Annotated in this window: 403 protein-coding genes, 7 tRNA genes and 1 pseudogene (1 of these 411 running past the window's edge); 156 read left to right on the top strand and 255 right to left on the bottom strand. The window is 58.6% G+C overall.

From position 1 onward, the window contains the following. Nucleotides 1–291: 291 nt before the first annotated feature. On the bottom strand, nt 292–1,221 hold the full coding sequence (gene imuA, locus HPT27_RS11755) for a translesion DNA synthesis-associated protein ImuA (RefSeq protein ID WP_172243440.1): 930 nt from the start codon (nt 1,219–1,221) through the stop codon (nt 292–294). Between the two features lie 94 nt (nt 1,222–1,315). Then, entirely contained in the window at nt 1,316–1,897 is a 582-nt protein-coding gene (locus HPT27_RS11750; protein ID WP_172243437.1) for a LexA family protein, read from the bottom strand. A 310-nt stretch (nt 1,898–2,207) separates the two neighbouring features. Between HPT27_RS11750 and HPT27_RS11745 the strand changes: the two genes are divergently transcribed. Further along, nucleotides 2,208–2,762, top strand: coding sequence for a GspH/FimT family pseudopilin (locus HPT27_RS11745; protein ID WP_172245315.1), 555 nt, complete (start codon nt 2,208–2,210; stop codon nt 2,760–2,762). A 195-nt stretch (nt 2,763–2,957) separates the two neighbouring features. Here the strand turns inward: HPT27_RS11745 and HPT27_RS11740 are convergent, their stop codons facing one another. The 12 genes from HPT27_RS11740 to murJ form a co-directional block, all read right to left on the bottom strand. Continuing rightward, a complete protein-coding gene (locus tag HPT27_RS11740) occupies nt 2,958–3,482 on the bottom strand; it encodes a type IV pilin protein (RefSeq protein ID WP_235950870.1) in 525 nt (174 codons plus the stop codon). Between the two features lie 15 nt (nt 3,483–3,497). After that, complete coding sequence (locus HPT27_RS11735) at nt 3,498–7,580, bottom strand: PilC/PilY family type IV pilus protein (RefSeq protein ID WP_172243431.1); 4,083 nt, start codon at nt 7,578–7,580, stop codon at nt 3,498–3,500. A 50-nt stretch (nt 7,581–7,630) separates the two neighbouring features. Next, nucleotides 7,631–8,191: a pilus assembly PilX family protein gene (locus HPT27_RS11730; RefSeq protein ID WP_172243428.1), complete on the bottom strand. Its 561-nt coding sequence runs from the start codon at nt 8,189–8,191 to the stop codon at nt 7,631–7,633. Between the two features lie 23 nt (nt 8,192–8,214). Further along, nucleotides 8,215–9,066 (bottom strand): PilW family protein, encoded by an 852-nt coding sequence (locus tag HPT27_RS11725; protein WP_172243425.1) that lies wholly within the window; start codon nt 9,064–9,066, stop codon nt 8,215–8,217. After that, a complete protein-coding gene (pilV, locus tag HPT27_RS11720) occupies nt 9,063–9,686 on the bottom strand; it encodes a type IV pilus modification protein PilV (RefSeq protein ID WP_172243422.1) in 624 nt (207 codons plus the stop codon). Before pilV ends, HPT27_RS11725 begins: the two co-directional genes overlap by 4 nt. Beyond that, nucleotides 9,686–10,171, bottom strand: a complete 486-nt coding sequence (locus tag HPT27_RS11715) for a GspH/FimT family pseudopilin (RefSeq protein ID WP_328820714.1) — start codon at nt 10,169–10,171, stop codon at nt 9,686–9,688. Before HPT27_RS11715 ends, pilV begins: the two co-directional genes overlap by 1 nt. Before the next feature lie 153 nt (nt 10,172–10,324). After that, nucleotides 10,325–11,254: a 4-hydroxy-3-methylbut-2-enyl diphosphate reductase gene (ispH, locus tag HPT27_RS11710; protein ID WP_172243419.1), complete on the bottom strand. Its 930-nt coding sequence runs from the start codon at nt 11,252–11,254 to the stop codon at nt 10,325–10,327. Nucleotides 11,255–11,304: 50 nt separating this feature from the next. Next, the gene (fkpB, locus tag HPT27_RS11705) at nt 11,305–11,742 is read right to left on the bottom strand and encodes an FKBP-type peptidyl-prolyl cis-trans isomerase (protein WP_172243416.1); all 438 of its coding nucleotides are present in this window, start codon (nt 11,740–11,742) and stop codon (nt 11,305–11,307) included. Beyond that, nucleotides 11,739–12,236 (bottom strand): signal peptidase II, encoded by a 498-nt coding sequence (lspA, locus tag HPT27_RS11700; protein WP_172243413.1) that lies wholly within the window; start codon nt 12,234–12,236, stop codon nt 11,739–11,741. Before lspA ends, fkpB begins: the two co-directional genes overlap by 4 nt. Beyond that, nucleotides 12,237–15,059: an isoleucine--tRNA ligase gene (ileS, locus tag HPT27_RS11695; protein WP_172243410.1), complete on the bottom strand. Its 2,823-nt coding sequence runs from the start codon at nt 15,057–15,059 to the stop codon at nt 12,237–12,239. A 52-nt stretch (nt 15,060–15,111) separates the two neighbouring features. Further along, nucleotides 15,112–16,038, bottom strand: coding sequence for a bifunctional riboflavin kinase/FAD synthetase (gene ribF, locus HPT27_RS11690; RefSeq protein WP_172243407.1), 927 nt, complete (start codon nt 16,036–16,038; stop codon nt 15,112–15,114). A 125-nt stretch (nt 16,039–16,163) separates the two neighbouring features. Continuing rightward, nucleotides 16,164–17,702: a murein biosynthesis integral membrane protein MurJ gene (gene murJ / locus HPT27_RS11685; RefSeq protein ID WP_172243404.1), complete on the bottom strand. Its 1,539-nt coding sequence runs from the start codon at nt 17,700–17,702 to the stop codon at nt 16,164–16,166. 206 nt (nt 17,703–17,908) lie between these two features. Between murJ and rpsT the strand changes: the two genes are divergently transcribed. After that, the gene (gene rpsT, locus HPT27_RS11680; protein WP_172243401.1) at nt 17,909–18,172 is read left to right on the top strand and encodes a 30S ribosomal protein S20; all 264 of its coding nucleotides are present in this window, start codon (nt 17,909–17,911) and stop codon (nt 18,170–18,172) included. Nucleotides 18,173–18,382: 210 nt separating this feature from the next. On the opposite strand, the gene cgtA is transcribed toward rpsT, so the two are convergent. The 3 genes from cgtA to rplU form a co-directional block, all read right to left on the bottom strand. Then, nucleotides 18,383–19,594 carry an Obg family GTPase CgtA gene (cgtA, locus tag HPT27_RS11675; protein WP_172243398.1) on the bottom strand — a complete coding sequence of 404 codons (1,212 nt, stop codon included), beginning with the start codon at nt 19,592–19,594 and terminating at the stop codon, nt 18,383–18,385. A 160-nt stretch (nt 19,595–19,754) separates the two neighbouring features. Further along, nucleotides 19,755–20,012, bottom strand: a complete 258-nt coding sequence (rpmA, locus tag HPT27_RS11670) for a 50S ribosomal protein L27 (protein ID WP_172243395.1) — start codon at nt 20,010–20,012, stop codon at nt 19,755–19,757. Nucleotides 20,013–20,031: 19 nt separating this feature from the next. Continuing rightward, nucleotides 20,032–20,343: a 50S ribosomal protein L21 gene (gene rplU, locus HPT27_RS11665; protein WP_172243392.1), complete on the bottom strand. Its 312-nt coding sequence runs from the start codon at nt 20,341–20,343 to the stop codon at nt 20,032–20,034. Nucleotides 20,344–20,602: 259 nt separating this feature from the next. Here rplU and ispB point away from each other — a divergent pair, with 259 nt between their 5' ends. The 5 genes from ispB (at nt 20,603) to HPT27_RS11640 (ending at nt 24,940) form a co-directional block, all read left to right on the top strand. Continuing rightward, the gene (gene ispB, locus HPT27_RS11660; protein WP_172243389.1) at nt 20,603–21,571 is read left to right on the top strand and encodes an octaprenyl diphosphate synthase; all 969 of its coding nucleotides are present in this window, start codon (nt 20,603–20,605) and stop codon (nt 21,569–21,571) included. Between the two features lie 54 nt (nt 21,572–21,625). Further along, a tRNA-Pro gene (locus HPT27_RS11655) sits at nt 21,626–21,702 on the top strand. 277 nt (nt 21,703–21,979) lie between these two features. Further along, entirely contained in the window at nt 21,980–22,405 is a 426-nt protein-coding gene (locus HPT27_RS11650) for a DUF3293 domain-containing protein (protein WP_172243386.1), read from the top strand. Between the two features lie 421 nt (nt 22,406–22,826). After that, complete coding sequence (locus tag HPT27_RS11645; protein WP_172243383.1) at nt 22,827–23,513, top strand: response regulator; 687 nt, start codon at nt 22,827–22,829, stop codon at nt 23,511–23,513. Continuing rightward, nucleotides 23,510–24,940, top strand: a complete 1,431-nt coding sequence (locus tag HPT27_RS11640) for an ATP-binding protein (protein ID WP_172243380.1) — start codon at nt 23,510–23,512, stop codon at nt 24,938–24,940. Before HPT27_RS11645 ends, HPT27_RS11640 begins: the two co-directional genes overlap by 4 nt. Before the next feature lie 64 nt (nt 24,941–25,004). On the opposite strand, the gene HPT27_RS11635 is transcribed toward HPT27_RS11640, so the two are convergent. Then, nucleotides 25,005–25,778 (bottom strand): DUF3025 domain-containing protein, encoded by a 774-nt coding sequence (locus tag HPT27_RS11635; RefSeq protein ID WP_172243377.1) that lies wholly within the window; start codon nt 25,776–25,778, stop codon nt 25,005–25,007. A gap of 215 nt (nt 25,779–25,993) precedes the next feature. On the opposite strand from HPT27_RS11635, the gene HPT27_RS11630 reads away from it, so the two are divergent. The 4 genes from HPT27_RS11630 to HPT27_RS11615 all read left to right on the top strand — a co-directional run bounded on the left by HPT27_RS11630 (nt 25,994) and on the right by HPT27_RS11615 (nt 29,506). Then, nucleotides 25,994–26,881 carry a sulfurtransferase gene (locus tag HPT27_RS11630; protein WP_172243374.1) on the top strand — a complete coding sequence of 296 codons (888 nt, stop codon included), beginning with the start codon at nt 25,994–25,996 and terminating at the stop codon, nt 26,879–26,881. A 118-nt stretch (nt 26,882–26,999) separates the two neighbouring features. Further along, complete coding sequence (locus HPT27_RS11625; protein WP_172243371.1) at nt 27,000–27,902, top strand: DMT family transporter; 903 nt, start codon at nt 27,000–27,002, stop codon at nt 27,900–27,902. A gap of 111 nt (nt 27,903–28,013) precedes the next feature. Then, the gene (locus HPT27_RS11620; protein WP_172243368.1) at nt 28,014–28,187 is read left to right on the top strand and encodes a hypothetical protein; all 174 of its coding nucleotides are present in this window, start codon (nt 28,014–28,016) and stop codon (nt 28,185–28,187) included. Between the two features lie 98 nt (nt 28,188–28,285). Beyond that, nucleotides 28,286–29,506 (top strand): methyl-accepting chemotaxis protein, encoded by a 1,221-nt coding sequence (locus tag HPT27_RS11615; RefSeq protein ID WP_172243365.1) that lies wholly within the window; start codon nt 28,286–28,288, stop codon nt 29,504–29,506. 98 nt (nt 29,507–29,604) lie between these two features. Here HPT27_RS11615 and HPT27_RS11610 read toward each other — a convergent pair whose 3' ends face one another. Next, nucleotides 29,605–30,831, bottom strand: coding sequence for a cysteine desulfurase-like protein (locus HPT27_RS11610; protein ID WP_172243363.1), 1,227 nt, complete (start codon nt 30,829–30,831; stop codon nt 29,605–29,607). 243 nt (nt 30,832–31,074) lie between these two features. Here HPT27_RS11610 and HPT27_RS11605 point away from each other — a divergent pair, with 243 nt between their 5' ends. Then, nucleotides 31,075–32,961, top strand: a complete 1,887-nt coding sequence (locus tag HPT27_RS11605) for a sulfatase-like hydrolase/transferase (protein WP_172243361.1) — start codon at nt 31,075–31,077, stop codon at nt 32,959–32,961. 59 nt (nt 32,962–33,020) lie between these two features. Here HPT27_RS11605 and HPT27_RS11600 read toward each other — a convergent pair whose 3' ends face one another. The 3 genes from HPT27_RS11600 to HPT27_RS11590 form a co-directional block, all read right to left on the bottom strand. Beyond that, a complete protein-coding gene (locus tag HPT27_RS11600) occupies nt 33,021–33,716 on the bottom strand; it encodes a pseudouridine synthase (RefSeq protein ID WP_172243359.1) in 696 nt (231 codons plus the stop codon). Further along, the gene (locus HPT27_RS11595) at nt 33,713–34,606 is read right to left on the bottom strand and encodes a TIGR01777 family oxidoreductase (protein WP_172243357.1); all 894 of its coding nucleotides are present in this window, start codon (nt 34,604–34,606) and stop codon (nt 33,713–33,715) included. The genes HPT27_RS11600 and HPT27_RS11595 overlap by 4 nt, the downstream gene beginning before the upstream one ends. Nucleotides 34,607–34,712: 106 nt before the next feature. Continuing rightward, entirely contained in the window at nt 34,713–35,243 is a 531-nt protein-coding gene (locus HPT27_RS11590; protein WP_172243355.1) for an O-acetyl-ADP-ribose deacetylase, read from the bottom strand. 109 nt (nt 35,244–35,352) lie between these two features. Here HPT27_RS11590 and HPT27_RS11585 point away from each other — a divergent pair, with 109 nt between their 5' ends. Then, a complete protein-coding gene (locus HPT27_RS11585) occupies nt 35,353–36,795 on the top strand; it encodes an aldehyde dehydrogenase family protein (protein WP_172243353.1) in 1,443 nt (480 codons plus the stop codon). A 101-nt stretch (nt 36,796–36,896) separates the two neighbouring features. Here HPT27_RS11585 and HPT27_RS11580 read toward each other — a convergent pair whose 3' ends face one another. Continuing rightward, on the bottom strand, nt 36,897–37,268 hold the full coding sequence (locus HPT27_RS11580; RefSeq protein ID WP_172243351.1) for a DUF4870 domain-containing protein: 372 nt from the start codon (nt 37,266–37,268) through the stop codon (nt 36,897–36,899). A 213-nt stretch (nt 37,269–37,481) separates the two neighbouring features. Beyond that, nucleotides 37,482–37,952 (bottom strand): hypothetical protein, encoded by a 471-nt coding sequence (locus HPT27_RS11575; RefSeq protein ID WP_172243349.1) that lies wholly within the window; start codon nt 37,950–37,952, stop codon nt 37,482–37,484. A gap of 296 nt (nt 37,953–38,248) precedes the next feature. On the opposite strand from HPT27_RS11575, the gene HPT27_RS11570 reads away from it, so the two are divergent. The 3 genes from HPT27_RS11570 to HPT27_RS11560 all read left to right on the top strand — a co-directional run bounded on the left by HPT27_RS11570 (nt 38,249) and on the right by HPT27_RS11560 (nt 41,007). After that, a complete protein-coding gene (locus HPT27_RS11570; protein ID WP_172243347.1) occupies nt 38,249–39,802 on the top strand; it encodes a phosphoenolpyruvate carboxykinase in 1,554 nt (517 codons plus the stop codon). A 218-nt stretch (nt 39,803–40,020) separates the two neighbouring features. Next, complete coding sequence (locus HPT27_RS11565) at nt 40,021–40,254, top strand: hypothetical protein (protein WP_172243345.1); 234 nt, start codon at nt 40,021–40,023, stop codon at nt 40,252–40,254. A 57-nt stretch (nt 40,255–40,311) separates the two neighbouring features. After that, nucleotides 40,312–41,007 (top strand): class I SAM-dependent methyltransferase, encoded by a 696-nt coding sequence (locus HPT27_RS11560; protein WP_328820686.1) that lies wholly within the window; start codon nt 40,312–40,314, stop codon nt 41,005–41,007. A gap of 74 nt (nt 41,008–41,081) precedes the next feature. Here the strand turns inward: HPT27_RS11560 and HPT27_RS11555 are convergent, their stop codons facing one another. The 4 genes from HPT27_RS11555 to HPT27_RS11540 form a co-directional block, all read right to left on the bottom strand. After that, a complete protein-coding gene (locus HPT27_RS11555; RefSeq protein ID WP_172243340.1) occupies nt 41,082–41,744 on the bottom strand; it encodes an HAD-IA family hydrolase in 663 nt (220 codons plus the stop codon). A 76-nt stretch (nt 41,745–41,820) separates the two neighbouring features. Continuing rightward, nucleotides 41,821–42,231, bottom strand: a complete 411-nt coding sequence (locus tag HPT27_RS11550; RefSeq protein WP_172243338.1) for a hypothetical protein — start codon at nt 42,229–42,231, stop codon at nt 41,821–41,823. 5 nt (nt 42,232–42,236) lie between these two features. Next, nucleotides 42,237–43,196, bottom strand: coding sequence for a 23S rRNA pseudouridine(955/2504/2580) synthase RluC (gene rluC / locus HPT27_RS11545; RefSeq protein ID WP_172243336.1), 960 nt, complete (start codon nt 43,194–43,196; stop codon nt 42,237–42,239). 249 nt (nt 43,197–43,445) lie between these two features. Continuing rightward, nucleotides 43,446–43,772 carry a hypothetical protein gene (locus HPT27_RS11540; protein ID WP_172243334.1) on the bottom strand — a complete coding sequence of 109 codons (327 nt, stop codon included), beginning with the start codon at nt 43,770–43,772 and terminating at the stop codon, nt 43,446–43,448. Between the two features lie 23 nt (nt 43,773–43,795). Here HPT27_RS11540 and rne point away from each other — a divergent pair, with 23 nt between their 5' ends. Then, on the top strand, nt 43,796–46,966 hold the full coding sequence (gene rne, locus HPT27_RS11535) for a ribonuclease E (protein ID WP_172243332.1): 3,171 nt from the start codon (nt 43,796–43,798) through the stop codon (nt 46,964–46,966). 89 nt (nt 46,967–47,055) lie between these two features. Continuing rightward, the gene (locus tag HPT27_RS11530) at nt 47,056–47,610 is read left to right on the top strand and encodes a hypothetical protein (RefSeq protein WP_172243330.1); all 555 of its coding nucleotides are present in this window, start codon (nt 47,056–47,058) and stop codon (nt 47,608–47,610) included. Here HPT27_RS11530 and HPT27_RS11525 read toward each other — a convergent pair. Both HPT27_RS11525 and HPT27_RS11520 read right to left on the bottom strand, forming a co-directional pair. After that, nucleotides 47,596–48,741 (bottom strand): IS1595 family transposase, encoded by a 1,146-nt coding sequence (locus tag HPT27_RS11525; RefSeq protein ID WP_172243328.1) that lies wholly within the window; start codon nt 48,739–48,741, stop codon nt 47,596–47,598. The genes HPT27_RS11530 and HPT27_RS11525 overlap by 15 nt on opposite strands. 304 nt (nt 48,742–49,045) lie before the next feature. After that, nucleotides 49,046–49,309 carry a hypothetical protein gene (locus tag HPT27_RS11520; protein ID WP_172243326.1) on the bottom strand — a complete coding sequence of 88 codons (264 nt, stop codon included), beginning with the start codon at nt 49,307–49,309 and terminating at the stop codon, nt 49,046–49,048. A gap of 99 nt (nt 49,310–49,408) precedes the next feature. Here HPT27_RS11520 and HPT27_RS11515 point away from each other — a divergent pair, with 99 nt between their 5' ends. Both HPT27_RS11515 and HPT27_RS11510 read left to right on the top strand, forming a co-directional pair. Next, the gene (locus HPT27_RS11515; protein WP_172243324.1) at nt 49,409–50,140 is read left to right on the top strand and encodes a hypothetical protein; all 732 of its coding nucleotides are present in this window, start codon (nt 49,409–49,411) and stop codon (nt 50,138–50,140) included. Between the two features lie 102 nt (nt 50,141–50,242). Beyond that, nucleotides 50,243–50,968, top strand: a complete 726-nt coding sequence (locus HPT27_RS11510; RefSeq protein WP_172243322.1) for a hypothetical protein — start codon at nt 50,243–50,245, stop codon at nt 50,966–50,968. Between the two features lie 85 nt (nt 50,969–51,053). Here the strand turns inward: HPT27_RS11510 and HPT27_RS11505 are convergent, their stop codons facing one another. Further along, nucleotides 51,054–51,677, bottom strand: coding sequence for a hypothetical protein (locus HPT27_RS11505; RefSeq protein ID WP_172243320.1), 624 nt, complete (start codon nt 51,675–51,677; stop codon nt 51,054–51,056). A gap of 6 nt (nt 51,678–51,683) precedes the next feature. Further along, entirely contained in the window at nt 51,684–52,724 is a 1,041-nt protein-coding gene (locus HPT27_RS11500) for an ImmA/IrrE family metallo-endopeptidase (protein WP_172243318.1), read from the bottom strand. 462 nt (nt 52,725–53,186) lie between these two features. On the opposite strand from HPT27_RS11500, the gene HPT27_RS11495 reads away from it, so the two are divergent. Beyond that, complete coding sequence (locus HPT27_RS11495; protein ID WP_172243315.1) at nt 53,187–53,750, top strand: sce7726 family protein; 564 nt, start codon at nt 53,187–53,189, stop codon at nt 53,748–53,750. On the opposite strand, the gene HPT27_RS11490 is transcribed toward HPT27_RS11495, so the two are convergent. Together HPT27_RS11490 and cadR are read right to left on the bottom strand one after the other, a co-directional pair. Continuing rightward, on the bottom strand, nt 53,683–54,729 hold the full coding sequence (locus tag HPT27_RS11490; protein ID WP_172243312.1) for a beta family protein: 1,047 nt from the start codon (nt 54,727–54,729) through the stop codon (nt 53,683–53,685). The two genes, HPT27_RS11495 and HPT27_RS11490, sit on opposite strands and share 68 nt — an antisense overlap. 63 nt (nt 54,730–54,792) lie before the next feature. Beyond that, on the bottom strand, nt 54,793–55,245 hold the full coding sequence (cadR, locus tag HPT27_RS11485) for a Cd(II)/Pb(II)-responsive transcriptional regulator (RefSeq protein WP_172243309.1): 453 nt from the start codon (nt 55,243–55,245) through the stop codon (nt 54,793–54,795). 81 nt (nt 55,246–55,326) lie between these two features. Between cadR and HPT27_RS11480 the strand changes: the two genes are divergently transcribed. From HPT27_RS11480 to HPT27_RS11455, 6 genes are all read left to right on the top strand, one after another. Continuing rightward, entirely contained in the window at nt 55,327–55,968 is a 642-nt protein-coding gene (locus HPT27_RS11480; RefSeq protein WP_172243306.1) for a cation diffusion facilitator family transporter, read from the top strand. A gap of 46 nt (nt 55,969–56,014) precedes the next feature. Further along, nucleotides 56,015–56,464, top strand: a complete 450-nt coding sequence (locus tag HPT27_RS11475; RefSeq protein WP_172243303.1) for a hypothetical protein — start codon at nt 56,015–56,017, stop codon at nt 56,462–56,464. A gap of 101 nt (nt 56,465–56,565) precedes the next feature. After that, nucleotides 56,566–57,882: a TolC family protein gene (locus tag HPT27_RS11470; RefSeq protein WP_172243300.1), complete on the top strand. Its 1,317-nt coding sequence runs from the start codon at nt 56,566–56,568 to the stop codon at nt 57,880–57,882. A gap of 31 nt (nt 57,883–57,913) precedes the next feature. Beyond that, nucleotides 57,914–59,056 (top strand): efflux RND transporter periplasmic adaptor subunit, encoded by a 1,143-nt coding sequence (locus HPT27_RS11465; protein ID WP_211197935.1) that lies wholly within the window; start codon nt 57,914–57,916, stop codon nt 59,054–59,056. A gap of 36 nt (nt 59,057–59,092) precedes the next feature. Then, entirely contained in the window at nt 59,093–62,203 is a 3,111-nt protein-coding gene (locus HPT27_RS11460) for an efflux RND transporter permease subunit (protein WP_172243297.1), read from the top strand. Beyond that, the gene (locus HPT27_RS11455; protein WP_172243294.1) at nt 62,200–62,523 is read left to right on the top strand and encodes a P-II family nitrogen regulator; all 324 of its coding nucleotides are present in this window, start codon (nt 62,200–62,202) and stop codon (nt 62,521–62,523) included. The genes HPT27_RS11460 and HPT27_RS11455 overlap by 4 nt, the downstream gene beginning before the upstream one ends. 107 nt (nt 62,524–62,630) lie before the next feature. On the opposite strand, the gene HPT27_RS11450 is transcribed toward HPT27_RS11455, so the two are convergent. The 18 genes from HPT27_RS11450 to HPT27_RS11365 all read right to left on the bottom strand — a co-directional run bounded on the left by HPT27_RS11450 (nt 62,631) and on the right by HPT27_RS11365 (nt 84,004). Next, nucleotides 62,631–63,164: a hypothetical protein gene (locus tag HPT27_RS11450; RefSeq protein ID WP_172243291.1), complete on the bottom strand. Its 534-nt coding sequence runs from the start codon at nt 63,162–63,164 to the stop codon at nt 62,631–62,633. A gap of 173 nt (nt 63,165–63,337) precedes the next feature. Further along, nucleotides 63,338–65,281: a cytochrome c/FTR1 family iron permease gene (locus HPT27_RS11445; protein ID WP_172243288.1), complete on the bottom strand. Its 1,944-nt coding sequence runs from the start codon at nt 65,279–65,281 to the stop codon at nt 63,338–63,340. 372 nt (nt 65,282–65,653) lie between these two features. Beyond that, a complete protein-coding gene (locus tag HPT27_RS19325; RefSeq protein WP_235950869.1) occupies nt 65,654–66,055 on the bottom strand; it encodes an HvfA family oxazolone/thioamide-modified RiPP metallophore in 402 nt (133 codons plus the stop codon). A gap of 176 nt (nt 66,056–66,231) precedes the next feature. Further along, nucleotides 66,232–69,348, bottom strand: coding sequence for an efflux RND transporter permease subunit (locus HPT27_RS11435; protein WP_172243285.1), 3,117 nt, complete (start codon nt 69,346–69,348; stop codon nt 66,232–66,234). Beyond that, nucleotides 69,345–70,883, bottom strand: a complete 1,539-nt coding sequence (locus tag HPT27_RS11430) for an efflux RND transporter periplasmic adaptor subunit (RefSeq protein ID WP_172243283.1) — start codon at nt 70,881–70,883, stop codon at nt 69,345–69,347. Before HPT27_RS11430 ends, HPT27_RS11435 begins: the two co-directional genes overlap by 4 nt. Further along, the gene (locus tag HPT27_RS11425; RefSeq protein ID WP_172243281.1) at nt 70,880–72,187 is read right to left on the bottom strand and encodes a TolC family protein; all 1,308 of its coding nucleotides are present in this window, start codon (nt 72,185–72,187) and stop codon (nt 70,880–70,882) included. The genes HPT27_RS11430 and HPT27_RS11425 overlap by 4 nt, the downstream gene beginning before the upstream one ends. Before the next feature lie 104 nt (nt 72,188–72,291). Further along, on the bottom strand, nt 72,292–72,552 hold the full coding sequence (locus HPT27_RS11420) for a hypothetical protein (protein WP_172243279.1): 261 nt from the start codon (nt 72,550–72,552) through the stop codon (nt 72,292–72,294). 389 nt (nt 72,553–72,941) lie between these two features. Further along, nucleotides 72,942–73,430 (bottom strand): low molecular weight protein-tyrosine-phosphatase, encoded by a 489-nt coding sequence (locus HPT27_RS11415; RefSeq protein WP_172243277.1) that lies wholly within the window; start codon nt 73,428–73,430, stop codon nt 72,942–72,944. An 89-nt stretch (nt 73,431–73,519) separates the two neighbouring features. Beyond that, on the bottom strand, nt 73,520–74,266 hold the full coding sequence (gene kdsB, locus HPT27_RS11410; protein WP_172243275.1) for a 3-deoxy-manno-octulosonate cytidylyltransferase: 747 nt from the start codon (nt 74,264–74,266) through the stop codon (nt 73,520–73,522). 3 nt (nt 74,267–74,269) lie between these two features. Next, on the bottom strand, nt 74,270–74,446 hold the full coding sequence (locus HPT27_RS11405; RefSeq protein ID WP_172243273.1) for a Trm112 family protein: 177 nt from the start codon (nt 74,444–74,446) through the stop codon (nt 74,270–74,272). Further along, nucleotides 74,439–75,473: a tetraacyldisaccharide 4'-kinase gene (lpxK, locus tag HPT27_RS11400; RefSeq protein ID WP_172243271.1), complete on the bottom strand. Its 1,035-nt coding sequence runs from the start codon at nt 75,471–75,473 to the stop codon at nt 74,439–74,441. Before lpxK ends, HPT27_RS11405 begins: the two co-directional genes overlap by 8 nt. Continuing rightward, nucleotides 75,470–77,251: a lipid A export permease/ATP-binding protein MsbA gene (gene msbA, locus HPT27_RS11395; RefSeq protein ID WP_172243269.1), complete on the bottom strand. Its 1,782-nt coding sequence runs from the start codon at nt 77,249–77,251 to the stop codon at nt 75,470–75,472. Before msbA ends, lpxK begins: the two co-directional genes overlap by 4 nt. 1 nt (nt 77,252) lies before the next feature. Then, on the bottom strand, nt 77,253–77,684 hold the full coding sequence (locus HPT27_RS11390) for an ExbD/TolR family protein (protein WP_172243266.1): 432 nt from the start codon (nt 77,682–77,684) through the stop codon (nt 77,253–77,255). Continuing rightward, entirely contained in the window at nt 77,684–78,361 is a 678-nt protein-coding gene (locus HPT27_RS11385) for a MotA/TolQ/ExbB proton channel family protein (protein ID WP_172243263.1), read from the bottom strand. The genes HPT27_RS11390 and HPT27_RS11385 overlap by 1 nt, the downstream gene beginning before the upstream one ends. Before the next feature lie 108 nt (nt 78,362–78,469). After that, complete coding sequence (locus HPT27_RS11380) at nt 78,470–80,752, bottom strand: DNA internalization-related competence protein ComEC/Rec2 (RefSeq protein ID WP_172243260.1); 2,283 nt, start codon at nt 80,750–80,752, stop codon at nt 78,470–78,472. A 903-nt stretch (nt 80,753–81,655) separates the two neighbouring features. After that, complete coding sequence (locus HPT27_RS11375; RefSeq protein WP_172243257.1) at nt 81,656–82,012, bottom strand: hypothetical protein; 357 nt, start codon at nt 82,010–82,012, stop codon at nt 81,656–81,658. 14 nt (nt 82,013–82,026) lie between these two features. Next, nucleotides 82,027–82,764, bottom strand: a complete 738-nt coding sequence (gene lolD / locus HPT27_RS11370; RefSeq protein ID WP_172243254.1) for a lipoprotein-releasing ABC transporter ATP-binding protein LolD — start codon at nt 82,762–82,764, stop codon at nt 82,027–82,029. Then, the gene (locus HPT27_RS11365; protein WP_172243251.1) at nt 82,757–84,004 is read right to left on the bottom strand and encodes a lipoprotein-releasing ABC transporter permease subunit; all 1,248 of its coding nucleotides are present in this window, start codon (nt 84,002–84,004) and stop codon (nt 82,757–82,759) included. Before HPT27_RS11365 ends, lolD begins: the two co-directional genes overlap by 8 nt. A 129-nt stretch (nt 84,005–84,133) precedes the next feature. On the opposite strand from HPT27_RS11365, the gene HPT27_RS11360 reads away from it, so the two are divergent. The 3 genes from HPT27_RS11360 to HPT27_RS11350 all read left to right on the top strand — a co-directional run bounded on the left by HPT27_RS11360 (nt 84,134) and on the right by HPT27_RS11350 (nt 85,510). Continuing rightward, a complete protein-coding gene (locus tag HPT27_RS11360) occupies nt 84,134–84,718 on the top strand; it encodes a PilZ domain-containing protein (RefSeq protein WP_172243248.1) in 585 nt (194 codons plus the stop codon). A gap of 123 nt (nt 84,719–84,841) precedes the next feature. After that, nucleotides 84,842–85,207, top strand: a complete 366-nt coding sequence (locus HPT27_RS11355) for a phosphodiesterase (protein ID WP_211197934.1) — start codon at nt 84,842–84,844, stop codon at nt 85,205–85,207. 36 nt (nt 85,208–85,243) lie between these two features. Beyond that, entirely contained in the window at nt 85,244–85,510 is a 267-nt protein-coding gene (locus HPT27_RS11350) for a hypothetical protein (protein WP_172243245.1), read from the top strand. Between the two features lie 56 nt (nt 85,511–85,566). Here the strand turns inward: HPT27_RS11350 and HPT27_RS11345 are convergent, their stop codons facing one another. From HPT27_RS11345 to nagZ, 3 genes are all read right to left on the bottom strand, one after another. Continuing rightward, nucleotides 85,567–87,000, bottom strand: coding sequence for a homospermidine synthase (locus HPT27_RS11345; RefSeq protein ID WP_172243241.1), 1,434 nt, complete (start codon nt 86,998–87,000; stop codon nt 85,567–85,569). Nucleotides 87,001–87,129: 129 nt separating this feature from the next. Next, nucleotides 87,130–88,236, bottom strand: coding sequence for a mechanosensitive ion channel family protein (locus tag HPT27_RS11340; RefSeq protein ID WP_172243238.1), 1,107 nt, complete (start codon nt 88,234–88,236; stop codon nt 87,130–87,132). Nucleotides 88,237–88,333: 97 nt separating this feature from the next. Continuing rightward, nucleotides 88,334–89,332 (bottom strand): beta-N-acetylhexosaminidase, encoded by a 999-nt coding sequence (nagZ, locus tag HPT27_RS11335; RefSeq protein ID WP_172243235.1) that lies wholly within the window; start codon nt 89,330–89,332, stop codon nt 88,334–88,336. Nucleotides 89,333–89,487: 155 nt separating this feature from the next. Between nagZ and HPT27_RS11330 the strand changes: the two genes are divergently transcribed. The 5 genes from HPT27_RS11330 (at nt 89,488) to HPT27_RS11310 (ending at nt 95,367) form a co-directional block, all read left to right on the top strand. Then, nucleotides 89,488–91,437, top strand: a complete 1,950-nt coding sequence (locus HPT27_RS11330) for a M2 family metallopeptidase (RefSeq protein ID WP_172243232.1) — start codon at nt 89,488–89,490, stop codon at nt 91,435–91,437. Between the two features lie 234 nt (nt 91,438–91,671). Further along, complete coding sequence (locus HPT27_RS11325; RefSeq protein WP_172243229.1) at nt 91,672–92,049, top strand: hypothetical protein; 378 nt, start codon at nt 91,672–91,674, stop codon at nt 92,047–92,049. A 582-nt stretch (nt 92,050–92,631) separates the two neighbouring features. After that, nucleotides 92,632–92,982 carry a hypothetical protein gene (locus tag HPT27_RS11320; RefSeq protein WP_172243226.1) on the top strand — a complete coding sequence of 117 codons (351 nt, stop codon included), beginning with the start codon at nt 92,632–92,634 and terminating at the stop codon, nt 92,980–92,982. Nucleotides 92,983–93,189: 207 nt separating this feature from the next. Continuing rightward, the gene (locus HPT27_RS11315; protein ID WP_172243223.1) at nt 93,190–93,594 is read left to right on the top strand and encodes a hypothetical protein; all 405 of its coding nucleotides are present in this window, start codon (nt 93,190–93,192) and stop codon (nt 93,592–93,594) included. A gap of 921 nt (nt 93,595–94,515) precedes the next feature. Further along, complete coding sequence (locus HPT27_RS11310; RefSeq protein WP_328820712.1) at nt 94,516–95,367, top strand: pirin family protein; 852 nt, start codon at nt 94,516–94,518, stop codon at nt 95,365–95,367. Nucleotides 95,368–95,380: 13 nt separating this feature from the next. Here HPT27_RS11310 and HPT27_RS11305 read toward each other — a convergent pair whose 3' ends face one another. The 3 genes from HPT27_RS11305 to HPT27_RS11295 all read right to left on the bottom strand — a co-directional run bounded on the left by HPT27_RS11305 (nt 95,381) and on the right by HPT27_RS11295 (nt 96,474). Further along, nucleotides 95,381–95,575, bottom strand: a complete 195-nt coding sequence (locus HPT27_RS11305) for a hypothetical protein (RefSeq protein ID WP_172243218.1) — start codon at nt 95,573–95,575, stop codon at nt 95,381–95,383. Between the two features lie 158 nt (nt 95,576–95,733). Then, the gene (locus HPT27_RS11300; protein ID WP_172243216.1) at nt 95,734–96,144 is read right to left on the bottom strand and encodes a DoxX family protein; all 411 of its coding nucleotides are present in this window, start codon (nt 96,142–96,144) and stop codon (nt 95,734–95,736) included. 3 nt (nt 96,145–96,147) lie between these two features. Next, a complete protein-coding gene (locus HPT27_RS11295; protein ID WP_172243214.1) occupies nt 96,148–96,474 on the bottom strand; it encodes a rhodanese-like domain-containing protein in 327 nt (108 codons plus the stop codon). Nucleotides 96,475–96,692: 218 nt separating this feature from the next. Between HPT27_RS11295 and HPT27_RS11290 the strand changes: the two genes are divergently transcribed. From HPT27_RS11290 to HPT27_RS11265, 7 genes are all read left to right on the top strand, one after another. Continuing rightward, nucleotides 96,693–97,142 (top strand): MarR family winged helix-turn-helix transcriptional regulator, encoded by a 450-nt coding sequence (locus HPT27_RS11290; RefSeq protein WP_172243212.1) that lies wholly within the window; start codon nt 96,693–96,695, stop codon nt 97,140–97,142. 266 nt (nt 97,143–97,408) lie between these two features. Further along, the gene (locus HPT27_RS11285) at nt 97,409–98,737 is read left to right on the top strand and encodes a M16 family metallopeptidase (protein WP_172243210.1); all 1,329 of its coding nucleotides are present in this window, start codon (nt 97,409–97,411) and stop codon (nt 98,735–98,737) included. A 2-nt stretch (nt 98,738–98,739) separates the two neighbouring features. Then, entirely contained in the window at nt 98,740–100,143 is a 1,404-nt protein-coding gene (locus HPT27_RS11280) for a M16 family metallopeptidase (protein ID WP_172243208.1), read from the top strand. Nucleotides 100,144–100,239: 96 nt separating this feature from the next. Next, a complete protein-coding gene (locus HPT27_RS19480) occupies nt 100,240–100,374 on the top strand; it encodes a hypothetical protein (protein WP_268935742.1) in 135 nt (44 codons plus the stop codon). Next, nucleotides 100,371–102,221 carry an adenylate/guanylate cyclase domain-containing protein gene (locus HPT27_RS11275; RefSeq protein WP_172243206.1) on the top strand — a complete coding sequence of 617 codons (1,851 nt, stop codon included), beginning with the start codon at nt 100,371–100,373 and terminating at the stop codon, nt 102,219–102,221. Before HPT27_RS19480 ends, HPT27_RS11275 begins: the two co-directional genes overlap by 4 nt. 31 nt (nt 102,222–102,252) lie before the next feature. Beyond that, the gene (locus tag HPT27_RS11270) at nt 102,253–102,738 is read left to right on the top strand and encodes an SH3 domain-containing protein (RefSeq protein WP_172243204.1); all 486 of its coding nucleotides are present in this window, start codon (nt 102,253–102,255) and stop codon (nt 102,736–102,738) included. 3 nt (nt 102,739–102,741) lie between these two features. Continuing rightward, complete coding sequence (locus HPT27_RS11265) at nt 102,742–103,608, top strand: M48 family metalloprotease (RefSeq protein WP_172243202.1); 867 nt, start codon at nt 102,742–102,744, stop codon at nt 103,606–103,608. Nucleotides 103,609–103,785: 177 nt separating this feature from the next. On the opposite strand, the gene HPT27_RS11260 is transcribed toward HPT27_RS11265, so the two are convergent. Further along, the gene (locus HPT27_RS11260) at nt 103,786–104,640 is read right to left on the bottom strand and encodes a DUF2797 domain-containing protein (protein WP_407951127.1); all 855 of its coding nucleotides are present in this window, start codon (nt 104,638–104,640) and stop codon (nt 103,786–103,788) included. A 219-nt stretch (nt 104,641–104,859) separates the two neighbouring features. Here HPT27_RS11260 and HPT27_RS11255 point away from each other — a divergent pair, with 219 nt between their 5' ends. Continuing rightward, nucleotides 104,860–107,376, top strand: coding sequence for an NHL repeat-containing protein (locus HPT27_RS11255; RefSeq protein ID WP_172243200.1), 2,517 nt, complete (start codon nt 104,860–104,862; stop codon nt 107,374–107,376). Beyond that, complete coding sequence (locus HPT27_RS19080) at nt 107,373–107,948, top strand: hypothetical protein (protein WP_211197933.1); 576 nt, start codon at nt 107,373–107,375, stop codon at nt 107,946–107,948. Before HPT27_RS11255 ends, HPT27_RS19080 begins: the two co-directional genes overlap by 4 nt. A 123-nt stretch (nt 107,949–108,071) precedes the next feature. Here HPT27_RS19080 and HPT27_RS11245 read toward each other — a convergent pair whose 3' ends face one another. Then, a complete protein-coding gene (locus HPT27_RS11245; protein ID WP_172243196.1) occupies nt 108,072–110,102 on the bottom strand; it encodes an FAD-dependent oxidoreductase in 2,031 nt (676 codons plus the stop codon). A 282-nt stretch (nt 110,103–110,384) separates the two neighbouring features. Between HPT27_RS11245 and sppA the strand changes: the two genes are divergently transcribed. Further along, nucleotides 110,385–112,244, top strand: a complete 1,860-nt coding sequence (gene sppA / locus HPT27_RS11240) for a signal peptide peptidase SppA (RefSeq protein WP_172243193.1) — start codon at nt 110,385–110,387, stop codon at nt 112,242–112,244. A gap of 829 nt (nt 112,245–113,073) precedes the next feature. On the opposite strand, the gene HPT27_RS11235 is transcribed toward sppA, so the two are convergent. Beyond that, nucleotides 113,074–114,918: a DEAD/DEAH box helicase gene (locus HPT27_RS11235; protein WP_172243190.1), complete on the bottom strand. Its 1,845-nt coding sequence runs from the start codon at nt 114,916–114,918 to the stop codon at nt 113,074–113,076. A gap of 598 nt (nt 114,919–115,516) precedes the next feature. Here HPT27_RS11235 and ansA point away from each other — a divergent pair. Then, nucleotides 115,517–116,533 (top strand): asparaginase, encoded by a 1,017-nt coding sequence (gene ansA, locus HPT27_RS11230; RefSeq protein WP_172243187.1) that lies wholly within the window; start codon nt 115,517–115,519, stop codon nt 116,531–116,533. 55 nt (nt 116,534–116,588) lie between these two features. After that, a complete protein-coding gene (locus HPT27_RS11225) occupies nt 116,589–116,876 on the top strand; it encodes a hypothetical protein (protein ID WP_172243184.1) in 288 nt (95 codons plus the stop codon). A gap of 244 nt (nt 116,877–117,120) precedes the next feature. On the opposite strand, the gene HPT27_RS11220 is transcribed toward HPT27_RS11225, so the two are convergent. Continuing rightward, nucleotides 117,121–117,396, bottom strand: a complete 276-nt coding sequence (locus HPT27_RS11220) for a YeaC family protein (RefSeq protein ID WP_172243181.1) — start codon at nt 117,394–117,396, stop codon at nt 117,121–117,123. Between the two features lie 129 nt (nt 117,397–117,525). On the opposite strand from HPT27_RS11220, the gene HPT27_RS11215 reads away from it, so the two are divergent. Next, the gene (locus HPT27_RS11215) at nt 117,526–118,347 is read left to right on the top strand and encodes a substrate-binding periplasmic protein (protein WP_172243178.1); all 822 of its coding nucleotides are present in this window, start codon (nt 117,526–117,528) and stop codon (nt 118,345–118,347) included. A gap of 55 nt (nt 118,348–118,402) precedes the next feature. On the opposite strand, the gene HPT27_RS11210 is transcribed toward HPT27_RS11215, so the two are convergent. The 5 genes from HPT27_RS11210 to HPT27_RS11190 all read right to left on the bottom strand — a co-directional run bounded on the left by HPT27_RS11210 (nt 118,403) and on the right by HPT27_RS11190 (nt 123,827). Further along, entirely contained in the window at nt 118,403–119,722 is a 1,320-nt protein-coding gene (locus HPT27_RS11210; protein WP_172243175.1) for a hypothetical protein, read from the bottom strand. 101 nt (nt 119,723–119,823) lie between these two features. Continuing rightward, nucleotides 119,824–119,900: transfer RNA gene (locus tag HPT27_RS11205), tRNA-Arg, on the bottom strand. Between the two features lie 48 nt (nt 119,901–119,948). Further along, complete coding sequence (locus HPT27_RS11200) at nt 119,949–121,343, bottom strand: pyridoxal phosphate-dependent decarboxylase family protein (protein ID WP_172243172.1); 1,395 nt, start codon at nt 121,341–121,343, stop codon at nt 119,949–119,951. 161 nt (nt 121,344–121,504) lie between these two features. Further along, entirely contained in the window at nt 121,505–123,265 is a 1,761-nt protein-coding gene (locus HPT27_RS11195) for an acyl-CoA dehydrogenase family protein (RefSeq protein ID WP_172243169.1), read from the bottom strand. A gap of 49 nt (nt 123,266–123,314) precedes the next feature. Continuing rightward, entirely contained in the window at nt 123,315–123,827 is a 513-nt protein-coding gene (locus HPT27_RS11190; RefSeq protein WP_328820685.1) for a CinA family protein, read from the bottom strand. 86 nt (nt 123,828–123,913) lie between these two features. Here HPT27_RS11190 and mutS point away from each other — a divergent pair, with 86 nt between their 5' ends. From mutS to HPT27_RS11175, 3 genes are all read left to right on the top strand, one after another. Further along, nucleotides 123,914–126,532 (top strand): DNA mismatch repair protein MutS, encoded by a 2,619-nt coding sequence (mutS, locus tag HPT27_RS11185; RefSeq protein ID WP_172243166.1) that lies wholly within the window; start codon nt 123,914–123,916, stop codon nt 126,530–126,532. Nucleotides 126,533–126,638: 106 nt separating this feature from the next. Continuing rightward, on the top strand, nt 126,639–126,962 hold the full coding sequence (gene fdxA / locus HPT27_RS11180; protein ID WP_172243163.1) for a ferredoxin FdxA: 324 nt from the start codon (nt 126,639–126,641) through the stop codon (nt 126,960–126,962). Nucleotides 126,963–127,175: 213 nt separating this feature from the next. Further along, on the top strand, nt 127,176–129,347 hold the full coding sequence (locus HPT27_RS11175) for a S46 family peptidase (protein WP_172243161.1): 2,172 nt from the start codon (nt 127,176–127,178) through the stop codon (nt 129,345–129,347). Between the two features lie 75 nt (nt 129,348–129,422). Here HPT27_RS11175 and HPT27_RS11170 read toward each other — a convergent pair whose 3' ends face one another. From HPT27_RS11170 to HPT27_RS11140, 7 genes are all read right to left on the bottom strand, one after another. Continuing rightward, on the bottom strand, nt 129,423–129,860 hold the full coding sequence (locus tag HPT27_RS11170; protein ID WP_172243158.1) for a GNAT family N-acetyltransferase: 438 nt from the start codon (nt 129,858–129,860) through the stop codon (nt 129,423–129,425). Nucleotides 129,861–129,981: 121 nt separating this feature from the next. Continuing rightward, the gene (locus HPT27_RS11165) at nt 129,982–130,671 is read right to left on the bottom strand and encodes a tRNA-uridine aminocarboxypropyltransferase (protein ID WP_172243156.1); all 690 of its coding nucleotides are present in this window, start codon (nt 130,669–130,671) and stop codon (nt 129,982–129,984) included. A 140-nt stretch (nt 130,672–130,811) separates the two neighbouring features. Beyond that, nucleotides 130,812–131,618, bottom strand: a complete 807-nt coding sequence (locus HPT27_RS11160; RefSeq protein ID WP_172243153.1) for a DUF2189 domain-containing protein — start codon at nt 131,616–131,618, stop codon at nt 130,812–130,814. 501 nt (nt 131,619–132,119) lie between these two features. Continuing rightward, nucleotides 132,120–133,769, bottom strand: coding sequence for an NAD(P)/FAD-dependent oxidoreductase (locus HPT27_RS11155; RefSeq protein ID WP_172243150.1), 1,650 nt, complete (start codon nt 133,767–133,769; stop codon nt 132,120–132,122). Nucleotides 133,770–134,650: 881 nt separating this feature from the next. Next, nucleotides 134,651–135,127 carry a VOC family protein gene (locus HPT27_RS11150; protein WP_172243147.1) on the bottom strand — a complete coding sequence of 159 codons (477 nt, stop codon included), beginning with the start codon at nt 135,125–135,127 and terminating at the stop codon, nt 134,651–134,653. A 118-nt stretch (nt 135,128–135,245) separates the two neighbouring features. Then, entirely contained in the window at nt 135,246–135,743 is a 498-nt protein-coding gene (locus HPT27_RS11145; protein ID WP_172243144.1) for a GNAT family N-acetyltransferase, read from the bottom strand. 133 nt (nt 135,744–135,876) lie between these two features. After that, nucleotides 135,877–136,923, bottom strand: coding sequence for an MBL fold metallo-hydrolase (locus HPT27_RS11140; RefSeq protein ID WP_172243142.1), 1,047 nt, complete (start codon nt 136,921–136,923; stop codon nt 135,877–135,879). 209 nt (nt 136,924–137,132) lie between these two features. On the opposite strand from HPT27_RS11140, the gene HPT27_RS11135 reads away from it, so the two are divergent. Together HPT27_RS11135 and HPT27_RS11130 are read left to right on the top strand one after the other, a co-directional pair. After that, nucleotides 137,133–138,461 (top strand): S41 family peptidase, encoded by a 1,329-nt coding sequence (locus tag HPT27_RS11135; RefSeq protein ID WP_172243139.1) that lies wholly within the window; start codon nt 137,133–137,135, stop codon nt 138,459–138,461. Between the two features lie 53 nt (nt 138,462–138,514). Beyond that, the gene (locus HPT27_RS11130; RefSeq protein ID WP_172243136.1) at nt 138,515–139,147 is read left to right on the top strand and encodes a DUF4386 family protein; all 633 of its coding nucleotides are present in this window, start codon (nt 138,515–138,517) and stop codon (nt 139,145–139,147) included. 36 nt (nt 139,148–139,183) lie between these two features. Here the strand turns inward: HPT27_RS11130 and HPT27_RS11125 are convergent, their stop codons facing one another. The 5 genes from HPT27_RS11125 to HPT27_RS11105 all read right to left on the bottom strand — a co-directional run bounded on the left by HPT27_RS11125 (nt 139,184) and on the right by HPT27_RS11105 (nt 147,213). Next, nucleotides 139,184–139,669 (bottom strand): DUF3465 domain-containing protein, encoded by a 486-nt coding sequence (locus HPT27_RS11125; protein ID WP_172243132.1) that lies wholly within the window; start codon nt 139,667–139,669, stop codon nt 139,184–139,186. A 111-nt stretch (nt 139,670–139,780) separates the two neighbouring features. After that, nucleotides 139,781–140,959: a beta-aspartyl-peptidase gene (gene iadA, locus HPT27_RS11120; RefSeq protein ID WP_172243129.1), complete on the bottom strand. Its 1,179-nt coding sequence runs from the start codon at nt 140,957–140,959 to the stop codon at nt 139,781–139,783. A gap of 17 nt (nt 140,960–140,976) precedes the next feature. After that, nucleotides 140,977–142,428 (bottom strand): putative basic amino acid antiporter YfcC, encoded by a 1,452-nt coding sequence (yfcC, locus tag HPT27_RS11115; RefSeq protein WP_172243126.1) that lies wholly within the window; start codon nt 142,426–142,428, stop codon nt 140,977–140,979. Next, entirely contained in the window at nt 142,425–144,176 is a 1,752-nt protein-coding gene (locus HPT27_RS11110; protein WP_172243123.1) for a cyanophycinase, read from the bottom strand. Before HPT27_RS11110 ends, yfcC begins: the two co-directional genes overlap by 4 nt. 94 nt (nt 144,177–144,270) lie before the next feature. Beyond that, nucleotides 144,271–147,213 carry a TonB-dependent receptor gene (locus tag HPT27_RS11105; protein ID WP_172243120.1) on the bottom strand — a complete coding sequence of 981 codons (2,943 nt, stop codon included), beginning with the start codon at nt 147,211–147,213 and terminating at the stop codon, nt 144,271–144,273. 253 nt (nt 147,214–147,466) lie between these two features. On the opposite strand from HPT27_RS11105, the gene HPT27_RS11100 reads away from it, so the two are divergent. Beyond that, nucleotides 147,467–148,489, top strand: coding sequence for a DUF1611 domain-containing protein (locus HPT27_RS11100; protein WP_172243117.1), 1,023 nt, complete (start codon nt 147,467–147,469; stop codon nt 148,487–148,489). Further along, a complete protein-coding gene (gene dgcA / locus HPT27_RS11095; protein WP_172243114.1) occupies nt 148,486–149,469 on the top strand; it encodes an N-acetyl-D-Glu racemase DgcA in 984 nt (327 codons plus the stop codon). Before HPT27_RS11100 ends, dgcA begins: the two co-directional genes overlap by 4 nt. A 21-nt stretch (nt 149,470–149,490) precedes the next feature. Here dgcA and HPT27_RS19630 read toward each other — a convergent pair whose 3' ends face one another. The 9 genes from HPT27_RS19630 to sdhC all read right to left on the bottom strand — a co-directional run bounded on the left by HPT27_RS19630 (nt 149,491) and on the right by sdhC (nt 160,224). Continuing rightward, nucleotides 149,491–150,387: a response regulator transcription factor gene (locus tag HPT27_RS19630; protein ID WP_172243111.1), complete on the bottom strand. Its 897-nt coding sequence runs from the start codon at nt 150,385–150,387 to the stop codon at nt 149,491–149,493. Nucleotides 150,388–150,558: 171 nt separating this feature from the next. Continuing rightward, complete coding sequence (gene sucD, locus HPT27_RS11085) at nt 150,559–151,434, bottom strand: succinate--CoA ligase subunit alpha (protein ID WP_172243108.1); 876 nt, start codon at nt 151,432–151,434, stop codon at nt 150,559–150,561. Then, the gene (gene sucC / locus HPT27_RS11080) at nt 151,434–152,600 is read right to left on the bottom strand and encodes an ADP-forming succinate--CoA ligase subunit beta (protein WP_172243105.1); all 1,167 of its coding nucleotides are present in this window, start codon (nt 152,598–152,600) and stop codon (nt 151,434–151,436) included. The genes sucD and sucC overlap by 1 nt, the downstream gene beginning before the upstream one ends. 15 nt (nt 152,601–152,615) lie before the next feature. Further along, entirely contained in the window at nt 152,616–153,866 is a 1,251-nt protein-coding gene (gene odhB / locus HPT27_RS11075; RefSeq protein ID WP_172243102.1) for a 2-oxoglutarate dehydrogenase complex dihydrolipoyllysine-residue succinyltransferase, read from the bottom strand. Between the two features lie 71 nt (nt 153,867–153,937). Further along, a complete protein-coding gene (locus HPT27_RS11070; RefSeq protein WP_172243100.1) occupies nt 153,938–156,748 on the bottom strand; it encodes a 2-oxoglutarate dehydrogenase E1 component in 2,811 nt (936 codons plus the stop codon). A gap of 219 nt (nt 156,749–156,967) precedes the next feature. Beyond that, a complete protein-coding gene (locus tag HPT27_RS11065) occupies nt 156,968–157,666 on the bottom strand; it encodes a succinate dehydrogenase iron-sulfur subunit (protein WP_172243098.1) in 699 nt (232 codons plus the stop codon). A gap of 51 nt (nt 157,667–157,717) precedes the next feature. Beyond that, entirely contained in the window at nt 157,718–159,487 is a 1,770-nt protein-coding gene (gene sdhA, locus HPT27_RS11060; RefSeq protein ID WP_172243096.1) for a succinate dehydrogenase flavoprotein subunit, read from the bottom strand. Then, nucleotides 159,488–159,847: a succinate dehydrogenase, hydrophobic membrane anchor protein gene (gene sdhD / locus HPT27_RS11055; protein WP_172243094.1), complete on the bottom strand. Its 360-nt coding sequence runs from the start codon at nt 159,845–159,847 to the stop codon at nt 159,488–159,490. After that, nucleotides 159,841–160,224, bottom strand: a complete 384-nt coding sequence (gene sdhC / locus HPT27_RS11050; RefSeq protein WP_328820684.1) for a succinate dehydrogenase, cytochrome b556 subunit — start codon at nt 160,222–160,224, stop codon at nt 159,841–159,843. The genes sdhD and sdhC overlap by 7 nt, the downstream gene beginning before the upstream one ends. Nucleotides 160,225–160,576: 352 nt before the next feature. On the opposite strand from sdhC, the gene gltA reads away from it, so the two are divergent. The 4 genes from gltA (at nt 160,577) to HPT27_RS11030 (ending at nt 164,297) form a co-directional block, all read left to right on the top strand. Next, on the top strand, nt 160,577–161,872 hold the full coding sequence (gene gltA, locus HPT27_RS11045; protein WP_172243092.1) for a citrate synthase: 1,296 nt from the start codon (nt 160,577–160,579) through the stop codon (nt 161,870–161,872). Then, a complete protein-coding gene (locus HPT27_RS11040) occupies nt 161,847–162,500 on the top strand; it encodes a hypothetical protein (RefSeq protein ID WP_172243090.1) in 654 nt (217 codons plus the stop codon). Before gltA ends, HPT27_RS11040 begins: the two co-directional genes overlap by 26 nt. Next, nucleotides 162,497–163,474: a UDP-glucose 4-epimerase GalE gene (gene galE, locus HPT27_RS11035; protein ID WP_172243088.1), complete on the top strand. Its 978-nt coding sequence runs from the start codon at nt 162,497–162,499 to the stop codon at nt 163,472–163,474. The genes HPT27_RS11040 and galE overlap by 4 nt, the downstream gene beginning before the upstream one ends. A 262-nt stretch (nt 163,475–163,736) precedes the next feature. Then, a complete protein-coding gene (locus tag HPT27_RS11030) occupies nt 163,737–164,297 on the top strand; it encodes a hypothetical protein (protein ID WP_172243086.1) in 561 nt (186 codons plus the stop codon). 47 nt (nt 164,298–164,344) lie between these two features. Here the strand turns inward: HPT27_RS11030 and HPT27_RS11025 are convergent, their stop codons facing one another. After that, the gene (locus tag HPT27_RS11025; RefSeq protein ID WP_172243083.1) at nt 164,345–165,424 is read right to left on the bottom strand and encodes an XrtA/PEP-CTERM system-associated ATPase; all 1,080 of its coding nucleotides are present in this window, start codon (nt 165,422–165,424) and stop codon (nt 164,345–164,347) included. Nucleotides 165,425–165,520: 96 nt separating this feature from the next. Beyond that, the gene (locus HPT27_RS11020) at nt 165,521–166,918 is read right to left on the bottom strand and encodes a TIGR03013 family XrtA/PEP-CTERM system glycosyltransferase (protein WP_172243080.1); all 1,398 of its coding nucleotides are present in this window, start codon (nt 166,916–166,918) and stop codon (nt 165,521–165,523) included. Here HPT27_RS11020 and HPT27_RS11015 point away from each other — a divergent pair. Together HPT27_RS11015 and HPT27_RS11010 are read left to right on the top strand one after the other, a co-directional pair. Beyond that, on the top strand, nt 166,908–167,597 hold the full coding sequence (locus HPT27_RS11015) for a SixA phosphatase family protein (RefSeq protein ID WP_172243077.1): 690 nt from the start codon (nt 166,908–166,910) through the stop codon (nt 167,595–167,597). The genes HPT27_RS11020 and HPT27_RS11015 overlap by 11 nt on opposite strands. 258 nt (nt 167,598–167,855) lie before the next feature. After that, nucleotides 167,856–168,950 (top strand): tryptophan 2,3-dioxygenase family protein, encoded by a 1,095-nt coding sequence (locus tag HPT27_RS11010; RefSeq protein ID WP_172243074.1) that lies wholly within the window; start codon nt 167,856–167,858, stop codon nt 168,948–168,950. 122 nt (nt 168,951–169,072) lie between these two features. Here the strand turns inward: HPT27_RS11010 and HPT27_RS11005 are convergent, their stop codons facing one another. Beyond that, on the bottom strand, nt 169,073–169,585 hold the full coding sequence (locus HPT27_RS11005; protein WP_407951126.1) for a GAF domain-containing protein: 513 nt from the start codon (nt 169,583–169,585) through the stop codon (nt 169,073–169,075). 202 nt (nt 169,586–169,787) lie between these two features. Here HPT27_RS11005 and HPT27_RS11000 point away from each other — a divergent pair, with 202 nt between their 5' ends. The 3 genes from HPT27_RS11000 (at nt 169,788) to HPT27_RS10990 (ending at nt 177,533) form a co-directional block, all read left to right on the top strand. Further along, entirely contained in the window at nt 169,788–170,891 is a 1,104-nt protein-coding gene (locus HPT27_RS11000; protein WP_172243071.1) for an efflux RND transporter periplasmic adaptor subunit, read from the top strand. A gap of 141 nt (nt 170,892–171,032) precedes the next feature. Next, complete coding sequence (locus tag HPT27_RS10995) at nt 171,033–174,389, top strand: efflux RND transporter permease subunit (RefSeq protein WP_172243068.1); 3,357 nt, start codon at nt 171,033–171,035, stop codon at nt 174,387–174,389. 12 nt (nt 174,390–174,401) lie between these two features. Next, the gene (locus HPT27_RS10990; protein WP_172243065.1) at nt 174,402–177,533 is read left to right on the top strand and encodes an efflux RND transporter permease subunit; all 3,132 of its coding nucleotides are present in this window, start codon (nt 174,402–174,404) and stop codon (nt 177,531–177,533) included. A gap of 133 nt (nt 177,534–177,666) precedes the next feature. Here the strand turns inward: HPT27_RS10990 and HPT27_RS10985 are convergent, their stop codons facing one another. Further along, nucleotides 177,667–179,337 carry a putative bifunctional diguanylate cyclase/phosphodiesterase gene (locus HPT27_RS10985; RefSeq protein ID WP_172243062.1) on the bottom strand — a complete coding sequence of 557 codons (1,671 nt, stop codon included), beginning with the start codon at nt 179,335–179,337 and terminating at the stop codon, nt 177,667–177,669. A gap of 170 nt (nt 179,338–179,507) precedes the next feature. Between HPT27_RS10985 and HPT27_RS19075 the strand changes: the two genes are divergently transcribed. The 4 genes from HPT27_RS19075 (at nt 179,508) to HPT27_RS10965 (ending at nt 182,174) form a co-directional block, all read left to right on the top strand. Further along, the gene (locus HPT27_RS19075) at nt 179,508–179,891 is read left to right on the top strand and encodes a DUF1289 domain-containing protein (protein ID WP_211197932.1); all 384 of its coding nucleotides are present in this window, start codon (nt 179,508–179,510) and stop codon (nt 179,889–179,891) included. A 176-nt stretch (nt 179,892–180,067) separates the two neighbouring features. Next, nucleotides 180,068–181,468, top strand: a complete 1,401-nt coding sequence (gene asnS / locus HPT27_RS10975; protein ID WP_172243058.1) for an asparagine--tRNA ligase — start codon at nt 180,068–180,070, stop codon at nt 181,466–181,468. A gap of 49 nt (nt 181,469–181,517) precedes the next feature. Continuing rightward, nucleotides 181,518–181,703 carry a CBU_0585 family protein gene (locus tag HPT27_RS10970; protein WP_172243055.1) on the top strand — a complete coding sequence of 62 codons (186 nt, stop codon included), beginning with the start codon at nt 181,518–181,520 and terminating at the stop codon, nt 181,701–181,703. 90 nt (nt 181,704–181,793) lie between these two features. Further along, the gene (locus tag HPT27_RS10965) at nt 181,794–182,174 is read left to right on the top strand and encodes a zf-TFIIB domain-containing protein (protein ID WP_172245297.1); all 381 of its coding nucleotides are present in this window, start codon (nt 181,794–181,796) and stop codon (nt 182,172–182,174) included. A gap of 121 nt (nt 182,175–182,295) precedes the next feature. Here the strand turns inward: HPT27_RS10965 and HPT27_RS10960 are convergent, their stop codons facing one another. The 4 genes from HPT27_RS10960 to gltX form a co-directional block, all read right to left on the bottom strand. Further along, complete coding sequence (locus tag HPT27_RS10960) at nt 182,296–182,850, bottom strand: nitroreductase family protein (RefSeq protein ID WP_172243052.1); 555 nt, start codon at nt 182,848–182,850, stop codon at nt 182,296–182,298. A 349-nt stretch (nt 182,851–183,199) separates the two neighbouring features. Next, a tRNA-Glu gene (locus tag HPT27_RS10955) sits at nt 183,200–183,275 on the bottom strand. Nucleotides 183,276–183,381: 106 nt separating this feature from the next. Then, nucleotides 183,382–183,457: transfer RNA gene (locus HPT27_RS10950), tRNA-Ala, on the bottom strand. 48 nt (nt 183,458–183,505) lie between these two features. Then, nucleotides 183,506–184,912, bottom strand: coding sequence for a glutamate--tRNA ligase (gene gltX / locus HPT27_RS10945; RefSeq protein ID WP_172243049.1), 1,407 nt, complete (start codon nt 184,910–184,912; stop codon nt 183,506–183,508). A 185-nt stretch (nt 184,913–185,097) separates the two neighbouring features. Between gltX and HPT27_RS10940 the strand changes: the two genes are divergently transcribed. The 5 genes from HPT27_RS10940 to HPT27_RS10920 all read left to right on the top strand — a co-directional run bounded on the left by HPT27_RS10940 (nt 185,098) and on the right by HPT27_RS10920 (nt 189,686). Beyond that, a tRNA-Val gene (locus HPT27_RS10940) sits at nt 185,098–185,173 on the top strand. A 383-nt stretch (nt 185,174–185,556) separates the two neighbouring features. Continuing rightward, nucleotides 185,557–185,898, top strand: coding sequence for a hypothetical protein (locus HPT27_RS10935; RefSeq protein WP_172243046.1), 342 nt, complete (start codon nt 185,557–185,559; stop codon nt 185,896–185,898). A 211-nt stretch (nt 185,899–186,109) separates the two neighbouring features. Continuing rightward, entirely contained in the window at nt 186,110–187,363 is a 1,254-nt protein-coding gene (locus HPT27_RS10930) for a HAMP domain-containing sensor histidine kinase (RefSeq protein WP_172243043.1), read from the top strand. Beyond that, nucleotides 187,360–188,733, top strand: a complete 1,374-nt coding sequence (locus HPT27_RS10925) for a sigma-54-dependent transcriptional regulator (RefSeq protein WP_172243040.1) — start codon at nt 187,360–187,362, stop codon at nt 188,731–188,733. Before HPT27_RS10930 ends, HPT27_RS10925 begins: the two co-directional genes overlap by 4 nt. Before the next feature lie 224 nt (nt 188,734–188,957). Further along, entirely contained in the window at nt 188,958–189,686 is a 729-nt protein-coding gene (locus HPT27_RS10920; protein WP_172243036.1) for a hypothetical protein, read from the top strand. Between the two features lie 60 nt (nt 189,687–189,746). Here HPT27_RS10920 and HPT27_RS10915 read toward each other — a convergent pair whose 3' ends face one another. The 7 genes from HPT27_RS10915 to accD all read right to left on the bottom strand — a co-directional run bounded on the left by HPT27_RS10915 (nt 189,747) and on the right by accD (nt 199,151). Then, on the bottom strand, nt 189,747–192,995 hold the full coding sequence (locus HPT27_RS10915) for a ligand-binding sensor domain-containing diguanylate cyclase (RefSeq protein WP_172243033.1): 3,249 nt from the start codon (nt 192,993–192,995) through the stop codon (nt 189,747–189,749). Nucleotides 192,996–193,079: 84 nt separating this feature from the next. After that, entirely contained in the window at nt 193,080–193,643 is a 564-nt protein-coding gene (locus tag HPT27_RS10910) for a lysophospholipid acyltransferase family protein (protein WP_172243030.1), read from the bottom strand. Between the two features lie 196 nt (nt 193,644–193,839). Next, nucleotides 193,840–195,357 carry an amidophosphoribosyltransferase gene (gene purF / locus HPT27_RS10905; RefSeq protein WP_172243027.1) on the bottom strand — a complete coding sequence of 506 codons (1,518 nt, stop codon included), beginning with the start codon at nt 195,355–195,357 and terminating at the stop codon, nt 193,840–193,842. A 259-nt stretch (nt 195,358–195,616) separates the two neighbouring features. Then, nucleotides 195,617–196,117 (bottom strand): CvpA family protein, encoded by a 501-nt coding sequence (locus HPT27_RS10900; RefSeq protein ID WP_172243024.1) that lies wholly within the window; start codon nt 196,115–196,117, stop codon nt 195,617–195,619. Between the two features lie 87 nt (nt 196,118–196,204). Further along, a complete protein-coding gene (locus tag HPT27_RS19625) occupies nt 196,205–196,852 on the bottom strand; it encodes an SPOR domain-containing protein (protein WP_172243021.1) in 648 nt (215 codons plus the stop codon). 4 nt (nt 196,853–196,856) lie between these two features. Further along, nucleotides 196,857–198,152, bottom strand: coding sequence for a bifunctional tetrahydrofolate synthase/dihydrofolate synthase (folC, locus tag HPT27_RS10890; protein WP_172243018.1), 1,296 nt, complete (start codon nt 198,150–198,152; stop codon nt 196,857–196,859). Between the two features lie 132 nt (nt 198,153–198,284). After that, complete coding sequence (gene accD / locus HPT27_RS10885) at nt 198,285–199,151, bottom strand: acetyl-CoA carboxylase, carboxyltransferase subunit beta (RefSeq protein WP_172243015.1); 867 nt, start codon at nt 199,149–199,151, stop codon at nt 198,285–198,287. Between the two features lie 615 nt (nt 199,152–199,766). On the opposite strand from accD, the gene HPT27_RS10880 reads away from it, so the two are divergent. Then, nucleotides 199,767–200,975: a type III PLP-dependent enzyme gene (locus tag HPT27_RS10880; protein ID WP_172243012.1), complete on the top strand. Its 1,209-nt coding sequence runs from the start codon at nt 199,767–199,769 to the stop codon at nt 200,973–200,975. A gap of 977 nt (nt 200,976–201,952) precedes the next feature. Here HPT27_RS10880 and HPT27_RS10875 read toward each other — a convergent pair. The 6 genes from HPT27_RS10875 to HPT27_RS10850 all read right to left on the bottom strand — a co-directional run bounded on the left by HPT27_RS10875 (nt 201,953) and on the right by HPT27_RS10850 (nt 211,013). Continuing rightward, nucleotides 201,953–202,783, bottom strand: coding sequence for a tetratricopeptide repeat protein (locus HPT27_RS10875; RefSeq protein ID WP_172243009.1), 831 nt, complete (start codon nt 202,781–202,783; stop codon nt 201,953–201,955). 73 nt (nt 202,784–202,856) lie between these two features. Further along, nucleotides 202,857–203,651 carry a tRNA pseudouridine(38-40) synthase TruA gene (gene truA / locus HPT27_RS10870; protein WP_172243006.1) on the bottom strand — a complete coding sequence of 265 codons (795 nt, stop codon included), beginning with the start codon at nt 203,649–203,651 and terminating at the stop codon, nt 202,857–202,859. Between the two features lie 125 nt (nt 203,652–203,776). Continuing rightward, complete coding sequence (locus HPT27_RS19620; protein ID WP_172243003.1) at nt 203,777–206,143, bottom strand: FimV family protein; 2,367 nt, start codon at nt 206,141–206,143, stop codon at nt 203,777–203,779. Nucleotides 206,144–206,365: 222 nt separating this feature from the next. Continuing rightward, on the bottom strand, nt 206,366–207,388 hold the full coding sequence (locus tag HPT27_RS10860) for an aspartate-semialdehyde dehydrogenase (protein WP_172243000.1): 1,023 nt from the start codon (nt 207,386–207,388) through the stop codon (nt 206,366–206,368). A 219-nt stretch (nt 207,389–207,607) separates the two neighbouring features. Then, entirely contained in the window at nt 207,608–208,336 is a 729-nt protein-coding gene (locus tag HPT27_RS10855; protein WP_172242997.1) for a 2OG-Fe(II) oxygenase, read from the bottom strand. Between the two features lie 94 nt (nt 208,337–208,430). Next, on the bottom strand, nt 208,431–211,013 hold the full coding sequence (locus tag HPT27_RS10850) for a bifunctional aspartate kinase/diaminopimelate decarboxylase (RefSeq protein ID WP_172242994.1): 2,583 nt from the start codon (nt 211,011–211,013) through the stop codon (nt 208,431–208,433). A gap of 304 nt (nt 211,014–211,317) precedes the next feature. On the opposite strand from HPT27_RS10850, the gene HPT27_RS10845 reads away from it, so the two are divergent. After that, the gene (locus HPT27_RS10845; RefSeq protein ID WP_172242991.1) at nt 211,318–211,683 is read left to right on the top strand and encodes a carboxymuconolactone decarboxylase family protein; all 366 of its coding nucleotides are present in this window, start codon (nt 211,318–211,320) and stop codon (nt 211,681–211,683) included. 98 nt (nt 211,684–211,781) lie between these two features. On the opposite strand, the gene hda is transcribed toward HPT27_RS10845, so the two are convergent. From hda to HPT27_RS10825, 4 genes are read right to left on the bottom strand one after another with little or no spacing between them, the layout of a single operon-like run. After that, nucleotides 211,782–212,471 (bottom strand): DnaA regulatory inactivator Hda, encoded by a 690-nt coding sequence (hda, locus tag HPT27_RS10840; protein WP_172242988.1) that lies wholly within the window; start codon nt 212,469–212,471, stop codon nt 211,782–211,784. A gap of 38 nt (nt 212,472–212,509) precedes the next feature. Next, nucleotides 212,510–213,583, bottom strand: a complete 1,074-nt coding sequence (locus tag HPT27_RS10835) for an AI-2E family transporter (RefSeq protein ID WP_172242985.1) — start codon at nt 213,581–213,583, stop codon at nt 212,510–212,512. After that, a complete protein-coding gene (locus HPT27_RS10830) occupies nt 213,580–214,152 on the bottom strand; it encodes a CDP-alcohol phosphatidyltransferase family protein (protein ID WP_172242982.1) in 573 nt (190 codons plus the stop codon). The genes HPT27_RS10835 and HPT27_RS10830 overlap by 4 nt, the downstream gene beginning before the upstream one ends. A gap of 39 nt (nt 214,153–214,191) precedes the next feature. Continuing rightward, nucleotides 214,192–215,346 carry a DUF2066 domain-containing protein gene (locus HPT27_RS10825; protein WP_172242979.1) on the bottom strand — a complete coding sequence of 385 codons (1,155 nt, stop codon included), beginning with the start codon at nt 215,344–215,346 and terminating at the stop codon, nt 214,192–214,194. A gap of 368 nt (nt 215,347–215,714) precedes the next feature. Here HPT27_RS10825 and HPT27_RS10820 point away from each other — a divergent pair, with 368 nt between their 5' ends. From HPT27_RS10820 to HPT27_RS10805, 4 genes are all read left to right on the top strand, one after another. Further along, nucleotides 215,715–216,806, top strand: a complete 1,092-nt coding sequence (locus HPT27_RS10820; protein WP_172242976.1) for an alpha/beta fold hydrolase — start codon at nt 215,715–215,717, stop codon at nt 216,804–216,806. 181 nt (nt 216,807–216,987) lie between these two features. Next, nucleotides 216,988–218,028 (top strand): phosphoribosylformylglycinamidine cyclo-ligase, encoded by a 1,041-nt coding sequence (gene purM / locus HPT27_RS10815; protein WP_172242973.1) that lies wholly within the window; start codon nt 216,988–216,990, stop codon nt 218,026–218,028. Between the two features lie 114 nt (nt 218,029–218,142). Next, nucleotides 218,143–218,778 carry a phosphoribosylglycinamide formyltransferase gene (purN, locus tag HPT27_RS10810; RefSeq protein ID WP_172242970.1) on the top strand — a complete coding sequence of 212 codons (636 nt, stop codon included), beginning with the start codon at nt 218,143–218,145 and terminating at the stop codon, nt 218,776–218,778. 122 nt (nt 218,779–218,900) lie between these two features. Next, nucleotides 218,901–219,599, top strand: a complete 699-nt coding sequence (locus tag HPT27_RS10805; protein WP_235951019.1) for a DUF3108 domain-containing protein — start codon at nt 218,901–218,903, stop codon at nt 219,597–219,599. Between the two features lie 61 nt (nt 219,600–219,660). Here the strand turns inward: HPT27_RS10805 and yidD are convergent, their stop codons facing one another. Beyond that, complete coding sequence (yidD, locus tag HPT27_RS10800) at nt 219,661–219,867, bottom strand: membrane protein insertion efficiency factor YidD (RefSeq protein WP_407951141.1); 207 nt, start codon at nt 219,865–219,867, stop codon at nt 219,661–219,663. 80 nt (nt 219,868–219,947) lie between these two features. Next, nucleotides 219,948–220,808, bottom strand: a complete 861-nt coding sequence (locus HPT27_RS10795; RefSeq protein ID WP_172242961.1) for a 6-pyruvoyl trahydropterin synthase family protein — start codon at nt 220,806–220,808, stop codon at nt 219,948–219,950. 307 nt (nt 220,809–221,115) lie between these two features. On the opposite strand from HPT27_RS10795, the gene HPT27_RS10790 reads away from it, so the two are divergent. The 3 genes from HPT27_RS10790 to HPT27_RS10780 all read left to right on the top strand — a co-directional run bounded on the left by HPT27_RS10790 (nt 221,116) and on the right by HPT27_RS10780 (nt 225,172). Then, nucleotides 221,116–223,158, top strand: a complete 2,043-nt coding sequence (locus HPT27_RS10790; protein ID WP_172242958.1) for a S9 family peptidase — start codon at nt 221,116–221,118, stop codon at nt 223,156–223,158. A 102-nt stretch (nt 223,159–223,260) separates the two neighbouring features. Then, a complete protein-coding gene (locus HPT27_RS10785; protein WP_172242955.1) occupies nt 223,261–223,974 on the top strand; it encodes a ZIP family metal transporter in 714 nt (237 codons plus the stop codon). Between the two features lie 163 nt (nt 223,975–224,137). After that, on the top strand, nt 224,138–225,172 hold the full coding sequence (locus HPT27_RS10780; protein ID WP_211197931.1) for a LacI family DNA-binding transcriptional regulator: 1,035 nt from the start codon (nt 224,138–224,140) through the stop codon (nt 225,170–225,172). A gap of 92 nt (nt 225,173–225,264) precedes the next feature. On the opposite strand, the gene HPT27_RS10775 is transcribed toward HPT27_RS10780, so the two are convergent. Next, nucleotides 225,265–226,935 carry an alpha-amylase family glycosyl hydrolase gene (locus HPT27_RS10775; RefSeq protein ID WP_172242952.1) on the bottom strand — a complete coding sequence of 557 codons (1,671 nt, stop codon included), beginning with the start codon at nt 226,933–226,935 and terminating at the stop codon, nt 225,265–225,267. Between the two features lie 137 nt (nt 226,936–227,072). Next, complete coding sequence (locus HPT27_RS10770) at nt 227,073–228,572, bottom strand: MFS transporter (protein ID WP_172242949.1); 1,500 nt, start codon at nt 228,570–228,572, stop codon at nt 227,073–227,075. Between the two features lie 303 nt (nt 228,573–228,875). Here HPT27_RS10770 and HPT27_RS10765 point away from each other — a divergent pair, with 303 nt between their 5' ends. Further along, complete coding sequence (locus HPT27_RS10765; protein ID WP_172242946.1) at nt 228,876–230,111, top strand: cation:proton antiporter; 1,236 nt, start codon at nt 228,876–228,878, stop codon at nt 230,109–230,111. A gap of 73 nt (nt 230,112–230,184) precedes the next feature. On the opposite strand, the gene HPT27_RS10760 is transcribed toward HPT27_RS10765, so the two are convergent. The 5 genes from HPT27_RS10760 to HPT27_RS10740 form a co-directional block, all read right to left on the bottom strand. Then, nucleotides 230,185–231,690 carry a tryptophan halogenase family protein gene (locus HPT27_RS10760; protein WP_172242943.1) on the bottom strand — a complete coding sequence of 502 codons (1,506 nt, stop codon included), beginning with the start codon at nt 231,688–231,690 and terminating at the stop codon, nt 230,185–230,187. A 169-nt stretch (nt 231,691–231,859) separates the two neighbouring features. Beyond that, nucleotides 231,860–234,817: a TonB-dependent receptor gene (locus tag HPT27_RS10755; RefSeq protein ID WP_172242940.1), complete on the bottom strand. Its 2,958-nt coding sequence runs from the start codon at nt 234,815–234,817 to the stop codon at nt 231,860–231,862. 489 nt (nt 234,818–235,306) lie between these two features. Beyond that, nucleotides 235,307–236,296, bottom strand: coding sequence for an alpha/beta hydrolase (locus HPT27_RS10750; protein WP_172242937.1), 990 nt, complete (start codon nt 236,294–236,296; stop codon nt 235,307–235,309). A gap of 14 nt (nt 236,297–236,310) precedes the next feature. Then, nucleotides 236,311–238,848, bottom strand: coding sequence for a glycoside hydrolase family 31 protein (locus HPT27_RS10745; RefSeq protein WP_172242934.1), 2,538 nt, complete (start codon nt 238,846–238,848; stop codon nt 236,311–236,313). Further along, nucleotides 238,845–241,262: an amylo-alpha-1,6-glucosidase gene (locus tag HPT27_RS10740; protein WP_172242931.1), complete on the bottom strand. Its 2,418-nt coding sequence runs from the start codon at nt 241,260–241,262 to the stop codon at nt 238,845–238,847. The genes HPT27_RS10745 and HPT27_RS10740 overlap by 4 nt, the downstream gene beginning before the upstream one ends. A gap of 687 nt (nt 241,263–241,949) precedes the next feature. Here HPT27_RS10740 and HPT27_RS10735 point away from each other — a divergent pair. Next, on the top strand, nt 241,950–243,566 hold the full coding sequence (locus HPT27_RS10735) for an alpha-glucosidase family protein (RefSeq protein ID WP_172242928.1): 1,617 nt from the start codon (nt 241,950–241,952) through the stop codon (nt 243,564–243,566). Nucleotides 243,567–243,753: 187 nt separating this feature from the next. Continuing rightward, nucleotides 243,754–245,208 carry a D-xylose transporter XylE gene (gene xylE / locus HPT27_RS10730; protein WP_172242925.1) on the top strand — a complete coding sequence of 485 codons (1,455 nt, stop codon included), beginning with the start codon at nt 243,754–243,756 and terminating at the stop codon, nt 245,206–245,208. 150 nt (nt 245,209–245,358) lie between these two features. Here xylE and malQ read toward each other — a convergent pair whose 3' ends face one another. The 8 genes from malQ to zwf form a co-directional block, all read right to left on the bottom strand. After that, entirely contained in the window at nt 245,359–247,419 is a 2,061-nt protein-coding gene (gene malQ, locus HPT27_RS10725) for a 4-alpha-glucanotransferase (protein WP_172242922.1), read from the bottom strand. Nucleotides 247,420–247,873: 454 nt separating this feature from the next. Further along, a complete protein-coding gene (gene glgX, locus HPT27_RS10720; RefSeq protein WP_172242919.1) occupies nt 247,874–250,015 on the bottom strand; it encodes a glycogen debranching protein GlgX in 2,142 nt (713 codons plus the stop codon). Nucleotides 250,016–250,035: 20 nt separating this feature from the next. Beyond that, nucleotides 250,036–250,944 (bottom strand): aldo/keto reductase, encoded by a 909-nt coding sequence (locus HPT27_RS10715; RefSeq protein ID WP_172242916.1) that lies wholly within the window; start codon nt 250,942–250,944, stop codon nt 250,036–250,038. A 25-nt stretch (nt 250,945–250,969) separates the two neighbouring features. Beyond that, nucleotides 250,970–253,159, bottom strand: coding sequence for a 1,4-alpha-glucan branching protein GlgB (gene glgB / locus HPT27_RS10710; RefSeq protein WP_211197930.1), 2,190 nt, complete (start codon nt 253,157–253,159; stop codon nt 250,970–250,972). An 8-nt stretch (nt 253,160–253,167) separates the two neighbouring features. Continuing rightward, entirely contained in the window at nt 253,168–256,419 is a 3,252-nt protein-coding gene (locus HPT27_RS10705; protein ID WP_172242913.1) for a glycoside hydrolase family 15 protein, read from the bottom strand. Between the two features lie 56 nt (nt 256,420–256,475). Then, entirely contained in the window at nt 256,476–257,435 is a 960-nt protein-coding gene (glk, locus tag HPT27_RS10700) for a glucokinase (protein WP_172242910.1), read from the bottom strand. Between the two features lie 93 nt (nt 257,436–257,528). After that, nucleotides 257,529–258,245 carry a 6-phosphogluconolactonase gene (pgl, locus tag HPT27_RS10695; RefSeq protein ID WP_172242907.1) on the bottom strand — a complete coding sequence of 239 codons (717 nt, stop codon included), beginning with the start codon at nt 258,243–258,245 and terminating at the stop codon, nt 257,529–257,531. Continuing rightward, nucleotides 258,245–259,702: a glucose-6-phosphate dehydrogenase gene (gene zwf, locus HPT27_RS10690; RefSeq protein WP_172242904.1), complete on the bottom strand. Its 1,458-nt coding sequence runs from the start codon at nt 259,700–259,702 to the stop codon at nt 258,245–258,247. The genes pgl and zwf overlap by 1 nt, the downstream gene beginning before the upstream one ends. 312 nt (nt 259,703–260,014) lie before the next feature. On the opposite strand from zwf, the gene edd reads away from it, so the two are divergent. The 3 genes from edd to pgi all read left to right on the top strand — a co-directional run bounded on the left by edd (nt 260,015) and on the right by pgi (nt 264,377). After that, entirely contained in the window at nt 260,015–261,823 is a 1,809-nt protein-coding gene (edd, locus tag HPT27_RS10685) for a phosphogluconate dehydratase (protein WP_211198035.1), read from the top strand. A 124-nt stretch (nt 261,824–261,947) separates the two neighbouring features. Further along, complete coding sequence (locus HPT27_RS10680) at nt 261,948–262,577, top strand: bifunctional 4-hydroxy-2-oxoglutarate aldolase/2-dehydro-3-deoxy-phosphogluconate aldolase (protein ID WP_172242898.1); 630 nt, start codon at nt 261,948–261,950, stop codon at nt 262,575–262,577. Between the two features lie 144 nt (nt 262,578–262,721). Further along, nucleotides 262,722–264,377, top strand: a complete 1,656-nt coding sequence (pgi, locus tag HPT27_RS10675; protein WP_172242895.1) for a glucose-6-phosphate isomerase — start codon at nt 262,722–262,724, stop codon at nt 264,375–264,377. 118 nt (nt 264,378–264,495) lie between these two features. Here pgi and HPT27_RS10670 read toward each other — a convergent pair whose 3' ends face one another. Together HPT27_RS10670 and HPT27_RS10665 are read right to left on the bottom strand one after the other, a co-directional pair. After that, entirely contained in the window at nt 264,496–265,917 is a 1,422-nt protein-coding gene (locus HPT27_RS10670; RefSeq protein WP_172242892.1) for a sigma 54-interacting transcriptional regulator, read from the bottom strand. A gap of 111 nt (nt 265,918–266,028) precedes the next feature. After that, nucleotides 266,029–266,961 carry an isocitrate lyase/PEP mutase family protein gene (locus HPT27_RS10665; RefSeq protein ID WP_211197929.1) on the bottom strand — a complete coding sequence of 311 codons (933 nt, stop codon included), beginning with the start codon at nt 266,959–266,961 and terminating at the stop codon, nt 266,029–266,031. A gap of 160 nt (nt 266,962–267,121) precedes the next feature. Between HPT27_RS10665 and HPT27_RS10660 the strand changes: the two genes are divergently transcribed. The 3 genes from HPT27_RS10660 (at nt 267,122) to HPT27_RS10650 (ending at nt 268,571) form a co-directional block, all read left to right on the top strand. Beyond that, entirely contained in the window at nt 267,122–267,340 is a 219-nt protein-coding gene (locus HPT27_RS10660; RefSeq protein WP_172242889.1) for a hypothetical protein, read from the top strand. A 275-nt stretch (nt 267,341–267,615) separates the two neighbouring features. Next, nucleotides 267,616–267,930, top strand: coding sequence for a hypothetical protein (locus HPT27_RS10655; protein ID WP_172242886.1), 315 nt, complete (start codon nt 267,616–267,618; stop codon nt 267,928–267,930). Beyond that, nucleotides 267,918–268,571, top strand: a complete 654-nt coding sequence (locus HPT27_RS10650) for an SOS response-associated peptidase (RefSeq protein ID WP_172242883.1) — start codon at nt 267,918–267,920, stop codon at nt 268,569–268,571. Before HPT27_RS10655 ends, HPT27_RS10650 begins: the two co-directional genes overlap by 13 nt. Before the next feature lie 3 nt (nt 268,572–268,574). Here the strand turns inward: HPT27_RS10650 and HPT27_RS10645 are convergent, their stop codons facing one another. The 28 genes from HPT27_RS10645 to HPT27_RS19070 form a co-directional block, all read right to left on the bottom strand. Then, nucleotides 268,575–270,422: a hypothetical protein gene (locus tag HPT27_RS10645; protein WP_172242880.1), complete on the bottom strand. Its 1,848-nt coding sequence runs from the start codon at nt 270,420–270,422 to the stop codon at nt 268,575–268,577. A gap of 12 nt (nt 270,423–270,434) precedes the next feature. Then, on the bottom strand, nt 270,435–270,950 hold the full coding sequence (locus HPT27_RS10640) for a hypothetical protein (RefSeq protein WP_172242877.1): 516 nt from the start codon (nt 270,948–270,950) through the stop codon (nt 270,435–270,437). Further along, on the bottom strand, nt 270,947–271,213 hold the full coding sequence (locus HPT27_RS10635) for a hypothetical protein (RefSeq protein WP_172242874.1): 267 nt from the start codon (nt 271,211–271,213) through the stop codon (nt 270,947–270,949). Before HPT27_RS10635 ends, HPT27_RS10640 begins: the two co-directional genes overlap by 4 nt. Then, nucleotides 271,210–271,683 carry a glycoside hydrolase family 108 protein gene (locus tag HPT27_RS10630; protein ID WP_172242871.1) on the bottom strand — a complete coding sequence of 158 codons (474 nt, stop codon included), beginning with the start codon at nt 271,681–271,683 and terminating at the stop codon, nt 271,210–271,212. Before HPT27_RS10630 ends, HPT27_RS10635 begins: the two co-directional genes overlap by 4 nt. Next, a complete protein-coding gene (locus tag HPT27_RS10625; RefSeq protein WP_172242868.1) occupies nt 271,676–272,140 on the bottom strand; it encodes a hypothetical protein in 465 nt (154 codons plus the stop codon). The genes HPT27_RS10630 and HPT27_RS10625 overlap by 8 nt, the downstream gene beginning before the upstream one ends. A gap of 2 nt (nt 272,141–272,142) precedes the next feature. Continuing rightward, nucleotides 272,143–276,243: a hypothetical protein gene (locus HPT27_RS10620; RefSeq protein ID WP_172242865.1), complete on the bottom strand. Its 4,101-nt coding sequence runs from the start codon at nt 276,241–276,243 to the stop codon at nt 272,143–272,145. Further along, a complete protein-coding gene (locus HPT27_RS10615; protein ID WP_172242862.1) occupies nt 276,243–277,874 on the bottom strand; it encodes a phage head spike fiber domain-containing protein in 1,632 nt (543 codons plus the stop codon). The genes HPT27_RS10620 and HPT27_RS10615 overlap by 1 nt, the downstream gene beginning before the upstream one ends. A 3-nt stretch (nt 277,875–277,877) precedes the next feature. Next, a complete protein-coding gene (locus tag HPT27_RS10610) occupies nt 277,878–281,075 on the bottom strand; it encodes a tape measure protein (RefSeq protein ID WP_172242859.1) in 3,198 nt (1,065 codons plus the stop codon). Between the two features lie 23 nt (nt 281,076–281,098). Then, nucleotides 281,099–281,380 carry a DUF1799 domain-containing protein gene (locus HPT27_RS10605; protein ID WP_172242856.1) on the bottom strand — a complete coding sequence of 94 codons (282 nt, stop codon included), beginning with the start codon at nt 281,378–281,380 and terminating at the stop codon, nt 281,099–281,101. A gap of 95 nt (nt 281,381–281,475) precedes the next feature. Next, a complete protein-coding gene (locus HPT27_RS10600; RefSeq protein ID WP_172242853.1) occupies nt 281,476–281,799 on the bottom strand; it encodes a hypothetical protein in 324 nt (107 codons plus the stop codon). Next, nucleotides 281,799–282,710, bottom strand: a complete 912-nt coding sequence (locus HPT27_RS10595) for a phage tail tube protein (RefSeq protein WP_172242850.1) — start codon at nt 282,708–282,710, stop codon at nt 281,799–281,801. Before HPT27_RS10595 ends, HPT27_RS10600 begins: the two co-directional genes overlap by 1 nt. Nucleotides 282,711–282,712: 2 nt before the next feature. Continuing rightward, nucleotides 282,713–282,907: a hypothetical protein gene (locus tag HPT27_RS10590; protein ID WP_172242847.1), complete on the bottom strand. Its 195-nt coding sequence runs from the start codon at nt 282,905–282,907 to the stop codon at nt 282,713–282,715. Between the two features lie 13 nt (nt 282,908–282,920). Beyond that, complete coding sequence (locus HPT27_RS10585) at nt 282,921–283,358, bottom strand: hypothetical protein (RefSeq protein WP_172242844.1); 438 nt, start codon at nt 283,356–283,358, stop codon at nt 282,921–282,923. Further along, complete coding sequence (locus HPT27_RS10580) at nt 283,355–283,657, bottom strand: head-tail joining protein (RefSeq protein ID WP_172242841.1); 303 nt, start codon at nt 283,655–283,657, stop codon at nt 283,355–283,357. Before HPT27_RS10580 ends, HPT27_RS10585 begins: the two co-directional genes overlap by 4 nt. 5 nt (nt 283,658–283,662) lie before the next feature. Then, nucleotides 283,663–283,992: a DUF2190 family protein gene (locus HPT27_RS10575; protein WP_172242838.1), complete on the bottom strand. Its 330-nt coding sequence runs from the start codon at nt 283,990–283,992 to the stop codon at nt 283,663–283,665. A 118-nt stretch (nt 283,993–284,110) separates the two neighbouring features. Next, a complete protein-coding gene (locus HPT27_RS10570) occupies nt 284,111–286,285 on the bottom strand; it encodes a ClpP-like prohead protease/major capsid protein fusion protein (protein WP_172242835.1) in 2,175 nt (724 codons plus the stop codon). A gap of 59 nt (nt 286,286–286,344) precedes the next feature. Next, a complete protein-coding gene (locus tag HPT27_RS10565) occupies nt 286,345–286,659 on the bottom strand; it encodes a phage fiber-tail adaptor protein (RefSeq protein ID WP_172242832.1) in 315 nt (104 codons plus the stop codon). 9 nt (nt 286,660–286,668) lie between these two features. Then, nucleotides 286,669–289,083: a M14 family zinc carboxypeptidase gene (locus tag HPT27_RS10560; RefSeq protein WP_172242829.1), complete on the bottom strand. Its 2,415-nt coding sequence runs from the start codon at nt 289,081–289,083 to the stop codon at nt 286,669–286,671. A 12-nt stretch (nt 289,084–289,095) separates the two neighbouring features. Then, nucleotides 289,096–289,575, bottom strand: a complete 480-nt coding sequence (locus HPT27_RS10555) for a hypothetical protein (protein ID WP_172242826.1) — start codon at nt 289,573–289,575, stop codon at nt 289,096–289,098. 29 nt (nt 289,576–289,604) lie between these two features. After that, on the bottom strand, nt 289,605–291,140 hold the full coding sequence (locus HPT27_RS10550; protein WP_172242823.1) for a phage portal protein: 1,536 nt from the start codon (nt 291,138–291,140) through the stop codon (nt 289,605–289,607). After that, complete coding sequence (locus tag HPT27_RS10545) at nt 291,140–291,343, bottom strand: primosomal replication protein PriB/PriC domain protein (protein WP_172242820.1); 204 nt, start codon at nt 291,341–291,343, stop codon at nt 291,140–291,142. Before HPT27_RS10545 ends, HPT27_RS10550 begins: the two co-directional genes overlap by 1 nt. 2 nt (nt 291,344–291,345) lie before the next feature. Further along, nucleotides 291,346–293,328, bottom strand: a complete 1,983-nt coding sequence (locus HPT27_RS10540) for a phage terminase large subunit family protein (RefSeq protein ID WP_172242817.1) — start codon at nt 293,326–293,328, stop codon at nt 291,346–291,348. Next, on the bottom strand, nt 293,325–293,936 hold the full coding sequence (locus tag HPT27_RS10535; RefSeq protein WP_172242815.1) for a hypothetical protein: 612 nt from the start codon (nt 293,934–293,936) through the stop codon (nt 293,325–293,327). The genes HPT27_RS10540 and HPT27_RS10535 overlap by 4 nt, the downstream gene beginning before the upstream one ends. A gap of 244 nt (nt 293,937–294,180) precedes the next feature. Beyond that, complete coding sequence (locus HPT27_RS10530) at nt 294,181–294,840, bottom strand: DUF6441 family protein (RefSeq protein ID WP_172242812.1); 660 nt, start codon at nt 294,838–294,840, stop codon at nt 294,181–294,183. A gap of 18 nt (nt 294,841–294,858) precedes the next feature. After that, nucleotides 294,859–295,164 (bottom strand): hypothetical protein, encoded by a 306-nt coding sequence (locus tag HPT27_RS10525; RefSeq protein ID WP_172242809.1) that lies wholly within the window; start codon nt 295,162–295,164, stop codon nt 294,859–294,861. A 242-nt stretch (nt 295,165–295,406) separates the two neighbouring features. Continuing rightward, the gene (locus tag HPT27_RS10520; RefSeq protein ID WP_172242806.1) at nt 295,407–296,003 is read right to left on the bottom strand and encodes a bacteriophage antitermination protein Q; all 597 of its coding nucleotides are present in this window, start codon (nt 296,001–296,003) and stop codon (nt 295,407–295,409) included. A 40-nt stretch (nt 296,004–296,043) separates the two neighbouring features. Continuing rightward, nucleotides 296,044–296,616, bottom strand: coding sequence for an ATP-binding protein (locus tag HPT27_RS10515; protein WP_172242803.1), 573 nt, complete (start codon nt 296,614–296,616; stop codon nt 296,044–296,046). Nucleotides 296,617–296,837: 221 nt separating this feature from the next. Then, entirely contained in the window at nt 296,838–297,989 is a 1,152-nt protein-coding gene (locus HPT27_RS19070; protein ID WP_328820683.1) for a DUF1376 domain-containing protein, read from the bottom strand. A gap of 337 nt (nt 297,990–298,326) precedes the next feature. Between HPT27_RS19070 and HPT27_RS10505 the strand changes: the two genes are divergently transcribed. Beyond that, entirely contained in the window at nt 298,327–298,815 is a 489-nt protein-coding gene (locus HPT27_RS10505) for a hypothetical protein (protein WP_172242800.1), read from the top strand. 6 nt (nt 298,816–298,821) lie between these two features. Here the strand turns inward: HPT27_RS10505 and HPT27_RS10500 are convergent, their stop codons facing one another. Further along, nucleotides 298,822–299,382 carry a hypothetical protein gene (locus HPT27_RS10500; RefSeq protein WP_172242797.1) on the bottom strand — a complete coding sequence of 187 codons (561 nt, stop codon included), beginning with the start codon at nt 299,380–299,382 and terminating at the stop codon, nt 298,822–298,824. 589 nt (nt 299,383–299,971) lie between these two features. On the opposite strand from HPT27_RS10500, the gene HPT27_RS10495 reads away from it, so the two are divergent. From HPT27_RS10495 to HPT27_RS10380, 24 genes are all read left to right on the top strand, one after another. Further along, nucleotides 299,972–300,763: a hypothetical protein gene (locus HPT27_RS10495; RefSeq protein WP_172242794.1), complete on the top strand. Its 792-nt coding sequence runs from the start codon at nt 299,972–299,974 to the stop codon at nt 300,761–300,763. A gap of 61 nt (nt 300,764–300,824) precedes the next feature. After that, entirely contained in the window at nt 300,825–301,232 is a 408-nt protein-coding gene (locus HPT27_RS10490; protein ID WP_172242791.1) for a hypothetical protein, read from the top strand. A gap of 49 nt (nt 301,233–301,281) precedes the next feature. Further along, the gene (locus tag HPT27_RS10485; RefSeq protein WP_235951013.1) at nt 301,282–301,659 is read left to right on the top strand and encodes a helix-turn-helix transcriptional regulator; all 378 of its coding nucleotides are present in this window, start codon (nt 301,282–301,284) and stop codon (nt 301,657–301,659) included. Next, nucleotides 301,656–302,108 (top strand): DUF6941 family protein, encoded by a 453-nt coding sequence (locus HPT27_RS10480; RefSeq protein WP_172242785.1) that lies wholly within the window; start codon nt 301,656–301,658, stop codon nt 302,106–302,108. The genes HPT27_RS10485 and HPT27_RS10480 overlap by 4 nt, the downstream gene beginning before the upstream one ends. A gap of 764 nt (nt 302,109–302,872) precedes the next feature. Further along, on the top strand, nt 302,873–303,145 hold the full coding sequence (locus HPT27_RS10475) for a hypothetical protein (protein ID WP_172242782.1): 273 nt from the start codon (nt 302,873–302,875) through the stop codon (nt 303,143–303,145). Continuing rightward, nucleotides 303,132–303,620, top strand: a complete 489-nt coding sequence (locus tag HPT27_RS10470) for a hypothetical protein (protein ID WP_172242779.1) — start codon at nt 303,132–303,134, stop codon at nt 303,618–303,620. Before HPT27_RS10475 ends, HPT27_RS10470 begins: the two co-directional genes overlap by 14 nt. A gap of 208 nt (nt 303,621–303,828) precedes the next feature. Continuing rightward, nucleotides 303,829–303,975 (top strand): hypothetical protein, encoded by a 147-nt coding sequence (locus HPT27_RS10465; RefSeq protein ID WP_172242776.1) that lies wholly within the window; start codon nt 303,829–303,831, stop codon nt 303,973–303,975. Then, nucleotides 303,972–304,133 carry a hypothetical protein gene (locus HPT27_RS10460; protein WP_172242773.1) on the top strand — a complete coding sequence of 54 codons (162 nt, stop codon included), beginning with the start codon at nt 303,972–303,974 and terminating at the stop codon, nt 304,131–304,133. The genes HPT27_RS10465 and HPT27_RS10460 overlap by 4 nt, the downstream gene beginning before the upstream one ends. Before the next feature lie 15 nt (nt 304,134–304,148). Then, nucleotides 304,149–304,547 carry a DUF6378 domain-containing protein gene (locus HPT27_RS10455; RefSeq protein ID WP_211197928.1) on the top strand — a complete coding sequence of 133 codons (399 nt, stop codon included), beginning with the start codon at nt 304,149–304,151 and terminating at the stop codon, nt 304,545–304,547. Nucleotides 304,548–304,592: 45 nt separating this feature from the next. Continuing rightward, nucleotides 304,593–304,904, top strand: a complete 312-nt coding sequence (locus HPT27_RS10450) for a hypothetical protein (RefSeq protein WP_172242770.1) — start codon at nt 304,593–304,595, stop codon at nt 304,902–304,904. Continuing rightward, entirely contained in the window at nt 304,901–305,170 is a 270-nt protein-coding gene (locus HPT27_RS10445; RefSeq protein WP_172242767.1) for a hypothetical protein, read from the top strand. The genes HPT27_RS10450 and HPT27_RS10445 overlap by 4 nt, the downstream gene beginning before the upstream one ends. After that, nucleotides 305,163–305,402: a hypothetical protein gene (locus tag HPT27_RS10440; protein ID WP_172242764.1), complete on the top strand. Its 240-nt coding sequence runs from the start codon at nt 305,163–305,165 to the stop codon at nt 305,400–305,402. Before HPT27_RS10445 ends, HPT27_RS10440 begins: the two co-directional genes overlap by 8 nt. Then, nucleotides 305,402–305,665 (top strand): hypothetical protein, encoded by a 264-nt coding sequence (locus tag HPT27_RS10435; RefSeq protein WP_172242761.1) that lies wholly within the window; start codon nt 305,402–305,404, stop codon nt 305,663–305,665. Before HPT27_RS10440 ends, HPT27_RS10435 begins: the two co-directional genes overlap by 1 nt. 32 nt (nt 305,666–305,697) lie before the next feature. After that, on the top strand, nt 305,698–307,623 hold the full coding sequence (locus tag HPT27_RS10430; RefSeq protein WP_172242758.1) for a ParB/RepB/Spo0J family partition protein: 1,926 nt from the start codon (nt 305,698–305,700) through the stop codon (nt 307,621–307,623). Beyond that, on the top strand, nt 307,620–308,174 hold the full coding sequence (locus HPT27_RS10425; protein ID WP_172242755.1) for a hypothetical protein: 555 nt from the start codon (nt 307,620–307,622) through the stop codon (nt 308,172–308,174). Before HPT27_RS10430 ends, HPT27_RS10425 begins: the two co-directional genes overlap by 4 nt. After that, entirely contained in the window at nt 308,171–308,518 is a 348-nt protein-coding gene (locus HPT27_RS10420) for a hypothetical protein (RefSeq protein WP_172242752.1), read from the top strand. Before HPT27_RS10425 ends, HPT27_RS10420 begins: the two co-directional genes overlap by 4 nt. Next, nucleotides 308,508–308,978: a hypothetical protein gene (locus HPT27_RS10415; RefSeq protein WP_172242749.1), complete on the top strand. Its 471-nt coding sequence runs from the start codon at nt 308,508–308,510 to the stop codon at nt 308,976–308,978. Before HPT27_RS10420 ends, HPT27_RS10415 begins: the two co-directional genes overlap by 11 nt. A gap of 2 nt (nt 308,979–308,980) precedes the next feature. Then, the gene (locus tag HPT27_RS10410) at nt 308,981–309,250 is read left to right on the top strand and encodes a hypothetical protein (protein WP_172242746.1); all 270 of its coding nucleotides are present in this window, start codon (nt 308,981–308,983) and stop codon (nt 309,248–309,250) included. 125 nt (nt 309,251–309,375) lie between these two features. Continuing rightward, nucleotides 309,376–309,774, top strand: coding sequence for a hypothetical protein (locus HPT27_RS10405; RefSeq protein ID WP_172242743.1), 399 nt, complete (start codon nt 309,376–309,378; stop codon nt 309,772–309,774). 31 nt (nt 309,775–309,805) lie between these two features. Beyond that, entirely contained in the window at nt 309,806–310,018 is a 213-nt protein-coding gene (locus HPT27_RS10400) for a hypothetical protein (RefSeq protein ID WP_172242740.1), read from the top strand. 57 nt (nt 310,019–310,075) lie between these two features. Continuing rightward, a complete protein-coding gene (locus HPT27_RS10395; protein WP_172242737.1) occupies nt 310,076–310,318 on the top strand; it encodes a hypothetical protein in 243 nt (80 codons plus the stop codon). 67 nt (nt 310,319–310,385) lie between these two features. Then, on the top strand, nt 310,386–311,078 hold the full coding sequence (locus tag HPT27_RS10390) for a hypothetical protein (protein WP_172242734.1): 693 nt from the start codon (nt 310,386–310,388) through the stop codon (nt 311,076–311,078). 46 nt (nt 311,079–311,124) lie between these two features. Next, a complete protein-coding gene (locus HPT27_RS10385) occupies nt 311,125–311,322 on the top strand; it encodes a helix-turn-helix domain-containing protein (RefSeq protein ID WP_172242731.1) in 198 nt (65 codons plus the stop codon). Continuing rightward, on the top strand, nt 311,322–312,404 hold the full coding sequence (locus tag HPT27_RS10380) for a phage integrase Arm DNA-binding domain-containing protein (protein ID WP_172242728.1): 1,083 nt from the start codon (nt 311,322–311,324) through the stop codon (nt 312,402–312,404). The genes HPT27_RS10385 and HPT27_RS10380 overlap by 1 nt, the downstream gene beginning before the upstream one ends. Before the next feature lie 88 nt (nt 312,405–312,492). Here HPT27_RS10380 and HPT27_RS10375 read toward each other — a convergent pair. The 7 genes from HPT27_RS10375 to HPT27_RS10345 form a co-directional block, all read right to left on the bottom strand. Beyond that, nucleotides 312,493–312,569: transfer RNA gene (locus tag HPT27_RS10375), tRNA-Val, on the bottom strand. A 121-nt stretch (nt 312,570–312,690) separates the two neighbouring features. Continuing rightward, nucleotides 312,691–314,553, bottom strand: a complete 1,863-nt coding sequence (gene argH, locus HPT27_RS10370) for an argininosuccinate lyase (RefSeq protein WP_172242725.1) — start codon at nt 314,551–314,553, stop codon at nt 312,691–312,693. Between the two features lie 260 nt (nt 314,554–314,813). Further along, nucleotides 314,814–316,034, bottom strand: coding sequence for an argininosuccinate synthase (locus HPT27_RS10365; protein WP_172245289.1), 1,221 nt, complete (start codon nt 316,032–316,034; stop codon nt 314,814–314,816). Between the two features lie 115 nt (nt 316,035–316,149). Next, complete coding sequence (argF, locus tag HPT27_RS10360) at nt 316,150–317,064, bottom strand: ornithine carbamoyltransferase (protein WP_172242722.1); 915 nt, start codon at nt 317,062–317,064, stop codon at nt 316,150–316,152. 79 nt (nt 317,065–317,143) lie between these two features. Beyond that, nucleotides 317,144–317,956 (bottom strand): acetylglutamate kinase, encoded by an 813-nt coding sequence (gene argB / locus HPT27_RS10355; protein ID WP_211197927.1) that lies wholly within the window; start codon nt 317,954–317,956, stop codon nt 317,144–317,146. Beyond that, nucleotides 317,953–319,011, bottom strand: coding sequence for an N-acetyl-gamma-glutamyl-phosphate reductase (gene argC, locus HPT27_RS10350; RefSeq protein WP_172242719.1), 1,059 nt, complete (start codon nt 319,009–319,011; stop codon nt 317,953–317,955). Before argC ends, argB begins: the two co-directional genes overlap by 4 nt. 53 nt (nt 319,012–319,064) lie before the next feature. Further along, nucleotides 319,065–319,547, bottom strand: coding sequence for an arginine repressor (locus tag HPT27_RS10345; protein ID WP_172242716.1), 483 nt, complete (start codon nt 319,545–319,547; stop codon nt 319,065–319,067). Nucleotides 319,548–319,693: 146 nt separating this feature from the next. On the opposite strand from HPT27_RS10345, the gene argE reads away from it, so the two are divergent. The 4 genes from argE to HPT27_RS10325 all read left to right on the top strand — a co-directional run bounded on the left by argE (nt 319,694) and on the right by HPT27_RS10325 (nt 324,571). Further along, nucleotides 319,694–320,869: an acetylornithine deacetylase gene (gene argE / locus HPT27_RS10340; protein ID WP_172242713.1), complete on the top strand. Its 1,176-nt coding sequence runs from the start codon at nt 319,694–319,696 to the stop codon at nt 320,867–320,869. Between the two features lie 110 nt (nt 320,870–320,979). Next, a complete protein-coding gene (gene cysD / locus HPT27_RS10335; RefSeq protein ID WP_172242710.1) occupies nt 320,980–321,879 on the top strand; it encodes a sulfate adenylyltransferase subunit CysD in 900 nt (299 codons plus the stop codon). Further along, on the top strand, nt 321,879–323,780 hold the full coding sequence (cysN, locus tag HPT27_RS10330; RefSeq protein ID WP_172242707.1) for a sulfate adenylyltransferase subunit CysN: 1,902 nt from the start codon (nt 321,879–321,881) through the stop codon (nt 323,778–323,780). The genes cysD and cysN overlap by 1 nt, the downstream gene beginning before the upstream one ends. Next, the gene (locus HPT27_RS10325; protein ID WP_172242704.1) at nt 323,777–324,571 is read left to right on the top strand and encodes a sulfite exporter TauE/SafE family protein; all 795 of its coding nucleotides are present in this window, start codon (nt 323,777–323,779) and stop codon (nt 324,569–324,571) included. The genes cysN and HPT27_RS10325 overlap by 4 nt, the downstream gene beginning before the upstream one ends. A 114-nt stretch (nt 324,572–324,685) precedes the next feature. On the opposite strand, the gene rfbA is transcribed toward HPT27_RS10325, so the two are convergent. The 3 genes from rfbA to uvrB all read right to left on the bottom strand — a co-directional run bounded on the left by rfbA (nt 324,686) and on the right by uvrB (nt 329,245). Continuing rightward, the gene (gene rfbA, locus HPT27_RS10320; RefSeq protein WP_328820682.1) at nt 324,686–325,570 is read right to left on the bottom strand and encodes a glucose-1-phosphate thymidylyltransferase RfbA; all 885 of its coding nucleotides are present in this window, start codon (nt 325,568–325,570) and stop codon (nt 324,686–324,688) included. Between the two features lie 334 nt (nt 325,571–325,904). Beyond that, on the bottom strand, nt 325,905–326,966 hold the full coding sequence (rfbB, locus tag HPT27_RS10315; RefSeq protein WP_172242697.1) for a dTDP-glucose 4,6-dehydratase: 1,062 nt from the start codon (nt 326,964–326,966) through the stop codon (nt 325,905–325,907). Nucleotides 326,967–327,238: 272 nt separating this feature from the next. Further along, nucleotides 327,239–329,245, bottom strand: a complete 2,007-nt coding sequence (gene uvrB / locus HPT27_RS10310; protein WP_172242694.1) for an excinuclease ABC subunit UvrB — start codon at nt 329,243–329,245, stop codon at nt 327,239–327,241. A gap of 78 nt (nt 329,246–329,323) precedes the next feature. Here uvrB and HPT27_RS10305 point away from each other — a divergent pair, with 78 nt between their 5' ends. Together HPT27_RS10305 and HPT27_RS10300 are read left to right on the top strand one after the other, a co-directional pair. Next, the gene (locus HPT27_RS10305) at nt 329,324–330,523 is read left to right on the top strand and encodes a pyridoxal phosphate-dependent aminotransferase (RefSeq protein ID WP_328820681.1); all 1,200 of its coding nucleotides are present in this window, start codon (nt 329,324–329,326) and stop codon (nt 330,521–330,523) included. Between the two features lie 213 nt (nt 330,524–330,736). Beyond that, a tRNA-Asn gene (locus tag HPT27_RS10300) sits at nt 330,737–330,812 on the top strand. 90 nt (nt 330,813–330,902) lie between these two features. Here HPT27_RS10300 and HPT27_RS10295 read toward each other — a convergent pair. Further along, nucleotides 330,903–332,864, bottom strand: coding sequence for a nucleoside-diphosphate sugar epimerase/dehydratase (locus tag HPT27_RS10295; RefSeq protein WP_172242691.1), 1,962 nt, complete (start codon nt 332,862–332,864; stop codon nt 330,903–330,905). 366 nt (nt 332,865–333,230) lie between these two features. Here HPT27_RS10295 and HPT27_RS10290 point away from each other — a divergent pair, with 366 nt between their 5' ends. Together HPT27_RS10290 and HPT27_RS10285 are read left to right on the top strand one after the other, a co-directional pair. Continuing rightward, nucleotides 333,231–334,670, top strand: a complete 1,440-nt coding sequence (locus tag HPT27_RS10290; protein WP_172242688.1) for a capsule assembly Wzi family protein — start codon at nt 333,231–333,233, stop codon at nt 334,668–334,670. 14 nt (nt 334,671–334,684) lie between these two features. Continuing rightward, on the top strand, nt 334,685–335,206 hold the full coding sequence (locus HPT27_RS10285; RefSeq protein WP_172242685.1) for a hypothetical protein: 522 nt from the start codon (nt 334,685–334,687) through the stop codon (nt 335,204–335,206). 221 nt (nt 335,207–335,427) lie between these two features. Here the strand turns inward: HPT27_RS10285 and HPT27_RS10280 are convergent, their stop codons facing one another. The 10 genes from HPT27_RS10280 to HPT27_RS10235 are packed head-to-tail and all read right to left on the bottom strand — an operon-like array spanning nt 335,428 to nt 345,555. After that, nucleotides 335,428–336,894, bottom strand: coding sequence for an aminotransferase class I/II-fold pyridoxal phosphate-dependent enzyme (locus HPT27_RS10280; RefSeq protein WP_328820680.1), 1,467 nt, complete (start codon nt 336,892–336,894; stop codon nt 335,428–335,430). After that, a complete protein-coding gene (locus HPT27_RS10275) occupies nt 336,891–337,523 on the bottom strand; it encodes an acetyltransferase (protein WP_172242682.1) in 633 nt (210 codons plus the stop codon). Before HPT27_RS10275 ends, HPT27_RS10280 begins: the two co-directional genes overlap by 4 nt. Beyond that, complete coding sequence (gene neuC, locus HPT27_RS10270) at nt 337,513–338,646, bottom strand: UDP-N-acetylglucosamine 2-epimerase (protein ID WP_172242679.1); 1,134 nt, start codon at nt 338,644–338,646, stop codon at nt 337,513–337,515. Before neuC ends, HPT27_RS10275 begins: the two co-directional genes overlap by 11 nt. A 1-nt stretch (nt 338,647) precedes the next feature. Further along, the gene (neuB, locus tag HPT27_RS10265; protein WP_172242676.1) at nt 338,648–339,682 is read right to left on the bottom strand and encodes an N-acetylneuraminate synthase; all 1,035 of its coding nucleotides are present in this window, start codon (nt 339,680–339,682) and stop codon (nt 338,648–338,650) included. 20 nt (nt 339,683–339,702) lie between these two features. Beyond that, on the bottom strand, nt 339,703–340,299 hold the full coding sequence (locus HPT27_RS10260) for a sugar transferase (protein ID WP_172242673.1): 597 nt from the start codon (nt 340,297–340,299) through the stop codon (nt 339,703–339,705). Nucleotides 340,300–340,311: 12 nt separating this feature from the next. Further along, on the bottom strand, nt 340,312–341,466 hold the full coding sequence (locus tag HPT27_RS10255) for a DegT/DnrJ/EryC1/StrS family aminotransferase (RefSeq protein ID WP_172242670.1): 1,155 nt from the start codon (nt 341,464–341,466) through the stop codon (nt 340,312–340,314). A gap of 9 nt (nt 341,467–341,475) precedes the next feature. Next, a complete protein-coding gene (locus HPT27_RS10250) occupies nt 341,476–342,516 on the bottom strand; it encodes a glycosyltransferase family 2 protein (RefSeq protein WP_172242667.1) in 1,041 nt (346 codons plus the stop codon). Then, nucleotides 342,516–343,814 carry an O-antigen ligase family protein gene (locus tag HPT27_RS10245; protein ID WP_172242664.1) on the bottom strand — a complete coding sequence of 433 codons (1,299 nt, stop codon included), beginning with the start codon at nt 343,812–343,814 and terminating at the stop codon, nt 342,516–342,518. Before HPT27_RS10245 ends, HPT27_RS10250 begins: the two co-directional genes overlap by 1 nt. Beyond that, entirely contained in the window at nt 343,814–344,320 is a 507-nt protein-coding gene (locus HPT27_RS10240; RefSeq protein ID WP_172242661.1) for an acyltransferase, read from the bottom strand. Before HPT27_RS10240 ends, HPT27_RS10245 begins: the two co-directional genes overlap by 1 nt. Continuing rightward, nucleotides 344,314–345,555, bottom strand: coding sequence for a lipopolysaccharide biosynthesis protein (locus HPT27_RS10235; RefSeq protein ID WP_172242658.1), 1,242 nt, complete (start codon nt 345,553–345,555; stop codon nt 344,314–344,316). The genes HPT27_RS10240 and HPT27_RS10235 overlap by 7 nt, the downstream gene beginning before the upstream one ends. A 610-nt stretch (nt 345,556–346,165) precedes the next feature. Between HPT27_RS10235 and HPT27_RS10230 the strand changes: the two genes are divergently transcribed. Then, nucleotides 346,166–346,492: a hypothetical protein gene (locus tag HPT27_RS10230; RefSeq protein ID WP_172242655.1), complete on the top strand. Its 327-nt coding sequence runs from the start codon at nt 346,166–346,168 to the stop codon at nt 346,490–346,492. A gap of 118 nt (nt 346,493–346,610) precedes the next feature. Here the strand turns inward: HPT27_RS10230 and HPT27_RS10225 are convergent, their stop codons facing one another. The 20 genes and pseudogenes from HPT27_RS10225 to gyrA form a co-directional block, all read right to left on the bottom strand. Then, the gene (locus HPT27_RS10225; RefSeq protein WP_172242652.1) at nt 346,611–347,555 is read right to left on the bottom strand and encodes a Gfo/Idh/MocA family protein; all 945 of its coding nucleotides are present in this window, start codon (nt 347,553–347,555) and stop codon (nt 346,611–346,613) included. 13 nt (nt 347,556–347,568) lie between these two features. Further along, nucleotides 347,569–348,549: a Rossmann-fold NAD(P)-binding domain-containing protein gene (locus HPT27_RS10220; protein WP_172242649.1), complete on the bottom strand. Its 981-nt coding sequence runs from the start codon at nt 348,547–348,549 to the stop codon at nt 347,569–347,571. 7 nt (nt 348,550–348,556) lie between these two features. Then, a complete protein-coding gene (locus tag HPT27_RS10215) occupies nt 348,557–349,258 on the bottom strand; it encodes an acylneuraminate cytidylyltransferase family protein (protein WP_172242646.1) in 702 nt (233 codons plus the stop codon). Nucleotides 349,259–349,269: 11 nt separating this feature from the next. Further along, nucleotides 349,270–350,211 (bottom strand): Wzz/FepE/Etk N-terminal domain-containing protein, encoded by a 942-nt coding sequence (locus HPT27_RS10210; protein WP_172242643.1) that lies wholly within the window; start codon nt 350,209–350,211, stop codon nt 349,270–349,272. Nucleotides 350,212–350,238: 27 nt separating this feature from the next. After that, nucleotides 350,239–352,515, bottom strand: coding sequence for a polysaccharide biosynthesis/export family protein (locus tag HPT27_RS10205; protein ID WP_235950868.1), 2,277 nt, complete (start codon nt 352,513–352,515; stop codon nt 350,239–350,241). A gap of 36 nt (nt 352,516–352,551) precedes the next feature. After that, nucleotides 352,552–352,836, bottom strand: a pseudogene (locus HPT27_RS19710) (polysaccharide biosynthesis/export family protein); the annotation flags it as partial. A 358-nt stretch (nt 352,837–353,194) separates the two neighbouring features. Continuing rightward, entirely contained in the window at nt 353,195–353,917 is a 723-nt protein-coding gene (locus HPT27_RS10200; protein WP_172242637.1) for a Tgt2/MlaC family protein, read from the bottom strand. 38 nt (nt 353,918–353,955) lie between these two features. Beyond that, nucleotides 353,956–355,041: a non-hydrolyzing UDP-N-acetylglucosamine 2-epimerase gene (gene wecB / locus HPT27_RS10195; protein WP_268935785.1), complete on the bottom strand. Its 1,086-nt coding sequence runs from the start codon at nt 355,039–355,041 to the stop codon at nt 353,956–353,958. A gap of 75 nt (nt 355,042–355,116) precedes the next feature. After that, a complete protein-coding gene (locus tag HPT27_RS10190; protein WP_172245280.1) occupies nt 355,117–356,427 on the bottom strand; it encodes a nucleotide sugar dehydrogenase in 1,311 nt (436 codons plus the stop codon). Between the two features lie 135 nt (nt 356,428–356,562). After that, on the bottom strand, nt 356,563–358,011 hold the full coding sequence (locus HPT27_RS10185; RefSeq protein ID WP_172242631.1) for a mannose-1-phosphate guanylyltransferase/mannose-6-phosphate isomerase: 1,449 nt from the start codon (nt 358,009–358,011) through the stop codon (nt 356,563–356,565). Between the two features lie 143 nt (nt 358,012–358,154). Beyond that, entirely contained in the window at nt 358,155–358,484 is a 330-nt protein-coding gene (locus HPT27_RS19615) for a ComEA family DNA-binding protein (protein WP_172242628.1), read from the bottom strand. A gap of 140 nt (nt 358,485–358,624) precedes the next feature. Beyond that, on the bottom strand, nt 358,625–359,317 hold the full coding sequence (gene pyrF / locus HPT27_RS10175) for an orotidine-5'-phosphate decarboxylase (protein ID WP_172242625.1): 693 nt from the start codon (nt 359,315–359,317) through the stop codon (nt 358,625–358,627). 92 nt (nt 359,318–359,409) lie between these two features. Further along, nucleotides 359,410–360,570: a lipopolysaccharide assembly protein LapB gene (lapB, locus tag HPT27_RS10170; RefSeq protein ID WP_172242622.1), complete on the bottom strand. Its 1,161-nt coding sequence runs from the start codon at nt 360,568–360,570 to the stop codon at nt 359,410–359,412. A 28-nt stretch (nt 360,571–360,598) separates the two neighbouring features. Beyond that, the gene (locus HPT27_RS10165; RefSeq protein WP_172242619.1) at nt 360,599–360,892 is read right to left on the bottom strand and encodes a LapA family protein; all 294 of its coding nucleotides are present in this window, start codon (nt 360,890–360,892) and stop codon (nt 360,599–360,601) included. A 4-nt stretch (nt 360,893–360,896) separates the two neighbouring features. Next, a complete protein-coding gene (ihfB, locus tag HPT27_RS10160) occupies nt 360,897–361,229 on the bottom strand; it encodes an integration host factor subunit beta (protein WP_172242616.1) in 333 nt (110 codons plus the stop codon). A 364-nt stretch (nt 361,230–361,593) separates the two neighbouring features. Beyond that, nucleotides 361,594–363,270: a 30S ribosomal protein S1 gene (gene rpsA / locus HPT27_RS10155; RefSeq protein ID WP_172242613.1), complete on the bottom strand. Its 1,677-nt coding sequence runs from the start codon at nt 363,268–363,270 to the stop codon at nt 361,594–361,596. 364 nt (nt 363,271–363,634) lie between these two features. Beyond that, on the bottom strand, nt 363,635–364,339 hold the full coding sequence (gene cmk, locus HPT27_RS10150; RefSeq protein WP_172242610.1) for a (d)CMP kinase: 705 nt from the start codon (nt 364,337–364,339) through the stop codon (nt 363,635–363,637). 406 nt (nt 364,340–364,745) lie between these two features. Further along, complete coding sequence (hisC, locus tag HPT27_RS10145; protein ID WP_172242607.1) at nt 364,746–365,855, bottom strand: histidinol-phosphate transaminase; 1,110 nt, start codon at nt 365,853–365,855, stop codon at nt 364,746–364,748. A gap of 128 nt (nt 365,856–365,983) precedes the next feature. Then, a complete protein-coding gene (gene serC, locus HPT27_RS10140) occupies nt 365,984–367,063 on the bottom strand; it encodes a 3-phosphoserine/phosphohydroxythreonine transaminase (protein WP_172242604.1) in 1,080 nt (359 codons plus the stop codon). 295 nt (nt 367,064–367,358) lie between these two features. Next, on the bottom strand, nt 367,359–369,938 hold the full coding sequence (gene gyrA, locus HPT27_RS10135; RefSeq protein ID WP_172242601.1) for a DNA gyrase subunit A: 2,580 nt from the start codon (nt 369,936–369,938) through the stop codon (nt 367,359–367,361). 161 nt (nt 369,939–370,099) lie between these two features. Here gyrA and HPT27_RS10130 point away from each other — a divergent pair, with 161 nt between their 5' ends. From HPT27_RS10130 to HPT27_RS10090, 9 genes are all read left to right on the top strand, one after another. Further along, nucleotides 370,100–370,759: a hypothetical protein gene (locus HPT27_RS10130; RefSeq protein ID WP_172242598.1), complete on the top strand. Its 660-nt coding sequence runs from the start codon at nt 370,100–370,102 to the stop codon at nt 370,757–370,759. A gap of 99 nt (nt 370,760–370,858) precedes the next feature. Continuing rightward, on the top strand, nt 370,859–372,193 hold the full coding sequence (locus HPT27_RS10125; protein ID WP_172242595.1) for a TRZ/ATZ family hydrolase: 1,335 nt from the start codon (nt 370,859–370,861) through the stop codon (nt 372,191–372,193). A gap of 94 nt (nt 372,194–372,287) precedes the next feature. Then, nucleotides 372,288–372,995, top strand: a complete 708-nt coding sequence (ubiG, locus tag HPT27_RS10120; RefSeq protein ID WP_172242592.1) for a bifunctional 2-polyprenyl-6-hydroxyphenol methylase/3-demethylubiquinol 3-O-methyltransferase UbiG — start codon at nt 372,288–372,290, stop codon at nt 372,993–372,995. A gap of 28 nt (nt 372,996–373,023) precedes the next feature. After that, entirely contained in the window at nt 373,024–373,740 is a 717-nt protein-coding gene (locus tag HPT27_RS10115) for an HAD family hydrolase (RefSeq protein ID WP_172242589.1), read from the top strand. Continuing rightward, nucleotides 373,737–374,699 carry a D-hexose-6-phosphate mutarotase gene (locus HPT27_RS10110; protein ID WP_172242586.1) on the top strand — a complete coding sequence of 321 codons (963 nt, stop codon included), beginning with the start codon at nt 373,737–373,739 and terminating at the stop codon, nt 374,697–374,699. The genes HPT27_RS10115 and HPT27_RS10110 overlap by 4 nt, the downstream gene beginning before the upstream one ends. Then, entirely contained in the window at nt 374,686–375,525 is an 840-nt protein-coding gene (locus HPT27_RS10105) for a squalene/phytoene synthase family protein (protein WP_172242583.1), read from the top strand. The genes HPT27_RS10110 and HPT27_RS10105 overlap by 14 nt, the downstream gene beginning before the upstream one ends. A 175-nt stretch (nt 375,526–375,700) precedes the next feature. Continuing rightward, on the top strand, nt 375,701–376,447 hold the full coding sequence (locus HPT27_RS10100) for a YciK family oxidoreductase (RefSeq protein ID WP_172242580.1): 747 nt from the start codon (nt 375,701–375,703) through the stop codon (nt 376,445–376,447). 251 nt (nt 376,448–376,698) lie between these two features. Continuing rightward, nucleotides 376,699–377,607, top strand: coding sequence for a GGDEF domain-containing protein (locus HPT27_RS10095; RefSeq protein ID WP_172242577.1), 909 nt, complete (start codon nt 376,699–376,701; stop codon nt 377,605–377,607). A 40-nt stretch (nt 377,608–377,647) separates the two neighbouring features. Next, a complete protein-coding gene (locus tag HPT27_RS10090; RefSeq protein WP_172242574.1) occupies nt 377,648–378,112 on the top strand; it encodes a hypothetical protein in 465 nt (154 codons plus the stop codon). A 357-nt stretch (nt 378,113–378,469) separates the two neighbouring features. Here the strand turns inward: HPT27_RS10090 and HPT27_RS10085 are convergent, their stop codons facing one another. After that, the gene (locus HPT27_RS10085; protein WP_172242571.1) at nt 378,470–379,243 is read right to left on the bottom strand and encodes an enoyl-CoA hydratase; all 774 of its coding nucleotides are present in this window, start codon (nt 379,241–379,243) and stop codon (nt 378,470–378,472) included. Nucleotides 379,244–379,351: 108 nt separating this feature from the next. Further along, complete coding sequence (locus HPT27_RS10080) at nt 379,352–380,791, bottom strand: M20/M25/M40 family metallo-hydrolase (protein WP_172242568.1); 1,440 nt, start codon at nt 380,789–380,791, stop codon at nt 379,352–379,354. Nucleotides 380,792–380,976: 185 nt separating this feature from the next. Between HPT27_RS10080 and HPT27_RS10075 the strand changes: the two genes are divergently transcribed. From HPT27_RS10075 to HPT27_RS10060, 4 genes are all read left to right on the top strand, one after another. Continuing rightward, nucleotides 380,977–381,468: a glutathione peroxidase gene (locus tag HPT27_RS10075; RefSeq protein ID WP_172242565.1), complete on the top strand. Its 492-nt coding sequence runs from the start codon at nt 380,977–380,979 to the stop codon at nt 381,466–381,468. Then, nucleotides 381,465–381,677: a SlyX family protein gene (locus HPT27_RS10070; protein ID WP_172242562.1), complete on the top strand. Its 213-nt coding sequence runs from the start codon at nt 381,465–381,467 to the stop codon at nt 381,675–381,677. The genes HPT27_RS10075 and HPT27_RS10070 overlap by 4 nt, the downstream gene beginning before the upstream one ends. Before the next feature lie 159 nt (nt 381,678–381,836). After that, nucleotides 381,837–382,682 carry an SDR family oxidoreductase gene (locus HPT27_RS10065; protein WP_172242559.1) on the top strand — a complete coding sequence of 282 codons (846 nt, stop codon included), beginning with the start codon at nt 381,837–381,839 and terminating at the stop codon, nt 382,680–382,682. A 171-nt stretch (nt 382,683–382,853) separates the two neighbouring features. Continuing rightward, the gene (locus HPT27_RS10060) at nt 382,854–383,162 is read left to right on the top strand and encodes a tetratricopeptide repeat protein (protein ID WP_172242556.1); all 309 of its coding nucleotides are present in this window, start codon (nt 382,854–382,856) and stop codon (nt 383,160–383,162) included. 73 nt (nt 383,163–383,235) lie between these two features. Here HPT27_RS10060 and arfB read toward each other — a convergent pair whose 3' ends face one another. The 3 genes from arfB to HPT27_RS10045 all read right to left on the bottom strand — a co-directional run bounded on the left by arfB (nt 383,236) and on the right by HPT27_RS10045 (nt 385,735). Further along, nucleotides 383,236–383,682, bottom strand: coding sequence for an alternative ribosome rescue aminoacyl-tRNA hydrolase ArfB (gene arfB, locus HPT27_RS10055; RefSeq protein ID WP_172242553.1), 447 nt, complete (start codon nt 383,680–383,682; stop codon nt 383,236–383,238). Further along, entirely contained in the window at nt 383,679–384,029 is a 351-nt protein-coding gene (locus tag HPT27_RS10050) for a DUF1304 domain-containing protein (protein ID WP_172242550.1), read from the bottom strand. The genes arfB and HPT27_RS10050 overlap by 4 nt, the downstream gene beginning before the upstream one ends. A gap of 293 nt (nt 384,030–384,322) precedes the next feature. After that, nucleotides 384,323–385,735, bottom strand: a complete 1,413-nt coding sequence (locus HPT27_RS10045; RefSeq protein ID WP_211197925.1) for an MBL fold metallo-hydrolase RNA specificity domain-containing protein — start codon at nt 385,733–385,735, stop codon at nt 384,323–384,325. A 27-nt stretch (nt 385,736–385,762) separates the two neighbouring features. On the opposite strand from HPT27_RS10045, the gene HPT27_RS10040 reads away from it, so the two are divergent. Together HPT27_RS10040 and HPT27_RS10035 are read left to right on the top strand one after the other, a co-directional pair. Beyond that, nucleotides 385,763–385,918 carry a hypothetical protein gene (locus HPT27_RS10040; protein WP_172242547.1) on the top strand — a complete coding sequence of 52 codons (156 nt, stop codon included), beginning with the start codon at nt 385,763–385,765 and terminating at the stop codon, nt 385,916–385,918. Nucleotides 385,919–385,953: 35 nt separating this feature from the next. Next, the gene (locus HPT27_RS10035) at nt 385,954–386,400 is read left to right on the top strand and encodes an Hsp20/alpha crystallin family protein (protein ID WP_211197924.1); all 447 of its coding nucleotides are present in this window, start codon (nt 385,954–385,956) and stop codon (nt 386,398–386,400) included. 60 nt (nt 386,401–386,460) lie between these two features. Here HPT27_RS10035 and fabB read toward each other — a convergent pair whose 3' ends face one another. Next, complete coding sequence (gene fabB, locus HPT27_RS10030) at nt 386,461–387,678, bottom strand: beta-ketoacyl-ACP synthase I (protein ID WP_172242544.1); 1,218 nt, start codon at nt 387,676–387,678, stop codon at nt 386,461–386,463. Further along, nucleotides 387,679–388,197, bottom strand: a complete 519-nt coding sequence (fabA, locus tag HPT27_RS10025) for a bifunctional 3-hydroxydecanoyl-ACP dehydratase/trans-2-decenoyl-ACP isomerase (RefSeq protein WP_172242541.1) — start codon at nt 388,195–388,197, stop codon at nt 387,679–387,681. A 228-nt stretch (nt 388,198–388,425) separates the two neighbouring features. Between fabA and HPT27_RS10020 the strand changes: the two genes are divergently transcribed. Next, nucleotides 388,426–389,829: a M20/M25/M40 family metallo-hydrolase gene (locus tag HPT27_RS10020; protein WP_172242538.1), complete on the top strand. Its 1,404-nt coding sequence runs from the start codon at nt 388,426–388,428 to the stop codon at nt 389,827–389,829. 96 nt (nt 389,830–389,925) lie between these two features. Further along, nucleotides 389,926–392,757, top strand: a complete 2,832-nt coding sequence (locus HPT27_RS10015) for a M36 family metallopeptidase (protein WP_172242535.1) — start codon at nt 389,926–389,928, stop codon at nt 392,755–392,757. A gap of 69 nt (nt 392,758–392,826) precedes the next feature. Here HPT27_RS10015 and acpS read toward each other — a convergent pair whose 3' ends face one another. The 13 genes from acpS to rpoE form a co-directional block, all read right to left on the bottom strand. Then, nucleotides 392,827–393,210, bottom strand: coding sequence for a holo-ACP synthase (gene acpS, locus HPT27_RS10010; protein ID WP_172242532.1), 384 nt, complete (start codon nt 393,208–393,210; stop codon nt 392,827–392,829). Continuing rightward, nucleotides 393,174–393,956, bottom strand: coding sequence for a pyridoxine 5'-phosphate synthase (gene pdxJ, locus HPT27_RS10005; protein ID WP_172242529.1), 783 nt, complete (start codon nt 393,954–393,956; stop codon nt 393,174–393,176). Before pdxJ ends, acpS begins: the two co-directional genes overlap by 37 nt. Before the next feature lie 169 nt (nt 393,957–394,125). Then, nucleotides 394,126–394,854 carry a DNA repair protein RecO gene (gene recO / locus HPT27_RS10000; RefSeq protein WP_172242526.1) on the bottom strand — a complete coding sequence of 243 codons (729 nt, stop codon included), beginning with the start codon at nt 394,852–394,854 and terminating at the stop codon, nt 394,126–394,128. Nucleotides 394,855–394,874: 20 nt separating this feature from the next. After that, nucleotides 394,875–395,768 (bottom strand): GTPase Era, encoded by an 894-nt coding sequence (era, locus tag HPT27_RS09995; protein WP_172242523.1) that lies wholly within the window; start codon nt 395,766–395,768, stop codon nt 394,875–394,877. Between the two features lie 66 nt (nt 395,769–395,834). After that, nucleotides 395,835–396,512, bottom strand: a complete 678-nt coding sequence (rnc, locus tag HPT27_RS09990; protein ID WP_172242520.1) for a ribonuclease III — start codon at nt 396,510–396,512, stop codon at nt 395,835–395,837. Continuing rightward, nucleotides 396,509–396,907 carry a DUF4845 domain-containing protein gene (locus HPT27_RS09985; protein WP_172242517.1) on the bottom strand — a complete coding sequence of 133 codons (399 nt, stop codon included), beginning with the start codon at nt 396,905–396,907 and terminating at the stop codon, nt 396,509–396,511. The genes rnc and HPT27_RS09985 overlap by 4 nt, the downstream gene beginning before the upstream one ends. A 56-nt stretch (nt 396,908–396,963) precedes the next feature. Further along, nucleotides 396,964–397,863, bottom strand: a complete 900-nt coding sequence (gene lepB / locus HPT27_RS09980; RefSeq protein WP_235950866.1) for a signal peptidase I — start codon at nt 397,861–397,863, stop codon at nt 396,964–396,966. Between the two features lie 140 nt (nt 397,864–398,003). Further along, a complete protein-coding gene (lepA, locus tag HPT27_RS09975; RefSeq protein WP_211197923.1) occupies nt 398,004–399,809 on the bottom strand; it encodes a translation elongation factor 4 in 1,806 nt (601 codons plus the stop codon). Nucleotides 399,810–399,994: 185 nt separating this feature from the next. Continuing rightward, nucleotides 399,995–401,179: a Do family serine endopeptidase gene (locus HPT27_RS09970; protein ID WP_328820678.1), complete on the bottom strand. Its 1,185-nt coding sequence runs from the start codon at nt 401,177–401,179 to the stop codon at nt 399,995–399,997. Between the two features lie 330 nt (nt 401,180–401,509). After that, on the bottom strand, nt 401,510–401,953 hold the full coding sequence (locus HPT27_RS19705) for a SoxR reducing system RseC family protein (protein ID WP_172242508.1): 444 nt from the start codon (nt 401,951–401,953) through the stop codon (nt 401,510–401,512). A 66-nt stretch (nt 401,954–402,019) separates the two neighbouring features. Continuing rightward, nucleotides 402,020–403,099: a MucB/RseB C-terminal domain-containing protein gene (locus HPT27_RS09960; protein ID WP_172242505.1), complete on the bottom strand. Its 1,080-nt coding sequence runs from the start codon at nt 403,097–403,099 to the stop codon at nt 402,020–402,022. Beyond that, entirely contained in the window at nt 403,099–403,716 is a 618-nt protein-coding gene (locus HPT27_RS09955; protein ID WP_172242502.1) for a sigma-E factor negative regulatory protein, read from the bottom strand. The genes HPT27_RS09960 and HPT27_RS09955 overlap by 1 nt, the downstream gene beginning before the upstream one ends. A gap of 256 nt (nt 403,717–403,972) precedes the next feature. Then, a complete protein-coding gene (gene rpoE, locus HPT27_RS09950; protein WP_172242499.1) occupies nt 403,973–404,563 on the bottom strand; it encodes an RNA polymerase sigma factor RpoE in 591 nt (196 codons plus the stop codon). Between the two features lie 368 nt (nt 404,564–404,931). Between rpoE and nadB the strand changes: the two genes are divergently transcribed. Then, on the top strand, nt 404,932–406,533 hold the full coding sequence (gene nadB, locus HPT27_RS09945) for an L-aspartate oxidase (protein WP_172242496.1): 1,602 nt from the start codon (nt 404,932–404,934) through the stop codon (nt 406,531–406,533). A 62-nt stretch (nt 406,534–406,595) separates the two neighbouring features. Here nadB and HPT27_RS09940 read toward each other — a convergent pair whose 3' ends face one another. From HPT27_RS09940 to HPT27_RS09930, 3 genes are read right to left on the bottom strand one after another with little or no spacing between them, the layout of a single operon-like run. Then, nucleotides 406,596–407,336 (bottom strand): tetratricopeptide repeat protein, encoded by a 741-nt coding sequence (locus HPT27_RS09940; protein ID WP_172242493.1) that lies wholly within the window; start codon nt 407,334–407,336, stop codon nt 406,596–406,598. Between the two features lie 41 nt (nt 407,337–407,377). After that, nucleotides 407,378–407,884 carry a protein YgfX gene (locus HPT27_RS09935; RefSeq protein WP_172242490.1) on the bottom strand — a complete coding sequence of 169 codons (507 nt, stop codon included), beginning with the start codon at nt 407,882–407,884 and terminating at the stop codon, nt 407,378–407,380. Nucleotides 407,885–407,898: 14 nt separating this feature from the next. Continuing rightward, nucleotides 407,899–408,177, bottom strand: coding sequence for an FAD assembly factor SdhE (locus HPT27_RS09930; protein WP_268935740.1), 279 nt, complete (start codon nt 408,175–408,177; stop codon nt 407,899–407,901). A gap of 198 nt (nt 408,178–408,375) precedes the next feature. Here HPT27_RS09930 and ygfZ point away from each other — a divergent pair, with 198 nt between their 5' ends. Beyond that, nucleotides 408,376–409,296, top strand: a complete 921-nt coding sequence (gene ygfZ, locus HPT27_RS09925) for a CAF17-like 4Fe-4S cluster assembly/insertion protein YgfZ (protein ID WP_172242484.1) — start codon at nt 408,376–408,378, stop codon at nt 409,294–409,296. A 56-nt stretch (nt 409,297–409,352) separates the two neighbouring features. After that, complete coding sequence (locus HPT27_RS09920) at nt 409,353–410,186, top strand: HDOD domain-containing protein (protein ID WP_172242481.1); 834 nt, start codon at nt 409,353–409,355, stop codon at nt 410,184–410,186. Nucleotides 410,187–410,305: 119 nt separating this feature from the next. Here HPT27_RS09920 and lysS read toward each other — a convergent pair whose 3' ends face one another. From lysS to HPT27_RS19470, 5 genes are all read right to left on the bottom strand, one after another. Beyond that, complete coding sequence (gene lysS, locus HPT27_RS09915) at nt 410,306–411,820, bottom strand: lysine--tRNA ligase (protein ID WP_172242478.1); 1,515 nt, start codon at nt 411,818–411,820, stop codon at nt 410,306–410,308. A 76-nt stretch (nt 411,821–411,896) separates the two neighbouring features. Beyond that, nucleotides 411,897–412,935 (bottom strand): peptide chain release factor 2 gene (prfB, locus tag HPT27_RS09910; RefSeq protein ID WP_407951140.1). Its coding sequence is split into 2 segments (ribosomal slippage): nt 411,897–412,919 and nt 412,921–412,935, totalling 1,038 coding nucleotides; the frame shifts between segments, so codons are not numbered across the junction. 180 nt (nt 412,936–413,115) lie between these two features. After that, complete coding sequence (gene recJ, locus HPT27_RS09905; RefSeq protein ID WP_407951139.1) at nt 413,116–414,807, bottom strand: single-stranded-DNA-specific exonuclease RecJ; 1,692 nt, start codon at nt 414,805–414,807, stop codon at nt 413,116–413,118. 17 nt (nt 414,808–414,824) lie between these two features. Further along, nucleotides 414,825–415,826, bottom strand: a complete 1,002-nt coding sequence (locus HPT27_RS09900) for a hypothetical protein (protein ID WP_172242472.1) — start codon at nt 415,824–415,826, stop codon at nt 414,825–414,827. Between the two features lie 4 nt (nt 415,827–415,830). Then, on the bottom strand, nt 415,831–415,956 hold the full coding sequence (locus HPT27_RS19470) for a hypothetical protein (protein WP_268935739.1): 126 nt from the start codon (nt 415,954–415,956) through the stop codon (nt 415,831–415,833). A gap of 101 nt (nt 415,957–416,057) precedes the next feature. On the opposite strand from HPT27_RS19470, the gene HPT27_RS09895 reads away from it, so the two are divergent. Then, entirely contained in the window at nt 416,058–416,564 is a 507-nt protein-coding gene (locus tag HPT27_RS09895; RefSeq protein ID WP_172242469.1) for an Mth938-like domain-containing protein, read from the top strand. A gap of 149 nt (nt 416,565–416,713) precedes the next feature. On the opposite strand, the gene HPT27_RS09890 is transcribed toward HPT27_RS09895, so the two are convergent. The 8 genes from HPT27_RS09890 to rpsP all read right to left on the bottom strand — a co-directional run bounded on the left by HPT27_RS09890 (nt 416,714) and on the right by rpsP (nt 422,001). Continuing rightward, nucleotides 416,714–417,541 (bottom strand): DsbC family protein, encoded by an 828-nt coding sequence (locus tag HPT27_RS09890; protein WP_172242466.1) that lies wholly within the window; start codon nt 417,539–417,541, stop codon nt 416,714–416,716. 110 nt (nt 417,542–417,651) lie between these two features. Beyond that, nucleotides 417,652–418,575, bottom strand: a complete 924-nt coding sequence (xerD, locus tag HPT27_RS09885) for a site-specific tyrosine recombinase XerD (protein ID WP_328820711.1) — start codon at nt 418,573–418,575, stop codon at nt 417,652–417,654. 59 nt (nt 418,576–418,634) lie between these two features. Next, the gene (locus HPT27_RS09880; protein ID WP_172242460.1) at nt 418,635–419,147 is read right to left on the bottom strand and encodes a methylated-DNA--[protein]-cysteine S-methyltransferase; all 513 of its coding nucleotides are present in this window, start codon (nt 419,145–419,147) and stop codon (nt 418,635–418,637) included. Nucleotides 419,148–419,280: 133 nt separating this feature from the next. Beyond that, nucleotides 419,281–419,670, bottom strand: a complete 390-nt coding sequence (gene gloA2 / locus HPT27_RS09875) for an SMU1112c/YaeR family gloxylase I-like metalloprotein (RefSeq protein WP_172242457.1) — start codon at nt 419,668–419,670, stop codon at nt 419,281–419,283. A gap of 198 nt (nt 419,671–419,868) precedes the next feature. Beyond that, the gene (gene rplS / locus HPT27_RS09870) at nt 419,869–420,216 is read right to left on the bottom strand and encodes a 50S ribosomal protein L19 (protein WP_172242454.1); all 348 of its coding nucleotides are present in this window, start codon (nt 420,214–420,216) and stop codon (nt 419,869–419,871) included. A gap of 167 nt (nt 420,217–420,383) precedes the next feature. Then, a complete protein-coding gene (gene trmD / locus HPT27_RS09865) occupies nt 420,384–421,154 on the bottom strand; it encodes a tRNA (guanosine(37)-N1)-methyltransferase TrmD (RefSeq protein WP_172245269.1) in 771 nt (256 codons plus the stop codon). Between the two features lie 47 nt (nt 421,155–421,201). Beyond that, nucleotides 421,202–421,714 carry a ribosome maturation factor RimM gene (rimM, locus tag HPT27_RS09860; RefSeq protein WP_172242451.1) on the bottom strand — a complete coding sequence of 171 codons (513 nt, stop codon included), beginning with the start codon at nt 421,712–421,714 and terminating at the stop codon, nt 421,202–421,204. Between the two features lie 44 nt (nt 421,715–421,758). Then, nucleotides 421,759–422,001, bottom strand: coding sequence for a 30S ribosomal protein S16 (rpsP, locus tag HPT27_RS09855; RefSeq protein WP_172242448.1), 243 nt, complete (start codon nt 421,999–422,001; stop codon nt 421,759–421,761). 290 nt (nt 422,002–422,291) lie between these two features. Between rpsP and HPT27_RS09850 the strand changes: the two genes are divergently transcribed. From HPT27_RS09850 to HPT27_RS09840, 3 genes are all read left to right on the top strand, one after another. Continuing rightward, nucleotides 422,292–423,488: a dipeptidase gene (locus tag HPT27_RS09850; RefSeq protein WP_172242445.1), complete on the top strand. Its 1,197-nt coding sequence runs from the start codon at nt 422,292–422,294 to the stop codon at nt 423,486–423,488. A gap of 506 nt (nt 423,489–423,994) precedes the next feature. After that, entirely contained in the window at nt 423,995–426,601 is a 2,607-nt protein-coding gene (locus HPT27_RS09845) for a glycoside hydrolase family 3 protein (protein ID WP_172242442.1), read from the top strand. A gap of 111 nt (nt 426,602–426,712) precedes the next feature. Continuing rightward, entirely contained in the window at nt 426,713–427,834 is a 1,122-nt protein-coding gene (locus HPT27_RS09840) for a LacI family DNA-binding transcriptional regulator (protein ID WP_172242439.1), read from the top strand. A 122-nt stretch (nt 427,835–427,956) separates the two neighbouring features. Here HPT27_RS09840 and HPT27_RS09835 read toward each other — a convergent pair whose 3' ends face one another. The 3 genes from HPT27_RS09835 to HPT27_RS09825 all read right to left on the bottom strand — a co-directional run bounded on the left by HPT27_RS09835 (nt 427,957) and on the right by HPT27_RS09825 (nt 434,464). Next, nucleotides 427,957–431,064 (bottom strand): TonB-dependent receptor, encoded by a 3,108-nt coding sequence (locus HPT27_RS09835; protein WP_211197922.1) that lies wholly within the window; start codon nt 431,062–431,064, stop codon nt 427,957–427,959. 88 nt (nt 431,065–431,152) lie between these two features. Beyond that, nucleotides 431,153–433,813: a glycoside hydrolase family 16 protein gene (locus tag HPT27_RS09830; RefSeq protein ID WP_172242436.1), complete on the bottom strand. Its 2,661-nt coding sequence runs from the start codon at nt 433,811–433,813 to the stop codon at nt 431,153–431,155. A gap of 393 nt (nt 433,814–434,206) precedes the next feature. Further along, nucleotides 434,207–434,464 (bottom strand): hypothetical protein, encoded by a 258-nt coding sequence (locus HPT27_RS09825; protein WP_172242433.1) that lies wholly within the window; start codon nt 434,462–434,464, stop codon nt 434,207–434,209. A gap of 103 nt (nt 434,465–434,567) precedes the next feature. On the opposite strand from HPT27_RS09825, the gene HPT27_RS09820 reads away from it, so the two are divergent. Further along, on the top strand, nt 434,568–435,740 hold the full coding sequence (locus tag HPT27_RS09820) for a helix-turn-helix domain-containing protein (protein WP_211197921.1): 1,173 nt from the start codon (nt 434,568–434,570) through the stop codon (nt 435,738–435,740). A 1,064-nt stretch (nt 435,741–436,804) separates the two neighbouring features. On the opposite strand, the gene HPT27_RS09815 is transcribed toward HPT27_RS09820, so the two are convergent. The 3 genes from HPT27_RS09815 to HPT27_RS09805 form a co-directional block, all read right to left on the bottom strand. Then, nucleotides 436,805–437,257 carry a hypothetical protein gene (locus tag HPT27_RS09815; RefSeq protein ID WP_172242430.1) on the bottom strand — a complete coding sequence of 151 codons (453 nt, stop codon included), beginning with the start codon at nt 437,255–437,257 and terminating at the stop codon, nt 436,805–436,807. 12 nt (nt 437,258–437,269) lie between these two features. Next, a complete protein-coding gene (gene ffh, locus HPT27_RS09810; RefSeq protein ID WP_172242427.1) occupies nt 437,270–438,637 on the bottom strand; it encodes a signal recognition particle protein in 1,368 nt (455 codons plus the stop codon). 405 nt (nt 438,638–439,042) lie between these two features. Then, complete coding sequence (locus HPT27_RS09805; RefSeq protein ID WP_172242424.1) at nt 439,043–439,450, bottom strand: secondary thiamine-phosphate synthase enzyme YjbQ; 408 nt, start codon at nt 439,448–439,450, stop codon at nt 439,043–439,045. Nucleotides 439,451–439,499: 49 nt separating this feature from the next. Here HPT27_RS09805 and pepE point away from each other — a divergent pair, with 49 nt between their 5' ends. Beyond that, entirely contained in the window at nt 439,500–440,207 is a 708-nt protein-coding gene (gene pepE, locus HPT27_RS09800; RefSeq protein ID WP_172242421.1) for a dipeptidase PepE, read from the top strand. 75 nt (nt 440,208–440,282) lie between these two features. Here the strand turns inward: pepE and HPT27_RS09795 are convergent, their stop codons facing one another. After that, the gene (locus HPT27_RS09795; protein WP_172242418.1) at nt 440,283–441,920 is read right to left on the bottom strand and encodes an MFS transporter; all 1,638 of its coding nucleotides are present in this window, start codon (nt 441,918–441,920) and stop codon (nt 440,283–440,285) included. Nucleotides 441,921–442,105: 185 nt separating this feature from the next. On the opposite strand from HPT27_RS09795, the gene HPT27_RS09790 reads away from it, so the two are divergent. Beyond that, the gene (locus HPT27_RS09790) at nt 442,106–443,191 is read left to right on the top strand and encodes a PA0069 family radical SAM protein (protein WP_172242415.1); all 1,086 of its coding nucleotides are present in this window, start codon (nt 442,106–442,108) and stop codon (nt 443,189–443,191) included. A gap of 169 nt (nt 443,192–443,360) precedes the next feature. Here the strand turns inward: HPT27_RS09790 and HPT27_RS09785 are convergent, their stop codons facing one another. Beyond that, entirely contained in the window at nt 443,361–444,260 is a 900-nt protein-coding gene (locus tag HPT27_RS09785) for a sensor domain-containing protein (RefSeq protein ID WP_172242412.1), read from the bottom strand. 1 nt (nt 444,261) lies between these two features. Beyond that, entirely contained in the window at nt 444,262–444,621 is a 360-nt protein-coding gene (locus HPT27_RS09780; protein WP_172242409.1) for a PadR family transcriptional regulator, read from the bottom strand. Between the two features lie 261 nt (nt 444,622–444,882). On the opposite strand from HPT27_RS09780, the gene HPT27_RS09775 reads away from it, so the two are divergent. Together HPT27_RS09775 and HPT27_RS09770 are read left to right on the top strand one after the other, a co-directional pair. Next, nucleotides 444,883–445,626: a phytanoyl-CoA dioxygenase family protein gene (locus HPT27_RS09775; protein WP_172242406.1), complete on the top strand. Its 744-nt coding sequence runs from the start codon at nt 444,883–444,885 to the stop codon at nt 445,624–445,626. 40 nt (nt 445,627–445,666) lie between these two features. Further along, nucleotides 445,667–446,179, top strand: a complete 513-nt coding sequence (locus HPT27_RS09770; RefSeq protein WP_172242403.1) for a hypothetical protein — start codon at nt 445,667–445,669, stop codon at nt 446,177–446,179. A gap of 18 nt (nt 446,180–446,197) precedes the next feature. Here the strand turns inward: HPT27_RS09770 and HPT27_RS09765 are convergent, their stop codons facing one another. The 7 genes from HPT27_RS09765 to HPT27_RS09735 are packed head-to-tail and all read right to left on the bottom strand — an operon-like array spanning nt 446,198 to nt 458,317. Next, the gene (locus HPT27_RS09765) at nt 446,198–447,214 is read right to left on the bottom strand and encodes a TPM domain-containing protein (protein ID WP_172242400.1); all 1,017 of its coding nucleotides are present in this window, start codon (nt 447,212–447,214) and stop codon (nt 446,198–446,200) included. Between the two features lie 8 nt (nt 447,215–447,222). Beyond that, nucleotides 447,223–448,593 carry an exopolysaccharide Pel transporter PelG gene (pelG, locus tag HPT27_RS09760; protein WP_172242397.1) on the bottom strand — a complete coding sequence of 457 codons (1,371 nt, stop codon included), beginning with the start codon at nt 448,591–448,593 and terminating at the stop codon, nt 447,223–447,225. A gap of 3 nt (nt 448,594–448,596) precedes the next feature. Further along, nucleotides 448,597–450,228, bottom strand: coding sequence for a GT4 family glycosyltransferase PelF (gene pelF, locus HPT27_RS09755; RefSeq protein WP_172242394.1), 1,632 nt, complete (start codon nt 450,226–450,228; stop codon nt 448,597–448,599). Continuing rightward, nucleotides 450,225–451,247 carry a protein PelE gene (locus tag HPT27_RS09750; protein WP_172242391.1) on the bottom strand — a complete coding sequence of 341 codons (1,023 nt, stop codon included), beginning with the start codon at nt 451,245–451,247 and terminating at the stop codon, nt 450,225–450,227. The genes pelF and HPT27_RS09750 overlap by 4 nt, the downstream gene beginning before the upstream one ends. Next, the gene (locus HPT27_RS09745) at nt 451,247–452,521 is read right to left on the bottom strand and encodes a PelD GGDEF domain-containing protein (RefSeq protein ID WP_172242388.1); all 1,275 of its coding nucleotides are present in this window, start codon (nt 452,519–452,521) and stop codon (nt 451,247–451,249) included. Before HPT27_RS09745 ends, HPT27_RS09750 begins: the two co-directional genes overlap by 1 nt. Beyond that, nucleotides 452,518–455,475 (bottom strand): tetratricopeptide repeat protein, encoded by a 2,958-nt coding sequence (locus tag HPT27_RS09740; RefSeq protein WP_172242385.1) that lies wholly within the window; start codon nt 455,473–455,475, stop codon nt 452,518–452,520. The genes HPT27_RS09745 and HPT27_RS09740 overlap by 4 nt, the downstream gene beginning before the upstream one ends. Continuing rightward, a complete protein-coding gene (locus HPT27_RS09735; protein ID WP_172242382.1) occupies nt 455,459–458,317 on the bottom strand; it encodes an endo alpha-1,4 polygalactosaminidase in 2,859 nt (952 codons plus the stop codon). The genes HPT27_RS09740 and HPT27_RS09735 overlap by 17 nt, the downstream gene beginning before the upstream one ends. A 306-nt stretch (nt 458,318–458,623) precedes the next feature. Here HPT27_RS09735 and HPT27_RS09730 point away from each other — a divergent pair, with 306 nt between their 5' ends. Both HPT27_RS09730 and HPT27_RS09725 read left to right on the top strand, forming a co-directional pair. Continuing rightward, on the top strand, nt 458,624–459,421 hold the full coding sequence (locus tag HPT27_RS09730) for a cytochrome C assembly family protein (protein ID WP_172242378.1): 798 nt from the start codon (nt 458,624–458,626) through the stop codon (nt 459,419–459,421). Between the two features lie 71 nt (nt 459,422–459,492). Beyond that, nucleotides 459,493–460,779 (top strand): HlyC/CorC family transporter, encoded by a 1,287-nt coding sequence (locus HPT27_RS09725; RefSeq protein ID WP_172242375.1) that lies wholly within the window; start codon nt 459,493–459,495, stop codon nt 460,777–460,779. Between the two features lie 106 nt (nt 460,780–460,885). Here HPT27_RS09725 and HPT27_RS09720 read toward each other — a convergent pair whose 3' ends face one another. After that, nucleotides 460,886–461,373 carry the 3' portion of a response regulator gene (locus HPT27_RS09720; RefSeq protein ID WP_172242372.1) on the bottom strand. It continues 307 nt past the right edge of the window, so the window shows 488 of its 795 coding nt (coding positions 308–795); its start codon lies off the right edge, out of view; the stop codon is at nt 460,886–460,888.

The raw sequence follows: 461,373 nt of genomic DNA, 5'->3' as shown, positions 1-461,373 counted from the left end.
AGCCCTGAATAAATCATGAAATCAAAATCAAGCTATCACCCCGGCGAAAGCGACCGCAGGACGTGCCCTTGGGGTAGCTAGGTCCATTTTTTCGATAAAAATGGATTCCGGCTTTCGCCGGAATGACAGCACCATAACTTATTCAGAGCACTCTTCATTTAATCTCAATGCAATAGCAGATCTGAAACACAGATTTAGGCTAGATAGTCCTCGACAAAAAAAGACGCTGCCATCCATGGCAGCAAGGTGACTGAAGCCTGTCGAGTCTTAAATCATCTGAGCACACGCCACTTACCGCTCGGCTTGCTCACGGGTATGCGCGACTGCCATCACTGCCGACGCGGCGGTCGAGACATTGTGCTTTGCCCCGGCGGCATTTGCAGAACCATCGCGAACCGACCGCTCGCGGGTGCCGTTCGCAAACAAGTGCAACGATCCGGCATCGCTTACCCGATTTTCCGCGTTATCTTTTTGGCTATCCTTTTCGCTGCCTCTTGCACTGCTGCTTGCGCTATTTCCTGCACCATCCATTACGCGTTTTATCGCGCTGGTTATTACGCCATTTATTGAACGGTTTCTCGCAAAACCAGGCGCAACCACTGCCCGCGGTGCCGGCGAGGTTGGCACAGTGAATGTCGTTGTCGCCGCCCCACCCCGCCGTTTCAATACCTGCACCTGAACGCCACCCGGCGCCGCCTGCAACTGCATTCGCAAGCTGGCTGGCGTCGTCTGTCGCTGCGCAGCCGGTGGCCGTAGCAGAAAGGCATAACTGCCACCGCTTTGTGCCGCCAACTGCAGGCGGCGCAAGCGCTCGGTATTCAGTGCTTTCGATTGCAGCAGCACCGCGCCACCCTGTGCCAAGCGCAGGGCCTGCTCTGCTGCCCACGGCGCCTCATCTTCCGATGCCCGCACCAACAAGCAACGCGACAAGCACAAACCGGCTTTCTGCCAAGCCGGCGCATACGGTGGTTGCTCGTGGCCAATCCAGATCAACAGGCGCTGCTGCTGACTCAACTGCACCAAGGCCGGCAGCAATAATTGCCAAGCCAGCACCGGTTCACGACACAGCAATTCACTCAGGCTGGCCATCGGCCAACCGGCACCGTACAGCTCACGATCCAACTGCGGCCAACCGGTCGGCAAAACGGCCGTCGCCTCACCGGTATCACGTCCGCGCCAGAGTTGGCGCTGATCCAGCAATTGCTGCAGTGAGGACGGCATCGTGACCTCCGCTCCGCCCGCTACCCGGCCAGCGACAACAAGACCGCTCGCCGCCCTGAGCGCCTTGCGGCGACTCGTTGGCGGCTACCTACTCTCAGCGTCCGTATTTGCGCGCCAGACCGACCAACACGCCATAAATCTCCAGCGTGCGTTCCGGCTTGATCACCGGGTACATCTTGTTGCACGGGATCAGTACATATTCACCGCTGATCCGGGCCAATTTTTTCAGGGTCAGCCGACCATCAACGTAAGCCGCGACGATGTCACCCTCCTTGGCCTGACTGCTCAGCTCCAGCACCGCGACATCGCCATCCTGAATACCGGCATCGATCATCGAATCGCCGCGAACGGTGTACAGCACCGTCCGGGACGGGTGCTCAACCAAGAAGCTATCGATGGCAAAACCATCGCTGCCATCGTCCTGCATTTGCTCGTTCGGTACGCCGGCGGGCAGATAGGACGGCGCCATGGGCCGGGCGAAAAAGCTCTCATCCGGCAACCAGCGGTTGCCTTCTTTCTGCAGATACCCGTGCTCATGCAGGCGGTCGATGACCTTCCAGACCGCGGTCGATGACACGCCCCAGTCTTTGGCCAGCTCGCGGCAAGACGGAATGCGGCCGAGCTTGCGGTAGCGATCGCGCAGCCAGGCCAGCCGGTCATGGAAGCTTTGACTCATATCGCATCCCATTGAATTAAAAGCGGTTAATGCCATTGCGTTAGCGTCGTTAACCTTTTGTTAACCATAGCTTAGCGCGGGCATTCTTGGCCGGCAAGCGGTTTTTGCAACAGAAGATCCAGACAGCTGAGCCCGCCACGGGAATTGTGCCGGCAAGCGTTATGGGCAAGTTCGCACAACAGTGCGCGAGTGCTGCGGGCGACGCGATCCCGGCAGATTTCTACAATGCGCCTCGACCTGCAGGATGCAGGACATGCGCAAGTCGCCAAATAAAAAGGCGAAGCGCCGCGACCAAGAACCGGAGGGAACCATGAAAAAAGCGCAGGGATTTACCCTAGTGGAAATGCTGATGGCATTGGCAATCGGCAGCGTCACTTTGACCGTCGGCGTCAACAGCATGCAGGACCTGGTCACCCGCCAACGGGTCGATGCCTATACCGGCAACATCCTGCAATCGATTCACAGCGCTCGCCAGCACGCCATTCTCAAACACCAACCGGTCACCGTTTGCGCCAGCGAAGATGGCCAAACCTGCAACGACAACTGGTCAACCGGCCACCTGCTCTTCATCGACCACAATGGCAATCGTGAGCTCGATGAAAACGACGAAATCCTGAATCACATCAACGGCAGCAGCCCGAAAGATCCGGTGCATTGGCGCTCATTTCGGGTCGCAGACACGCTGCAGTTTCTGCCAACGGGAATGACCAGCCACCAAAACGGCACATTCACCGTCTGCGGCCTCGGCAAAGCCGATCATGCGCGTGCAGTAATCATTACCAAGATGGGCCGGCCGCGCATGTCAACGGACAGCAATGGTGATGGCATTGATGAAGGTGCGGATGGCCGGCCATTGCGCTGCTGAATAGCGCCTGACTCGGCAGCAGCTCCCCTCCCGTATGCCGCTACCTTGAAAGAGACAGACGCAGAACAAGAATCAACTTTCGTGCTGAGCACGTCGAAGCCTGAACGAGCCGCAAAGAAAAACAGCTGATGCTCAACAATCAGGCAATAAAAAAGCCCCTCGGTGGGGGCTTTTTTATTGCTCAGTAACAGAACGTCAAGGCTCCGGATCCAATTCGGCGGCGCCATCGGAACACGGTGCCGAGCTCCCTTGCGGCCAGCAGCCCCATATCTCACCGCCCTTGTCCGTCCAACGCTTGGCGCCTGCGCTATCAAGCTGCAAGCCACCATCACGTGAAGACCACTCTGCCGTTGCTGTCGCGGTCAAGACGAAACGCCGGCCATCGGCTGAGAGTGCTGATGTCAGGCTATATAACGGGCCGGCACCGTCATCAGGCACTGAGCCACTAACAATCTCATTGGCACAGCCCTCGCCGGTGAAACAAGCATCGGTATAAGAGAAATCTGGTCGGCCAGCTTTGTAGCGCGAAAACGCCTCAGCCGCCGACTGCAATGCAGACATCGCCTGAGCACGCCGAGTTTTGGTGATATGTTCCTGATAAAAGGGATAGGCCATCGCGGCCAGAATACCGACGATCGCAATCGCAATAATCAGCTCGATCAAGGTAAACCCCCGGGGGGGAGCCAATCCCGCCCGGGTCATATCAGCTTGCAATGCCATACTGCGCCTCATCAATTATTGCGCCTGCCACTTGACTCGTTTTACCCGTTCTTTGGCATTGGCGAAATCAAAGCCAGAAATCACCGACGTACCCAACAGGCCAACGATATCACGTTCACCGACCAGCAACTGCAATGGAACGAAGCCGCAGGTCGCGCAGTTGGCAATGTTGATGTAACGGTCACTACCATCGACCAAATTGTTGCCATCGACATCCTTGATGGGGTTGCCATCAGTCAGCGAGAAAGCATAGAGCCGCGAACTGCCGGTACCGCCACTGCAATCAACCGAACCGGACGAAGAGTCAGGCGGCAGATAGGTACCAACATAAACGATACCGTTCAGGATGGTCGCCTGCGCGAGCACCTTCTCGCCGTCTGTACCGAAATCATAATACCAACCCTTCTTATCAGCCGTGTCAATGGCCTCAAGTGCATCAAGATTGTCACCATCACCATCAGCATCACCAACAATATCGGTGATATCAACCAGATCGCTCATCGTGACATCGGTCGGAATCGTGCTGGTGAAGGCGCCAAAATCACGAATCGCGTAAAAGTAGTCATTGATCGTGACATCCAATGGACGCTCACGGAAACCGGAACCAACAGTGACAGCAAGGTAATCATCACCAGGACGCTCAACCAAGGCAACATCCACCCGCGCAAAGAAGCGGCGGTTGCTGGCCTGATCCACACCCGTCTGCAAATGCGCCATACGGCCACCAGTGATGGTGCCAGAGGTCGACAGATCAAAGCGGAAGACCTGAGCCCGGGTGTCGGTTGCGTAAACATGGTCAATAAAACCATCGTTGTTCAGATCGATGGCTGCCACATCAGCCGGGATGCTGTTGGTCATGGTCGTGAGTCCAAGCGCATCCGAGCTCCACAGCTGCTCACCAGTTGCCGCATCGGCGATATACACCGCATTACCGACACCATCATCAAGCGGCGCACCATTGACATCCTGGGTGACGTCATAGCCGGCACCGAAAATCATCACCAGCTTCGACACACCACCCCACTTGATCTTGCCAATCACCGGTGCGGACCACGTCTGCGCAAGCTTCGGATAACTGCCTACTGACGGCAGATCGCGACCCATGATGTATTTCAACCGCGGGGCAGCCGGGTTACTGATATCAAGCACATAATAGTGATCGCCGCCGCGGCGCATGCCGACAACCAGATAGGCACTTTCAGTACCAACATTGATCACACCATCCCCGTTCAAATCTTCAAAGAACGGGACAATGCTGCCATCGACGCCATAGGGCTTCTGCTGGCCTTCAACATTGTCACGCAGAGTCTTGATGTGACCCAGCAACTCCTTCGGCATAAATGCCCAGGTCTCAGCACCAGTATCCGGGTTCAGCGCACTCAAGGTTCCCGTGTTGGTTCCGACAAAGACGCGCAGGAACTCGGTGCCGCCAGAAGTCTTGTAACGCAGCAAAGTCGGCCGCGAATGCAGCGGGTCACCAAACAGATGATGAGCATCTGTAGTTGAAGTATCGCCATCGACATCGTCGACATCGGTACCACGAGCCCACTTCAGCAAGGCGGTCCGCTCAGTCGACGACGAAGCACCCAGCATCGCTTGGGTAATTGAGGAATTGCCATCGGCGACCGAGTTACCAGATTGAATCAACAGCACATTGGAATCACCGACAATATTGCTGTAAATCGTCCGGCTATTGCTCAACTGCGAGGCAGCACCGCCTTCGCCTGGCTTGTTACCATCGATACCCGGCGACCACCAGCTTTGTGCCGTATCCAGGAACTGATCGCTGAGCGAGTTGATTGCCGAATTTCCATTGACATCGCGCAATTCGTCGCCAACCAACTGGTAACGTTTAACGTTGCCCGGCCAGCGAGGCTTCAGGGTCGGACCAAACACCGAGAAATACAGCTGGTCTTCGTGGCGCAGCCGGTTCGACTGTGAGGTCGTCACACCAGCCGACACAAATGACCCGTTCGACTGCAGAATGTTGTTCACAATCTGACGGAAAGCATCCAACACCAAGTCAGCATTGCTGGCTTGATAGTAGCCCCCGCCGCCTGCGTCCGCAGCGGTCTCCAAAAACGGGGCATCCACATCGAAGCCGATGAAATGCGAGTTAACAGTTTGCGTCGCCGGCAAACCACTTTGATCGCGGTTATGCAGATACCCTGCAATCTTGACGGTGCAATCGTCGCCATTACGGCCAGTTTGGGTTTCGCCCGCTTGACCGGTACCCGCAATGCAGGTGCCTGCGCTCGGCCATGATGCAAACGTCGTGCTGGTCGTCGGCGCATGCCACGTTGGCAAACCGTCCGTCAGGAAGACAATATGACTCTTCTGGCAGCTGTCGGTAATCGGGCTACGATAGACTGGAGTGCCGTTGATTTTTTCGTCTTTGCACAGGGTATTGAACGGGTCGAGCACCGGATCGCAACCGGTCGGCACAGAGTGGGTACCACCAGTATAGGAATCCGGATGCGAAATAAGATTCTTTGCACTGCCGTTACGAGTTTTACCGTACAGCACATTATTGCCACGGTAATACAAGCCCGCCTCAAGCAATGTATCGGAAATCGGCGTGTAGCCGTTTGCAACGAGTTCATTGACTGAACGCTTCATCTCATCACGGACGGTATAGTCTCCCGTTGAAAATACGGTCTTGTAACGAACATACAAGCGTGGCCCGCTAGAGCTTGAGTACGCTTTGGCGTGCTTGCGATCTCCCGATACGTAGGTCAACACCATACCCAAAGCATTACCGGATACCCAACCGGCACGACTGGTAATTTCCTTTACGATATTTTTGAGATTTTCCGGATGCTGCGGCGTCACCTGCCCATTCACCCAGTTGCGGAACGTCACGTTCTGGGTTGCCGTAGTCTTGGGTACGCCCGGCGGAATGGTCGTCGTGGTAAGTGAGTTATTGGCCGTCCCGAACGCGACAAAATTGTCCTGAGCAACGCCCTCGACCTTGGCAACAGTATCCGTTGTTGTTGAGTTGGAAGCGGCGGTGAATTCAACATAAGCTTCGGTCACATCCGCGTCCTTCGGAACGGCAAGCCCCGGGAAACGAATGCCAATCGCACGATCATTACTGGTCCGCAGACTCAGTGTGGAACTGTTGCTCGACACCACACCCGACCAGTTTTGGCCAACATCATCGGTATCGACCAACACCTTCGATGTTGCCAGCTTGGTGTAGCAGCCATTGGCACCAGACGGCAATGTACCGTCGTATTGCACCCGAAGCATTGGCGCTTGGGTGGCATCACCATCGTAGCTATAACCAGCACGCAGATTGGTACCGGAGCCCTCGCGCCGGATCATCAGTACAATAGAATTGCCACCACACCAAGTGGACTGATTCACAATTTCTTGAATAATGGACGAAATGTCAGTGGTAACATACTGGTCACCAACTGTTGCGAAATTTACCGGCGACCACGTCACCGAGGCAGTGGTCATAGCCCGACTGCTGATATTATTGGCCGTGGCGGCAAATGCTGGCGCACTGGCGACTTTCTGACCGTAAACCCGAACCGTCATGGTTCCGCTATTGGTCTGTGACGCCTCCATCCCGAGTGATGCACCAACAATCTGGGCACCTTGTGGAATATCCAGCATATTGAAACGCACGCCGATCCATTTGGCGGACCCCGTATCTTCCATCATGTCCAAATCAGCATCGCTGATATTCACAGCGCCAGAGCTCGCCTCTTCCGCATCATCAGCACTGGCAGATACACGAACAGAAACGCGAGGGTCAGCCGGAGCATCGATATCGGTGACTGGATAGACAATCGGACCGCCTGGTACGGTATAACGAGCCAAGCCAACGTTGACATCCTGCACTTCAGACAAAAGCTGATTCATTGCGTTTTTGACAATAACCAGTTTTGACAGCGACCCGCCACTCGATGGCGCATCGCCCATCGACCCCGACGTATCGATCACAAACAAGATATTCGGCTGCGTTTCAACGTTGTACGCGGCATTGAAGAAAATCTCGGTATCCTCAGCGAGCGCAGCGGTCGAGGCCAGCATGTAGGCCATGCTCAGGGACGCCACTGCGGCCTGTTTGAAACATTTCGCGTACATATCTGTTCTCCTACGCAAAACCTGCCGATAATCAATCTGAATTGGAAATATCAGGGGATTGCTGCACTGTTGGATGCAGAAATCGAAACCAGCCAGCCAGAAACAGTGCTGTTCACATCACCAACTGTCCCCGTACCGTTGACACGGAAGCCATGACATTCGGCAGATGTTGCTGACGTGTTCACCGTCATTGAATAACCAGAACACATCGCCGTCGCAGGTCCGACATGGGAGACAACAACCTGCGATGTCAACACGGGCGTATCACGGTCGCTATCTATCATAGTTTCGTTAGCACTAAGGTTGCCGGTATTGTCAACAAAATAGGTGGCACCGCCAGGGGTCTCCGATGCGGTATTCAACACCCCGCCGTCCTGCAACAGTTCCTCTGTTGTCAGCGCCCAGGTTGCCGACACCCCGGCATCGGCAACGCTCGTGGCAACCTCAACTTGCTGAGTGTTGGATGCCATGAGCGATTGCAGCAAGCCTCCCCGCATAGCACTGATGCCGATAATCGAGAGCACCAATAAAATGACCAAACTGACAAACAAGGCAGCGCCCTGCTGTTGCGTCATTGGCTGCTGGCGAAATTTTCTGGTAACGGGCGTCATTGTCATCTACTCAATCGTTGTCATCACTGGAACGGACATTCAGAGACGGTCTGATTCACCCTCATGACCCGGTTGTAAATGGGCACAGTCAAGGAAAATACTCGACGCGGAATGCGATCATTGAACGACAGCTCTCGGTCACCGACCTGATAGCTACGATCAACGCTGGGCAAGGCATTGTTTTCCTCACCACGAATCAGCAAGGAAAACCGCACGGCAACAACGCTGCGCGTCTCACCGAGACCCACGCCAAAATCGGCGAGGTCGGTCGCGGTCACGTACTGATCAACGGCGCGATCCCGACATGATGGTGATGCAGGGGCCGGTGCCGTGGTATCAATTCCGTACAGCACTTGAAAACTGTCAACACCGTCAACCAGCGGCTGCGGCGTACCACCACCATTGCCGACACAAAGCAGCTGTTGGTTATCGACACCGCCAATGTAGTAATAATTCTGGACAACAGGTCCGGCAACCGCTACGCCCGTGCAGTCAGTCGTGCCTTCGAAGCGAACAGCGAAACTATCATTGGCATCACCCCCGCCGTCGGCCGTGCAGTTGCCGCCACCACAATTTAACGTGTCAGAAAATGCATCCGGCAACTGAAAAATCGGCCCTTCCTCCAAAGGAGAAGTCGGCTCAGCGCCATCATTGGCCCAACCCGCGCGCTGCAAATCATCCTTGAGATACCACAAAGCGAACCGGCCGCTGTCCTGAATATTGGCAAGCTGCCGTTGCATCCGATAGGTCTGACTCGAACCCACAAACAACTGTGAAATGCCGCCAAGCAAGATCAAACCAAGGGTGCCGGCGATAAGTAACTCGACTACCGAATAACCACGCTGAAAATACGCAAACTGAGGAGCATGCTTCATGGAATCATCTCCACTATCACGCAATCCTGAGTAGGATCAATGCCAAACAGGTCACTGCACAGCGGATTGCGAATATCCTGAGTCTGACCAGAGTCTTCGCGCCGCTCTGCTGCCTGCCAAGCCACTGCAATCGTAACTCGCATGGAATTTGTCGCTGCGTATACAGTGCCACCAGGCAACAAGCGCTGCGCCTGATTGCAGGTTTCCCAAATTTCGAATGCCGTCTGTTCGGCTGAACTGCAAACCTGACCGGCCTCCCCCGCCAACTCATCCGGTCGGCACCAGACATCCGGGACAGTCGGGGCGTCGAACGTGCCACATTGATAGGGGGAATTGGCAGAATACTGCGCGACATATTCTTGCAGTGCGGTCCGTGCGGTTATTCCGTTTGTGCCCCAATTTGCCAGACTGGCAGCCTGCTGGCGTCCGGCCCGAACCCGCGAAGCCAAATCTTCAGCAATCGCCGTTGCCTGACTGCGGGCATAGCCTTCCTGGCTACCGTTCATGCTGGCCAGCTGCAAAGCTGCAACGCCCAGCAAACCAATCGCCAGCACCAGCACCGCGATCAAAATCTCGATCATGCTGAAGCCGGTCTGGCGAAGCGTGGAATGTTTTTGCATTACTCGCATCCCGACTCAATCTGCTCAACAGTGGTGCTACCGGAAAGGGCAAGCGAGACCTTTCGGCCGTGGCCGCCACGTTCCGGTAAACCGCACACATTCAAATCGACCTGAGGCTGTCCTGCCAGGCGCGCACCGTTCCGACCAAATCCCACGCTGGCAATGTTCACCGATGCCGACAACGTCAAGCCCGCTGGCACGGCATCGAATTGCCGAATAAGGGTATTGGTCGCCACATCTTCGATACGCCAGCCTTGCGACCAATCAGAGCCATCAACTGGGACAATCTGGATATCTCGCCCCTGCTTGATGGCCTCGGACCGCGCAATGGCCATTGTTTCGACAATGTCGTTGGCAACGGAGCTCAGCCGAGAGCTTTCAATCAACGAAGTGATAAGCGGTGTCGCCAGTGTCGCGCCAATGGCCATGATGGCCAGCGCAATCAACAGCTCAATCATGGTGAAACCGCGATTTGCGTTCTTCACAGAAACGCCTCCCTTTTTCGGATGTGGTAGTGATAGCACTGGGAAAGGCCAGTACCTAGCGAAGGCCGACAGGTTAGCGCCCGCTGCCGACCAACGGCGACGGGCGCTTGGGGGATGTGGCGCGGTTCACATTCCCGCGCCAGCGATGAAGGTTTAGCGCAGCTCGAGCGGCAGCGCGAAGGTGATGTCTTCGATTTTTCCGGATTGTTCGCTAACCGCACGACCGCCCAGTGCGGTCAGCCGGTCGACGACCTGCCGGACCAAGAGTTCGGGGGCTGATGCGCCGGCGGTGACGCCAACTCGGGCAACCCCATCCAGCCAGGCAGCGTCGATGTCATCGGCACCGTCGATCAGGTACGAACGCACCCCATCTTTCTCAGCCAGTTCGCGCAGGCGATTGGAGTTGGAGCTGTTTCTGGAACCTACCACCAGTACCAGATCAGCCTGAGCGGCCAGCTCGCGGACGGCATCCTGACGGTTCTGGGTGGCATAGCAGATGTCGTCTTTGCGCGGCCCTTCGATGGCCGGAAAGCGCTCCCGCAACGCCGCCATGATGTCGCGGGTTTCGTCGACTGACAGCGTGGTCTGGGTCGAATAATGCAACCGCTCGGGATTTTTGACCTGCAGGGTCTGGACGTCATCAACCGACTCGACCAGATAGATGCCGCCGGCCGGATTGTCATACTGACCCATGGTGCCTTCGACTTCCGGATGGCCCTTGTGGCCGATCAGCACGCACTCGTCGCCTTTCCGGGCAATGCGGGCAACCTCCATGTGCACCTTGGTCACCAGCGGACAGGTCGCATCGAACACCTGGAAGCCACGCGCTTTCGCTTCATCGCGCACCGCCTGAGAAACACCGTGGGCACTGAAAATGACGGTGGCGCCGGCCGGCACTTCATGCAACTCTTCGACAAAAATCGCGCCACGCTGACGCAGATCTTCGACAACAAAGCGGTTGTGCACGACTTCATGTCGGACATAAATCGGCGCGCCGAAAATTTCGATGGCACGTTTGACAATCTCGATGGCGCGGTCAACGCCGGCGCAAAAACCGCGCGGATTGGCCAATAAAATATCCATTCCCAAACCTCTGCTGTTACCGGGTGAACGGAGTGAGCCGCTCGCCAAACTTACGGATTGATGGCAACCACTTCCAGATCAAACGTCAGCGCCTTGCCGGCGAGCGGATGATTGAAATCGACCGTGACGGAGTCGCCATTCAGCTCTCGCACCACACCCGGCATCTCGGCACCATTCGGTAGCGTGAACACGATGATGACGCCCTCAGCGATTTCCATATCAGACGGAAATTCATGGCGCTGACGAAACTGAATCAAGCCGGTCTGGCGCTCGCCAAACCCCTCTTCGGCCGCAACGGTGAATTTCTTTTTGTCACCGACAGCGAGTCCCAGCAACTGGTGTTCAATGGCTTCACTCAAACTGCCATCACCCAGCTGGAACTTGGCCGGCTTGCCATTGGCGCGCGAGCTTTCCGCTACCGAGCCATCGGCCAACAACAAATTGACATGCACCAGTACGGCATCACCCGGTTGCACTTGCATAGTCATTTACCCTGCTCTTTCGGCTTGAAAAAACTGTCCAGTATCAACAAGGCCGCGCCGACACATATGGCCGAATCGGCAATGTTGAACGCCGGCCAATGATGATCGCCCACGTACCAATCGATGAAGTCGATGACATAGCCGTACATCATCCGGTCATAAACGTTGCCGATGGCACCACCGAGCACCAGCACCAAGGCAATCGGCAACAGCTTTTGCGGGCGCGGCAGCCGATACAACCAACTGAGCAGCACCACACTGATGACCGTGGTCAGCGCGACAAAAAACCAGCGCTGCCAGCCGCCGGCGTCAGCCAGAAAGCTGAACGCAGCGCCGGTATTGTGGGCCAACATCAGATTGAAGTACGGCATCAGCGGCACCGGTTCGTACATCACCAGATTGGCGACCGCCAAATGCTTGGTCCACTGATCCAGCACCAGTACCAGCAATGCAACCAACAACCAGCGAAAATTGGCCAAACCACCTGCACTATTCTTCATTTATGCAACCTGCCGGGTTTCGCCATTGCCGTCGACGTTTTCAACGCAGCGACCACAAAGTTCAGGATGCGCAGGATGACTGCCGACATCCGGACGGCGATGCCAGCAGCGTGCACACTTGGCGTGCACCGACTTGTGCAGCACCAGCTTGATGCCGGCGACGTCAGTTGCCTGCGCAGTCGCCGGTGCACCTGACATCACATGAATGTCAGCCCGCGACGTGATCAGGACAAAACGCAGATCGGCACCGAGGCTCTTCAGAATCGGGAACAGCGTGTCGTCGGCATAGACATCCACTTCGGCTTCCAGCGAGCCGCCCATATCGGTGCTCTTGCGCGCTTCCTCAATGGCTTTGTTGACCGCATCCTTGACCTTCAGCACTTCTGCCCAGTCGGCGCGACTGATGGCATCCTGCTCCGCGCTGAACAAACCGCTGTACCAGTCGGCGGCCAATACTTCGCCTTTCTGGCCGGGAATCGCTTGCCAGATTTCGTCTGCGGTAAACGACAACACCGGCGCAATCCAACGCACCATGGCCTGAACAATGTGGAACAACGCGGTCTGGCAGGAACGCTGCGCCCGCGAGCCCGCCTTGGCGGTGTACTGCCGGTCTTTGATGATATCGAGATAGAACGCGCCCATATCCACTGCGCAGAAGTGATGCACGGCCTGCGAGACGTTCCAGAACTCGTAACGGTCGTAGGCTGTTTGAATGTCTTGCTGGTAGCGGTAAGCGCAATCAACGGCCCAACGATCCAGCGGCAGCATTTGCTCGGCCGGCAGCAAATCGGTTTGCGGATTGAAACCATGCAAGTTGGCCAGGAAGAATCGCGCGGTGTTGCGGATCCGTCGATAACTGTCGGCGGTGCGATTCAGAATTTCTTTCGAAACCGCAATCTCGCCACGATAATCGGTTGATGCCACCCACAGTCGCAGAACATCAGCGCCCATTTGATCGATGACTTCCTGCGGCGCGACGACGTTGCCTTTCGACTTCGACATCTTCTCGCCCTTGCCATCGACGGTGAAGCCGTGAGTCAGCACCGCCTTGTACGGTGCTTTGTTATTCAGCGCAACGCCGGTCAGCAGTGAGCTATGGAACCAACCGCGGTGTTGATCCGAACCTTCCAGATACAGATCAGCCGTGCCACCCAGATCAGGACGGGTTGCCACCACACACGCATGGGTCACGCCGGAGTCAAACCAGACGTCGAGCGTATCGCTCAACTTCAAATAATGCTCGGCGTCGCTGCCAAGCAGTTCTTCTACTGGCAAATCAAACCAGGCCTGAATGCCACCCTGCTCGACTTTCTTGGCGACCTGCTCCAACAGCTCCAGCCAGCGCGGATGAATTTCCTGGCTCTCTTTGTGCACAAACAGCGGCAACGGAATGCCCCAGGTGCGCTGACGCGAGATACACCAGTCCGGGCGATTTTCGATCATCGCCGAGATGCGCTGCTCGCCCCACTCCGGCACCCATTGCACCTGCTTGATTTCACTCAGCGCTTGCTTGCGCAAACCTTTCTGATCCATCGAGATGAACCACTGCGGTGTCGCCCGGAAAATCACCGGCGTCTTGTGGCGCCAGCAATGGGGATAGCTGTGCCGCAACGCAAAATGCTTCAGCAAGCGGCCTTCGAGTTTCAGATGCTCAATGATGGCGTCATTGGCCTTGCTGACATGCTGGCCGCCGAACAGCGGCAAGTCAGCGGCAAACACACCATTGGCACCCACTTTGTGTTCGACCGACAAGCCATATTTCAAACCGACCGCATAGTCTTCCTGACCGTGACCCGGCGCGGTGTGCACACAGCCGGTACCGGCATCCAGCGACACGTGGTCACCGACAATCACCGGCACTTCGCGCGGATAAAACGGATGCTGAAGCTTCAGTCCTTCCAGCGCTTCGCCTTTGCCATAACCGAGCACGTGGTAATGCTCGATGCCATAACGATCCATGCAATCTTTCAGCAGGCCATCGGCAAGCACCAGCCGCTCTTTGCGGCCATCGCGCTCTACTTGCACGACGACGTATTCCAGTGCAGCGTTCAACGCCACAGCCTGGTTGGCCGGCAAGGTCCACGGCGTGGTGGTCCAGATCACAACGGACAGCACGCCTTCGCCGTGATGACCCGGCACGCTGTGCAAACGGGCGAACAGCACATCCGGATCGAGCACCGGGAATGCCACATCGATGGCGGGCGAGGTTTTGTCTTCGTATTCGACTTCCGCTTCGGCCAGGGCCGAGCCGCAATCAAAACACCAGTGCACGGGCTTGTAGCCTTTGTGCAAATGGCCGTTACTGATGATCTTGCCCAGCGTGCGGATGGCGTTCGCTTCAAAATCAAACGCCATGGTTTTGTAAGGGTTGAACCAGTCGCCGAGCACACCCAAGCGGATGAAATCCTTGCGCTGGGCGTCGATTTGGCTTTCCGCGTAATCGCGGCATTGCTGACGGAATTCACCGGTGGTGACTTTTACGCCGGCTTTGCCGACTTTCTTTTCCACGTTCAGTTCAATCGGCAGACCATGGCAATCCCAGCCCGGCACATAGGGCGCATCAAAGCCACTCAGCGTTTTGCTTTTGACCACGATGTCTTTCAGGACTTTGTTGACTGCATGACCGATATGAATGTTGCCATTGGCGTAGGGCGGGCCGTCGTGCAGAATGAATTTCGGCTTGCCTTTGCGGGCCGTCCGAATCTGCTCATACAGCTTTTGCTCATGCCAGCGTTGCAGCATGCCCGGTTCCCGTTTGGCCAGATCGGCCTTCATCGGGAAATCCGTGGTCGGCAGGTTTAATGTGTGTTTGTAATCCGCCATCGTCTGCTAGTCCTGAAAGAAATACCGCAACAATATGACCGCCGACACCTGTTCAGGCGCCAGCAAAAAACTGTCTGGCCTGCTCGGCATCGCGGGCAATCTGTGCCCGCAGCGCATCGAGACCATCAAAGCGCTGCTCGCCGCGCAATTTGCGCAGCGGCTCTACCGAAATCTGGCGACCGTAGAGATCACCGGAAAAATCCAAAAGGTGTGTTTCGCAGCGCGGTTCGGTGCCACCGACCGTCGGCCGATTGCCAATGTTTGCAACGCCCGGCAGCGGTTTGGGCCCCAGACCATGCACATGCACCGCGAACACGCCGTGCAGCGGCAATACGCGCCGGTGCAAACGCAAGTTGGCCGTCGGGAAACCGAGCAATCGGCCACGGGCATCGCCATGCGCCACCTTGCCGGAAAACGTGTAAGGCCGGCCGAGCAAGCGCGCGGCACGAGCAAACTGCTCGCTCGCCAATGCCTGCCGCACTGCGGTGCTGCTGACCCGCTCACCGTCACTGACTACTGTGGCACTGGCCTCGCAACTGAACGAGGTCGCCGCTTGCAGCATGGCGAAATCACCACGACGCTGATGACCGAAACGAAAATCATCGCCAATCACCAGATGCTGTACGTTTAACCGTTGCTGCAGATAAACCGAAATGAAATCTTCCGCCGCCAGCGATGCCAGCGCCGAATTGAAGCGCAGCAATTGCACGGCGGTGATCCCCTGCTCGCGCAAGCACGCCAGTTTTTCGCGCAGGGTCAGCAAACGTGCCGGTGCCGGTCGTTCGGTACTGCAGAAAAATTCCTGCGGATGCGGCTCGAACAGCACCACCAGTGTCGGCAACTGCCGGCGGGTCCCTTCCTGCTGCAGGCGTTGCAGCAGAGCCTGGTGACCGAGGTGCACACCGTCAAAATTGCCGATGGTGGCGACACAGCCTGACCAATTGGCAGGCGGTCGCGAATGACCGCGCAACAACAACATCGGCGACGCCTGTTCCACCCCTGCCCGTTCCACCGCTGTTTATCCCGTCAAAAGCCCCGTCAAATCAAGGGGATGGAGTATACCCGAGTCGGCGTTGCCGCGGGTTGTCAGAGATAGCCGGCGACTCAGGCGTGGCCCTTCAGATGCCGCAAGCGAACCCCGAGGCCCAGCAAGGTCAACAAATAACCGGCACCGCCCACGGTGACCAGCATCACCAGCCAACCGATTCGCGCCAAGCTGCCACTGGCCAGCCAGCGCTCGGTACCGGGATGCAGCGCCAGCAGCAGCGCCGACATGACGGCGCAGGCCAGCAAGACCTTCAGCCACCAGCGCGCCCAGCCCGGCTGCGGTTGATAGCCGCCGGAGCGGCGCAGACCGCGGTACAAAAGAAAGGCATTGAGACTGCTGGATACGGTGGTGGCGAGCGCCAGACCAACGAATTCAAATGGCCAGATCAGGATGGCATTGCAGATCATGTTGAACACCACAGAGATGATGGCAATGCGCACCGGCGTCCGGGAGTTCTGCCGGGCAAAGAAGCCGGTCGCCAAGACCTTGACCGACATGAAGCTCAGCAAACCGATGGAATAGGCAATCAGCGCCCAGCGGACCTGGTAGACATCTGCCGGCGTAAAAGCGCCGCGCTGATAAATGGTGGTGACCAGACCATCCGACAGCAGGATGAGGCCCAGCGTTGCCGGCAGGCCAATGAAGACCAGCAGACGCAGCCCCCAATCCATGGTCTTGTTGAAGTCGGCGGCATCTTCGGCGGCGTGCTGGCGCGACAGGCTCGGCAACACCACGGTCGCTATGGCGATACCAAAAATGCCGAGCGGAAACTCCAGCAGGCGATCGGCGTAATACAGCCAGGACACGCTCTTTTCCTGCAGGAAGCTGACGAACACGACGTCGAGCAGCAGGCTGGTCTGGGTGACCGACACCGCAAACATCGCCGGTACCATCAGCTTCAAAATGCGCTGCACACCCTCGTCTTTCCAGCCCCATTGCGGCCGTGGCAACAAGCCCTCTTTCCACAGGAACGGCAGGTTGAACGCCAGCTGGACCAGACCGGCGACGAAGATCGACCAGGCCAGTGCCATCGACTGGGCTTCAAGGCCCGGCGCTACCGCCAGCGCGGCAATGATTTGGCAAATGCTGAGGAAGACCGGCGTGATCGCCGGCACGGCAAATTTGCCGATGCTGTTCAGCACCGAGCCGGCAAACGCGGTCAGCGAAATGAACAACAGATAAGGAAAGGTAATCCGCAGCAGCGTGGTGGCCAGCTCAAACTTGCCCGGCTCGTTGCGAAAGCCCGGTGCATAGACCGTCATCACCGCCGGCGCGGCCACAACCACGACCACAGTCAACGCCAGCAGGATCAACCCGAGCGTGCCGGAGACCTTGTTGAGCAGCATCAGCACATCTGCCCGCGAGCGTTTTGTTTCGTATTCCGACAGCACCGGAATAAAGGCTTGCGAGAACGCCCCTTCGGCGAACAAGCGGCGCAGGAAGTTGGGGATTTTCTGAGCGACAAAGAACAAATCGGCCGCCATGCCGGCGCCCATCAGATTGGCGACCACGACTTCCCGAGCCAGACCCAGCACACGCGAAATCAGCGTCATGGCGCTGACGATGGAACCGGATCGGAGCAGATGGCCAGCCATCGATATGCCTTCCTTGCGACAAAGGCGCGCATGTTAGCGCCCGGCCCGGTCAGCGGCTACGGGCATGACCGGGGAATTGCAGGGAAATATCGCTGCTAAGCCTTTGTAGTATTTGACTTGGGCTCGGTTTTTGGGCATATTTCGCGCCCTTCCACGAGTGGAACCGATTTTCCGGTCGCTTTACCGAGTTTTCAGGAGTCAGGACCTTGGCCAACATCAAGTCTGCCAAAAAGCGCGCACGCCAGGCCGAGAACGCCCGTCAGCGCAACACTGCCCAGCGTTCCATGCTGCGCACGTACATCAAGAAAGTGATCAAGGCGATTGAAGCCGGTGACAAAGTTGCTGCCCAAGCCGCTTTCACCAGTGCTCAGCCGATCATCGACAGCGCTGCTGGCAAGGGTCTGATCCACGCCAACAAGGCCGCTCGTCACAAGAGCCGTCTGGCTGGTCATATCAAGGCCATGGCCTAATCGGTCTGGCTGGGTCCGCTAGCGGACCTGCAATAAAAAACCCGGCGCTGCCGGGTTTTTTATTTGCTGAGTTTTTTATTGGCTGGGCTTTTATCAGCTGAACCTGGGCGCTGCAGGCGCTTTCTCTGAACGACCGGCTGACTCAGGCCCGCGAACGTTCAGCTGCCCGCCTTCCGCCAGCAGCTGAATGTCCCCGGACAGGCCAGTGAGTCAGGCCTTCTGCTCGGGTTCGTCGTCCTCGTCGTCGAAATCATCTGCGTCGCCTTCGTCCAGATCAGCCTCGTCGGCCCACTCGGCGTCAGCCCATTCCGGGTCATCCCATTCCTCGATCTCGTCCGGGGTCGGCTCCGGTCGCTGCTTGAGCTCCCAGGGAATCTCTTCGGCGGCAATGGCAGCCGACGGCGCTTCTTTCGGCAGGCTGTCGAGGTAATCCATGATCTTGAAGCACAGCTCTTCGGTACCGGTTTTGTTGATGCCGGCAATCTTGAACACCGGCCCGGTCCACCCCAGTCGGTCGATGATGTCCTGGCAGCGGGCCTCGGCCTCTTCCGGCGTCGGCAGCAGATCCAGTTTGTTCAGCACCAACCAGCGCGGCTTTTCCGCCAGTTGCGGGCTGAACTTGCCGAGCTCCTGAACGATGGCGTTGGCGTGATAGACCGGATCCGACTCATCCAGCGGCGCGATATCAACCAGATGCAGCAAGATGCGGCAGCGGCTCAAATGCTTGAGGAACTTGATGCCGAGGCCGGCACCTTCGGCCGCGCCTTCAATGACGCCTGGGATGTCGGCGACGACAAAGCTCTTCTCGCCTCGGACCCGGACGACGCCCAGATTCGGGATCAAGGTGGTGAACGGATAGTCGGCGACTTTCGGCTTGGCGGCCGAGACGGCGCGGATCAGCGTGGACTTGCCGGCGTTTGGCAAACCGAGCAAGCCAACATCAGCCAACACCTGAATTTCCATGCGTAACTCTCTGAGTTCGCCGGGTTTTCCTTTGGTGGTCTGACGCGGAGCGCGGTTAATGGAAGACTTGAAGCGGGTGTTGCCGAGGCCATGCCAGCCGCCCTTGGCGACCAGCAGCCGCTGACCGGGTTTGGTCAGGTCGCCAATCAGCTCGCCGGTGGTGTCATCCATGACCCGGGTACCGACCGGCACCCGCAGGGTCACGTCTTCGCCCTTGTGGCCGGTGCAATCCCGCGAGCCGCCGTTTTCGCCACGGATGGCGTCATAGCGGCGGACATAACGGTAGTCGACCAGGGTGTTGACCGAGTCGGTCGCCTCCAGCCAGACGTTGCCGCCGTCGCCACCGTCACCGCCGTCCGGGCCGCCCCAGCGAACAAACTTTTCCTTGCGGAACGAGGCAACACCGTTGCCACCGTCGCCGGCTTTAACGGTGATGGTGACCTCATCGACAAACTTCATGACTCGTTCCCTTAACCCATTTGGTGGCGCTACCGGCGCCGCGCTCGAATTCTAGTACTGGAACCAGCTCGCTGAGTCAGCGCCCGTACTTTCACTTGTCAATCTTTCAACAAAAACAAAGCCCCGCATTGCGGGGCCTTGTTCACTGCTGCAGGCCGTCTCAGGCCGACAGCACGGTGACGTAACGACGAGTCGGCTTGCCTTTCTCAACGAAGGCAACCTTGCCGTTGGTCAGCGCGAACAACGTGTGGTCACGGCCCATACCGACGTTTTCGCCGGCGTGGAATTCGGTACCGCGTTGACGAATGATGATGTTACCGGCAACGACTTCCTGGCCGCCGAACACCTTCACACCCAGACGCTTGGAATGGGACTCACGACCGTTGCGGGAACTGGATACACCCTTCTTATGTGCCATTTGGTTCTACTCCTGCAACTTAAGCCTTGATGCCCGTGATTTTGACTTCAGTGAACCACTGACGGTGGCCCTGACGCTTCATGTGGTGCTTGCGGCGACGGAATTTCAGGATGCGCACTTTGTCGTGACGACCGTGATCCAGGATTTCCGCGGTGACCTTAGCGCCGGCAACCAGCGGCTGGCCGATTTTCAGATCGCCGTCTTTGGCGACCATCAGCACTTGGTCAAACTCGATTTTGGTGCCAGTGGCGCCTTCGAGCAGTTCCAGGCGAAGCACTTCGCCTTCTTGCACGCGGTGTTGCTTACCACCGCTGATGATTACTGCGTACATGACTAACTCCAGTCTTTTTGTATCTGGGAGACTCGGTCAGGCGGCTTGGACCGGATGGTCGTCGCACTTGGAGCCCGCGAGGGGCGCGAATTCTAGCCGCAAGGCCACCCTGCCCGCAAGTCAATTGGCGCTTTTGCAGCCAGAAAAGCCTCAATTCCAGCGATGCGGCGGACTGAAACCAGCCCTGCTTGCAGGTCGACGCGCCGGTCACTAGCATGACGCCACCTTTTTACCCGACCGCGCCGACAAGGCTCTTCGCATGGATATCAATGAAGTACGCGCGCTGGTCAAGGACGACATGGCCGCCACCGACGCCCTGATTCTGCGCCGGCTGCAATCCGAAGTTGTACTCGTAAACCAGATTGGCCACTACATCATCAATAGCGGTGGCAAACGGCTACGGCCCATGCTGCTGCTGCTGGCGGCCCGGGCCATTGGCTATCAAGGCCAGCACCATCACACGCTGGCTGCCGTCATCGAGTTCATCCATACCGCCACCCTGCTCCATGACGACGTCGTCGATGCCTCCGATATGCGCCGCGGCCGCCAGACCGCCAACGCCATGTTCGGCAACGAAGCGGCGGTGCTGGTCGGCGATTACCTGTATTCGCGCGCCTTCCAGATGATGGTTGACGTCGGCCTGATGCGGGTGATGGACATCCTGTCGACCACCACCAACCTGATCGCCGAAGGTGAAGTGCTGCAGTTGATGAACTGCAACGACCCGGACGTGACCAGCGAGCGTTACTACCAGGTCATTCACGCCAAGACCGCGATTCTGTTCGAAGCCGCCACCCGTTTGGCGGCCGTGCTGGCCGGCGCCAGCCAGGACGAAGAAGAAGCGCTGGCGACCTATGGCCTGCAACTGGGTATTGCCTTCCAGCTGGTTGACGACGCGCTGGATTACGCCGGCGACAGTGGCGAACTTGGCAAAAACGTCGGTGATGATCTGGCCGAAGGCAAACCGACGCTGCCACTTCTGCACGCCATGGCGCATGGCACGCCAGCACAGGTGCAACTGATCCGCGACGCAATCGAACACGGTGGTACCGAGCAGCTTGCAGCGATTCAGCAAGCACTGAAAGAAACCGGTGCAATTGAACACACTTTCGCCGCCGCGCAAAAAGCCGTTGCAAAAGCGAAGGAGGTTTTGCAGAATATGCGGCCTTCGCCCTGGCGCGAAGCGCTGTTGACGGTAGCCGATTACGCAGTAAGCCGTCGCAGCTGAGGTTTTTTCCCGGAAAACCTTGAAGTTGTCGATCTTCAATGGAATGAAGACAGTCGGAGTGTAGCTCAGCTTGGTAGAGCACCACGTTCGGGACGTGGGGGTCGTAGGTTCGAATCCTGTCACTCCGACCATTTTTCTTCACTGCACAGTCGCATCAGCGCCTTGGCAGTTTTCGCAAGAATCCTTCTCTGTGAAACGATGGCCACCTCCCCGGTGGCCGTTTTGTTTTTGGTCAAAAAAAGGCAATTCTTGCCACACTGTTTGCCCGGTCAGGCGGTCGATACCGGGTTTTGGCGAACCCAACCGTTTTCGTTATCAAAGCGGTTTATTCGACCTACACCGGTGCATCCACGGCAAACTTCGTCAGCCACGACCGCACCACGTTTCACCTTCGCAACGATTGTCACCATGCTCGCACCAGAACTGCTGCAAGCCTATCTCGACAGCCATTACCGCATTGCCATGCCGGGCGATGCCTGCGTGCTGCAAATTGGCAAACATTCACCAGCAATGGATGCCTTGCTCCACGCCGAGCACAGCACAAGCGCCGCGTTTATCAGCGCCTGCAACCCCTGCTCCAGGCAACTGCCTGCGGCCATCAACCGCAGCCGCAATGCCGCGCTGGAACAGCTTCTGCTCGCCCGCAAACTGCGTTATTTCCCCGGCGTCGGCTACAGCACGCCAACCATGCCGGCATGGCCACCGGAGCCGGGCTTCCTCATCCTGACAATCACGCGACAACAGGCTCGCCAGCTCGGCGCGCAGTTTGATCAACATGCCCTGCTGTTTGTCGAGCCGGGCCTGCCGGTCGAATTGCTCTTCTGCCAGCGCTGAAAAAGGGTCGGGCCGTAGCCAGCACGCAGCACATTAATCCGTGCTTAAGGTCCTGTCCGCAAACTGCGCCGGCCTTTGCTGCGTTTTCATAACCGGCCGCGCGTGTGCTGGGCACCACGCCATTGCTGTTGATACCCCGGACCAAGCGCCCGAGCGCCTATACTGTCCGTGACGCCGCTGTCGCCAAGGCCATGACAAGAAAACAAAGCCGGCCCGGCACACAGCGCTGATGTCAGTCTGGTTTCATCACCCGACTCAGGCGGTCGCTACCTGAAGCAAGGTATTGCCTGAAGCAAGGTATTGCCTGAAACAAGGTATTGCCTGAAACGAGGCATCGTCGTCCGGGGCCAATGCGATCCGAATCACGAATGGTCCGAATCACGAATGACCCGATTCACGAATAAAAATGAAGAGCGAATCCATGCGCCTATTGCTTGCTGAAGATGACAGTCTGCTCGGTGAAGGCATCGTCACCGCGCTGCGCCGCGCCGGCTACAGCGTCGATTGGTTTCGCGACGGCAGCACGGTCGGGCCGGCGCTGCAAAACGAACACTTTGATCTGGTGGTCCTCGATCTCGGTCTGCCGAAAATGGACGGCATGGATGTGTTGCGGCAAATCCGCAAACGTGGCGACCTGACTCCGGTGCTGATTTTGACTGCCCGTGACGATCTCGACGATCGGGTCGCTGGCCTTGATGCCGGCGCCGACGATTATCTCGGCAAGCCATTCAGTGTTGATGAATTGCTGGCACGGCTGCGAGCGCTGCAGCGCCGGCGCGGCGGTCGCGCCGACAACCTGTTGCAGCATGGTGATCTGACCGTGGATCCGGCCAGTCATCGGGTTGAACTCGCCGGCACCCCCATTGTGTTGCCGCGGCGCGAATTCGCCTTGCTGCATGCCCTGCTCGAGCATCGCGGCAATGTCCTGAGCCGTGAGCAACTGGAGCAAACCCTGTACAGTTGGGAAGATGAAGTCGGCAGCAACACCATCGAAGTCCATGTCCACCATCTGCGGAAAAAACTCGGCAACGATTTGATTCGAACCGTGCGCGGTATTGGCTATACCATTGACAGCACCACTTCCCCCCAGCGGGACCTTGGCGAATGAGCCTGCGCCGCTACCTGCTCAGTACCCTGCTGGGCCTGATCACGCTGCTTTTTCTCGCGTCGGCTTTGGCCGGCTATCTCGAAAGCCGGCATGAACTGGAAGAAGTCTTCGATGCGCAGCTGGCGCAGCACGCCAAAGTGCTACGTGCCGCGTTGATGCCGGCGGTCGGCCGCAACGGTTTGCTGGCAGTCGAAGGCTGGCATGGCGAAATCAGTGAAGCCACCGAAGAAGCAAAGGAAGCCGGCGACGAAGACGATGACTGGGAGCGCGATACCTCCGGCCACGCCTACGAAAACAAAATTGCGTTTCAGCTCTGGAGCGTCGACAAAAAATTGTTGGCCCGCTCGAATTCGGCACCGACTGAAGCTTTGGCCGAGCCTCTTGCCGGCTACAGCCAACAGGTGCATGGCAATCACAGCTGGCGGGTATTCACCCTCGCAACAGCGTCAGGCGGCTGGATACAAGTGGCCCATCGCGACGATGTCCGGGGTGAGCTGTCAGCAGAAATCGCCATGCAAACCATCTGGCCGGCACTGCTGCTGATGCCTGTCATTGCCTTGGTGATCGTGCTGTTGCTGCGTCAGGCGTTTCGGCCGTTGCAGATCCTGATTCAAACCATCGGCTCCCGCTCGCCCGGGCAACTGGAGCCGTTGCCGGTGAATCTGGCACCTGACGAGATCAAACCGCTGGTCCGCAGCTTCAATGCTCTGATGACCCGGCTCGCGACCGCGTTTCAACAACAGAAGCGGTTCATTGCCGATGCCGCACACGAATTGCGCACGCCACTCGCTGCACTGCAGGTGCATACCGACAATGCGCTCGCCGCCGAAGGCGACGAACGGACCCACGCCTTGTTGCAGGTAAAAGCCGGCATCGCCCGCACCAACCGACTGGTCGAACAGCTGCTGCTGCTCAGCAAGCTCGAATATCTGCAAGCGCCGGAAAACGGGAACGCGAGTGCGAATGTGGCGGAACTGAACATCGAAAGCATTACCCGGCAACTGTTCGACGAGCTACAGGTGCTGGCACACAAACGCCATCAACATCTGCATCTGGACGTGCAAAGCGCGTTCAACGTAGCCGGATTGGAATTGCCACTGCGGGCCATGCTGCGCAACCTGCTCGACAATGCCTTGCGCTATTCGCCAGTCGGTAGTGACGTCACAGTCAGCATCCGGACTGATGCAAGCAGCCGATACTGGATGGTATGCGACAACGGTCCAGGCATTGCCAAGGCGAATCGGGAACGGGTCTTCGAACCTTTTTTTCGGGAGCTGGTGGTTCGTGAACAGGGCAGCGATGTCGCCGGCACCGGACTTGGCCTTGCCATTGCCCAAGAAGCGGCCAAGCAGATGGGCGCCAGCATTGCGTTGACCGACAACCAGCCCACCGGTCTGTGTGTCACGGTGCGCTGGCCACCGTGCTGAAAACGCATCGCCGCGTAAAAGCTTGTCGCGACACATTCACCGACAACACGTCAGCCGTTGACGTTCAGCTTTTTTGTTGCCGGCTGCGTTCGCGGCGAAAGTAATCGCGATTCTGATAAAACGCCGGCTGTTCATTGTCCGGCCACCAACCGGGAATGCCGAGTATGGGCAACGGCGCCAGTGTCGCCGGTGTCCAGTGATTCGCAAGGCTGTCGATGTGCTCTGCCAACACCGCATCCAGGCCATCGGCGGTCGCTGCTGACGGCAGCAGCAGCGCATGTGCCGTCAGACCGAGAAAAGGTGTCTGCAATTTTTCCAGCAGACCGTGACCAAACAGCCGGACATGCAGCGTGCGACCAAACGCCGCGCGATGCTGCAGGAATAGCGTCGGCCAATCCATGTCCCGGATCAGCTTCAGCAGGTTCGGATCGTCGCTCCAGACCACCGCGCCATTTTCGTCGAACAGTGTTGCCGCATCTCGCCGACGACCGCGCTGACCGCTTTCGCTGCTGTGCAATTTGGCGGCCCGATGCAAGCGATTCAACGCCAGCTTGGCCTGCGGATAACAGTGCCAGACCAAGGCATTGAGCAAATCGTGCCAGCAGGCATAACGAGTCGGCACCTGACCGGTTTCGGCAATGTGATCTTCATAAGCCAGCACTTCGGCGTTGATGAATTCAACGGCACCGTCGGCCGACAATTGCGAGTAGTAACTCGCCGGCTCCGGCCATTGCTGCCAGCTGCAGAGCCGCTGTGCCGGTTCGGCGATACTGGCAAAGCCGGGATGCAGGCGCCAGAATTCCGGCCGCCACGGCTCAGCCGACGGTTTGCGCAACATCAGCGGGCGCCTGCAGTGCGCATGCGAGGGGATGTCCTTGTCATGTTTTAACGATGTCGGCTTGTCATGAGCTCGACTTGACACAAGGTCAACTTGCCACGAGCTCGACTTGCCACAATCTCAACTCGTCACGATGAACGCGATCATGGCCAGCGCCATGATCGCAGCAGATTGGCTATGATACCCCTCCCTGCCGCTGCCGCTAGCATTTGCCCATGTCGCCACTGCTGATCACCGTCACTGAACTTGCCAACCAAATAAAGCACCAGCCTGACACGCTTTGTCTGGTCGATTGCCGCGCCAAATTGCAGTTTCCGGATTGGGGCCGCGAACAATACTTGCACGGCCATATTCCGGGGGCGCAGTTTGCCGATTTGGAGCGCGATCTGTCCGGCCCGATTATCGCGGGTAAAACCGGCCGTCACCCGTTGCCGACACCGGCGGCGCTGGCCAGCTTTTTTGCCGATATCGGCATTTCACCGACCACGCAGGTGGTGGCTTACGATGATGCCGGCGGCGCCTATGCCTGCCATCTGTGGTGGCAGCTGCGCTGGCTTGGCCATGATCAGTGCCGGATTCTCGATGGTGGTTTGCCCGCATGGGTCGCGGCCGGTCAGCCATTGGAGAGCGGTCCGGTTGCACGTCAGCGCGCGCCATTCATTGGCGCCTTGCGCGCCGGCCTGACGGTCACCGCCGACGAGCTTTTACAAGTCGATGGACTCTTGCAAACAGAAACCAAGCGCATCGTTATCGATGCCCGCGGTCCGGCCCGTTATGCCGGCAAGGAAGAACCCATTGATCCGGTCGCCGGACATATCCCCGGCGCGCTCAATCTCCCGTTCAGCGGCAATCTGACAGCCGACGGGCACTTCCTGCCCGCTACGGCTTTGCGCCAGCGCTTTGCCGACGCCGGCGTTACCGGAACCGGTTCATCCGCAACCGGATCGAGCGAAAACGTCGTGGCCTACTGCGGTTCCGGCGTCACCGCCTGCCATAACATTTTTGCCATGGCGCTGGCCGGCTTGCCGCCCGCCAAGCTGTATCCGGGTTCATGGAGCGAGTGGATCACCGACCCGAGCCGTCCCATCGCCCGAACGAACTGAGCCGGTCAAAACCGCCATGCGCCGGCAACCGACTTATTGCCATTGCCGGCACGCAGGCGAGCCGCGCCGCAAGCACGTATAATTCGGCCACGGCCTCTGCCGTTCTGCCGGTTCCATCATGTCCCCTGTGACTCAACCGGGCGCCTCCTTGATCGCCCGGGGCACCATGCTGCTGCTGCTGTCCGAAATGGTCTTCACCCTGCTCGGCGCACTGGTCAAGTATCTGGCGCCGCATTACAGCAATTCGCAGATCGTTTTCTTCCGCAATTTTTTTGCCTTGCTGTTCCTGCTGCCCTACCTGCTCGCACGCGGCAAACTGGTGTTCAAGGCCGACAAGTTGCGCTTTCATTTTCTGCGCTCGACCACCGGCATCAGCTCGATGTATCTGTACTTCTATTGCCTCGGCGTGTTGCCGCTCGGCGAAGTCACCTTGCTGGCGCAAACGGCGCCGATCTGGATCCCGGTCATTGCCTATTTCTGGCTCGGCGATGAGTTCAAGAAACGTTATCTGTTTTCCGGCTTGATTGGCATCACCGGCGTCGTGCTCGTGATCCGGCCGGATGCCGACACCTTTTCTCCGGCGTTTTTGCTCGGCCTGCTCGGCGCGATGCTGGCGGCCGGCTCCAAGGTCACCATCCGGCGAATGTCGGACAGTGAAACCGCGCACATGATCGTGTTTTATTTCAGCCTGATCAGCACTGTCATCACGGCCGTGCCCGCGTTCATTCAGTGGCGGCCGATTGTCCACAGTGACTGGCTCGCCATGCTCGGGTTGGGCATCACCGCCGCACTTGGCCAGATGCTGATGACACGCGCATTCATGCTGGCGCCACCGAGTCGCATCGGTGCCTGGAGTTACACCCAGGTGGTGTTTGCCTTCGCGTTTGGCTGGCTGCTCTGGCGAGAACCCATCCAGCTGTTATCACTGTTCGGCGCGCTGCTGATCATCATGGCCGGCCTGACCGCCACCGGCATCTTGCTGGGCTGGTGGCAGCGCTGGCGGCAAGCCATGGCCAAATGAAATCAGCCACAGCCTGTTACGGATTGCGGCTTGCCAGGCGCCACGTCTGGTCGCAGAATCGCGCCCCGATGTCGACCGTGTTGGCGACATCATTGATAAGCGAGACAGGCCATGAAACCACGCAACCGCCACGCCTGTGCGCCCATCCTGCGTAAGGGCGGCGCCCATGGAGCCAGCCAGAAGGCTGAACGGACCCGCGACCGGGTCCAGTTGAAAACCGAATTGCGACAAATCAAGGCGACCGATGGTCGCCTTGATTCATTCTGGCGGCTGCTAAAGGCCTGAGCTGGCCGCAGCGCCGGTGAAACACGCTTGCGCTGGCAGCTTGGGCAATTTCTTCTACGCTTCGTAGACCGCCTTTCTTCTGCCCGCCCAAGCTGCTCATGCGTGATTTACCGCTCAAGTACAAATTCTGGCTGGTCAATATCGTCGCCTTTGTCGGCATGGCGCTGTTGACCCTGTTCGCCATCAATCGCACGCATTCCGCCGTGCTTGAGGCCGGCAAGACGGTCGATTTCGGCACCGTGTTCTGGTCGGAAGCGCCCGCCTACGCTGGTGTGGTCTTTCTTTTGATGCTGGCAGTGCTGGCGGGCTCGCAGGCGCTCATCGTGTTTGTCGAACGCCATGTCGATACCCTGCTCCAGGCCATGCTGAAAGTGCAGCACCAACGCGATCTCGGCGTTCGGGTCGCCAGCGAAAGCCGCGACGAGGTCGGCGAAATGGGCCGCGCATTCAACGCCATGCAGGAAGCGCTGCTGACCGTGATCCGGCAGGTCGAAGTGGCCAGCCGCGATGTCCGCGGTGCCGTCGATGGCATGCGCGATGCCGCGCAGCACACCCGCACCGGCATGCAGGCCCAGCAGCAAAGTGCCGGCCAGATTGAACAACGGGTGCGCGAAATGTTGACCGGCGCGCAAACCGTATTGCAACAAGCCACGCAGGCGCAGTCGCTGTCACGGCAAACACAAGAGCTGGCGCAAACCGGCAGCAGCGTGGTGCGCGATCTGACCGCCGCGTTTCGGGCACTGGCCGCCGATGTGCAGCAGTCATCGGTGCTGATCACCAAACTGGCGGAAGACAGCAACCGCATCGGCAGTGTGCTGAACGTGATTCGGGAAATCGCCGAACAGACCAACCTGCTGGCGCTGAATGCGGCGATCGAAGCGGCGCGTGCCGGCGAAAGCGGTCGCGGCTTTGCCGTGGTTGCCGACGAAGTGCGCAAGCTGGCCCGGCGCGCTGGCGAGTCGACCGAAGAAATTCGCAACATAGTCGAAGCCCTGCAACAAACCACCCGCAGCTCGGTCGAGTTGATGACCGTCGGCGCCGAGCGCGCCAATGCCAGTCAGGCCCAAGCCGAACGTGCCGCCGAAGCGCTGACCGCCATCAATGATTCGGTTCGCAGCATCACCGACGGCAATCACGCCATCACCCAGGTCACCGAGCAGCAGGCCAGTCTGGCCGAGCAGGTGTATCAGGACGTCAATGCCATTCAGCACATCACCGATGAAACCCGGCAAACCACCCTGACCTTTGTCCAGAGCAGCGAACAGCTGACCGAGCTGGCCGGTCGCTTGCAGCAGACGGTGGGTCAATTCCGGTTTTAAGCCGAGACATGTACCGAATACATCAGCCGCTGACAGAACAAAAAAACGGGTGCCAGTGGCTCCCGTTTTCCTTTCCGTCAGTCAACTATTCGTGACGATCAATCCGCCAGCACCGGGCGCAGCGCGGCAATCAGCCGCTCCACTTCCTCGACACTGTTGTAATGACCAAACGATGCCCGCACAACACCACCCGAGTCAAACACGCCCCAGTCCTGCAGCAGTTGCACGGTATGAAAGTGACCATGACGGATACCGACGTTGTGCGGATCGACGGCCAGACAAATTGATTCCGGTGTCGCGCCTTGCACCACGAAACTGACCGTGCCGACCCGATCAGCACCAACCTCGCGCGGACCGATGATGCGCACCCGCTCGCAGCGCCGCAGAAACGCCAGCAGTTGTTCAGTGAGCTGATTTTCGTGGCCATGAAACGCGCGCAAGGCCGCCGCAATAGCGGCATGGCTGTCGAGCTCGCCACCGAGCTGACGGCCCACCTGCTCCAGATAATCAACCAGCCCGGCCGCACCGACCACCAGCTCGTAGCAGACACCACCCGGCTGCAGGCGATACGGCATGACCTCATGCGGAATATGGCCGTGGTTGACATTTGGCAGCGTCTGCATCAGTTCGTGACGCAAATACATCAAGCCGATATGCGGGCCAAAAATTTTGTACAGACTGACGACATAAGCGTCGCAACCGAGCGCCTGAACATCGACCGCAGCGTGCGCCGCAAACGCCACACCATCGACGACCGTGATGATGCCGCGCGGCTTGGCCAGCTGCACCATCGCAGCAACCGGATTGATCACGCCCAGAATATTGGAGACTTGGCACATCGCGATCAGCTTGGTGCGCGGCGTTAGCAGCGCTTCCAGATCGGCAACGTCCAGCCGGCAGGCTTCGGGATTGACGCGCCAGTACTTGACGCTCGCGCCAGCCTGCTCCGCCAACCGCTTCCACGGCCCGGCATTCGCCTCATGCTCACTGTTGGTCAGAATGATTTCATCGCCAGCGCTGATCTTGCTGCGCAGTGCCAACGCCAGATTGGCCAGCAGTTGCGTGCAGGACGCGCCGAACATCAACTCATCGGCGCGGCGGGCGTTGCACCAGACGCGAAAGCGTTCGGTCGCGGCCAGCACCTTGGCCTTGGCCTGCGCCGACACGGCATAGCTAGCGCCCAATTGCACATTGGTCGTCAGCAGATAATCACGGACCGCGTCGGCAACGCGACCCAGCGTCTGTGAGCCGCCGGCATTGTCGAACAAGGCGTAATCGTTGGTCAGCGCCGGAAACGCGGCCCGGACACGCGGCAAATCGAACATCGAAAGACTCCGTTAAGTCAGCCCGGGCTATGCTGGCTCCGGAACTGTATTGAGCCGGAACTGTATTGAGCCGGAATAGTGTTGCCCCGGAATTGTTTTGACCCTAGACCCGCGACAGTTTAGCGCAGCCGTACCACGGCTTCTGCCCCTACCTGCGCGCCGCCCGACCCTGATTCGGTCCGGTGCTTGTTTCTTGAGCACTGACTGACTATCCTGCCGCCCGACTTTCCCAGGTAGCCCCCCATGTCGACGCCTCTCACTGATCGCCTGTTGCCGCTGCGCCATTACTTCTTGCTGCTGTGGCTGCTGAACCTGCTGCTGACGCTGCCGTTTCTGCTCAGCCATGCCAGCTACACCGCGCTGTCGCTCGGCTTCGCCCTGCTGATCTGGTTGACCTATGGCTTTCTTTACACGCTGCCGGCGCTGTTGCCGACCTGGGCGCTCGGCAAGCTCGCCGGCCGGCGACTCGGTCAGACCGGCATGCGGATCTTGCTGGCGCTGGCCGCTCTGCTCGGTGCCGGTATCAACATCGCGCTGTTTGCCGATTTCACCATTTTCAAAATTTTTGCGTTCCACCTGAATGGCTTTGTCTGGAACCTGATGACCACGCCCGGTGGCATCACGTCGATGGGCGCCGACGCCGCCACGATGTACAGCTTCGCGGCATTGATCGCGCTGCTGCTGCTCGGGCATCAGTTGCTCGCCTGGTATCTGCAACGTGACAACCGGTTTCGCCGCTGGCTCGATGGCCGCTTCGCCGGTCGCTACCGCCGGTTGCTGTATGTGTTCGCTGTACTGACGCTAACCGAGCGGGTCAGCTATGCCATCGCTCATGTTCGCGGCAGTTCGCCGGTACTCAGCGTTGCCAACAATTTTCCGTTCCACAACCCGACCACTGCCACCCATTTGCTCAAGCGCTTTGGCATCAATGTCAAACGGCAGGCCGAATTCAAGATGGACGACCATGCGGCGCTGAATTATCCGAAAGCGCCGTTGCAGAAAGTCACCCCGGAAAAGCCACTGAACATTGTCTGGCTGGTCGCCGAAAGCTGGCGCAGTGACACCCTGAATGCCGAGATCATGCCGCAGATGCAGGCATTCGCCGATCGCGCCCAGCTGTTCACCCAGCATTACAGCGGCAGCAACGGCACGCGTTGGGGCATCTTCACCCAGTTCTACGGGCTCTATGGCACCTACTGGTTCACGGTGCTGGAAAACCGGCGCAGCCCGGTGCTGGTTGATCGGTTGCAGGAGTTGAATTACCAACTGCACATTTCCACCAGTTCGGCTTTCAGTTACCCCGAGTTCGATCAAACGGTCTGGGTCAACGTGCCAGCCGCCAATATGCACCTGCCGGAAGGCGAAGGCCCGGGCTGGAATTTTGATCGCAAAGGCGTCGATCGTATCGAGCACTTCCTCGACACCCGGCCAACCGACAAGCCGTTCTTCCTGTTTCATTTCTTCGAATCGGCGCATGCCCGTTATTACTTCCCGGATGACAGCATCATCAAGAAACCGTATCTGGAAGATTTGAATTACGCCACGATGGATCTGGAAAAAGACATCGGCCTCATCAAGAACCGCTATCTGAACTCAGTCCATCATCTGGACAGCCAGCTTGGCCGGGTGATCAAGGATTTGGAGCAGCGCAATCTGCTCGACAGCACGATGATCATCATCACCGGCGATCATGGCGAAGAGTTCATGGAAAAAGGCCACTGGGGCCACAACTCGCAATTTCATGAAGAGCAGACCCGGGTTCCGCTAATTGTCTACCTGCCGGGCCTGGCACCGGAACGCCACGATGGTCTCAGCAGCCACCTCGACATTCCGGCCACGGTGCTGCCACAACTCGGCATCAAAAACGATCCTCGCGATTACTCGTTTGGCTGCAATCTGCTGAGCCACTGCGAGCGCAAAGAACTGGTTTTCGGCGACTGGGATCGAATCGGCTACGTCGACAGCCAGTACAAATTGATCTTCCCGCTGAAATCATCCGGCTATACCGCCAACGCGGTCACTGATCGCAACGACCAGCCGGTGGCCGATGAAGATGCCATTCAGGCGCAGTATCAACCGGTCATGATCCGGTTGATGAAGGAAATGACCGAGTTCAGCCAAAAACGCTGAACGATTGGCAGCACAAATAAAAACGGCAGCTCATGGCTGCCGTTTTTATTTTCAGATGCTCAAGAACCCGCTGCCGGCAGCGGCAACGCCCGCCACTGGCCTTCCGGCAAATCCCCGAGTTCGATATCGCCAAAACGCTGCCGATGCAGCGCTTCGACCTGATAGCCACAGGCGGCAAACATGCGCCGGACCTGATGGTAACGGCCCTCGCTGAGCGTCACTTCTGCAAGCTTGGCGTCGATAATCGTCAATGCCGCCGGCAAACAGACCTTGGCTTCGCCGCGCAAGGCGATGCCGGCAGCAAACTGACCGATCACGCCCGGATCGAGCTCCCGATCCAGGGTGGCGCGGTAAACTTTTTCGACATGATGTTTCGGTGAGGTCCAGCGCTGCACCAATGCCGATTGATCGGTCAACAGCAGCAAACCGCTGGTGTCTTTATCCAGGCGGCCGATGCTGACCACTTTCGGTTCCCGATCCTGCCAGCGTGGCGGCAGCAGATCATAAACCCGCGGACCTTCGCCACTCTCGTGGCTGCAGACATAACCCAGCGGCTTGTTCAGCAGAATCAGCATACCGTCCGGAAACGCGATGGGCTCGCCATCGATCAACAATTCGCGCGGTTCCACTTTGCTGGAAAAATCGGTCAGCACGACACCGTTGTGGCTGATGCGTCCTTCGTTGATCCAGCGCCGGGCCTGCCAGCGCGAGCAATAACCAAAATTGCCGAGGATTTGATCAATACGCCGCTTCATGAACCGCGCACATCCGCCAGGGCATGAGCCAAATCCGGCCGGGAAAAAACAAAACCATTTTCCAGCAAGCGGTTGGGCATGACGTTTTGACCATTGAGCAGCAGTTCAGCGCCCTCACCCGCCATCATTTTCACAACAAACGCCGGCACTCGCAGCGCACAAGGTTTGCCCAGCGCGGTGGCCAGTGCCTGACTGAAGTCCGCATTGCGCTGCGGCTGCGGCGCAGTCAGATTGAATACGCCAGACAAGTCGTTTTTGCTGAGCAAAAACAGCACGGCGCTGAGCCAGTCATGCAGATGGATCCAAGAGAACCATTGCTGACCACTGGCGATGGGGCCGCCGAGGCCGAGTTTGAACGCCGGCAACATCCGCTTCAGCGCGCCGCCACTGCGATGCAACACCACGCCGGTACGCACGATGCAGACCCGGACATTGAGTGCTTCGGCGGCGCGGGCACTGGTTTCCCAGTCGGCACACAGGCGCGCACCGAAATCGCTACCGGCAGCATCATGCTCATTGAAAACCTGATCGCTGCTGTAGCCGTAGTAACCGACGGCCGAACCGGAAATCAGCACATCCGGCCGCAATTGCATCCGGCTCATCCATTGCACTAATCCATGCGTGGTGCCGATTCGGCTGGCACGCATCCGATCCTTTTTTCGGGCCGTCCAGCGACCGCCAATCAATGGTTCACCGGCCAGATTGATCACGGCATCGGCCTGGGTCGGAGCATCGTGCCAGGCCGAAAACGCGGCCACCTGACCACCAAGCTTGCGCCGCGCTTTTGCCGGGTCACGGCTGTACACGCTGAGCTCACAGCCCTGCTCCAGCAGCGCCATTGCCAATGCCCGGCCCAAGAATCCGGTAGCGCCCGTCATGACTACATGCATTGTGTTCGTTCCTGATTGTTTGCCCGTCACTCACGCCGCGTTTGCGTGTTGTCTGCGCCTGTCTGTTCGTCACAGATATGCGGCAGCGAGTAGCGGCAATTTTTTATCAATTCACGTTTTTATCGGTCGCCAGCGCCGTTTGATACAGCGCCAGCATTTCTGCGTTGAAGCAGCAAAAAATAATCTCGTCCGGCGGCGTCGCGGCGGCGAGTCCGGCCAAGGCCGCGCGGACGCTGGCAACAGCCACCGGCACCGCTTGCGCGGGGGGATAGCCATAAACACCGCAGCTGATGGCCGGAAACGCCAAGCGGCGCAAACCATGATCCGCCGCCAATTGAATGCAGCGGCGATAACAGGCCGCCAGCAGCGCCGGTTCTCCGTGATTGCCGCCCTGCCAGACCGGACCCACAGTATGGATGACATGGCGCGCCGGCAGCCGGTAGCCCTTGGTCAACCGGGCGTCGCCGACCGGGCAGCCGCCAAGGGTGCGGCATTCTGCCAGAAGGCCGGGGCCGGCGGCGCGATGAATGGCGCCGTCAACTCCGCCGCCGCCCAACAGACTGGTGTTGGCGGCATTGACGATGGCATCGACGGCCAGGGTGGTCAGATCGGCCTGAATGGCACGCAGAACTGTCATGCCGGGCCTCCGGTCGGGCGCAGGATACGGTTTACAGCGTCGACCAAAACCGCTAGCCTGTTCAATATATTAAACATCACCGTTTTATCCCCTCCCGGAGACCGACCCCGTGCTCAAGTCTGCCTACCCCTATTACTTGGCCAACGAACCTGTGTACGCCAACCAGGATCTGCCGGTCATCGACAAGTACAGCGGCGAAGTGGCGACCCGGGTCGCGCTGGCCGACGCCAAGGCCATCGACGCCGGCATTGCCGCTGCCGACGCCGCCAGCGACGCCATGCGCAAGTTGCCGGCCTACAAGCGCCAGCAAATCCTGCAGCACTGTGTCCAGCGCTTTACCGAACGACTGGAAGAACTGGCTCAGGCGCTTACCATCGAGAACGGCAAGCCAATCAACGATGCCCGTGGCGAAGCCATCCGGCTGGTCGATACCTTCCGCATTGCCGCCGAAGAATCGGTGCGCATCTACGGTGAAGTGATGCCGCTGGATATCTCGGCTCGCGCGGTCGGCTACACCGGCATGTGGAAACGGGTGCCGGTGGGTCCCTGCTCGTTCATTTCGCCGTTCAATTTTCCGCTCAATCTGGCCGCACATAAAGTGGCGCCGGCGATCGCGGCAGGCTGCCCGTTTGTGCTCAAGCCGGCCTCGATGACGCCAATCGGCGCGCTCATCATCGGCGAAGTGCTGGCCGAAACCGATCTGCCGAAAGGCGCATTCTCGATTCTGCCCTGCTCGCGCGATGGCGCCGATCTGTTCACCACCGACCCGCGACTGAAGCTGCTGTCATTCACCGGCTCACCGCAAGTCGGTTGGGAGCTGAAAGCCAAAGCCGGCAAGAAAAAAGTGGTGCTGGAACTCGGCGGCAACGCCGCCTGCATCATCGACCATGACAGCGACATCGAAGATGCGGTCAAACGGGTGGTGTTCGGCGCGTTTTATCAAAGCGGCCAGAGCTGCATCAGTGTGCAACGCATTCTGGTCCATGAAGCCATTTACAAAACCTTCCGTGATCAACTGGTCGCCGCGACCAAGGCGCTGAAAATGGGCGACCCGAAAGATCCGGCCACCTTCATCGGCCCGATGATTTCCAGCAAGGAAGCCGAGCGGCTCGAAGGCTGGGTCAAAGAAGCCGTCGCCGCCGGCGCCACGCTGCTGTGCGGTGGCAAACGCAATGGCGCCATGCTGGAAGCGACCCTGCTGGAAAATGTCAAAAGCAGCGCCAACATTTCCTGCCAGGAAGCGTTTGGCCCGGTCGCCATCCTCAGCCCGTTTACCGACTTTGATGCCGCACTGAAAGAGGTCAACAACAGCGATTTCGGCCTGCAGGCCGGGGTCTTCACCCGCGATATCTACAAGATTCAGCGGGCTTGGGACGAGTTGGAAGTCGGCGGCGTGGTCATTGGTGACATCCCGAGCTGGCGCGTTGACCATATGCCCTATGGCGGCGTCAAAGATTCCGGTCTCGGCCGCGAAGGCATCCGCTATGCCATCGAGGACATGACCGAATTGCGCATGCTGATTGTCAGGACCCCGCCGAAAGAGCAGCGTTAATCGCCGGTTCTCTTCGACAACAAAAAAGCCCCGCAGTGCGGGGCTTTTTGTCTCTCACCGAATCGCTAACAGCGTCGCTGACTGAATGGCTATGACCTTGCTCACTTCAAAAAGCGAATGGTGAACGGATAGGCCCAGACTTCACCGTTGTTGGCTTTCAGCGCGCCGACAATGGCAAAAATGACATTCAGGATGCACAGCACCCAGAGGAACAGCAGGCCGATCAGAATCAGGGCCAGTATCCAGCAAACAAAGCCATACAACAGGAACGATAGCAACCAGTTGACCACATTCTTGCCATGCGCATCGATCAGCGGGTGTTCATGCTTCTTCATCTGCCACATGACAATCGGCACGATGAAGCCCGCCAGCGGAATCAGATAACCGGCGAGAATCGACAAATGGATGAACATGCCCCATTGCCGGGCTTTGATTTCGTCTTGTGACAGCGGCGTTTGTGGCCAGTCGGACATGAAAACAGCTCCTTGCGCATCGAACGGAAACAACCCAGCCCGCTACGGTACTGGGTGACGTCGACTTTGTCAGCAGCCCTCTCGCCTTTACCGCAAGCATGGCGCCGTAACCGTAACCAACGCGCATCGCATGCCAACCCACAGAAACAACAACGCCGGCATCGTGGCCGGCGTTGGCAAAAAATGTGTTGGCAGGAAGTAAGGCTGCTCCGCTTAACGGCTGGCATAGCCTGCCATGGGCGCTTCCCGGCTGACGATGGCAACCCATTGGTCAGTCCGATTGCCGTCCAGTTTGGCGGCAACGCTGTAACGCATGCCTTCCTTGACCTCGATCGTCACCACGCTGCGCTCGGAATTGCGCCCACCCGGTACCGACATGGCACCTGCACCGTAAAGATTGTCCAGCTTTGCCCCCAGCTTGATCTCATGCTTGCCGGGTTTCAGCAGCAACTGCTTGCGATCCGGCACCAGATTCTGGCCATCGACCTGCTGGAAAAACGCCTCGTACTGATTGGCGGCCTGGCGCGGAATATCCAAATCGACAATGCCATGCGGCTCGCTGGAACTGACCAGCGGCCCAGCCGAACTGGCGCAGGCCATCAGCAGTGCGGCAGCCAGCCCGGTCGCCATCAGCTTTGCTGACGCCTTGTTTATGGACCTGATCTTGTTCCTGAGTAGGGTCATGGTCTTGCTCCTTGGCTTGTCCTGCAAAGAACGGATACGAGTATGAAACCGGCCTGGCCGGATACGCCACGCCATTTTGTAGCATCGTGCCAGCACCGCCGTTTCCCTTGGTCAGGCCTTCTCCATGTTTGGTTCCGGAACCGACCGGTTCTTGCGCCGCGTCATCATTGAAGCCGCCACGCACCAGCATTGTGCACGGCGCAAATCCAGCGCCGGCGTAGCGTGCCCCATGGCGGATCGGTGATAATACGCGCCGTTTTTCCTGACTCTCGACCCCACCAGACGAGGACCGACTCATGACCGCTACTGCCGCGGCCCCGCAGCGCCATTCCAATTTAAACGCCGATGCCCTGATCAAGAAGGCCCTCGAGCGCCATGAAGGTCGTATCGCCAGCAACGGCGCCCTCGTCGTCGAGACCGGCAAGCGCACCGGCCGCAGCCCGGCGGATCGGTTCATTGTCCAGGAACCGAGCACCCAGAACGAGATCGACTGGGGCAAGGTCAACAAGCCGTTCCCGGCCGACAAGTTCGACGCCCTGTGGGCGCGGGTCGAAGCCCATTACAACAGCCTGCCGGAAGCCTTCATCAGCCAGCTGCACGTCGGCGCTGATCCGAAGCACTACCTGCCCATCGAAATGCGCACCGAAACCGCCTGGCAACAGCTGTTCGGCCGCAACCTGTTTATCCGCCCAGCTCAGTTCAATCCGTCCAACAAACCGGCCTGGCAAGTGCTGAATGTCCCTGGCTTTGTCTGCGACCCGGCCCGTGATGGCACCAACAGCGATGGCTGCGTCATCCTGAACTTTGCCCAGCGCAAAGTACTGTTGGCTGGCATGCGTTACGCCGGTGAAATGAAGAAAGCGATGTTCTCGGTGCAGAACTTCCTGTTGCCGGCCGAAGACACCCTGCCGATGCACTGTGGCGCCAACCAGGCCAAAGATGGCAAAGTCACGCTGTTCTTCGGCCTGTCCGGTACCGGCAAGACCACGCTGTCGACCGATCCGGCCTGCTTCATCATCGGTGATGACGAGCACGGCTGGGGCCCGGGCAGCGTGTTCAATATCGAAGGCGGCTGCTATGCCAAGTGCATCGACCTGAACCAGAAGCACGAGCCGGTCATCTGGGATGCCATCCGTCACGGCACCATCCTGGAAAACGTCGTGCTGAACGAAGACGGCACGCCGGATTACACCGACCACACCCTGACCCAGAACAGCCGCGCCGCCTACCCGCTCGACTTCGTTGAAAAGCGCGTGCTGGAAAACCGTGGCCCGGAACCGGAAGCGTTGATTTTCCTGACCTGCGACATGACCGGCGTGCTGCCACCGGTGTCCATCCTGAACCGTGAACAAGCCGCTTATCACTTCCTGTCCGGCTACACCGCCAAAGTCGGTTCGACCGAAATGGGCTCAACCTCGTCGATCGAACCAACTTTTTCGACCTGCTTCGGCGCACCGTTCTTCCCGCGCCCGGCCGGCGAATACGCCAAGCTGCTGATGAAGCGCTTGGATGCCTCGGGCGCCAAAGTCTATCTGGTCAACACCGGCTGGACCGGTGGCCCGGCGGGCGACGGCGGTCATCGCTTCCCGATCCCGGTCACCCGTGCCGTGGTTGCTGCAATTCAGAGCGGCGCGCTGAAAACCGCCAAGACCCAGCACCTGCCGGTGATCAATCTGGATGTGCCGGTCGAACTGGCTGGCGTCGACAGCAAACTGCTGAACCCGCGCGAAACCTGGGAAGACCAAGCCAAGTACGATGCCGAGGCCAAGAAACTGGCCGCGCTGTTCGTCGAGAACTTCAAGAAGTTCAAGGTCGATGCCAGCGTTGTCGCGGCTGGTCCGCAGCTGTAAGTCAGACTGCCAGTGACAAAAGGGCCGCGAAGCGGCCCTTTTGTTTTGTTGCCGCCACCCACGGACATTGGCAGTGTTGATGGCAATGCCGGCTGACACGGTGGTTCAATAAGCGCGGCGGCGCCCAAACGACGCAACAAACTCGGCAAGCATCGCCACAAAATTCCGTTTACCATGCCGGCCCAAATCCTTGTCACCTTGCATTGCCGGAGCCACAAATGGACGCCGATTGGGTTCTCACCACCTTGAATGACGCGCTGAGCGCGCTGGAAGATGTCATCACCGAACTGGAATCGGATCCGGAGTCGATTGATGAACTCTTGCCGGAATTGATGCCGGCCATTTACGCCAAGCTCAATTACGCCTGGAACAGCCGCGAGCTGGGCCCGGAAGCGATCGACAAGCTGGATCACAATGAATTGATTGGTTTTCCCAAAGATTTGCCACTGTAAGGGTCGGCATGTGCCGGATCGAACCTGATCCGAGGTAGCAAAATGGAGTCAGCAGCAGTGGATGGGCGTATCGCGTTTGTTGAAGAAACCCGCTTTGGTGTCTGGTTTCTGGGTACCGAAACCTGGCGTGTGCACGTGCTGCAACGCGCCCTGAATGATCTGCAACAATTACTGGGGCCCGTGCCGGCCGTAGGCAGTGTTCTGGATATCGGCTTTGGTCATGGCAAGGCCTTGCTGGAATTGGCCAAACGTTTCCAGCCAGAGCAGCTGGTGGGCATTGATGCCGACCCTGCCGCCAAAACCCGCGCCGAGCAGACACTTGCCAGTGCCGGCGTGCTCGCTGAGTTGCATACCTGCAACGCCGCCGCAACGCGCTTGCCTGACAACAGCTTCGACATCGTGTTTTGCCATCAGACCCTGCACCATATTGTTGCGCAGGAAACCGCACTGGCCGAGATTTTCCGGGTGCTGAAACCGGGTGGCAAATTGCTGCTGGCCGAATCCACCAAAAAATACATCCACTCACTGCCCATCCGAATTCTGTTCCGGCACCCGATGCACGTTCAGAAAACGGCGGAAGAGTATTTGGCCTTGGTGCGCGCGGCCGGGTTTACCGTCCAGCCAGAGCAGATTTCCTACCCGTACCTGTGGTGGAGCCGTTCGGATATCGGTTTCTTCGAATGGCTAGGTTTCAAACCAAGACCGAATCATGAAGAGACCCTGATCAACTTGGTCGCCGTCAAACCCGGCTAACACATGGCCGGGTAATAGGTAGCGCCAAAGAAACAGTTAACAACAGAAAAAAGACACAACAGAAAAAACGCGACTCAAGGTCGCGTTTTTAGCCACTGCGGCAGATGCTGGATATCGTGCAATTGATCCAGCGGCTCGTGTGCCAGCAGATCCGCCAAATCATGTGCACCATACGTTGCCGCCAGCCGATCGACGTTTGCCCGCTTCGCCATCTCCATATCAAATCCGGTGTCACCCACTACCAAGGCCCGCTGCGCTGGCGTGTCGGTTTCCTTCAGGATATCAAGCACCATCTGCGGATGCGGTTTGCCTTCGGCTTCGTCGGAGCAGCGCGACGTGTGGAAAAACTGATCCAGCGCCACTTCTTTCCACGCCCGCTCCAGACCATAGCGTGCCTTGCCGGTGGCAACGGCCAGGACAAAACCGGAATCCTTCAACCAATCCAGCGTTTCGCGGGCACCATCGAACAGCGGCGTCGGTGTTGGATCGGTTTCGACAAACGCGGTCCGGTATTGCTGCTTCAAGGCGTCCAGCTGCTCCGGATGCGCGCCCGGAAAGAGAATCTCGTACACCGCTGGTAACGACAAACCAATGATGCCCTTGACGGCATCCTCGCTCGGCACCGGCAGCTCCGCCAGCTCAGCGGCCGCACGCATTGACGAGACAATGCGGCCGACCGAGTCGATCAGCGTGCCATCCCAGTCGAAAATAATTAGATCGTAAGGTTTATTGGTCATGTATCACTACTGCGAATAGAGACTGAAATTAACTGTGGATAATTGCTAGCAACTCAACCGTGCTTTAAGCGCAGCATTAGATGCCATTTGCTACCATCATTCTTTTATTAAGCCAAACTAGATGCGCGAAACATGCTAATGGCAGGATCGCAATTACTGGCGATGACAACCTGAAAACAAAAATAAAATAGAGCAAGGCCATAACGCCCAGAGCACCACAAGCTATTGGCTCTAGCAATTTACCAAATGCCTTGTAGCCAAACACCGCATTGAAGTAGAGCAAAAGAGCTCCCCACACGCCGGCCGCACCGAACATAACAGGGATACCAAAGTGGGTCAGTGACGTGAACTCTACTGGCTCAGATGAGAACAGAACCGAATACAGTCCAAGTAGAAACATGGCCAGTCCGATGATCCACAGATAGACTGGCACGCCAAAACTAACGATAAACTCTATCGATATCAGAGCTCTATGGAGCTTGCGCATGGCACTTAACCGTTCGTTTGAGTCCGTGCTGAAGCCAGTACCACGTCCAGCTCCTCCGGCAACGGCGCATTGACCGTCACCTCTTTGCCAGAAGCCGGATCAACGAAACTCAGCGACGCCGCGTGCAAGAACAACCGCTTCAGGCCGAGCTTGCCGGCTAGCGCGACGGTTTCGTCATTGCCGTATTTGTCGTCGCCCAACAGCGGATGGCCGGCATGAGCGGCATGGACCCGGATCTGGTGGGTACGGCCGGTCAACGGGCTGGCCTCCACCAAAGTACAGCTCGGGAAATTTTCCAGCACGGCAAAACGGGTCTGCGATTCCTTACCTTCCGCATGGACCCGCACCACACGCTCGCCCGATTGCAGTTCGTTTTTCAGCAACGGCGCATTGATCAGTTGCTTGCGGGCCGACCATTTGCCAATGACCAAGGCCTGATAAACCTTGTCCATGTCCTTTTCCCGCAGCGCTTCGTGGAACGCACGTAAGGCTGAACGTTTTTTCGCCACCAGCAGGCAGCCGGAGGTGTCACGGTCGAGGCGGTGCACCAGTTCCAGAAACGGCGCGTCGGGGCGCAGCGCCCGCAAGCCCTCAATCACCCCATACGAAACACCCGAACCACCGTGCACGGCCATACCAGCCGGTTTGTTGATCACGATGTAGCCGTCGGTCTCCAGCAACACGGCGTCATCAAGCGCCTGAATTTTGCGTAAGCCGGGATTGGGTCCCGGCTCCGCCTCACTGACCCGAACCGGTGGAATTCTGACCAGATCGCCGAGTTCGAGCCGGTATTCGGCTTTTATGCGGCCTTTATTGACCCGGACTTCACCGGTGCGCAGCAATTTATAGATGCGACTCTTCGGCACGCCCTTCAGCAAGGTCAGCAGAAAGTTGTCGATGCGCTGGCCGGCACGGCCGTCATCGATGGTCACAAACCGAACAGCAGGCGCGTCTGATGCGCTCATCTGAGCCTCGGTCAAATCGGCATTTTGGGGAATTTTGCTTTTAATTTGCTGCACTTACGGCGACCTGCTATAGTCTTTTGGCCAATCCGCATGGTCGTGATCCAGGCCAGCCGTTGACCAAGACTGTTATCAGTTTGGTCTCCTGAAGCCCCTCGATCCCCACCATTGCCGATGGTGCTCATTATGAGTGAATCGGCGTCGCCGCAATTCGGACGACGCCTTGACTATTGTACGTCATGACGATTGCCGTCATGCCGTCATTGCCAGTAAGGCAGCGAGTTTTTTGCCGTCCCGCCCCAGCACGTTCATGCCGCCAATCGGTGTGACCCTGCGACGTAAAGGCGCGACAGATGTTGTTCGGTCCGGCCGCACCAGCCGCCATTTGGCGCTAACGTAGCCCCACCGCCGACATCGCTTTGAAACTGTGTTTTGGCGCGTTTCACGCGCGTGGTTCGACGCTTTCGTCAGCTTGTTTTTTGACGTGCCGTTACGAGCCTGAGGAGTTCCGGGGCCCTGCCCCGATCCTGCGTGATTGCCCTGCCGCTTGGCGTTGATGGCATGTTCGCAATCGGTCATTTGACTGACCGACGAGAACTACCATGAAACGGATGCTGATTAACGCAACCCAGCAAGAAGAGCTGCGGGTTGCCCTTGTAGACGGGCAACGCCTGTACGACCTCGATATCGAGGTGCCCGGCAAAGAACAGAAAAAGGCCAACATCTATAAAGGCCGCATTTCCCGCGTTGAACCTTCCCTCGAAGCTGCCTTTGTCGATTACGGCGCAGAACGCCATGGCTTTCTGCCGCTGAAAGAAATCTCCCCGACTTACTACACCGACCCGAGCAAGACCCGCGGCAACATTCGCGAGCTGCTGAAGGAAGGTCAGGAAGTCATCGTCCAGATTGAGAAGGAAGAGCGCGGCCAGAAAGGCGCGGCCCTGACCACCTATATCAGCATGGCCGGTTGCTATGTCGTGCTGATGCCGAACAACCCGCGTGCCGGCGGCATCTCGCGCCGCATCGAAGGCGATGACCGCTCGGATCTGCGTGAAGCCCTGCAAAGCCTGGATGTGCCGGATGGCATGGGCATCATCATCCGCACCGCCGGCGTCGGTCGGTCGGAAGAAGAGCTCAAGTGGGACCTCGGCATGCTGCAGCGCCAGTGGGAGCTCATCACCGAAGCGGCCGCCAAGCGCCCGGCACCGTTCCTGATTTATGCCGAGAGCGATGTCATCATCCGCTCGATTCGCGATTACCTGAAAGCCGATATCGGCGAAATCATTGTCGATACCCAGGATGCCTATAACCGGATTCGCCAGCACATCGAGCTGTCGCGACCGGACTTTGTCAGCAAGGTAAAGCTGTACAAGGACGACATTCCGCTGTTCAACCGTTATCAGGTTGAAAGCCAGATCGAAAGCGCCTACCAGCGCGAAGTGCGTTTGCCGTCGGGCGGTTCGATTGTCATTGACCGCACCGAAGCCATGGTCTGCATCGACGTCAACTCGTCGAAAGCCACCAAAGGTGGCGACATCGAAGAAACCGCGCTGCAAACCAACGTCGAAGCGGCGCAGGAAGTCGCTCGTCAGCTGCGCCTGCGTGACTTGGGCGGTCTGGTCGTTATCGACTTCATCGACATGACCCCGGCCAAAAACCAGCGCATGCTCGAAGATGCGCTGCGTGACGCTGTCGAGATGGACCGCGCCCGCATCCAATTGGGCCGGCTGTCGAAGTTCGGTCTGATGGAAATGTCGCGTCAACGCCTGCGTCCGGCACTGGCCGAATCAACCACCGAGTTGTGCCCGCGCTGTAACGGCGTTGGCCACATCCGCAACGTCGAATCGATGTCGCTGTCGGTGCTGCGTCTGATCGAAGAAGAAGCCATGAAGGATTCGACTTCGCAGGTGCAAGCGCTGCTGCCGGTCGAAGCCGCAACCTATTTGCTCAACGAAAAGCGCAAAGACATTTCCGATATCGAGAAGCGTCACGACGTGCATGTGGTTGTCGTGCCGAATCCGCATCTGGAAACACCGAATTACGAAGTGCGTCGCCTGCGTCAGCAGGAAGTGGTCGAAACGGTCTCCTACTCGCTGGCCGAACAGCCGGTGGTCGAGGCCATCGAAATCACTACGGCCAACAAACCGCGTAGCGAAGCGCCGGCCGTGCAATTCACTCAGGTTGCCGCCCCTGCACCAATCGCTCCGGCCCCCGCACCGATCACGCAAGCCGCAAAAGCGGCACCAGCCGCCATCGCCGTGGCCAAGCCAGGCATCCTGCGTCGCATTTGGGATTCACTGTTTGGCAGTGGCGAGCCGGTCAAGGCCGAGCAACCGCGCAATCGCAATGATCGTGACCGCAACAAACGGGGTGGTCGTGATGGTCGTCCGGACAATCGTGGCGAGCGTCGCGACAATCGCGGCCAACGTTCGGAACAGCGCCGTGATGGCCGCCCGGACAATCGTGGCGAAGGTCGTTCTGAAGGTCGTTCAGAACAACAACGCCCAGGCCGCGATCAGAATCGCGAACCGCAGGCCGCTCGTCAGCAAACCGCAAAAACCGAAGGTCAGGCACGTGATGCCCGGCCGCCGCGTGAAGAGCGGCAACCACGTGCCGATCGTCCGGCCCGGGAAGAGCGCGCTCCGCGCGAAGAACGAGCTCCACGCGAAGAACGCCAACCGCGCGAAGCGCAAAACCGTGACGTTGTTGCCCGTGAAGAACGCGCACCTCGCGAAGAACGCCCGGCCCGTGAACCGCGTGAAGATCGCGGTCCGCGCCAGACGCGTGCCGAGCGGATGGCCATGCGTCAGCAGCAAGGTGGTGACAGCAATGTTGCCGTTAATACTGCCGTTGTCGCAGGAGCCACAGTTGCAGCGACTGAGCCCGTGAGCAAACCACAGGCTCCGATCGAAGTTGCCACTCCGGTTGTTGACGGCAACGTCGAGGCAGCCGCCGTCGATGTGATCGCCCGCGACAATATCGAAGCCAACGAACAGCGTCGTGATCGCGCTGACCGTGGCGATCGCGGTGACAATCGCCGCCGTCGCCTGCCGCGTCACCTCGGTGGTGGTCGTCGTCGTGACCGCGAAGGCGGTGAAGGCGAAAACGCCGCTGCAGAAGGCGCCAACGGCGCAGAGCTGCCGCTCGGCGACACCTTTGTCGCACCGCAAATTGATGTGGCACAGCAAAGCGCTGCTGCACCAGCAGACGCCGTGGTGATAAACACTGCGCCGGCAACAGTAGCGGCTCCGGTTGTTGTTGCTGAAGTCGTCAAAGCAGAACCGGTCACAAAACCAGTCTCAGAACCCGTCAGCGCCGATGTTCGTGCCCCGGTTGCAAATGTCGCCGCCAGCTCGGCGTCGGCACCTGCCGCCAAGCCGGCACCGGTCGCGCCGTTCAGTGCCGCACCGGTACCGTCTGCGCCAGTTGCGGCTACTGTCGCCACCGAATCGGTTAGCAATGCAGCCAGCAGCGAAGCGGCACGTCCGCGCGTGGTGGCATCCGCTCCGGCAGCCAAGCCGAAGCCGATCGAACCAGCGCCGAAGCAGGAAGTGTCGGAAGAAGAAGCGCTGAAAAATGTTGCCGCGCTGTTGGCGAGCCTGATAGAACCGAGCCAGAGCCAGAGCACGGTGTTGCACCGTTCCAGCTCCAGCAGTTCACCGATGGCCAAGCCACGGGCAACCCCGGCAGCAGCGCCTGCGACAACGCCAGCACCGCTGTCGTCGATTGAGCGCGCGCAACAACAGATCGACAATCACGACGACAAAGCCTGATTGTTCAAAGCCTGAACGTTGAAGGCATCCGTTAGTGCCGTAGTTGATGTTGCAGTATCAACAGCAACGCCATTAGGTAGCTGTTGCACATGATGTTTGGGGAGGGTTTGGTTAACCTCCCCAGCATTATGAAAATTCGAACTCCCACTACACTCTGTTGGCTGCTGGATAAGCGGGCCAGGCTTGCCGGGAAAATCACCTATATAGAAGAAAAACTACAGAATTTTGCCTCGCTGTCAGAAAAAGTGGATAGGTTGAGGCAGGATCTGCTCGCCATAGACCACACGATCTCTCTCTATGAGATACCTGTCGATCCGACGCAAGTGCCCTCCATTAAGCCGCTTCCCAATGCCCGCGCCTTGCCGTGGGGTAGGATGACCCGAGCAATCTACAGGTGTCTGGCAACAGACAAAACTAGAGCGTTCTCCGCGCTAGAAATAGCCACCTTTGTCATGCGGAATGAGGACGTCACATTTTCAGCAGAAGGCTTCATCCATTTTAGGATGGCCATTCGACGTAGGTTGAAAAGCTTGCTTTACGCAGGGAAAGTCACGCGTTTACAAACTGCGAATGGTAGGCGGAGCGCCTATTGGCAGTTCAAGGACATTGATCAATGTGATAAACCTGAACTAGACCATGATTAGCTCTTCGGGCAATTTGCATCCTTGCCAATAGCCGCGCCACCACTTTGAATAACCAGCCTGTAGTGCGCGCCCGAGCAAGTCGCTAAATCGCGCTCCAACGCTTTGGCGACGATAGTCCTCTCGCCAAGCCATTTCATTGGCGTAAAGCATCAAATATCGAGCTCGCAACTGGTGGCCGACCCCGTACTCGTAGCGACGTATCCGCGAAAAGTACGATTCCGCTTGGTTCTGATGGATGCCATCCTCAGTTGCATATTCCTTGGAGTGCTCGACCGTGTGGTGCTGATACAGCCCATCGAAGCGAAAATACGCCGGATTCTCATCCGAATGTACTGTGCTCCCAGGGGCAATGTAACGCTTGGCAAGAGCCATGGCGTTCGCTTCATTTTCGCTATGACCAACTGCAACTCGGGTAAGGAATGCCCCAAGCCCCGGTTCCTGATGCACCTGTCGTAACGTAAAAATAATCCGTCGGTTCCTTTTCTTCCGTTGATTCAACTTGCTCAGGCTTATGCGTTTATTGGCCCTCCCTTCCTTCTCGGATAGCTCATGGGGGTTGGGCAAATCAGAAATACCGGGGGGCTTAGCTTTTCCTTTGCGCCGGCGCTCCAGAATGTGAGTCTGAAGTTCCTCTGTAGTAGGCTTCTTGTTACGGACTCGTGGTCGTCTCGGCTTGCCACAAAAGTGACCGCCATCAATATGGATTAGCCCGCTCAGCGGTGTGGTGTCTCGAGAATGGTAGAGCGCTTCGCGCAACTTATGGGCCAACACCATCGCAGTCTTGTAAGCCACACCCATTTGCGTGGCCAACGCGACATGCGAGATCCCTTTTGCTGATGAGACGTAAATGAAGATCGCACGAAGAATATCTTTGAAGCTGAGCTTACGGTCCGCGAACACCGTGCTGGATGTAACGCTGAAAGTACGCGTGCAATGCTTGCAACGCCATTGCTTACGGGTGCGAATGGCGTAATGGCGGTCAAAGGCACCGCATCCTGGGCACCCTTGTTGATCACGTCCACCCCAGCGGATCTCGACGAACCGCCACCACGCATCGTCTTCGCTCATCTTGTCGATATCGCGAAGCGAAAAATCCCGTGCCTTGGCAGACAGCAGAAAATGCTGTGCCATCCCGTTCCCGTACGTGTGCCACGGTCAATGTCTGCGTCACTCCAGATAGTGACTCAGACTATCCTGCCGGCAGAGGCCGCCGGCGGGTGCACAGGAACAGCAGCCTGCCGTGAGGCGTGGCAACATGGCTCAGGCCTTGACAAGCTGTCTGTTCACACGGAAACTACGGATCGATAGCTTTTCCCGCAGTTCGCGCCCGTCCTCTTTGGCGAGAGGTCGGGCGTTGTGCTTTCTGGCACCCCACAATTTCGGATGCTAGCTGCTGTCCATGGTTCGCCTCGCTTCTTTCATAACGAAATCTCTCTCAGTCACGCTTGGTCACACGGGTTTCATTCCGAACCTGGATCAACCAATTCACCAAATCACGCACCCACGCATAGCGGCCTCGGCGATTCGGCAATGTGAACACGGGGATGGGTACCACGCCACGACAGATGGCCTGCCGGAATGCGGCCGGACTCGCATAACCCAGATGTTTGCGCAGATCGTCGCCGCTGATGAGCTCGCCATAGCGCCTTACCAGGTCTCGCTTTAGTACGTCGATGTCTTGCAGGGTATCGTCTGTCACGGACGTTTCTCCTTCATGCAGATATCGGGATAGTCGTACAGCACCGGGATCTGATACAACCGGTAAAGAAATTCGGAATTTCTTTACCGCGAGGGTGGGATGACCAAGAAGAACCGTGGCCGGCCAGCTCGGTTACCGCTGGAAGCGCTACGAGCAAAGATCTGGTATCGCGCGGTATCACTAGCCACCGGACTGGATGACCGGGGTTTGCAGGCTAGGTTTGATGGTGAGCAGATATATCGGCATGACTCCAAAACCGATTGGAGCCGCAAGTGGAAGAACTACAAGGAAGGGCTAAACAACCCAAGGCTCGAAAAAGTGCTTCGGATCGAGGCCGAGGTACCAGGGACGGCGCAATGGCACGAGCATTTCTTGTGGCACGTCATTCGCACCAAGCCAAACAGCCAAGCGGAAATCAATGATCTGCTGTTGGCACAGCCACAGTTGCGGGATTTGTTGTTCGTGCCTTGCTCATTGAATGCGGGTAAATGGCAACGTGCGGATGTGACGAACGTGTTGATCCATCAGCTGGCGGCACTGGGCAATTTCGATGGCTTAGCCACGCTATTGCTGTTCGTCTGGGAGTCCGAGCTGATTAGCTCTTTAGAGCTGCGTAGCATGGCGTTGCGTGGCTATCGCATGATACAGGAAGGCTTGCGTCAGCTTCCGGTGCTACAGTCCGATTTGCCGGAGCTGCTGATGCTGATCGACTCAACGTTTCCGGAATGGGTACATCTCTCGCCGGATAAGGTGTTGCGAGTCGTGATTTTCTCACAGGAGCTGCCTGCCGGGTACCCCGGGGTCAGTACCGAGGCCGACACAGACGGCTGAATTGATGCGAATATCTGTATAGGACAAATTCGCTTGACGCTTTTGGCCCGATAGCGACACTAACCTGAGTAAGCGGAGTCGTGGTCACCGAGGGTATCTGCCATGCCTAGTGGTAAGTACCAAATTTCAGATGACGACAGTCTTGGATTATTTCCATCGTCACTCGTGCTGGATGATGCCGATGTCTATGCTGTTTTGCAGCAAGAGGCAGCCTGTTTTATCGGCCAAGAGGGCTACCTCGCAGATTGCGAACGGTGGATGCTCGAATTGAATGCGAGCCAAGATGGTAGTTCAATGGTATCCAAACTCCCGGCGTTGAGCGCGGCACTGCGAGTTCTCCGTGCAACGACTCGTTCTTTGGCAGAGTCGCGGGAGCGAGTTATCGCCGACTTGGTTGCCAATCCCGGACTATTGCAGGGCGGTACTGCAAGACAACTCCTGCTCGGCGCGGAGCGCCGCTACCGTATTCTCTCCAGCATTGAGCATTTGGACTGCCAAGGTGTTGCCATACGGATGGGGTTTTCTGCTTCACTAGCCGGCGAAGTGATTGCAGATCGGACTGGAAAAAATGAACTGTTTTCCGTCAGCGTTGGCGCGACGGAAATGTTTCCCGGCTATCAGTTTGATCCCGTCACTGGCTCTATCCGTACTGAGGTGAAGCAGATCATCGAATCATTCCCGAAAGGGACAACGGGCTGGGCGATCTCATTCTGGTTCTATGCACCAAATGTTTACTTGAATGGTGCGCGTCCTCACGAACTCCTGGTCGCCGACCCCAAAGCGGTGGTTAGGGCCGCACAAGTGGCTAATGAATTACTGGATTATTGAGCCTGTGCCCGCACTGCTCGTCCTGTCCGATCACCTCGTCACGCGTTCCCAGTCTCGGGCGGCATTTTCACCGGTGCGCGCACGGTCAGAGGTCGGGGCGCAACAAACCGCTCGCTGAAGCGCGAAGCGCCGCGATATAGCTGTTCATGCAATCGAGAAAACTCGCTGGTTGTCGAGCACAAATCGCAACGGCTCGGTCGGCCGCTGAATCGCCCTGCAGCTTGTGGCATATCACCGCGGTAGTGCTGTGCTGGGCAATCGCTTTCAAGGCTTGTTCCAAACAAACGATGCGACCTTGGCAACGGGCGATGGCTGGATGCTGGGTATGCCGCGCCAGCGCCTGAATGGCATTTTTGTCACCGGTGATCAGCATGCTGTCGGGATGCGTGGCGAGATAGGCGAACAACACCTGTTCCCCGGCATCAATGCCAGGATCATCGATGGTGTGCAGCAAGGTCATGGTCTCAGCGACAGCGGCCGTTGGCGGACTGAGCGGTTGCGTCTGCGCAACCAATTGCTGCACTCGCTGCACTGCCCCCAGGGAGCCGAGCAGACGCTCCGCACGCACGGCGTCTGTCAAATGAAAGCGGTATTTCAGCGAGTCGAGGTGATGTATGTCGGCCCAGCCGATATGGAAAGCGGTGAGCAGCTCGGCGAGCAGATCGTACCGAGCCAATTTGGTTGCCGCATCGTTATCCAGCAACAGCATCGCGCCTTAGTCCTTGGCGAAGGAGAACCCTTGCATCGTGAGCAAATAATTCAACTCTTCTGGCGGTAGCGCCGCCTGCTGCATCGCTTCACGTTGAATCGTTTCAAGTACTTCAAACGCTGTGGTTTTACGCATGGGCAAAAAGTCGACCGCCATGTTGGCGCGTACCCAATCCTTGCTGGTGTAGGCATACGACCAGAGCAGATGGCCGGCATCAACACCATGGTGTTTTTCCAACTGCAGGGCCGTTAAGGTGAGTGCACTGGCAGTACCGGTTGCGGGCAATTGCGCAACGAGATCGGCAGCGGCACCGCGAAGCAGCTCGAACGCATAGGCGTCGGCAGCGACTTCGTCTTTGTCGTTCTCGCCGTCGCGCAATGAGGCCTCGATTTGGTCCATGCGTTCATCCAGCAACAACTGATCGTCGGCGACATGGCCGCGCTGCAGGTGGCCGAGCTCATGCGCCAGGACAAAGAGCTGCTTGGAGGGATTGGCGTCCTGATAACCGAGCACAACAACGGGGCGTTGCTGAACCCGTAAGGCGACCCCCGCCATTCGGCGGCGATTGGCGGGTAGGTGTTTGAGGAACAGCACCGGCACACCGTTTTGCCAGCAATAGGAAACGAGCCCCGCAAAATCCAACGCGGGTCGTTTAGAACTGGCGAGCGCAGCGTTGCGTAAGGCAATGGCGTCAGTGGGCAATGGCTGATAACGGGGCGCCGCGGTGACGGCAATTCGCGCGATGGCCAACGCCAATTGACTGGCCACATGCAGATCGTGCTCACCGGTCGTGCTGCGCTTTTTGAATCGCATCGGTTGCCCGGGCGGGGCCAAGGTGACCCGGCCGTCCACACCAATCTGCAATTCGGCGGCGGTGCGACGACGCAATATGACGGCCAGCTCCAGCAATCCGCTCGAGGTTTTCAGCAGGCCGTCGTCCCACCACTCGGGCAGCAGGCGCTCGACAAAGCTGCGGGGAAAGCCTTGTTTCTGCAGCTGCTGATAGAGCTGCGTGGGCGTCAGGGACGGAACGGTGGTGGCTGTCATGGGGCCGCTCCGGATCGAGGTCTGGGATTGGGACGGGATTGTGGCAGCGCGGCGTTGCTAGCCGCAATCAGCAAGCGGGCCAGAGATCTCGCATGTTGCTCACTGCCGTCCCAGACTTGCTCGAGAGCCTCCATCAATGTGGCATTGCCGGCGGCAGCGGGCTTATCAACTTCAGGGGTTATTTTCGCATAAATGCATAAAGCAAGAAGCGTCTTGCCCACCCGCTTGGGCTGCCCTCGCAGACAACGGTGTACATTGGACTGAGTTAGCGCTGTTTCCTTAGCAATACGCAAGGTATTGAGCGGCCCTTTAGCCGCTAGGGCTTGTCGTATTTCCGCCACCAAGACGGCCGCTGGTCGGTATGCGCTCATAAATACGCTTCCGCATAATTGCATACTGCGTATAGTAGGAGTAACCTGCTTTCAAGTAAAGTGCCGGCCCGTTCAACGAGGGAAACGCGACATGCGAGAGCAAGCCATCCGCACGGTCTTGTGCCAGCAGCTGCAAGGCAGCGTGCGCCCCTCACCGGTGGTGCTGGAAGAGCTGCGGCTAGGCCGCGGAGTGGTTCGCGCCGATGTGGTGGCGGTCTACGGTCACCTGGATTGCTACGAGATCAAGAGCTCACGCGACACGCTACAGCGCCTGGTCAAGCAAGGCTGGCAGTACGGGCGCGTCTTTGACCACGTCACCTTGGTGACGGCCGTTCGGCATCTGGATGCTGCACTGGACCTGATCCCCGACTGGTGGGGCGTGATGATCGTGGACGAAACCCATGAGCGCCTGACTTGGCAACGCTCCCCACACGCCAATCCCGGCTTTTCGCCGCTGGCCTTGGCCCAGCTGCTCGAGCGCGAGGAGATTCAGCCGAGCTTGCTGGCGCTGGAAGATGCACGCGCCACCCGTCTGCCGCTGTACCGCCTGCACGAACTGTTGGCAGAAAAACTGCTGATAGCAGACCTCAAAGCGCTGGTGCGCCGCTGCCTGTTGAACCGGACGTCGGTAAAAGCTGATCCACTACCTGCGTGAGGTGGTGATTCATTCCTTCGGCAATATGCTGCGTTTTGTTGCCGCAGCCCAACTTGAATTTTCCGCTCGTATTGTCCGCTCGCTGCGCGATTCGGTCGTCGCCCCAACTGAAGGCGGCGCCACGAAAATCGCTCTCCAGCGTCAGCAGCTGGGCCAATTCATTGCCAGCCGTCCCACCATCCGCATCGCTGCGGTAGACGATCCAGTGTTTTGATGTGGCATAGCGGTAATTGATTTTCCCGCGTCGTATCGCATCCTCTTCATCCCACTTCGGCGACACGATACCGTAGTCACCGTAGTGCACGTTCGTGAGTCCCTGCGTTTGAACGAAGGTTTGCCATAACTGCCAGTCCGTTCGCATCACCTCATTGCGACCGACGCGCATCTGCCGGGAGTCGATGGGATAGGCGCCGGACAGCAGATACACCTGTTGCCACCCCTGTTGTTGCAGGCGCTGGAGGGCCGCAACAAGTGCTTTTTGTTCGGTATCCGTCAGTTGGGGCGTCTCACACATATCGACGACCAGCGTCATGACCGCCGGGACGCGATTTAATCCTGCACAGGCCGAAAAAGCCGCCTCTTCTTGCTGACTGGTCAACATCGCTTTGATGCGCAACCGGACTGCCATCGGCCCTTGGTGCGCTCGCAGCAACGCCAGCAAAGGGGCTGGCAAATGCTTGATGCGTTCCGGATTGACGACCGGCCCCAGCAATGCGGTGTGCGGCCCAATATTTTGCATGACGTGCAGCAAGGCAGCCTCACGGACTTCCGTCAATTCGCCTTCGACCGTGGCGCAATCGAACAATGCAGGCCGCTGCCAATACCTCTGCCACTCTGTCAGAAAATTCGGTACCCGCTCCGATTTGCGCAGCTCCAGCAAAGGCAAAAGATTGGCTTTGACTGAGCCCGCCAGATTGAGCAGCGTATCCTTCTCCGCTTGCATCCATTTCAGCGTGGGCAGGTAAATGGCAGAGGCCATGTAGGAGTCCTTTTTGTTGATGATCAATCCCTGTTTCAACGTGTCGGCATTTCGCTACGGCATTCAACGGGACACCGTGTTCTTGCCGTTCATTTCTTCGTGACAGGCACAGTTTGAACCTTCGGCAGCCGCAGTAAGTGATTGCAAAATGCCGCACTCCGCTGCGGTTCGTTGCTCCCCACAACGCTGCTGCAAGGCTTTTAGCTGTTGCTCAAGTTGTTGCATCTGGGTGATGCGCTGATGCAGCTGCTCAATGTGTCTCGCGATTAGCTGATCGACATCCGCGCACGTGCGTTCCGGATGGTCACGAAAATCTAGCAAGGTGCGCACTTCCGCCAGCGACATATCCAGCGATCGGCAGTGGCGAATGAACTGCAAGGTGTCCAGTTGCTCACTCCGGTACTGTCGATACCCGCTGTCCGCGCGATGCGGCTCAGCCATCAAGCCTTCTTTTTCGTAATAGCGGATGGTCTGGACATCCACACCGGCCTGCGCCGCCAGTTCGCCAATTCGCATAGCAGCCTCTCAAAAAGAGCTTGAGTCTATAGTCACTATAGGGTTTTAAATGCCGCCATGCCAGTCCGACGGGAGCCCACGATGGCCGGTTGCTGTGAACATGACCTCTGTGAAACCAAGACCCTGGAGCGCCAGCAGCGCCGCATGCTGTGGGTTGTGCTGGCTCTGAATGCCGGGATGTTTTTCGCCGAGTTCATCACCGGCTGGCTCGCCGACTCGACTGCTTTGATGGCCGACTCGCTGGACATGTTTGCTGATGCTGCCGTTTATGGGGTCAGCCTCTATGCGATAGGCCGCAGCCTGCAGCTCAAGGCCAAGGCCGCCGTGCTGAATGGCAGTCTGCAGCTGGTGCTGGGGCTGCTGATTTTGGCTGAGGTGGCCCGGCGTAGCGTGTTTGGCAGCACACCCGAACCTATCGCCATGACGGTGATGGGCGTGCTGGCCTTGCTCGTCAACACGGTCTGTTTTGTCTTGCTGAGCCGGTTTCGCGGCGGCGATATCAACCTGCGCGCAACCTGGATCTGCTCGCGCAATGACATGCTGGGCAACGTCAGCGTGTTGGTCGCGGCGGGGTTGGTCGGCTGGACTGGCAGCCCGTGGCCGGATCGGCTGGTGGGTCTGGCGATGGCAGTGATTATCCTGCGTTCAGCGATCAAGATTCTGCGTGAAGCCCTTCCGCTGGCGCGCGGCCCGCGCTTGACGCCACCGGCATCGGCTACCTAGCATGACGGCTGCTTCTGCCGTCCCTTACGAGCGTTCTGGCCGATTCATGCGCCGTTACCGTCACTACTTGCTGTTCGCGTTGCTAACCTACCTGTGGTGCGCCACCGGTTTGGATCGGCTCGCCTCGTTGCAGAGCGTGATGAGCAACGAGCCGGCCGATGCTGTCGTGGTGGCCACCGAACAGGCCCGCCAGCTGGTAGTGCATCACGTTGGTCATCAGGATGTGCATGAGCCGGGCACACTGGACCTGGCTGATGCCGATGCTGACTCCTCACATGGTCATGGCGATCACGTCGTGCCTTATTGTGATGACGATGCCAACCAGGCGACGCCGGCTAAAGAAACCAAGTTCAACAAACTCAGTCCGCTTGCCTTACCCGCGCCAGTTGCATTGGCGTTCGCCCACCTCTCATCGTTTACCTCATCACCTTCGCCGGAACCGGTACAACGGCGCGCGTCGGCCGAATTTACCCGCACGGTTCGCCTGCTTATTTAATTCGCTTCATTCCATCGATTGAACGCTCACCACCGGTGAGCTGATGCCTGACCGTATGCATTGCATTTGGTCATGTCATTCCCTCTTGGAAGGAAGTCGTCATGCATTTTTTTACCGGAGCGGCGGCATCGCTGCTGATGCTCGCATCCGTTTTCACGCTACCGACCGTACTTGCGGCGGAGCCTGATGGTCATCAGGCCAATCAACTGCTGTCCAGCCCGCATTTACCCGCCGAATTGCGGTCCGGCTTGCAACAACTCTGGCGTAACAATCCCGCCATACGCGCGACCCGTGCCCGGCTCAACGCGGCGGTTGCCCGCGTCGCGGCCGCGGATCAGGGTATCTACAACCCAGAGCTGTCTTTAGGCGGCGAAAACGGCGCCGAAGATCGCCGCGAAGTCGGTATCGCCATGGCCATCGATTGGTCCGGTAAACGCTCAGCGCGGGAAGATGTCGCGCAGGCGGAATACCGAACGGCGCTGGCGCAGTGGCATGCCTCGTTGCAGCAGGTCGGTGCGGATTGGTTGCGTGAGGTCGTGGCTTTTCAGGCCGCGCAGGAGCAAGCCTCGCTGGGTCACGAACGGGCCGATTTGATGACTCGTTTTGCCGAATTGGCTGGTCGGCGCCTGCGGGCCGGCGACATCAATCAGATCGAACGTGATCTGGCTGAGTTGGCGTTACAGGAATCGCTTGCGCAACTTGCCGAACTCGAAGCCGAACAGGCGCGTTCCGAGCAATCGCTACGCGCACTGGGTGCCGATACCGTCGCACTGCCCGCGTTGATGGACACCTTGCCCTCGCTCACCACGGTACAGGTTGACGATGACAAGTTGGCGCGTCACGTGCTGCTGCGGCAAGCCAATCAGGTCGCCAAGGCCGCGACCGCGCGAATCACCGTGGCAGAGCGTGAGCGCCGTCCCGATCCGGTATTTTCACTGAGTTCGGGCACCGTGGAGACCGACGGCATCCGCGATGACGTCGTCGCTTTCAACGTCAGTATCCCGCTGCCCATTGTGAACAGCTATCGCGCCGAAGTGACGGCGGCACGTGCGGACGCCGATGAGGCGCAAGCACAGCTGGATGAAATGCGGCGCCGGGTGCGCGCCGAAGCCTATCAAGCAACTGTCCGCTACAACGCCCTGCTGACAGCGTGGCAACGTTGGCAGCAAAGCCCCGCGAGCCGCGTTACTGCCCGTGCCGATCTGCTGCAGCGCATGTGGGAGGCGGGTGAATTATCCAGCGCCGACTATCTGGTGCAACTCAACCAAACCCTCGATACCAGCGCGCGCGGCCGCCAGCTCAATGCGCAAGTGTGGCAGGCCTGGCTCAATTGGCTGCAAACCACCGGCGAATTTCTCAGCTGGGCTGGCTTGCCGGAAACCAACCCGGCCGATTTCGATGATCGCAGCGCGGACTGACCCCGACACTGAATGGATGGATTTTCTGACAATGAAAACGACGCAAAAAGCACTATGCCGTAAACATTATTGGCCGACCGCATTGGCCATGCTGGCCATGACGTCGCTGCTGGCACCGCTGAGTTACGGTGAAGAGCACGAAGAAGGCGAACACACCGAAGGCAAGCCGCTGACCGATGCTGAAATCAACAAACTCGGCATCGTCACCGAGACCTTGCAAGCCAAACGCTTGAGTGACGAAATCCGCGCCCCGGGCGAAGTCAAGCCGAATGCCTACGCGACTACCTTGGTTAGTCCCCGGGTACCGGCCTTGGTGCAGCAACGCCACGCCAAACTCGGTGATTCGGTAAAAAAAGCGCAGCCGTTGGTGACGCTGACCAGTATCGAACTGGCCGAGGCGCAGGGCACGCTGTTGGTGGTCGACCGCGAGTGGCAACGGGTGAAATCGCTCGGCAGTGAAGCCGTGTCCGGCCGCCGCTATCTGGAGGCACAAATCGCGCGCGATCAAGCGCTCGCCAAGGTGCGTGCCTTTGGCATGAGTGATAACGCCATCGAAAAATTGTTGGCCGGCAAGTCGGCCAATGCCAATGGCGAACTGACCTTGCTCGCACCACATGCAGGTCGGTTGACATCCGATGATTTCCTGATCGGCGAACGTGCCGAACCCGGCCGTACCCTGTTCACGTTGGTCAATGAGGACAGTGTCTGGATTATCGCGCAGTTGCCACCGTCCACCGCCGAGCGCATTGCGGTTGGCGCGGCGGTGCGGGTCATCGCACACGACAAGACCGAACTGCCAGGCAAAGTGATCCAGCTGTCCCATCGCGCCGAGGAAGGCACACGGACCACGCCGGTGCGCATCGAAGTGCGCAATGACAAAGACCAGCTGCATCCCGGAGAGTTTACCGAGGTTTGGATCAGCACCCAGGGCGTCAGCGAGCAACTGGCGGTACCCAAGGATGCATTGGTGCAACTGGCCGGTCAGATGGTGTTGTTCCGTGTCGCAGGCCCCGGCGATTTCGACCCCATACCGGTACAAACCGGCGCCAGCCGCGGTGGTCTGGTGGTGATCGAGAGCGGCGCGAAGGCCGGTGATGTGATTGTTGTCAAAGGCGCCTATGCGCTGAAGGCCCGGCAACTGAAATCGCAAATGGGAGAAGGCCATGCGCACTAACTCCTGTTGCGGCATCTGTGTTCGGAGGACCGGCTCATGCTGAATCGGCTGGTCGAACTCGCTCTGCGTTATAAGTTTCTGGTGTTGATCGCGTTCTTGGTGCTGGCCTTTCTGGGCTTGCGCGCCGTCAACTCGGTACCGATTGATGCTTTTCCGGATGTGACCCCGAATCAGGTCAACATCTATACCGAATCCCCCGGCCTGGCTGCCGAAGATGTCGAACAACTGCTGACCTTCCCGATCGAATCTGCCTTGGCAGGCTTGCCGAAAGTGCAGGAAATTCGGTCGGTCAGTTTGTTTGGCTTGTCGTATGTGTCGGTCTATTTCGATGACGAAATCGATATTTACTTTGCCAGACAATTGGTCAATGAACGATTGCAGGAAGTTGGCGATCGCATTCCGGAAGGTTATGGCCGGCCCGAAATGGGGCCGAATGCATCCGGTCTTGGTCAGGTGCTGTGGTACACCTTGGAGCGCGCTGACGAAAAGCTGAACGCCAGCATTTCCGATATGGACCTGCGCACCTTGCAAGACTGGAATGTGCGGCTGATGCTGCGCACAGCGCCGGGCGTCGACGACGTCACGTCCTGGGGTGGTGGCGAACGGCAATTCCAAGTGCGCATTGACCCACTCAAACTGATCAAACACGGCATCGGTTTCACCGAGGTCATGACGGCACTGCAAGTCAACAATGGTCAGGTCGGCGGTCAGTATGTCGATTTGGGCCAAGAGCAGTATCTGGTGCGCGGCCTCGGTCTGGTCGCCAATGCCGACGACATCGGCCGCATCGTCTTGAAAACAGACGACGGCACACCGGTCTACATCCGTGATGTCGCCGAAATCAGCGAAGCCGCCGCAACGCGCTTCGGTGCAGTAACCCGCGACGGCAAAGAGGTGGTGCTGGGGATGGCGCTGGCCCGCATTGGCGAGAATGCCAAAGGCGTGGTCGAGGCAGTCAAAAGCAAGCTGGATATCGTCAAAGACGCACTACCCGATGGGGTGGTGATGAAGCCCATCTATGATCGCACCGAGTTGGTCGACAAGGCGGTTAACACCGCCGTGCGAGCGCTGATCGAAGGCTCGATTCTGGTGGCGGTCGTCCTGTTCCTGTTTCTCGGTGAGCTGCGTTCCGCCATCGTCGTAATTGTTGCCCTGCCGATGGCGATGCTAATTGCGTTTATCTGCATGGGGCAGGCCAATCTGTCGGCCAACCTGATGTCGCTGGCCGGCCTCGCCATCGGCATCGGCATGATGGTCGACGGCGCCGTCGTGATGGTTGAGAACGCGTTCCGGATCATGGCGGAACGAAAAGCCCACGGCGAAAACGTCGACCGAACGTCCGCGGTATTGGCGGCCGCGCGGGAAGTCGCCAACCCCATCTCGTTCGCCATCTTGATCATCATCGTGGTGTTTCTGCCGCTGTTCAGTTTGCAGGGACTGGAAGGCAAGCTGTTCAAACCGATGGCGTTGAACATCAGCTTTGCGATGGCGGGCTCGTTGCTGCTGACGTTGACCCTGATCCCGGTACTCGCCGCGATCATTCTGCGTGCCAAAGAGGAACGTGATACCAAAATGGTGGCGTGGCTGAAGGCAGGGTATCGCCCGCTAATCGCCTGGGCACTGGCGAAGAAGAAGGTCGTTGTCACCGGTTCAATTGCCGCACTGGTGGCCAGCCTGGCGTTGTTTCCTTTGCTCGGCAAGGAGTTCATGCCGCAGCTGGAAGAAGGCTCGATCATGTGGCGAGTGACCTCGATCCCGTCCACGTCCCTCGATGAATCGATTCGGTTGTCCGAGCGCATTGAAGAAGCGTTCAAACAGTTTCCGGAAGTGGAGTCGACCCTGGCGATGATCGGCCGCGCTGAAAAAGGTGAAACCGCCGACGTCAACTACATGGAGATCTACACCGCGCTGCATCCGCAGCGGGAATGGACCAGTGGCCGTGACATCGGTGAGTTGGAAGAGGCCATGGCCGAGCTGTTGGAGGACGTGGCCCCCAACTCGGTTGCCGGGTTCACCCAGCCGATCCAAATGCGGGTGGAAGAACTGATCTCTGGCGTGCGAGCCACTCTGGCATTGAAACTTTACGGCGAGGACTTGGGTGAGTTGGACAGCCTCAGTGCCAAACTGAAAGACGTGCTGACGAAAGTCCCTGGGGTGGCGGATCTGTCGCTGGAGGCCAACGTTGGTAAGCCGCAGATCCGGATCAAGGTCAACCGGGAAGCGATTGCTCGATACGGCCTTAATGCCGAAGACGTTCTAACCATTGTCAAGAATGGTATTGGCGGCGAGCCGGTGACCACACTGCTCGATGGCGTCAAGCGCTTTGAAATTGCGGTCCGTCTGGAGGAGTCGCACAAGTCATCGCTGGAGGCGATTCGGCAGTTGCCGCTGTCAGCTCCCGGTGGCGTGATCGTGCCGCTGGCGCAAGTGGCCGATGTTGATGTTGCCGAAGGTTACTCCTTCGTCCGCCGCGAGCAGTTGCAGCGCTACGCGGTGATCCAGATGGATGTGCGCGGTCGAGATGTCGACAGCTTCGTGCAGGAGGCCAACGCAGCGATCAAGCAGTCGGTTGAATTGCCGGCCGGCTATTGGGTGGAATGGGGCGGTGCGTTTGAGAATCAGCAGCGGGCATTGACACGGCTCGCGATCATTGTGCCGATCACCATCTTTTTCATCTTCGTGCTGCTGTACACCGCGTTTAACTCCATGCGCTACGCCGCGCTGATCATTGCCAACGTGCCGTTCGCGACCATTGGTGGCCTGCTGGGCTTGGCCATTACTGGCCAATACCTGTCCGTACCGTCAGCCATCGGATTCATTGCGGTATTCGGTGTGGCCATGCTGAACGGCATCGTCTTGGTCAGTTTCTTGAATGAGCTGCGCGAGCGCGGCCTGTCAGTGCGGGAAGCGGTGCTACAAGGCACCTTACTGCGGCTGCGGCCGGTGCTGATGACGGCCAGTGTCGCCATCCTCGGACTGGTGCCGATGCTGTTGTCTACCGGCGTAGGTGCTGAGACGCAGCGGCCCTTGGCAACGGTGGTTGTCGGCGGCCTCATTACCTCGACCTTGCTGACTTTGGTACTGCTGCCGGTCATTTATGAATGGCTGGAAACCCGGCCTCACTCTGCTACGGAGAAGCTGTCATGAAAGTCGTTACTGCCTTTGTTCACCGCGGCCGCATCTCTGACATCGTGCATGCGCTCGAGGCCGCCGGCTTTCGCTACCTGACGGTGATAGACGTCAAAGGGTTATTGAATGCAATCAGTGCCCATGAAGAGCACTATTCCATAGAACTCGGCGAGAAAGTTACCGACGAAATCAAGTTGGAGCTGATCTGCAACGACGACAAGACCACCGAAGCGGTCGAGCTCATTCACCGCCATGCCCGCACCGGGCAACCGATTGCAGGGCTGGTTTACGTCACGCCGGTGGAGGCCTACCAAGTGATTAACGGTACAAACACCTAACGCCTTGTCCCCAGTCGTGCCATAGCGGGCCGGTGCCCGCATTGGCACGAGTCTCCTCGACTCAGTACGTGGACACCGCCGCGGTCAACATTGTCGCGGCGGTTCTTTTAGTTGTGGACCACCGGGCGCATCGCACTGTCTTGCTTTGCCATGAAATTCTCGATCATCCACTCATGCGCGTGCTGCTCATGCTGAGCCAGCATCTTGAGTTGCCAGCCTTTCAACAGGTCCTCAGGTGCTTGCCCCGACAATGCCAGTCCCTCGCGACTGTCCGGTTGCAGGCGCACGGTTTCGCTTAAGCCGTTGTTGCTGAATTCCAGACGCAGCTGCACTACGGTCGGCGGTAGCGGTCGTTGATCATCACTGAACGCATAGGCATATAACCACTGCCCGGTTTGGTGCTCGTGTCGAACCAGCTCGATTGCCAAATCACGGTCTTCCAGCAACATGCCACCATGCGGTCCGTGCGGTAGCAGCCCTTCTTCGACATGCTCCTCCGCCCCGTGCGGACCATGATAGTGGCCCGCATCTGCCACGGATGAGGGTTGCGACTCACCGCCTCGATAGAGATGCCAACTGAGCATTGATAACGCCGCAAAAGCCAGCAGACCTAACCCATAGTAAACATTGTCTCTGTCCATCGCGAGGCTCCGGCCGATGACCGTGCGCAAAGTGTAGTGCGGAAATGCAGCGAGCCTATATTTGCCGATTCGATTAGCGCATATCCGACTTTCCCTTCTGCCACTTACAGCTATTCGCTACTTTCCCAAGACCGGTGCCGGGCGGCTCTGGACCTCTCGCTTTCACACTGACCTCAGTGGCTTTTGTTGGAAAGTCGTTGCACCGATAACAAATTCAAGCCGAAGCCGAGCGCGGCAATCAGCAAAACGATGACCTGGGCTGACACCGTTTCCACTGACGGATACATGCCCAGCACTTCGAGCCGCGGCCCCGGCAGCGGATTCGCACTCAACCAACCGGCCTCTTGCAAGCCAGCAACACCTTTGCCAGCAAGGACAACAGCCAAGATCGCCACCAACACAGAACTGAGCGAGAAAAACTTTCCAATCGGCATCCGGGCGCTGGTGCGCAACAGCAACCATGCAACAATTGCCAGCAGCGCAATACCCGCAAGTAAGCCGGCCAGCAATGCGCTGCCATTGCCATCAACGGCTAGCGCCGAATAAAACAGTATGGTTTCAAATACCTCGCGGTAAACCGCGATAAACGCCAACGCAAACAGCGCCCATGCCGAGCGATGCGATACGGCTGTCGATAGTTTTTCTTTGAGATAGGCCTGCCAATGACCGGCGGCGCTCTTCTGGTGCATCCAGATACCAACACCGAGTAGCACGACGGCGGCTAGCAGCGAGGACAGTCCTTCAGTGACTTCCCGACTGGCGCCACTGATGTCAACCAGATACGTCGCCGCAAACCATGTCAGCCCACCAGCGAGCAAGGCACTGACCCAACCGAAATGCACCTGCCGGATTGCGGTGTTGCGTTCTGCTTTTTTCAGGAACGCCAGTATGCCGATCACGATCAGCAACGCTTCCAGCCCCTCACGTAGCAGGATCGTTAGTGCTCCAATGAAAGTTGTCATGGGATCTGCGGTGCCAGCAACCAACTCGGCTTCGACCTGATCGAACAATTTGCTCAACTGCTGAGCGATGGCCGCCGCTTGCTCGCGGTCATCATCGGCAATGGTGTGGCGATACTGCAGCATGGCACTCTCGACCTGTTGCAGCAGGGCGGGATTGCGAGCACTGAGCAATGGCTCGGTTGGCTCGAAACCATCCAGATACGCCGACAGTGCCAGCCGCGTGGCTGCTACCGCGTCGCCCGCTTGCGCCGCCGACAAACTCTCTCGTATGCACTGACGCGCTAGAGCGAGGCCGTTATCTGCTGATTTGGCTAGCGCCTCGGGGTGAGTGCGAAGAAAGGCCATGACATCTCGGGCGCTATCGCCTGGCATTGCTGGCACCAAGGACGCTTCGGTCGCAGTTGTCAGTGCGGCAAGGTCGCCAAGCTGTGTTTGCAGCGAAGTATTTTGGCGCCAAAGTTCGGCACCGCGCTCTCGCATTCCATCGTCATGCGACAAGGTTCCGACATAGAACGCGAGAGCCCAGCGATCGGCATCGGGTAATCCTGCGTAGCTGACCATCGCCGTGCCACTGAGACCTTGCGACACAACCAGATATAAGGCCAGCAGGCTACGGGAGCGGGCACGCTCCGGTTCCGAGAAAGCGACAGGTTTCGGATCTAGTTGGGCCGCCAACGGGCCATCGGCATGGCCAGACATACCGTGGCAGCCGGCGCAATGGGCAGCATACAGAGTCGCCCCTTTCTTCAGATCGGGTGGAGTATTCGGCGCGAGTGGAATTGGGTAGCCATCCAACAGTTTTCGGCTCGCCTGCTGCGCCAGTCGCGCGACTTCTGCAGGTGCCTGCTTCTCCTGCACGGAGGACTCCAGTTGTGCTATCGCGGCCAGCACAGCAGGCTTACCTTGCCCCTGTGGCAAGCGCTCAGCTTGTTGGCGCGCACGCATCGCGAACTCCAGCATCTCTTGGTATTCGCCTGCGCTGAGAACAACACCATTCGTGACAGCGCCAGGGTAATCAACCGCAATGTAATCGAGCAGCTGCCACAGTTGGCGAGCTTCTGCGTCGGTTGCTGGCGCGGAAGGCGTGGCGACATCGGCTATGACGCCGGTGGCAAATAGCAGGCCGGCGATCAGGGAAAGGAGCCGTTGTTTCATAGTAGACGTCCGAGAATGCGACTGATTGATATTCCCGATAATCTAAACCCTGTAGTGGCTATAGAGTCAAATGGGGGTTTTAGCCTAGCTTTAGTCAATGCCTGGCACGAAGCTTCCCCAGTGCAGTCGCAGTCAGCGCAACTCCCCGAAGCCCCTGTCTGGCACCTGAATGCGACAACGCCAGATAGGGCGACTTGTACTCATCACACCCTCAGGTTGAAAAGCTGGCTATGGCATTGGTTAGCAGCGTGACTGTACTCGCCGCCTCCGAGGTTGGTTACAGAGGCAATGAGAAAAATGGGTGGGGCTTGCGCCCCACCCGAAGTAACCGGCTGAAGAGGAGACTGTCGCCGGTTCCAAGCCAATTACAGATTATTTCTTTTCGCCGCCTGCATCGTCCTGCTTCATCGTGCCGCCACACTTTCCTTCACCACATTTCCCTTCATGCATCTTGTCGGCGCCGCAGCGACCTTCGCCGCACTTGCCTTCGCCGCACTTGCCTTCCCCGCATTTGCCTTCCATTGTGTGCTTGTGCGGGGTGCCCTGCTTGGGATTGGCGGACTTGATATGCTTGGTAGTGCCACAGCGACCTTCGCCGCATTTCCCTTCCATCTCTTTTGTCTTGTCAGTGGCTTGCTCAGCGGCGCCATCCGGCACGCTGTTTTGATAGCCCTGAGCCAGGTCAGCGTAGCTGAACAATGGCGCACCAATTGCTGCACCGCTTAAACCTAGCGTCACCGCACTCACTGATAACAGCTTCATCTTGGCGTTCATACACTTTCTCCTGCAGCGTGAACGAGGGGCGTTCACTACCCGTGCTCTTCTTTAAATTCAACTCTGCATACGGCATTTCGACACGCCGCTGGCCACCAATCCGCTTTTCCTTGTCATTGTGTTGGAATCGCGGAATCACCTAGGCCCTCACGTGTCGACGGTAATGCCGTTGCCAATCATTCACGACGACGCATCAATCGATACGCTGCCGGAATGACAAACAACGACAGCATTGGCGCGGTCACCATGCCGCCGATCATCGGTGCCGCAATGCGGCTCATCACTTCGCTGCCCGTGCCACTGCCCCAGAAAATGGGTAGCAAACCGGCGACGATCACGGCGACGGTCATCGCCTTAGGCCGCACACGCTGTACCGCACCTTCCCGAATGGCCTCCAGCAGATCGGTCTCACCGGTTCGGTTGCTCACCGCTCGCTCGATCCACGCATTTTTTAAATACAGCAGCATGATCACGCCAAACTCGGCTGCCACGCCGGCAAGCGCAATAAAGCCGACCCCGGTCGCCACCGAGAGATTGAAGTCCAGCCAATACAGAAACCAGACGCCACCGGTCAGCGCGAACGGCAGCGTGGCCATGATGAGTGCAGCTTCATCGATGCGTCGAAAGGTTAGGTACAACAGCACGAAGATAATCAGCAACGTACCGGGAACAACTAGCTGCAGCCTGGCATTGGCGCGCTCCATAAACTCGAACTGACCGGAGTAGCTAAGGCTCATGCCGGTTTCGAGTGTCACCTCACGAGTAACGGCCACACGCAATTCCGCGACCACCGATGCCAAATCGCGACCGCGCACATCGATGTAGACCCAGCCGCTCGGCCGAGCGTTTTCGCTCTTGAGCATCGGCGGGCCATCCGATACCCGAATCTTCGCCACCGTGCCGAGCGTGATCTGCTGACCATCGGCAGTCAGGATTGGGAGCGCACTCAGACGGTCGAGGGTGTCACGCCATTCGCGTGGATAGCGCAGATTGATCGGAAAGCGCGCCAGCCCTTCCACTGTCTCACCGATGTTCTCACCACCGATCAAGCCTGATACGACCGCTTGCACGTCACTGATATTGAGCCCGTAGCGAGCGGCTGCTATGCGGTCGATATCGACGTCGATATAGCGACCGCCGGTCAGCCGTTCGGCCAAGGCCGATGACACCCCCGGTACTGTTTTGGCGACACGCTCTACGTCTTGGGCAATTCGATCGATTACCGTGAGATCGCTGCCGGCAATCTTGATTCCGATCGGGCTCTTGATCCCGGTTGCCAGCATGTCGATGCGGTTTCGGATCGGTGGTATCCAGATATTGGTCAGGCCCGGGACTTTTACGACACGATCCAATTCTCCAACCAGTTTCTCTGGCGTCATACCAGGTCGCCACTCGTCGCGTGGCTTGAACTGCACTGTGGTTTCGAACATCTCCAAAGGCGCGGGATCGGTCGCGGTTTCGGCGCGGCCGGCTTTGCCAAACACATGCGCCACTTCCGGTACGGTTTTGATCAAGCGGTCAGTGAGTTGCAGCAGCTCGCTGGCTTTTTGTGCCGAAAGGCCTGGCAGCGCACTCGGCATATACAGCACATCGCCTTCATCCAATGGCGGAAGGAATTCGCCACCGAGTTGACTAATGGGCCACGCAGAGCTCAGTAATACGAACACGGCAGCCAACAAGGTCAGTTTGGGGTGGACTAACACCGCATCCAGCAACGGCCGATAGAGCCGAATCAGCCAGCGATTGAGGGGATTTTGGTCCTCACGTGGCAACTGACCGCGGATCCAATAGCCCATCAAGACCGGGATCAGCGTGACTGATAAACCTGCCGCGGCTGCCATCGCATAAGTTTTGGTGAATGCCAGCGGCCCAAACAGCCGGCCCTCCTGTGCTTCCAAGGTAAACACCGGAATGAATGACAGCGTGATGATCAACAGTGAGAAAAACAACGCCGGTCCCACTTCAATGGCCGCCTCCGTCATCACTTGCCAATGGGCTTCGCCGTGGAGCTGCTGGCCAGGATGGGCGTGTTGCCATGCCTCGACCTTCTTGTGGGCGTTTTCGATCATCACGACGGCGGCATCGACCATCGCGCCAATCGCGATAGCAATACCACCCAGCGACATGATGTTGGCATTGATGCCCTGATAACGCATGACGATAAACGCTATCAAGATGCCGAGCGGCAGCGACACGATGGCAACCAGACTCGACCGCAGATGCCAGAGGAAGGCGGCACAAACGAGAGCAACCACGATGAACTCTTCCAGGAGTTTGTGACTCAGGTTGCTTACCGCCCGGTCGATCAGCTGGCTACGGTCATAGGTGGTGACGATCTCCACACCGGTCGGCAAGCTGGCTTTTAGTTGGGCCAGCTTGGCGTGCACGGCTGCCAAGGTCTCGCGGGCATTTTTTCCCGAACGCAGCACCACAACGCCGCCAACCGATTCACCTTCGCCGTCGAGCTCGGCAATGCCGCGGCGCATTTCCGGTCCAAGCTGAATATGGGCGACGTCGTTCAGCGTGATCGGTACGCCGTTCACGAGTCGCAGCGGTATGGCCCGGAAATCGTCCAACGATTTTAGATAACCACTGGCGCGCACCATCATTTCGGCTTCACCGAGTTCCAGCACCGCACCGCCGGTTTCTTGATTGGCTTGGCTGATGGCTTCGCGCACCGTTGTGTGGCTAATGCCGAAGCTGGCCAACTTCATTGGGTCGAGTACAACTTGATATTGTTTGACCATGCCACCGACGGTGGCGACTTCGGCGACATTCGGCAGGGTCTTCAATTCAAACTTCAGAAACCAGTCTTGCAGTGCGCGCAGCTGCGCCAGATCGTGATGGCCAGACCGATCAACCAAAGCATATTGGTAAATCCAGCCGACACCGGTCGCATCTGGGCCGAGCGCTGTCTTTGCCGTTGTTGGCAACCGGTTCTGTACCTGATTCAGGTATTCGAGAACCCGCGATCGAGCCCAGTACAGATCGGTGCCATCGTCAAACAGGACGTAAACGAAGCTGTCGCCGAAGAATGAAAAGCCGCGCACCGTTTTTGCACCGGGCACCGACAACATGGTCGTTGCCAGCGGATAGGTCACTTGATTTTCGACCAGTTGCGGCGCCTGCCCGGGATAACTGGTGCGGATAATGACTTGGACATCGGACAGATCCGGCAGCGCATCAATGGGCGTGGTCTTGACAGCCCACACCCCCGATGCAATCGCGGCAACGCTTGCCAGCAATACCAGAAAGCGGTTGCTGACCGACCAGCGGATGAGTGCGGCGATCATGGCTGCACTCCCGTCGTTTGCTGCGGATCAAGCGGTATGATTTGCTCTATCGTCAGACCGTCGTCCGTCTCACGCACGCCAACCCGTACCTTGTCGCCAACGTGAAACGCGCGAATGAGTTCGGGGTGGGCTACTGGGAACGTCATCGTCATGCCGGGCATGCCGAGCGTTTTGAACGGGCCGTGCTTGAGCGTTAATCGATTGCCTTCGATGGCCTCGATCATGCCGTCAGCCTGATGCAGCGCCATCGTCGGGTCATCTTGCTCGATGATGCTGGTGCTGGTGCTGGCCTCGGCCAATCGCGTTACCACATTGCGCAAGTTCGCTTCCGAATCGATCAGGAACTGCCCGCTGACCACGACCTGCTGCTGAGCTTCCAATCCAGACACGATAACCGTGCGGTCGCCGATTTCGCGGCCCGGTATCACCTCGACCGGCGTAAAGCGGTTGTCAGCGTCTGCGACAATGACCAGTGCACGTTTGCCGGTCCGAATGATCGCTTCGGTCGCGATAGCCAGACCGGTTTCGCCATTGCTGCCCTGCAGTTTCACTCGGGCGGACATGCCGGGCCGTAGCAGGTAGTCTCGATTTGGCAGTTCAATCCGCAGGCGCAGGCTGCGGCTATTTTCATTGAGTGCTGGCAAGATCGCACTGACGTGGCCGGTAAATCGCTTGCCCGGAAAGGCCGGCAGCATTGCCTCTATCGCATCGCCTTCCCGAATACCGTCCGCTTGTGCTTCCGGAAGCGCAGCTTCGAGCCAGACTGTTGTTAAGCCATTAATGCGGGCCACGGTTTGCCCAGCACTCAGGCTCATGCCGGCGCGCGTCTCCAGTGACTGGAGCACGCCGCTTTTGTTGGCTTTGAGCACGAACGTCGCCGCTGGTTTGCCGGTTTGCTCCAACTGCTGGATATGCTCAGCTGACATCCCCAGCTGTTGCAGGCGCTCGTGCGCCGCGCGCAGCAACACAGCATCGCCACTGTCACGCACGCCAAGCCATTCGTGCTGTGCAGCAGTCCATTCCGGTACGCGTAGTGCCAGCAGCGACTGCCCGACCGTGATGAGATCGCCAGCCGCCAGCGGCCACACCCGTTCGACAAATCCGGCCGCACGCACTTGCTCTATGGTTAGGTTGCGCTCATTGAACTCCACCATGCCGGTTACCTCAACCACGGTATCAAGTGAAATCTGTTCGACGCTCGCCACACGGATGCCTAGGTTCTGGCGGATTTGGGGATCGATCTGAACAGAAGATGTGTCTGCATCATCGGCGTACTTCGGCACCAGCTCCATGTCCATAAATGGCGATTTGCCCGGTTTGTCGAAATGCTGTTGCGGTGCCATCGGGTCATACCAATACAGCACCCGCGCGGTAGCACTCTCTGCACCGACCTTCGACGCATCTTCTGTGGGAATTGACTCCATGCGGGTGCGGTCGGCCCACCACCAACCGCCGGCAGCGCCCAGTGCCAGCAGAACGAGTCCAGTAGCAAGCAACGCCACGGCGTGACGCGATATTTTCGAATCTGTTTTCATGGAAGCACTCCGGCAAATTCGCCGCTGAGATCGTCGTACGTGAAATGCAAGCGCGCCGCCAGTTGCTCACGCTCGCTGGTGGCGACGATGGCACTCAATCGGGTTTCGAGACGCTCGCGTCGCGCGGCAATGACGTCGCTGAGCGCGCCGGCGCCGGCGCGCCAACCGGCTAGGGCCAGCGTCACTTTCTCGTCAGCTAGCGGAAGAAGGGTTTCGGTAAAGCGCGTTTCGGATTGCTGCAGTCGCTGATACTCCGCCAGTTCACTTTCCAGCATGGCGAGGTGTTCTCGCGTGAACGCTTCGGACTCAGCGTTCAGCGCGATCTGCTCTGCCTGCTTGGCGGCAATCAGCGGTTCCTGGCGACTGCTGGCAAAAAACGGCAAATCAAAACTGACTTGCACCATCACCATATCGCCAAAATCCGGGCCACGCTTTTGGTAAGCCAATTCCAGCGCCCAATCCGGGCGTTTGGCGGCATTCGCTTCCGCGATTTCGGCATCAAGAATTTGTGCTTTTGGCCTGAACACGGCCAGCTCTGGATGCTGGTGTACTCGCCGAATCAGTTGCTCGCGACTGATGGACCAATCGGGCATGTCGCCTGCGAGCGGTTCGTCTGCGGCGGCGCCAAGCCAGCGTCGCAGTTGGGCGATGGCTGCAGCCCGTTTGGCCATCAATTCGTCGCGGCGCTGGGCCAGCATGGCGGCTTCTTGCCGCGGCATCACCACGTCCGTCGCGGCCGCTTTGCCACCCGCGTGCTGCGCCCGTATTGCTGTATCGAACAGGCGATTCTCGACAACTAGTTCATCAAGAACGGACAACTGTTGTTCGACTGCGTGTCGGACTAGCCATGCTTGCGCGGTTTCCCGCAGCACCGTCTGCTGGGCCACTTGCTCGTAGGCTTTGCTCAGCGCAATGCGTGCGCTGGCGGCATCCATGCGAGCATTTCGCTTGGCGGCATTGGGGAATTCCTGCATCAGCCCAATGCGTTGCATGGTCATGAAATCAGCGGTCAGGCTGTAACGGTCGGGGCCTTCGATCGGCAGGTTTTCAATCCCCAGCGCCAACTTTGGATCAGGCAATTCACCCGCAGGCAGTGCCGCCTGCCGGGCTGCGCTCGTTTGTGCCTCACTGGCACGCACAAGCGGGGCGTCTTGCAATGCCAGACGCAGCGCATCGTGAAAGGGCAACGACTCAGCCTGTCCGAGCGAAGCGACCCCGATCAAAATTGAGGCGATGGCGAATCGGCCCCAGCTGCGCAGGACCAGCGACTGCCGACGACGCAGTCGCAAAAAGAACAGAAACATGGACTAACTCCACTGAGGAGCACATGCAGTGGCAACGGCCAACGCATGCAAACCGTCACGCCCCGTGCATCAGCACAGGCGGGCATGGACCAGAACGGTGGGAGTTAGGCTAGTGCTGGCGGTCGCCAGACACTGGAGGGATCAAAGGTATGAATGAACAGCGGGGTGACTGAAAAGGCAAGTGCGGTAATACGCGGTGATACGTCCACCGCAGGTTGAATCAGGATGCCAAGGCTGCCGGTCGGGCATTCTTGCCCGGCTTTGCACAGCTGGCCGGTTTTGGCGACGGCCTCTGCATCATTGCAGCAATCGTCGCCGGAGTCGTCATCGGCCATCACCATGGTGTGGCTACTTTGCACCTTCATCCCTGTTTCCATCGGGCAAGGCACTTTGAATGCATGCGCGACCGCAACACCTTGTGCAGGTATCGTCAGACAGAGCAGTAACCACAGAAATGCACGCATGCCGTGAGCGTAGTGGATGCGATGGCACCTTGGCAAGGCTGGCGGGTGGCCACACCACGTCGAACTGGCAGTGCCACCATGCCCTGGTCGAAGTGAGGTCTATTTGTGTCTGACAAAGACGAAACGTCTACGGTGCGGGTGTTGGAGGGGGATGAGAAGAGAAAACCCCACACAAAAGTGTGGGGTTCAGGTTTGTGCATCAGCTACCTAATGGCGAACAGCAACAAAAAAGCCCCGCAGGTCGGGGCTTTTTTGCTGCCAGCATTTTATCGCCGGAAATCAGATCGCAATCAAAGACGGTGGCGCTGCTTCAACTCAAGCAACAGACCACGGCAACCGGCATCGACAATATCGAATACCCGTTGAAAGCCATTCAGCGGCCCGTAATAGGGATCCGGCACATCGGTCAGTGCCAGCGCGGGTGCAAACTCCAGCAAGCGGTGCAAGGTTGCTCTGACCTCGTCATCTTCCGGTCGCATGCTGAGCAACTGCTCATGGTGTCCCTCATCCATCGCAATCAGATAATCAAACTGCCGAAAATCATCCAGCTTTATCTTGCGCGCACGTTGCTTTGACAAATCGATACCGCGTGCCTTGGCCGCCTGCTGCGTCCGCGGGTCCGGCGCCTGACCGGCATGACTGCCACTGACCCCCGCCGAATCCACCAAAAAATGGCGCGCCAACCCTTGCTCGCGCAGCAACTGCTCAAATACGCCTTGGGCAGTAGGCGAGCGGCAGATGTTACCGGTACAAACAAACAATACCCCGATGCGTTCCATGCGCTGCCCTGCTCTATCGTTCTGGTTTCACGTGTTTGTGTTTCAAGGATCTTTCATCATGACAGGCATCACCATGTCGGCGATGCCTGTCAGCGCAGCAATTCGCGCAACCGCGCCAGGTCTTCCGGTGTATCGACGCCGGCCGGTGGCACTTCGCGTGCGGGCTCGACGTGAATCGCCGCGCCATTCCACAGCGCGCGCAACTGTTCCAGTGATTCCAGTTGCTCAATCGGCGCCGGCGCCCAACTGACAAACTGCTGCAGAAACCGCACCCGATACGCGTAAATGCCGATGTGGCGCTGCCAGGGGGTCAAATCGCTTGGCGTTGCCGGAAAATGTTTGCGTGAATACGGAATGCTGGCGCGCGAGAAATACAGCGCGCGGCCGGTCTTGTCGGCCACTACCTTGACCACGCTCGGTTCGAACAGCTGTGCCGCGCCATCCAACGGGCAACTCAAGGTCGCCATGCCATAATCCGGATGAGCAGCCAGATTGCCCGCGACCTGATCGATAATCGTCGGCGGGATCAAGGGCTCGTCACCCTGAACATTGACGATGATGGTTTCCGGCGCCAGACCGAGTTTGCTCGCCGCCTCGTTCAGCCGGTCGCTGCCCGACTCGTGCGTCGCCGCCGTCATCACCACCTCGGCACCGAAGCTGGCAGCCGCGTCGGCAATCCGGCTGTCATCTGTGGCTATTGCCACCCGGCTGGCCGCGCTCAGTTTCGCCCGTTCATAAACGTGCTGAATCATCGGTTTGCCGGCAATATCAGCGAGCGGTTTGGCTGGCAAGCGGGTCGACGCGTAACGCGCCGGAATGATCACCACGAACGCCATGATTCAATTCTCTTCCGCGCCAAGCGGGCGCGCTTCATCTTCCAGCATCACCGGAATGCCGTCCTTGACCGGAAAGGCAAGCCGGTCAAATTTGCAAACCAGTTCCTGACTGGCTTTCCGGTATTCCAGTTTGCCCTTGCAGATCGGGCAGGCCAGAATCTCAAGCAGATGTTTATCCATGATCGATTCCGTGTTGGCTGACGACACCGGCATTGCCGGCATCGCGATAATCCTGTTTCAGTTTTTGCAAACGCTGGTCGAGCTTGCTGACAAAGCGCTCATCCAGTTCCGCGCGCACCCGCACGAACCACATTCCTGAATGAGCAAAAGCGCGGCACTTGACCGCGTCTTTTTCGGTCATCAGCACTGGCGCATCGCGCCATGGCAAGTCCGTGGCCTGATAGCCATGATGATCGGGAAAGGGATGCGGCAGCACCGATAAACCGGCGGTGCGCAAACTGGTAAAGAAACGGGCCGGATTGCCAATCCCGGCGACTGCGTGCACGGTCTGGCCGCGAAAATCGGCGAGCGTTCGCGCTTGCGCATCCGGTAAGAGCGGCAGACAACGATCCGTTTGCAATCGCATCACATGTTCGGCCAATCCCGGAATCTCGGCGCCATTGCCTACCCGAAAATCCGCTTGTTGCAGCCGCGCCGGTAATTCCCGCAATGGCCCGGCCGGCAGCAACCAACCATTGCCAAGTTGGCGAACGGCATCGATGACCACAATTTCGATATCACGGCGCAGTGCGTAGTGCTGCAGGCCATCATCGCTGATCACGATATTGCAGCCCAACCGACGCAGTTCCGCTGCGGCTCTGGCCCGTTTTGGATCCACCACTACCGGAACTTGGCTTGCACGTTGCAGCAGCAATGGCTCGTCACCGACTTCAGCAGCAGCGCTGTCCGGCGTCACGATGCAGGGATAACGCTCCGCCTTGCCACCGTAACCACGGCTGACAATGCCGGGTTGCCAACCCTGCGCACGCAAATGCTCGGCCAGCCACAACACCAGCGGCGTTTTGCCGGTGCCGCCCACGCTGATATTGCCCACCACAATGACCGGAATACCGGGATGCTCACTGCGCAGCCAGCCCCAGCGAAACAGCCGGCGTCGGATCGCGACCAACAGTCGCATGAGCACATGCAAAGGCCACAACCCGCACAGCCGCCAGCGCGGACCATACCAGGCCTGAGCCAGACTCATGCCTCGGCGCCATCTCGAAACTGCATCGCGTGCAGCTTGGCATATTCGCCATTTTGCGCCAGCAATTCGCGATGACTGCCCTGCTCGACAATTACGCCTTGATCCAGCACCAGAATCTGATCGGCTTGCTCGATGGTCGACAAGCGATGCGCGATCACGATCGTGGTCCGGTTCTGCATCAGTTTTTCCAGCGCATTCTGAATCTGACGCTCGGATTCGTTATCGAGTGCTGATGTCGCCTCATCCAGCACCAGCACTGGCGCGTCCTTTAACAGCGCGCGAGCAATCGCCAAACGTTGGCGCTGGCCGCCAGACAGATTGATGCCGTTGTCACCCACCTTGGTGTCCAGACCTTCCGGCAACGCCGAAATGAACTCCCAGGCATTGGCCAGCTTGGCCGCATTGATGATGGCCTCGTCGCTGGCGCCTTTCATGTCGCCATACGCGATGTTGTTGCGCACGCTGTCGTTGAACAGCGTGACCTGTTGCGAGACAAAGGCAAACTGTCGACGATAATCGGCCAGCTGGTAGCGCTCGATATCGATGCCATCCAACTGAATCTGACCCGCCTGCGGGTGATACAGGCGCAACAGCAAACTGGCCAGCGTCGATTTGCCACTGCCGGAACGACCAACCAGCGCAACGGTTTTGCCAGCCGGCACTGTGAAAGAAATCTCGCGCAGCACCTGCTGTGTTTTACCCGGATAGCAGAACACCACACTCGACACATCGAGCCGACCCTTGGCCCGGTCAAGTTTCTCAACGCCATTATCGACTTCGTCCGGCATGTCGAGAAATTCAAAAATACTGTTCGCCGCGGCAATACCCTGCTGCAAGGTAGCGTTGACCGAACTGAGCGTACGCAATGGTTTCTGGATGGTCACCATCGCCATGAACGCCGCCACAAACGCACCGGGGGTCAATTCATTGCGCGCGATCAAACCGGCCGCGACATACAACACACCGGCCAGCGCCACGCCCGCGATCAGATAGATCAAGGTCACGCTGAGCGCTTTGGTGACAATCATCTTCAGTTGTTGGCGACGGTTACCATCAGCAGCCTTGTAAAACGCATTGCGCTCATGCTCTTCACCACCAAAGGTCTTGATGGTGCGATAACCTTGCACTGACTGGGTGGCGACGTTTGTGACCATACCCATCGCGGCCTGCATGTTTTTGGAAATGCGGCGAAACCGTTTTGACGCCTCGCGCAAGACCCAGACAATCAGCGGACCGCCGATAAAGAACAAGGCACCCAATTGCCAGCTGTTATAGAACACGATACCGGCGTAGATGAAAACGCCAGCGCCTTCCCGAACAATATCCTTGATGGCTTCGGTTGCTGCCGTGCCGATGCGGTCGACATTGAAGGTCAGCGTCGAGATCAGATCGCCGGTGGTGCGGGCATCGAAAAACGCGGCTGGCATGCGCATGTATTTATCGAACAATTGCTGGCGCAAATCCTGGACGATGCCGCGACCGACATAGCCCATGCAGTATTCCGAAGCAAAGCTGAAAAAAGCACGCAAGATGCCGTAGAGCAAGACGTAGATCGGCAACAGCGTCAGGAATTCGGCATCTTTTTTGACAAAGCCGTCATCAACCACTTTCTTCATGCCGTTCATCAGCGTGCCATCAACTGCTGAAAACAGCGCGTTGGCGATAATGCCGGCGATGAAAATCCACAGATAGGGCTTCAGATACGTCAGCAGGCGCTTATAGACCTGCCACGGCGTCATGCTGGTGCTCGACACGGGCATCTTGGGATTCACAGACATCTTAGGGTTCCGACGGCGATTGCGCCGCCATGGTCAGTTTGTGAAAGCCCAGCTGGCCCGCTGCGTCCATCGCCGTCGCTACGGCCTGATAAGGCGCTTTGCCGTCGGCACTGATCACCATCGGCAATTCGGCATTGCCGTTGGACACTTCCTGCAGGGCGGACTTCAGCGTGTTCAACTGACTGTTGACCAGCGGTTTGGCATTGACGAAAAAATTGCCAGCCGCATCGACTGTCACTTCGATGATCTCGGCCGGTAACGCCGCTTCGGTCGGTGCCGCACCGGCGGTCGGCAGGTTGACCTGCATCTGGGTATCGCGATTGAACCGGGTCGAGACCATGAAGAAAATGATCAAGGTCAGGATCACGTCGATCAATGGCGTCAGGTTGATATTGAGATCTTCGCGGCCGTGCCGGCGCCGTTCGAGCAGCATCAGCGTTTTCCGTTCTGATTATGTCCAACACCGGCATTGCCAGTGGCGTTGTCGCTCGCACCCGGTTCCGGGAACGAGGACGGGAACAGGGCTTCCACCATCTTGGTCGCCTCTGCCTCCATTTGGCAGATCAGCTCGTCAATGCGGCGATGCAGCCAGCGGTACAGAAACGTTGCCGGAATGGCCACAAACAAGCCCATTGCGGTGGTAATCAGCGCTTCGGCAATACCACCGGCGAGCGCCGCCGGATCGCCCATGCCGCTGGCATTGGCAGCGAAGAACATCTTGATCATGCCAAGCACGGTACCAAGCAGACCGAGCAGCGGCGCGACCATGGCAATGGTGCCGAGCGTGTTCATGAACCGCTCCATTTCGATGACGGTACGGCGACCGGCTTCGGAAATGTTTTGCTTGACCACATCACGACCCTGGCTATGCACGGCATAACCGGCCGCCAGCAATTCACCGAGCGGTGAATGCGCGCGCAATTCTTTCATCCGCTCTTTGGTCAACTCGCCTTTGCGGATCCAGGTCCAGACCTGACTGACCAGATTTTTCGGGACAACGCGAGACGCACGCAGCGCCCAAAAACGTTCAATGCTGATGCCGAGCGCGGCAATCGAGCAGAACAACAGCGGGTACATGACCCAGCCACCGGCGGTAAACAGCTGTAACACGCGAAATTCCTCTGTCTTTCAAGCTCTTACAAGGCGGCGACACTCTAACACAACCGCCTGCGCCGGTGGCATCGGACAGGGGCCGGAAGCGGGTCAGGCAGCGGCCAATTATTCAGGCAGTGAACCGCGCCACAAACGTGTGGCCTGGCGTGCGAACACCGGCGCCGGCAGCGCCGGCCCGGACAGATCAAAGCGTATCGCGCCGAGTTCGGTCGTATTCAGCACCACCGCGCCGGCAGCCTGATAGCGGGCGACAATTTCCGGACGTGGATGCCGGTGCGGATTCCGGTAACCGGCGCTGACCAGCGCATAACGCGGCTGCACGGCGGCCACCAGCGCCGGCGACGACGAGCCGGCGCTGCCATGGTGCGGCACCAGCAACAGTTCGGCCGCCACATTCGGCTCACGCGCCAACAGCGTGGCCTCCGCGTCCGCCGAAATGTCGCCAGTCAGCAGCAGCGTATGCGCGCCGGCCTGAATGCGCAGCACGCAGGAACGGTCGTTGGCGGCCGACGCCGTTGCCGCGTCTTCGGCCGTCGGGTGCAACACTGTTACCGTCAGCTGACCGAGCGCGTACTGCTGGCCGCGCAAACAGGCTAGGCTCGTCACACCGTCAACCGGTTCGCCGGACCAAACCTGACGTGCCGGCAACGCGGCCAGCACGGCGCCGGCACCACCGGCATGATCGGTGTCAGCATGACTGAGCCAGAACTGATCAATCTGCGACCAACCCAGCGCGCGCAGCGCCGGCACCACCACCTGATCGCCGGCATCAAAACGTTCGCCACGCGGACCGCTGTCGTACAGCAGTACCCCGCTATCGGTTTCCAGAATCACGGCCGTGCCTTGGCCGACATCGAGCAACGTCAGCTGCGGCAGTGGCCGATCCGGCCAGCGCCATTCCAGCATCGGCACCAGCAACAAAAGCGGCAGCAACCGTCGCCACGGTGTCCACGGTGCAACCAGCAGCAAGCTCGCCAGCAGGAGCGCGCTCAAGCCAATCAGCGACAATTCCGGCGGCTGAATGCTGGCCAGTTGCCAGCCCGCCAACCACTCAAGCCAACGGAAAAATACCGACAGACTCCAGTCACTGGCGTGCAGCAGCAGCGTCGCCACCGATGGCAGCCAATCGAGCAACAAACACCCCAGCAAGGCCAATGGCGTGCTGACAAAACTGACCCACGGCACCGCCAGCAGATTCGCCAATGGCGACACCAGCGAAGCTTGACCAAACCAGAGCAAGGTCAGCGGCAACAAGGCCAGTGAGAGCAGCATTTGCACGCGGACCGCCGCCCACCACCACGAGCTGGCGATCGGCCGGCCGGCACCGAGCAAAAACAGCAAACCGACCGCGCCAAATGACAGCCAGAACCCCGGCTCCAGCAGTGCGCACGGATCCAGCAGCAAAGTCAGGATAAGCGCCAGTGACAAAGTCGATGACAACGGCCATTGCCGACGGCGCACCCAACCGAAGGCAATCACCGCCAACATCAGCACCGAACGCAGCGTCGGCGTTGAAAATCCGGCCAGCGCGCTGTACGCCAGCGCGACCACAAGGCCGGCAACAATGCCGGCCAGCGGTGCCGGCCAGAACAGGCAAAGCCGCGGAAACAAGCGCCAGCATCCGGCGAACAGAAAACCGGCGACAGCGGCAATCAAGGTGATGTGCAAACCGGAAATCGCGACCAGATGGGTCGTGCCGGTATCGCGAAACAAGCGCCAGTCGGCCGGGCTGATCGCATCATCGGCGCCAAAACTCAGACCCGCGATCACGGCGCCGTGCTCAAGCGGCAAGGCCAGCAACTGCTCACGCAAATTCTGCCGGACACCTTGCAAGGAAACCGGCGCTGCCGCCGTGAGCAGCACGGCGGCCGGCTTTTCACGCACGTAACCGGTCGCTCGAACATGCTGGGCAAACAGCCAGCGCTCGTAATCAAAACCCTGAAAATTCAAACTGCCGCGCGGTGGCTTCAAGCGCACTGTGAACTGCCAGCGCTCGCCCACTTGTGGTGTTTGTGCCGGCTCATACCAGGACAAACGCAGCGTCGCTGGCTGCCAGGCGGGCACCGCTTGTTCGCCATAACGCTCCAGCGCAAAGACAAAACGCTGGCTGCGATCACCCGCCTCCGGCAACGACACAATCCGGCCTTCGACCCGGATGTCTTTCTGGATATCAGCGGTCGGCAGTTGCCAGGAAAAGAGCCAATTGAAATGCGCGGTGCTGACGCTCAACGCCAGCAGGGAAATGCCGAGCCAACGGAGTGGCCAGCGTTTTTGCAGTAACAGGATCAAAGCGGGCAAAGCCAGCCACAGAGTGGCCAACGGCAACGGCGTGGGCAGCAGAAATAGGCTTGCTGTAGTTAGCAGGACTAGTAGCGCGGCCATGCGCATTGGGTTTGCCTCCTTGCCGATTTATCTGGCAACTTTTCGATCAAAGTGTAAAGAGCGGCTTCGACCATTGCCGGGTCTCGGCAATTGCTCCTGCATTGCTCTACCTCCGACATCCCTGTCGTCGTCGCCCCGGCGGGCGACGTACTTTCTTGGCGCAAGAAAGTACGCAAAGAACATTGCCCGGCTCCGAGCCGCTAAAACGATAAAACCGTTTTAGCGGTTCCCTGTGCTGCTCATTACGTCTGGGGCTTTTCAGACAGCACATCCATGTGCAGTCTGAAAAGGCTTCGGCTTCCTGCCTCGCCCCTACGTTTCACTACGGGCTGTTAACCCAGACTCCATTCCGCTGCTCGGCTCGTCGAACGGGCGGAGACTTCAACGGCACGCTACGCGCAAAGCCAAAGCCAAAGCCAAAGCCAAAGCCAAAGCCAAAGCCAAATCCGTCATTCCAGCGAAAGCCGGAATCCATTGTCCTTTTTTAATTCAACGTCAAATTGGATTCCGGCTTTCGCCGGAATGACAGACTTTGTTGCATAGCCGAAGCGAGATCACGCTCTAGAAAACGGGGCCCCATCGCGCCAGCCGGTGGGCGCGTGCCAGCGGTCGGGTGCGCTGACAGGGATGTCAGCGCAGCACTGATAAGGCAGGACGCCGCATCAGTGCGTGCCCGAAGCCGATGGCACGTGCACAACGGGCGGAACAGCCGAAGCAACCAAACCAATACTGGCGCGTCTGGGGCGTGTTTCTTTGCCTTCTTTCTTTGCACGAGCAAAGAAAGAAGGTCGCCCGCCGGGGCGAGACCCGGCAAACCAGCAGGCCAAAGCTGTTCAGTCTTCTGGTGTTTTAGTGCATCATCTCAGGAAGCCAGATTCGCAACAAGTTCGCGAAACAAAGCAGTTCAGCTCATGCAGTGGCACGCATCTTGAAGCCCAATCTGGTTGTTGCTAAATGCAAAAACAAGAACGCGAGCAAACCAAACATATTCCCCAAAAACACACCAACAAGTACTGAGCACAAACCAAACGCAGCTAAATTTGATGACCAACCAAACAAAACATCCTTACCGCCAAGAGATGCCTCATCCCACCACAAGATATTCCACCAGAAAGCTGATGCGGCAATGTAGTCCAGAACTATCCGACGAATACCTACGATGTTTCTTCGTGACAGTTCTGCATCCACAGACCGAAGGAGCGTGGCCTCATGTTCCGTGTCCAGATATCTGATTCCGATAAGCTCAAACGCGGATAGATGTTTCATCTGTGATCTAAACCTCAGTTGAGGTCACTCAACTGACCGTCACGCAGTCGCAGCGTCCGATCCATCCGCGCTGCCAAACTCGCATCATGGGTCACGATCACAAAACTGGTGCCGTGTTTTTCATTGAGCGCCAGCATCAGATCGTAAACCGCGCCGGCAGTTTTCGAATCCAGATTGCCGGTGGGTTCATCGGCGAGTACGCAGCGTGGTTCGGTGACCAAGGCGCGAGCCAGTGCTATGCGTTGCCGTTCGCCGCCGGAGAGTTCGCCGGGTTTGTGTTTTTCGCGGGCGGCGAGGCCGACATCGGCGATGGCTTGTGCCGCCGCCGCGCGGGCCGCTTTGACATTGTCGCCGCGGATCAGCAGCGGCATGGCCACGTTTTCGAGCGCGGTGAATTCCGGCAGCAGGTGGTGGAACTGGTAAACAAAACCGAGATTACGGTTGCGCCAATCGCCCTGGGCTTTTGGATTCAACTCGTGAATGGCTTTGCCGCAGACCTGGACCGTGCCTTTGCTTGGCTCATCAAGCGCGCCGAGCAAATGCAGCAGCGTGCTTTTGCCGGAACCGGAGGCGCCAACAATGGCAACCCGCTCGCCTTTGCCGATTTGCAGATCAATGCTCTTCAGCACTTCCACTTTCAGCGGACCTTCGGCAAAGGTCTTGCCGAGATCACGCGCTTCGATCACCCATTCGGACGGGCTGGCGGTATTTTGTTGGCGGTTCTGTTGATTGCTGGTCACGGCATTACTCATAGCGGAGCGCCTCCGCCGGTTTCACCCGCGAGGCACGCCACGCCGGATAGATGGTGGAAATCAGGCACATCAGGAACGCGGTCAGGCCGACGTTGAACACATCTCCCCACTCCAGCTGACTGGGCAGAAAGCCGATGAAATAGACATCGCCCGGCACCAGGGCAACGCCAAACTGATGTTCAATCCAGGCGACGATGCCCGGCAGGTTCAAACTCAAGGTCACGCCACCGGTGAGGCCAATCAAGGTGCCGAACAGGCCGTTGACCAAACCCTGCACCATAAACACCGACATGATGTGACCGGGGCTGGCGCCCAGCGTGCGCAAAATGGCGATGTCGCTTTGCTTGTCGGTGACCACCATCACCAGCGTTGAGATGATGTTGAATGCCGCGACCGCGATGATGAACGTCAGCAGCACGAACATCATGGTCTTTTCCATTTTCACGGCATGGAACAGCGGACCGTAGCTGCGGGTCCAGTCAGAGGTGTATTGCTCCAGCGGCAGATTGAGTCGCAGTTGATCAGCGAGTTGCGGCGCATGCAGCACATCCGTGACTTTCAAACGCAAACCATGCACGCCCTCGCCGAGTCGCATCAAGGCCTGCGCGTCAGCGATATTGACGTAAGCCATGCTGGCATCCATTTCGGCGCGCACTTCAAAGGTGCCGACCACGGTGAAGCGACGTTGCCGTGGCACCACACCGGCCGCGCCAATGGTGGTTGCCTCCGGAATGATCACGCTGACCTTGTCGCCAATCCGCACGGCGAGGTTATCCGCCAGCACCTGACCCAGCACAATGCCAAACTCGCCGGGCTTCAATGCCGACAGCGAACCAAACACCATGTGCTCGCCGACAATCGACACCTGCTGTTCCAGCGTCGGGTCGATGCCCTGAACCAGACCAAAGCGGTTATAACCGGCATAGCGGAACATGGACTGGGCGCTGACAAAGGGCGCGCTCGCCTCGATGCCCGGGTGATGCTTGAATTTCTCGGCCAGCGCCGGCCAGTCATTGAGCGCGCCGCGGCTATCGGCAATGACCACGTGCGGGGCCATGCCGAGAATACGGGTCTGCAACTCGCGCTCGAAACCGTTCATCACGGACAGCACGGTGATCAGCACCGTCACACCGAGGGCAATGCCGCCGATGGAGACCAGCGAAATGAAGGAAATGAAGTGGTTGCGGCGCTTGGCGCGGGTATAACGCAGACCGACAAAAACGGAGAACGGTCGAAACATGGCAGATCCGGAAAATGGGCAGCCAGACTGGCCGCCAAGCAGGCCGGCATCATCCCATTCGTGCTAGGCTAAGGCAAGAAATCCGGCCCCTGATCCGGGCCCGCTGCCAGCCTGCTGAGGTCGCCTGCCATGTCTGCCTCCGATACGCCGCTTGCTGCCACGGCTGATGCCGATCGGCGAGACTATTTCCGCATCAACGATACTGTTGCCCTGCGCGTCAACGTGGTCACCGATGCCAGCAGTCCGGTCATGGCGCCCGTCGAGCTGGCGGCCGGCCACCAGCTGTTGCGCGAACTGCAGCTGATCGACAGCGACAGCAACGCCCTGCTGCGCAATATCCAGGACAAATCCCGCGACATCGGCCAGTACTTCAAACTCATCAACCGCAAGATTGAACTGACCGCGCGTTTCTATGTGCTGCAGCAAGCCGCCAGCCATTACCAGACCCAGGACGTGATCCTGAGCGGCAGCGGCCTTGGCTTTCCCTTTACCCAGGCTCTGGCGCTCGACAGTCTGGTCGATCTGCATTTCATTTTGCTGCACACCGCCACCGCCGTCAGCTGCCGGGCCAAGATAGTCCGCTGCGATGCCTTTGACGGCGGACGCTTTTATCTCGGCAGCGAATTCACCGAGATTGCTGACAGCGACCGCGACGCCATTGTCCGCCATGCCTTGCATGTCGAAGCAGCGCGGCGGCGCGAAGCCAATAGCTGACACGGTATTTCATCCAACAGGTTGGCCGGCAGATTTTGTGCAGTCGATACAATTATCGAAGCCCGCACACCGATAGACTGCCGCACAAACCCGCGACCCTTAACCGGAATCAGGAATCACACCATGCGAACCCTGCCGCTGCTTGCCGCCGCTCTGGCATTTGCCTTCGTCGTCGTATCAACGGCCCGGGCCGAAGTGATTCAGATCCCCTTGAGTCAGCAAGGCGACAGTCAGCTGGCGCGTCCGAGCAAAGGCATGAGCAAAGCCGACGTCGAGAAAAAATTTGGCGCCCCGGAAAGCAGTCAGGGCCCGGTTGGCGAACCGCCGATCACCCGCTGGGTCTACCCGGATTTTGTCGTGATGTTTGAATACGACCATGTCGTGCATTCGGTGCTCAAGCACAAACCGAAAGCGCCGATTGATGAGAGCGAAGCTACGCAGAACGAGCCATCAACCGAGCAAGATCAAGCTGCGCCCGTAGAACAATAGGCCCGCCATGACGCCAGAAGCGGATCATCAGACGAAATGATGAGCGAACATGAAATAGTCCAAACCTTTGAGATTACCGGGCGTGGAGCGGTAGTAGTAATTCCGGACATTACTGCCCAACGCGTTGGCAAGTCTATCAAAGTCGAGATATTAACTCCAAATGGAGCAACTCTTTGCGCTGAAGCATTTAAGGAGTGGCTGCTTCGCCACCAACCAGAAGCGGTTGAAAATGAAGCATATCACTTAATCGGTTTGCACAAAAAAGATATTCCCGAAGGTTCACGATTGAGATTTCTTGATTAACACGCGCAAAAAAAACGGCTGGCGCGATGCCAGCCGTTTTTTTATAAACAAAAACCTTACAGCACCCGCACATTCTTGAATTGCCACGGGTCACTGCCATCAACGTCCTCGGCAAACACTTCATTGCGATGCTGCAACGGTGTCCAGTCGGTGTATTGGCCGAGCAGCTTGCCGAGATACGGTTTCTGCACCTCCAGCGTGCGCTGAAAATCCATGTCCTCCGCTTCGACGATGCCGGCCTGCGGATTCTCAATGGCCCAGACCATGCCCGCCAACACCGCGCTGGTCACCTGCAGCGTGGTCGCGCTGTTGTGCGGCGCCAGCGTCTTGGCTTCTTTTGCCGTCAGCTGCGAACCGAACCAATACGCACCTTTGGCGTGACCCGCCAGCAACACCCCGAGCTCGTCCATGCCGTCGGTGATTTCGTCACGCAAAATTCGCTGCTTCGGTTGCAGCTTGAAATTACGGCCATTGAATTCGTGCAGCGAAACTACGGCACTGTCACAGGGGTGATAGGAGTAATGGCAGGTCGGACGGTAGGCAATCTTGTCGCCTTCACGAACCGTCAGGTAATCGGAAATCGAAATCGCTTCATTGTGGGTGATGAGAAAACCATGAAACGGACCGTAATCCGGCGTCCAGGTTCGCACCCGCACGGTCGCACCGGGCCGTTTCAGGAAAATGGCGGCGCCGCAGCCAAACTCGTGGCGACTGCCATCGCTCGGAAAATGCCGTTCGTGGCTGCCCCAACCCAGTTCCGCTGGCTGACAACCTTCGCCGACAAACCCGTCGACCGACCAGGTGTTGACGAACTCGTTCATCTGCTTGGGCCGATCGGTGATTTGGGTGTCGCGCTCGGCCACGTGAATCGTCTTGATGTTGAGCTTCTGCGCCAATTTCGCCCAGCCGTTGCGATCCGTCGGCGTAGTCACTTCACCCTGAGTATCTTCACCATGAATGTCGTGATGCAGATTCAGCAAGGCCTGCTTCAGCAAATGCGACACCATGCCCGGATTGGCGCCGTTGGCAAAAATGGCGGTGCGACCATTCGGGTATTTCTGGCGCAACGCCAAGGCCTGTTCCCGAAAGGCGTAATTCGACCGTTCCGACAGGCTTTTGTGCGGGTCGGTATAACCACCGGCCCAGGGCTCGATGCAGGTATCGATATACAGCGTCTGATGTTGCTGACACAGCTCCACCAAGGCGATCGATGAGACGTCCACCGACAGGTTGACCATGAACGTGCCGGGGGTCAGCAAGGGGGTCAGCACTTCCCGATAATTGTCACGGGTCAGGGCATGATTGACGAAACGAATACCGTACTCCCGCGCTTCATCGTGACCGCGTTCATCGGCAGTGACGATGGTGATGTCATCGGTGGTAACTCCCAGATGACGCAAGATCAATGGCAGTACACCCTGGCCAATTGCACCAAAGCCCACCATCACAATCTTGCCCGGCGCACGGGCGTGAATGACGTATTCGTTCATCTCGATAAGACCTCCTGCGGGATTCGTCATCCCATGCTTGCCAGCACCCACCGTGAGTGTTGGCCATCGGATGGTTGCCTCATTGCAACCGACATCAGCCACTGACGGGCTGAATTTTTTGCACCAAACTCAGCGCGAGGCCGGTGCAGAACCAGATTCAATATAGACGGTGCGGCTGGGAAACGCGAAATCGGCGCCGTGCTTGGCGACCAACTGCTGAATACCAAACAACACGTTTTCCTTGATGCGATAAAACTCAACCAGCTCGATCGCGCGGGTATGGGCGTCAACGAGAATGTTCAGGCTGGAGTCGCCAAACTGATGGAACCAGACCCCAAACGTCTGATCTTCAACAATGTCAGGATGCGCCAACAGATACGCCCGCAAATCGGTGATCAAGGCCGGTAACCGATCGGCATCCTGATAGCGCAAACCAATGGTTTCCCGAATCCGGCGATTGCTCATCCGGGTCACGTTTTCAACGGCGATATTGGCGAAAATAGAATTCGGAATATACAGCGGCCGCTTTTCACCGGTCCGGATGCGGGTCTGACGCCAGCCAATGTATTCGACCGTGCCTTCGATTTCCCGATCCGGCGAACGAATGCTGTCGCCAACGGCAAACGGCCGGTCCAGATACAGCATCAAACCGCCGAAAAAGTTGGCCAACAGATCTTTTGCAGCAAATGACACCGCCAAGCCACCGATACCACCAAAAGCCAGCACACCGGAGATGGAAAAACCCATCGTCTGCAGGCCGATCAGCGTCATCACGATGAACACCGAAATGCGGCCAAGCTTGGCGATGGCTTCGATGGTGGTCGGGTCGAGCCGGCCCTCCTCCGTGCTGGTCCGGGCAATTTCAATCAGCCGCACTTCACCGCTGCGCACCAACCGGATCAGGAACCAGCAAATCAGCACGATGATGCCGAGCGTGCGGGCATTGTGGATGACCTTCAGCATCACGCTGGCGCGTTCGGTAAAAATGTATTCGAACGCGAACATCAGGCCAATCAACCAAATCGCCAACGTGGCCGGGCGCGCCAGCGCTTCCCAGAAAGCGTCATCCCATACGGTCTTGGTTTGCTCCAGTTTGGCGTGCACGCGCTTGTGCAGCTTGCGCCACAACCAATGCACGAGCGCCGTCAAACCGAGTATCACCAGCACACCGGTGATCCAGCCGGCGACATCGGTCAACTCCAGCAACCACTTCCAGATTTTGGCGAATGACAACATGCTGACTTACCTGCTCCTGCTGTTAATTGGACAGCGACTTATTGGACAGTGACAAAACCAAACGGCAACGCGGACTGCACTGCTAACACCGGCACACTCAGGCCAGCAGCGCCTGCGCCCGCTGCCAGCGCGGATCCTGCTGCAGCGATGCCACTTGCACCGAGGCTTGCCGCTGGCACAAAGCCGCGATGCGATCACTCTGTTCGCGCGGAATACGCTGCGGCAGCGCCTGCAGCGTTTCGATGGCGCCGGCGCGATCGTTGCAGACCAGCACCATGTCGCAACCGGCATCAAGTGCGGCGTGCGCGCGGGCGTGATAGTCACCGACGACATGCGCGCCGGCCATGGCCAGATCGTCGCTGAAAATACAGCCGGCAAACTGCAGCTGACCACGCAGCACCGTTTGCAGCCAGTAACGGGAAAAACCGGCCGGCAACGCATCGAGCGCCGGATAAATCACGTGCGCCGGCATGATGCCGCCAAGCTCGGCGGCCAGCGCTTTGAATACCGACAGGCAGCGTCCGATCTCTTCTGCAGAGCGTTCGTCGACCGGCACCTCAGTATGCGAGTCGGCGGCGACAAAACCATGACCGGGAAAGTGCTTGCCGGTGCCGAGCATGCCGGCGTCGCGCATGCCATTGAGATAAGCCCGCGCCAGCGGCACGACTTGGGCCGGGTCCGGCCCGAAGCTGCGGTCGCCAATGACCACACTGGTGCCGTAATCGAGATCCAGCACCGGAGCAAAACTGATGTCGCATCCAACTGCACGCACTTCGCTGGCCATCAGCCAGCCCAGCTCGCGGGCCCGGCGCTGGGCTTCGGCATCGGCCTCGGGACCGAGCGTGCGCAGCGGCGGCAGCCGGCTGAAACCCTCGCGCAGGCGCTGGACGCGGCCGCCTTCCTGATCCACCGCAATGAGCAAATGACGACCCGACTCGGCCCGAATGGCGTCGGTCAGTGCGCGGACCTGTTCGGCAGTGGCGATGTTGCGGGCAAACAGGATGACCCCGCCGACAGCCGGGTGGCGAATCAGCTCGCGCTCTTCCGCATCCAGGGAATAGCCTTTCAAATCAAGCATTAACGGGCCAAGCGCCATTCTTCTTTATCCATTCTCAGAGCCGGGAAAACCGGCGCGCATTCTACTCGACCGGGCCCGGCGCCACAGCAATTTTCCCCGCTGGCCGCAGCGAACCGGGCCGGTATAATCCGCCGTCGCCCGCGCCAAGCGGGACCGCTTTGGAGATGGACCGCATGACTGCTCACACGACTGCCCTGACAAGAAAAACCCACACGTTCTGGCGCCCGGCGCTGCTGGTCACCAGCATTGCCCTTGGTCTGGCCGGCTGCAGCCAGCCCGAATCACCGCAACAATCGGTGCAAGCCAATGGCACCACCGTCGCCGACGCGGAAAAGTTCGTCGCCACTGCTGAAGCCGAGCTGCTTCGCCTGAATCTGGAAGCCCAGCGCGCGGCCTGGGTATCCGAGACCTTTATTACCCCGGACACCGAAGCGCTGGTCGCCAAGGCCAACGAAGTGGCCACCGCCAAATCGGTCGAGTTTGCCAACCAGAGCAAGCAATTCATTGGCATGGAATTGCCGCCGGAGCTGAACCGCAAGCTGGAAAAAATCCGTCTGGCGCTGGTCCTGCCGGCACCGAGCGACGCCGCCAAAACCGAAGAGCTGGCGAAAATTTCCTCATCGCTGAATGCCCAGTACGGTTCGGGCAAATACTGCAAGAACGGCAGTGACGGCAAGCAGGTCTGCCTGAGCCTCGGCGAGCTGGAAGACATCATCGCCAACAAAAACAGCAAACCGGCCGAGCGGCTGGAAGCCTGGACTGGTTGGCACAGCATTTCGCCGGCCATGCGCCCGGAATACACCCGCATGGTTGAAATCGCTAACGAAGGCGCGAAAGAACTCGGCTATGTCGACACCGGTGCCATGTGGCGCGCCAAGTACGACATGTCGTCCGATGATTTCGCGAAAGAACTGGATCGGCTCTGGGGTCAGGTGCAGCCGCTGTACAACGCCCTGCACTGCCATGTTCGCGCCAAGCTGAATGAACGCTTCGGTGATGATGTGGTCAGCAAAACCGGCCCGATCCCAGCGCACATGCTCGGCAATATGTGGGCGCAAACCTGGGACAACGTTTACGATTTCGTTGCGCCGCCGACCACCGGCAGCAGCTACAACCTCGATGATCTGGTCGTCAAAGCCTACGGCAAAGCAACCGATCTGAAAGCCAGCGATGTCGACAATGTCAACAACGCCAACATCTTCAACTTGAAGCAATCGCCGGAAGGCAAAATGGTGCAGGCCGGCGAAGGCTTCTTCAGCTCGCTCGGTTTTGCGCCGCTGCCGGACAGCTTCTGGAGCAATTCGCAATTCCTGAAACCGCGTGACCGCGATGTGGTCTGCCACGCCAGCGCCTGGGATCTGGACAACCAGGACGACGTTCGCATCAAGATGTGCATCAAGATGAACGGTGAAGACTTCGTCACCATCCATCACGAGCTCGGCCACAACTACTACCAGCGCGCCTACAAGAACCAGCCGTTCCTGTTCATGGACAGCGCCAACGACGGTTTCCACGAAGCGATTGGCGACACCATTGCGCTGGGCATCACCCCGGCCTACCTGAAGCAAATCGGCATGATCGACAAAGAGCCGGATGCCAGCCAGGACGTCAACATCCTGATGCGCAAAGCGCTGGAAAAAGTCGCCTTCCTGCCGTTTGGTCTGATGGTTGATCAGTGGCGCTGGCGCGTATTCTCCGGCGAGATCCCGGCAGACAAATACAACGAAGGCTGGTGGCAACTGCGCGAAAAATATCAGGGCGTGAAAGCTCCGGTCGCGCGCAGCGAAAAAGACTTCGACGCCGGCGCCAAGTACCACGTCCCGGGCGGCGTGCCGTACTCTCGCTACTTCCTCGCTGATGTGCTGCAATTCCAGTTCTACCGCGAAATGTGCAAGATGGCCGGCCACCAAGGCCCGCTGCACCGCTGCACGTTCTACGGCAACAAGGAAGTCGGCGAGCGCCTGAACAAGATGCTCGAAATGGGCGCCAGCAAGCCGTGGCAAGACGCGCTCGAAGCAATGACTGGCCAGCGCGAAATGGACGCCAGCGCCATCCAGGAATACTTTGCACCGCTGAAAGCCTGGCTGGATGAACAGAACGTTGGCCGGACTTGCGGTTGGTAAGCTCTGCTGTTCTGCAACAAACAAAGCCCGCCGATTGGCGGGCTTTGTTTTTGGGTGACAGGCGCGCGAGAATCGCCTCGCCCCACTCCAACTGTCGCCTCAATCCGACTCCGGTTTTGGGTGAATTTACAGGACTATCCTGCTTATAATTCAGCAAGATTGATAAGGCGAAAAGGTGTTAGGCGACGGGGCCAGTGCATCTTTGCTTCGGAAAGTCACTACAACGGAGGATCTATGGGGGTTGCCTACTACGTATCGTTCGAGAACGGCGATGAGGCTGTTTGCACGGAGGTTGACGGCAAGGCATTGGCTCGTGCCGAGAAGACTCTAAATAAGATTGCAAAGGCGCTCGGCCTAAAGAAGCTGGAAGATTACTTTGGCCTGAGCGAGGATATTGCTGAAGAGTTCGAAGTCGACACAGACCAAGACGGGCCATGGTTCGAGCCCGACGAAGGAATACACTGGTTTGATACAGTCGCCTCACATCTCATTCAGAACCCATCTGCAGTAAAAGGCTCCGAGCAGTTGCTCGGAGAACTTAACGACTTCAAGAGCGTTCTTGTCAAAGCAAAAAAATTAGGCACAAAATGGAACCTTGGCATAGACTTTTAGCGCGGTAGATACCGTCTTGCCGCTCTGGCGGTTCGATAATTTCAGCGGTATCGCAACCGTCAGGTTTGCCGGGTCCCGCCCCGGCGGGCGGGTTTCTTTCTTTGGCGCAAAGAAAGAAACCAAAGAAACATGGCCGATTCCTCGCCGCTAAAACGAAGAACCGTTTTAGCGGTCCCCTGCGCTTCTCCGCTCCAGCTGGGGCTTTTGTGACAGGACATCCCTGTACAGTCACAAAAGGCTTCGGCCTCCTGCATCGCCCCTTCGCTACGCTCCGGGCTGTTAACCCAGCCTCCACTCCGTTGCTCGGCTCGTCAGACGGGCAAATATGGTGCCAAATTTCGCTTCGAAAAAAACAAGGCGGCCAATTGGCGGGCTTTGTTTTGGGTGACAATCCCACCAGATTTACCTAGCCTAGCTTCGCTTGAACAGCCCCCAAATTCGACCAAGGGTTTGGGGTGAATAAACAGGTCTAACCCGGCTATAAGTCGACGAGTTATATCTGGCAAAAAAAAGTGTTATGCACCTTTTTGGGTGTAGAAAAACGCCACATTTATGGGACCTACTTCACGTAAGGCATCGCAAATGAACGAACTACTCGAAGTTCTAAACTCTCGCTGCGGGTGGGAGTGCGTGGTAAAGTCATACGACGGTTGGAGCTTGATTCTTTCGAGCGGCACCTCAATCGAGTATGCAAAGCCAGTGGCTGCATTTGCCGGCGTCTCGTACTTATCTCTTCCTTTTCAGTTCAGCCACCCAAAATTCCGAATGGCGAGTCATATTGAGCGAGAGCAAGTCGGGAAAATTGTACCTATTGAATCCGAAGATGCAGTACTTTCAATCGAGGCTGAAACAATGGCATCGCCTGATCGGCAAACATTCTTTCTTGTCGCATCGGCTATCGAAATCGAAGGCCCGATGGAAGCATCTCGGTGAGTCGCCTCAAATCCGAGCGCGAGGCACCCGCGATGCCCAACATCTGAGCCGCCTTCCTGAAATCACAGGTTGGGCGTTCCACCCCAACCAACGAACTGACAGCCATCAAAGCTCAACGTTCCGAGTCAGCCAGCTCGGACGGTATTGGACTTGACAGCACTACCTACAAACCGCGATGTGCGGCACCAGTGCATATGGGAGATTGCAGTGAAATTGAAGGCAACAGTAGCTTTTTGCCTGACATTGATCAGTTCAGCGTTTGCCGAAGAGGGCCTTGTCGTGCACCTCACAATAAAGAAGTCGGCGGGCGAAAGAGCCAGCACGTACACCAATGGTGTGCTCATGCGACAAACCGAAGCAGTTACCATGACATTCCCGAATGAATATGAAATGCGACTGGAGTCGGAGGCGATAGGTAAAGACGAAGTGAATATCGTCGTCACGCTTAAGGACATTACGAGCGACAAACCCATCTACGCAGGAAGCGGCGCTGTCACGCTAAAGGTTGGCTCGTCCGCCACGGTGCCATTTCATCAGCTTGAGGCTGCGTCAGCCAGTTACGAGATCTTCCTGGATACTTCTTATGGACAACTCCCGGAGACTGCCAACTGAGCCACAGTAGGTCCGAACCGCGCAGCGTTTCGGACGCATGTTTTTTCATTCGTGCGAAGCCGCTACGCGGATTCGCACCTCCTCCGCGTGCGCTGAAGTAGTCGGTGAACAGCAAGACTCAAAGTACTGCTCATGCCGATAAAGCATCAGGATTCCCGCTTCGGCAACTGCTCCTGCATTGCTCTACCTCCTGCATCCATGCAGTCGTTCGCGAGAATGACGGTTTGTTCTGGCATTGCGCGTAGCGTGCCTTTGACTTACTCGCCCGTTCGACGAGCCGACGACCGCAGGAAGTGCAGAGCTCAGCGGAATGCAGTCTGGGTTAATAGCCTGTAGTGAAACGAAGGGGCGAGGCAGGAAGCCGACGCCTTTTCAGACTGTGCAGGGGTGCACTGTCTGAAAAGCCCCAGACGGAATGACAAAACGGCAGGATTGCCGTTTTGCACGGCGCAGCCGCCCGAAGGGTGAGGTGCATGGATGCACCGAATGACATGCACAGGGAACCGCTAAAACAGCTTCATCGTTTTAGCGGCTCGGAGTCGGGCATGTTGCACCAAGGCCATCCATGGCCTTGGCCTGGCGGCGCCTTCGGCGTGCAAATTCGCTCCCGGCGAATTTGTCTTTGGTAACTTTCTTTGCGCCAAAGAAAGTTACCCGCCCGCCGGGGCGGGACCCGGCAATGGTGGCAATCGCCCCACCCTCCTCGACTGATTAAACAGCAACCAGCCAATCATTCAAGATTTCACAACAACTCGGTCAAATCCATCAGCTGGTTCGAATAAGCGGTCGGGCGTAAGCTGACCTACATCAGCGGTAGGAAACCGATACCGCCAAGCAAATAACCGGAGGTACACCATGTCCACTGCTATTCAGCCCACAACGACATCGCCCACCCCGATTCGCCCAAGCGTTGAACCGCGCATCGAAACCAGCCGCGAGCTGGAGCAAGTCGTGGTTGGTCGGCCGACCAGTGATGGCGCTGGCGTCAAGCTGACCCGGGTGCTGACGCAAAACCTGCAGAAGCGGCTCGACCCGTTTCTGATGCTGGATGAGTTCGGTTCGGATCAGGCGGGTGATTACATTGCCGGGTTTCCGGATCACCCGCATCGCGGTTTTGAAACGGTGACCTATATGCTCAATGGCCGCATGCGTCACCGCGACAGCGTCGGCAATTCCGGTTTGCTGACCAACGGCGGCGTGCAGTGGATGACAGCCGGGCGCGGCATCATCCATTCGGAAATGCCGGAGCAGGAAGACGGTTTGATGCGCGGCTTTCAGCTGTGGGTGAACCTGCCGGCCAAGAACAAGCTGACGGCACCGGGCTATCAGGATTTGCCGGCGACCGCGATTCCGGAAGTCACGTTGGGAAATGGCAGTCTGGTGCGCGTGATTGCCGGTGCTTTTGCCGGTGTCAACGGCGCGGTGCAACGGCCGGATACCGAGCCGCTGTATCTTGATGTGCATGCGCCGGCAGGCAGCACGTTGCAGATCCCGATTCAGGATGGCCACAACGCCTTTCTGTATCCGTATGAAGGCGAGCTGACGATTGGTGCACTGACGCGGCCGCTGCGCCGACAGCAGATGGGCATACTGACGTCGACAAGCGGCAGCAGTGGTGTCCGGGTGACGGCAACCGCCGACAGCCGCTTCATTCTGGTGGCAGGCAAACCGCTGCGCGAACCGATTGTTCAGTACGGCCCGTTTGTGATGAACACGCCGCTGGAAATCGAACAGGCCATTCGCGATTACCAAGCCGGAAAATTGGCCAGTTGATTGATGCGTTGATTCATGAGTTGTTTGATGCAATGAAAAGAAAAAGAGCCGGCTTTGCCGGCTCTTTTTCTTTCTGGGTCACAATTATTCGGTTGGTGATTGCCGCTACTTCAGCGCGAGCAGGATCACTCCCCTCCTTGTCAAGGAGGGGTTGGGGGTGGTTGAGCGCCGAACGATTGGAAATCTGAAAATCGGCAACTGTTGGCATGTTCTCAACCTGCAGGGTCGTTTTCTGCCTCCTGCAACCACCCCTAGCCCCTCCTTGACAAGGAGGGGGATCGAAAACACATTGCAGATCCTCTGCCAGCGGATACTTGGCTGGCCCACCCCAATGTAACAGCCATTACTTCATTGACTGCAGTCCACTCAGCGCGACTTCAGCGCCCAAATGCCATCACCGTGCAACGCGTGCACCAGCGATGCGACAATCAAGAACGCCGGAAACTCCCAGCCGCCACCGCTGTTAGTAAAGAGCCAACCATTCGGCAAATGGGTCCACAGGGCGACGGCCAATACCGGCACCATCGCCAGCGACACCCAGCGACCATACAGGCCCAACAAGATGGCGATACCACCGAGAATTTCGGCAACGATCACCGGTCCGGCCATGAAACCCGGCAAACCCAGATTGTCGAGCCAACCGGCGAAGCCGCTGACGGTGAAGACCGTCAGTTTCATCGTGCCGTGCGCAATCCACATCTGGCCGAGTGCGAACCGCAGTAACAGCGCGCCGTAGCTGTGAGGCCTCGCAATCGGATTCATCGTCAACGTCGTCATGGCTTATGCCCCCACCAGTGCCAGACCGGCCTCTTGCCAGTCCTGCTTGCCGCCCCTGAATACCGCAACCTTCCGATAACCAAGCGCGCTCAGCTGCACCGCTGCCATGTCGGAGTTCTGGCAGGCCGCGTTGGCGCAGTAAACGACGATCTCGGCATCCTTGTCCGGCAGCGCACTGGCGGCGGTGGCCTTGATGGCGTCGTGGTTGATGTTCAGCGCGCCGGGCAGATGGCCGGCGCGGTAGTAACGCTCGGGCAGCGCCTCGATAAGGATCGGGCGTGGCCCCTGCAGCAGTTTGTTCAGCAACTCGGTACGAGACAGGGTTTGCATGGCATGGCTCCTAAAACCGGCAATTTGGTACCGGTGTCACAGCGTGATTCGGACGGGACTGCGCCGCCTGAACGTGGCCAGCGTCAGCTCGGGCAGTCGATATAGTTGCATTTGCAACTACAAGTACAGCCTAGATCGATTTATTTGCAAATGCAACTATCGCGATGGTAACTTTTCCGCAACCCGCCCTGCCCCTGCTACCTGACCGGAGACCCGCCATGCCCGCCGACCTGCTGGCCGACCCGACCATTCGCGCCTGGGCGCGGCTGCTCAAAGCCCAGAAACTCCTATTGGAAGGCGTGCAAGCCGCGCTCAGCGAGGCCGGCCTGCCGCCGCTGGAGTGGTATGACGTATTGATCGAGCTGAAAACTGCGCCGGATCAGCGGCTGCGGTTGTTTGACTTAGGTGAACGCATCGTGCTGTCGCGCTCCAATCTGACCCGGCTGCTGGATCGGCTGGAAAAAGAGGGCCTTGTCACCCGCGACAACTGCAGCGAAGACCGGCGCGGCCTCTATGCCGTGCTGACCCCGGCCGGCCTTGCCATGCAGAAGCGAATGTGGCCGGTTTACCAGACCGCTATCCAGAACCTGTTTGGCCGGCACTACGACGCGCGCGATGCCGCGCAGCTGGCCGATTTGCTGGAACGTCCGATCAGCGCACCGGCCTGAGTCGCGGTTCGGGCTCCATAACGTCGGTTTCCTTCATCCGGATTGCGCGTTTCAGCCGGTTTCATTCCATCAGCTCCGTTCAAACCGTCAAGCCGCGTTTTGCCGAATGAGTCCTCAACAGAATGCCGCCCGCACCGGCATTGCCGCCGGGCAGGATGCGAACCGCGCCCCAGCCAGACAATTTTCTACACATCTCTCATGGAGCGGCCCGCGCCGGCTGTGGCAAGCTGCGCGCGGTTCATTCCCCCTACCTCACGGACGTCAACATGGAACGACATTTCAAGAGACGCGTATTGCTGGCCGCCAGCCTGTTCGGGCTGATGTCATCGGCGCAGGCCGTCACCACCGCTAAAGACGTGCAGACCTTAACGCTGGCCAACGGCATGAAATTTCTGGTGCTGGAAGATCACTCGATTCCCAACGCCAACTTTTACGTGTTCTGGAAAGTCGGCTCGCGCAATGAGCACCCCGGCATCACCGGCTTGTCGCATTTTTTTGAACACATGATGTTCAACGGCGCCAAAAAATACGGCCCGAAACAATTTGACCGGGTGATGGAAGCCAATGGCGGCGCCAACAACGCCTACACCACCAACGATGTGACCGTATACACCGACTGGTTTCCGGCCTCGGCACTGGCAACGATTTTTGATCTCGAAGCCGACCGCATTGCGGATCTGAATCTCGACGATGCCATGGTCGCCAGCGAGCGCGGCGTGGTCGCCAGCGAACGCACCACTGGTCTGGAAAATTCACCGTGGCGCACGCTCGGCGAAGAAGTCGATGGCGCTGCGTTCCGGGCCCATCCGTATTCCTGGCCGGTGATTGGTCACGAGTCCGATATCAAAAACTGGAAAAAAAGTGATCTGCAATCCTACTTTGACACCTACTACGCGCCGAACAACGCCGTCGCGGTGGTGGTTGGTGACGTCGAAGTTGCCGAAGTAAAAAAACTGGCCGAGCAATATTTTGCCCCGATTCCGGCAGCCGAACCGCCGCGACCGATTCACACCGTGGAGCCGGAGCAAAAAGGCGAAAAACGGCTGTTCGTGCAAAAAGACTCGGTCAGCACGCCGCATCTGCTGATTGGCTACAAAACCCCGGCCGCCAGCCATCCGGATTACTACGCGCTCAGTTTGCTGACCTCGATTCTCGCCGAGGGCAATTCCTCGCGGCTGTATCAGGCACTGGTCGACAGCGGTCTTGCCACCATGGTCGGCGCCGACTACGAAGAGCATTTTGATCCTTACCTGCTCGGCATTTATGCCATCGCCAGTGGCGATACCAAAGCCGCGCAGATTGAGTCTGTGCTGTACGCCGAAATCGACAAACTGATCAAGAATGGCGTCAGCAAGGAAGAACTGCAAAAAGCCCGCAGCCAGAAACTGATGCGTTTTTACAAACAACTGGAAACCATCAACGGCAAAGCCAACACGCTCGGCACCTATGAAGTCTATTTCGGCAGCTACGACAAGATGTTCAACGCACCGAAAGCCTATGAGCAAGTCAGCGCCGCCGACATCCAGCGCGTTGCCCGTGATTACCTGAGCAAATCTCGCCGCACCGTCGGCATCCTCGCGGCCAAGGAAGACTGAACATGAACAAGCTGACAACCCTGCTGGCCGCAGCGTTCGGCGTTTTCGCCGGCACGCTTTCTGGCGCTGCCAACGCTGACTTTGAGCTGCCGGCATTCGAGCGCTACCAACTCGACAACGGCCTGACGGTCTATCTGATGCCGCAAAAGGAAGTGCCGCTGGTGCATGTCCGGCTGGATCTGCCGGCCGGCGCCATCGCCGATGGCGACGCCTACGGCATCGCCCTGCTGACCGCAGAAAGCCTGCTGCTCGGCAGCAAACGCTACAGCAAGGAACAACTGGAAAAAGCCTTCGATTTGCGGGGCGCCAGCGTGACCGCCAACGCTGATCTGGAAACGGCCGGCATCACCGCAGAGTTCGTCAATCAGGATACCGATACGCTGCTGCCGATGCTGGTCGATGCGCTACTGCAACCGAGCTTTCCGGCCGACGAGTTCAACAAGAAACGCGATCGCCGTCTGCAGGAACTGGAGCTGATGCGGCAAAGCCCGCGCCAGGTCATCGGCAATTATTTTCAGCAACTGATGTATCGCGATTCGGTCTACGCAAATCCGGTATCCGGCTTGCAATCGAGCGTCAAGGCACTCGACCGCGATGCCATCGAGCGCTTCTATCGCCAGCATTATGTGCCGCAAGGCAGCGCCTTGATCGTCGTCGGCGATTACGATGCCAAGGCCATGAAAAAGCGCATCGCGCAGGCGTTTTCCAGCTGGCGCGGCAACGCGGCCGGCAAAACCGAAGAACCGGCTGCGGTGCCGGTCGCGGTCGACAAAGCCCGCGTGGTGCTGGTCAACAAACCCGATGCGATTGAAACGACGCTTTATATCGGTGGTGCCGGTGTGGCCCGCAATCATCCGGATTACAACGCGCTGACGGTCGTCAACACCATCCTCGGTGGCCGCTTCACCTCCTGGCTCAACGATGAGCTGCGGGTGAACTCCGGCTTGACCTATGGTGCCCGCAGCCAGCTGCAAGCGCTGCGCGGTGGCGGCCTGTTCAACATCACCACCTTTACCGCCAAGGCGAATACCGAGAAGGCCATCGATCTGGCGCTGAAAACTTATCAGCGTCTGTGGACCCAGGGCATCGACGATGCCACGCTGGCCTCGGCCAAGGCCTATGTCAAAGGTCTGTATCCGCCGAAATTTGAAACCGCCGCCGATCTGGCGGAAGCCCTGACCGTGCTGCATCACAACCACATGAGCAAAGCCCAGTTCGACCGCTTCCTGGCCGATGTCGAAGGCCTGACCGTCGAGCGAGCCAACCAGCTCGCCCGCCAGCATTTGCCGCAGGACAAACTGCAATTCGTCCTGATTGGCAACGCCGCCGACATCGGCGGTATTGCCGGCAAATACGGTGAAGTCAAACAAGTGGATATCAGCACCGACAGTTATCAAGCGTTCTGATATCCGGCATTCTGATATCAGCATACCGGCCGGTTGCGCTTTCGCCACCGGCCGGTATGCTGTCAGTACCTCTCCGACGACGGTCCGTCGTGCCTCATGGATGATTTGCTGCTTGCTGCGCTGACCTTCGGTCACGGCTTCGATCACGAACCCGGCCACAGCCTCGGTCGCTACCTCGGCCACTACTTCGGCCACCAGCCCGATCACCTCATCGCCCCGGTGCGCACATGATCACGCGCCGCAATCGCCTGCAAAATCGCAGCCTGCTGCTGGCACTCGCGCTGACACTGTTGCTGCTGTTGCTGGGCAGCGTTGCCGTGCCGCTGCAACGGCTGGATTTTCTCTGGCTGGATGCGCTGACCCGCCTGCGTGCCGAGCAGCAATTGCCGGATCCGTCGATTGTGGTCATCGATATCGATGATTACAGCATGACCGCAATGGAGCCGGACAACGGTTCCTGGCCATGGGCACGCGGCGTCCACGCGGAATTGGTCAACTGGCTGACTGATCAGGGCGCGAAGAAAATCGTGTTCGACATCTGGTTCAGCGAGCGCGACAAATTCCGTGGCGAACTCGATGATTATTTCGCGGAAACGCTGGCCAGCCACGACAACGTTTACATGCCGACGCTGTTGCAGAACAGCCTGACCCCGCAGCTTGATCGGCGGCTGGACAGTTATCCGCCACTGGCCGCCATCGAGCGCACAGCACAGGCCGACCCGAATGCAAAAGCTCAACTCATTCTGCCGGCCATTGGCAAACCGGAACACTGGCGGCTCGGCCTGATCAATTTTGTTCCTGATGCCGACGGTGTTGCCCGCCGCTATTCGCTGTATCGCGACATCAATGGCTGGCGGTTCTATTCGCTGCCGGCCGTAGTTGCCCGCGATTTGGGCTATGCCTTGCCGGGTCAGGCAACGCTGCGGCTGGATTGGCGTGCGCGCAAACCGCCCTACCCGACCTATTCCTACGCCGATGTATTCGCCAAGGCGCTCAACGCGGATGCCGATGATCGCTTTCGCGACAAGGTCGTCTTCATTGGTTCGACGGCGTCCGGCAATCACGATCTGCGGCCGACCGCGGTCAGTGCCCAGTACCCGGCGCTCTACATGCTGGCGATTACCCTGGACAACATCAAGAATCACCAGGAGCTCGCCTACTCGGCCTGGTGGCAACTCGGTTACGGCAGCGTGTTGTTGCTCTGGCTGTTTTGGCGCATCCGCAGCAACACCTCGTTGTCCAGCACGACCATGCAAGCCGTGGCCGCCGCCGCACTGCTGATACTGCTGAGTGTGCTGGCCATTCGCAGTGGCGTTTTAATTGCCGTCGTCACTCCGCTGCTGGCGGCGTTATTGCTGCTGATGTCGGGCGCGTTGATGCGCTATTTGCGTGAGCGCGATGCCCGCACCGAGGCACTGGATCTGTTCGGCCGTTTTCTTGATCCCAATGTGGTCGAGCAATTGGCTCGTGATGGACTGACCGATGCCAGTCTGGCCGCGCGCCACTGCGATATCACGGTGCTGTTCTCTGACATCCGCGGCTTCACCACCTTGTCGGAGAAACAGCCGGCGCCAGTCATCATGTCCTTGCTGAACGATTATTTCAGTCAGCAGGTCGCCTGCATTTTTCGGCATCAGGGCACGCTCGACAAATTCATCGGCGACGCCATCATGGCGTTCTGGGGTGCTCCGCTCGATGACGAGCGCCATGCTTACCATGCGGTCGCGGCAGCGCTCGACATGTGCGATGAACTGCAACGCTTCGTCAGTGAAAAAGGCCTGACCGATTTTGACATCGGCATCGGCGTGCACACCGGCCCGGCAGTGGTGGGCATGCTCGGTTCGGAACAACGGTACGAATACACCGCCATAGGCGATACCGTGAATCTGGCCAGCCGCATGGAAGGCCTGACCAAAGGCGTCGCCCGCGTGCTGGTTTCACAATCGACACGCGATGCCTGTGTGGCGCAAACCCGCGCGACCGGTGAAGCTTTTGACTTCATTGCGTGTGGCGAATATAAGGTGAAGGGCCGGGCTGAACCGGTTGTCGTATATGAACCAAGGAGACGGTCGACATGAGAGGCTGCGTATGAACAAGGCTGGAGCTGGAATGGCGCTGAAGGCAGCGCTGATAGCCGCGTTGTCATGTTGTCTGCCCGCAGTGGTCAACGCCGCGCAACAGGCGCAAACCGTGACCACTACCGATCTGAAAACCAAGCCCGAACCCAAAGCGGAAACCGTGGCGAGTTTGCCAGCCGGCAGCATGCTGCAGATCAATGACCGCCAAGGCGGTTGGTACGCCGCCGAAACCAGCCAGGGCAAAGGCTGGGTCCGGCTGCTGCATGTCCGGCTAGCCGGTGGCAGCAGCAAACCGGGCAAGAATGGCGTCGATACCTTGGTCAAATTGGGCAGCACCAGCCGCACCGACACCACGGTCGCGACCGGCATTCGCGGTCTGACCGCTGAAGATCTGAAACAGGCAAAAGAAAATCCGCGCGAACTGGCCAAGCTGGATCAGTTCGCCGTCAGCGATGCGGACGCCCGCCAATTTGCCGCCCAAGGCGGTGTCAGCAGCCGCACCGTTGGCAAGGAGTAAGCGATGAATCTGCGTCTTGTCATCCTCACGGCGGCGGCGATCACGCTGACCGGCTGCGGCGCGCTCAAAGGCATGCAAATCGGCGATGTCAAACTCGACCCGTTTGTCTCAGCAGCGGAAAAACTGTCGAACTCCGGCGAAATGAATGAGCTTGATGAAATTGCTCTCGGTGGCCACATGGCCGGCACCCTGCTCGGCGCCTCGGCACTCGACCCGGATGTGAATTTGCAGCGTTACGTCAATCAGGTCGGCCGCTGGGTCAGCCTGCAAAGTCCGCGTCCGGGCTTGCCGTGGAAATTTGGCGTGCTGAAAGATGAAACCGTCAATGCTTTTGCCGCACCGGGTGGTTATGTTTTTGTCACCCGCGGCCTGCTGCGCAAACTGGACAGTGAAGCCGAACTCGCCGGTGTGTTAGCGCATGAAGTGCAGCACGTCAATCACCGGCATCATCTGAAAGCCGTGCAAAAAAACAACCAGCTCGGTGCCGCCACCGATGTGCTCGGTTATCTCGGTGAACGGCAAATCAACAAGAGTGGCGGCCAGCATGCCGACGCCAAAGGCGCGGTTGCCGACAAGCTGCTCGGCGCCACCAAGGCCTTGTACGCACGGGGGCTGGACAAAGACGACGAATACGAAGCGGACAAAGACGGCATTGTGCTGATGGCGCAGGCCGGCTACGACCCGTATGCGTTTGTCTCGGTGCTGCAGAAACTGGAAGCGCTCGGCAGTGAAGATTCGTCGCTGGCGCTGCTGCTGCAAACCCATCCTCGGCCCGCTGATCGGCTGAAGGCCATTGCCAACGCCAAAGTGCTGAACAATGCCGGCCCGTTCGCGGAAAACGAAGCCCGCTTCAGCAAGGCGGTTCGCTAACGCACTGACTATTGCCGCGGTGGTCGATCATCGGTTCGACCACCGCGGCAAGAACGCCTGTGAATGCCAGCGATTATGGCTGCCGTTTCAAGCAAGCCATTCACACGATCTTCTTACCCAACGGCCTTACTCAACGGCCTTACTCAACAAGCTTCGCAGTCACCTTGCGCACCGCTTTCAGGCAACAACCCGCAACTCATAGCCGCCAAATTTGCGCAGATTGATGACACCGGTATCGAAGATCAGATACTGGCCCTTGATCCCTTGCAGCAGGCCTGTCACTTCCGGCGTCTTGTCAAAATCAAACGAACTGACTTTGGTCGGGTATTGCTGCACCGGATAGCTGATGCTGATCGGCTCGCGCGTCAACTCGACCACCGCGTCACTGCCAAAGCGCTCGCGCAGGCTGGCCAATCCTGACTGGACTTTGCCGAGCAGCTCGTCACGGCGAGCGGGCAAATCCATTGGTGTCGCTTCAGCTTTCAGCATGGCCCGCCAATCGGTTTTGTCGGCGACAAAATCCTTGAATATCACTTCCGCCAAACCGCTTTGGTAGCGCGACTGTACGGAGAGAATCGGCAACGCCTGCGTCGCGCCCTGATCCAGCCAGCGGGTAGGCACCTGATTGTGGCGGGTGATACCCACCTTCAAACCGGAAGAGTTGGCCAGATAGACCACGTGCGGAATCATGCAGTGCAACATGCCCCACTCCGGTTCCCGGCAGGTACCGGCAGCAAAATGGCAAAGCTCCGGTTTGACGATGCAGCTGTCACATTGCGCCAGCCGGGTGAAACAGGGATAGCAATAGCCCTGATTGAAGCTCTTCTTGGTCAAGCGGCCGCAGGCCACGCAGTAAATGCGGCCGGTATGCACCAGCGTCAGGCGCTGGCCAATCAACTCATTCATCGGCAAATGAAAATCGCCGATTGGCAAGGCGTATTGCACGGGCGCCGCCAGTGTGGCCCGCATTTTTTCGATATTGCCCAGGTATTCCGGCATGGTGGTGGCCGTCAGGTCAGCGAAGGCGCTCATTCTAAGCGAGTCGCTGCACGGCGACGACCATCAGGCCTTTGTATAAAAGTGTACGAGGCCACGTTTGGCAGACCGGCGGTTCTTTACCCTGTGGGGGCAGTTTGTTAACGTCATTGCAGTTTGCTGCGGCTGCCGCCGCATATACCGGCCGGCCATAAGCCGCCAACCCGAATCTGCCCAGCAAGAAAGCTGTCGTATCCAGCTGAAGGAGTAGCTGTCATGACCCGCCTGCCCTCGATCCGTCCGGTTCTGCCGACGCTGTTTGCGCTCAGTGCGCTGGCGTTTTCCGGCCACAGCCACGCTGCCAGTGCCGATCTGGACACCAGCTTTGATGGCGATGGCGTGGTCGTCCATTCCGCAACTTTTTTTGATGACAGTGGCACGGACTACTTCGTCATTATCAATTCAATCACCACTCAGGCCGACGGCAAAATTGTTGTGACGGGTGATCGTGAAGGCGGTACGCCGGTGGATGGCACGACTCCGTTTCAAACCTTCGTTGCCCGTTTCAACGAGAACGGCGCGCTCGACCCCACCTTCAACGGCACCGGTTACCTCATTGATGATGTGGTACCCGGTATCTTCGACGCTGGCTGGAAAGTGTTGGTGCAGGCAGATGGCAAGATCGTGGTGTCTGGTTTCACCTACAATCCCTCGACCTCAAACCTCGGTGAGATATTTGTTGTTCGTTACAATGCCGACGGAACCCGCGATACCGATTTTGGTGGCGGTGACGGTTTGGCTGTCATCGCAAAATCCGGCTCCAGCGAAAGAGTGTTTGGCATGGTGTTGCGGCCCGATGGCCGCATTGTGGTGGCGGGCGACAGCAATCAAAGTAGCGCCATTGACAGCTTTTTCGCACAATTGACTGCCACCGGTGAGCTCGATACCAGCTTCGGCAACAACGGCACACGTCTGTATGCTTTTTCCAGCAGTGCCAACGACAGCATCAGTGGCATTGATCTTTACCCCAACGGCAAACTCGCCTTTACCGGCAGCGTCGGTGCCAGCACCACCATGCAGGTACTCGCGGGGCGGCTCAATGCCGATGGCTCGCTCGATACCAGCTTCGACACGGATGGCGTGCGTGGCATTGATCTGCGCACCGGTCTGCGCGACTTCGGCGACGAGATTTTGATTCAGCCAGACAACAGCTTGCTGATCGCCACTACCGTCGATGACAGCACCGACAATATCGCCTCGCTCGGCGTGCTCAAGCTGAACAACAATGGCAGCACCGACACCAGCTTCGGCAGCAGCGGGATGACGCTGATCGCACCGGAGGCGGGTTCCAATCGCAGCATTTTCAACGCCAGTGAGCTGGCCCGGTTGCCCGACGGCCGCATTCTGGTCGCCGGCTCGCAAGCACAAGTCACCTTGCCGAGCGGCAACATCAACGTGATTACCACCAAAGCCGTCGTTGCCCGCCTCGACAGCGCCGGCGCACTCGACACCACCTTCGACAGCGGCGCGACCGGCATCAGTCGGCAAACGTTTGGCTTGATCGCCGCGCGACCCAATACCATTGCCTTGCAGGGCGATGGCAAATTGCTGCTCGCGGGTCGGGCGCTGAACGATGCCGGTGGTGGCAACGCGTTCAACTCTTATATGCTGGCTCGGCTATCGGTGGCACCGGCCGATGTGCTGGATACCGAACCCGATGCCATCAGCTTTGGTGCGCAACTGGATGTCGTGCCCAACACGCTGCTGACCTCGAACAGTCAAACCATCACCGGACTCAGCGCCGGCGTGCAAGTGCCGGTGCGGGTCAGCAATGGCAGCTATAGCCTGAATGGCGGCGCCTTCACCACCGATGCTGGTTGGGCAGTAAACGATGACACCATTCGCTTGCAGCACAACGCCAGCGGCCTCGGTGATACCGACCAGACAACGACCTTGACTGTCGGTGGTGTTAGCACCCAATTCAATGGCGATATCGTGCAGGGCATGCCGGTTGTCGCGACATTTGTCAGCCACACCGAAGTGGTCGATACCATTCCGGATGCTTTCACGCTGACCGATCAGGTCGAGGTGGCGGTCAACAGCTGGATCACGTCCAATACCGTGACCATCAACGGCATCGACATTGCGACACCGATCAGCACCAGCAATGGCGAGTACTCGATCGGTTGCAATGGCACCTTCACCGCAACTGCAGGCAGCATCAGCAACGGCCAGACCGTCTGCATCCGGCAGCTCAGCGCCAATGCCCTGAATACCAGCAAGACCAGCACACTGACCGTTGGAAATGTTTCCGATGACTTCACCACCACCACGGCGGCAGCGGCGGACGCCGTACCGGATGCATTCAGCTTCACCGATCAAACCGGGCTCTCTCGCAATGCCACGGTGCGCTCCAACACCATCACCATCAGCGGCTTGACGGTACCTGCCGCCATCACCGTGTCGGGCAGCGGCGGCTACTCCATTGGCTGCACCAATACCTTCATCAATACCGCCAGCACTATCAGCAATGGCGATACGGTTTGCCTGAGTCATATCGCGTCAAGCGCCTACAGCACCACGATCAGCACCACCCTGACCATCGGCGGCGTTTCCGATACGTTCACCAGTACCACCGCGGCGAAGTCATCCGGCGGTGGTGGTGGCGGTGGTGGCGGTAGCACCACTGAATTGAGCCTGCTGGCACTGCTGGGTCTGCTGGCGCTGCGTGGCCAACGCCAGTCGGCACAAGCCAATCGGATGCCACTGCGCGTATTGAATGTGCCGAAATGAAATGGCGATTTAGCGCGGCATTGCTTGGCGTGATGCTGATCGGTTTTGCCGTTGCCGGCATTGTGACGGACGGTTTTGCGGCTGACCCGATTGCCGCTAACCGTCCAGCCTCCGGCAGTGAACCGAACGCGGCCGAGCTGAGTCCCTTTTCCACCGATGGTTGCAGCGCGTTTCCAAATGGTTCATTGAAAAATCAGCAATTGTGGCGCGACTGCTGTGTTGCCCACGATCTGGCGTATTGGGCCGGCGGCACCTACGAGGACCGTAGCGCAGCCGACGAAGCGTTGGCCGAATGCGTGGCCGACGTCGGCGAACCGGCCATTGCCAAACTGATGTTGGCCGGTGTGCGCACCGGCGGATCACCATTCTGGCCAACCACCTTCCGCTGGGGCTATGGCTGGCATTATCTGCGTGGCTATCAACCGCTGACCGATGCCGAAAAAGAGCTGATACTGCAGAGCATTGATGCGGCGCCCGCCGAAGCGTTTGTGCCCAAAACTGCTTACTGGTATTTGGCGCCACTACCGAAAACCACAATCAACGCCAGCGCGCTGGATCGGATAAACAAGTAAACCGAATCAACAAGTAAGTCGGGGCAACAAGAACCCGGATTAACAAGCAAAGAAAAAGCCCGGCATGACCGGGCTTTTTCTTTGCACCAAGAACGCCGCAAAACGTTCCGGCAGCGGCGCTACTCAAATACTGGCGGCGAGCTCGGCGCCCTGGCGAATCGCCCGCTTCGCATCCAGCTCCGACGCCACATCGGCACCACCGATCACATGCACGATAACGCCATGCGCACGCAGCGGCTCGACCAACTCCCGTTGCGATAACTGGCCGGTGCAATTGATGATGTGATCCACCGCCAGACAGCGAACCGGCCCCTGCTCGCCTTCGCGTATCCACAGACCTTGATCATCAATACGTTCGTAACTGACGCCGGACAACATCTGCACCTGATTCATTTTCAAACTGGCGCGATGAATCCAGCCGGTGGTTTTGCCAAGGCCGGCACCGGGCTTGCTCGCTTTGCGCTGGCACATGACCACTTGCCGTGCCGGTTTCAGCGGCTCCGGTTTTGGCAGCACCGCACCGCGATGTTGGTAACCCGCATCGACGCCCCACTCTTTCAGAAAATGCTCGGTATCCGGCGATTTGCCCTCATCCGCAACCAGATACTCGGCCATATCAAAGCCGATACCGCCGGCTCCGATAATCGCCACGTTCTGCCCAACCGGTTTCTTGTGCAGCAGCACATCCGGATAACTCAGCACTTTCGGATGATCAATGCCCGGAATATCCGGTTTGCGTGGCAGCACGCCAGTGGCGAGTACGACTTCATCAAATCCGTTGGCGATCAATTGTTCCGCACTGGCGCGCTGACCGAGGCAAACGGCCACGCCGGTCAATTCCAGCCGGCGTTTGAAATAGCGCAGCGTTTCGTAAAACTCTTCCTTGCCCGGCACCTGCTTGGCGATATTGAGCTGGCCGCCGAGCTCCTGCGCCGCTTCAATCAGCGTGACATCGTGGCCACGTTCGGCGGCATAGGTCGCAAAGCTCATGCCGGCCGCGCCACCACCGACAACCGCCAGTTTCTTTTTCTTTTGCGCGCGACCAAAGTTCAGTTCGGTTTCATAGGCGGCGCGCGGATTGACCAGACAGCTGGCGCGCTTGTGTGAGAACACATGATCAAGGCAAGCCTGGTTGCAACCGATGCAGGTGTTGATTTCATCGCTCTTGCCCTGACTCGCCTTGCGGACAAAATCGGCATCGGCGAGCAACGGCCGCGCCATTGACACCATGTCGGCATCGCCGCGCGCCAAAATCTCTTCGGCCACTTCCGGGGTATTGATCCGGTTGGTGGTGACGAGCGGCAGCTTGACCTCGCCTTTCAGCTTTTTGGTGACCCAGGTAAACGCACCTCGCGGCACCATGGTGGCGATGGTCGGTACCCGCGCTTCATGCCAGCCGATACCGGTGTTGATGATCGTCGCACCCGCTTTTTCGATGGCTTTGGCCAGTTGCACGACCTCGTCCCAGCTCTGGCCATCCGGCACCAGATCGAGCATCGACAAGCGATAAATGATGATGAAGTTCGGGCCAACTTTCTCGCGCATCCGGCGGACAATCTCGACCGGGAACCGCATCCGGTTTTCAAACGGGCCGCCCCACTCGTCGGTGCGTTTGTTCGTCCGCGAACAGAGAAATTGATTGATGAGATAACCTTCCGAGCCCATCACTTCGACACCGTCATAACCGGCGCGCTGCGCCAGCGCGGCGCAATTGACGTAATCCTTGATGGTCTTCTCGACCCCACGGCGTGACAGCGCCCACGGCTTGAACGGCGTAATCGGCGACTGGATTTTGCTCGGCGCGACTTGCAGCGGGTGATAGCTGTAACGGCCGCCGTGGAGTATCTGCAGCGCAATGCGACCACCGGCCTTATGCACGGCCTCGGTGACGATGCGGTGCTTGCCGACCTGCCAGGGCCAGCTCAGCTGGGCACCAAATGGCGCCAAACGGCCGGCCAGATTCGGCGCGATGCCGCCGGTGACGATCAGGCTGACCCCGCCACGCGCCCGCTCGGCGTAGAAAGCGGCCATTTTCTCGAAGCCGCCCTTCTCTTCTTCCAGACCGGTATGCATCGAACCCATCAGAACCCGGTTCGGCAACGTACAAAAGCCAAGATTCAGTGGCGCCAGCAGGTGGTTGTAAGCAGCAGTCATGACTCGTCGGACCATTTGAAAGGTTCCGGCAAGTGTAGGGAGCCGGCCGGCTGGCAGCAAGCCTTCCGCGCCACCGGCAGGGCAATAGCTGCTTACAAATGCTGGGCGGCTTGGCCGCGCCGAAAAAATCGATATGCCTCAGTGACTTGTAAGACAGTCTTCAGTCCGTTTGGCCGGTTTGCCGCTGGCCTGCTGGCCGGGCCAGCCAGATGTCCTTAAACTTGGCCGCCTTGCGGCTGGCCATGATGGCCAGCCCCGGTTCGTACCTGCCTTGAGAGTGTCATGGAAAAACGTCGTAGCTTCCCGGTGCGTGTGCTGATCGCCAGCTGGCGCTTTATCAACAATGCCCGCCGGGCGTTCGTGAATCTGCTGTTCCTCGTGTTCATGCTGATTCTGTTGTCTGCCCTGTTCTCCGACAAAGGCCCGCACGTGGAAGCTGGCAGTGCTCTGGTATTGAAACCGGAAGGCTTTGTGGTCGAACAGGCCGATAATCCGAGCCCGTTTGAAGCGGTGATGAAAGATCTCTCCGACGACAAGCCGCCGCAAACCGAATTGCGCGATCTGCTGACCGCCATCCAGCAGGGCGCGAAAGATGACCGCATCAAGATCATGGTCATCGATACCAGCCATCTGATGGGCATCGGCCCGTCCAAATTGGTGGAACTGCGTGATGCCATTGCCGAATTCAAAAAGACCGGCAAGAAAGTGCTGGCCCGTGGCGATTGGTACAGTCAGGCCGGCTATTACCTGGCCGCACAAGCCGATGAAGTCTATCTCGACAGCTATGGCGCCATTGATATCGATGGCTTCAATCACACCCGCACCTTCTTCAAGAGCGCGCTCGAGCGCTTTGGCGTCAAGATGCACGTGTTCAAGGTCGGCACCTACAAGTCGGCGGTGGAACCTTACCTGCGTGACGACATGTCGCCAGAAGCCAAAGCCAACGCCGAGAAATGGCTGAACGTGCTGTGGAACGGTTACAAAACCGACGTCGCAGCAGCGCGCAAACTGCAACCGGAACAGATTCAGGCTTACGCCGACAACATGGCCACGCTGCTGCAAGCCGAACAAGGCGATACGGCGAAAGTGGCGCAGACAGCCGGCTTGGTCAACGGCTTCAAGAGCCGCATCGAGTGGGAAGATTACCTGCGCGAATTGGTCGGTGAAGATCGCAAGGGCGAGAGCTTCAAGCAAGTTGATGCCATTGCCTATGCCAGCCTGTTTGATCGGCCGTCACTGCCGGGCGAAACCAGCGTCGGCGTGATTGTCGCGCAAGGCGAAATTGTCGATGGTGAAGCACCGGCAGGGATGAGCGGCGGTGACAGCATTGCGCAACTCATTCGCGACGCCCGTGAAGACGACTCCATCAAGGCTGTCGTACTGCGTGTTGACAGCCCCGGCGGGTCGGCGTTTGCATCGGAAGTGATCCGACGCGAACTGGAAGCCACCCAAAAAGCTGGCAAGCCGGTTGTGGTCAGCATGAGCTCGGTTGCCGCGTCCGGTGGTTATTGGATCAGTGCGACTGCAGATGAAATCGTCGCCAGCCCGTGGACCATCACCGGTTCGATCGGCATCTTTGGCATGTTCCCGACCGTTGAATCACTGGCCAATGAATACGGTGTGCACCGCGATGGCGTTGGCACCACCAAACTCGCTGGTGCCTTTGATTTGGCCCGACCGCTAAACCCGGAGCTCGGCACCATCATTCAGCAAGCGATCAACAACGGTTACGAACGCTTCCTGACGCTGGTCGCCAACGGCCGCAAGAAGACCCGCGAGGAAATTGATCTGATTGGCCAGGGTCAAGTCTGGGCCGGCGTCGATGCCCATGAACGCGGTCTCGTCGACAAACTCGGCACCTTCAATGACGCAGTCAAAGCCGCCGCCGAACGCGCCAAGCTGGGTGACAATTACACCGTGCGCTACGTTGAAAAAGCACTGACCCCGGGCCAGGCCCTGCTGAAGGGCTTCACCTCACATGCGCAGGTATTGTTGCCGGAAAGCTGGCTGACGCAATCACACAGCGCGCTGCCAAGCCCGCTGCTGATGCAGGCCAAACTCGCCGCCAAACAAGCCAAGAGCATTCTGGAAATGAATGACCCGAACCACGCCTATGTCCACTGCCTGTGTGAAGTGCAGTAAACATTCCGAAACGGCCCGCGCGAGTTCGGGCCAAATAAAAACGGCAGCCAATGGCTGCCGTTTTTATTTGCATTCGATTTCGCACGGCAACTCAATTCAGTGCCTACTAATTGAAGAAACCTTGTTTGATCCCACTCTCGTTGCTGGACGCTGCGTGATCCCCTCCCCTTTACGGGGAGGGTTAGGGAGAGAGTGAACCTCGACGTCAAGTTTGCTGCCGAATACGAGCTTACTGCTGGGTCACCCTCTCCCCGGCCCTCTCCCATCAAGGGAGAGGGGAAAAACAGAGCAGCCGTCATTGTTTGGTGTTTAGTTACCGCGCGCCGTCATCGCTGAATTGTGAGAATGCGTTTTACTGTGTGCAAACGCGTTTGAAAGGTGAAGTGGTTTGATCCTCTCCCCCTCGACGGGGGAGGGTTAGAGAGAGGGTGAACCTCGGCGTCAAGTTTGCTACCGAATACGAACCTACTACTGGGTCACCCTCTCCCCGTCCCTCTCCCATCAAGGGAGAGGGGGGAAAACAGAGCAGCCGTCATTGTTTGGTGTTTAGTTACCGCGCGCCGTCATCGCTGAATTGTGAGAATGCGTTTTACTGTGTGCAAACGCGTTTGAAAGGTGAAGTGGTTTGATCCCCTCCCCCTCGACGGGGGAGGGTTAGGGAGAGGGTGAACCTCGACGTCGAGTTTGCTGCCGAATACGAGCTTACTGCTGGTTCACCCTCTCCCCGGCCCTCTCCCATCAAGGGAGAGGGGGAAACAAAAAAGCAGCCATTGGCTGCCTTTTTTTTGCTTGGCCTGCGCAGATTAATGCGTAAGCCAATAGCACATCATCAGTCGTTCGAGAATCGACGGCTGCGGCGTTCGCCTTGCGGCGCGGCACCGGCCGGGCGCTCGCTGCGCACCGACAGACGCTCGCCTTGGGCGAACGAACGGGCCGGACGATCTGCGCGATCAAAACGGGCGCCTTCGCTCGGACGATCCGAACGCGGGCGATCGCTGCGCGGACGATCGTTGTGATCAAACCGGCTCGGGCCACGGCTGTCACGCGCCGGCGCCGCATCACGGCTGAACCGATCCGAACGCGGACGGTCATCGCGACGCAGCGTGTGGCTGGTCAGTTCGGTGTATTCGCGGCGCGGCTCATGGCTGTTGCCACGATTCTCATACGACCGCTCGCTGCGCGGACGGTCAGCGTAGGAACGCTCGCCTTGCGGGCGGTCGCCATACGGACGGTCACTGCGCGGACGATCACCATACGGACGATCGCTCTGTGGGCGATCGCCACGCGGACGGTCACCGAAAGCGCGTTCAGTGCGATCGCGGGCAAACCGGTCATCGCCACCGAAATCGCTGCGGCTCGGGCCACGCGAACCTTGCGAGCGACCACCACCAAAACTGCGGCCGCTGCGCTCACCGCCACGCGACGGGCCACCACGACCGGTGCCGCCACTGCGACCACCACCACGTGACGGCCGACCGCTGCGCGGCTCCAGACCTTCAATGATGAGCTCTTCCAGTTTGGTGCCCAGCATTTGTTCAATACGGAACAGCTTGTGCCATTCGCGCGGGCTGACCAGCGTTACCGCTTCGCCCGTCGAACCACCGCGGCCGGTACGGCCAATACGGTGAACATAATCTTCCGAGACCATCGGCAAATCGAAGTTGATGACGTGGCTGATACCTTTGACATCGAGACCGCGGGCGGCCACATCGGTTGCCACCAGCACTTTCAGTTGGCCCACATGCATGCGATCCAGCACGCGACGGCGGAAGCCTTGCTTCATGTCACCGTGCAGCGCATCGGCGCTGATGCCTTGACCCTTCAGTACATCCGCCAGTTCTTCGGTACCGCTCTTCGTCGCCACGAAAACAATCGCTTGCTTGACATCCGAACGTTCCAGCAACGAGGTCAGCAGCGAATTTTTGTGGCCGAAATCATCTGCAGCCAGCACCGATTGGGTAATCGACTCGTGCTTTTCTTTGACGCTCGAAGTCTGAATACGGACCGGCGATTTCAGCAGTTGCCGGGCAACGCGCTCGATCTCGCCTTCCAGCGTCGCCGAGAACAACAGCGTTTGCCGTTCGGCTGGCATTTTGCCGGCGATCATCTCGACATCGTCAACAAAACCCATGTCCAGCATGCGGTCGGCTTCGTCGAGAATCAGCAGTTCGATACGCGAGAAATCGATACGGCCTTTGTCCATGTGGTCCATCAGACGGCCGGGTGTTGCCACCAGAATGTCGAACGGACGCGACAGCAATTTCTCTTGGTTGAAATACGAGACGCCACCGACGATGGTGCCGACCCGCAGCTTGGTGTGTTTGCCGAAATCACGAACGGCATCGTTGATTTGCTGAGCCAGTTCGCGGGTCGGTGACAGCACCAGCACGCGCGGGCCTTTGCCCGTGCCTTTGGCCGGCTCGCTCAGCAATTTGTGCAGCGTCGGCAGCATGAAGGCAGCGGTTTTGCCGGTGCCGGTCTGGGCCGAGGCCATGACATCCTGATTCTGCAGAATGACCGGAATGGCTTCCTGCTGGATCGGGGTCGGGTTGACGAAATTCAGTTCTTCCAGCGCGCGGTTCAGCCGCGCGTCCAGATTCAAGTCAGCGAAAGTCAGCGCGGCATTGCCGGTCGAATTGGCAATAGGGGTTTCGTTAACGTCGAAATTAGACAAGATCATTTTCCTGCCCCCAATCGCATATAGGACTAGGGAGCGCAATCGGCAGCTCAGGCCGTGCAAGCGGACGCTGATTTCAGCGCACAAACGCTCGCCATGCCGCGAATATGCGGTGGCCACTGCCTTACTTGAGTCAATGTGTCAGCCGGAACCGGAGGCGATCCGAGGAGATCATCCGCAACTTGGCGAAAACACGTCATGCCGCCAAGCCGGATACCTGCGTCATTCAAGGTTCTGGCAGGCCGCGGGGGCTGGCTGGAACCTGGCGCCAGGAGGCGCGTACAGGGGGGAGGATTGGTGAGGCTCATACCCGCTGCGGTTTTGATGCCCCGCAGCAAGGGCGCGAACTATAGGGGCCGGAGCCGCAAAAAGCGAGCGGTTTCTGAGCGTTGCGGCATATTTCCACCGGGTTGCGGCCCTTTCCGGCTCGTTTTCCGGCGAACTCAGCCTGTTTCGGGCCAAGCCGGTGCCAAACTGGCCCGACCGTCCCTGTTATTCAGCCTTCTTGGGCCTTGGCCGCTACAATAGCGGCCATTCTCGGGCTCGGCCGCATTTCACCGGCCCCTGCCCTGAGCCACGCCTTACAGGACCTGACATGACGCGTTCGGTTTACATCGCCCACACCGGCGGCACCATCGGCATGAAGAAGACCGCCAACGGCTACGCGCCGGTGCGTGGCTACCTCGATGAAGTCATCCGGACCATGCCGGAGTTTGCCCGTGAGGACATGCCGACAGTCGTCGTGCGCGAGTTTGAAACGCTGATCGACTCCTCTGACATGACGCCGTCGGAATGGTGGCGCATCGCCCAGGACATTCGCGATCACTACGATCAGTTTGATGGCTTCGTGATTCTGCACGGCACCGACACCATGGCCTACACCGCGTCAGCGCTGTCGTTCATGCTGGAAGATCTGGCCAAGCCGGTGATCGTCACCGGTTCGCAGATCCCGATGTGTGAGTTGCGCACCGATGGCCGCGACAATCTGATCAGCGCCGTGCTGCTCGCCGCCAATTACGACATTCCGGAAGTCTGCCTGTATTTCCACGACCGGCTGTATCGTGGCAACCGCAGTCAGAAAGTCGACGCCAACGGTTTTCACGCCTTTGACTCGCCCAACTTTCCGCCGCTGGCCGAAGTCGGTATTTCGATCGAGGTCAATCGCTCGCTGCTGCTGCCGGGTCCGAACAAACCACTGCGCGTTCAACAACTGAATCCGCCGATGGTCGGCACCATGTCGCTATTCCCCGGCATCAATGCCGGCATCATCGAAAATTTTCTGAAGCCACCGCTGCAAGGTTTGATTCTGCAGAGTTACGGCAGCGGCAATGCACCATCGAAAAATGCCGAGCTGCTGCGGGTCCTGCAGGAAGCCAATGATCGTGGCGTTATCGTGGTCAATTGCACCCAGTGCTATCGCGGTCTGGTCGACATGAACACCTACGAATGCGGCCGCGTACTGATGCAGCACGGCGTCATCAGCGGTTATGACATGACCCGGGAAGCGGCGCTGACCAAACTCTATTATCTGTTCTCGCTCGGCCTCGACACGGCCAGCATCAAGCAACGGATGCAGCAAAACCTGCGTGGTGAATTGACCCATCCAGGTTGATGCGAGAGGCTGATGTGAGAGGTTGAATCGAGAACATGATGCAAGGACGCAAGTGATGGCGGACTTTCTCGGCTACGGATTGGCCGCAGCGATCTGTCTGCCGTTTGCCCTGTTCCTGCTCAAAGACTGGTTTGGCAACCGGCAGAACTTCATCAAGGATGTGCGCAACGCTCACGGCAGCGAGTTTCGCAAGTTCTTCCTGAAGAGCCGCAAGCGAGCAGTCGCCGACCAGTTGACCGAACTCAAACTCGCCTTTGCCATACTACTGCCCTTGCTGTTATTGGTTGTGCTCGGCTCGATCTTTGCCAGCTTGTTTGCGGCGCTGCTGGGTCAAACGGGCTGATGATTTCAGGCCAGATAACGGCAAATAAATGCCCGATGAGGTAGCTGTCTCAGCGGGATGCTCACTGTAGCTCGTTCATGGTTCGACGAGCTCACCACGAACGGTAAGTGACGTGCTGCAGGTTAAACAGATCGTTCGCCTTGAGCTTCTCGAAGGGTAACGGCATACGAACCGAGGCATCTCCCCAATCCGAAATAAAAAAGCTCAGGTCTTGGCCTGAGCTTTTTTGTTGAACGGTGCGATGTTACTGCAGCGTGATTTTGAAGGTCGCGTGCGCTGCCTCCAGCCGTTCTTTCTCGCTGTCACAGAGAAAGCGCATCTCGCCGCTGTCATCGATGGTGTAAGCCTCGCCGTTATGTGGCTCATAGCGGGCTTGCCAGAGCATCAAGGCCTCCATGATCGTCTGGCGCTGCTCATCGCTGAGCCGAACGCCATCCGGCCATTTGCCAAGCTCCACCGCACGGGTCAATTTCTCCCGGATGTCGGGCGTCATGCTGGCAATCAGCTGGTCTACGGTCATGGTCGGCTCCGGTGGTATAAAGCGGCGGGATTCTAGCAAATCTACCCATTACTGTGCGCCAAGCTGCCAACCCGGTCGTATCCAGTGCAAGACGAGGGACCTATACTCCAAAAAAAACAGAGGTAACAGATGACAGCCGTACCGCGAATTCTGCTGCTGACATTGGCTTTCAGCTCGCTGGTCGGGCTGAGTGCCCCTGCGCAAGCCGAACCGCCGCTGGTGCGCGCCTGCGACAATGACCAGGACTACCCTCCCTTCCGCTGGCGGGAAACCGGCGCTGATGGCCAGCTGATGGTGCGCGGGCTGGGCTATACCCTGATCCGGGACATTCTCGCCAGAAACGGCTGGCGACTGGAGCTGGATCTGCTGCCGCTGAAGCGTTGTCAGCAGGAAGTCGCCAACGGCGAGCGCTATCAATTGCTGATCAACAGCAGCCCCAATCCGGAACGCATCGCCACCTACCTGCTGACCGAGCCGTTTGCTCAGGTGCATTTTCACAGCTTTTATCTGCAGTCGCGCTACCCGGACTTTACGCCGGTGCTGAACAAACGTGATTTGCGCAGCCTGCGGGTCTGCGGTATTGCCGGCCACAATTTCGCGATGTTTGATTTGCCGTCGGACCGCATCGACATGGGGCCGGAAAATTTTGCCGCGGCATTCCGGATGCTGCGCAATGGCCGCTGCGATGTACTGCCCTACAATCTGGAAACCATCGAAGGCCTGCGGATTGTCGGCCAGGACGTGCTGGCTTCCGGCGAAATTGCCCACCACGCAATTGGCGATATGCAGCCCTCCCCGCTGGTCATGGCAATCTCCCGCAATTACCGTTACGGTCCGTCACTGAAACGGTTGATTGATCGTGAATTGGCGACGATGCGGGCCAGTGGCCAGTTGGAAAGACTGCAGCAAGAGTTTCGTCATGCTGCAGCCAAAAACCCAGAGGTCAAATAGAAAAAGTTTCCGCACAACAACCCAGTCGCGTGAATACGCAACCTGGGCGGTCGCATCAGTAACCATCTCCCATCAGCACATAACAAACGCCCAGCACTGTCCAGGGTGCCGTGCCGCCAGTGGGCAGCGGCATGGCGCGATAACGCAGCGAGCCATCCGGCTTGCGTTCGTTATTCAACAAATCACGAATCTCGCGCACCAGCTTGCTGACCGCGATCTGCGATTCCCAGCTGCGATAGGCATCAGGCCATTGCAGCGACAACTGCCGTGGCCGGGTGCCACCGTAACCCGGCACGGTACCGAGCGCCGCAAAGCGCTTGCCAAGGTTTTGCTGACCAGTTTCTGCCAACAGAAAATCCAGCCGCGAGACCAGTGACGCCGAGACCCGGCTATTCCAACCAATCAAGGGCAAAGCGCCGGCTTCGCTTTCCTTGTGCGCGGTGGTCAGGGCGGCCAGCCAGGTCCAGCCGCTGTTCATTTTGGCTTTGGCGCTGGCATCGGCGGTCAATGCGGCTTGCACCACCTTACGCACGTTATCAATGGTTACTTCACGCTGCGGGACACCGAACAGGTTGAAAATCTCATTGGCGATTTTGACCGCGAGAAATTGCTCTTCAACGCTCCATTGCCGCTGGTCTTCGACCGTTTTGGCCAGCAAACGGGCACGGTACAACAGCGAATTGGTCAGAAAGCCGTAAGCGCTGTAACCAATGCGCGGTTTCGGCCAGAAAAATTTCTGCAGACGATCATGCCAACTGCTGACCGGTTCGCCGACCGGCTGCCGCTGATACATCGGCTGATAGGGTTCTTCATCAATCCAGCGCACCAAGGCCTTGAGGTAATCGCTGTCCGGCGCATCAGCTTTGGGTAGCACAGGCGGGTAAATGCTTTCGCCAATGACACAATTGCCGCCATCGTCGATCACCACCGGATCATCGCTGGAGGTTTCGATATCGGCCTGCACCCGCGCTTCGGCGTACACCAGATACATTTCCTGGGCAACGAATGACAGCGAATCCCAGTAATCGAGCGCCTGATCGGTCAGCCGCGCGCCCGGCACATTGCTGCCGGTAGCATCGTCGACATAGCTGCAGGAACGCAGCAGTGCCGGGTTCAGCCGAATGAAATCATCACTGGCCTGCACGGTATTGCGGAACGGCCACGGCACCATCAAGCGGGCAATGACATCCACCGAAAACCGATGACCGCGCGCCAACACCTCGCACAATTTGCCGTCGGCGTCATGACGCGGAATACGGCCTTCGCGCCAGCTTTCCGGCTGCGGATGAAAACGCTTGAACCAGACCTTCCAGGCGGCAATGAAAATGCCACGCGACAACTGGAAGTTATTGGCAGAAGGAAAAGTGACATGCATGGAGGCTGGCCATCAATGGCGGCTTGGAACCCGCACATGATAAGCCGTGCCATCGCTGTCGTCACGATGACTCATGCGGGCCCTACTGAAACAACAGGAGATGGCGTCCCGGAGACGATTCGAACGTCCGACCTTCCCCTTAGGAGGGGGATGCTCTATCCAGCTGAGCTACCGGGACGCGGGCCCGGCATTCTAGCCAACTGCCCCGGTCTTGGCCATTGCCAGCTCAGCCCAATCGCTCAAGCGCCCGCGCCAATGCCGCAACGATACGGTCGATATCGGCAGCTTCCGTGCGCCAATTGCTGAACGCGGCGCGAACGCCCCAAGTGCCCTGATACACCGTCGGCGTCAGAAACACTTCGCCATCATCGCGCAGCAAACGGACCAATGTCTGGATACGTTCCGCCGTCGGCCGGTCGGTCAGACTGAAACAAACCACGTTGAGCCGGGTCGGTGCGAGCAATTGCAGACGCGGTTCCTGCGCCAGCCGCGTGCTCAGGGCATCCGCCAACGCGACATTGCGGGCAACGATGTCAGCATGGCCGGCGCGGCCATAGGCGAGCAGGCTGAACCAGGCCGGCAAGGCACGAAAGCGACGGGAATTTTCCGGCGTCAGGTGCACGAAATCCGGATCGCCGGTCGGCATACCGAGGTAGACCGATGCGTTCTGGAATACCCGGACTTGCAGATCCTGACGACGGCTGAATTGCACGGCGCTGTCATAGGGCACGTTGAGCCATTTGTGCAAATCGATGCAGACAGAGTCGGCCAGCTCCAGCCCTTTCAGTTTGTCAGCGTGCTGAGGCAGCAAGCGGGCAAACGCGCCAAATGCCGCATCGACGTGCAACCAGAACGGATAACGCGCGCGCAGCGCGGCAATCGCCGTCAGATCATCGAAATCGACGCTGTTCACCGTACCGGCATTGGCAACGACGATCACCGGTTGATCGGCGCGCGCTGCCAGCGCCTGCTCCAGTGCGGCCACATCGACGGCTTCGCGATCCGGCAGCAAGGCGATCGATTGGATCGCCTTGCGCCCGATGCCGAGCATGGCCGCCGCTTTGTAGACACTGGAATGGGTCGCGCCGGACAAAATCTCGATCTTGCCGAGTGCGGCATGACCGTCATCGGCGACGCTGATGCCGCGCTGCTCGCCGCACCACTCGCGCGCGATCGCGAGGCCGACCATGTTGGAAACGGTGGCGCCGGAAACAAAGCTGCCGGCAAATTCGGCCGGCAAATCAAACAAATCGCGCAGCCAGGCCAACGCTTCCCGTTCCAGCAACTGCCCGGCACCGTCGAGGCTGTTCATCGGGTTCTGATCGAGCGCACTGGTCAGCCAGTCACCGGCCAGCGCGGCCGGCGTCGCACCGCCGGTAATGAAGCCGAGGTAACGCGGTCCGGCACTGGCGCTCAGCTGCGGCTGCCAGCGCTCACTGAACTGCTGCAAGGCAGTGGCAAACCCGACACCTTCACTGGACAGCGGTTGCGGCACTGAGGCCTCGGCCCGCTGCGCTGGCGGCCGGTCCGGTAACTGCTGCAAATAGCCGGTGGCGTGTTGCATCACCGCTTCCAATACCTGGGAAATGGTGTCGCGTTCCTGTTGCAAACGGTCGTACATGAAGTCTCGCTTGGCACTGATCTTTCGTGACCTCAGTGTAGCGAAACCCGGGCGAGCGGATCGTCGCGTATCAGGAAACAGTGCGTTACCAACCGATAAAAGAAAAGCGCAATCCGGAGATTGCGCTTTTTTGATGGCTGACAAAAACCAACCGTCATTGCTTAAACCGCGAAGTAGCTCGCGTCCGGCTCGGCCCAGTCGTGACCGTCACCGACGATCAGCGTCCGCAGCGTTGCGGTGCGCGGCAGCAGCTGGCGGCGGAAGAAGTCGGCGGTCAGCAGTTTGTGCTGGTAAAAACTGTCGCTGTCTTCTGCGGCCTCGGCCAGCGCCGCCTGTTGCGACCACAACCAGCCGTAGACCAAATGGCCGGTCAAGTGCAGGAAGTGCACGGCGTTGGCGCCCGCATGGCGGCCACCATCGTCAGCATTTTCCAGCAGGGTATCAAGCGCCAGTTCGAAGTCACTGGCCGCTTGGGTCAGCGACGCTTTCCATTCGGCATCTTTCAGTTTTTCGGCATAGCGGCGAATGGCCAGCAGCAATTCTTCCGCAGTCTCACCTTTGTTGGCGATCAATTTGCGACCGACCAGATCCATGGCCTGCACGCCGTTGGTGCCTTCGTAAATCTGGGCGATGCGGGCATCGCGAACGGTCTGTTCAACGCCCCATTCACGGACATACCCGTGGCCGCCCAGCACCTGCACACCATGATTGCAGACGTCGAAACCGATATCGGTGAAAAACGCTTTGGCCACCGGCGTCAGGAAGGCCAACAGTGCTTCAGCTTTCACTTTCACTGCCGCATCTTTGCCGCTGTGTGCTTCATCGAGCAGGCTGCCCATCCACAGTGCCAGCGCGCGGCCACCTTCGGTGTAGGCACGCATGGTCAGCAGCATGCGCTGCACATCCGGATGGACGATGATGGGATCAGCCGCGTTGGTCGAGCCCGGTGCCCGGCTCTGCTTGCGCTCGCTGGCGTAACGCGCGGCGATTTGCCAGGCGAGTTCACCGAGGCCGACACCTTGCACGGCAATCGACAGGCGCTCGACGTTCATCATGGTGAACATGCACTTCAGGCCTTCGTTCGGCTTGCCGATCAAATAGCCCTTGGCGCCATCGAAATTCATGACGCAGGTGCTCGACGCCTTGATACCCATCTTGTGTTCGATCGAACCGCAGCTAAAGGCGTTGCGCTCGCCGAGTGAGCCATCCGTTTTGACGTCAAACTTCGACACCAGGAACAGCGAAATGCCCTTGGTGCCGGCCGGCGCGTCCGGCAGCCGTGCCAACACCAGATGGACGATGTTGTCGGTCAAATCGTGCTCGCCGCCGGTGATGAAAATCTTGGTGCCACTGATGCTGTAGCTGCCGTCACCATTCGGCGTCGCCTTGGTTTTCAAAAGACCCAGATCGGTGCCGGCATGCGGTTCGGTCAGGCACATCGCACCGGTCCATTCGCCGCTGAGCAGTTTCGGCAAATATGCTGCCTTCATGGCTTCGTCACCATGGGCGGCAATACATTCGGTAGCACCGTTGGTCAGCGAGGAATACAGACAGAACGAGGTGTTGGCGCCGTAGATCATTTCTTCGATGGCGACATGCAGCGTGCGCGGCAGGCCCTGACCGCCGTATTGCGGATCACCGCAAAGCGACTGCCAACCGCTTTCGGCGAACTGCTTCCACGCGTCCGGAAAACCTTTTGGCGTTTTCACAACACCATTGCTGATGCTGCAGCCTTCTTCATCGCCGCTGCGATTGATTGGCGACAGCACGCCGCTGCAGAATTTGCCCGCCTCTTCCAGCACCGCGTCGACCAAACCGGCATCGAGTTCGGCATGGCCGCCGAGCTGTTGCCAACGTTCCGGCAGTTTCAGCCATTCGAGCAACAGAAAGCGGTAATCACGGATGGGGGCTTGATACGTCATGAAAGTCTCCTGAAGCGTTTCTGATTTTTTGAAAAAATGTTTTGGCCACTCAGCGCAAGCTGTCGAGCAGCCACTGCAGCCCGTATTCAAGCGCCTGTTCGCGCACCGCCGCACGTTCACCCGGGAAGTGCTGCACGCGCGCTTCCACCGCCACGCCTTTGCGCGCCAGACCGAACCAGACCATGCCGATCGGTTTGGCATCGCTGCCGCCATCGGGACCGGCGATGCCGCTGACACTGATTGCGATATCGGCCTTGCTGCGCGCCAGCGCGCCAAATGCCATCGCCATCACCGTTTCGCTGCTGACGGCACCGAATTGCAGCAGCGTACTGGCCGGCACGCCGAGCATCTGTTGCTTGGCATCATTGCTGTACGTGACAAAACCGCGATCGAACCAGCGCGAGCTGCCCGGCAAAGCGGTGCAGGCCGCGGCGATCAAGCCACCGGTGCAGGATTCGGCGGTCGCCAGCCACATGCCGTTGGCCGTCAGCGCTTGCGCCAGACTGGCCACTTGTTGAGCAATGTCCCGGTTCACATCCCGGCCTGCATCTGGCGTTTGCACGTTTGTTGTCCTTGCAGCGCTGCGCCTGTGCGCAGCGGCGACTATTCGTATTGGGTTGGGCCGACGCAGCCAGTAGAATGCCGGCGATGACGACGACCACACTCCCCCCGACGCCGGATCTGTCCGGCCACACGCCCATGATGCAGCAGTATCTGCGCATCAAGGCGGCTCATCCCCAGCATTTGCTGTTCTACCGGATGGGCGATTTCTACGAGCTGTTTTACGACGACGCCGCCACCGCCGCGCAGGCGCTGGACATCACGCTGACCAAGCGCGGCGCCTCCAATGGCGACCCGATCCCGATGGCCGGCGTGCCCTGGCATGCCATGGAGCCTTACCTCGCCCGGCTGGTGAAACAAGGTTTCACGGTCGCCATCTGCGAGCAGCTCGGCGACCCGGCACTGAGCAAGGGCCCGGTCGAGCGTGGCGTGGTCCGTATTGTCACCCCCGGCACGCTGTCCGACGAAGAACTGTTGGACGAGCGCCGCGACAACCTGATTCTAGCGATCACACAAAGGTCTGACCACCGTAACGGCGGTTCGCACTTTGGCGTTGCCACCCTCGAGTTGGCAAGTGGCCGTTTCGCATTAAGTCAGCCGCGCTCGCTGCCCGAGCTCTGCGCCGAGCTGCACCGGCTGCAACCGGCAGAACTGCTACTTGATGAAACTTTGTACGAACTGCCGTTGCCGCCGCTCGGCGCCCGCCGGCTCTGCCCGGCCTGGCAGTTCGACCCGGCCTCGGCGCGCGATGCGCTGCAGCGCCATTACAACGTCCGCAACCTCGACGGCTTTGGTCTCGCGGCAGAATCCGGCACAGTCGAAGTCGGCACAATCGAGGCAGCGCTGGGCGCCGCCGGCGCGCTGCTGCAATACGCCAAGGAAACCCAGAAAACCGCGCTGCCGCACCTGCGGCCGCCAACCTTCGAGCGCGGCGACGATGCCCTGCAGCTCGACCCGGCCACGCGGCGCAATCTGGAGTTGTCGGAAACCCTGCGCGGCGACGACCGCCACACTCTGCTGCAAGTGCTCGACCGCACCGTTACCGCGATGGGAACCCGGCTGCTGCGGCGCTGGCTGCACCGGCCGCTGAGTCAGCGCGCCGCCATCGAGCAGCGGCTGGATGCGGTCGAGGCGCTGCTCAATTCGGCACAGCTTGCCGAGGTTCGCACCGCACTGAAATCGGTCGGCGATCTGGAGCGGGTGCTGGCGCGCATTGCGCTCGGCTCGGCTCGCCCGCGTGATCTGGTCCGGGTCCGCGAAGCCACGCGCGCGCTGCCTGAACTGTTCGCTGTCTTGCACGCGATCCCGAGCACAACGCCAAACAACAGTCTGCGGCAACTGACCAGCGGCCTGCGTGCGTTCCCCGATGTCGAAGCGCTGCTGACCCGCGTCATTGCCGAGCAACCGTCCAGCCTCGTGCGCGATGGTGGCGTCATCGCCGCCGGTTACGACAAGGAACTCGACGAACTACGCGAACTGTCCGAAGGTGTCGACGGTTTTCTCGAACGCATCGAAGCCGAAGAACGCGCCGCGACCGGCATCGGGACTCTTAAGGCCGGCTTCAATCGCGTGCACGGTTTCTATCTGGAAATCTCTCGCGGTCAGGCGCATTTGGCGCCGGCACATTACCGCCGCCGGCAAACGCTGAAAAACGCCGAGCGCTTCATTACCGAATCGCTGTCAGCGCAGGAAGAACGCGTGCTGCGTGGCAGCGAGCGCGCATTGCAACGGGAAAAAGAGCTGTACGAAAACCTGCTGGCGACGCTGCGCACGGATCTGCCGGCGCTGCAAGCCTGCAGCGATGCACTGGCCACCCTCGATGTGCTGCAGTCGCTGGCGGATCGGGCCGGTGCGCTGAACTATGCCCGGCCGCAGCTGCGCGACGAGCCCGGCATTGTGATCCGGCGTGGTCGTCATCCGGTGGTCGAACCGTTCATCAGCGAAGCGTTTGTTGCCAATGACACGGTGCTGAACAGCACGCGTCGCAGCCAGATCATCACCGGCCCTAACATGGGCGGCAAATCGACTTACATGCGCCAGATCGCGCTCATCACCCTGCTCGCCCACGTCGGCAGTTTCGTGCCGGCCGACAGCGCGGAAATCGGTCTGGTTGATCGCATCTTCACCCGAATCGGCGCCAGTGACGATGTCGCCGGCGGCGCCTCGACCTTCATGGTCGAGATGAACGAAACCGCCAACATCCTGCACCACGCCAGCGCCCGCAGCCTCGTGCTGCTCGACGAAATCGGCCGCGGCACCAGCACCTATGACGGACTCGCACTGGCTTGGGCCTGCCTCGAACATATCCATTTGAACATCAGGGCTTTGACGCTGTTTGCCACCCATTACTTCGAGCTGACCCGCTTGCCAGAGCAGCAAACCGGCATGGTCAACCTGCATGTCAGCGCGACCGAGCACGGCGATTCGGTGGTATTCTTGCACGCCATTGAAGACGGTCCGGCCAACCGCAGTTACGGCATTCACGTGGCGCAACTGGCCGGTCTGCCACTGGCTGTGATTGCCCGGGCCCGCGCCCATCTCGGCCAGCTCGAATCGCTGACACCGGTGGCAGCAGCCACCGCGACTGCCGGCACAGCGCCGGCAACCGATGCGGCCCATGCCCTGCTCGATGCGCTCGATATCGATCGCATCAGTCCGCGCGACGCGCTGGACGTGCTATACCAATTGAAATCGTTGCGGCGTTGAGTCGCCGGCAAAATCAGGTCTGTCACCCCGGCAAACGCCCCGGGGCCATTTTTAGCAACTAATGGCTGATCGCTGCCGCGCGGTCACATGAAATCAGGAGTTCACCATGGCATTCGTCGTCGTCGACAACTGTGTTCGCTGCAAGCACACCGATTGCGTGGAAGTGTGCCCGGTTGACTGCTTCTATGAAGGCCCGAATTTTCTGGCGATCAATCCGGATGAGTGCATCGACTGCGGCCTCTGCGAACCAGAATGCCCGGTCAACGCCATCTATGAAGAAAACGAAGTGCCGGCGGATCAAAAGCAATACATCGCGCTGAACGCCGAGCTGGCCGCCAAATGGCCGAACATCACCAAGAAGAAAGACGCGTTGCCAGACGCCGAGAAATGGGATGGCGTGCCGAACAAGCTGCAGTATTTGGAAAAATAGGCGCGGAAAAATAATCGCGGCTAAACAGCGCCTTGAAGCGGCGAACCGAAAAGTCTGACCGAAAAAATTGAATTGAAAAGCAAGGGCCGTGAACGCGACCTCTGCTTATTTGCTGATTAAGTTTGCGTTTACCGCTGTATCAAACACAGGGCTGGTTCTGAGTCTGTCGGAGCGATTGGCCCCGTTTTCAACGTTGCAGGAACCCTCACGACCATGACCTGTCTGCCTCGTGCTTTGCCGGTCGCGCTTTGCGCCCTGCTGTTGCCCATCACCAACAGTTCTGCCGATGAAGGCCAGTGGCAGCCGCATCAGCTGTTACAGCTGAAAACCGAACTGAAGCAAATCGGCATCACGATTCCGGCAGAAAAACTGGCCGACCTCGGCAAGCCGCCGATGAGCGCAATCATTTCAACGGGTGGTTGCTCGGCTTCGTTTGTGTCGCCGCAGGGGCTGGTGGTCACCAATCATCACTGCGCTTACGGTGCCATCCAGCGCAACTCAACGGCTGAACGCAATCTGTTGGCGACCGGCTTTCTGGCCAACACGCGCGCCGAGGAACTGGCAGCCGGCCCGAACGAACGGATTTACGTCACCGACAGAGTCGAAAACGTCACCGACAAAATCCTCAAAGGTCTTGATGCCACACTGACCGGCAAGTCCCGGCTGGAAGCCATTCAGACTCGCATCAAAGCGCTGATCGCCGATTGCGAAAAAGATCCGGCCTATCGCTGCTCGGTGCCGAGCTTTCACCGTGGTCTGGAGTATTACCGGATTCGGCAGCTGATGATTCGCGATGTTCGGCTGGTTTATGCGCCGGCGGAAATGATTGGCAATTACGGCGGCGACATCGACAATTTTGAATGGCCGCGCCACACCGGTGATTTTTCTTTTCTGCGCGCCTATGTCGGCAAGGACGGCAAGCCCGCCGATCCCTCGCCGGACAACGTGCCTTATCAATCGAAAGATTTTCTCGTGGTCTCCGCCGAAGGCTTGAAGAACGGCGATCCGATTCTGCTGGCGGGCTATCCCGGCCGCACCAACCGCTACAAACTGCCGAACGAAATCCGTTTTGCCCGCGACATCGACTATCCGGCGCGCGTGCAGGAATACGAAGCCGACCTTGCCGTCATCGCCGCAGCGACCGGTATCAACGCCGAGTGGCCGGTCCGCTACGCCAGCACCGTCAAGTCCATCAATAACCGGATGAAGAAACTGCAAGGCCTGCTCGACGGCTTTGCCCGCAAAGACATAGCGGCCATCAAGGACAAACAGGATCTGGCATTTCGCAGTTGGCTTGGCAAACAGAAAGATGCCGAGAGCAATCAGCAGTTGCTCAATGAACTCGACGAATTGATTGCCGCCGATCAAGTCATTACCCGACAGGAATTTGCCTTCTCAAAAGCCACTGGCAGCGAGCTGCTGCGCGCCGCCATGACCTTGCACCGACTGGCCAAGGAAAGCCAGAAGCCGGATGCCGAGCGCGAGCCCGGTTATCAGGATCGCGATGTGCCGTTTATCCGCGCCCGCCTGAGCCGTCTGGAGCAATCGTTGGTGGCTCAGGTGGATTTCACCCGCTGGCAAGCCTCACTGAAGCGCTATTACAGTTTGCCGATTGAAGATCGCATCCAAGGTTTCGATCAGCAGTTGCCGAACGGCTCGGATCTGGATGCCCGGCTGACCGCGCTGTATCGCGGCACCGAACTTGCCGACACCAGCAAGCGGCTGGGCTGGATTGGCCAACCGCTCAGCCAGTTCGAAAACAGCAAAGACGGTTTGATCCGGTTGGCGGCTTTGCTCTATGACACCGCTATGGCACTGGAAGATCAACGCAAGGAAATTGACGGCGAATTCGACCGATTGACACCGCGTTATATGCAAGCGGTGATCGCCTGGAAAAAATCGCAGGGCAAACCGGTCTACCCGGATGCCAATTCCACGTTGCGAATCAGCTACGGCAGCGTCGGTCCCTATTCACCGGTGGATGGCATCAGCAAAGGCCCCTTTACCACGGTGGAAGGCGTGCTGGCCAAACACCGGGCGGAAGAACCCTTCAATGTGCCACTGAAGCTGCAGGAGGCGATCAAGGCTGGCCGTTATGGCCCGTTCCGTGATCCGGTGCTGAAAACCGTACCGGTCAATTTCCTCAGCAGCGCCGATACCACCGGCGGCAACTCCGGCTCGGCGGTCATGAATGCCCGCGGTGAATTGGTCGGCCTCAACTTTGACTCCACTTACGAATCGATCACCAAGGACTGGTATTTCGATCCGGCGATCACCCGCGCCATTCATGTCGATATCCGCTACATGCTGTGGATCATGCAAGAGGTGGATCACGCCGATAATCTGTTGAAAGAAATGACCATCAAATACCCGAAGGCGCCCTAGCCAGCGGGATGAGACCAAGAAAAAGGCGGAGCAAGCTCCGCCTTTTTCTTTGCGCCTATCGCGCCAAGTCACTGTTCAACTGAGATCGCGAACAAAACGGTAGCTGGACTGCGTATAGCCCTCGCGTTGATAAAACGCATGTGCCCGCTCGCGCTTGCTGCTGGAGGTCAACTCTATCTGCGCGCAGTCACGAGCTTTAGCCCAGTCTTCGGCGGCACGCAATAAACGTCGGCCCAGCCCCTGCCCGCGTACTGCGTCACTGACCACCAATGACGATAAACGGGCTATGCGTTTGCCCTGATGGAAATAGAAAAACGTCACCAGCGCCGCCAGCCCAGACACCTGGCCACCAACATCAATCACCAGCACGGTTTGCTGCTCATCAGCGCTCGCTGCGGCAATCAATCCGGCCGCGGTCGCCGGCTCAGTGGGATAGCCCAATTCAGTCAGTAAGCGTGCGACGGATTCGGCATCCGCCACCACCGCGACACGAACCCGCACAACATCTGACATCAGCGAACTCCAATTGAGTGGCCACACTCGCCATGGCAATGCTTCTGTAGGAGCGAGCGTGCTCGCGACGGGTCCGTTCAGCAAATCCAGGCATCGCGAGCAAGCTCGCTCCTACGGTGGTTTATTCGTCTGACGGCTCTTCAGAAGAAGGCAGCGTTCGCGCTTGCTTTGCGACTTGCCGCTGCGCCTTACGATGAGCCCGATACTTGCCGAGCAAACCCTCGAAGCCATGCAGCAGCGCATCGGTTGTGGCTTTGTCTTCGCCGAGCACTTCCAGCGTATAGGCGATCGACTCAATCGTGGACAGGCATTCCTTGCGCGGCTCCTTGCGCAGATTGCCGTACTTGGACAGTGCCCGCGGGTTCAGCACGGCGCGGCGCACTTTCAGCAGCCAGGGGTTGCGCCACCACAGCGTTTTGGCTTGGGCCCAAGTGCCATCAATCGCAATGATGCCTTTGATCTCATCGGCTTCGACATCGGCAATCTCGCCTTTGCGATCGAACACATACAGATCGGATTCGTCTTCGATGCGGGCCAGCTCGCGGAATTTGTATTTGCTGCCGAGAAACAGCACGATCCATTCATTCGGATTGGCGTCCTCACCGACCGCCTTGCGCAGGTTGGCGATGGACAACGCGGTTTTCAGCGTGGATTTTTTCAGGATCAGATTGGCCAGCCGGGCACTGCCAAGCTCTTTGTCCGGCTCCTGCGGATGCTGCAGGATCAGCACATGAACGCGGTTGTCATGCGGCTCAACGAGGTCGCATACACATAGCGGGCGGATTTTGTAGCAGGTGGGACAGGTATCCATGAGGCTCAATCGAACAGCAACAATGCGGCTATTCTAGCGTGTTGGCGCCGCCGCTGCCGCCACTCGATGGTTGAGACTCGCCGGGTTCGCCCCTTTCGTTAGTCAACGACCATCACACAGCTACCAGCACTCAAGGACTGTCACTCGCCCACCGTCCCCCGGTAGGCATGCCAGGTAGCCAGACCGACCCAGGGCCCGGTCAGAATCAACCCGAAAAAGCCGGTCGCAAAACCGGCGCCAATCAGCAGCACAATCAGCACGGCCCAGAACAGCATTGGCAAGGGATTGGCCGCCAACACCCGCAGACTGGTGAAACAGGATGCAAAGGTTTCGGCGTCGCGGTCCAGCATCATCGGCACCGACACGACGCTGATGGCAAAGACTATCGTTGCGAAAATGCCGCCAACCACCAGATAGGTGATGACAAAATCCAGATGCTCCAGCGAGACAATCTGAGCCAGAAAATCCTTCAGCTCCGGCAAGCCGGATGAAAAGAACATGGCAAAGGTGATCAACGACGCGCGGCCCCAGATCAGCAGAATCACCGTGGTGATCAGCAAGTAAATACCGATGCCCTGCACATTCGCCTGCCAGGCCATCATGGTCCGCCACGCCGTTGCCGGCTTGCCGGCCTCGGTTTGCTTCGCCACGTTATAGAGCCCGGTTGCCAGAAACGGCCCGAGCAGAAAAAATCCGAACAGCAGCGTAGTGAAATACTGCAGCGCGTTCAGCAACACGGACTGCAGAATCCAACCCATCAGCGCAAACGCCATGCCGTACAAACCGCTGGCGATTGGATGCAGCCGCATATCGTTCAGGCCCTTGCGCAACCACAGCAGCGGCGCGCTCAGCGTGACAGTACGAACCGCTGGCAATTTGGGACCGGCAAAGGGATCCGTGGAAGGTGTTTCGGGATGATGGCTCGGCGAAAGCTGGGGTTCGGTCATTTGAATAACGACACTTATTATGTGGGTATAGTCGTTTTAACCGCTGACTCGCCGGCTGTAAAGAGTTGTGTTCGAGAAAAATTGGCAACAATGATGACGACGAAAAGCACTATTTTGTCTGCATCAATTTGCCTGTATCAATTAGGTGGCATTCGAACGGCTTCACCCTCACCCTGACCCTCTCCCATCAAGGGAGAGGGGGTCATAAAAGTCCTCGTCCTTGATGGGAGAGGATTTAGGTGAGGGTGAAGTCAGCTATCCGCTCCACGCCTTGACACACTTCCGCCTTCCAGAAGCACAGAATGAATCATCACTCACTTCACAGCGCATCAATACAATCAAGATTGCCAGCTGCATGTTTGATCCCCTCTCCCTTGACGGGAGAGGGCCAGGGAGAGGGTGAAACCAGCTACAGCAACTGCAGCGACAGCACCCCACGCCATACCACCCCACACAGCGACTGCATCAAACAGCAAACCTCTGCGTCACGCTCGAATGCCATCAATCATCCATCTCGCCGAGCATTTCTTCATCATGCAAGGGCATCGGATGCTGGCCGGTCAAACTGAGCGCCAAGGCCTCGGCCACTTTGATGCCATCAACACCCGCCGACAGAATACCGCCCGCGTAACCGGCGCCCTCGCCGGCTGGATACAAACCTTTGGTATTCAAGCTCTGGTAATCCGGGCCGCGGGTGATACGCAGCGGCGATGAGGTGCGCGTCTCGACGCCGGTCAGCACCGCATCATGCATCGCATAACCGCGGATCTGGCGGTTGAACGCCGGCAGCGCTTCGCGCATCGCCTGAATCGCGTAATCCGGTAGTGCCGACGACAAATCGGTCAGATGCACCGCCGGTTTGTATGAGGGCAACACCTCGCCAAACTGCGTCGAGGCTTTGCCTTCCAGAAAGTCGCCGACCAGCTGTCCGGGTGCTTCATACGTGCTGCCACCCAGCACAAACGCGCGCGATTCCAACTCGCGCTGAAACGCAACACCGGCCAGCGGGCCACCCGGATAATCGGCCGGCGTGATGCCGACCACCATGCCGGCATTGGCATTGCGTTCGTTACGCGAATACTGGCTCATGCCGTTGGTGACCACGCGGTTCTCTTCTGACGTCGCCGCGACCACGGTACCGCCAGGACACATGCAAAAGCTGTAAACCGCGCGGCCATTGCTGGCGTGATGCACCAGTTTGTAATCGGCCGCACCGAGCAACGGGTGACCGGCAAATTTGCCGAACCGCGCCCTGTCGATGATCGATTGCGGATGCTCGATGCGAAAACCAATCGAGAACGGCTTGGCCTCCATGTACACGCCGCGATGATGCAGCATCTCGAAGGTGTCGCGCGCACTGTGACCGAGCGCGAGCACCACGTGATCGGTGCGGATCTGCTCGCCGCTCGCCAGCGTCACGCCACGGACCTGAGCGTCCTCGATCTGGATATCGGTGACCCGCTGCTGAAACCGGATCTCGCCACCAAGCTGCACAATGTTCGCCCGCATGGTTTCGACCATGCCGACCAAACGGAACGTGCCGATATGCGGCCGGCTCAAGTACAGGATTTCTTCCGGCGCTCCGGCTTTGACAAACTCCTGCATCACCTTGCGGCCGTAGAATTTCGGGTCCTTGATCTGGCTATACAGCTTGCCATCGGAAAACGTGCCGGCACCGCCCTCACCAAACTGCACGTTCGATTCCGGGTTCAGGATTTTCTTGCGCCACAGGCCCCAAGTGTCCTTGGTGCGCTCACGCACCTCCTTGCCCCGCTCCAGCACAATCGGCCGCAGGCCCATTTGGGCCAGAATCAGCGCAGCAAAGATCCCGCAGGGGCCAAAGCCAATCACCACAGGCCGGTGCGGCGTCAGCGCCGGCGCCTGGGTGACAAACTTGTAACTCATGTCTGGCGCCGGCCGGACATGGCTGTCCTTGGCAAAGCGGTTCAGCACCGCTGCCTCGTTCTTCAGGCTGAGATCGACGATGTAGATCAGCATCAACGCGTCCTTGCGGCGCGCATCGTGGCTGCGTTTGAAAACGGTAAAATCCAGCAGATCGTCCTTGCCCAGCTTCAACCGTTCCTTGATGGCAACCGGCAAGGCCTCCGGGGCATGGTCGATGGGCAAACGAAGTTCAGATAGTCGGAGCATGGCGATGGCTCAATGACAACCCAAGGCTCGCGGTCCGCACCACGCAGGACAGGCCGCCAAGGGCATGGAGGCAATTATAGTGGTTTGCGGGATGCTGCGGGGCACTAGATTGGAGCGCCACACCGTTGTGGGAGCGGGCTTGCCCACGACGGATATTCATGAGTAAGCTCAGGGCAATCAAGTGTACGATTACGCAATACTAAATCGCCACTACAGCGCCACAGACATAACCATACCTGCAGGTGCAAATAATCTAACGCTGGCTCTAACCGGATAAAATGGTAGTGTCACCAAGCAATTCGATTGACTAGCGATAGCAAACAAATGGGTTTAAGACATGAGAATCTTGGGTGCGGTCATTACGATAGCCGTTTTGAGCGGCTGTTTCTTGCGCGATACCGAGCCTTGCCTTCTTACCCCAGATCCAACTAGCGATGAATATGAATTTAATTTTCCGCGAGAGATAATCGAACTCTCCGGAGAATTGAAATTAAGCGTCGAAAAAAAGCAGACGCTAAGAATAGGACTGTTGAACGACTATCTAAAGAGTCTAGCTGGAGGCGAGACGTGCGCAGTTAAACGGCTGCGAGATTACGAGGGAGGAGCCATTTCCGCCGTGATTACATGCATCACACCTCCTCCACTAACCGTTATGGAAAATTCATTTACCGAGAAGAGGACACCGTGGTATCGAGCTTGTCTGACTCCGAAAAAGTGAGCATCGTAGGGCGGAACACCCGAAGGGTTTTCCGCCGAATGTAACCTCGAAGGATTTACCGCACTCGGCTAGACCTCGTAGGTACGATTAGCGAAGCGCAATCGTACGAATGCTAAATTTTGCGACGCAGACTTTGCCCATCGTCTGCGCCGCCAACATCTCACTAAGCCGTACCCTGGTCCGCCGACCGCCTTGCCAGCTCCTCCGGCGACACATCCTCGATATGGGTCGCGATAAACCAGTTGTGGCCGAACGGGTCGGTGATGATGCCGCTACGGTCGCCGTAGAACTGGTCGGCAATCGGCCGCACCAGCGTGGCGCCGGCCTTGACCGCGCCATTGATCACCGCGTCCACGTCCTCCACGTACAGCATCAGACTCATGGGCGAGCCGCCGTAATGCTTGGGGCCGAAAGCGTGAATGTCCGGATGCTCGTCGGCAAGCATCAGCACGGAATCACCGATGCGGATCTCGGCGTGAGCAATTTTGCCGTTGGGTGCTGGCATGCGCAGCAATTCGCTGGCGCCGAGTGCGGTCCGGTAAAAGTGAATAGCCGCGGCAGCGTCATTGACAATCAGGTAGGGAGTAATTGCGTGGTAGCCATCGGGAATGGGCTTGACGGATTTCTGGCTTTTGTTCATATCGGCCGCTCCTTGCGGGTTGCTGGCGGCACGTCCCACTACGCCGCCTGATGTTACGAAAACAGCATTCGTTTGCTGATACAAGCGACATCCGTCGCTCGTTCGCAAGGCGCCATTGTCACGAGTGTTCCGTTAGACGCTGCATCGCATCGCGGTCCAGCCGGTATATCTGCAATTCCTCACGCACGGAAGCGTGAATCCGGCCATAGAACGCATTGGCCTGTTCATTCCAGCGCAAAGACCACCATTCCAATCGGGCACAATCCCGGCGCAGCGCTTCCGCAGCCAACCAGGCAAACACCTGCTTGCCAAGGCCCCTGCCCTGCATGGCTGGTTCCAGATAGACATCGTCCAGATGCAGGCCGGCTTTTCCGGTGGTGGTGGAAAAGGTTTGGTAAAACACGGCAAACCCGACCGGTCGCTGCTCACACTCGACTATCACCGCTTCGGCCAGTTGTTCGGCACCAAATAACCGGCGCTGCAAATCCACTTCGGTGACGACCACCGGCCCGGGAAAGTCTTCTGCCAGCGCCAATTGCTGTATGAAATGCAGCAGCAGCGGGACATCAGCAGGCTGGGCTGCACGAATCAGTGCGGAATGATGTCCAGAAGGCATTCAGGGTCCTTGAGTTGCACCAGTCAACGCGGGCACCTATTGAAGTGGGCAGTATCGATACAAGCGGCATGGCTGATGCCGCCGCACTTCTTCACTAGCTACGTGGTAAGACACTGTAGCCATCGCCATTGCCCTATTTCACCGGCGCAGCAGCTTCCTGATACGCGGCCGCAATGCCGGAACTCTTCACATACATATTGAAGATTATCTTCAGCAAGATCGAGTCGCCAACAAAGGGTTGTCGCAGCGCTGACAAATCGACGCTCTTTGCCGCTTGTTCCAGCGTTTCGCCGCGCGCCTTGGCGGCCTTGACCTGGGCCGTCAGCCCGTCCAGCAGCACAATCATCTGCCGCAGGTAGTGGTCATCGTGAAACACCGGGCCATGTCCGGGCACGATGGATGTTGCCGGCAGCGCCGACAACTTCTTCAAGGTCTCGGCATAGGCCGCAGGATACGAGGTCGAGCCAACCAGCGGAATCGGCCAGACCAGCAAATCGCCAGCAATCAGAATTTTTTCGTTGGGCAGCCAGACCACCAGATCGGAACGGGTATGCGCCGCGCCAAGAAAACGAATGTCAATCCGGCGCTGACCGCGCTGCAACACCAGCTCCGAGTCCAATGCAATATCAGGCTCGATAATTGGCAACGCACCCGCCTCTTTCAGATAGCGTTCGACCAGAAAGATATCGCTTTCGTGGCTGATGCGCTCTTCTTCGGTCAGCGGAGTGCCAGCCAAGCCAACTTTGCTGCGAATGGCTTCGCGCAAACTGGCAACGCCATCGGCACCACTCTCCAGCAAACTCTTGCGGTTGCTTGCGCCCGTGGTGGTCAAATCGTCATGGGTCTGTACATGGCCGATGAACTCGACGCCCGGATACGCGTCGCGCCAGACACTGTTACCGAGAATATGGTCTTCATGCCAGTGGGTATTGATGACGTAACGCACCGGCTTGTTGGTCAATTTGCGCAAGGCCGCCAGCACTTCCTTGCTGGAATCCGGGCTGATATTGCTGTCGACCACAATCACATCGGCCTCATTGATGATGAAGACGTTGTTGGCGTCAAACATCAGACCCGCCGGTTCGGTTCGCTCGGTTGCGTAAATGCCATCAGCGAGTTGGTGCAGCGTAAAGCCGGCAGCAAAGCTGGCTTTCGCCAGCACGCACAGAAACAAGATCATGACGCAGCGCCACATGGAGGTATCCCCTGATCCCATGAATCGTGGCGGAAGGCTAGTTCGCCAACCGGCGCGAAAACAAGGCACTATTCCCGCCATTCACATTTCGCGACAAATTGCATGGCTCGCACATACCGACGAACGCTAGCGTATGGACCACATCCGCCGGGGTGGCGCTTCACCCAGGCAATATGACGAAGCGAGAAGGCAAGATGGCGATCACTCAGCGTTGCATCACGCTCTGCTTTGCGGCAGCGTTGCTCGGCAATGCCGGTTATATCCATGTCTGTTATGGCGATGAATTTACTGCCGACATCGAAACCGTACGCAAGCTGCTGCAACAGGATGCCGCCTTTACCGTCACCGAGCGCGAACAAGCCTACGCCGTGCTGGAGCCGCTGAGCAAACGCGCCAGCGACATCAGCACCGCCGCATTCCAGCTTGAAGTCAGTCGAATTTTTGCTCTGGCCCACAACGGTCACACCATGCTGGTGGCGGGACTGTGGCCCAGTCAATTCAACCGGATACCCGTGCGCACCCACGTCTTCGCCGACGGGCTTTTCATCATTGATGCGGATGAGCCGACCCTAATCGGCGAAAAAATTCTGGCCATCGACGACCATCCGGTGGACGAATTGCGGCAAGCCTTTGCGCAGTACTGGGGCGCCGTACCCGGCAAGCGTGACGACTGGCTCGGCTATTGGCTGGAATCCGCCGAACTGCTGCACGCCGCCGGCCTTGCCGAAAAGCCTGACGTACTGACCCTGCGTGTGCAGAACAGCAAGGGCAAAATCAGTGAAGTCTCCCTGCCGGCGACGGTGCAGCCGCCAGCACATGGCCGCTATACCTTCTTCAGCCACTCGCGACTGGTCGAACTGCTGCCAGCCAATCTGTCGCCACGCATCCCGACGCCGCTTTATCTCGCCGAACCAGACAAGCTGTTTCGCTACGCATCACTACCGGATCTGAACGCCTTTTACCTGCAGTTACGTTACAACACCCACGCAGCGGGTCAGCGCCTCGACAGCAGTTTTATTGACGCCGTGCTGGCTGCAATTGCGGCACAAAAACCGCAACACATCATTGTCGATCTGCGGCTCAACAGCGGCGGTGACCTGAACAACACCCGCGCGCTGATGCAGACCTTGCCGACCATGCTGCCACCGAACGGAAAAATTTTCGCCATCACCTCCGGCCGCACCTTTTCGGCCGGCATCGCCAGCCTCGGCTATCTGAAGCAAGCGGGTGGTGATCGCGTGGTGATTGTTGGCGAACCGATTGGCGATGCACTCGAATACTGGGCGGAAGGTAATCTGGTGGAGTTGCCGGTATCGAAAGCGGAGGTGCTGATTGCGACCGAGCGGCATAACTATGTCACTGGCTGTCCGGAAGACGATTGTCACGGTTCGATCCTCAAGCATCCGATTCGGGTGCAATCGCTGGCGCCGGATATCAGTGCACCACTGCGTTACCAGGATTACCAACACGGAATTGACCCGGCGCTGCGTGCGATTGCGGCGGCGCTGAAAACGACGCTGTAAGCAATCGACATTTCCGACAGGAATCACACCAACACAGAAAAGGGAGAACCATCATGGAACGACTAGTGAAAGCCGGCGCCTGCGCAGCATTGGCGCAAGCACTGCTCTACCTCATCAGCTTTGCCGTGCTCGCCGCCTTTCAGCCCGGCGACACGACCGGCTGGACGGCGGCACAAAAGCTCAGCTACACGCTGGAGCACGGTGGCCTAACCCAATTCTGGGCGCTGCTTTACTACGCCTCTGGCATCGCGCTGGTCGTACTCACCGCAGGTCTGCACCAGCGTTTGCACAGCAGCGCGCCGGTGCTGATGCCCCTCACCACACCGTTTGGCTATATCTGGGCCGGTTTTGTCATGGCGAGCGGCATGGTCAGTCAAATCGGATTTGCTGCCGTTGCCCGACTGCATGGCGAAAGCGCCGATCAGGCGCTGACGGTCTGGACCACGGTCAAAGTCGTGCAGGATGCACTCGGTGGTGGCGTCGAATTGCTTGGCGGTGTCTGGGTGCTGCTGCTCAGCGTGGTGCTGCTTCGCAATGCCGCCCGCGCACTGGCGGCGTTCGGTGTCATCGTTGGCGTTGCTGGCGTGCTCACCGTTATCCCTTCACTCGATATGATGAAAGCGGTGTTCGGGTTGACACAGATTGTCTGGTTTATCTGGGTGGGTTTCTGGATGCTGCGGCGATGAACGCCGCGGCAGACTGAAGCAACAAGTCGCCAGCGCTTATTGATAGCGCTGGCCACGATGCTCCAGCCAACCATCGGGATGGCGGCCAGCGGGATCGTGATGCGTCCAGTGGATCACGCCGCCTTTGTCGTTCCATTCGTACTCGCCGTAAAAGCTGACGGTATCGCCTTCGGCCAGATCGTTCAGCCGCGGCGCCAGCTCGATATTGTGCGCGACCAGCAGGGTTAATCCGGTCGAGGTACGCAACAGAAAGCGCTGATGCGGGCTGCCTTGCGTATCGTCGCGCAGCAGCTTCACCACCCGACCGCTGCCCGCCAGCTGCAGATTGCTCTGGCGACTGGCAAACGCTTGCGACAATTCGTCGGATGCTGACTGGTCTGCCTCACGGTCCGGCTGCTGTTCGCCCGGCAATGTGGCGGTCGATGCAGCGGCCGACGTTGCGGCCGGTTCCGGCAGATCGTTTCCAGACTTCAGCCAATAGGCAACGGCGAGAAACAGCACCAACAGCAGTACACGCTTCATCACCGACCTTCCATTTCGCGGAGTAGGTATTCAGCTTGCCAGATCAGCGGGGTGCGATGCCAGCCACCACATACGGAAGTCAACATCTGCGGTGCTTTGAAGAGCCGAGACTCAGATAAACAGCGAGGTGCGCGTTACCGGTAGCGACAGCTCCGGTTCGGCGTAGAGCCAGCGGCCGCCCGCCATGACCGCGCGAATGCGCAGGCTGTCACGATCCAGCAGCAACAGATCGGCATCACTGCCGACCCGCAGCTGACCTTTTCGCGGCAGCTTCAGAATTGCGGCCGGGTTGCAGGTGATGACGCGTAGCGCAGTCTCCAGCGCAATGCCTTCGAGCTTGACTGCATCCACCACCTCCTCGAACAGGCTGGCAATTCTCCCCTCGCCCAGACCAATGAAGGCATTGCGCTCGTCAAACAGCGGCAGTGAAGCATTGGCGTCGGACGAGAACGTAATGTTATTGACGTCAACGCTGTTCTCCAGCGCCAGCTTCAGTGCCCGCGAGCATTTGATTTCACCGCTGGCAAGTTCCTGCGCGGTGGTGCTGGTGGTGAAATCGATATAGCCGCCCTGTTGGACAAAGCCAAAGCCTTGTTCGAGCAAACGCTGATTGCGATTCATGTGCGTGGGATAGAACTGGCTGATAGGAATATCGCTCTCGGCGACCACCTGCTCCAGCAACGCAACACCTGCCGACGCTGCGCCCACATGGACGCTGACAATGCCGGCCTTGCCGGCGAGCATGCCACCCACGCGCGCCTGCGAAGCCAGCTTCTTGATTTCATCGGGACTCGGCTGCGACGAACGGTGATCGGCAATGGCTACCTCGCCGACGCCGATGAACTTGTCGATGAGCACCAAGTCTTCCATGACATCACGCATCAAGGTCCGGGCCGGAATTTGATACGAACCGGTGTGGCAAAAGCAGGTCAATCCTTCTTCATCCAGTGCGCGCGCTTTGGCCAGCAGATTGCTCAGCGTGCGCGTCACCGCGTCCGTGCCGAGCACGCCGACCAACGTGGTCACACCGGCACGGATGGCATCATCAACCCGCAGCTCCGAGGTGCGGCTGCGAAAACCGCCTTCACCACCACCGCCGATAATATGCGCCAACGAATCGACAAAGCCGGGCACGACAAGGCAATCCGGTGCGTCGACAACCTGTACCGCGCTACCGTGAATATCGATACCGGCAGCCATTGCAGCAATGCTGCCGCCACTGATCAGGACATCCACCTTGCCGAGAGCAGCCGGGGCGTAGCACTCCATGTTCTTCAGTTGGGTAATCATCAGAATGCTCGATCCCGTCAAAAGCCGGTCCAGACCGCGATGGCCATGGTGCTCATGCTGATCACCGTCAGCAAAATCCACAGCGGCCACATGGCGCGCAGCCAGGCAAGAAACTCGACTCCGGCAATCGCCAAAGTCCCCATCAATGCCGGCGAGGTTGGATAAAAAAGATGGGCAAGACCATCGCCCAACTGGAATGCCAATACCGCCACCTGCCGCGAAACATTCACCAAATCGGCCAACGGCGCCATCAGCGGCATGGTTAACGCGGCTTGACCCGAACCGGAGGTAACAAAGAAATTGAAGCCGCTTTGGAAGACCAACATCGCCTGCGCCGAGAACATGGTGCCGTGCCCGGAAATGGCTTCACCGGCATGATGCAGCAGCGTATTGATAACAGTGGGTTTGTCCGGGCTGGCACCGCCCAGCATCAGGATGATGCCTTGGGCAACACCGACCACCAACGCGGCCGGCAGCAATTGACTGGCGCCATCCTTGAATGCCGCGACGTAATCATTGACGCCAGCGCGATTGAGTTTGAACACGCTGCCAATGGTCAGCGCAATGATTGCAATCACGAAGAACTGGGTCGCGAGTTCGCGCAGGTAATAGCCCTTGACGATGACGCCCCAGATAATCCACACCATGCCGACAAAGAGCGTCAGAACCACCAGCAGATGACCGCGACTGAAAGCATGCTCCAGCGCACCGACCAGCGGCTGCTCGGTTGCCGATTTGCGCAGCCGCTCGGCCCGCCACATGAACCAGGTGATATAGATCAGCGTGAACGCGACCCACATGGTCAAGCGAAAGCCGGCGCCAGACAGCGGCGGCAATCCGGCAATGCTCTGCGCGATCGCCACCGAAAACGGATTCATCCACGAGGTGGCAAACCCGACTTGGGTGGCGCCATAGGTCAGCAAGACGCCGGTGATGGCGTCATAGCCCAGCATGCGCACCAGCGGCACCAAAAACATGGCGAACGCCATGGCCTCCTCGCTCATGCCAAAAACCGCACCACCCAGCGAGAACAGCACGGCCATCACCGGCAGCAAAAGTCGTGCGCGGTGCTGCATGCGACCGATCAGCAACTTCAAAGCTTCATCGATGGCGCCAGTGCGAATCAGCACACCAAAGCTGCCACCAACGATCAGGATGAACACGATGACGCCGATCGCCGAGCCATTGCGTGAGCCCGACGTCATGCCGTCAAAAAAAGCGCTGAGCAATCCGGTGTTTTCGCCGTCAACAAATAGCGCGACCGGTTGCGGCTCGCCGCCGTTGGCGGTGCGAAAGCTTTCGGCTTGCAGCAACTGACGACCGGTCGCCGGATCGAGCGTGGTATCAAACTGGCCGCGCGGCAGAACAAAAGTCAGCAATGCCGAAATCAGCAAAACGGAAAAAACAATCAGCAGGGTGTCCGGCATGCGCCATTTGCTGGCATCCGGTGTGTGTGCAGAACCCGTCATGGTGTCGCCTCGGAAATTGCAGTGCGTGAGGCGGCAGATTGTTGCACATGGAGGCGCAGCGGCAAGCCCGCGTAATGCCAACGGCCGTCCGCGCGCTGGCAACCTGCGACGGCGCCATCTGACGGCAATCGCTGCCATTGCTGGACGGCATCCGTGACATAGGTTTCCGGCTCCGGCATGAGGTTCTGGTCGAGGACACTGCTGTCGAGGACATTGTTGTCGAGGACGGCACTGGAAGCATTTGGCGATGCCTCGGCCGGGCAGTTGAGCTGCACAGACTGCAGGCCGTCGTGCCAGCTGGCGGTATCGCCGGCCAGCAAGCGGGTCGTAACAAAACCGGCCGCCGTCCAATCGGATTCACCCTGCCGAACCGTCGCCTGACGGGTATCAATCAGCCAGACGCCGCCGGCACCGAGCACCGACAGCCGCGCCGAGCCATCGGGCTGGATGAAGGCGCGCAGCACCGTGGCTTCATCTACACCGAAGCCAAAATGGCTGTGGCTGTCGAGCAACAAACGCAGCAAGCGCCCTTCCCGATTGCGCTCACGAAAATGGGTATCGGATACGCCCAGCGTGAACGAGCCGAGCCCACCGAGCGCGCGATAGGTCAGCTGATCGGCGGCGACCGAGGTCGTGCAAGTCTTGTGCAAATCACAAGCTGGCGCATTCGGCTCCGTCGCCAGCGCACCATGTTGCAGCGCGTGCCGGGTCTGGCCGCCGCTGATCATCGGCAGCGTGAACGTCGCGTTGCCGGATTGCACGGCATTGCCAGCGCTGGAGCCCGACACCGGCACACCGGCGTTGATCCGCTCCAGCAAGCGTTTGCCCACGGCGGTGAATTGACCGTACGGCTCTTGAAGGCTGCGCATGGTCAGGGACTGATCGCCGCCGTTGATGAAAATACCGTCGGCGCTGTCAATCAGCTCCAGCAGGCGCTCCGGCCGTTCGCAATACGGCTTCTGATAGGCCGCCAATTCGGGATAGCGCGCGGCCCGATCAAAGGCGCCGTTCGAGACAAAGCGGTTGCTGTTGAGTGCTCGGCAATCGCGGGTGCGCGGCAATGCCGGCTCAATGGGCAACCACACAGCTTCAGCCCCGGCTTGCTCAAACAACGACAAGTAGTAATCGACATATTCATACGGATTGTTGGACGATGCCGTGATCAACAAGACACGGGGCCGGTCTTTCGGTGGGCGACTTGCTGACGCACGGGTTCCTGGCGATTTACGCGCCGGGTTGCTGGCCGCGGCAGCAACAAACTCACGAAACATCTGCTGGACATAGCGTTCACTGCCATCGAGATAAACCAGCGATTTGCGGGTCTTGCCGGATTTGTCGACGGGACGGACTTCGAAAACATCATCGTAGAGTTGCAGCAGATCTTCTGACAGGTTCAGTGGCTCGAGCCGTTTATGCCAAACCGCTTCGCTCAGCAGCTGGCCTTGCACCGGGCCCGCCGTGGTCGCGAGCAAAGCCAGATCCGCCGCTTTCTGACCGGCGCTGCCAAACCATTGCGAAAAGTCCTGCAGCCGCTGCAAGCCTGTTGCCGAATAGCGAAACTCTTTGCTGCGTACCGCGCCGGTGCGATTGAAAAATGCCTCGGCGTCAGCTTTCGCCTCGGCGCGGCAAAGCTCCGGCTCAATACTGGAACACAGCGGTTCACCGCCGCCGATCAGCCAGACTTGCTTCTCGGCGGCTACACAAACGCTGCCACACAGGGCGACGGCAAGAATTACCGGTTTCAACATCAGAAACGTTTCCGGAAAATCGATGGGGGCGATCTGGCGGGGCACCCTGCCCTGCCAGATCGGATTGCATTGAGTGGGAAGATGGCTCGGCTTGTCAGAACTTGACCGAGGCACTCAACATGACTGTGCGTGGTGATTGTCGTTCCCATTTCGAGCCGTAGTTGACGTCGCCAAGCTCGTAGACACTAGTTTCGTTGTCAAAATTAAACGCATTGCTTACGTCCAGTCGAACCGACGCATCAGTCGAAGCCACTGCAAAGGAGTATTGCAAAGAAAGATCGATGACATGCACCCACGAGGTTCGGCCACGGCTGCCGCGTGGCGCCGGGTTGCCGTCTTCGTCATAGAAGTTGCCGAGATCGATGTAGTACTGGTTATTCGGGTCACTCGGGTGCATGCCGAAATAGCTGATCGGCCGACCGCTAACACTGCTCAAATTGAAACCTGCTAACCAGTTTTCCGCGAACGCATAGCTGCCACTCAGTTTCAGCTTGTGCCGGCGGTCATTGGGCAGATAGCCGTAGCCGTGCTCCAGCATCGAGTAGAAATCGAACGCAGTAGTAAAGCCGGCCTGGCCGTCAGCGTTCGGATAATCGCTGCGAACCGTGCCTTCGTAGTTGCCTTCGGTTTTTGACCAGGTATAGGAGGCACTGAGCTCCCATACGCCATCGAATGCCCGATCGAAGGTCAAATCAATACCGCGGTAGGTCCGCTTGGCTTCCGGATAACCAAGAGAATCTGCACTCAACTGCAGATGTTCGAGGCCATCACCCTCACCGAAATCAAACCAGAAATCCATGCCCTCACCCGGATTGGTCAGCACATAGGGCGGCGTGATGGAATAACAGTAGCTGCCCTCGCCATCCAGATCGTAGCCATACCGGTCGGCAGCAATGGCATCGAGTGCCTTGCACGGTGTCGAGTCATCAATGGCCCGTTTCAGATCACGATAAATGGCCGAGATCTTGGCAGTCCAGCTGCTGTCGAGCTGACGGCTGTAGCCGAGGATGAATTCGTCCTGATACATCGGCTTGATGTCTTGATTGACGATGGTGCGAGGGTCGGCAGTCTGGCCATCGAACTGAATGGTCAGATCGTCAATGACCGCTCCCGGAAGTGGCACACCATTGGAGTCAAACTGGCCATCCCATTCATAGATGGTGCGGTCGCGGTAATAGGCGCCCGCCAGCTTGATGTTCAGGATATTCGCGACTGGCAGGAAGTAGCGGCCGGCGTTGGCAAACAGTTTGTCGTCACCGTCACCACCGATATCCCAGACCACACCATAACGCGCGGCCCACTGATGATCAGAGCTGCGCAGCAGCAGATCATCCAATGACAAGGCGTTGTTCTTCATTTCAAGGAAGGTGCCGCCTTTGCCGTTGAGGTTCTCAAAGTATTCGTTGCGCAGACCGGTCGTCAGGGTGACATCACCCAGCCGCCAGGTTCCTTCCAGATAGACAGCGCTGGATTTACTGGAATAGGTGCCTTTGACGTATTTGTGTTGCTCCCAGAGCTGACTGGTCTCATCCGGGTCTTCTGCGGCATAATCGTCGATGTAGTACAAGACGCCACCGGAATAGTTGGAATTCTCACGAGATACCAATTCTTCATCGTCAATACCAACGCTCAGCGTGTGATCGCCGATATCCCAGTCAAAGTCCAATCGCTTCACCGTCCTGACATCATCGCTGAGCGTCGGACTTGTCGTCACCCAACCACCGAGCGGAATATAATTCACACCGTCCGTTGAGTAATTGATAACAGGTAGTTGATCTGCGGAACCGGAGGTTGAGGTCAGGTCTGCTTCAGTTCTGCCCCAAAGTGCAGAAACCGTAAACACATCGGCGAACACGCCAACATAGCGCAGAATCTGGTTGAATCCACCGCTAATCTTCCTTAGATTTCCGCGAAAATCCGCTATCTGTCCAGCACCATTGCTGTAGTTACTTTCCGCGTACTCGGCAGTATCCTCGTTGGAAAATGCCGTGTACTCAAGATGATGGTTATCGGAAATGAAATAGTCCAGCTTGGCGCCCCAAAAGGCGTCCTTCCTTTCTATTCTGTCAAAATAGCCATTTTGATAGTCATCCTCTTTGATCGAGCGTGGATTGTATAGGCCGTAGAAAAACAATTTATCTTGAATGAGCGGACCGCCCACCTCAATATTCATTTCACGATCGTCAACGGAATCTTCACTGTTGAAATCGACCAGAAAACCATCAGCGTTATAGACATCCCGCTTTTTTTCCTGCCAACGCTTCGGCGACCAGTAAAGATTGGCGCCAGCGGTCCACTCATTGGTCCCGCTCTTGGAAACGGCATTGACAACACCGCCAGCGGAGCGACCGAACTCTGCCGAATAGCCACCGGTCTTGACCTGAAATTCCTTGAAAAACTCGAACGGCACTTCTGAGCCGCCCCAGCCGTAGCGGAAGTCGGTCAGGTTCATGCCGTTGATGTAGTAAACGTTTTCGGCTGCGCTGGCGCCGCTGAACACCGGAGTGCCATCAAAATCATTGTCGGCCTCGGACACGCCCGGCGCCAACAGCGCGATCTTGTTGATGTCACGCAGCGCTGGCAGCCGGTCGAACTCAACCTCGGAAATGGTCAGGCCGCTGTCGGTGGACTCCATGTCAAAACGGGAGACCCGGCTGCCAATCACCTCGACCCGCTCGGCACCGGCGGCCTGCATCTCAAGCACCACCGAGGTGCCGCTACCGATGCTTACCGCCAGATTCAGAGGTGCGCTGCTGTAGCCATCTTTTTCGACCGTGACGGTGTATTCGCCAATCGGCAACTGATTTATCCGGAACTGGCCGGTGGCATCGGACTTTACCGTACGGGTGAGGCCGGTTTGCTTGTGGGTGAGAGTGATGGTGGCGCCATCGAGTTCGGCCTGATCGGCGAGCACGACGCCGTTCACGCCGCCGTTTACTTCGCCGACGGCGTACACCATCGGGCTGCAACTGAGTACCGCGCCAACCGCTGCCGCCAACAACGAACGATGCAGCACTTTCTGGTTTGCCTTCGCCATCACCTATCCCCCACTTTTATTGTGATTGCCGGCCTTGTGTCCACGTCGGCCGGTGCAGCTTCGCCAGCACGGTACCGCTTACCTGCAAACGGCCATATATCCCGTTAGAGGTAGGTTGACAGGCCACAGGCTGCGGCTGCGCACGTCGGCTTACCCAGTTGGCGGTAGTCGAGCGAATTTGCCGACGGTAAACGCTGCCAAGCCAACGTGATCGGATTAAGTTAGCCGCCTGTTTTGCTTTGCAGAATTTGCCGTGCATACCTTACGCGCACCCTATTTGCTCTACCTCGGCGATGTCCAACTCAAATCCGATGCCAAGACCGCCTTTGGTTTGCGTGACTGGTGTCGCGACAAGGTGCTGGCTGAGTGGAGTCTGCCAACGGCCACCGTTTCACTCGGATTGGATCTGCTGTCGCCCGCGATGGCTGCCAAGCATGGTGCGGGTTCGCTGATCATCGGCGTTGCCGCTGTTGGCGGCGCCATACCGGATGCCTGGCTCGATGACCTCGAGCAGGCGCTGGATGCCGGGATGGATGTGGTCAGCGGCATGCATACCCGACTGAGCACCTTTCCTCGGCTGGTTGCCGCGGCCGCGCGCAATGGCGTCAAGCTCATTGATGTCCGCCATACCGACCAGCCATTGCCCGCCGGAACCGGTCTCAAGCGCAGCGGTAAACGCTTGCTGACGGTCGGCACCGACTGCGCGCTCGGCAAAAAATACACCGCGCTGGCGATCACCGAAAACTTGCACAAGCGCGGCGTCGCGGCGACGTTTCGCGCCACCGGCCAGACCGGCATCATGATTGCGGGCGCCGGTATCGCGATTGATGCGGTCGTTGCCGACTTTATTGCCGGCGCCGCCGAGCTGCTCTCCCCGGCAAACAACGCCGAACATTGGGACATTATCGAAGGGCAAGGCGCACTGTTTCATCCTGCCTATGCCGGCGTCACGCTCGGGCTGCTGCACGGCTCGCAGCCCGATGCGCTGGTGCTGTGCCACGATCCCTCGCGCAGCACCATCGAGGGCTATCCGCATATGCCGTTGCCGTCATTGGCGCAGGCAATCGACCGCTATCTGGAAGCCGCGCGGCTGACCAATCGCGCAGTGCGCTGCGTCGGTGTCAGCATCAATTCATCGACCCTCACAGATTCGCAAGCGCAGGATTATTTCACCCGTGTCCGCAGTGAACTCGGGCTGCCGGTGTGTGATCCGCTGCGTGGCGGAGTCGATGCGCTGGTTGATGAGTTGGTGCGCTCTGCGGCGGTACAGCCATGATGGAATGCACCGTCAGCACGGTGCACTGGCCACTGAAGACGCCGTTTCGCATTGCCGGCGCCACCATGCTGGATGTTCCGGTCATTCAGGTGGAGCTGCGTGATGCCGCCGGCAACAAGGGCCGCGGTGAAGCGGCGGGCATCGACTATGACGGTGAAACCCCGGCCAGCATGACGCGGCAAATCAGCGCGATTCAGCATCTGCTGCGCAACCAACTCAAAACCGAAGAGCTGCTGGCAATGCTGCCTCGCGGCGGCGCCCGTAACGCGCTCGATTGCGCACTCTGGGATCTGCGCAGCAAACAAACCGGGCTCCGTGCCGCTGCACGCGCCGGCTTGCCGCCACTACGCACGTTGACCACGGCCATGACCATCGGCCTCGGTGATGATCACCAGACCCGCGCCGAAGCGCGCGCCGCACATCATGCGCCGCTGTTGAAAATCAAGGTGGATGCCGAACGCCATCTCGATGCCATCCGGATTGTCCGGGAAGAAGCACCGCAGGCGCGGCTGATTATCGATGCCAACGGCTCCTGGTCGCGCCCGCTGCTTGAACAGTTGTCGCCGGCATTGCGTGCCAACAATGTCGAACTGATCGAACAGCCGGTTGCACGCGGTGACGATGACAGCCTGCTCGATCTGGATTATCCGATTCCGTTTGCGGCGGATGAATCCTGCACCGATACGGCATCCATCGCGGCGCTGCGCGGTCGCTATCGCTACCTCAATATCAAATTGGACAAATGCGGCGGTCTGACCGAGGCCCTGCGGATGGTCGAGCGTGGCAAGGAGCTTGGTTTTGAGTTGATGGTCGGCAATATGTGCGGCAGTTCGCTGGCGATGGCGCCAGCCTTTCTGGTCGGCCAGCGCTGCCGTTATGTCGATCTGGATGGGCCGCAGCTGCAGAGCCGTGATTGCGAGCAGGCGATGCGCTGCGACAATTTTCTGCTCTACCCGCCAACGCCAGCGCTGTGGGGCTGACGGGCAACAATTGGAATCGACTCAGCGCGACAGCACCGACACCTGCGATTGCTGATAAAACTGTAGCGGATCGGACTGTTCGTCCGGCTTGGCGAACGGAATGCAATTGATGAACAGCGAGAACAATTCAGCCTGGGAACCGATATCCAGTTTGCGATAGATATTCTTGCGGTGAATCTTGACCGTACCATCCGAGGTATTCAGTTTTTGCGCCGTCAGCACCGACGAGTACCCGCGCAGCATATACAGCAGCACATCCCGTTCCCGCGGCGTCAGCAACGAGCTGGCAAAATTGTTGAGCGTACATTCCACCTGCAGGTGAGTCTTGTCATCCACGGTTGATTGCAAGAAGCCTGCGGTCATCTGCTGATGCTTGGCCAAGGCCGCGTAGACAATCGGCAAGACCAGCTGCAGCGCGGCCAAATCGGCAGCGGTAAATTCATTGCTATGAACATTGCGCTGCAAAAAGAAATTGATCGCGGTGTCGTCGTCAATGCGCCAGATGACATCGATCGAATCGGCCACCCCGGTTTTGGAATAGAACGTCAGAAAGTATTCACTGCTGTAAAAATCATCCGGCGCGACATCGCGCAGCCAATAGGCGCCGCTGGCACAGCCTTTCAGGAACAGGCGATATTGCGGGTCGAGCGCGTAAGGGCCGGTGGAATAGATATCGGCAGGCACTTGCCGTTCACTGGGGTTGAAACGATGCAACAAACTGAGCGGACGGCGATTGCGGTAGTAGACCAGTGTCCCCCCCGAGTCGATGGGGCAAACGGCATGCAGGACATCAAGCACGGCCGACATGAACTCCGCACCGCCTACGGCCGACCATAACTGTGCCAGTGCCGTCGACAGCGCCTGGTCGAGCATCACGCCCAGACGTGATTCATGATGCTTGGTCGGAGTGAGAGGCACTGACGTCCACCGTTGCAGGTTGCACTGATCGCCGCCGAGTGTGCCTCATCTGCCGGGATGGTCGCAATCAGGCAGGCGCCTGTCCGGCCAGCGCTGACTACCTTTCATGAGTTCCAGAAAAGAAAACGCCCGCAGAAGCGGGCGTTTTCCATTGCAGCAGACTGTGCTGACTTATTTCCAGCCGGTGATCTGCGCGACGCCTTTGCCGATGTCGGCCGGTGAACGCACGGCGTGCACCTTGGCAGCAGCCATGGCCGCGAACTTCTCTTCGGCTGTACCTTTGCCACCGGAGATGATCGCACCAGCGTGGCCCATGCGCTTGCCCGGAGGGGCGCTGATGCCGGCGATGAAACCAACCACTGGCTTGGTCACGTGGGCCTTGATGTATTCGCAGGCTTCTTCTTCCGCGCTGCCGCCGATTTCACCGACCATGACGATCGCTTCGGTTTGCGGATCGTTCTGGAACAGTTTCAGCGCATCGATGAAAGTGGTGCCCGGGATCGGGTCACCGCCGATACCGATACAGGTCGACTGACCGTAACCGAGTTCGGTGGTTTGCTTGACCGTTTCATAGGTCAGCGTGCCCGAACGCGAGACCACGCCAACGCGACCCGGCTTGTGAATGTGACCCGGCATGATGCCGATTTTGCATTCGCCCGGGGTGATGATACCGGGGCAGTTCGGGCCGATCAGGCGGATGCCTTTCGAATCGACGTACAGTTTCACTTCCAGCATATCCAGCGCCGGAATGCCTTCGGTGATGCAGACGATCAACGGCACACCGGCATCAGCGGCTTCGATGATCGAGTCTTTGCAGTACGGCGCCGGCACATAGATAACCGATGCATCCGGTTTGACGGTGGCCACCGCTTCGCGCACGGTGTCGAACACTGGCAGGCCGAGGTGAGTCGAACCGCCTTTGCCCGGCGTCACGCCACCAACCATCTTGGTGCCGTATTCGATTGCCTGTTCGCTGTGGAAGGTACCTTGCTTGCCAGTGAAGCCTTGGCAAATCACCTTGGTGTTTTTGTTGATCAAGACGCTCATTATTTGCCTCCCACTGCGGCAACGATTTTCTGCGCGGCATCGGTCAGACCGACCGCCGGCGTAATATTCAGACCCGACTCGGCCAGTTTCTTGGCGCCGAGCTCAGCGTTGTTGCCTTCCAGACGCACCACCACCGGCACCTTGACGCCGACGTTTTGCACGGCGCCGATGATGCCGTCGGCGATCATGTCGCAGCGAACGATACCGCCGAAGATGTTGACCAGAATGCCTTTAACGTTGTCATCCGACAGAATGATCTTGAACGCTTCAGAGACGCGCTCTTTGGTCGCACCGCCACCAACGTCGAGGAAGTTGGCCGGCTTGCCGCCGTGCAACTTGATGATGTCCATGGTGGCCATCGCGAGGCCAGCACCGTTGACCATGCAACCGATGTTGCCTTCGAGCGCGACGTAGTTCAGTTCCCATTGCTTGGCACGGATTTCGCGCTCATCTTCCTGGGTCGGATCGTACATGTCGCGCAGCTTCGGCTGGCGATAGAGCGCGTTGTCATCGGCGTTGATCTTGCCGTCGAGGCAGTGCAGCTTGCCTTCGGTGGTGATGACCAGCGGGTTGATTTCAACCAGGCTCAGATCCAGATCGACAAACATCTTGCCGAGACCGGAAACGATATTGGTGAACTCTTTGATTTGGTCCAGATTCAGACCGAGACCAAAACCGAGTTCACGGGCTTGGTAAGGCATCACGCCAACCAGCGGGTCAACGGTGATTTTCAGAATCTTTTCCGGAGTGTCGTGGGCAACTTTCTCGATGTCCACGCCGCCTTCGGTCGACGCCATGATCACCACGCGACGAGTGCCGCGATCCAGCACCGCCGACAAATACAGCTCTTTGGCGATATCGGTGGTGGTTTCGATCAAAACGCGATGTACCGGTTGACCTTTCGAATCGGTCTGGTAGGTCACCATGTTGCGACCAACCATCGCCTTGACGGCCTCTTCCACTTCGGTCTTGCTCTTGCACAGCTTGACGCCGCCGGCCTTGCCGCGACCACCGGCGTGGATTTGTGCCTTGACGACCCAGCGGCCGCCACCGATGCGTTCTGCAGCTGCGACAGCTTCTTCGCCACTGCGCACGGTTTCGCCGCGCGAAACCGGCAAGCCATATTCAGCAAACAGCTGCTTGGCCTGGTATTCATGCAGGTTCATGTTCTGTCCTCTCTCTTAAACGTTCAGCAGCAGACGTGCCGGATCTTCAATGAACTCTTTGATGGTCTTCAGGAAGCCCACCGACTCACGACCATCAATGATGCGATGATCGTACGACAGCGCGACATACATCATCGGCTGGATGACAACCTGGCCATTGACCGCCATCACGCGATCTTCGGTACGGAACATGCCGAGAATGGCCGATTGCGGCGGATTGATAATCGGCGTCGCAAACAACGAACCGAAGGTGCCACCGTTGGAAATGGTGAAGGTGCCGCCGGTCATTTCTTCAACGGTCAGGGTGCCGTCTTTGGCTTTCTGACCGTAACTGCCGATGGCCTTTTCCATGTCGGCCAAGCCCATGCGATCGGTATCACGCAGCACCGGCACGACCAGACCACGAGGCGCGCTGACCGCAACGCCGATGTCGTAGTAACCGTGGTAGACCACATCATTACCGTCGATCGAGGCGTTGACTTCCGGATAGCGCTTCAGCGCTTCGGTCGCGGCCTTGACGAAGAAACTCATGAAGCCAAGTTTGACGCCATGGGTCTTCTCGAATTGTTCTTTGTACTTGGCACGCAGCTCCATCACCGGCTTCATGTTGACGTCATTGAAGGTGGTGAGAATGGCAGCGTTTTGTTGTGCGGAGAGCAGACGTTCGGCGATACGTTGACGCAGACGAGTCATCGGCACGCGGCGCTCTTCGCGCGAACCCGGAACAGCGACCGCAGGTGCAGCGACCGGTGCGGCTTTCGCTGCAGCAGCCGGCGCAGCGGCCTTGGCGGTTTTGCCCGAAATGAACGCTTCAACGTCTTCCTTGGTCAGTCGACCATCTTTGCCCGAGGCTGGGATCTTGCTCGCATCAAGGCCATGCTCTGCCACCAAACGGCGAACCGCCGGCGTCAGCACATCACTGGCTTCGGCAGTGCTAGCCGCAACGGCCGGGGCTGGTGCCGCCGCCGCTTTCGTTTCCGTTTTCGGTGCGTCGACTTTGGCCGCAGGAGCTGCAGCAGCGCTGGCATCACCGGCCTTGAACAGCGCGATGGTTTCCTGCGCGCCAACCGTGGCGCCTTTGTCTTTCAGGATGCTTTCGATCACGCCATCGGCCGGCGCGACCACTTCCAGCACCACTTTGTCGGTTTCGATGTCGACCAGGTTTTCATCACGTTTGACGAACTCGCCCGGCTTTTTATGCCAAGTGGCGACAACGGCATCGGCAACGGATTCCGGCAATACCGGGACCTTGATTTCGATACTCATCTTTCTCTCCTTTGCTGCCCTTTGCAGCGTGCACAGGAAGTGCGGGCACAGGTCCCGCACTTCACATCTCTTTAGCCAAGCGCCTTGGCGATCAATTCTTTCTGTTGTTCATCATGTACCGAGGTGTAACCGACTGCCGGTGCTGCCGACGCCGGGCGACCGGCGAAGCTCAGCACGAACCCGCTCGGCAGGCATTCCTTGAAGTGGTGTTTGCTGTTGTACCAGGCGCCCTGATTCTTCGGCTCTTCCTGACACCAGGCGTATTCACGCACGTGCTGGTATGGCTCCAGCGCTTTCTTCAGACTGGCGGTCGGGAACGGATACAACTGCTCGACCCGGACAATGGCCACGTCGGTGCGGTTCTGGGCGCGGCGGGTTTCGAGCAGATCGTAATAAACCTTGCCGGAACAAATCACCACCCGCTTGACCTGCTTCGGATCGAGCTGATCGATCTCGCCAATGACGGTCTTGAATTTGCCGCTGCTAAGCTCTTCCAGCGACGAGGTCGCCAGACGGTGACGCAGCAAGGACTTCGGCGACATGACGATGAGCGGCCGGCGCAGCGGACGAATCATCTGCCGGCGCAGCATGTGGAAAACTTGCGCCGGCGTGGTCGGCACCACCACCTGCATGTTCTGTTCGGCGCACAGTTGCAGGAAGCGCTCCAGACGGGCGGACGAATGTTCCGGGCCCTGGCCTTCATAACCGTGCGGCAGCAGCAACGTCAGACCACACAAGCGGCCCCACTTCTGCTCGCCACTGGAAATGAATTGGTCAATCACCACTTGCGCGCCGTTGGCGAAGTCGCCGAATTGCGCCTCCCAAATCACCAACGAGGTGGGTGATGTGGTGGCATAACCGTATTCGAAAGCCAACACCGCTTCTTCCGACAGCACCGAGTCAATGACAGTAAACGGCGCTTGTTTGTCGGAAATGTTTTTCAGCACTTCGTGGGTGTTGCCGGTTTCCTGCTCATGCCACACCGCGTGGCGATGGAAGAAGGTGCCGCGGCCGCAATCCTGACCGGAAATGCGGACCCGATAACCGTCTTCCAACAGCGCGGCGTAGGCCAACGTTTCGGCGTAGCCCCAATCCAGCGGCAATTCGCCGGCAGTCATTTTTTTGCGGTCATCAACAATCTTGGCGACCCGCGGCTGCAATTTGAAACCGGCCGGTACCGCGGTAATTTTTTCGCCCAGACGCTTCAAGCGATCCTGATCGACCGTGGTGTCGGCCGCAGCCGTCCAGCGCTGACCGAAATACGGCGACCAGTCTGCGGAGAATTCGCTCTTCTGGAACGGCACAATGCCCGGCGCGACTTGTTCGCCGGCATCGAGCTTCTTGCGATAGTCATCCACCAGCGCTTGCACATCGGCGTCTTTCAGATGACCGGCTTTGACCAGCTGTTCGGCATAAATCTGCCGCGCGGTGGCGCGTGCCTTGATTTCTTTGTACATGACCGGCTGCGTTGCGGTCGGTTCGTCGGCTTCGTTATGACCCCAACGGCGATAGCAGACCAGATCGATCACCACGTCTTTCTTGAACTTGATGCGATAGTCGAGCGCCAACTGGGTGACGAACAACACCGCTTCGGCATCATCGGCATTGACGTGGAAAATCGGCGCCTGAACCATCTTGGCGATGTCGGTGCAGTACGAGGTCGAACGCACGTCATCCTGACGGTTGGTGGTGAAACCGACCTGGTTGTTGATGACGATGTGGACCGTGCCGCCGGTGGTGTAACCACGCGCCTGCGACATGTTGAAGGTTTCCATCACGACGCCCTGGCCGGTGAAAGCCGAGTCACCGTGCACCGAAACGCCGAGCACCTGATTGCGGGTGTCCTGGCCGACCAGATCCAGCTCGCGACGCTCCTGCCGTGCCCGCACCGAACCGGTCACCACCGGCGAGACGATTTCCAGATGTGACGGGTTGAACGCCAGCGCAAGGTGAACCTTGCCGCCAACCGTTTCGCAATCGGACGAGAAGCCCATGTGGTATTTGACATCGCCAGAGCCATGCACCTCGGCATGCTTGCCGGCAAATGCGTCAAACAAATCGGCCGGGCTTTTGCCCAGAATGTTGACCAGCATGTTCAATCGGCCGCGGTGGGCCATGCCGATCACCACTTCCTTGACGCCCTGCTCACCGGCGCGCTGGATCATTTCGCCCATCATCGGGATGAAGGCATCACCGCCTTCCAGTGAGAAGCGCTTGGCGCCGGGGAATTTTGCGCCGAGATAGCGCTCAAGACCTTCGGCGGCAGTCAGGCCTTGCAGCAGCGTTTTGCGGCTGTCGGCTTTCAGCTGCGGTTTGCAGCGCGAGCTTTCGATGTATTCACGCAACCAGATGCGTTCATTCTGGTTGGTGATGTGCGAGCCTTCAAAGCCGACGGTGCTGGTGTAGCACTGGCTCAGATGCTCGTGAATGTCTTTCAGGGTCCGTTCAGTCGCGCCATACAGCGTCGAGCGGAACGTGGTGTTGTAATCGCGTTCGGACAGACCGTGGTATTCCAGCGTCAGGTCCGAGAGATGTTCTTGTTTCCAGATACCAAGCGGATCGAGCTGGGCATGTTGGTGACCACGGGCTCGATAGGCGTTGATGAGACGCAGCACGCCAACCTGTTTGGCATCATGTTCTTCGTTTTTGCCAGCGCCCTGCACCACTACGGTGGTGGGACGTTTCCAGGCATCGCGAAAATACGCCTTGACCGGCTCATGCGCGGAATCGGCCGCGCCTTGCCGCAGTTCGCGGAACAGCTGTTGCCAGTTTTCCGGCACCGACGCCGGATCGGCGAGAAACTGCTCGTACAGTTCTTCGATATAAGCGGCCGAGCCGCCGTTGAGATAGCTCGTCGAAAAGAGCTCTGCAATACCTGACATGTTACTCACCCTTTGTGAGTCCGATGATTGAGCCGTTACCGACCCAACAAACAATCCTGCCGCAACCAGCCGACAGGGCCGTTAGCCTCTTCCATTAAAATCAAAAAGGCCCAAAGACAGCAAAACCGCGTGAGCACCTTTTGCGCTCACACGGCTCTGCCTTACTACTTTTGTTCAGCGCCTGCGCGCGGACGGTTCATCAACAACCGGACCGGCAACTCAGGCGCCACGCTGCAACAGCATGCTGCGGATTTTGCCAATCGCCCGGGTCGGATTCAGACCTTTCGGACAGACATTGACGCAGTTCATGATGCCGCGGCAACGGAACACGCTGTAGGCATCATCCAAATCATTCAACCGGGTTTCGGTCGCGGTGTCGCGACTGTCGGCCAGGAAGCGATAGGCCTGCAGCAGACCGGCTGGACCGACGAACTTGTCCGGGTTCCACCAGAACGACGGGCACGAAGTGGAGCAGCAGGCGCACAGAATGCATTCCCACAGCCCTTCCATCTTTTCCCGATCTTCCGGCGTTTGCAGCCGTTCTTTTGCCGGCGCAGGCGTGCTGTTCTGCAGGAACGGTTTGATCCGTTCGTATTGCTTGTAGAACATCGACATGTCGACGATCAAATCACGCACCACCGGCAGACCCGGCAACGGCCGCACGACAACCGGCTGCTTCAACGACTTGACCGGCGTCGTGCAGGCCAGACCGTTTTTGCCGTTGATGTTCATACCGTCGGAACCGCAGACGCCTTCACGGCAGGACCGGCGGAACGTCAGGGTGGTGTCTTTTTCTTTGATCAGATGCAGCGCTTCGAGCAGCATCATGTCGCGACCTTCCGGCACATCGACTTCGAACTCCTGCATGCTCGGTTCGTTGTCGGTTTCCGGGTTGTAACGGTAAATCTGAAAACGCATGACAGACTGCTCCTGTCCAGTTCTGCCAACAGCGATAGCTGATGGCAAAAATTAGTACGTGCGAACTTTCGGCGCGAACGCTTCAACCGTTTTCGGCTGCATGTTGACGCCGCGCTTGCTCATGGTTTCGCTGGTCGGATCGTAAACCGAGTGGCAGAGCCAGTTTTCGTCGTCGCGATTCTCGAAATCTTCGCGGGCATGGGCGCCACGACTCTCGGTCCGGTAATTGGCCGACATCGCGGTGGCAAACGCCGTTTCCATCAGGTTGTCGAGCTCCATGCACTCGACCCGCTGGGTATTGAAGGTCTTGCTCTTGTCCTTCAGTACGCCGTTTTGCAAACGGGCACGCAGGGCTTTGAGTTCGGCAAAACCTTTCGCCATCGAGTCGCCGGTACGGAACACGCCGAAATAGTTCTGCATGCAGGTCTGCATGGCTTTGCGCAGCACCGCCGGATCTTCGCCGTCTTTGCTGTTTTCCCAGCGGTTGTAGCGGGCCATCGCTTTGTCGATGTCGCTGTCGCTGATGTTGCTGAAACCCAGTTCGTCCTTGCGCAGTGCTTCGGTGACGTGCAGACCGGCGGCGCGACCAAACACCACCAGATCCAGCAGCGAGTTGCCGCCCAGACGGTTGGCACCGTGCACCGACACGCAGGCGATTTCGCCGACGGCGTACAGACCCGGAACAACCTGATCCTTGCCATTGCGACTGACCAGCGCCTGACCGTGCACGTTGGTCGGGATCCCGCCCATCATGTAATGGCAGGTCGGCACGACCGGAATCGGCGCCTTGACCGGATCAACGTGAGCAAAGGTCTTCGCCAGCTCGCAGATACCCGGCAGCCGTTCGTTCAGCGTTTTCTCGCCGAGGTGATCGAGCTTCAGGTAAACATAATCGGAACCGTCCGGCAGTTTCATGCCACGACCAGCAATGATTTCTTTGATCATCGAGCGGGCAACGACGTCACGGCCAGCCAAGTCTTTGGCGTTCGGCGCGTAACGCTCCATGAAGCGTTCGCCGTCCTTGTTGACCAGATAACCCCCCTCACCGCGGCAACCTTCGGTCACCAGCACACCGGCGCCGGCAATACCGGTCGGGTGGAATTGCCAGAATTCCATGTCCTGCACTTGCAGGCCGGCGCGCAGCGCCATGCCGACACCGTCGCCGGTGTTGATGAAGGCGTTGGTGGTCGAGGAATAAATACGGCCGGCACCGCCGGTGGCAAAAATCACCGCCCGGGCTTTGAACACAACGATTTCGCCGGTTTCGATGTTCATGACGGTAACGCCGCCACACTCGCCCTTGTCGTTCATGACCAGATCGAGCGCGAACCATTCGCTGTACACATCGGCCTTGGCCTTGACGTTCTGCTGATACAGCGTGTGCAGCAGGGCGTGGCCGGTACGGTCGGCGGCGGCGGCGGTGCGGGCAGCTTGTTCGCCACCAAAATTCTTGGACTGGCCGCCAAACGGCCGCTGGTAAATCCGGCCTTCCTTGTTACGGGAGAACGGCAGGCCCATGTGCTCGAGCTCATAAATGGCCTGCGGGCCGACCGAGCACATGTATTCGATGGCGTCCTGGTCACCGATGTAATCGGAGCCCTTGACGGTGTCATACATATGCCAGCGCCAGTCGTCCTCATGGGTATTGCCCAGTGCGACCGTGATGCCGCCTTGGGCGGCTACCGTATGGGAACGGGTCGGGAAGACTTTCGAGACCAGTGCGGTCTTCAGGCCGGCCTGGGCCAGCTGCAAGGACGCCCGCATGCCGGCGCCGCCGGCACCAATGATGACGGCGTCAAAGGTTTGAACGGCATACGCCATTTACACACCCCACAAAATGGAAAAGCCCCAGAACAGCAGGCTCAGACAGGTGACGATCAGCAGGCTTTGCAGCACCACCCGAACGGCGACCGGTTTGACGTAATCGGTGAAGACGGTCCAGATGCCGATCCAGGCATGGCTGACCACAGCCAGCAGGGCCAGGAAGCTGGCAATCTTGACCACTGGCCGGGCAAAAAAGCCCTGCCACAGGCCGAAGCTCAGCTCCGGCTGGACCATGTAGGCGCCAATCAGGTAGCCCAGCAGATACAGGACATAGGCCAGCATGACCACGGCCGACAGCCGCTGGATCAGCCAGTCATGCAGGCCGCTACGGCCCAGGGAGGTCGCGACCTTTACCATACGAACACCCCCAGCAACGCGGCGGCAATGACAAACAGCACCAGCACGGTCGAAGCCGCCTTGTGGCCGCCCTCTTTGGTTTCCAAATGACCGAGGTCCATGATCAGGTGGCGGACGCCGGCAATGACGTGAAACGCCACGGCTGACAGCAGCAGCCAAAATGCCAGCTTGGCCCAACCGGCAGCCAGGCAGTCTTTCAACTCAGCGAAACTGGCCTCGGAAGCCAGCGACTTTTGCAGCATATACAGCAGGGCCGGCAGCCCCAGAAACAGCACAATGCCAGAGATGCGGTGCAGGATGGAGGTGATGGCCATCACCGGCATCCCCATCACGTCAGCCGGTGCAAGCGGCAGGAAGACAGGACGTTGCTTGGTCACGGTTTTATGCGTCTTGTTTGAGTGGGCCCCGACAAAGAGGCGGATGCGCGACTGCCAAATGGAACCTGATCATCAACCGATTCAGGCCCGCTGCCGCGCGGCCGCCGAATTATAGGCGCGCCCCTCCCCGATGACAAATCGCTGACAACGATAGTTTTCATAGCGAATTCCTCGGGAATTGCACAAGCTTTGAGCAATTGCGCCATTGTCGAGGCCACTATTGACGAATTGACGTTGCCCCCATTTCGCCTATAGTTTCCCCGCCCCTGCCTGAGCGATACTAACGCTCTGTTTACGTCAAACGCGGCGCGATAGATTTGCGCGCCCTCCATGCCCGTCTAAGGAGCACACCATGGCAGACAAGGTCGCCACACTGCACCTGCCTGACCGCGCCGAGCCCGTCTCGCTGCCGATCCACTCGCCGACCCAGGGTTACGATGTCGTCGACATCCGCAAATTGGGCGATGCCAAGCTGTTTACCTACGATCCGGGCTTCATGGCTACGGCCGCCTGCGAATCGAAGATCACCTATATCGATGGCGATGCCGGCGTGCTGCAATACCGCGGCTACCCCATCAACCAGCTGGCCGAAAAATCCGATTTTCTGGAAGTCGCTTACCTGCTGGTAAACGGTGAACTGCCAAACAAGGCCGAACTCGAAGACTGGAATTACCGCATCACCCACCACACCATGGTGCACGAGCAGATGGCCCGGTTCTTCCAGGGTTTCCGCCGTGATGCCCACCCGATGTCGATCATGATCGGCGTGGTCGGTGCGCTGTCGGCGTTCTATCACGACTCGCTCGACATCACCAATCCGGTCCATCGCGAAATCAGCGCGATTCGCCTGATTGCCAAAGTACCGACACTGGCTGCGATGAGCTACAAATACAGCATCGGTCAGCCGTTCGTGTATCCGAAAAACAACCTGTCGTATTCAGCCAACTTCCTGCGCATGATGTTCGCCGTGCCGGCGGAAGAATACGAACCGAATCCGATTCTGGTGCGCGCGATTGACCGCATCCTGATTCTGCATGCCGATCACGAACAGAACGCCTCGACCTCGACTGTTCGCCTAGCCGGTTCGTCGGGCGCCAACCCGTTCGCTTGCATCGCAGCAGGTATCGCGTCGCTGTGGGGCCCGGCTCACGGTGGCGCCAACGAAGCCTGCCTGAACATGCTGCAGGAAATCGGCAGCGTTGACCGTATTCCGGAATACATCCGCCGCGCCAAGGACAAGAACGACTCGTTCCGTCTGATGGGCTTTGGTCACCGCGTGTACAAGAACTTTGATCCGCGCGCCACCATCATGCGGCAAACCGCCCATGAAGTGCTGCACCACCTCGGCGCCGATAATGATCCGCTGCTGAAAGTGGCGATGGAGCTGGAGCGCATTGCGCTGCAGGACCCCTACTTCGTCGAGAAAAAACTGTACCCGAACGTCGATTTCTATTCGGGCATCATCATGAAGGCCATGGGCATTCCGATGAACATGTTTACCGTGATGTTTGCGCTGGCCCGCACCACCGGCTGGGTCGCCCAGTGGAAAGAAATGATCGCCGAGCCAAGCCAGAAGATCGGCCGCCCGCGTCAGCTCTACACCGGGCATACCGAGCGTAACTATGTTGAACTTGGTAAGCGTGGTTAGGCCATCGTTTGGTTCGTTGAAGCTGTGCGATAATGGGGGCCTAAAGGCCCCCATTATCTTTATAGGCACATCGAGCATGTATTCAACTTGCATCAACTGGATACCTAGCCGGGAAAGCGCGGCACTAGTTGAAAAGCACCTCGGTGCTTCATTAGCAAAGCGCGCTGGCTTGGGTATCTGGGGACGAGCTCTATCGTGTTTTTGGGGCGTCTGCTTTGTTCTTTCGGCTGTATTCCTAGCCGAGGCGATGAAAGCGGCGCCTCAATCAGTCGAGTCGAAACTTGGCGGATTTATTGAGTTTGCCGGATTGGGCTTCATTTCGCTCAAATTGCAAAAAAAAGTGGCGAAAAACAGGATCGGCAACGAACTGCTGGCCATCAACTCAGGCCATGAATGCAGAATGTCGATCTTTGACGATAAGGTTCATGTCGACTTTAAACTTGGAACGTTCCGATTTCCGATTACAGATTTAGTGAATAAAATAATAGAAAACGATCACTACTGTCTTATTTTTAGCGGTGGCGCGGTCGTAATTCCGCGCAGCGCAGTCGAATCCAGTGACATGAAAGAACAATTCGAAGGCTTTTGGAAAAGCCTAAGCGAAAATTTGAAAGGAGCCAAAAAATGAAACCCGGCATTCTGGTTACCGGCGGCGCCGGTTATATCGGCTCCCATGTCGTACGCCAATTGGGCGAGCGCGGCGAAAACGTGTTTGTGCTCGACAACCTGAGTACCGGCCGCAAAGAGGCCGTGCTGTACGGCCAACTGATCGTCGGCGATACCGGTGACCGCGAGCTGGTATTGAAAGTGCTGCGCGAGCACAACATCAAATCCATTCTTCACTTCGCCGCCAATACCGTGGTGCCAGAGTCGGTCGAAAAACCGCTGCAGTATTACCGCAACAACACCGTCAACGTTTTAAACCTGCTGGAATGCTGTCAGGCCGCCGGCGTCGAGCACTTCATTTTCTCGTCGACGGCCGCCGTCTATGGCACGCCAGACACCTTGATGGTGACCGAACAATCACCGACCCGACCGGAATCGCCGTACGGTCTGTCGAAGCTGATGAGCGAATGGCTGATTCGCGATTACGCCGCCACCGGCGCCATTCGCCATGTCACCTTGCGCTACTTCAACGTCGCCGGTGCAGATCCGGAAGCCCGCATCGGTCAGGCAACACCGAATGCCACCCATCTCATCAAGGTGGCCGTGGAAGCATTGTGTGGTAAACGCAGCAGTGTGTCGGTATTCGGCACCGATTACCCCACAGCGGACGGCACCGGCGTGCGTGACTACATCCATGTCGAAGATCTGGCCGCCGCCCATTTGTCGGCGCTGGATTATCTGCGCAACAACGGCCAGTCAGTGACGCTGAATTGTGGCTATGGCCACGGTTACAGCGTGCTGGAAGTCCTGAAGACCGCCGAACAAGTGGCCGGCAAACCGCTGACCATAAACTATGCGCCGCGCCGCGCCGGCGATCTGGCCGCCATCGCCGCCGACTCCAGCAAGCTGCGCCAGTTGCTGAGCTGGCAGCCAAAATTTGATGACTTGAAGACCATCGTCAAACACGCGCTGGCCTGGGAACAGAAAATTCGCTGAATCAACGTTCACTTGGTTCCCGCAAAGGCGCCGGCAGGCGCCTTTGTCGTTTCGGCGAGTTCGATTTGCGTATTGCTCATGTGTGTAGATTTTTCCTGTACCGCCTTTGTGCCTGCTCTAGCTGTATATTTTTTCACCAACACCCCATCCCCTACAGTCCGATACAAACGAGCATTTGACCACGCAGAGCCACGCCCCTAGAGTGCGCCGGCGCATGCAAAGACATGCCAAGACCACCCCAACATAATCAGGATGAATACACATGAAGCGTCATGTAGCAGTTCTGGCCATGCTTTTTGGCCTGATGCAGATGCCTGCGCAAGCAGCAGATTGGTATGCCGACATCGCCTACGCCGATGGCGGTGACGAGTTCAATGTCTATGTCGAGGATGACGATGGTGATCTGAGCACAGAATCCGTATCGCTTGGCGGCGGCTTCAGCGGCTCACTCGGCGGTATCAACTACTTCACCGAAACCTTTTCGTTCCAATACAGTCTCGGCTACAAAGAAGACTCGGTAACCGCCGGCAGCGATTCGGTTAAATTCAGCCGCTTCCCGCTCGATCTGGTTGGTTCTTTCGATCTGGGCGATGTCTTCCAGGTTGGCGTCGGCATTAGCCATGAGTTCAACCCCAAGCTTGACCTCAGTGACGCAGGCATGGGTTCACACAGTTTTGATGATGCTACCGGCGAAATACTTCAGATCGGATTCCGTTTCACCAGCTGGAAGTTGCTGATTCGCCAAACGATGATGGATTACAGCTACGAAGGTCTCGACTTCGACGGCGACAACGTCAGCATCCGGGCCGCGTTCATTTTCTAAGCATCACCAACCGAAAGAAAAAGGGCGCTTTCAGCGCCCTTTTTCTTTCACGATGGCCGTTGGCCGGGACGATCAAACTCATCATCCTTGTCATCAAAGTTAAAGCTGATCGCGACCACTTTACGCATAAAGTCGCGTTCTTTGTCGAACCGGCGGCGCATGCGTTCGAGCTCCTGCTCCAGCTGTGCGATCCGTTGTTCGAGATTGCCGGCCGGCTCACCGGCACCATTGTTCGGTGCAGCCGAAGCAGCGTGGCCTGCGGTATGGCCAGCACCATTACTGCGGATCGGCTGGGCATTGCTTTCCGGCACCATCAGTTCGGCGCGCAGTTCCTGTGCGACGGTGCGAACAATGGCGTCGTCGATCACATGCTTTTCTTCCAGAAAACCATACAGCAGCAAGCGATCGCACAGCGTATTGATACGGCGCGGTACGCCAGCAGTGCATTCGTAGATCGCGTGATAGGCGTCTTTGCTGAACTCCGGATCATTTTTCCAGTCGACTTTCTTCAAGCGGTGCTCGACATAGCCGATGGTTTCGGTCGGGTCCAGATGGGCGAGATGATAAGAGGCCGTGATGCGCTGCCGGACCTGCTCCAGATTCGGGTGCCGCAGGTTGTCACGGAATTCTGATTGGCCAAGCAGGAAAATCTGCAGCAGCACTTTGCCTTTGAAGTGCATGTTCGACAGCATGCGCAGCTCTTCCAGCGACTCGAACGGCAGATTCTGTGCCTCGTCGACCACCAGCATGCAACGCTTGCCTTCCTTGTGCCGGGCCATCAGGAAGTTTTCGATGTTCTTCAGTAGACTGGTCTTGTCGGCGGCCTGATGTGCCAGACCAAAGGTCGCTGCGACCATGCGCAGGATATTGGTCGAATCGAGCTGGGTGTTCATCAGCTGGCCGGCGATCAGATCATCCTTTTTTTCCAGCGTGTTGAACAGCGTCCGGACCAGCGTGCTCTTGCCGGTGCCGACATCGCCGGTCACGACAATAAAGCCCTCGCTTTGCGAGACGCCATATTTCAGATAGGCCAGCGCGCGTTTGTGCGTGCTGCTGCCAAAAAAGAAATACGGATCAGGTGCCAGCTGGAACGGCTTGCCGCTTAGCTTGTAATAAGACTCGTACATCGTTGCCTCCTTTCACACATCCTTTGCCGAGTTCACGGCCAATCCCGTTTGCGTGAATCCATCCACGCGCTTGACTACCGGATTCGCCACCGCGTTTTATCGCGAGCCTTTGCGCCATAGCACCACTTCTGCGGTCTGGACCAGAATGGTCAGATCGAGAAACAGGCTGTAGTTCTTGATGTAGTAAAGATCGTACTGCAATTTTTCCCGGGTATCAGCCTCGGAATCACCGTACGGGTAATTGACCTGCGCCCAGCCGGTAATGCCGGGTTTGACCCGATGCCGCATGGCGTAATACGGGATCTTGTGGCTGAGCTGCTCGACGAACTCGGGCCGTTCCGGCCGCGGCCCGACAAAACTCATGTCGCCTTTCAACACATTCCAGAGCTGGGGCAATTCATCCAGCCGGGTCTTGCGCATGAAGGCCCCTACCCGAGTGACCCGCGGATCGTTCTTGCTGGCCCAGACGGCACCATTTTTTTCCGCGTCGACGACCATCGAGCGAAACTTGTACAAGGTGAACGGTTGGCCGTGCTGACCGGTACGAACCTGTTTGTAGATGGATGGATCACGCCAGCGGCTTTCGTGCCGAACAATGACCACCAGCAGCATCATCACCGGCAACGCCAGAATCAGCGCTATGGACGCCATGACAATGTCGAACAGCCGCTTGGTCATGACTCGGAAAATATTGTTGTCGAAGCCATCCAGAAACAGCATCCGCCCCGGTGACCAGGCATCGATATGAATTTTGCCGGTGCGCTGCTCGAAGAAGCTGGCCAGCTCGGTGATCTGGATACCGCGCAGCTTGCAGTCGATGATCTCTTCGGTCGGAAAATTCTTGCGGTTGTCTTCGACCGCGATGACGATTTCATCGGCGCCGTAATCGGCACAGACTTCGGCAATCGGTTTTTCGGAGCGTATCAGTCGCTCGGCTTCAACCTCATCATGGTCACCGCGCAGGTGCAGGAAGCCAATCAGCGTCGTGCCGTGCCAGTCGCTACGGCGACGCAGCCGCTCAAGCGCTTGCGCCAGCTTGCCCGAGCCGACCACCAGCACCCGGCGCGACAGAATCGAAGCGGAGGCAAATTGCTGGTAGAAAAACCGAATGATGCCAAGCAAGACAAAACTGACGGCAATGGTCAGGGCAAAGGCACCGCGACCGACATAGACTTCCGGGAACAGATAGAACACCGTCAGCAACAACGGCAGCGACAGCACATAGGTCCAGGCCATGCGCAGCATCAGCATGCGGAAACTGTCGCGCTGATGGCGTTGATACAGGCCCATGGCCATCAGCATCAACATCAGGACGACGGTAAAAACGCCGGCTTTGTATTCGAGTGGGATATTGGTAAGGTGCGTGCTACTGATGACGTCGCCGCCAAAACGTAACTCGACGCCTAGCTGCAGCGAAAAAAACAACGCCAGCACTTCGATGAGACCCAGCAGCAACAACGCCTTTGGGATGTAATGATTAAAAATGCGAACCATTCACTTCTTCCTGAAACACTGGCTCATGCTGGGGCGTTCCGGCCACCTGCCGCGACAACCCGCTGATTTTCGTTTTGCTGGGGGCTACGCTTGGAGCGGCGATTATACGGGTAAACGCCGGCGCGTCACACCGGCATTGGCCGTTCTGTTGCTGGCCGTCACCGGCTGCAGCACCAGCCACCTTGCCGGCGCCAGCCCGGACACCGCGGAGCAAGCTGCCGTGACCGCACAATGCACGATATTTCTGGTCCGCCACGCGGAAAAGCAGGCCATTCCGGGCGAAAAGGACCCACAGCTGGCGGCCGTCGGCCAGCACCGGGCTGAGGCCTTGGCCAACCGTCTGGCCGCAGCGCCCATCGACCGCTTGTTTGCGACCGGCTACCAGCGCACCCAGCTGACGCTGAAGCCGCTGGCGGCGCGGCTCGGGCGCGAACTGCAGATTTACGATGCCCGCCAATCCGGCGCATTTCTGACCGGAATTCTGGCAACCGGCTGCCAGGGCGCCCTGATTGTGGCCGGCCATTCCAATACCCTGCCGGAATTGCTGCGCGCCGCCGGCATTGCTGAGACCGCCAGCGAATTTGATGAGGGCCGCTACGGCGAGTTGTTCATTGTTGACCGCCAGCTGCGCAACGGCAGCTGGCACAGTCGGCTGACGGTGGAGCGCTTTGGCGATTGAGCCGAGGCCTGCAGCCCGGCCATTGCCGAATCGCCCTTAATCAGGACGGTCAGTGTTTGAGCAGCCATTCTCCGAACCTGCGTTTTACCGACCGCCCTTTCCCGGTCTGAGGTCCTCTCCCGGTAGGAGACCCTCGCCCGCTGGGCACCGGCGATTCAAGCCTGAGCGGGACAAATGCATCGGCCTTGATCCTCGTTCCAGTTGCCGCCGGCCGGCAGCGTATAATTGTCGCCGTCATCCTTTTCGGCGCCCTCGCCCATGCAAAAAAACCTCGAACCCTGCTACTACGGCGATTACCTGCAACTGGGCAAATTGCTCGATGCCCAGCATCCGGTTGCCCCACGCTATGGCCAGCAGGCTCACGACGAGATGCTGTTCATCATCGTCCATCAGGCTTACGAACTCTGGTTCAAGCAAATCCTGCACGAACTGCGTGATGTCCACGCCACCATGGCGCAGCCGCATATCAACGAGCGCGAGCTCGGCACCGTCATCGCCCGACTGGAACGTATCCGCAGCATCCAGACCGTGCTGGTTCAGCAGCTGACCGTGCTGGAAACCATGACGCCGCTGGACTTCCTCGACTTCCGCGATTACCTGATCCCGGCGTCCGGCTTTCAAAGTATTCAATTCAAGGAAATCGAGATCCGGCTCGGCCTGCGCGCCAACAACCGGATCAATTTCGATCAGCAAAGCTTTTACAGCCGCTTGAACGAGCCCGATCGCAATTTCCTGATCGGGTTGGAAGCGCAGCAGAATCTGCACGATCACCTGGATGCATGGCTGGCCCGCATTCCGTTCATCAGCACCGCCGGCTTCGATTTCTGGCAGGCTTACCGGCAGGCCGTTGACCGCATGCTGGCCGACGAAGCCGACATCGTCCGGCAACACCCGAACCTGCTGCCGCACGACCGCGACTTTCAGCTGCGCGAGCTGGAAAAAACCAAGGTCAGCTTCGACTGCTTGCTTGATGCCAACCGCTTCGACGAGTTGAAAGCGCAGGGCAAATTCAACCTGAGCCAGCGGGCGCTGCTGGCGGCCGTGTTCATCAATCTGTATCGCGATGAGCCCATCCTGCACCTGCCGTTCCGCTTGCTGACCGCATTGGTCGAGCTCGATGAAGGCTTCACGACCTGGCGCTACCGTCACGTCATGATGGTGCAGCGAATGATTGGCGCCAAAATCGGCACCGGCGGCTCCAGCGGCAGCGATTACCTGCGGCAAACCACCGAGAACAACCGGTTCTTCCGCGATTTGAGCCTGCTGTCGACCTTCCTGTTGCCGCGCTCGGCGCTGCCGCAATTGCCGGAAAGCCTGCGCGCTGCGCTGGATTTTCATGCCAATCGCGGTTAAGTACAGATTGAGTGCAGTTTGGGTGCAGGTTGAGTGCAGATTCAGCCAAACTCATCAGCAAATAAAAAACGGAGCCACGGGCTCCGTTTTTTATTTGCTTCCGCGTTGCCTGCGCCAGCGGCTCAACCGACCGGCAAATCACTGGCCCGGATAAACAGCGACACCAGCTTGCTCATACCGTCGGCGTCAATCGCATCAAAGCGGCCGTGGCGCGGACTGTCCATATCGAACACGCCCCACAGCTCAGCTCCAGCCCGGACCGGCAACACCAGTTCGGCATTCGAGGCGCCATCGCAGGCAATATGGCCGGGAAAGGCATGAACGTCTTCGACCAGCTGAATCTCGCCGGTACGGGCGCAAGCGCCGCAAACGCCCTTGTCGAACGGAATGCGGACACAGGCCACCTTGCCCTGGAAGGGTCCCAGCACCAGCTCGCCGGCACGGTTCAGGTAAAAGCCGGCCCAGTTCAGTTCCGGTACCTGCTGGGCGATCAGTGCACTGAACTGACTGGCGTTGGCCAGCCAGTCGCGTTCGCCATGAAACAGCGCCTCGGCCTGTTTCAGCAGCTCAGCGTAAGCGGCGCGCTTGCGGTCCGGGCTGGACATGTCCAGCGCGTTCAAATCATCGGCATGCATCGGGCAGCCCTGTCATTGCGTTATCAGAACGCCATTTTAACCATTGTTTGGTGATTCTCGCCGAACCGAACAAACCTTCTCCCACGTATCTGCGTCATAGCCCGTTACAGATCAGACACTTGGCAGTCACATCCGGGTTGGCACACTCGCTGCCATGCAGTGATGGACCCAAATAGCAACGATAAATCTCCAGGAGCCCTCCATGATTGGCGTTTCGCAAGACCGGCGCGGTCTGACCCTGACTCTGCGACTGACCCAGACCTTGACCGCCTTGACCCTGGCCAGCCTGCTGCTGACCGGCTGCGGTGGCGATGCCAAATCCGAAGAAGCGGCCAGCGACGGCGACAAGAAGAAGGAAGAAGAAGTCGCGTTGCCCGTCGAAGTCAGCAAGGCGAGCTCGGGTCTTATCACGGCCACGCTGACCAGCACCAGCACACTGGAGGCGGAAGAACAGGCCAGCGTTGTCGCCAAGGTCAGCGGCGTGGTCACCAAGCTTTTTGTCGAAGAAGGCCAGATGGTCAAAGCCGGCGACCCGCTGATCCAGCTCGACACCGAACGGCTGCAACTGGAAGTGGCCCGCGCCGAAAGCAACCTGGCCAAACTCGCCAGTGATCGCGACCGGACCAAGCAGCTGTTCGAGAAAAAGCTGGTCAGCTCCGACGCCTACGACAAAATCAAATTTGAATACGACTCGCTCAAAGCCAGCCACGATCTGGCCAAACTGGATCTGGCCTACGGCACCGTGCGGGCGCCGATCAGCGGCGTTGTTTCCAAGCGCATGGTCAAGGTCGGCAACATGGTGCAGCTGAATCAGCCGGTCTTTGAAATCACCGATTTTGATCCGCTGCTGGCGGTCATTCATGTGCCAGAACGCGAACTGGCCAAGCTGACGCTGAATCAAGCCGCCGTGATCACTGTCGATGCCCGTCGCGATCAGCTGTATCCGGCCCGCATTCTGCGCATCAGCCCGATCATTGATGCGGCGTCCGGTACCTTCAAGGTCACTCTCGCCGTCAACGACAGCAAGCGCGAACTGAAACCCGGCATGTTCGGCCGGGTCGCCGTCACGTACGCCCAGCATGACAATGCCGTGCTGATTGCCAAGGATGCGGTGCTCAACGAAGACGGCGAAACCGCCGTGTTTGTCATTCGCGACAACAAGGCCTATCGGACGCCGGTCGAAACCGGTTTTACCGATGACAAACACATGGAAATTCTCAAGGGCATCGCTGCCAATGACCTGGTGGTCACCACCGGTCAAAACAGCCTCAAGCACGAGGCCAGTGTCCAGGTGCTGAATCCCTGAAGTCCTGATCCGAGCACGCAACCGCTTTGCGCCAGGGAGCCGGCAACGTCATGAAAACCGTTTCACTGCCGACTGTCCTGTCCTCAGGTGGGCCGCACTCCCCGGCCCACCTATTCTCTCTCTGCTAAGAAAAACGACATCATGACCCTGATCGAATTGTCCATGCGTCGACCGGTAACCGTGTCGATGGGCGTCGTTGCCATGCTGGTGTTTGGCCTGGTGCTGCTCGGTCGGCTCGGGCTGACCCTGCTGCCGGACCTGTCCTATCCAACGCTGACCGTACGCACTCAATACACCGGCGCCGCACCATCCGAAGTGGAAAACCTGATCTCGAAACCGATCGAGGAATCGGTTGGCGTGATCAAGAATGTCCGCAGCGTTCGATCGATTTCCCGCGCCGGACAGAGTGACGTGCTGCTGGAATTCAATTGGGGCACCGACATGGGTCTGGCCGGCATCGACGTCCGGGAAAAACTGGATCTGGTGCAATTGCCATTGGATGTGCAGCGACCGACCTTGCTGCGCTTCAATCCGTCACTGGACCCGATCGTTCGGTTGTCGCTGTCGCGGCCGCTGGCCGAAGGACAAACCCGCACAGCCGCCGCTGCGGAACAAAACTTGACCTGGTTGCGCCGGCTGGCAGATGAGCAAGTCAAGAAACAGCTCGAAGCCATTGAAGGTGTCGCGGCCGTCAAGATCAGCGGCGGTTACGAAGATGAAGTCCAGATCAATATCGATCAGGAAAAAGTTTCCCAACTCGGCCTGACCATCGAACAAATCGCCCAGCATCTGCAAGCCGAGAACGTCAACCTGTCCGGCGGCCGACTGGAAGAAGGCAGCCAGCAATTGCTGGTACGGACGATCAATCAATACCAGTCGGTTCAGGAAATGGCCGACACCATTGTCGCCAGCAATGACGGCAAGCCGGTGTACCTGCGCGACATTGCCCAGGTCGCGATGCGCTACAAGGAACGCGAAGCCGTCACCCGCATCAACGGCGAAGAAGCCGTCGAAATTGCCCTGTACAAGGAAGGCGATGCCAACACCGTTGCCGTTGCCCACAAAATCAAGGCGCGGTTGGAAGAGCTCAGCAAATCGCTCGGCGATGGTCTGAAGCTGGAGAATATCTACGACCAGTCGCTGTTTATTGAGGATGCGGTCGGCGAGGTGGTCGCCAACGGCATCGAAGGTGGCATTCTGGCCACGATTATTCTGTATTTGTTCCTGCGCAACGTCTGGGCGACCGTGATCATCGCACTGTCGATTCCGGTCGCGGTCGTGATCTCGTTCAACCTGATGTACGCCGCTGGCGTCACGCTCAACATCATGTCGCTGGGAGGGATCGCGCTGTCTATCGGCATGCTGATCGACAACGGCATTGTCGTGCTCGAAAACATCGATACCCATCGCAAGCTCGGCAAACCGGTATTCCAGGCCGCCCGGGAAGGCACGGCCGAGGTGGCGGGTGCCGTCACCGCCTCCACGCTGACCTCCATCGCGGTTTTCCTGCCACTGGTGTTTGTCCAGGGCATTGCCGGTCAGCTGTTCCGCGACCAGGCCTTGACCGTGACTTTCTCGCAAATTGTGTCGCTGTTCATCGGCTTTACGCTGGTGCCGATGCTGGCGGTGGTTGGTCAGCGCAAAACAGCGGAAAGTCACCCCGAGCTGGCCGTGCACCGCCGTCAGGATTCCAATCTCCCGCAGCCAGCAAAGCAAAGTCTTGATATACCAGAGACCCCGCCAATCGAACGATATCCTTCCCGCTTTCGCTCAGGGTTGGCAGCCATTTTCTCGGCTTTAACACCTGCGATCGTCAGCAAGCTCATCGTCAATCCGACAGCGGCTGTCATAAAGTGGATACGCAAAACGCCAATTATTGCGATCCTGATGAGCTGGCTCCTGTTTGTTGCCGGTCTTGTTGGCAAGTTAATGCATCGGCTATTCAAGCCGATCGTCGATGCGTTCAATTACCTGTACACCAAACTGGAACAAGGCTATGACAGCCTGATTCAGCAAGCATTGAGTCGCAAGCTGCTGGTCATCACCATCGCGCTGAGCCTGTTTGCCATCAGCGTGTTCATGTTGTCGCGTATCGGCGTTGAACTGATTCCGCAACTGGCACAGGGCGAGTTCGTCGCCAACCTGCGCGCCGCGCCAGGCACGCCGTTGGCAAAGACTGACGAGATCCTGCTGAAGGCGCATCGCATTGCTGCAGCAATGCCGGAAGTCGAGCGCAGTTTTGCCGTGGCCGGCAGTGGCAACCGACTCGATGCTTCGCCAGACAAAGGCGGCGAGAATGTCGGCGAGTTGAACGTGGTCTTGAAAAAACCGGTCGCCCAGCACACCGAAGCCGAGGTCATGCGGCGGCTGCGTGAGCAATTGTCGCAGCTACCCGGCGTCCAGGTTGAAGTGGAACGGCGCGCACTGTTCACCTTCAAGACCCCGCTGGAAGTCGAATTGATTGGCTACAACATGGATGATCTGCGGGCGAGTTCCGCGCAACTGGTCGGCCTGATGCGGGCGAAGGATCGCTTTATTGATATTCGCTCGACGGTGGAAGAAGGCTATCCGGAATTGCAAATCCTGTTCGATCACGAGCGGGCAGCAAAATTGAACCTGTCGGTGCCGGATGTGGCCCAGCGCGTGGTCAAGAAGCTGCGCGGCGACATCGCGACCCGCTATGCCTTCCGCGATCGCAAGATTGATGTCGTGGTCCGGCTGGACGAAGTCTCGCGTAACTCGGTCGAAGAAGTCCGGCAGATTATTGTCAACTCGGATCCCAAGACACCGATTCCGCTGTCCGCCATCGCCGAGGTCAAGCTGGCGGTCGGACCCAGCGAGATTCACCGCATCGGTCAGGAGCGGGTCGCCATCGTTTCCGCCAACCTGCATTACGGCGATCTCGGTGAAGCGGCCGCCGAAGTGCAGCAGCTCATCAAGCAACTGCCGGAGCGCAGCGGTATCGAAATCCGGCTGGCTGGCCAGAACGAGGAAATGCAGGTGTCGTTCCGCTCGCTGCAATTTGCCTTGTTGCTGGCACTGTTCCTGGTCTATCTGGTGATGGCCTCGCAGTTCGAGTCGCTGCTGCATCCGTTTGTGATCATGTTCAGTGTGCCGTTGGCGCTGGTGGGCGCGGTGCTGGCACTGGTGCTGACCAAGCAGACCATCAGCGTGGTGGTTTTCATCGGCCTCATCATGCTGGCCGGTATCGTCGTCAACAACGCGATTGTGCTGATCGACCGGATCAACCAATTGCGCGCCGAAGACCTGCAAAAACTCGCAGCGGTGCGTGAGGCCGGTCGTAGTCGGCTGCGCCCGATCATGATGACGATGCTGACCACGGTACTTGGCATGGTGCCACTCGCGCTGGGCATTGGCGAAGGTGCCGAGATTCGCGCCCCGATGGCGATCACGGTCATCGGCGGCATCACGGTCTCGACGTTGCTGACGCTGGTGGTCATCCCGGTGTTGTACACCCTGCTGGATCGCTCCGAGTAAGGACACGCCATCATGCGGATCACCGAATTGTCGCTGAAGCGGCCCGTTACCACGCTGATGCTGTTCTTTTGTTTTCTGGTGGTCGGCGGCGTAGCAACCCGTCTGCTGCCACTGGAATATTTTCCGGAGGTACAGTTCCCCGGCATCTTCATCCAGATCCCCTACCCCAGCTCCAGTCCGGAAGAAGTGGAGCGACTGGTCACCCGGCCGGTGGAAGAAGCACTGGCGACGCTGTCCGGCATCAAACGCTTTCGCTCCGACACCAACAACGATGGCGTCCAGATTGGCGTGTTCTTTGGCTGGGATGCCAATGCGATTGTCAAAGGCATCGAGGCGCGGGAAAAGATCGACGCCATCCGTGATCAGCTGCCGAGTGATCTGCAGCGATTATTCGTGTTCACCGGCCGCACCACCGATGCGCCGATGCTGGAGATTCGCATCTCCAGTGACAGCCGCGACTTGTCCAAAGCCTATGATCTGTTAGATCGCAAATTGCGACGGGCCATCGAATCAGTGCCTGGCGTGTCGAAGGTGGATTTGGGTGGCGTCGAGCCGCTGCAAATTGAAATCCAGCTCGATGCCGGCCGCGTTGCGGCGCATGGCGTGCAACTGCCGGCGCTGGCGGCAACGCTGGCCAAGCACAACTTTTCCGTGTCCGGCGGCCTGATACAGGATGCCGGCCAGCGACTGCGGGTGAAGCCAGTTGGCGAATGGCAAAAACTGGACGATATCCGCGAGCTGCCGATCAATGATCGCGGGCTGCGCTTGTCCGATATCGCCACGGTCACGTTTGCGCATCCCCCGAGGGAAGTCGGCCGCCATCTGGATCTGAAAGACGCCATTGCGCTGTCGATCACCCGTGAAAGCGGTGCCAATCTGGTCGACACCTCAGAGCGGGTCATGCAGCGCATTCAGGAGCTCAGCAACAGCAACGAGTTTCGCGGCATCCAGCTGTACATGATGAACAATCAGGCTGAGGGCGTCGTCAACAGCCTGAAAGAAATCGTGATATCCGGCTTGATTGGCTTTGCCCTGTCGGTGCTGGTGCTGTACAGCTTCATGCGGAACTGGCCAGTGACGATTGCCGTTTCGTTGGCGGTGCCGTTTGCGGTGATGATCACACTCGCCTACATGTTCTTTGCCGGCGTCACCATCAACATTCTGTCGATGATGGGGCTGATGCTGTCGATTGGCATGCTGGTCGACAATGCGGTGGTGGTCAGCGAAAGCATTTTCCGCCAGGAGCCGTTATATCCGAACGATCGCAAGGCGGCCATTCTGGCCGGCGCCCGCCATGTCGGTCTGGCGGTTTTGACCGGAACGATTACCACGGTGATCGTGTTTCTGCCGAACATCATTGGCGAAAAAATTGACGTTACGGTGTTCCTGAGCCACGTCGCCACGACCATCACGGTGTCGATGTTCGCGTCACTGTTCATCTCGCTGACCATCATTCCGCTGCTGCTGTACTGGCTGCCGATGCAAGCCAATGCCAAGCCGGTGCAATGGGTGGTCAAGCTGTCGGAACGCTACGCCAACATACTGGACTGGACGCTGCACCATCCCAAACTGTCTGGCCTGTTTGCGCTATTGGTGCTGCTGTCGGTGGCGATTCCGTTCAACCTGATCAAGAAGGACATGTTCGAGGAAAGCGCCCAGGATCGTTTGCGGCTGTTCTATCAGCTGGATGGCAAATACACCGTTGACCGGGTCGAGGCAGCTGTGACACCGCTGGAGGAGTGGCTGCTGAAGAACAAGGACCGTTTCGATATCGACAGCGTCTACAGCTATTTTGTTACTGACGAAGCCGGCACCACCATCCTGCTGAAAAAAGAGCGACCCTCCGGCCTGACGCTGCAGGAAATGCGCGAACAGATGGAAAAGGAAATGCCGAAATTTCCGCTCGGCAAAGTCACCTTCCAGCGCGATCGCTTTGGCGGCGGCGAAGATTTGCGGGTACTGCTGGTCGGCGATTCGACCGAACGACTGGCTGGCCTGTCGCGCGAGCTGGCCCAGATGCTGGCTGGCGTCAAAGGCCTGAAGGAAGTCCGCTCGGAAGCCAACCGCGGCGATCAGGAAGTGCAGGTTCGCATTGACCGATCGCGTGCCCAGGTGCTCGGCCTGACGCCATCGGCAGTGGCGCAGTCAGTGGCGGTGGCGATGCGCGGCCAGCCACTGCGCACCATGCGGACCGCGCACGGCGAAACCGATGTCCGGTTGATGTTTGGCAAGAGCGACCGGCAGAAAATTTCCGATCTGGAAACGCTGCCATTGTTCCGGCCGAACGGCGAGCGGATACCGCTGTCTGCCGTGGCCGACATCACGACGGCGCGCGCCAGTCAACGCATCGTCCGCGAAGATCGGCTGACCACGATCGGCGTCACGGCGGTGGCCGATGGCATTTCCGGCGAAGAAGCCCGCAAAAAAATTGAGCCGTTCCTGAGCAAGCTGCAATTGCCGCCCGGTTACAGCGCCAGTTTTGGCGGCGGTTTTGATCGCGAAGACGAAGCTGGCCGCGTGTTCGCCCAGAACATGCTGCTGGCACTGATGATGATCTACGTGGTGATGGCGGCGATGTTCGAATCGCTGATTTTTCCGAGCGCGGTGATCTTCTCGGTGTTTTATTCGGTGGTTGGGGTGTTCTGGTTTTTCCTGATTACCGGCACCACGCTGTCGATCATGGCCAACATCGGCATTCTGGTGCTGATGGGCGTCATCGTGAACAACGGCATCGTGCTGATTGATCACATCAACCAATTGCGCAAGGAAGGCATAGCGCGGGCCGAAGCCATCCTGACCGCCGGCCGCGAGCGATTGCGACCGATTCTGATGACCACTGCCACCACTGTGCTCGGGCTGGTGCCGCTGTGCATGGGCTCGACCACCATCGGCGGCGATGCCGACAGCCCGCCCTACTACCCGATGGCCCGCGCCGTGGTCGGTGGTTTGGTGTTTTCGACCGTGGTCAGTCTGCTGATTTTGCCGACCATTTATGTCGGGCTGGACAATATTCGGCTCTGGAGCAGCCGGGTCTGGGCCGAAGCCAAAGCCCGGGCCCGCGGCCAGTGGCCGGCGCCGATGGAATCAGTGACACCGATCATCGACGAGAGCCGCACTGCCACGGCGGATGAGTCGCAACCGTAGCGTGCTAACTCAGCAAAACAAAACCGCCAGCTGGCGGTTTTATTTTGCTCGTATTCGTTTGCTCCGTTTTGTTCCTTTCAGAGCGGCGGCTTTCAGAGCGACTGCAATCAGGCAAGCGGCAGACCAGTTCGCGTCAGGCCGGCGGCAGCGGCGCCGGTCTGGCGATGCCATAACCCTGAGCATAATCGACACCGATTTCCCGCAGCTTGGCCAGCACGGCATCGTTCTCGACGAATTCGGCAATCGTCTGCATGCCCATCACCTTGCCGACTTCGTTAATCGCGCGGACCATCGCGTAGTCCATGGCATTGTTGGCCAGATCCTTGACGAACACACCGTCGATTTTCAGGTAGTCGACCGGCAGGTTGCGCAAGTACGCAAATGACGACATGCCGGCACCGAAATCATCGAGCGCAAAGGCACAGCCCAGCTGCTTCATCTGCTGAATGAATGCGCGGGCACTTTGCAGGTTGGCAATGGCCGCCGTTTCGGTGACTTCAAAACAGACCAGACTCGGCGTCACACCAGAGCGCTGCAGCTCATCGGCGACAAATTGGTGGAACAGACTCTGATTGATACTGGCGCCGGACAAGTTGATGGCGCAGCGGATCGGCGGCTGGTTCTTCTTTTGCCGTTGCGCCATCCAGTCGAGCGTCCGGCCAACCACCCAGCGATCCAGCATCAGCACCAGATTGAACCGTTCCGCCGCCGGCAGAAACATGCCCGGCGGAATCAGGCTGCCATCGACATCGACCATCCGGACCAGAATTTCCTGATGGCCGCCGCCGTTGCCCGGCAATACCGGCGCAATCCGCTGTGCCCACAACTGAAACCGATCCTGCTGCAGCGCCTGGACGATGCGCGACACCCATTGCATTTCGGTGTGGCGCTGCGCCAGCTGAACATCGTCATCGCTGTAAACCCGGACCTGATTGCCGCCGAGATCTTTGGCGTGATAACAGGCCGCGTCGGCCTGACCGAGCACGGTGGCCCAATTCTGGCCGGCACCAAACAGTGGCGCCACGCCAACACTGATGCTGACCGAGAACGACTTGTCGCCCCAACTGAATGGAAACTGGCTGACCCGCTCGCGCAGCTGCTCGGCCCAAGTGGTCGCCTCAGCCAACGAGCGCTGCCACAGCAGCACGGCGAACTCATCGCCGCCGATGCGGGCGAGCACATCGTTGTCGCCGGTGGCGCTGCGAAACAGATCGGTCAACTGGCGCAACAATTCATCGCCGGCAATATGGCCACAGGTGTCATTGACCACTTTGAATTGATCGAGATCGAGATAACAGAGCGCATGGGTACTGCCATCATGAACCGATTGCAGCAAGGCATCCTGCAAACGGCTTTCGAATTCGGCGCGGTTGACCAGCCCGGTCAGGCTGTCATGTGAACGCTGGAAATGAATGGTGTCGGCCAGCGAGCGGGTCTGGAACAGATCCTTGACGGTCAACAGCCAGCCGCTGACGCCGGCATGCTGGACCGGACTCACTGTGAGTTCGAACGGAAATTCGCTGCCATTGCGCCGCAGGATAACGGCGCTGTCGTTGATGTGGCGCAGCCAGTCGGAATCGTCCAGCCGCTCCAGCGGCAGGCTTATCGGTTCGCGGCTGTTTTCATCGACCAGCAGCAGCAGGTCGGCCAGAGCGCCTTCGAGCCGGTCATCATCACGGTAACCGAGCAGCCGGCGGCAGGCGCGGTTGACCAGTAACAGCTGGCCTTGGGGGTCAACCACCAGCACCGCTTCCCGAAGTGCCTGCAGAACTGCAGGCAGGAGTGGGTGTTGCGCGTATTCCATGTCAGAACCGATCCCTGTCACAGGTTCGCGGTCACCGGTCCGCGGCTAAAAGTCCGCAGTTACTGGTCCGCAGCCTCACGGCGCCGCAGTCAAACAGGTCCATGGTCAAGAAGGTCCATGGCCTCCCTTCCGGGTGTGCACATCCGTCGCACTCCCACAGAATAGCCGATATGCATTCCCACGGGGCGTTTGTGAAATCCCACGGGGGTTATGAAATCCAGCGGGACGATTATGAAATCCAGCGGCAAGGCCCATTACCGTCCGGTAGCCGGTGGCGTCATGACCGGGCCACAGGCTACCATAGCGGCCGGTTTTACCAGCCCGGACAATGGGTAGATCAGGTTGTGAGTATTTCTCTTTCCGGCAAGCGCAGTGACACCGCCTCGCCCTGCATCGGCGTCTGCAGTACCGTGCTTGGCGACGAAATCTGCCGCGGCTGTGGCCGCAGCTTTGAGGAAGTGCTGAATTGGCACCAGCTTGATGACGAGCAGAAGCGTGCCATCAATCGTCGATTGGCCGAACGTATTCAACTCGCCGACCAGGCGATAGAGTGACCGGCCGCCAGCGACGGCGCGCCACCGCCACCCCGATTTACCCCTGCCCCTGCGGTCATTGCTGATCCGGGCTCGGCCGCTGATCGACGGTCATTGGCCGAGCGACAGCAACCTGGGAATTGACTGACTGCAACGACGACGATTGCTCGTCGTAACGACAAGAGAGGACTGTTGAGATGATTCGTTTGGCCATTGCCGATGTCTTGAAAGGCAAGGCTGCCGCCGGCAGCCAGGTTCGCATCCAGGGCTGGGTTCGCACCCGCCGCGATTCGAAAGCCGGCCTGTCTTTCATCAACGTGCATGATGGCTCGGGCTTCCACCCGGTGCAGGTGGTGGCCGAACAAAATCTGGCCAATTATCAGGATGAAGTGCTGAAGCTGACCGCTGGCTGTTCGGTCGACATCGTTGGCACCGTGGTACCGTCGCCGGCCGCCGGTCAGGCCATCGAGCTGAAGGCCGACAGCATCACCGTGCTCGGCTGGGTCGAAGACCCGGAAACCTACCCAATCAGCCCGAAGCCGCACAGCTTCGAATACCTGCGTGAGCAGGGCCACCTGCGCGCCCGCACCAACGTCATCGGCGCGGTGACCCGGGTCCGCAACTGCATTGCCCAGGCCATCCACCGCTTCCACCACGAGCAGGGCTTTGTCTGGGTGGCGAGCCCGATCATCACCGCCAGTGACTGCGAAGGCGCCGGCGAGATGTTCCGGGTCTCGACCCTGGACCAGGTCAACACGCCGCGCACACCGGACGGCAAAATCGACTACTCGCAGGACTTCTTCGGCAAAGAGGCGTTCCTGACCGTGTCCGGCCAGCTCAACGCCGAGACCTATGCGATGGCGATGTCCAAGGTCTACACCTTTGGCCCGACCTTCCGCGCCGAAAACTCCAACACCAGCCGCCATCTGGCCGAATTCTGGATGGTCGAGCCGGAAATCGCCTTTGCCGATCTGGCTGCCGACGCCGACCACGCCGAAGCGATGCTGAAATACATTTGCCGCGCGGTGCTGAACGAGCGCATGGATGACATGCACTTCTTCACCGAACGGATCGAACCGACCGCCATTTCGCGGCTGGAAGCCATCGTCGCGACCGAATTCGTCCGGATGGATTACACCGAAGCGGTCAAGATCCTGAAAGCCAGCGGCGAGAAATTCCAGTTCCCGGTCGAATGGGGCATGGATCTGCAATCGGAGCACGAGCGCTACATCGCCGAGAAACACGTCGGCCGGCCGGTCGTCATGATGAACTACCCGAAAGACATCAAGGCGTTCTACATGCGCCTGAACGACGACGGCAAAACCGTCGCCGCGATGGACGTGCTGGCACCGGGCATCGGCGAAATCATCGGTGGCTCGCAGCGCGAAGAGCGCCTGCATGTATTCGATGAGCGGCTGAAGGAAATGGGCCTGCCGATCGAGAATTACTGGTGGTACCGCGATCTGCGCCGCTATGGCACCGTGCCACATGCCGGTTTCGGCCTGGGCCTGGAGCGCTGCGTGGCCTATGTCACCGGTATGCAAAACGTCCGTGACGTGATCCCGTTCCCGCGGACACCGAAAAACGCCGAATTCTAAGTGGGTTTTCAGGCCCGACCACAATCGGGCCTTTTGTCAGGAGTAGACCATGAGCAAGATCGATCGCGCCTACGTCAGCGACAGCACCCGGTTTCTGCAGGAGCTGGAAAAAAAGCCGGAAAACAATCAATCGCCGGCCCGCAAGGCCGAAGAAACCAAGTACCAGCGCATCAATGCACTGCGCGATGAGGCCAAGGCCGCCGCAGAACCCAGCAAGATCTGGAGCGGTTTCTGATTTCACGTTACCTTTCACGCCACCCCACTCCCCGAGTGCGACGATAGTCGCTACACTGGGAGTGGGACTAATGTTTCGGGGGGAGCTGTCATGAAATGTCCGAAGTGCAAAGCGCCAATGGATAATGTGGTGCTGGAAGGCGTGGAAATCGAGCGCTGCAGCGGTTGCAAAGGCTTGTGGTTTGATGCCAACGAAGAAGTGATGCTGAGCAAGATCAAGCATGCCGAAATGCTCGATCTGGGCCTCGCCAGTCTGGGCAAGGAATTCAACAGCCAGGAACCGATTTTCTGCCCGCGCTGCGGCGATAAATCGCAACTGCACAAAATGCAGGATCCGAAACAGCCGCATATCGAGATCGACCGTTGCACCAGCTGCAATGGCACATTCTTCGATGCCGGCGAATTCACCGACTTCAAAAAGCACGACGTGCTGGATTTCTTCAAGTCGCTGGCGGTGAAAGTGCGCCGCTGATCCGCGCCGGTATTACCGCAAACAAAAAGCCGGCTGTTGCCGGCTTTTTGTTGGCTCACAATTGCCTGAGCCGACTCGCTCAAACGCCCCTACAAAATGGGGCCACTAAGAAATCAGGCGCTCAAACGTAGCGCCAGATGCTGTCCGGCGTCGGCGCCGCGCCGGTGTCTTTCGGCTCGCCCTTGATCGTACCGACATAAACATAACCAATCACCTGCTCACCGTCAGTCAGGCCGAGCAACTGCCAAATCGCCGGGTTATAGGCAATATCACCGGTGCGCCAGTAGCTGCCAAAACCCATCGCCTGCGCCGCGTTGATCAGCTGAAACGTCGCCAGCCCGGCGGTCAGCAGTTGTTCCTGCGCCGGAATTTTCGGGTTGTTCTGAATGCGGGCCACCGCAATGAGCACCATTGGCGCCCGCAGCGGCAAACCCTTGGCACGTTCCAGTTTGACGCTGTCGGTTTCGCCGGACTGTTGCATGCCTCGCGCATACAGCTCACCAAGCTGCGTTAGTTTCTCGCCTTCACAGACCAGAAAACGAAAGGGCTTCAGATTGCCGTGATCCGGTGCCCGTAGCGCCGCCTGCATCAGCGTGTTGATCTGATCATTGCTCGGTGCTGGCGCGGTAAGGATGGGAAAGGAACGACGGGTTAGCAGGAAGTCGAGAGGGGTCATTGGTATGAAGTTGCCGAAGAGAGTTCTCAGCACATTCTAGCGAGGTCTGCACAGGAAAGCTCTGAGCCCCTCGCCCCTTGCGGGAGAGGGGTTGGGGTGAGGGGTAAGCTGCGGTAACACGCCTGATTCTGAAAAAAACAGAAAGCGGTTTTCGCTGACGCGAAAACGCTCCTCACCAGCCACGGGGATAGCGCGACGCATCCTTGCGCCGCGCCCTTCGGGTTCCGCGCCGTTGGCGCTGCACGCAAATTCGCTCCCGGCGAATTTGTCGAACCCCTGCGGGGTTCGCTATCCCCGTGGAAGCGGAAAAAGCGAAAGGCCCGGTATTAACCGGGCCTTTTGCTTTTTTTGGCGTCCCCACGGGGATTCGAACCCCGGTTACCGCCGTGAAAGGGCGATGTCCTAGGCCTCTAGACGATGGGGACTAAACTGTTTGTACTGCCACTTTCGGTACTGCTTACCAACTTTCCCACGCTGCCAAGCGCTAGCTTGGCAAAACAAGGGGCCGCTAGAGACGGCCCCTCAGGAAGCTGGTGGAGCTAAGCGGGGTCGAACCGCTGACCTCTTGCATGCCATGCAAGCGCTCTACCAACTGAGCTATAGCCCCGAAAGAGGCGCGCATTTTAGGGGTGGTCTGCAGCCCTGTCAACAACCCTTACGCCGCTTTCGCATCAATAAATGCCAACGCACGATCAATTCGTGCCAACACCCGCGACTTGCCGATCAACTCTGCCGTGATATCGATTGATGGCGAAGCCGTCGAACCGGTGATCGCAACGCGCAATGGCGGCGCAACCTTGCCAAAGCCCAGACTCAGCGCTTTGCAGACCGCATCGACAGCGCCGTGAATTGCCACCGCATTCCAATCGGCGAGCGCCGCCAATTGCTCGCGCAGCGCCGCCAGTGCCGCGCGGGTCTGCGCAGTCAATTGCTTGTCGGCAGAGACGGCGTCGTAATCGCTGAACTCTTCATAGAAATAGCGGCTCTGCGCTGCCATGGTCCGCAGGTTGTCACAGCGCTCGGCTTGCGCCGCCACGACCCGCGCCAGTGCCGGGCCGCCAGCAAGGGCAATATTCTGGTCTTGCATATGCCATTCGAGATGCTTGGCCACCTCGTCGGCTGGCGAGCTCTTGATGTAGTGATGATTGAGCCACAACAGTTTTTTGGTATCGAACGCGGCGGCGGATTTGTTGACGTCTTTCACGTCGAAAAACTGAGTCATCTCGGCCATCGAGAAAATTTCCTGATCACCGTGTGACCAGCCGAGCCGAACCAGATAATTGAGCAGCGCCTGCGGCAAATAGCCTTCATCGCGATACTGGATGACGCTGACAGCGCCATGACGCTTGGACAGTTTCTGGCCATCCTGGCCCAGAATCATCGGCAGGTGACCGTACTGCGGCAGCGTCGCGCCAAGCGCCAGCAGGATGTTGATCTGCTTGGGCGTATTCGAGACATGATCATTGCCGCGAATGACGTGGCTGATCTGCATGTCATAGTCGTCGACCACGACGCAGAAGTTATACGTTGGTGAACCATCGGTACGGGCGATGATCAAATCGTCGAGCTCGTCGTTGGCAATCTCGATGCGGCCGAGGATCAAATCGTCCCAAGCCACCACGCCGCCAATCGGATTCTTGAATCGCACGACAAACGGCTTGCTGTCATCCGCCGGCGGATTATGCCGACAATGGCCGTCGTAACGCGGTTTGTCCTTGCGCGCTTCCTGCTCGGCACGCAACTGCTCCAGTCGCTCTTTGGTACAGCTGCAGCGATACGCCGTGCCGGCGTTCAGCATTTGCTGAATCACGTCCTTGTAGCGATCAAAACGCCGGGTCTGATAGAACGGACCTTCGTCCTCTTTCAAGCCGAGCCAGCTCAGACCATCAAAAATGGCCTGCACTGCGGCATCGGTCGAGCGCTCCAGATCAGTGTCTTCAATCCGCAGCACATACTTGCCACCCATGCGGTGGGCATACAGATAGGAATACAGCGCGGTACGGGCACCGCCGACATGCAGGTAGCCGGTCGGGCTGGGCGCAAAACGGGTACGAACGGTCATGTTTGAGGTTACCGTGGTCTGAAGACAGGGCTGGCCGGGCGGGCCGGCATTGTAGCAGCGGCCGTTCGCCCCGGTTACCCCTTGATAATGCTTTCACCAGTGCTTGACCAAGCCGGTATCGGACCCTATGATGGCGCCCCTTTCCGGCCTCGGCTGGAAAGTCGGTTGTAGCAAGCGATGCAGTTGGGCGCTTAGCTCAGTTGGTAGAGCATCTCCTTTACACGGAGGGGGTCGGCGGTTCGAGCCCGTCAGCGCCCACCAACTGCAGAATTTGCTGCCACAATCGATACGTCAAAAGCCCGGTCTGTCCGGGCTTTTTGCTTTTCTGGCCCGCCCTCCCCGGTTTCACGCGCCAATCACAACCTCAAGCACTCTCCGAATCACGCCTCGAATCAAAGCCCGAATTGAAACCCTGCCATCACGCCGATGCACCCGGACTTGGCCGTGCAGTCAGCCGCTCGCCTTCCCCATTTGCGGAACCCGGTACCGATCTCGGGATATCCACACGTCTGACTACTGACCAAAAACCAGCGGCAATGCAGATTTCTTGCGAATTCCGCCAACCTTTTTGCCTTGGCACGCGTCTTGTTAGTGTGACCACAACGCTATCTCATCCACCAGCGATGAACACAAGGAGAGTCATCATGCGAGGTTCTTTCGATTGGGCCATGCTGCGACTGGCCATTTTGGCAGCCTTCATCGTGCCGGCCGCACTGATGGGGCAATCCGCCGGCAGCCACAACAAACAAAATTCCTGGTTGGCAGCGGTCGACATTGCCGAACCGGTGCTGACCCTGCACCGCAACGCGCCGCAACCGGTTGCACTGCCGACTGCGGTGGTTGAAGACATCCAGCAAAGCGCCGCGATGGCGTCGCAAGCGCAGCAGGAAGCGATGCTGGCGCTGCGCAAGGAGTTGGCACGTGAGCTGGTCCGCGTCCGGATGCAACGCGCCGAAACCGCCGCCCGGCAAAGTGCAAAAAGCTGACAAGATCTGAGTCGTCGAGTTATCCCGATTACTGCTGCATCACTGCGGCATCACTGCTTTATCGCGGCTACATCGCCGGCAAATCACTATGGCCGTGCCGGCAGAGGCCGGCAGCTGTGCTGCCAGGGTTTGCAGGTCGACGTCCGCTGCGCGACACTGCCAGTCGGTTCCAGCCGCCGCTGCTGCGCGCAGCCACGTTTGAGATGGCGTCATGTCCGTTCGCACCACGCTTTTTGTTTTACTCGCCGCCTTGCTGCTGGCGCTGATTGGCGCCCAGTGGTGGCTGTCCCAGCACCAGAGCGCCATGCTCAGCGGCGCGCTGGCTCGCACCGCGTTCAGCGTCAGCAGTGACACCGTCAGCGTGCTGATCTTTGGTCAGCATGGTGAAGGTGGCCCGCTGGCGAGCGAGCAGGTGTTCGACATGGCGCTGGATCAGAATGGCCGAGATGGCGCGATTCTGCTGACCGGCGACGGCTGGCAGCAGCGAGTTGCGATTCCGCGTCAGGGCCTGCAGGCCGCGGTGAATGACTGGCACCGGCGCCAGTACGAATTCACGGCCGTTATCGCTGTGCTCGCGCTGCTCGGTGCCGCCGCCATGGCCTACGGTTTCGCCCGACCCTTGCAGCGTTTGCAACAAGCCTCACAACGCGTTGCCGGTGGCGAACTCGGCGTACAGGTGCAAGCTGGCGCCAGCGCGCCGAATGAGCTGCGCGCCACAGTCGAGGCATTCAACACGATGTCACGCGAGCTGGCCAAACTGGAAGCCGACAACAAAGCCCTGCGCGCACACGAAGCGGCCAATGAGCTCGCCGATCTGGCTCGTGGTCTGGCGCACACGCTGCGCAATCCGCTGAACACGCTGGGCCTGACGCTGGAAGAAATGAGCCGCACGGATTTGTCTGAGGACCGGCGAACGCAGCTGTCCGGTTTGGCCCGCCGGCAAATCGTCCAGATTGATCGCTGGCTGCGTGCCCTGCTCGATGTCACCCAGAACGACAGCCAGCCGCTGCTGCGACTCGATTGCGTGCAGCTGGCGCAGGATGTCGCGCAGGAGTTCAGTGATCGGCACGCCAATATCGTGGTGACCGCCAGCGCGCCAGCGCCGCAGCTTTACGGCCATGCTCGCGAAATCGCCAGCCTGTTGCATACCCTGATCGGCAATGCGGTGGATGCCAGCCCGGCCGGTGAACCGATTCAAATTCAAGTCGATGGCAGTGATGATGCCGTGCAGTTCCGCATCCGCGACCAGGGTCGCGGCGTGTCCGATGCCGTGCGCAGCCGCCTGTTTCAACCGCATGTCACCGACAAGAGTCATGGCGCAGGCATGGGTTTGTTTCTGAGCCAACGGATCGCCCGTGGCCGTTATCGCGGCGATGTTCAATTACACGATGGCAACGACAACGCGGATGGCAAATCGCCTGGCACCGTGGCCATTCTCAGTCTGCATTCCCGGAGCCCGGCATGAGTAGCGCCAATCGCCTGTTATTGCTGGAAGACGACGACGACCAACGAGTCCTGTTGCATGGTTTGATTCAGGATGCCGGCTATCAGGTGACGAGCGCGGCGCGCGTGCCCGATGCCCTGGCGGCGTTGGCAACGCAGACATTTGATCTGGTGTTGTCGGACTGGAAGGTCGCGGACGGTGACGGCCTGAGCCTGCTGGCAACGCTGCGCCGTGACCATCCCGACACCGCTTTCATCCTGATGACGGCATATGGCAATTTGTCTCACGCCATCAACACGATTCGCGCCGGCGCTGATGATTACCTGATCAAACCGTTCGACAAATCACAGCTGCTCTACACGCTGGCACGGGTCAGCACGGTGCAACAGTTGCAGCGGGAAAACCGTCACCTCCGTGAAGAAGTCAGCCAACGTGATCAGCTGGTCGAGTTGATCGGCCGTTCGGAAGCCATGCAGCAGGTCTTTCGCCGGGTACAGAAAATTGCCCCGACCCGCGCCACGGTGTTGCTGTACGGCGAGAGCGGCACCGGCAAGGAACTGGCAGCGCGGGCACTGCATCAGTTGTCGGAACGCAGCAGCGCACCGTTTGTCGCGCTGAACTGCGCCGCGCTCCCGGAAAGCCTGTTCGAGGCCGAATTGTTTGGCGCCGAAAAAGGCGCCTACACCGGCGCCGACCGGTTGAAAATCGGCCGCATTGAAGCCGCTGCAGGCGGCAGCCTGTTTCTGGATGAAATCGGCGAGTTGCCGCTGAGTCTGCAAGCCAAGCTGCTGCGAGTGCTGCAGGAAGGCAGCTATCAGCGGCTGGGCAATCCACAGGATCAAAAAGCGGATGTTCGCATCATCGCGGCCACCAATCGGGATCTGCAGCAGGAGGTTGATGCCGGCCGTTTTCGCGCTGATCTGTTTTACCGGTTGAATGTGGTTCCGATCCGCTTGCCGGCCTTGCGCGAACGGCGTGAAGACATTCCGCTGTTGGCCCATCATTTTCTCCAGCAAGCCTGTCAGCGTCACGGCCTGGCGCCGCTGACGATCAGCCACGACGCCATGAAGCGCTTGTGCAGCCAGCACTGGTCCGGCAATGTCCGCGAACTTGCCCATACCCTGGAGCGGTTGGCACTGCTGGCCGAACGCAGCGACATTGCACTGGCCGACCTGACCAGCGAGCCAACCACCGCCACGAGCCGCAGCACGGCGTATCAGCTGCCTGACGACGGCCTAAACTGGGAAGCGCACGAGCGCGACTGCCTGCTGCAGGCCTTGCAACGTTGTCAGTACAACCGCAGTCAGGCCGCGCGACTGCTCGGCTTGCCGTACAAGGCCTTTCTGTACCGGCTGGAAAAATACAATCTCATTCCAGCCGAAGAAGAATAGCCGGCCGGAAATGGCGAGCGCGCAATCGCTGCAACCACACACCGGCAGCCGGATCTCCCCATTTCGGGAACCCGGTTCCGGAGATAAGCAAACCGCCGCCGGAAAAATCGGCGCGAACAGCCGGCAAACCCGGCAAAAGTCGCGCATTCGTCGCTTGGCACAGTGGCTGCATTACTGTCACTGAAGCGTGATCGACCGACGATCATTCGACCAGGAGCAAGACCATGAAAATCAAGTCCCCGCTGTTCGTGCTTGCGGCCGTCAGCGCGATCGCTCTGGCCACCAGCGCCCTTGCCGATAGCGACAGCAGCAAAGACAAAAGCAAGGTGGAAAAGAAGAACGTTGCCGTCTTCATCAACAAGGAAGATGACAGCGACGCCGAGGTGAAGTTGAAGATCAACGGCGAAGCTTGGAAGTTCAAACTGCCATCATTGTCGGACGGTGAAGAACGGATCATCGCGACCGAAGATGGCCGCACGGTCAAAGCCAAACGCAGCGGCAAGGAAGTGACGGTGGAAGCCGGTGGTGAAACCGTCAAATTGCCTGCCGAAGGTCAGGGCATGCTGGTGCGATTTCATGGCGTCCCCCCGGTCCCGCCGACGCCGCCAGTCGCTGGCGTAGCACCGACGGCGCCCATGCCGCCGATGCCGCCGCAAGAAATCGAAGCCTTGCGCAACAGCGTGGTGATCAGCGGCGTGGAATTGACCGACGCCCAACAAAAGCAGATCCGCGACGCCATCAAGAAAGCCGGCGTCACCAAGCCGGTGAAATTTATCCAGGGCAACGCGCACATGATCATGCATGTCGAACACGGTTCGCCGATGGCCTGGCACGATGGCGGAGACGGCAAAGCCGTTCGTACCGTCGTGATTACCAAGGATGGTGAAACCGACGACATCGAATCGACCATCGAAATTGAAACAACGCAGGACGCCAGTGATGACAAGAAGTAAGTCAGCACCGCAATAAAAAATGGCCACAGACGTGGCCATTTTTTATTTGAGCTGATCGACTCAGCGCTTTGGCCATTCCTGCAACAGCAGATTCGGCTGCGGCAGCGAACTGACCAGATCGAGCCAGCCGCGACTGACCCAGTCACGGGCCAGCTCGCGCCGGGCATTGACCAACTCTTCCGTGGGCAGCGTGTCGTTGGCGACCAAACCAAACCAGGCATTGCGGCTGAAATATTTCGCCAGCGTCAGCGCTTCGCGGGCCAGCCCCAATGACGACTCCCAGCGTTGTTCCTGCTCGACTCCGGAGCGCAGCGGCCACAGCGCAAAGCCGATGGAGCACGTCATGTCCACGTGCTTGCGTTCCGATAGCGTAAACGCCTGCTGCAACACACTGGCGCGGATCCGTTCAGCCAGCATCCGGGCCTCGTCGAGCCCGCCGATTTCGCACACCAGCAGAAAGACATCGCTGTCCCAGCGCATGATCTCGTCACCCTGCCGGCAAACCCGTTGCAACAGATCGCCCAATTGCGCCAGCACCCGATCACCCGCCTGATAACCGTGTAGTTCGTTGACGAACCCCATGCCGTCGGCATCAACCAGAATCAACACCCGCGGTTTGGGATCAGCGGCATAGTCGGCAAACAAATTGGCGGCCATGCGCCGGCTAGGCAAGCCGGTCAAGGGATCGCGATACTGGTTTTCCAGCAAACGGCGCTGCAATTCATCACGCTGTAATTGCAGTTTGCGCAGCTCCTCGCGCGCGGAGGCAAGCTGGCGAGTATTGTCCGAGGTCTGCAACTCCAGCGCGTCGTATTTGCTGGCCAACTCCTGCACCGCTTCTTGCCGGCTTTGCAACAACCGCCGACTGCGTCGCCACCAGGTCAGCGCCAACAAGCCAATCACCACGACGGCAATCGCAATCGCGCTGCCGTAGGCCGTATGCAAGGTCCAGAACGGACTGCGCACCACCAGATCCAGCAGCAGAATATCGTTGGACCACAGCCCGGTTGCCGGTGCGCCCTGTACTTGTAATTGATACTGGCCGGCTTCCAGACCGGTCAGGGTCACCGTGTGTGAGCCAATCAGCGGTATCCATTGTTCATGCAGACCTTTGACCCGGTAGCGAAAGCGATTGCGCTCCGGCGCGGTGTAATCCAGCACCGCCACATCAAATGACACAACCCGCTCGTCGCTGTTCAATTGCAGCAGCGGCCGCTTCTGAATCGCGAACGCCATCGACTGCGGTTGATCAAATTTGCGGAAACCGGTCAGCACCACCTGGGCCTGATCGGAAGGTTTGGGCAAACGCTGCGGATAGTAGCCGACCGCACCGTTGAGACTGCCGAACAGCAATTCGCCATCCGCCGCCAAAAACGCTGCGCCGATATTGAATTCATCGCTAGGCAAGCCATTTTCACTGCGGTAGATGATGGCGTTGGGAAATGCCGGCTGGAATCGCACCAATCCGGTCGAAGTACTCAGCCACAATTCGCCATCCTGACCCGGCAACACCGCATAAATCGCACCCGGCGGCAGACCTTGCGCAACACCGAAGCGGGAAATCTGGTAACGGCCATCGAGATCACGGTGCACACGGTTAAGACCGTCGGTAGTCGCGACCCAGATATCGCCGTCCGGCGCCAAGCGAATGGCCGTGACCGAATTACCGGTCAGCGATTGCGGATTGTTCTCCTGATGCTGATACAGGGTCATGGTTTCGCGATCGCGACCGATGCGAACGAGGCCGCCCATGCCACCCACCCACAACTGGCCTTCGTAATCTTCGGTTATTGCCACCACTTCGGTATCGATGGCCTGATACTCGACCGGCAATTGCGCACCCAGGCGACGAAAATGCAAACTGCCGTCGGCGTTTTCCCGCAATTGATCGAGACCGTTCTCGGTTCCTATCCAGATCTCGCCCTGATGATCTTCATACATCGACAAGACATAGCTGCTGGACAGCGTGCTGATGTCGTCAGTGCGCGAATCAAATTGCCGCAGGCTGTCGCGGCCCGGATCAAACCGGTACAAGCCCATGCCAAAAGTGCCGAACCAGATGCGGCCGTGTTGATCTTCGAGCAGGGAATAGACGCCGGTATTGCTGTCGCTACCGCCTTCCGGATGATTGGCCGGCAAGTGCAGCGGAAAATGTCGAATGCCTTTGCTGTCGAGCCGCATGACGCCGCTATCGGTTGTGCCCAGCCACAAGGCCTGCTGCCGATCACGCAACACCGCCGCCACGGTATTGCTGGCCGCACCGGTCGGCAATGCCGTCAGCGGCAGATAGTGCCGGAACAACGCCGTCTGACTGTTCCATTTGTTGACGCCACCGGCGTAGGTACCGAGCCACATCACGCCACTGCGATCACGGAACATTGACAACACATCGCTGACCGACAGCGAATCATTCTGGCTCGGCTGCCGAGCCAGCAAGCATTCGCGCTGATCGGGCCATTGCACTACCACGCCTGAGGCCGTGCCAATCCACAAGCGACCGTCACCATCTTCGGTCAGACTCTGGACGAAACCCGTCGGCAGCGTGACCGCCAGTTTCTCGATGCCCGTGCCATCACTGCGACTTTGCAGCACACCATTTTGCGTGCCGATGGCAATGCGGCCGTCGGCGCGCAGCACCAGATTGGTGACGTTGCGATCCGGCAGCAGCGGTTGTTCGTCAAAGCGATCTTGTTCGGGTTGATAACGGTAAATGCCGCGCGCCGTACCGATCCACAATTCCGGGCCAGACATTAGCAGCGAACGAATATGCTCATCCGGCAGGCGCCGGGCATTGGCGCCAATCAGAATGCGAATTTTTGCCTGGGCCGCTTCGTACACAGCCAGGCCCTGACTGGTGCCAATCCACAGCCGACCCTGATCATCGCTGAGCAAACTGAGAATGTATTCACCGGGCAATTGCTCGGCCGGAATCTGCTCGACCGCATCACTGCCGCGACGTTTGCGCGCCAAACCGTTGGAGGTGCCGATCCAGAGCGTGCCATTGGGCTCGCTGGCCAGCACATTGACGTGATTGTCCGGCAGCGAATTGGGGTTATCGGTTTGCCGGCGCAGCACCGAGAAGCCGTAACCGTCGTAGCGGTTCAGGCCATCCTGGGTACCGAACCAGAGAAAGCCGTCGGCATCCTGGGTAATGGTGTTGACCACGCTTTGCGACAGCCCCTGCTCCAGCGACAGCCGCTGAAAGCGCGGTGCGAATCCGTCCGGACAGGCTGGGCTGCCCGCTGCCGCCAGCGATGAGCTGAGCAGTGAGCCAAGCACAAATAACAATGCGCAGAACCAACGATCCATGTTCCAGCCAACGGGAGAAATGCCAGCCGCTATCCTAGCGAATCGCACGCGCCGGGCACCAGCGAAGATACGCGCCGCCGTGACTCAAGCCTGCGGCCGCGGCTGCACGGTACTGGTGAGTTCGGGCTTGAAGCCCTGCTTGTCCTGATAGAACTGGCGAATACGCGCGAAATCGGCGTGAATCTCGCCGGTCAAGTTCAGCAAGGGACCGAGACCCAGGGTGCGGGTCCGGCAATCCAGAAAGGCCAGCTGCAGCGGCACCCCGGCACCCACGGCGATGTGATAGAAGCCGGTGCGCCAGTGATCGGTTTTGCTGCGAGTACCTTCCGGTGCCAGCGCCAGCAACAACGTCGGATTGTCTTTGAATGCCTGAATGGAATCGGTGACGACATTGTGCTTCTCGTGGCGCACCACCGGAATCCCGCCCAGCGCCCGGAAAAACCAACCGGTTGGCCAGCGAAACAACTGATGCTTGCCGAGAAAATTGGCTTTGACGCCCATGGCGATTTTGGTCAGGTACATGATGGGAAAATCCCAGTTCGAGGTGTGCGGCGCGAAAATGATCACGCATTGGCGCACCTCCGGGATTCCACCGACCAACCGCCAGCCCAGCCGATTCAATAGCCAGACCGCAAATGCCTGCATCATGATGGAGCAACTCTATTGTTGTTATTTGGTTATCAGAGTATAGGGGCTGTTGCCGTTTGCGACACCATTGCGATGGGGCAAACGCATAGCAACAAACTGACAGCGCAACACCTGACAACGGCCTTCTGTCAGCTTGCTGCCAGTCTGCATGCGGCATCGCATCAAGCAGGCTGGCAGCAAGTTGGCGGGCAGGAGCTCAGTCGGCGTTTTGCAGATCGATCAGCGCGGCGTCATTGACCGCACCCTTTGGTCCGGCCTTGGCCGAGTCATTGCGGGCCGCTTCCAGATTGAACAGGTAGCTGGCGTTGACATCACCGGTCACATATTGGCCATTGAATACCGAGGCTTCAAATTCGGTGATGTTCGGATTGCCTTCGCGGGCACAGGCAAACAGATCTTCCAGATCCTGATAGATCAGTTTGTCGGCACCGATCAGTTCGCACACTTGCTGCTCGGTCCGGTCATAGGCGACCAGCTCGCTGCCCGCCGGCATGTCGATGCCGTAGACGTTCGGATAGCGCACCGGCGGCGCCGCCGAGGCGAAATAGACTTTCTTGGCGCCGGCATCGCGAGCCATCTGGATGATTTGCTGCGAGGTGGTGCCGCGGACAATCGAGTCATCCACCAGCAGCACATTCTTGCCGGCAAATTCCAGCTCAATCGGGTTCAGCTTGCTGCGCACCGACTTTTTGCGCAGCTGCTGCTGCGCCATGATGAAGGTGCGACCGATATAGCGGTTCTTGACGAAACCGTGACGCAGCTTCAAGCCAAGATGATTGGCCAGCTCCATCGCCGCCGTGGTCGAGGTATCCGGAATCGGGATCACCACATCGATATCGTGATCCGCCCATTCGCGTTCAATTTTTTCCGCGAGTTTGATACCCATGCGCAGCCGCGCCTTGTAAACCGAAATGTCGTCCATGATCGAATCCGGCCGGGCCAGATAGACATGTTCGAAAATGCAGGGACGGTAGACCGGATTTTCAGCACATTGCTGGGTGTGCAGCTCGCCATCGACAGTGATGTACAGCGCTTCACCCGGGTGCAAATCACGAATCCGGCTGAAGCCCATGACATCGAGCGCTACCGATTCCGAGGCAATCATGTATTCGGTGCCATTTTCGGTTTCGCGGCGACCAAATACTGCCGGCCGAATACCGAACGGATCGCGGAACGCCAGCAAACCAAAGCCGGCGATCATCGCGACCACCGCATAGGCGCCCTTGGCCCGTTTGTGCACCCGCGAGACCGCGTTGAAAATATTTTTCGGGTTCAGCTTCAGCACATTTTCTTCGTGCAGCTCATGCGCCAGCACGTTCAGCAGCACTTCCGAATCGGACCGGGTATTGATGTGGCGACGATCGGTGCGGAACAGCTCGTCTTTCAATTGGTCGGCATTGGTCAGGTTGCCGTTGTGGGCAATGACGATGCCGTACGGCGAGTTGACATACAGCGGCTGGGCTTCGGCGGAGCTCGGGCTGCCGGCGGTGGGATAGCGGCAATGACCGATGCCGATATTGCCTTGCAGGCGCTCCATGTGCTCCTGCCGGAACACATCGCGCACCATGCCGTTGGCCTTGCGCAGGAACAACCGGCCGCCGCTTTCGGTAACGATACCCGCGGCATCCTGACCGCGATGCTGCAACACCGTCAGCGCATCGTAGATGCTCTGATTGACCGGGTATTTACCGACGATACCAACAATGCCACACATACCGACTCACTCCACCACTTGCGGGTACAAGGCCAACTGCCCTGCCCCACCGGCACCACCACCTGTCAGATCACACCGGCGATCTGACGGGACCGGAAATACGGTTTCAGCGACCTGAATGGTCAGCGTAAAAACGCTGATCAAAAAAACTGGCGACGCTGTCTTAAATACTGGTCTTAAATACTGGCCTCAATTGCTTGGCCCTAAATAGCTGGTCTCAAATACCTGCTCTTGAATACTGAGCGTTGAATGCTCAGTTTCAAATGCTTGCCACCGGTTCGTCATTAGCGTCCTGTTGTTGCCAAGCTGACAAGAACCAGTCACCGACGGTTTCCAGCGGCGACACCAGTCGCGCTTGCTGCCACTCTTTCGATTCCGGCAACCGGGTAAACGCTTTGCTGACGATCACCAACGCCGCACAAACCGCCAAGCCACGCAACACGCCAAAGGCCATGCCGAGCAAGCGATCAGGCGTGGTCAATCCGGCTTTGTCGATCAAAACCTGACCCAGCTTGGCCAGCAGATAACTGACGAACAACACCACAAGAAAGATGGCCACCCAGGCAATCGCAAACTTGACGCCTGCGGGCCGGATGTCATCAGAAAGATAGGGAGCAAGATTGCCGTGAAAAGCGCGCGCCAGAAAAAACGCCAGCACCCAGCCCGTCAACGCGACAGCTTCGCGAACAAAACCGCGCCACAACGACAATAAGGCAGAGATGACGATAACGCCGATAATCGCCCAGTCTACCCAAACCATGCTCAACCCAGCGCGTCGTAATGAGGGCGCGCATTGTACCGCAACGGCCGGAAAAACGGTTGCCGGGGATTGCCACCGGCCACCGACTCAATGCTTGAGCGGATCGTAGGCGACGACGATGGCGTTCTGACCGGATAGCGTGCGCACCCGGGCCAGCTGGGCGTCGGCTTGTTCACGCTTGACCATCGGGCCGACCAGCACCCGGACCACGACCGGATCGGCACGGGAGTCCACTTTGCTGTAGGCGGCAAATTTCTGGCTGCGCAGGGTCTGCACCAGCTTCTCGGCGTTGTCCCGATTGCTGAAGGTGCCAAGCTGGATGACAAAGCCGGCAGCAATCGCGGCCGGCCGCTCGATCTTGCCTGGTGCGGTCACGGCCGGTTTGACGGTTCCGGCGGTCGTCGTCGGTGCGGCGGCAGCGGAATCCGGGACAGCCGCTTCCGGCGAGGCTGTCGTGGGCAAGGGCGTTGTGGACGAGGCTGCAGTAGACAAGACTTCGGTACTGGTGACCGAGGTGTCGGCAGCGATGATGCTGTCGTCAAATCCGGCTTCATCCAACGGCCGCGGTTGGCTCAAATCGACCGCTCGCGCGGCCGGCGCTGGTGGCGCAGACGGGATCTGGCTGGTGAACTGGCTGTCGCCCTTGTCGTCATCAAGAATCCACGGCAACACCAGCACCGCCAAGGCCACGACGACCAGCGCGCCAATCAGGCGTTCTTTCAACCGCACATCCACCGCATCAACTCCTCGCTGTCGCCGCGTTGGCACCGGCTGCTGTCAGCACCGCTGCCACCGTCAGAAATGAACCAAACACCAAAATGCTGTCGCCGGCTGCGGCGTCAGCGCGTGCAGTCTGCCATGCCGCCACCGGATCTGCGAAACAACGGGCATCGGCCTCGGACGGCAGCGCTGCCCGCAAATCGCTGGCCTTGCCGGCGCGCGGACCGTCCAGGTCGGCCAGATACCAGCGCGGCGGCAAGGCCTGCGCCGTACCGGACCGTCCGGCGCTGGAAAAATTCCGCCACGGTTGCAACAAGGCGACCCGATCTTTGTCACCGAGCACACCCAGCACGATATGCAATCGGCCGGACAGTTCCTGACTGGCCCGCTGTGCCAGCCGCTGACTGGCCTGACCGTTGTGACCGATATCCAGAATGGTCGGTGGCGAGCCCGGCATCCGCTGCCAGCGCCCGGCCAGACGGGCATCGGCAACCGCGCGGGCAATGGCTTCCGGTTGCCAGTGCTGCGGCAGTGCCAACCGAAATGCTGCCAGCGCAGCGGCCACCAGATCCGGCCCCAGATTCGGCGTCGGCAACTGCAGCGGCGCGTCATCGCGCCAGCGAAACGTCCACTGGCCATCAATGCTGCATTGGCCAAAATCATGATCAGCCCGAACCGGCAGCGCTGCCCGTTGTTGCACCGCTGTCAGCATGACGTCGAAACGATGGGGATCGGCCAGCACCACCGGCTTGCCTGCCCGGCAGATGCCGGCCTTTTCCCCGGCAATGGCAGCAAGCGTGGTGCCGAGAAAACTCATGTGATCAAAATCGATGGTGGTGATGACCGCGACGTCGGCATCAACCAGATTGACGGCATCCAGCCGGCCGCCCATGCCGACTTCCAGCACCAGCAAATCCAGCGCTGTCTGTTTGAACAGCCACAGTGCGGCCAGCGTGGTGAATTCAAAATAGGTCAGGCTGACGTCACCGCGTGCAGCCTCTACCGCGGCGAACGCCTGCAGCAATTGCGGATCACTGACATCCGCCGCATCGATGCGCACCCGCTCGTTGAACCGCAGCAAATGCGGCGAGCTGTACACGCCCACCGACAAGCCATGCGCGCGCGCCAACGCTTCCAGCGTCGCCACGGTCGAGCCCTTGCCATTGGTCCCCGCCACCGTGATTACCGGACAGGAAAACTGCCGCGCCGCCAACCGATCAGCGACCACACCAACCCGATCCAAGCCGAGATCAATCGCGACCGGATGCCGTTGTTCGAGTAGCGTGAGCCAGTCTGCCAGTGTTGCAGGTGTCATTGCCGCCATCGCATTAAATTCAAAAGAATGCTGAATCAGGAATGCAAAAGCGGCCGTTAAGCCGCTTTTGCTTGCCATGCCAAATTCAACTGGCTGGATATCAATAAAACCAAACCATTGCCGGCGCGTCTCTTACGCCGCCGGCTGTGCCCGCTGCGTAAACTTGGCCAATACGCCGGCCAGCTTCTGCGCCATTTCCCGGCGATCGACAATCATGTCGATCGCGCCTTTTTCCAGCAAAAACTCCGAACGCTGGAAACCCGGCGGCAGGGTCTCACGCACGGTTTGTTCGATCACGCGCGGACCGGCAAAACCGATCAAGGCGCCCGGCTCGCCGACGTTGATATCGCCGAGCATCGCAAACGAGGCCGAGACCCCGCCCATGGTCGGGTCGGTCAGCACCGAAATATACGGCAGGCCTTCGCGCGACAAACGCGCCAGCGCGGCCGAGGTTTTCGCCATCTGCATCAGCGACAGCAAAGCTTCCTGCATCCGGGCACCGCCCGACGCCGAGAAACAAACCACGCCACAGCGATCTTCAATGGCTTGGTTGACCGCGCGGACAAATTTCTCGCCGACCACCGAGCCCATCGAGCCGCCCATGAAGCTGAACTCGAACGCACAGACCACCACCGGGACGCCCTTGACCGTGCCCTTGGCTACGATCAGCGCATCTTTCTCGCCGCTGCTTTCCTGCGCCGAGCTGATCCGGTCTTTATATTTCTTGGAATCCTTGAATTTGAGCACATCGACCGGCTCCAGTTTACCGGCCAGCTCGACGCGACCTTGCGGGTCAAGGAAGGCATCCAGACGCGAACGGGCGCCAATGCGCATATGGTTGCCGCACTTCGGGCAAACCTCGAGGTTGCGTTCCAACTCGGCCCGGTACAACACCGCGCTGCACTGCTCGCATTTGTTCCAGAGGCCTTCCGGCACCGAACGTTTCTTATCGGTCGCGGGTTCTTTCATCCGCGGCATCAGGCGTTCAAACCAGCTCATCGCTTACTCATCGGAGGCCCGGCACGTGGCCGGTGGGGCGGCAAGTTTACACTGACACGCTAAGTTGTTGAATGGACAAGAGGTCGGAGGCGTTCGCCAGCGCATGCTTTCGATCCCTCCATTGACAGAAAAGCGGACCGAGATATTTGCCCCTCTCCCTTGACGGGGCAAGGCGGGAATCGACGAAGCACAGCGTCGTCCCGCCGCAGCGCCAAGCGCCAAAGGCGATTGGCCGGGGCGCGGAGCGGGGGTTGGCGAGAGGGTGCCCACTCAGCTCGCGCCGATTTCAGCAACAGAGCGAATCCCCAGCTTCACCCTCTCCCTGGCCCTCCCCCGTCAAGGGGGAGGGGGTCAACATACGACCTCGTTGGTAGTTGCCCACACCACGAACCTCCCGCACTGCATCAGCATAGGTATGCAGATGTGTTGCATAGTCATGCGGACCGCCCTACAATCCGCCCCGCGCAAGGCCCGACAAGACCTGATCCCGCCTACATCCGATGTAGAACCGCGGGGACGACTGGTGCGCTAAGGGACCCCAGGCAATCGTGATCCGCCCTGCTCCATCCGGAACAGGTGGGTCGATTAGCCACCACCAGTCGAGACAAACCGGCCATGACTCTTGAGCGTCATCTGGGCGATCGCCTATCTGCATTTTCTGCCGCTGAAACCCGTATCCAGACGCCGTGCCTGCTCATCGACCTCGCGGTCGTTCGGCAGCGCTACGCCCAACTCGAACGCGCCTTCCCGACCGCCGCCATTTATTACGCGGTCAAAGCCAACCCGTCACCGGAAGTGATCGGCCTGGTCCGTGACAACGGCGGCTGCTTCGATATCGCCTCGCGTTACGAGCTCGACAAAGTGCTCGGCATGGGCGTTTCACCGAGCCGGGTCAGCTTCGGCAACACCATCAAGAAAGCTCGCGACGTCGCCTACTTCTATGAAAAAGGCGTGCGCCTGTTCGCCACCGACAGCGCTGCCGATCTGGCGCAAATCGCCGAACACGCGCCGGGCGCGCAAGTGTATGTCCGCGTGCTGACCGAAGATCGCCCGGGCGCCGACTGGCCGCTGTCGCGCAAATTCGGCTGCGAGCCGGGCATGGCAATTGATCTGATCAAACAGGCACGCGCGCTTGGCCTGTGGCCGCGCGGCGTATCGTTCCATGTCGGCTCGCAGCAACGCGATCTGGCCGCCTGGGGCGCCGCCCTGGATCGGGTCAAAAAGATTTTCACCAGTGCCTGGCAAGCCGGCATCGCGCTGGATTTGATCAACCTCGGCGGCGGCCTGCCGGGCAACTACGTCAACCCGACCCCGGAACTGCGTCGCTACGCGGAAGTGATCGAGCAAGCCATTGCCGAACGCTTCCGCCACACGCCGGTGAAACTGATCATGGAGCCGGGTCGTTATCTGGTCGCCGATGCCGGCGTGCTGGTCACCGAAGTCGTGCTCGTGTCGCGCAAAGACGACAGCGGCCCGCGCTGGGTTTATGTCGACGCCGGCAAGTTCGGCGGCCTGATCGAAACCATGGACGAGTCGATCAAATACCCGATTTACACCAACGCGCAGAACGAAGCCGCTACCGAACCGGTGATCCTCGCCGGCCCCACCTGCGACAGCGCCGACATCCTGTACGAGAAGCACCAATACCCACTGCCGCTCTCGCTCAAATCTGGCGACCGCGTTTATTTTGTCGGTACCGGTGCTTACACCACCAGCTACAGCGCGGTGGAGTTCAATGGTTTTCCGCCGTTGGCGTCGTTTTATTACGACAGTCAGGCGGTGCAGGTGGTCAGCGATGCTGACAAGAAGAAATGTGCGGCATGATTGGCTGCAGTTGAACAAAGGGGCGCGATGCGCCCCTTTTTATTTCGACTCGCGCTTCGTCTTCACCACTGCGCAGGTATCGCTGAGTTACCCTGCCATCCGCCCCAAGCGCTCCGAACCATCCCCTCTCCCCCTGCCGGAGAGGGTTAGGGAGAGGGGAAGCTACGTAGAACGCATCTCCCAGCAACCATCAAACAGAATTTCCCCGTTATAACGCCGACAACGCGAACACGCTGTCTCGACTCCAACCATTGCCGGGTCGCGCCCCGGCGGGCGCCTCACTTTCTTTGCTCGCGCCAAAGAAAGTAAGCAAAGAAACGCGCCCCAGCGCGCCAGAATTGTTCGGTTGCTTCGGAGACACCGCCCGTCGCTTCGACGCCATCGGCTACGGGCACGTGCTGATGCGGCGTCCTGCCTTATCAGCACTGCGCAAGCCGTCCAGGCTTGCGCACCCTACCGCTAACGCCGAATCGCCGGCTGGCGCGAATGGGGACCCCGGATTCTAGTTAAGTTTTTTGCTTCGCTTTTTTTCTTTCATTCGTCATTCCCGCGCAGGCGGGAATCCAGAGACTTTGAAGCACGAGAAGACACTGGATCCCCGCCTGCGCGGGGATGACGGATATCTTTTGCGCGAAGCGTACCTTTGACTTCCCGCCCGTTCGACGAGCCGAGCAGCGGAATGCAGTCTGGGTTAATAGCCCGTAGCGCAGCGAAGGGGCGAGGCAGGAAGCCGAAGCCTTTTGTGACTGTACAGGGATGTACTGTCACAAAAGCCCCGGACGGAATGAGCAGCACAGGGAACCGTGCGCAGCACGGCTCGGAGCCGGGCATGTTTCTTTGGTAACTTTCTTTCGCAAAGAAAGTTACCCGCCCGCCGGGGCGGGACCCGGCTGCAGCCCAAAATTACGAGACTTGGGAGAAACCCTGAAGAAACAATATGCGTCCGATTGCGCTTCGCTAATCGCGGTCTCAACGAGCTACTTCTTCATACATTTAATAGTCAGGAAAAGCAAAACATCTCCTCGATTACCCGCTAAATCATCTGAAGACCAAACTCCATCCATCAACGCATCTTTTTTCTTCAAGAATTCGCAAAACAGCTCATAGTCACCAACGGCTTGGAGGGATTTGGTTAATTCACCATCAGACGACGCATAATATAGTTGATGTAATAGCTGCCAGTTGCCTCGTTCGGGAACGGGAAGTAAGTCACTATACTCATACAATTTTTGCAGCGCCTGATGTTCGCCTTGTTCTGCTGCATCGCGCAAATATTTTAATGCCAAAGAGGTATCTCGGCGAACATCTAGTCCTTCTAAAAGTAGGGCAGAAAGTTGGAATTCGGCGCCTGAATGCCTACGCTCAGCGGCAATCGTTAATGCCCTAATCGCTTTTTCCCTTTCCCCCTCCTTACTGTAAAGATAAAAGAGTAAGTACGGAGCCTTCGAGCTGCCCGCCTCTGTTGATGCGACGAGATCAGCTATCGCATTGACGGAATTTCCTTTTCTCAGCTGATTTGTCCCTGCTTGATATAAAAACTCATGATTGGATATGTACGGCCTGAATGACTCCAAAAGTGCCGAAATATCCTCTGGCCTTTTCTCAATGTACGCACCCAGATATAGGTCAAAAATATTCGCATTTGCTTGTTTTGTGTTTTCAGCCAAGCAAGTCGATACGACGCTAACTCTTCCATCCGGATAAGTTCGCTCATCACATCTGGAAAAAGGCTGGTCAGCCGCCAATAGCGAGTCATTGAGAAAAAATGAACCCAGCAATGAATAAAATACGATCGAATGTATATTCATCTTTTTACACGCATCACTCGATACTTGGTAAGCTCACTAGCTAATAGAGCTATCTGATTCCCCAAAGCCAAATTCAAATCTCTGAGTTCAACCACAACGGCCCCGGCGCCAACACCGGAATCTGAAACCTCGCCGGATACCTAACTCCAACCAAATACAATCCATCAGCCGGTGCCGTCCCGGCAGACAATTTCCGATCCCGCGCCCGCAACAACTCGGCTACCCAATCCGGCGAGCGCAAGCCCTGCCCTACCATGAGCAAAACGCCGACAATATTGCGCACCATGTGATGCAAGAAGGCATTGGCGGCGATATCGACCACCACGTAATCACCCAGTCGCGTCACGTTCAGATGATGGATATTGCGCCAGGCGGTTTTGGAAGAACACTCTGCGGCCCGTACGGACGAGAAATCTTGTTCGCCGAGAAAATGTCGCGCGGCCTGTTGCATCAAGCTCACATCCAGCGGATACAAAAACGGCGTCACGCCATTTGCCAGCAGGGCCGAGCGACCGGGGCGGTTGCGAATGAGATAGCGATAGCGACGACCGAGTGCGGAAAAGCGGGCATTGAAATCGTCGGCAACGCGGCCGGCCCAACGCACGCTGATATCAGCAGGCAGATGAATATTGCCGCCGAGAATCCAGGCGCGATCCGGGCGGTTGGCAGCGACATCAAAATGCACCACTTGATGGCTGGCGTGGACGCCAGCGTCGGTGCGGCCGGCGCAGATGGTATCGACCGGTTCGTCGGCGATTTTCGCCAGCGCTTCTTCGACCACTTGTTGTACGCCCACGGTATGACCTTGCCATTGCCAACCGGCATAGGCCTTGCCGTGGTATTCAACGATGGCAGCGTAACGGGGCATGGTCGGCACTGGCAAAAGAGACGCGCGAGACGTCGACAGGGAATGAGCTCAGTTTAGCGGCTTCACAAACAATTCGGGCCGTTGTCCGGAGACGAACGGCCCGAAAAGGTTGGTGGCGTTGGCGGTTACAGCTTGCCGAGCAGCGCCTGTGCTTCCTGCTTCTGCTGGGCATTACCTTCAGCCAGCACTTCCTGCAGAATTTCCTTGGCGCCATCAACTTCGTGCATTTCGATATAGGCGCGCGCCAGATCCAGCTTGGTGGCGATTTCATCGATGTCGCCCATGCCGAGCTCGTCGCCGCCGGGCAGATCGGCATCCATGTCATCAAGGCTGAAGCTGTCATCGGCGGTGGCGCGCACCGGCGACGGTTCCGACTCCGGTTGCCAATCGCTGGCAGCGGTGCTGTTCAGCGACGAGTTGTCTTCCAGATCAAAACTGAATTCGCTGTCGTCGGCGTCCGGCTCCAGCGTCAGAGCCGGTTCCGCGTCTTTGCTGACGTTGCTCAGGTCGGCATCGAGGTCGAGGGCAAACTCGCCTTCGTTGTCGAAATCGGCCGCGACATTTTCCTTGCGCGCTGGCGCCCAAGTGGTTGCGGCCGGTTCGGCGGCTTTGGTTTTGGTGTTGCTGCCCGCACCGACACCAACGCTACCGAAAATGTCATCGGCGCTTGGCAACGGTGTCGGCGCGGTCTGGTTGCTGAAGCGATCAGTCGGCCAGGCGCGCTGTTGCAGTTTCTCGACTTGCTTGGCCAGTTGCGGATCGCTGTCGATGGCATCCTGGAACATCGCTACCTGATCGCGGAACTTGTTCTGTTCCTGCATTTCGGCGTAGCACTCAAGCAGCTTCAAGCGCAGCTCGTGCCGGTTCGGTTGATCCTGCAGCGCCCGCAGCAACAGCTGCTCGGCCTGTTCGTATTTGCCGTAAGCGATATAAATGTCGGATTCGCCAAGCGGATCGGCAACGGTTTCTTGCGGCGTTGCCACGCTGTCGGCGACCGGCGCCGGTGGCGGCGCCAGGAAGTCTTCACCGACTTCCGGCAGATCGAATTCGTCATCCATTCGCATGTTGCCGGACGAATCATCGGAATCCAGCGGCAACAGCGACTCGTGGAAATTCTCGTCGGCGACCTGCTTGCGTTTCCAGATCAGGAAACCGATCAGCACCGCCACGCCACCAAGAATGGCGAGCAGGATGATCATGGCATTTTCGCCGAGCAGACCTTCGAGGAAGGAGGTTTCTTTCGGCTTGGTCGGAGTCGTCGGTTTTTTCTTCGGCTTGTCTTTCGGTTTTTCAACCACCGGCTCAGGCGGTGTCGCTTCCTGGGCCATGCCTACCACTTCCGGTGATTCGGCAGTAGTGGTTTCAGTTACCGGCGTCGTGGTACTTGTGCTTGGCGAGGTATCCGCCGGCATTGTGGTTTTCGGTATCGGTTTGCCGGTGACTTCAGACAGCTGCTGATCTTTCAGCTGAACCAGTTTTTCCAGCTTCTGGGTTTTATCAACGAGTTTGCCGAGCTGACCGCGCAGGGCCTCGTTTTCCTGATTGAGCACTTCGGCCGCTTCGCGCGAGGCGCCGCCTTTGCCGGTGCTGTATTTTTCTGGCGGGGCAGCCAAGGTCAGCCGACCGCTGCCGGCGCTGCTGCCGGCATCGCTGCTGCCACGGCGGGCGGTTTCCACCACCGCGCCAGCGCCAACAAATTCAGCCAGAGCGCGGCGATGCGGAATGGCGGCAATTTCGTCCGCGCTCGGAATGCGCAGGGTTTCACCCTGCTTCATCTGATTGACGTTGTTGTTGTTGAACGCCTGCGGATTGGCTTTGAAAATGGCGACCAGCGTTTGTTGAACCGTCACGCTGTCATTGGGCCGGACGCGCGAAGCAATGCTCCACAGCGTGTCATTGGAACTGACCGGACCGTAGCTGTCGCTACCGGCCATGGTGTTGCTGACGGCGCTGCTGCTGCTCGGTGCACGCTCCGTCGACTGCACTGGCATTTCGCTTTGCACCGGGGTGGTATCAACCGTCCCCGATGTGGTCACCGGCGCCTGCGGTTTTGGCCGCGCCATCACGACCGGCGCCTCGTCGGCAAATACCGGCGGATCCAACAGCAAGGTGTATTCGCGCAGCAAGCGGCCGTTTGGCCAGTTCAGTTCAACGATGAAATTCAGGAACGGTTCGCGCACCGCATCTTTGGTGCGCAATTTGATAATGGCTTCGCCATTCGGCGCCGACTGCACCACCATCTTCAAATCATTGAGGGCGTAAACGCGTTCGATGCCGGCTTTGTCGAATTCTTCGAGGCTGGCAACGGTGGCGCGGATTTCATCAGGGCTGACGCCGCGCAGTGAAACCAGTTCGATTTCCGCATTGAGCGGCTGATTGAGGCCGGAGCCGGGCCGAATATCGCCCATGCCCAAGGCATGCACGACCGAAGCCGCCAACAGACTGACGGTTCCGACGGTAATTCCCGCAACAGCAGCAAACTTGCGCAGCATAGTTATTCCCTTCACTGTCCCGACCGGTGCAGAAAGCCCACAGGCGGCGGAAAGGCGGCGCGGCGGCTCAGCGGCACGTCCGCACCGGCACGTCGGAAGCCCGACTTCCGGCCCTGTGGCAATCCGGGTCTCTGGTGTCCGCTTGGGAGCCGAAACCCTAACGGGAGGTCGTAGATACCGCCCGATCTTAAGATTGTTCTTTAACTAGGGCCGAACTATAGCCTAGAAATACTCTTTGACCAACCTTTCCGCGATCTGCACCGAGTTCAGGGCGGCGCCTTTTCGCACGTTATCGGACACAATCCACAAATTCAGGCCGTTGGGGTGGGAAATGTCCTCACGAATCCGGGACACGAACACCGCATCCTCGCCCGCCGCTTCGGTCACCGGGGTCGCATAACCACCGGGTTTGCGGCTGTCGAGCACCTTCACGCCCGGCGCCTTTTTCAGCAGCTTGGTCGCCTCTTCGGCGCTGAGTTTGGCCCGGGTTTCCACCGCCACCGCCTCGGAATGACCATAGAACACCGGCACCCGGACCGCCGTGGCGTTGACCCGGATACTGTCGTCGCCGAGGATTTTCTGGGTTTCCCAGACCAGCTTCATCTCTTCTTTGGTGTAGCCGTTGTCCTGGAAGCTGTCGATCTGCGGCAGCACGTTGAAGGCAATCTGCTTGGGATAGACCTTCGAGTCGGCGCCCTTGCCGTTCAGCAACTGGGCGGTTTGCTGGACCAGTTCCTCGATGGCCGCCTTGCCGGTGCCGGACACCGCCTGGTAGGTGGCGATATTGAGCCGGTCGATGCCGACCGCGTCATGAATGGGCTTGAGCGCCACCACCAGCTGGATGGTCGAGCAGTTCGGACAGGCGATGATATTGCGCTGCGTGTACTGGCCAATCAGGTGGCCGTTGACCTCGGGGACGATCAGGGGAATATCCGGCTCGTAGCGGAATTGCGAGGTCTTGTCGATGACGACCACGCCAGCCGCCGTCGCCCGTGGCGCCAGTTCGGCCGAAACCGAGCCGCCGGCCGCGAAGAACGCCAGCTTGACCTTGGTCCAGTCGAACAGGTCGGCATCTTCGATCATCACCGGTTTGCCGCGGAACATCAGCGTTTCGCCAGCCGAGCGTTTGCTCGCCAAGGCGTACAACTTGCCGACCGGGAATTCCCGTTGTTCAAGGATTTCAATGACAGTGGAACCGACCGCGCCGGTTGCACCGAGCACCGCGACATCAAAAGACTGGCTCATGGTTGGGATCTTCAAGCAGAGGGGAAGCAAAAAAACGCGCGGCAATTCTAGCGCAGCCACGGCTGCGCCAGTTATGACTTTGTTGTACCGAATTGCCGGAATACTTGCCGCATTGCCGAGACGTGCAGCGCCATGCATAGGGTGTAACTGCCAGCGTCAGCCATTAAAAACAGGCAGGTATCCACCTGAACCGGCAGAAAACGTCAAAGCGCGAACAGGCTATGACGTGGCTGGCTGCGGCTTGCCGTACAACTGCTCGGCGCGCTGAAACATCACCCAGGACGTGGCGATGTATTTGTCATTCGATACCGGCATATTGCCGCGATGGGTGTGGGTGAAACCGGCCGGCGCAATCACCATGCGGCCGCGTTTCGGGCTGATCTTTTGTTGCTGGTAATAAAACTCGGTTTCGCCACCAACGGCGACATCATTCAAATAGAACATGAACAGCAAGACCCGATGCAGCGGCTCGCAGCGTTCGTCTTGCGGATAGATCTCGGAATGCCAGTGAAAATAGCCGCCTTCGCCGGCGGTGTATTTCTGCAGGTTCAGATTGCCGTAGCGATACAGATATGGCACCAGTTGATCAACCATCGGCAGGCCGTATTGCGGCCAATTGTCCAGACTCAGATTGACCGGCTTGCCCGTCGCGGGATCGGCAACGGTAGGTGACAGTGCGCCGATCAGCGGAAAGCGCAGCCGGACCAGATAATCTTTCAAGGCGGGATAGCTCAGATCCAGCAAACGCTGCAAGGTCGGCAGCCATTCCTGATGCAGATTCAAGGTGATATCGGTGCTGAGTTTTTTGCTGGCATCAACACCGTGGCCGGTGCGCCCGGCAATGCGCTTGTCGCTGGCTTCAAATTGTTCGAGCAATTGCTGACAAAAAGCGGCCGGCAGCACGTCGTCGTAGACGGCAATGAAATCGTCAAACAGGCTGGGTTCCATGACCGGGTCGGCACCACCATCCTATGGGTGACGCCGACCTTAGCGGTTTCAGCGAGTCGCAGCAAGCCAATGCCGTTTTCGCGGTCGTTGCCGATCAGTCGAGAATGAGTTCCTGCGCCGGCGCCCGCAGATTGTAGTGCGAGCTCATGACATGTCCGTAGGCGCCCGCCTCCGCGATGAGCAGCACATCGCCCTCTTGTGTGACCGGTAACACCGCTTCGCCAAGCTTGTCGCCGGTTTCGCAAATCGGGCCCACGATGGTCGCAAGCCAGGCCGGTTCGGCTTCGAGCCGTGACAGGTTGACGATGCGGTGACAAGCGCCATACAAAGCTGGCCGCAGCAGTGAATTCATCCCGGTTTCGACCCCGACATACATGCGGCTGCCTTTGCCCTTGATCTGCGTGACACGCGCCAACAACACCCCGGCGTGTGCGACCAGATAACGCCCCGGCTCCAGCCACAATCGAATCTGCGGATGCTCGGCTTTGAATGCTTGCAAACCGGCATTGACCGCAGCCAGATCCAGCGCGGCCTGACTGTCTTCATACGGCACGCCAAGACCGCCGCCCAGATTGAGCACTTCGATATCCGGAAACTGGCTGGCGGCACGCATCAAGGTGTCGGCATTATGGCGCCAGTTGTCGCGATCAAAAATGCCGCTGCCAGTATGGGCATGCAGACCAATCACCCGGACGTTCAGCGCCGCGCACAACCGGCGGGCTTCGTCCAGATCCGGTAATGGAATGCCGAACTTGGCCTCCTGCCCGGCGGTGCGGACATGGGCATGGTGGCCCTGACCGACGCCAGTATCGACCCGCAACAACACTTTGCGGTCACGAAACAGTTCCGGCCATTGCTGCAGCGGATACAGGTTATCCAGCGTCACCGTGACGCCACGACTGAACGCGGTCTCATATTCGGTGCGCGGGGCGAAATTGGGCGTGAACAAAATGCGATCCGCCGGCAATTCCGGTAGCACTTTCCGGACCCGATCCAGCTCCCCGACCGACACGCATTCCAGATCGACGCCGGCAGCAGCCAGCGTCTGCAACACAGCTGGATTGGCGTTGGCTTTCATTGCGTACAGCAACCGATCAATCGCTTTCAGTTCACGCAGCGCCGACACTTGTGCTAGCACGGTCGGCAGCGAATAGACATAACACGGTGCGTGCGTTTGCGCCCGCTCGACCAGCGCCTGCTTCTGCAATCGCCACCAGGCCGGCGCCACGGTCCGGCTCGTGCTACCGAACAGGCTTTGCCAATCCGGGCCGAATACTGCCGGATGCTGGGCATGAGCGAGCAGAAATTCATGCAGGCGGGCGCAGACTTCATCAGCATGCTCGGCATCGATGACAAACGAGTAATTCAGATCCGAGGCCGCTTGCGTGACCAGATGCACCGGGTAATCGGCGAACACTTTCAGCGCTTCGCCGAGCTGATGCAAAACCGTGTGTACGTTGCGGCCGACCAGCGTGACCACAGCACAGTTTTCCAGCACCCGCACCCGGCCGAGTTCGTTCATGTCGGCCAGCAGCGCCTGCATCGCGTTCGGCGCCAGATCATTGGCACGACCATCGAGCGTAACGGTGATGTTGGTTTCCGAAGTCGAGACCAGATCAACCGAGACGCCGTGTTGTTTGAATACCGCAAACAGATCGGCCATGAAGCCGACCTGCTGCCACATGCCGAGCGTTTCCAGACTGATCAAGGTAATCGGTTTGTTCACCGACACAGCTTTCAGGCCCGACACCTCTTCTGGCTGCGGCTGCACCCAGGTACCTTCCATTTCCGGGTGACCGGTGTGGGCGATGCGGATGGGAATGCGTGCCAACCGCGCCGGACGCACGCAGCGTGGATGCAGAACTTTGGCGCCGGTGGTTGCCATCTCCTGCGCTTCGTCGTAATCGAGGCTGCGCAGCAATTTGGCATTCGGATACTGGCGCGGATTGGCGGTAAACATGCCCGGCACATCGGTCCAGATTTCCAGCACATCGGCGCCAAGCAAAGCGGCGAGATAAGCCGCCGAAGTGTCGGAACCACCGCGGCCGAGAATGACGGTTTCGTCGCGACCATTGCGGGCGATGAAGCCCTGAGTCAGCGTCATGCCACCGCGCTCGAACACGCTGGCGCGATGGATATCACTACGCACCGGCTCACAATGGGCATTCAGGTAGTGGCTGATCTCACCGCGATGTGGCTGCGGCACACTGGTCAACCATTCGCGCGCATCCTGCCAGTGACAAGCCAGCTTCTCGCCTTTCAGTTCACGGCTGAAAAACTGCGCCAGCAAGCGACTGGACATCAACTCGCCGGCGCTCTGGATTTGCGCTTGCTGTGCCGGGGTCAGCGGTAAACTGGCGCCGGCCCGCAGCGCGGCTATCCGACTCAGCTCCTGGCGCCAGCTCTGCAGCACCGATTCGTCATCCGGCAAATTCAGCGCCTGCGCCAACTTGAGATGCTGGTTGTCAATTTCGGCCAGCAGCGGCTCGACCGGCTCGCCCTGACTGATGCGAACCAGCTTGTCGGTAACCTTGCTCAGCGCCGACACCACCACGACCACGGCGTCAAAGCCCTGTTTTCGGCGCGCCACCACGATGTCGGCGATACGGCGGACGGTTTCCGCGCTCGCAACACTGGTGCCACCAAACTTCAGGACAGCAAGACGACCGGTACTCATGATGAACGTAATTCCTCTGGTTAACGTATAAGGCGAACGGCTGCGGCATTATTGCCAGCCCGGACTTTCGCTCACAGGCGAAAGTTGTACCGAATTGTCAGAGCTGACTTGCCGGAACAAACTGCCCGCCAACGTGACGGTCAGCAGCGTGCCGGGGACGAATGCCTCCGGACACCTGCCGGTCCGCCATTGAGACCGCCGCCGCGCAAATTCGTGCCGGCTGCAGCCCTGCAGCAAAGCGGGCAGCAGTAGTATCATGGCTTTGGTTCTGTCCCCGAAATGAAGTTTAGCGATAGGTAGCCCCATGCCACATCCCTTCGAAGAATTTCGTGCCCGCCGTCTGGCCGGTAACGAGCTGGTGCTGAAGACCGAAAATCTCGGCATCAAACGGCTGTTCTCACTCGACAAAATCACCTATGAAGACGGTGTGCTGTCGCGTCGTACCAAGGAGTTGATGGGCCTGACCGGCTCGATGGTGCTGCGTTGCAATGACTGCATCGACTATCACCTCGATACCTGTGTGCAACAGGGCTGCAGCAAGGAAGAAATCGAAGAGGCGTTCAATATTGCGCTGATTATCGGCGGCTCGATCGTGATTCCGCATCTGCGCCATGCCTATGAAAGTCTGGCCTTTCTGCTGGCCGAACGCGCCGCGAATACCGCCGGCTGAGCCGGGCGCCGTCAGTCGGTTGCAGTAACCAACTGCATTGAACGAAAAGCACAAAAAAAGGCGGGGTCTCCCCGCCTTTTTTGCCTCTGCATTGGGCGCTACCCGCCCAGCACCTGTTTGACAAACGGAATGGTCAATCGGCGCTGCTCGCTCAGCGAGGCGTGATCGAGCCGGTCCAGCAACTGCAGCAAATCGGCCACCGCGCGGGAGTGCCGGCTCATCAGATACTGCGCCACTTCCATCGGTACCCGCAGCCCGCGCTCCTCGCCACGTTGAATCAATAGCGTCTGTTTGTCGGCGTCGCTGAGCTCCTGCACGGCAAGCACCAGCATGCTGGCCAGTCGCGATTGCAGATCCGGTAGTGCGCAGTTCAGCAGCGTCGGCGGCCGATCCGCTGCAAACAACAGGCGACCGCCCCGATCGCGCACGGCATTGAACAGGTTGAACAAGGCCTCGGCCCAGTCCCGGTGCTGACAGACCGCATCGACATCGTCGACACAGACCAGCTCGCACTGATCGAACCCCGCCAACACCTCGGGCGACAAGCCGCTCATCTGCAACGGCAGCACGGCAACCAGCCCGCCATTGCGATCGGCTTCCGACGCTACCGCGTTCAGCAGATGACTGCGACCGGAACCAAAGCCACCGTGCAGATACAAGGCCGGCAACGTCGCATCACCGGCCGCAAAAGCGCGCAGGGTACGCAGCAGGGCGGCATTGTCGCCGGCGAGAAAATTGTCGAACCCGGCGTCAGTACGCAACCGGAGTCCGAGTGGCAATTGTTGCATCAGACAGGCATCAGTCGTGAAATCGGATTCGCCGGCGTTCAGGTGATGTCACCAGATTGCTGACCGCGAAAAAAAGTCGATTGCCGGTAGTAATCAAGACCATGGCGCAGCAACACGAGGATCACGGCGGCCGTCGGCAAGGCCAACAGCACACCGGTGAAACCGAACAACTGGCCGCCGGCCAGCACGGCAAAAATCACCGCAACCGGATGCAAGCCAATCCGATCACCAAGCAGCAGCGGTTGCAGCACCACGCCTTCCAAAACCTGGCCGCCGGCAAATATTGCCAACACCCACAGCGCCATTGCCGGATCAGAAAATTGCAGCAATGCCGCCAGCACCGCCAGCAGCAAGCCCAGCGTAAAACCGAGATACGGAATAAAGCTGGCAAGGCCGGTCAACACGCCAACCAGCAACGCGACATCCAGACCAACCACCATCAAACCGAGCGTGTAATACGCGGCCAATGACAGCATCACCAGAATCTGGCCGCGGACAAACGCCGCCAGAGCATTGTCGCATTCGCCAAGCAAGGGCGTCAGCCGCTCAAGCCAGCGCCCCGGCAGCAAGCCCGAACTGCGGTTTTTGATCAGTGGCCAATCGCGCAGCAGGTAAAAGAAGATGACTGGGGTCAGCAGCAAGTTGGCGATAAAACCGAATACCGCCAACCCCGAACTGCCGACCGTGCTGAGCGCGCGTGCGATCAGAGTGCCGGCCTGCGGGATCTGATCGCCCAGCACGGAGCGCAGATATTCCAGATCCAGCGTCATGTCAGCGCGGCCGGCTTTGGCCAGCGCCCACGGCAGTGCGACCCGCTCAAGCCAGCCAATCGCCCCCGGCAGGCGTTGGGCAATCAAGCGAATTTCGTGTTGCAGCAGCGGCACGACCAACAAGATAAACAAGGTGAAGACCAGCACGACCAGCAGCAACACGGTCAACACGGCGACAGTTCGCGGCCATTTCCAGCTCTGCAGTTTCTCGACCACCGGATCGAGAAAATACGCCAGCGCGGCAGCGACAATGAACGGCGTCAGCATCGGCGCCAGCAACCACAGCAACAGCAGCAGCGTCAGGCCGATGGCCAGTGGTAATCCGTACAGCCGCCAATTCATTTTGCTGCTCTCCTGCGCAAACGGTTTTGTTCCGCGCAGCGGCGGCCCCAGGTCCAAACGTAATCCATGCCACTGACGAGGGTGGTCAGGCTGATCAGTGCCAGCCCGCCTTGCAGCAACCACGCTGGTAGCGGCGACCAGCCAAGATTCAGCAGCACCAGCGTCAACAACAGAATTTGCAGCAGCGTATTGGCTTTTGACAGCAAGGTCGGCTGCATCGGATACGGACCAAACAACAGGTGGTAAGTCAGGCCACCGCCGACAATGATCACGTCGCGACCGAGCACCAGCCAAAACAACCACCACGGCAGCACGCCGATATAGCCGAGCATGCCGAAACCGATCAGCAGCAATAATTTGTCCGCCAGCGGATCGGCAATGGCACCAAACCGGCTTTGCCAATGAAACTGCTTGGCCAGAAAACCATCGAGCGCATCGGTCACGCCGGCAATGACAAACACGCCGAGCGCACTGGCATAGTGCCGCTCCGCCAGCTGCACAGCCAGCGGCAGCGTCAGCAGGCAACGCAGCACCGTCAGGGCATTGGGCAGATGACGCAAGGCGGTCATGGCGAAATCAGGAACATGGTTGACTGTCAGTCCATTGGCTTAAGGGCGCCATTCGTATTCCAGCACCGAGCTGAATTCCGTGCCCGGCACCGCCTGCAGCCGCGGATTGAGTGCGGTGGCCTGCAGCAGCGCCGACTGATCGGCAATCAGCCGCAAACTGAACAGCACATTGCCGGCGTTCAGTTCCCGCACATCGGCTTGCCGCACGGCCTGCAAGCCGCTGAAAAACTGATTTAGCTGAGCATAGTCTTCCAGCCGGCGAACATTGCGCACCCGCACCAGCACTTCCGAATCCTTGCTCGAATCCAGCACCACGGCATATTTGCCGGCCAGAAATTCGGTGACATTGGCGGTCATTTTTTCCACCAGCTCGGCGCGAGTCGCCGCTTTGCCACTGAAGCTGTTGCGCAAGACTGATTGCGATGACACGCCCGCTTGCGCTATGCCCTGCTGGAAGCTGATTTCGCCATACCAGTCGGAACCGACTTTCTCCAGCCGACCGGCGAGTACTGCCTCGGCGCCGTAACGCGACGAAAACGTTTGCAGCGGTTCCAGGAAACGGCCCCAGACATCGCTGATATTGATCTGCGTGGTTTCTTCCAGATCCAGCTGCGGCAACACCATCGGCAGACCGCGGGCGTGGCTGGCGAACTGCAACTCCTGAATCAGGCCGGGCTCATCATCATTGCCAAGCAAGCGACGGCCGTTTTCATCCGAAATGGCCAGCCAGAACACGGTCAGCGGGCGCCGTGCTCCCCAGATGGGCGCGGCGGCATCTTGCAGCAAACGCTCCAGCGCCCGACCGTCAAAAGTCACCTGCAGCATCAGCTGATCAGGTGTACCGGCCGGCGCCTCCGGCGTTGCTGACAACACCTGGTATTGATAACGCTGCGCGTAGGACGCGGCTTTGCCGAGATTGGCCTGCACCTGCGCCAAGCCAAGTACGGCAGGCGTGCCGGACAGTTTGACCAGCACCTGACGCAGCGCCGCGATCTGGCCATCCTGGCGCGCGGTCTCACTCTGGTCCGGCACCGGTACGGCACCGCTATAAAGGTCGGTGACATCCACGGCACTGGCGATCGGCAGCCACAGCAGTGCGGCCAGCGCCAGTCCCATCAGCGCGATTTTGCTGATCACCCGTCGCCCTACCGTCATCTGCCTTTGCCGCTGCCCGCCACCCAAACTGCCGTTCATGCCATCCCTCCAACGGTTACCGCCTTGCCCGGCAGTCAGGCCGCCATGATAAGGGAAGTGTCTGAATGGCCAAAGCTTTTCCGGGACCATGGTCAGGCTTGGCCTGCCGGATTTGCGTGCCTTGATAACGCCCCTTTCGTTGCGATACCCAATGACGGCGCTGGATGACGACGTCGCATTGCAAAGCCGCGACGCAAGACAACTGACCGCCACTGCTGGGCAATATTCCGGCTTGTTACCATCGATCCGGTCCGCCAAGCTCTGGCTGGCAGACAGGCTCTTTTTCAAGCGCCGCTGCTGTTTGCCCCCGGACTTACTTCAGACCGGGCTTACAAAAAGACCGGACCTACAAAAGACAAGGATGTGCCATGACTCGCTTGCTGCTTGTGCTCAGCCTGATGGTGATTTCCGCCTGCGCCGGCTCGTCGCCAGCCGGGTTATCTACTCCGACATCTGCGGTCACGACCACTGACACCTCTACGGTCACAACCACAACAACTGCGGCCAGCCCAACACTGCCCAACGGCAGCCGCTTGTTTGAGGTCAACGGCCACCGCCTGCATGTGCGCACGCTGGGTAGCCATGCCAATCAGCCGGCAATTGTGTTGCTGTCCGGCCCGACCGATCACTGGCACGCCGACAGCGGCTGGTTTGCCTTGCTGCAACCCTTGCTGGCCCGGCAGTTCCGGGTCCATGCCATCGACCGGGCCGGTCATGGCTTCAGCGATATCGTGGCCGGTGCGAGCTATGCCAGTTTCGCCGAGGATTTGGCGCTGCTGTTGCCACAGCTCGAAGAGCAGCCCGTGGTCGTGATCGCATTTGCCAGCGCCAATCTGGCCGTAATGCCGCTGCTGGCGAAAACCGGCAATACCCGGGTTCGAGCCGTCTTGCTGATCGACCCGGACGCGCTGCATCCGGCGCTCATCCGTTTTTATGCCGACCAATCGGCGCCGTTCAAAGACGCCGAGCAGCTCTCCGCTTACGTCAGTGCTGGCAAATACGACGCCCGCGCTCACGGCTTTTATGACGAAGAACGAGCCCATCTGGCCGCCCTGCTACCTGAGGCGTTGCAGGCCGAGATGGACTGGCCGTTTTACGAGGCGGTCGCCAAGCAGCGGCTGGACCGCGCTCGCATTCTGGCCCGCTTTGCTGAAACCGCCCGCTATGACGCCGATGTCAGCAACGCGGCCGCGCTGACCTGGCCGGCCGCCGTGCCGGTCTGGAGCTACGACACCGATTTCGAGCTCAGTGCCATTGAGTCCGCCACCGATCCGGCCGAAAAAGCCAAGCTGGCCGACTGGCGCCGGCTCGGCACCGACTGGATGCAAAATCTGCCCGGCCACTGCCGGCAGGCCTCGGCCAGCCACGAACATCTGGCGACCGTGGCCGAAGCCGACCGTCTGCTGAGCCTGATTGCCCAACTGGCGCGCAGCCCGGACTGCCCGGCCGAAACCCGTTAGCCGGCTTGCACCATGGCCGGTCAGCGACCCCGGCCGCTCTTGTCAGCCCGGCGGATGGCGGTTTTGGCAGGGCGGCGAAAAGCACCGCGCTAGCCCGCCATTTCATGACAGCCACGCCCTGAACCGGTAGAATCTGCGCCCCTCATTTGCGCCTTTCCACACAGGTTCCTTGGAAACCGTCATGACCAGCCCGAACAAGCCTTCCCTGTCCTATAAAGATGCCGGTGTTGATATCGAAGCAGGCGATGCCCTGGTCGAGCGGATCAAATCCGTGGCCCAGCGCACCCGTCGGCCGGAAGTGCTGGCAGGTCTGGGCGGTTTTGGCTCGCTGGTCGCGCTGCCGACCGGCTACAAAGAGCCGGTGCTGGTGTCCGGCACTGACGGCGTCGGCACCAAGCTGCGTCTGGCCATTGATTTGAAGCGTCACGACACGGTCGGTATCGATCTGGTTGCGATGTGCGTCAACGACATCGTCGTGCAAGGCGCCGAACCGTTCTTCTTCCTCGATTACTACGCCACCGGCAAGCTCGACGTTGATGTCGCGGCGTCGGTGGTCGGCGGCATCGGCAAGGGCTGCGAGCTCGCTGGCTGCGCGCTGGTCGGCGGTGAAACTGCCGAGATGCCGGGCATGTACCACGCCGGTGATTACGATCTGGCCGGCTTCGCGGTTGGCATCGTCGAAAAATCGAAAATGATCGACGGCAGCGGCGTCCGCGTTGGCGATGTGCTGCTCGGTCTCGCCTCCAGTGGCCCGCACTCGAACGGTTACTCGCTCATTCGCAAAATCATCGAAGTCAGCAAAGCTGATCTGAACCAGAAAGTCGGTGATCGCACGCTCGCCGATGCGCTGATGGAACCGACCCGCATTTACGTCAAGACCGTGCTGTCGCTGATGAAGCAGGTCGATGTGCACGCGCTCGCCCATATCACTGGTGGCGGCGTCACCGAGAATGTGCCGCGGGTGTTGCCGAACAGCACCAAGGCTGTGATCAAGGCCTGGGATTTGCCGCCGGTCTTCAAGTGGCTGCAGGAAAACGGTGGCGTCGAGCACCGCGAAATGTACCGCACCTTCAACTGCGGTATCGGCATGGTCATCGCGCTCCCGGCCGACGCGGTCGACACCGCCACCAGCCTGCTGCGCAGCATGGGTGAAACCGTGCATCAGATCGGTCACATCGCCAGCACCGGCAACGATGCCGAGCCGTTTGTCGAACTGGTCTGAATCCCGTGCGAGGTGGAACGCCGAGCGTTCGGCACTCCACCTCGCGCCGTCATGGCAGTGGCGACTACCGTCGCTACCGGCTCCGTTTCTCCGCTCTCGCTGACTGATGCTCGCATGACCTGCAAACTGCTCGTCCTGATTTCCGGCAACGGCTCCAATCTGCAAGCACTCATCGATGCCTGTGCCAGCGGCCAACTGAACGCTGACATCGTTGGCGTCATCAGCAATGTGCCCGATGCGTTTGGTCTGGAACGGGCCAAGCGAGTCGGCATTCCAACTGCCGTTGTCGATCACAAAACCTACGCCAGTCGGGCCGACTTCGATGCCGCGCTGTTGCAGCGCATGCAGCAATTCGATGCCGATTTGGTGGTACTCGCCGGCTTCATGCGCATTCTGAGCGCGGAGCTGGTTGCCGCCTATGCTGGCCGGATGCTGAACATCCACCCGTCACTGTTGCCGCTGTATCCGGGTCTGCACACCCACCAACGGGCGCTCGATGCCGGTGATGCCGAACACGGTTGCACCATCCATTTTGTCACCGCCGATCTCGACGGCGGCCCCTTGATCGCGCAAAGCCGCTGTCCGGTGCTGGCTGACGACACTGCACAAACGCTGGCCAGCCGTGTGCACCCACTGGAACACGCGCTGTATCAGCAGGTCATAGCTTGGTATGCCGCCGGCCGACTGCGTTATGCCAACGGTCAGGCCGTGCTGGACCAACACCCGCTGGAGCAACCGGTACAGCTATGAAATTCGCGCAATGTTTTCGTAGACCGATATCCGGTAGATCGACATCCGGTAGATTGACAGCTGGTAGATCGAGAGCCGGCAGAACGGTCGCAAACTTCGGCGCGGCGCTGCTGCTTGCCGTGATGCTGAATATCGCCGGGCTCAATCGTGCCGTCGCCAGCGAACCGGTCGCGGCGAATCCGGCCACCGTCGCACCGTTTACCGCGCAATATGACTTGTTCCGCGACGAGGACAACGTCGGCCAAGCCACCATCAGCCTGACCGCACTGCCCGACAATCGTTGGCAATACCAGACCGCATCGGAAGCCCGACTGTATTTCTTTCATTTTTCCGATCGTGAGCAAAGCCAGTTCCGCTGGCTCAATGGCAAGCCACAACCGCTGCAATTTGAAAAAGAAAGCAAACGTCCCGGCAAAGCCGAAGTGACCCGGCAACAATTCGACTGGCAACAATTGCTCGATAGCGGCACGCGCGGCAAAAAATCCTGGTCAACGGCCCTGACGCCCGGCACCCAGGATTTGCAAAGTCATTTGCTGGCGCTGCAACAAGATCTGGCGGCCGGCATTCGCGACGTCCACTACGCCGTCAGTAAAAACGGCAGAGTTCGTGACTATCACTACGCGGTCACCAAAGAAGAAACGCTGGACACGGCGCTCGGCAGACTGGCCGTGCTGCGCGTCGAGCGCATTCGCGAGCCCGGTGATGATCGGCAAACCATTTCCTGGTTCGCGCCCTCGCTGAATTACATTCCGGTCCGCCTCCAGCAGTTCGAAGACGGGGAATTGCAAGGCGACATGCAGATTCGCGCGCTGCAACGCTGAATTCCGCTTTCAGACATTGCATTTCCGGTAACCGAGCTGTTGCAGCAAATTGCAGTCACGCTCAGACCGGCGGCACCGGATCATTACCGCCCGGATGCAAGGGATGGCAGCGACCAATTCGTTTGACGGCCAACACGCTGCCGCGCCAGGGTCCATGCAGTGTGATCGCTTCCCGGGCGTAGCGGGAACAGGTGGGATAGAAACGACATTGCCCGCCGATGAACGGGCTCAATAGCCAGCGATAGAGCTGGATCAGCAGCAGCAGCAAAGCCGTTACGCCACGCTCCAGCCAATGCCGCAGCCAGCGCCACAATCGCTGCCACAATCCACCCCGATCACCAACGCTGTTCATGCGTCCGCCAACGCGCCTTTCTGGACGCCTTCAAACGCCCGGACCCGCACCTGTGCGGCGCCGGATTCCTGCTTGGTTTGCTGCGCCAGATAGGCCGCGATTTGCTCGACCGTGGTTTCACCGTCCAAGACATGGCAGCGCGCTTTCGGTAGCCGCAAGGTGTACTCGCCTTCGCGCGAGCGGTACCGCAGATTCAACATCGGCGTCACGGTGCCAGCGTGGTTGTCCACCGTTTCGGTTTCGATATGGCTGCGGGTAACCAGATAGATATCGTGAAAGCGTTCGGCCCAGCGCTGTTCCCATTCCGCAGAGCGCTGCGCACCGAGCTGCACTTCCAGCCGGGAACGATGACCATGCGCGATGCGCTGACAGGCGCCATCGTGCTGCTGCAGGCCATGGCTGTACCGGTAATGCGCGCCGTCGATCCGCTCCGGTCGCAATCGCAGTTGCAATTGCATGCCATCGGCGAGACGCGCCTGCACCTGTTGCTGTAACCACGGCGCCAGGGTTTCCGGCGTCACCGCTTTGACCGGAATGCCGCACACCGCGAACAACGGCGAACCGTGTTGCCACAGTTGGTTCCGGTGATCGCGAAAGCTCAGTTCCAGCCGCTCGCCTTTTTCGGCAACGTGCAAGCCGGCATGACGCAGCGGCACCAGCAATCGGTGATCCACCAAGGCGTCAATCGCATGCTTGATCTGTTTTTTTACCGCACTGAAATCCAGCACCATGCCTTGGTCATCAAGCGGCCCGGTCAGCTCGATATCGACAATCCAGCTCTCACCAACCAGACCATGGTCCGGGCTCAGCACGGAGCAATCGATGACAGTGAGCTGGTCTACAAACAGGGTGGCCATGACGGTCGGGACAACGGGCAGCGAATTGGGCGGTCATTGTATCGCAAGGCCAGTGCCGGCAGCTCGGTCAGCGCTGTTGTATGGCTTTTTGCCAGGCAGAAACCACGGTCATGGCGGCCACGCGAGGGCTTGAGAGCCGGTCCCGCTGCCCCTAACATGGCCTACCCATAACATGGCCTGCCCCAAAACATGGCCAATCCGTAATATGGCTTGCCCGCAATATGGCTTGCCCCTGACACATCCAGCTTCCAGAAGCGGTTTTGCGAAATCGCTTGTTGCCATATCTGTCTTTGCCAAAGGAGACGTCATGTTCAAACTTTCCACGCTGCTGATGGCCAGCAGCCTGCTCGGCGCCGCCGCCGCAATGCCCGCGCAGGCCGCCCCGTTCAGTGTTGATGATCTGCTGAGCTTTCATCGCGTCGGCGCGCCGGTGGTATCCCCGGATGGCAAAACCATTGTGTTCAGCGTCAGCACGCCAGATGTCGCGGCCAACAAAAGTCGCACCGATTTGTGGCTGCGCAGCGTTGCCGGCAATGAGCCGGCCCGGCGCCTGACCACTCACGAAGCCGGCGACAGCAGCCCGCAATGGTCGAGCGATGGTCGCAGCGTGTATTTCCTGTCGTCGCGCAGTGGCAGCAGCCAGCTCTGGCGCATTGCCATCAACGGCGGTGAGGCCGAACAGGTGTCGAGTTACCCGCTCGATATCAACGCTTACAAACTGGCGCCGGACAACAAGAATGTCTTGCTCAGTTTCGAAGTGTTTGCCGATTGCGCTACCTTGGCATGCACCGCCGAGCGCGATGGCAAAACCAAACAGGGCAGCGGCGAAATGCACGAGCGCCTGTTTGTCCGGCACTGGGATACCTGGGACAACGGCCACCTGAACAGCCTGTTTATCGATGGCCTCAATGGCAACAAGGTCGCGAATGCACCGTTGCTGCTGTCAAAACTGGATGCCGATGTCCCGTCGAAACCGTATGGCGGAGATGAGGAATTCAACTTCAGCCCGGACGGCAAGACTGTGTATTTTCAGGCTCGGGTCAAAGGCGTGTCCGAATCCTGGTCGACCAATCACGATATCTATGAAGTGGCGGCGACCGGCGGTGAGCTGAAGAATGTGACCCCGAAAAATCTGGCCACCGATTCAGTACCCACCGTTTCGCCCGACGGCCGCTATCTGGCCTGGCTCGCCATGGCCCGGCCCGGCTTCGAAGCCGACAAACTCAGCGTGATGCTGCGCGATCGCAAGAGCGGTGACGTGCGCGATTTGAGCGCCGGGTTTGATCGCTCGCTGGGTTCGTTGAAGTGGAGCGCCGACAGCAAAACCCTGTACGGTACCGGCGATGACAATGGCCAGCACAGCCTGTTTGCCGTCAATGTCGGCTCGGGCAAATGGTCGCGAGTGGTCAGCAAAGGCACGGTCGGTGATTTTGATTTTGCCGGCAGCGATATTGTCTATAGCTACGATGATCTGAAGCATCCGGCCGAGTTGTTCAAAGTGGCAGCCGGCGGTGGCAAAGCCAGCCAGCTGACCACGTTCAACACGGAAAAGCTGCGCAACATCAGCTTCGGTGACTACGAGCAGTTCAGCTTCAAGGGCGCCAACAACGACACCGTGTTCGGTTACGCGCTGAAGCCGGCCAATTACGAACAAGGCAAGAAATACCCGATTGCCTTCCTCGTTCATGGCGGCCCGCAAGGCAGCTTTGGCGATCATTTCCATTACCGCTGGAACGCCGAGGCTTTCGCCGGCCAGGGCTATGCGGTCATCATGATCGACTTCCACGGTTCGACCGGTTATGGCCAGGCGTTTACCGATGCCATCAGCCTCGACTGGGGCGGTAAGCCGTTTGAAGATTTGCAAAAAGGCTTTGATGCCGCCGTCGGCAAATATGACTACATGGATGCCAATCGCGCCTGTGCGCTCGGCGGTTCTTACGGCGGTTACATGATGAACTGGATCGCCGGCAACTGGAGCGACCGTTTCCGCTGCATCATCAACCATGCCGGCATTTTTGATACCCGCTCGATGTACTACACCACCGAAGAACTGTGGTTCACCGAATGGGAAAACGGCGGTCCGCATTTCAGCAATCCGGAAGCCTACGAAAAACACAACCCGATTCATCAGGTCAACAATTGGAAAACCCCGATGCTGGTGATCCACGGCTTGAAGGATTTCCGGGTTCCATACTCGCAAGGGCTGAGCACCTTCACCGCCTTGCAACGGCGCGGCGTGCCAAGCGAGCTGCTGGTGTTCCCGGACGAGAACCACTGGATTCTCAAACCGCAGAACAGCAAGCAATGGCACGGTGCGGTATTCGACTGGATGAAGCGCTGGACCCAATAAGCGCTGCGCAACAAATGGTGAGGGTTGTCGGCCAGCACGGCCACGACCCTCGCCGTGTTTTACCGTTAGAATGCCTGCCCCGTTTCGGTTGATACCATTCTCATGACTGCCCTGCTCATCAGCCTCGTCTCGCTCGGTCTTGCTCCATGGCTGTACAGCCTGCTGCATCGCTGGCGGCGCGTGCATGACACGCTCGACCGTTTATTGGTCGGCGTCATTGTGCTGATTGTGCTGGTCGAGGTATTTGTCGAAGGCTACGAGCAAATCGGCTGGGTCGGACCGTTGTTGGGCGTGGTTGCCATGGCCTTGCCCAGTTTGATCGAACAGGTATTTTCCCGGCTCGCACTGCCGACCCATTCGCTGACGGTGTTGCTCGGCGCCTTGGCGCTGGCCGTGCATTCGCTGATGGATGGCGCCACGCTGGCGGCCGCGGATGATCAATGGCTGGCCATTGCCGTGGTGCTACACCAGCTGCCGCTGGGTCTGGCAATCTGGTGGCTGGTTCGGCATGCGTTGAGCCGTTCACTGGCCATTGCCACGCTGATGGCCATGGGCTTGGCGACCGTGCTGGGTTTTGTCCTGACCCAGCAGGTAGTGCCGGTACTGACCCAGAGCACGTCGGCCGGCTTGCAGGCCTTTCTGGCCGGCGCGCTGTTGCATGTACTGCTGCACCGGCACCGGCCGCGCGCCGATCATGCCGGCGACGGGCTTGGCCATTCAGGCCACCAACACGACCACGGCAATCAGCAGCACCATCAGCATAACCATGACCACAAGCATGACCACAAGCACGGTCACGACCATCACCGGCATTGATACGCGGCTGGATGGCCGGTAGCGCGCCTCATCTGGACAGTTTCTGAACAAACCTGAAGGGGCGATTGCGCCCGCACCCGGCTGGCATCAAGCGTGATGCAATGGCTGGTTATGCCCTACCGGATTGTTGTTATATTACGGCAGCAAAACCGGAGCAGCAGTCTTGGGCATCAAACCAAAAGCGACCTCATTCGACATTGCCTATATGGCCGGCGTTTCCCAACCGACGGTGTCGCGCGCCCTGCGCGGCAGCCCGCTGGTCAGTGAGGAAACCCGCAAGCGCATTCTCGATATCGCCCGGCAGCTGAATTACAAAGTCGACAAGAACGCTTCCAGTCTGCGTTCCCAGCAATCAGGCACGCTGGCCCTGCTGCTATTTGAAGATCCAACCCCGGACGACTCCCATATCAATCCGTTTTTTCTGTCCATGCTGGGTTCGATCACGCGCGCCTGTGCGCTGCGCAATTACGATCTGCTGGTGTCTTTCCAGCAACTGTCCGACGACTGGCATGCCGATTACGAAGACAGCAATCGCGCGGATGGCTTGATCCTGCTCGGCTATGGCGACTACATGGATTACCACAGCAAGCTGGAAAAGCTGATGGAGCAAGGCACCCGCTTCGTGCTCTGGGGCGCGGTGCGGGAACAACAACCGGGCGTTTCGATTGGTTGTGACAACGTTCAGGGTGGCCGCGATTGCACCGCGCACCTGATCAAACAAGGCCGGCGCAAGATTGCCTTCATCGGCGGCGCCGATGCCGGTTGCCCGGAATTTTTCGATCGCTATCACGGCTATACCGAAGCGCTGCAAGCAGCCGGGCTGACCGTGCAACCGGAACTGCAGATCAACGCCATCACCACAGAACGCGCCGGCTACGAGGCGATGTGTGAGTTGCTGGAACGCAAGGTGCCGTTCGATGCCCTGTTCGGCGCCAGCGATCTGATCGCCATCGGTGCCATGCGCGCATTGGCCGACAACGGCTATCGAGTTCCGGAAGATGTCGCGGTGGCCGGCTTTGACGACACCCCGCTCGCCAGCTTCACCAATCCGCCGCTGACCACGGTGCTGCAAGACACCAAGCGCGCTGGCGAATTGCTGGTGGAAAGTCTGGTCAAGCAGATTCACAAACAGCCGGTCAGCAGTCAGAAAATCCCGGCCCAGCTGGTGGTGCGCCGCTCCTGCGGCGCCGGCAAGTAAGCGGCGGTTGCGGTGGCGGTGGTGGTTTCTGCACCGCTTGCTTCAGCGGCCGCGCCAGCAATCAACCCGTTTCTGTCAGCACCGCAACGCGCTCAGGGCTTGACCATCAACGCGGCCAGCTGCGCTTTCAAATCCGCGCGTGTTACCGCCGTATCCAGAAAATAGATCTGGACGCCGTGTGCCGGCACCACCGCTTTCAGGCTGCCACCTTCGGCAACGCTTACCGCCGGCGCATCAAACGCTGCCCGCCATGTGCCCGACTGCAGCCAATCGCTGATCACAAACTCGCTCGGGCTGTCGCCCTTGTTCAGCAAAACCAGCGCCGTTTGCGCTTGCCCGCCGTGTTGATAGACGCGATAAAACGCCGCCCGGTCGCCCTTCAATTCCAGATTCAGTTGCAAGCCTTTTTGCAGCGCCGGTGATTCGGCGCGAACGCGGGCAATGCGGCGCAGATGCTGATAAATGGGATGGCTCGGCGCAGCGTTGATGCGGTCCTGACCAAAATAATTGCGGTTACCGGCGTGCTCGGCGCGGCCACGCATAAAACCGGTTTCCGAGCCGTAATAAATGGCGGGAATGCCGCGCGCGGTAAACAGCCAGTTATTGGCATCGATAAAGCCATCGTCACTGGCATTCAGGCGCGCCATATCGTGGTTGTCATAAAACGTCACCAGCTCATACGGGTTGCGATACGGGCCACCTTGCAAATACAACGCCGATGCCAGCTCGGCGTAGTCACTGCCTGCGTGCTCAAACACTTTGGCCAAACCGGCTTTCAACGGAAAATCCAGCACGCTGATGCCGCCGTTCTCCGGTTGGGTGTGACCGGCAATGTCCTTGGCATCCCAGCGAAAATCTTCGCCGAACATGAAAAAACCGGGTCGTTTCGCCCGAATGCGATCGGCAAACTTTTTCCAGAAAGCATCCGGCATCCAGCCGATGGTATCGATACGAAAGGCATCAGCCCCCTGCTCGGCCCATTGGCTGTAAGCGCCGTCCAGATAATCCAGTACCGCCGGATTTTCGTCATTCAGATCGGACAGTTCTGCCACGCCGCGTTGCGTGTGATAAAAGCGGTGCAGCGGATTGTGTTCCGGGTCGAGTTGCTCTGGCGGCAGATTCTGGTGATCGGCCAGCAGCGTGCCATCGGCGGCGAAAATCTTGCCGAACTCCGGCTGCGCCACCGGCATGGTGTAAGACGGTGAACCGTGATTGCCGACAATATCGAGCACGAGCTTCATGTTTTTGCCGTGCAAGGCCTGAGTCAAGGCAGCAAAATCCAGCCCTGGACTCGGCAGGTGTTCGTCAAGCCGGTAAAAATTGACGCCCCAATAACCGTGATAGCCGGTCTTGCCCTGATCGGTCCAGAAACTGCCCCAGTTGACCGGTTTGCCACCCGTGAACACGGCGTCCGGATTGTCGACGATCGGCGTGATCCAGATCGCGGAAAAGCCCATGTCGCGAATGTAATCAACGTTATCCAGCAGCCCTTTGAAATCGCCACCGAGATAACCGATGTTGTCGCTCTCGCCGTCCGGCGCGCCAGGCACCGGCCGATCGAAGGTTTGCAGCGCGCCACCCTGCTCACGTTGGTCATTGGCACTGTCACCATTGACGAACCGATCGGTCATGACGAAGTAAATGGCTTCGCTGGCGAACGGTTCGGTGGTGCCGTAAAACTCATCAGCAGGCGGTGTGGCATCCTGAGCACAAGCCGACATCAGGATGGCTGAAACCGCTAACGCGGCAATCTTATAACGCATGTTGTTCCCCACACTCGTTGTCTGGCAACGGCTGGTTGTTGTAGTGAAATTCAGCAATGACGAGCAGAAATGAAAACTGGAAGCGCCGAAAAGACTGAAGCACCTGTAGCAAACGGCTGTCATGAAACACCGGCAGATCAATGCTCAGCCGGCACTGGGGTAAAACTGGCCTGCAGGCCTGGTTCGCGCACGCGCAGCACGCACAGGCCCGCCACCAGCAAACTGACGCCGCCGATCACCAGCGCATAAATCGGCTGGCCAGCAAAGAACAGCTTCAGCAGGAAACCGAGCACGCTGGCTGCGAGCAACTGCGGGATCACAATGAAGAAATTGAAGATGCCCATGTAAATGCCCATTTTCTTGGCGGGCAAACTGTTCGACAGCAAGGCATACGGCAGCGACAGAATGGACGCCCAGGCAAAACCGACGCCGACCATGGCCAACAACAGCCAGTCCGGATCGCGAATCAACGAGAACGACAGCAGCGCCGCACCGCCGAGCCAGACATTGACCAGATGGCTCAGGCGCAAGCCGATGGCGCGCACCATGAACGGAATCACCAGCGCCGCCAGCGCGGCAAAGCCGTTGTAGGCGGCGAACAGCACCCCGACCCAGTTGGCGCCGTCGTTGTAGGCGACCGATGCAGTATCACTGCTGCCGAAATGCACCTGAGTCACTGCCGAGGTGGTGTAGATCCACATAGCAAACAGGGCAAACCAGGAAAAAAATTGCACCACCGCCAACTGTCGCATCGCCTCCGGCATGTCATGCAGATCGCTCATGATGGTGCGCAGCATCGACGGCTCAGTGTTGCGGCACAAGCTGAGCAGCAGCAAACCGTAAAACGCCAGGCCAGCAGCGAGCAGATACAGTTGCTTGTCGAGCGCGAGCAGATAAATCGCCGCCGCCGCCGCGCAGCCAATCAGTAACCAGAGCAAACCGCTGCGCTGCGCCTTGCCCGAATCGAGCGGCCGCATTTGCACCGGCTTGGCATCGTCAAACGCCGCCAATTGCTCCGGCGGATACTCGCGGGTGCTGAACACCGTCCAGCCGACTGCTGCCAGCAACACCGCACCGCCAGCATAGAAGGCGTAACGCACGGTATCGGGGATCATTCCTGGCTCGGCGGTATTGGCAACGCCGAGCTTGGCCAGTGCCCACGGCAACAGGCTGGCCACCACAGCGCCAACACCGATGAAGAAACTTTGCATGGCGTAGCCGCTGGAGCGTTGCGCGGGCGGCAATTGGTCACCGACAAACGCGCGGAACGGTTCCATCGAGACATTGATGGAAGCATCCATGATCCAGAGCAGGCCGGCGGCAATCCACAGCGACGGTGAGTTCGGCATGAACAGCAAGGCCGCCGTGGTGATCAGCGCACCGTACAGAAAATAGGGCCGGCGCCGACCGAGTCGAGTCCAGGTCCGGTCAGAAAAATAGCCAACAATTGGCTGCACAATGAGGCCAGTCAACGGCGCGGCAATCCACAGCGCCGGGATGTCAGCCAGATCCGCACCCAGCGTCTGGAAAATGCGACTGACATTGGCGTTCTGCAGGGCGAAGCCGAACTGGATGCCAAGGAAGCCGAAACACATATTCCAGATCTGCCAGAACGACAGGGTCGGCTTGGCCGTCATCGTCTTCTCCCGAGAATGGCCCGGTCGGTGCCGGGCCTGGTTGTTATCGTTGTCGCCCACCGAACCGGTGCGCTAGGGTGGGCTCCGATAGTAGGACGCCTCACACTGGTGCGGACAGTGTGCTGCATTCGTATTCAGAACGGGCCTGCTGCACCATTTGCGAATCGTCGCTACATTGACGCGTTTGCTGCGGGCTTACCAGCACAGATGGATGCCCGTCGTTGGTGTTTGTAACTGATGCCGAACTCAGCGCCTGAAAGTAAAACCTGAATTCAAAATAACAACGAAATCCGGTGACACCCAATGAGCATGATCGAAACCCTGCTGATAGCCATGACCCTGATCCTGGCGCTGCCGTATCTGATTTGGCGACTCGGCCGCACCGAATATTACGCGCCCTTGGTCGTGGTACAGATCCTGACCGGCATCGTCATGGGCCCCGGCCTGCTCGGTGCAGCCTTTCCCGAGTACTGCCAGTTTGTTTTCAATCCGCCTGTTGTTGGCGCGCTCAGTGGCATCGCGGCCTGGGCCGTGATGATGTTCGTCTGGATTGCCGGTATTGAACTCGACCTGCATGCGGTCTGGGCCAACCGCCGCGAAAGCGCCATCACCGCCGGTCTCGCGCTCGGGACACCCTTGCTGCTCGGCGCGCTGGCCGCAGCGGTTCTGCTCGGCCACGACAGTGCCTGGCTGGGTGACAACGGCTCACATTGGCAGTTCATCGCCGGCGTGGGCATGGCCTGCGCGGTGACGGCGCTGCCCATTCTGATCCTGTTTATGGAAAAACTCGCCATCCTGCGCCAGCCGCTCGGCCAGCGCATCCTGCGCTACGCCAGTCTGGACGACATTGCCATCTGGGCGGTGCTCGCCGTGATCCTGATGGATTGGCAGCGGCTCGGCCGGCAAGCCAGCTTCTTTGTTGGCTTTGCCATCGCCACGCTCGCCGTGCGCAAAGCCCTGCCGAAATTGCCGGAGCCGGACCGCTGGTATGTCGGGCTGATTTGGCTCGCCGGCTGTGGCTTTGCCGCAGACTGGGCCGGCCTGCACTACATGGTGGGTGCGTTTTTGTCCGGCGCCGTGCTCGACAACCGCTGGTTCAATCAGGAACGCATGGATCAGCTGCGTCACCACGTCCTGCTGGTCGTGATGCCGGTGTTCTTTCTCAGCACCGGCCTGCGCACCAACTGGGCGATGGGCGGCTGGTCGGTATTCGGTGCGGCCGCCTTGCTGTTGGCCGCTTGCGTGTTTGGCAAACTGCTTGGTTTACATGCCGCCGGCCGCCTGCTCGGCTGGCAAAAAGGCGACGCCTCGATCATTGGTTGGCTGCTGCAAACCAAGGCGCTGATCATGATCATCTTTGCCAACATCCTGCTCGACCGCCACATCATCAGCAGCGAGACGTTTACCGCCCTGCTACTGATGGCCGTCGCCAGCACGATGCTGAGCGTGCCGATGGTGACGGCGCGCTTGGTTCGGCGTTCCGCACCGGTTGAAACACCAGCGACCGTCACGTCACCCATTCAAGCTGTGCTCGACTGAACGAAAAAAAACCGGGGCAACATGTGCCCCGGTTCATTTTCAACACCACCACTACACCATGCTTCGCCGGTGCTTATCCCGCGAGCCCCAGCAATTCGCGATGCGGCCGGAAATTCAAGCCGCAGCCTTCGATATACCGTCGAATATCAGCCAGCTTGTAGCGATGCGCCAATTCATTGCCCGGACGCAGTTGCTCCTTGTTGGGATACACGCCCTTGCCGGCCAGCAAACAATTCCATGACACATTCGGGAAATAGGCATCCAGTTTCTGCCGTTCCAGTTCGTCGGTAATGTTCTGCCCGGACACCCAGGAGGTCAGTATCGAGCGCAACGAGTTGGAAATTTTCTCGTTGCGACCGCACTCCAGCCAATAATCAGTGTCGGTGCGCGAAGTAATGCGGTAGTGACAGACGATATAGTCGCGCACCGCGTCGAACCGGCCATTGATGCGGGTATTGAACTCGTCTTCGTACTGATTGGTGAAGCCACCTTTGTTGTACGCTTCAATAAAGCGAACCACGGTTTCTTGCACCATATCCAGAGCCGTCGCTTCAAGCGGCTCGATAAACCCCTGCGACAAGCCCACAGCCAGACAGTTCTTGTGCCACTGTTTCTCGGCCCGGCCAATTTTGAACTTCAAGTGCCGGGCTTCAATGTCGGCGCCGGTCAAACCCAGATGCTCGCGAAACTCCGCCTCGGCCTTGTCCTTGTCACAGAAGCTCGAACTGTAGACATAACCATTGCCCACCCGATGCCGTAGTGGAATCTTCCAGGCCCAGCCATACTTCAGCGCCGTCGAAACCGTTTGCGGCTCGATACGGTCACCGGTTTCGGTCGGAAACACCACGGCAGCATCATTGAACAAGGACTGTGCGCTGCTGATGAACGGTACTTTCAAGGCTTGTTGCAGCAACTGACTGCGAAATCCGCTTGAATCGACATAAAAGTCAGCCTTGATGACTTGGTCGGCATCGGTTTTCAAATAATCGATGTTACCTGCCTCATCCAATACCACGCTGGTGACGGTGGCTTGCTGGTACTTGACCCCTTTCTTTGCCGCCACCTTCGCCAAAAACTTGCCGAGCAACGCCGAATCAAAGTGGTAGCCGTAATTGATTTCAAACGGAAAGTTGGCCGGTGTAATTGGCGCGAGACTCTTTTCAATCAAATGAGTCGCCAGAAAGAAGTGGTCCGGATGGCCATCCAGGTCCACCCCCTTGCGACGCAGAAAGCTGTTGTGAAAAAACGCCGGCACGGTGAAGTGATCCGGCTGCGACAGGAAAGGATGAACATACTGGGTAAAGCCGGGCTTGGTTGACCAGTTGCGGAAAGTAATGCCGACCTTGTAAGTAGCCTGACACTCCGGCATCCACTCGGACTCTGTCACGCCGATGGTTTCCATGAAGCCTTTCAGCGGCGGCGTCGAGCCCTCACCCACACCGATGATGCCGATATCAGGCGACTCGACCAAGGTGATTTCAATATTTTGCTCCTGCCAATGCGTCGCCATCAGGTTGGCGGCAATCCAGCCGGCCGTTCCGCCACCAAGGATCACGATACGTTTTTTCTGATTGTTCATCTGCTTTCTCAAATTTTCTGCACGTAGCCGGACGCCAACTTGCGCCCGTGTTCAGACCGATTAATTACCACACTTTGCCAGAAATGAAAAACCGCCCGCAAAGCGATGCTCGGCGGGCGGTTTTACGTTCTGCTCCAGCTGATTCAGCCGGAATTACATTCACTACCGATTAGTACTTGTAGTTCAGTCCCAGGAAATAGGTGCGACCGAATGTCTTGTACTCACCGAGAGCATTGTCCAGACCATAGGAAGCCAGGCTTTCCTCATCAGTCAGGTTGGTTCCCTGCAAGACAACACTGACGCCATTATCGAACGCATAGGATGCTTGTGCATCGATAGTGGTGTACTCCTTACCCTTGGCAGGAGTAGAGCTGCCCGGAATCGTCATGTCGAAAATATAATCACCACGATAGCGAGCGTTAACATGCGCGCTGAAACCACCAATATCCCAGAACACCGTCGCACTCCAAACATCCTTCGACAGACCAGGAATCGGCAATTTCTGCCCGGCGAATAGCCCGCCACCGTCAATTTCCGCTTCACTTTCAGTATACGAGTAGCTCGCAGTCACGCCCAAGCCGGAGAATACGCCCGGCAAGCTGCTGAACGTGTTGGTAGCAGCCAACTCATAGCCACGAATGTAGCCACCTTTATCGCTATTGCGATAGGTTTCATATGCACCGGCAATCTGACCTTCTGGAACTTCCAACCCCAGCGATGCGAACAATGCGGCATTACCATCCGGAGAGAGAGGGTTTTCCGGATAGAAGTTCTTTTGTACCAGGCTTTCAATGTCCTTATAGAACACCGCAGCAGTAACCGCGCCGCCATCCTCAAAATAGTGCTCGTAGGACAAGTCATACTGGGTTGCACGGAACGGATCCAGATACGGCGACCCCTTGGTCCAAACGTTGTAAATTTCACCGCTGTTGCCGCTATTCCAAGAACCGGCACCGCCCTTCAATTTCCCAGCTGGCGGCCGCCCCATGACTTCCGCTGCCGCGAACCGGAGCACATCACTTTCAGTGAGCTCAAAATTCAGGTTCAATGACGGCAGAACGTCGGTATATTCAGGACCATATTTAACATACGCATAATTTGACTGAGTGACGCCCGCGTCATCGGTGATTGGGACACCATTAGCCGAACCGACGTTTTGCACGCCGCTGGCCTTGACATCCGTCTGGACCACCCGGACACCAACATTACCGGATACAGGGGTATCGCCTATCTCGGCATTGATATTGGCCAGCAGATAATAGGCTTTCGTCTTTTCTTGCAGACCGCCGGACTCAACGAAAGTCCAATCACGACTGAACACCTGACGACCCGTGTAATTGCCAGCACCAAAAATGCTATTGGCAATGCCATCTAGATCAACAACCAAATGATCCGGTACGCCGGCAACCGAGCCTACTGTCACGAAGCCATCAACCGACTGCGGTGCGCAGGCCACAAAAGGGTTGCTCAGGTTATCTTCACAGTAAGATTGCCAGTCACCGTTGCCGTCGACGTAATTAAACTGCCCTTGACGGCTGCCGAAAAGGAAGGTGCCACGACGGGAATCAAACATCCGGTCAGAATACCGAGCCCCCGCCTCAATGGATGACACGAACTGCCAATCCAACTCCATCTTGAAGTCGACCTTATAGCTATCGATTTCATCGCTGTATTTGTGCGGATATTCCTCGTAGCGTGACAAACGCATGTAGGAGAGATCGGTGTAATCCGTGTTAAACGCTGCGGTTGGAGTACCGTCGCCGTTGCCCACAAACGTCATGCTCTGACCGCTCAGCTCTTGCCAAGTTGGGCCGGTCACACTATTTCCATCCAACATCCCAGTTGCGGTGCCAAATTCGTAGGCATGCAGTGAAGCCAAACGATCCTTGCGCGTTTTGACCGCGTCACTGTGGGAGATGTCAAAATTTAACGTGATCTGGTCGTTGACGCTCCACTCGACATTGAAGCCATAGGCTTCGGAATCTGCCTGAGTAGACTGATCTTCCGTGCGCGACTCAAACCACGGGCTGCTGTCATCACCACGAGTCCGAGGATCTGTCAGTGAAACCGTGCCACCGGTCAGGATGCCATTGTTGATAACCGGCGAAGTCAGCGAGTAGTTGTCTGGGCGGGCCAAACCACTAACGGTGATGCCATGGCGAAAATCTTCTGATTCAAACTTGGACTTGAAGTAGTCCACTGAGGCTTTGAGTGAATCATTCGGCTGGAAAACAACCGTTGCCAGATAGCCATCACGCTCATCGTTGCCGGTACCAGCCTGCCATTGGAACGCGCGAGCGTAGTATTCATCGGTGCCGTCACCGTCAAAGTCGTAACGGTTATTAGGTCCACCGTAGCCAATCTGGCTATCAGCACCGGCACGCGACCCCTCGAAGTTGTTTGGCTGCTTCAAATGGGCGTAACCCACACCAACGCCGAGTTTGTCATCGAGAAACTTGCCCAGATAGGAGACGCTGAACCGTTCGCCATTTTCGTCGGAACCGACATCACCTGCCGCATCGTTGTACGACTTGCGGACGCTGGCGTTGAAGTTGTGGTCTTTTTGCGCTTTAAGTGGGTTGGCGGTTTTCAGCTCAACCGTGGCAGCGACACCGCCTTCGATGTGGGAGGCTTTCGGCGATTTGTACACCGCGCCTTGGGTAATCAGCTCGGCCGGGTATTGGTCGAACGACATCCAGCGGCTGCTTTCGGTGTAGGCGCTGGTGGTGGCTTGTTCACGACCATTCAGAGTGGTCTGGATGAAGTCGCCGTTCATGCCGCGAATGTTTAGCTGGGCAGACTGGCCAGAGTCCCGCATGGTTGTGACACCGGGGATACGAGCGAGCGCGTCAGTGATCGATTGATCCGGCAGCGAGCTCAGTGCACCCGCGTCAACGACATCAACGATGACATCGGATTCACGCTTGGTATCGAGCGCCTTCTCGATGCCGCCACGGATACCCGTTACCTCGACCCGTACGGCGTCGTCCGCTTTTTTGCCTTTGCCGTCCGCCGATTGTTCCGCCGTTGCCTGCGGATCGGCATCTTGCGCATGAGCACCCGCCGAGACGGTCTGCAACGCAGACGCCAGGGCCAAGCTCAATATGCTTCGCTTGAATTGCACCATCTCCCACACCCCTCGATTTATTTTCATTTATTTGGTTAGCCCATCCACAGTCTGCGTTCGTTTGGGCTTGACGCACCGGCAACATGTCTGTTCCGAAGCGCTGACCGATGGTATCCGTACTGCACGCGCAGTTGACGAAGGTGAATACGTATTCAGTGCAAGCCACTGGTTTGGCCTGCACCATTCCAGTTCAGGACGTAAGCATTTGTGCTACTGCAGCACCGCGACTATTGATATCGAAATCAGTCACTTGGCGGCACACTGGGGATGTGTTCCGACAGCCAATTTGTGACGAGCCGATGGCTTGGTGCAAACGATACAAGGGGTCGGAAATGCATGTCGCCCCAAATTGGGGCGACTCAAATGCGTGGATTTGTCGGGTTGCGGAGCCTGATCGGGGCGCAGCTATAGGACGCTTAACGACGCTCAGACTGGGCAGCACGAACCCTCGACATCAATGGTGCGATTGCCGCACATTTTCAGGTCGGTTCAATCGGCTTTTGGCCCGGCATCCGAAGACCGCTCGGTGCCGAGCAGAAAGCTCAGCGGGATGACCAGCCGGGCACTCCAGGCCTGCTCGTTATGCTCGGCTCCCGGAAACGTCAGGCTGCGCCAGTTGGCATCGGAATAGCCTTTCTGCCGCAGGATGCTATCAACCACCTGCTGGCGCGCGGCATAGCTGGCATCCAGCGTTTCGGTGCCGTGATCAAAGTACAGCCGATGCGAGCCTGCCGCTGGCAGCCGTTCGCGCAGATAGTCAAAGATGGCGGCGGGCACGGGATTGTCGGCGCTGTCCGGCAAGGTGCCGGGCCAATGCGTGGACAGGCAGCCTGCCGCGCCGAACACCGCCGGGTATTCCGCCAACGCATACAGCGAGATGAGACCGCCCATGCTGGAGCCCATCAGCATGGTGTCCTTGCGGTCGCGGCTGCTGGCGTAGCGGGCATCGATGGCGGGCTTCAACTCGCTGACCAGAAACTTCAGATAGCGGTCAGCCGACATCGGCACCGGAAAGCGTTTGTTGCCACCGGTGGCATCGGCATAGAACGAATGAAGTTCCTGCTGCTGTGCTGCGGTCAGTCGTTCAAATGCCCGCTGCGGAAAATACTCACTCGCGCGAGCGGCGCCCGCATTCCAGATGCCGACCACGATGAACGGCCGAGTCTTGCCGCTCTGAATCAGCGCCGATCCGATTTCATCGACTTGCCATTCCTGCCGGTTCCAGGTGATGGCGCCATCAAACAACATCTGGCCATCGTGCATGTACAACACGGCATACGGAGCGGCATTGGGGTAACCCGGCGGCAGCCAGACATCGACATTACGCGCGGTGACATACTGCGAAGGGAATGCCGGCAATCGCTCGATGGTACCGGCGGTTACAGTCGGCACTTTATCAGCTGCTGTTGTCAGCCCGCTCAACACTGACAGCACAACCAACAGCAGCGAATGCTGCAAAACCGCTCGCCATTTGCGCATCAGCCCTTCCCCATTCAATGTTGAATTGATATCTGCATGGCCTTGGCGTCATCGGCAAGCCGTATCAACAGACCGCGTTCCGTTTGCGTCCAGTGAGGCCCGACACTCGCAGGTGCGTTCGGCGCCTGCTGCGCTAACAGCTTGCCGTTTACGAGTACGCGCTTGCCGGCATGCTCGCCAACCAACAGCAAGTCCAGCTGACGGGCAGCAGGCCGATAGCGGCCCTCGCTTGCACTGATGGTCAACGTCGTTGCATGGCGGTCACGTTGTTGCCGGAACGTGCGTCGCGACTGCTCGCCGCGTTGGTAGGCCAGACTCTCGCCATCGTCTTCGTACCATTCGCCGTGCGAGTCACTGGCCGGGTAGATATCCACTTGCAACGGCAGGCCAGCCATTTCCCCAGTGTGCTGGACAACGGGCTGGTGAAACACAAACGCACCGGCGCGGACATAAATCGGCAAGGAACTCAGACTGACCGGAACCCGTATCGTCTGCCCGCCGCGCTGCAGCGCTCCGGTCCAGTAATCAAACCAGTCACCGGCTGGCAGATAAATATCGCGTTGGCTCACGCCTTCCACAATGACCGGCGCCACCAGCAGATCCGCACCGAACAGAAATTGATCATCGCGCGACCAGGTTTGCGGGTCAGTGGGAAACTCCAGAAACAACGGCCTCAGCGCCGGCACGCCGGTGCGACTCGCCTCTTCCATCACCTTGTAAATCTGCGGCAGCAATTCATAACGCAGCTCGATCGCGCGACGATTGATCGCCTCGTGCTGGGCACCAAAGGACCACGGCTCCTGATCCGGTGTGGCCTGCTCGGTGTGGGCGCGCATAAACGGCGCGAATACCGCTGCCTGCAACCAGCGGGTGAAGAGCTCAGGCGACGGATAACCGGCAAAGCCACCAATATCGGTCCCGACAAACGAGAATCCGGACAGGCCCATGCCCATTAACATCGGCAGCGACTGCCGCAGTGATGACCAGTCGGCGGTGTTGTCCCCCGGCCACACGGCGGCATAGCGCTGGCCACCGGCAAAGCTCGCCCGCGTCAAAACAAAGGGCCGCAGCTCCGGGCGTAGCCGCTGCAATCCTTCGAAGGTCGCGCGGGTATGCAACAGGCCATAGACGTTATGGATCTCGCGTTGATCGGTCGGAGCGCCGTCGTTTTCATGACGAACATTCAGTGGCATGGTATTCGACGGCGGAATCCACACGGCCGGCTCATTCATGTCATTCCAGATGCCGGCGACACCTTGCTCAAGCAATTCCTGATGCAGACCACCCCACCAGGCTCGCGTCGCCGCGCGGGTGAAATCGGGAAAGACACTGTTGCCGGGATTTTTCTTGGCATTGGCGGGCCAGACCGGGCCTTCAAACACGCTGCCATCCGGATTTTTGACGAAATGATTGCCGGCTATACCTTCATCGTAGGGCCGGTAGCCCACTTCCTTTTTGGGATGCGCATCGACGATCGTGACGACCCGAAATCCCTGCTGACGCAGATCGCGAATCATCCCGGCCGGGTCGGGAAAATACTCACGATTCCAGGCAAACGGTTTGAAGCCATCGAGATAATCGATATCCAGCCACAAGGTATCGGCCGGAATGCGCTTGCTGCGAAAGGTATCCGCCAACAACCGGACCCGCGCTTCCGGGTAATAACTCCAGCGCGATTGGTGAAAGCCCAGCGCCCAGCGCGGCGGCATCGGCATGCGGCCGGTCAGCTCGGTGTACCGCGCCACCACGTCTTTCGGATGCGGGCCGTGAATGAAATAGTAATTGAGCTCACCGCCTTCGGCACCGAAACTCAGCCGGTTCCGGCTGTCGCGCCCGACATCGAAGCTGCTGCGAAAACTGTTGTCGAGAAAAATGCCGTGCGCCCGCCCCTCGCGCAGCACCAGATAAAACGGCACCGAAACGTAGAGCGGATCAATTGACATGTCATAGCCGTAGGTGTCGCTGTTCCACATCGTGTAGTGGTAGCCACCGAGCCCCATGCCACGCTTGTTCAAGCGTCCGGTCTTTTCACCAAAGCCGTAGACTTGCTCGTCGTCGCGCAGCCGTTTGGCGACCCTGAAAACCTCAGCCGAACGCGCCATGCCCTGCTCAGCGTCGTCTTGATCCAGCGAGCGACCGTCGCGGTCAAAAAATTCCAGTCGCAGCGGTTGGTGCTGAACCACCACTCGCAGTGCCGGTGTCCGCACCGTCGAGGTGTTGCTGCCAACATCCACTGACAGTTTGCCCTGATAAGGCTTCTGGGGAAGCACGGCAAAAGACCGGTCGAGTGCCAGCTTGCGCTTGTCGGTATAACGTACCCGGATCACGGCATCGTTGATCACGGTGATGGTCAGCGCCGCATCACCGTCCGGCAACATCAAACCATCTGCCGTTGCCACCGGCTTGTCCGTCATCGCCAGCGCTTGCCAGTCCGCCAGCGCCGTCGCAGGAAATGCCGTCATCAACAACCCGCGGATCAATACCGTGCAAAACACCGCCACAAACGGCCGTGGTTTTGCTGACCGCCAACCGGACCCGCTGATCTGCTTCATGGTTGTTTTCCTTTGAGAATAAGCTGTTGCAAGACATCTTTGCCGCGCAGTACGGGAAACTGTTTTGGCTCATAGCCGCGCGGCGTTGCCATTTTCAGTTCCCCCAGAATGTCGGCCTGACTGGCCATGATCGGCGTCGTCATCACCGGCTCACCATCAAGGCTTGCGATCTTGCCATCCCAATCGAGTTGCCGCGGCTGGCCTGTCAAGCTGAACTCGACGCGTTGCCGGCTACGGTCCGTCGCCAGTAAATCCAGACGCAGCAGGCGGTCCGATTTTGCCGCAGGATAAAACCGCCAACGCTGATCGGCTGCGGATTGTTCCACCCGCACGGTTACCGACTCGTCGCGACCAAACGGCAAGCGCGCCGCAAGCGATTGCCACGACGTCGGCAGTGCAGGCACAAACGCCAGCACACCGTTCAGCAAGTCCGGTCGAAAACCGAGGTAGTCCTGATAACCATTGCGAGCAAATTCAGCAACGCTCCAGGACTGGGCATAGGTGCCGGAAGGGTGCAGCTTGCCGGCGGCATCGGGCACGGCATCGAGCAACTCGCTCATGCTGCCGCGCGTGCCAAGGTACAGAATCTGATCGGTCAAATTCCGGCTCAGTTGCCAGGCGAGATCCTGATAGCCAAATTTGTTCAGCGCCGTCACCGTAAACCCTGCATTCCAGCCCCAAATCGTGCCGTTGTGGTAGGCCGCGTCCTTGTGATGAAACGCCGGATTTTCATGGCGCGGATGGAAATTGGCATGCTGCGGGTCGAGCGAGGCAATGCCGTAGGGATACAGCAGGCCGGATACCGCGTTTCGGATCACGCGCGCCTGCATCGGTTCAGGAATGAACGCAGAATCCGGAATGGACACCAGCAACAACTGATTCGGGCGCAAGCTCAGATCACGACTGTCATCCGGCCGTACGCGATCGGCCATGCGCTCGCCGTCCCAAAACAACCGCGGAAACTGCTGTTGCACGCGCGCCGCCATGGCAGCGTAGCGCGCGGCTTCGTCCGCCAAGCCGGCCCGCCGTGCCAGCGTTGCGCCCGCTTCCAGCGCGGTAAACCACAGCGCCTGAATTTCTACCGCACGGTTGCCGCGCGGCGACCAGGCCTGCTGATTGGCAATGCGGGCATCCATCCAAGTATCGGCATCGTCATGCTGCAGCAAGCCGTTGCCATCGAGCCAGTGCGCCTCCACGCCTTTCACATAGTCGCGGATCAGCGGCAGCATGGTTTCGGCAAACGCTTCATCGCCACTGTAGCGGGCGTATTCCAGCGCTTCGCGAATCAACCAGGGTGTGCCGTCAACCGTGTTGTAAATCGCTGGCTGACCGGCCGCAACCCGGTTCGGAATGCGGCCGTAATTCGGTTCGCTCAGATCGCCGCGCAACTGCAACCGGGCAAAATTGTCCAGCACCGCCTTGGCTTCATCAAAGCGACCCGCCACCAGCAGGGTGCCCGGCAAGGCGATAAACGTATCGCGGCCCCAATTGTCGCGAAACCAAGGCAGACCGGCCCAGATGCCATGACCAAACTGCTCGACCACGAAGGCACTGGCGCTGGCTTTGGCCCACACCAGTGCGCGGTTGTATTCGGCGTCAGAGGTCCACAATTGACTGCGCGTCAAATCCCGATACACCGACCCCAGCTCGGCGCGCCAGGAATCCGCTTGCGCCAGCGCCCGCGCTTTTTGCACGGCCTCCTCCCGGCTGAAGCCGAAAGCGACATGCACAGTGAATTGCGTGACCGGCTCGGTGCTGACCATTCGAGGTGCCAGCGACGCCTGATCCAGCGACAGGATCTGTCGCGTTGAGGTCGATGCCTTCCAATCCGGTTCGACCCGAAACGGTGATGACGCGGACAGTGCGATCACCGTCGGAATGGCATTCATGCCTGAGCTTGCCAGTGCGCCATCCGGCTGATGTTTTGGCAGCAACAGCAGGACCTCATCCTGTTGCTCCAGCACATAGTCGGCACCCGACAAATCCCATAACGGCATGCACCCCAGCAATGCCGGCGCAGAACGGGTGATTCGCAATGACAGCGCATGCTGCTTGCGATGCAGCAACAGGGATTCCGTAGTGCCCGCGTATTCGGCACGATGACCGAATGGCAGCACGACATCGCGTTCCGCGTCACGCGTCCGGTCCAGCAAGACGCCGTTGACGAACGACGCGTGGCCGTGAAACAGCGTGCGGTCCTGCATTTGGTAGCCAACCCCGCGCCGGAACGCATGGGTATAGCCCTCGTAATAGCCGGCGAGATTGTCGCCGAGCACATACTGCGCCTGCTGATGGCCCGACACGGGAATCGCTATCGTGTCAAAAAAGTGGTTTTCATCCGGAAAGAAACCTGCCGGATCGGCCGTCGTGGCCGGCACGTCATCAGCAAGGGATTGTTGCCGATCAGCCCCCACAGCGACGCCGTTCCTGCTCAGCGTGAGCAGAAGCAAACCGGCGAGGACCCGGCGACAACAACCGGAATTTTTTAACACCATGCGGAAGCACCACGTAAATAAATTCGATCACAGCAAAGCCGGCGATCCGCAGACAATGTCCATGCTTGTGCAGGCTCTGTCAGCACCGAAATCAACTACCGCCAAGCATTCGCCAGCAACGACACACGAGCGGCTCGCATGGCCGCAAATTTCCTTATGACCTGCCTCTTGACTGCACCTGCCACCGGTACAGCCATGTGCACCAAAACGGTAAGCCCGGACCATGGTCTCGGCAACGGTCGCCCCATCCGCCAAAGGTCAGACCTGACTGTTCTGGCAGCGTCCGGTGCCCACACTGCGCATCGGACGCCGCCAACATAAACCGTCATGACAATGCTCGAGCTCACCCGGCAATCCGCGCCGTTTCCGAGAAAAAACAGCGAATTTGCTGCACCCCGCCTTCTCGTCACGCTGATACCGGAATCGTTCGTTGCGCACGTTCACTGAGCGCAACCCTAACCCGGGCCAGCGGCCTGCTCGTGGGCTTGCCGCCATGAATACGTATGCGCAACAGCCAGTTTGACCGCACTCTCAGCTTAAGCTGCGGATCACCAAAACAGTGCATCGACGGTTGCCGTCAAAGCACGAAGCACAACGGGATCGGCAATGAGCAAGGCCCCTTGGTGGCGCGGCGCTGTCACCTACCAGATTTATCCGCGCAGCTTTCTTGATACCAATGGCGATGGCATTGGCGATTTGCCCGGCATCATTGAGCGGCTCGATTACGTCGCCAGCCTCGGTGTCGACTGCCTGTGGATCTCGCCCTTTTTCAAATCCCCAATGGCGGATTTTGGCTACGACATTGCCGATTACCGAGCCGTCGATCCCATGTTCGGCTCGCTGGCGGATTTCGATCGCTTGCTCGCCAAGGCACACCAGCTCGGTCTCAAAGTGATGATCGATCAGGTGCTCAGCCACACCTCGGCCGAGCATGACTGGTTCAAGGAAAGCCGCGAGAGCCGTGACAATCCCAAAGCTGACTGGTACGTCTGGGCCGACGCCAATGAAGACGGCTCGCCACCGAATAACTGGCTGTCGATTTTTGGCGGCATTGCCTGGCGCTGGGAAGCACGCCGTGGCCAGTATTACCTGCACAATTTTCTGTCAGCGCAACCGGATCTGAATTTCCACAATCCCGAGGTGCGGGCCGCAGCACTGGCCAACGTCAAGTTCTGGCTCGATCGCGGCGTCGATGGCTTCCGGCTCGATGCAATCAACTTTTGCTATCACGACGCCAAGCTGCGCAACAATCCGGCCAAACCGAAAGCGCTGCGAACCGGTCGCGGTTTCAGTCCGGACAATCCGTACGCATTCCAGTATCACTACTACAACAACACCCAGCCGGAAAATCTGGCGTTTCTGGAGCAGCTGCGGGCGCTGCTGGATCAGTATCCCGGCGTGGTCGGCATGGGGGAAATCTCATCTGAAGATTCGCTGGCGACCATGGCCGAATACACCCTGCCCGGTCGCCTGCACATGGGCTACAGCTTTGAATTGCTGACCCACGACTTTACCGCCCAGTACATTCGCGAAACGGTCGAGAACCTGGAGGCGAAATTGACCGAAGGCTGGCCCTGCTGGTCCATCTCCAATCACGATGTCGAGCGCGTGATCAGCCGGTGGGGCGGCGCCCACCCGCCAGCCCATCTTGCCAATCAACTGACGGCGCTGGTCTGTTCGCTGCGCGGTTCAGTCTGCGTGTACCAAGGTGAAGAATTGGCGCTGCCGGAAGCAACACTGCCATTTGAGGCGCTGCAAGATCCCTACGGCATCGCCTTCTGGCCCAATTTCAAAGGCCGCGATGGCTGTCGCACGCCGATGCCCTGGCAGGATCGGACCGACGCCGGTTTCAGCAGCGGCAAAGCCTGGTTGCCGGTGCCGCCTGAACATTTGCAACTGGCAGTGTCGCATCAGGAATCCGATGCCAACTCGCCACTGAATGGTTTTCGCCGCTTCATGCGCTGGCGTCAGCAACAGCCTTGCCTGAAATGGGGCAGTATCCGGTTTATTGATACCCCGGAGCCGGTGCTGGCGTTCTTGCGTGAACACGACGGACGCCGCATGCTGGTCGCGTTCAATCTTTGCGACAACGCGGTCGACCTGCCGTTGCCGGCACTCGGCAACGTGACTGCCCGGACCGAACACGGTTTGCTGGCCGGCAAGCTGGACAACGGTCATCTGCAGTTGCCGGGGTATGGCGTGTTTTTCGCTGACATTCGCTGACATTCGCTGAAGGTGAGCAGGCTGCGTAGCCATACGCCAATGAAAAGCCAAGCAACCATCAACAACGGACACGGCAACCGATCCATTACCATTGCGCCAACACAAGCAAATCGGCAAGAGCTGGACAGCGCAAATAGAACTGTTAAAAACACCACTCAATAACCGTTATGCAAAACGGAGGGAACTGATGTCCACTCACAACAAGTCGCTGGTCATGAGCCTGACGCTGATCGCCACACTGGGCGGTCTGCTGTTTGGTTATGACACAGCAGTCATTTCCGGCGCGATCAGCGCCATCGATGCCAATTTCATCAACCCGCGCCAGCTCGATGAAACGGCGCGCCTGAGCCTGTCCGGCTTCACCATCGCCAGCGCACTGTGGGGTTGTGTGCTCGGTGGCTTGGTGGCCGGCTGGATCGGCGATCGGTTTGGTCGGCGACGTGGATTGATGCTGGCGGCGTTGGCGTTTTTGATCAGCTCGGTAGGTTCGGCCTGGCCGGAACTCGCGCTCGGCCTGTTTACCAGCGCCGGCCCGGATGCCCTGTGGGCATTCAACCTGTTCCGCATCATTGGCGGCGTCGGCATCGGCATCGCGTCGATGCTGTCACCGCTTTATATCGCTGAAATTTCGCCACCCGCGGAACGCGGCCGCATGGTCACCTATCAGCAGCTCGCCATTGTCGGCGGTATTGTGCTGGTGTATTTCGTCAACTGGCTGATTGCCGCGCAAGGTGATGAAGCCTATCTGCACAGCACCGGCTGGCGCTGGATGTTTGCCTCGGAAGCCATTCCATCCGCCCTGTTTTTTGTGCTTTTGTTCTTTGTCCCGGAAAGCCCGCGCTGGCTGGTGATGAAAAACCGTGACGCCGAAGCCCACGCCGTTTTGCGCCGCCTGACCAGTGACGCTGAAGCCAGCGTTGTCATCAAGGAGATCGGCAACAGCCTGACCGTGCAGTCCGGAAAGTTGTTCGCGTTCGGCGGCACCGTTGTGCTGGTGGGCCTAATGCTGTCCATCTTCCAGCAAACCGTCGGTATCAACGCCGTGCTGTACTACGCACCGCAGATGTTCCAGAACATGGGCGCGTCAGCCAATGCCGCGCTGTGGCAAACCGTCATCATCGGCGTCGCCAATGCCGTGTTTACGCTGGTCGCGATGTTTACCGTTGATCGCTGGGGCCGCAAGCCGCTGCTGATCCTCGGCGCCGGCATCATGGCAATTTCGATGCTGGCACTCGGCGCGCTGTTCCATGCCAATCAGCTGGGCTGGCTGTCGCTCATCATGGTGATTGTTTACATCGCCGGTTTTGCCTTGTCGTGGGGCCCTATCGTCTGGGTCATGCTGGCCGAGATGTTCCCGAATGCCATCAAAGGCCGGGCCATGAGTCTGGCTGTGGCAGTGCAGTGGATTGCCAACCTGATCGTGTCGTGGTCGTTCAAGCTGCTGGACGGTAGCACCGCATTGAATGACGTGTTCCATCACGGCTTTGCGTATTACGTGTATGGCGGCATGAGTGTGCTGGCGGCCGTCTTTGTCTACTACTATGTGCCGGAAACCAAAGGCCGTTCGCTCGAGCAAATTCAGGAGCTCTGGCAGCCGAAAAATGCAGCGGACAAAACTGCTGCGGCGGCAGCCAGCGTCTGAGACGAAATCTGGGTCCGCAAAAACGGACCGCCCAAAGCAAAAGACCCCGGCCACTGCCGGGGTCTTTTTTTTCTGGTTCAGCATCTCAGCTGCATTGGTGCAGGACAACGCGAAACAGAACAACTCGAAAAAGAACAATGCAGGCCTTTATCAGCTCCGCCGTGCCGCACTGATGGCCAGGCACAACTCACGCAGCATCGGCCGTTCGAACAGCTGCTCGATCGGCACCGCCAACTTGCGCTGCCAATTGGCATGCTCATCGCTAGTGCCCGGCAGATTCACCTGATGACGCTCGCCGATCCAGTCTTCCGGCTGACACATCATGATGGCGGCCTTGCTGCGCGCCAGATAGATATGGGCAGCGCGCTGCAGTGGCTCATCAAACGCCGGTGGTTCGGCTTGCGCCGGATAAAAACCCTGCTCCGCCAGCGCTTTCAGCAACTTTTGCTTGTCGCTGTGGCGTTGCTCGTACTGATGCCGAACCTGCTCTGGCGAATCATACAGACCGAGCCGCTCCCGCAGTTTGATGTCTTCGCATTCCCAGAAACCGGGCAAGGTCGGCATGTCATGGGTGCTGATGGAAGCCAAGGCATGCTGCGGATATTCCGCCGGTGACTTCAACCGATCCGGATGTTGTTCGAACATCAGGATGCGATAGGACAGCATCTGGTTTTCGGCCATCAGCTGGCGAATTTCCTCCGGTACGGTACCGAGATCTTCTCCGATAATCATGCAGCGCTGGCGCTGACTTTCCAGCGCGACGATGCCGGCCATGTCCGCCAGTCGATAATGGACATAAGCGCCATCCGTGCCGCTGCCACCCGGCGGAATCCACCACAGCCGGAACAGGGCCATGACATGGTCAATCCGCAGCGCGCCGCAGTGCCGCATGTTGGCACGCAACATCGCGGCAAAACGCCGATAGCCGTCATTGCGCAGCGCATCCGGGTGCAGCGGCGGCAAGCCCCAGTTCTGCCCCTGCACGGCCACGGCATCGGGCGGTGCACCGACCGAAATGTCCTGACAGAACAAATCCGGCGAACTCCAGATCTCGCTGCCACCACGGTCAGCACCAACGGCCAAATCACGATACAAGCCGATGCGCATGCCAAGCCGGCGACATTCGACCTGCACAGCATCCAGCTGCGCTTCCGCCAGCCACTGCAACCAGCAGAAAAACTGCAGACTTCCAGCATTGGTGGCGGCAAATTGCTGGGCAACGGGACCTGCAGGGTCCTGGTATTCGGCAGGCCATTGCTGCCACGGCAAGATCTGCTGGCAGGTTTTCAGCAAATGTTCCTGCACGGCATCGAACAGGGCATGGCGTTGTAAATCGGCACCGGCCTGCCTCACATAATCGGCAAACGCCTGCTGACGGGCCGGCACGGCTGCGGTGATGAAATAGTGAAACAAGGCTTCCAGCACCGGCCGTTTCAACGCGGCAACGGCAGCGTAATCCACGCTGTCGGTGGCGCGTGCGGCGGCTTTGGCTTGGGCAAAGCTGTCGTGATTGATCAGCGCCTGCGCCGCGGTGCAAGTAGCCAGTTCCGGAATGGCTTCGACATCGATATAGAGCCAGTTCAGAAACTCCCGATGACTCGGGCTATAAGGACTGATGTGCAGAGCATTGGCAGGATACAGCGCATGCAGCGGATTTAGGCCGATGACATCAACGCCGTACGCCCCGGCACGACCAATCAGGGTCAGCAAATCCGAAAAATCACCGATGCCCCAGTTGCGCGCTGAGCGCAAGGTATAGAGCTGCAGCGCCAATCCCCAGCAGCGCTCACCGGCAGCCACCGACGCGGGCAGAAAGCATTGATCCGGCACGCCGATCAGGCGAATGGTTTGCGCGCCGGCAGGGCCATTCACGGTCAGCTGGTGATAGCCGAGCGGAATGGGCAATGACAAGCGGCCGGCACGGATAAGCCCCTGTTGTTCTGCCACGTCGATCGCGACATCGCCCGCTGCAATCGCGGCTGGGTCCAGTTGCAAGCGCCAGCGATCAAATCCTGCCGGTAGCTGCAGCTCAACCGGACCACTGCTGATGCGATGCACGCGCACGCTGTGTTCATCGCCAGCCGAAACGGAGGCCAGCGCGCGAGCCAGCGCTGACAATGTCGTCGCCGCGACGGCGCGGGGTTGGCCCCAGGCATCGGCATATTGCGGGGAAATCCGCGAATCGAGCGCGTGCTCGACAGAATTCGTCATGGTAAATGCAGGTCCTTACCGCGTGGCCAAGCCAGGCACTGAAAACCGGGTGCCGTCGCCGCGAATACCGCTGCGGCGCAACCTCACCCAGTCTCTGGAAATCATCCGTTCGATGCCGTCACAGCCAGGGTCGGCTACGACAGATCGGGCGATGGCCGGAGCCATCGGAATTCAGGCTGCATTTGTCGCATTTTCCGGTCCGGCGGAACAACCGGCCGGGACAATTTACATACGTATTCATGCGCCAGAATGGCGCAGCGCGGCGGCTGCAATGAGGAAGGCGTGGAAGCGACAGCAAGGCAGGACATGCACCGCATCGCAGCAATCGCGATGGAATGTCGACGGTATTGAATGCCAATCGCACTGAATGCCGACGATATTGAACGTCGATGTTCTGAACGCCGAGAACGCTCGATGCAGGTATTGAATGAAGATTGCCGGCAGTAGCCGTCGCTCAGCTCAACCGGCTGCGATCGCGTTGCACAACCCGCTCCAGTAAAACAACGAACGAGCGGCCCTGCAAGGGATACGGATCGTGGGCACTGAAATACATCGGCAGTGTACTGACCTGAGTTTCCGCGGTATCAAACACCAACTCCCACAGTGCCCCATCCGGCGGTGCCGGCAATTGAAAGTGCTGCCGCTCATGATGGCTGTTGAGCAGAATCAGCAAATGATCGCCGATGACCGGACGGCCCATCGCATCCAGCTGACCGGTATAACGGCCATTGAGTAGCAAGCCCAGCGACCGTGCACGCCAGTCATGCCAATCCGCATCGCTCATCATCTGGCCGTCAGCGCGCAACCAGCTGACATCGCGTTCACCGTTGTCCTGCGGCACACCGTCGAAGAAGCGTCGCCGCCGCAGTGCCGGTTGCTGCCGGCGCAGCGCGATCAGCCGGCGGACAAACGCCTGAAGCTCGCGCTCGCGAGGACCCCAACTCCAGCGCAACCAGCTGACTTCATTGTCCTGGCAGTAGGCGTTGTTGTTGCCGCCCTGACTGCGGCCATACTCATCACCAGCCAGCACGATCGGCACCCCTTGCGACAGCAACAGCGTGGCCAGCAAGTTGCGCTTTTGTTGCTCGCGCAAGGCGATGACAGCCGGATCATCCGACTCGCCCTCCTCGCCGCAATTCCAGCTGCCGTTGTGATCGGCGCCATCGCGGTTGTCTTCCAGATTGGCTTCGTTGTGCTTGTACTGATAACTGACCAGATCATGCAGGGTAAAGCCATCATGCGCAGTGATGAAGTTGATCGACGCGGTTGGCTCGCGTGCCTTGTTGGCAAACAGATCGCTGGAGCCGGCCAGGCGCTCGGCAAACTGACCGAGTTGACCGCCCTCGCCACGCCAGAACGCCCGCATGTTGTCGCGATACTTGTCGTTCCATTCCGACCAGCCGCCGGGAAACCGGCCGAGTTGATAGCCGTTGGGTTCACAGTCCCACGGTTCCGCCATCAGTTTCAGATGGGACAACACCGGGTCCTGATGAATGATGTTGAAGAACGAGCCGCTGGCATCAAAGTGGCCGTCGCGCCGGGCAAGGCATGATGCCAAATCAAAGCGGAAACCATCGACGTGCATTTCGCTGGCCCAGTAGCGCAGGCAGTCCATCATCAGCTTCAGCACTTGCGGATGTTCAGCATTCAATGTGTTGCCGCAGCCGGAGAAATTGCGATAGTACCGGGCGTCCTCCGGATCGAGCTGGTAATACACTTTGTTGTCGATGCCGCGGAAGCTCAAATGGGGGCCGAGTTCATTGCCTTCGGCACTGTGGTTGAACACGATATCCATGACCACTTCAATGCCGGCGGCATGCAGCTTCTTGACCATGGTTTTGAATTCAACGGTCGCATCCTTGATGGCGTAGCGGCGATCCGGCGCAAAGAACGCCATCGGGTTGTAGCCCCAATAGTTGCCCAGCCCCTTTTCAACCAATGATCGTTCGGACAAGAAGCTCTGGCAGGGCAACAACTCAACGGTGCTGACACCGAGATTTTTCAGATAATCGATGACGGCCGGTGCCGCCAGACCGAGATACTTGCCTCGCAGTTCCGGCGCCACCAAAGAATTGAGTTGGGTGAAGCCTTTGACATGCAGCTCGTACAACACCGTGTCGCTGAGCGGCACGTTCGGCAGACGATCATTATCCCAGTTGAAGGTCGGATCAATGACCACACACTTGGCCATGTGCTGCTGGCTGTCGTGGCTGTCGATGCGCCATTCCTGCCGGCCACCTTGCCGATAACCAAACAGCGACTCATCCCAATTCACCTCGCCGACCAGTGCTTTGGCGTAAGGATCGAGCAACAATTTTTGCGGATTGAACCGGTGCCCTTCACGCGGCGAGTACGGACCATAGACGCGATAGCCGTAGACCGTACCGGGCCGCGCCGTCGGCAGAAAACAATGCCAGATTCGGCCGGTGCGATTACGCAGCGGAATCCGCGCGGTTTCGCGATGGCCAAGCGCATCAAACAGGCAGAGCTCAACCGATTCCGCGTGTTCCGAGAACAGCGCGAAATTGACGCCAGCGCCTTCCCAGGTGGCGCCGAGCGGATACGGTCGGCCAACTTCCAGCGCGATTTCAGACATCGGTAACAACGCTCCTGCACTCACACCCGACCGGGCCAGTGCTGGCCCAACCGGTGAAAATACTCGTGGATCTGTTGCTGTGCGGCTGCCGGCAACGGCCCTTTGGCCAACAGCGCAAGATTGCGCTGCAAGCTGCTGACTTTCGTGGTGCCGATAATGGCGCTGCTGACGCCAGGTGCAAACGCGGCAAACCGCAGCGCCACTTCATCCGCGGGCAGCTCGGCCAACAAAGGTAGCGTCGACATGGCTTGCCAGCGCGGCCAGTATTCTGCCAGATCGTCGCGTGCCGGCAAGCTTGGGTAGGTCCAGATGGCATTGGCCAGACAGCGCTTGGCGATTACGCCGAGCCCCTGCTCGCGGGCCGCCGGCAACAGCTGTTGCAGCGCATATTGATCAATCAGGTTGACCGAGCACTGCACACTGTCGAAGCGGCCCGATTGAATGGCAAAGGCCAACGCCTCGTTTTCACCGGAGTAAGCAATTGCCCGGACTTTGCCCGCCGTCTTGGCCTGTTCAAGCGCCGTGATCACCTCACCGCGCTGCAAGTACTGCAGGCCACAGGAATGCAGATGGACAACGTCAAGATAATCCGTCTGCAAGACGCGCAGAGCCTCATCCACCCCGCGACTGACCGCAGCAAAGCTCCAGTCCTCGGTGCCGGGAATGTCGTAGCCCACTTTGCTCGAAAGGATGATCTGCTGCCGCACCGGTTTCAGCAGCGTACCGAGTCGACGCTCCGAGGCAAAGTACAACCTCGCTGTATCAAACAGCGTAATGCCGGCATCCAGCGCCGCGGCAATGACATTGGCCACATCACGCTCAGCCAGCGCCGGATCTCCGATCCACTGGGCACCAAAGCCCAGCACCGACACCTCAAAATCGCTGCGACCGAACCGCCGTGTTGGCAAGCTGGCTCCGGGTTTCGTCATGTTCGGGGTCTCCAGATAGAGGGGTTCATGCCGCGTCCGCTGACACCGGCATCAACCAGACCGTGGCCAGCGGAGGCAGCTCAAGCATGATGGAGTGCCGACGGCCGTGTGCGCTGATCGCGTCGGTTTGCAGCACCGCCGCGTTGCCAATGTCGGAGCCACCAAAGACCGCCGCATCACTGTTCAGGCACTCGCGCCACTGATCAAAACCCGGCACACCCAGACGAAAGCCGTGTCGCACGACCGGCGTGAAATTGCACAACACGATCAGCGGCTGGCGACGATCACGATCCCAGCGAATGAACGCATACAGGCTAGTATCAGCGGCATCGGCCTCTATCCACTCGAAACCGGCGGGCGAAAAATCCTGCTGCCACAAAGCCGGGCAATTTTTATAAGTCCGGTTCAGTTCGGTGAGCCAACGCTGTAGCCCTTTGTGTGCTGGGTCCGCCAACAGGAACCAGTCCAGTTCGCGATCATGATTCCATTCCCGGCGCTGGCCGAACTCGCCGCCCATGAACAGGGATTTCTTGCCGGGATGGCCATACTGGAAGCCGTAATAGGCGCGCAGATTGGCAAATTGCTGCCAATTGTCACCGGGGCATTTGCCGAGCATCGAACCCTTGCCGTGCACCACTTCGTCGTGCGACAGCGCCAGCACAAATTGCTCGCTAAAGGCATAACTCAAACCGAAACTGAGGTCGCCATGATGATAACGGCGATGAATGGGATCCTTGCCGAGATAGCGCAGGCTGTCATGCATCCAGCCCATGTTCCACTTGTAATCAAAACCGAGGCCTCCGCTTTCCACTGACCGGGTCACACCGGGCCACGCCGTCGATTCTTCGGCAATGGTGTACTGACCCGGACAGTGTTCGCGCAGCACACGATGCAGACGTTGGAAGAATGCCACGGCATCATCGTTCTCCCGACCGCCGCGAGCATTCGGCAACCATTGCCCGGGGCCACGGGAATAATCGAGATACAGCATTGAGGCCACCGCGTCGATGCGCAGGCCATCAAAATGAAATTCCTGCAGCCAGTACAGCGCGTTGTTGATCAAAAAATCGCAAACCTCTGGCTTGCTGTAATCGTAAATCAGGGTTTGCCAATCCGGATGCTCGCCGCGACGTGGGTCCGGATGTTCGTACAAGGCGGTGCCGTCAAAACGGACCAGACCGTGCTCATCACGCGGAAAATGCGCCGGCACCCAATCCAGAATGACGGCGATGCCGGCGCGATGGCAGCGATCAATCAGGGCTTTCAGATCCGCAGGGGAACCAAAGCGCGCGGTCGCGGCGTACAGCCCAACCGGCTGATAGCCCCAGGAACCACTGAACGGGTGTTCACTGAGCGGCAGAAATTCGAGATGGCTGTAACCGAGCTCAAGCAGATACGGGATCAGCGCATCGGCGAGCTCGGTGTAGCTGTAATGGCGGCCATCGGGATGACGGCGCCAGCTGCCGGCGTGCAATTCATACACCGCCATGGGCTGATCAGTTGCGACGCCTTGGCGCTGACGCTGGCGCCACCGTTGATCGCGCCAGCGGTAACGCTCATCGTTGCTGATGCGCGACGCATTGCCCGGTGCCAGTTCCATCGCCCGCGCCTGCGAATCGGATTTTTCCCGGCGCTGGCCATGACAGTCCGTAACAACGAACTTGTAGTAATCGCCGGCCGCAGCACCCGGCACAAAAGCCCACCAGCAGCCATTTGCCAACCGTTGCATCGGCTGCCGGCGATCGTCCCAGCCATTGAACGAGCCGACCAGATAAACGGCGCGTGCCGCCGGTGCCCACAATGAAAACCATGCACCGGTTAGTCGCGACTGGCCGAGCTGGCGCGAGACGATTCTGGCACCGAGCACGCGATGCCGGTTGCTGACATCAAACTGCAGTTGCGGTGGTGGGCGAAATTGCCATGCGTCGAATGAATGGCTTGCTGCGCCGTCATCGCAGGTCAGGCGTATTGGCCATCGTTTGGCTTGATCCTGCAGGACAAACAAACCGGGAATCGGCTCGGCACTGAGCGTCATCGCTGTGCTGCCATCGGCAGCGAGCGCCGTCACGGTTGTCGCCTGTGGCTGCCAGGTCCGGTAGCACCAGCGCCGGCCTTGTTTGTGCCAGCCGAGCACGGCGTATGGCGCATCGCATTGGCCTTGCGCAAGACTCATCATGGCTTCCGGCGCGGCGTTCTGAGCGTGGTGGGCGTCCATGCGGCAGCTCAGGACGCGGCTGGGAGCCGCGTTTCCTCAAGCAGGTATTCGACAGCGCGAATCACCGCATTGGCGACCCGATGCGGTGCCAGCAAATAAAACGCATCCCAGGCCCGACTGCGAAATTCGTTGTAGCGGTCGGCGTGATCGGGATGCTGGGCCAGCCACTCGAATTTCACCGCGTAACTCAGCAGCGCATCGAGCACAATGCGATCGTTCAGCACCAGGCTGGGGTTGGCCCGAAACATCGCCGTCAATGCCATCAGCGCTTCCACATTCAAATGCCGGTAGGCCGGGTCCGGCAGCTCATTGAGCAGGCTTTCGAATTGCAGCGCAAACGCCGGCTCGCCCGGTGTAGTGGCGTCATGCACAGCCTTGGTGTCGAGCAGATTGCTGCGCTCGTAGCGATCACCGAGCACAATGCCATCACAGTGTTTCAGCAGGTGCCAGATGTCGGTGTGAAACCAGTCGGGATGACGGTTGACCACGCCGACCCGGTTGCGCCAGGCGCGCCAGTCGTTTTCGCCGTCAGCACGCTGCGGATCATCGGCTGGCAGAAATTCGACCGGTTTGATGCCCTCGTCCTGCTGCGCTGCGCTCTTATCGAAGGAAAAATGCAGCCGCTCGTTGCGCGCAAGATTGCCCAGCGAGGTTTGATATTGCTCCAGCACCGCTTTCAACCGGGTGAACACCTCATGCGGCGCTTGCGTGCACAGCAATTCGAATGCGGCATCCTGGGCAATGCCGCGTTCCGCTGCCAACTGACTGATCATCAGCAACAGCAAATGGCTGGTGCGAATGGACAGCAAACCTTGTAGCAGCTCGGGTTTGGCACGCACCTGCATGACCAGATAGACCAGCACTTCCTGATTGAGCAGGCATTCGCGTGGATCGCGGCCAGTGTGCTGACGCATCAGCGCGTGAATCTTGTCGTTGGCAAGCGGCGCCGACACCGTGACATAACTGGCGACTGCACGACCGAACACGACCTGACGCTGGCGAGCAATCAGCTCCGCCACCGCATCTTCCAAACCGGCGTGAGTCTTGTCGAGCAAACCGGCCGCAAATCGCAGCGCCGCCCAGTGTCCGATCGAGGCGGCCTTGTGATACAGCTCCTTGACCAGCTGACGCAGCGGCAACGGCTGCTCACCGGCCATGCCACTGTCTTGATCGAGACCGTAATGATTGGCCAGGGCCTGCATGATCCGCAGCTGCTCTGGCAGCTTTTGCGACAGCATCAACTGCTGCATCAGCAAGGCAAACGGCATCTTGCTGGTGATGGCGTCGGGCAAATTGCTACGCGACTGGATCGGATCAAACGGCAGGTAGTAACAGCGGGCAATGACATTGACTTCATGGCTCGGCAACTCGGCGGGCAACTGCACGGCCAACTCCACCGGCACCAGATCGGTCAATAGATCACTGACCGTGCTGAGCTCGACACCGATGCCCGCGCACTGACCGGATTGCAGCTCGCGCAGCACGGCGATAACCGCGTCTGCCCCTTCGCCATCGAGCGCCACGGCGCGCAGTTTGAACAGCAGCACCGGCGCACCCGGCTGATCCCAGTGCCGTGCCACATAGGACAACTCAGCGCGGAACTGCTCAATCAGCAAGCTGTTGTCGACCGCCAGATAAAAGCTGTGCGGATTCTGATACTGGCCAAAAAACAGATGCAAACGACCGTCGATGCGATAGCCCTGTGCCGTCGCCAACGATCGCAATCGTCGAAACGGTCGGCCCGACAAGCCCAGTTTGGGATTTGCCCCCAGCTCCTGCAGAATGCGCGACAGATCATCGGCTTCGGCAAAGCGGATGTCCGGCAACTCGTCGGTTGTTTGCGCGGCAATGCCGGCCTGACTGAGCCGCTGCTTCACCTGCGCGTTTTCCGCGATCACGGCCAGCCGTATGGTCGGCAGATTCCGCGGCCGTCGCTGGTGCCGCCGCAACGGATCAATGTCCTCCGGTTGCAACAGGCCATCGGCCAACAAATTGCCCAGCAAATACAGGCTCTGCGCCCAAATCAGCGGCAGATTGTGATTGGCAACGCGCGGCTGGCTACCCGGCGCCGCCCGCTCGGCAGCAATGGCCGATTCCGGTACGTAGTACAGCTCCGGCAGCAAGGCCATGCCATTTTTCAGCACGGTCAGCGACTGCAATTTGTCCCGGTAGTAGCGCACCTGCGCCGGGTCTTGGCGAAACAGCGCATCCAGCAACAGATAGCAATAAAACAACGGCCACTCGGATTCGATGTTGGCAAAGCTGCGCAACTCATCGTCTTCGTAATGCAGGCGGCTGTTGTCCTCGATAACGGTTTGGTGACCGTCGAGCAGAAAGCGTTTCAACCCGTACGGGCCGGCGAGCTTGGCGATGACCTGCTCACGGGTGCGCAGCGCCAGCGCATCATCTTCGACGGCGAATGCCGGATAGCTGATGACCGACAGCAGCGCGGCATCGACTTCCTTTGACAGCGACTCCCGCGGCAACAGTGATTGCAGCGCAGCGCGCGATCGGGCGATTTCATCGGCGACGACATGGATGGTCGAGCGGGCATCACCGTCCTGACCAAACAGGTCCAGTCCGCGCATGGCTTCCAGCGCGGCTTTCGCCATACCGACCGAGCTGGCGTTGATTTCCGGTCGGCCGTTGTTGATCTTGTTGCCACGCTCCCAGATGCCGTAATCCGGTGTCCGATAGGCGCGACCGATGTAATGCACCAAATTCTGGACAAAACTGACTTCATCCAGATTGAAAATAATCCGCAAACCGGCCCGCGACATTTGTGCCAGCATCAGCAGATAAAGTGAAGTCGCATCAAGCTGCAAATGGCCCCATTTATCATCGGCAACCACGACATCGCCGCTGCGAGTGCCGTACTTGGCGTGCAGCGCATCAAGCGGGTCCTGGGTTTGCTTGAAGCGTTCCACTTTGCCAGCCTGACGCATCATGGCCAGCAGCAGACCGCGCATCAGTTTGACAACCGTTTGCTCGAGCAGATAAGCCCGGGCGTTGTCGACGCCGGCCTTGCGATAAGCCAGCGCCAGTCCCCATGCCGCCTGAATGCTGTAGACGTTATCGCGAACCCAGGCATCGGTGTAATCGCCGTGCACGGATACGGCGGTGCTGGCCGGAAACAAGCCGGTGACCGGATCCTGACGTTGCAGCAACAATTGATCGACTTGCTGAAAATAATTTTCCAGCTGCGCGCGGCAGTCGACACGAGCGGCACCAGCATCGGCAACGGTATCAAGCGTCGTCATGCCATCAGATCCGCATCAGCACGGACGCGGCTGCCGTTGCAGCAGTCGGCAAAGATTCATACCGACAAACTCCGGACTGCACCGACAAAGGCCGGATAGGGTGAATGAATCACGTAGACCGGAATCGGACCCAGATAATGATCAAACCGGCCCTTGTCTTCAAACGCCGCGCGAAAACCGGAGCGAGAGAAAAAATCACCCAGCTTCGGCACGATACCGCCACCGATGTAAACGCCGCCGCGCGCGCCAACGGTCAATGCCAAATTGCCCGCGACATTGCCCAAGGCAATGCAGAACAGTTCGAGCACTTCATGGCAGCGCGGATCCTGATTGCTGAGCGCACGTGCCGTGATCTCGGCCGGCGTCAACGACTCGATGCTGACGCCATCAATTTGTGCCAGGGCCTGATGCATCAGCGCCAAGCCCGGTCCGCTGATCAAGCGCTCGGCCGACACATGGTTGTCAAACTTCGGCGCCAGGCATTCCACCATTGCCCATTCCCGGGCGGTGCGAGCCGGAAAACTGACATGGCCCCCCTCTGCCGGTAACGCCTGCCAGTGACCGTGACTGCTGGCCAGACTGGCAACACCCAAACCCGTACCCGGACCGATGACGGCCTTGACGGCACCGACCACCGGCTCGCTACCGCCCAACTGTTTCAGATCCGCCGCCGGCAAATACGGCAGGCTCAAGGCCAGCGCCTCAAAATCGTTGACGACATTGAACACGGTCAGACCGAGTTCTCCGCGCGTTTCGGCAATGGAAAACGCCCAGTGATGATTGGTCATCTGTATCCGATCGCCAAGCACCGGATTGGCAATAGCGATCGCCGCCCGCGCCGGCTGTACCTGTTGCGTATCGCAGTAGTGCCGGAAGGCATCGGCGAAGCGGGCAAAATCCTTGCACGGCAACACCTGTTCGCGCAGAAACTCGCCGAGATGATGAATAGCAAAACGGGCATTGGTGCCGCCGATATCGGCAACCAGATCACAACCGGTCAGCAAAGGAGCCATCATTGCATTGTTCTCTTGTATTCGCGGCTGTGAAAAAAGCCGCGCTGTTTTTTCCTGCCTTGCAATGGCAGCCGTAATTGAAGTTGCCGGTCGGTGCTACTGCGTGCGATACACGTGCACCGGCACCCGGTCCTGATGCAGCACGGCACGCACCGGTAACTCGACCAGTGGCGCGGCGTCCTGACGGGCGCGCTGGAAAACCGGCTGCTTGTTGGCGCCCGGAATCAGCAGTTGAATCAACCGACTGTTGAGCACGGCGGCGCGGGTCAAGGTCAGCCGCGCATGCGGTGCTTTTTTCGGATGCGATACCGCCACCCGTTTTGTGTTGTCGAGTGCCAGCAAACTGCTCAGCTCATCGGCGTCCGGAAACCACGAAGCCGTGTGGCCGTCATCACCCATGCCCAGCACAACCGCATCAAACGGCAATGGCCACTGTTGCAAAGCCTCATCAGCCATTTGAGCCGCTGCCTCGATGCTGATGCCCGGCTGATAGAGTGGCAACCAATGAGCTTGCGCAGCACGCCCCTGCAGCAGGGTTTCACGCACCAAGCGTTCGTTACTGTCGGCGTGATCCGGCGGAACAAAGCGTTCATCCACCAGCGTTATCTGAATGCGACGCCACGGCAGCAACATGGCAGACAGCCGCAGAAATAACGCTTCCGGCGATTTGCCACCGGAGACCGCCAGCATGGCAAGCCCGCGTTGTGCGATTGCCCGTTCAAGCTGCTCGGCCACTTGTTCCGCTGCGGCATCGAACAGCGCATCAGGATGACTGAAGCTGTGCTCGCTCAGCATGGAAGGATCGCGTTGCATCAGCTGATTCCATGCCAGTCGCGACCATCGCGAGTCAGCAAGCGGGTCGCCGCTTCCGGGCCCCAGCTGCCAGCCGGATACATCGCTGGCTGATGCGCGGCACTGGCCCAGGCATCAAGAATGGGCGTGACATAACTCCACGCCGCTTCCTGTTCGTCGCGACGCATGAACAGGGTTTGCCGACCAAGAATCGCTTCACTGAGCAGGCGCTCATAGGCCTCCGGCACGCGCTCGCCGCCGGCGTCGGCCAGGGTCAGGGCAACATCGCGAACCTGCATGCCGGTGCCCGGTTGCTTGCCGAGCCATTGCAGCGTGATGTCTTCTTCCGGCTGCAGACGAATGATGAGTTTGTTCGCTTCCAGTTTCTGACCGGCAAAAATGGAATGCGGCACCTCGCGGAATTGCACGACGATTTCCGAATAGCGCGTCGCCAGACGTTTGCCGGTGCGCAGATAGAACGGCACTTTCGCCCAGCGCCAGTTGTTGATTTCCGCTTTCAGCGCGACAAAGGTTTCGGTCTGGCTGCCCGCCTTGACGCCCGGCTCATCGCGATACCCCGGCAAGGCTTTGCCATTGATCGTGCCAGCGCTGTACTGACCGGCCACGACATTGGCCGCCACCGTGTCACGACTGAGCGGTTTCAGCGAGCGCAACACTTTCAGCTTTTCATCACGCACCGCATCGGCATCGAGACTGGCCGGCGGTTCCATTGCCACCAGACAGAGCAATTGCAGTAGATGGTTTTGCACCATGTCGCGAAGGGCACCGGCGCCGTCATAAAAGCCGGCGCGCGCTTCGACGCCAATCTGCTCGGCAGCGGTGATCTGGATGTGATCAATCGCCTCGGTATTCCACAGCGACTCGAACAAGCGGTTGGCAAAGCGCAGCACCAGCAGGTTCTGCACAGTTTCCTTGCCGAGATAATGATCGATGCGAAAAATCTGGTTCTCGTTGAAACACCGGCCGACCATGTCGTTGATTTGGCAAGACGACGCCAAATCATGGCCCAGCGGCTTTTCCAGCACGACCCGGCTGTTGGCACCGTTCAGCCCGACCGCTTTGAGTTGCTCGCTGATCACGCCAAACCACTGCGGCGCCGTGGCCAGATAGAAAATGCGTTGTCGATCCGGAAACGCGGCCAGCTTCTGTTGCAGTTGCTGATAGCCGGCCGGCTCGGCTGCCGAGATGGCAACGTAATCGAGCCGTTGCAAAAACGTCTGCCACTGCGCCGGGTCGCGTTCGCTGTCCGGAATGAATGGCGCCGCCTGCGCCTCGACCCTGGCAACAAACGCTGCCCGGTCAAGTTGTTCGCGGGCACTGGCGATGATGCGGCCTTCAGCCGCCAAGGTGCCGGCCCGCTGGCGCTGGTATAGCGCCGGCAGCAGCTTGCGCATGGCCAGATCGCCGGTGCCGCCAAAAATCACCAGCTCAAACGGGGGCAGTTCGTCAGTTGCCATCTTTGTCTTCCGCCTCAAATCCGCTGCGCTGCCGTCTTCGGAACGGCAGCTCAATGCACTTATGTAGTGCAATCATGAATTTTATTAGTGCCGAGACTTTGCCGGAAAGGCCGGGGGACCGCAAGCGGCAGCGCAATAAAATTGCCGGTCGAGGGTAGCATTTGCCCGCGTTCAAGGGCAGAATCCAAGCGGATGCCAGCGTCAATATTGGCGCTTGATAGTCGAAAAACATGACGCACTAACATAGTGCAAGTCTGCATAGGTATTCAAAGCAGCAGACTTGCCCCAATTTGGAGAGGCTAGATGGCGACCTTGCACGCCCGTCTGCAGGCGGTCACCGATCGCATCCGCGAACGTTCAGCTGCGACCCGGGCCAGCTATCTGGCTCAGGTTCGCGCCAGTTACGCCCGCCAACCGGTCCGCAACCGTCACGCCTGCGCCAACCTCGCCCACGGTTTTGCCGCCAATCTGCCAGACGAGAAACTGCTGCTGCGCAGTGGCAACAACACGCCGAATATCGCCATCGTCTCGGCCTACAACGACATGCTGTCGGCCCACCAGCCGTTCCACGATTACCCCGCCGTGCTGAAACAGGCGGTCCGTGCTGCCGGAGGCATCGCCCAGTTTGCCGGCGGTGTACCGGCCATGTGCGACGGCATCACCCAGGGCACGCCCGGCATGGAGGTGTCGCTGTTTTCCCGCGATGTGATCGCCATGAGCACCGCGGTGGCAATGAGTCACGCAATGTTCGACGGCATGTTGCTGCTCGGAGTCTGCGACAAAATCGTTCCGGGCCTGGTCATGGGTGCGCTGCAATTCGGCCACCTGCCGGCCATTCTGGTGCCGGCCGGGCCGATGACCACCGGTATTTCCAACAAGGAAAAAGCCAAAGTCCGCCAACTCTATGCCGAAGGCAAAGTCGGTCGGGAAGAATTGCTCGAATCGGAAGCGCGCGCCTATCACGGCGTTGGCACCTGCACGTTTTACGGCACCGCCAACAGCAATCAAATGCTGATGGAGATCATGGGACTGCATCTGCCGGGCAGCGCCTTCATCAATCCGGGTACTGAACTGCGCGCCGCACTGACCGCCGCCGCCGGCAAACGCGTGTGCGAGATCACGGCGCTTGGTACGACCCCGATCGGAGTCGGTGTCATGCTCGACGAGCGCAGTTTCGTCAACGCCATTGTCGGCCTCGTGGCAACTGGCGGTTCCACCAATCACACGCTGCATCTGGTCGCGATGGCGCGCGCCGCCGGCATCATCATCAACTGGGATGACTTCAGCGATCTGTCGGCGGTGGTACCGCTGCTGGCGCGGGTCTATCCCAATGGTGATGCCGACGTAAACCATTTTCATGCCGCTGGCGGTTTGGCGTTTGTCATCCGCGAACTGCTCGACGCTGGTTTGCTGCACGGCGATGTGCAAACCGTCATGGGTGAAGGTCTGCACCACTACACTCGCGAACCGTTTTTGCAGGATGGCCAGCTGATCTGGAAAGACGCTGCAAAAATCAGTCTGGACAGCAATATCGTCCGCACCGTCAGCGCGCCATTTTCAGCAGATGGCGGCTTGAAGCTGTTGCAAGGCAATCTCGGCCGCGCCGTGATCAAGACCTCGGCGGTGCCGGTGGAGCGACACATCGTCGAAGCACCGGCGATGATATTTGACACCCAGGAAGCCGTTGATGCCGCCTTCAAAGCTGGCGCGCTGAATCGCGATGTCGTGGTCGTCGTACGCTTCCAGGGTCCACGCGCCAACGGCATGCCGGAATTGCACAAACTGACACCGCTACTCGGCGTGCTGCAGGACAAGGGCCACCGGGTTGCACTGGTGACCGATGGCCGCATGTCCGGCGCCTCCGGCAAGATTCCAGCCGCGATTCACGTCAGCCCGGAATGTCTGGCCGGTGGTCCGCTGGCAAAACTGCGTGATGGCGATGTCGTACGACTGGATGCCGGCAACCAACAACTTGAAGCGCTGGTCGATGCCACGGAGTGGGCACAGCGGCCGCTTGCCAGCCACACGCCGCAACCGGCGCTCGGTTACGGTCGCGAGTTGTTCCAACTGTTCCGGCAGCATACGTCGGCGGCAGAAATGGGCGCCTCGCCGCTGCTCTGACGGCAGCCGTATCGGAGCCGTTTTCAGCACAACGCGCACAACGATTGATTGGCATTAACGCATCTGCATAACGAATCGCTATTCAGCACCCGACAACACCCGTCGGCAAAGACAGGAAAACAACATGAATGTGACCGAAATTCTCGCCAAAGCCTGGCCGGTGATGCCGGTGATTGTGATCGACGAACCCAAGCACGCCTTGCCGATGGCCGAAGCCCTGCGTGAAGGCGGGGTCACCGTATTGGAAATCACCTTGCGCACCGATGCCGCCTTCACAGCCATCAGCGCGATCGCAAAAGCGCTGCCCGATGTCGTGGTCGGTGCCGGCACAGTATTGACCGGTGAGCAATTGCAGCGGGTCAAGGATGCCGGCGCCGCGTTCGCGGTCAGCCCGGGGTTGACGGAAAAATTGTTGCTGGCAGCCGATCGCATCAAGCTGCCGCTGCTGCCGGGCGCGGTTACCGCCAGTGAAATTCAGCTGGCGCTGGAATACGGACTGCAGACGCTGAAATTTTTCCCGGCTGAAGCAGCCGGTGGCGCGCCGGTCATCAAGGCCTTCCACGGTCCGTTCAGTCAGCTGCGGTTTTGCCCGACCGGCGGCATCAGCACCAGCAACGCTACGCAATATCTGAGTTTGCCTAACGTGGCCTGTGTCGGCGGTTCCTGGCTGACCCCGGCCGCGGAAATGAAAGCCGGGAATTGGTCAGCGCTGACCGCGCTGGCGCGCGCCAGTCGACTATTATCAGCTAGCTGATCGGTTTTCTGTCGTTGCCGGCTCGGCAAACACAAACGGCCGAGTTGGCATCGCAATGGCAATCCAGAACCACTGGCGTGCCGGCCCGTTTACGTTGCCCTGTTTTTTCTTGCTGTATTTTCACTTGCTATGAATGAGGACCGCATGAGCGTGTCGATAGCTGAAACCGTCGTCTGGCGTGCGCTGCAGCGGCATGCGGTCGACATTGCCGCCAGCCACCTGCGCGACCTGCTCGCCGACAGCCATCGCAGCCTGCAAATGGTTGCCGAGCACGATGGCATCGTGCTGGATTACAGCCGCCAGAACGCCAATCTTTCCACCGTGTCGCTGCTGCTTGATCTGGCCCACGCCAGCGATCTGAAAGGCAAGCTGCGCGCCATGGCCGCCGGCGAACCGATCAACCGCAGCGAAAACCGTTCGGTGCTGCACATCGCGCTGCGCGCCAATGCCAGCGATCGCTACACCATCGATGGTCACAACGTGGTGCCGGATGTGCTGGCGGCGCGTGAGCGCATTCGCAAATTCGCCGAAGAAGTCCGGACCGGCAAATGGCTGGGCACCACCGGCAAACCGCTGCGTAACGTGATCGCGGTCGGCATTGGCGGCAGCTACCTCGGCACCAGCTTTGTCGCGGAGGCGCTGCGCACCGAACCGAAATGCGCGGCCGCCGCCGAGCACCGCCGCTTGCGCTTTCTGGCCAATATCGATCCGATCGATCTGGCTCGGGCCACGCACGATCTAAATCCGGAAGAAACGCTGGTGGTGGTTATTTCGAAAACCTTCACCACCACCGAAACCATGCTCAATGCGCGCTCCCTGCGCGATTGGCTGACCAGCGCACTCGGCAGCAATGCCGTTCGTCAGCACATGGTGGCGGTGTCGACCAACCTGCCCGCCGTCGCCGCGTTTGGCATCGATACCGATCATGCGTTTGGTTTTTGGGATTGGGTAGGCGGTCGCTACAGCGTCTGTTCGTCGGTCGGGCTATTGCCGCTGGCACTGCATTTTGGCTGCGAACCGATGCAGCAGTTTCTGGATGGCGCCCGCAGCATCGATCAGCATTTGCTGAGCGCACCGTTTGACCGCAACCTGCCGGTCTTGCTCGGGCTGTTCGGGGTCTGGAATGCCAGCTTTTTGCATCGGCCGGTACGGGCACTGCTGCCCTATTGTCAGGCACTGAAAAAATTCACCCCGCATATCCAGCAGGTCGATATGGAGTCGAACGGCAAGCGGGTCGATATCGAAGGCCGGCCGCTGCAATTTGAAGCCGGTGAATTTGATTTCGGCGAACCCGGCACCAACAGCCAGCACTCGTTCTATCAGCTGATCCATCAAGGCCGGGTCATTCCGGCTGACTTCATCGGCTTCCGGCGCTCACAGCGGCCATACAAACTGGCCGACAACGAACTCGATAACCACGACGAGCTGATGGCCAATTTCTTTGCCCAGCCGGATGCGCTGGCACTGGGCAAGACCGCTGAGCATTTGCGCGCCGAAGGTGTCAACGAAGATCTGATCCCGCACCGCGAATTTCCCGGCAACCGGCCATCGAATGTGCTGCTGCTCGATCAACTTGATGCCTACAGCACCGGGCAATTGCTCGCGCTATACGAGCACCGCACCGCCGTGCAGGGCTTTGTCTGGGGCATCAACAGTTTTGATCAATGGGGTGTGGAGCTCGGCAAGGTGTTGGCAACCGAGTTGCGCGGCCATTTTGGCAAGCGTCGCAAAGGTGAGGCCGCAACGGCCGCGGTGCCGGCATCAACCCAGCGTTTGCTGCAACGCTATTTCGGCAACTAATAGAGCCGGCACGCGCTTTTGCTGCGGTAACGGCTTTCGTTGCGGTAACGTTTTTTGTTTCGGTAACGTTTTTTTGCGGCAAAACAATTCCCGCAACCGGTTCCGTGACGAGGCTCGCTCAGGCGGCCTCGTCGTCGTCACTGTCCTCTATCGACAGTTCGCGCAGTTTGCGAGTCAAGGTATTGCGGCCCCAGCCGAGCAACAGCGCGGCTTCCTGTTTCAGCCCGCCGGTATGTTTCAACGCAGCTTGCAAAAGAATGCGTTCCAGCACCGGCTGGGCGAAATCCAGCAAATCCTTGTGGCCGGCAGCCAGCGCTTGTTCGGCCCAGGATCGCAGCCCTTCTTCCCAACTGCGCGCTTCGTTGGCGATCAGCAGTTCCGGGCGCATTTCCAGCGGCAATTGCTCCGGCGCGATCACGTCTTCCGGCACCATCACGGCCAACCGACGGCAGAGATTTTCCAGTTGCCGGACGTTACCGGGCCAATCGTATTGCTGCAGTATCGGCAACACAGCGGGCGCCAGCTGTTTGCGCGCCACGCCCATTTCGTTTGCCACTTGCGTCAGAAAGTAATTGGCCAGTGCCGGAATGTCCTCGCGCCGATCCTGCAGCCGTGGCAAGTGCACCTGAACCACGGTCAACCGGTGATACAGATCCGGCTGGAACTGGCCGTTGCGCACCAGGGTTTCCAGCGAGTGACGGGTAGCGGCAATGATGCGGACATTGGCTTCGCACACACCATAACCGCCGACCCGGTGGTAGTGACCATCCGCCAGCAATTGCGCCAGACGGATCTGGGCATCCAGCGGCAGATCAGCAACTTCATCCAGAAACAAGGTGCCGCCGTTGGCCTCTTCGATGCGACCCGCGCGCACCAGCTGGCTCTGCCCTTGCACCGTGCGCTCCAGCCCGAACAATTCGACATCGATGGCGGTGCGCGCGATGGCGCTGACATTGACGCTGACCAGCGGCCCCTTGACCGCACTGCTCTCCAGCATGCGCCGTTCGTGCAGCTCCCGGGCAAACAAGCGCTTGCCGGTGCCCTGATCGCCGCGGATCAGCACTGGCACATTAACCTTGCTGAGTTGCTGCAAGGCCCGTTGCAGTTCGTACACCGCCGCGGAATCCCCGATCAGGACGCCGGACATCTCGCGTTCGGTGATCGGGTTTGCCGGCATTGGTTGCTTGCGACGCAGCGCTTGTTGCAGCACGGCCAGCAAGGATTCGGTTTCGCTGCCAAGCGGCAAATACTCAAACGCCCCTTGCTGGAACAGCAACAGCGCGCGATCCATTTGCTCGTCACTTGCCAGCAGGATCACGGTCGGCGCGACATTCTGGCGCAGCCGCTGCAACAGCAGCTTGTCGACCGACGAATCGGCCGCCAGCGCACCGATCACAACGGCGGGCACGCCATCATTCAGCGCGGCCAGGCATTCGGTCCAATTGCGATAGCTGTGAACGTCGCGGGTCAAAGCTTTGCAGCCAGCCAGCAACCGGGCTTCGAGCTCACTGCCTACCAAAATCAATCGCGGTTCCGTCATGCCCGGCTTCTCCCGTGAGCCGTTATGTTGCTGCCATCTTGTTCGGGTCGACTGGCGTTTGTCCAGCACCAATCCGTCAGTGACGCAACGCACCGATGTTGCCGCTGCGCACTATCTAGCGAGCGGCGCTGTGCTTGGCTGTAAACGGCGCAGCGTAGCGTCATACTCCGGAAAACCGACAATCGCCTGCAAGTCGGTGAACGCCAGCAACTCGCACGGATGCTGCTCGCCTTGCAAGGCGAGCAGTGCGTTCTGCATGGCACGCGCGGCGGCTGACAGCAAGGTCAATGGATACGCGGCAATCTTGAAGCCGAGCGCCGCCAGAACACTCGGTGGCAGCACTGGCGTATCGCCCTGCTCGACCAGATTCGCCATTTTATGGCCCGGCACATCGCGGGCAATGATCTGCAGTTCCTGCTCGTTGCAGGGCGCCTCGACAAACAGGACATCGGCGCCCATTTCAGCAAAGCGCTGTGCGCGGGCAATCGCTTCGCCGAGGCCGCGACTGGCGCGGGCGTCAGTGCGGGCGATGATCAGCAAATCCTGACCGTGTGCACGCAGTTGTTCGCGCGCATCCAATGCGGCAGCGAGCCGCTCGAATGCCGCGTCACGTTCAACCACTTCCTTGCCACGGGTGTGGCCACAGCGCTTCGGCGCCACTTGATCTTCGATCATCAGGCCAGCGAATCCGGCGGCGGCATAGCCGAGCACCGTGCGCTGCACATTGACGGCATTGCCGTAACCGGTATCGGCATCGCCAATCACCGGCAGCTGTACCGCCTGACAAATCTGCCGCCCCTGATCCAGCATTTCGCCGTAGGAAATCAGTCCGGTATCAGGCAATGCCAGCCGACTGGCCGAGACGGCAAAGCCGCTCATGAAGGTCAGCGGAAAACCAGCTTGTTCAACCAGGCGTGCCGAAAAGGCATCGAAACAACAGGGCATCCGCAGCAAACCCGGCGCCGCCAGGGCTTGCCGCAGTTGGCTCACGGCCGAGGTTCGGGGTTGCAACGTGCGCGGTTGCAGCATTCGGGCTTGCGACATGAGCGGTCCTGTTGGTGGCAAGGATTCAGGACCGAATGATGGCGTCCGGCCGGGCCGGTATCAAATTCTCCCGACAGCGTCGGGATGCGGTACGACCTAAAGTGGCGCCATCCCGATACGGTGGCGGCCGTCGCCGCACCGGCCGCAGCGAGCACACGCCATGAACGAACGCAGCAACTGGCACAGCCTTATAGAGAAACTGCCGCCGGAGTACATTCCGGTCGAGATCCAGACCCGTGATGGCATCCGCCGGGCCCGGTTCGACCCGCTTGAATGGCACGATGGCTGGCTGCTGCAGGACTGCCCCGCCGGGGCCGCCGCCCGCTGCCGCTGGGCAGATGGCCGGCAATGGCGGCCGCTGAACGGACTGCCTGGGTAAATTGCAGACAAGAAAAAAGCCGCTAGTTAGCGGCTTTTTTCTTCAATTGGTAGGCGCAATTGGACTCGAACCAACGACCCCCACCATGTCAAAAGGTCGCCGTTATAGCGCTATGATGTTGATGCCAAAGGCAAAACAGGCCATATTCGCACCTCAGCAAACGCGCAAATCGCGCATAATGAAATCAAACACTTAACAGATCGTTTTGCAGGCGCCAATCTTGCGCCTGCGCATTGGTGACCATGGACGCCCCAACCACTCAGCTGGAGGCTCAAATGGCCGAAAAATATACCGCCTGGTTTTGGCGGGCACGCTGCCAATACGGCAAGCGTCAGATGTACACCACCCGGCATCGAATGGATGAGCAGAACGCGATTGAGTACTTCGCGAGAGAAGGCATCACCGAGTATTCAAAGGTTGAGACATCAGCAAGGGTGATGACCAGGCTTTCGTCAGGCGACGCGGCGGAACACTTCAGAAACATCCGCCCGGGCGATGCCGATTACATCCAAGAAGACGACCAGCAACCGAGACACCTGCGATGTGTGGACGAGTCTATAGCGGCGACGACGCCGCCATGCAGCGAATGATCGAGCTGGGCGCCAGCAACAATTACAACCCCCTCGCCAATGCTGATCCGGAGCGATTCAACGTCGCGCCGTCTGGTCAGCTACCGGTGCTGCACCTCGATGGTGATGGGAACCGGCGCATGAGCAACATGCGCTGGGGCATGACACCGTTCTGGGCCTCAGCGGAAAAACCTTCCCCGCCCATGTCCAACGCCCGATCGGAAACGGTGTGGGAAAAAGCCATGTTCAAACGCTCAATGAAAGACCGACGTTGCTTGATTTTGGTGAAGGGATTTTATGAATGGATTCGGGACGGGAAGACAAAGAAGCCGTGGTTTATCAGGCTGAAGGATGATGAGGTGATGATGCAGGGAGGCATCTGGCAGGTAGGTCATGACGGGCAGTTTGAGTGCTGCACGATAACGACAGGCCCGAACAGCTTCATGGAACCAATCCATGATCGGATGCCTGTCATCATCCCGAAAGACAGCGTTGAAACTTGGCTGCGAAGCACGGATCAAGCTGAACTCAATGCCTTGATGCTGCCGTGCCCATCTGACTGGATGGAGGGTTGGCCGGTTAGCCAATTTGTGAACAACGCGCGGAACGAAGGCCAGCACTGTATCGATCGCTTGCCCGAAACGAACGAGCTGCGTTTGTGACGTTCAGTGCGCAACTAAAGCCGTTGGGTTGAGGCTCATCGGCCCAATGTATTCCTTGCCCCACACTACCCCGGTGATGAACACAGTTCGGTCGACGGTGTTGCGGGTCTTGCCTCCGTGGAACCAGTTGAACCAGAGATCGCGGATGCCGAGTTCGCGGGCCGGGCGGATGTAGCCCTCGCGGTAGGTGCGGGTGTAGATGGGTGCGGTGCGCATGACCATGTTGGTCATTTCCAGCGCGAGGCGGCCATCCACCCAGACCTTCACGGCGCCGTCAGCCAGATAGCCTGGAGCGGTTGGCAGCAGCGTGTTGAGGTCGACCATCATTTCAATTTCGTACCATTGGCCCGGCCACATCACCCCGCCCAAGCCGCCCTGCTGCCCCAGCATGTGCGGCTTTTTGCCGTCGCCGTAGCGGTGGCCAATCGGGTTGTGCAGGCCGAAGTCATAGGTGTGCACGCCGAGCGTGGTGGCGCCGCCGGTCGGTGGGCCGAGCTCAGGATTGCGATCGGACCATGACAGCCGCATCTGCCAACCGTAGCCGCCTCCGGATGTGCCGCTGACACCACCATCGGTGGTTTCGTGGCTCGGCGTGATGCCGAACTTGCCGCCCATGTCGGTCCAGACCGGAGTGCTGGTCGGGCCCTGTTTGACTTCAAACCGGTTTTTGAAACTGTTGTCGAGCGGCGTGCCCCAGCGGACGTAGTAACGCACGAAGACCCGATCGAGCCGGCCGAACTCCGGCTCCGGCATGTAGATTTTGGCGATGCTGGCCGTGGTGCCGGAGTAGCCAACAACCGACCCGGTTTTGGCGTCGGTAGCCGGCATCGACACCCGCATGGCACCGAGCCCGGGCGCCAACGGCTCGAAGCCCTCCCCCTTGTACTGCGAATCGACCAGCTGATACTGGTTGCCGGCAGCAACCCATTTGCCGAGATCCCGGTGCGGCAGCTTGGTGTAGTCATGCTCGCCGCGGCCCCAGATGTACGGGTCATAGTCACGTTCGGCATAGATGTTCAGGCCAGAACTGGAAATGAATTCCGCTCGAGCAGAACCATCAAGATACCGGTGCGCGCCGATCACGCCAGGCTGCGCGGTGATGCCCTCATCGAGCGGCCCGGCGCTGCGTGCCACACCGAATTCCACCGGGTTGGTGTTGACCGGCGGATCCAGCAAATTGCCGGCGATCGTGGCCTTGCCGGATGGATGCGAGGTGACTGTGATCAGCAGCGTAGCGCTGATGATGTCTTTGCTGGGTTTCTCGAACTCGAGCACGGCCGGCAGCGTGTGCGTCGGGCTGTTGGAAACCACGTAGCTGGTGCTGGTGGTCATGCGAGTGGAATACAGGCAGGCCAGCGCGCCGGCCGTGCCGTCGGCATACACCACGTTGATCACCGGTGCGGCGGAATTTTTTGCGCCAGCAATGCTGCGCGTGCTGCCGCTGGCTTTGAGGATCAGCGCGTTCCATTTGCCGGTGGCGCGCACCGCCTTGACCAGCTCGGTCACATCCACCGAGTAACGGTTTGCTGCGGTGAGGCCGCTGACCGCGTTTGCCGGCCACGTCAGCCAGGCAGCCGAGCCCTGTGCCACACCCGCGCGATCGATCCAGTCACCGCCGACGTGCTTCCACATCCAGCCAGAACTGCGATCCACGTGCGTGGCGGTGGCGCCGTATTCGCGCCAGTCGAACGGCGCGCCGCCGAATTGGCTGGGCGTGTAATCGGTTGGGATAGGCTGGAACAGCTGCTCGGTTTCGTACTCATGTTTTGCCGGATCTGCCGCGCTGGCGCTGGTGTAAGCGCAGGCGCACAGAGCCATCAGCAAAACGCTGATGCGTGCAAAGACTTTCATGGATTGACTCCGTTACCTCTCAACAGGTGTTGAGCAGAGCGAGGTGATTTTTTGCTGCTCGCGGATCCACTGCTGCAGCTTGATCACTTGTTCGCGGGTGGTGTTGCAGGTGGTGTAGTTTTCGACGACGGTGGTGGTAGCGGTTTGAGCGGGGACGGCAGCTGCATCAGCTCGCTCGGCGGGGTCGGGAACGGTACCCGCGGCGGCGGCGTCGTGCAGCCACCGGAAGCCAGCAGGCAAATCAGGAGTATCAAGCGGAACATAAACAGGTACCTCTTTGATGATTGCTTTGCCGGTCTCGCGGATATATCGCACCCGGTCGACGTACTGGATAACGATGCGCTCGGTCACCTGCCCTTGCTTCACGATCACCTTCGCCGCCGCAATGGTCTCGGTCGACAGCGTCCGATCCCAATGGTCCTGCACAGCGGCGGAGCCCTTGACGTAGCCGAATGCGACACAGCCGGCAGCCATCGAAGCGATCGCTGCCAGTCGCCACGGCCAGGGCACCGCCGCGAGCAGGTTCATTCGCTCGGCTCCGCCGGCGTTGCGGCTGACTTGCCGCCCTTGGTCAGCATCAGCGTCTTGTCATACACCGCATGGCCAGTCGCAAAGCCGAGATAGATAATCCACAGCGCTTCGTTGTAGCCGGTTTGCAGGTTGTGGTAGACAAAGAAAATCGCTGCCAGAAAATGTGCTGTGACCGCCGCCAGTCGGCTCAGCGAGACACTGCCGTCACGGCTGGAACAAACCAGCTCGCCGACAAAGCGTTGTAACAATCGCGTGATCATGCTGCCGCCTCCCCTGCCAAAACAAACAACCGCTTGAGCCAGCCGCGACCGTATTTGTCGAAGTGGCGCGTTCCCATGTAACGCATCGAGCGCTCCGCCAGGTACAGCGCCGGCAACTCAGCGCGGCGGTTGCTGGCGGCAGCCAGCGTGGCTTGTCCGAGCCTGCCGTCTTGCGCGATGCCGAGCGCCTTTTGCAGCAGCTTGATGGCGGCATCCACGCCCTGATTCACGGCGGCATCAAACACCAGCAGGTTCATCGGTTTGGGCAGCAGATCGCATTTGCAGGCGTCCCAGTAATCGCGCCGGTAAATCTCTTTGGCTTGCGCGACGGTCAGATTCTTGATGTCGATTTCCGGATAGCTGCTCTTGCTGATGCCAAACTTGGTTTCACCGCCCGGATCGTCCAGATCATTCACGTAGCCACCTTCGGCCGTCACCACCACAGCAAACGCATGCTCAAAATCACTCATGGGCCGGTTCCTCTTCGGTGACGACTTCGGCCGGTACCAGTGCGGGCGGCTGGTATTTCACAAACCGCGCCTTCACCTGGTTGGCGGCCAGCCACAGCAGCGCTTGTTTGGCGTGGCTCAGCATCAGCTCTTCCACCCATTCCTCGATCAGTTCGGGCGGTGACTTGGGCGCGTCGGTGCCTTGACTGGCGATGGACTTTTCCACCATGCCCTGCAGCTGGTTGGTGTGCCGGCTCGCCGGCGCGATCAGATAGCCGAGCGCGTCATCTGGCAGCGCTTTGCCATCGGCACCGCACACCGACGCCGAGATCTCCAGCACGATGCAGTTGCGCGCCGCCTGCGGATCGCTGGCCGCATCGATCGGCACCTCCAGCACGCGCACCTTCACAAAATTTTGGCCGTCGGTGTACACCGTGTCGGACGGGTTCACGTCCGGCAGATTCAGGACTTTTTCCATGTTCAGGGCTTCTGGTTGACGTTGTGCGTGAGGATGTAACGGTCAGGCTGATCGCCGGCCGCGTACGTGAGTTGGTCGGCATGAACACGCGCCACCATTTGCAAACCGGCTGGGCGTAGCGCGATCACCGGTTCCCAGCGGAACACGCCGGCATCCAGCACCGGCACCTCGCGGCCAAGGCACTCCGGAGAGCGAATGACCTCGCCGCCTTTGAGCGTGATCGGTGTGCTGGTGCTAATGGTCAGCTTGATGCCGGAAACCGTTTCCAGCTCGAGGCAATCGGCGGTAGCAAAATCCACCGAGCGGATCGGCCAGACCACGGTGCCGTCATCGGTGTCGTTCAACACCCACAAGTCTTTACCGGCCCGCGCCAGCGCAGCGCGCCACGGTTTGCCGCCGGCGACATCCGGCAACAACGCCGTCACTGCCACGCAGTAATCACCACCACCCGAGCCGCCACCGGTACCGCCGCCACCGTCTGCAGGCGTGGTGATGCTGCCGACAAAAACACGATCGGCATTCTGCGAAGGCGCCTTGTAGTCGGTGCTGGCCACATAGGTCACCGCGCCGCCCTGCAGATCTGAGTCAGTGCAGTAAACAAAGTACTTGGTGCTGAACGAGAGCCCGGTGATCGAGCCCGAGTTGTAACTGATGGACCCGACATCCGTTTCCAATGTCCACGCCGGAATGGTGATCGTGGCCGTGCTGCCCACATCTGCCGCGCTGATCCCGGTACCGCCCTTCGCTGCCTGCGTACCCGGAGCATGAAACGCGCGCAGAAAACGTTGGTTGAGTGGCTTCCCGGTGTTGCCGATGCGCTGGATCACCGTTTCCAACGCGGTGCTGTCACCGCTGTTGCGAGCCAGGTGCGTGGTGTATCGGTTGGTGACGTTGGTGGCGAGGTTGGCGCCGAGCGTGGCGTTGTCCTCCGGACGGTTTGCGCCGCCCACGTCTGCCCAATTGTTGGAGGTCATCGGGCCAAACCGGACCGCAGTGATCAGGCCAAGCGGACTGCTGAACGATGAATCCATGAACAGCGTTTGATCCGCTGCTGCGGTCACGGAGAAAATCACCGCGCCGTTCTTCAACCAGCGGACCTTGACGCCATCGTAGGTGACGGCGAGCACATCGCCGGCAACATAGGTGCCTTTCTGCCCCTGACTGGTGCCGTTTATGTAGGCGTAAATTGTCCCGTCCGTGCGGCAATACAGGGCGTAATCGATAGAGGCGTAGTTCTGGTCCGTCGACGGGTCGCTGTTGAGTCCGACCATCAGCGCTGCGTTTGCTTGCTGCGGCCGAAACGAGACAAAAGCGCCACCGGTGTAGCTGTCACGCGAATAGCAATCGGAGTCCCATGCCACCGAACCGCCGACTTTCTTAATGGTGTTTCCAGTGGCCACGCATTGCCCGCGAGCGACCAGCGAGATGTCGGTCGTCGCGTTTGCTGCAGCGTCCGCCACGGCATCGATCTGCGGGGTAACATAATCCGGATAGGGCGAAAGCGACGGCGGGATGAAAACAATACGGCATGCACTCAAGCCCACCTGCTCGCCACCCTTCCCCGGGTTGTAGCTGTGGTACTTGAACACGCGGGCATAGTCTTTCGCCTGCAGGTTCGCGCCGATCGGGCGGAAGTTCTTTTGCCGGTGCGCTGGCACAAAGCCGGCGCCGTAATTGAGGGCGCCATAATCCGCGATGAACCGGCCCGGCAAAATCGGCACGGTTGCGAGTGCGCCATCGAGCGTCCAGAGCAGACAGCCAGGTGCGCCACCACCGGAGCTGCTGGCCTGAAACTGCCAGTTCGGCACGTTCTGGAAATTCACAATGCCGCCAGCATTACCTGCCGCGCCACTGATATTGACTTTGCCTGCAGCGCCGAGACCACCACCGCGCGAGGTGATCATCAAGCCGGCACCGCCGGCCACACCGACACCACCGGCCGCACTGGCGTCGTCATACAGTGCGCCGGCATTCGCGCTGCCGGTGCCGCGCAAATCCTTCGGCATGCCCTTCAGCACGCCGCCAGCGTTGTCCAAACCAAACATCGGCAGCGCGGCGACTTTGCCGGCAACCTTCGGGCCGGGGAAACTATCCACCTCGATTGCCGGCCGCCAATCCGCGCGCAAGGCGCCGCCAGACTCGGTCGGTCCGATGAAGCCCGATTGCCCGGCGGCCATGCCGCCACCGATGCCGCGAATCTCACCCTCGATTTGCAGATGGCCGCGCACACGCAGCCAAACATTGCCGGTGATGTTCAGGATCACCGACGACGGGATTGTCAGATCCCCGAGGTAATAGAAAATCGAACCGGTGGCGGTGATATCGGCGCCGCCGTTGATGCCGGCGGTCGGCGCGCTGGTCATAACCCCGCCACTGATCACACAACCGCTCAGCGCGGTCAGCGCGGTGCCTTGGCTGTTGTACCAGGCATCGGGCAGCTCCACGGCGTTGCCGCTCAGCAAATCCGCCAACGGGGTCGCCGCGAAGGTGGAACCAAACATCTCGGCCTGCACTTTGCCGGTGTCTTGGTCGATGCTGGCCCCGATGATCATCATGGCGCGGTCGAGGCTGTCCAGCCCCAAGTGATCCGGGATGTGGCTCACTTTGACCCGGTGCACGTCGCCGACTTCAATGGTGTCGTATGCCGGCATCAACGATAGCTTGGTGTTGATCGGCGGGCCGGCATACATGTCGCGCAGCCAGTTGATGCAAGACCGGGTGACGGTACGCGTGTGACGGGAGGCGTGCAGCGTTTGGAAACTCAGTTCCTTGGTTTGCTCCTTTTTCCATTTGTCGATGCTGGGCTGGTCGATTACCTCATCGTTGCGCCAATACTTCGGCTTGTCGGTCAGATTCAAATACGACCAATTGAGCACATAGCGGTTGTAGATTTCCGCCAGGTTGTAGCTGATGTCATCGATCTTGGTCAGGCAGCGCTCATCGAACGTGCTGATGGTGGCGGCATCTGACAGCACGCGCGTCATGCGCCGCAACCCGAGCTGCCCTTTGCTGTTGACCGGCATGAACGCGCCCATCGGCAACAGCACCTGCGTTTCAAGCCACGCTTTGCCTTCGGTTTTCTCGGCGCCGTCAATGCGCAAAACGAGACCAGTATCGTCCGCAGGGTTGTACCAGTCCGTGATGTGGCCATCGGCGTTGTTGAAGTCGGTCAACACCATGAAGCTTTCGGCGATGTCGAGGCGCCAACGGCTTGGCAAGGTGTACAGCGATGCGTCCGCACCGCCCTGCCCTAACATGCGACCGGTGGCGATGGCGTAAGCAAATTTCGGCGCCGGCAGTTCCAAGTAGATGAACTCGATCACTTCCGGGCCGTTATCCGCGCCCGGTGAGCCATCGATGATGTGGTCAAGTTCACGGGTGCCAAACAGGCCGCGGCCGGTGATGGTGAACGTGGTACTGGTCTTGGCGGTGGCTCGGCAAATCTCTTTGCCGGCATCGCTGCTGATTGTCACGTAAATCACTTTCAGCGGCGCGGCCAGTGTGCCAGGCGCATCGGTGAAGCTAGGGCCATGCGGACAGAACTCAAACTCAGCGGTCTGATATACCGTCAGCGTGGTGGCGCCTTTCATGAAATTGCTGGCCAGCCGCGTTTTGGCCGGGTTGAAAATCTCCGGACGCAGATTGCGCTGCACATCCTGACACTGGATTTTGTAACGGCCGCCGTCAGTCTTGACGTCTTTGGCAATTTCCTGCGTTTGGAACAAACCAAAGTCGGTCAGAAAGTCCGGTGCAACGACACCAACCTTGCGCGCCTGATAAACCCTCACAGTGCGGCCATTGATGCCACGGCCCGCACTGGCCTGCGCCCGGAACAGGTCGGTCACATAACGGTTCTTGTCTACCAGCTCAAAGTTGATTTCACCGATCTCGGCACGCGCCGCGATCATGTTCAGCTTTTGGCTGAACGCACTCAGACCCTTGACGCTGTTATAGACAACCGTGCCGGGGATGTTCTTGATGTCCGCGTGCGAGGTGAAATAGAACCGGTTGCTGGCGTCGAATTCGATCTCGACCACCAGCCGCAGCTGATGTCGCTCGCTGGCGGCTGCGTCGAGGTAGGTTTGCGGCAGATCCGTACGCATCAGGCGGCCCAGCCTTGCAGCTCGGCATTGCTGTAAGCACGTGCATCGATCAGCACGCGCGAAATGTAACAGGTGGCAGGACTAACGCCGCCGCCCTTGTGCCCCAGATGCAACTGTGAAATGAGTGGCATGACGCCAGCAGAGTCGAGAGCCGGTGAGGCGCCGTTTTCACTGAGCGCAAAACGGCCAGCCTTCGCAGTGTAGGCGGCGCGGTGGCGCCCAGTAGTGGCGATAGTACGCGACAGCGATGCCTGCGAAGTTCCCGCGTAGGTAGTAATCGCCGCAAGGTTGGTCGTAGAGCGATACAGCAGGTGCCGATCTGAATCGGACCCGTCATTGAGCTCAACTAGTCGGCCAGAAAGTGGAAGCGGATAGCTGTCGAGCAAATCGAAGACGGCGCCAATCGTGATTTCAGTGGCATTGCCCAGCCAGTCAGGCAGATCGGTGAGCGTGATCACGTCAGCGCCGCGTGTTGCCGTAGCGGCTCCGGTAACGACCGGTGGCGACACCATTTCGCCAGCAGTCAACTGCCCATGATGCATAGTCGCGGATTGCGTGCCGGCAACCCTGTCCGGGTAGACATAAACGCGCCGGCTATTGCCAGACACCCCGGTTCCAGTCACTGCGCAAAGCCAAACAGGTGCGCTGCCATTTGGCCCTGCATTGCGAATCTTCCACATCCGGACAGTGCCAGTACCGCTGTACAGCGCGGCTACGCCAGTCGTGCAATCAAATTCCCCCATGACGACGTGCGCCAAGGTCGTGACGTTGTAAATAGCGACTCCGACTTTGTTGCTGGTCTCGACAATTGCATAGTAGGTCTCTGCAGACCCGGTGAAAGTGCCGATATTCTGCGTGATGTTCGCGGAGGTGCTTGACGGAGTGAGCGTCCGCGCAACGCCACCCTCGATTATCGATGTCGCAGCGCTTTTTGAGGTGCTGGATGTTGGCCAAGCTCCGTTTGATATGTCAGACGAATAGAGCAAATTGTTGGTTACAGACCCGCCGAACCACGGCCCCATCTCACGCGCATTGATAGCGTCATAGTGGCTGCTGGAAACGTTGGCGGAATACTTATGGTAGATACCATCATCGCGCAGCGCGTACAGATCGCCGGTGCGGGTATAGGTAAAGCCCAATGCCGCCAGAATATCGGCGTTGGCCTTGGTCAGATCAAAGTCAAAGTAGAAGTTCTCCGCGAGCAGCGGCGAGTCACACTGGCGGACCTTGAACGAGAATTCGAAATAGCCGGGCTTTTTCCAGCGCTTCGGCTTGACGTTACGGTCTACCAGCTGGACGGTGACCGGGCGCACCACTACCGGCGTGCCATCGGCGTTCAGACTGTCGGCGTAAAAGTCCCAGGTGAATTCCTGGCCGTCGCCAACACTAGCCAGAAACTCATGGAACACATCGAAGGTGCTACCAGTCATCGGCTCAGTGGTGATCTGCCACTCACCATCATCACGCAAATGGACAAACTGTGAGGCGCCGCCGCCGATCGCGCGGTGTTCTTCGCTGTCAAATTCGATGCTCGGCTCATAGTCCTTGAGCTTGAACGCAATGCTGTACTGCACGCCCGGCATGTGGCCCGGCGCGATACGAATGCGGGAGGTGTATGTGACGGTCGGCATGGCTTACTTGTCGCCTCGAATATCGCGGGCAAATCGGGAAGTGGATTGAACGGGCATTGCATCGCGGGCGACCGCATCGGCAAACGCCGGCACGATTTCACGGTGCACGACTTTGGTCATCTGGCTATCGAGTTCAGACGCCGTCATGCCGTCACCGTGGACATCGCCGACGGTGACATTGATGGTGGTGCCACCATTGGGAGCGCCGCCGATGACGGTACTGGTGCCAATGACTTGCGGGAGTTGTGGCGCGCTGTTGGTGGCTGCCGTGACAGCAGCTGCGCCACCACCGGTGCTGATGGAGCCGCCGCCACCACCTCCCCCACCGCCAAACTTGGCCGACTTGATCTGCTTGATTTGCATGATGCCGGTGGCCAGTACCGACGCTGCCGCAATCAGGTTCAGCGGCCACGGATTCTCCAGCGCCATCGCGACACCTGAGTAGGTGCCGACAATCGCGTTGGCGAGACCGGCGGCCTTGTTGATTTCGAATGCTTTGCGGCTGTGGTTTGCCAGTTGCGCCGTGATCTGCGTTAACGCGCCGATGCCGACCTGAATCTTTTGCCGGGCAGTCAGCTGCTCCCACCAGATGGCCATGGCCGATCGCTGCGCGTTGAGCGTATTTTCTTCGTCAGCATGAATCTGCTGCAGGGCAAGAAACTGGGTGCCGTACTCACTGGCCACCAAGAGGGCTTGCTCTTGATACTCCTGCTGGGTCAGGCGCCCCTGCTCCAGGCTTTCTGCGAGCTTTGTCTGCTTGGCCTGGTAGAACTCATCGAGCATCGCCAACTGCACGGCGTGATCCTGCGCCAGCTGCTCTGACGCCGAGAACTCCGGCAGATTGATGCCGCCGAGCGCTTCGCTATCTGGAGCGCCACCGGCCTCGCGGATGGTGTCGAGTGTGCTGCGGCGTTGTTCGTCTTCACGCTGCTGTTGGCGCAGCGCTTGGGTCAGGTCATAGATGGCACCGGCCTTTTGCCGAATCGCATCCCGTTCGGCCGCATCAGCGTCGGTACCGGCCTTGGCCAGTTGCAGAGCGATGAAGCCTTCGCGATTAGCGCCTTGGCGGGCGTTGACTTGATCGCGCAGGGTTTTCTCTTCATCTTCCAGGTTCTTGAGCAGCTGCTGATGCGGATCCAGCAGCTTCACCTTCATGTCGTAGTCCTGCTGCTCCAGTTTGAGCAGCAGATCGAGCTGAGCGGCGTTGCCGGCATAATAGATTTTCAGGGCCTGGACATTGGTGGCGTGCTGCTTGTCCAGCGCCATGCGCTGCTGAAAGGTTTGGATCAGCTGCGTGTTGAGCGACTTCGCCCGCTGCTCAATCTCTTCGGCACGCTTCTTGGCTTCGTTTTCGGCCTGTATCGCGGCCTCTTTGTCGCGATACAGCTGGACTAGGCGCTGACCGTCATTGAGCGCCGTTTTGTCGGTGGCGTTTGCCGCCAGCTGGGTGAGCTTGTAGGCATCGAGCGCGACGCCGGTGAGGCCGAGCGTATTGATGCGCTCTTGCAGCTCCTTGTTGAACTGGGCCAGATTCTTGTTGGCTTCGGCAGCGGCCGGCGTTTTCTGGCGAGCCTCTTCGTAGACCGCGATCAAACCGCGCCAGTAGGTCACCAGCTGCTGCGCCTGCTTGGCCTCTTCGCTACGGGCACCGTTGGACGCGACCGAAAGTTGCAAACCCTTTTCGGCGGTGATCAGCATGCGTTCGGCTGTACGCAGCCGCGCTTCAGCCTGCGCCGCACTCAGAGATTCCGACTTGACCGCGCCAAGCCGCTTATCGAGCAGGTTTTGCTCTTGCGCGGCGAGCCGGGCCGTAGCAGCGGCGTTGCGGTCAGTCGCCGCGGCCGCCGCATCGTTGGCGCTGGCGGTTTGAAACAGCAACGGAGCAATGAAGGCAAGAGCAGCGATCGCTATGCCGAATGGGCCACCAAGAAACGCTGTCGCTTTGCCGAGCACGTTGTTGGCTTGCGCAAGACGATGAGTGGCGGCATTGAGCACGCCTTTGGTGCCGATCTCTTTGTTCTCAGCAACGCTCACCGCCGCCTTCATGGCCAGTTCGTTTGCTTCGGCTTCGCGCAGCGCTTCAACCGCGGCGGCGTTCAGGAAGAAGCCGGGGGTGGCTGCAGCGGCAGCGCGAGCGGTGTTTGCTTCAGCAGCGGCAAGGGCATATTCCGTTTTCGCCGCTTCGACGTTGGCAGCTGCCATCGCCATAGCGGCGCGTGCAGCATCAACGTTCGCAGCGGCTTCCAGTCGAGCTGCAACCACACGGCCGATGGCCGCATCTGCTGCCTGCAGGGTACGGACCGACACCAGTGCGATGCCAGCAGCCAGCGTGCCCTGAATCAACGGGACCATGCCGGGGCTGGCCATCACGCTGGCGATGTTGGCAAAACCCTCTGCGAACACCGACAGCGGCCCGCCGGTTGCTTGCGTAAAGGCAAGCTGCAGCGATGTCACTGCATTGCCCATCAGATTCAAACTGCCTTGCGTGCTCTTGGCGGCTTTTTCTGCGGCGCCGTCATACTCGGACAGCGCCCGGATCAGCGTGTCGCGGAACATGTCTGAGGTGACTTTGCCGTCGACCACCATGCGCCGGAAGCCGCCGGCGGTTTGTCCGGATGCCTTGTCGAGTTTTTGCAACAAGCCAGGCAGCGGCTCGGTGACCTGGTTCAGCTCTTCCGCGCGCACGGTACCGGATGTTAGTGCTTGCGAGAGGCCGAACATGCTTTGCGCGGTTTGGGCTTGGCTGGCGCCCAAAAATGCCGAGGCGTTGGCCATGCCTTCCAGAATCTCGCGCCCCTGCTGGCCACTGACAATGCGGGCCTCTTCCAGTGCCAGCACGCGCACATAGCTACCAGAAAGGGTTTGCAGGTCTTGGCCGTACCGCGTCGCCAGCTGCGACAGATACGCCTGGTTGCGGGCGTAGGCATCCGCGCTGCCTGACAAGTTTTGCAGGCGAATCTGTGTTTGCTCGGCAGCAGCAGCCTGCGAGAACAAACCGGCAGCAAATTTGCCGGCCGTAATGACGGCCCACGCCCGCGCAACCAAACCAACATCAGACTGCAGCTGCTTGAAGCTGCTGCTGGTGGCGTCGACACTGCTTTGCGCGGTGGCGGTGAAGCGTTTGACGGCGTTCTCGCCCTGCTGCATGCCACTAACCAGCAAAGAGCCGTCCGCCGCCAGGCGGATGGTGACATCAGTCATGGATGGATTCTCAAAGAGAAGTGTCAGGCGCCGAGACCGGGCGACCGGGATGAAGCGTTTTCGCGAAAGGTTTCGATTGCGGTGTTTTCGAGCAGCTGAAGCCGCGCAAAATCTTCACCGGTGAGCACCAGCCCGGCGTAGCGCCACGGCAGTTCGGCAGCTTGATAGTCCAGGCCGTAGGGCAGTCCGTTGGGGTGCATGCGCCACTGCGTGCCGCACAGCTGCAGTGCGCGGACTGCTGTTGCGTTTTCCGGCAGAATTTCCAGCTCTTCACCACGCCGGGACTGCAGCGCTTCGGCGATCACCTCTTCCGGGGCGTTGCAACTGCGCAGCTCGGCTTCCAGATCGTCGAGGTCGGCGGCGCTGACGCTGGAACTCGCCCAGCGCCGCGCCGCCGCGATCAGTTTTTTGCCGGGGCCGCCGCCGACGCCTGCATATAGCCGGTGAACAGCGGCATCCGGATGAAGGCGTGCTGCAACAGGTCGTGAAGGTTTTCCTGGCTGAAGAGCAGCGGATTGCCGTTTTCGTCTTCGAAGTCCTTGAAGCCGACCACTACTGCCTTGAGCAGGGCGATATCGTTTTCATCACTGAGCTTCTTGAACTCTTCGTGCGTGATCAGCTTGTAGGTGATGGTCACCGGTTTTTCGCCGATGACACCACCATCTTCCGGAACACGAATCGTGACCGGCCACGATACCCGCGGAACTTTCTGGAATCGAAACATTAGGCGACCTTCAGGATGTAGTCATCGTTAACGGTGAACGGGATTTGCAGCATGGAAACGCCGTTCTTCTCGGTGCGTGATGGCTTGCCTAGCTGCAGCTTTTGCGCGGTGATGGAAACGATGGAGCCGGCCACGTTGCCGTGCTGCATCGAGACGGCGAGCTCGTTTTCCGCCAGCACTTCCGCCCAGTAATCTTTGGTTGCCAGCGTCGGCTCTTCGATGGTCAGCGTGCCGGCTGGCTTGCGATCGGTGACCTCGATGGACTTGGCACCGATCAGCTCGTGATAAGTGCGCTCAACCGCAACATCCAACTCGAAGGTCTCCAGCTTTGCCGCAAAGCCGCCCAGCGAGAACGTGCCGAGCGCGTTGCTGACGACTTTCGGCGCCTTGAAGGCGGTGAATGTGCCGGTCGGGTTTGCTTGCGCGATAGGCGCGTTGTAGAGACCGATGAAAGTGAATTCCATCACCGGGATGCCGCCGACAGCGAAGGTGTACTTCACGCTGCCACGGGCACCGGTAATCTTGTGCAGAATGCCGTCGTGGTAGACATAGAAGGTGGTGGAACCTTCGTTGGTGTTGACGGGCGTGTATTGAACGTCAACGCCGGCAGAGATGGTTTCTGAATGGGCGCAGCCTTTCAGGATGGCTCCATAACCAGGCGCGGTGCCGGCAGCGCCAGCCCCTTGAATTTCCACCTGAAAAGTCAGGGCGCAGTGAACGCCTGCCAGCAGCTTGGGGTTATTGCCGGGCGTGCCGCGAAGCAGCTCCCGCTCCACTTCTTCCGCTTCGATCGCCGTCAATTCAAGCGAGCGCGTCAGGACGGCGTTGGCGGCACCGGTCGGTACCGGGTCGGTACCGTAGGTGACTTCCGATTTCGCCAGCAGAATTTTGTTTCGAACTTTCAGTGCCATGATCAATCCTCTTGCACGGTTTCGGGATCAGCCGCCGGCACTGCCGTCGGGGTGGTAATTTCGGTTGCGGGTTCGGCCGCTTCGAGCGGCACGACGCGGCCGTTTGGCAGCCGGCTGTAAGTGCCGCCGCTCTTCGGCAGGGGATCGGGCAAGGCTTCGCCCTGCAGCGTCTCGGCCACATCGTTTGAGGTCGTCATGGGAAGCCTCGGATTAAGTTAGAAAGTCGGCTTGGTATTGGATGCGAATGGGCAGATGCAGATAGGCCAGGCCACCGTCTTCATCCAGTTCGTACTCGCCCTTGCCGTCCTGCCTGATATCGATGATTCGCTGATCAATCTCGGCACCGGTAAACATCGCCTTGCGAAAATCGGTCAGGAACTCATCCAGCCGCAGATCCGGCTCATCGGGTTCGCTGGTGATACCCACAATCAACACGCCGAGCTCGCAATCGTGAAGTGATTGCGTGTGCGGCTGTGAATCCGTTGTGTTGGGTTGAATGGCGATCATGTCGCCGCGATTGAACGCGCTGATGGCATACGCCGGCCAGCCAAGCTTTACCTGCAGCCCGGAATCCGTCAGATAGCCATTGGCCTTGGTGACCGTTTCCAGCCGCGCCTTCAGAGCCAATTTCAGTTCACGCTCGATCATTCTGGGCGCTCCGAGGCTAAGACGCGGGCCACTACCCCATCGTCGGCATCCATGCGGGTGACGCGATAGCGCCTGCCAAGCACGGTAAATTCATTGCCACGGTCGGGCCGGCCGACTTCCTCGATCAGGAATTCAAAGCGCCAGAGCGCATCATTGGCTGTGCCAGATGCACCACTCAGGAATTCACGATCCGGAATGACACGGCACGGCACATCGCTATCGGCACCGTGAAAAATTGCGGGCACGGCGTCGCGAAACAGCCGGCCCGCAATCTTGTGCGGGAGTTGGTCCCAGCGCACGGCGATTAAGCGAAGTTGCCGAGCAGAATGCGGCCGACAGTGTCGCCCGATGCTGCCGCTTCTTCCGCCACACCGATCAGCAAGTTGGTGCTGACAGTGGTGGTGACCGCCTTGGTGGTGTCGTTCCAGTACAGCTTGGCGCCGACAGTCCATGCTTCACCGGTGGTCTTCGGCAGATCGAAGCAGCCAGTGCGGTGAAACTGACCTTTGGCGCCGTTAGCCACATCATTGATGGCAACGGCGAAGATCGAACCGACCTTGCAGCCGCCGCCCGACGATACCGCGTAGGGCGCCGTCAGTTCGACGGTGTCGCCACGATGAACATAGTTTTTCATGCTTGCAGTTCCTCACATGTTGCAACTCAGGCAAACGGCACCTTAGCTGCAGGGGAAAATTGAAATGGGCTGCAGCGCAGCCCATTTCGTTTGCTTTGATTGAGGGTTAAGCCAGCGATTACGCGCCGGCGTTCTTGACCATGGTGCGGTGATCCAGGGCGCGGACACCGGCGTCCATGCGCACCTTGAATTCCACGCCATCCACCTTCCAGCCGTCCTGACGCTCCAGCACCGGCGCATCGTTGCCATCCAGATAGGCGACTTCGATAGTGTCGAACTGATTTTGATCAGCCAGCAGGTAGTACGCGGTGGCGCTGGCCACATCCAGACGCGCATCGGCGATAACGCCCGCGATGTTGCGGATGATGTTTGGCGACTTGCTGTTGGCTTGAGTGAGGTCGGTCTCAGACTCGATTGCAGCGATGGCCTTGCCTTTCAGCGCTTGTGGCACGAGCAGGTGCTTGGGCGTGATGTTCAGCGGCGCACCACTGGTGCCGTCTTTCTGCAGCGCCATTGCAACACGCATGATGTCGATGGATGCCTGCGACAAAGCGGCGTTGGTCGGCTGGTTTTTGTGGTTGGTGTTGTCAAACACGGCAAAGCCGTCGGCCATGTTCGGGTTACCGGTCAGGATGGCGAAGACCAGGTTGCCGACGGTGCGGTAGGCCGCCCGAGACATGGCGCGCGGGATTTTGCTGAACGCATCCAGATCATCGTTGATGATGGCTTGGCGGGTGATGGCAAACATGCGGCCATAGGTGGCCAGCTGAATCTGTTCGCCCTTATCGCCGACGCTGGCGTACTTGTATTCAGCACCCTCCGGAACCTCCAGCAAGGCTGGGAAGTCGTTCAAGCTGGCGCGCTTGGCGATCTTGAAGTCAGCCAGATTGCCTTTGTTGGTGAACAGCTGGAAGGTCTCGCCCGCTTCTTCCGCGCCGCGCAGCAGTGCTTTGTTTGCCACGTTCTCCAGAATCTTGGAGAAGTCGCTGGTGCCGTGGGTGAATGCCACACCGATCATGGTCATGGTGTCCATGCCGCGATCCGCGATGCCGGCACGCTGCAGACACGCCCGGGCAATTTCACGCAGGGTGTAGCCGCGGAACTCGTTCTGCGGGTCGTTGGCAGCGAAGCCTGCGCGAATTTCCAGCGCGGAGGTGGCGCCGAGAATGAATTTTTGCTGCGCATCCTGGCCAACATCAATCCGCGACGGGCCGGCGGTCGGGGTGGTCGGGTTACTGGCCGGAGTCAGTTTGGCCAGCAAGTCTTGGCTGGCCTTTTCGATGCTGCAGGCGTGATCGTTGAGGCACTGATCGCGCAGATCGTTGTGTGCATCGCCGAAGCGGGCAAACAGCGCCGAAATGCCGTTGCGGCGAGCTTGGTCCTGCGCCAGAGTTTGCGCGCGGATCGCGGCCTCATCAGTAGTTGCCACTGCCGGGGCGGCAACGGCCGGCGTGACAACCACCGCACCAGGCGGGTTGGCGACAGCCGGGAAAGGGTTACGTCGTTTCATGGGATCATCCTCATCAGTGGTGGTATTAGCCCCGGTGTCGGTGGCCAAGGGCGGGGTAAACAACGCCTTGAGATGCGCCTGTGGTGCGCGCTGCAAGTCGCTGTAGTTTTCAAGCTTGAATGTGTCGTGAATGCGCAGACTGGCGCGGGCTTGGTCGTCGAGGGATTCAATCACTTCATCGACAAAACCGGCTTCGATGGCTTCAGCGGCGGTGTACCAGGTTTCGTCAGCCATCAGCTGCTTGATGGCGTCGGCTTCTTTGCTCGACTTGCGGGCGTAGATGGCAACCATGTTGTCGCGATTTTTGTCGAGCAGGTCGGCTTGCTTGCGCAGCTGATCCGCATCGCCGGCGGCCCATGTCCACGGGTTGTGAATCATGTAGAGCGCGTTGTCGCGCATCTGAACGGTGTCGCAGGCCAGCGCGATGATCGAGCCCATGGATGCTGCCAGCGCATCGATGACGCACGTGGTTTTGATCTTCAGGTCACGGACCATGTTGTAAATGGCAAGGCCGTCGACGATGGAGCCGCCGGGCGACGACAAGCGCAGCATGATGTGCTGCATGCCTTTGGCGACTGAACGCAACTCTTTGTTGAAGTCACTTGCCGTGACGCCCCAAGGGCCAATTTCGCCGTACAAGAACACCTCAGCCGTGCCGGCGCTTGCGCGCATGGTGTACCAGCCTTCGCCGTGCGCCTGCGGCCCCGCCATCGGCACGCTTGCCATTGCCGTTGCGGCCACCAGCAGCGCCAGATTCGAACGACGGAAATGTGTTGTTTTCATGGAAACCCCTCAAACAAAAACCCCGCACTGGGCGGGGTTGGGTGTGGAAAGTGAAGTGGTTAAATGATGACTAACGCGAACTCGGTTTCGTCTTGATCGCCGTTGCTGCTTTGCCAGCGGCATTTGATCAAGTGCCGCTCGCCCGCAACGCCGCCGCCGAGGCGTACCGTTACGCTCGTCGTCGTGTTGCTTTCAGCGCTCTTTACAACGGTGGTGCCGTCCGGAATGACCCATGTCGGCGCCCCGGCGATGAGGCCGCCGTTGAGTCTGTTTTTGACGCCGAGCGTGTAACTAATTGCGCTATAGGCTGGCTTTTCTACAGCCAGCGTTCCGTCTTCCTCAAAGTGGAATCCGACCCGTTTGCGCTCAAACATGTTCAGCCCTCAAAGATTGATGCGGCGCAGTTCAGGTGGCATTTCAACGAAAATTGCACCGAGTAGCGCATCCACGGTGACAACGATCTGCCCTTCCGGGCTATTCGTTTCGATGGCGTCAGGCGTCCCTCCCGCACCAGCCGGAACCTCAATGCGGCCGCTTGGCGCGGCGACATTGACACCGGGCGGCACGCCGGAAGCGGTGACGTTGCTGCTTGCGTTTGCGGTGCCAGTTGGCGCGCTCACAGTTACCGATGACGGCGCGCCGCCACCGGTAACGTCGCTGCCGCCAGCAGTGGCATTGCCCGTTGGCGCGCTCACGGCAACCGGTGATGGCGTACCGCCACCCGTTACATCTGCGCCACCAGCAGAGGCGTTGCCTGTTGGCGCGCTGACCGTGATTGTCGGTGCAGCGCCGGACGCATCCACGCCAAGCAAGCCCGCTTCAAACCAACCTTTGATGGTCGCGGCCCAGCCTGCGCCGACTGCCATATATCCCGCGAGCGATGCAGCTTGATCGCTCACTTCCGCGGTCATCGCCGGACCAACACCTTTGGTGTTGATGAAATAGTCGGTCGTAGTGCTGTCGTTGGTGCTTGGCTGCGATGCGATACCAGGAATTGCGGCCTCAACCACTGCTCGCAACGCGGCAAGATTCGGGGATTCAGCCCGGTAGTAATAGAACGCTACCTGCGAGCCGGCCGACAAGTCGTGAAAATCGACCAGCGCGCGGACCCGCGAAAAGCTCGCACCATGGTCGGTGTTGAGTAGCGCCTGCCACTTTTGCGCCGTCTGGTTCAGCGTTGACGGTTTCCATTCACGGTTCAGGTTGTCGCCGTCTGAAAAGCCGACGCGCGGCTCGTACCGGCGGTAACCGCCTTTGGTTCCGTTTGGTGCGCCGATGGGGCGCACTACAAAATTGAATGAGTTCCGCAGCGTGGCGTACGTGGCATCGCTCAGCAATTTGTCGACGCAACCGCGCAGCTGGATGAACCCGTGGTCTTCGCCCGGGTGCAGCATCGAAAACAAACAGATTTCCGGCTTCAGTGCCGGCACGCCAACGGCATCGTTACCGATGCGAAACGCCATCATCGGCTCGCCGCTGATCGTGCGGCCCAGCTCGTCGGCCACAGTTGGCGCGGTGTCGCATTTGTAAGCTGTGCTGCCCAGCGCCACCCTGCTCGGCACGTCGTCGTGAATCAGCGTTGGGTACGCTGCCACCAGCTTGGCGATCCAGTCTTCCGCCTGCGGGCGGATGCCCGGCGGCATCGAGCAGATGTAGACCGTTTCACCGGGCGCCATCGGTACCGAAAACGTCAGGATTCCGCCGGTCGCGCTGCGGGCGATTGCGGTCCATGCGTCAATGTCGTTCAGTGTGTTGGCACGGTACGGGCCCGGCCATGTTGAACGAACTGTATTGGTTCCACTTTCTTCGTTGGCCAAGTCAATGTTGACTGTCGCCGTTTTGCTTTCCGAACTGTCGTTCACCAAGCAAAAGCGCACGTGCTGCCAGATAGGCGTACCGCCTTCCGGATTGCGCATCACGATGTTGACGATCGGCGTCGACGTGCTGCCGTTGGTCACGGTCGATGCCGACAGACTCACGTTGGAACCGAAGAACTCAGCGATAGCCAGCGGATTGCCAGCGGAAGCCGCGCCGGTCGGCGCGGTGATCACAACGTCATCCGGGGCGCCTGACGCGGTCACATCGCCGCCGGCGGCCGATGCTGTCCCTGTTGGCGCCGTTATCGTTACGCCAGCCGGGCTGCCCGATGCGGTGACATCCGCATTCAGGTATGTCAAATCCACACTGACAATGTGCGTGCCGGTACCGCCGCCATCGCTGGCGCCTGCCGTGGCGGCTGTCGAGGTGCTGGATGAATACAGACCGATCTTGCCGGGGTTCTGCAGCACCGCGTCACTGATGGTGACCGGACCGCAGAGGACTGTTACGCCGTCAGCCGCATAAATCGTGAAGACGTCGTTATTGGCTTCACAGATGAATGTGTAATTGGTGTTGGCCGCAATTGTAAAGCCGGCACTGGCGTTTGGCGTACCTGGGAACGAGCCGCCCACCACACCGAAGATTTCCAAAAACGCTGCGGTTGAGCTTTCCGTGCGCAGCCGGAAATGAACCTTGTTGCGACCGGTGGTTGCATTTGTTGACGTGTCACGCATCGTGACGCCGATGCGTTCAACGAGCGTGGTTGAGTCAACAAATAGAGCCAGGGCAGCGCGGCAATTCTTATCCGCAACCGCGTCACTGAACTGATAGAAGGTTGTTACGTTAGCGCTAGCCCGATAAGCGCGGCTCCAACCTGTGAGCTTGTAGATGCCGGTCGAGCCGGAAACCTTCGATGCTCCGATACCGGCTGCATCGATATCGGTGTTGAGGGTACCTACGAAGGTTTTCGGCCACGACATGACATGCCCCGATCAGTACGTGAAGACGAGCGGTGCAGTGATATCGAAGGTAAATGTGCTATTGGAACTGGTCACGGTTGACCCGTTATCGATCACCGTGATCAGCTCATCCTGCGAGTTGGTGCCGATGTCGAAATACAGTGCGAGATAGCGCGCGCCAACGCTGGAGCTGGTCCAGACCGGGGCGGTGAACGTTACGCGCACCTGGTTGGTCGCAGTGTCCAGCGTGATGGTTGCGGTAACGGTCTGGCCGCCGGCGGTGTAGCCGGTGCCGGACGCCTCAAACGCAACAATGTCATCGACAAAATCATGCGCATCGGCGTCTGGCGTGTAGCTCGACGTCAGCAGCATCGCCTTGACGGTTTTGCCGGTGTAGTAGGCGTTGACGATTTTCTGAACGGTAACGCCGTACGTCGCCGAAGCGGCAAAACTCGGACCGGCGAACGCGATCAGGAGGACGGCAAGTAAAAAGTGTTTCATGGTGCGCAACATGATGGCTCTCACATTGGTTGGTGGTGGGCTTACTTTTTCGGGGTAACTTCTTGGTCAGGCTGTTCGTGGTCAGGGGCTTTTGTGTCCTCTTCGGCTGGGGTGTTGCCGATGGAGGCAGGCGCCTTGTCGTTTGCAGCATCGCTGTCAAAGACCAATCCGCGCTTGTTGTCCTCTTCCCGCTCGCGATCAATCTCATCGATGACATCGTCGGGGTTCTGGCCGCTTGCGCGAATGTGCTTGCTGCGCGAGCACAGCCCAGCACGAATTTCGTCGGTCTTGGCTTTGATTTCGTGTACCGGGTTGATCCAGGGCATCGGCGGCACCAGAAAGTCCGCATCCAGCAAGGTGTCCAGATCCACATCGGCGGGAACTTTCAAGCCGCTGGAGATAGATGTCAGCACAAACCATTCGTGCACCGGCTGGCTGAACTGGCCAATGAAGTCGTTGGCGATGACGCCGTATTCATCCATGTTTTCGACCAGCTCTTGGCGCTGCGAGCTGTAGGTGCCGTTGTAGTTTTTGGAAGTCGATGAATACCCAGCTCTTGTGCCGGCAGAAACGGCTCGCTGCATGGCATCCCGAAACGGCTGCAGCAGCACGCTCGGCCGACTGCTTTCGATCACGCCGACCTCTTCGCCCGGAAGAAGGTCATCGAAAATCATGCCGTTGGCGATTTCCAGTTGGCGATGGCTGGAAGTGGGATTGCCCGACTCATCGCGCTCTGGGGCGACGTAAGACTGCGGGTCACCTTTCTTGATGTACGCCGCCAGACGGGCAGCCACCCGAGCAGCCACGCGCTCTGATTCTTCATAGTCCTTGATATCAGCCAGACGAATCATGACAGCAGCAAAAATGGAAATGCCGCGGTACTGATGGAAGCGCTTCACGATTCGCGGATGGAGCAGCTGGCTTGCCGAAACCCACTTGGTTTCGCGCACTGGCAGCTGACCGCCGGGATGACCTTTGTAAAGTCGGTACCGGGTCGGCTGACCCCATGCGTTGATTTCAATGCCACCGCTAAGGTCGATGTCGTCAGCAAGGAAGTCGATTTCCAGCATTTCAAGCGACATCTGCGTTTGCGTGCCGTGATTCAACCCGGCGATGTTGCCGGCATGGATCAAGCTCAGCAGCTCGCCATCACGCAGCCAGGTCCGGAACGCCAAGCGCTCCAACTGTGGCCATTTGTACTGGCCGCTGACATCAGGGCGCTTGTCCCAGTTTTTGCGGCGCTTCAGCAGTTCCTTGATGAACTCGTTGTGCAGCCCGCCACCAATCCGCTTGATCTGAGGCTGAACCGCAATGCCGTTTGCACCGATGCAGCGTGTTTCAAGCGTGTTGAGCACGCCGGCGGCGAGATCGTGATTTTCATCGAGGTCGCGAGCTTGTTCGCGCAGGCTCCGGCCGCTGACCCTGGCTACGACTTCGCCACTGCCTTTGCTCTTCTTCGCCTTGTGGGTCCTGGTTTGGCGGGCCGCTTCATAGGCCGCGACCATATCGTGGGCGCGTGCCCGCTTCGCTGCCCATACAGGCGCCACCGTAGTGATTAGCGACTCAAACTTGTTCATCAGCAGAAGCTCGCAACGGAGGGGCCAGCACGGCGACCGCCCTGCTCGGCGGCAACGCGAGCTTCCCACTCGCGGCGGCCGGCACGGATCTCGACCAGATCTTCAGACGTCCACAGCTTTTCGCCATGCCGATAAGTCTTGCCTTCCAGCACGGCCTGCTCAGCGGTGATATACAGCGCCACCATGTCGCTTGCTTGGCTCATCGTCAGTCACTCATAAACAGTCCACCGCGGCGAGGCGGTGGTGTTGAAGATTCGAGCGCTCGCACGACCGGCACCGGACTGATTACCGGTGCCGGGGTGCGTGGTGCTTCGCTCGGGGCGGGTGTTACGGCCGGCGCCACGACAAACAGGTCGCCGGTTACAGGTTCCAACAAAGATTCTTTGCGCGCCCAGTCATGCTCGCGCAATTTGTAGACGGCGATATCAGGGTGATAGGCCGCGACAGTTGCATAGACAAATGTGTCCAGCGCTTCGTTGCGCCGCTTTTGATACTTGACCCATTTGTTGCGCGTCGGGTCAAACACCTCAGCGGTGAGCTGATCAAAATAGGGCTCGTCAAGCTCTTCACTGAATCGGATGCGGCGCTCAAGTTCCGGGCGCTCACCGTCTCGGTGAAGGTGCGCAAAAATGCTGTGCTTTGCAGTGTCGGTACCGACAACGAAAACCTCGGCACCGTTCCGCATGGTCACGCCACGGTGATTGATGTCCACCTTGGTCGGCTTTCCGATAATCGGCTTACCGGCTTGGCTCGCACCGCGCAGCGCGATGACCCGGCTGAACTTGCGGGTCCGGGCGTAGTGATACACCTCATCGGTTCGGTGACCGCCAGAATCGACAGCAGTCTTTTCAATCCGCATGTCGACGCCGAATTGATTGCGGATTGGCGTGGAGCGCAGTTCGTCAAGCTTCCGCCAGGGCGAGCTGTCACTGTCACGATCACTGGTGTCGCCGAGAATGACGCCGTAATCGATTACCCATCGGGTCTCGTTGCGACCCCAACCGATGATCTGGTATTCGAGCCGGTCATCCTGAGTGTCGACCCCCATCGTCAGCAGCAGGCATCCGCGCGGAATGGTCCGCAGCTTGTATTGCTCACGCCGCTGCAGCAGCGCCTGCGGCTTGACCTGGCTGCTGAGGTCTTCCCATGTTTGTGCCAGCGCGGTGTTCACAAACCGCTTCAGCAGAATCGGGTCGTCTTTGGCTTCCAGAAACTGCTGTGCGCGCTCTCTCCACGTCCGACCAAGACCGAGTGGAGAGTACAAGCTGTTGAGGTGATAGCCGCGAACCGTACGCTCCGGAAACCGTGGCCGCCATTCGCCTTGCTCCAGCATGCCGGTCTTGAAGCGCTCTTCGATTTTTTCAGCACAGGCCTCGCACTCGTACCAGCAGTCCTCGACTTCATGCGCAAATTGGGCGCCGGCGGTCCATTTGATCTGTTCCCAGCGCAGCACCTGGTAGTGCCCGCAGTGTGGGCAGGGCACGAAATACTGACGCTGGTCTGATTTTTCGTATTCCTTTTCGATCCGGCTGGCGCCTTTGATTGTGGGCGTCGAGTTGTAAAACACTTTCCGGCGCGGAAAGTTGTTGGTGCGCTCTTCAGCGAGGCCGCAAGGGTCGCCCTCGCCGTCGACGTCATCGTCGTACGCGTCGACTTCATCAAGCGCCAGGTACTGGACCGGCATTGACCGCAGCGAGGCCGCACTGTTTGCGCCAGCAATCCGAAGGAGGCCGCCGGGGAACTCCTTCATCATCGTGGTGTTGCCAGAATCACGTGAACGTGACGGCCGGATCTTCTTCGAAACCGCCGGGCTGTTGGCGATCACGTTGGACAGACGCTGCTTGCTCCACAGCTCGCCGACCTCAATCGTTGGCTGGACCACCAGCATCGGCGCCGGAAACCGCTCAATGACCGCGCCGCACCAATTGTTGATGGCCTCGGTACCTGCGACTTGGGTCGGCTTCATGAACACTGTGCGCTGACAAGGGTCATGTGGCGACAGCGTGTCCATGATTTCGCGCAGGTATGGCACCCGGTCCGTCGACCACTGGCCCGGCTCCGGACTCTCCGTGCTGGACAGTACCCGGTTGCCCTGCGTGTCAGCCCACTCGCTGATTGTTTGTTTTGCGGGCGGCACAAGTCCCGCCACGAACGATCGCATGGCGATGGCAACGTGCTGCGTGTTCATTGCTGCTCTTTTACGATCTGCTCAATGTGCTCTTCGCACTTGGTGACGGTCAGGCGCAGAGCCTCGTCAATCGCTTCGTCCAGCAAAACGAAATTGGCGTGCACATCAGTCGTGAACTGCGGTGCGAGCCGGGCTTTGATGTTGTTGAGATTCTGCCGCAGCTCGATCATCACGGTCGCAAAGGCGGTCTCTGATGCCGACCGGTCCAGCACACTGCCAAGAGATTTGTCCAGCTCAACCTTTGCCATGTCGGCGAGGAATGTTTCGCGGCGAGCTCGGGCCAGCTGAAAGTCGTACACATCGATGAGCGGAGTGTTGTCGTCACCGGTCGATGCGCTTTGTGTCGCAGAGCCTGGAATGTCCGGAGCGTCATGGCGGACGAACTGAGTCACCGCATTGTCAACGCGGGCTTTCTGATGCCTGTCCGCTACCCCCTTCTTGCTTGGGTCCCTGGTCTCGGCCAGCTTGGCCTCGGTCTGCTCAACATCGATCAACCGCTCTTTGTCATCAGCAAAAACAACGCGGCCGAGCCCGATCAACTTCGTCACGTAGCTGGGCTTGAAGCCCTTGAGACGTGCAAATTCGGATCGCGTTGCGGTGGTCATCATGTCCTGTTCTGTGCTGGGCGGTGCCACCCGTAACCCTTTTCACCTGCGGTGCCTATTCCCTTTCACCTTTCACTATTTCACCCTTCACCATTTCACTAACTCTCAATACCTGTGGCTAGCGAAACCACGCGGCCCCCGAACCCGTATAGGTCGCGGCTGCGGGAGGACCCATTCACTTTGGGTTGAGGCCGGTAACTGGTCGGTCGTCTCGCTGGCTGCAGCGCGCGGCCCGAGCCAGCCTGCATCATCCGTATTTGCTACGGAGAGACTGCAATTGATTGATCACTGCACCACGCAGCAGCTGCTTCAATGGCCCACGTACCGGGTCAAATGTCAGGCGCTTTTGCAACGTCACACGGGGCACCATCACTGCAATTGGTATCTCGGGTGTGCGATTGCGTTTACTGAACCGCTGCGCACCGATACGTACATTCCACGGTTGCAATATGGCCCTGCTCTCAGGGATGGTTTCTGCCATCAGCAGAATCTTGCCTTTGCGCTCGAGCATGAAGGCATTGCCCTGACGGCGCAGCTGCCGAATCTTGTTTCGAAGCGACTTCTCACTGATCCGCCTACCAGGCTTCAGGTTTATGGGTATCAGTAGAGCCCCACCCTTGGCGCCTATGCTGGCGCCCTTCACATGCGTATCCAGCGCGGCAAATTTGTGCCGGTACAACGAAAGCGGAGCTCGATCCTTATCCTTGGCATAGACAAACGCACCCCACGCCATGGCAAAGCTTTCACGCTTTATCCGCAGATTGCGCTTCATCTGGCTTGCCAGCACCTGCTTGACTGGTTTGCGGATGTCATACATCCCGCGCCGGGTGGCCGCGAATACCTCACGCGTCGTCGCCTTCAGCTTTTTGAAAGCTGCATCGGCACTGACCGACCCCGATATCTTCATGGCGCGTTCCTGCTGAAATCACCCCTTCTTGAGTTGGGCGACAAATCGCAGCACCAGCTCTACCGTTCTGCCGCCGCCCAATGCAGAAAACGCCCCTAGCGTGATCAGCTGCAAGCCATTCAACCCTTGCAACAAACCCAGCGCCCAAAGGCCAACGCCGAAAATGAGCGACAGCAACAGCTCACCAAGCAGCTTGCGAACGTGCAACGGCTCATCGCCAATCAGGCGACGGGCCACCACTCCAAGCCACAACATGATGATGATCACGAACAGTCGCCAATCGTTTGCGGTCTGCTCTACGGCCGTGTTTGTGCGGTCGGGCATGTCGGGTCCTGTGAAATGGTGCCGGCCCCTATCGACGTGACGATCGCGACGTTCCGGCAGGGAATAAAAAAACCCGCAGATGCGGGTGGTGGAAAGGTATCCAGCAATGGCCAGAGGGAAACGCGGAAAGCAAAAAGGCCAGCGCGATGGCTGGCCTTTTTGCTTGCAGTGTGTGGACCCGGATGGCTTTGGTCGCAGAACACCAACAATAGAAATAAGCTAACGGAAGTGTTACCAAACCGTCAAGCCTTGATCGCGACTTTATTTTGAACCGAAGCACCCGCTACCGGTTCCCGCTCCGCCGATTCTTCCTCGCGCCACTTGGCCAACAGCAATTCCACCGGCTCAATCGCTGCCTTGTCCAGTTCATGGAGCCAGTTCAAAGCCGCCTCCCAGTGCGCCCGCCAATCCCGTGCAAAATGGGTCCGACTTACCGCCAGTCGCCGCGACACTTCAGCGTCGGTCAACAACGTACGGCGGGCCAGGACACGCACCTGCATATCCTCCATGGCTGCGGCCGAAAGGTGCAGCCACCGCCGCACCATCCGATAGTTGACCTTCTTCGCGACATCGGCCGTCACCACATCAAACAGCGCCTGATGAATACTCTCGAACTCTGTCCGATTGAACTCCGCTCCGTAGGCGTAATTGACCCAGGCGCACTGCAGTGGATTCAAACGGTTGGTTACCGCCAAGATCTTGGCCGCCTTCAGTGCCTCGATATCCCGCCAACCAGGCGCTGTGCTCTTTGCCAAGCGAATCAGGTTGCCCTGTCCGCTGCGCTGTTGGATTGTCATGGCATCGTGAAGTGCGTCGCGGGCATCGTTTAAGCGGATCATCGCAAGTCCTTATCGTTATCAATTTGGTAGAAAAAGCGTGCTAGCGATTCGAACCGCGATAGCTCAGCCAATTGCACAACACCATGCTGGCCCCACCCTCACGCAACCGGTCAAAGCTCCGCGCACCCAACGACTTCACCGTGCCGTCGATATCGAGATTGCTGCTCACCACGGTCGGCTTGCGAAGCCGGTACCGGGCATCGATTACGCGGTAAAGCGTAATCTGTTCCTGATTGCTGCCGTTCTGCACTCCAACATCGTCAAGAATCAGCAAGTCTGCAGCTGAAAACGAATTGACCACCTCCCGCTCTGTGGTCTGCGCATCACGGCGCCACGTCGCTGCAAACTCATCCATCAGCTCAGACACCGTGCAAAACAACACCGTCTTGCGACGAGCCAGCAGCGCATTGCCAATACCGCATGCCAGATGCGTTTTCCCCGCGCCGCACGTGCCCACGATAATCAAACACCGGCCGGCCTTGGCGTATTCATCGAACCGCTCAACGTAATCGCGGCAGGCACTCAGCGCCGTGACCTGACCCGGGTGAATCGCGTCGTAACCATCCAGCGACTTGGACTGGAATGCCGGCGGAATCCGGGCGCCACGCAGCACGCTGAACGCCGACTGCTCGTGCCGGCACTCCGGGCAGCTACCGCGACAACGCTCAATCCCGTTTGCATCCAGAAAATTAACCTGCCACTGCCCGTGCTGCTCGCAGTGTTCGAAGTACGGCGCAAAAGCCCGGTGTTGCATCAACTGAACAACGTTTTTCTTGTCCAACAGACTCGCGACGCTGTTCACCTTCGTGTGATCGCCCATCGTGATATCCCCCGTCATAACCGGTACGTCCCATCCGCCTGGAGCACAGCGCCATGCCGCAACGCTGAGCCCGTGTAGTCTTGCTTTTCGAAATCGTTGTGTACCGGCACAAAACCGGTCTCGGTTGCCTTTGGAATGCCGGCAGCCTGCATGCGCGCCAATGTCGCGTCGACGTAGGAAATCAAATCCGCAATCGGCCCTTTGGACTTGGCTCTCGCTTGCTCGACAGCAAGGGCGACCTGCTCCACCGTCACCCCGGCGGCGCACCAGCGCTGCAAGATCTCCGGCATGCGCCCCGTCGAGCGCTCACGGACCCCGAACCGGGTCCCGTACTCGCGATTGAACCAATCCAGCCAGAAGCCCGGCGTCTTTGGCGGGGCTGGCGGTACTGCCGTGGCGGGGCCGTCTGGCTGACCGAGACCTGGCAACGGCAAAACGTTCGCGCACGCGCTGTCTCGTAGTCGAGATGGATGATCAGTACTCTCGGTGTTTACTACTGGATCTTTTACTATCCCTATCCCTATCCCTTGGATCGCATTTCCCTCGGGACAACCCGCATTGTCCCGAGGGACGTCCCGCATTTCTTTGCCGTTGTCCCTCGGGACGTCCCCGCCATTTTCTTGTTTGTCCCTAGGGACAATTGTGTTTGTCCCTAGGGACAACTGCTTGCTGTCCCTAGGGACAGACGCCAAAGCGGCAGGAGACACACCGGCCAGAAACTCCGCAAACGTCGGGGTCGGCAATAAAACCAACGCCCGCTGGTTATGCTTTTTGATGCGCGCGCATTCGGTTTTCCACCGCTGTTCTTGCTTGGCCTGCCATGAGGTGACCGCCTTCTCGGCAATCACTGGGTGATACAAGCGGCCATCGCTGCAACGAATCCAGCCGCGCAGTGCGCCTTCACGAACCGTCAGCCACTCCTTGACCACGCGCCCATAGCCCGCCAGCTTTGCCAGCACCACGTCATCATCTGGCAAGCTCGCGGCCGGCACCTGATGCCAGGATGCACACCACAGCAACACCGCGGCCCGGAACTCATCGCCCGATGTCAAAGAGGCAATGTCGCTATCCCGGAGCCGGACAACGTCGAGCGGCATGAACGCGAAATCGCGCAGATCACAATCTGACGGCGTCAGCGGGTTTGGCAACACCAAGGATTGACTCACGCCAGCTCCTCTCGGGCACGTCGATACAGTCGTCGTGCCGTCTGTTCAAAGCCGTTCGCCTTGGCAATGCGAGCCTCGCGGATCAGTGCATGGGCATGCAGAAGCTTCAATCGAGAAACCCTCATGGCAAACACCCCGCGCTGCAGCAATGGCGAAATTGGCGGGGCTCGCAACCTCGGGTAAGCTGTTGAGTGCCAACACAAGCAGCACCCAAAAGGAGCGAGACCCCATGAGAAATCAAATTGACCCCGAGCGAGACGTGAGAACACAGGTTCCGCCAGCCAGAACCCCTCCTCCGCCACAGCCGGATAAGCCCGAACCGTCCCGAGGATGAACCATGGACAAGCACAGCAACCGCACTGACCCCCGCAGCCACTATGAAGCGGTTACCGACGTGAAATACGCCAACCGCCTTATGTTGATCACCGGTCGTTTCCTCCGGCGAATGGACAAGGTGCTCACCGGCGCGCAATTGCTGCTCGGTACTGCAGCGGTCGGCGGTTTGATTGCCACCAAACCGACACTGGCTACAGTCGCAGGTGTTCTGATTGCTGTGCTTTCGCTGGTTCAAATTCTTTGGGAGCCCGCCATTAAGGCCCATATTTGCGAGCAGCAGCGCAAGCAATGGGCGGCGTTGCTTGGTGTGGCCTCTGAGCTTGAACTGAATGAATTGGACAAACGAATTGCCGCGATCCGAGCTGAGACCACCCCTGAAATCGATTTGCTGCGGGTCCCTGCCTACAATCAGGTGATGCTGGAAATCAGCCGCAGCGAATACCAGCTCCCTGAAAGCCGCTGGCAACGCTTTATGTCGGCAATAAGCTGACATTGCTCACCCCACCGACAGAATGTTGCGGCGAGCTAGCTCGGCATCGATCAGCGCCAGAGCTTGCTCTTCCGCATCACGGGATTGGAGCAGCTGGGTGCGCGTGTTCAGCAGCGCATCAGCCGAGTCATTCGACAAACCATCGCAGGCTATGCCTAGAAAGCACTGAGCCGCTTCGCCCTGCTCTTTGAGCAACGTAGACAGCGCCTCCAGCGGTTGAACCGGACGCGCCCTGCTCTTGAACTTGCTTGGGGCAATCAGCTGGCAAATGGCAGTCGCCACGTCGCTGCGCCACGGATCATCCAGCGCGGCGATAAAGCTCGGCACCAGCACCGCCGGAATGCGCAAATCGCCGCCGAGGTTCAGCATGCGGCCCAGCTTCTTGGCGTTCGACCGCATATCCGTAAAGGCATCACCACCGCTTGCCAGCTTGCTGGTCTGCTGAAGCTCCGGCAGCGTGCTGGTGTAGTGTTCAGCAACCCGAGCCGCGTACAGCTCGAACGAAAGGCCGGTCTGGCGGAGATTCTGGTGAACCGCCTCCGTCACCAGCCCATCCACGGAAATCACGACTTGTGGCTCATGCCGCATCATTGTCCTTGCCCCTCTCCTGCTACTGTTCCGCGATCTGAACTACGGATCGGCAAACGTGAAACCCAAACTGGCGTCAGCACCGCACGCGCATTCCCTGAATCTGCATTGGCATAGCGCCAATCAGTGCAGCCGATGGTTGCGGCTGGCAAGCTCGGCATCGAGCAACGCGATGGTGCGGTCAATGCTCTCGAAAGAGCCGACCCACTCGACGCGAAAGTTGATCGTCGGTTTTGCTGTGACTGGCGGTGCTGACTGGCGGTGCTGACTGGCGGCGTCTTTTGATTGGCCTGAGCATTCGCATGTCAGGCTGCTCTTGGCTTTTGATAAGTCAGCAAGTCAAGAACCGCCAAGCGGCCGTCAGAAGCTATGCTCAGCTGTTCAGCCAAGCTCAGTCGCGGCCTCCGGTGGCCACCAGCCAGCTGGGCAAAGTAAGCTCGGGTAGTTCCGGCCAAGAGCGCGACGCGCTCTGCCTCTTCCCAGCCGAATTTGTCAACAAACTCACGGGCGTTCACGGGGCCACCTTTGCCTCATTGATTAGCGTATTGCTAATTATGGTAACGCAACGGTGATTAGCGTCAAGGCAATTTTGCATAACGCTAACGCGCGGCACTATGAAGGCATGGATTCGAAGACCATCCGGCTGGCCAACCTAAGGCTGCTGATCTCGCGGGCTGTGACCCAGGCGGCTTTGGCCCGTCAATGTGGGACCGACCCGTCACTGATCAGCCAAATCACCATGAAAAAGGCTAGGCGCGCGGTCGGTGACGAGCTTGCACGCACCCTGGAACGTGGCACGGGCATGCCCCACGGCTGGCTGGACGTTGCTCATCCAGACGAGTGGCGGGACGCTGGAATAGATCTTCCCGATAGCGCCATCGTTCGTTTACATCGCGCAGAAGGCCGAAGTTTGGGAGCCTCTGACCGTCAAGCAGCCTACCGTCTCGATGCCCCGGACATCCTCCAACGCCTACCGATTATCGGTTGGGACCAGGTTACCAAGTGGCTGGAGTCGCCCTTTCAGACCGAGTATTCGGTGCCGATCTGGCGCCGGCCGGGCGCTCCGGCAAGGCAGCCCTACTCTGATTCAGCCTTCGCCTTGATGGTCGAAAATGACCGTTGGGCACCGGAAATTCCTGAAGGCACCGCACTACTGATAGACCCACAAGCCAAGACTGGCCACAAGGGCTGGGTGTTGGTGCGGCTGCCTGGCCAAGCCGAGCCGACCCTGCTGCAGGCCGTGCCGAGCATCGATCCGGATAGGCCGCACCTCAAAAGCGTGCTGGGCAGCAATGCTCCAGCGGAACCGTGGCCAAGTGGTGCCGAAATGATCGGCCGAGTCGCCCATGCTCTATTGTGAGAGGTGAACAATGTCACAAGCCGTAAATTCGATGTTGTATTAATATATCTAGTTAGATATTGTGCTCACCCTATCGAGACACCCCAATGCTACAGCCGATCTGCGGGAGATCCGCCTGACAGATCCGATATCTGCCGCGCAGATTCTGGCGTTGCTGAAGCAGCTGGAAGCGGACGCGGGGCTACTTGATAAGTTGACATGGCAAGACTTTGAGAACGACCTTTTTGAGGTGCAGCCGTTTGTTTCGTTGCGGAAAGAAGGCTATGACATCTGGCGCCTTAAGGTTTTCGAAGATAAAGATAAGGCGATGCCGTATCGGATAATTCATGCATATCAAGACAAGTGTGGCGTTACAGGAAATCCGATCATCCACGTCCTCGCAATAGTACACAGGAAATTCAACTATGACCGCTCTCACCCTATCACGCAGCGTGTCGTCAACGACTATAGGCAGCTCGTCGGAAAATAGGACGTTCCGGAGCGACGTTACTCGAACAGACCTCAGCAATAAGGTAGTGATGGTTGAGGTTCATCCAAAGAAATCGCCGGCAATCAACGGCGAGTCATCGCTGGATGACCTGATTGCAGAATTCTCGCAAGACCCCGCCTTCGCAAAAGCATTTAAAGATGCGAATGCAGATATCGCCGAACGCTACTATTCGGACGAAGGACTTACAGTTCGCACTCTTCGGCTTAAAGCAGGACTAACACAGGGCCAACTTGCAAAGGCAATTGAATCTGCACAAGCCCATGTATCAAGAATCGAGGCCGGCTCTCAGGATGTTTATACGGATACAGTCGACAAATTGGCGGCTGCATTAAAGGCGACAGCGGCAGACGTTTTGGATGCCATCAGAAACACTCGTCAGCTTGCAGCACGGAAAAGCCCGCAATGACAGACAGACACTTAAGCGTCATTTTTTGTGATGACGTGCGCCAAGAGGTTAATGGCAAGCTGACGTTAGTTGGTTGCTATGGCGCTGAAATGCTCGTAACGGAGTTTCCATTGATACTGCCGAAACTGTGCGTCACCATGAGTGCAGAGACAACCGTCGCCGCTCCATTTAAAAGCATAGCGTTTGCTGTTGTTGATGAGCATGAATTTGAATACGCTCGAGCGGAAATCTCAGAGTCTGATTTGGCAAAATTCACCTTGAACATCCCAAACGGTGACGATGTAAACAAGGCGAAGTATGCAATCAATTCAATCATTCAGCTGCCAATGTTTTCTGTCGATAAGCCAACAAAGCTAAGAACTGTCGCATATACGGAAGGCGAGCCATTACGCGGCAGACCGCTCAAGATCCGAATGGCAACACAAGAAGAACTTCAAAGACTTATATAAACGCCCTTCGGGGCGTTTTTTCTGCCCGCATGTTTTTCTGTCATCTGCCCTGCCCTTCCCTTTCCCGCCGCTTCCCCCTCGATATCAAACGACCCCACGCGGGGTCTCGCGGTACCGCACACTTTCACACGCTCCCGCGAGGGGTCACAAGCTTGCGCACGCTTGTGCATCGCAGCGCAACTCCGTGCTGCACTGCGCAACATTGCGTTGTGTGCTGCAACACCACGGTGTGAATGTCTGACATCTCGACATCAATGTCGGGAATTCAGACATTAACGTCAAAACGTCAGATATCAACAATCAAAACCTATGGACTTGATGATCAGCAGCGTGATGTTTGCATCGAGAGGTGTTTCGTCTTTCGCGAACGTTATTGGTGCAGCGAGCGTTTCCGGCAATTAGTGACTACCACCGGTATTTCCCGGGAAAACCAGCATTAACCCTTGCCAGCTACTAGATGTAATACAACGTATTACATTCACTCACCGCTGACTTATTTATCAGGTTGGTATCGTGCGCATGCTGAAATAATAGTTAGAACCGCAGGAATTATGTGCGCAACAAAACCGCAACTATTTTGCGAGTGACGTCTTTACATGAGGGAGGAGAACGGCTTAGGCTTTGGCGTTCGCACCCTTTGAATAAAAAGTGCGCAGTGTTGTGAGGGTGCCAATGCAGGCGGTCCAGTTTGCCGACCAAGCCGCCTGCACTGGCAAGAATCACGACAGCATTCTGTGATTAGTCGAGCACCATGGAGGGCCGACGTGCGTGATTCTAAACAAAAATACTTTGCCGCGCGCTACATTTGTTGCGATTTGGAACTGGATATACAAGAGCTTGGCTTGCAAGCGGGGCAGCGGTTAATTATCGACACTCAGCAGAACATTTCGGGGAGTGAAATGGCTGCGTGGAAGCTGGTTGGGAGTGATGTAATCAGTTTTAGGCCGGCGGATGCGGGCAAAGCTGAAGGCTGGGTCCTTTTGGGGGGCCTGGTTTTCGGACCTAGCGAGGGAGTAGGTCACGATGAACGTCATTAAGTGCTCTAAATGTGGTGCGCTGTCGCCAGCCGAAGACAGGAAGTGTGCGACTTGCGGAAGCGCATGCGAACCCCTGCAGATAGAAGCCATTCCTCTGTCCCCCGATCCAGGCGCTAGCACGTCCAATCAGGAGCGGAAGCCTTTGGGGTGGGGTGGCGGGCTTATCGTTCTGATAGTAACGCTCAGCTTCATGCAGTGCACCGGGATGTTCAAGGCTCGATCTACAGATGTGGTATTCAATAGCCCGCTGGATGGCTCAGTCCTCCAGGTTGAGAAGTTCCTTGAGCGGACATTAAAGGACCCCTCCTCGTTCGAGGCAATCTCATGGGGGGCCGTCGAGAAAAACCAAAACGGCACGTTTCGCGTCCGCTGCCAGTACCGCGCCAAGAACTCATTCGGAGGCTTCGTAATCGAAACCAAGGTGTTTGTGCTCGACTCGACCGGGCAGGTCATCAACGTGCTTACTGCCCCCTAAACCTTACATGCTGCATGGCAGCAGTCAATTATTAGCATTTTGCTATTGCCTAAACGATTAGCGTTAAGCTAATCTTTCTCCCGTCGCCAGCCAGCAGGCCCTGCCGGCAGCCACGGGAGAAGTCAATGCCCCCCCTTCGCCTTACCTTTCATAGCCCCCGCGCTATCGCTGCCTGCTGCAGCACATCCCCGCTCAAGGCCTGCCCGCAATGAACGCCTACCGGGTCAAGGCCACCTTCCGGGACGGCACCCAGCGCAAATGGGTCGCCATTGCTCCGTCCAGCACCTGCGCCGCCATCGCCGCATTGAAGTCCGTGCGTGGCATGGCGTCCGTGTTTGTGGAGCCAAAGCGATGACCCGCCTGCTTTCCCGGATCAAGCACTGGCGCATCAGCCGCAGCGCCCGCGCCGCTTGCCGTCGTGCCGACTTTGTCATCCGTGCCGTGCACGACGGCATGCCCGTTTCAACCGCCGTTGAACGCAGCAAAAGCCTGCTGTTTTCCACCCTCGACTGAACCAGGAGCACACCCATGAAAGCACCGCAATTTCTCGCCGCCGGTATTGAGCACATGCAGAACCGCGCCACGCGTTACGACAAACCGGAAGGCGAGCGCAGCATGGCCAAGACCGCGCAAATGTTCACCATTCTGCACGGTGAAGAAATCGCGCGCACTGGCACCGTCACCGAAGTGCAGGGCTGGGACCTGATGGAGCTCCTGAAAATGGTTCGCTCTAGCCAGGGCGAGTTTCACGCCGACAACTACGAAGATCGCGCCGCCTATGCAGGCCTCGCCGGCGAAGCGGCTTTCAAAGCGCACACCGCCACGCAAGCCAAAGTGGTGGCGATAACCAGCGCCATGAAAAAAGCCGCGGCGCCCGCCAGCAAGCCGAGCAAAGCAAAAACGGCACCACGCCGTCGGTCGCGCTAACGCGCCATCACAGCACGCAGACAGACGGCGATGAGCGGGGTCCGCATGGCACAGCTAAACGAAGCACAACGCAGTGAACGGAGTGCGCGCATTCGGCGCGGGCGCCGCATGGCAAGCCAACCGTGGCAGGTAACCGATCTGGCGATGAGCCCGGGCGAAAGTCCGGTCATCGTCGGAGACGGGCTGCCGCCAATGCCCCAACGCTTCACCCCGGCCAAACAAAAGGCCTACGACGACCGGCTGGTCATCATCACGCGTCTGCGTGCCGCTGGCAGCAAAAACGCCGTGGCAATCGCTGCCGAATACAACGTGCCGGCGGAATTCATTCGCTGGATCGACGGACGCAGCCGCGCATGAAACCGGCCTCGGTACTGCCGCCAACAGCGGACCTGCCAGACGACCGCATCACATGCGGTACCTGTCAGCGCCGCAACGGCGACGGCAGCTGCCGCGTGCGTGGTTACGCGCCCGTCATGCGCCTGATGCGTTGCGAAACCTACCTGCCAAACATCGACCAGCGCGACCGGCGTCCCGGCAACGTGCGTTGGCCCCATCTGGTAGGCCCGAGCGTGGAAGCGAAAACCACCGTTCAGCCTCAGCAAAAGGGAAAGAAACATGGATGAAGTGATCGCGGTATGCGCCATTGCCTTTGCAGCAATCCTGTTCTTCATGCTGGTGATCACCGGCATCTGCAAATGGCTCACCAAAGAGATTGATCGCGAGTTCGACCCCAACGCGCCGCACAACTTTGGCCGGCGCCATGGTGACCACGCTCGCCGGCATCTGCACGAGCAAGCGCACGAACGCACCCGCGAACAGCAGGTTCGCGACCAATTCAACATGGAGTGCGACTGATGCCGCTCATCCGCGATCCGCGTCAACAACCCCGCCACGGCGACAGGCTCATTCGGCACGGCAAATGCCGGCTGGTTGTCCGCATCGAAACCGGCTTCAACGGCGGTATCACCGCAGTGCATTGGGTAAACGGCAGCCAGTACCGCGACGTCTACCACGTGCCAAAGCACGCCATCGACGGCGCCTACAACGTCAGCATCGCCGCCTGGCGCAGCTGGGCCAATGACGGCGCAAAAATCATCAGCGAAGTGTCGGCCGCCTGAGCGCCGCACCTCCAACCCCAAAGGACAACACCATGACCAACGAAACCATTCAGATCCCGCTCAATCGCCTCCGCCTGTCGGACCGCAACGTGCGCAAAGTCAAAGCCGAAGGCGACTATCGCAAGCAGCTGAAAGCCAGCGTGCTCGCGCAGGGCATTCTGAATAACCTGATCGTCGCACCCTGCGCGCAAGACCCGGAATACTTCGAGGTCGGTGGCGGCGGCAACCGATTTGATGTGCTGCAGGAACTGGTCGCCGAAGGCGCAATTACATCGGATTACCCGGTGCCGTGCATCGTCAAGCCAGGCGAGCAGCTGGTCGAGCTGTCATTGAGCGAGAGCATTCACGCCCAGCTGCACCCGGCCGATGAGTTCACGGCCTACAAGGCGCTCGCTGATCAAAACATGTCGCCAAGCGAAATCGCGCGTCGACTGGGCAAGTCTGAAAAGTCCGTCAAAAAGCTGCTCAAACTGGCCTCGGTCGCGCCGGAAATCATCGAGCATTTCCGCGCCGGCAAAATCGACCTCGATTGCGTCATGGCCTACACCGTCAGCGATGACCATGAGCGCCAGCTGGCCTGCTACAAGAAGATGGGCAAAGGTCATTCCTGGCCGCAAGGCATTCGCAACTTCCTGCTGCAAGGTGCCGTTGAAGCAAACGACGGCATTGCCAAATTTGTTGGCCTCAAAGCCTACAAAGCCGCCGGCGGCGCCGTCACCAGCGATCTATTTTCCACCGAGCAGTACCTGGTGGATGCGGCCCTGCTCAACAAGCTTGCAATCGAGTCACTGGAAAAAGCGGCCGCCACCCTGTCCGGCGAAGGCTGGAAGTGGACCGAGGTATCGCTGAAATACGAACCCTGCGGCCGCCACAACAAGTTTCTGGCGCTGCAAGCCGAATTCGGTGCCATCCCGGAAGAGCTGACCGCCGCCATCGCCGCGAAAGAAGCTCGGCAGGCGGAGCTGGAAGAAAGGGACTATGACGAGCTCACCGCGGCAGAACAGGATGAGATTGATCAGCTCTTCGAGCAAATCGACGACCTGAACGACCAGAAAGAAAATTACCGCGCCTTTACCGCCGAGCAAAAAGCCTGCTCTGGTTGTATCGTCACGTTCAGCGACAAAGGCTCGCTCTGGATCGTCCGTGGGCTGGTCAAAAGTGAAGACCGCAAGCTGGCTGCGGCGATCGGCAAGGCTACCCCCGGTACTGATGCCGGCAGTGCCGGCGATGCCGATGCTGACGACGGCGACCAAGACAACGACCAGGAGCACGGCCTGCCGCCACGCACGCCGGAACCGGACACCGGCATGTCCGCCGCGTTCCGGAGCGACCTCGATACCTATTACGCTCAGGCGTTTCAGGCAGAGCTGATAAACCACAGCGACATCGCTTTTGATCTGCTGGCCTTCACGCTGTGCTGCGCCGTTCTGGCAGATGAAGACGCAGAGACCGGCGACGGTGGCCTGGCATTGATGCCACGCCCGAAAGAGTTCAATGCGGTAGGCATCGACGAAACACCGGCCGCCAAACTCATCGCCGAAAAAAGAGCAGAGCTGCCGGTGCTCTGGCTTGAACGCAACAACGAGGCGGAGCGGTTCCGCGCGTTTTGCGAGATCCCGTATAGCACCAGACGCAGCATGCTCACCTTTTGCGTGGCCCGACTCGCACGCGCCTCACTGCGTGAAGATGATCACGACAACCCGCTCGCCTACCTCGCTCGCCTCACCGGGCTGAACATCGCGCGCTACTGGCAGCCCACAACCGAAAACTACTTCAGCCGCGTCAAGAAAGACGAGCTGCTGGACATCGGTGAAAAAGCCGGCATCGAAGGCTTCCGCGCGAAATACAGCACCGCGAAAAAGAACGACCTCGCAGCGCTGATGCCAACGCTGCCGGAGCTTCAGGGCTGGGTTCCGGCATACCTGCGGGCGCCGGTGGCAGAGGAGTCTCGGTCGTGAGCGCCAATGCCGAGCAAAAGGTTGTGATGATCGACGACCCGGAATCAGCAACCTATCGAACCGACATAAAGGGGTGGGTGTCGCGCGATGGCAGGTTCTTTGGTGATGGTCCGCTGAACGAGCGAACCGCGCGCTGGTCAGGCTGTACTCACACCCCCTGCAGCCAATGCGGTAACCCGACCGAAAAGCACTACACGAAGTGCGAGGGATGCCGAGCTCTCGCAGAAGAAGAGCGATACAACGCTATGCCGCGCGCCGAATGGGATGGTCAGGCCATGTTGTATTCGGTTGCAAGGGACTGCTACTTCCACGATCTGGACCAGGCCGAAGACGAACTTGAGGAAGGCGAGAAGCTGACCGACCTGATGTTGGTTATATGCATACCCAATCACGTGCGGGAGTTAGAGCCTGACTATTGCTGTGACGAATGCGACGAGGATGGTGATCTGCCAGATGAGGTTATCACCGCCATGGAAGCGTTCAACAAGGCTGTGGCAGGCATAGTCCTGTCGTGGTCGCCCGGCAAATTTGCACTCGGAGATAAGCCGTGAGCTCAGAACCGACAAGCGAAATGGTCGCCGCAGCGCGACGGATCTGCATTGCCTGCGATTTCTGTGACAACGACATCTTTCTGAGCAAGTCAGAGGTGACGGAGATCTACTCGGCAATGGTCGACGCCGCACCGAAGCGGTCGGCTTGCCACTGGCGCCATGACAGCGACGACCTTGAAGGGGATTCCTGGTACACGGACTGCGGCGACCGCTATGTATTCATCGAAGGCGGGCCAAAGGAAAACAACTGCAATTTTTGCCACAAATGCGGCAAGCCGGTGGCTCTAACCGCAGAGCGCGAAGAAAAGGCCACACAAGCGGCAGGAGAGAGTCATGAGTCCTAACCGGTTCGGTCTTGACGCTGACTACTTCCAGAAAAATCTGGAACTACTGGCGCGTGATGCTGCGAACTATAGCGCCGAAGACATGACGCGCGCCCTCGACCGACTGCATCAGGTCGCGCTGTATCAATCCGTTGGACTGCCTACACCGCCGCCAGACAGCGAGCCCATCCTTGATAGCAGCGAACCGATGTGGGATTGGTTCGGCCTCAGCTATTCCGCCTACTTGGTGCTGCCGCGAGTACTGCTGTGCGGCATGCCAATCGCGTGGCAGCGCACGTTTGTTGCGCTGCTCGAACAGGCTACCGAAACCTACGACAGCGACAAGATCAACGACAACTACACCGTGCTGCTTCGCGATGAAAACAACCGGTTCGTTAAAGATCCGTACCGCCATTACCGGCACTTCCCGCGCAGCGAGTTGCCGTTTAGGGAAAAGCCCGCAGGCGCGGACGGAGAGTAATTATGTTCAAGCGCGAAATTCGTTACTACTGCCTCAAAATCAAAGACATCGACGCCTGCCTGACAGATGCAGAGAAGCTTGTACTCCATCGCATCGGCAGCAAGATCGCCACGTATCGGCAACAAGCTGGCAAGCCGCCATTTAACGCTGCCGTGGTGGAGCAGGACTGGCCGGAGTTTGAAATGCTGTGGCAATCCATTGAGGCTCGCGTAACGGCCGATCAGGAAAAGCCCGCCCAGCCGGAGAAGTCGAATCGTGATCCAAGTCGGTGACGTGTTCCGAAAAGCGGGGCCGTGCGATTGGGCACGGATCGTGCGCGTGCAGCTGCCAGATCATGCCGGCTATGACGGAGGTTTACCGGGCTGCAGCATCAAAGTGACAGGCATAAGCGGTCGATATGAGCGCCGAACTTGGTTCTTCCCGGCAGCCGACGAGGCGGATTTTCGCGCCAAGATGGCGAGCCAGTGCCGGTATCAGGATAAGCCCGCAACAACCGGAGAGTGATATGCAAACTGCAACAACAAACCAAGTCAGACAAATCCTGATGAACGAGCTCGGCCTGACGAGGGACGAGATCAGAAAACAGATGATGGTGATCGTCGGCGAGACTGTCGATAAAGCAGTCGCCAAGATGGTCAACGACAAAACGATAGAGACAATTGTCCGCGCTGAGGTTTCTCGATTGGCCGGTTCGTCCGGATATGGGCGGTCCAGAATCGCCGAGATATGTGAGAGCGTGGCAAAAGACCAGATTGCCGAGTTAATCAGGAAGCGGCTGCGTTTTACCGCTGAATAGAAAAGCCCGCACCAACCGGAGAGAGTGAATCGTGACCGACCAACAACAACGCTTGCCGTTCAGCGAATGGATGGCCGCTGCCATAGCCGAAGCGCGCCGCGAAACCAACGACGAGCCGGATGCTGACATGACGTGGCTGCTGGGCGACGAGCGCACCATGCGCGAAGAATACGACGCCGACGAGGCGTGGTCGCAGCATCCGGAGGATTACGTGGCTGAACAGCTTGATGCGGCACGCGGCTGATTGTGCGCCGCACCAGATAGCGTTTAATCGGTGATCTGTTAAATCGATTTGGAGAGAGTGATGGAAGAAGATATTGCGCAAAAAATTGAAAAGGCGCTTGGCCTGTTCTTGCGGCTAGATAATTTTGGCAAAGCGCTAACGGCGCGTCAAATCGGGTTGACGCCGCCGGCTGATGAAGCAGGGATTCGCGGCGCGTTTCTCAGCTTTACCGTAAACAACGGTGAGGGTGCGCTCGACATCGTGATCGATGACATGGAGTTCGAGCTTTCGCCGAGCGACATGGAGGCCAGCGCCTCCTAAACATTTGCAGACAACAGCAGGAAGATGTAACCGCTGCAACAGCAGCACCAACCTCAAGGAGCATGACATGAAACGATATTTGCACGCCTCGCTGGTGATCGTCTTAGCCGGCATCATCAGCAGCATCGTCATCGGCTGCGGTAGTAGCAATGCCAGCGGTGGCAGCGGTCCCTCGCAATCCGACTTCAACGCGCTCAAAGCCACCGTGACGGCGCTGCAGCAAACCGTCACCGGCTTGCAGACTGAAGTCGCGGCGCTGGGCAGCTCGGTGAGCCGGGTCAGCACTGGCGGCGCTGGCAAAAACAAACTGGCCGAGGGCGATGCCTGCACCTACGTTGGCTGGCTGCCGGCGGATAAACCCATCTATCAGGCCAACAGTCTGCAATGCCGATCGGCAACCGGGTATCTCTTCGCCCTACCCGCTCCCGATGGCGGCTTCCCGCTGCGCTCCACGGTTTACTACACCAGCGCGGATTGCTCCGGCACCCCGTATGTCGCCACCCAAGATCTGAGTGCCTACGGGCGGCTGCAGGGCGCCGTGTTCAGCTATGGCAACAACCAGGCGCAAACCAACGTTGGTTACGTCGTGCCCAACAGCACGCTGATCAGCGGCACCACCAACAGCAACCACCGCAACGGCGCGTGCCAGACCGAGACAATCGAGTTTGTGTTCGAAGCCCTGGCTGAGGTGTTGCCAAACGACCCCGTCGTCACCGACGTCAGCAACGAGGCCTACCCCGGCCCGGTTGTGATGCAGTAAGTGCAAGGGCGGCTGGCAACGGCCGCCCTTTTCAGGAGCAAATTCGATGAAGCTGATCACTATCGACGCCTATTGCAAAAAGGCCTTTGCCGAAGGTTCGCAGCCGCACCAATCAACAGTTCGCCGCTGGATTGCATCTGGCCAGTTGCGCGGGCGTGTAATCGGCGGCACTTATTACGTTGCCGAAAGTGAGCTATATAGCACCGGCAATGATCTGGCTGACTCGATTCTCAAGGTATCGTGATGGCGCCACGTCCACGTAAGCGCGGCAACCGCGACATGCCGCCCGGGCTGTACGCAACCAGCAGCGGTTTCGAATACCGGCACCCGGTGACGAAGAAGCGCCATGGCATGGGCACTGATCGTGCGAAGGCGATTGCTGCTGCAAACATCCTCAACCATCGACTGAAGCCGAGCGGCGACCTTGTCAGTCGAGTGGTCGGCGCCGAGTCTGTTGCCACCGTGGTTGAGCGTTACCGCGCGGAATACCTGACCGACAAACGACAAGCCGAGCGCACCGCCAAAGAACGGGAATACCGGCTGAACCGGATCATTGCCGACTTGGGCGAGCTCGCTCTTGAGTCGCTGACAGTGCGCCGGCTGGCGGACTTCCTGCAGCCGTTGGCGCGTGAGGCTTACATCAAGCATCGGCAGGAGCTGGTCGAAATTTTCCGATTCGCCTGTGCCGCTGGCATTGCCGATCGCAACCTAGCCGAACTGACCCTGCCAAAGGGCTCGAAGGCCAAAACCCGCAAGCGCTGGACCCAAGAGCAATACGACGCGACACTTGCCGTGGCAGAACCATGGCTCCGGAACGCGATGGCACTGGCAGTGATCACCCTGCAGCGCCGAGAAGACCTGTGCGCCATGCGCCACAGCCACATCGAGGCCGGCCGGCTGTTGGTTCGGCAATCCAAAGCCGAGAACTACGAGACCCCGGTGAATCTGGCGATCAGCATCTGGCCAGAGCTTCAAGCCTGCATCGATGTGTCGAAGCAGCTGACCCCGTTTTGCCCCTTCCTCATTGGCCGCAAGCCGACCCGGGACCGGCGCGGCAAGAACGAAGCAAAGACTCACCCGTTCCAAGTGTTGCCGGACTACCTGAGCAAGGCGCTGGCGGCGGCTCGGGATGACTGCGGACTGTTCGATGACGTGCCGGCCGCAGAACGGCCCACCCTTCACGAGCTGCGCGCGTTCGGCGCCTGGCTATACCGGGAAGCAGGGAAACCTGAAGAGTGGGTACAGGCGCTGCTGGGGCACGCCTCCGAGAAAATGACCAAGCACTACCTGTCCGGCCATGCCGAAGAATGGGTAGAAATCGCCTGATCGTTTCCGATGTATTTCCGATGGGTTTCCGATGGCTATTTTTTAGCCAACAAAAAAGCGGCCTAAGCCGCTGATTTGTTTACTGAATTGGTAGGCGCAATTGGACTCGAACCAACGACCCCCACCATGTCAAGGTGGTGCTCTAACCAGCTGAGCTATGCGCCTGTCGTTGAGGGCGCGTATATTGCCATCGGCTTTTTGCCACGGCAAGGGGCTGTGCGATTTCTGAGGCAAGATTTCTCACATTTCGCATCAGCCCTGTTTACGCTTTGACCAAATCGGCCGTTTACGCCGCCTGCTCCGGGTACCAAATCATTGCCGTTTCGTCACAGGCATGCAGCTTGGGACAGAACTGACAATCCTTCAGCACTTTGTCCGGCAGGTTGTCGCGCTGGTCGACAACAAAACCAAGCTTGGCGAAGAACTTCGGCACCCGGGTCAATGACAGCACCTTGCGCAGACCGAGCTGGCGCGCGCGTTCGCACAGGTAGTCGACCATCGCCTTGCCCTGGCCGAGTCCCTGAAACTGCGGCCAGACACCCAGACTGCGGATCTCGGCGATCTCTTCGTTGTAAATGAACAACGCGGCGCAACCCACCACGATGCCGTCTTTCTTGGCGACAATGAAATCCTGCACGTGCGAGACAATGTCCGCCCGCGACCGCGGCAGGTTCTCGCCTTCCTTCGCCCAGTGATTGATCAGCGCGACGATAGCCGGCACATCGTGCACGGTGGCATCACTGACAATCAGCTCATCGGTATCCGGCTGGCCATTGACCTTCTTCTTGGCGGCGACAATCGCGTCCTGTACCCGATGCCGGGCAACCGCCCCGAACACATCGCGCTGCTCCAGGCAGCTGTCCAACGACAGCGCCTGATACACATCGGCGCCAATCAGCGGATGAAACACTTGCAGCTCATCCAGTGTCAGCGCTTCCAGCGGTTTGCCTTGCGCACTGGCATGCAACACGGCGCGGCCGGCGATGTGGTGTGCTTCCCGGAACGGCACATTTTTGCGCGCCAGATAATCTGCCAGCTCGGTGGCATTGGAGTAGCCGCGCTGCGCCGCCAATTTGGCGGCGTCGGCATTCACCGTGAGACCGAGCAGGACTTTCTCGGTCACTTTCAGACAAACGCTGACGGTATCGACAGCATTGAACAAGGCTTCCTTGTCTTCCTGCATGTCTTTGTTGTACGCCAGCGGCAACGCTTTCATCGTGGTCAGCATGCCGATCAGCGCGCCGTACACGCGACCGCATTTGCCACGAATGAGCTCCAGCGCATCCGGGTTCTTTTTCTGCGGCATCAAGGACGAGCCGGTGCTGACGTCATCACCGAGCGTGACAAAGCCGGCTTCGCCGCTGCTGTAGAAAATCAGATCTTCGGCAAAGCGCGACAGGTGCGTCATGACCAGCGCCAGCGATGACAGCAGCTCGATCACGTAATCGCGATCCGAAACAGCATCGAGCGAATTGCGGGTCGGACCGGCAAAGCCGAGGCTGCGCGCCAGCTGGTGCCGGTTGATCGGATAAGCGGTGCCGGCCAGCGCACCCGAGCCAAGCGGGCACTGGTCCATGTGTTCGATGACGTCTTCCAGGCGTTCGACATCACGATCGAACATTTCGACATAGGCCATGCACCAGTGAGCGAACCGCACCGGTTGCGCCCGCTGCAGATGGGTGTAGCCGGGGAAAATGGTATCGACATGCTGCTCGGCGAGCGCAATCAGACCACGCTGAGCGATACGCAGTTCGGACAGCAGCAACACGACCGCGTTCTCGACCCAGAGCCGCAGATCGGTGGCGACCTGATCGTTGCGTGAACGACCGGTGTGCAGTTTCTTGCCGAGATCGCCAATGCGCTTGACCAGCTCCGACTCAACCCAGGAGTGAATGTCCTCGGCGCCCGAGCCGAGCATCTCGGCGGGATTGTCGTGCACGACGCGCAGCAGCTGGCGCAGTGCGCCGTGCAGGCGCGACAGCTCTTCCTGGCTCAGCACACCGGCGTTTTTCAGCGCCGTTGCCCATGCCATCGAAGCCTGAATATCCTGCTCAGCAAGGCGGTAGTCGAACGGCAGGGAATCATTGAATTGCCGAAACAAGGTGTCATCCGACACTTGCTCAAACCGACCGCCCCACAGTGTGGCCATAGTGTTTGCTGCTCCGCTCATCGTCGTTCCTGAAAAGAACACTGCATGGTCAAAGGGCCAGCAATGGCTGGCCCGGTGCTTTTACTGCTCAATCATTTGCTCACGTAGGGCGGATCAAACAGCGAAGCTGTGGATCCGCCGACGTTGCATGCACATATCACTACATTTGCATCAAGCTCGGCGGGTCCGCTGAACTTGACCCGCCCTACTCGTCCACCATTCATGCTTCGACAAACTCAGCATGAACGGCAAAAACATGCTCAATCGGTTTTACCCGCCGCCTTCAAGGCCCGAATCCGCGACGGCAAACTGAACAAGCGGATAAAGCCTTCGGCGTGCGCCTGGTTGTACACCTCGTCCTTGCCAAAGGTGGCAAACGCTTCGGAGTACAGCGAGTTCAGCGACTTGCGCTGGGTTACGGTGGCATGACCCTTGAACAATTCGACGACGACGGTACCGGTCAATTGTGTCGCCAGCGAGTCAATAGCGGCGAACAGTGCCCGGGTTGCCGGGACAAACCATTTACCGTCATAAACCTTCTCGGCCAGATCGAGCGCCAACTGCTGGCGCAGCTTCAGTGAGTCACGGTCATACACCAGCTGCTCCAAACCGCGCACCGCGTTCATCATGATGGTGCCGCCCGGGGTTTCGTAGCAGCCGCGCGACTTCATGCCGACCAGGCGGTTCTCGATCAGATCAACCCGGCCAATGCCGTGCGCGGCCCCCACTTCGTTGAGAACCTTCACCACCTGATACGGCGACAACACCTCGCCATTGATCTTGCGGATCTCGCCCTGCTCGATGTCGAGCGTGACGTAAGCCGGCGCATTCGGGGTATCGGCCAGTGGCTTGGTCCACTGCCAGATATTCTCACCCGGCGCGTTCCACGAGCTTTCCAGCTCGCCGCCTTCGGTCGACAGGTGAAACGCGTTCTCGTCGCGGCTGTAGATTTTGGTGACGCTGGCGGTAGTCGGAATCTTGCGCTCGGCCAGGTAGTTCAGCAGATCTTCCCGCGAGCGCATATTCCAGATCCGCCACGGCGCAATGACCGGCAGTTCCGGCGCCAGCGCGGCAAACGTGCTTTCGAAGCGGACCTGATCGTTGCCCTTGCCGGTGCAGCCATGCGATAACGCATCGGCGCCAACCTGCTTGGCAACCTCGACCTGCGCCCGCGCCAGAATCGGCCGCGCCATCGACGTGCCAAGCAAGTAAACGCCTTCGTAAACGCAGCCGGCCTTGACCAGCGGGAAAATGGCCTCGCGAGCAAACTGCTCTTTCAGGTCGACCACATGGCAGCTCGACGCACCACTCTTGATGGCTTTTTCCTGCACGCCTTTCAGTTCGGCCGGATCCTGACCGATATCACCAACGCAGCAGACCACTTCGCAGTCATAGTTTTCTTTCAGCCACGGCACAATCGCCGAGGTGTCGAGACCGCCTGAATACGCCAGTACGACTTTCTTGAAATTTGTGTTCTTCATCACTCATCCCACCTTGCTTGCATTGATGTAGGGTGGTTCAAGCGGCAACGCCGTGGAACCGCCGTAATTCCTTTGGCGGCTCCGCTGCGCTTGAGCCGCCCTACCCGCTTTACACTTATGCCTTGTTGAACAACTTCAGCAGCAGCGCGTTTTGCGCGTGCAAGCGGTTTTCTGCCTGAGGCAGCGCCAGACAGAGCTTGCTGTCCATTACGGCGCCACTGATCTCCAGATCGCGATGCGCCGGCTGGCAGTGCATGGCGTACTGCGCGCCGGTTTGCACCAGCAGCGTCTCGTTCAACTGGAACGGCGCGAACTGCGGTTGCAACTCGGCCAGCGTGCCGGCGCAGCCCATTGACAGCCAGGTGTCGGTGTACAACACGTCTTGTTGGCCCATTTCACTGATTTTGCTAATCAGCTTGATGCTGCCGCCATGTGCTGCCGCCAGAACCTGCGCCTGCTCAACCCATTGCGCTTTCGGGCCGCGGCCCGCTGGCGTTGCCACTGTGACTTGCGCACCGAGCATCGCCCCCAACAGCAGCAGCGAATGACTGACGTTGTTGCCATCGCCGACATAACCGAGCCTGATGCCCTTGATCTGGCCAAACGCTTCCTTGATGGTGACGAAATCTGCCAGCGCCTGACACGGATGCAGCTGTTCACACAGCGCATTGACGACGGGTACCGAGGCAAATTGCGCCAGATCGGTCAGCGTGCTGTGCTGATACACCCGCGCGACGATGCCCTGCACCCAGACCGACAGATTTTTCGCGTAATCCTTGGTCGCTTCGCGGACACCAATCCGTTCATCTTTGTGATCGATATACAGCGAGTGGCCACCGAGCCGGGTGATGCCAACCTCAAAACTGACCCGCGTGCGCAGGCTCGGTTTTTCAAACAGCAAGGCAAAGCTGTGGCCTTTCAATGCGGTGGCGAAAGCTTCCGGTTGCTGTTTTGTCCGAATTGCCAGATCGATCAGACTCTCGGTTTCGGCTGGGCTGAATTCCAGACCGGTCAAATAATGCATTGCCATCTTGCGTCTCCCGTTGCTGCCTGCCCGAACCCTTGTCATGGCAGGCTTTTCACTCAGCGAGGTCGCGGCGAGAAGATTTTCAGCGCCGGACCGTCGTGCCAAACGATGCCTGTGAGCGCAATCGTCGGAGTTCGCCGGGTTGCAGGAAGCTGGCAATGGTGACGGGCCTGAGTAGCGCCGCAGCGGCATCCAGTGCGGCGCGCACTTTCGCAATCATGCCGCCGGAAATGGTGCCGTCCTGAATCAGCTGCTGGATTTCTGCGCCATTGAGCGACGGCGCATAGCTGCCATTGGCAAGCCGCACGCCGGCGACATCGGACAGCAACAACAATTGCTCGGCATCGAGTGCCGAGGCAACACAAACCGCGGCATCGTCAGCGTTGATATTGCGCAGCTGGCCTTCGCCATCGACTGCGATGCTGGACACGATCACCAGCGCGCCGGCCTTCAGCAGACTCTTGAGCACAGTGGCCTGGCCCGGTTTCACCACGCCGACCGCGCCCAGTTCCACATCGGCGTGAGGCAGACACACTGCGGTATCGCCATCGGCCAACGAAAGACCGACCGCGTTCAGGCCACCCTGTTTTGCCGCAGCGACGAGCAGCTTGTTGACCTGACCGGCCAGCACCGCCGAAATGATCGGCATCTGTTCTGCCGGCGACACCCGCAAGCCATCTTTCTTGACAATCGGCAGCTGCCACTGCTGCAGGTGCTGATCAACCTGTTTACCGCCGCCATGCACCAGCACCACCGGTTGCTGGCTGTGCAGCTCGGCGACCGCTTGCATCAGCGCAGCAATCACGCCCGCGTCTTCGACAGCGGCGCCGCTCAGCTTAATTACAACCGGTTTGTTCACGACCGGATTGGCGTTGACGATGTTCAATGCGCTCACGCGACCACTCCTGACGCTGGCAAAACGGTCGGCAACAACCCCATCGTCATCGGCAAACCAAAGCGCAGATTGAAGCACTGCACCGATTGGCTGGCGGCGCCTTTCAGCAAGTTGTCGAGCGCACTGAAAATGCTGACTTGGCTACGTGCCGCGTCAAAGCTCCAACCGATATCGCAGAACGGCGTTTGCTCGACCTGTTGCACGGCCGGATACACGCCCGCACCAAGCAAGCGCACCAGCGGTTGGCCACCGTAAGCCTTGTTGAAGGCACCTTCGATATCGGCAGCAGTTACACCCTGTTTGGTAAAGGTGTAGATGCTGGCGAGGATGCCGCGCTTGAAGTTACCGAGGTGAGGCGTGAACACCACCGGCACGCCGAGATTCTTTTCGATCTCGGGCTGATGCCGGTGGTTGTGCACGCCGTACGGTGCTAGCGACACCTCACAGAAACTTGAGTTGAGCGCGGCTTTGCGGCCCGCGCCGCTGACGCCGGAAACGGCGCTGATGACCGGCGCAACATCACTGCGCAGCAAACCGGCTTGCACCAATGGCGCCAGCGCCAGCGTCGACGCCGTGACATAACATCCGGCGCAGCCAATCACCTGCGCGTTGTCGAGGCCGGCGGCGTCAAGCTCGGGCAGACCATAAACGGCCTGCGCCAGCAGCTGTGGATTCGGGTGGGCGAATTTGTAGGTCCGCGGGTAAACGGCAGCGTCGGCAAAGCGGAAGCCGGCCGACAGATCGATGACCACTTTGGCTTTTTGCAGCAGGGCCGGCGCCAACTCGGCACTCAGTTCATGAGGCGTGCACAGGAACACGGCATCCAAATCGGCGGCCAGTGCGTCGACAGAAAACGGTGCAACGGTTTGCGCTACCAGTGCGCGCGCTTTCGGCGCAAAGGTATGAAAAGGGACAACGCCCTGCTTTTCACCGGAACCAGTCTCGCTGCCGGAATGAAATAATTGCAGCGAGGCAATCTGCGGATGGGCCGCGAGAAGTTGCGTGAGTTCGGCGCCAACATAACCGCTGGCGCCCAGTACTGCGACCTTGAACATTACCGCTCCCATATTGCGCGGGAGCTGTAACGAACCTGTTTAAAAGGTCTCGATCAGCGCCGCACACCTGCCAGTTCTTGCAATTCTTCAATCAAATCGGCGGCGTCCGCATCAGAGCGGGTAGCGATGAACAAGGTGTCATCGCCAGCGAGAGTGCCCACCACCCGGGAGAGACTGCTGCGATCCAGTTCGTAACCGATCATCTGGGCTCGACCGGGGCGCGTTTTCAGCACCACCAAATTCGAGGCCTGCTCGATCGACACGAGCAGCGTCTCCAGTGCACGCTTCAGCTCGTTCGTCGTCGGAGCCGGCGTGAGATCGGTGTTGGGCAGGGCGTAACCATTGGGGCCTTTGTAAACCTTCAATTCAGCCAGATCGCGCGACAGCGTGGTCTGGGTGGTTTCCACTCCGCGCTCGGCGAGCAGCTCAACCAGTTGCTCCTGACTGTGCACTTCTTGTGTTGCAATCAGGTCACAGATCAGCTGCTGGCGGCCTTGCTTGCCAACCGGCACGGGTTCCCTGTTTCGAACGTTCATGACGTCTCCACGGCGCATAGAATAACGGCTATCGCATTAGTATGCAACAGCTTGCATATGTTTGCATTGTATATGCAAAATGACCGGGGCATTATGCATGGGCCGCCCTGCCCTCTCAACGCGTCTCTGTCACGTAAAGCTCTGAAATGACCACTATTTTTCCTGAAGTACCGAGCAAACCACTGCCCACCATCGAACAAATGCTGACCGAACTGGTCGCGGTAAATAGCATCAGTTCGACGGAATCCAGCCTGGATCGCAGCAACGCCGGCGTCATTGACCTGCTGGCTGGCTGGCTGCGCGCCGCCGGCGCCGAGGTGACCGTGCATGAGGTCATCAGCACGCCGCGCAAACTCAATCTGATTGCCAGGATTGGTCAGGGCGACGGCGGTTTGGTCTTTTCCGGCCACACCGATACCGTCCCTTATGACGGCCAGCGCTGGGCGACGGATCCCTTTGTGCTGACCGAGCAGAGCGGTCGCCTGCATGGGCTCGGCGCAACAGACATGAAGGGCTTTATCGCGGTCGCCGTGACCGTGCTGGCGCGGCACCGCCATCATCCGTTGAAGAAACCGCTCTGGCTGGTCGCCACCTGTGACGAAGAAAGCACCATGTCCGGCGCCCGCTGGCTGCAAGAAACCGGATTACTGAAGGCCGACTACGTCGTCATCGGCGAACCGACCGACTTGGTGCCGGTGCGCGCCCACAAAGGGCATCTTGCCCACCGACTCTGTGCCCACGGCCATTCCGGCCACTCCTCCGATCCGGCCGCTGGCCGCAATGCCATCGACGGCGTCCATGCCGCGATGAGTGAGCTGATGGCCTGGCGGAAGCAGCTGCAGCAAGACCATCGCGATGACAGTTTTGCCGTGCCCTACCCGACCCTGAATTTCGGCCGCATTGCCGGCGGTGACGCGGTCAACCGCATCTGCCCGGATGCCGAACTGGATTTTGATCTGCGGCCCCTGCCGGATATGGCACTGCCTGCGCTCTACACCGCGCTGCACCAGCAGATCCGCAGTGCCCAGGAGCACAGTGCCGCCACGCTGGAATTGCAAGAACTCTGGCCCGGCACGCCGGCGTTTTCGACACCGGCCTCGGCAACGCTGGTCAGCACGGCGCAAGAATTGACCGGCAGCGCCGCGGTCTGCGTCAACTACGGCACCGAAGCCCCGTATTTCCGCGCCTTAGGAGCGGAAGTTATCGTGTTAGGACCAGGCCGAATTGACCGCGCCCATCAACCGAACGAGTATGTCACCCGGGACGAGTTGGCCCGGTGTGAAGTGCTGCTGAACGAAATGGTCCAGCGGCTGTGTCTTTAATCCAGCACGCATAAGCGTCGCGCACACCGTCAGCGCCAACATCGACCTGCTCCCGCACCACTAGCGACGCCAGGTCACCAAGCGATCATCTGGCGCTGACGGACATATCAATGACAAGCAAAGGTTTGTCGGTGCTCGAAGCCGAGAGCATCGAAATTATTCGTGAAGCCGTTGCCGGTGCCCGCAAACCGGCCATGTTGTATTCCATCGGCAAAGATTCTTCGGTGATGCTGCATCTGGCGCGCAAGGCGTTTTATCCCGCTGTGCCGCCGTTTCCGCTGGTGCATGTCGACACCACCTTCAAGTTCAAGGCGATGTACACACATCGCGCCCGGATGGCAGCCGAATCGGGCATGGAGCTGATTGTTCACACCAATGCCGACGGCGTCCGCGCCAATATCACCCCGTTCGAACACGGCTCCAGCTACTACACCGACGTCATGAAAACGCAAGGTCTGCGGCAAGTGCTCGACGCCCACGGTTACGACGTGGTGTTTGGCGGCGCCCGCCGTGATGAAGAGAAATCGCGCGCCAAGGAGCGGGTGTTTTCCTTCCGTGCCGCCGGTCACCGCTGGGACCCGAAAGCGCAACGGCCGGAATTGTGGAATCTGTACAACACCCATACCCGCGCCGACGAAACCATCCGGGTGTTTCCGCTTTCGAACTGGACCGAGCTCGATATCTGGCAATACATCTATCAGGAAAATCTGCCGATTGTGCCGCTGTATTTTGCCGCGCCACGACCGGTCGTTCGTCGTGGCAATACCTGGATCATGGTCGATGATGAGCGGCTGCCGTTGCTGCCGGGCGAACAACCGGAGCTGCGCAAGGTCCGTTTCCGCACTCTCGGCTGCTATCCGCTGACCGGCGCCATTGAAAGTGATGCCACCACGCTGGAAGAAGTGCTGGCCGAAACGCTGAACGCGCGCTCGTCAGAGCGTCAGGGCCGGTTGATCGATTCCGATCAACCCGGCTCGATGGAAAAGAAAAAACAGGAAGGCTATTTCTGATGAGCAAGCCCGTGAACAATCCGCCAGCGGCTCTGCAGGCAAAAGACATCGCCAGTTTTCTGGCCAGTCAACAAGACAAAGACACCTTGCGTTTCATTACCTGCGGCAGCGTCGATGACGGCAAGTCGACCCTGATCGGCCGGCTGCTGCATGAATCCAAATCGATTTTCGACGATCAGCTGAAAACACTGGAAACCGAATCCAAACAATACGGCACCCAGGGCGAGAAAATCGATTTCGCCTTGCTGGTTGACGGCCTGCAGGCCGAGCGCGAGCAAGGCATCACGATCGACGTTGCGTATCGTTTTTTTGCCACTGACAAGCGCAAGTTCATTGTTGCCGATACCCCCGGCCACGAGCAGTACACCCGCAACATGGCCACCGGCGCTTCGACCGCACAACTGGCCGTGATCCTCATTGATGCCCGCAAAGGTGTGTTGACCCAGACCCGTCGGCACAGCCGCATTGTCGCGATGATGGGCATCCGGCACATTGTCGTTGCCATCAACAAAATGGATCTGATCGGTTTTGACGAAAGCGAATTTCGCCGCATCGAAACCGAGTATCGCGAGTTTGCTGCCGGATTCGGATTCCAGTCCATTCAGGCGATTCCGCTGTCGGCATTGGAGGGTGACAACATCACCGCACCCAGCACGCGCGCGCCCTGGTATCAAGGCCCGAGCCTGCTGGCTTACCTCAACATCGTCGATACCCGCAGTCACGACACCCGCGCCGCGTTCCGGTTTCCGGTGCAATGGGTCAACCGACCGAATCTGGATTTTCGTGGTTACTGCGGCCGCGTGGCGGAAGGCAGTATCCGGGCTGGCGACCGGGTTCGCGTGCTGCCGTCCGGCGTCACTACGACCGTCAAGGAAATTGTCGTCTGGCAGGGTCATCAGGACGTCGCGCAGGATGGCGAATCCGTCACCCTGACGCTGGCGGATGAAGTCGACATCAGTCGCGGCGATGTGATTACAGCTGCAGAGCAACCGCCGGAAGTCGCAGACCAATTTGAAGCCAAACTGCTGTGGCTGACCGAGCATGCGCTGGTCGCCGGCCGGCCTTATCTGTTGAAACTGCACAACAAGGAAGTGACGGCCACCATTACCCGGATCAAGCACCGGGAAGACGTCAACACCGGCGCCCATTTGGCTGCGGAATCACTGGCGTTGAATGAAATCGCTGTGGTCAATCTGTCGACCAGCCAGCCGGTGGTATTCGAGCCGTATGCAAAAAACCGCACGCTCGGCGGTTTCATCCTGATTGACAAGCTGAGCCACGAAACGGTTGGCGCCGGCTTGATCGAGTTTTCCTTGCGCCGCGCGGCCAACATTCACTGGCAAGCATTGGAAATCAACAAACAGGCGCGCGCCAACGCCAAGCACCAAACGCCACGCTGTGTCTGGTTCACCGGTCTGTCGGGTTCGGGCAAATCGACCATTGCCAACTTGCTGGAAAAGCGACTGCATGCGGAAGGCAAGCACACCTACATTCTTGATGGCGACAACGTACGCCACGGATTGAACCGCGATCTGGGTTTTACCGAAGCTGATCGGGTCGAAAACATCCGCCGCGTCGCCGAAGTGGCCAAACTGATGGTCGATGCCGGGCTGATTGTATTGGTCTCGTTCATTTCGCCATACCGCTCCGAGCGACGCTTTGCCCGCAACCTGTTTGCGGATGGCGAGTTCGTCGAGGTGTTTGTCGATACGCCGCTGGCGGAGTGCGAAAAGCGCGACCCGAAGGGCCTGTATGCCAAAGCTCGTCGCGGCGAATTGAAAAACTTTACCGGCATCGATAGCGATTACGAAGCCCCGGAAGCACCGGAGCTGCACATTCGCACGGTTGAAAACGGCATCGAACACCACGTTGAATCGCTACTGAAAGCGCTGCTGAAATGATCGATTTGATGTTGGTGGCGGCCGGCGCACTGACCGGCCTCGTGGTCGGCTTGACCGGCGTCGGCGGTGGCGCCCTGATGACGCCATTGTTGCTGCTGATTTTTGGTGTTGCGCCACTCACGGCGGTGGGAACAGATCTGTGGTTTGCTGCGCTGACCAAGTTAGCTGCCAGTCGGATTCATCACGGCAACGGCTTAATCGATTGGCAGGTGGTCCGGCGCTTGTGGCTGGGCAGCCTGCCCGCGTCGGCGCTGACCCTGATTGGCATTCGCCTGCACCCGGTCGACCAAAGCGCCGTCGAGTTCCTGACGCTGGCGCTGGCCTGCACCGTATTGCTGACTGCCGTTGGAATGTTGGTGCAAAAGCATTTGCATGCGCTCGGCAAACGCTTTCGCCTCGACCATGAACGCGATTTCAAAACCTGGCAGCCGTTGTTGACCGTGCTGGCCGGCGTGCTGCTTGGCATCATGGTGACGCTGACCTCGGTTGGTGCCGGTGCAATTGGGGCCGTGCTATTGGCGTATCTGTATCCGCTCCGGCTGACGCCGCCCCGGCTGATCGCCACCGATGTGGTCCATGCCATTCCGCTCGCGGTGTTTGCCGGACTTGGCCACTTGCTGATTGGCAACGTCAATTTTGGTCTGCTGGCAAACCTGCTGCTGGGTTCCATCCCGGCCGTCATTGTTGGCGCGCTGCTGTCGACACGACTGCCACACGGACTGCTTCGCATGTTGTTGAGCGTGGTGCTGCTGGCGGTCGCCGCGAAGATGCTGGCACGAGTGCTTTTCTGATTCAGCCAGCCATTACGACAAGCTATTTACCGTTGACACGTACCCTGCGCTGAGTGAAAAAAGTTTTATTCGGCTACCGCTGAACAGAGCAGTCACTTGCCAGCAACGCAGATCTCAGACGTCGCCGTCGAGAATGCTCTGCAGATACTGGCCGTACCCGGTTTTGGCCAGCGCTGAGGCTTGTCTTGCCAGCATCACTTCATCAATCCAGCCGTTGCGAAACGCGATTTCTTCCAGACACGCGATCTTCATGCCCTGGCGGACTTCGACGGTGCGAATGAACTGGCTGGCCTCCAGCAGGGATTCATGGGTGCCGGTATCCAGCCAGGCAAACCCGCGGCCGAGCAGACTGACGTTCAACTCACCGCGCGCCAGATAAAGCCGGTTGAGGTCAGTGATTTCCAGTTCACCGCGCACCGATGGCTTCAGGCTGCGGGCTTTTTCCACCACGGTATCATCATAAAAATACAGCCCGGTGACTGCGAAATTGGATTTCGGCTGTGCCGGCTTTTCTTCCAGACTGAGCACCTTGCCCTGCTGATCGAACTCGACCACGCCAAACCGTTCCGGATCCGATACCCGATAACCGAAGACGGTTGCGCCGCGTTGTCGCGATACCGCCTCGCGCAGTGCCGGCGTGAAGTACTGGCCAAAAAAGATGTTGTCGCCGAGCACCAGACAGACGTTGTCGTCACCGATAAACGATTCGCCGATCAGAAACGCTTGCGCCAACCCGTCCGGCGATGGCTGTTCGGCATAGTGCAGATTGAGACCAAAGTGGGCGCCATCACCGAGCACTTCCCGGTAACGCGGCAGATCCTGCGGTGTGGAAATAATCAGAATGTCCCGAATGCCGGCCAGCATCAGCACGGACAAGGGGTAATACACCATGGGTTTGTCGTAGATGGGCAACAGCTGCTTGGACACCGCCATGGTCACCGGATGCAAGCGAGTGCCGGAGCCGCCGGCCAGAACAATTCCCTTGTATTTTCTTTCCACTGAAGACTCCCGCTGATCTTTTTGTTTGATTGAGTTCATGCCACCGCGCGGTATCAAGCCCCCTCACCCTGCCCTCTCCCGGAGGGAGAGGGGATCGAGTCGGATTCGTCTGCGGCAGCCACATGCACACATTCACACGCACGCACGCACGCACGCAATTGACTTGCCATGGCCAACCGGGTTTGCGGTTTCGTCGGTTTGCACGCACCGAAGGAAAAGATAGCAGAGCCAGCGAGAAAGGCATGACATTGGCGCCGGCCGATTCAGATGCCACCGGCTCAGATGTCGCCTGTTCAGCTACGGCACGCTCACGAGCCATCTGTTCAAATACCGGCTAACCGAGCCGCTGCAATCGGTACTCACCGGACAGCACGCGCTGCCACCAAGTCGTGTTGGCCAGATACCATTGCACGGTTTTCCGCATACCGCTGGCGAATGATTCGCGCGGCTGCCAACCGAGCTCAGCCCGGATTTTGCTGGCGTCGATTGCATAGCGGCGATCGTGTCCGGGCCTGTCACGCACATGGCTGATCAGATCCTGATAGCGGGCCACGCCAACCTGAGCGGGCGGTTGCCACTCGGCAAGCAGCTCGCAAATGCAGGTCACCACCTCGATATTGCGTCGCTCGGCATCGCCACCGATGTTGTAAGTCTCGCCGACCCGCCCTGACTGCAGAATCCGCAGCAGCGCTTCGACATGATCATCGACATACAGCCAGTCGCGGATTTGCCGGCCGTCGCCATAGAGGGGCAATGGTTTGCCCTGCAGCGCGGACAAAATCATGTGCGGAATCAATTTTTCCGGAAATTGACAGGGTCCGTAATTGTTCGAGCAATTGCTCAGCAGAACGGGCAAGCCGTAACTGCGATGCCAGGCACGGACCAGATGATCGGCAGCCGCCTTGCTGGCGGAATACGGTGAGCTGGGCTGATAACGATGTTGCTCGGTAAATGCCGGCTCTTGCTCGGTCAGATCGCCGTACACCTCATCCGTCGAGACCTGATGAAAGCGAAAAGCCGACTGCGATTCGGCCGGCAACGTCCGCCAATATGCCAGCGCCGCGTTGAGCAAGACCGAGGTGCCGACCACATTGGTCTGGATGAATTCACCCGGGCCGTCAAGTGAGCGATCGACATGCGATTCGGCGGCCAGATGCATGACCGCATCCGGCTGAAACTCGGCAAATAGCCGCGCCAGCGCGCCGGCATCAGCGATATCGAGTTGATGAAAATGAAAGCGCGGCGACTGGGCCACAGCAGCCAGCGAATCCAGATTGCCGGCATAGGTCAGCTTGTCAACCACGGCCAGCTGACAGTCCGACTCGGCAATCAAACGGCGCACCACGGCGGAACCAATAAAGCCGGCACCACCGGTTACCATGATCCGCTGCCCCATGCGAACGCCCCTGTTCCGCCGAACTTTTACGGCGCTACCTTCACACGGAGTCGCGAGGCAATGCAAGAGGCGGTTTTGGCGGTGTGCGTGGGCGGCGGGATGTCGTGTTTGGATAGGTGTGGATTCCGGCTTTCGCCGGAATGACAGCGTGATGATTGAGTCAAGGCGTTGTTAGTTGCCGACGCCCCTCATCCGGCGCTTTGCGCCACCTTCTCCCGACGGGAGAAGGGATCGGAACGCCGACGTAGACGAAAACGAAGACGCGGCGGCGATCAGGCCTCGGCGACCAGTGCGCGCTCGCGCAGTTGCAGGATGTCGTCGCGTAGCTTGGCCGCTTCTTCGAACTCCAGATTGCGGGCGTGCTCGTGCATTTTCTTTTCCAGCTGGGCGATGGCCTTGATCAGCGCCGGGCCGTGCAGGTTGTCGTAGCTGCCGCGCTTGTCGGCAACTTTGCGCAGCCGCTCACCACGACCGCCCTCGCCGCCGGTGTCCATGACATCCATGACCCGTTTCCGAATGCCTTGCGGGGTGATGCCGTTGGCAGTATTGAAGTCGGCTTGAATCTGCCGACGGCGATTGGTTTCATCCATCGCTTTTTTCATGGAGTCGGTGATGCGGTCCGCATACAGGATGCATTTGCCATTCAGGTTACGGGCAGCACGGCCGATGGTCTGGATCAGCGAGCGCTCGGACCGCAGAAAGCCTTCCTTGTCAGCATCCAGAATCGCCACCAACGAAACTTCCGGGATATCCAGACCTTCGCGCAGCAGGTTGATACCGACCAAGACATCAAAGGCACCAAGCCGCAGATCGCGAATGATTTCCATCCGCTCGACGGTATCGACATCGGAATGCAGATAGCGAACCCGAACGCCGTGCTCGTTCAGGTAATCGGTTAAATCTTCGGCCATGCGTTTGGTCAGCGTGGTGACCAGCACCCGCTCGCCAATGGCCGCGCGTTTCTTGGCCTCCGACAACAAGTCATCGACCTGACTTGCCACCGGCCGAACAAACAGTTCCGGGTCCAGCAGACCGGTGGGCCGCACCAACTGCTGCACCACGGCGCCGGCATGCGACATCTCGTAAGGGCCCGGCGTTGCCGAGACATACACGGTTTGCGGACAGAGCCGCTCGAATTCTTCAAATTTCAGCGGCCGGTTATCGAGCGCGGACGGTAAACGAAAACCGTATTCGACCAGCGTCTCCTTGCGTGACCGGTCACCTTTGTACATGGCGCCGATCTGCGGCACGGTGACATGCGACTCGTCGATGATGATCAGTGCATCGTCCGGCAGGTAATCGATCAAGGTCGGCGGCGGTTCGCCCGGTTTGCGACCGGACAGATAGCGGCTGTAGTTCTCGATGCCGGAGCAGTAACCCAGCTCGACCATCATTTCCAGATCGTATTTGGTCCGCTGCTCCAGCCGCTGCAGCTCCAGCAGCTTGTTTTCCTTGCGATAGTATTCCAGCCGATCTTTCAGTTCGCCCTTGATGAAGTCGACGGCTTCCAGGACCGTGCTGCGCGACGTCACATAGTGGGTTTTCGGGTAAAAGGTGAACCGAGCCAGCTTGCGGATGACTTCACCGGTCAGCGGATCGAATTCGGTAATGCTGTCGATCTCTTCATCGAAAAATTCGACCCGGATGGCCGCCATGTCGCTTTCGGCCGGGAACACATCGAGCACATCACCGCGAACCCGGAAGGTACCGCGCTGCAGATCCAGATCGTTGCGCGAATACTGCATGTCAGTCAGTCGGGTGAGCACATCGCGCATGTTTATGATGTCGCCCTTTTTTACATGCAACACCATCGCATGGTAATTCTCCGGATCACCGAGACCATAAATGGCCGAGACCGAGGCGACAATAATCGCATCACGTCGTTCCAGAATGGCGCGGGTAGCTGAAAGGCGCATCTGTTCGATGTGGTCGTTGATGCTGGCGTCTTTCTCGATGAAGGTATCCGTTGACGGGACGTAGGCTTCCGGTTGGTAGTAGTCGTAGTAAGAAACAAAGTACTCGACCGCGTTATTCGGAAAAAACTCCTTGAATTCGCCGTACAGCTGCGCGGCCAGTGTCTTGTTTGGCGCCATAATCAGCGCTGGCCGCTGCAGCTGCTGAATGACGTTGGCCATGGTGTAGGTTTTGCCGGAGCCGGTGACACCGAGCAACACCTGATGCGCCAGTCCCGCTTGGATGCCGCCGACCAGTTCGCGTATGGCGTTGGGCTGATCACCGGCCGGCTGGAACGGCGTGGCGATATGAAAATCTCGGGTCATGGTGTGCTGGCTCTGTTCTGGTGCTGCAGTGGATGACGTACAATCGCAGCCTTTCTCGGCAACGTGGTGTCAGTAATCGTGTCGGCTTTCGAAATCCGCCTCTCCAATCGTGTTCAAAATGTCAAACCTTCGCCGACGCTGGCGGTCGCCGCCCGCGCCGCCGAGCTGAAAGCGCAAGGCCGCAATATCGTTGGCCTCGGTACTGGCGAACCGGACTTTGATACCCCGGAACACATCAAGGAAGCCGCGATCGCCGCCATCAAGCGTGGCGACACCAAATACACGCCAGTCGGCGGCACCCCGCAGCTGAAGGACGCGATTATAGAGAAGTTCAAGCGCGACAATGGCTTGAGCTACAACCGCAAGCAAGTGCTGGTCTCGTCAGGCGGCAAGCAAAGCTTCTTCAACCTGTGCCAGGCCCTGCTGAATCCGGGTGATGAAGTCATCATCCCGGCCCCCTACTGGGTCAGCTACCCGGATATCGTCATCATCGCCGAAGGCGTGCCGGTCATTCTGAACACCACGGTCGAGCAGCACCTGAAAATCACCGCGGCCCAGCTGGAACGCGCCATTACCCCCAAAACCCGGTTGGTCGTGCTGAACAGCCCGTCGAACCCGTCCGGTATTGCCTACTCCTCGACCGAGCTGAGGGCACTGGCCGAGGTGCTGCTGCGCCACCCGCACGTCATGGTCGCCACCGACGACATGTACGAGCACATCCTCTGGACCGAGGAAAAATTCCACAACATCCTGAACGTCTGCCCGGAACTGTACGATCGCACCATTGTGCTCAACGGCGTCTCCAAGGCCTACGCGATGACTGGCTGGCGCATTGGCTACGCCGCCGGACCGGTCAACCTGATGACCGCGATGGATACCGTCCAGAGCCAGAGCACCTCGAACCCCTGCTCCATTTCCCAAGCCGCTTCGGTCGCCGCCCTGAATGGCGACCAGAGCTGCATGGTGCCGATGGTCAAGGCCTTCAAGCAGCGCCACGATTACCTGGTCGCGGCGCTGAACGCCATCCCCGGCGTCAGCTGCTTGCCGTCGGACGGGACGTTTTACGCGTTCCCGAACGTTTCCGGTCTCATCAAGGCATTGAAACTGAAGACCGATCTGGAGCTGGCGGAACACCTGATCAACGCCCACGACCTGGCCTTGGTGCCCGGCTCTGCCTTTGGCTCCGAAGGCCATATGCGCTTGTCGTACGCAACGTCGATGGGCGTGCTGGAAGAAGCGGTAAAGCGGCTGAAAGCGGCGGCCGAATCGGCACGCTGAGAGCCGACTACCGGTTTCCAAACGGGCAGCCAATGGCTGCCCGTTTGCTTTTTGGCCAGTCCTTGAACAGGCATTGAGCAGCGGTAGGACAGCCGCCGAACAGCCAGACTGGTTGAAACTTCGCCAACCGCAAGTCACGGATAACACTGACAAATTTAGCCGTTGCGTCGGCTACCCAAAGCCATTATTATGCGCGTCCGCTTTATGCGGTACGCCCTGATAGCTCAGTCGGTAGAGCAACGGACTGTTAATCCGTGTGTCCCTGGTTCAAATCCAGGTCAGGGCGCCAAATTCACACTGCAGCATTGCAGCAGCAAAAAAACGGAGGCCTTGGCCTCCGTTTTTGCTTTCTGCAACGTCTTGCCGGCATCAGTCCGGCTCAATGCAGCGACACGACCTTGCTGTCGGGTATCGACGGATGGTGCTCCTCTTCCAGCCAAACCTCGTCGCGAATTCCCTGCTGCGGTTGATAGTCGGTGGGCATTTCCAGCAGTATACGGCGCAGCGAATCGCAATCGCCCGTTGCGCAGGCCAACTCCAACTGCTTGAGCACCCCAACCAATTCTGCGTACGGCAGCATTTTCTCTTCTGCCCGCATGATGCGCGCATGTTCGGTGCCGGAGACATTGTCACCAATCAGCAGTTCTTCAAACAGTTTCTCACCGGGCCGTAAGCCGGTGTACTGAATCGCGATATCACCGTCCGGATTGACATCATCCTGCACGGTCAAACCCATCAGCCGAATCATCCGTTTGGCCAACTCGGCGATTTGCACCGGTTCGCCCATATCCAGCAAAAAGACGTCGCCGCCTTTGCTCATTGCCCCGGCCTGAATTACCAGCTGGGCCGCTTCCGGTATGGTCATGAAATAACGAATGACATCGGGATGGGTCACCGTCACCGGGCCACCCTTGCGAATTTGCTCATTGAACAGCGGCACCACCGAGCCGGATGAGCCGAGCACATTGCCAAACCGGACCATGCAGATCCGGGTTTTCTTTTGCGAATCGGCCAGCGCTTGCAGACAGAGCTCGGCCATGCGTTTGCTGGCACCCATCACATTGGTGGAGCGCACGGCCTTGTCGGTAGAAATGAGCACAAAGGTCTCGACACCGCATTCAATGGCGGCCTGAGCGGTATGCCAGGTTCCCAGTACATTGTTGCGGACACCTTGCACCATGTTGAGCTCGACAATCGGCACGTGCTTGTAGGCCGCCGCGTGATACACCGTCTGGACGTGAAACCGCTTCATCACCCGGCCAACCAACGACCGCTCCTGCACATCGCCCAACATGGCGTGAACAATGGTTGGGCAACTGCACTTCTCACACCATTTCCGCAACTCTTGCTCAATGTTGTACAGGGCGAACTCATTACGCTCGAACAGCACCAGCTCCTTCGGCGCGCATGCCATGATTTGCCGGCACAATTCGGAGCCAATTGAACCACCGGCCCCGGTTACCATCACCACGCGGCCGGTGATGCAGCGTGCCATCAGACCTTCAATGGGCTTGACCGGATCGCGGCCGAGCAAGTCATCGATTTCGATGTCATGCAATTCCTGAATTCTGGCTTTGCCGCTCACCAGATCCGCCATGCCGGCAATGGTTTGCACCTGCACCGGGAATTGCTCCAGCGTCAGCAGAATGCGATGACGCTGCGCTTTGGAAAGGGACGGCACCGCCAGCAATACCCGATCAACCTGATAACGCTTGATGAGTTCAGCCATTGCCGACGGCGGATAGACCGTCAAGCCTTGTACCTCGGCATGGAGCAGTGACGGGTCGTCATCGACAAACGCAACCGGCATATATTCCCGGCCCACCGACAGCGCGGTAGCCAGCTGACTACCGGCAGCACCGGCGCCATAGATCACCACCGACTCACGAATCGGCCGGGAATGGGCATGAACGATGGCGCGAATCAAGAAGCGCGAACTGCCAATCAGTAACAGCGCCACAAGGGCGTAAATAATTGGCACCGAGCGTGGCATTGGCGTGCGGGTGATAAAGGAAAAGAACCCCAGCATCAACGCGGAACAAAGCACGCCGACCGCCACCGTCAGCCACACCTTTGAGCTGAGGTAACGCAACACCGCCCGATAAAGCCCGATACGGGCAAAAACAATGACGGTGCCGATGACAGTGCCGGCAAGCGTGGCCCAGACCGCAGGGTCGTTGAGATCAAGATGCATTTGGCTGCTGGAGCGCAGCAGCCAGGCGCCGAGAATGGCCAGCGGAATCAGCACGACATCCAAAGCGATTTCGATCAATCGCTTGACGGCACGCGGCGCTGAAAAAAAGAACGACAATAACGAACCCACGACTGTTCGATACGGCATTTCAAATCCCATTTGGTTGCCAATGAACGCGGCCAGAACGGCGCACATCACCCGTCATAACGCTTTACATAGTCAAACGTTGACTCCCGAGACGGTGCGGCCCCACCCAACACGCGCGGGAGCCTGGCGCCATCAACTCCGTGACGGTCCCGGGACCCAAAAAGTGTAGCAGGCAAACCAAAAAGCAATCTGTGCAGAAGTGTACGAACGGAAGTACCGCACAAAATCAGGTGGCTGACCGGCAGACGTGAAAACCGGAAAGGCTGTGATAACATCGACCAACATGCCTGATGTAATAATTTCTGACGCGCGATGACACGGACAACAGGGACCTACGCCAAGGGTGGCAGCAAAGGACTGACCAGCATGCGCGGCGGTATGGTCGCCATCCTGACGGGGGTTGCGACGCTGACCGGCTTCTCGGCAAACGCCGGCGACGTCAGCCTCTATGTTTCCCTGCAAGACGATTACCTCAACGGCCGCATTGCCCAGATGGCAGTGGTCAGCAACCTGCCGACCATGCGTCGTCCGTACGTCGTCAGTGAAGTGCAGCATTACCTGCCGCGCCTGTCTGCTCGCTACCCTGGCCTCGCCAAGCAAATCGCCGATGGCTTGCGCCGTTACAGTGAAACCGGGCTGGCCCGCGCCGAAGTGACTGCCGCACTAGAGCGCGGTGATGCCACGGGACAACGGCTCGCCAATGCCCGCGGCGAATTCCTGGACTCGCAGTTTCGGGCATCCGCAAACGCACAATATGTTGGCCCCGGTTGGCTCGCCCTCTCAGTCGGCGGCCTGACTCGGGACAACCCTGACGACACCTTACCGGTAGAAAGCTACCTCGCACTGGGCAATGACAGCATCCAGCTGGATGTCGGGTATCGGGAACACTGGCTGTCGCCGTTTCAGCAATCCGCCATGCTGCTGTCGACCAACGCGCGGCCATCGGTTTCGATTGGCCTCAGCAACCCACTCCCCTTTGACAATTGGTGGAACTTGCACTACGAGGTGTTCGTTTCCCGACTGGAGGAAACCGAAAACATTCGCTACGGTGATCAGCTCGAATCCGGTCGCCCGGCTTTGTTGGGCACTCACCTCAGCTTCGAACCCGTGGATGGCTGGACCATCGGACTCACGCGAACCATGCAATTTGGTGGTGGCTCGCGAAAAGTGGATGCCGGCAGTATTTGGGATGCCTTCATCGATCCTGTCAGCAATGACAACCCAACAGATTGCCCCGAAGATGACCCCAATAACTGTGAACTTGGCAATCAACAAGCCGCCATTTCCAACCGGATGAACTTCTCAGGTAACACACCTTTCGCCATCTACTTTGAGTATGCAGCGGAAGACACCGCCGCCCTGTCGAACACAAAGCTTGGCAACCTGGCCGTTTCAGGTGGGTTCTATTTTCCGTTTCTGTTCGATGGCAACTGGTCATTCAACTACGAGTTCAGCCAGTGGCAGAATTATTGGTATTTCCACCATATATATCAAAACGGCTACACGAATGATGGCGTAGTTATGGGGCACTGGGGAGCCAATGAACGGGAGTTTGGCAGCAGTGCGGGCGCTACCGCGCAAAGCGTGTCAATCGGTTGGCAAACGGACGCAGAAAGCCGGCTGGAAATTGCCTACCGCCAGATCGAAAATGCGAGCTACGCCGGTTTCGATTATCACGTCGGGAAAGAGCTTGGTCTGCGTTATTCGGTGATGATTGCCGGCTTTCGACTAAACCTGAACCTGCTTGCCGGAAGATCTGTATACGACGAAACCTTCCGCCGGGCCGAAATTGCGGTGCAATGGTAATGAGGAAACGCGCATTGAGAATCGCATTGGTCTTGAGCGCAATGCTGCTGCCCTGTTACAGCTATGCAGACGACTGGAATACCGAACTGGGGCTTGGCGCAAGCGTTCTGCGTACGCGGAACGGTGGGAAGGACGCCGAGCAAGACCTCAGACCTAATGTCTACCTCCGCATTTATCGACCGGTCAACAGCAGCTGGCAACTTGGAACCAGTGTCGAATGGCTAATTGAAGAAGCTACCAACTGGGGCGGCTCTGAAAACGTCCTGATGTGGCGCCTTGCCGATCTGGATTATCGTCTCTCAAACAACTTGGCCTTCAGTTTTCATGGCGGCATTGCACGCTACTTTCGCGAGCAACCCTCGTACGGATATGGCTACGGCTTCGGACTGAAGTATCGACTAAGCAGCGAGTGGATTGTGGCGGCTGAGCTGACAGCCTCAGATGTTGATGTCAGTACCGATGTGCCAACAGATGAAGGTCGCTCAACAAAAGATGACCTTAAATGGGCCTCAGTGCGACTGTCCTACACTTTCTGAAAACACAGCATTCCGACAAACATTTAAAATTCTTTGGTCAGTTACGAAATTCATCCACTCAATATTCCGACCAAGCCAGGCAAATTGGAAGGTGCCCGTCCATAACTGGAATTTGACACTGTCGCAGTTGACGACCTACTTTGAGAGCCGATTAGATTCACCACTGAGTATCTAACCGGTCAGGCTGGCACAGAATTTTGAACGCTTTCGAGAGATTTTGACTATGCCAAAATCTTTCTAACTGCTTCAATGACCCTACATTGTTGCCGTTCCGTCATGTTTGACCCTGAAGGCAAACAAAAACCCGTTTCGAATAGCCGAGCGGAAACCGACTCATTTTCGTGGCAGAAATATCTACAACCGGAGAAGACCGGCTGAAGCTGCATTGGTTTCCAAACAGGCCTCGCCTCTATAAGCTCAGCTGCGAGGCGCTTGATGAACTCCAATGCACTGACATCTGTATACCGAGACTGGACGGTTCCAGTAGTCAGCCATCGATTCGAAAGACTCCAAGCCGGCTCCGGCATCCACTCAATAGCAGGCAAATCAGCCAGCGCTTCGCGATAACGTTCAAAAACCTGACGTCTGGCGGAAACCCTGTCGGAAAGTACTTTCAGTTGGCCACGGCCGACGCCAGCGAGCAAGTTGCTCATTCTGTAATTGTAACCAACCGTTTGATGCTCGTAATGCGGTACCGGCTCCCTAGCTTGAGTAGCTAGAAAACGCGCCTTCTTCACCAAAGACTCGTCATCCGACACCAGCATTCCACCACCTGATGTAGTAATGATTTTGTTGCCATTGAATGAAAAAATACCGATTCGGCCAAACGTTCCACTCGCCCGCTGTTTGTAAGTTGCACCAAGCGACTCTGCTGCGTCCTCGATAACCGGAACGCCATATTGGTCACATAGCGAAAGCAGCGGATCCATGTCGGCACTCTGGCCATACAGGTTTACAATGATGACCGCCTTCGGTAGACGACCTGACGCACGAGCCTGTTTCAGCGCCGACTCAAGTGCGACAGGAGACATATTCCAGCTATCCGGATCGGAGTCGATAAAAACCGGCTCAGCCCCTTGGTAAACAATGGGATTGGCTGTCGCAACAAAGGTGAGCGCAGAACAAAAAACGATATCCCCCTGCCCTACGTCCAGCAATCGCAGTGCCAAATGAATGGCTGCGGTTCCCGAACTCACCGCAGCAGCATGCCGAATACCGACCCAATCTGCCAACTCACGCTCAAATGCATCCACATTCGGACCCAGTGGCGCGATCCAGTTGGTTCGAAACGCTTCCTCGACAAACTCACGCTCAGCATCGCCCATATGTGGAGTTGAGAGCAAAACATACTCATCAACATCCTTTCTGCTTAGCAAGCCAACAGCATTCCCTGCTGAATCGATAATAGGAACGTGATTAACGGTTTTTGCATTCATCAAAGCCAAAGCATCTGCCTTTGTGTATTCATTTTCCTTTAAGGTAAATGATGCGGTCTTAGGTAACTCACTCAAAAACGCGCCGAGCTCATGCCCTTGCAAAAGCAGGCGCCGTAGATCTCCGTCAGTAACCGTTCGCTCGAACAGACCATCATCCTGTACAAGCAAGAGAATGCCAGCAGCGGAAGCATCCAGTCTCCGCATTGCGTCCCGGATAGTGTCAGAGCGTTTAACCGTAATGTGCTGAATCACTTACCATCCCTCATGAACTCCCGTGCAGGCACACCTGCTACGGTAATGTTGGCAGGCACACTTTTCGTTACCACAGCACCTGCGCCAATCACTGCGTTCTCGCCTATGACCAGATTCGGCAAAACGACGGCTCCGGCTCCGACAAACACTCCGTCGCCAACCGAAACACCACCACCAAGCGTGACCGAAGGAGCGATGTGACAAAAGCGGCCAATACGACAGTCATGATCCACTACAGCGCAATGATTGATAATCGTAAACTGTCCAACGCAAGCGCCAGCAGCGATGACGCTGCCAGCAGCCAAAAATGTACCACCGCCAATGACAGCGTGCATTGAGACAACTGACCTTGGATGGATGATGGTCACCTGTACACCAGACGGCATGCCATCAAGGACACGCCGCCGCACGGAATTATCACCAATCGCAACATGATACCTTTTGCCGTGTGGTGAAATGCCACGAACCGGACCGACCACGGGAATGCCGAGCAGCATCTGCCCAAGCAGAGCTGGATTGTCATCGGCAAAAAACAATGAAAAGCTAGGCGACGTACACAGCAGAGCGTCTGCGACTACCCGTCCGTGACCGCCGGCGCCAACTATAACCAAGGAGTCGTCAGTAAGCATTGCACTTATCAACCACATTTTGGGAAAAGTCTGCAGTCAATAAAAAATCGACCACTCTTGAGCCCGCCATTCCATCGCCATAGCAGTTAGTACGCGAAAATCGCTTTCCGCTGATCTGAGCAACCACAGCGCTTAATCGGGAACGATCACCATCGCAATCAGTAACGTTGGAATTACGCTGACGCAGATTCTGCCGACAGCCAACATTAAGGACAGGAGTTCCAAAAGAAGCGGCCTCAATGATTCCGCTACTGGAATTGCCTACCATAATATCAGCCACTGACATAGCTGAAACGAAACGATGGCGTTCGAGATGCTTCATCACCTTGACGCTACCACGTCCATGCAGCCCCTGAAGATATGCAGCAACCTCTTCGCTTCCCGCATCTGAATTTGGCATAAGCGCAATTACTTGATGCTTGGACTCAAGCAAGGCCTCCATCAAGTTACGAGCCATAACCTGCGGCGCAAATGCATCATGCATTGTGGGGTGAAAGAGGTAGAGCGCGATAGGCATTTTTTCATCGAACCCGAAATCCCGACATATATCGGAACGCCCAACTGAGGCGGCCTCGATAAGTCCGTCAAGGCCAGGAGCACCAATCACCTTTATCCGGTCGGCACGCTCACCCATTTTTACCAACCGATGCATAGACTCGTCTGTTGCTACCAGATGCCAATTCGCAAACTTCGATATCGCATGACGAACTGGCTCATCCACCGTACCTGAGCGCTCTCCGCCATGCAGATGTACTACAGGGATCCGCAGATGCACTGCCGCAATGGTTGCGGCCAGCATTTCGCCACGGTCTCCAAGCACAATAACCGTGTCTGGACGACTCGTCTGCATTGCATCCACAAAGCCAATCAGCATCCGACCAATGTTCTTCGCCATTTCTGCGCCAGTGAAATCCTGAAACTGGCACCCAACTCGGGCAGACACGGGAAACCCAGAAGCTTCGATTTCACTAACAGTCTCGCCAAAGCGATCGGCGAGATGCATGCCCGTTACCAATAACTGCAGCTCTAGACTTGGAGCGATATGGATTTTGTTGAGTGCTGAGCGCATCAACCCGAAGTCTGCACGCGTTCCAGTCACATAACAGATCTTTCGACGGTTCATCTCAGCCACCAATATCGCCCCACTGCAACGTGGTGCCTTCAGCAATGTCCCTTGCAGCCCTCCTACCCAGCACCGCCTCATAATCCTTTGGAGCAATGCCGGTGCCCGGCCTTAGCAAGGCGAGGTCTTCCGGGGCGATGATCTGCCCTGAAACAAGCGGACGAATGGTTGTCACACTACGCCTGACCAACGCCCTGATCGGCAACTCCGCGTCTGCCGGCCCTTTCACAGCAGACCCTAGTGCCCGCTCGACACTCCTGATTTGATTGACCATGATTGCCAGCTCATTGGGGTCAAGTGAGGCTTTATGGTCAGGGCCAGACAACGACTTGTCCAGAGTGAAATGCTTCTCGATAACTGTCGCCCCGAGCGCGACCGCGGCGGTAGGAACAGCGACCCCCAAGGTGTGATCCGAGTATCCAACAGGAACGCCAAGCACATCCCTCATGGTAATCATCGCACGAAGATTTACATCACTGTCTGATGCAGGATAGTTGGACGTGCAATGCAGGACATTGAGGAATGACTGAAGAGGAGCAGCATTGCCGATTCGCTCACGCTCGTTCGCAATAACGGTTACGGCCTCCTGCACTTCGGCCAACGTCGCCATGCCGGTCGACATTATAAGCGGGCAATTTTTTGCTGCCAGGAACCGCAAGAAGGGATGATTGGTAATCTCTCCAGAGGGGATCTTGATACGCCGCATCCCAAGTGATAGCAGCATTTCCGCCGCCTCAGGATCAAACGGGGTCGACATGAATTCAATGCCAACTTGCTTGCAGTGTGAAGCCATCAAATGATGCTGCTCTACCGAAAGCTCCAACTTTTTCAACATCTGCAGTTGGTCACCATCACCCGTTGCAGCCTTCTGATAATCCGCCTTTTCTGCGCCGGCTCTCACTAATTTTTCTGCACTAAAGGACTGAAACTTGACAGCATCTGCACCAGCCTCAGCTGCTGCCTCAATCAACTCCAAAGCCAACTGAATCGAGCCATTGTGATTCACCCCAGCCTCAGCAATGATAAACGCGCTCATGACCCGACCTCAAAATAACGTTAACGAAAAAAGATTTTGAATAAAGTTCTCAATAAAATGTAAAAATCGCCGGCAAACGTTCTTCCACTTACGTAGTCTTTGTACATTGCAATTTTTTTAGGGAGGATGAGCTCGATATACGCTCGCTCTGGATTTTCGTGAACGGACAAAATCTCATTCTCATCGACAAGCAAGATGGATGCTTCGTCCGTTATGCCTGGCCTGACTGAAAAAATATGAGATTTTTCAGCTTCCGAATAAAGCGCCACATACTTTGGCACCTCAGGTCTCGGACCAACCAAGCTCATGTGACCGACCAACACATCTATCAGCTGTGGAAGTTCATCAAGCTTGTACTTGCGCAGGAAACTGCCAGCCTTTGTCACTCGAGAATCCTTGCCGACCGTAAGCTGCCCCGCTATTTCGGCATTCTGGGTCATGGTTCGGAATTTGTGGATCCTGAATGGCACCCCATGCAGCCCTACCCGTTCTTGGCGAAAAAATACCGGGCCTTTTGAGTCAAGCTTGATCCAAGCCGCCATAATCAAGAAAAGTGGGGCCAACCCCAGCAATCCGAATAAGGCAACAATGAAGTCGAACGATCGTTTAACGGCCATCTGGCACATCACTCAGTAGATCAAGTCCCGGACATTGTCGATCACCCTTTGCTGATCAACATCGCTCATCCTCGTATATAGCGGGAGACTGACCTCTGCCAAATACGCCTTCTCAGAAGCAGGAAACTGATCGGGCGTCAGCTTGTAACCATCACGCCAAACGGGCTGCCGATGTAACGGGATAAAATGAACGGAGCACCCAATGCCACGTTTTGCCATTTCCTTTATGAAGTCATCCCTGCCGAGCCTTGCTTCAGACATCAGTCGAACTGGATACAGATGCCACGCATGTATATCCGTCGGCATTGCCGGCCTTGCTGGCGATATCACCGGCAAATCAGAGAATGCTTCGTCGTATCGTTTCGCCATGTTCTCTCGTTTCACGGCAAAGCTATCGAGCCTTTTCAGCTGATGTATTCCAACAGCGGCCGCCAGATCAGGCATGTTGTATTTGAAACCAGGCGCGACCACCTCGTAAAACCACGATGGTTTATCGGACGTATATCGGTCGAAGGCATCTCGACTAATGCCATGAAGGCGCATGACTTTACAACGCGCAATCACCTCCTTGTCACGCGATACAACCATCCCCCCCTCTCCGGTTGTCATGGTCTTGTTGGCGTAAAAGCTAAAAACGGTAACATCACTCTCAAGTGAGCCAATTTTCTGTCCATGGTAAGTCGTCGGTAAGGAATGTGCCGCGTCCTCTACCACGCGCAGGCCATTCCTTCTTGCAGTTGCAAGAATTTCTGTCATTTCGCAAGCGAGCCCAGCAAAATGGACCGGGATGATGGCTTTTGTCCGAGCACTAATCGCACGCTGGATGGCATCCGGCGAAATGTTAAGCGTTTTGGCGTCAACATCGACAAAAACAGGGTCCGCACCCAAATAGCGGATTACCTCAGCGGTAGCGGTAAACGTGTAACTGGGAATAATGACCTCATCACCAGGACCAATCCCAATTGCTTCCAATGCGAGATGAAGTCCAGCCGTTGCGGAGTTCACAGCGATGGCTTCGACATCACCACCGATATAGGAAGCAAAATCTGCCTCAAACTGCTTCGCCCTTGGACCCGTGGTGATCCAGCCGGACTTCAGCACGGCAATGACCTCATCAATTTCTTCCTGGCCAATTTCAGGCAAGGCGAAAGGCAAAAATGTACTCACGAAATTACCCTACCGGTTGACGGAGACATGGCCCGTTGGCGAACGTCCTGCCAGAAGAAGGAACGTTCCTTTCAGATAGCCTATTCCATATGAAATATGCATGCAAAACAGAGATCTCAGGACGCAGCCCCAACTAGCGGCACTACACGGCAAACGCCGATCTTTGACCGCTTCGCGCCACGTGAGCGAGGCTCCCGAAACATAAAGCAGTATCAACAACAGTAACCCGAGAGTAGCGACGTTACTGAAAATGGCGCCGATACCGCCCAATAGCAATGCAATGAGAAAAACGCTCGGCACCAATTGCCGCATAGTTGGCCGATGCCCGCTTTTTACCAGTGCCAACGGCTTGAACAGGCCATACTGATAGTACATCTTAGACAATTTTCGGTAGGAATCCCGGGCAACGTAGGTGATGACCGGTTTGGGCAACAGAAGTATTCGGCCACCGTTGGCAAGCAATCGAGAGTTCAATTCGTCGTCCTGATTTCTGTCCAGGTCTACGTCAAACCCGCCAATTCGGTCAAACACGTGCCGCTTGTAGAAGCCGAAAGGGACAGTATCAACGAAAACAGGTTCATTCACCCCTACCCGAAAGGCTGAGTTTCCGACCCCGAACCGGGACGCAAGACAGACAGCAACCGACCTCGCATCCATGCTATTTCCACCCGGCACGGTACCAATAACACAACCGACGTTATCGCAATCGGAGCGGTCCATTTCCTGCAACAAGGTTGCAAGATAGTTGGAGGGATAGCTTGCATGAGCATCTACCCGCGCTATGTACTCGCCTTCTGCAGCGGCGATACCGGCATTCAATGCGTACGGCACTGTGCGGTGAGGGTTATGCAGCAGCTTCACGCGAGGGTCAATTTCGGCGATCTTGCTGACAATATCGCTGGTGCTGTCCATGCTATTGCCATCGATCACAAGCAACTCAATTTGTGCGCCAACCTGCTGGCTTAGGATGTCATCAATTGCTTGCCTGATGTATTCCTCTTCATTGTAGACAGGCATTAAAACCGATATTTTTTTGGGACGATAAATCATTACAACGAAACCTCCCCACCACCCTCATCCCCCTCACATCGGCAAAAAACATTAACCGTGCTGGAGAAAATGGCCAAAGAGAAAAAGAATGAATCCGCAAAAAGTGTTTCATTCACGTTAGAGAAAACGAACAGTGAAATCCAGCAAAGCGAAAGCCAAACTCGTTCCCTGTAAGGCAGGACCTTTGAAACAAACGTCCAAGCCAACTGAATTAGCAGGACCAAGTACAAGAACAGAGCCATGGCTCCGCCGGAAAAATACGCACCAATAATATTATTGTGCACACTCTGCAGATTACGTAGTGGCGCAAGCAAAACCCTCTCTTGATTAAGCCCAAACCCCCACAGGGGGCCTTCGGAGATGATATTCATGCAATACTGCCAAAGCTCGAATCTACCACTACCCGTTGCAGCGTGCTCCAGACGGGTGCCAATCATATTATTAATGAATTCTTTTGCCTCCCCATCAAATGCCGCGAGTAAGACTACAGACGCAAGGAGAGTAACGGCACCAGCCACGATAAGCGCGGCGAAACGCTGACTGATATGGCCTGAAGAAATCCGGAACCTCCAAAAGACGAAGGTCGCAATCATTAGGGCAATAGCAATATACGCAGATACTGACAGCGTCAAAGCGACAGACGCAACCGCAAGAATCTTGAAATGCAAACGAGGTGGCTCGCTACCGAAGAACCATATCGGAATCAGAACCAATGCATACATTGCAAAATTGTTTGGGCTATCGGTAACGCCTCTTAACCGGGGGATAACCCCCCCCTCAAAATATACGCCCCACGACAATGCGTAAGCCTCGGATTCACCAAGCAATACGGTTGGACGCTCAAGGTATAGCGAGCTAAAAATTCCCATCAAATAAAGCAGAAAGGAGGAAACAAAGTAAAATTTTGCGATCAGAGCAAAGCATCGGTAAAACGCATCGGAGTCAAAACGCATCAAAAAATAACGAATGCCGCCGTATGCCGCAAGCAGGAGAATTACTCCAAAAAACATCTGAACGGCGAGTTTCGTATTAGCAGCATACAAAGAGGTAAAGAGCAAAAAAAAGTAAAAGACAAAGACACAATAGTCCAACGGAACTAGCCTGAAAACCAGTTTACTGCCAGAGATGACATGAAAGCAGGCCACAATCAATGCCAATAGCGTAACCAGCATATAAGGCCTGATCGGTGTTACAGGGGTGTCGATTGCGTACTGCTGAAGGAAAAACGCAGTCAGAAACACAATTGCGCCTGCTCCGCCTTTCATTCGGTTTAAATCAGGCCGCGCAAGCAACTCCATCAGTGAAACCTGCCTTGGCCCTTCAACCGATTGTAGTGATCTACATCTCTGGATGAAAAAACGGCTGCCGGATGACCACCGGCTATGGCGCATGGCGGTATGTCCTTTACGACAACACTACCCGCCTGGATAATAGCCCCCTCGCCAATTCTGACACCGGGCAGAACCATTACTCTATTACCCAGCCAGACATTGGACTCAATAACTACGTCTCGAACGATATAGGTATCGTCGTAAGGAATTTTTTCACCATTGTAGTTGTGATTCTGCGTGATGATTTCACAGCCGGAACCGGAGTGAAAATTATCACCAATCAAGACACGTCCGCCACCACGTATCTTCATTCCATTGAAATTAACGTTTCGCCCCAAATGAGTGTTTTTTGTGAGCACCGTAAAGCCAAAGCAGCGTAGATCTGCTTTATAGCTTCCAAGCCTCAGCTTTGCGAAGGCAGTAAATATCATTCCCAGAATCAGCCTTCTAACTTTTAGAATTAATCTCAGCATATAAACGCTCTTTTTCGACAAGGCATATTTCTGGCTGATAGGTAAACGACCCCGGCAAAAACAACACCGGAGATAAGAGTGCCGACACCCGCGCCGGTAACGCCAAATAGCTTAATACAAGAGAACGAAACCACCCCATTTATTGCACAAAGGGATACCGTAATGGTTGCAAGCAGCTTTGTCCTTTTTTCAAAGTAAATATAAGGGACAAAAACCTTGTAGATGCCAAGTGCGGTGTAGCCCCCTATGATCAAATAAGACAACCCGGCAGCGGACTGATAGTCTTTCGGAACAAACAGCCAGAAATACGGTTTCACCGCAAGAGCAACGATAAATCCAGCCAGCAAGATGCCTCCGACAGCATAAAATTCCATTCGCATCAGCGATGCAGACAGTGACCGTTCGGAGAGCGTTCTGAATACATACGGACTCCATATCTGACTAAAGCTTGACTGCAATACCGACATTATCAGTCCAAGCTGCAAGGCAACCGTATACATTGCAAGGTCTGATCGGCTCGCAAAGGTGCCAAGCAAGAGCCGATCAATAGAGAAAAAAACAATACCAGCCCAAGAATGAACAACAACACCTGCACCAAATGTAACGGCACTCTTCAATGCAGGCTTCAGATCTTGCAGTTTAATCCGCTCAAAAGAGAAAACCCGAATGACTAATAGCACAGCAAGGACCCCGGCCGCGAGCAAACCTAGTAGCCGTGCAATGAGCATAGGAGTCCAGAGCACAATAATGGTGCAACTCAGAATTGCACCAAGCAACGCGGGAGCGACTCGGAACAGCAGGTACTGATGACTTTCACCAGAGATGATAAGTCGCGCTCCGGCAACTGCAGAGACTGACTGCAGAAAGCAAATTCCGATAAATATATAAAAATTTTGGGACGACAACGTCGCTTCTGAAAGAAACAGAAATTTGAGTATCGTCAATGCAACAATAACAAGCATTGAAGACAAAATGGTCAAGAACAAGCAGGCCGTAACAAGGCGCTTTCGGCCTTCCTCTTCCAAGTTCAGAAATGAAGTACTGAGATACCCATCAGAGCCAAACACCATTAGCGGAATTAATACCTGAATGGATGACTCAATCAAGGAAAGAGTGCCGAAATCCTCCTTGCTCATATGGTGTGACAGGAATGGCACAAGCAAAAATGGAATTGCGGCGAAAAGCATGTTCGCCAACCAAATCAGGACGTATTTATTCCTGACGAAATTTCTCATGGTATAGGAAAGACCTGACTTAGTTAGAAAGAGCATCAAGAAATGCATAGCAAGTCTTTACAGACTCACTGAATTTTCTTTCGACACTTTCCACTGGCAGTGGATACGATCTCACGCTTAACCTGCTATCGATCTCCTTACAGAAAAACAACGATGCCGAATAGAGTGAAACGATGTGCCCCGGCAACCAATTAAGGCCACCAAGCTCAACCTCGAACGGCAAGTCCAATATAAGAAGCTTAAATCCATGAGCGCGACAGATTCGAGCAATCTTCTCATCAGATTCCTCCCGATGTGGGAGATAAAAAACTTCGAATCCAACGTAATCCTTGGCTACTAGGCAACAAAAGTCCTCGTAAGTGCCGTCATTAATAATACCGGCCTCCACCACCTTAGAACCAAGCAGGAATACCGCGTTTACCTTGACTGGAACACTGCCCGACCCTGATCGAGCCCGGCTTAAGACTGTGCTAATTTCCCCTTTCTCGACGGCCCAAAACGGAGAGGGCGGAAGGTTCAGAAAGGAGTGCATCAATAGGTTGCCGGATGGGGACCTTCTCGAAAAATACTTATTCAGCGAGAATAGCTTCTGAACGGAGTGCGTCTCTGAATGCTGGTCGAAATCCTGCGCAACAATCTTCCTCCCCACCACCTTATAAACACCAAGGGATGCAACACCATCGTCAAGCAATATAAGGTTGCGACAAGAAAACAATCCAGCTATTACTCGGGCGAGGCCCGACCGATAGTCTCCGACCCCAATACTAAAAAAGTTGACACGCTGAACAACCTTCTTGAGAAAAACACGGAGAAGCAATCCAGCCATTTCAATATGGTTTGTTGCTCGCTGCGAAATTACGCATTCGAAATCACTCGGACGAACAAGGCGCTGAACGACGGCAAGCAACTGATCATTATTCTTGTTATTTTTACCTAGTCTCAGCACAAGCCAACCTCTGCCTAAGTGCCTGCTTCTACAGGATATGGCCGAAATAAGTTGAAAAGGCGCCTCAACGAAATATACATGTACTGAGGAGGCATCAAAATGAGCATCTCTATCGTGTCTCATATCCCGCCATCCTTGCATAAATCGTCGCAAGCTTTACGTGCTCTGACAGAGCGGGGAACGAGGACAAGTCTCCGTGGATGTACTTCGAGACTTGAAGATATAAGCCTGGCTTAAATTTCTTATCCATCGAATCATCAAAGACATCATCAATCAGGTCCATCGAACCGATATTTTGAATCTTGAGCGTTTCCAATGGGCGAAATACAAGTCGCCGCTGAGAAGTGAGGACCTCTAAGCACCATCTACCCGGCGCAACCCAATTACCTGAGTAGGAAAAAAGAGCTCCAGAATAAGAGACACCACTACCAGAAAAAATTGACGAAGCAGGATGCCATGCGAGGCTACCACTTGTCCGACAATCAATGTCCTTAGGCTGCCCCCCCAAGTAAAAAGCCAAATCAACAACATGAGAAGTATTTGCAAGAAACCAATTCTCTTTAACGGCCGGGTGGTTACTGACCTTAGAAACCCTCCCCCCCCATTCTGACACCTCAAAAGAGAAGCTGCTTACACCGCCATCTTCTAGTATGTATCTCTTTGCGGCCTGTACTGATGCATAGAACCTCCTGTTGTAGGCAACATATACCTGAGCTCCTGCCTTTTCAGCCAATTTGTTGAGCTGAATAAGCTCACTTAAACAGTATGCACCTGGCTTTTCAACAAGTATCTTGTTTACATTGCAGGAAATCAAATTTGCGCAAACGGAAGCAAGTGAAAAGACATCAACCGCCACAATGGCCATATCAATTCGCTGACGACAGTTCTGAAGAAAAAGCTCAACGCCACCAGAAATCGGGGCTTTACCAACTGCATCTTTAAAAACCTGAGCAGACCTAGCACTGCGTCCGACAACCACAAATTCAACACCTATTTCAACCAGAACTTGGGCATAACTGATGGCCATAGGCCCACAACCAACCAAAAGAATCACGTTTTTTCTCACATCAAGTTATGGGACAAATGTCGTTATCCCTTGAGACATCTCCGTATCTCTGAAAATGGGTCAAAAGCGCCTCCAAAAATACTTTGTGCAGCAATGCGGAATCCTCGAATCGGGTTAAGTCAGAAACTCCATCGTGTCGAACCCCCTCAATAAAGCGGGCCGTAAGCTCGCTTTGATAAGGGGTACGAAATGATATTTTTTCTAGCTCTCTGCCATTTTTATCCATTATCGCCATAACGCCATCTCTTTCGGAAATCTTGATATCCAAGGCATCCGTAGAGATTCGAATTAATGCAAACGGCTGATGTTCTGCATCTGAGCAACTAAGCTTAAGAGAGTGGCTGCCAGACCTGGCTTGCATAACACCAAATATCTCTTTGTATCCCGGACGCTTACTTTCAAAGACCTTAGGAATAAGATCAGAAACGTCTAGAGAGTACTCAGTCGACCCTATCAAATATGACCAAAGGTCAATAAAATGAATCGAATTACATGCCAAACCCCAGCCGACACCATCAACCACCATATCAATCACATCAGAGTGACCAATTCGCTGCTTCAACATGCGATAGACTTCATACATGCGACGAGGACAGTTCACCCACGCCCTACCAGATACTTTCAATAGCAACTCGTTTGCAATGTTGATCTGGGCCACTGACTGAAACAGAACCTTTTCAAAAAGAATGGCCTTGGCCAAGCTACGTTCAGAAAAATCTCGAAAGGTCGCCAACCTTACCGCAGCGCCAGTAGCGAATATCGCAAAATCGTACTGCTCGTCAATCTCCTGGATGGACTGAAAAAATCGCACCATTCTTTCAGAGCTAAGACTATCGAAATCCACCTTTGCCATCTCAAGCGAATGGCTGGCTGGATCTATGACATCAATAGAAATTTCGCTTTCTAAATTGAAAAGCGACTGCAAATGCCGTCGCCCTATCTGACCAGCCCCAACCAAAGCCACATTTTTTTTTGTCGACATGCTCAACTCACCGAAAGGAGATCAGGGTTTCAGCCAGTTTAAAATCAAAGATTACGTCAATATCAACAGAACTATCCCGACTCATAACGTAAGCAAAAACCTTGTCGTTAAAGAAGATCTCGCGACTGCCTGCAATCTTCATGACACTGAAAGCATAGATGGCACCATTAATGCGATAATAAACAGGCAAATCCTGACTTCTCTTACCTATCACATCATCCCGAATGAACCCTTCCATGCATAGATTTTCTGGCAAGGTGTTAGCCCACAGAGGGTTGTGTTCAACCTCACAAACCGACACGACTCCATCGCATTTTTCTCTGATTTTTTTCTCCAGAGATTCATCGATGTGCGTATGACTTCGTAGTGGTGATGTGGGCTGCAGGATAACAACATCGTCAAATAGGTGGCCGTTTTCTGCAAGCGATGAAATCACATCGAGGACGACATCAACTGTTTTTGCAGTATCACTTGCAAGTAACTCGGAACGTTTGTGCAGACGGACGCCGTCGTATCTAGCGGCCACATCAAGAATCTCATCACTGTCTGAACTAATCACGATCATGTCAATGTAACTCGACCTGAGTGCGGCATCGATTGTCCAGCTGATCAAAGGCTTCCCAGCCAGAAGTTTGATATTTTTTCCTGGCAAGCGTTTGCTCCCACCTCTCGCTGGGACAACTGCCAATACACGCCTACCTTCGATCACTTGTTTTCACCTCAACTATCTGCTCTTCCGTCACTAGGTGAAATTGCATTACGTCTTCTCCCCATCAACAGGACAATGAACGTTGAAAGAAAAAAGCCAATAAATGTTCCGGCGAGACAAATGAATACTCGATTGGGGCTGTATTTCTCCTCAGGCAAAAATGCGGGGTCGACCACCTTAAATGCATAGTCCTCTCTTACGCTTGCAAGCATTGAGGTTTTCATCTGCTGCTCAATCAGCTTTGAAAAAGCAGATTGAAACTCGGCAACCGTTGTTTCACCTACTTTTTTTGTCAAAAACTCAATGCTCTTATTTGCTTCAGCAATAGCACGTTCACGAATGTATTGATTCGCATCGCTTACGAGAGCGTCGACCCATGCTTTAGAAATGGAGGGAGATTCAGTTATTACCGAAACAGTGATCAGGGACGTCTTTCTGTCCTGCGTAACAGAAAATAGCTTTCTAAACTCCTTCACAGCCTCAACGTCACTTGGAATTTTTTGCTTGGGAAAAGTAACATCACGAACCCAATTGCCACTTTTTTCATCATATATAGAAGGATCTATAACCCATACCCCCTTGCTTTGATCCCATCCGTCAGATGCAATAAGCGCGACCTTAAGGGAATGCTTGTCAATAAACTGTGCTAGAAACTCACCTGATTCCAATGTCTTTAGTGCAATAACAGTTGGGTCCGTAGAAGGACCGCCAAGATCGATTCCTGCAATCCCGGCTAAACCACCAAACTGCGCCAGCAACCCGCTCGCCATGGCGTCAGATGACTGATTTGATGCAAGGATCGCCTCTGACTTGTACTTGTTGGGAAGCATTAAACTCACAAGCATCAGGGCGATGGCTAAAATTCCGGTCAGAGTGAGTATCGGGACTTTCCTTTCCCAAACTCGACTGATTAGGTCCGAAATATCGATTTCTTTTTCGACATTGGTACTCATTTAATATTTTCACCGACGAGTTATGAGTTACAGACTACTAATTGCAGCAATCGCAATTGCAGACTGGTAAATGATCTGTGTAACAGAGGTCCACAGTGGAAGCGGTGACATGTATTCGGTATCCAACGGCACCACAATGGTATCTCCGGGCTGCATGGCAACACCTTTCTTGCCAAACCAACCCCCGCCACTGTTAGGTAGGGAAACCTGACCGTTTGCACGAACAATATAAATGCGGTTCTCATCGGCACGAGCCGCAAGCCCCCCACTACGCTCGATGTAGTCTTCGTAATTCAGGTCGTCAGCAAATACATGGGACGTGGAGTACTGCACTTCTCCAACCACGGATACCGTCTGACGGCGTGGCGGCACCACCAGCAGATCACCAGACTCGAGCTGAATGTCATGTTCCGCACTGGTCACGATGAGCGGCAGGTCAATGACCAGACGGCCGACGGCCTGGGTTTTTTCCAGTTGTGCCAGCAATCCTGCGGCGCGTGTCGCCTGTTCCGCATCAACACCAGGTCTTGTTGGTGCCGTCCCTGCTGATGCAGAGAGCGATGCCGCAGCAACCTGACTTTGCAGTTGCGCCTGAAGCTCCGCTATGCGCTGCGACTCTTGCTTGCGCAGATCATCGCGCGTAAACACCGCACCTTCTGGAGCCGCATATTGAGTGAAGCCACCCGCACGCTTTATCAGTTGCGCAAGGGTTTCGCCGCGCCGAATGGTATACCGGCCTGGAAATACAAACTCACCGCGCAATTCAACCGTCAACTGTTCCTGCCACTCGGGAATCTGCTTTATGAATACTTGATCACGACTGACCAATGCAGGGCTGGCGGCATGAGCATCAAGAATCTGGCGTAAATCCAGTGGAATATGGTCTACGGTTGCTTCGTTCGGGTTGGTTAGGTTGACTCGCGTGACTTCTGCCGCAAGCGTGTAGGCCGCTTCGGTCAATCCGCCGGCAGCCGTGAGCAGATGCGCCAAGGTGAAGCCTTCAGTCATCGGGTAGATGCCGGGAAAGCGCACACTGCCGCTAATCTCCACGGTGTCCAGCGCCTGTCCCGAGCGGCTTTGGTCACGCAACTTCATCAGCACTGGGGCGAGCAACGTTTGCCGGCGGTTATCTCTGGTAGCCGTGTCGGCAGAATTCGTCTGGTTAAGACCGCCACGCGACGCGGGCCAGTACAAGCCCGCGTTTTGATTTTGGCTGCCATAGCGCTGGCTGACGTATTGTTGCTGCGTGTTGCCTGAATACGGCGTGGCGGAGTTGGGCTGCGGCTGCAGTGCTGGTTGGGCGGACTGCTGATTTTGTGCTGTTGTCTGATTTGGTACCGCACCTTGTTGCGATGCTTGCGCACCAAAGGGCTGATTGTTGAGCTGATTGCTCGGCTGATTGGATATATTGGAATTGTTGGTATAACCGCCAAGCGACGCGCCCATTGCAGAAGCCGACTGGCCCGGTCCGAGCACATCATTCATTTGTTTGGAGAACACCAGCACGCGGTCGCGACGCTGCAGGACCAGATCATCTTTGCTGCCAATCTGGTTCAGCACGCCGTCGAGGCTGAACTGCAGTACGGTGATGTCACGGCGTGAATTTTTTTCCCGGGCAACAACGGCGTAGTCCAGATCAACATCGACTTGCAGGTCCGACGCGCGTGACCGCAGCAAATCACTCACCCGGATGCCGTCATACCATTGATATTTACCGGGTCGGGTAACCGCGCCGACCAGCTCCACCGACTCCTCCACCTGTTCGGCAACCGACGCAACCGTCAGCTTGTCGCCATCTTGCAGACGGGTGGCGGCGGAATTGTGCTGGGTCAGATCAATGGTTTTGATGCTGCGCAGCTTTTTGGCATCAATGCGTTCGAGCACGGTGGATTGCGCATAGGCATCGGCGGTCATGCCGCCCGCCATCGCCACCAGCTCGGACACCGTTTCGCCGGGCTTGATTTCATACAGCGCCGGGCGGCGAATCTGGCCATCGATGCCCACACGGTTGGCCACCGGTGGAATAAAGATCACATCGCCCTGCTGCAATCGCAGATCGCCGGAGGTGTCGCCTTTCAAGAGCAGGTCGTACAGATCAAAACGGCCGATCAGTTTGCCGCTGCGCTTGATTTCGATATTGCGTAGAGAACCAATGGTTTGCACGCCACCGCTGACAAACAAGGCATTGGTCACAGTGGAGAGCGCACTGACGGTATAGGAGCCGGGGCGATAGGCATCCCCCAGAACAAACACTCGAATGCTGTGCAGCTCGCCGAGTGTGATGTTGGCGTCAACGCCAATCATTTGCTGGCTCACCCGCTTCTGCAAGGTTTGCTGCAAGCTGGCGAAACTGAGCCCGGCTACGGCAATCGGGCCAAGCTCCGGAAACGCGATGGTGCCATCACGACCAACGGTCAGTGCATAACTGGCGCTTTGTTTGCCAAACAACTGCACGTTGATGATGTCGCCGGGGCCAACGGTAAAATCGGGCGGCACCGGAATATCGGTAGCGGGCGCAAACGTGGTGGGGGTACCGGCAAACAAGTCGTAGCCAAAGGGCTGCAAGCCCTCAGGTGCCTGCGGCGCTTGATAGGTCGCACCGTTGCCCCAGGCATCGACAGGCATTTGCGCCTGCCAGGGATAAGGGCGCGGCAATACATTCTCAGGTTGGCTCAGCGGCTGCCCGGTGTTGCTGACACCGGCAGATTGCCGGAGTGCAGTGATATCCACGCCATATTGCTTGGCCAGACGCTCCTGCTCCGCCGGCGGCAATTGCCGGAACATGTCGATCTGCTGTTGCGTAATGCCACTCGGCAATTGCGCAGCTTGTGTCACCGAAGCAGCCAATGCCAGAGCACCAGCAAGAAGATAACGAACCATTGTCATTGTTCTATCCACTGATCAAATTCAAATGGGTCGGCGTTCTGCCCCCCTTTCATCAAGGGTTCAGCGCACGCCATCCACAAGCAAGACCTTACTGGTCCTATTCGTTTTTTCCGTCGGGGCTGACGCGCAGGTCTACGCCCCTGTCTTGTGCACTCCCGGTGGTAGCGGCAGTAGCGGTCGCCGTCACGGGTTGGATTTCAGCAAAGAATAGGTCATTTTTTGTCTTGAGGTGATTCAGGAAGGCCTCGTAGCCACCGGTGCGCCACAACACATCGTATTGCCAACGCTTCATGCCGGTGTAGGTAACGCCTTCGACGCTGAAATCGGCTACACGCCATTCCGCTTTTTGTTGAATGAGTTCGATAACGACAGGGATGGCGTCAAAACCACTGACTCCACGCAGGGTCAAATGCAACAACCGCCGGTTTGCGGAAGGCGCGTCGATGGTTTCAAGATTCAGTTGCTGGCCACTGTATTGGGCGGAGGCTTCGAGCAGATAGCGCACCAGCGTTCGAGTCACTTCGCTCGCCAGCTGTTGCTGCTGCTCCGGCGTCAGGGTGCGCCAGTTGTCGGCACCGGCCAGACGACGAGCCAGTGCCGTGTTCGCCAGCCATTGCCGGACGATTGCATCAGCGGGCGGCAGCAGCACTGCGCCTCTGCTGCCGGCGGCCAGCCGCGCCATGAACTCGTCAAAGGCGTGTTGCACCGATTGCTGCAAAGCCGCGGTGCTGGCCTGCTCGACTGGCATTACGCTGTCGGCCGCCACCGGCGACAGCGACAGCCACGCGAGACCGACTCCGCTCAACAGGGCGCTGCGCATTCGCGTTGCCAGTCGAAGGAGTCGCGCGCGGTTCATGGCTAGCCGAGCACCTTGTCCAACACCGAAACAATGCGCTCGGCGGCTTTGCCGTCCCAGAGTGCGGGGCGACGACCGTGTTTACCGTCGCCACGCAGCACAGCGCTGATGGCGGAGTAAATGGCCACCGGGTCGGTGCCCACAAGGGTGTTGGTGCCCTCATCCACCGTCACCGGTCGCTCGGTATTTTCACGGACCGTGATGCAGGGAATGCCCAGCGCCGTGGTTTCTTCCTGCAGGCCACCGCTGTCGGTGACGACAACCACGGCATCTTTCCACAGGTTCAGAAAATCCATGTACGAAAGCGGCTTGGTCAGCAGCACATTGCTGCCGAGATCAATACCAAACTTCTCCAGATTGGCCCGGGTGCGCGGGTGCACCGGGAAAATCAGCGGCAAATCCTGCGAGGCCTTGACCAGCGCCTGCGCCAACTTGGCAAAGGTCGCCGGATCATCGACGTTCGACGGCCGATGCAGCGTGATCACGCCGTAGCGGGAAAATTGCTGCTTGATGCTGTTGCTGGACAGCTCGCCGCATTGCCCTTGTTGCAGCTGCGCGTACTGGAACAGCAGGTTGTCCACCATCACGTGGCCGACGTCATAGACCACATCCGGTGCTTTACCTTCTTGCAACAAGTGCTCACGGCCTGAGGGTTCGGTGACAAAGAACCAGTCGGTAATGGCATCGGTGACCAGGCGATTGATTTCTTCCGGCATCCGCAGATCACCGCTGCGCAGACCGGCTTCCACATGCGCAACCGGAATGTGCAATTTTTTCGCTACGATGGAGCAAGCCAGCGTCGAGTTGACATCCCCTACCACGAGCACGCAATCCGGTTGGTCGCGCTGGCAGATTTCCTCAAACCCAACCATGATCTTGGCAGTTTGCGTGGCATGGCTGCCGCCGCCAGCTTCGAGGTGAAAATCCGGCTTTGGAATGCCGAGCTCCTCGAAAAACACATCACTCATTTCATGATCGTAATGCTGGCCGGTATGGACAATGCGATAGGTAAAGCGGTCTTGCCTGGCATCGAGCGCGCGAACAATCGGAGCAATTTTCATAAAATTGGGCCGAGCACCCGCCACCATGTAAATGAGTTTTTTAGTACGTTCTGCACTCATCAGCAATCAAATCCTTGTATCAAATTGAACGCGGGCGGCCCATCAAAGCCGCCACAGCGCCACACCCACCTTCCCCATCGCCTCACGATCCAACGCACACTTGACGTCGGAGATGCGAGCGCCCGGGGCCAGCATGGCTTTGAGTTGTTCGGCGCTGAGCGCTTTGTATTGTTTGTGCGCGACCGCGATGATGATGTGGTCGAGGTTGTTCAGTTGGTTCAGGTCAACGAGGTCGACGCCGTATTCGTGTTTGGCTTCGTCTTTGTCGGCGATGGCGTCGTGCACCAAGGGCTCGATGCCGTAGCTGCGCAGTTCGTTGATGATGTGGATGACTTTGCTGTTGCGCAGGTCCGGGCAGTCTTCTTTGAAGGTGAGGCCGAGGACGGCGACGCGGGCACCGTGCAGCGGCCGGCCGGCTTTGAGCATTTCTTTGATGGCTTCCTGGGCAACGAAGCGGCCCATGTCGTCGTTGACTTGCCGACCGGCGAGGATGACTTGCGGGTGGTAGCCGAGTTTTTGCGCTTTGTGGGTGAGGTAGAACGGGTCGACGCCGATGCAGTGACCGCCGACGAGGCCGGGCCGGAATGGCAAGAAGTTCCATTTGGTGCCGGCGGCTTGCAGGACGTCGACGGTGTCGATGCCCATACGGTGGAATATCAGCGAGAGTTCGTTCATCAGGGCGATGTTCAAATCGCGCTGGGTGTTTTCGATGACTTTGGCGGCTTCGGCGACTTTGATGCTGGCGGCGCGGTAGACGCCGGCGGTGACGACGGAGCTGTAGACGTCGGCAACGATGTCGAGGGTTTTGGCATCTTGGCCGGAGACGACTTTTTTGATTTTGGTGAAGGTGTGTTCTTTGTCGCCCGGGTTGATGCGTTCGGGTGAGTAGCCGACGGTGAAATCAACACCACATTTCAAACCGGATTCGCGTTCGAGCACCGGTACGCAGTCTTCTTCGGTGGCGCCGGGGTAGACGGTGGATTCGTAGACGACGATGTCGCCTTTTTTGAGCGCTTTGCCGACGCTGACCGAGGCTTTGAGCATCGGGGTCAGGTCGGGGATGTTGGCGTCATCGACCGGGGTCGGCACGGCAACGATGAAGAAGTCGGCTTTTTTGAGCTCGTCGATTTGGTTGGTGTAGTGAATGCGGGTTTCGGCAAGCTCCGCCGCGGTCACTTCGCCGGTGTGGTCCTGGCCGGTTTTGAGTTCGGCGATGCGCTTGGTGTTGATGTCGAAACCGATGGTCTGATTGCCATCAATGGCGGCTTGACGACCAAAGGCGACCGCAACGGGCAGGCCTACGTAGCCCAGGCCTATGACGGCGATTTTTCTGTTGTGTGGCACGATGAACATCCTGAACAAGTCAAAATAAATGTAGTGCGTTTTTCTAGCGCCATTTTGACCTGAGAGAGCCCCCTCTCCCCTGCCCCTCTCCCGCAAGGGGTGAGGGGTTCTCTGACGACTAGCGTGTTGTCAGAGCGACGCTAACTAACGACCGTAATTGTCCGAAAACCGGACGATATCGTCCTCGCCCAAATAGGCGCCGGACTGCACTTCAATCATTTCCAGTGGCACCTTGCCCGGATTGCTGAGCCGATGCGTCTTGCCGAGCGGAATGAACGTGGATTGGTTTTCGGTCAACAGAAACGTTTCATCGCCACAGGTCACTTCGGCGGTGCCGGTCACCACGATCCAGTGCTCGGCACGGTGGTAATGCATCTGTAACGACAATGAGGCGCCGGGGTTGACCGAGATGCGCTTCACTTGGAAACGCGCGCCTTCGTCCACGCCTTCATAACTGCCCCAGGGGCGATAGACGCGGCGATGGGTAACCGCCTCATTTCGACCTTGTTTCTGCAATTGCTGGACAACGTCCTTCACCGCTTGCGCTTGTGAGCTGTCGGCAACCAGCACGGCATCGGCGGTTTCGACCACGATCAGATTTTCGACACCGACCAGCGCAATCAAACGCCGTTCGGCCAAAGCCAGGTTATTGGTGGATTTCACCGCGATCACATCACCACGGGTGCGGTTGCCGTGCGCATCCGCCGGCATCTGTTCGGCGACTGACGGCCATGAACCCAAATCCGACCATCCGGCTTGCATCGGCACCACAGCCGCGCGCGGACCGTTGGCAACTTCGGCAAGCCGCTCCATGACGGCATAGTCGATCGAATCGGACGGTGACTGCGCAAACGCGGCTTTGTCCAAGCGGATGAAATCGAGATCGTGACTGGCTTGACTGAGTGCGGCTTTGCACGCGGACAGCATGGTCGGTTGCAGGGCATTGACACAATGCAACCAGATATCCGCGCGCACCAGAAAAATGCCGCTGTTCCAGTAATAACCGCCACGCTGCAAGAATTGCTCGGCGGTTTCCCGATTGGGTTTTTCGACAAACGCCGACAGTTTGTAGACACCGGAGCCAAGTTCAGCATCGGTTTTCAAATAGCCGTAACCGGTGTGCGGTTCGGTCGGGACAATGCCGAACGTCACCACACTGCCCGCTTCCGCGGTCGGAATGGCTTTGCTTACCGCCGCCCGAAATGCCGCTTCATCGTTGATGATGTGATCCGCTGGCATCACCAGCAGCAGCGTCGTGTCAGGCGTTTCTGGCAGCAGGGCAGCAACTGTCATCGCGGGTGCGGTGTTGCGGCCCACCGGCTCCAGAATGATGCGCGCCTGCTGGGCAACCGCACGGCATTGCTCGGCGATCAAAAACCGGTGTTCCTGATTGGCGACAATGGCCGGCTCGGCAACAGGAATTGGCCAAGAGGCGTGCTGAATGCGTTTGAGGGTTTGCTGCAACAGGCTGATGTCGCCAATCAACGGCAACAATTGCTTGGGGTAAAGCTCGCGGGAAAGCGGCCACAGGCGGGTGCCGGCGCCGCCGGACAAAATGACGGGAAGCAGGGTACTGCGTGTTGGTGTGGACATCCGTGCCCTCGAAGCGATTTGTAAACTGCCGCCGAACTATAGCAAAGCCGCTGATAATTTGGAAAATTTTCTGACACGTCAGTAAGCCGGCACGAACAAAAAGGGCGTCATCCGACGCCCTTTTTTACGCTTTTGTGAACCGCTTACTTAATTGCAATCCGGGCCGCATTCTTTTGCAAAGTGGCCGGACCAACGCCTTTGACTTTTAGCAGATCTTCAACCGCCTTGAACGGGCCGTTGGCCTCACGGTGAGCAACGATGGCCTCTGCCTTCTTGATGCCAATGCCCTTCATGCCCTTGGCCAGTTCCTTGGCTGACGCGGTGTTGATGTTGAGCCGGGATTCGACTTTGGCATCGGCGGTTTTGGCATCGGCCGACACGACTTCGGTTGGCTTGCCAGTCGAAGGGTTGGCATGAGCCGGGGCAATCAGGGTCAGCAGGGCCAGCGAGGCAGCAGCAATCAGGTAACGCATGTGAGGGTCTCCATTTCCATTGGGTTGCGCCGCATTGCTGCGCGTCCAGCGCTCGCGGCGTTTGCACATTCCAGTGCAACACGTGCCATCCGGGCACGGAACGCATGGTAGGAGAACCGGTTTTGCGGCTCCAGAGCGTCTTACAAGGAATCAGCAATCTCGCACAAAGCCATGCGCGGATCCGGCGCCCCGGTGATGGGCCGGCCGATAACCAGATAGCTGCTGCCGGCGGCCAGCGCCTCTTGTGGCGTCAGCGTCCGGATCTGGTCACCGGCGGCACTGCCAGCCGGACGAATACCGGGCGTAATCAGGGCAAACCCCGGCCGGGACTGCTGACGCAGCGCCGGCGCTTCCCGGGCCGAACAGACCACGCCATCCAGCCCGGCCTGCTCGGTCAGCTTGGCCAGCAACAGCACCTGATCGTCGATGCTGCGGTTGATACCGATAGCCGCCAGTTGCTCGGCATCAAACGAGGTGAGCACCGTGACGGCGATGAGCAACGGCTTTTGCGCGCCATAGCTTTGCAGCGCTTCGCGAGCCGCGACCATCATTTTCGGGCCGCCGCTGGCGTGGACGTTGACCATCCAGACGCCGAGATCGGCCGCCGATTTGACCGCGCCCGCCACGGTGTTCGGAATGTCGTGGAATTTCAGATCGAGAAAGACCTGAAAGCCGCGCTGCTGAATGGCGCGGACAAACGACGGGCCAAATTTGGTGAACATTTCTTTGCCGACTTTCAGCCGGCATTGCGCCGGGTCGAGTTGATCGGCCAGCGCGAGCGCTTTGGCTTCGAGGTCGTAATCCAATGCGACGATGATTTTCGGGTCGGTCATGATCTTGTCTCGTTTGCGTCACGCACTGGGCAGCCAGTCGCGATAAATTGATTTCGCTGCCCTCGCCCGTGACGGGAGAGGGAATCACTCGATTATTCCCCTTCGATGCCGGTCACCGGCCGCACGCTGTTCCAGGTCTTGCAACTGGGGCAACGCCAATGCAGCTGTTTGCCCTGAAAACCGCAGCGCCGGCAGCGGTAGCGCGGCAATTTGGCAACCAGTCGCTGCAATACATCTTGCAGCAGGGCCAGACTCTCCCGCGTGCTGCCCTGCGCGTGCTGAACATGCAGCTCAACCAGCTTCAACAACTCGCGCAAACTGGGGCGCAGCTTCAGTTGTGTGATCAGGTATTCACCGGTGGCGCGATCCCCATCGCTGGCGCGGATCCGCTCGGCCAAGGCCAGCACCACGCTGGCGCCGGCACCGGCAGCAATGGCCTCGTTCAGCAGCTGGCGCTCGCGCTCGGCGTGCTGTTTACCCCAGATTTCCAACAGGGCCAGCACTTCCACAAACAAGGTCGCGTCCTGCTGCAGCATGCGCTGCAAACTGGCCTCGAAAGCAGCGTCATCCTGCTCGGCAATGGCGACCCGGGCCGCCACCAGGCTGGCACGCACGGATTTGTCGTCGAGCTCCAGCGCGGTCTGCAAGCGTTGCCGGGTCAGTTCAAACCGGTTCGCTGCCAATGCCTGCTCGGCCAGCTCGCAGTAGAAATGCGCCAGCATCGGTGCGGCATCTTCGGCGCCTTCATTGCGCATGGCGTCCGCGATATTGGCGGCTTTGTCCCATTCCCGGGTTTGCTGATACAGCGCCAGCAACTCTTTCTGGCAGGAGCGTCGGTAGACGCCGTCCTGCTGCAGATCGAGAAAAATTTCCTCGGCCCGGTCAAGAATGCCGGCGGCGAAATAATCGAGTCCGAGCTCGTATTGGGCGTGACTGCGATGGGCCGGCGGCAGCAGCAGCCTAGACAGGATATTTTGGTGGATACGGATGGCACGTTCGGTTTCGCCACGGCGGCGATACAGATTGCCGAGCGCGAAATGGGTATCGACCGTTTCCGGATCGACATTGACCAGCTCGACAAACATATCAATGGCTTTGTCCGGCTGATCATTCAGCACATACGACAAGCCCTTGAAGTAACGCTTGGCGCGCTCCGCCGAGCGCCGGGCCTGCTTGTGTCGATCATAGCGACGGCCGAACACCCAACCGAGTGCGGCCGCCAGCAGTACCCAAAGCCAGAAGGAAAGTGTCATGCGATCCGGTCCGTCACCGGAGTCAGAATCAACGCGCTGCCTTGCTGGCAGCCGAGGTCAGTTTCTGCAATTCCTGCTCGGTTTGCACCAACCGGTCGCGCAGACGCCGATTGACCAGCCGCGCCCGGACCAGCGCCGCGCCGCAATACAGCACGCCCAGCAGAAAGCCCGCAAGGAAGACGCCGAGCAGCCAGTACGACAGCCGGCCCGTCAAGTTGCCAATCAGGTAGTTGACCGTGACTTCGCCACCGTTGGCTGCCGAGAACAACCAGCCGCCAATCAGCAACAAGACCACAATGATGAAAATCAGTAGGCGACGCATTCAATCAATCCTCGTCGCCATCGTCTTCGTCGTCATCATCAAAGGCGATGATATCGACGCCGCCGTTGACGCGGCTGCGCAGTTCTTTGCCCGGCTTGAAATGCGGGACGTATTTGCCGTCCAGCATGACCGACTCACCGGTCTTCGGATTACGACCAACCCTCGGGGCACGGTAGTGCAACGAAAAGCTGCCAAAACCACGAATCTCAATGCGCTCGCCCTTGGCCAGGGCTTGGGCCATGTGTTCGAGCAAGGTCTTCACGACCAGCTCGACGTCTTTCGCATTGAGTTGGCCTTGCATACCGGCAAGCCGCTCAATGAGCTCCGACTTGGTCATCCGGCTTTCCTTTTGCCGTCAAGGGGTTACGATTTTGCCATTATGGCCCGATAAAAGCAGAAATGCACGCCCACTCAACAACTTAGGCGCATTTTTTCGGGTAATGGGCAAAATGACCGATAAGTGGGGTCAGCGCGCCGGCTTTATGCCTATATCTGGTCTGCCGGTACGCATTTCCTTACCGGCCTCCATGGTCAATTGATAGCCGGCCACGACAAACTGGAGCGCTGCTGGTGTTAGCGGCTGGTGTGAACCGCCACCGCTGACTCGGTAAAGGCATTCGGCAGACAACAAAAAAGCCGGCATCAGCCGGCTTTTTTGTTGGGCTTGCGCCCGAGCCATTCACCCTGACGGGCAAGCAGCCTTACTCGCGGTTCGCCATCTGGGCCTTGATCAGGTCACCCAGGGTGGTCGCCGGCACGGCATCATCTTCCTTGCTGTGTTCGGCAATGGCACGAGCTTCTTCATGCTCGTCCTTGGCGCGAACGCTCAGGGAGATGGTGCGGGCTTTGCGATCAACGCCGACGAACTTGGCTTCTATGGTCTCGCCTTCTTTGACGGCGCTACGGGCATCTTCGATGCGCTCGCGGGTCAGTTCGGAAACGCGAATGTAACCTTCGACGCCTTCGCCCAGATCCAGGGTCGCGCCCTTGGCATCCACAGCGGTCACCTTGCCAGAGACAATGGTGCCCTTGCCGTGAGCGGCCAGGTAGTTCGCGAACGGATCGTTCTCGACTTGCTTGATGCCCAGGCTGATGCGCTCGCGCTCGGCATCAACGGCCAAGACAACGGCGTCAACATCGTCGCCCTTCTTGAACTTCTTGACGGCTTCTTCGCCAGTCTCGTTCCAGGAAATGTCCGACAGGTGCACGAGGCCGTCGATGCCACCGTCCAGACCAATGAAGATACCGAAATCGGTGATCGACTTGATCTTGCCGGAGACGCGGTCACCCTTGTTGTGGGTAGCCGAGAAGGTTTGCCACGGGTTGGCAGCGCACTGCTTGATACCCAGCGAAATACGGCGACGCTCTTCGTCGATTTCGAGGACCATGACTTCCACTTCGTCGCCAACCGAAACGACTTTCGACGGGTGAATGTTCTTGTTGGTCCAATCCATTTCGGAAACGTGCACCAGACCTTCGACGCCTTCTTCGATTTCCACGAAGCAGCCGTAATCGGTCAGGTTGGTGACCTTGCCACGCAGCTTGGCACCAGCCGGGTAACGACGGCTGATTTGAACCCACGGATCTTCGCCCAGTTGCTTCAGGCCCAGCGAAACGCGGTTGCGCTCGCGATCGAACTTGAGCACCTTGACCTGGATTTCCTGGCCGACTTCGACCACTTCCGACGGATGCTTGACGCGTTTCCAGGCCATGTCGGTGATGTGCAACAGACCGTCGATGCCGCCGAGGTCAACGAACGCACCGTAATCGGTGAGGTTCTTGACCACGCCCTTGGTTTCCATGCCTTCTTGCAGCTGGCCAAGGAGTTGTTCGCGTTCGGCGCTCGATTCGCTTTCGATAACGGCGCGGCGCGAAACGACAACGTTGTTGCGCTTCTGGTCGAGCTTGATGACCTTGAACTCGAGTTCGCGGCCTTCGAGGTGGGTGGTGTCGCGCACCGGACGTACGTCAACAAGCGAGCCTGGCAGGAACGCGCGGATGGTCTTGATGTCGACCGTGAAGCCGCCTTTGACCTTGCCAGTGATGATGCCCATAACCGCTTCGCCGGCGGTGAAAGAACGCTCGAGAGCAATCCACGATTCCTGACGCTTGGCTTTTTCGCGCGACAGGCGGGTTTCACCGTAACCGTCTTCGACGGCTTCGAGCACAACGTCAACCACGTCACCGACTTTGACGTCGATTTCGCCGGCTTCGTTCTTGAACTGCTCGACCGGGATCACGCCTTCCGACTTCAGGCCAGCGTGCACGGTAACGACGTCAGGGCCGATGTCGACAACGACACCGCGGACAACAGCGCCCGAACGCATTTCTACGGAAACCAGGGATTCTTCAAAAAGTTTGGCGAATGATTCGCTCATTGCGACAGTCCTGAAAACGATTAAGAGAACGCTTTGTTGGAAAAAAGACGCACTTAATCGGTATACAAAACACCTCGAACATCCCGACGAGATGGCTTGCTGCACATGGTCCCGTTTCAATCCATGAAGGGAACCGCCCACCGCGAGCTGCCAACTGGCAAATCACGGAATTCTTCAATTCAATTTGTTCAGCTACCCGGTAGCTGAAGGTCCCCGCTTGAGCGAGGACGAGGTGCACCATTCAGGCGACAGACCACCGGAAAAGCACAAGGCCGCGCGGATCACTGACGGATCGGCGCAGCCTTTTTATTGTTCGGTCAGGGTCGGCTCGAACCGCCCTTGAGGCTCACCTGGCGCAGTACGCTCAACGTTGACCCGAAACCGGTTCTGCGGACAGACGGTTACGGACCACTTCGAGCACCCGCTGCAGCACCTGATCAATGTTCAGGTGGGAGCTGTCGATCTCAATGGCATCATCCGCTGGCCGCAAAGGCGCGACCGGTCGGTTGCGGTCCCGCTCGTCGCGGTCCCGGATGCTGGTCAAAAGGTCGCCAATACTAGCGCCGGACCCCATCGACTGCAACTGCTTAAAGCGCCGTTCGGCGCGGGTTTCGGCCGAAGCGGTCAGGAAAATCTTCACGTCGGCATCCGGAAACACCACAGTGCCCATATCGCGGCCATCGGCCACCAGGCCCGGGCTTTTGGCAAAGGCCCGCTGCCGGTCGAACAAGGCCGCCCGCACCCGCGGGAACGCCGCGACCTGCGAGGCCAGCTGGCTGACTTCGTCGGTCCGGATGTCGTTGGTGACATCCTCACCTTCCAGATACACCCGCGGCTCACCGGTCTTGCCGGCGGCAAACGCGACATCCATGTGGCCAGCCAGTACGGTCAGGGCTTCTTCGTTGTCAGCGGCAATGCCGTGATGACGGGCGGCCAGGCCAACCAGCCGGTACAGCGCACCACTGTCGAGAAAATGGAACTTGAGCTCTTTGGCCACCAGCAGGCCAATCGTGCCCTTGCCCGAACCGCCGGGACCGTCGATTGCAATGACGGGAACCGCTTTGGTCATGGCCTACATCCTTTATATAAGAGCCCCACGTCAGCCGGGAACAGGCCAGCGGGAGCTAATGAATTCGGTCCGGCCGGGGTGCCGGAAAGCGGGCGCGATTCTACGCGAGTTCCGTGACAATGGGGCGGGGTTTTGGACCGAAAACTGTGTACGGGGGTTTCAGAGGCGAGTACGTTAAAACGCGCCTGAGCGCCAGACCAAACCATGGCAGTAGCTGTCTTTGGTAGCAGGCAACCATTGCGAACGGAGGGTTTCACCCTCTCCCCAGCCCTCCCCCGTCAAGGGGGAGGGAGAAAGAGCTCGCCGGGAGGTAGCTCCGACTCTGCAATTCGCCGCATGCCCGCCTGAGCCCCTCCCCCCTCGCGGCGGAGGGGTTGGGGAGAGGGGGAGAATTATGAGACGGCCTTCAACCCGCCAACACTTTCTTCAGCGCCCGAATGCAGCGCTCATTCTGCTCCGGCAGGCCAATCGAAATCCGGATATGGTTCAGCAAGCCGTAATTGCCAATCGGCCGCACGATCACGCCTTCGCGCAGCATCGCCTGATACACCGGCGCGGCCGGCCGACCCAGATCGACGGTGATGAAATTGCCAAGCGACGGAATGTAATGGAGCTTCAGCGCTTCGAACGCCTGCTGATACTGCTGCATACCTTGTCTGTTCAGCTCGACCACGCGCTTGATGTAGTCGGCATCATTCATCGTCGCCACCGCTGCCGCGAGCGCCAGCGAGTTGACGTTGAACGGCTGGCGCACCCGGTTCATCAAGCCGGCACATTCCGGCTGTGCCACCGAAAAGCCGACCCGCAGCGCCGCCAGACCATAAGCCTTCGAGAAGGTGCGCAGCACGATCAGGTTCGGGTACTGGTTCAGCCAACCGAACGCATCCGGATATTCCGGCGTGCCATCGGCGTATTCAAAATAGGCTTCGTCATACACGACGATAACGTTTTGCGGCACGCTGTCGAGAAACGCCTTCAACTCGCCGGCGCGCAACCAGTTGCCAGTCGGGTTGTTCGGGTTGACCACGTAGACCAGTTTGGTTTTCGGCGTAATCGCCGCGCGCATTGCAGTCAAATCATGGCCGAAATCGGCCTTCGCCGGCACCGTGATGATTTTCGCGCCCTGCGCCTGCGCGCTGATTGGGAAGGCGATGAAGCAGTATTGCGAGCACACCACCTCGTCACCAGTGCCAACAAAGGTACGCACCGCGATGTCCATGACATCGTTCGAGCCGTTGCCGAGCGTCAATTGCTCATGCTTCAAACCAAAGCGCTTGCAGATGGCGTCTTTCAGGTAAAAGCCATTGGCATCCGGATACAGCGCGATGTCCTTGATCTCGGCTTCAATCGCCGCTTTGGCCTTGGGTGACAGACCAAGTGGATTCTCATTCGACGCCAGCTTGATGATGTCGGTGATGCCCAGCTCGCGCTCCAGCTCGGAGATCGGCTTGCCCGGCTGATACGGATGCAGCGTGCGGACACCTTCAACGGCCAGTTTCGAGAAATCGATGCTCATCGTGTTCACCTGTTGCGAGGCTGGCCGCGATCCGGCGGCAGCGGGTTTATCTGGAAAGAAGGCGGCTTGCGCCGCCTTGTCATTCTTGTTCTGTGGGAACGAGAAAGCCCGCTCCCACAGCGAATTCATCAACCGTTGCGCTTGGCAAAATCGGTCATGAATTCTATCAAGGTCTGCACGCCGGCCATCGGCATTGCGTTGTAAATGCTGGCGCGCATACCACCGACAGAACGGTGACCCGCCAAGGCCAACATGCCGGCCGCTTCCGACTCCTGCAAGAATTTGTCGTTCAGGGCTTCGTCGTGCAAACGGAACGGCACGTTCATCCGTGACCGGAACGGTTTGGCGATCGGGTTGCGATAAAACGGATTGCTGTCGATGCAGGCATAAAGCACATCCGCTTTGGCAGCATTGTGCTTTTCCATCGCCTGCACACCGCCCTGCTCGGCAATCCAGTCGAACACCAGATCCGCCAGATACCAGGCCCAGGTCGGCGGCGTGTTGTACATGCTGCCGTTGTCCGCGAGCACTTTGTAATCAAACAGCGTCGGGGTGCGGGCAGAGGCTTTGCCCATCAGATCCTTGCGGATGATCACGATGGTCATGCCGGCCGGGCCGATGTTCTTCTGGGCGCCGGCGTAAATCAGACCGTAGTCGCGGACATTGATCGGGCGCGACAAAATGCAGCTCGACATGTCCGCCACCAACACCCGGCCGTCGACCGGAACGCTGTGCAGCTCAACACCGCCAATGGTTTCATTCGGGCAGTAATGCAGGTAAGCGCTATCGGCGCTTAATTTCCACTCGCTGCGATCGGTAACGGTGAATACGCCATCGCGCTCGACCAGCGCCTTGATCTCGTTGACCTGACCAAACTTCTTCGATTCCTTGACCGCTTTGTCGGACCAGATACCGGTGTTGAGGTAATCCGCGGTCTTGCCGTCGGCCAGCAGATTCATCGGAATCATCGCAAACTGGTGCGTTGCGCTGCCATGGCAGAACAGCACCGCGTAATCGTCCGGGATATTCATCAGCGCGCGCAGCTTGCGCTCAGCGCTTTCGGCCAGCTCAACAAAGGCATCGGAACGGTGCGAGATCTCCATCACCGAACAGCCGTGGCCATTCCAGTCGAGCAATTCCGCCTGAGCCCGCTTCAGTACAGCTTCCGGCATGGCTGCCGGGCCGGAACAAAAATTGAATTTACGCATTGATGATTCGCCACAAAAGCGTTGCAAATATTCAATGCAGAGAGCCGTTCCGACTCCCCTCCTTGTCAAGGAGGGGCTGGGGGTGGTTCACGCCGTTCGCGACAACGCTTAACGACACGAGCAAACCGACTCCCACCTCCGCAACCACCCCTGGCCCCGCCCGGCCAACCGCAGAGCGATTGGCGCTTCGCAGGGGAACAGTACATTTGTACTGTTCCGTTCTCCTGCTCCGCCCTTAAAAGGAGGGGGACAAAGGGCGCATTTCAAATTACGTCGTTTTACCTACAAGCAGAAATCACTCTTCGGCATCATCACTGAGCAGCGGAGACACGACATCTTCGTTGTCACCTTCATCAACGACAGTGATCGATTCCAGACCGATCAGGTGTTCACCTTCCAGCACCCGCATCAAGCGGACACCGGCGGTGTTGCGGCCCATTACGCGCACTTCCGAAACGCGGGTACGGACCAGCGTGCCTTTGTCGGAGATCAGCATGATGTGTTCGCCAGACTTGACCGCGACCGCGCCAATGACCTTGCCATTGCGCTCGCTGACCTTGATCGACAGCACGCCGCGCACACCACGGCCCTTGACCGGATAGGCCTCGAGCGCGGTGCGCTTGCCATAACCATTCATGGTTGCGGTGAGAATGTCGGTGCCTTCGTGCGCGACGATAAGGCTGATGACTGCCTCGCCCTCACCCAAACGGATACCGCGCACGCCACGGGCCAGGCGGCCCATTTCGCGCACCTTGGTTTCGTTGAAGCGAACCACACGGCCGACATCGGAGAACAGCATCACATCGTCTTTGCCCGAGGTGATGTCGACGCCAACCAGCTCGTCGTCATCACGCAGATCGACGGCGATGATGCCGGCGCTGCGCGGACGGGCGAAGTTGTCGAGCGCGGTACGCTTGACCACGCCGGACTTGGTCGCCATGAAAATTTGATGTTCTGCATCGAAGGTGCGGACCGGCAGCAACGACGTGATCTTCTCGTCCGGCTGTAGCGGCAGCAGGTTGACGATCGGTTTGCCGCGAGCACCGCGACCGGCTTCCGGCAGGTTGTAGACCTTGAGCCAGTACAAGCGGCCACGGGTCGAGAAGCACAGCAGGTAATCGTGCGTTTTGCAGACGATCAGCTTGCGGACGAAGTCTTCGTCTTTCAGATCGGTCGCCGATTTGCCACGACCGCCGCGCTTCTGCGCTTCGTAGGTCGAGAGCGGCTGGTACTTCACATAGCCTTCGCTCGACAGCGTCACCACGACTTCTTCATCGGCGATCAAATCTTCGATGTCGATGTCTTCGGCGGTGTTCGAAATCTCGGTGCGGCGCTCATCACCGTATTCGTCACGGACCTTGACCAGCTCTTCGCGGATCACTTCCATCAAGCGGGCGTTGCTGGCCAGAATGTGCAGGTATTCGCCGATTTCGGTAAGCAGCTCTTTGTATTCGTCGAGCAGTTTTTCATGCTCAAGGCCGGTCAGTTTGTGCAGACGCAGTTCCAGAATCGCTTGCGCTTGTACCGGTGACAGATGGTAGCCGCCGTCAACAAATCCGTACTGCGCTTCCAGATCTTCTGGTCGCGAAGCCAGCGCCCCGGCGCGATCGAGCATGGCCATGACGCCACCCGGCTGCCAAGCTTTGGCGATCAAACGCTCTTTCGCTTCGGCCGGCGTCGGCGATGAACGGATCAGTTCGATGACTTCATCGATGTTGGCAATCGCAACGGCCAAACCTTCCAGTGTGTGGGCCTTTTCGCGTGCTTTGCGCAATTCGTAAACGGTACGACGGGTCACCACTTCGCGGCGGTGACGGACAAACTCTTCCAGACACTCTTTCAGCGCCAGCGTGCGCGGCTGACCGTCGACCAGCGCGACGGTGTTGATGCCGAAGGTGGTCTGCATCTGGGTCTGCGCGTAGAGGTTGTTCAGCACCACTTCCGGCAGTTCGTTGCGGCGCAGTTCAATCACCATGCGCATGCCATCCTTGTCGGACTCGTCGCGCAGACCAGTGATGCCCTCGATTTTCTTCTCACGCACCAACTCGGCGATTTTCTCGATCAAGCGCGCCTTGTTCACCTGATACGGCAGCTCGGTGACGATAATGCTGGTTTTCTGGCCTTCTTCTTCCAGCTCGTGACGGGCGCGAATAACGCAGCGACCCCGGCCGGTTTTGTACGCCTGCACAATGCCGGCGCGACCGCAGATGATGCCGGCGGTCGGGAAATCCGGTGCCGGAATGTGTTCCATCAAACCTTCGATATCGATCTCGGGATTGTCCATCAGCGCGAGCACGCCGTTGACCACTTCACGCAGGTTGTGCGGCGGAATATTGGTCGCCATGCCGACGGCAATACCACTGGAGCCGTTGATCAGAAGGTTCGGCACGCGAGTCGGCAGCACCGACGGCTCTTGCTCACTGCCGTCGTAGTTGTCGACAAAATCGACCGTTTCTTTGTCCAGATCCGCGAGCAGCTCATGGGCAATCTTGTCCATACGCACTTCGGTGTAACGCATCGCCGCCGCGTTGTCGCCGTCGATGGAGCCGAAGTTGCCTTGGCCGTCGACCAGCATGTAGCGCAGCGAAAACGGCTGCGCCATCCGGACGATGGTGTCGTACACGGCGGTGTCGCCATGCGGGTGGTATTTACCGATCACGTCACCGACCACACGGGCCGATTTTTTGTAGGCTTTGTTGTAGTCGTTACCCAGTACGCTCATCGCGTACAGCACGCGGCGGTGGACAGGTTTCAGGCCATCGCGGACATCGGGCAGGGCCCGGCCGACAATGACGCTCATCGCGTAATCGAGATAAGAGGTGCGCAGCTCGTCTTCGATGCTGACGGCAAGGATCTCTTTGGCGAGTTCGGTCATCTGTGTTTTGCCTTGTTAATCGGTTTTTGTTGATTCAGGCAATGCCTTGTAAGACATTGATTTTATTGGGCTTGTGCGAGCAGAACGGCGGCACCCGCAAAGCCGGCAATGGTAGCATGCCGGGGTGGTCCGGCTCTAGCTGCCGGAGCGAAGGGAACAGCATGAAAAACTGGTTAAAAACTGTGCTGGCAAGCCCCCTGATCGGCCTCGTCGCAATGGCGCAGGCAGCGGACGTCGGCCCGGCCCACGCCCATGGCGTGCACGGCATGCTGTTGTTCGGCGAACCGGGACAAGTCTTTGCCTCCCATCTGCCGCTGTACCGGCCGCCGCACGACTGGCAGGTGGTGCTGGAACTGGAGCCGGTAACCGAAGCCGCCAGAAAGCAGACCGAGCAACTGCTCAGCACGGACACGCTGTTGTCCCTGGAACCGGAGCGGTTTGATTTGCTGCGCCTGCGTCCGGGCGCGACCGACCCGCTGACGCAATTCCGGGCGGCGCTGTATCTCGGTCACTTCGAAAGCGGCGGCAGCAAGCTCGCAGACATCGACTGGCGGGTCAAACGCACCTGGCTGTTCGAGCCGGTTCGGGTGAATGTCGCGGCCGACGCGCAACACTATGCGGTTCTGAGTGCTGGACCGGGCAGGCAATGGCTGCTGCATCGGGTCGAGCGCCGGCCTGATTTCGACCAAATACTGCGTATCGAAAGCCAGGCGCCGTTGCCGGCGGAGCTGAGCCTGCCTCAGCTGCTGGGCCAAGACAGTGTCGACAGCCGGTTCCGGGTCAGCCGCATCATCTGGCAGGACACCGACGACCTGCAGTAAGGCTGCCGTCGCCAAGTCCCGCCGCCACTACCGTGCATGACGCCGGATCTCGTCGCCCGGTATACTCGCCGCCCTGACCGTTTCCCGACCGATAACAACATGATCGAAGCCGATTTGCTGCTCAGTGCCCGCTGGCTGTTACCGGTGGCGCCGATCAATACGGTGCTCGAAGACGGCGCCATCGCGATCGCGGCCGGTCGCATCGTTGCCGTCGGGCCGCGCAGCGAACTGCAGCAGCGGGTCAATGCCCGGCAGCAGCAACACCTTGGCGATCACGTCCTGCTGCCCGGCCTCATCAACGCCCACAACCACGCCGCCATGACCTTGCTGCGCGGCTGCGGCGAAGACATGGCGCTGATGGACTGGCTCAACAACCGGATCTGGCCGCTGGAAAAAGCGCTGGTGACACCGGAGTTTGTCGCCGATGGTGTTGAGCTCGCTTGTGCCGAACAGATCCGCGGCGGCGTCACCGCCTTTGCCGACAATTATTTCTACGCCGAGCGCGCCGCGACCACGATACAAAAAGTCGGCATGCGTGGCCTGATGGCGAGCCCCATCCTGTCATTCCCAATGCCCGGCGCAGCCGATGGCAAAGCAGGGATTCATCGGGTTCTGGAATTGCACGATACCTGCCACAGCCTGCCGCTGGTCAAGGCCGCGTTTGGCCCGCATGCGCCGTACACCGTCGATGATGCGCTGCTGACTCAAGTAGCCACCTACGCCGAAGAACTCGGTCTTGTCGTGCACATGCATGTGCACGAGAGCGCGCAGGAAATTGCCGACTCACTGAAGCAATACGGCATGCGGCCGCTGCAGCGACTCAACAAGCTCGGCCTGCTCGGGCCGCAATTCGTCGCCGTGCACGCCGTGCACCTCAACGACGATGACATAGCGCTGCTGAAAGAAAACGGCGTGCAAACCGTGCACTGCCCGGAATCCAACCTGAAACTTGCCAGCGGCTTTTGCCCGGTGGCAAAACTGCAGGCGGCCGGCATCAACGTCGGGCTCGGTACCGATGGTGCCGCCAGCAACAACGATCTGGATCTGCTTGGCGAATTGCGCACCGCCACCTTGCTCGGCAAGGCGGTCGCCGGCGATCCGACCGCGATGAAAGCCGAACAGATGCTGTACATGGTCACGCTCGGCGGTGCTCGCACCATGGCGCTGGAAAATGAAATCGGCTCGCTGGAAGTTGGCAAATCCGCCGATGTGATCGCCATCGATTTGTCCGGCCTGCTACAGCAACCGGTGTACAACCCGCTCTACTCGCTGATTTACTCCGTACAACGGGAGCAAGTCAGCGATGTCTGGGTCGCCGGTCAGGCGCTGATGCGCAACCGCGAGCTGCTGACCATTGATGAAGGCGCACTGCGGGCAAAAGTGCAGCGCTGGCAGGGTGATGTGCAAAGTACCTTAAAGACGCACGCCAATTGAACGTTGTAGGAGCGGCCTTGGCCGCGATTGTGTTCACAAGAAATCATCGCGGCCAAGGCCGCTCCTACAAAACACATCGTTAAGGATAATCACCATGACCCACACCAATGTCGACCGCGCCGAAATCGCCAAGTTCGAAGCGCTTGCCGCTCGCTGGTGGGACCGCAGCAGTGAATTCAAACCACTGCATGACATCAATCCGCTCCGGCTCGGCTGGATCATTCAGCGCACCGGCGCGCTGGCCGGCAAGCGCGTGGTCGATGTCGGCTGCGGCGGCGGCATCCTGAGCGAAGCCATGGCCGGCGAAGGCGCGCAAGTCACCGGCATCGACATGGGTGAAGCGCCGCTGTCAGTGGCCAAATTGCATCTGCTGGAGAGCGGCCGCAGCGTCGATTACCGGCAGATGACGGCCGAGCAACTGGCTGACGAACAACCGGGCAGCTTCGATGTGGTCACCTGCATGGAAATGATTGAGCACGTGCCGGATCCGGCCTCGGTGATCGCCGCCTGCGCCAAACTTGTGAAACCAAACGGCCATGTCTTTTTCTCGACCATCAATCGCAATCCGAAAGCGTTTCTGTTTGCCATTGTCGGCGCCGAATATGTGTTGAACCTGTTGCCGAAAGGCACCCACGAATACGCCAAGTTCATTCGGCCTTCGGAGCTCGGCAGCTGGGCCCGCCATGCCGGCCTGCGCGTCGGCGACATGACCGGCATGCATTACAACCCGCTGAGCAAGGTGTATTCGCTCGGCCCCGGCGTCGATGTCAATTACCTCGTCCACACCCGGCCGGTGGACTGATTCCGCTCCTACAAAAAGACAAAAAGACATGAGCTCATACCTTCCCTTGCAATGCGTGCTGTTCGATCTGGACGGCACCTTGCTCGATACCTCGCAGGACATGGCGAAAGCACTCAATCAATTGCTGATTGAACGTGGTCGCAAACCATTGCCTTATGAGCAAATCCGGCCACAGGTTTCGCATGGCGCCCGCGGCCTGTTGAAACTGGGGTTTGATCTGGAACCGAACGATCCGGCCTTCACGCCGTTTCGCGATCGCTATCTCAGCCTGTATGAGCAGTGCATGACCGAGCAAACCAATCTGTTTGCCGGCCTCGATCGTGTGCTGGCACATTGCGAGCAAAACGACCTGCGCTGGGGCGTGGTCACCAACAAGCCCGGTTATCTGACCCGCGCAGTGATGGAGCATCTGCAGTTGTGGCAACGCGCGGCTTGCGTTGTCGCCGGTGATTGCCTGCCGCAACGCAAACCGGATCCGGCGCCCATGCACCACGCGGCCCAGATGGCCAGCGTTGATGCCGCGGCCTGTTGTTATGTCGGCGATGCCGAGCGCGATATCGAAGCCGGTCGCCGCGCCGGCATGCGCACCATTTGCGCGCTCTGGGGCTTTATTGATGCCAACGATCAAGTGGAAAGCTGGCATGCCGATCACTATCTGCAACAGGGCGAGCAACTGCTCGAACTGATTGAACAGTGGCGCAGCACAAGCGATCAACCAGCCGCATCGGCACAGGTCGGGCAATGACGCGCGTGGTAAAACCCGGTGCCAATATTTCCGGTATCGACATTCCCGGACTAGGTGTTCCCGGACTTGACATTCCCGGTCAGGAAATCCCCGGTGTAACTCTCACCGAACTGGCGCCGGGCTATCCGGTGTTGACACTGCAACACAATGCCTTGTCCGCCAGCGTGTCCTTGTATGGCGGCCAGTTGCTCAGCTGTCGTCATGGCGATCAAGATTGGCTTTGGCCCAATCCCGCACTGCAGGTGCGGCCGGGCAAAGCCCTGCGTGCGGGCGTGCCCGTTTGCTGGCCCTGGTTTGGTACGCTGGACAGCGCATTGCCTGCGCACGGTTTTGTCCGCACCCGTCATTGGTCGGTGGCCTCATTGCAACGCAGCGAATCGGCACTGACCTTGACGCTCGCGCTTCAGGATGACGAAGCCAGCCGGCAACTGTGGCCGCATCGCTTTCACTTGCAGCTGCAAATCCGGATCAGCACCGTTTTGTCGGTACAATTGCTGATGCAAAACACTGACGACCACGCCTATCCGGTGGCAGGTGCGCTGCACAGCTATTTTTCCGTGACCGATATCGCTGACACGACCATTGCCGGCCTCGAAGGCTGTGACTATTACGATCAATTGACGAGCCAAACCCTGTCGCAGCGCGGCATTGTCGGTTTCAGTCAGGAGACCGATCGCATCTATCACGCCGGCGACAATCGCCTGCAGATTGAGTCGAAAGAAAAACGACTGTTGCTGCAGCAACACTGCAATACCGACACCGTTGTCTGGACTCCCTGGACCGAGAAAGCCGCTCGACTTGGAGATGTGGTTGGCGATGACTGGCGGCATTTTGTCTGCGCCGAAACCGCCATCGCCAATGATCACGCCGTGATCCTGGCGCCAAAAGCCCACTACGCCATCGGTTTTACCTTGACGGGTCCCGGTGCGGAAGCAAGCGAGCAACATGGACGCACGTGAATTTTGCCGGCAGGACGTTGCGCCAACGCCAAGCGATCTGGCCATTGCGTTGCAGGGACTTGATGCGGAAACCGAGCTGGCCTTGCTCGGCGTATTCGCTTTTCATCAGAGGGTCTGTGACATTCCGCATCGTGCCAGCGAGCGACAATTGGCCGACACCCAGCTGCAATGGTGGCGCGCGCAATTGACTGCCGACGCTCATAGCACGCACCCAAGCTTGCAAGCACTGGCTCGCTTGCGAAGCCAAGTGCCGGCGATTACACCGCTGCTCGGAGCCTTGCTGGATACCGTTGAAACCGATATCGATTTTGCCGGCTTTGCCGAACAGCACGAACTGGACAGTTTTCTGCAACAGCGCGGCGACGTGCTGCTGCAACTGGTTTGCCATGCCTTGAATTTGACCTTGGACAGCGACCGCCGAAAAGCCATTGGCGGTTTTCTGGAATACGTGCAACTGGTGCACGATTTCCCGCGCCATGCCAGCGCCCAGGTGATCTATCTGCCATACAGCCAGCTGGGACAACACGGCATCAGCGCCGAGCAGCTTTGTCAGCGCAGCGACAACGATCTGCGGGCGCTGTTCAGTGCGCAAACCGGGCATCAACGCAAACGCCTGACCGACGGTCTGCGCGGACTCGACCCACACCGCGCCCGACAACTGGCGCCAATATTGATTCTGCTGGCACTGCGCAGCCGCTGGCTGGCAGCAACCGAAGCCGACGGCTACGCGCTGCAACGTTATCGCTTGCAGCTTGGCGCGCTGCAGCGCTGGCAGACCCGGTTGAAAACCCGGCTGCAGCTGGCGACCGGAACATTTGCCGTCTAACGTGAAATCAGTCAGCCAATACCGGTCCGCACAAACCCGAAACCGATAATCCAGAATCCAGAACCAGTAACCGCCATACCAGTCACGACATAACATCAGTCACAACACAACATCAGTAACGACACAACCCGCATCGCAGCCAGACCCGGTGTGCCGCAAGCAACGAGGAAACGCAATGGACCACAAGACCTATCAACCGGCGGCCGACGCGCTGAAAGATCGCATCATCCTGATCACCGGCGCCGGCGATGGCATCGGCAAAACCGTCGCGCTTGGCTGCGCCCGTTATGGCGCCACTGTTGTCCTGCTCGGTCGTCAGCAAAAGAAACTGGAAGCGGTGTATGACGAGATTGTCGCCGCAGGCGGCGCGCAACCGGCGATTGTGCCGATGAACCTGCTCACCATCACGCCCGACGATACGGTCGGCCTCGCCAACACCTTGCTGAGTGAGTTCGGTCGTCTGGATGGTTTGCTGCACAACGCCGCCGTGCTGGGCGAGCGGGCACCGATCGAACATTACTCACCGAATGTTTGGCTGGAAGTCATGCAGATCAATGTCAACGCCGCCTTTCTGCTGACCCAGAGCCTGATGCCGCTGCTGAAAGCGGCCTATGACCCGTCGGTGGTGTTCACCACCAGCGGTGTCGGTCGCAAGGGCAAGGCGTTCTGGGGCGCCTACGCCGTCTCCAAATTCGCCACCGAAGGCATGATGCAGGTGCTGGCGGATGAGCTGGATGAAAGCAGCCGCATCCGGGTCAATTGCATCAACCCGGGTGGCACCCGGACCAAGATGCGGGCGGCCGCGTTTCCGGCCGAAGACACCACCAAACTGAAAACCCCACAGGACATCCTGCCGACCTATCTGTGGCTGCTCGGCCCGGACAGTCACGCCATCCACGGTCAATCGGTTGACGCGCAATGACCGCAAAACCCGGCCAAAACGGCGTCAATTTCCCGCCTTCTTCAGCAACACCGGCAGCACTACGCTGCCGGTTTTCCGTCAAAAGCCTGACCGACATCAAAGTTTGATCAGGTCAACCTCATTAAATCATTGATTTACAAGGCGCCAATTCCTATTCTGCCGGCTGGCACAGTTCTCGCAGAGATGCATTTGAGAGCAGATTCGCTAACTGAAATCTGCGTTCCAGATGTCGCCGTGCTTTCGGAGTTGTCATGATGTCGAGCCTTACCCCGCGCAAAGTGATTGGCTTGCCACCGGCCGTTCATTACCACCAGATGCCCGCCGTTACCGAACGGCTGGAAGATGTCTGCACGCGCCTGGCGAGGGAACTGCCGCGTAGCCTGGAACTGAATGACGTTCTGGCGTTGTACGCCGACAGCGTCGCCAGTCTGGTCGAGTTCGACGAGTTTCAGTTCGCCATCACTGACGACGAGCCGCTGTACCGCACCGGCATTACCGGTCGCCATCAGGCCACCTATCAGTTGGAGGTCGGCCAACAGCGGCTGGGCGAGCTGCGCATTGGCCGCAACCGGCCGTTTGGCGAAGGCGATTTGACCGTGCTGGAAAGCACCATGTCGCTGCTGGGGTATCCGCTGCGCAATGCCCTGCTCTATCGCGACGCCATTCAGGCCGCCCGTCAGGATGCCTTGACCGGCGTCGGCAACCGCGCTGCGCTGGAGCAGACTTTGGCGACCGAGCTGGGCTTGGCTACTCGCCATGGCAGCCGGTTCAGCTTGCTGTTGCTGGATCTGGACCACTTCAAAACCATCAACGACAGCTACGGCCACGCCGCTGGCGATGAAACGCTGCGCATTGTCGCCCGTCGTATGCAGGAGCTGACTCGCACCACGGACTCGGTGTTCCGGTACGGTGGTGAAGAGTTCGTGATTTTGCTGCGCAATACCGATGTGAATTCGGCCGCAATTTTGGCAGAACGGCTGCGCGCCGCAGTTGAGTGTGCGCCAGTTCGCTGCAACGACACGGACATCAATGTGACCATCAGCTCGGGCCTTACCGGGTATGTTCAGGGCGCCAATGCCAGCCAACTGCTGGAACAGGCGGATCGGGCGTTGTACCGGGCCAAACAGGATGGTCGTAACCGGGTGTACGTGGCCGCGTGAATGAAAGGGTTTGCCTGCCGGGCAGATCCGGGAGGCAAGCATGTCCAATCTCCGCAATATGCTGGAAATGGCGCTCAGCGCCGGCCACAACGCCCTTGATTTGCGCTGTGACCAGCCCGATTTACTGCGTGAGGAGCTGGTCCGTTACAACGACTTCACCTCGCGCGCCTGCTACGTCTGGGTGCCGAACAGCGGCCTTAGCCGCATCGATATGCCGCATATCGTGGTGCCCAATACCAAGTCGTTTGAACAGGCTTTGCAACACATCGTCAACCGGCCGCATTTCGCGATTTATCTGTTCGAGAATGTGCGCGACGAATTCAAGATTGTTTCGACCTGGGCGCTGCTGCGCCGGCTGGTCGCCGACCGTAGCCCGCAACGCAAATTGCTGGTGTTCGGTGGCAGCGGTCTGAATGTGCCGGAACATATGAAGGGGTTGTTTGTCGAAACCCAGCTGCGCATGAATGCCAGCAGTGCTGCCAGCACCGCCGTCCGTGTCGCCTGAGCACCCGTTATTGATGCCGCGCAAACCGCGCGGTGCCGGTTCAGGCAAAACTGTCACGCCGGCGTCATGCCGGCGTTTTAGTCTCTCACTATCGGCCACGAGGCCAGGAACAAGTCGTTATCATCATGATTCATCATCGTCTGCTACACACGCTTCAAACTCGGCTACAACGCCAATCGGATGCTTTATCCCTGCAACGTAAACGCCAGCAGGCCGACCGGCCTACCATCGTCTCCGCCCCTTCGGTGAAGGCCAGCGGAAAATAAAAACGGGCGCCAGGCGCCCGTTTTTATTTGTCTCGCTTTTATTGGTCTCGTTTTTATTGAATCCGCGACGAGGCCATCACCCGATTCTCGATCAATTGAACCGGGAAAAATCCGGCGCCCGTTTTTCCAGAAAAGCCTGAAACGCTTCTTTCGCTTCCGGGCTTTGCAAGCGCTGCCGGAACTCGGCCGCCTCCACCAGCAAGGTATCCGAAACCGCGCCGCGCAGATGCCGCTTCAGCAGCGCCTTGCTGGCGCGCAGCGCGGCCGGTGGTTTCTGCGCCAGTTTGCGTGCCGCCTGTTCCGCACTGGCGAGAGCCTCACCGACACCGGTAATGCCGGTGATGATGCCGCAGTCTTTTGCGGTATCGGCAGTAAAGGGCTCACCCAATAACAGCAGTTCGGCAGCGCGGGCATGGCCGCACAAATGCGGCAGCAGCAAACTCGACGCCGCCTCCGGCACCAAGCCGAGATTGACGAACGGCAGACTGAACTTGGCATCGCGTGCGGCGTAGCTCAGATCGCAGTGCAGCAGCAGTGTGGTACCGATACCAACCGCAACACCCTCGACTGCCGCGACCAGCGGCTTGTGCGCACCGGCCACCGCGAACAGAAACTTCATCACCGGACTGTCGGCATCAATCGGTGGCTGGTTGAGAAAGTCCGCCAGATCGTTGCCTGCCGAAAAATGGCCACCTTCGCCACGGAACAGGATTACCCTGACCGTGGCATCGCGTTCTGCTTCGCTGAGAAATGCGGTCAGCTGCAGATACATCGGCGTAGTCAGCGCATTGCGCTTGTCCGGCCGATTGATGCTGATGTGGGCGACGTGATCGCGCACTTCATAATGAATGCTACCGCTGGTCATTTTCGCTGGCCTTCTGTCCTGTGTCTGGCAGCGCACAACGCTGCCCGTTCACTGCGCTTGATTGCTGGCAAACGCGCTGCATGCTGCCGCCGGTCTTGCTAGATGCGCTCAGTGTTGCGCCGCTTTTGCCTTGCCAACCAGATAGTCGCCCATTGAGCCGAAATCGGTCGGTGAATTGGCCGCCAGCCAGGCCCAGGTCGCGAACGCGGCCACACTTTGATTCAGCCGCGCCTGCTCGATTTTGTCGAAGGTATCATTCGGCGTGTGGTGCAGATCAAAGTAATCAATTCCGTCGAGCGCCAAACCAAACGAGGCGATACCGGCCATGTTCATGGCACGCAAATCCGGGCCATCCGAATTGTCGTTGCCACCGGCTTCGATTCCGAGCGGCGCCAGCACTTGTTGCATTTGCTTCACCAGCGGCAACGCCTGCGGCTTCACGTGCGAGTCCAATCGGTAAACCGGGCCCTGGCCGAAATCGGCTTCTGCGGCCGCATGCACATTCTTGAGCTCCTTGACGTGCGCATCGTGATACTGATTGCCGCCGAACAGCCCCTGCTCTTCGTTGGCAAACAACACCACCCGGATGCTGCGCTTCGGCTTCAGGCCGTTGCGGTTCAAAAATTCAGCTGCCGCCATGGTCATCGCGCAGCCAGCGCCGTCGTCGATGGCGCCGGTGCCCAGATCCCAGGAATCGAGATGGCCGCCGATCAACACATAATCACTGGATTTCTCGGTGCCGCTGATCTCACCAATGACATTGTAGGAGGTATAAGTCGGGCCGGCTTTGGCGCCAATTTCCAGCTTCAGCTTCACTGGCTGCCCGCGCTTGAGCATGTTGGCCAGCAGATCGGCATCCGGCACCGACAACGCGGCCGCCGGAATCTTGTTGACCTTGTCGTCGTAACGCATCAAGCCGGTATGCGGCAGCCGGTCACTGTCGGTGCCAACCGACCGTATCAGCAAACCAACGGCGCCTTTTTTGCCCGCTTCCACGGCGCCGGCGCCACGCGCAGCAACGGTCGGACCGTAGTCATGGCCATCACGGAAGGCGCGCATCGGCTTGTTGACGAAGGCAATCTTGCCGGCCAACGTCTCTGGTGCAGCCGCTTTCAGAGCATCCAGATTGTCGAACGCGACGACTTCTGCCTGCAGCCCGCCGTCAGCAGTCGCAATGCTGCCGCCAAGCGCCGTTACGACCAAGTGCTGCGGAAACGGCGCCAGCACTTCGGCGCGCTCGACCCCGCGCTGCCAGGACGGAAAACTGACCGGCTCTTTCCAGACCTTGTCGAAACCGAGCTCCTTGAACTTGGCCTCGGCCCAAGCCACGGCCCGGGCATCGCCCTCGCTGCCGGCCATGCGCGGGCCGACTTCCGTGGTCAGTGATTCCAGAATGGCATAGGCTTTGTTGCCGTCAGCGGCGGCATCACGAATCCAGGCGGCGGTTTGCAGCTCGCGCTCGCTGTACAAGGCATCAGCCGCGAAGGTCGGTACAGCGGTCAGCAGGGCCGCAAGACCGGCGGCAACTACGGAGATGGGGGTACGCATTTTCGAGTTCATGAGATCGGCGGAAGGCAGCAAACGGGAACCGGGAGCCTAACAAATCGGCGGCCCTTTGCTAAGCCAACTGGTCGTGCCATTCTGGTAACGTACTGTTTCCCTTTTGCGTATAAGCCCTGCTCACTGCCGCGCTGGCCTGTACGGATTTCATTCACCGGATGTCGAGGCTGACCATGACCACCCTTCACGATCACACCGCCCTGCTCAACAACGGCACGGACGTGTCCATGCGCGAATTCGCCGGCAAAGTGGTGCTGGTCGTCAATGTCGCCAGCAAATGCGGCTACACCCCGCAATACGAAGGCCTGGAGGCGCTCTACCGCAAATACAAGGACAAGGGCTTTGCCGTGCTCGGCTTTCCCTGCAACCAGTTCCTGTCGCAGGAACCGGGCAGCGACAGCGATATCGCCAGCTTCTGCAGCACCACCTTTGATGTGACCTTTCCGCTATTCAAGAAAATCGACGTCAACGGCGATAACGCCCATCCGATTTACCGCTATTTGAAAGCCTCGGCCCCCGGCATTCTCGGCACCGAAGCCATCAAATGGAATTTCACCAAATTTCTGGTCGGCCGCGATGGCAAGGTCATCGCCCGTTACGCCACCGCTACCAAACCAGAAGAAATCGACGCCGACATCGCCAAAGCGCTGGAGCTGGCGGCATGAGTGATCACGAGCGCATTGTCGAGCTGCAAACCAAGCTGGCGTTTCAGGAGCAAACCATTCTGGAACTGGACGAGGCCCTGCGCGCCCAGCAACTGCAGATCATCGCGCTGGAAAAAATGATCCAGCGCCTGCGCGATGATCTGATCAGCCTGCAGCACTCGCCCGATTCGCTGGCACCGGAACAGGAACCGCCGCCGCCGCATTACTGAAGTGCTCGATAGCAAGCTGCATCTCGTAAATTACCCCACCCCAACCCTCCCCTTCACAGGGGAGGGAGCTGGATTGTTCCTCCCCCTGCCAAGGGGGAGGCTAGGAGGGGGTGATGTACGAGACAAAACCAGATAGCCGCGCAAAACAGGGACCACCCAATGTCCAACCTGAAAAACCGCACCATCCTGATCACCGGCGCCAGTCGCGGCATCGGCCGCGCCATTGCGCTAGCCGCCGCCAAGCGCGGCGCCAATGTCGTCATCGCCGCCAAAACCGCCGAGCCACATCCGAAACTGGAAGGCACCATCCACACGGTTGCCGACGAAGTTCGCGCGCTGGGCGCCAAAGCCTTGGCCGTGCAAGTCGATGTTCGCGATCACTCGCAGGTCTTCACGCTGATGCAGCAAGCGGCCGACACCTTTGGCGGCCTCGACATGCTCGTCAACAATGCCGGTGCGATTAGCCTGACCACGGTCGAAGACACCCGGCCGAATGTGTTTGACCGGATGCTGAGCATCAATGCCCGCGCGGTCTATTTGACCGCGCACGCTGCGCTGCCGTTTCTGAAGAAGAGCTCGCACGCGCACATCCTGAGTCTGTCGCCGCCGCTGAACATGAACACCCGCTGGCTGGCCGCGCACGGCCCCTACACGCTGAGCAAATACGGCATGACCATGCTGAGTCTTGGTATGGCAGAAGAATTCAAACCACACGGCATCGCCGTCAACTGCCTGTGGCCACGGACGATTATCGCCACCGCCGCGATTGAACATGCGCTGATGGGCAAAGACGCGTTTGCGCTGTGCCGCAAGCCGGAGATCATGGCCGATGCCGCCATAGCGATTCTGGAACAACCGGTCAGCTATACCGGTCAGGCTTTGCTCGATGAACAAGCACTGGCCCATGTCGGCATCACCGAGCTGCGTGACTACGCTTACAACACTGCCAATGCCGACCGGCTTGGCGCGGATTTGTTTTTGGATGATTGTGAGTGGAGTAAGTAGCCCATGCCAATGATGAAGTTCGTACTGAGGATGTGGGCGGTATCACTGCTTGCTTTAGTCATGCCAAGCATTTCTCGATCAGCAACTGATGCTGAAATTAATGAGTCTTGTATTCGTCATCTGCAAGAAGGCGAAGTAGCTGAAGACCCTAGATCCACATTCTAGATCGGCTTGTGTTACCTGGAAGGCTGGGGCGTTCAGAAAAATGAAAAAGAAGCTCATAGGCTCTTTTTGCTAGCAGCAGAAGGTGGAGTCCCTGGCGCTTATGTAAATCTCGCAAATATGTACCTCCTTGGCACCGGAGTCTCTGTTGACTTAATTGAAGCCTACAAATGGATAGCCATCTTTCATGGAGGCAATATTCCAGCTGAAAATGGATGGAAGTCAGACCTTGAGTCAAAAATGAGTACAGCAGAAATAACCGAAGCCAGAAAAAGAATTCAGGCTTGGATTGAAATGCATCCACTTAAAAGTAACTGAGCTAGCGAGTGCAGTGCGCATCATGATGCGCCTTTTTGTTACCCGGAATAAAACCCGGTTGCTCATGCCCCCCCTACTCAGTCGGCTTCCCACGCATCGCCTTGACGTTGCCGCGTTTGGTTTTGCTGTCCATGCGTTTGGTTTGCGAGCTGCGGGTCGGTTTGGTGGCTTTGCGGGTTTTGCGGACCACGCCGACGGATTTGATCAAGGCTTGCAGGCGCGCCAAGGCATCGAGCCGGTTCTGTTCCTGACTGCGGGTTTCCTGTGCCTTGATCACCACGACGCCGTCTTTGGTGATGCGCTGATCGGACAGCGCCAACAGCCGTTCCTTGTAAACGTCCGGCAGCGATGAAGCACGGATATCGAAACGCAGATGGATGGCGCTGGAGACTTTGTTGACGTTCTGGCCACCGGCGCCTTGTGAACGCATGGCGGTCAGTTCGATCTCGCGCAGCGGCAACTGCACCGCCCGGGAGATGTCCAGCGCGCCTTCGACGGGCGGGAGGCTGTCCTCGCTCATGCGAAATACAACACCAGCAAAGTGATGGCAGCCGGCAAGCCTTGCACAAACAAAATGCTGCGCTTGGCCGTCAGGCCACCGTAGATGCCGGCGACCAGCACACAGCCCAGAAAGAACACCAGTGTCGGCTGGCCGGCGAAAAACAGACCGAACACCAAACCGGCGGCGAGAAATCCGTTGTACAAGCCTTGATTGGCGGCCAGTACTTTGGAGCTGGCTGATTGCTCCGGTGTTTGCCGGAAAATCTTGCGGCCGACCGGGTGGTCCCAGAAGAACATTTCCAGCACCAGAAAGCCAAGGTGTTGGATGGCAATGAAGAGCACGAGAACAATAACCAGCGTCATCATGATGGAATCCTTTTTTTGTGGCGCTTGTACATCATGACGAATTCGAGGGAGGAAGTCAGGGCCGGCTCGGTAAATCCCCCCTCCCAGCCTCCCCCCTGACAGGGGGAGGAGCAGAAGAAGTGCTCTTCCCACTGTGAGGGAGAGGAGCGGATGAAGTGCTCCCTCCCCTGCGAGGGGGAGGGCTGGGGTGGGGGCTTTGCCGCTCTGCGCAAAAACGCCAAAACCACGCCGGGCCACCGCGAATGGGTTCAATAATTGATCGCGACGTTTTGCCGAATCACGCCTGACAGCGACTAAAGCTTCAACACCTCGCCCCGCGACGCAATATTGACCGGCACACCCGGATGCAAATCGCACAACTTGGCTTGCAACGCCTGCTGCGCCTGCGGTTCACCGTGCACCAGCCAGACCGGCGGCAATTGCTTGAAGCCTTCATACCATTTGAGCAAATCGCGCTGGCCGGCGTGCGCCGACAAGCCACCGATGGTGTGCACCTTGGCCCGCACCCGGATGCCCTCGCCCCAGAGTCGGATAAAGTCGCGGCCTTCGACCAACGCCAGTCCCGGCGTGCCATAGGCCTGATAACCAATCATGATCACCTGAGTGGTATCGCGCCAGACCAGGTGCTTCAGGTGATGCTTGATGCGACCACCGGTGCACATGCCACTGCCGGCAATGATGATGGCGCCCGATTGCACCCGATTGAGTGACTGCGATTGCTCCGGCGTCGGCAGGAATTGCAGATTGGGCAGCAGCCGGCGCAGCGCGTGTTCGGGATGGTCATTGCCGAGCAGTTTTACCGCATCGCCGTTGTACAGCGCGTGATGGCGCAGATAGATATTGGTGGCATCGATGGCGAGCGGGCTGTCGAGGAAGATCTGCCAGCGCGACAGCCCCCACTCGCGATAGTACTTGGCCATCAGGTACAGCAACTCCTGACTGCGGCCCACCGCAAACGCCGGGATCAGGATATTGCCCTTCTGCGATTGCTCGCTGCGGAAGATCTCGCCGAGCTCGGTCAGCGTCGAGTCGAAATCACGGTGATCGCGATCACCATAAGTGCTTTCCATCAGCAGCGCATCGGCAAAGGGAATCAGCTCGGGATTGCGCAGAATGGGCGCACCGAACGGGCCGAGGTCGCCGGAGAAAATCAGGATGCGGTCACGGTCGGGCGCAGCGATTTTCAGCTCGACAATCGACGAACCGAGAATATGGCCGGCGTCATGCAAGCGCACCGACATGTGCTCGGTCAGCGGCTGCCATTCGCCATAGTCGAGCACCTCAAACTGTTTCATGACCCGCTCAACATCGCGGTGGGTATAGAGCGGCTCGCGCGGCTTCAAACCTTTTCGCGCCCGCTTGCGGTTTTCAACTTCCTGGTCGGCTTCCTGCAGATGGGCGGCGTCACGCAGCATGATGCTGCACAGATCGCGGCTGGCCCGGTGGGTATAAATCGGCCCGCGATAGCCCTCTTTCTGCAGCTTGGGCAAGCGGCCGGCATGATCGAGATGGGAGTGGCTCAGCACCACCGCATCGATGGCGCGCGGGTCATAGGGCGTCGGCTCATAATTGCGGGCATCTTCCCTGGCACCACCTTGCAACAAACCACAGTCCAGCAGGATAGATTCCTTGCCGAGCGTGACTTGATAGCAGGACCCGGTGACCTCACCTACGCCACCCCAACACCGCACTTCTGGCTGCATCATGATCTGGCAATCCTTGTTCTTGGCAACATGGCACCTGAACGACCGGTACTTGAAATCCGCGAAGCCGACCCTATCTATTTAGCAGACAGCGCCGACACGCTGTTGATCCGGGTCAATACGTCATTTCGCGCTGCCTGCTACGGTAAGCATGGCAGCAAAGTCGTCGCCATGCCTCATTCCTGAGGGGTCTTTTTTTGGGCTTTTATAGGAGACATGCCATGACACTGATGCGCTACCAACCTTGGTCCGTGTTTGACCAATTGCACCGTGAAATCAACCAGTTGTTTGACACCCGCGCGCCGAAAACCGGCGAGACGGCAAATGAACTGTACAGCAGCAGCTGGCTGCCGTCGGTCGATGTCAAAGACAACGGCAAGGAAATCGTGCTGCTGGCCGATCTGCCCGGTGTGGAACCGGACAAGATTGAAGTGACCGCGACCAACGGCGTGCTGACACTGAAAGGCGAGCGGCAATTCAGCAAGGAAAGCAACGAAGGGGATTACCACCGGATTGAGCGCAACTACGGTAGCTTCTACCGCCAGTTTGCCTTGCCAGACACCGCCAATACCGACGAGATTTCGGCCAAGGCCAACAACGGAGTGCTGGAAATCCGCATTCCGAAGCGCAGCAGCAGCATTCAGAAACGGATCAGCATCTCGCGCTGAACGTCAGACTCTGAAAAGCAAAAAGCCGGCATTGCCGGCTTTTTGCTTTTTACTACAGGTTCAGCGCTGGAACTTCTGCATCACCAGTGTGGCATTGGTGCCGCCAAAACCGAAGCTGTTCGACAGCACGGTATTGAGCTTCACGCCGGTGCGAGTCTGCTGGACGATGGGCAGATCGGCAGCGGCCGGATCCAGTTCGTCGATGTTGGCCGAGGCGCAGATGAAATCATTCTGCTGCATCAGCAGGCAGTAAATGGCTTCCTGTACGCCGGCAGCGCCCAGCGAGTGGCCCGACAGCGATTTGGTCGAGCTGATCGGCGGAACCTCTTTGCCAAACACTTCGCGGATGGCACCGAGTTCCGCGACATCGCCGACCGGTGTCGAAGTGCCGTGGGTGTTGATGTAATCCACCGGCGCTTTGGTGGTTGCCAGCGCCATTTTCATGCAGCGCATGGCGCCTTCGCCGCTCGGGGCAACCATGTCGGCACCATCGGAGGTGGCACCGTAGCCGACGATTTCGGCCAGGATGTTGGCGCCGCGCTTCAGCGCATGCTCCAGCGACTCCAGCACCAGAATGCCGCCACCGCCCGCGATGACAAAACCGTCGCGGTGCTTGTCATACGCCCGCGAGGCTTTTTCCGGAGTCTCGTTGTACTTGCTCGACAGCGCGCCCATGGCGTCAAACATCATGCTGAACGACCAGTACACCTCTTCGCCGCCACCGGCAAACATCACATCGGCTTTGCCAAGCTGGATTTGCTCCATGGCGTTGCCGATGCAATGCGCGCTGGTCGCGCAGGCTGACGAAATCGAATAGTTGATGCCCTTGATTTCGAATGCCGTCGACAGGTTGGCCGAGATGCTGGAGCCCATCACGCGCGGCACCATGTAAGGACCAACGCGGCGGACGCCACGCTCTTCCAGGGTCTTGATTGCTTCGTATTCGTTCTGCGGCGAGTGACCGCCGGCGCCGGCGATAAGGCCGGTGCGGACATTGCTGATCTGGTCTTGCGTCAGACCGGCTTGTTCGATGGCTTCTTTCATCGACAAATAAGCGTAGGCCGCACCATTGCCCATGAAGCGCTTGAGTTTGCGATCGATCAGCGCTTCCAGATCAATCTGCGGAATACCCGAGACCTGACTGCGCAGGCCACGCTCGACATGGCTCTCGTCGCGGCGAATGCCGGACCGTCCTGCTTTCAGCGAGGCCAGCACTTCCTGCTGGTTGTTACCAAGACAGGAGACGATGCCCATCCCGGTGATCACGACCCGTTGCATTTACGCAAACTCCGCAAAATTGGTGAAGAGGCCAACCCGCAGATCAGCCGCGGTGTAGATGACTTTGCCGTCTACGCTGACGGTGCCGTCACCGATCACCAGATTCAGTTTACGGGCAATCACCCGCTTGATCTGGATGCGGTATTGCACCAGCTTGTTGGTTGGCAAAATCTGGCCGGTGAATTTCACTTCACCGACGCCGAGGGCGCGACCGCGACCCGGCAGACCTTTCCACGGCAAAAAGAAACCCGCGAGCTGCCACATGGCATCCAGACCGAGGCAGCCCGGCATCACCGGATCACCTTTGAAATGACAACCGAAAAACCACAAATCCGGTTTGATATCGAGCTCGGCGACGATCTCGCCTTTTCCATGCTCGCCTCCCTCTTCGCTGATGTGGGTGATGCGATCAAACATCAGCATGTTGGGGGCCGGCAGCTGAGCGTTGCCCGGACCGAACATACGGCCCTCAGCACACTCCAACAATTGCTCCCGGTTGAACGACGACGGTCTGGACATCGAAAACTCCGGCGGCTGCAAAATCATCCGTTGGGATGACGCGCCGTCTGATATGTGGACGGGTAGGTAAACGCAGTCGCCAAGGGCCGAATCTGTGGCCCCGGCGACGGACGCGGTATTATGCCAGTCACACCTTTTACGCTGGTCTGACCAAATGATGACAACTGGCCAGACCCCGGACCGGACCGCGTGCGCTTTTGATTCGCACGAAATGAGGAAACCGACACCATGACAACCGCGCAAAACCAGCCAATTCCGGCCTTTCTTGAGCAGTTTTGGGAACGCGAGATTCTGCCAACACTGGCCGAGTACATCCGCATCCCGAACAAATCCGTACATTTCGATCCGGATTGGGCAAAAAACGGCCATATGGATCGCGCCATCGAGCTGGTTGCCGACTGGTGTCGCAAGCATCCGCTGCCCGGCATGAAAATGGATGTGCACCGACTGCCGGGCCGCACGCCCGTACTGCTGGTGGAAGTACCGGGAAATGGTCAAGGCAACACGCTGATTTACGGCCACCTCGACAAGCAGCCGGAGTTCACCGGTTGGGCCGAGGGTTTGGCACCGTGGCAACCGGTGCGTCGTGACGACAAGTTATATGGTCGCGGTGGTGCCGATGACGGCTACGCCATCTTCGCCTCGTTCGCTGCCTTGCTTTGGCTGCAGGAAAGCGGCCGCAGTTTTGGTCGCACGCTGATGCTGATTGAATGCTCGGAAGAAAGTGGTTCGCCGGACTTGCCGGCGTATATGGAAGCGCTGGCGGATCGCATCGGCCAGCCGGAATTGGTGGTTGCACTGGACTCGATGTGTGGCAATTACGAACAGTTCTGGTCGACCACGTCCTTGCGCGGCAACATGCTTGGCACCTTGAAAGTGGACGTGTTGACGGAAGGCGTGCATTCCGGCGCTGCCAGCGGCATTGTGCCGTCGTCGTTCCGGGTATTACGGCAACTGCTCGACCGCATTGAGAACAGCAACACCGGCGTAATCCTGCCGGAATTTTTGAAGACCCGGATTCCGACCTATCGCGTCGCCGAATCCGCCCACGCCGCCGAAGTGCTGAATGAAGAAATCGCCAGCGCCTATCCGTTCGTCAGCGGCATGCGGCCAGTGACTCGCGATTACAGCGAGCAAATGCTCAACAACACCTGGCGCACCACGCTGTGCGTGACGGGAGTCGACGGCATGCCGGCGCTGGCCAATGCCGGCAACACCCTGCGGCCCTATACCGCAGTCAAACTGAGCCTGCGCTTGCCGCCGGATCTGGACGCCAAGCACTGCGCTGCCGAGTTGAAAAAACTACTCGAACGCGATCCGCCTTACGGCGCCAAAGTCAGCTTTGATATCACCGGTGCCGACACCGGCTGGAATGCGCCAGCGTTCACGCCGAAATTGAATAGCCAGCTGCACGAGGTCTCGCAACGCTACTTCGGCAAACCAGCCGTGCACTACGGCTGCGGCGGCACCATTCCGTTCATGCGTTTCCTGTCCGACCGTTTGCCGAACGCACAATTCGTTGTCACCGGCGTGCTGGGCCCGCACTCGAATGCCCATGGCCCGAATGAGTTCCTGCATATTCCGATGGTGAAGAAAGTCACGGCGTGCGTCGCCGATTTGCTGGCACGATAACCGGCAAGCAGGGTTCAGCTTGATACTGGATGGCCTTTTTCTCAATGGGCCTTTCTTGATGGCGGGTACCGAATGGTCATTAAACGGGGAGCTTGCATGAGCAAAGCGGTTGCAGCAAAACAAGGCAGCATTGCACGGCGCGCGGCCGGCGCGCTCACGATTGCCCTTGCACTGACGAGCGCGATCGCAGCAAGCGAGCTAAGTGCTGAGCCCATTCAAACCTTGCATCGTGATCCGGTTACCGGCGAGCCGCGCTTCATCCGCCTGCACGCTGAACCGCTGCCGGGCATCGGTGTTTTGCGGGCCGGCGAACGCGAGCATGCCATTCGGCAGCGCATTGCCGAGCTCTATGCTCTGCCAAGCGGCAGTCAGGACAGCCTGACACTGAAAGGCGCGATCAACCAACGTGATGGCCATCAACTGTATGTGTTTGACCAGCGCTTTAATGGCCTGCCAATACTCGACAGCCGAATCAGCGTGCTGCTCGACGGCGCGGCGCGCCTGCAGGCGATCAGCGGCGAGATCAGCAAGCAAACGACTGCCGTTGCCCACAGCAAATCCGAGACCCGTGCAGCGGCCCAGCTCAAGCAGGCATTGGCGGCGCTGGGCATCACCCGCGAGGTAGAAAAGACCGGCCAAGACAGTGATGGCGCGTGGCATTACCGCGCCGCCGCACCTGACCGCGCGGAAAAATCGGTCGACGAAGTTCGCGCCAATGCCGTCTACGTGCGCCAGCAACAGCAATTGCTGCCGGCCTGGCGCTATGAAATCACGGTCAGCACCGGTAACCGCAGCACATTATGGGAACTGGTGGTAAGCGAAACCGGCACGGTTTTACGTCAACGCTCGCTCACGCACGACGCCAGCTTCCAGTACCGAGTGTATGCGGATGCCAGCGGAAATTTCCAACCCTTTGACAGCCCGCATGGCGACCAAACGCCGCACCCGACCGGATCCGCAGAGCCGCCGTTGAATCCGAGTGTTGTCAGCGCCAATCTGGTGAGTCTGCAAAACGCGCCCTTCTCGCGCAATGATCCATGGCTACCCGCCAATGCCACGGTATTGCGCGGCAATAATGCCGATGTGTATTTGGACAAAGACGGAATCAACGGCTTCAGCGGTAGCGACCGCCGCGTTAGCCTATCAGGTGCTGGAACGTTCGATTACAGCTTCGACCCCAATCAAAACGTCAACAGCAATGCCAGCAACCAGAATGCCGCCATGTTGCAGGCGTTCTACACCGTCAACTGGCTGCATGATCTGTTCTACGATGCCGGCTTCAACGAAGCGGCAGGCAACGGCCAAACCAGCAATTATTCCCGGGGCGGCATGGCGAATGATGCCTTGCTGCTGGAAATTCAGGACACCGAAGACCGCAATAACGCCAACATGAGCGTGCCTGGTGATGGCAACCCGCCACGCATGCAAGTATTTATCTTCGACGGCGCAACCACTCATAAGCTGACGCTCTCCGGCGGCCTGACTGCCGACTACGACACCGGCAGCGCCGCATTCGGTGACCAGAATTTTGATGTCACCGGCGATATCGTCGTCTGGAATGATGGCGTGGTCGGCAGCGATACCGATCCCAACACCAATGATGCCGATGCATCGGTATTCGATGGTTGTGAAGCGCACCCGACACCAGCCCAAATTACCGGCAAGATTGCACTGATCAATCGCGGTTGGTGCAAGTTCCAGGAAAAGGCCGCCAATGCGCAGCAGGCTGGTGCGATCGGTGTGATCATCGCCAACCATTTGGACAACAGCACAGTCGCGATGGCCAGTATTGCCGGCGGCCCCGCGGTGACGATAGGCGCGTTATCCATCGGCAAGGCGGATGGCGATGCGCTACGCAGTGCACTTGGCGGCGCAGCAGTCAGCGGTCACATGCAACGTACAACTGGGCCGGATATTGATGGCGCCCTGGACAGCACCCTGGTTGCGCACGAATGGGGCCATTATCTCAACAACCGGCTGATGAACATCAGCAGCCAACAATCGCAAGGCATGGACGAAGGCTGGTCCGATTTTGTTGCGTTGGTAGCGCTGTCTCGCGACGGTGACGATCCGGATGGCGTCTATGCTTTCTCCGGTTATGTCAGCAGCGATCATTTCCATGGTCTGCGCCGCTTCCCCTACAGCACGGACATGAGCAAAAATGGCCTGACTTTCAAACACATTGCCGACGGAGTCTTGCTGCCGGATGGCCGTTCCGGTGCCACGAACTCCGAAGTGCATGCCACCGGAGAAGTCTGGGCGAGTATGCTATGGGAAGGCTACAGCAGTCTGCTCGCCAACTATCCGGCTGCTGAAGCCAAAACCCGTATGCTCGACATCATTGTCCGGGCACAACTGCTGATGCCAAGCGATCCGGATTTCGTCGAAGCGCGCGACGCTGTCATCGCGGCGATCACCGATCCGGCTGATCAACTGCGGTTCTGGCAAGGTTTCAGCAAACGCGGTCTGGGCGTCGGTGCGCAGGCACCAAGCAAGAGCGTTGACGCGCAAACCGGTGGCAGCGAAAGTTTTGTCACGCCACTGCCACCGACGGCAAATGCGGGCGCTGACCAAACTGTCACCGAAGGCAATAGCGTTAGCTTGAGTGGTTCGGGCAGCGATGGCGATAGCGCTATCCTGAGTTATCGCTGGACCCAGTTGAGCGGACCGGCAGCGAGCCTGAGCAACGGCGGCATGGGAGCGACAACACGCTTTACGGCACCGAGCATCAGCAGCAACGCCACGTTAACGTTTCAGCTGACGGTTACCGACAATACTGGACTCACGGCAACTGACGTCGTGGTCATTACCGAACAAGACAACCCCAATGCCAGCAGTGGCGGAGGTGGTGGCGGCGGCGGTGGCACAAGCTCGCTGCTTCTTGCCGGCTTGCTGAGCTTATTGGCCGGTTGGCGAAAGCAGAAATAAAATGAACACTGGAGAGAAAAAGGCCCGATTGAATCGGGCCTTTTTTTAAACCGGTGTCAGCAATGCGCATTATTCGGTTTCGACTACCGCAAACGCCAAAGCGTGATCACGCTCATCGCTGATGCTCAGATGGCAATGCCGGGCTGCCATCGCCTGCATTCGCAACATTGCCCCGCCATGCAGGATCACGTGCGGCTTGCCGCGCTCATCGTTGGCAATTTCGATATCGTTGAGATTGACGCCTTCGGCGATTCCGGTCCCCAAAGCCTTGGAGACTGCCTCTTTGGCAGCGAAGCGCTTGGCCAAATAGCGTGCCTGGTGTTGGCTGTCCTGAAACCGCAACAGCTCGTTGGGGTGCAGCACCCGCTCGACAAAGCGCTCGGCATGACGACCAAGCACTTCCTCGATGCGCTTGATTACAACGAGATCGGTGCCGATGCCGACGACGGCCATGGTCTTGCCTCCACCATCAAGCGTTTGATTTCACGCACGGCCTGATCAAGACCGACGAACAATGCCCGCGCCACAATGGCGTGACCGATATTGAGCTCATACAACTCCGGCAAGCGCGCGATGGCTTGCACATTGTGGTAATGCAGACCGTGCCCAGCGTTGACAATCAAGCCACGGCGCGCAGCAAACTTGGCGGCATGGGCAATGCGTTGCAGCTCCAGTTTTTGCTGCTCGCCCTCGCTTTCCGCGTAGGCGCCGGTATGCAGCTCGATATACGGCGCGCCGCAGCGAATGGCGGCTTCGATTTGGGCTTCGTCGGCATCGATAAACAGTGACACCAGAATGCCTTGTTCTGCCAGACGTTGACAGGCAGCCTTGATGGTCGTTTCGTGCCCGGCAACATCAAGCCCGCCTTCGGTGGTGAGCTCTACCCGCTTCTCCGGCACCAGGCAGCAGAACGCGGGCTTGATGGCACAAGCAATACCGAGCATTTCCTCGGTTACGGCCATCTCCAGGTTCATGCGCGTGCCCAAGCTTTCTTTCAGAATATGAACATCGCGATCACGAATATGGCGGCGGTCTTCCCGCAGGTGCACGGTAATGCCGTCCGCACCGGCCTGTTCGGCCAGCAATGCTGCCTGCACCGGCTCCGGATAGCGCGAACCGCGGGCATTCCGGACCGTGGCAATGTGATCAATATTGACACCCAACAGACAAGGGCCACGATTCACGTGATTGGCATTCATGGTAATGAGCTCGATATAAAATCCGGTTACTGCATCGCCGCAGTCGTTGACCGCCGGCATTCCCCGTCAATCCCAGCGAATAGGTCGCACTATTTGCCAGTCGATTCATGTGCCGGTCGGCTCATGCGCCTGTAGTTTCATACGCCTACAGTCTCATACGCCAGTCAATTCAGGCGCCGGCAGGTTCGTCTGCCAACTGTTTCAATACCTGACGCGCGCGCCAAAGCTCTCGAGTATGCAGTGGCTCGCTACCCAGATGTGCGGCCAACAGCAAACGCAACAGACGCTTGGCCTCAGTCGGATTGGCCGGCCAATTATGATCGGCAAAAGCAAGCAAGTCATCTCCGCTGAAGCCACCGGCAACAGGCGCACTGCCAATGATGCCGATATCAGCATCAACCCGATAACACTGCCCTGCTCGCACCGGCTCGCCTTGTTCGTCGCAATCCAGTGCAATGCCATAGCCAAGCTCGCTGAGCAATGCCCACTCAAATTGGCGCAGGCAGTTGGCGATCACACTGTCATCGCCCTGACTCAGCGCCAGCAATTGCAAACTGCGTTCATAATCGTCAAACAGTTGTGGATGGCTGTCCTGTTCCGGCAGCAGGCGCAGCAATAGCTCATTGCAGTAGAGTGCGCACAGTGCAATGTCCGGCGAAAGCGGCCAGCCGGGCGCCAAGGCTTCGGCATCCTGCAAGTAGAGATAATCGCGAGACGCGTTCAATTGCAGGTGCAGGGGAATAAACGCTTGCAACAGCCCGGCGATTGGTGAGCGCCGCTTGCCCTTGACGCCGCGTGCAGCCACCCGCAACCGGCCGCGCTCCCGACAAAAAACCTCCAGCAGGACGCTGGTGTCGCGCCACGGCTTGACGTGCAGAATATAGGCGCGCGCATCCATTCAGCGCTTCACTTGCCGGCTCACTCTTCGGTATAGCCGAGGCTGCGCAGTGCGCGTTCGTCATCAGCCCAGCCGTCTTTGACCTTGACCCAGAGCTCCAGAAAAACTTTGCAGCTGAACAGTTTTTCCATATCGAGTCGAGCGTCCTGACCGATTTGCTTGATCCGCTCACCCTTGTCGCCAATGACAATCGCCTTTTGCCCGGCCCGCTCAACGAAAATGACCGCGTGGATTTCCGCCCGGCCGGTTTCATCATGCTTGAACTGCTCAATTTCCACCGTAGTGGCGTAAGGCAACTCGGCGCCAAGACTGCGCATCAGCTTTTCCCGGATGAACTCTGCAGCCAAAAAGCGCTGACTGCGATCGGTCACTTCGTCGGGACCGAAAATGTGTTCATTCTCGGGAATGTATTTGCTCAACACCTTCAGCAAGGTGTCGATATTGCGGTCAGACTGGGCCGAGCCCGGCACAATTTCGGCGAAATTGCGCTTCGCACCAAGCACTGCCAAATGCGGCAGCAAACGCTCCTTGGGGTGTATTGTGTCGACCTTGTTGACGAACAAGAGTATCGGCGCCTTGGCCTCTTTCAACCGTTCCAGCACCAGCTCGTCATCTTCGGTAAACGCCAGTCCTTCGACCACCCAGATGATGGCATCAACATCGGCAACGGATGACGCTGCGGCCCGGTTCATGTAGCGATTGATCGCGCGCGCTTCCTGCTTGTGCAAGCCGGGTGTATCCACAAACAGAATCTGGGTATCGCCTTCGGTATGAATACCCAGAATGCGGTGGCGAGTAGTCTGCGGCCGCCGCGAGGTAATGCTGATCTTTTGGCCGATCAGCCGGTTCATCAGCGTTGACTTGCCGACATTGGGCCGGCCGACGATGGCGACATAGCCGCATTTCTGAGTCATGGTTTTACCTGAAACTTGTTTATATGAAACTGGCTTTACTGGGTTTGGTGACGCAAACCGCGGCGCTTACGCGCGTTGCATTTGCTTGAGCAAAACACTGGCGGCCTGTTGTTCTGCCCTACGCCGACTGCTGCCACGCCCTTCGGATTGGCTGCCATCGTGCAAAGTACAGCGCACATGAAAAGTCTGGGCATGCGCATCACCATAGGTCCCGAGCAATTCATACAGCGGCAGCGGTAAGCGCGCGCCCTGCAGCGCTTCCTGCAATTGGGTCTTGGCATCCTTGTCGGTGCCGGCATCGGGAAGTTGTTCCAGCCGATCGGCAAAGAGCCGCAGCACCACCTGTTCACAGACTGGGAATCCGCCATCCAGATAGATGGCGCCAATCAGCGCTTCCAGTGCATCGGCCAAGATCGACTCGCGACGAAACCCGCCGCTTTTCAGCTCGCCCGAACCCAGATGCAGCACATCGCCAAGCTGCAACTCCGTCGCCAGCTCGGCCAGGGTTTTTTCCTTGACCAGACTGGCCCGCATCCGGCTCAGCTCGCCTTCACTCGCATCGGGAAAGCGCTGGTAAATCTGCGAGGTGATGACGTGCCCCAGCAGTGCATCACCCAAAAATTCGAGTCGTTCATTGTGCCGGGATGAGGCACTACGATGGGTCAACGCCGTATCCCGCAGTGTTTCATCGGTAAAGGTATAACCGAGCCGTCGCAAAAACGCTGATAGCAATAATGGATTCATTCCTTCAGCGGGACCCGTTCCTCGAACCAGACGACAGCATCAACGTTGAACATAATGGGTTTGCGAATTTCGTAGGCAACAACCAACTCCTTGGTGCCGTCATCCGCGACCTCAACGCTAACGTCGTCTTCGACTATGCTATGCACTTCGTCGATATAGAACTGCTTTACTAAATTCTTCCACACAGTGCCCTTGTTCATGCTGCTGGCACCGCTGCTCGCCGCAACTTGATTCACGGCTTTCTTGACCGACATATTTTCCAAGTATATCGGCGCAAGCTTCATCACAATCAGCGCCGTAACCCCCAGCGTCCCCAGCACAAACATCCAACTCCAAATCGTCATGCCGCGTTGCGACTTCATCATTTGCCGCTGCATCAATTGCTGTTGAACCATGTTGTCGTTCTCCTTGTTTGTTCTACAACACCATGCCCGCCCAAACACTCAACCGATTAGTTTATGCCACCAACCCTGCTGAAGCTGATACCGGTCGGTACCCAACCCAGAAAGGGGATGTCCAGGCCAAAATCCAGATGCAGCCAGACTGCCACAGCACGACCTTTGAGATTCTCATCCGGGATGAAACCCCAGTAACGGCCGTCATGACTGCGGTCACGGTTATCGCCCAGAGCAAAGTAATGCCCTTCCGGCACCACCCACTCATTACGATGCTGGTAGAAATATGGCTCCATGTCCACCCGGTCAGGGTGAATCAGCAGCTGATGCTTGTGTTCACCCAGCTGTTCCTGCCAGACATCGGCCGGCACGCCGTTGTCATCAAAGCCGGCAGCGGCGACCAACTCCCGGTCCACCTTGAACGGTTGCGGGCAAGCCGTGCCAGCCGGGACCTTGCAGGCAGGTTCGACAAACAGCGTCTTGTCGGCATAGCGAATGCGGTCACCCGGCAGGCCAACGACCCGCTTGATGAAATCCTGGCTGGGATTTTCCGGGAAACGGAACACCACCACATCGCCGCGGGCCGGATCCGACAAGGCGACGACTTTCTTGTTCACCACCGGCAGCCGAATGCCATAGCTGAACTTGTTGACCAGAATAAAGTCGCCTTCGACCAGGGTAGGCTTCATCGACCCGGACGGAATCCGAAACGGCTCGAACAGAAATGACCGCAGCAAGAAGATAGCCAGCAAAATAGGGAAGAAGGATTTGGCCTGCTCGACCAGCGCCGGTTCTTTTGCCAACACGGCCGAGGTAGCCGCTGCACCTGACTCACTGGCTGCTGCTCCCGACGCCGCTACCGCCAGCCGCCGGCGCGGTGCCAGCATCAGCGCATCAAACAGCCAGATCGCCCCGCAAATGCTGGTGGCAACAAACAGAATCAGCGAAAAGTCCATCCTTACACCTTTGTTTGCGGGACCCGCATCAAGCGGCATCCGGTTTATTGTGAATTCAGGTTTATTGTGGATTCAGCATAAGTTGAGCCGGCCGTTAACTCACTCGTAGCCAACTTACCGCGTCACTTACCTGCCTTTACTTATTTGTCTTTGCCCACTTGCAGCACCGCCAGGAAAGCCTCTTGCGGGATCTCAACCCGGCCTACCTGCTTCATCCGCTTCTTGCCCTCTTTCTGCTTTTCCAGCAGCTTTTTCTTGCGCGAAATGTCACCGCCATAACACTTGGCCAACACGTCTTTGCGCATGGCCTTGACGGTTGAACGGGCGACAATCTGGTTGCCAATCGCGGCCTGAATGGCGACTTCGAACATTTGCCGAGGGATCAGCTCTCTCATCTTCTCGACCAACTCGCGACCACGGTAGAACGCATTGTCACGATGCGTAATGACCGCCAGTGCGTCAACTTTGTCGCCGTTAATCATGATGTCCAAACGGCACAGGTTGGCCGCCTGGAAGCGAACGAAGTTGTAATCCAGTGAGGCATAGCCGCGCGAACATGACTTCAACCGGTCGAAGAAATCGAGCACCACTTCCGCCATTGGTAGTTCATACGTCAACGAGACCTGGCGGCCGACATAGAGCAGCTTGGTCTGCACACCACGCTTTTCTTGACACAGTGTAATGACGCTACCCAAATGCTCCGGCGGCACCAGAATATGCGCCTCGCAGATCGGTTCGCGCATTTCGTCGATGACACCGAGATCAGGCAAACGGGACGGATTCTCACAGTAAACGACTTCACCGTTGGTTTTCAGCACTTCATAGATAACAGTCGGCGCAGTGGTGATGAGGTCGAGGTTATATTCCCGCTCCAAACGCTCCTGGATGATCTCCATGTGCAGCAGGCCGAGAAAGCCGCAGCGAAAGCCAAAGCCCAGCGCCGTCGAGTTTTCCGGTTCGTAGAACAGCGAGGCGTCGTTCAATGACAACTTATCGAGGGCGTCACGGAAGGCTTCATAATCATCTGACGAGACCGGAAACAGACCGGCATAGACTTGCGGTTTGATTTTCTTGAAGCCAGGCAAGGCATTCGCCGCCGCATTCTTGGTGGTAGTCAAGGTGTCGCCGACCGGCGCGCCCATAATTTCCTTGATGCCGGCGATGATGTAACCCACTTCCCCCGCTTTCAAATGATCAAGCGGTTTTTTCTTTGGCGTGAAAATACCGAGCTCGGTCACTTCATAAGCGCGGCCGGTCGACATCACCTGCAGCTTTTCGCCTTTCCGGACCGTGCCGTTGACTACCCGCACCAATGACACCACACCACAGTAATTATCAAACCAGGAGTCGATAATCAGCGCTTGCACCGGTGCATTCTCGTCACCTTTTGGCGCCGGAATTCTACTGACGATCCGCTCGAGCAAATCATCGATGCCAATGCCTTCTTTGGCCGAACAACGTACGGCATCGTGCGCATCGAGGCCAATCACTTCCTCGATTTCCTTGGCCGCACGGTCTGGATCAGCCGTTGGCAGATCAATCTTGTTCAATACCGGCAGCACTTCCAGATTTTGATCAAGCGCGGTATAGCAATTCGCCAGCGTCTGCGCTTCCACGCCTTGTGCGGCATCCACCACCAACAGCGCGCCTTCGCAGGCCGCCAGCGAACGGCTGACTTCGTACGAGAAGTCGACGTGGCCGGGGGTATCGATGAAATTCAGCTGATACAGCTGGCCGTCTTTGGCTTTGTATTTCAGCGTCACGCTCTGCGCTTTGATGGTGATGCCGCGTTCGCGCTCGATCGGATTGTTGTCGAGCACCTGCTCCTGCATCTCGCGGTCTTCAAGACCGCCGCAGCGCTGAATCAGCCGATCCGACAGCGTGGACTTGCCGTGGTCGATATGGGCGATAACGGAAAAATTGCGAATCTGTTGAATGTACGACATGGGGGTCCGGGTACGGGGTCTGCCAGCGACGGGTTCTATCTGCAACTGGCGTTCCTGCTAAATGTTGGCGTCAGGAACGGGTTCAAGCCGAAAAGTCAGAGCGGCGGGCCGTCTTGGCCCGCCGCAAGTCGCTGATTTTACCTTAAAACCCGACCGGGAATGGCACCCGATTCAGGCCCGACGACTTATTCCGGCACCCGCAGCACCAAAAAGCGGGCATTTCCACGGGTCACCACATGCACCGGCACCGACTTGCCTGCCGGCAGCTTGCTGACCAGCTCCCGGAACTGGCTGACCGAGCTGACCGGCTGCCGGTTGATCGACAGGATGATGTCGCCGGGACGTATGCCGGCATCGGCGGCCGGGCCATCCTCGACATCGCGGACCAGGATGCCACCGTCGGCAGCCGCATCAACCCGCTGCTCATCGGTCAATTCCCCGACGACCACGCCGAGCCGGCGTTGTTTGTTACCGGTCGAATCGCTGCTGGCGACCTCATCGTCTGCCTTCTTGGCACCAACGGTGACGCTCAAAGTCTTGACCTTGCCATCGCGCAACAGCTCGATTTTGGCCGACTTGCCCGGTTTGACGGCACCAATCAGGAACGGCAATTCGCCCGAGTCCTCGATTTTCTGGCCATCGACACCCGTGATCACATCGCCCGCCTTCAGACCCGCCTTGTCAGCCGGGCCGCCTTTTTCGACGCTGCCAATCAAGGCGCCACGCGGCCGATCGAGACCGAAGCTGGCGGCAATTTCATCGGACACATCCTGAATGCCAACGCCAATGTAACCGCGAGCGACCTTGCCGCCGGCTTTCAGCTGCTGAGCGACGTCCATGGCCAAATCAATCGGGATGGAAAACGACAGGCCAATCGAGCCACCATTCGACGACAGAATTTGCGAGTTGATGCCAACCACTTCGCCGTTGATATTGACCAGCGGACCACCGGAGTTGCCGCTGTTGATGGCGACATCGGATTGAATGAACGGGACATATTGATTCCAGCGCAGGCTGCGGCCCTTGCCGCTGACGATACCTGCTGACACCGAATGCTCCAGACCAAACGGCGCGCCAAACGCCAGCACCCAGGCGCCCGGTTTCAGCGCGTCAAGGCTGCCGATCTTGGCGGCTTTCAGATTACTGGCCTCAATCTTGAGCAGGGCAACGTCGGCGTCTTCGTCTTCACCGACTTTCTTGGCGGTAAACACCCGACCGTCTTTCAAATGCACCTTAATCGTTTCGGCTTCGGCAACAACATGATGATTGGTCAGGACATAACCATCAGTCGAAATAATGAAACCGGAGCCACTCGGTCCGCCGCGCGTACGCCCGGAGGCCTTGATGTCGGTACTGATTGAGGTGACCACCGGGCTCACCTCTTCGACCAAGGGAGTAAAGTCCGGCAAATTGATTCCGGCCCGGGCAGCAAAGCCGAACAAGAGCAAGGCAGCGACGGCTGCCGATTTCAGCAATGTACGCATTCTTTGTTCACACCTGTGGTTTGTGAAAACAGAAAAACAAAACTCGTGTTGGCGCGGCGACCTGCGGCAATCGAATTGCCGTCAGATTGAAAGCGGCAGCAATTCGCGTTCGACGACGGCCAGGTTGCCAGCGCAAATCGGCTATTGTGACCACGCCGATCGGCTACTGTTCCACGCAGTGGTCGCGCAAGAGTCGTGTGCTGGTAAACAAGTGTTTCAGCGGTCGCCGGGCGGTGATGCCGCAGCAGAGCGAGCATTGTCTGAACACGGCGAGTCGAGCACTTCCCGTCGCAGCAAGGTCAGTACCGGCTGCCGCGTCAACCTGCTCAAGCGCTGGCGAACCAACCAGAACGAGGCCACCAACACCAGTGCCGTCAGCAGCACCTGCACACTTTCCGGAAGGGACGCCGCCGCCGCCAACGCAACGGTAAGGAGCATCACGAGCAGTGGAACGCCGTACAACCATAACGCGGCACGTTGCAGCAGTTGCGGCTGCATCCCGACCACGACGACATCACCGCAGGCAACCACACAATCTTCCGACGTGGCCACCGACAGCGTAGCGGTTGAGTTGGTCTTGGCGCTGAACAATTGGGCACCGCAGCCATTCCCCGCTGCGCAGCGGGGACAATCGGCGCGCTGCAGTGGGCGTAGCTGCATTTGATTGCCTGCGATAGCAATAACTTCAGCCCGTTGTTCCAGCATGATCAGCGGGTTGTCACCGGTTCAGAGCGAGTCGCTCGATTTGGCCGCGGCTTTTGTTTCAGCCTTGGCCTCGGGCTTTACCGGCAGCGCTTTCACCGAACCGGCAATCCGGCGGGCGGTCTGGCTCGGAATATCGCCAACGACGGTGACCCGGCGCTCACGGTCTGCAGTTTCAACAATGGTCATCGCTCCTTTGCGCCAGGTCCGCTCCAGGCTGTTGACGCCTTGTGGCGGCAAGCTGACATAAACCGAAATCGACGCCACGCCATCGGAAAACAGCAGATGCTGCACCGGCACCGTGCTGTCATTGCGGTGCTGCATTTGCTGGCTGCGCAGTGTGAAACCATCGGGCAGCCAACCCACTTGCCAGGCGGCGGCAACTTGCTCTGTGGCCGGCGCCTTGGCGGTCAATACCCGCACCCCGGCTGGCGCACTGACCGCAAAGCCAACGCGCAAATCGGCTTCCGGAATGGCGTCCTTGACTTGCAAGGACACCACTTGCCACTGCTCGATAATTTGCTCGGCCTGATTGAGCAGATCGGAGCGAAGCAGCAAGCCACTGCTGGCATCAACCCAGAGCCGATAGCCGTAACGTTCACCGTCACTGGAGCGGATGATGATTTCGCGAGCATCACGACCGGCAATGCGGGCCGGGCCACCATCGCTGAGTTGATAGTGCGCACGCATTTGCTGCAGATTGCTAAGCAAGGCCCGGGTCCAGACGACATTGCCATCAGCTTTGTCGAGCATCACCGGTTGGGCACCGGCCAGATAGGCAGTGATGGTGTCATCTTCGCGGATGACTTCACGTGGCTGACCATTCAGATGCACCAGCCGCTCGCGCTCGCGGCCTTCGCTCAGCGCATGCACCAAGCGCATCGGTTCGATCTTGCCATCACGGACATAGACGAACGACAAATCGTAATTGAGTTCGCGAAACGCACGGACCATGCCATCAAGCAAGGCATTCGGATCCGGCTCCACCGCGCCAGCGGACAGCGGCAGGCACAGTGCGGTACCGAGCCAGGACAAGCGCAGCTTCGTCAGCCGTGTGTGTATCAATGCTTGCAGAAATTGACGCAAGGACAACAGACGCTTCATCAGGGCTGTACCTGCTCCGCATGACTGACTGGTGCAACGGGCGCCGCTTCAGTGGGCAACTCTTCAACCGGCTGTTCATCAATCGACACATCAATCCGGTCCGACACGACCCGGGCATAAGGCAGCATCACATTCAGACCATTGGCAGACACGGCCTCGGTGTGATTGATCAACATATCTTCCAGCCGGGCGCGTTCGTCATCAACCACTACCGGCGCATCGGCAACCTGACTGACAGGCGCCGCGACCATCATGGTTGGTGCCGATTCGGCACTGCTGGCAACCGCAGCATCATTCGGCTGGAACGACTGGAAGCTGACAATGGCAACGGCAAACACCGATGCCGCCACCGCAAAGCCGACCGCTTTTTGCCAAGCGGTGACCGGACGTGGACGCGGCGCCAGCACGGTAGGTTCATCTGCCAGCGCCAAACTGATGCTGCTGCTGAGATCACAATACTGTTCCGGCAATTCATTCTGCACGGCATCGCGGATCAGGTGATAACGGCCCCAGACCGCCCGCGCCGGCTGATTGGCAAGCAAGCGCTCCAGCTCCGGCGCCGACGGCACATCACCATCCATCAAGGCCGACAGCTGCAGGCGCTGATGCTCTGACACAGAGGATTCCGATAGAGCAGATTCCGATACAGAAGACTCAGATACAGACACTGCCGAGACTGCGGCTTCAGAAACAGTTTGCTCAGGCACAGAACGCTTGTTCATACGATCACCGGTCAGCTCTTGCTTGTTGTCTGGATTTGTCATGTCGGATGGGTTCGCCATGTCGTTTTGCATCGTCATCTGTCATTTGCTTGCTGCGTTTGCTAGCCAGCTCGTTTGCTAGCCACTTCGTTTGCTAACCACTCTGCCGAACTCAGGTTTCCATCAGCGGGGCCACCCGCCGATCCACGGCATCGCGCGCCCGGAATATCCGCGACCGCACCGTGCCAATCGGGCATTCCATGACTTCCGCAATTTCTTCGTAACTGAGGCCGTCAAACTCGCGCAGCAGCAGCGCAGTCCGCAGCTCTTCCGGCAAGTCGGCAATGGCCTCGTCAATCACCCGCTTCAGCTCGGCCGTCAACAACAGCCGCTCGGGGCTGGCGTTGTCGGTTTGACCGGCCAAATCCGCCAGTTGTTCCGGCTCCAGACCATCGACATTGGCGGTCTGCGGCCGGCGCGACTGGGCAGCGAGGTAGTTCTTGGCTGAATTGATCGCAATGCGATAGAGCCAGGTATAAAACTGGCTGTCGCCGCGGAAATTGGGCAAGGCGCGGTAGGCTTTGATGAATGCCTCTTGCGCCACATCGGCAATTTCCGAGCGGTTGCGTATATAGCGGCTGATGAGCGCCATGATGCGCTGCTGGTATTTACGCACCAGCAGATCAAACGCGCGCTTGTCGCCGCGTTGCACCCGCGCAACCAGCTCCGCATCGGTTTCGGGCTGGGTTTTATGTTCGCCCATATTGGCTGATTGATTCCCATAGGCCAAAGCGGGCCATTTAATGGTGGAGTCTGACCGGGGCCGCTGGCGCGAGTTCCGTTAGCGAGCAAACTCCGGCAAGAACAACTGCCCGGTTGCCGCCTGTCGGGTCTGCATTGCGGTTAAAATGCCCGCCGCGCGTTACCCCGGTCCGTGGTACAGGCTCTGCTGTACCGCTTTCCGACTATTCTGAGCCAGCAACCGGCGGTTCGCCAGTCCGGTCGCCACTGATTAAAAAAGCAGCAAGCGTTGCCTGGCCGACTCGTCAACCAAGACGACCACTGGCTGATGCGCGTTCTTGCTGCCGTTGACCCGAGCCTTCGGGCCGACCTGAACCCATAGGACAGAAAATGACGTCCCGGCAGCATGCATGTGATGTTCTCGTAATCGGCTCCGGCGCCGCCGGGCTGTCGGCCGCGCTGCGTTTGGCGCCACGTGGCAAGGTCGCGGTGTTGGCCAAATCCACCGTTACCGAAGGCTCGACCTACTATGCCCAGGGCGGCATTGCCGCCGTGCTGGACGACAAGGACAGCGTCGAGTCACACGTTCAGGACACGCTGGTGGCCGGCGCCGGCTTGTGCGTTGAAGCCACCGTCCGCTACACCGTCGAACACAGCCGCGCGGCGATTGAATGGCTGGTGGCGCAAGGCGTCAGCTTTTCCACCGAGCCGGGCCTTGATGGCCAACCGCAATTCCATCTGACCCGTGAAGGTGGCCATTCCCATCGGCGCATCATTCATTCGGCCGATGCAACCGGCCGCGCCGTCGAAACCTCGCTGGTCGATGCCGTCAAAGCGCAGCCGAATATCCAGCTGTTCGAACGCTATATCGCCATTGATTTGCTGACCACCCACAAACTGAATTTGCCGGGCAAACGCTGCGTCGGTGCTTATGTCCTGAATCTGGCCAGTGGTGAAGTGGAAACCATTTCGGCGCGCTTTGTCGTGCTCGCGACCGGCGGCGCCAGCAAGGTGTATCTGTATACCTCGAACCCGGACGTGGCGTCGGGCGACGGCATCGCAATGGCGTGGCGGGCCGGCTGCCGAGTCGCCAACCTTGAGTTCAACCAGTTTCATCCGACCTGCCTGTATCACCCGCAGGCAAAAACGTTTTTGCTGACCGAAGCGCTGCGCGGTGAAGGCGCCTATCTGCGCCGGCCCGATGGCAGCCGGTTCATGCCGGATTACGACGAGCGGGCCGAGCTGGCGCCGCGCGATATCGTCGCCCGCGCCATCGACAATGAAATGAAACGGCTCGGCGCCGACAGCATGTTTATCGACATCAGTCACCAGAGCGCCGAATTCATCACCAGCCATTTCCCGACCGTTTACGAGCAGTGCCTGAAGTACGGTTTCGATCTGACCACGCAGCCGATTCCGATCGTGCCGGCTGCGCACTACACCTGCGGAGGCGTACTGGTGGACTTGCGTTCGCGCACCGATCTGGAACAGCTTTACGCGGTCGGCGAAGTGGCCTGGACCGGCCTGCACGGCGCCAACCGGATGGCCTCGAATTCACTGCTGGAATGTCTGGTTTTTGCCGAAGCGGCCGCCGAAGACATTCTGGCCGAATGGCACCGGGTGCCGGCACCACCGACGCTGCCGGCCTGGGATGAAAGCCGGGTCACCGACTCCGATGAACAGGTCGTGATCTCACACAACTGGCATGAACTGCGCCAGCTGATGTGGGATTACGTCGGCATTGTCCGCACCGACAAACGACTGGAGCGCGCCCAGCGCCGCATCCAGCTGCTGCAGGAAGAAATCCGCGAGTATTACAGCCATTTCCGGGTCACCAACGACTTGCTGGAACTGCGTAACCTGGTGCAAGTAGCCGAGCTGATTGTCCGTTCGGCCATGAGCCGGAAAGAAAGCCGCGGCCTGCATTACAATCGCGATCATCCGGAACAGAAAACCGGTAGCAGCAGCCGGCAAACCATCCTGACGCCGTAACGCCACAGAAAAGCTCTCAGCACAAAAAAGCCTGCTGTCGCAGGCTTTTTTTTCGCTGGCAATTACAAGCTGCTGCGCAAGTCGCGCACCGCTTTCAATTCCTCTTTGTACTGCTGCCGATAAAACGACGGTGCGTGTTCGGCGCCCAGCAGCAGATCGTCAAGCAAGACCTTGGCTTCCGCCGTCTCTCCCAGTTTGCGTAGCAGCCGGGCATACGCCAGTTTGGCTACCGGACCCGGGTAATACTGACTGAGCGCAGCAAACTCGGTTTTGGCCGCAGCCAATTCACCCAGCGCTTCCAGACTGCGGGCATAAAGCAAATGACTGTCAGCCGATTTGAAATCCGGATTGGCGGCAATCAGTTCATCGAGCGTCTGGCGGGCGTCCTGATACCGGCCTGCGGCAAACTGCGCCTTGGCCAACACCTGCAGCAAATTGGGGTCGTGCAAAAACAGCCCCTTGCGGGCATTCTGGGCGGCGTCAATCGCTTCGTTGTGATGACCGGTCTGCAGGCATTCTTCGGCAAATGCGATGACATTGCCGACACTGTTGTTGATGGTCATGGCGCGGGCATGCTGACGCAGATCCTTGGTCGGATCGAAAGTCTTGGCTACCGATTTGCGGGCCCGCTGGGCACCGCGGCTACTGGCCATGGCCGGCACCAGTTCAACAATCAGATATGCCAAGCAACCGATCATCGAGCCGATGATGATCACGTAAATCCAGATTCGATCACGGCCGGTACGTACCGCGTGAACCAGACAAGCGACCTGCAGCAAAATCGACAAAAGAAAAAACGGCACAACACTCTCCAAAATTGCATCGGTCAGACAAGACAATCCGGCTACGGCGCATCCGCCTGATGCTGCCACAACTGGCGGCACAGGCGCCGGTATTGCTCCGGCCCCAACATGTCGGGCGTCAGCAACAAATTGCCACGACGACGCCAGAACCTGACTGACGAAGCCTCAGCCAACCGCCAGTTCAACACGACAAAACTGCTGGCCACAAAAGTGCCGGCGCGCAATTGCACCGCCTGCATCCGATCCACATCGACACCAACCGCCCAGCCTTCGGCATCATGCTGCAGCACCCGGATGGCTGTCCGCTGGCGCAACCCCAACTGACCATCAATGCGCCAGCCATTGTTGAACAGAATCAGGCCAAGCAAGAACAGCGACAGCAGCAGCAGACTCCACCACCAGCCAGTGGCCGAGTGATAAAGCGGCGGCAAGGCAATCAAAACCAGCGCCGCAATCAGCAGATGAAACAGCACATTGAGCAGCCGCCAGCGCGGCGCCGCCTGCAGCAGAAAGCGCTGCGTCTCGGTATTTTTTTTTTGGTCGGTCACGGCAACGCCGCCGTTCAGGTCGTCGGCAGGCTGGCGCGTATGCGCGCAATGGCCCTGCCATTGGCGGGGTTTTCTGGCTGGGCATACCCCATCAGCCAGCTGTAGATGTCCGGATCCGGTTCCGCCAACAGCGCGATGAATTCATGCCAACCGGTTTCATCCAGCTGTTCCAGCGCGCGGTCAAAATACGGCTGCAGGATCACGTCCAGTTCCAACATGCCGCGCCGGCACTGAAACCGCAGTCTGCGCTGCTGCACGTCGGGAAGCGTCTTACCGTACAATGGCCACCTCATCTTTCGGTCGGGTTGCAGCTTGGAAGGCGCCGCAAAAACGGTCGGCCCCGCTGCGTTTTTTGTCCGGGTTGTTACCGAATCTACCGGCGGATTTCCGGGTCCGGGATTGTAACAATGGCGGAGCGACAATGGGTAAGTCGCCGTGGCCAAACAACCGAAAGCAAACGACCGGGAATACACAGCAATGGGCGGGCAGCAATGAGCGGATTGATCACGATGGAACAGTTTCTGGCGAATCAGCCAGTGCCAGCACACTGCCGGCTGGACGACAGCGCTGCTGGCCGGGATCAGCTCGGCGCGCTCGCGGTGAGCGGTCCGGATGCTGGCAAGTTTCTGCAGGGCCAGTTGACCTGTGATGTGCTGGCCCTGACGCCGGGCCAGCAGACGCTGGGCGCCAGTTGCACGCCGCAAGGGCGGATGCGGGCAGTGTTCCGGCTGCTCCGGCGCGATGACGATTTTCTGCTGCTGATGCCGCGCACCGTGGTGCCACTGCTGCTCGACGCGCTAAAAAAATACGCGGTGTTTTTCAAAGCCCAGCTGCGCGATGCCAGTGCCGAGTTCCAGATTTGGGGGCTATGGGGCAGCGCACTTGCGACCGAATCAACGTTCGACTCAACGACAGTCCGGTTCGCGTTGAACGGTCCGTTTGCGCGGCAACTCCTGCTTGCCCCCGCGGCGGCTACCGAGCCGGTCCTGCCCGGCCCCACGCTGGCCGCCTGCCACTGGGCCGTTGCCGAGATGCTGGCCGGCGAGCCCGCCGTCTACCCGGAAACCATGGAAAAACTGTTGCCACACCACGTCAATTTGCCAGCTGCGGGTGGCGTCAGCTTCAATAAAGGCTGCTATACCGGTCAGGAAATTGTTGCCCGGATGGAGTACCGCGGCAAAATCAAAACCCATTTGCAGCTGGCGGGCACCGACTTCACCGGTCTGGTGCCGCCGGGCTGCCCGGTAAATACGGGCGATCGGAGCGTTGGCGAAGTGGTCCGTAGCGCACCTACAACCGGAGGCCAGTTATTGCTGTTGTCTTTGAGTGACCAGGCCGTGGCAGAACCGGCCCAGACCGAGCAATTGCAGCTGGGTCTGCCAGAGGCGCCTATACTAGAACTGCATCGCTAGTTGCGGACCCGTCCCGACCCACACCACGGTCCCAATGAACTCACTGAGAACTGCCAATGAGCCTTGAACAACAATTCCTGTCCGAACTGCTGGACGCCATCAAGAACGACCGTCTGAACCTGCCGACCTTGCCGGAAGTCGCCTTGCGCATCCGCGAGGCGGTCGAAGACCCGGATGTCTCGGCCGGCAAACTGGCGACCGTGGTCGGTCAGGATGCCGCCCTCGCCGCCCGCATCATCAAGGTCGCCAACAGTCCGCTGCTGCGCGGTCGCATTCAGGTCGACAACCTGCAACTGGCCATCACCCGGCTTGGCATCACGTTTGTCCGTAACCTGGTGACCGGTTTGGCCATGCAGCAGATGTTTCAGGCCACCTCGGATCTGGTCGACTCCCGTTTGCGTGCCGTCTGGGAGCACTCGACCGAAGTCGCGTCCATTTGCCATGTTCTGGCCAGCCATTACACCAAGCTGAAACCGGATCAAGCCATGCTCGCCGGCCTCGTCCACGAGATCGGCATGCTGCCGATTCTGACGCTGGCCGAAGAGTCACCAGAAATGATGTCGCACCCGGACATTCTCGATCGGGTCATCGACAAGCTGCATCCGCAAGTCGGCACCGCCATTCTGAAAGCCTGGGGTTTTCCGCCGGAGCTGGTTGCGGTACCGGAAGGCTGTGTCGATTTCGGCCGGCAAGCGCCGAAAGCCGATTATGTCGATCTGGTCACCGTCGCCAAACTGCAAAGCTATGCTGGCGGTGATCACGCCCTTGCGACGATCAGCTGGAACGATGTGCCGGCCTTCGCCCGGGTCGGCCTGGCAACCGATGTGCAGGTTCACGACATTGAAGACATCAGCAACGATATCGCCGAGGCCAAGCGTTTGTTTGGCTAATCGCCAGTTCGGTACTGACCCAATAAAAAAGCCCGCTTCTGCGGGCTTTTTTATTTTTACGTTTTGATCTGACGGATGCCGGCTTGAATGGCGGCATTGGCAAAATCGCCACTCGTCACTCAATCCGCTTTCGGTCGCATCAGCGGGAACAGCAGCACATCACGGATGCTGGCCGCGTTGGTCAGCAACATCACAAAGCGATCAATACCAATGCCTTCGCCAGCGGTTGGCGGCAAGCCGTATTCCAGGGCATTGATATAATCGGCATCGAAGAACATCGCTTCTTCGTCGCCGGCATCTTTCGCTTCGACCTGGGCACGGAAACGATCGGCCTGATCGTCCGGGTCATTGAGTTCAGAAAAGCCGTTGGCTAGTTCCCGGCCGCCGACGAACAGTTCGAACCGGTCCGTCACGTCCGGATTCGAGTCGTTGCGACGCGACAAAGGCGACACTTCGACCGGGTAGTCGCAGATAAAAGTCGGCTGCATCAGCTTGGCTTCGACCGTTTCTTCAAACACGGTGATTTGTGCCTTGCCCAAGCCGGCATTTTTGTCGATGTGCAGCTTCAGTCGCTGCGCGACCGCACGCACACCGTCCAGCGTCGACAATTCCTCTTTGCTCACGCCTGGGTTGTACTTGACGATGGCGTCCAGCACCGACAGCCGATCAAACGGTTTGTTGAAGTCGTAATCGATGCCTTGCGAGTGGAACTGACTGGTTCCGAGCGTTTGTTCAGCAACAAACTTGAACAGCTTTTCGGTGTAATCCATCAGGTCCTGATAGTCGGCATAAGCCCAATAGAATTCCATCATCGTGAATTCCGGGTTATGACGGGTACTGGTGCCTTCATTGCGGAAGTTGCGGTTGATTTCGAATACTTTCTCAAAGCCGCCGACCGTCAGCCGCTTCAGGTACAGCTCCGGCGCAATGCGCAGATACATCGGCATATCCAGCGCATTGTGATGGGTCAGGAATGGCCGCGCAGCCGCCCCACCGGGGATCGGATGCATCATCGGGGTTTCGACTTCAAGGAAGCCTTCGCCCGTCATGAAACGGCGAATGGCATCGATGATTTTCGAGCGCAGCACAAAGGTCCGGCGCGATTCTTCGTTGACGATCAGATCGACATAACGCTGACGATAGCGGGCTTCGGTATCGGTCATGCCATGCCATTTGTCCGGCAGCGGCTTCAGCGCCTTGGTCAGCAGCCGAATCGATTTGGCATGCACCGACAGCTCGCCGGTTTTGGTCTTCATCAGCGTGCCTTCGACGCCGATGATGTCGCCGATATCCCAGTGCTTGAATGATTCGTAAACGCCGTCCGGCAGATCGTCACCGCGAACATAAACCTGGATGCGGCCACTCATGTCCTGAACATGGCAGAAGCTGGCCTTGCCCATCAGGCGGCGGGTCATGATGCGACCGGCAATCTTGACGGTAATCGCCTGCGCTTCCAGCGGCTCTTTGTCGATGCTGCCATAGTTGTCCAGCAGCGTTTGCGCCAACGAATCGCGGCGGTAGTCATTCGGGTAGGCATTGCCCTCTGCCCGCAGGGCCGCCAGCTTTTCCCGACGCACCTGCAGCTGGGTACCCTCATCCAATTGTTCAACAGGCAGTTGTTGTTGTTCGCTCATCTTCTTCTCTCATGTCGTGGCTTTATCAACCGACAAAACCACCGGCCGCATCTGGTCGAAATTTTTCCGGGTGTTGTTACATGCCCGACTTCAAACTGGCTTCCATGAACGGATCCAGATCGCCATCCAGCACTTTCTGGGTGTCACTCTCTTCGTACTCGGTGCGCAAATCCTTGATTCGCGATTGGTCGAGCACATACGAACGAATCTGCTGACCCCAACCGATATCCGACTTGGTTGCCTCCAGGGCATCCTTGGCGGCATTGCGGATCTGGATTTCACGCTCATACAAACGCGCTTTCAGCATTTTCATCGCCCGATCACGGTTGGCGTGCTGCGAACGTTCATTCTGGCAAGCCACCACAACGCCGGTCGGAATGTGAGTAATCCGCACCGCCGAATCGGTCTTGTTGACGTGCTGACCACCGGCGCCGCTGGAGCGATAGGTATCCGTTTTCAGATCGGCCGGATTGATGTCGATCTCGATCTTGTCGTCGACTTCCGGCGACACAAACACCGCCGTGAACGACGTGTGCCGACGGTTGCCGGAATCGAACGGTGACTTGCGCACCAGCCGGTGCACGCCGGTTTCGGTCCGCAGCCAGCCGTAGGCGTATTCGCCTTCGAACCGGATGGTGCAGGACTTGATGCCGGCCACTTCGCCGCCCGACTCTTCGACCACCTCAGTCTTGAAGCCCTTGCTGTCGCCCCATTTCAGATACATGCGCTGCAGCATCTGGGCCCAATCCTGCGCCTCGGTACCGCCCGAACCCGCTTGAATATCCAGATAGCAATTGGCGTGGTCCATCTCGCCGGAGAACATCCGCTTGAACTCGAGTTGGGCCAGCTCTTTCTCGGTGGCCAGCAGATCGTTGCCGACACCGTCGATGGTGACATCGTCACCTTCCTCGACCGCAATCTCAAATAACCCTTCGGAATCGCTCAGACTGCTGTCGAGCCGGTCAATCATCGAGACATTGGCCTCAAGCTGGGCCCGCTCCCGACCGAGTTCCTGCGCCCGCTCCGGGTTGTCCCAGACATTGGGCTGTTCCAGCTCGGCGTTGACATCCTGCAGACGTTCGACCTTGCGGTCGTAGTCAAAGATACCTCCGCATGGCTTCCAGCCGATCACGCTGGTCTTTGAGCTTTTCTTTTACGCCGGTTGCTTCAAACATGAGAATGCCTGTATCGAGTACTGCCAAGGAAAGCGCGGGATTTTACCGGCTTGGGCCAGTCCGCGCACCCCAATTGCCGGTCTTTTCATCAGTCAGCTCGGTCAGCAGCTGCGCAAAGGCTCAAAGGAAGCGCTCGGCCGTCAATTGCAGCTTGCGCTGACCACCGTAATGATTGACGTCCAGGCGGTAGACCAGCTGTACCGTACTCGCATTGTCGTCGTAACCCAGACGCTCGACATTGAACGCCACGGCCTCAACCACCGTGCCATCACGATGGCGCAAGGTCAGCCGGCGATGACGTTCCGCCATGGTCCGACGGCCTATGACCTCAAATTCGCCATGGAACAGCGGTTCCGGAAACAGCTGGCCCCAAGGGCCGGCCTGACGCAGCTGCAGCGCCTGTTCGTAGACCAGATCGTCAGAGGACAACTCGCCGTCACTCCACAGCTCCCGCTCAGGCGGTTCCGGTCCCAGCTGTCTGGCGACCTCAGTGGCAAAACGCTCGGCAAACGTGGCCAGTTGATGCTGATGCAGGGTCAAGCCCGCTGCCATCGCGTGGCCGCCAAATTTGCTAAGCATGTCAGGGTGCTGGTTGGCGATGGTTGCCAGCACGTCTCGCAAATGGACGCCGGGAATGGAACGCCCCGAGCCTTTCAGCCAGCCGTCGCCGGCGTCAGCCAGACAGATCGCCGGTCGGTGGCAACGGTCTTTCAAACGGCCGGCGAGGATGCCGATGACGCCCTGATGCCAACTGTCATCGAACAGGCACAGAGCCGGTGGCAGGCGCGGTTGTTCGCGCAGCTTGCGCAGCAGTTGTTGCTCGGCGGTAGCGAGCATGTCGTCTTCGATTTCGCGGCGCTCGTGATTGAGCGCATCAAGCTCGGCAGCCAGTGTCATCGCTTCGCGATCGGACTCGGCCAGCAGGCAATTGATGCCAAGGCTCATGTCATCAAGCCGGCCTGCGGCATTCAGCCGTGGGCCAATGGAGAAACCCAGATCGCTGGCAACCAGATGCTCGCGTTCACGTTTGGCAATCATCAACAACGCGCGGATTCCCGGTCGGCACTGACCGGCGCGAATCCGCTGCAAGCCTTGCTGCACCAGAATCCGGTTGTTCTGATCCAGCGGCACCACATCGGCAACGGTACCGAGCGCGACCAGATCCAGAAACTGCGCCAGATTGACCTCGGCACCGGGCAAGCCACGCTCACGCAAACGGGCGCGCGTTGCCAGCAGCACGTAAAACATCACACCGACGCCAGCCAGAGCCTTGCTCGGAAACGCGCAGCCCGGCGCATTGGGATTGACGATTGCCGCGGCGTCCGGCAACTGTTCCCCCGGCAAATGGTGATCGGTCACCAGCACCGGCACGCCGCGCGCCTTGGCGAGCGCAATGCCGTCAATCGAGGCGATGCCATTGTCGACCGTGACAATAAGTTCGGCGCCGTCGGCGATCACCTCTTCAACAATCGGCGGGGTCAGTCCGTATCCGTAACGAAACCGATCCGGCACCCGGAAGCTGACTGCAGTAGCACCCAGCGCGCGCAAACCGAGCACGGCAAGGGCGCTGCTGGTGGCGCCGTCGGCATCGAAATCGCCGACGACCACGATGCGCTTTTTTTGTTGCATGGCATCGATCAGCAAATCGGCGGCCCGCTCGCTCTGAGCCAGCAGCGACGGCGGCAACAGCGCCTGCAAATGGGTGTCGATTTCTGTCAGACGGGTCACGCCGCGGTTGGCGTAAACGCGCGCCAGCAGCGGTGGCAGACTCTGCAACTCGGCCGATGGCGACAGCGAAGGCCGAAGACGCAATACCGGAGCGCTTTGCATCACGCGCTCCGCAGCAGTGCCGGCAGCGGCGTGCGCTGCCAGAATTGCCAGCGCGATGGCGGTTTCAGCAAATAGCACCGGCCATCTTCCGGATACAGTGCCAGCTCGCGGATACGGCCATCGGCCAGTGCGCGCTGAATCGGTTGCAGCGTTTCGCCGAGAAACTGCTGATAGGCTTGCTGATAACCAACCACATCGCCGTGAATGAAGGCATCGTGCAAACGCTGATCGACCACAGCGGCTTGCACCGGACTGGCGGCCAGCAAGGCGGTCAGTGATGGCTCCGCGCGCGCGCTGCCCGCTGGTGATGACGCATCATTCGCCGCCAGAAACCAGCTCTCGGTCAGCGCCGAAATGCTCGGCAAAAATGCGGTATGGTCGGCCGTCGACTCCCGCCCCCACAGCCAAATACCGTGCGCCGGACTACGCCCCTGTTGCAGTTGGGCGCGATTCTGCGCGCTCTGATTCAGCAGCATCTGCCACTCGGTCAGTCGCGACTGCCAGCGCAATGCGCCCGCGCCCTGCGGCCAAACTTGCCGCAGATCCACACCGATAGCATCCTCCAGCGCAACCCATTGCAGCTGGGTCGGCTCCGGCAGCGCCAGCAGCCAGCGTGACGGCGTAACCGGATACAGCTGCATGCCGTCTTGTTGCAGCCACGTATTCAGTTCCGTGCAATAGGCGGCGGCAGCGGCCGCGTTCAGTTGCAAGGCACGGGAGCCGAGCAGATAAATGCCGGCATGATCGGGCCGCAGCACCACCGGCGCGGCAAACAACCAGGACGAAGCGACCGGCAGTTGCAGGGCACGGGCAAGCGCAGCGGCATCGTGTTGCAGATCAGCTCCCAGCCAGTGGGCCAACGTGCGCGCAAAATCGGCTGGCGTCTGCTGCCGGCATTGCCGGAACAGTTCTCGCAGAGGCTGGCTGTCGACCGCCTGAATCGGATGCTGACTTTCACCAGCACGAACTGGCGCCAGCAAGGCTGGAACAAATAATGACAAGCGTTCAATCATGGTCGAGACGGTTCTCGGCAACTTGCTGGGATTGTGTCGGCAATGCGAAACTAGCCGGCAGATAGACCGTCGCCGCCGCGACGGTTACAGATCGCTCATTCATGAACAGATCCTTCATCAATCGGACTGTCATGAACCGATCGGTATAAACCGGCCTGGACAAATCGGACCGTCACCGACGGATCCTTAACCAACGATGATGCCATCGGCGGCTTTGGCATGGACAGTTTCAGTGCGGCGCTCGCTGGCAGCCACGCCAGTCACACCAACACCGGTCACATCAACACCAGTTACACCAACACCTGTTTCACCAACATCCGTTTCATCAACACCAGTCACATCAACGCGAGTCACAGCATGCAACTCTCTCTTGATACCGGCGGTGCGGAATTTGTGGTGCGGGCTTATGAGCCCGGCCGTATTCGCATCAATGACACATGGTACAGCGAGCCGGTTTTGTTGTCGCCGGATGGTCTGCAAACCACCGGTCTGCCGGCATCCTTTGCGACGCTAGGTGCAGACGAAATCAGCCGCTGGTGCCAAAGCCAGGCAGAAATCCTGCTGATTGGTTGTGGTCAGCATCATCAGCTGCCGAACATGCGCCTGCTGGCCGCCGCGGCCCAGCACGGCCGCACGCTCGACATCATGGACACGCGCGCTGCCTGCCACACGTATGTGGTGCTGGCATCGGAAGGCCGGAAAGTATTGGCCGTGTTGTTTCCCTGAGCCGCAAGCCCCCAGATCTGCAATCTCCCTGATCTGCCCCGTTCCGATCCGCAAGCGCGGCCGGCCTCGGGAAATCGGCAGCAATAAAAAAAGGCGGCAACAGCCGCCTTTTTTCTCGCACGTTATGCCGCCTGAGGCGCGCAAGGGCATCAGTTGGTGGCGCTCACCTTTGTGCTCGGTACCCGCACATCGCCTTGTTGCAAGGCCTGCAGCATTTGCGCCGGCGGCAGATAACCGCCAACCAGGGAACCGTCATTCAGGACGATCGCCGGGGTACCGCTCAAACCAAACTTGCGGGTCAAGGCATAGTGCTCGGCCAGCGAGTTCTTGCAATCGCGGTCCGGCAAAATTTGCCGGTTCTTTGCCGCCGTCATCGCCTTTTTCGGATCCTCGGCGCACCAGACATTGATCAGCTTCTGATACGAGTCGGTCTTGTGCCCGGCATCGTCCAGCAAGCCTGCACGCGGGAAGCCGAGGTAGTGCACGGTGATGCCCAAACGGTTCAGCTCCGGCATGTCTTTGTGCAACTTCTGGCAATAGCCGCAATCGATGTCGGTGAAGACATTGATTTCATATTTCTGATTCGGCGCGGTGAAGGTCAGCATCGATTTCTTGTCGACCTTGGCCAGCTCGGCAGCGCGCATCGGCGCCCGCTGGGCATCAAACTCGGCCTTGGTCATCTGGGTCAGGTTGATGGGCTGCGCCTCGATGCCGAGCATCGTGCCACCGAAAATCAGGAATTTGCCATCTGGCGACAGATAGACCACGTCGTCGCCCATGGCCGCTTCGTACAAACCGGCGTAGGCCGACTTGCGCACCATGTCGACGCTGATATCCGGAAACTTGGCTTCCAGCGTGGCTTTCAGGCGAGCTTCAATCGACGGCTTGGCAACGGCTGCCTTGGTCACCGCCGGCTTTTCCGCTGCCTGCAGCAAGGGAGCAAAAACCAGCAACAGGGCCGCGAGGCGAACAGTCATGACAAACTCCGTAAACAAGCGCCTGAGCGCGAAAATCAATAAGCGCCTGAGCGCCCGTCCAATCGGCATGCCAGCTTGGACTGGCCGGCACAGTGAAAGTTACACCCAAATCAGCCGCGGGGGTGATGCCGCTCGTGCAAGGCTTTCAGCCGTTCGCGCGCCACGAAAGTATAAATCTGCGTGGTACCGAGGTCACTATGACCCAGTAGCAGCTGCAGCGAACGCAGATCCGCACCATGGTTCAACAAATGGGTGGCAAACGCGTGGCGCAGACTGTGCGGCGACAGGCTGCTGCGCAGGCCGGCAAGCTTGGCGTAGTGCTTTATACGGTACCAGAAGGCCTGTCGGGTCAACGCGGCGCCACGTCGCGAAACAAACACCGCCTCGGCCGGCTGGCCTTCCAGCAGCTCGGGCCGGGCCTGGTCGAGATAGCGGGTCAGCCAGGCAACAGCCTCCTCGCCCATTGGTACCAGGCGTTCCTTGTTGCCTTTGCCGATCACCCGCAGCACGCCCTGGCGCAAGCTGAGCTGGCCGAGCGGCAAGCCCACCAGCTCACTGACCCGTAAACCGCTGGCATACATCAACTCCAGCATGGCCCGATCACGCAAGCTGAGCGCCTCGTCGCCCGTTGCCGCCGCCAGCAACTGCTCGACGTCGCTCTCGCTGAGACTGTTCGGCAACGGTCGCGCCGCGCGCGGGCTCTCCAGCAAGGCGGTCGGATCCTCTGCACGCCAACCGAGTTCACGCGCCTGACGAAAGAACCGCCGCAGTGACGACAGCAAGCGCGCATTCGAACGATGGTGATAACCCTGCTGCACGCGCGCCTCCAGCATGGCGTGCAAACTGGCGCGGTCACAGCTCAGCAAGCTGGCCTCTGTTTGCTGAATTGCTTGTTGTCCATGCTGCTGTTGCAGCCATTGCGACAAGAACGCCAGATCGCGGCGATAGGCTTGCTGGGTTGCGTTGGCGAGACCTTCCTGCAACCACAGTTGCTGCAAGAACCGCTCGACCCATGGCGCGTCGACGTCGGCAATCGCATGCACCAGTTCGCGGCCGCGCGATGGCGGCAACTGCCGGCTGCGGGGCGCGCCCATCAGCAACGGTCCAAACTGAACAGATCGCCTGTTTGGCCGACGCCATCGGATTCGCGCTCGGCGCCTTCATGCTGCAGCAGCCAGCGCTTGATGATGAGCAGTGGGCCATCGGTAGCACCGGCAAAACCGCCATCGCCATTTGCGGAAACTACCCGATGACACGGCACGATCAGCGGGATCGGATTGTGCCGACAAGCGCCGCCGATGGCGCGCGCGCTACTGTTCAGCGCGTGTGACAGCTCGCCATAACGACGAACCTGGCCAACCGGAATGGCGCGCAGCGCCTGCCACAACCGCTGTTGAAATTCAGTGCCCGCCAGCCGCAGTGGCAAGGTGAACACAAAGGCAGGATTGTCGAAATAGGCCTGCAACTCACCGGCAACTTGCCGGGCAAAAATCGACTGCGGCGGCCCTGCTTCCTGAGTCGGCAAAAAATGCACCGACGTCACCGCCGCGGCGTCGCAGCTGACGTTGAGCGGACCAAACGGGGCATCAATACGGAATGTTTCCATGGCAGCGTTTTAACACAACGCCATCTGCCGGGGCAAAGCGGCAAATTCACCTTAATTTGACGTCGTCAACTCCCGCTATCGCCCCCGCCAGATCCAACCCTGACTCGGCCGATATCCAGCCGGATGGGTGCAGTCATTGCTCTTCGTACAGTTCTATCGGCAAGCCATCGGGGTCGGCGAAAAACACAAAGCGTTTGCCGGTGTACTCATCAAGCCTCAGCGGTTCAACCGGAATACCTTTGGCCTCCAGTTCTGCCTTACTTGCCTGCACATCCGCAACCGCAAAGGCAAGGTGGCGCAAACCACAGGCTTCTGGGCGAGACAGGCGCGCCGGCGATTCCGGAAAAGAAAACAACTCCAGTCGGCCGCCATCCGGCAAGGCCAGATCCAGCTTCCATGATTGCCGCTCGACTCGATACTGTTCAGCCAACACCAAGAGCCCCAGCAATTCGGTATAAAAATGTTTGGCACGCCCATAGTCCGTGCAGATAAGGGCGACGTGATGAATTCGGCGCAGTTGCATGATCGTTGACGCCTGCAGTGTGTTGGTTGGATTGAGTCAGGAGAGATCCAGAACGCAAATAACAGGATTGCCATTTTGCGCAGCGTAGCTGCCCGCAGGGTTCCGGGCCAGAGATGGCCCAGAACGACAACGGGCACCCGAAGGTGCCCGCCGCGTTTCCACAAGTTGCTGGTCCGCCATGCAGACCGAGAGAGCCGATTAATCCAGCTTCTCTTTGATACGAGCAGCCTTGCCGGACAGGTTGCGCAGGTGGTACAGCTTGGCCTTGCGCACGTCGCCACGACGTTTGACTTCGATGCTGCCGATCAGCGGCGAGTAGGTTTGGAACACACGCTCCACACCTTCACCGTAAGAGATTTTGCGAACGGTGAACGAGCTGTTCAGGCCGCGATTACGCTTGGCCAGCACAACACCTTCGAAGGCTTGCAGACGCTCACGGTCGCCTTCCTTCACTTTCACGTTCACAATCACGGTATCACCGGTTTTGAATTCCGGGATTTCCTTGGTCATTTGCTCGGCTTCGAGCTGTTTGATGATGTTGCTCATCGGGCATTCTCCTTAATCAACGTTGTCGCATGTTCGACAGCCGTTGAAGAAACCACACGGTTTGGCCTTTTCCAGAGGTCCACCGCGCCGGTCAAAACAGAAACCGTGGCGATGTACTTGGGCGATCCTTCGCTCAATCTCCCGCACCGTTGCCGCTGGTGCAGCAGTTACGCGTTCTCGTCCGGCGTTGCCGCCTTCTGTTCCCGCAACACTTCTTCCAAAAGCTTTTTTTCCTCTTTCGTCAGCGCCCGCTTTTGCCACGCTTGCAGCAACTCGGGGCGCCGAGAGAGAGTCCGGGTCAGCGATTGCTTCAACCGCCAACGCCGAATCTGTTCATGGTGACCGGACATCAAGGCTTCCGGCACCGCCCTGCCGTCAAACACTTCCGGCCGGGTGTAATGCGGACAGTCCAGCAGACCATCCGTAAACGAATCCTGTTCGGCGCTTTGTTCGTCGTTCAGCACGCCGGGCAACAACCGGGCAACTGAATCGATCAGCACCATCGCCGGCAACTCACCGCCCGAAAGCACGTAGTCACCAATCGAAATCTCTTCATCCACCGCCATCTCGATGGCGCGCTCGTCGATACCTTCGTAGCGACCGCAGAGCAGGATGAGTCGTTCCGCTTTCGCCAACGCCTGCACCTTGGCTTGCGTCAGCGGCTGTCCTTGTGGGGACAGGTAAATCACTTTGGCCGGGCCACCGGCTTTGGCCTTCGCATCGGCGATGGCATCGAGCAGCGGCTGCGCCAACATCACCATGCCAGGACCGCCGCCAAACGGCCGGTCATCGACCGTGCGATGCTTGTCGGTGGTGAAGTCGCGTGGGTTGATGCCCACCACATGCAACTTGCCCTGCTTCACCGCCCGGCTGCTGACACCAAATTGCGTCACGGCTTCCAGCATCGGCGGAAACAGGGTGATCACCCCGAACCACATCAGGTCGTTTGCTTGCACGGAAAAGTCCGTCAGCTCACTCACCGGCGTTACCAATCCAGCTGCCAGTCGACCACAATTTTTTTGGCTTCGAGATCGATTTCGTCGATATAGCTTTCAACAAACGGAATCATCCGTTCGCTATCACCATCGACGGCCACCAGAATTGGGTGCGCATCGGTCTCGAACAAATGGCTGACCGTACCGAGTGCAACGCCTTCGCGGTTCACCACTGCGAGGCCTTCCAGCTCATCCCAGTAGAACTCGCCATCGTCGGCATCCGGCAACGCATCGCGCGCCACTTCGATCGGCACTTGCTGCAGCAACTCGGCCGCATTGCGATCGGTAATGCCTTCAATCTGGGCGACCACGCCTTTGCCTTGCACGCGGCCATCCAGCACTTTCACTTCCCGCCACTGGCCCTGGGTAAAAATTTGCCAAGGCGAGTAATCGAGAATGTTTTCGACTGGGTCGGTGTAGCTATACACCTTCACCCAACCGCGGATGCCATGCGCACCCGTGATCTTGCCGACCGCAAGTCGTTTGGATTGAACTTCACTCATGCGATCGGCACTGTTCTCGCTAACGGAAAATCGGTAACGGGAACTTAGGCCTTGTTGGCAGCGACTAGAGCGGCAACGCGCTCCGACGGCTGCGCGCCTTGACCAACCCAGTGCGCATAACGCTCACCGTTGATCTCAAATTTCACAGCTTTGCCCGACGCAACCGGGTTGAAAAAGCCAAGGCTTTCGATGAAACGACCATCGCGTGCGCGGCGGCTATCAGCAACAACAACGTGGTAGAAAGGGCGCTTCTTGGCGCCGCCACGAGCAAGACGAATAACGACCATGAGCCTGGAACCTCTTTAAGGAGCCAATAGAAAAAGACGCTGGGGGGCTAGTCCCTGCGCCCGTAAGGGCCGCGTATTCTACGCATCCGCCCCGGGAAAGCCAACCGAAATCACCGGCCAAACCAGCAACGGCGCGGTCTGGCCGGCGGCAGAAGCAAGTTGATGGGTCAGATGACGGGCCACAGCCCGCCCAAAAACGCCCGGTATTAGTACAGCCGCTCTAATAGTGGCCTCGCTTGGCCGCTTTGGGTAGGCTGCAGGGCTGCCCTCCCTCCCGAGCTGCCGACACCATGAAAACCCTGCTCCTTTCCAGCCTCGTCACTGCCGCCCTGCTGAGCCCAACCAGCCACGCCGACAGCATCAGTGATCAGGCCAACGCCATCGCCCATCGCTATCCCTTGATCGACGGTCATATCGACGTGCCCTATCGGCTGCAGGAAAAATGGGACGACGTGACCAAGGCCACCGCCAGCGGCGACTTTGATTATCCCCGCGCCAAGGCCGGCGGCCTCAGTGCCCCGTTCATGTCCATCTATACCCCGGCGACCAGCGAAGCCGGCGGCGCCACCAATCTGGCCAACGTGCTGATTGACCAGGTCGAGGGCATTGTCGGCCGGGCGCCGGACAAGTTTGCCCTCGCCCGCAGTGCCGATGACGTTCGCAAGCAATTCAAGGCCGGCAAAATCGCCCTGCTGCTCGGCATGGAAAACGGTGCGCCGATCGCCGGCGACCTGAAGAACCTCCAGCATTTTTACGACCGCGGCATCCGCTACATCACCCTGACCCATGCGCTAGCCAACCACATCAGCGACTCATCCTATGACAAGGTCAAGGTCTGGAAAGGCCTGAGCCCGTTCGGAGTCAAGGTGGTCGCGGAGATGAACCGGCTTGGCATCATGGTCGACATCGCCCACGTTTCCGATGACGCGTTCTACCAGGTGCTCAAACTGTCGAAGGTGCCGGTCATCGCCTCGCACTCGTCGCTGCGCCACTTCACCCCGGACATGGAACGCAATGTCGACGATGACATGCTGAAAGCGCTGGCCAAAAATGGCGGCGTCATCCAGATCAACTTCGGTTCCTACTTCATCTCCGAAGCAGCCCATCAATACGATGAAGCGAAAAAGCTGGCCGAAGACGACTTCAAGAAGCTGCACAACGACAAACCGAGTGAGGAAGCGACCAAGCAGTTCGAAGCGGCCTACAAAGAGCGTTTCCCATATCCGTATGCCACCGTGGCCGATGTTGCCGACCATATCGATTACGCGGTCAAGCTGATCGGTGTCGACCACGTCGGTCTGGGCTCGGATTTTGATGGCGTCGGCGACTCACTGCCGGTTGGCCTGAAAGATGTGTCGCAATACCCGAACCTGATCGCCGAATTGCTGCGCCGCGGTTACAAGGAAGCGGACATCGCCAAGATCATGGGCGGTAATGTGCTGCGGGTGATGGAGACGGTGGAGAAGTTCGCTGCCGCGCAAAAGTAAGCGCTTTGCACCGCGCCCTGCCTGGGCGCTGCAGCGGTCAAATCAGTCCCGATGGACTGGCTTGACCGCTGAACCTGACTTGACCGTCACACACCAACCGCGCGGCCTTTGACAGGACCATCCGAGAATTTGCCACCCCGCGCTTGCTGATGGCCGCAACCGTGTTGCGGTCCTCCGTGCAGCCGACAACGGCTGCCGGCCTCCTGCCTACGCCCGTTCAACTTCGCTCAGGGCGGCTTACCGATACGGTATTTCGCTTAGCCGGCACGGCCTTCTGCCACTGACCTTTCGACGCATTGGCAGCGGCGGCAAACACACGCTACGCATCGCCAACCGTGACAGCGGCCACGCTGTCATGTCGTCCACGCCCTCACACCGTTCAAATTCATCGTTTTCGCAAGGTTGAACGCAGGCGGGAACAAAGTTGAACGACCCACCCCGGCCCGCCCGCTATAACGCATGACCAATCGGTACGACCGCGTCTGGTCAAATTGCCCGAGGGCGACATGCGAAAAAACTCCCTAAAAATTGCTCCGTCACGCAAGCCGAAAAGCCGTGTCAGCCTTGCACTCGCCTGGGTTCTGGCAGGCTATGCCGCCATGGTGACGCTGGGCCACGCCGCCGGCAGCGGCTCCGCACCGAGTGATGGACAGGTTCAAGGACAAATACAGCTCAACAACTGGCCACAACAACACTCGCCTTTGCCCCGCGATGCCGCTACCGAAGCTCGCATCACGCGTTTGCTTCAACAGATGACGCTGGAAGAGAAAGTCGGCCAGATCATTCAGGCCGATATCGATTCGGTAACGCCGGACGAGGTTCGCCGTTACCACCTGGGCAGCGTCTTGAATGGCGGCAATTCGGCACCAAACCAGGACAACCGCGCTCACCCGCGCGAGTGGCTGAAACTGGCGGACGCCTTCTGGGCGGCGTCGACCGACAGGCAGGGTGGTCGCACTGGCATTCCGGTGATGTGGGGCACCGATGCCGTGCATGGCCAGAGCAAGATTGTCGGCGCCACGCTGTTTCCGCACAACATTGGATTGGGCGCCGCCAATGACCCGGCGCTGATCCGCCGCATTGGTGAAATCACCGCGAAAGAAATCCTGGTGACCGGCCAGGACTGGACCTTTGCCCCAACGCTCGCTGTCGCGCGCAATGATCGCTGGGGTCGCAGCTACGAATCGTACTCGGAGAATCCGGAGCTGGTGGGCCGCTACGCTGGCGCCATCATCGAAGGCTTGCAGGGCAAGCTTGGCACGCCCGACTATCTCGGCCCCGATCACCTGCTGGCAACCGCCAAACATTTTGTCGGCGATGGCGGTACCGCCGACGGCATCGACACCGGCAACAATCTCAGCAGTGAGGCCGCGCTGCGCGATATTCACGCGGCAGGCTATCCGCCGGCAATTGCCGCGGGTGCGCAAGTCGTCATGGCGTCCTTCAACAGCTGGCATGGTCAGAAAATGCACGGCAACAAAACCTTGTTGACCGACGTGCTGGTCGGCCGACTCGGTTTCGACGGTTTTGTGGTCGGCGACTGGAATGGCCACGCGCTCGTGCCGGGTTGCAGCGAAAACCAATGTGCAGCCGCCGTGACGGCCGGTCTCGACATGTTCATGGCGCCGAACACCTGGAAAGGACTGTACGAAACCACCTTGGCTCAAGCCCGCAGCGGCGAATTACCCCTGGCGCGACTCGACGAAGCGGTCAGCCGCATTCTGCGAGTGAAAATTCGCATGGGTCTGCTCGATCAGGTGCCGCCATCGCAGCGCAAGTACGCCGGCAAATACGAACTGCTCGGCGCGCCGGCACACCGGGCGGTGGCGCGCGAAGCTGCGCGCAAATCCATGGTACTGCTGAAAAACAACCGCGCACTGCTGCCGCTGAAACCCGGTAGCAAAATCCTCATCACCGGCGACGGCGCCGACAATATCGGCAAGCAGTGTGGCGGTTGGACACTGACCTGGCAGGGACTCGGCAACCGCAACGAACATTTTCCGCATGGCGAATCCATTTATCAGGGGCTGCAGCACGCGCTCATCGGCAGCGGTGGTACCGTGCAGTGGAGCGACGATGGCAGTTACGACAGCAAACCCGATGTCGCCATTGTCGTGTTCGGCGAAGATCCGTATGCCGAGTTTCAGGGCGATCGACCGCATCTTGATTTCAGTGATGACAGCGCACTGCAGATGCTCAAGCGCTTCAGACAGGCCGGTATTCCGACTGTCGCGGTATTCCTGTCGGGTCGCCCGCTTTGGGTCAACCCCGAGCTGAACCAGTCCGACGCTTTCATCGCGGCCTTCCTGCCCGGCACCGAAGGTGGCGCACTGGCTGATCTGCTACTGCAAAAACCCGATGGCAGCGTCGGCTACGACTTCAGCGGCAAGCTGTCATTTTCCTGGCCGAATGACGCCACCGGTCGCGAGCTGAATGTCGGTGACGCCGATTATCAACCGTTGTTTGCTTACGGTTACGGCCTCAGCTATCAGGACAAACGCACGGTCGCTACCGTGTCCGAAAACGCCGGACTGAATCTCACCAGCAACGACAACGGCAGCCGTTATCTGATTGCCGGCAAAGCCGTGGCGCCATGGCAACTGCAATTGATCGATGGCGACAAAATCACGGTGGTCGAAAACGCCACGCAAGTGTCAAGCCTGGGCGCGGTAACGGCACGGGCGGCCGACCGCAAGCAACAGGAAGATACCGTCATCATCGATGTTCGCAGCAAGTCGCTCATCGCCTTGAGCCATGGTCAGGATCGGTCGATTGATCTGGTTGAAAACAGCAATGCCGGCATGGCACTGGAGCTGGAATACCGGGTGCTGGCTTCCGCCGGCCAGCCGGCACGCATTGGCCTTGCCTGTGGCACATCATGCAGCCGCTTCATCGAGGTGGGGCCCGCACTGAAGCAGCAAGTCGGAACCGACTGGCACACGGCGTCGATACCGCTGGCCTGTTTCGCAAAAGCCCAACAAGAAACAGGCAACATGAAAATGAACCACATCACCTCGCCGTTTGTGTTCGCCTCCGATGGCGCGGTGCAATTGCAGTTGGCCCGGGTACAACTGAAGCCGGTCAGTGCTGATGCGGTATGTGGGCTTAAGTGAAACGGCTGGGGCCATTTTCTCGACAAAAATGGATTCCGGCTTTCGCCGGAATGACAAAGTGAGTTTTATTCGGAATTTTCCAAGGAAAGTTCCATGACGAAGGAGGCCTTCATGACTGTTGGCAACCGTAAGCCCGCGCAGCAAGCCAGGACCTTTGTGAATGGAAGCGTCACGCCGACGGCACAACCACCACTCGGCAAGAAACGATACACCTCGACCGACATCGCGTTGATGGCTGGCGTGTCGCAGCCGACCGTTTCGCGCGCCATTGCCGGTTCACCGGTAGTCAAGGAAGCCACCCGGAAGCGTATTCTGCAAATCGCCGAACAACTGGATTACCACGTCGATCTGCGCGCCAGCCGGTTGCGAACAATGCAGACCGGCGCGCTGACCTTGCTGATGTTCGCCGACTCATTGACTGATCGGGCAACGCTGAATCCGTTTTTTCTGTCGATGATAGGCGCCATCACCCGGGCCGCCGCGCGCCAGCACTATGATCTGCTGGTGTCCTGCCAGCAGTTCTCCTCCGACTGGTTTGCCGACTACGAAAAGAGCTGCAAATCGGACGGTCTCATTCTGCTGGGCTACGGCGATTTTCACGAGCTGGAACAACGGATGCGCCTGCTTGGTCAGCACGACACCCATTTCATACGCTGGGGCGCGCAATACCCGGAGCAGACCGGCGCGTCGATTGGCTGTGACAATGTCGGCGGCTGCCGCCGCGTCACTGAACATCTGCTGGAGCAGGGACGTCGCCGCATTGCATTTCTCGGCGACATCAGTCGCTGCAGTCCGGAATTCAGCGATCGTCATGCCGGTTATGTCAGCGCCCTGACCGCTGCGGGTCTGCATGCCGACCCGGCCTTGCGACAGGATGCCGGTGTTGGTGAAGCGCAGTCAGGCTTCCACGCCGCGCAACGCTTGCTGGCCAGTGGCCAAGCCTTTGATGCCATTGTTGCCGCCAGCGATCAAATCGCCATCGCGGCACAACGGGCCCTGCATAGGGCCGGACGACGTGTTCCGGATGATGTTGCATTGGTCGGCTTCGATGACATTCCGGTCGCGGAACTGCTGACGCCATCGCTGACCACCATGCGTCAGGATACTGATCGCGCCGGTGAGCTGCTGGTGACCCAGCTGATTCAGCGAATCCATGGTCAAGCTATCGACAACATCACTCTGGACGCCGAACTGATCGTGCGCGAGTCCTGTGGCGCTTCAAGACTGGCATAAAGCGGGCAAGCCGACACCGCTACTAACGACAGTGATCAGGTAACGCCCAACCCCCTCCCGCACACAATTGCCAGACAAAAAGAAGCCGCTGACATCAGCGGCTTTTTTTTCTGGCCTGTTGCTCAATAGGTGTAGCGCACGCCGAGGATATAGCGCGGGCCATACTGCCGGGCAAACAGGAACTGCTCTTCAAACCGGCCATAACCGCGCTCGGTTTCGTTGTTGATGTTGATCCCTTCGAAGAATGCTGTGAAGTGGTCGTAAAAATCGTAGCTGATGCTGACATCCCACTGACCATACGACGCCACCTGAGTGGCCGGATTGTCAGATGAACCCTGCGACTGGCCCATGCCGGCAACGTAGTCGGTGCGGTAGGCGTAGGTCAGCTTCACCGACAGATCTTCCCGCTCATAAAAACCCTGCAGGTTGGCCGAATCGCTGATGCCGACCAGCGGGTTCTGCGGCTCCAGATCGTAGGGATCGTATTCAACATCACCATCAACCATCGTGGCGTTGAAGCCCAGCCCGAAGCCGGTTTCACCGAACACGTGCTGAACCGCGACTTCCACCCCTTCAACCGTCTTTTCATCGTTGAGGTTGAGCGGCTTGGTGACCCGCCAGACGATCAGTGGATCGGTATCCAGCGGTTCGATTTCACCGTTCGCATTGCCAAAGCCATTATCGATCAGCCAGTTGAAAATGGCCGTGTCGGTGGCCTGGACACCATCGGCTTCCAACGCCGCCACAGCGGTATTCCAGCGATCGCTCTGGTAAACGTCATGCAGGCCACCGTAGGTCTGGTTGACCGGCTGGTAGTCAACGTAGTTCTTGACCTTCTTCTGGAACAGGCCAATCGCGGCATAGCTGCGATCACCGTAGTAATACTCCAGCGACAGATCGAGGTTGGTCGACTCGTACGGCAACAGCGAAGTATTGCCTTCCGACACCGTACGCGACCCCAGTTTCGGGCTGCCGCTGAACGAGCGACCGCCCTGCAGCAAACCGATCGGAGCCCGGGTAATGGTTTTGCCCCATGAGAAGCGCGCCACCAGATCGTCGCTCAGTTCGGTTTTCAGATCGAGCATGGGCAGCAGCACGTCATACTTGCCGGTGAAATCCTGTTGCTGCAGCTCCGGCTCGTACTCGGTGATCCATTCCGACGCTGCCACCCAGATGACTTGTGTCGGCACACGCACCATTGCCGTGCTCGGCACGGTGGTTTCTTCGTAACGGACGCCGACATTCATGTTGATCACATGGTCAGACCAATCGAATGACCACGCCGATTGCAGATAAATCGAATCCGTGTTCTCTTCGACCCGACTGACCGATGGCGCACCGCTAAAGAAAGGATCGATGGAATACTGATTGTCGCCCATCACCTCTTCGGTGAGATAGGCCAGTTGGCGGGCGATCGCTTCATCGAAATCAAAGGTGTAGTAATAGCCCGGTTGCAGCGCAGAACCGCCACCGCTGAAGGCATCGAGCATGCCGCCAGTGCTGTGACGGATGAACATGCTATCCGGGAAAATCTGGGTGAATGATGGACTGAAGCCAGGGCCGCCACGCAGGCCGCTCCAGGCGGTGTAGCCACTCAGCTCCTGTTCCGTTCTGGCAGCGCCAAATTTGAGATTGAGCAGCGGACTGTCGGCATCACCGTTCTGCCAGGTGGCGTCGATCTGCAGCTGCTGAATATCCGACTCGCCCGGTGACCGGATGAACTGGCTGAAGTTCGAGTCCATTTCGCTGGGCAGCAGCTCATAGCCGCCGTTATCCCAGTTGACGTAGTAATGCGGAATGTCGCCACGGCGGAAATCGTAGATTTTGCTGCCCAGCAGATTGGAGCCGAGAATGACCTGACCGGCGCTGCCGAGCCCGTCGTCCTCGCCATTGTCGACGGCGTTGCTGGAGTCGTGATAATCGAGGCGCAGCTGCCAATCTTCATTGATCTGCCAATCGACATTGAAGCCAAGCGAACGCGCCTCGACACCGGTGGTCGAGCGGCTGGCAGTGAACGAGCCATCATCACCGCTGATGTCGGCATATACCGCCGTGCCGTTCGCATCCAGCTCATATGCATTGATGTTGTTGCCGAAGTTGTTCCAGATACCCCAACCGAAGGTATTGACGCCGGTGGTCGCGTCGGTGGTGGTGTAATCCAACGTCGTGATTACATCTTCATGCGGGACAAACTGCAGTGTCAGCTGGCCGTTGGTGCGCTCGCGTTCGATGTCCGAAATGCTGAAGTTCATGTCCTTGGGAAAGAACGCTGCATTGGTGATGCGAGTGCGGTTATCAATGACCTGAGACGGGTCGAGATCCGGCAACTGATCATTGGTTTGCAGCACCCAGCCCTGAATATTGGCCTCTTCACGACGGAAATCCCGTTCCTGATGCGAGAACGAGACGCCAATGCCAAACCGATCTTCGGCAAAGGTATTGCTGTAGATACCAGCGAATTCCGGCGTGATGTCGTCGCCCTGGACATTCGACGTGTCATTGATGCCCTTGGCCGAGAACGACATGTGCTGACCCGGTTTTTCCAGCGGCCGTGCGGTGACGATATTGACGGTGGCGCCAAGACCACCGCTCGGTTTGTCGGCGCGCGCGGTTTTGTACAACTCCAACCGCGCCACGCCTTCCGCTGACAAATCTTCAAGATTGTACGAACGGGTGAACCCGGTCCCCGGCATTTGCCGGCCGTTCAGCGTCACCAGATTGAATTCCGGACCGAAACCGCGCACGGTGATTTGACTGCCTTCACCGTTCGAACGGCTGATGGTGACACCGCTGATGCGCTGCAAGGCTTCCGCGAGGTTGGTGTCGGGAAACTTGCCGAGATCTTCAGCCGAAATGGCATCGACGACGCCATTTTCATCGCGCTTCAGCTGCATCGACCGCATCATGCTGCCGACAATGCCGCGCACCTCGACGATTTGCGGGGCGTCTTCGCTTGTCTGATTTTTGTTTGTCGAAACCTCGTTTGACGAAACCCCGTTCGCCGCCACCGGTTCAGCAGTGGCCGCTGCAGCCTCGCCCTGCTCCGGTGTGTTAGTGGTCGTTGCCGACTCTACGGCAGCGGGTTCAGCCGCAACCGGCGTTTGCGCCGCGGAAGCTGCCGCCTCTGCGGGTTCAGCGTCGGCGGCAAAAACCGGCGCGACAACGCCGCTACCGAGCGCAATCGCCAGCGCGATCGCCAGCGGTGTCTGAGTGAAAATCATTGGTTTCATGATGGCCTGCTTTTGTTGTATCCGTTGCCAGTGCCGGGGACCGTGGTCCCCGGCGTTTCGCTTGCCGTGTCACGCCTCGCTGGCGTGCTCAGAACGGTGCCAATTCCATGTTGTCGATGCGATAGGTCGCGCCTTCGCCCTGTCCCCACGCCGGGAACACCATCACCACATCAATCGCCGTGACATCCAGGCCGGCGGCGGCCAGATCGGCAAGCTTGAAGGTGTAGGTTTGCCAGACGCCGGCGACCGGATCGACTGCTTCAAGGCTGGTGTTCAGATTCACTTCGACGGCCGTTGCCCCGCCATCGGATTCGATCTTCAGCAACCACGGCGCTGAGGCATTGTTAGGCGCACTGACCATCTTCATGTCGAAGCGCATCACACCACTGTCGACCAAGGCAGTGGCGTCGATCGGTTGATCATCGCCACCATTGGCCGAGCGCGTGATGAGCCCCAGCACGGTCGGTGTTGCACCGACACTGAACTCGGCGACTTGACCGTGATCGACATCATCGGCGACCGACACCGGCGCCGAACCGGCGCAGCAATCCCACAACACCCAGCCGGTGCGCGCTGCGTCGTCATACAGCGTGTAGGTTGGCGGCGCTTCGTAGATCGCGGCGTTGTCGATGCGATAAGTCGCGCCTTCGCCCTGACCCCAAGCCGGGAACACCATCACGACATCAATGGCCGAAATATCCAGACCCGCCGCTGCCAGATCGGCGAGTTTGAAGGTGTAGGTCTGCCAGACACCGGCGGCCGGATTCTGGCCTTCGAGGCTGGTGTTGAGATTGACTTCGACAGCACTGGCGCCACCATTGGCTTCCACTTTCAGCAACCATGGTGCGCTTGGTGTGTTCGGCAGGCTGACGGCCCGCATGTCGAATTGCAGCACGCCATTTTCGACAATGGTGCTGGCATCAAACGGTGTGTCGCCGCCACCATTGGCTGAGCGGGTGATAAAGCCCATGACGGTCGGGCTGGCGCCAATCGAGAACTCGGCGGTGGCGCCGTGATCGACATCATCGGTGACCACTTGCGGGGTCGAGCCGCCACAACAATCCCACATCGGCCACGCCGGATTTTCGGCGTCTTTGAACAGATCGAGACGCGGTGATGCCTGCGAGATCTCGACATTGTTCATCCGGTACACAGCACCATTGCCGCTGCCCCATGCCGGGAAGATCATCACGACATCAATCTTCGATACATCGAGACCGGCATCGGCAAGCATTTGCAGCGGAAACTCGTAATACTCCCACTGCCCTACTGCCGGGCTGGGATCCGACGAGCCGACATAACCATCTACCAGATTCAGTTCAACGGCGGTTTCGCCGCCGTTGCTTTCCACCTTGAATTTCCACACCGAACCCGGATCGGTCGGTGCACTCACCACCTTCAGATCAAAACGAATGGCGCCTTTTTCCAGCATACCGCTGCCATCAAACGGCGTCGGTACGCCAGTCGGATCGGTGATGAAAGCGGAGCGGGTGATGAAGCCATTGACGGTCGGTGCCGCGCCCACACTGAACTCGACTGATGGGCCCAAAGCCGGATCGTCCACCACGGCCGGGGTCGAACCGCCGCAGCAATCCCAGGCCGGCCAGTTCGGATTCAATGTGCCGTCAAAAATGGTCAGGTTTTCTGCACCATTGGACGGTGGCGACGGAATCGGAGCCGCACCCTCCACCAGAGCGTCGTCCAAATCGGCATAACCGGGACGAATGGTTTCGCAACCTTTACCGGTCAGCGGATCCGCCGAGCACTCGTACACGCGCACGTAATCCACCTGCAGCGCTTGGCCATTGGCAAAGGCTTCGGCATCGATGCCGGTTTCGTTGACATTGGCGGGCCAGTTGCCACCAACCGCGAGATTCAGAATCAGGTAGAAATACTGATCAAACGGCGCATTGTCCCAGTGTGTAATGAGCTCGCCCGTACCTTGGTCGTAATACTGCGTGTACCAACCGCGATGCGCGAGGCCGACCGCTTCGCCACGGCTGTTGTAGCGCACTTCTGATTTGCGTTGGGTGGCGTAGAGATAACCATCCATGTACCAGCGGAATTCGCCTTCCTGCCATTCGATGGCATAGGTGTGAAAATCATCGGCGGGATTGCTGCCATCCGGCTTCTTGTAGGATTTGCCGGTGTATTTGTGACCGGCCTCATCAGCGCCGGAGCCATAGTGCAGCGTGCCGACGATGCGATTTTCCGGCTCGTCCTGATCTGGCGCGTCGGCCTTAAGGTTGACCGCCTCCATGATGTCGACTTCACCGGAGCGCGGCCAGCCGCCGTATTCGCTGTCGGTCGGCATCATCCAGAACGCCGGCCAGCTGCCTTGACCAAACGGCAGCTTGGCCCGCATCTCGATGCGGCCGTATTTGAAATCGGCCTTGTACTGGGTGTTCAGCCGCGCCGAGGTGTAGGGCTTGGGCGCGCCGTCCGCAGCCGGCCGGGCAACGATGTTCAGCACGCCAGCGGCGACAAAGGCGTTCTCGGCGGCATCGGTATAGCACTGCTGCTCGTTGTTGCCACCGCCGTCGCAGTTGACCTCGCGGGTCCACTTGCGGGGGTCGATGCTGCTGCCATCGAACTCGTCGCTCCACTTCAGCTTCCAGTCGGCGACCGGTTGCGACGGGTCGACACTGTCGAGGTCAGTTTTGGTAGTGGCGCTGTCGCCACACCCCCACAGCATGGTCGCCAGCATCAGCGCCAGCAGTCGGGGCAGGTATCCGTTTGCTTTTTTCATGTTGTCTCCACTCGCCTCCGGGCGTTGCGAACCGCGGTCTCCCAGGCACCGTCGCGATCCTGACGGCTGATGCCAGGCCAGCCACGTCGGGCCGAAATTCGCGAGCTACTCGTATACCAAAGGCAAACGCAAGGACGCGTTCAAGCTTGTAGCTGCCTTCAAACTTGAACCGTTTGAGTTCGCATGACGCCACAGCAAGACGTTCAACCTTGGCCAAAACCGCATTTCCATACCAAAACGGACACCCGTCGCCCGGTTTGGTGGGCATGCCTGACCAGCACGTCGCGCCGCAGCCATCGCAAGCGGGTAGGCAAAGGCTTTATGCACTGCAGCATTTTTTCAGCTGCCATCACCACCAGCGCGTCGGTGCAAAGCCATTGATGCCCACTTGTGTCAGTTGCTACCGACTTGTGCTCGCTGCCAACTTCGCCAGCCTTTAATACGAACCGCGCCGGTCGATTCGATTGCCGGCACGCTCGCATAATGAGTCGATATTTTTGTGCGGCGCAGCAAATTTATCTGTGAACGACCATCCGTCTCATCCGATTCCAGCATTGGCTGCGGTGTGCCCTTGGCGCCGGCAGTCGCGGTATCACTGCCGTCGTATGGCTGCGCGCCGCTGGACAAAAAAACAGCAATCACAACGATCATCGGCAAAGCCGTGCAAGCGCACGACGCGCGGCCTTGCGAGTTGCTTGCATTCTGTTGCTCAACCGATAAGCTCAGCAGCATCGAGCGCACGCGGTCACAGTGAATGAAAGCGATTCTGTTCAACCTGCATGATGTCATGCAGTTCATCACCATTTATCAGTGCGTGCTGTTTGCACTGTTTTTGTGGCTGTTCCGCAGCAAACGCCGTGGCAATGTCCTGCTTGCGCTGTTTTTGTTTGCTCAAGCTGCGATACCGCTCGACAACCTGATCATGTACGGCACTGCCTTTCGCCAGTGGGCCATCGATTTTTCCCCGAACATTTTCTACTTGTTTGGTCACGCCTATTGGCTCGAAGCGCCACTGCTCTTGCTGTATGTCCGCGCCATGATCTACCGCGATTACCGGATCAAACGCAGCGACTGGCTCTTGTTCCTGCCATTTGTCGCCTACGTGCTGTTTGAAGTCGTCAACTATTACCGGCTGGATTACGCGGCCAAAGTCGTCATCCTGCAGGGCTACGACACCTTCGCGCCGCCAAAACTGACACTGTCAGTCGGCTTTCTGCGTGAACTGTTCCGGATTGTCTGCGGCATCCTGGCGCTGATCGAGCTGCTCCGTTACCAGAAGCGCATCAAGGACGAGTTTGCCGATATCGAAAAAATCGATCTGACCTGGCTAAAAATTCTGGTCCTCGGCTTTCTGGCCGTGCGCATGGATTCCATGTTCGTCAGCACGACCTTGATTTCCTCGTTCGCCCCGTCACTTGGCATCGACCTCGACTTTTGGGGCCTCGCCGCCGACTACGCCGCCATGCTGTTGGTCAGCGCACTGATCTTTTTCAGCATGGGACACAGCCAGGTATTCGCTGGTTTTAGCCAACCAGAAACCAAGGAAGCCGAAAAGCCGGAAGAGAAACCGATCATTTCCCCGGAGCAGATCAGCCAGCTCGAAACCTACATGAAAGAAAAGAAGCCCTACCTGAATTGCTTGCTGAACCTGGAAAACCTGTCCAAGCAGCTGCAAATGTCACGCGGCAACTTGTCGCAATTGATCAACCGTCACTATCAGCAGAACTTTTTCGACTTCATCAACACCTACCGCATCGATGAGTGCAAGCGGCTGCTGTCCGACCCGGCAAACAAGAACCAAACCATGCTTGAAATCATGGAAAACGCCGGCTTCAACTCCAAAGCGTCCTTCAACACGTTCTTCAAGAAGAAGGTTGGCATGACCCCAACCGAGTTTCGCGAGAAGCTGAATCAAACCGCTAGCTGAATGAGTTTTGATTTCGATGAGGGCTTAGGTGGCTATTCGTCGTTGGTGGCAGCATGGCCGCGAGAGGGGCGTTGCTGCTGCGGTGTTTCAACTATTTCAGTTCTAGAGCAAACGGAGTGATTGCCGAGTCTCGAGCCAGCGCTTTGCTCCTCCCCCTGTAAAGGGGGAGGCCGGGAGGGGGTAGTTGTCGCTCCGCTCTTCTCGTTTATTTCCGCAGCTGGTCAGTCGGGAGGATTGCCGGGTCTCGGCAATTGCTCCTGCATTGCTCTACCGCCGACATCCATGTCGGCGTCGCCCCGGCGGGCGGGTAACTTTGTAAAGCGCATCCATGCGCTTTACCCCTTCGGGGCTTGCGCGCAAATCTGCTCCCGGCAGATTTGTCTTGGCGCAAGAAAAGTACCCAAAAGAACATTGCCTGTATTCCTCGCCCACAAAACGATAAGTCTGTTTTGTGGGTGCCCTGTGCTGCTCATTCCGTCTGGGGCTTTTGTGACAGTACATCCTTGTACAGTCACAAAAGGCTTCGGCATCCATGCCTCGACCCTTCACTGCGTTACGGGCTGTTAACCCAGACTGCATTCCGCTGCTCGGCTCGTCAGACGGCGAGAAAATCAAAGGCACGCTTCGCGCAATGATAAAAGCAAAAACGAAAAGGAACCTGTCATTCCGGCGAAAGTCGGAATGACAGACTGAGATGCATTGCCGAAGCGACTGACTCATCTATGACCCGGGCCCCCATTCGCGCCAGCCGGCGATTCGGCGTTAGCGGCCGGGTGCGCAAGCCAGGACGGCTTGCGCAGTGCTGATAAGGCACGGATGCCGCATCAGCACGTGCCCGCAGCCGATAACGCCGAAGCGGCGGGCGGAGTCTCCGAAGCAGCCAACCCGATTCTGGCGCGTGGGGCGTGTTTCTTTGCCTTCTTTCTTTGCACGAGCAAAGAAAGAAGGTCGCCCGCCGGGGCGAGACCCGGCAATGGTGGGGACTCCCCCGCTCCATCTGTACACACCGGTCAGAAAAAGAAAACCCGGATCATTGCTTCGCAACGATCCGGGCTACGTGAACTTCAATAGGTAAAACCCGGAGACCCAAGTGCATTCTGTAAAGCAGAATCGTCAATATCGCTCGAAATATCCCATATTGCATCGATATGCGCCGACGATTCGGCAACATCGGATAATACTGTGAATATTTCATCGCCAGTACTCAACAAAAGTATCAAGCAGGAGCCACTGGATACAACAAGCTGCTGCGGCAGTCGCGGACCCCAGCCATACTGAATGGACACAAGATAACTATCAGGCTGGCCATTCCCGTCAAGAGATTCAGCTGAGACCTTAATTTTGGCAAGCGAGTATCCTTTCTCGACCCAGAATGCCATCTGTTCCAGCGCAGTGGTGCTCACCTCCCTTTCAGGTTTAGCCGGACTCTCCTCAATCGAACAAGCAAAAGCTGGGGAGGCCAACAGGTAGCTCATCAAAATAATCATCCCTAGCAGGCTCAATACATATCGATTCATTGCCAGCTCCATCTACCGCTTCGGCATCATCCCCGGCGGCATCTTCCCACCCATGCCTCGCATCAACTTCATCAAACCACCTTTCGATGAAATCTTCTTCATCATGGTGTTCATCTGATCATATTGCTTCATCAGCTTGTTGACGTCCTGAACCTGAGTGCCGGAGCCAAGTGCGATACGGCGTTTGCGGGAACCTTTGATCAGATCCGGGCGGGCGCGTTCAGCGGCAGTCATCGAGTTGATGATGGCCTCCAGGCGCAGCAGTTCGCGGTCGTTGACTTGTGCCTTGGCGGCTTCCGGGATCTGGCCAAAGCCGGGCATTTTTTCCATCATCGAAGTCAGGCCGCCCATTTTTTTCATTTGGCGGAGTTGGTCGCGGAAGTCTTCCAGATCAAAACCTTTGCCTTTCTTGAGTTTCTTGGCAAAGGCTTCGGCTTTGTCCTTGTCGACTTCACGTTCGACTTGTTCAATCAAACTCAGCACATCGCCCATGCCGAGAATGCGGCTGGCGATACGGTCCGGATGGAACGGTTCGAGGCCGTCGAGTTTTTCGGCGACGCCGATGAACTTGATCGGTTTGCCGGTGATGGTGCGGATGGACAGCGCGGCGCCGCCGCGGGCATCGCCGTCGGCTTTGGTCAGGATGACGCCGGTCAGCGGCAGCGCTTCGTTGAAGGCTTTGGCAGTATTGGCAGCGTCCTGGCCGGTCATGCTGTCGACCACGAACAGTGTTTCGATGGGCGTGACGGCGGCATGTATGCGCTTGGCCTCGTCCATCATCTCGCTGTCGATGTGCAGGCGGCCGGCGGTGTCGACGATCACCACGTCGTAAATGCGGCGCTTGGCTTCTTCGACGGCGTCTTTGGCGATCTTGACCGGGTCTTGGCCGACCGCACTCGGGAAGAAATGCACGCCCACTTGTTGCGCCAAGGTTTCGAGTTGTTTGATCGCCGCCGGGCGGTACACGTCGGCCGAGACCAGCAACACCGATTTCTTGTGCCGCTCTTTCAGCAGTTTGGCGAGTTTGCCGGCGCTGGTGGTTTTACCGGCGCCTTGCAGGCCGGCCATCAGGATCACCGCCGGCGGTTGCACGGCGAGGTTGAGTTCGTCGTTGTGCTCGCCCATTGCCGCGACGAGTTCATCGCGAACGATTTTGATGAAGGCCTGACCGGGCGTCAGGCTGGTCGTGACTTCGGTGCCGACCGCGCGGTCTTTGACCTTGGCGATAAAGTCTTTCACTACTGGCAGCGCAACGTCGGCTTCGAGCAGTGCCATGCGCACTTCGCGCAGCGTGTCTTTGACGTTGTCTTCGGTAATGCGGCCCTGGCCGGAGAGCTTTTTCAGGGCGGCGTTCAAACGGTCGGAAAGGTTGCCGAACATGGGGGGTCCTGAGTGTTGAGGCGGCGGAGCGTAGTCAACCGCTGGAAATGGGGGCCATTGGGCAGGTTTCGAGCCTCATCGGGCGAAACCGCAGGCGAAGGTTGGGATTATAAGGGGCTGGGCGGGGGGAAGTCGTGGCCTTGCTCGACATGGAGCCTCGGTTCGCGCTGAAGGCTCACCCTCTCCCTAGCCCTCTCCCCTCAAGGGAGAGGGAACGGAATCGAACAGTTCCGGAGCGCAGAGTGGTTTCCGGACCGCAGCGATCTGCATGAAACAGCCGCCCCGTTGTAGCCCCTCTCCCTCGAGGGGAGAGGGAGCAGCTTCGTCCCCTCCCCCTTGACGGGGGAGGGTTAGGGAGAGGGTGAAGCTGCCGAACACACAAGGCTCGCTACAGTTCGGCGCCCCTCAGCCACCGATATGCACCACCACCTCACGCCGCCCCGGCTGATGCCGGTGCTCCCACAGGTAGATCCCCTGCCAGGTCCCAAGCGCCAAACGGCCCTCGATGATGGGAATGCTCAGGCTGACAGCGGTCAACGCGGCCTTGATGTGCGCCGGCATGTCATCGCCGCCCTCCAGCGTATGCTGATAAAGCGGATCGTTTTCCGGCACCAAGCGGTTCAACCAGCGTTCCAGATCGGAGCGCGCGGTCGGGTCGGCATTTTCCTGAATCAACAAGCTACACGAGGTATGCCGAACAAAAAGTGTGCAAAGGCCCTCGGCGATGCCCGCCTCGCGCACCAGATTCTCAACCTCGTGGCTGAACGGGTATAGGCCTTGCCGCTTGGGTTGCAGGGTCAGGGTTCGTATCATGGCGGCCTCTTCGTTTCGCACCGATATTTCTGTGTAGAGAGTCTATCCAATGACCGCCCCGAATCTGCTGCTACTCTCCTCATCCCGCGCCAACAACAGCGGTTATCTGGAAAGCTCCCGCGACTGGATTGCCGAGCATGTCGGCGACCGCGAGTTGCTGTTCGTCCCGTTTGCCGGCGTCACCGTCGACTGGGATGAGTACCTGCAACGGGTGCAGGAGGCGCTCGACCCGGTTGGCGTGCGGGTGACTGGCATTCACCGCGCCAGCAACGCCCAGCAGGCGGTGCGCGAGGCGCAAGCAATTGCGGTTGGCGGCGGCAACACCTTTCAGCTGCTGAAAACGATATACGACTGGCAACTGCTCGATCTGATCCGCGAGCGCGTGCTCGCTGGCGTGCCTTATGTCGGCTGGAGCGCCGGCTCGAATATCGCAGCGCCGACCATTTGCACCACCAACGACATGCCGATTGTCGAACCGGCCAGCTTCGCCGCGCTGAATCTGCTGCCATTCCAGATCAATCCACATTACAGCGATTTTGTCCCGCCGAATTTCCACGGCGAAACCCGTGAACAACGACTGCAGGAATTTCTCGCCGCCAATCCATCAAAACAGGTTATCGCGCTGCGCGAAGGTAGTGCCCTGAAACGACGCAGCAATACCTTGACGCTGCTTGGCAGCGAGCCGGCACTACGTTTTCAGCACAAGAAATCGCTGGAGCTGTTGCACGGTCCCGATCTGAGTCACCTGCTGGGTTAAACCGAGCAGTTCGTCAGTTCAAACAAAAAGGGTGCGCGATGCGCACCCTTTTTGTTTATTTAAACCACCATCGACTCAATGGGCATTGAAATCCAGACTGCGATCCTTTGTTTCCGGCAGGAAAAACACTCCCACCACCAGCGTCATCGCCGCCACGGCAATCGGATACCAGAGCCCATAGTAAATATCACCGGTTGCAGCGACCATGGCCGACGCTACCAGCGGCAGAAAGCCGCCAAACCAGCCGTTGCCGATGTGATACGGCAGCGACATCGAGGTGTAGCGGATATTTGTCGGGAACAACTCGACCAGAAACGCCGCAATCGGACCATAGACCATCGTCACATAGAGCACCAGAATGAACAGTAGCAGCACCACCATCGGCTTGTTCATCTTGTCCGGTTCGGCCTTGTCCGGATAACCGGCCGCGGCGATCGCGGCTTTGTACGCCGCTTCATCAAACCCGGTCAGCTCGACTTCATTGATCCGGACGATCACGTCGGTCGTGCTGTCGGCAGGCAACTCCAGCGATTGATAGACGATGCCGTTCTTGGCCAGAAAGTTTTTGGCTTTGTCGCAATCACTCGGTTTATACGATGGCGACGGAATGATGACGAAATTGCAGTTCGTTGCCGCCACGGTGACCTGATGCGTTTCGTGCGCGGCTGCCAGAGCCGGGTTGGCGTAATGGGTCAGCGCCTTGAAAATCGGGAAATAAGTCAGAATGGCCAACGCGCAGCCGGCCATCATGATCCACTTGCGGCCAATCCGGTCCGAGAGTTTGCCGAATACGATAAAGAACGGTGTCGCCAGCGCCAGCGCAATGGCAATCAGGATGTAAGCCTCCTGAAACGGCACTTTTAGCGTCGTCGACAGAAAGTACAGCGCGTAGAACTGGCCGGTGTACCAGACCACGCCCTGCCCGGCGACGGCACCGAACAAGGCAAAGAATACGTACTTGGCATTCGGCATTTTGAAGAAGCTGTCACGTATCGGCGATTTTGAACCGTGACCACCCGCCTTCATCGCCTTGAACAACGGCGACTCATTGAGCTTCATCCGGATATACACCGACACGGCAAGCAGCAGCAGTGAAACGATAAACGGTATCCGCCAGCCCCATTGCTTGAAGTCGGCCTCCGCCATGGCCATTCGACAGCTCAGGATGACCAGCAGCGAAAGAAAGAAACCGAGCGTCGCCGTGGTCTGAATCCAGCTGGTGGCGTGGCCACGACGCTCGGCCGGTGCATGTTCGGCCACATAGGTCGCTGCGCCGCCGTATTCACCCCCCAACGCCAGCCCCTGAATCAAGCGCAACAGCACCAGAATGGTCGGTGCCGCCCAGCCGATCGACTCATAGGTCGGCAGAAAGCCCACACCAGCCGTTGAAATCCCCATCAGGATAATCGTGACCAGGAACGTGTATTTGCGACCAACCAAATCCCCGATGCGACCAAACACGATGGCACCGAACGGCCGCACGGCAAAACCAGCACCGAAGGTGGCCAGCGAGGCCAGCAATGCCGCCGTTTCGTTACCGGGCGGAAAGAACAGCGCGCCAAAGAACACGGCCAACGTGCCATACAAATAAAAGTCATACCATTCGAATACCGTACCCAGTGACGACGCAAAAATGACTGTGCGTTCTTCGGCCTTCGTGATGGTCGGAGCAGCACTGCCAGCCCCAAGCACCGTCGATTCACTGACTGCCATTCTGTCCCCTCCACTCCGTGGCAAATATTGGCGATCACGCTGGTGTATCCGGCTGTAGCCCGGCTTGCCGCGTTGAGTGGTCCCGATGTTGCCTAGCTCACCTTCGTGCAGCAAGTGAAACTTGTCTGCGCCCGCGAGGAATCGGGGGCAGCCCATGCGCCCGAATCCGGGCGTACAATACCGCCATGAACGAAATCCCTCCCAAAACGCAGAAAGGCCGCGGCGCCATTTCCAATCCGGAAGGCCGGTTTGAAGCGACGATCAAAACCGTTGAGGATGACGGCTGGTTTCGCGCCGAAGACGATGATTTTCCGGGCAGCACGACTCCGACCCAATATTTTGTTGAACCCGCACGATCCGTATTGACCCGCAACGATTCGCCGGATGTGCCGTTCAGCCAGAGCATCAATCCGTATCGCGGCTGCGAGCATGGCTGCATCTACTGTTTTGCCCGTCCAACGCACAGTTATCTCGGTTTGTCAGCCGGGCTCGATTTTGAGACCAAGATTTTTTGCAAGGACGATGCGCCGGCGCTACTCGCCAAAGAATTGGCCAAGCCGAGTTATCAATGCGACGTAATCGCCATGGGCACGGCCACCGATCCGTACCAACCCATCGAAAAGGAAAAACGCATCACCCGTCGTCTGCTGGAAGTGATGGCCGCACACCGACAACCGGTTTCGATAGTCACGAAAAGTGCGTTGGTGACACGTGACAAGGATCTGCTGGCGGATCTGGCCAAAGACCAGCTGGCCGAAGTCACCCTCAGCGTGACCACACTCAGCAATGATCTGAAGCGTTTGCTGGAACCCCGGACACCGACCGGACAGGCTCGGCTTGCTGCGTTGCGCGAGCTGCATGACGCGGGCATTCCGGTCGGCGTGCTGTTTGCCCCGGTGATTCCCTTCATCAACGACAGCGAAATGGAAGCCATTCTGCAGTTGGCGCGCGAAGCCGGCGCCGACTATGCCGGTTACGTATTTCTGCGGCTGCCCTATGAAGTCAAAGATATTTTTCGCGAGTGGCTGACCGAGCACTATCCGCAAAAGGCCGAGCATGTGATGAGCCTGGTGCAGCAGTCACGCGGTGGCAAAGACAATGTGGCGGAGTTTGGCGAACGGATGCGCGGCACCGGTCAGTATGCCGAGTTGTTGCGGCAGCGCTTCAAGCTGACCTGCCGCAAACTTGGCTTCAACAAAGCGCTGCGTTGCCAGCTGCGTACCGACTTGTTCAAGGTACCCGGCCGGGCCGAGCAAATGAGTTTGTTCTGATGATTCGCTTGGCCGGCTTGAAGCGGCCTTTTTTAAATAGCAATTTTTTGAAATAGCCAACTCGTAACCCTGCCAATAAAGCAAAACCCTCGCGAGTTCAGCGCGAGGGTCTGTTGCAGACTTTTGTCAGAGGCTTTTGTCACAGCCGGCTGAGTAAATCCCGAACGGATCAGGCCGCCATCTTGACCAGCAAATGCTTGGCGACTTTACCGTGAACCCGACCGAGCAGACGCGCGGCATGCAAGACCAGCGTCAGGCACAGGAAGCCAACCGGTAACCACAGTAGGGACGCCGGCCAGACCAATTGCTCCAGACCGAAAATCACCACCGAGCCATCATCAATCGTATACGGGAAGCGATCGATAAACGGTGCCAGCATCAGACCAATTGACACGGCCAGACCGCAGATTGCCGCGGTGAAATAGACAATGCCGACCGGCATCATCGCCACCATGTACAGCAAGGTCGACCAGGTCCGAACGTCTTTCAGCATGCCCAGGATGCGTTGACCGATGGTTGCCGAGGTCGGATACAACGGCCGCCGTGGCATCCGTTCGCCGAGCAAGACTTCGACAATACGGCCCTCAACCAGCGAAATCAGTCGTACCGAGCCAATGAACAGCAAGAAGAACGGCACGCCGATAATCAGAATGGCAAAGCCGGCCGACATCGCCGCGCCCGTGATCGCCCAAGTGAAATAGAAAATACCGGTCGCCATGGTCAGCATCATGTAAAACAAGCTGGCATAGGTATGCGGATCGGCATAGACGCCGAAAATCTTTCCGAGCAGCGAGCTGGGCGCTTTCGGCGCCGGCGTCCGCAGCGCCCGCGCAACGGTCGTTTCCGTTTCCCGGTAGCTGGCGGCAATCTCATCCGGCGTACCGAAACTGTTCAGCGCATCGGCGACAATCTCGGCTTCGGTTTTGCCGGGTTGATCGGCGCTGGCGGCACGCAGATATTCTTCGGCGTCGTACAGCGCGTCCTGCAACAAGGCCGGGTCCGCATCCGACAGCGCGGTTCGCAGCGTCGACAGGTAATCGGCGATGGAGCTAATTGGCATGTGGCTCATTTCAGGCCTCCGTCAACGCGGTATCAACAAATGCTTTCATTCGCTGCCAGGTGCCTTTCCAGGCCTGCAGCACTTCTTGTCCTTCGGCGGTAATCCGGTAGTACTTGCGCGGTGGGCCGCTGACCGACGGCTCGACATAGCTGTCGAGCAGACCGGCCGAGCTCAGCGAGCGCAGCACCGGATAAAAGGCACCTTGCTTGCCACCGGCCAGTTCCGGGTCGGCCGCTTCCAGCCGTTTGGCAATCTGATAGCCGTACAGCGGCTCGGCGGCTCGGCCGATAACGGCAAGCAGCACCAAGGCGACCGAACCGGCGCTGAGTTCTTTCTGGAATTTCCGGATATGAGGGTTTTCCGTGTCCATGGCATCCTCCAACGGTGGGCACGGAACTACAGTGACCGTCGCACTAGTGCGAAGTCAATAGTATAGTTATGTCGAGATATGTCGGGCCTGACCAGCACCTCGACCAACACCCCAGCCAAAACCAGGCCAAGACTCGGCCGTATGCTGACCCTGACTTCGGCAATGGCCCCCTGCAAAGGATTTGATGTGGCCCATGGCCGCCGACCGATCTTGCCCGTACGATAGCGCCCACTGTCAGCCTGCCGCTTGGCCCACTGCCTCATGTCCTTGTCTTCCGCCCAGATCCAGCAGTTTCGTCAGCACGGTTTTCTGATTCGCCCCCAAATGGTCAGCCCGGCCACCGTGGCAGCCATGCGCGCCGAAACCGAACGTCAACTCGCTACCGGTACCGGCCCAGTCGAATACGAAGCCGACATGGACTACCCCGGCTCACCCACCGACCGCGAGGCAGAAGGCGGCCGCACGGTCCGTCGACTGCTGCAGGCCGAACAACGCGGCCCGTTGTTCGCTGACTGGTTCGGCAATGCCGAAGTGGTAGCCGACATGACCAGCCTGCTCGGCGGAACGATCAAACAGGCGCGCGCCCATCACAACTGCGTGATGACCAAGCAGCCGCGCTACTCCAGCGACACCGGCTGGCATCAGGACATTCGCTATTGGAATTTTCACCGCCCGGACCTGATTTCGGTCTGGTTGGCGCTCGGTCCGGAATACCCGGAAAACGGCGGCCTGAAAGTGATTCCGGGTTCGCACACGCTGGAGTTTTCTGCCCAGCAGTTGGATGAGCGGAAATTTTTCCGCAGTGATCTCGCCGAGAATCAAGAGATAATTGCGACGGCCATCGACGTCAAACTGGAACCGGGTGATGTCCTGTACTTTCACGCCCGCTTGCTGCACGCCGCCAGCCGCAACCATACGCAGCAAACCAAGTACGCCGTGGTGGCAAGCTATCGGCCGCTGGACAATTTGCCGATCGCCGGAACGCGCTCGGCGCAGCAGGATTGAATCTGACACTGACAAGCAATAGACCACCAGAGTGAGACAAGTGAGATTATCCAAGCGACTCCGGCAGCGATGGCCGAATGGAATCGCCGCTGGCGCTCTGATTTTTTTGGCAGCAAATACAATAACCGCTGCAGATGAGCGGCCGACTTGCGATGACCGCTCGTTCCGGGAAATCATTGGCCCGGCGACAATTGCCGGGCCGCTCTACCAAAAAGCACAAGCCATAGCGGGTTTGACCTGGAAAGATGGCGAGTTTGAGCGTGAGTCGTTTACCTATATCGGTCCTGTCCGTAGCGAAAATGGAAATTTGCATGTAACCCATGTCGCAACGGTCTGGGGCCCAAGCTGCAGGCAAACGGATCGGCTGGTGCTATGGAATGCAAATCTGCAGTACATCGGACACTATTACGGCGTTCAAATGCCACTGAGAATTGAAGGTTCTCGCCTCTGCGCCGGAAATCCTGGTTCGCAATCATGCGCATCGTTTGACAACGGCATTCCACAGCAATTGTTGCTGGAAGGCGAGAGCTTCGATCTGTCAGCAACAAAGTGAGAGCGAAAGGCACTGAAACTACCAACGGCCGGTCGCACCACCTCCGCCCGAACTGCCTCCGCCAAAGCCCGCGCTTGCGCCAGAAGTCGATTCCCGCACCGTTGAGAAGGTTTGTTGAATATGCTGACAGTGCCGACAGCGGAATGTCGTTGTGACCTGATTGCCAATCACTGAGCGTGATTGCTGCTGACTGGTGCGCCGCCCGCAGCCGTCGCAGCGATGAAACCGGGTCAACAAACTCGGGTAGTCGATCACGTGATAGGCAGCGCAGCGCGTGCACTTCCAAACGTCATAATCCACCGAGCCCACTCGCTCCTCGGTTTTTTGGCCGGCCTCGAGATAACGATCGTCGGCGACTTCCGACAATCGCACCATGGCAGCCTGACATTGCCGGCATTGGCGGGCTTGATGACGACGCCAACGTCGAAACCATTGCCAGCCGATGCCGCCGGCGCCAGCCGGCAAAGCGAGCTTGGCCCACAACGAGCGCATTCCCGCTTTGAATTTGAGCCAAGCCCGCAGCCACCAAGAGTCATTGGCACGCAGCGCTGCCCAGTCTTCAGCGAATTGCACCAACGCGCCGGAACCGGCTTGCAGGCCATCGAAATAGCGGCTCTGGCGAAATGCCGGCACCAGCAACTCATCAACGATGCGCTGCATCTCGCTATCATGGTCATGGCCATAGCCGGCACCGAGTTCGATGCGAACCGCCCGATCATCACGCGCCACCAACAGCAAAATGCCGTCATTGAGTTCCGTATTACCGACGCCCCAGCTATCGAACAGCCGAGTGGCGAAGCGTTCAATATTGGTGTCTTCGCTGTAATCGCCGATTCGGTCGATCAGCACCACGCTTAATTCGACACCTGTGCTCGCCTCCAACTGCCTGCCTTGTTCACGCAGCTCGGCCTGTTCAGCTTCCGTCAGCAGGACGGCATAGTCATTGAGATAATTATCCAGCGGAACCGGCAGCTCGTCAGCCGCGAGCGCCGCCATCGATACTGCCGCAAACAACCAAAGCCATGACTTCAACATAAGCACACTCAGCGCTGCAGCATAAACGTTTCGTACTCCAGTCGCCGCAGCTTGCGTGCCAGCACGAAGAAGCCGAGGAAGGCGGTCAGTGTTACCGACAGGGCGAAACCATAGCCAAAGGTTTCTGCACCCAAGCTCAGTGTCGCCAGCGTGAACACGATGTTGCTGATCAGAAATACTGCCGACAGCATCAAGACTTCGCGACGGGCATCAAGGTAGAACATCACGTTCAGAATGGCCATCAGCAGCACCTGCACGCTGACCGCGACGATGTCGATATAGAACAGGTGTATGTAAAGCGGCGAAATCCCAATCGCATGCAGCAGATCGCGACCCCAGAGCAGGCAGAGTACGACTGTCAGGCCCTGAACCTTGAAGATTTCGTAGATGCCCTGACGTGCGGTGTAGACCATCTGATCCTTGCGGTACTCGATATGCATCAGCGTATCGCCTTCGCGCACGGCGCGATAAAAGCGATCATATTGCTCGGCGAAATCCGCTTCCATCCGGACCAGGAACACCGCCATGCCGGGCAAAATGAAGAGGTAAGCGAGGAAAATCGGCAAGTCATAAATAATCGATGCCCGCAGCGGGCCGATAACGGCTTCCGAAGTGTACGGCACAAACCAGAAAATGAACTTGTCGACCCAGACCGCGAGGTTGTACAGCACGCCCATGGCAAACAGACTGTAGAACGCCTTGCGCTGATCGAGAAAATCAAACCGTAGCAGCGACTGACCCGGATACTCACGGACAACGTGATGCAGAAAGGCAAACAACAGCCCGGCATGGCCAATCAGGATGCCGGTCAGCAAACCTTCCAGACCAAAACCGGCCAGAGCCATCGAGACCAGAATGGCCAACAGATAACCGGCGGCCAGCGTCCGGACAATACGTTGATACGCTTTCATGCCAGACAGGAAGATCAGCACCAGCCATAAATTGCAGACCACGACAAAATTGGCGATCAGCAACAACCGCAGCAAGGCACTGCCGGAAAACGCCACCAGTACAAACAGGGTCGACAGCGCCGCTGCGACCGCCGTGGTCAGCAACAAGGCACCGAGCAGATTCGGCAGCACAATCCGCGGCTCGTGGGCATAAAGCCGATCGGCCACGAAGCGGGTGAACATCAGTTGCAAACCGCCGGTCAGAATCAGCGAGCCCGCCATCAGATAGGTCACGCAGATCTGGAATTGGTTGACCGCCTGCTGTTCCGTGCCGAGTGCCACCGACAGCAAACCAATGGCCATGACCCCGAGAATGGACAGTACCCACGGGCCGCCACTGATAAGCCCGGCGTAGCCATACGCTTTCAGCACGGCAAAAAAACTGTCGCGCTCCAGAATGCGGCGGATTTCAAACCCGATACCGGCCATGGCTTACTCCGCACTCAACGCTGAAGCGGATGCGAGCGTCGCCTGATACAACTCGCGATAGGCGCCGAACATCATCCGATCGTCATAATACTTTTCCACCCGTTGCAAGCCGGCCCGCTGCGCCGACTGCCAGCGCTCCGGATCATTGAGCAACGCCAATGCCGCTTGCGCCGTGCTTTCCGGATCGGCGATCGCAACCACCGCACCGGCACTGCCCATGGCTTTGTCTTCGGCGGTGCTGCCTTCAATCAACTCCCGACAGGAACCGACATCGGTGGCAACGCAGGGCACGCCGCTGGCGAACGCTTCCAGAATCACCAGCGGCAAGGCCTCGCTGATCGAGGTCAGCACCATCAAGCCGAGCTGCGGCAGAATTTCGGCGACATTCTGAAAGCCGAGAAACTTGACGTTGCGTTGCAAGCCGAGACTGTCGACCAGATCCTTGCATTCCTGGACGTAACTCAGGTCTTCATCTTCCGGACCGACAATCCAGCCCTCGGCATCAGGGCGCGCATTGGCCAATATCCGCATGGTGCGAATAAACGTCTTGATGTCCTTGATGGGCACCACGCGGCCGATCAGACCGAGCACCGGTGGAATGCCGCTCGGGCGCTTCTGTAAGGCGGTGGCATAACGCTGCAGATTGATGCCGTTAGTGATCACCTGAGTGCGCTCGGCAATGGCGCCGTCGGCAATCTGCCGCTCGCGGTTACCTTCGTACAGCGAAACGATCGGCTGAGCCTGCGAATAGGCAATGCGGCCGATTTGCTCAAAGAATTTGATCCACATGCCGCGGATATAGCCCATCTCGTCATGCAAGGTGTTGCTGACGTCATCGTTGTGATCGCGGATCCAGGTGGCCTGCGCCAAATCGATCTTGCGCTCCTTGGTGTAAATGCCGTGCTCGGTCAGGGCGAATGGGATATGACGTTGCAGGCGAATCATCGCACCGAGCAGGCCGGCATAACCGGTCGAGATGGAATGCACCATCCGCACCGGTGGCAATTTGCGGGCGATGTCGGCGAGCACAAACAGCGGCGTATGCATGGTGCGCACGGCCCAGAAGTAATCGACGAACGATGGCTCGGTGCAGCGCTCGCGATACTGCTGGCTGATGTAATCGTAAGCCGCTTCCGAAAACAGAAAGTCGGTCTTGCTGATACCACCTTCCCCACCCAGGCGGGCAAAGGCGTTCAGCATATCATCCAGCGACAACCCGACCTTGCCGGCACCGTGCGGACAACTGGCGCTGGCGCGCATCTGTTCGTGCAGCGCCGCCATCTCGGCAAACGCCGCCGGATCGCCTCGGCGCGGCTTCGGCGTGTGCGCACTGTTGTCGAGCAGATAGTGCGTTTCAAAATGACTGACATTCGGCGGAAACGTGTACTGGGCTTTACCATACAACGACGGTTCGCCGCCGACAAAAATCACCGCAAAGCGAAACTCCGGCAAACCGCTGATGATTTGATGCACCCAGCTCGACACCCCGCCGCGCACATATGGGTAGGTGCCCTCAAGTAGCAGTGCGATATCTGCAACACAAGAACCGGCAGCAGCGGAATCGGCATTGGCGGCATTACCGGCAGCAGCGTTGACACCGGTGCCACGTTGATTTTGTTCGAATGCGCGGCTCATGGCTGTTGCTCCTGCAGCGCAGGTTCCGTCACCGGGCACCACCAGCGTCGCACTTCCGCCTGTGCCGATCCCTGTTCAACGTGGCGCTGATCCTCAGCAAGCAGCGCCGGAATCTCGGCGAAGCGCCGCTGCCGAAACGCAATCTCCGCGTGCCAGGGCGCCAGCACCGATGCCGCAACGCCGGTGGCCGCAGCGGCAGTCAACGCCTGCGCCGCTTCTTCCAACGCATCCTGTGCCAGCAGAATGCGGACATGCAACACGCTCAGCGCGATATCGCGCTGACCGGCCAACGCCAACTCGGCATGCTGACGCGCGGCATTGAGCCAGTGCTCGCGCACCGCGCCCTGGACCAGACCGTTGTACACCAACTCCCAGCAGCAACCGGCCAGTTGGCGATGCGCGTCGGCACGACGTGGCACTGGCAACTCGTCCAGTTCGGCACTGATTTCCTGGATGCGTTCGGTCAGCAATTTTTCCCGACCGTCGAGCATGGCGTAGGCCAGCAAACGGACATCATCGACGCGATCTTTCAGGGCTATCTGCCAGATCGGCACCGACTCGTGCACCGGCATATGGCGCGTGGCCATCACCGCTTTCAGCCGTTTCAACGGATTGTCGGAAAAACGCAAAATCTGGCGCAACGCACCGCTGCTGTAAGGCGGAGTCGGAAACACCTGTGGCGGCTGGAACGGCAACTCGGGCACGCCAACAAAACGCAGACTCAGTGAGCGGCGCGAGCGCGGCAAACGCAGCGCACCGACCAAGCCCCAGAGCAAACCGATCGCGCCGACCAACGGCATCAGCAGCAACATGCCTTGCAGAAATTGCATGCTGCGATTGACCGGCAAGCGATAACGCCGAGGCAACAGATGCCAGCAGGCGCGGGCCAGCATCGGCGTCGCGGCGGCATGCAACACGGCATAGCCAAGCAGCGCCAACCACGCCGGCTCCAGCAACATGACGGCCACCACGCTGGCGAGTTCGAGCGCCAGCGCTACCGTCCACCAGAGCCGCGACATCAGTGCGCACCCGCCATCGGCAACAATGCTTGCGCCGCGCTGGCGTTGTCCAGCGCCAGACAGCGCACCGACAGCGCCGGCGCGCCCAGCTCACGCAAACGCTGCAACCACTGCTCGCCGCCACTGACATCGGTCAGCGGCAACAAAATGGTCAGTTCATCGCCGCGTTCGCGCCACAGATCCAGCGCGCGGCGCTCACGACGTGCCAGTGCGCACCATTGCTGGCCCTCAGTGCCGGCCACGGTGACCTGCACCAGGCTTGCCGGCAAACCATAGTCTTCCTGATCTTTCAGCGCCCGCGCCAATTGCCGCGAGAAACTGTCATCGCTGCCGGGCTTGCCGGCGCCGGTCAACAAATCGGCGGCGTGTGCGCATAACACGGTCAGCAATGTCAGTGTGTTTTGCTGGAAGGAAAAAAACGGCAACGCGGCGATGGCCAGCACGGCATGAATGCGGCCGCTGCTGTCGACCAAGGGCACCACGGCCAACAACTCGCTGTGGCGCGCCGCTTCCAATTGGGCATTGTCGGCATTGACCGCAACCAGCTCGGCGCGTTGCAGCGCCTGCAGTAACAAGGGATCGGTGGCTGAAATGCGCGCCAGCTTGCCCCACTGCGCCAACGCCTCGCCGGTGCAGCGACCATCTTCGGTTACCGCGAACAGACCCGCTTGCTGCAACGCGCCGTAATGCGCCAGCAATTCGAGCAAGCGATTGGCGGCAAGCTCCGTCAAGCCTTGGCCCGGATCAAAACGCTGGGCCAGTCGGGTCAGGGCTTCGCGCAGAGAATGGCCAGCACCGGCCAGCGCTTGCTCCAGTCGATCATGGGAAACCCGCAGCAAGTGATAACTGCGGGTGAATTCTTCCAGACGCTCGGCGCGGTAACGATTGGCGCCCGCCAGCCGCACCAGACGGCGCTGCCAGCCGTCGCGAAATTCACCGCACACCATCGCAAGCGCGACCACACCAGTCGCCCAGGCCAACGGAAACGCCGCGGCGGGCTGCCAGCCACGATTGATGGAAATGCCCAACGTAGCCAACACCAGCAAGGCGCTGACAAAACCGGCCGCGAAACCGTAACGCAAACCGGCCAGCACCGGGCCGAGCAGCGGCCACGGAAAACCACTCTGCACCCGCAACGGATCTTGCGGATTGCTCCAGGCCGACAGCGCCAGCGCCGCCACCGTCAGCACCAGGGTCTCCAGCCACATCCAGCGATCCGACGGCGCAGTGCGCACATCGAGGCCATCGACCGAATCGAGCCAAGGTAATCTCATGGTTTCACCGTTGTTGGCGTTGTTGTTTGAGTTGTTGTTTGTGCTGTGGTTTGTGTTGCTGTTGGTGTTGTTGTTGCAACAGATATCGTTGTAGCGGCTGATCTGGCTGCAGTTGTCGCTGTGATTGTTGTTGCAGTAGACGTCGCATTAAACGTTTCATTTGTCGATGCATTTGTCGTTGCGGCAACAGCAGGCCTTGGCACCGCCAGCACTGGCAGAGGCAGTGCCAAGGCCGAGAACTGCTCCAGCGTTTGCCGGCATATCGGCAATTCCCGCGTCGGGTCCGGCGCCGGCAACGAACCGCTGCGGCCGGCACCGAAACGCCGGGCGCGCGCCGCGACGTCATTCAAACTGAGCGGCAAGACATTGCTCGACAATGGGCCTTCCGGCGCCAGCTGCAATTCGGCACTGAGCGCCTGAATCATCTTGGCCATTTCCTGACCGTTCTGTTCCTGCCACTCGTCTGCCAGATCTTCCCACGCGGAAAGGGTCAAGCGTTTCTGCTGCCAGTGCAAGGCAAACTGGCGGGCATTGTCGAGCCCGGTTTGCAATTGCCACTGTTCAATCAGGTCGCGAAAATCCTCGGCTTCCGGCAACACCTCTTCCAGATCGCGGGCAAAGAATTTCCGGCCATAGAAATAGTCCGCCAAACGGGCCGGATGCGCCACGGCCGGGAACGGCACCGGTTGCACTTGCAACTGCTGCAAACTGCGCAAGCGGAATTGATTGGCGGTAACGGTGCAGCCGAGCCACTCCAGGTTGTCGGCAACGGTCAACAGCCACGGCAAATCGCGTTTTCGTGCCGGCAGGGTTTGCAGATACCACACCGCCGCTTCTGCCGGTCGGCCCAAGGTTTGTTCGGCCGCCGCCATGGCTTCGGCCAGCACCGGATCGCCAGCGGCCAGCCCGGCGTAGCGCTCAATCAGCAGATAAATGGCCGGGTTGCTGGCGGGCGATTCTGCCAGCAGCGCCCACAACTGGGCCTCAATGACTTCCGGATCATTGGCCCGCAGCGCGGCCAGTTTTTCCAGCGACGATTTGCCGAGCACGATGTCACCACGGCTCATCGCCCGCTCGGCCCGGTATTGCCAGTAACGGGGCTCCTTGGCGAAACGGCTTTGTTGTTGCTCGGCATCGGCCAGCAATTGATCGAGCCGGGCGTTATCACCGGCTTGATGCGCCAACTCCAGCAGCTCGACAAAATATTCCCGGCTGCGCAGTCGGCTCCAGCCGTAGAGTGCCTGACGCTCGGTCGCCGCCACATCACCGCTTTGCTCGGCCAATTGCAGCAGCCGATCAATCGCTTGCTTGTCATCGGCAGCAAAGCGCGCCAGCAATTGCTGATAGGCGGTGCGAGTGACGTTGCTGCGTTCCAGCGACCAGGCAATCTCGGCGAGCAAGCGCCAGTAGCGCGCTTCCTGGCCCGCGGGTGGTGCCGATGACAATGGCAACAAACTGTTCAGTGCCGGCTCGGCTTGGCCGCTGCGCCAATACGCCTGCGCGATGGCCAAACGTTCTGTCGGTTTCAGCGGCGCCAGTTGTTCGGCGCGCTGCCAGGCTTGCAGGGCAGCCAGCGGTTCCCCGCGCGCCTGTTGCACGCGTGCCAGCGCCACCCAGGCCGCGCGATCCGGTGCCGGTTTCGCGCCGCCGTTTGCCGTGCTGCCGGCATCAATCTGTTGCAGATAGTTTTGCAAGGTTGCGACCAACCGGGTCGGCTCCTGCGTGCGCAACCCACTGCTGACATAGGCAGCCGCTTCGTTGCCACGCAGTGGTCGCCGCAGCGCCGCTGCCTCGACCAATTGCACCACCTTGTCGTCGTCATTGAGCGCAACAGCGAGCTCAAAGGCGCGCGTTTCACTTTCTTCATCCGGCGCGGTCATGGCCAGCGCAAACCAATGCGGGAGGCTTTCCGCCTGCAGACCATTCCAGTCGAATGCACGCGCCAACAACCACTGACGCGGCGAACCGGCGATAACATCGGTAGTCAGCTCGCGCGCCAGCGGCAGCGCTGCCGGCAAATCGCCAAGCGCGAGTTCCAGTGCCAACAGCCGCTCGGTCAGTTGCGGATCTTCCGGCTGCAACGGTCGCAAGGCATACAACCAGCTGAGGGCCTGGCCATCGTCACCATTTTGCTGGGCGATATCGGCCGCCAACGCCAACAACTCGGCATCGGCTGTCCGCTTGTGCAAAAACCGTTTCGCTGCCGTCAGCGCTTGCGCCGGTTCGCCGGCTGCCAGAAATGCCCGCAGTGATGACAGCGCCACGTTGCGCTGCTCGTCAGCGTCGACCAGCAAGGCAAACGCCTGCTGCCAACGCCGTGCCGCTTCACCCGGTTGATTGGCGGCCAGATGCAGCGCGGCGGTTTCGCTGAGCAGCCGACCGCGCCGCGGTCCGCTGCTGTCAACGCGTGCCAGCAGGGATTCATAGAGCGCCGCCAGCACCCGCGGATCGCCAAATTTGCGCGCTTCTACCAGCAGTAAATCCTGCTCGCTGACTTTCTGCGCCAACGGCAGCAACTGATCAAAGCCGCGACCAATATCAGTGCGCAAGGCTTGCGCCGACTCCGCTGCGGGCGCCAGAAACAGCAACTGCAATTGCAGCCGGGTCTTTGCCAAACCGATTTCAAATGCGTGCTCGGGCGGCGCCTTGACCAACAGTGGTGCCAACGCTTCGGTCGCTTCATCGTTGGCACCGGCTTCGGTCAACAGCTGAACAAAAGACAGCCTCAGGGGAATGTTGTCTGGGTCGGAACGCACCAGCACCCGCAGGTAGGCAATGGACAAGGCGTCGCTGGCGCGCAGGTTCTGCGGATCACGAAAAGCGGGCTGGCGCGGAAACAACACATACAGCGCGATGACCACCACCGCCGACATGATCAGCAGGGCCGGCGTGTTCAGCAGCGACTCGCGTTCGCCGCGCAAACCGGCATTGGGACGGTTAGCGGGGGCAGACAAGCTGAACCTCCGCCAGCGCGGCATCACCGCGCAAGTCATAACTGCTGAGCCCTTCACTGCGATTGCTGTTCACGGCCGCCGACGTTTGTGTTCGAGCGGTATCCGCGCGCGGATTTTCGCTGCGCGCTTTCAGCGTTTTGCCGTGCTGCTGCAATTGGCAACTGCGCGGCAAGCGAATCCGGAACTGGACACTGGCGCGCGGCGAAAAACGAAACCGGATGTCGTTGTCATCGCCATGACTCCAGCTGCTCAGCGGCGCACTGGCATCGACCAGCAACAGCGACTCCGGCGTCTTGCCGTTGAAACGCAGGATCGCCTGATCCGCACCGAGTTGCAGATAGCGGCCAGTGCTGTCTTCGTGGCCGCCAGCCAGTGCCACATTGGCGGCAGGCCAGCCCATGCTGGCCGGAATGCGCAGGCTGTGCAGGCCATTGCCCTGGACCCGCCAATGACCATCGAGATCGCGCGCCAGACTCGCGTGCTGAAATGCCTGCACCCGCTGCGCGTACTCGCTTAACCAAAGATGATTCAACGGCTCCTGCGCCTGCACGGTCAACAACTCGTGCAACAGCGCGCTGCCCGCTGGCCGCAGCACGGCATCGGCGTGAAAACTCAGCGACCAGGGCTTCAGCCGGCGCGCGCCCACCAAACCGTTGTTGCCACCGCCGAGCTGCCGGTTCCAGTCCAGCACTTTGCGATAATTCAGCGCCTCGCCATACCAGAGCCGGGCAAAACTGTTCTCGTCTATCAGCGGCGTCAGCACTTGCGTGCCCCAGCGTGTGGGCCGCGCTGCCGGCGCCAGTTGCGCCAGTTTCAGCGGTCCGAATCGCCAGTCAATGCCGCCGCCACCGTAATGACCAACACCGGCGCGCTGCGCTGTGGCGAGCGCCGCCGGCCCGGGTTTGCCATCGCCGGACCAGATCAGCAGCGCGGCATTGCGGGTACTCGCGGCATTGCCGAACCAACGACTCGATGTCTCCCGATGCAGGCCATTGAGCCAGTCGAACGGCTTGGCAATTTCGCGCGGCAAATCGGCGGCGTAATTCGGAATCTGCACGCTGTACAAATGCGCCAGCGCGCTGTAATCGCGCTGGCCATCAAACACCGGCCAGAAATACGGATGCGAATAGGTGTGGGCGGCCAGTTCCAGCTGCGGCAACTCCAGCAGCGGTTTCAACGCGGCTTGCCGCTGCGCCTGTTCACTGTCGGTCAAACCCGGCGCGTCGAATTCGGCCTCAATCAAGGCCAGCGTCGCCGGCAACGACGTTTTGCTCAGCAGTTCCTGCAGTTTGCCGGCGGCACGTTCACCGTTGTCAGTCGGCGTGGCCAAGCGATCACCACGGATGTCGATCAAACCGATGCGGCGACCATTGTCGGTGCTGAGTTCAAAGGCCGGCTGCACCGGCAAGCGCAGCGCGGCCCGCAAAAACGTAAACGGATCCAGCAACCAGCTGGCACTGCCATCGGCACCGTATTGCATGACATAGGGTTGCAGTGCGAGGCCACCGAAACTGCCGATCTGAATCGGATCAAACTGGTTGCCGCCGGCATCGGTCAGTTGCAGCCAGGTCTGGTTGCTGTTGCCGACCCGAACGTCCGGCAAACCCCATTGCCGCAGCGCCGGTGCCGTGCCCAATTTGCCGATGGCCGGATCTTGCGCGCTGATGCGCAAACCGGTGCCGGCGGCGCGACCGTTCTGCTGATAGCCCAGCAACTGCTGACACGCCGCCCCGGCCGGCAAACTGCCGAAGAACGCCACCGGCAAACCGACTTTGACTTCCGGCTGCAGGCGCGCGCAGACCCCGGCCTGCTGGCCGCTGGAACGCTCGCCGAGCCAGCTGACCACGCCCGCGTAACGGCCCAACAGCGGCTCACCCGGCAACTGGTCCTGTTCGATATTCAGGTAGTCGAGTGCGTAACCTTCGTACTCGAGCGGCAAGGCCAGATGTTTGAACAGTGGGCTGTCGAGCTGACCTTCGCCGGCGCTGTCGCCACCACCATCGATGAGTGCCAACAAGGTGCGCGGCACATGCCGGATGCGGCCCTGACCAAGCCAGGTCAAGTCGCCGTTGGCCACCCAGGGCATGAAACCCAGTTCGAGAATCTTGCGCGCCGTGGCTTCGGCGGTGGTCCAGTCGCCCGGATCGACGTAATCGATGACAGTGACCGGAATACCGAACTGATCACGGGCCCGGCGCAGCTGGCTGATAAGCCAGGTCCGATTGGCTTCCGGTGTCGGGCCGTGCTTTTTCGCGACCGGGTCATAACCCTGAAACAGCGACTCGGCCAGAATGCCGTCGGCATAACGGGCATCGCGATCCAGCAATTCAAAACCGCGGTTGAAAATCAGCTGTACGCCGGGGAAACGCTGTTTGATTTCGGCCAGCAGCGCCACCATGCCGTCTTCCTGACGCTGGCGCGGCGCGCCGTCTTTGGCCGCCAGCAGGTAGCTGTCCATGGTGTCGAGAAAGAAGGCCCGATAACCCTGCTGCCAGAGCGGCGTGAAATGCTCGCGCAACAGAAATTCGCGCCAGCCCGCACCGGCCAGATCCATCACCAGGCTGTTCCAGGTGCTGTTGTTGCCGATCACCCAGCCCTGATCGATGCGGGCCAGATCCACCGAGTTGCGCGCCACCTCGCCGACCGAGACATAGGCGAAAATGCGCGGCCCGCTGGCGAGGAGCGCCGCCGCTTCATCTGGCAGCAACTGATTGGGCTGAACGACAACCTGATCGTAATGGCGCAGCGCATCAACCGGCGGCCGGGTACCGTAGTAGAACGCAATATCCTGCGCTTCCAGTGCCGCGGCCGGCGCGCTCGCCAGCACCGACAGCAGTGCCATGCCAGCGACCAGCGCCGTAACAACTCTCGCGAAAACCGGAACGAACATGGCTGGCGACGGGGCCTGTTTGGGGGCAGAAAAATACAGCGCGCGCCGGAAGGGCGCGCAAGGTGGTTCAATTGTAGCGGACTCCGGCCGGCAACTGGCGAGAAAACCGGCGTGGAAAGCGGCGCTTGGTCAGGGCAATTCCGGCCACCGAATCGGCACGGCCTTGGCCTTGGCAAAGCGCTATGCGACCATAGCGCCAGCCGCGGCCTGCAGCCGCAGTCCTTTTCCCCGCGCCGCCACCGTACGGATGGTCAAAACTTGAACGCCTTACTCTTGCTTGCCGTACTGACTGCGCTGTTTTATCTGTTGCAGGCCGGCTGGATGTTTCACCAGCTGCGTCACGGGGTTCGACTCGGTCATCGGGTGCTGATGCTGGCGTTGCTGCCCGCCCTGTTGCAGGCGGTGCTGCTGCATCTGGTCATCGACACACCCACCGGGCAAAACCTCGGCTTTCTGCCCATCGCCGCCATGGTCAGCTGGCTGATCGTGCTGCTGCTGATGATCCCCGGCGAACAACTGGCGACACCGCTGCTGCTGTTTGCCTTGCCGCTGGCCGCCGCCTTCTCGCTGGCACTGCCGCTGATGCCGGCGGATCACGTCCGGCAACTCGCCGGCGCCTGGCCAAGTCTGGTGCATATTTTTTCCGCCCTGCTCGCCTACAGCCTGCTGATGGTCGCTGCAGTGCAGGCACTGCTGCTGTGGTGGCTGGAGCAAAAACTGCGGCATGCGCCGATGCAGGTGTCGCCGCTGCTGCCGCCCTTGCAATTGCAGGAAAGTTTTCTGTTTCGGGTGATCAGCACCGGCTTTGGTTTGCTGACGCTGGCGCTGCTGATTGCCGTCATCGGCATGCCGGATCTGTTCGCCAGCCAGCCGCTGCACAAACCGGTATTTGCCGTGCTGTCATGGTTGGTCTTTGCGGTGTTGCTGTTCGGCCGCTGGCAGCGTGGCTGGCGAGGTCGCATCGCGGTGCGCTGGACTTTGGTCGGTTTTGCCTTGCTGGCGCTGTCGTATGCTGGCACCCGTATCGTGTTGGAATATGTGCTGCACCGCGGCTGAGTCCGCGCTGCATTTAACCGAATTCGGCCAATACCTCCGCATCGTGGCTGATGCGCCAGAAATCCGCCCTCGTGGATAATTTAAATACCACCGAAATCCTGCTGTTGCTGTTGTTACTGATCGTGGTTTTTGCCGCGTTCAACGCCGCAGAATTCGGCGTCATGGCGATCAACCGCTATCGCCTGCGCCATCTCGCCCGCAGCGGTCATATTGCCGCCCGCATGACCCAGAAGATGCTGGAGACGCCGGAGCGCGTCATCGGTCTGATTCTGCTGGTGATGACCGTGCTGAACTCGGCGATTGTCGCGATTGCCACCTATCTGTCGGTGCGCCTGTTTGGCGAGGACTGGGGCGTGATGATCGCCACCGGCGTTATCTCCGTCATCATGCTGGTGTTTGCCGAGGCAGCGCCGAAAACGCTGGGCGCGCTGTATCCGGAAAAGGTCGCGTTTCCGTTCGCTTACCTCCTGAAACCACTGCTCGTCATCCTGTGGCCATTTGTCGAAGCAACCAGCTGGGCCTCGAACGGGTTTCTGCGGCTGCTCGGCGTCAAGACCAGCGCGCACGGCCACGATGCCCTGAGCGCAGAAGAGCTGCGCTCGGTGGTCAACGAAGCCGGCACCTTTATCTCGCGCCGGCACCAGAAAATGCTGCTCAGCATTCTGGATCTGGAAAAAGTCACGGTCGATGACATCATGGTGTCGCGGCATGACATTTTCGGCATTGATCTGGACATGCCACGCGAAGAAATCATGCCGACTTTACTGCATTGCCAGCACACCCGTCTGCTGGTCTGGCGCGGTGACATCAACAACGTCGAGGGCTTTTTGCACGCCCGTGACGCGCTGAATCTGGTGGCCCAGGACGAGTTCAGCGATGAAGACTTGAAACAGGCGCTGCGCCAGCCCTACTTTGTCCCGGTAGGCACGCCGCTGACCACCCAATTGCTGAATTTCCAGCGCAATCGCCGCCGGATTGGCCTGGTCGTTGATGAGTACGGCGACATTCAGGGGCTGGTCACGCTGGAAGATATTCTGGAAGAAATCGTCGGCGAATTTACCACCGACATCGCGACCCAGATCAACAAGGACACTTCGCCAACCGCAGACGGTCATGTCATGGTCGAAGGTGGCGCTGCCATTCGCGATCTGGTCCGCAGCCAGCACTGGCAATTGCCGACCGACGGCCCGAAAACACTGAACGGTTTGTTGCTGGAATACCTGGAAACGCTGCCAACGTCCGGCACCTGTGTCCGGCTGTACGGTTACCCGATGGAGATCGTGCAGGTCAAGGACAACATGATCAAAGCCGTGAAGGTGATGCCGTCGCTGTATCGCGATGACAGCGCAAACGGTTGAGCCACAGTGCGCGCGCTTCAGTTACACGGTGGAGGCAGAATCTGATGGCAAATCGCACGGCGATTCGATCGGCGATTTGATCCGCAGTTTGAGCTGCTACGCCCGCTCAGCCGAGCACGGAACGCAATAGCTGCCGGACCGAATCCGGTTCAAACGGCTTGTCACACAGCGCCGACACCCCGGCTTGCGCGACCATGTCCAAGCGGGTCGAATTCTGCTCGCTGGTCACCATCAGGATCGGCACATAAGCGCCATCTTCGCGCTGGCGTATCGCGGTGACCAACTCCTGACCGTCCATCTCCGGCATGTTGTAATCGGTGACCACCAAATCAAAGGTACCGGCAGCAAATTTGGCGACCCCATCGCGGCCATTTTCCGCCGTCGTGATCTGGCTGATGCCCATGTCGCCGAGCACGCGGGAAATGTGCCGGCGCGCCAGCGCGCTGTCATCCACCACCAGCACCCGCAGCGTTTTCACATCCCAGGAATCGAGCTGCAGTTCATCCGGCTCGACGTAATGCAGACCGGCCTTGAGGCCACGGACGATATCGTCGGCCGTGAACGGTTTGGGCAGGATGGCAACCACACCTGCCT

The sequence above is a fragment of the Permianibacter fluminis genome (assembly GCF_013179735.1).
GTDB lineage: Bacteria > Pseudomonadota > Gammaproteobacteria > Enterobacterales > Permianibacteraceae > Permianibacter > Permianibacter fluminis.
This window is presented reverse-complemented; position numbering and strand designations above follow the sequence as displayed.

What these genes read in the sequence shown, in the direction of transcription:
- imuA (WP_172243440.1), bottom strand. Translation starts at nt 1,221, where the DNA reads ATGCCGTCCTCACTGCAGCAATTGCTGGATCAGCGCCAACTCTGGCGC.
- HPT27_RS11750 (WP_172243437.1), bottom strand. Translation starts at nt 1,897, where the DNA reads ATGAGTCAAAGCTTCCATGACCGGCTGGCCTGGCTGCGCGATCGCTAC.
- HPT27_RS11745 (WP_172245315.1), top strand. Translation starts at nt 2,208, where the DNA reads ATGAAAAAAGCGCAGGGATTTACCCTAGTGGAAATGCTGATGGCATTG.
- HPT27_RS11740 (WP_235950870.1), bottom strand. Translation starts at nt 3,482, where the DNA reads ATGGCATTGCAAGCTGATATGACCCGGGCGGGATTGGCTCCCCCCCGG.
- HPT27_RS11735 (WP_172243431.1), bottom strand. Translation starts at nt 7,580, where the DNA reads ATGTACGCGAAATGTTTCAAACAGGCCGCAGTGGCGTCCCTGAGCATG.
- HPT27_RS11730 (WP_172243428.1), bottom strand. Translation starts at nt 8,191, where the DNA reads ATGACGCCCGTTACCAGAAAATTTCGCCAGCAGCCAATGACGCAACAG.
- HPT27_RS11725 (WP_172243425.1), bottom strand. Translation starts at nt 9,066, where the DNA reads ATGAAGCATGCTCCTCAGTTTGCGTATTTTCAGCGTGGTTATTCGGTA.
- pilV (WP_172243422.1), bottom strand. Translation starts at nt 9,686, where the DNA reads ATGCAAAAACATTCCACGCTTCGCCAGACCGGCTTCAGCATGATCGAG.
- ispH (WP_172243419.1), bottom strand. Translation starts at nt 11,254, where the DNA reads ATGGATATTTTATTGGCCAATCCGCGCGGTTTTTGCGCCGGCGTTGAC.
- fkpB (WP_172243416.1), bottom strand. Translation starts at nt 11,742, where the DNA reads ATGACTATGCAAGTGCAACCGGGTGATGCCGTACTGGTGCATGTCAAT.
- lspA (WP_172243413.1), bottom strand. Translation starts at nt 12,236, where the DNA reads ATGAAGAATAGTGCAGGTGGTTTGGCCAATTTTCGCTGGTTGTTGGTT.
- ileS (WP_172243410.1), bottom strand. Translation starts at nt 15,059, where the DNA reads ATGGCGGATTACAAACACACATTAAACCTGCCGACCACGGATTTCCCG.
- ribF (WP_172243407.1), bottom strand. Translation starts at nt 16,038, where the DNA reads ATGTTGTTGTTGCGCGGTCATTCGCGACCGCCTGCCAATTGGTCAGGC.
- murJ (WP_172243404.1), bottom strand. Translation starts at nt 17,702, where the DNA reads ATGGCTGGCCATCTGCTCCGATCCGGTTCCATCGTCAGCGCCATGACG.
- cgtA (WP_172243398.1), bottom strand. Translation starts at nt 19,594, where the DNA reads ATGAAGTTTGTCGATGAGGTCACCATCACCGTTAAAGCCGGCGACGGT.
- rpmA (WP_172243395.1), bottom strand. Translation starts at nt 20,012, where the DNA reads ATGGCACATAAGAAGGGTGTATCCAGTTCCCGCAACGGTCGTGAGTCC.
- rplU (WP_172243392.1), bottom strand. Translation starts at nt 20,343, where the DNA reads ATGTACGCAGTAATCATCAGCGGTGGTAAGCAACACCGCGTGCAAGAA.
- ispB (WP_172243389.1), top strand. Translation starts at nt 20,603, where the DNA reads ATGGATATCAATGAAGTACGCGCGCTGGTCAAGGACGACATGGCCGCC.
- HPT27_RS11650 (WP_172243386.1), top strand. Translation starts at nt 21,980, where the DNA reads ATGCTCGCACCAGAACTGCTGCAAGCCTATCTCGACAGCCATTACCGC.
- HPT27_RS11645 (WP_172243383.1), top strand. Translation starts at nt 22,827, where the DNA reads ATGCGCCTATTGCTTGCTGAAGATGACAGTCTGCTCGGTGAAGGCATC.
- HPT27_RS11640 (WP_172243380.1), top strand. Translation starts at nt 23,510, where the DNA reads ATGAGCCTGCGCCGCTACCTGCTCAGTACCCTGCTGGGCCTGATCACG.
- HPT27_RS11635 (WP_172243377.1), bottom strand. Translation starts at nt 25,778, where the DNA reads ATGTTGCGCAAACCGTCGGCTGAGCCGTGGCGGCCGGAATTCTGGCGC.
- HPT27_RS11630 (WP_172243374.1), top strand. Translation starts at nt 25,994, where the DNA reads ATGTCGCCACTGCTGATCACCGTCACTGAACTTGCCAACCAAATAAAG.
- HPT27_RS11625 (WP_172243371.1), top strand. Translation starts at nt 27,000, where the DNA reads ATGTCCCCTGTGACTCAACCGGGCGCCTCCTTGATCGCCCGGGGCACC.
- HPT27_RS11620 (WP_172243368.1), top strand. Translation starts at nt 28,014, where the DNA reads ATGAAACCACGCAACCGCCACGCCTGTGCGCCCATCCTGCGTAAGGGC.
- HPT27_RS11615 (WP_172243365.1), top strand. Translation starts at nt 28,286, where the DNA reads ATGCGTGATTTACCGCTCAAGTACAAATTCTGGCTGGTCAATATCGTC.
- HPT27_RS11610 (WP_172243363.1), bottom strand. Translation starts at nt 30,831, where the DNA reads ATGTTCGATTTGCCGCGTGTCCGGGCCGCGTTTCCGGCGCTGACCAAC.
- HPT27_RS11605 (WP_172243361.1), top strand. Translation starts at nt 31,075, where the DNA reads ATGTCGACGCCTCTCACTGATCGCCTGTTGCCGCTGCGCCATTACTTC.
- HPT27_RS11600 (WP_172243359.1), bottom strand. Translation starts at nt 33,716, where the DNA reads ATGAAGCGGCGTATTGATCAAATCCTCGGCAATTTTGGTTATTGCTCG.
- HPT27_RS11595 (WP_172243357.1), bottom strand. Translation starts at nt 34,606, where the DNA reads ATGCATGTAGTCATGACGGGCGCTACCGGATTCTTGGGCCGGGCATTG.
- HPT27_RS11590 (WP_172243355.1), bottom strand. Translation starts at nt 35,243, where the DNA reads ATGACAGTTCTGCGTGCCATTCAGGCCGATCTGACCACCCTGGCCGTC.
- HPT27_RS11580 (WP_172243351.1), bottom strand. Translation starts at nt 37,268, where the DNA reads ATGTCCGACTGGCCACAAACGCCGCTGTCACAAGACGAAATCAAAGCC.
- HPT27_RS11575 (WP_172243349.1), bottom strand. Translation starts at nt 37,952, where the DNA reads ATGACCCTACTCAGGAACAAGATCAGGTCCATAAACAAGGCGTCAGCA.
- HPT27_RS11570 (WP_172243347.1), top strand. Translation starts at nt 38,249, where the DNA reads ATGACCGCTACTGCCGCGGCCCCGCAGCGCCATTCCAATTTAAACGCC.
- HPT27_RS11565 (WP_172243345.1), top strand. Translation starts at nt 40,021, where the DNA reads ATGGACGCCGATTGGGTTCTCACCACCTTGAATGACGCGCTGAGCGCG.
- HPT27_RS11555 (WP_172243340.1), bottom strand. Translation starts at nt 41,744, where the DNA reads ATGACCAATAAACCTTACGATCTAATTATTTTCGACTGGGATGGCACG.
- HPT27_RS11550 (WP_172243338.1), bottom strand. Translation starts at nt 42,231, where the DNA reads ATGCGCAAGCTCCATAGAGCTCTGATATCGATAGAGTTTATCGTTAGT.
- rluC (WP_172243336.1), bottom strand. Translation starts at nt 43,196, where the DNA reads ATGAGCGCATCAGACGCGCCTGCTGTTCGGTTTGTGACCATCGATGAC.
- HPT27_RS11540 (WP_172243334.1), bottom strand. Translation starts at nt 43,772, where the DNA reads ATGACCGATTGCGAACATGCCATCAACGCCAAGCGGCAGGGCAATCAC.
- rne (WP_172243332.1), top strand. Translation starts at nt 43,796, where the DNA reads ATGAAACGGATGCTGATTAACGCAACCCAGCAAGAAGAGCTGCGGGTT.
- HPT27_RS11530 (WP_172243330.1), top strand. Translation starts at nt 47,056, where the DNA reads ATGATGTTTGGGGAGGGTTTGGTTAACCTCCCCAGCATTATGAAAATT.
- HPT27_RS11525 (WP_172243328.1), bottom strand. Translation starts at nt 48,741, where the DNA reads ATGGCACAGCATTTTCTGCTGTCTGCCAAGGCACGGGATTTTTCGCTT.
- HPT27_RS11515 (WP_172243324.1), top strand. Translation starts at nt 49,409, where the DNA reads ATGACCAAGAAGAACCGTGGCCGGCCAGCTCGGTTACCGCTGGAAGCG.
- HPT27_RS11510 (WP_172243322.1), top strand. Translation starts at nt 50,243, where the DNA reads ATGCCTAGTGGTAAGTACCAAATTTCAGATGACGACAGTCTTGGATTA.
- HPT27_RS11505 (WP_172243320.1), bottom strand. Translation starts at nt 51,677, where the DNA reads ATGCTGTTGCTGGATAACGATGCGGCAACCAAATTGGCTCGGTACGAT.
- HPT27_RS11500 (WP_172243318.1), bottom strand. Translation starts at nt 52,724, where the DNA reads ATGACAGCCACCACCGTTCCGTCCCTGACGCCCACGCAGCTCTATCAG.
- HPT27_RS11495 (WP_172243315.1), top strand. Translation starts at nt 53,187, where the DNA reads ATGCGAGAGCAAGCCATCCGCACGGTCTTGTGCCAGCAGCTGCAAGGC.
- HPT27_RS11490 (WP_172243312.1), bottom strand. Translation starts at nt 54,729, where the DNA reads ATGGCCTCTGCCATTTACCTGCCCACGCTGAAATGGATGCAAGCGGAG.
- cadR (WP_172243309.1), bottom strand. Translation starts at nt 55,245, where the DNA reads ATGCGAATTGGCGAACTGGCGGCGCAGGCCGGTGTGGATGTCCAGACC.
- HPT27_RS11480 (WP_172243306.1), top strand. Translation starts at nt 55,327, where the DNA reads ATGGCCGGTTGCTGTGAACATGACCTCTGTGAAACCAAGACCCTGGAG.
- HPT27_RS11475 (WP_172243303.1), top strand. Translation starts at nt 56,015, where the DNA reads ATGCGCCGTTACCGTCACTACTTGCTGTTCGCGTTGCTAACCTACCTG.
- HPT27_RS11470 (WP_172243300.1), top strand. Translation starts at nt 56,566, where the DNA reads ATGCATTTTTTTACCGGAGCGGCGGCATCGCTGCTGATGCTCGCATCC.
- HPT27_RS11465 (WP_211197935.1), top strand. Translation starts at nt 57,914, where the DNA reads ATGAAAACGACGCAAAAAGCACTATGCCGTAAACATTATTGGCCGACC.
- HPT27_RS11460 (WP_172243297.1), top strand. Translation starts at nt 59,093, where the DNA reads ATGCTGAATCGGCTGGTCGAACTCGCTCTGCGTTATAAGTTTCTGGTG.
- HPT27_RS11455 (WP_172243294.1), top strand. Translation starts at nt 62,200, where the DNA reads ATGAAAGTCGTTACTGCCTTTGTTCACCGCGGCCGCATCTCTGACATC.
- HPT27_RS11450 (WP_172243291.1), bottom strand. Translation starts at nt 63,164, where the DNA reads ATGGACAGAGACAATGTTTACTATGGGTTAGGTCTGCTGGCTTTTGCG.
- HPT27_RS11445 (WP_172243288.1), bottom strand. Translation starts at nt 65,281, where the DNA reads ATGAAACAACGGCTCCTTTCCCTGATCGCCGGCCTGCTATTTGCCACC.
- HPT27_RS19325 (WP_235950869.1), bottom strand. Translation starts at nt 66,055, where the DNA reads ATGAACGCCAAGATGAAGCTGTTATCAGTGAGTGCGGTGACGCTAGGT.
- HPT27_RS11435 (WP_172243285.1), bottom strand. Translation starts at nt 69,348, where the DNA reads ATGATCGCCGCACTCATCCGCTGGTCGGTCAGCAACCGCTTTCTGGTA.
- HPT27_RS11430 (WP_172243283.1), bottom strand. Translation starts at nt 70,883, where the DNA reads ATGAAAACAGATTCGAAAATATCGCGTCACGCCGTGGCGTTGCTTGCT.
- HPT27_RS11425 (WP_172243281.1), bottom strand. Translation starts at nt 72,187, where the DNA reads ATGTTTCTGTTCTTTTTGCGACTGCGTCGTCGGCAGTCGCTGGTCCTG.
- HPT27_RS11420 (WP_172243279.1), bottom strand. Translation starts at nt 72,552, where the DNA reads ATGAAGGTGCAAAGTAGCCACACCATGGTGATGGCCGATGACGACTCC.
- HPT27_RS11415 (WP_172243277.1), bottom strand. Translation starts at nt 73,430, where the DNA reads ATGGAACGCATCGGGGTATTGTTTGTTTGTACCGGTAACATCTGCCGC.
- kdsB (WP_172243275.1), bottom strand. Translation starts at nt 74,266, where the DNA reads ATGGCGTTCGTGGTGATCATTCCGGCGCGTTACGCGTCGACCCGCTTG.
- HPT27_RS11405 (WP_172243273.1), bottom strand. Translation starts at nt 74,446, where the DNA reads ATGGATAAACATCTGCTTGAGATTCTGGCCTGCCCGATCTGCAAGGGC.
- lpxK (WP_172243271.1), bottom strand. Translation starts at nt 75,473, where the DNA reads ATGAGTCTGGCTCAGGCCTGGTATGGTCCGCGCTGGCGGCTGTGCGGG.
- msbA (WP_172243269.1), bottom strand. Translation starts at nt 77,251, where the DNA reads ATGTCTGTGAATCCCAAGATGCCCGTGTCGAGCACCAGCATGACGCCG.
- HPT27_RS11390 (WP_172243266.1), bottom strand. Translation starts at nt 77,684, where the DNA reads ATGCTGCTCGAACGGCGCCGGCACGGCCGCGAAGATCTCAATATCAAC.
- HPT27_RS11380 (WP_172243260.1), bottom strand. Translation starts at nt 80,752, where the DNA reads ATGCGCATGGCCGCGCTACTAGTCCTGCTAACTACAGCAAGCCTATTT.
- HPT27_RS11375 (WP_172243257.1), bottom strand. Translation starts at nt 82,012, where the DNA reads ATGAAACATCTATCCGCGTTTGAGCTTATCGGAATCAGATATCTGGAC.
- lolD (WP_172243254.1), bottom strand. Translation starts at nt 82,764, where the DNA reads ATGAGTAATGCCGTGACCAGCAATCAACAGAACCGCCAACAAAATACC.
- HPT27_RS11365 (WP_172243251.1), bottom strand. Translation starts at nt 84,004, where the DNA reads ATGTTTCGACCGTTCTCCGTTTTTGTCGGTCTGCGTTATACCCGCGCC.
- HPT27_RS11360 (WP_172243248.1), top strand. Translation starts at nt 84,134, where the DNA reads ATGTCTGCCTCCGATACGCCGCTTGCTGCCACGGCTGATGCCGATCGG.
- HPT27_RS11355 (WP_211197934.1), top strand. Translation starts at nt 84,842, where the DNA reads ATGCGAACCCTGCCGCTGCTTGCCGCCGCTCTGGCATTTGCCTTCGTC.
- HPT27_RS11350 (WP_172243245.1), top strand. Translation starts at nt 85,244, where the DNA reads ATGATGAGCGAACATGAAATAGTCCAAACCTTTGAGATTACCGGGCGT.
- HPT27_RS11345 (WP_172243241.1), bottom strand. Translation starts at nt 87,000, where the DNA reads ATGAACGAATACGTCATTCACGCCCGTGCGCCGGGCAAGATTGTGATG.
- HPT27_RS11340 (WP_172243238.1), bottom strand. Translation starts at nt 88,236, where the DNA reads ATGTTGTCATTCGCCAAAATCTGGAAGTGGTTGCTGGAGTTGACCGAT.
- nagZ (WP_172243235.1), bottom strand. Translation starts at nt 89,332, where the DNA reads ATGGCGCTTGGCCCGTTAATGCTTGATTTGAAAGGCTATTCCCTGGAT.
- HPT27_RS11330 (WP_172243232.1), top strand. Translation starts at nt 89,488, where the DNA reads ATGACTGCTCACACGACTGCCCTGACAAGAAAAACCCACACGTTCTGG.
- HPT27_RS11325 (WP_172243229.1), top strand. Translation starts at nt 91,672, where the DNA reads ATGGGGGTTGCCTACTACGTATCGTTCGAGAACGGCGATGAGGCTGTT.
- HPT27_RS11320 (WP_172243226.1), top strand. Translation starts at nt 92,632, where the DNA reads ATGAACGAACTACTCGAAGTTCTAAACTCTCGCTGCGGGTGGGAGTGC.
- HPT27_RS11305 (WP_172243218.1), bottom strand. Translation starts at nt 95,575, where the DNA reads ATGCCAACAGTTGCCGATTTTCAGATTTCCAATCGTTCGGCGCTCAAC.
- HPT27_RS11300 (WP_172243216.1), bottom strand. Translation starts at nt 96,144, where the DNA reads ATGACGACGTTGACGATGAATCCGATTGCGAGGCCTCACAGCTACGGC.
- HPT27_RS11295 (WP_172243214.1), bottom strand. Translation starts at nt 96,474, where the DNA reads ATGCAAACCCTGTCTCGTACCGAGTTGCTGAACAAACTGCTGCAGGGG.
- HPT27_RS11290 (WP_172243212.1), top strand. Translation starts at nt 96,693, where the DNA reads ATGCCCGCCGACCTGCTGGCCGACCCGACCATTCGCGCCTGGGCGCGG.
- HPT27_RS11285 (WP_172243210.1), top strand. Translation starts at nt 97,409, where the DNA reads ATGGAACGACATTTCAAGAGACGCGTATTGCTGGCCGCCAGCCTGTTC.
- HPT27_RS11280 (WP_172243208.1), top strand. Translation starts at nt 98,740, where the DNA reads ATGAACAAGCTGACAACCCTGCTGGCCGCAGCGTTCGGCGTTTTCGCC.
- HPT27_RS19480 (WP_268935742.1), top strand. Translation starts at nt 100,240, where the DNA reads ATGGATGATTTGCTGCTTGCTGCGCTGACCTTCGGTCACGGCTTCGAT.
- HPT27_RS11275 (WP_172243206.1), top strand. Translation starts at nt 100,371, where the DNA reads ATGATCACGCGCCGCAATCGCCTGCAAAATCGCAGCCTGCTGCTGGCA.
- HPT27_RS11270 (WP_172243204.1), top strand. Translation starts at nt 102,253, where the DNA reads ATGGCGCTGAAGGCAGCGCTGATAGCCGCGTTGTCATGTTGTCTGCCC.
- HPT27_RS11265 (WP_172243202.1), top strand. Translation starts at nt 102,742, where the DNA reads ATGAATCTGCGTCTTGTCATCCTCACGGCGGCGGCGATCACGCTGACC.
- HPT27_RS11260 (WP_407951127.1), bottom strand. Translation starts at nt 104,640, where the DNA reads ATGAGCGCCTTCGCTGACCTGACGGCCACCACCATGCCGGAATACCTG.
- HPT27_RS11255 (WP_172243200.1), top strand. Translation starts at nt 104,860, where the DNA reads ATGACCCGCCTGCCCTCGATCCGTCCGGTTCTGCCGACGCTGTTTGCG.
- HPT27_RS19080 (WP_211197933.1), top strand. Translation starts at nt 107,373, where the DNA reads ATGAAATGGCGATTTAGCGCGGCATTGCTTGGCGTGATGCTGATCGGT.
- HPT27_RS11245 (WP_172243196.1), bottom strand. Translation starts at nt 110,102, where the DNA reads ATGACTGCTGCTTACAACCACCTGCTGGCGCCACTGAATCTTGGCTTT.
- sppA (WP_172243193.1), top strand. Translation starts at nt 110,385, where the DNA reads ATGGAAAAACGTCGTAGCTTCCCGGTGCGTGTGCTGATCGCCAGCTGG.
- ansA (WP_172243187.1), top strand. Translation starts at nt 115,517, where the DNA reads ATGACGCGTTCGGTTTACATCGCCCACACCGGCGGCACCATCGGCATG.
- HPT27_RS11225 (WP_172243184.1), top strand. Translation starts at nt 116,589, where the DNA reads ATGGCGGACTTTCTCGGCTACGGATTGGCCGCAGCGATCTGTCTGCCG.
- HPT27_RS11220 (WP_172243181.1), bottom strand. Translation starts at nt 117,396, where the DNA reads ATGACCGTAGACCAGCTGATTGCCAGCATGACGCCCGACATCCGGGAG.
- HPT27_RS11215 (WP_172243178.1), top strand. Translation starts at nt 117,526, where the DNA reads ATGACAGCCGTACCGCGAATTCTGCTGCTGACATTGGCTTTCAGCTCG.
- HPT27_RS11210 (WP_172243175.1), bottom strand. Translation starts at nt 119,722, where the DNA reads ATGCATGTCACTTTTCCTTCTGCCAATAACTTCCAGTTGTCGCGTGGC.
- HPT27_RS11200 (WP_172243172.1), bottom strand. Translation starts at nt 121,343, where the DNA reads ATGTACGACCGTTTGCAACAGGAACGCGACACCATTTCCCAGGTATTG.
- HPT27_RS11195 (WP_172243169.1), bottom strand. Translation starts at nt 123,265, where the DNA reads ATGACGTATCAAGCCCCCATCCGTGATTACCGCTTTCTGTTGCTCGAA.
- mutS (WP_172243166.1), top strand. Translation starts at nt 123,914, where the DNA reads ATGACGACGACCACACTCCCCCCGACGCCGGATCTGTCCGGCCACACG.
- fdxA (WP_172243163.1), top strand. Translation starts at nt 126,639, where the DNA reads ATGGCATTCGTCGTCGTCGACAACTGTGTTCGCTGCAAGCACACCGAT.
- HPT27_RS11175 (WP_172243161.1), top strand. Translation starts at nt 127,176, where the DNA reads ATGACCTGTCTGCCTCGTGCTTTGCCGGTCGCGCTTTGCGCCCTGCTG.
- HPT27_RS11170 (WP_172243158.1), bottom strand. Translation starts at nt 129,860, where the DNA reads ATGTCAGATGTTGTGCGGGTTCGTGTCGCGGTGGTGGCGGATGCCGAA.
- HPT27_RS11165 (WP_172243156.1), bottom strand. Translation starts at nt 130,671, where the DNA reads ATGGATACCTGTCCCACCTGCTACAAAATCCGCCCGCTATGTGTATGC.
- HPT27_RS11160 (WP_172243153.1), bottom strand. Translation starts at nt 131,618, where the DNA reads ATGACCGAACCCCAGCTTTCGCCGAGCCATCATCCCGAAACACCTTCC.
- HPT27_RS11155 (WP_172243150.1), bottom strand. Translation starts at nt 133,769, where the DNA reads ATGCTCCGACTATCTGAACTTCGTTTGCCCATCGACCATGCCCCGGAG.
- HPT27_RS11150 (WP_172243147.1), bottom strand. Translation starts at nt 135,127, where the DNA reads ATGAACAAAAGCCAGAAATCCGTCAAGCCCATTCCCGATGGCTACCAC.
- HPT27_RS11145 (WP_172243144.1), bottom strand. Translation starts at nt 135,743, where the DNA reads ATGCCTTCTGGACATCATTCCGCACTGATTCGTGCAGCCCAGCCTGCT.
- HPT27_RS11140 (WP_172243142.1), bottom strand. Translation starts at nt 136,923, where the DNA reads ATGATCTTGTTTCTGTGCGTGCTGGCGAAAGCCAGCTTTGCTGCCGGC.
- HPT27_RS11135 (WP_172243139.1), top strand. Translation starts at nt 137,133, where the DNA reads ATGGCGATCACTCAGCGTTGCATCACGCTCTGCTTTGCGGCAGCGTTG.
- HPT27_RS11130 (WP_172243136.1), top strand. Translation starts at nt 138,515, where the DNA reads ATGGAACGACTAGTGAAAGCCGGCGCCTGCGCAGCATTGGCGCAAGCA.
- HPT27_RS11125 (WP_172243132.1), bottom strand. Translation starts at nt 139,669, where the DNA reads ATGAAGCGTGTACTGCTGTTGGTGCTGTTTCTCGCCGTTGCCTATTGG.
- iadA (WP_172243129.1), bottom strand. Translation starts at nt 140,959, where the DNA reads ATGATTACCCAACTGAAGAACATGGAGTGCTACGCCCCGGCTGCTCTC.
- yfcC (WP_172243126.1), bottom strand. Translation starts at nt 142,428, where the DNA reads ATGACGGGTTCTGCACACACACCGGATGCCAGCAAATGGCGCATGCCG.
- HPT27_RS11110 (WP_172243123.1), bottom strand. Translation starts at nt 144,176, where the DNA reads ATGTTGAAACCGGTAATTCTTGCCGTCGCCCTGTGTGGCAGCGTTTGT.
- HPT27_RS11105 (WP_172243120.1), bottom strand. Translation starts at nt 147,213, where the DNA reads ATGGCGAAGGCAAACCAGAAAGTGCTGCATCGTTCGTTGTTGGCGGCA.
- dgcA (WP_172243114.1), top strand. Translation starts at nt 148,486, where the DNA reads ATGATGGAATGCACCGTCAGCACGGTGCACTGGCCACTGAAGACGCCG.
- sucD (WP_172243108.1), bottom strand. Translation starts at nt 151,434, where the DNA reads ATGAGCGTCTTGATCAACAAAAACACCAAGGTGATTTGCCAAGGCTTC.
- sucC (WP_172243105.1), bottom strand. Translation starts at nt 152,600, where the DNA reads ATGAACCTGCATGAATACCAGGCCAAGCAGCTGTTTGCTGAATATGGC.
- odhB (WP_172243102.1), bottom strand. Translation starts at nt 153,866, where the DNA reads ATGAGTATCGAAATCAAGGTCCCGGTATTGCCGGAATCCGTTGCCGAT.
- HPT27_RS11070 (WP_172243100.1), bottom strand. Translation starts at nt 156,748, where the DNA reads ATGTCAGGTATTGCAGAGCTCTTTTCGACGAGCTATCTCAACGGCGGC.
- HPT27_RS11065 (WP_172243098.1), bottom strand. Translation starts at nt 157,666, where the DNA reads ATGCGTTTTCAGATTTACCGTTACAACCCGGAAACCGACAACGAACCG.
- sdhA (WP_172243096.1), bottom strand. Translation starts at nt 159,487, where the DNA reads ATGGCGTATGCCGTTCAAACCTTTGACGCCGTCATCATTGGTGCCGGC.
- sdhD (WP_172243094.1), bottom strand. Translation starts at nt 159,847, where the DNA reads ATGGTAAAGGTCGCGACCTCCCTGGGCCGTAGCGGCCTGCATGACTGG.
- gltA (WP_172243092.1), top strand. Translation starts at nt 160,577, where the DNA reads ATGGCAGACAAGGTCGCCACACTGCACCTGCCTGACCGCGCCGAGCCC.
- HPT27_RS11040 (WP_172243090.1), top strand. Translation starts at nt 161,847, where the DNA reads ATGTTGAACTTGGTAAGCGTGGTTAGGCCATCGTTTGGTTCGTTGAAG.
- galE (WP_172243088.1), top strand. Translation starts at nt 162,497, where the DNA reads ATGAAACCCGGCATTCTGGTTACCGGCGGCGCCGGTTATATCGGCTCC.
- HPT27_RS11030 (WP_172243086.1), top strand. Translation starts at nt 163,737, where the DNA reads ATGAAGCGTCATGTAGCAGTTCTGGCCATGCTTTTTGGCCTGATGCAG.
- HPT27_RS11025 (WP_172243083.1), bottom strand. Translation starts at nt 165,424, where the DNA reads ATGTACGAGTCTTATTACAAGCTAAGCGGCAAGCCGTTCCAGCTGGCA.
- HPT27_RS11015 (WP_172243077.1), top strand. Translation starts at nt 166,908, where the DNA reads ATGCGAACCATTCACTTCTTCCTGAAACACTGGCTCATGCTGGGGCGT.
- HPT27_RS11020 (WP_172243080.1), bottom strand. Translation starts at nt 166,918, where the DNA reads ATGGTTCGCATTTTTAATCATTACATCCCAAAGGCGTTGTTGCTGCTG.
- HPT27_RS11010 (WP_172243074.1), top strand. Translation starts at nt 167,856, where the DNA reads ATGCAAAAAAACCTCGAACCCTGCTACTACGGCGATTACCTGCAACTG.
- HPT27_RS11005 (WP_407951126.1), bottom strand. Translation starts at nt 169,585, where the DNA reads ATGCATGCCGATGATTTGAACGCGCTGGACATGTCCAGCCCGGACCGC.
- HPT27_RS11000 (WP_172243071.1), top strand. Translation starts at nt 169,788, where the DNA reads ATGATTGGCGTTTCGCAAGACCGGCGCGGTCTGACCCTGACTCTGCGA.
- HPT27_RS10995 (WP_172243068.1), top strand. Translation starts at nt 171,033, where the DNA reads ATGACCCTGATCGAATTGTCCATGCGTCGACCGGTAACCGTGTCGATG.
- HPT27_RS10990 (WP_172243065.1), top strand. Translation starts at nt 174,402, where the DNA reads ATGCGGATCACCGAATTGTCGCTGAAGCGGCCCGTTACCACGCTGATG.
- HPT27_RS10985 (WP_172243062.1), bottom strand. Translation starts at nt 179,337, where the DNA reads ATGGAATACGCGCAACACCCACTCCTGCCTGCAGTTCTGCAGGCACTT.
- HPT27_RS19075 (WP_211197932.1), top strand. Translation starts at nt 179,508, where the DNA reads ATGCATTCCCACGGGGCGTTTGTGAAATCCCACGGGGGTTATGAAATC.
- asnS (WP_172243058.1), top strand. Translation starts at nt 180,068, where the DNA reads ATGATTCGTTTGGCCATTGCCGATGTCTTGAAAGGCAAGGCTGCCGCC.
- HPT27_RS10970 (WP_172243055.1), top strand. Translation starts at nt 181,518, where the DNA reads ATGAGCAAGATCGATCGCGCCTACGTCAGCGACAGCACCCGGTTTCTG.
- HPT27_RS10965 (WP_172245297.1), top strand. Translation starts at nt 181,794, where the DNA reads ATGAAATGTCCGAAGTGCAAAGCGCCAATGGATAATGTGGTGCTGGAA.
- HPT27_RS10960 (WP_172243052.1), bottom strand. Translation starts at nt 182,850, where the DNA reads ATGACCCCTCTCGACTTCCTGCTAACCCGTCGTTCCTTTCCCATCCTT.
- gltX (WP_172243049.1), bottom strand. Translation starts at nt 184,912, where the DNA reads ATGACCGTTCGTACCCGTTTTGCGCCCAGCCCGACCGGCTACCTGCAT.
- HPT27_RS10935 (WP_172243046.1), top strand. Translation starts at nt 185,557, where the DNA reads ATGCGAGGTTCTTTCGATTGGGCCATGCTGCGACTGGCCATTTTGGCA.
- HPT27_RS10930 (WP_172243043.1), top strand. Translation starts at nt 186,110, where the DNA reads ATGTCCGTTCGCACCACGCTTTTTGTTTTACTCGCCGCCTTGCTGCTG.
- HPT27_RS10925 (WP_172243040.1), top strand. Translation starts at nt 187,360, where the DNA reads ATGAGTAGCGCCAATCGCCTGTTATTGCTGGAAGACGACGACGACCAA.
- HPT27_RS10920 (WP_172243036.1), top strand. Translation starts at nt 188,958, where the DNA reads ATGAAAATCAAGTCCCCGCTGTTCGTGCTTGCGGCCGTCAGCGCGATC.
- HPT27_RS10915 (WP_172243033.1), bottom strand. Translation starts at nt 192,995, where the DNA reads ATGGATCGTTGGTTCTGCGCATTGTTATTTGTGCTTGGCTCACTGCTC.
- HPT27_RS10910 (WP_172243030.1), bottom strand. Translation starts at nt 193,643, where the DNA reads ATGATGCAGGCATTTGCGGTCTGGCTATTGAATCGGCTGGGCTGGCGG.
- purF (WP_172243027.1), bottom strand. Translation starts at nt 195,357, where the DNA reads ATGTGTGGCATTGTTGGTATCGTCGGTAAATACCCGGTCAATCAGAGC.
- HPT27_RS10900 (WP_172243024.1), bottom strand. Translation starts at nt 196,117, where the DNA reads ATGGTTTGGGTAGACTGGGCGATTATCGGCGTTATCGTCATCTCTGCC.
- folC (WP_172243018.1), bottom strand. Translation starts at nt 198,152, where the DNA reads ATGACACCTGCAACACTGGCAGACTGGCTCACGCTACTCGAACAACGG.
- accD (WP_172243015.1), bottom strand. Translation starts at nt 199,151, where the DNA reads ATGAGCTGGTTTGAACGCCTGATGCCGCGGATGAAAGAACCCGCGACC.
- HPT27_RS10880 (WP_172243012.1), top strand. Translation starts at nt 199,767, where the DNA reads ATGACTCTTGAGCGTCATCTGGGCGATCGCCTATCTGCATTTTCTGCC.
- HPT27_RS10875 (WP_172243009.1), bottom strand. Translation starts at nt 202,783, where the DNA reads ATGAATATACATTCGATCGTATTTTATTCATTGCTGGGTTCATTTTTT.
- truA (WP_172243006.1), bottom strand. Translation starts at nt 203,651, where the DNA reads ATGCCCCGTTACGCTGCCATCGTTGAATACCACGGCAAGGCCTATGCC.
- HPT27_RS19620 (WP_172243003.1), bottom strand. Translation starts at nt 206,143, where the DNA reads ATGCTGCGCAAGTTTGCTGCTGTTGCGGGAATTACCGTCGGAACCGTC.
- HPT27_RS10860 (WP_172243000.1), bottom strand. Translation starts at nt 207,388, where the DNA reads ATGAGCCAGTCTTTTGATGTCGCGGTGCTCGGTGCAACCGGCGCGGTC.
- HPT27_RS10855 (WP_172242997.1), bottom strand. Translation starts at nt 208,336, where the DNA reads ATGGAACCCAGCCTGTTTGACGATTTCATTGCCGTCTACGACGACGTG.
- HPT27_RS10850 (WP_172242994.1), bottom strand. Translation starts at nt 211,013, where the DNA reads ATGAGTACCGGTCGTCTTGCTGTCCTGAAGTTTGGTGGCACCAGTGTT.
- HPT27_RS10845 (WP_172242991.1), top strand. Translation starts at nt 211,318, where the DNA reads ATGCCACATCCCTTCGAAGAATTTCGTGCCCGCCGTCTGGCCGGTAAC.
- hda (WP_172242988.1), bottom strand. Translation starts at nt 212,471, where the DNA reads ATGCAACAATTGCCACTCGGACTCCGGTTGCGTACTGACGCCGGGTTC.
- HPT27_RS10835 (WP_172242985.1), bottom strand. Translation starts at nt 213,583, where the DNA reads ATGAATTGGCGGCTGTACGGATTACCACTGGCCATCGGCCTGACGCTG.
- HPT27_RS10830 (WP_172242982.1), bottom strand. Translation starts at nt 214,152, where the DNA reads ATGACCGCCTTGCGTCATCTGCCCAATGCCCTGACGGTGCTGCGTTGC.
- HPT27_RS10825 (WP_172242979.1), bottom strand. Translation starts at nt 215,346, where the DNA reads ATGAACGGCAGTTTGGGTGGCGGGCAGCGGCAAAGGCAGATGACGGTA.
- HPT27_RS10820 (WP_172242976.1), top strand. Translation starts at nt 215,715, where the DNA reads ATGACTCGCTTGCTGCTTGTGCTCAGCCTGATGGTGATTTCCGCCTGC.
- purM (WP_172242973.1), top strand. Translation starts at nt 216,988, where the DNA reads ATGACCAGCCCGAACAAGCCTTCCCTGTCCTATAAAGATGCCGGTGTT.
- purN (WP_172242970.1), top strand. Translation starts at nt 218,143, where the DNA reads ATGACCTGCAAACTGCTCGTCCTGATTTCCGGCAACGGCTCCAATCTG.
- HPT27_RS10805 (WP_235951019.1), top strand. Translation starts at nt 218,901, where the DNA reads ATGCTGAATATCGCCGGGCTCAATCGTGCCGTCGCCAGCGAACCGGTC.
- HPT27_RS10795 (WP_172242961.1), bottom strand. Translation starts at nt 220,808, where the DNA reads ATGGCCACCCTGTTTGTAGACCAGCTCACTGTCATCGATTGCTCCGTG.
- HPT27_RS10790 (WP_172242958.1), top strand. Translation starts at nt 221,116, where the DNA reads ATGTTCAAACTTTCCACGCTGCTGATGGCCAGCAGCCTGCTCGGCGCC.
- HPT27_RS10785 (WP_172242955.1), top strand. Translation starts at nt 223,261, where the DNA reads ATGACTGCCCTGCTCATCAGCCTCGTCTCGCTCGGTCTTGCTCCATGG.
- HPT27_RS10775 (WP_172242952.1), bottom strand. Translation starts at nt 226,935, where the DNA reads ATGCGTTATAAGATTGCCGCGTTAGCGGTTTCAGCCATCCTGATGTCG.
- HPT27_RS10770 (WP_172242949.1), bottom strand. Translation starts at nt 228,572, where the DNA reads ATGACGGCCAAGCCGACCCTGTCGTTCTGGCAGATCTGGAATATGTGT.
- HPT27_RS10765 (WP_172242946.1), top strand. Translation starts at nt 228,876, where the DNA reads ATGAGCATGATCGAAACCCTGCTGATAGCCATGACCCTGATCCTGGCG.
- HPT27_RS10760 (WP_172242943.1), bottom strand. Translation starts at nt 231,690, where the DNA reads ATGAACAATCAGAAAAAACGTATCGTGATCCTTGGTGGCGGAACGGCC.
- HPT27_RS10755 (WP_172242940.1), bottom strand. Translation starts at nt 234,817, where the DNA reads ATGGTGCAATTCAAGCGAAGCATATTGAGCTTGGCCCTGGCGTCTGCG.
- HPT27_RS10750 (WP_172242937.1), bottom strand. Translation starts at nt 236,296, where the DNA reads ATGCGCAAATGGCGAGCGGTTTTGCAGCATTCGCTGCTGTTGGTTGTG.
- HPT27_RS10745 (WP_172242934.1), bottom strand. Translation starts at nt 238,848, where the DNA reads ATGAAGCAGATCAGCGGGTCCGGTTGGCGGTCAGCAAAACCACGGCCG.
- HPT27_RS10735 (WP_172242928.1), top strand. Translation starts at nt 241,950, where the DNA reads ATGAGCAAGGCCCCTTGGTGGCGCGGCGCTGTCACCTACCAGATTTAT.
- xylE (WP_172242925.1), top strand. Translation starts at nt 243,754, where the DNA reads ATGTCCACTCACAACAAGTCGCTGGTCATGAGCCTGACGCTGATCGCC.
- malQ (WP_172242922.1), bottom strand. Translation starts at nt 247,419, where the DNA reads ATGACGAATTCTGTCGAGCACGCGCTCGATTCGCGGATTTCCCCGCAA.
- glgX (WP_172242919.1), bottom strand. Translation starts at nt 250,015, where the DNA reads ATGTCTGAAATCGCGCTGGAAGTTGGCCGACCGTATCCGCTCGGCGCC.
- HPT27_RS10715 (WP_172242916.1), bottom strand. Translation starts at nt 250,944, where the DNA reads ATGACGAAACCCGGAGCCAGCTTGCCAACACGGCGGTTCGGTCGCAGC.
- glgB (WP_211197930.1), bottom strand. Translation starts at nt 253,159, where the DNA reads ATGGACGCCCACCACGCTCAGAACGCCGCGCCGGAAGCCATGATGAGT.
- HPT27_RS10705 (WP_172242913.1), bottom strand. Translation starts at nt 256,419, where the DNA reads ATGACGACGCTTGATACCGTTGCCGATGCTGGTGCCGCTCGTGTCGAC.
- glk (WP_172242910.1), bottom strand. Translation starts at nt 257,435, where the DNA reads ATGATGGCTCCTTTGCTGACCGGTTGTGATCTGGTTGCCGATATCGGC.
- pgl (WP_172242907.1), bottom strand. Translation starts at nt 258,245, where the DNA reads ATGCAACGCGATCCTTCCATGCTGAGCGAGCACAGCTTCAGTCATCCT.
- zwf (WP_172242904.1), bottom strand. Translation starts at nt 259,702, where the DNA reads ATGGCAACTGACGAACTGCCCCCGTTTGAGCTGGTGATTTTTGGCGGC.
- HPT27_RS10680 (WP_172242898.1), top strand. Translation starts at nt 261,948, where the DNA reads ATGAATGTGACCGAAATTCTCGCCAAAGCCTGGCCGGTGATGCCGGTG.
- pgi (WP_172242895.1), top strand. Translation starts at nt 262,722, where the DNA reads ATGAGCGTGTCGATAGCTGAAACCGTCGTCTGGCGTGCGCTGCAGCGG.
- HPT27_RS10670 (WP_172242892.1), bottom strand. Translation starts at nt 265,917, where the DNA reads ATGACGGAACCGCGATTGATTTTGGTAGGCAGTGAGCTCGAAGCCCGG.
- HPT27_RS10665 (WP_211197929.1), bottom strand. Translation starts at nt 266,961, where the DNA reads ATGTCGCAAGCCCGAATGCTGCAACCGCGCACGTTGCAACCCCGAACC.
- HPT27_RS10660 (WP_172242889.1), top strand. Translation starts at nt 267,122, where the DNA reads ATGAACGAACGCAGCAACTGGCACAGCCTTATAGAGAAACTGCCGCCG.
- HPT27_RS10655 (WP_172242886.1), top strand. Translation starts at nt 267,616, where the DNA reads ATGGCCGAAAAATATACCGCCTGGTTTTGGCGGGCACGCTGCCAATAC.
- HPT27_RS10650 (WP_172242883.1), top strand. Translation starts at nt 267,918, where the DNA reads ATGCAGCGAATGATCGAGCTGGGCGCCAGCAACAATTACAACCCCCTC.
- HPT27_RS10645 (WP_172242880.1), bottom strand. Translation starts at nt 270,422, where the DNA reads ATGAAAGTCTTTGCACGCATCAGCGTTTTGCTGATGGCTCTGTGCGCC.
- HPT27_RS10640 (WP_172242877.1), bottom strand. Translation starts at nt 270,950, where the DNA reads ATGAACCTGCTCGCGGCGGTGCCCTGGCCGTGGCGACTGGCAGCGATC.
- HPT27_RS10635 (WP_172242874.1), bottom strand. Translation starts at nt 271,213, where the DNA reads ATGATCACGCGATTGTTACAACGCTTTGTCGGCGAGCTGGTTTGTTCC.
- HPT27_RS10630 (WP_172242871.1), bottom strand. Translation starts at nt 271,683, where the DNA reads ATGAGTGATTTTGAGCATGCGTTTGCTGTGGTGGTGACGGCCGAAGGT.
- HPT27_RS10625 (WP_172242868.1), bottom strand. Translation starts at nt 272,140, where the DNA reads ATGGAAAAAGTCCTGAATCTGCCGGACGTGAACCCGTCCGACACGGTG.
- HPT27_RS10620 (WP_172242865.1), bottom strand. Translation starts at nt 276,243, where the DNA reads ATGCGTACGGATCTGCCGCAAACCTACCTCGACGCAGCCGCCAGCGAG.
- HPT27_RS10615 (WP_172242862.1), bottom strand. Translation starts at nt 277,874, where the DNA reads ATGCCGACCGTCACATACACCTCCCGCATTCGTATCGCGCCGGGCCAC.
- HPT27_RS10610 (WP_172242859.1), bottom strand. Translation starts at nt 281,075, where the DNA reads ATGACTGATGTCACCATCCGCCTGGCGGCGGACGGCTCTTTGCTGGTT.
- HPT27_RS10600 (WP_172242853.1), bottom strand. Translation starts at nt 281,799, where the DNA reads ATGTTTCGATTCCAGAAAGTTCCGCGGGTATCGTGGCCGGTCACGATT.
- HPT27_RS10595 (WP_172242850.1), bottom strand. Translation starts at nt 282,710, where the DNA reads ATGGCACTGAAAGTTCGAAACAAAATTCTGCTGGCGAAATCGGAAGTC.
- HPT27_RS10590 (WP_172242847.1), bottom strand. Translation starts at nt 282,907, where the DNA reads ATGACGACCTCAAACGATGTGGCCGAGACGCTGCAGGGCGAAGCCTTG.
- HPT27_RS10585 (WP_172242844.1), bottom strand. Translation starts at nt 283,358, where the DNA reads ATGATCGAGCGTGAACTGAAATTGGCTCTGAAGGCGCGGCTGGAAACG.
- HPT27_RS10575 (WP_172242838.1), bottom strand. Translation starts at nt 283,992, where the DNA reads ATGAAAAACTATGTTCATCGTGGCGACACCGTCGAACTGACGGCGCCC.
- HPT27_RS10570 (WP_172242835.1), bottom strand. Translation starts at nt 286,285, where the DNA reads ATGAAAACAACACATTTCCGTCGTTCGAATCTGGCGCTGCTGGTGGCC.
- HPT27_RS10565 (WP_172242832.1), bottom strand. Translation starts at nt 286,659, where the DNA reads ATGTTTGAGCGCAAACGGGTCGGATTCCACTTTGAGGAAGACGGAACG.
- HPT27_RS10560 (WP_172242829.1), bottom strand. Translation starts at nt 289,083, where the DNA reads ATGTCGTGGCCGAAAACCTTCGTAGGTACCCTCAACACCGATATCGAT.
- HPT27_RS10555 (WP_172242826.1), bottom strand. Translation starts at nt 289,575, where the DNA reads ATGTTGCGCACCATGAAACACTTTTTACTTGCCGTCCTCCTGATCGCG.
- HPT27_RS10550 (WP_172242823.1), bottom strand. Translation starts at nt 291,140, where the DNA reads ATGAACAAGTTTGAGTCGCTAATCACTACGGTGGCGCCTGTATGGGCA.
- HPT27_RS10545 (WP_172242820.1), bottom strand. Translation starts at nt 291,343, where the DNA reads ATGAGCCAAGCAAGCGACATGGTGGCGCTGTATATCACCGCTGAGCAG.
- HPT27_RS10540 (WP_172242817.1), bottom strand. Translation starts at nt 293,328, where the DNA reads ATGAACACGCAGCACGTTGCCATCGCCATGCGATCGTTCGTGGCGGGA.
- HPT27_RS10535 (WP_172242815.1), bottom strand. Translation starts at nt 293,936, where the DNA reads ATGATGACCACCGCAACGCGATCCGAATTTGCACGTCTCAAGGGCTTC.
- HPT27_RS10530 (WP_172242812.1), bottom strand. Translation starts at nt 294,840, where the DNA reads ATGAAGATATCGGGGTCGGTCAGTGCCGATGCAGCTTTCAAAAAGCTG.
- HPT27_RS10525 (WP_172242809.1), bottom strand. Translation starts at nt 295,164, where the DNA reads ATGCCCGACCGCACAAACACGGCCGTAGAGCAGACCGCAAACGATTGG.
- HPT27_RS10520 (WP_172242806.1), bottom strand. Translation starts at nt 296,003, where the DNA reads ATGATCCGCTTAAACGATGCCCGCGACGCACTTCACGATGCCATGACA.
- HPT27_RS10505 (WP_172242800.1), top strand. Translation starts at nt 298,327, where the DNA reads ATGGACAAGCACAGCAACCGCACTGACCCCCGCAGCCACTATGAAGCG.
- HPT27_RS10485 (WP_235951013.1), top strand. Translation starts at nt 301,282, where the DNA reads ATGGTTGAGGTTCATCCAAAGAAATCGCCGGCAATCAACGGCGAGTCA.
- HPT27_RS10480 (WP_172242785.1), top strand. Translation starts at nt 301,656, where the DNA reads ATGACAGACAGACACTTAAGCGTCATTTTTTGTGATGACGTGCGCCAA.
- HPT27_RS10470 (WP_172242779.1), top strand. Translation starts at nt 303,132, where the DNA reads ATGAACGTCATTAAGTGCTCTAAATGTGGTGCGCTGTCGCCAGCCGAA.
- HPT27_RS10465 (WP_172242776.1), top strand. Translation starts at nt 303,829, where the DNA reads ATGAACGCCTACCGGGTCAAGGCCACCTTCCGGGACGGCACCCAGCGC.
- HPT27_RS10460 (WP_172242773.1), top strand. Translation starts at nt 303,972, where the DNA reads ATGACCCGCCTGCTTTCCCGGATCAAGCACTGGCGCATCAGCCGCAGC.
- HPT27_RS10455 (WP_211197928.1), top strand. Translation starts at nt 304,149, where the DNA reads ATGAAAGCACCGCAATTTCTCGCCGCCGGTATTGAGCACATGCAGAAC.
- HPT27_RS10450 (WP_172242770.1), top strand. Translation starts at nt 304,593, where the DNA reads ATGGCACAGCTAAACGAAGCACAACGCAGTGAACGGAGTGCGCGCATT.
- HPT27_RS10445 (WP_172242767.1), top strand. Translation starts at nt 304,901, where the DNA reads ATGAAACCGGCCTCGGTACTGCCGCCAACAGCGGACCTGCCAGACGAC.
- HPT27_RS10440 (WP_172242764.1), top strand. Translation starts at nt 305,163, where the DNA reads ATGGATGAAGTGATCGCGGTATGCGCCATTGCCTTTGCAGCAATCCTG.
- HPT27_RS10435 (WP_172242761.1), top strand. Translation starts at nt 305,402, where the DNA reads ATGCCGCTCATCCGCGATCCGCGTCAACAACCCCGCCACGGCGACAGG.
- HPT27_RS10430 (WP_172242758.1), top strand. Translation starts at nt 305,698, where the DNA reads ATGACCAACGAAACCATTCAGATCCCGCTCAATCGCCTCCGCCTGTCG.
- HPT27_RS10415 (WP_172242749.1), top strand. Translation starts at nt 308,508, where the DNA reads ATGAGTCCTAACCGGTTCGGTCTTGACGCTGACTACTTCCAGAAAAAT.
- HPT27_RS10410 (WP_172242746.1), top strand. Translation starts at nt 308,981, where the DNA reads ATGTTCAAGCGCGAAATTCGTTACTACTGCCTCAAAATCAAAGACATC.
- HPT27_RS10405 (WP_172242743.1), top strand. Translation starts at nt 309,376, where the DNA reads ATGAGCGCCGAACTTGGTTCTTCCCGGCAGCCGACGAGGCGGATTTTC.
- HPT27_RS10390 (WP_172242734.1), top strand. Translation starts at nt 310,386, where the DNA reads ATGAAACGATATTTGCACGCCTCGCTGGTGATCGTCTTAGCCGGCATC.
- HPT27_RS10385 (WP_172242731.1), top strand. Translation starts at nt 311,125, where the DNA reads ATGAAGCTGATCACTATCGACGCCTATTGCAAAAAGGCCTTTGCCGAA.
- HPT27_RS10380 (WP_172242728.1), top strand. Translation starts at nt 311,322, where the DNA reads ATGGCGCCACGTCCACGTAAGCGCGGCAACCGCGACATGCCGCCCGGG.
- argH (WP_172242725.1), bottom strand. Translation starts at nt 314,553, where the DNA reads ATGGCCACACTGTGGGGCGGTCGGTTTGAGCAAGTGTCGGATGACACC.
- HPT27_RS10365 (WP_172245289.1), bottom strand. Translation starts at nt 316,034, where the DNA reads ATGAAGAACACAAATTTCAAGAAAGTCGTACTGGCGTATTCAGGCGGT.
- argF (WP_172242722.1), bottom strand. Translation starts at nt 317,064, where the DNA reads ATGGCAATGCATTATTTGACCGGTCTGGAATTCAGCCCAGCCGAAACC.
- argC (WP_172242719.1), bottom strand. Translation starts at nt 319,011, where the DNA reads ATGTTCAAGGTCGCAGTACTGGGCGCCAGCGGTTATGTTGGCGCCGAA.
- HPT27_RS10345 (WP_172242716.1), bottom strand. Translation starts at nt 319,547, where the DNA reads ATGAACGTTCGAAACAGGGAACCCGTGCCGGTTGGCAAGCAAGGCCGC.
- argE (WP_172242713.1), top strand. Translation starts at nt 319,694, where the DNA reads ATGACCACTATTTTTCCTGAAGTACCGAGCAAACCACTGCCCACCATC.
- cysD (WP_172242710.1), top strand. Translation starts at nt 320,980, where the DNA reads ATGACAAGCAAAGGTTTGTCGGTGCTCGAAGCCGAGAGCATCGAAATT.
- cysN (WP_172242707.1), top strand. Translation starts at nt 321,879, where the DNA reads ATGAGCAAGCCCGTGAACAATCCGCCAGCGGCTCTGCAGGCAAAAGAC.
- HPT27_RS10325 (WP_172242704.1), top strand. Translation starts at nt 323,777, where the DNA reads ATGATCGATTTGATGTTGGTGGCGGCCGGCGCACTGACCGGCCTCGTG.
- rfbB (WP_172242697.1), bottom strand. Translation starts at nt 326,966, where the DNA reads ATGGGGCAGCGGATCATGGTAACCGGTGGTGCCGGCTTTATTGGTTCC.
- uvrB (WP_172242694.1), bottom strand. Translation starts at nt 329,245, where the DNA reads ATGACCCGAGATTTTCATATCGCCACGCCGTTCCAGCCGGCCGGTGAT.
- HPT27_RS10295 (WP_172242691.1), bottom strand. Translation starts at nt 332,864, where the DNA reads ATGCCGTATCGAACAGTCGTGGGTTCGTTATTGTCGTTCTTTTTTTCA.
- HPT27_RS10290 (WP_172242688.1), top strand. Translation starts at nt 333,231, where the DNA reads ATGCGCGGCGGTATGGTCGCCATCCTGACGGGGGTTGCGACGCTGACC.
- HPT27_RS10275 (WP_172242682.1), bottom strand. Translation starts at nt 337,523, where the DNA reads ATGCTTACTGACGACTCCTTGGTTATAGTTGGCGCCGGCGGTCACGGA.
- neuC (WP_172242679.1), bottom strand. Translation starts at nt 338,646, where the DNA reads ATGAACCGTCGAAAGATCTGTTATGTGACTGGAACGCGTGCAGACTTC.
- neuB (WP_172242676.1), bottom strand. Translation starts at nt 339,682, where the DNA reads ATGAGCGCGTTTATCATTGCTGAGGCTGGGGTGAATCACAATGGCTCG.
- HPT27_RS10260 (WP_172242673.1), bottom strand. Translation starts at nt 340,299, where the DNA reads ATGGCCGTTAAACGATCGTTCGACTTCATTGTTGCCTTATTCGGATTG.
- HPT27_RS10250 (WP_172242667.1), bottom strand. Translation starts at nt 342,516, where the DNA reads ATGATTTATCGTCCCAAAAAAATATCGGTTTTAATGCCTGTCTACAAT.
- HPT27_RS10245 (WP_172242664.1), bottom strand. Translation starts at nt 343,814, where the DNA reads ATGGAGTTGCTTGCGCGGCCTGATTTAAACCGAATGAAAGGCGGAGCA.
- HPT27_RS10240 (WP_172242661.1), bottom strand. Translation starts at nt 344,320, where the DNA reads ATGCTGAGATTAATTCTAAAAGTTAGAAGGCTGATTCTGGGAATGATA.
- HPT27_RS10235 (WP_172242658.1), bottom strand. Translation starts at nt 345,555, where the DNA reads ATGAGAAATTTCGTCAGGAATAAATACGTCCTGATTTGGTTGGCGAAC.
- HPT27_RS10230 (WP_172242655.1), top strand. Translation starts at nt 346,166, where the DNA reads ATGCTGGTCGAAATCCTGCGCAACAATCTTCCTCCCCACCACCTTATA.
- HPT27_RS10220 (WP_172242649.1), bottom strand. Translation starts at nt 348,549, where the DNA reads ATGTCGACAAAAAAAAATGTGGCTTTGGTTGGGGCTGGTCAGATAGGG.
- HPT27_RS10210 (WP_172242643.1), bottom strand. Translation starts at nt 350,211, where the DNA reads ATGAGTACCAATGTCGAAAAAGAAATCGATATTTCGGACCTAATCAGT.
- HPT27_RS10205 (WP_235950868.1), bottom strand. Translation starts at nt 352,515, where the DNA reads ATGATTGGCGTTGACGCCAACATCACACTCGGCGAGCTGCACAGCATT.
- HPT27_RS10200 (WP_172242637.1), bottom strand. Translation starts at nt 353,917, where the DNA reads ATGCGCAGCGCCCTGTTGAGCGGAGTCGGTCTCGCGTGGCTGTCGCTG.
- wecB (WP_268935785.1), bottom strand. Translation starts at nt 355,041, where the DNA reads ATGGTGGCGGGTGCTCGGCCCAATTTTATGAAAATTGCTCCGATTGTT.
- HPT27_RS10190 (WP_172245280.1), bottom strand. Translation starts at nt 356,427, where the DNA reads ATGTTCATCGTGCCACACAACAGAAAAATCGCCGTCATAGGCCTGGGC.
- HPT27_RS10185 (WP_172242631.1), bottom strand. Translation starts at nt 358,011, where the DNA reads ATGTCCACACCAACACGCAGTACCCTGCTTCCCGTCATTTTGTCCGGC.
- HPT27_RS19615 (WP_172242628.1), bottom strand. Translation starts at nt 358,484, where the DNA reads ATGCGTTACCTGATTGCTGCTGCCTCGCTGGCCCTGCTGACCCTGATT.
- pyrF (WP_172242625.1), bottom strand. Translation starts at nt 359,317, where the DNA reads ATGACCGACCCGAAAATCATCGTCGCATTGGATTACGACCTCGAAGCC.
- lapB (WP_172242622.1), bottom strand. Translation starts at nt 360,570, where the DNA reads ATGACACTTTCCTTCTGGCTTTGGGTACTGCTGGCGGCCGCACTCGGT.
- HPT27_RS10165 (WP_172242619.1), bottom strand. Translation starts at nt 360,892, where the DNA reads ATGCGTCGCCTACTGATTTTCATCATTGTGGTCTTGTTGCTGATTGGC.
- ihfB (WP_172242616.1), bottom strand. Translation starts at nt 361,229, where the DNA reads ATGACCAAGTCGGAGCTCATTGAGCGGCTTGCCGGTATGCAAGGCCAA.
- rpsA (WP_172242613.1), bottom strand. Translation starts at nt 363,270, where the DNA reads ATGAGCGAATCATTCGCCAAACTTTTTGAAGAATCCCTGGTTTCCGTA.
- cmk (WP_172242610.1), bottom strand. Translation starts at nt 364,339, where the DNA reads ATGACCAAAGCGGTTCCCGTCATTGCAATCGACGGTCCCGGCGGTTCG.
- hisC (WP_172242607.1), bottom strand. Translation starts at nt 365,855, where the DNA reads ATGAGCATCGATTTCTCGAAACTGGCCGTTGAAGGTGTCCGCACGCTG.
- serC (WP_172242604.1), bottom strand. Translation starts at nt 367,063, where the DNA reads ATGCGTAAATTCAATTTTTGTTCCGGCCCGGCAGCCATGCCGGAAGCT.
- gyrA (WP_172242601.1), bottom strand. Translation starts at nt 369,938, where the DNA reads ATGACCGAACTCGCCAAAGAGATCCTTGCCGTCAGCATCGAAGACGAG.
- HPT27_RS10130 (WP_172242598.1), top strand. Translation starts at nt 370,100, where the DNA reads ATGAAAAACTGGTTAAAAACTGTGCTGGCAAGCCCCCTGATCGGCCTC.
- HPT27_RS10125 (WP_172242595.1), top strand. Translation starts at nt 370,859, where the DNA reads ATGATCGAAGCCGATTTGCTGCTCAGTGCCCGCTGGCTGTTACCGGTG.
- ubiG (WP_172242592.1), top strand. Translation starts at nt 372,288, where the DNA reads ATGACCCACACCAATGTCGACCGCGCCGAAATCGCCAAGTTCGAAGCG.
- HPT27_RS10115 (WP_172242589.1), top strand. Translation starts at nt 373,024, where the DNA reads ATGAGCTCATACCTTCCCTTGCAATGCGTGCTGTTCGATCTGGACGGC.
- HPT27_RS10110 (WP_172242586.1), top strand. Translation starts at nt 373,737, where the DNA reads ATGACGCGCGTGGTAAAACCCGGTGCCAATATTTCCGGTATCGACATT.
- HPT27_RS10105 (WP_172242583.1), top strand. Translation starts at nt 374,686, where the DNA reads ATGGACGCACGTGAATTTTGCCGGCAGGACGTTGCGCCAACGCCAAGC.
- HPT27_RS10100 (WP_172242580.1), top strand. Translation starts at nt 375,701, where the DNA reads ATGGACCACAAGACCTATCAACCGGCGGCCGACGCGCTGAAAGATCGC.
- HPT27_RS10095 (WP_172242577.1), top strand. Translation starts at nt 376,699, where the DNA reads ATGATGTCGAGCCTTACCCCGCGCAAAGTGATTGGCTTGCCACCGGCC.
- HPT27_RS10090 (WP_172242574.1), top strand. Translation starts at nt 377,648, where the DNA reads ATGTCCAATCTCCGCAATATGCTGGAAATGGCGCTCAGCGCCGGCCAC.
- HPT27_RS10085 (WP_172242571.1), bottom strand. Translation starts at nt 379,243, where the DNA reads ATGACCAGCGGTAGCATTCATTATGAAGTGCGCGATCACGTCGCCCAC.
- HPT27_RS10080 (WP_172242568.1), bottom strand. Translation starts at nt 380,791, where the DNA reads ATGCGTACCCCCATCTCCGTAGTTGCCGCCGGTCTTGCGGCCCTGCTG.
- HPT27_RS10075 (WP_172242565.1), top strand. Translation starts at nt 380,977, where the DNA reads ATGACCACCCTTCACGATCACACCGCCCTGCTCAACAACGGCACGGAC.
- HPT27_RS10070 (WP_172242562.1), top strand. Translation starts at nt 381,465, where the DNA reads ATGAGTGATCACGAGCGCATTGTCGAGCTGCAAACCAAGCTGGCGTTT.
- HPT27_RS10065 (WP_172242559.1), top strand. Translation starts at nt 381,837, where the DNA reads ATGTCCAACCTGAAAAACCGCACCATCCTGATCACCGGCGCCAGTCGC.
- arfB (WP_172242553.1), bottom strand. Translation starts at nt 383,682, where the DNA reads ATGAGCGAGGACAGCCTCCCGCCCGTCGAAGGCGCGCTGGACATCTCC.
- HPT27_RS10050 (WP_172242550.1), bottom strand. Translation starts at nt 384,029, where the DNA reads ATGATGACGCTGGTTATTGTTCTCGTGCTCTTCATTGCCATCCAACAC.
- HPT27_RS10045 (WP_211197925.1), bottom strand. Translation starts at nt 385,735, where the DNA reads ATGATGCAGCCAGAAGTGCGGTGTTGGGGTGGCGTAGGTGAGGTCACC.
- HPT27_RS10040 (WP_172242547.1), top strand. Translation starts at nt 385,763, where the DNA reads ATGGCACCTGAACGACCGGTACTTGAAATCCGCGAAGCCGACCCTATC.
- HPT27_RS10035 (WP_211197924.1), top strand. Translation starts at nt 385,954, where the DNA reads ATGACACTGATGCGCTACCAACCTTGGTCCGTGTTTGACCAATTGCAC.
- fabB (WP_172242544.1), bottom strand. Translation starts at nt 387,678, where the DNA reads ATGCAACGGGTCGTGATCACCGGGATGGGCATCGTCTCCTGTCTTGGT.
- fabA (WP_172242541.1), bottom strand. Translation starts at nt 388,197, where the DNA reads ATGTCCAGACCGTCGTCGTTCAACCGGGAGCAATTGTTGGAGTGTGCT.
- HPT27_RS10020 (WP_172242538.1), top strand. Translation starts at nt 388,426, where the DNA reads ATGACAACCGCGCAAAACCAGCCAATTCCGGCCTTTCTTGAGCAGTTT.
- HPT27_RS10015 (WP_172242535.1), top strand. Translation starts at nt 389,926, where the DNA reads ATGAGCAAAGCGGTTGCAGCAAAACAAGGCAGCATTGCACGGCGCGCG.
- acpS (WP_172242532.1), bottom strand. Translation starts at nt 393,210, where the DNA reads ATGGCCGTCGTCGGCATCGGCACCGATCTCGTTGTAATCAAGCGCATC.
- pdxJ (WP_172242529.1), bottom strand. Translation starts at nt 393,956, where the DNA reads ATGAATGCCAATCACGTGAATCGTGGCCCTTGTCTGTTGGGTGTCAAT.
- recO (WP_172242526.1), bottom strand. Translation starts at nt 394,854, where the DNA reads ATGGATGCGCGCGCCTATATTCTGCACGTCAAGCCGTGGCGCGACACC.
- era (WP_172242523.1), bottom strand. Translation starts at nt 395,768, where the DNA reads ATGACTCAGAAATGCGGCTATGTCGCCATCGTCGGCCGGCCCAATGTC.
- rnc (WP_172242520.1), bottom strand. Translation starts at nt 396,512, where the DNA reads ATGAATCCATTATTGCTATCAGCGTTTTTGCGACGGCTCGGTTATACC.
- HPT27_RS09985 (WP_172242517.1), bottom strand. Translation starts at nt 396,907, where the DNA reads ATGGTTCAACAGCAATTGATGCAGCGGCAAATGATGAAGTCGCAACGC.
- lepB (WP_235950866.1), bottom strand. Translation starts at nt 397,863, where the DNA reads ATGGACTTTTCGCTGATTCTGTTTGTTGCCACCAGCATTTGCGGGGCG.
- lepA (WP_211197923.1), bottom strand. Translation starts at nt 399,809, where the DNA reads ATGTCGTACATTCAACAGATTCGCAATTTTTCCGTTATCGCCCATATC.
- HPT27_RS19705 (WP_172242508.1), bottom strand. Translation starts at nt 401,953, where the DNA reads ATGCAGCTACGCCCACTGCAGCGCGCCGATTGTCCCCGCTGCGCAGCG.
- HPT27_RS09960 (WP_172242505.1), bottom strand. Translation starts at nt 403,099, where the DNA reads ATGAAGCGTCTGTTGTCCTTGCGTCAATTTCTGCAAGCATTGATACAC.
- rpoE (WP_172242499.1), bottom strand. Translation starts at nt 404,563, where the DNA reads ATGGGCGAACATAAAACCCAGCCCGAAACCGATGCGGAGCTGGTTGCG.
- nadB (WP_172242496.1), top strand. Translation starts at nt 404,932, where the DNA reads ATGACGTCCCGGCAGCATGCATGTGATGTTCTCGTAATCGGCTCCGGC.
- HPT27_RS09930 (WP_268935740.1), bottom strand. Translation starts at nt 408,177, where the DNA reads ATGAGGTGGCCATTGTACGGTAAGACGCTTCCCGACGTGCAGCAGCGC.
- ygfZ (WP_172242484.1), top strand. Translation starts at nt 408,376, where the DNA reads ATGAGCGGATTGATCACGATGGAACAGTTTCTGGCGAATCAGCCAGTG.
- HPT27_RS09920 (WP_172242481.1), top strand. Translation starts at nt 409,353, where the DNA reads ATGAGCCTTGAACAACAATTCCTGTCCGAACTGCTGGACGCCATCAAG.
- lysS (WP_172242478.1), bottom strand. Translation starts at nt 411,820, where the DNA reads ATGAGCGAACAACAACAACTGCCTGTTGAACAATTGGATGAGGGTACC.
- HPT27_RS19470 (WP_268935739.1), bottom strand. Translation starts at nt 415,956, where the DNA reads ATGAAGGATCTGTTCATGAATGAGCGATCTGTAACCGTCGCGGCGGCG.
- HPT27_RS09895 (WP_172242469.1), top strand. Translation starts at nt 416,058, where the DNA reads ATGGACAGTTTCAGTGCGGCGCTCGCTGGCAGCCACGCCAGTCACACC.
- HPT27_RS09890 (WP_172242466.1), bottom strand. Translation starts at nt 417,541, where the DNA reads ATGACTGTTCGCCTCGCGGCCCTGTTGCTGGTTTTTGCTCCCTTGCTG.
- HPT27_RS09880 (WP_172242460.1), bottom strand. Translation starts at nt 419,147, where the DNA reads ATGGAAACATTCCGTATTGATGCCCCGTTTGGTCCGCTCAACGTCAGC.
- gloA2 (WP_172242457.1), bottom strand. Translation starts at nt 419,670, where the DNA reads ATGCAACTGCGCCGAATTCATCACGTCGCCCTTATCTGCACGGACTAT.
- rplS (WP_172242454.1), bottom strand. Translation starts at nt 420,216, where the DNA reads ATGAGCAACATCATCAAACAGCTCGAAGCCGAGCAAATGACCAAGGAA.
- trmD (WP_172245269.1), bottom strand. Translation starts at nt 421,154, where the DNA reads ATGTGGTTCGGGGTGATCACCCTGTTTCCGCCGATGCTGGAAGCCGTG.
- rimM (WP_172242451.1), bottom strand. Translation starts at nt 421,714, where the DNA reads ATGAGTGAAGTTCAATCCAAACGACTTGCGGTCGGCAAGATCACGGGT.
- rpsP (WP_172242448.1), bottom strand. Translation starts at nt 422,001, where the DNA reads ATGGTCGTTATTCGTCTTGCTCGTGGCGGCGCCAAGAAGCGCCCTTTC.
- HPT27_RS09850 (WP_172242445.1), top strand. Translation starts at nt 422,292, where the DNA reads ATGAAAACCCTGCTCCTTTCCAGCCTCGTCACTGCCGCCCTGCTGAGC.
- HPT27_RS09845 (WP_172242442.1), top strand. Translation starts at nt 423,995, where the DNA reads ATGCGAAAAAACTCCCTAAAAATTGCTCCGTCACGCAAGCCGAAAAGC.
- HPT27_RS09840 (WP_172242439.1), top strand. Translation starts at nt 426,713, where the DNA reads ATGACTGTTGGCAACCGTAAGCCCGCGCAGCAAGCCAGGACCTTTGTG.
- HPT27_RS09835 (WP_211197922.1), bottom strand. Translation starts at nt 431,064, where the DNA reads ATGAAACCAATGATTTTCACTCAGACACCGCTGGCGATCGCGCTGGCG.
- HPT27_RS09830 (WP_172242436.1), bottom strand. Translation starts at nt 433,813, where the DNA reads ATGAAAAAAGCAAACGGATACCTGCCCCGACTGCTGGCGCTGATGCTG.
- HPT27_RS09825 (WP_172242433.1), bottom strand. Translation starts at nt 434,464, where the DNA reads ATGATCGTTGTGATTGCTGTTTTTTTGTCCAGCGGCGCGCAGCCATAC.
- HPT27_RS09820 (WP_211197921.1), top strand. Translation starts at nt 434,568, where the DNA reads ATGAAAGCGATTCTGTTCAACCTGCATGATGTCATGCAGTTCATCACC.
- HPT27_RS09815 (WP_172242430.1), bottom strand. Translation starts at nt 437,257, where the DNA reads ATGAATCGATATGTATTGAGCCTGCTAGGGATGATTATTTTGATGAGC.
- ffh (WP_172242427.1), bottom strand. Translation starts at nt 438,637, where the DNA reads ATGTTCGGCAACCTTTCCGACCGTTTGAACGCCGCCCTGAAAAAGCTC.
- HPT27_RS09805 (WP_172242424.1), bottom strand. Translation starts at nt 439,450, where the DNA reads ATGATACGAACCCTGACCCTGCAACCCAAGCGGCAAGGCCTATACCCG.
- pepE (WP_172242421.1), top strand. Translation starts at nt 439,500, where the DNA reads ATGACCGCCCCGAATCTGCTGCTACTCTCCTCATCCCGCGCCAACAAC.
- HPT27_RS09795 (WP_172242418.1), bottom strand. Translation starts at nt 441,920, where the DNA reads ATGGCAGTCAGTGAATCGACGGTGCTTGGGGCTGGCAGTGCTGCTCCG.
- HPT27_RS09790 (WP_172242415.1), top strand. Translation starts at nt 442,106, where the DNA reads ATGAACGAAATCCCTCCCAAAACGCAGAAAGGCCGCGGCGCCATTTCC.
- HPT27_RS09785 (WP_172242412.1), bottom strand. Translation starts at nt 444,260, where the DNA reads ATGAGCCACATGCCAATTAGCTCCATCGCCGATTACCTGTCGACGCTG.
- HPT27_RS09780 (WP_172242409.1), bottom strand. Translation starts at nt 444,621, where the DNA reads ATGGACACGGAAAACCCTCATATCCGGAAATTCCAGAAAGAACTCAGC.
- HPT27_RS09775 (WP_172242406.1), top strand. Translation starts at nt 444,883, where the DNA reads ATGTCCTTGTCTTCCGCCCAGATCCAGCAGTTTCGTCAGCACGGTTTT.
- HPT27_RS09765 (WP_172242400.1), bottom strand. Translation starts at nt 447,214, where the DNA reads ATGTTGAAGTCATGGCTTTGGTTGTTTGCGGCAGTATCGATGGCGGCG.
- pelG (WP_172242397.1), bottom strand. Translation starts at nt 448,593, where the DNA reads ATGGCCGGTATCGGGTTTGAAATCCGCCGCATTCTGGAGCGCGACAGT.
- pelF (WP_172242394.1), bottom strand. Translation starts at nt 450,228, where the DNA reads ATGAGCCGCGCATTCGAACAAAATCAACGTGGCACCGGTGTCAACGCT.
- HPT27_RS09750 (WP_172242391.1), bottom strand. Translation starts at nt 451,247, where the DNA reads ATGTCGCGGCTCTGGTGGACGGTAGCGCTGGCGCTCGAACTCGCCAGC.
- HPT27_RS09745 (WP_172242388.1), bottom strand. Translation starts at nt 452,521, where the DNA reads ATGAGATTACCTTGGCTCGATTCGGTCGATGGCCTCGATGTGCGCACT.
- HPT27_RS09735 (WP_172242382.1), bottom strand. Translation starts at nt 458,317, where the DNA reads ATGGCACTGCTGTCGGTGCTGGCGAGCGCGCCGGCCGCGGCACTGGAA.